374 protein-coding genes, 5 tRNA genes and 1 pseudogene (1 of these 380 only partly in view) are annotated in these 461373 nt (G+C 46.6%); 230 read left to right on the top strand and 150 right to left on the bottom strand.

Annotation, left to right across the window (positions count from 1 at the left end; translation table 11 throughout):
• Nucleotides 1-944, top strand: partial view of a PAS domain-containing protein gene (locus IEY13_RS08710; RefSeq protein ID WP_188951596.1) — the 3' portion only. It extends 487 nt beyond the left edge of the window; the window shows 944 of its 1431 coding nt (coding positions 488-1431); its start codon lies beyond the left edge, outside the window; it ends in the stop codon at nt 942-944.
• Between the two features lie 10 nt (nt 945-954).
• Here the strand turns inward: IEY13_RS08710 and IEY13_RS08705 are convergent, their stop codons facing one another.
• On the bottom strand, nt 955-1455 hold the full coding sequence (locus IEY13_RS08705; RefSeq protein WP_188951595.1) for a hypothetical protein: 501 nt from the start codon (nt 1453-1455) through the stop codon (nt 955-957).
• Between the two features lie 239 nt (nt 1456-1694).
• On the opposite strand from IEY13_RS08705, the gene IEY13_RS08700 reads away from it, so the two are divergent.
• Nucleotides 1695-2018 (top strand): hypothetical protein, encoded by a 324-nt coding sequence (locus IEY13_RS08700; RefSeq protein ID WP_188951594.1) that lies wholly within the window; start codon nt 1695-1697, stop codon nt 2016-2018.
• On the opposite strand, the gene IEY13_RS08695 is transcribed toward IEY13_RS08700, so the two are convergent.
• The 3 genes from IEY13_RS08695 to IEY13_RS08685 all read right to left on the bottom strand — a co-directional run bounded on the left by IEY13_RS08695 (nt 2004) and on the right by IEY13_RS08685 (nt 4340).
• The gene (locus tag IEY13_RS08695) at nt 2004-2402 is read right to left on the bottom strand and encodes a response regulator (protein ID WP_188951593.1); all 399 of its coding nucleotides are present in this window, start codon (nt 2400-2402) and stop codon (nt 2004-2006) included. The two genes, IEY13_RS08700 and IEY13_RS08695, sit on opposite strands and share 15 nt — an antisense overlap.
• A gap of 199 nt (nt 2403-2601) precedes the next feature.
• A complete protein-coding gene (locus tag IEY13_RS08690; protein WP_188951592.1) occupies nt 2602-3720 on the bottom strand; it encodes a M42 family metallopeptidase in 1119 nt (372 codons plus the stop codon).
• Nucleotides 3721-3887: 167 nt separating this feature from the next.
• The gene (locus IEY13_RS08685; protein WP_188951591.1) at nt 3888-4340 is read right to left on the bottom strand and encodes a hypothetical protein; all 453 of its coding nucleotides are present in this window, start codon (nt 4338-4340) and stop codon (nt 3888-3890) included.
• Here IEY13_RS08685 and IEY13_RS08680 point away from each other — a divergent pair.
• From IEY13_RS08680 to IEY13_RS08665, 4 genes are read left to right on the top strand one after another with little or no spacing between them, the layout of a single operon-like run.
• Complete coding sequence (locus IEY13_RS08680; protein WP_188951590.1) at nt 4339-5319, top strand: LuxE/PaaK family acyltransferase; 981 nt, start codon at nt 4339-4341, stop codon at nt 5317-5319. The two genes, IEY13_RS08685 and IEY13_RS08680, sit on opposite strands and share 2 nt — an antisense overlap.
• Nucleotides 5320-5354: 35 nt before the next feature.
• Complete coding sequence (locus IEY13_RS08675; RefSeq protein WP_188951589.1) at nt 5355-6824, top strand: glycoside hydrolase family 28 protein; 1470 nt, start codon at nt 5355-5357, stop codon at nt 6822-6824.
• A gap of 9 nt (nt 6825-6833) precedes the next feature.
• A complete protein-coding gene (locus IEY13_RS08670; protein WP_188951588.1) occupies nt 6834-9131 on the top strand; it encodes a GH92 family glycosyl hydrolase in 2298 nt (765 codons plus the stop codon).
• A 24-nt stretch (nt 9132-9155) separates the two neighbouring features.
• Complete coding sequence (locus tag IEY13_RS08665) at nt 9156-9902, top strand: hypothetical protein (protein ID WP_188951587.1); 747 nt, start codon at nt 9156-9158, stop codon at nt 9900-9902.
• Between the two features lie 82 nt (nt 9903-9984).
• Here the strand turns inward: IEY13_RS08665 and IEY13_RS08660 are convergent, their stop codons facing one another.
• Nucleotides 9985-11037 (bottom strand): hypothetical protein, encoded by a 1053-nt coding sequence (locus IEY13_RS08660; protein WP_188951586.1) that lies wholly within the window; start codon nt 11035-11037, stop codon nt 9985-9987.
• Nucleotides 11038-11627: 590 nt separating this feature from the next.
• Here IEY13_RS08660 and IEY13_RS08655 point away from each other — a divergent pair.
• The 14 genes from IEY13_RS08655 (at nt 11628) to IEY13_RS08590 (ending at nt 30074) form a co-directional block, all read left to right on the top strand.
• Nucleotides 11628-11852 (top strand): hypothetical protein, encoded by a 225-nt coding sequence (locus tag IEY13_RS08655; RefSeq protein ID WP_229687794.1) that lies wholly within the window; start codon nt 11628-11630, stop codon nt 11850-11852.
• A gap of 89 nt (nt 11853-11941) precedes the next feature.
• Nucleotides 11942-12784 carry a chromate resistance protein ChrB domain-containing protein gene (locus IEY13_RS08650; RefSeq protein ID WP_188951585.1) on the top strand — a complete coding sequence of 281 codons (843 nt, stop codon included), beginning with the start codon at nt 11942-11944 and terminating at the stop codon, nt 12782-12784.
• Nucleotides 12785-12874: 90 nt separating this feature from the next.
• On the top strand, nt 12875-13393 hold the full coding sequence (locus IEY13_RS08645) for a hypothetical protein (RefSeq protein ID WP_229687793.1): 519 nt from the start codon (nt 12875-12877) through the stop codon (nt 13391-13393).
• A gap of 10 nt (nt 13394-13403) precedes the next feature.
• Nucleotides 13404-14582 carry a chromate transporter gene (locus IEY13_RS08640; protein ID WP_188951584.1) on the top strand — a complete coding sequence of 393 codons (1179 nt, stop codon included), beginning with the start codon at nt 13404-13406 and terminating at the stop codon, nt 14580-14582.
• 826 nt (nt 14583-15408) lie between these two features.
• Complete coding sequence (locus IEY13_RS08635; protein WP_188951583.1) at nt 15409-15570, top strand: hypothetical protein; 162 nt, start codon at nt 15409-15411, stop codon at nt 15568-15570.
• A gap of 74 nt (nt 15571-15644) precedes the next feature.
• Nucleotides 15645-16085 carry a hypothetical protein gene (locus tag IEY13_RS08630; RefSeq protein ID WP_188951582.1) on the top strand — a complete coding sequence of 147 codons (441 nt, stop codon included), beginning with the start codon at nt 15645-15647 and terminating at the stop codon, nt 16083-16085.
• Between the two features lie 185 nt (nt 16086-16270).
• A complete protein-coding gene (locus tag IEY13_RS08625) occupies nt 16271-17443 on the top strand; it encodes a FecR family protein (protein ID WP_188951581.1) in 1173 nt (390 codons plus the stop codon).
• A gap of 102 nt (nt 17444-17545) precedes the next feature.
• Entirely contained in the window at nt 17546-21169 is a 3624-nt protein-coding gene (locus IEY13_RS08620) for a SusC/RagA family TonB-linked outer membrane protein (RefSeq protein ID WP_188951580.1), read from the top strand.
• Between the two features lie 28 nt (nt 21170-21197).
• The gene (locus IEY13_RS08615; RefSeq protein ID WP_188951579.1) at nt 21198-22640 is read left to right on the top strand and encodes a RagB/SusD family nutrient uptake outer membrane protein; all 1443 of its coding nucleotides are present in this window, start codon (nt 21198-21200) and stop codon (nt 22638-22640) included.
• A 21-nt stretch (nt 22641-22661) separates the two neighbouring features.
• On the top strand, nt 22662-23855 hold the full coding sequence (locus tag IEY13_RS08610) for a DUF4369 domain-containing protein (protein WP_308421153.1): 1194 nt from the start codon (nt 22662-22664) through the stop codon (nt 23853-23855).
• Nucleotides 23856-23857: 2 nt separating this feature from the next.
• Entirely contained in the window at nt 23858-25111 is a 1254-nt protein-coding gene (locus tag IEY13_RS08605) for a TlpA family protein disulfide reductase (protein ID WP_188951577.1), read from the top strand.
• A 3-nt stretch (nt 25112-25114) separates the two neighbouring features.
• Nucleotides 25115-25693 (top strand): TlpA disulfide reductase family protein, encoded by a 579-nt coding sequence (locus IEY13_RS08600; protein ID WP_188951576.1) that lies wholly within the window; start codon nt 25115-25117, stop codon nt 25691-25693.
• 84 nt (nt 25694-25777) lie between these two features.
• Complete coding sequence (locus IEY13_RS08595; RefSeq protein WP_188951575.1) at nt 25778-28504, top strand: M16 family metallopeptidase; 2727 nt, start codon at nt 25778-25780, stop codon at nt 28502-28504.
• 10 nt (nt 28505-28514) lie between these two features.
• The gene (locus tag IEY13_RS08590; protein ID WP_188951574.1) at nt 28515-30074 is read left to right on the top strand and encodes a S8 family peptidase; all 1560 of its coding nucleotides are present in this window, start codon (nt 28515-28517) and stop codon (nt 30072-30074) included.
• Nucleotides 30075-30129: 55 nt separating this feature from the next.
• Here IEY13_RS08590 and IEY13_RS08585 read toward each other — a convergent pair whose 3' ends face one another.
• The 4 genes from IEY13_RS08585 to IEY13_RS08570 form a co-directional block, all read right to left on the bottom strand.
• Nucleotides 30130-30714, bottom strand: coding sequence for a TetR/AcrR family transcriptional regulator (locus tag IEY13_RS08585; protein WP_188951573.1), 585 nt, complete (start codon nt 30712-30714; stop codon nt 30130-30132).
• 66 nt (nt 30715-30780) lie between these two features.
• A complete protein-coding gene (locus IEY13_RS08580) occupies nt 30781-31545 on the bottom strand; it encodes an SDR family oxidoreductase (protein WP_188951572.1) in 765 nt (254 codons plus the stop codon).
• Between the two features lie 85 nt (nt 31546-31630).
• Nucleotides 31631-32122 (bottom strand): hypothetical protein, encoded by a 492-nt coding sequence (locus IEY13_RS08575; RefSeq protein ID WP_188951571.1) that lies wholly within the window; start codon nt 32120-32122, stop codon nt 31631-31633.
• 12 nt (nt 32123-32134) lie between these two features.
• A complete protein-coding gene (locus IEY13_RS08570) occupies nt 32135-32452 on the bottom strand; it encodes an Atu4866 domain-containing protein (RefSeq protein WP_229687792.1) in 318 nt (105 codons plus the stop codon).
• A gap of 166 nt (nt 32453-32618) precedes the next feature.
• Here IEY13_RS08570 and IEY13_RS08565 point away from each other — a divergent pair, with 166 nt between their 5' ends.
• Nucleotides 32619-33527, top strand: a complete 909-nt coding sequence (locus tag IEY13_RS08565) for a helix-turn-helix domain-containing protein (RefSeq protein WP_188951570.1) — start codon at nt 32619-32621, stop codon at nt 33525-33527.
• A gap of 142 nt (nt 33528-33669) precedes the next feature.
• A complete protein-coding gene (locus IEY13_RS08560; RefSeq protein WP_188951569.1) occupies nt 33670-34239 on the top strand; it encodes an RNA polymerase sigma-70 factor in 570 nt (189 codons plus the stop codon).
• Nucleotides 34240-34466: 227 nt separating this feature from the next.
• On the opposite strand, the gene IEY13_RS08555 is transcribed toward IEY13_RS08560, so the two are convergent.
• From IEY13_RS08555 to IEY13_RS08545, 3 genes are all read right to left on the bottom strand, one after another.
• Nucleotides 34467-35189: an ester cyclase gene (locus tag IEY13_RS08555; RefSeq protein WP_188951568.1), complete on the bottom strand. Its 723-nt coding sequence runs from the start codon at nt 35187-35189 to the stop codon at nt 34467-34469.
• Nucleotides 35190-35221: 32 nt separating this feature from the next.
• The gene (locus tag IEY13_RS08550; protein ID WP_188951567.1) at nt 35222-36166 is read right to left on the bottom strand and encodes an MBL fold metallo-hydrolase; all 945 of its coding nucleotides are present in this window, start codon (nt 36164-36166) and stop codon (nt 35222-35224) included.
• Between the two features lie 102 nt (nt 36167-36268).
• Nucleotides 36269-37015 carry an SDR family oxidoreductase gene (locus IEY13_RS08545; protein WP_188951566.1) on the bottom strand — a complete coding sequence of 249 codons (747 nt, stop codon included), beginning with the start codon at nt 37013-37015 and terminating at the stop codon, nt 36269-36271.
• A 292-nt stretch (nt 37016-37307) separates the two neighbouring features.
• On the opposite strand from IEY13_RS08545, the gene IEY13_RS08540 reads away from it, so the two are divergent.
• The 3 genes from IEY13_RS08540 to IEY13_RS08530 are packed head-to-tail and all read left to right on the top strand — an operon-like array spanning nt 37308 to nt 42576.
• On the top strand, nt 37308-38276 hold the full coding sequence (locus IEY13_RS08540; RefSeq protein ID WP_188951565.1) for a Rossmann-fold NAD(P)-binding domain-containing protein: 969 nt from the start codon (nt 37308-37310) through the stop codon (nt 38274-38276).
• Nucleotides 38277-38281: 5 nt separating this feature from the next.
• Nucleotides 38282-40648, top strand: a complete 2367-nt coding sequence (locus tag IEY13_RS08535; RefSeq protein WP_188951564.1) for a tetratricopeptide repeat-containing sensor histidine kinase — start codon at nt 38282-38284, stop codon at nt 40646-40648.
• Entirely contained in the window at nt 40645-42576 is a 1932-nt protein-coding gene (locus IEY13_RS08530) for a sigma 54-interacting response regulator (protein ID WP_188951563.1), read from the top strand. The genes IEY13_RS08535 and IEY13_RS08530 overlap by 4 nt, the downstream gene beginning before the upstream one ends.
• Before the next feature lie 83 nt (nt 42577-42659).
• On the opposite strand, the gene IEY13_RS08525 is transcribed toward IEY13_RS08530, so the two are convergent.
• Together IEY13_RS08525 and IEY13_RS08520 are read right to left on the bottom strand one after the other, a co-directional pair.
• Nucleotides 42660-43412 carry an SDR family NAD(P)-dependent oxidoreductase gene (locus tag IEY13_RS08525; protein WP_188951562.1) on the bottom strand — a complete coding sequence of 251 codons (753 nt, stop codon included), beginning with the start codon at nt 43410-43412 and terminating at the stop codon, nt 42660-42662.
• Nucleotides 43413-43437: 25 nt separating this feature from the next.
• Entirely contained in the window at nt 43438-44325 is an 888-nt protein-coding gene (locus tag IEY13_RS08520) for a helix-turn-helix domain-containing protein (RefSeq protein WP_188951561.1), read from the bottom strand.
• A gap of 309 nt (nt 44326-44634) precedes the next feature.
• Between IEY13_RS08520 and IEY13_RS08515 the strand changes: the two genes are divergently transcribed.
• Both IEY13_RS08515 and IEY13_RS08510 read left to right on the top strand, forming a co-directional pair.
• Nucleotides 44635-45279 carry a hydrolase gene (locus tag IEY13_RS08515; protein ID WP_188951560.1) on the top strand — a complete coding sequence of 215 codons (645 nt, stop codon included), beginning with the start codon at nt 44635-44637 and terminating at the stop codon, nt 45277-45279.
• A gap of 92 nt (nt 45280-45371) precedes the next feature.
• A complete protein-coding gene (locus tag IEY13_RS08510) occupies nt 45372-45989 on the top strand; it encodes a Crp/Fnr family transcriptional regulator (RefSeq protein ID WP_188951559.1) in 618 nt (205 codons plus the stop codon).
• A gap of 44 nt (nt 45990-46033) precedes the next feature.
• On the opposite strand, the gene IEY13_RS08505 is transcribed toward IEY13_RS08510, so the two are convergent.
• Complete coding sequence (locus tag IEY13_RS08505) at nt 46034-46792, bottom strand: SDR family NAD(P)-dependent oxidoreductase (RefSeq protein ID WP_188951558.1); 759 nt, start codon at nt 46790-46792, stop codon at nt 46034-46036.
• A gap of 162 nt (nt 46793-46954) precedes the next feature.
• Here IEY13_RS08505 and IEY13_RS08500 point away from each other — a divergent pair, with 162 nt between their 5' ends.
• Nucleotides 46955-47482: a YceI family protein gene (locus tag IEY13_RS08500; RefSeq protein ID WP_188951557.1), complete on the top strand. Its 528-nt coding sequence runs from the start codon at nt 46955-46957 to the stop codon at nt 47480-47482.
• Between the two features lie 318 nt (nt 47483-47800).
• Here IEY13_RS08500 and IEY13_RS08495 read toward each other — a convergent pair whose 3' ends face one another.
• Complete coding sequence (locus IEY13_RS08495; protein ID WP_188951556.1) at nt 47801-48385, bottom strand: Crp/Fnr family transcriptional regulator; 585 nt, start codon at nt 48383-48385, stop codon at nt 47801-47803.
• Nucleotides 48386-48388: 3 nt separating this feature from the next.
• On the bottom strand, nt 48389-49270 hold the full coding sequence (locus tag IEY13_RS08490) for a pirin family protein (RefSeq protein WP_188951555.1): 882 nt from the start codon (nt 49268-49270) through the stop codon (nt 48389-48391).
• Nucleotides 49271-49417: 147 nt separating this feature from the next.
• Here IEY13_RS08490 and IEY13_RS08485 point away from each other — a divergent pair, with 147 nt between their 5' ends.
• Nucleotides 49418-50056: an NADPH-dependent F420 reductase gene (locus tag IEY13_RS08485; RefSeq protein ID WP_308421160.1), complete on the top strand. Its 639-nt coding sequence runs from the start codon at nt 49418-49420 to the stop codon at nt 50054-50056.
• A 52-nt stretch (nt 50057-50108) separates the two neighbouring features.
• Nucleotides 50109-50537 (top strand): DoxX family protein, encoded by a 429-nt coding sequence (locus tag IEY13_RS08480; RefSeq protein ID WP_188951554.1) that lies wholly within the window; start codon nt 50109-50111, stop codon nt 50535-50537.
• A 240-nt stretch (nt 50538-50777) separates the two neighbouring features.
• Here the strand turns inward: IEY13_RS08480 and IEY13_RS08475 are convergent, their stop codons facing one another.
• Entirely contained in the window at nt 50778-51215 is a 438-nt protein-coding gene (locus tag IEY13_RS08475; protein WP_188951553.1) for a nuclear transport factor 2 family protein, read from the bottom strand.
• Between the two features lie 141 nt (nt 51216-51356).
• Here IEY13_RS08475 and IEY13_RS30420 point away from each other — a divergent pair, with 141 nt between their 5' ends.
• Complete coding sequence (locus IEY13_RS30420) at nt 51357-51623, top strand: DUF4134 family protein (RefSeq protein WP_188951552.1); 267 nt, start codon at nt 51357-51359, stop codon at nt 51621-51623.
• A 124-nt stretch (nt 51624-51747) separates the two neighbouring features.
• Here the strand turns inward: IEY13_RS30420 and IEY13_RS08465 are convergent, their stop codons facing one another.
• A complete protein-coding gene (locus IEY13_RS08465; protein WP_188951551.1) occupies nt 51748-52377 on the bottom strand; it encodes an alpha-ketoglutarate-dependent dioxygenase AlkB family protein in 630 nt (209 codons plus the stop codon).
• A 490-nt stretch (nt 52378-52867) separates the two neighbouring features.
• On the opposite strand from IEY13_RS08465, the gene IEY13_RS08460 reads away from it, so the two are divergent.
• From IEY13_RS08460 to IEY13_RS08450, 3 genes are all read left to right on the top strand, one after another.
• Nucleotides 52868-53053 (top strand): hypothetical protein, encoded by a 186-nt coding sequence (locus tag IEY13_RS08460; RefSeq protein ID WP_188951550.1) that lies wholly within the window; start codon nt 52868-52870, stop codon nt 53051-53053.
• Nucleotides 53054-53069: 16 nt separating this feature from the next.
• Nucleotides 53070-53585, top strand: a complete 516-nt coding sequence (locus IEY13_RS08455) for an SMI1/KNR4 family protein (protein ID WP_188951549.1) — start codon at nt 53070-53072, stop codon at nt 53583-53585.
• Nucleotides 53586-53655: 70 nt separating this feature from the next.
• On the top strand, nt 53656-54168 hold the full coding sequence (locus IEY13_RS08450) for a hypothetical protein (protein ID WP_188951548.1): 513 nt from the start codon (nt 53656-53658) through the stop codon (nt 54166-54168).
• 52 nt (nt 54169-54220) lie between these two features.
• On the opposite strand, the gene IEY13_RS08445 is transcribed toward IEY13_RS08450, so the two are convergent.
• Both IEY13_RS08445 and IEY13_RS08440 read right to left on the bottom strand, forming a co-directional pair.
• Nucleotides 54221-54469: an SDR family NAD(P)-dependent oxidoreductase gene (locus IEY13_RS08445; protein WP_188951547.1), complete on the bottom strand. Its 249-nt coding sequence runs from the start codon at nt 54467-54469 to the stop codon at nt 54221-54223.
• Nucleotides 54470-54769: 300 nt separating this feature from the next.
• A complete protein-coding gene (locus IEY13_RS08440; RefSeq protein ID WP_188951546.1) occupies nt 54770-55132 on the bottom strand; it encodes a DUF4345 family protein in 363 nt (120 codons plus the stop codon).
• A 405-nt stretch (nt 55133-55537) separates the two neighbouring features.
• Here IEY13_RS08440 and IEY13_RS08435 point away from each other — a divergent pair, with 405 nt between their 5' ends.
• Together IEY13_RS08435 and IEY13_RS08430 are read left to right on the top strand one after the other, a co-directional pair.
• A complete protein-coding gene (locus tag IEY13_RS08435) occupies nt 55538-56107 on the top strand; it encodes a Crp/Fnr family transcriptional regulator (RefSeq protein WP_188951545.1) in 570 nt (189 codons plus the stop codon).
• 66 nt (nt 56108-56173) lie between these two features.
• Nucleotides 56174-57037 carry an SDR family oxidoreductase gene (locus IEY13_RS08430; protein ID WP_188951544.1) on the top strand — a complete coding sequence of 288 codons (864 nt, stop codon included), beginning with the start codon at nt 56174-56176 and terminating at the stop codon, nt 57035-57037.
• Between the two features lie 247 nt (nt 57038-57284).
• Here the strand turns inward: IEY13_RS08430 and IEY13_RS08425 are convergent, their stop codons facing one another.
• The 3 genes from IEY13_RS08425 to IEY13_RS08415 all read right to left on the bottom strand — a co-directional run bounded on the left by IEY13_RS08425 (nt 57285) and on the right by IEY13_RS08415 (nt 59137).
• The gene (locus tag IEY13_RS08425; protein ID WP_188951543.1) at nt 57285-57581 is read right to left on the bottom strand and encodes a hypothetical protein; all 297 of its coding nucleotides are present in this window, start codon (nt 57579-57581) and stop codon (nt 57285-57287) included.
• Nucleotides 57582-57593: 12 nt separating this feature from the next.
• A complete protein-coding gene (gene ligD / locus IEY13_RS08420) occupies nt 57594-58715 on the bottom strand; it encodes a non-homologous end-joining DNA ligase (protein ID WP_188951542.1) in 1122 nt (373 codons plus the stop codon).
• A gap of 194 nt (nt 58716-58909) precedes the next feature.
• Nucleotides 58910-59137, bottom strand: coding sequence for a hypothetical protein (locus IEY13_RS08415; RefSeq protein ID WP_188951541.1), 228 nt, complete (start codon nt 59135-59137; stop codon nt 58910-58912).
• Nucleotides 59138-59242: 105 nt separating this feature from the next.
• Between IEY13_RS08415 and IEY13_RS08410 the strand changes: the two genes are divergently transcribed.
• Together IEY13_RS08410 and IEY13_RS08405 are read left to right on the top strand one after the other, a co-directional pair.
• The gene (locus IEY13_RS08410; RefSeq protein WP_188951540.1) at nt 59243-59590 is read left to right on the top strand and encodes a hypothetical protein; all 348 of its coding nucleotides are present in this window, start codon (nt 59243-59245) and stop codon (nt 59588-59590) included.
• 208 nt (nt 59591-59798) lie between these two features.
• Nucleotides 59799-60170 (top strand): hypothetical protein, encoded by a 372-nt coding sequence (locus IEY13_RS08405; RefSeq protein ID WP_188951539.1) that lies wholly within the window; start codon nt 59799-59801, stop codon nt 60168-60170.
• A 645-nt stretch (nt 60171-60815) separates the two neighbouring features.
• On the opposite strand, the gene IEY13_RS08400 is transcribed toward IEY13_RS08405, so the two are convergent.
• The 4 genes from IEY13_RS08400 to IEY13_RS08385 all read right to left on the bottom strand — a co-directional run bounded on the left by IEY13_RS08400 (nt 60816) and on the right by IEY13_RS08385 (nt 65292).
• Nucleotides 60816-60902 (bottom strand) — tRNA-Leu (locus tag IEY13_RS08400).
• A gap of 160 nt (nt 60903-61062) precedes the next feature.
• Nucleotides 61063-63003: a T9SS type B sorting domain-containing protein gene (locus IEY13_RS08395; RefSeq protein WP_188951538.1), complete on the bottom strand. Its 1941-nt coding sequence runs from the start codon at nt 63001-63003 to the stop codon at nt 61063-61065.
• A 210-nt stretch (nt 63004-63213) separates the two neighbouring features.
• Nucleotides 63214-64215, bottom strand: a complete 1002-nt coding sequence (locus IEY13_RS08390) for a hypothetical protein (RefSeq protein ID WP_188951537.1) — start codon at nt 64213-64215, stop codon at nt 63214-63216.
• A gap of 210 nt (nt 64216-64425) precedes the next feature.
• Nucleotides 64426-65292 (bottom strand): helix-turn-helix domain-containing protein, encoded by an 867-nt coding sequence (locus IEY13_RS08385; RefSeq protein WP_188951536.1) that lies wholly within the window; start codon nt 65290-65292, stop codon nt 64426-64428.
• A gap of 183 nt (nt 65293-65475) precedes the next feature.
• Here IEY13_RS08385 and hxlB point away from each other — a divergent pair, with 183 nt between their 5' ends.
• Together hxlB and hxlA are read left to right on the top strand one after the other, a co-directional pair.
• The gene (hxlB, locus tag IEY13_RS08380; protein WP_188951535.1) at nt 65476-66060 is read left to right on the top strand and encodes a 6-phospho-3-hexuloisomerase; all 585 of its coding nucleotides are present in this window, start codon (nt 65476-65478) and stop codon (nt 66058-66060) included.
• A gap of 20 nt (nt 66061-66080) precedes the next feature.
• A complete protein-coding gene (gene hxlA / locus IEY13_RS08375; RefSeq protein ID WP_188951534.1) occupies nt 66081-66716 on the top strand; it encodes a 3-hexulose-6-phosphate synthase in 636 nt (211 codons plus the stop codon).
• A 69-nt stretch (nt 66717-66785) separates the two neighbouring features.
• Here the strand turns inward: hxlA and IEY13_RS30415 are convergent, their stop codons facing one another.
• The 7 genes from IEY13_RS30415 to IEY13_RS08340 all read right to left on the bottom strand — a co-directional run bounded on the left by IEY13_RS30415 (nt 66786) and on the right by IEY13_RS08340 (nt 78366).
• A complete protein-coding gene (locus IEY13_RS30415) occupies nt 66786-67097 on the bottom strand; it encodes a DUF2752 domain-containing protein (protein WP_188951533.1) in 312 nt (103 codons plus the stop codon).
• On the bottom strand, nt 67066-67395 hold the full coding sequence (locus tag IEY13_RS08365; RefSeq protein ID WP_188951532.1) for a TM2 domain-containing protein: 330 nt from the start codon (nt 67393-67395) through the stop codon (nt 67066-67068). Before IEY13_RS08365 ends, IEY13_RS30415 begins: the two co-directional genes overlap by 32 nt.
• Before the next feature lie 209 nt (nt 67396-67604).
• On the bottom strand, nt 67605-68477 hold the full coding sequence (locus IEY13_RS08360) for a hypothetical protein (protein ID WP_188951531.1): 873 nt from the start codon (nt 68475-68477) through the stop codon (nt 67605-67607).
• Between the two features lie 45 nt (nt 68478-68522).
• Entirely contained in the window at nt 68523-70205 is a 1683-nt protein-coding gene (locus IEY13_RS08355; protein ID WP_188951530.1) for a RagB/SusD family nutrient uptake outer membrane protein, read from the bottom strand.
• Nucleotides 70206-70229: 24 nt separating this feature from the next.
• On the bottom strand, nt 70230-73082 hold the full coding sequence (locus IEY13_RS08350; protein ID WP_188951529.1) for a SusC/RagA family TonB-linked outer membrane protein: 2853 nt from the start codon (nt 73080-73082) through the stop codon (nt 70230-70232).
• Between the two features lie 30 nt (nt 73083-73112).
• Nucleotides 73113-75038, bottom strand: a complete 1926-nt coding sequence (locus IEY13_RS08345) for a RagB/SusD family nutrient uptake outer membrane protein (RefSeq protein ID WP_188951528.1) — start codon at nt 75036-75038, stop codon at nt 73113-73115.
• 25 nt (nt 75039-75063) lie between these two features.
• Nucleotides 75064-78366, bottom strand: a complete 3303-nt coding sequence (locus tag IEY13_RS08340; RefSeq protein ID WP_188951527.1) for a SusC/RagA family TonB-linked outer membrane protein — start codon at nt 78364-78366, stop codon at nt 75064-75066.
• Nucleotides 78367-79130: 764 nt separating this feature from the next.
• On the opposite strand from IEY13_RS08340, the gene ppsA reads away from it, so the two are divergent.
• From ppsA to IEY13_RS08310, 6 genes are all read left to right on the top strand, one after another.
• Nucleotides 79131-81572 (top strand): phosphoenolpyruvate synthase, encoded by a 2442-nt coding sequence (gene ppsA, locus IEY13_RS08335; protein ID WP_188951526.1) that lies wholly within the window; start codon nt 79131-79133, stop codon nt 81570-81572.
• A gap of 112 nt (nt 81573-81684) precedes the next feature.
• A complete protein-coding gene (locus tag IEY13_RS08330) occupies nt 81685-82254 on the top strand; it encodes an RNA polymerase sigma-70 factor (RefSeq protein ID WP_188951525.1) in 570 nt (189 codons plus the stop codon).
• Between the two features lie 67 nt (nt 82255-82321).
• Nucleotides 82322-83488 (top strand): FecR family protein, encoded by a 1167-nt coding sequence (locus tag IEY13_RS08325; protein ID WP_188951524.1) that lies wholly within the window; start codon nt 82322-82324, stop codon nt 83486-83488.
• Nucleotides 83489-83598: 110 nt separating this feature from the next.
• Complete coding sequence (locus tag IEY13_RS08320; RefSeq protein WP_188951523.1) at nt 83599-87306, top strand: SusC/RagA family TonB-linked outer membrane protein; 3708 nt, start codon at nt 83599-83601, stop codon at nt 87304-87306.
• Between the two features lie 18 nt (nt 87307-87324).
• A complete protein-coding gene (locus IEY13_RS08315) occupies nt 87325-88749 on the top strand; it encodes a RagB/SusD family nutrient uptake outer membrane protein (RefSeq protein ID WP_188951522.1) in 1425 nt (474 codons plus the stop codon).
• A 47-nt stretch (nt 88750-88796) separates the two neighbouring features.
• Complete coding sequence (locus tag IEY13_RS08310) at nt 88797-91250, top strand: zinc-dependent metalloprotease (RefSeq protein WP_188951521.1); 2454 nt, start codon at nt 88797-88799, stop codon at nt 91248-91250.
• 96 nt (nt 91251-91346) lie between these two features.
• Here IEY13_RS08310 and IEY13_RS08305 read toward each other — a convergent pair whose 3' ends face one another.
• A complete protein-coding gene (locus tag IEY13_RS08305) occupies nt 91347-91685 on the bottom strand; it encodes a potassium transporter KefB (RefSeq protein ID WP_188951520.1) in 339 nt (112 codons plus the stop codon).
• A 146-nt stretch (nt 91686-91831) separates the two neighbouring features.
• Complete coding sequence (locus IEY13_RS08300) at nt 91832-93127, bottom strand: sensor histidine kinase (protein WP_188951519.1); 1296 nt, start codon at nt 93125-93127, stop codon at nt 91832-91834.
• 126 nt (nt 93128-93253) lie between these two features.
• Here IEY13_RS08300 and IEY13_RS08295 point away from each other — a divergent pair, with 126 nt between their 5' ends.
• Both IEY13_RS08295 and IEY13_RS08290 read left to right on the top strand, forming a co-directional pair.
• Nucleotides 93254-93802, top strand: coding sequence for a TlpA family protein disulfide reductase (locus IEY13_RS08295; protein ID WP_188951518.1), 549 nt, complete (start codon nt 93254-93256; stop codon nt 93800-93802).
• Nucleotides 93803-93875: 73 nt separating this feature from the next.
• Nucleotides 93876-93958: transfer RNA gene (locus tag IEY13_RS08290), tRNA-Tyr, on the top strand.
• A gap of 60 nt (nt 93959-94018) precedes the next feature.
• On the opposite strand, the gene IEY13_RS08285 is transcribed toward IEY13_RS08290, so the two are convergent.
• Genes IEY13_RS08285 through IEY13_RS08275 form a run of 3 tightly spaced genes read right to left on the bottom strand, consistent with a single transcriptional unit; the run spans nt 94019 to nt 96271 of the window.
• Nucleotides 94019-94666 carry a YdcF family protein gene (locus tag IEY13_RS08285; protein WP_188951517.1) on the bottom strand — a complete coding sequence of 216 codons (648 nt, stop codon included), beginning with the start codon at nt 94664-94666 and terminating at the stop codon, nt 94019-94021.
• 18 nt (nt 94667-94684) lie between these two features.
• Nucleotides 94685-95215, bottom strand: a complete 531-nt coding sequence (locus IEY13_RS08280; RefSeq protein ID WP_188951516.1) for a DUF3267 domain-containing protein — start codon at nt 95213-95215, stop codon at nt 94685-94687.
• A gap of 21 nt (nt 95216-95236) precedes the next feature.
• Nucleotides 95237-96271 (bottom strand): tetratricopeptide repeat protein, encoded by a 1035-nt coding sequence (locus IEY13_RS08275; protein WP_188951515.1) that lies wholly within the window; start codon nt 96269-96271, stop codon nt 95237-95239.
• A 135-nt stretch (nt 96272-96406) separates the two neighbouring features.
• On the opposite strand from IEY13_RS08275, the gene IEY13_RS08270 reads away from it, so the two are divergent.
• The 3 genes from IEY13_RS08270 (at nt 96407) to IEY13_RS08260 (ending at nt 98448) form a co-directional block, all read left to right on the top strand.
• A tRNA-Leu gene (locus IEY13_RS08270) sits at nt 96407-96490 on the top strand.
• A gap of 149 nt (nt 96491-96639) precedes the next feature.
• Nucleotides 96640-97587, top strand: a complete 948-nt coding sequence (locus tag IEY13_RS08265) for a proline dehydrogenase family protein (protein ID WP_188951514.1) — start codon at nt 96640-96642, stop codon at nt 97585-97587.
• A gap of 33 nt (nt 97588-97620) precedes the next feature.
• Nucleotides 97621-98448: a hypothetical protein gene (locus tag IEY13_RS08260; RefSeq protein WP_188951513.1), complete on the top strand. Its 828-nt coding sequence runs from the start codon at nt 97621-97623 to the stop codon at nt 98446-98448.
• 10 nt (nt 98449-98458) lie between these two features.
• On the opposite strand, the gene IEY13_RS08255 is transcribed toward IEY13_RS08260, so the two are convergent.
• Nucleotides 98459-99505: a fatty acid desaturase family protein gene (locus IEY13_RS08255; protein ID WP_188951512.1), complete on the bottom strand. Its 1047-nt coding sequence runs from the start codon at nt 99503-99505 to the stop codon at nt 98459-98461.
• On the opposite strand from IEY13_RS08255, the gene IEY13_RS08250 reads away from it, so the two are divergent.
• From IEY13_RS08250 to IEY13_RS08235, 5 genes are all read left to right on the top strand, one after another.
• Complete coding sequence (locus tag IEY13_RS08250) at nt 99489-100787, top strand: sensor histidine kinase (RefSeq protein WP_188951511.1); 1299 nt, start codon at nt 99489-99491, stop codon at nt 100785-100787. The two genes, IEY13_RS08255 and IEY13_RS08250, sit on opposite strands and share 17 nt — an antisense overlap.
• Entirely contained in the window at nt 100762-101520 is a 759-nt protein-coding gene (locus tag IEY13_RS08245) for a LytR/AlgR family response regulator transcription factor (RefSeq protein ID WP_188951510.1), read from the top strand. Before IEY13_RS08250 ends, IEY13_RS08245 begins: the two co-directional genes overlap by 26 nt.
• A 32-nt stretch (nt 101521-101552) precedes the next feature.
• The gene (locus tag IEY13_RS30295) at nt 101553-101681 is read left to right on the top strand and encodes a hypothetical protein (RefSeq protein ID WP_262891966.1); all 129 of its coding nucleotides are present in this window, start codon (nt 101553-101555) and stop codon (nt 101679-101681) included.
• A gap of 1174 nt (nt 101682-102855) precedes the next feature.
• Nucleotides 102856-104175, top strand: a complete 1320-nt coding sequence (locus tag IEY13_RS08240; RefSeq protein WP_188951509.1) for a M56 family metallopeptidase — start codon at nt 102856-102858, stop codon at nt 104173-104175.
• Nucleotides 104176-104263: 88 nt separating this feature from the next.
• Complete coding sequence (locus IEY13_RS08235; RefSeq protein ID WP_188951508.1) at nt 104264-105439, top strand: thioredoxin family protein; 1176 nt, start codon at nt 104264-104266, stop codon at nt 105437-105439.
• A 75-nt stretch (nt 105440-105514) separates the two neighbouring features.
• On the opposite strand, the gene IEY13_RS08230 is transcribed toward IEY13_RS08235, so the two are convergent.
• Nucleotides 105515-105940 (bottom strand): hypothetical protein, encoded by a 426-nt coding sequence (locus tag IEY13_RS08230; RefSeq protein ID WP_188951507.1) that lies wholly within the window; start codon nt 105938-105940, stop codon nt 105515-105517.
• 63 nt (nt 105941-106003) lie between these two features.
• On the opposite strand from IEY13_RS08230, the gene IEY13_RS08225 reads away from it, so the two are divergent.
• The 5 genes from IEY13_RS08225 to IEY13_RS08205 all read left to right on the top strand — a co-directional run bounded on the left by IEY13_RS08225 (nt 106004) and on the right by IEY13_RS08205 (nt 113849).
• Nucleotides 106004-106609, top strand: coding sequence for an RNA polymerase sigma factor (locus IEY13_RS08225; protein WP_188951506.1), 606 nt, complete (start codon nt 106004-106006; stop codon nt 106607-106609).
• Nucleotides 106610-106682: 73 nt separating this feature from the next.
• Complete coding sequence (locus IEY13_RS08220) at nt 106683-107855, top strand: FecR family protein (RefSeq protein ID WP_188951505.1); 1173 nt, start codon at nt 106683-106685, stop codon at nt 107853-107855.
• 173 nt (nt 107856-108028) lie between these two features.
• Nucleotides 108029-111490, top strand: a complete 3462-nt coding sequence (locus tag IEY13_RS08215) for a SusC/RagA family TonB-linked outer membrane protein (protein WP_188951504.1) — start codon at nt 108029-108031, stop codon at nt 111488-111490.
• Between the two features lie 17 nt (nt 111491-111507).
• Nucleotides 111508-113043, top strand: coding sequence for a RagB/SusD family nutrient uptake outer membrane protein (locus IEY13_RS08210; RefSeq protein ID WP_188951503.1), 1536 nt, complete (start codon nt 111508-111510; stop codon nt 113041-113043).
• Nucleotides 113044-113063: 20 nt separating this feature from the next.
• Entirely contained in the window at nt 113064-113849 is a 786-nt protein-coding gene (locus tag IEY13_RS08205) for a peroxiredoxin family protein (RefSeq protein WP_188951502.1), read from the top strand.
• Between the two features lie 62 nt (nt 113850-113911).
• Here the strand turns inward: IEY13_RS08205 and IEY13_RS08200 are convergent, their stop codons facing one another.
• The gene (locus tag IEY13_RS08200; RefSeq protein ID WP_188951501.1) at nt 113912-114295 is read right to left on the bottom strand and encodes a hypothetical protein; all 384 of its coding nucleotides are present in this window, start codon (nt 114293-114295) and stop codon (nt 113912-113914) included.
• A 200-nt stretch (nt 114296-114495) separates the two neighbouring features.
• Here IEY13_RS08200 and IEY13_RS08195 point away from each other — a divergent pair, with 200 nt between their 5' ends.
• The 6 genes from IEY13_RS08195 to lacZ all read left to right on the top strand — a co-directional run bounded on the left by IEY13_RS08195 (nt 114496) and on the right by lacZ (nt 126820).
• A complete protein-coding gene (locus tag IEY13_RS08195) occupies nt 114496-115821 on the top strand; it encodes an O-acetylhomoserine aminocarboxypropyltransferase/cysteine synthase family protein (protein ID WP_188951500.1) in 1326 nt (441 codons plus the stop codon).
• A 336-nt stretch (nt 115822-116157) separates the two neighbouring features.
• Entirely contained in the window at nt 116158-117300 is a 1143-nt protein-coding gene (locus IEY13_RS08190; protein ID WP_188951499.1) for a FecR family protein, read from the top strand.
• Nucleotides 117301-117517: 217 nt separating this feature from the next.
• Nucleotides 117518-120823, top strand: a complete 3306-nt coding sequence (locus tag IEY13_RS08185) for a SusC/RagA family TonB-linked outer membrane protein (RefSeq protein WP_188951498.1) — start codon at nt 117518-117520, stop codon at nt 120821-120823.
• A gap of 12 nt (nt 120824-120835) precedes the next feature.
• Nucleotides 120836-122587 (top strand): RagB/SusD family nutrient uptake outer membrane protein, encoded by a 1752-nt coding sequence (locus IEY13_RS08180; RefSeq protein WP_188951497.1) that lies wholly within the window; start codon nt 120836-120838, stop codon nt 122585-122587.
• 60 nt (nt 122588-122647) lie between these two features.
• A complete protein-coding gene (locus IEY13_RS08175) occupies nt 122648-123619 on the top strand; it encodes a discoidin domain-containing protein (protein WP_188951496.1) in 972 nt (323 codons plus the stop codon).
• A 21-nt stretch (nt 123620-123640) separates the two neighbouring features.
• Nucleotides 123641-126820 (top strand): beta-galactosidase, LacZ type, encoded by a 3180-nt coding sequence (gene lacZ, locus IEY13_RS08170; RefSeq protein WP_188951495.1) that lies wholly within the window; start codon nt 123641-123643, stop codon nt 126818-126820.
• Here lacZ and IEY13_RS08165 read toward each other — a convergent pair.
• Complete coding sequence (locus IEY13_RS08165; RefSeq protein ID WP_188951494.1) at nt 126804-127364, bottom strand: RNA polymerase sigma-70 factor; 561 nt, start codon at nt 127362-127364, stop codon at nt 126804-126806. The genes lacZ and IEY13_RS08165 overlap by 17 nt on opposite strands.
• Before the next feature lie 208 nt (nt 127365-127572).
• On the opposite strand from IEY13_RS08165, the gene IEY13_RS08160 reads away from it, so the two are divergent.
• Nucleotides 127573-130992: a T9SS type B sorting domain-containing protein gene (locus IEY13_RS08160; RefSeq protein WP_188951493.1), complete on the top strand. Its 3420-nt coding sequence runs from the start codon at nt 127573-127575 to the stop codon at nt 130990-130992.
• Nucleotides 130993-131047: 55 nt separating this feature from the next.
• A complete protein-coding gene (locus tag IEY13_RS30105; protein ID WP_229687790.1) occupies nt 131048-132823 on the top strand; it encodes a family 43 glycosylhydrolase in 1776 nt (591 codons plus the stop codon).
• Nucleotides 132824-132839: 16 nt separating this feature from the next.
• Here the strand turns inward: IEY13_RS30105 and IEY13_RS08150 are convergent, their stop codons facing one another.
• Entirely contained in the window at nt 132840-133616 is a 777-nt protein-coding gene (locus tag IEY13_RS08150) for a 2-dehydropantoate 2-reductase N-terminal domain-containing protein (protein ID WP_188951492.1), read from the bottom strand.
• A gap of 90 nt (nt 133617-133706) precedes the next feature.
• Between IEY13_RS08150 and IEY13_RS08145 the strand changes: the two genes are divergently transcribed.
• The gene (locus tag IEY13_RS08145) at nt 133707-134531 is read left to right on the top strand and encodes an aldo/keto reductase (protein WP_188951491.1); all 825 of its coding nucleotides are present in this window, start codon (nt 133707-133709) and stop codon (nt 134529-134531) included.
• A gap of 78 nt (nt 134532-134609) precedes the next feature.
• Nucleotides 134610-134798, top strand: coding sequence for a DUF3606 domain-containing protein (locus IEY13_RS08140; RefSeq protein ID WP_188951490.1), 189 nt, complete (start codon nt 134610-134612; stop codon nt 134796-134798).
• A 97-nt stretch (nt 134799-134895) separates the two neighbouring features.
• On the opposite strand, the gene fabF is transcribed toward IEY13_RS08140, so the two are convergent.
• Together fabF and IEY13_RS08130 are read right to left on the bottom strand one after the other, a co-directional pair.
• Nucleotides 134896-136134, bottom strand: coding sequence for a beta-ketoacyl-ACP synthase II (fabF, locus tag IEY13_RS08135; RefSeq protein ID WP_188951489.1), 1239 nt, complete (start codon nt 136132-136134; stop codon nt 134896-134898).
• Nucleotides 136135-136179: 45 nt separating this feature from the next.
• Nucleotides 136180-136743, bottom strand: coding sequence for a TetR/AcrR family transcriptional regulator (locus IEY13_RS08130; protein ID WP_188951488.1), 564 nt, complete (start codon nt 136741-136743; stop codon nt 136180-136182).
• Between the two features lie 381 nt (nt 136744-137124).
• Here IEY13_RS08130 and IEY13_RS08125 point away from each other — a divergent pair, with 381 nt between their 5' ends.
• Nucleotides 137125-139788 (top strand): T9SS type A sorting domain-containing protein, encoded by a 2664-nt coding sequence (locus IEY13_RS08125; protein ID WP_229687789.1) that lies wholly within the window; start codon nt 137125-137127, stop codon nt 139786-139788.
• A 93-nt stretch (nt 139789-139881) separates the two neighbouring features.
• Here the strand turns inward: IEY13_RS08125 and IEY13_RS08120 are convergent, their stop codons facing one another.
• On the bottom strand, nt 139882-140487 hold the full coding sequence (locus IEY13_RS08120; RefSeq protein ID WP_188951486.1) for a dihydrofolate reductase family protein: 606 nt from the start codon (nt 140485-140487) through the stop codon (nt 139882-139884).
• Between the two features lie 180 nt (nt 140488-140667).
• On the opposite strand from IEY13_RS08120, the gene IEY13_RS08115 reads away from it, so the two are divergent.
• The 3 genes from IEY13_RS08115 (at nt 140668) to IEY13_RS08105 (ending at nt 143792) form a co-directional block, all read left to right on the top strand.
• Entirely contained in the window at nt 140668-141378 is a 711-nt protein-coding gene (locus tag IEY13_RS08115) for a RibD family protein (RefSeq protein ID WP_188951485.1), read from the top strand.
• Nucleotides 141379-141595: 217 nt separating this feature from the next.
• The gene (locus tag IEY13_RS08110) at nt 141596-142471 is read left to right on the top strand and encodes a DMT family transporter (RefSeq protein WP_188951484.1); all 876 of its coding nucleotides are present in this window, start codon (nt 141596-141598) and stop codon (nt 142469-142471) included.
• A gap of 211 nt (nt 142472-142682) precedes the next feature.
• The gene (locus tag IEY13_RS08105) at nt 142683-143792 is read left to right on the top strand and encodes a pectate lyase family protein (RefSeq protein WP_229687788.1); all 1110 of its coding nucleotides are present in this window, start codon (nt 142683-142685) and stop codon (nt 143790-143792) included.
• 71 nt (nt 143793-143863) lie between these two features.
• Here the strand turns inward: IEY13_RS08105 and IEY13_RS08100 are convergent, their stop codons facing one another.
• The 4 genes from IEY13_RS08100 to IEY13_RS08085 form a co-directional block, all read right to left on the bottom strand.
• Complete coding sequence (locus IEY13_RS08100; RefSeq protein WP_188951483.1) at nt 143864-144241, bottom strand: nuclear transport factor 2 family protein; 378 nt, start codon at nt 144239-144241, stop codon at nt 143864-143866.
• Between the two features lie 81 nt (nt 144242-144322).
• A complete protein-coding gene (locus IEY13_RS08095; protein WP_188951482.1) occupies nt 144323-145423 on the bottom strand; it encodes an SGNH/GDSL hydrolase family protein in 1101 nt (366 codons plus the stop codon).
• A gap of 96 nt (nt 145424-145519) precedes the next feature.
• A complete protein-coding gene (locus IEY13_RS08090; RefSeq protein WP_188951481.1) occupies nt 145520-146296 on the bottom strand; it encodes a response regulator transcription factor in 777 nt (258 codons plus the stop codon).
• 4 nt (nt 146297-146300) lie between these two features.
• A complete protein-coding gene (locus IEY13_RS08085) occupies nt 146301-149477 on the bottom strand; it encodes a ligand-binding sensor domain-containing protein (RefSeq protein WP_188951480.1) in 3177 nt (1058 codons plus the stop codon).
• A gap of 241 nt (nt 149478-149718) precedes the next feature.
• On the opposite strand from IEY13_RS08085, the gene IEY13_RS08080 reads away from it, so the two are divergent.
• The 7 genes from IEY13_RS08080 (at nt 149719) to IEY13_RS08050 (ending at nt 160899) form a co-directional block, all read left to right on the top strand.
• Nucleotides 149719-152796 (top strand): SusC/RagA family TonB-linked outer membrane protein, encoded by a 3078-nt coding sequence (locus IEY13_RS08080; RefSeq protein WP_188951479.1) that lies wholly within the window; start codon nt 149719-149721, stop codon nt 152794-152796.
• A 32-nt stretch (nt 152797-152828) separates the two neighbouring features.
• Complete coding sequence (locus IEY13_RS08075; protein ID WP_188951478.1) at nt 152829-154379, top strand: RagB/SusD family nutrient uptake outer membrane protein; 1551 nt, start codon at nt 152829-152831, stop codon at nt 154377-154379.
• Between the two features lie 32 nt (nt 154380-154411).
• A complete protein-coding gene (locus IEY13_RS08070; RefSeq protein WP_188951477.1) occupies nt 154412-155890 on the top strand; it encodes an arabinan endo-1,5-alpha-L-arabinosidase in 1479 nt (492 codons plus the stop codon).
• 15 nt (nt 155891-155905) lie between these two features.
• On the top strand, nt 155906-156937 hold the full coding sequence (locus IEY13_RS08065) for a glycoside hydrolase family 43 protein (protein ID WP_188951476.1): 1032 nt from the start codon (nt 155906-155908) through the stop codon (nt 156935-156937).
• 9 nt (nt 156938-156946) lie between these two features.
• Nucleotides 156947-158941, top strand: coding sequence for an alpha-L-arabinofuranosidase family protein (locus IEY13_RS08060; RefSeq protein ID WP_229687787.1), 1995 nt, complete (start codon nt 156947-156949; stop codon nt 158939-158941).
• Nucleotides 158942-159024: 83 nt separating this feature from the next.
• On the top strand, nt 159025-159969 hold the full coding sequence (locus IEY13_RS08055) for a helix-turn-helix domain-containing protein (RefSeq protein ID WP_188951475.1): 945 nt from the start codon (nt 159025-159027) through the stop codon (nt 159967-159969).
• Between the two features lie 87 nt (nt 159970-160056).
• Nucleotides 160057-160899 carry an SDR family NAD(P)-dependent oxidoreductase gene (locus IEY13_RS08050; RefSeq protein WP_188951474.1) on the top strand — a complete coding sequence of 281 codons (843 nt, stop codon included), beginning with the start codon at nt 160057-160059 and terminating at the stop codon, nt 160897-160899.
• A gap of 358 nt (nt 160900-161257) precedes the next feature.
• Here the strand turns inward: IEY13_RS08050 and IEY13_RS08045 are convergent, their stop codons facing one another.
• The gene (locus tag IEY13_RS08045) at nt 161258-162148 is read right to left on the bottom strand and encodes a hypothetical protein (protein ID WP_188951473.1); all 891 of its coding nucleotides are present in this window, start codon (nt 162146-162148) and stop codon (nt 161258-161260) included.
• 70 nt (nt 162149-162218) lie between these two features.
• On the opposite strand from IEY13_RS08045, the gene IEY13_RS08040 reads away from it, so the two are divergent.
• From IEY13_RS08040 to IEY13_RS08020, 5 genes are read left to right on the top strand one after another with little or no spacing between them, the layout of a single operon-like run.
• Nucleotides 162219-163355 carry an efflux RND transporter periplasmic adaptor subunit gene (locus IEY13_RS08040; RefSeq protein WP_188951472.1) on the top strand — a complete coding sequence of 379 codons (1137 nt, stop codon included), beginning with the start codon at nt 162219-162221 and terminating at the stop codon, nt 163353-163355.
• A gap of 12 nt (nt 163356-163367) precedes the next feature.
• Complete coding sequence (locus tag IEY13_RS08035; RefSeq protein WP_188951471.1) at nt 163368-166532, top strand: efflux RND transporter permease subunit; 3165 nt, start codon at nt 163368-163370, stop codon at nt 166530-166532.
• Nucleotides 166533-166553: 21 nt separating this feature from the next.
• The gene (locus IEY13_RS08030) at nt 166554-167969 is read left to right on the top strand and encodes an efflux transporter outer membrane subunit (protein ID WP_188951470.1); all 1416 of its coding nucleotides are present in this window, start codon (nt 166554-166556) and stop codon (nt 167967-167969) included.
• 57 nt (nt 167970-168026) lie between these two features.
• Entirely contained in the window at nt 168027-169127 is a 1101-nt protein-coding gene (locus tag IEY13_RS08025) for a sensor histidine kinase (RefSeq protein ID WP_188951469.1), read from the top strand.
• Nucleotides 169128-169137: 10 nt separating this feature from the next.
• A complete protein-coding gene (locus tag IEY13_RS08020; protein ID WP_188951468.1) occupies nt 169138-169896 on the top strand; it encodes a LytR/AlgR family response regulator transcription factor in 759 nt (252 codons plus the stop codon).
• A 9-nt stretch (nt 169897-169905) separates the two neighbouring features.
• Here the strand turns inward: IEY13_RS08020 and IEY13_RS08015 are convergent, their stop codons facing one another.
• Complete coding sequence (locus IEY13_RS08015; RefSeq protein ID WP_188951467.1) at nt 169906-172311, bottom strand: DUF1963 domain-containing protein; 2406 nt, start codon at nt 172309-172311, stop codon at nt 169906-169908.
• A gap of 150 nt (nt 172312-172461) precedes the next feature.
• A complete protein-coding gene (locus IEY13_RS08010) occupies nt 172462-172899 on the bottom strand; it encodes a hypothetical protein (protein ID WP_188951466.1) in 438 nt (145 codons plus the stop codon).
• 208 nt (nt 172900-173107) lie between these two features.
• On the opposite strand from IEY13_RS08010, the gene IEY13_RS08005 reads away from it, so the two are divergent.
• Together IEY13_RS08005 and IEY13_RS08000 are read left to right on the top strand one after the other, a co-directional pair.
• On the top strand, nt 173108-174265 hold the full coding sequence (locus IEY13_RS08005; RefSeq protein WP_229687786.1) for a cation:proton antiporter domain-containing protein: 1158 nt from the start codon (nt 173108-173110) through the stop codon (nt 174263-174265).
• A gap of 66 nt (nt 174266-174331) precedes the next feature.
• Nucleotides 174332-175174, top strand: coding sequence for a rhomboid family intramembrane serine protease (locus tag IEY13_RS08000; RefSeq protein ID WP_188951465.1), 843 nt, complete (start codon nt 174332-174334; stop codon nt 175172-175174).
• A 9-nt stretch (nt 175175-175183) separates the two neighbouring features.
• Here IEY13_RS08000 and IEY13_RS07995 read toward each other — a convergent pair whose 3' ends face one another.
• Both IEY13_RS07995 and IEY13_RS07990 read right to left on the bottom strand, forming a co-directional pair.
• Nucleotides 175184-177589, bottom strand: a complete 2406-nt coding sequence (locus IEY13_RS07995) for an ABC transporter permease (RefSeq protein ID WP_188951464.1) — start codon at nt 177587-177589, stop codon at nt 175184-175186.
• A gap of 162 nt (nt 177590-177751) precedes the next feature.
• Nucleotides 177752-179383 (bottom strand): hypothetical protein, encoded by a 1632-nt coding sequence (locus tag IEY13_RS07990; protein WP_188951463.1) that lies wholly within the window; start codon nt 179381-179383, stop codon nt 177752-177754.
• A 228-nt stretch (nt 179384-179611) separates the two neighbouring features.
• Between IEY13_RS07990 and IEY13_RS07985 the strand changes: the two genes are divergently transcribed.
• Both IEY13_RS07985 and IEY13_RS07980 read left to right on the top strand, forming a co-directional pair.
• Nucleotides 179612-180160 carry a ferritin-like domain-containing protein gene (locus IEY13_RS07985; RefSeq protein WP_188951462.1) on the top strand — a complete coding sequence of 183 codons (549 nt, stop codon included), beginning with the start codon at nt 179612-179614 and terminating at the stop codon, nt 180158-180160.
• A 10-nt stretch (nt 180161-180170) separates the two neighbouring features.
• Entirely contained in the window at nt 180171-182387 is a 2217-nt protein-coding gene (locus IEY13_RS07980) for a catalase (RefSeq protein ID WP_188951461.1), read from the top strand.
• A 60-nt stretch (nt 182388-182447) separates the two neighbouring features.
• Here the strand turns inward: IEY13_RS07980 and IEY13_RS07975 are convergent, their stop codons facing one another.
• Both IEY13_RS07975 and IEY13_RS07970 read right to left on the bottom strand, forming a co-directional pair.
• Nucleotides 182448-183827 (bottom strand): mechanosensitive ion channel family protein, encoded by a 1380-nt coding sequence (locus IEY13_RS07975; RefSeq protein ID WP_505661238.1) that lies wholly within the window; start codon nt 183825-183827, stop codon nt 182448-182450.
• A gap of 5 nt (nt 183828-183832) precedes the next feature.
• Nucleotides 183833-184255: a hypothetical protein gene (locus tag IEY13_RS07970; protein WP_188951459.1), complete on the bottom strand. Its 423-nt coding sequence runs from the start codon at nt 184253-184255 to the stop codon at nt 183833-183835.
• Nucleotides 184256-184479: 224 nt separating this feature from the next.
• Here IEY13_RS07970 and IEY13_RS07965 point away from each other — a divergent pair, with 224 nt between their 5' ends.
• From IEY13_RS07965 to IEY13_RS07920, 10 genes are all read left to right on the top strand, one after another.
• Nucleotides 184480-185073 carry a hypothetical protein gene (locus IEY13_RS07965; RefSeq protein WP_188951458.1) on the top strand — a complete coding sequence of 198 codons (594 nt, stop codon included), beginning with the start codon at nt 184480-184482 and terminating at the stop codon, nt 185071-185073.
• A 142-nt stretch (nt 185074-185215) separates the two neighbouring features.
• Entirely contained in the window at nt 185216-188269 is a 3054-nt protein-coding gene (locus IEY13_RS07960; RefSeq protein WP_188951457.1) for a T9SS C-terminal target domain-containing protein, read from the top strand.
• Between the two features lie 366 nt (nt 188270-188635).
• Nucleotides 188636-188926 (top strand): hypothetical protein, encoded by a 291-nt coding sequence (locus IEY13_RS07955; protein ID WP_188951456.1) that lies wholly within the window; start codon nt 188636-188638, stop codon nt 188924-188926.
• Between the two features lie 189 nt (nt 188927-189115).
• Nucleotides 189116-189865 (top strand): SDR family NAD(P)-dependent oxidoreductase, encoded by a 750-nt coding sequence (locus IEY13_RS07950; protein ID WP_188951455.1) that lies wholly within the window; start codon nt 189116-189118, stop codon nt 189863-189865.
• 58 nt (nt 189866-189923) lie between these two features.
• Complete coding sequence (locus tag IEY13_RS07945; RefSeq protein ID WP_188951454.1) at nt 189924-190505, top strand: TetR/AcrR family transcriptional regulator; 582 nt, start codon at nt 189924-189926, stop codon at nt 190503-190505.
• A 106-nt stretch (nt 190506-190611) separates the two neighbouring features.
• On the top strand, nt 190612-191163 hold the full coding sequence (locus IEY13_RS07940; protein ID WP_188951453.1) for a thioredoxin family protein: 552 nt from the start codon (nt 190612-190614) through the stop codon (nt 191161-191163).
• Nucleotides 191164-191307: 144 nt separating this feature from the next.
• Entirely contained in the window at nt 191308-191454 is a 147-nt protein-coding gene (locus IEY13_RS07935) for an alpha/beta fold hydrolase family protein (protein ID WP_188951452.1), read from the top strand.
• 116 nt (nt 191455-191570) lie between these two features.
• The gene (locus IEY13_RS07930) at nt 191571-192473 is read left to right on the top strand and encodes a helix-turn-helix domain-containing protein (protein WP_229687785.1); all 903 of its coding nucleotides are present in this window, start codon (nt 191571-191573) and stop codon (nt 192471-192473) included.
• Between the two features lie 65 nt (nt 192474-192538).
• Nucleotides 192539-193342, top strand: coding sequence for an enoyl-CoA hydratase/isomerase family protein (locus IEY13_RS07925; RefSeq protein WP_188951451.1), 804 nt, complete (start codon nt 192539-192541; stop codon nt 193340-193342).
• A 17-nt stretch (nt 193343-193359) separates the two neighbouring features.
• A complete protein-coding gene (locus IEY13_RS07920) occupies nt 193360-194295 on the top strand; it encodes an NADP-dependent oxidoreductase (protein WP_188951450.1) in 936 nt (311 codons plus the stop codon).
• Nucleotides 194296-194359: 64 nt separating this feature from the next.
• Here IEY13_RS07920 and IEY13_RS30290 read toward each other — a convergent pair whose 3' ends face one another.
• Nucleotides 194360-194485 carry a hypothetical protein gene (locus IEY13_RS30290; RefSeq protein WP_262891965.1) on the bottom strand — a complete coding sequence of 42 codons (126 nt, stop codon included), beginning with the start codon at nt 194483-194485 and terminating at the stop codon, nt 194360-194362.
• A gap of 132 nt (nt 194486-194617) precedes the next feature.
• Between IEY13_RS30290 and IEY13_RS07915 the strand changes: the two are divergent.
• The 5 genes and pseudogenes from IEY13_RS07915 to IEY13_RS07895 form a co-directional block, all read left to right on the top strand.
• Nucleotides 194618-194791: pseudogene (locus IEY13_RS07915) on the top strand (helix-turn-helix domain-containing protein); the annotation flags it as partial.
• A 240-nt stretch (nt 194792-195031) separates the two neighbouring features.
• On the top strand, nt 195032-195709 hold the full coding sequence (locus tag IEY13_RS07910; protein ID WP_229687784.1) for a DUF2243 domain-containing protein: 678 nt from the start codon (nt 195032-195034) through the stop codon (nt 195707-195709).
• A gap of 79 nt (nt 195710-195788) precedes the next feature.
• Nucleotides 195789-196010 carry a hypothetical protein gene (locus IEY13_RS07905; RefSeq protein ID WP_188951449.1) on the top strand — a complete coding sequence of 74 codons (222 nt, stop codon included), beginning with the start codon at nt 195789-195791 and terminating at the stop codon, nt 196008-196010.
• Between the two features lies 1 nt (nt 196011).
• On the top strand, nt 196012-196521 hold the full coding sequence (locus IEY13_RS07900; RefSeq protein ID WP_188951448.1) for a DNA-deoxyinosine glycosylase: 510 nt from the start codon (nt 196012-196014) through the stop codon (nt 196519-196521).
• 329 nt (nt 196522-196850) lie between these two features.
• Nucleotides 196851-197033: a hypothetical protein gene (locus tag IEY13_RS07895; RefSeq protein WP_188951447.1), complete on the top strand. Its 183-nt coding sequence runs from the start codon at nt 196851-196853 to the stop codon at nt 197031-197033.
• 52 nt (nt 197034-197085) lie between these two features.
• Here the strand turns inward: IEY13_RS07895 and IEY13_RS07890 are convergent, their stop codons facing one another.
• Both IEY13_RS07890 and IEY13_RS07885 read right to left on the bottom strand, forming a co-directional pair.
• Nucleotides 197086-197916, bottom strand: a complete 831-nt coding sequence (locus IEY13_RS07890) for an NAD-dependent epimerase/dehydratase family protein (protein WP_188951446.1) — start codon at nt 197914-197916, stop codon at nt 197086-197088.
• Nucleotides 197917-197987: 71 nt separating this feature from the next.
• A complete protein-coding gene (locus IEY13_RS07885; RefSeq protein ID WP_188951445.1) occupies nt 197988-198842 on the bottom strand; it encodes an AraC family transcriptional regulator in 855 nt (284 codons plus the stop codon).
• Between the two features lie 207 nt (nt 198843-199049).
• On the opposite strand from IEY13_RS07885, the gene IEY13_RS07880 reads away from it, so the two are divergent.
• From IEY13_RS07880 to IEY13_RS07790, 19 genes are all read left to right on the top strand, one after another.
• The gene (locus tag IEY13_RS07880; RefSeq protein ID WP_188951444.1) at nt 199050-200072 is read left to right on the top strand and encodes an LLM class flavin-dependent oxidoreductase; all 1023 of its coding nucleotides are present in this window, start codon (nt 199050-199052) and stop codon (nt 200070-200072) included.
• 89 nt (nt 200073-200161) lie between these two features.
• Nucleotides 200162-201052 (top strand): helix-turn-helix domain-containing protein, encoded by an 891-nt coding sequence (locus IEY13_RS07875; protein WP_188951443.1) that lies wholly within the window; start codon nt 200162-200164, stop codon nt 201050-201052.
• Between the two features lie 191 nt (nt 201053-201243).
• Entirely contained in the window at nt 201244-201504 is a 261-nt protein-coding gene (locus tag IEY13_RS07870) for an Atu4866 domain-containing protein (RefSeq protein ID WP_188951442.1), read from the top strand.
• A 21-nt stretch (nt 201505-201525) separates the two neighbouring features.
• Complete coding sequence (locus IEY13_RS07865; protein WP_188951441.1) at nt 201526-202674, top strand: NADH-dependent flavin oxidoreductase; 1149 nt, start codon at nt 201526-201528, stop codon at nt 202672-202674.
• A gap of 252 nt (nt 202675-202926) precedes the next feature.
• Nucleotides 202927-203442: a DUF4402 domain-containing protein gene (locus tag IEY13_RS07860; RefSeq protein WP_188951440.1), complete on the top strand. Its 516-nt coding sequence runs from the start codon at nt 202927-202929 to the stop codon at nt 203440-203442.
• A gap of 60 nt (nt 203443-203502) precedes the next feature.
• Nucleotides 203503-204360 carry a fimbrial biogenesis chaperone gene (locus IEY13_RS07855; RefSeq protein ID WP_188951439.1) on the top strand — a complete coding sequence of 286 codons (858 nt, stop codon included), beginning with the start codon at nt 203503-203505 and terminating at the stop codon, nt 204358-204360.
• Nucleotides 204361-204370: 10 nt separating this feature from the next.
• Nucleotides 204371-212344, top strand: coding sequence for a beta strand repeat-containing protein (locus tag IEY13_RS07850; protein WP_188951438.1), 7974 nt, complete (start codon nt 204371-204373; stop codon nt 212342-212344).
• Nucleotides 212344-212841 (top strand): DUF4402 domain-containing protein, encoded by a 498-nt coding sequence (locus IEY13_RS07845; RefSeq protein WP_188951437.1) that lies wholly within the window; start codon nt 212344-212346, stop codon nt 212839-212841. The genes IEY13_RS07850 and IEY13_RS07845 overlap by 1 nt, the downstream gene beginning before the upstream one ends.
• A 47-nt stretch (nt 212842-212888) precedes the next feature.
• Complete coding sequence (locus tag IEY13_RS07840) at nt 212889-215408, top strand: hypothetical protein (RefSeq protein ID WP_188951436.1); 2520 nt, start codon at nt 212889-212891, stop codon at nt 215406-215408.
• A gap of 366 nt (nt 215409-215774) precedes the next feature.
• Nucleotides 215775-218894: a SusC/RagA family TonB-linked outer membrane protein gene (locus IEY13_RS07835; RefSeq protein ID WP_188951435.1), complete on the top strand. Its 3120-nt coding sequence runs from the start codon at nt 215775-215777 to the stop codon at nt 218892-218894.
• Between the two features lie 30 nt (nt 218895-218924).
• The gene (locus tag IEY13_RS07830; RefSeq protein WP_188951434.1) at nt 218925-220289 is read left to right on the top strand and encodes a RagB/SusD family nutrient uptake outer membrane protein; all 1365 of its coding nucleotides are present in this window, start codon (nt 218925-218927) and stop codon (nt 220287-220289) included.
• A 202-nt stretch (nt 220290-220491) separates the two neighbouring features.
• Nucleotides 220492-222228 carry an alpha-L-fucosidase gene (locus tag IEY13_RS07825; RefSeq protein ID WP_188951433.1) on the top strand — a complete coding sequence of 579 codons (1737 nt, stop codon included), beginning with the start codon at nt 220492-220494 and terminating at the stop codon, nt 222226-222228.
• Nucleotides 222229-222290: 62 nt separating this feature from the next.
• A complete protein-coding gene (locus IEY13_RS07820; protein ID WP_188951432.1) occupies nt 222291-225425 on the top strand; it encodes a SusC/RagA family TonB-linked outer membrane protein in 3135 nt (1044 codons plus the stop codon).
• A gap of 27 nt (nt 225426-225452) precedes the next feature.
• Nucleotides 225453-227339: a RagB/SusD family nutrient uptake outer membrane protein gene (locus tag IEY13_RS07815; RefSeq protein WP_188951431.1), complete on the top strand. Its 1887-nt coding sequence runs from the start codon at nt 225453-225455 to the stop codon at nt 227337-227339.
• Nucleotides 227340-227363: 24 nt separating this feature from the next.
• A complete protein-coding gene (locus IEY13_RS07810) occupies nt 227364-228560 on the top strand; it encodes a DUF5000 domain-containing lipoprotein (RefSeq protein ID WP_188951430.1) in 1197 nt (398 codons plus the stop codon).
• Between the two features lie 27 nt (nt 228561-228587).
• Nucleotides 228588-229304 carry a DUF4998 domain-containing protein gene (locus IEY13_RS07805; RefSeq protein WP_188951429.1) on the top strand — a complete coding sequence of 239 codons (717 nt, stop codon included), beginning with the start codon at nt 228588-228590 and terminating at the stop codon, nt 229302-229304.
• Between the two features lie 185 nt (nt 229305-229489).
• On the top strand, nt 229490-230893 hold the full coding sequence (locus IEY13_RS07800; protein WP_188951428.1) for an alpha-L-fucosidase: 1404 nt from the start codon (nt 229490-229492) through the stop codon (nt 230891-230893).
• Between the two features lie 165 nt (nt 230894-231058).
• Nucleotides 231059-231772 (top strand): peroxiredoxin-like family protein, encoded by a 714-nt coding sequence (locus IEY13_RS07795; protein WP_229687782.1) that lies wholly within the window; start codon nt 231059-231061, stop codon nt 231770-231772.
• A gap of 46 nt (nt 231773-231818) precedes the next feature.
• Entirely contained in the window at nt 231819-232658 is an 840-nt protein-coding gene (locus IEY13_RS07790; RefSeq protein WP_188951427.1) for an AraC family transcriptional regulator, read from the top strand.
• 306 nt (nt 232659-232964) lie between these two features.
• Here IEY13_RS07790 and IEY13_RS07785 read toward each other — a convergent pair whose 3' ends face one another.
• Nucleotides 232965-233561 (bottom strand): DUF4142 domain-containing protein, encoded by a 597-nt coding sequence (locus tag IEY13_RS07785; protein ID WP_188951426.1) that lies wholly within the window; start codon nt 233559-233561, stop codon nt 232965-232967.
• 201 nt (nt 233562-233762) lie between these two features.
• On the opposite strand from IEY13_RS07785, the gene IEY13_RS07780 reads away from it, so the two are divergent.
• Nucleotides 233763-233960, top strand: a complete 198-nt coding sequence (locus IEY13_RS07780; RefSeq protein ID WP_188951425.1) for a DUF3606 domain-containing protein — start codon at nt 233763-233765, stop codon at nt 233958-233960.
• Between the two features lie 77 nt (nt 233961-234037).
• Here IEY13_RS07780 and IEY13_RS07775 read toward each other — a convergent pair whose 3' ends face one another.
• On the bottom strand, nt 234038-234436 hold the full coding sequence (locus tag IEY13_RS07775; protein WP_188951424.1) for a response regulator: 399 nt from the start codon (nt 234434-234436) through the stop codon (nt 234038-234040).
• A gap of 122 nt (nt 234437-234558) precedes the next feature.
• Here IEY13_RS07775 and IEY13_RS07770 point away from each other — a divergent pair, with 122 nt between their 5' ends.
• The 9 genes from IEY13_RS07770 (at nt 234559) to IEY13_RS07730 (ending at nt 241641) form a co-directional block, all read left to right on the top strand.
• A complete protein-coding gene (locus IEY13_RS07770) occupies nt 234559-235137 on the top strand; it encodes a Crp/Fnr family transcriptional regulator (protein WP_188951423.1) in 579 nt (192 codons plus the stop codon).
• Between the two features lie 137 nt (nt 235138-235274).
• On the top strand, nt 235275-236132 hold the full coding sequence (locus tag IEY13_RS07765; protein ID WP_188951422.1) for an SDR family oxidoreductase: 858 nt from the start codon (nt 235275-235277) through the stop codon (nt 236130-236132).
• 35 nt (nt 236133-236167) lie between these two features.
• Complete coding sequence (locus IEY13_RS07760) at nt 236168-237184, top strand: VOC family protein (RefSeq protein ID WP_188951421.1); 1017 nt, start codon at nt 236168-236170, stop codon at nt 237182-237184.
• 211 nt (nt 237185-237395) lie between these two features.
• Entirely contained in the window at nt 237396-237704 is a 309-nt protein-coding gene (locus tag IEY13_RS07755; RefSeq protein WP_188951420.1) for an EamA family transporter, read from the top strand.
• A 13-nt stretch (nt 237705-237717) separates the two neighbouring features.
• Nucleotides 237718-238512 (top strand): AraC family transcriptional regulator, encoded by a 795-nt coding sequence (locus IEY13_RS07750; RefSeq protein ID WP_188951419.1) that lies wholly within the window; start codon nt 237718-237720, stop codon nt 238510-238512.
• A 60-nt stretch (nt 238513-238572) separates the two neighbouring features.
• Nucleotides 238573-239091, top strand: coding sequence for a hypothetical protein (locus IEY13_RS07745; protein ID WP_188951418.1), 519 nt, complete (start codon nt 238573-238575; stop codon nt 239089-239091).
• An 87-nt stretch (nt 239092-239178) separates the two neighbouring features.
• Nucleotides 239179-239823 carry a class I SAM-dependent methyltransferase gene (locus IEY13_RS07740; RefSeq protein ID WP_229687780.1) on the top strand — a complete coding sequence of 215 codons (645 nt, stop codon included), beginning with the start codon at nt 239179-239181 and terminating at the stop codon, nt 239821-239823.
• A gap of 66 nt (nt 239824-239889) precedes the next feature.
• Nucleotides 239890-240693 (top strand): SDR family oxidoreductase, encoded by an 804-nt coding sequence (locus tag IEY13_RS07735; RefSeq protein ID WP_188951416.1) that lies wholly within the window; start codon nt 239890-239892, stop codon nt 240691-240693.
• 36 nt (nt 240694-240729) lie between these two features.
• The gene (locus IEY13_RS07730) at nt 240730-241641 is read left to right on the top strand and encodes a helix-turn-helix domain-containing protein (RefSeq protein ID WP_188951415.1); all 912 of its coding nucleotides are present in this window, start codon (nt 240730-240732) and stop codon (nt 241639-241641) included.
• A gap of 163 nt (nt 241642-241804) precedes the next feature.
• Here the strand turns inward: IEY13_RS07730 and IEY13_RS07725 are convergent, their stop codons facing one another.
• The 6 genes from IEY13_RS07725 to IEY13_RS07700 form a co-directional block, all read right to left on the bottom strand.
• On the bottom strand, nt 241805-243901 hold the full coding sequence (locus tag IEY13_RS07725; protein ID WP_188951414.1) for a RagB/SusD family nutrient uptake outer membrane protein: 2097 nt from the start codon (nt 243899-243901) through the stop codon (nt 241805-241807).
• 21 nt (nt 243902-243922) lie between these two features.
• The gene (locus IEY13_RS07720; protein ID WP_188951413.1) at nt 243923-247234 is read right to left on the bottom strand and encodes a SusC/RagA family TonB-linked outer membrane protein; all 3312 of its coding nucleotides are present in this window, start codon (nt 247232-247234) and stop codon (nt 243923-243925) included.
• A gap of 224 nt (nt 247235-247458) precedes the next feature.
• Nucleotides 247459-251835 carry a two-component regulator propeller domain-containing protein gene (locus IEY13_RS07715; RefSeq protein WP_188951412.1) on the bottom strand — a complete coding sequence of 1459 codons (4377 nt, stop codon included), beginning with the start codon at nt 251833-251835 and terminating at the stop codon, nt 247459-247461.
• A 145-nt stretch (nt 251836-251980) separates the two neighbouring features.
• The gene (locus IEY13_RS07710) at nt 251981-253495 is read right to left on the bottom strand and encodes a pectinesterase family protein (RefSeq protein WP_188951411.1); all 1515 of its coding nucleotides are present in this window, start codon (nt 253493-253495) and stop codon (nt 251981-251983) included.
• An 18-nt stretch (nt 253496-253513) separates the two neighbouring features.
• Nucleotides 253514-253873: a hypothetical protein gene (locus IEY13_RS07705; RefSeq protein ID WP_188951410.1), complete on the bottom strand. Its 360-nt coding sequence runs from the start codon at nt 253871-253873 to the stop codon at nt 253514-253516.
• A gap of 347 nt (nt 253874-254220) precedes the next feature.
• The gene (locus IEY13_RS07700; RefSeq protein ID WP_188951409.1) at nt 254221-254832 is read right to left on the bottom strand and encodes a hypothetical protein; all 612 of its coding nucleotides are present in this window, start codon (nt 254830-254832) and stop codon (nt 254221-254223) included.
• A gap of 137 nt (nt 254833-254969) precedes the next feature.
• Here IEY13_RS07700 and IEY13_RS07695 point away from each other — a divergent pair, with 137 nt between their 5' ends.
• Together IEY13_RS07695 and IEY13_RS07690 are read left to right on the top strand one after the other, a co-directional pair.
• Nucleotides 254970-255818 (top strand): SDR family NAD(P)-dependent oxidoreductase, encoded by an 849-nt coding sequence (locus IEY13_RS07695; RefSeq protein WP_188951408.1) that lies wholly within the window; start codon nt 254970-254972, stop codon nt 255816-255818.
• Between the two features lie 89 nt (nt 255819-255907).
• Entirely contained in the window at nt 255908-256834 is a 927-nt protein-coding gene (locus IEY13_RS07690) for an AraC family transcriptional regulator (RefSeq protein WP_188951407.1), read from the top strand.
• A 66-nt stretch (nt 256835-256900) separates the two neighbouring features.
• Here IEY13_RS07690 and IEY13_RS07685 read toward each other — a convergent pair whose 3' ends face one another.
• The 3 genes from IEY13_RS07685 to IEY13_RS07675 all read right to left on the bottom strand — a co-directional run bounded on the left by IEY13_RS07685 (nt 256901) and on the right by IEY13_RS07675 (nt 260621).
• Complete coding sequence (locus tag IEY13_RS07685; RefSeq protein WP_188951406.1) at nt 256901-258433, bottom strand: SulP family inorganic anion transporter; 1533 nt, start codon at nt 258431-258433, stop codon at nt 256901-256903.
• A 90-nt stretch (nt 258434-258523) separates the two neighbouring features.
• Nucleotides 258524-260086 (bottom strand): glycoside hydrolase family 28 protein, encoded by a 1563-nt coding sequence (locus tag IEY13_RS07680; protein ID WP_188951405.1) that lies wholly within the window; start codon nt 260084-260086, stop codon nt 258524-258526.
• A gap of 238 nt (nt 260087-260324) precedes the next feature.
• On the bottom strand, nt 260325-260621 hold the full coding sequence (locus IEY13_RS07675) for a hypothetical protein (RefSeq protein ID WP_188951404.1): 297 nt from the start codon (nt 260619-260621) through the stop codon (nt 260325-260327).
• 489 nt (nt 260622-261110) lie between these two features.
• On the opposite strand from IEY13_RS07675, the gene ccsB reads away from it, so the two are divergent.
• The 4 genes from ccsB (at nt 261111) to IEY13_RS07655 (ending at nt 266458) form a co-directional block, all read left to right on the top strand.
• Complete coding sequence (ccsB, locus tag IEY13_RS07670) at nt 261111-264284, top strand: c-type cytochrome biogenesis protein CcsB (RefSeq protein ID WP_229687779.1); 3174 nt, start codon at nt 261111-261113, stop codon at nt 264282-264284.
• Between the two features lie 154 nt (nt 264285-264438).
• Nucleotides 264439-264852, top strand: a complete 414-nt coding sequence (locus IEY13_RS07665; RefSeq protein ID WP_188951402.1) for a hypothetical protein — start codon at nt 264439-264441, stop codon at nt 264850-264852.
• Nucleotides 264853-264979: 127 nt separating this feature from the next.
• On the top strand, nt 264980-265723 hold the full coding sequence (locus IEY13_RS07660) for a nucleotidyltransferase domain-containing protein (RefSeq protein WP_188951401.1): 744 nt from the start codon (nt 264980-264982) through the stop codon (nt 265721-265723).
• A gap of 3 nt (nt 265724-265726) precedes the next feature.
• On the top strand, nt 265727-266458 hold the full coding sequence (locus IEY13_RS07655) for a metallophosphoesterase family protein (protein ID WP_188951400.1): 732 nt from the start codon (nt 265727-265729) through the stop codon (nt 266456-266458).
• Nucleotides 266459-266522: 64 nt separating this feature from the next.
• Here the strand turns inward: IEY13_RS07655 and IEY13_RS07650 are convergent, their stop codons facing one another.
• From IEY13_RS07650 to IEY13_RS07635, 4 genes are all read right to left on the bottom strand, one after another.
• Nucleotides 266523-267611 carry an efflux RND transporter periplasmic adaptor subunit gene (locus tag IEY13_RS07650; RefSeq protein WP_188951399.1) on the bottom strand — a complete coding sequence of 363 codons (1089 nt, stop codon included), beginning with the start codon at nt 267609-267611 and terminating at the stop codon, nt 266523-266525.
• A gap of 4 nt (nt 267612-267615) precedes the next feature.
• A complete protein-coding gene (locus IEY13_RS07645) occupies nt 267616-270858 on the bottom strand; it encodes an efflux RND transporter permease subunit (RefSeq protein ID WP_188951398.1) in 3243 nt (1080 codons plus the stop codon).
• 6 nt (nt 270859-270864) lie between these two features.
• On the bottom strand, nt 270865-272259 hold the full coding sequence (locus tag IEY13_RS07640; protein WP_188951397.1) for a TolC family protein: 1395 nt from the start codon (nt 272257-272259) through the stop codon (nt 270865-270867).
• A 100-nt stretch (nt 272260-272359) separates the two neighbouring features.
• Nucleotides 272360-272710 carry a hypothetical protein gene (locus tag IEY13_RS07635; protein ID WP_188951396.1) on the bottom strand — a complete coding sequence of 117 codons (351 nt, stop codon included), beginning with the start codon at nt 272708-272710 and terminating at the stop codon, nt 272360-272362.
• A 151-nt stretch (nt 272711-272861) separates the two neighbouring features.
• Here IEY13_RS07635 and IEY13_RS07630 point away from each other — a divergent pair, with 151 nt between their 5' ends.
• From IEY13_RS07630 to arsB, 4 genes are read left to right on the top strand one after another with little or no spacing between them, the layout of a single operon-like run.
• The gene (locus tag IEY13_RS07630; protein WP_188951395.1) at nt 272862-273194 is read left to right on the top strand and encodes an ArsR/SmtB family transcription factor; all 333 of its coding nucleotides are present in this window, start codon (nt 272862-272864) and stop codon (nt 273192-273194) included.
• A gap of 57 nt (nt 273195-273251) precedes the next feature.
• Nucleotides 273252-274091 (top strand): arsenite methyltransferase, encoded by an 840-nt coding sequence (locus IEY13_RS07625; protein WP_188951394.1) that lies wholly within the window; start codon nt 273252-273254, stop codon nt 274089-274091.
• Between the two features lie 16 nt (nt 274092-274107).
• A complete protein-coding gene (locus IEY13_RS07620; RefSeq protein ID WP_188951393.1) occupies nt 274108-274524 on the top strand; it encodes an arsenate reductase ArsC in 417 nt (138 codons plus the stop codon).
• Nucleotide 274525: 1 nt separating this feature from the next.
• Nucleotides 274526-275587, top strand: coding sequence for an ACR3 family arsenite efflux transporter (gene arsB, locus IEY13_RS07615; RefSeq protein WP_188951392.1), 1062 nt, complete (start codon nt 274526-274528; stop codon nt 275585-275587).
• A 3-nt stretch (nt 275588-275590) separates the two neighbouring features.
• On the opposite strand, the gene nhaA is transcribed toward arsB, so the two are convergent.
• A complete protein-coding gene (gene nhaA, locus IEY13_RS07610) occupies nt 275591-276757 on the bottom strand; it encodes a Na+/H+ antiporter NhaA (RefSeq protein ID WP_188951391.1) in 1167 nt (388 codons plus the stop codon).
• Between the two features lie 226 nt (nt 276758-276983).
• Here nhaA and IEY13_RS07605 point away from each other — a divergent pair, with 226 nt between their 5' ends.
• The 3 genes from IEY13_RS07605 to IEY13_RS07600 all read left to right on the top strand — a co-directional run bounded on the left by IEY13_RS07605 (nt 276984) and on the right by IEY13_RS07600 (nt 280517).
• A complete protein-coding gene (locus IEY13_RS07605; protein ID WP_188951390.1) occupies nt 276984-277382 on the top strand; it encodes a (R)-mandelonitrile lyase in 399 nt (132 codons plus the stop codon).
• A 97-nt stretch (nt 277383-277479) separates the two neighbouring features.
• Nucleotides 277480-277602, top strand: a complete 123-nt coding sequence (locus tag IEY13_RS30285) for a hypothetical protein (RefSeq protein WP_262891964.1) — start codon at nt 277480-277482, stop codon at nt 277600-277602.
• 23 nt (nt 277603-277625) lie between these two features.
• Nucleotides 277626-280517, top strand: a complete 2892-nt coding sequence (locus IEY13_RS07600) for a glycosyl hydrolase 115 family protein (protein WP_188951389.1) — start codon at nt 277626-277628, stop codon at nt 280515-280517.
• A 169-nt stretch (nt 280518-280686) separates the two neighbouring features.
• Here IEY13_RS07600 and IEY13_RS07595 read toward each other — a convergent pair whose 3' ends face one another.
• The 7 genes from IEY13_RS07595 to IEY13_RS07565 form a co-directional block, all read right to left on the bottom strand.
• Nucleotides 280687-281610: a transporter family protein gene (locus tag IEY13_RS07595; protein ID WP_188951388.1), complete on the bottom strand. Its 924-nt coding sequence runs from the start codon at nt 281608-281610 to the stop codon at nt 280687-280689.
• A 12-nt stretch (nt 281611-281622) separates the two neighbouring features.
• Nucleotides 281623-282654 (bottom strand): cytochrome-c peroxidase, encoded by a 1032-nt coding sequence (locus IEY13_RS07590; RefSeq protein WP_188951387.1) that lies wholly within the window; start codon nt 282652-282654, stop codon nt 281623-281625.
• A gap of 4 nt (nt 282655-282658) precedes the next feature.
• Nucleotides 282659-283468: an MbnP family protein gene (locus IEY13_RS07585; protein ID WP_188951386.1), complete on the bottom strand. Its 810-nt coding sequence runs from the start codon at nt 283466-283468 to the stop codon at nt 282659-282661.
• A gap of 137 nt (nt 283469-283605) precedes the next feature.
• Entirely contained in the window at nt 283606-283980 is a 375-nt protein-coding gene (locus IEY13_RS07580) for a hypothetical protein (protein ID WP_188951385.1), read from the bottom strand.
• Nucleotides 283981-284111: 131 nt separating this feature from the next.
• Nucleotides 284112-286253 carry a TonB-dependent siderophore receptor gene (locus IEY13_RS07575; RefSeq protein ID WP_188951384.1) on the bottom strand — a complete coding sequence of 714 codons (2142 nt, stop codon included), beginning with the start codon at nt 286251-286253 and terminating at the stop codon, nt 284112-284114.
• Nucleotides 286254-286349: 96 nt separating this feature from the next.
• Nucleotides 286350-286646 carry a hypothetical protein gene (locus tag IEY13_RS07570; protein ID WP_188951383.1) on the bottom strand — a complete coding sequence of 99 codons (297 nt, stop codon included), beginning with the start codon at nt 286644-286646 and terminating at the stop codon, nt 286350-286352.
• Between the two features lie 110 nt (nt 286647-286756).
• Nucleotides 286757-287110 carry a hypothetical protein gene (locus tag IEY13_RS07565; RefSeq protein ID WP_188951382.1) on the bottom strand — a complete coding sequence of 118 codons (354 nt, stop codon included), beginning with the start codon at nt 287108-287110 and terminating at the stop codon, nt 286757-286759.
• A 138-nt stretch (nt 287111-287248) separates the two neighbouring features.
• Here IEY13_RS07565 and IEY13_RS07560 point away from each other — a divergent pair, with 138 nt between their 5' ends.
• The 5 genes from IEY13_RS07560 (at nt 287249) to IEY13_RS07540 (ending at nt 294653) form a co-directional block, all read left to right on the top strand.
• The gene (locus tag IEY13_RS07560) at nt 287249-290101 is read left to right on the top strand and encodes a TonB-dependent receptor (protein ID WP_188951381.1); all 2853 of its coding nucleotides are present in this window, start codon (nt 287249-287251) and stop codon (nt 290099-290101) included.
• 109 nt (nt 290102-290210) lie between these two features.
• A complete protein-coding gene (locus IEY13_RS07555; protein WP_188951380.1) occupies nt 290211-291620 on the top strand; it encodes a family 43 glycosylhydrolase in 1410 nt (469 codons plus the stop codon).
• A 1-nt stretch (nt 291621) separates the two neighbouring features.
• Entirely contained in the window at nt 291622-292437 is an 816-nt protein-coding gene (locus IEY13_RS07550) for a hydroxypyruvate isomerase family protein (protein ID WP_188951379.1), read from the top strand.
• Between the two features lie 75 nt (nt 292438-292512).
• Nucleotides 292513-294324 (top strand): chloride channel protein, encoded by a 1812-nt coding sequence (locus IEY13_RS07545; RefSeq protein WP_188951378.1) that lies wholly within the window; start codon nt 292513-292515, stop codon nt 294322-294324.
• Between the two features lie 95 nt (nt 294325-294419).
• Nucleotides 294420-294653 carry a hypothetical protein gene (locus IEY13_RS07540; protein ID WP_188951377.1) on the top strand — a complete coding sequence of 78 codons (234 nt, stop codon included), beginning with the start codon at nt 294420-294422 and terminating at the stop codon, nt 294651-294653.
• A 49-nt stretch (nt 294654-294702) separates the two neighbouring features.
• Here the strand turns inward: IEY13_RS07540 and IEY13_RS07535 are convergent, their stop codons facing one another.
• Nucleotides 294703-295866 carry a chondroitinase-B domain-containing protein gene (locus tag IEY13_RS07535; protein WP_188951376.1) on the bottom strand — a complete coding sequence of 388 codons (1164 nt, stop codon included), beginning with the start codon at nt 295864-295866 and terminating at the stop codon, nt 294703-294705.
• A gap of 327 nt (nt 295867-296193) precedes the next feature.
• Nucleotides 296194-297099 carry a hypothetical protein gene (locus tag IEY13_RS07530; RefSeq protein ID WP_188951375.1) on the bottom strand — a complete coding sequence of 302 codons (906 nt, stop codon included), beginning with the start codon at nt 297097-297099 and terminating at the stop codon, nt 296194-296196.
• A 266-nt stretch (nt 297100-297365) separates the two neighbouring features.
• Here IEY13_RS07530 and IEY13_RS07525 point away from each other — a divergent pair, with 266 nt between their 5' ends.
• Nucleotides 297366-298064: a hypothetical protein gene (locus IEY13_RS07525; RefSeq protein WP_188951374.1), complete on the top strand. Its 699-nt coding sequence runs from the start codon at nt 297366-297368 to the stop codon at nt 298062-298064.
• 66 nt (nt 298065-298130) lie between these two features.
• A complete protein-coding gene (locus IEY13_RS07520; RefSeq protein WP_188951373.1) occupies nt 298131-299258 on the top strand; it encodes a TlpA disulfide reductase family protein in 1128 nt (375 codons plus the stop codon).
• Nucleotides 299259-299336: 78 nt separating this feature from the next.
• Here IEY13_RS07520 and IEY13_RS07515 read toward each other — a convergent pair whose 3' ends face one another.
• From IEY13_RS07515 to IEY13_RS07440, 16 genes are all read right to left on the bottom strand, one after another.
• Nucleotides 299337-300449, bottom strand: coding sequence for a TlpA disulfide reductase family protein (locus tag IEY13_RS07515; protein WP_188951372.1), 1113 nt, complete (start codon nt 300447-300449; stop codon nt 299337-299339).
• Between the two features lie 31 nt (nt 300450-300480).
• Nucleotides 300481-301962: a RagB/SusD family nutrient uptake outer membrane protein gene (locus IEY13_RS07510; protein WP_188951371.1), complete on the bottom strand. Its 1482-nt coding sequence runs from the start codon at nt 301960-301962 to the stop codon at nt 300481-300483.
• 19 nt (nt 301963-301981) lie between these two features.
• Nucleotides 301982-305440, bottom strand: a complete 3459-nt coding sequence (locus tag IEY13_RS07505; protein ID WP_188951370.1) for a SusC/RagA family TonB-linked outer membrane protein — start codon at nt 305438-305440, stop codon at nt 301982-301984.
• A 111-nt stretch (nt 305441-305551) separates the two neighbouring features.
• Nucleotides 305552-306694, bottom strand: coding sequence for a FecR family protein (locus IEY13_RS07500; RefSeq protein ID WP_188951369.1), 1143 nt, complete (start codon nt 306692-306694; stop codon nt 305552-305554).
• A 77-nt stretch (nt 306695-306771) separates the two neighbouring features.
• On the bottom strand, nt 306772-307371 hold the full coding sequence (locus IEY13_RS07495) for an RNA polymerase sigma factor (RefSeq protein ID WP_188951368.1): 600 nt from the start codon (nt 307369-307371) through the stop codon (nt 306772-306774).
• A 299-nt stretch (nt 307372-307670) separates the two neighbouring features.
• On the bottom strand, nt 307671-308978 hold the full coding sequence (locus IEY13_RS07490; protein ID WP_188951367.1) for a Glu/Leu/Phe/Val family dehydrogenase: 1308 nt from the start codon (nt 308976-308978) through the stop codon (nt 307671-307673).
• A gap of 228 nt (nt 308979-309206) precedes the next feature.
• On the bottom strand, nt 309207-310484 hold the full coding sequence (locus tag IEY13_RS07485; RefSeq protein ID WP_188951366.1) for a cation:proton antiporter: 1278 nt from the start codon (nt 310482-310484) through the stop codon (nt 309207-309209).
• A gap of 14 nt (nt 310485-310498) precedes the next feature.
• Entirely contained in the window at nt 310499-310948 is a 450-nt protein-coding gene (locus IEY13_RS07480; protein ID WP_188951365.1) for a MarR family winged helix-turn-helix transcriptional regulator, read from the bottom strand.
• Nucleotides 310948-311322 (bottom strand): VOC family protein, encoded by a 375-nt coding sequence (locus IEY13_RS07475; protein ID WP_229687778.1) that lies wholly within the window; start codon nt 311320-311322, stop codon nt 310948-310950. The genes IEY13_RS07480 and IEY13_RS07475 overlap by 1 nt, the downstream gene beginning before the upstream one ends.
• Nucleotides 311323-311449: 127 nt before the next feature.
• Nucleotides 311450-312025 (bottom strand): hypothetical protein, encoded by a 576-nt coding sequence (locus IEY13_RS07470; RefSeq protein WP_188951364.1) that lies wholly within the window; start codon nt 312023-312025, stop codon nt 311450-311452.
• On the bottom strand, nt 312022-312507 hold the full coding sequence (locus IEY13_RS07465) for an RNA polymerase sigma factor (protein WP_188951363.1): 486 nt from the start codon (nt 312505-312507) through the stop codon (nt 312022-312024). Before IEY13_RS07465 ends, IEY13_RS07470 begins: the two co-directional genes overlap by 4 nt.
• A gap of 1 nt (nt 312508) precedes the next feature.
• A complete protein-coding gene (locus IEY13_RS07460; protein WP_188951362.1) occupies nt 312509-313345 on the bottom strand; it encodes an alpha/beta fold hydrolase in 837 nt (278 codons plus the stop codon).
• Nucleotides 313346-313496: 151 nt separating this feature from the next.
• Nucleotides 313497-313682: a hypothetical protein gene (locus IEY13_RS07455; protein ID WP_188951361.1), complete on the bottom strand. Its 186-nt coding sequence runs from the start codon at nt 313680-313682 to the stop codon at nt 313497-313499.
• Nucleotides 313683-313687: 5 nt separating this feature from the next.
• Nucleotides 313688-313930, bottom strand: a complete 243-nt coding sequence (locus IEY13_RS07450) for a hypothetical protein (protein WP_188951360.1) — start codon at nt 313928-313930, stop codon at nt 313688-313690.
• On the bottom strand, nt 313917-314324 hold the full coding sequence (locus IEY13_RS07445; RefSeq protein WP_188951359.1) for a DUF5675 family protein: 408 nt from the start codon (nt 314322-314324) through the stop codon (nt 313917-313919). The genes IEY13_RS07450 and IEY13_RS07445 overlap by 14 nt, the downstream gene beginning before the upstream one ends.
• Nucleotides 314325-314334: 10 nt before the next feature.
• Nucleotides 314335-314958 (bottom strand): hypothetical protein, encoded by a 624-nt coding sequence (locus IEY13_RS07440; RefSeq protein ID WP_188951358.1) that lies wholly within the window; start codon nt 314956-314958, stop codon nt 314335-314337.
• Between the two features lie 427 nt (nt 314959-315385).
• Between IEY13_RS07440 and IEY13_RS07435 the strand changes: the two genes are divergently transcribed.
• Nucleotides 315386-315808: a hypothetical protein gene (locus tag IEY13_RS07435; RefSeq protein WP_188951357.1), complete on the top strand. Its 423-nt coding sequence runs from the start codon at nt 315386-315388 to the stop codon at nt 315806-315808.
• 156 nt (nt 315809-315964) lie between these two features.
• Here the strand turns inward: IEY13_RS07435 and IEY13_RS07430 are convergent, their stop codons facing one another.
• Entirely contained in the window at nt 315965-317161 is a 1197-nt protein-coding gene (locus tag IEY13_RS07430) for a hypothetical protein (protein WP_188951356.1), read from the bottom strand.
• 724 nt (nt 317162-317885) lie between these two features.
• Here IEY13_RS07430 and IEY13_RS07425 point away from each other — a divergent pair.
• Both IEY13_RS07425 and IEY13_RS07420 read left to right on the top strand, forming a co-directional pair.
• Entirely contained in the window at nt 317886-320933 is a 3048-nt protein-coding gene (locus IEY13_RS07425) for a glycoside hydrolase family 2 protein (RefSeq protein WP_188951355.1), read from the top strand.
• Between the two features lie 22 nt (nt 320934-320955).
• The gene (locus IEY13_RS07420) at nt 320956-321558 is read left to right on the top strand and encodes a class I SAM-dependent methyltransferase (RefSeq protein WP_229687777.1); all 603 of its coding nucleotides are present in this window, start codon (nt 320956-320958) and stop codon (nt 321556-321558) included.
• 169 nt (nt 321559-321727) lie between these two features.
• Here IEY13_RS07420 and IEY13_RS07415 read toward each other — a convergent pair whose 3' ends face one another.
• The 3 genes from IEY13_RS07415 to IEY13_RS07405 form a co-directional block, all read right to left on the bottom strand.
• Nucleotides 321728-322195, bottom strand: a complete 468-nt coding sequence (locus IEY13_RS07415) for a hypothetical protein (protein WP_188951353.1) — start codon at nt 322193-322195, stop codon at nt 321728-321730.
• A 211-nt stretch (nt 322196-322406) separates the two neighbouring features.
• Nucleotides 322407-322541 carry a GntR family transcriptional regulator gene (locus tag IEY13_RS07410; protein ID WP_188951352.1) on the bottom strand — a complete coding sequence of 45 codons (135 nt, stop codon included), beginning with the start codon at nt 322539-322541 and terminating at the stop codon, nt 322407-322409.
• A gap of 35 nt (nt 322542-322576) precedes the next feature.
• Nucleotides 322577-323227, bottom strand: coding sequence for an HAD family hydrolase (locus tag IEY13_RS07405; RefSeq protein ID WP_188951351.1), 651 nt, complete (start codon nt 323225-323227; stop codon nt 322577-322579).
• A 73-nt stretch (nt 323228-323300) separates the two neighbouring features.
• On the opposite strand from IEY13_RS07405, the gene IEY13_RS07400 reads away from it, so the two are divergent.
• Nucleotides 323301-323870: a hypothetical protein gene (locus tag IEY13_RS07400; protein WP_188951350.1), complete on the top strand. Its 570-nt coding sequence runs from the start codon at nt 323301-323303 to the stop codon at nt 323868-323870.
• A 78-nt stretch (nt 323871-323948) separates the two neighbouring features.
• On the opposite strand, the gene IEY13_RS07395 is transcribed toward IEY13_RS07400, so the two are convergent.
• Nucleotides 323949-325334, bottom strand: a complete 1386-nt coding sequence (locus IEY13_RS07395; protein WP_188951349.1) for a SusD/RagB family nutrient-binding outer membrane lipoprotein — start codon at nt 325332-325334, stop codon at nt 323949-323951.
• 29 nt (nt 325335-325363) lie between these two features.
• Nucleotides 325364-328375, bottom strand: a complete 3012-nt coding sequence (locus tag IEY13_RS07390; RefSeq protein ID WP_188951348.1) for a SusC/RagA family TonB-linked outer membrane protein — start codon at nt 328373-328375, stop codon at nt 325364-325366.
• A 232-nt stretch (nt 328376-328607) separates the two neighbouring features.
• On the opposite strand from IEY13_RS07390, the gene IEY13_RS07385 reads away from it, so the two are divergent.
• The 7 genes from IEY13_RS07385 to IEY13_RS07355 all read left to right on the top strand — a co-directional run bounded on the left by IEY13_RS07385 (nt 328608) and on the right by IEY13_RS07355 (nt 338292).
• The gene (locus tag IEY13_RS07385; protein WP_188951347.1) at nt 328608-329462 is read left to right on the top strand and encodes a helix-turn-helix domain-containing protein; all 855 of its coding nucleotides are present in this window, start codon (nt 328608-328610) and stop codon (nt 329460-329462) included.
• Between the two features lie 101 nt (nt 329463-329563).
• Nucleotides 329564-330721 (top strand): FAD-dependent oxidoreductase, encoded by a 1158-nt coding sequence (locus IEY13_RS07380; RefSeq protein WP_188951346.1) that lies wholly within the window; start codon nt 329564-329566, stop codon nt 330719-330721.
• Nucleotides 330722-330823: 102 nt separating this feature from the next.
• Entirely contained in the window at nt 330824-333373 is a 2550-nt protein-coding gene (locus IEY13_RS07375; RefSeq protein ID WP_188951345.1) for a helix-turn-helix domain-containing protein, read from the top strand.
• Nucleotides 333374-333452: 79 nt separating this feature from the next.
• Entirely contained in the window at nt 333453-335846 is a 2394-nt protein-coding gene (locus IEY13_RS07370) for a glycoside hydrolase family 31 protein (protein ID WP_188951344.1), read from the top strand.
• 61 nt (nt 335847-335907) lie between these two features.
• Nucleotides 335908-336804, top strand: a complete 897-nt coding sequence (locus IEY13_RS07365) for a helix-turn-helix domain-containing protein (RefSeq protein ID WP_188951343.1) — start codon at nt 335908-335910, stop codon at nt 336802-336804.
• Nucleotides 336805-336869: 65 nt separating this feature from the next.
• Nucleotides 336870-337613, top strand: coding sequence for an SDR family NAD(P)-dependent oxidoreductase (locus tag IEY13_RS07360; RefSeq protein WP_188951342.1), 744 nt, complete (start codon nt 336870-336872; stop codon nt 337611-337613).
• A gap of 91 nt (nt 337614-337704) precedes the next feature.
• Entirely contained in the window at nt 337705-338292 is a 588-nt protein-coding gene (locus IEY13_RS07355; RefSeq protein ID WP_188951341.1) for an RNA polymerase sigma factor, read from the top strand.
• Here the strand turns inward: IEY13_RS07355 and IEY13_RS07350 are convergent.
• Nucleotides 338267-338917 (bottom strand): hypothetical protein, encoded by a 651-nt coding sequence (locus IEY13_RS07350; protein WP_188951340.1) that lies wholly within the window; start codon nt 338915-338917, stop codon nt 338267-338269. The two genes, IEY13_RS07355 and IEY13_RS07350, sit on opposite strands and share 26 nt — an antisense overlap.
• Nucleotides 338918-339045: 128 nt before the next feature.
• Here IEY13_RS07350 and IEY13_RS07345 point away from each other — a divergent pair, with 128 nt between their 5' ends.
• From IEY13_RS07345 to IEY13_RS07330, 4 genes are all read left to right on the top strand, one after another.
• Complete coding sequence (locus tag IEY13_RS07345; RefSeq protein ID WP_188951339.1) at nt 339046-340233, top strand: FecR family protein; 1188 nt, start codon at nt 339046-339048, stop codon at nt 340231-340233.
• A 245-nt stretch (nt 340234-340478) separates the two neighbouring features.
• A complete protein-coding gene (locus IEY13_RS07340; protein WP_188951338.1) occupies nt 340479-344171 on the top strand; it encodes a SusC/RagA family TonB-linked outer membrane protein in 3693 nt (1230 codons plus the stop codon).
• Nucleotides 344172-344174: 3 nt separating this feature from the next.
• A complete protein-coding gene (locus tag IEY13_RS07335) occupies nt 344175-345614 on the top strand; it encodes a RagB/SusD family nutrient uptake outer membrane protein (protein WP_188951337.1) in 1440 nt (479 codons plus the stop codon).
• A 25-nt stretch (nt 345615-345639) separates the two neighbouring features.
• Entirely contained in the window at nt 345640-347085 is a 1446-nt protein-coding gene (locus tag IEY13_RS07330) for a TlpA family protein disulfide reductase (protein WP_188951336.1), read from the top strand.
• 257 nt (nt 347086-347342) lie between these two features.
• Here the strand turns inward: IEY13_RS07330 and IEY13_RS07325 are convergent, their stop codons facing one another.
• Both IEY13_RS07325 and IEY13_RS07320 read right to left on the bottom strand, forming a co-directional pair.
• Entirely contained in the window at nt 347343-348377 is a 1035-nt protein-coding gene (locus IEY13_RS07325; protein WP_188951335.1) for a pectate lyase family protein, read from the bottom strand.
• Between the two features lie 249 nt (nt 348378-348626).
• Nucleotides 348627-350003: a rhamnogalacturonidase gene (locus IEY13_RS07320; RefSeq protein ID WP_188951334.1), complete on the bottom strand. Its 1377-nt coding sequence runs from the start codon at nt 350001-350003 to the stop codon at nt 348627-348629.
• 123 nt (nt 350004-350126) lie between these two features.
• Between IEY13_RS07320 and IEY13_RS07315 the strand changes: the two genes are divergently transcribed.
• The 3 genes from IEY13_RS07315 (at nt 350127) to IEY13_RS07305 (ending at nt 353696) form a co-directional block, all read left to right on the top strand.
• Nucleotides 350127-351113 carry a DsbA family protein gene (locus tag IEY13_RS07315; RefSeq protein ID WP_229687776.1) on the top strand — a complete coding sequence of 329 codons (987 nt, stop codon included), beginning with the start codon at nt 350127-350129 and terminating at the stop codon, nt 351111-351113.
• A 129-nt stretch (nt 351114-351242) separates the two neighbouring features.
• Nucleotides 351243-352676 carry a glycoside hydrolase family 28 protein gene (locus tag IEY13_RS07310; RefSeq protein ID WP_229687775.1) on the top strand — a complete coding sequence of 478 codons (1434 nt, stop codon included), beginning with the start codon at nt 351243-351245 and terminating at the stop codon, nt 352674-352676.
• 126 nt (nt 352677-352802) lie between these two features.
• Nucleotides 352803-353696 carry a DUF4421 family protein gene (locus tag IEY13_RS07305; protein ID WP_188951333.1) on the top strand — a complete coding sequence of 298 codons (894 nt, stop codon included), beginning with the start codon at nt 352803-352805 and terminating at the stop codon, nt 353694-353696.
• Here the strand turns inward: IEY13_RS07305 and IEY13_RS07300 are convergent.
• A complete protein-coding gene (locus IEY13_RS07300; protein ID WP_188951332.1) occupies nt 353693-354856 on the bottom strand; it encodes an NAD(P)-dependent alcohol dehydrogenase in 1164 nt (387 codons plus the stop codon). The genes IEY13_RS07305 and IEY13_RS07300 overlap by 4 nt on opposite strands.
• Before the next feature lie 84 nt (nt 354857-354940).
• Complete coding sequence (locus tag IEY13_RS07295; protein WP_188951331.1) at nt 354941-355822, bottom strand: helix-turn-helix domain-containing protein; 882 nt, start codon at nt 355820-355822, stop codon at nt 354941-354943.
• A gap of 62 nt (nt 355823-355884) precedes the next feature.
• On the opposite strand from IEY13_RS07295, the gene IEY13_RS07290 reads away from it, so the two are divergent.
• Nucleotides 355885-356952 carry an NAD(P)H-dependent flavin oxidoreductase gene (locus tag IEY13_RS07290; RefSeq protein ID WP_188951330.1) on the top strand — a complete coding sequence of 356 codons (1068 nt, stop codon included), beginning with the start codon at nt 355885-355887 and terminating at the stop codon, nt 356950-356952.
• 14 nt (nt 356953-356966) lie between these two features.
• Here the strand turns inward: IEY13_RS07290 and IEY13_RS07285 are convergent, their stop codons facing one another.
• The 4 genes from IEY13_RS07285 to IEY13_RS07270 all read right to left on the bottom strand — a co-directional run bounded on the left by IEY13_RS07285 (nt 356967) and on the right by IEY13_RS07270 (nt 361761).
• Nucleotides 356967-357824: an alpha/beta fold hydrolase gene (locus tag IEY13_RS07285; protein WP_188951329.1), complete on the bottom strand. Its 858-nt coding sequence runs from the start codon at nt 357822-357824 to the stop codon at nt 356967-356969.
• Nucleotides 357821-358693, bottom strand: coding sequence for a helix-turn-helix domain-containing protein (locus IEY13_RS07280; RefSeq protein WP_188951328.1), 873 nt, complete (start codon nt 358691-358693; stop codon nt 357821-357823). The genes IEY13_RS07285 and IEY13_RS07280 overlap by 4 nt, the downstream gene beginning before the upstream one ends.
• A gap of 20 nt (nt 358694-358713) precedes the next feature.
• The gene (locus IEY13_RS07275; protein WP_188951327.1) at nt 358714-359610 is read right to left on the bottom strand and encodes a LysR family transcriptional regulator; all 897 of its coding nucleotides are present in this window, start codon (nt 359608-359610) and stop codon (nt 358714-358716) included.
• A 219-nt stretch (nt 359611-359829) separates the two neighbouring features.
• The gene (locus tag IEY13_RS07270; RefSeq protein ID WP_188951326.1) at nt 359830-361761 is read right to left on the bottom strand and encodes a sigma 54-interacting response regulator; all 1932 of its coding nucleotides are present in this window, start codon (nt 361759-361761) and stop codon (nt 359830-359832) included.
• A 377-nt stretch (nt 361762-362138) separates the two neighbouring features.
• Here IEY13_RS07270 and IEY13_RS07265 point away from each other — a divergent pair, with 377 nt between their 5' ends.
• A complete protein-coding gene (locus IEY13_RS07265) occupies nt 362139-362726 on the top strand; it encodes a putative quinol monooxygenase (RefSeq protein WP_188951325.1) in 588 nt (195 codons plus the stop codon).
• On the opposite strand, the gene IEY13_RS07260 is transcribed toward IEY13_RS07265, so the two are convergent.
• Nucleotides 362695-363732 (bottom strand): proline iminopeptidase-family hydrolase, encoded by a 1038-nt coding sequence (locus IEY13_RS07260; RefSeq protein ID WP_229687774.1) that lies wholly within the window; start codon nt 363730-363732, stop codon nt 362695-362697. The two genes, IEY13_RS07265 and IEY13_RS07260, sit on opposite strands and share 32 nt — an antisense overlap.
• Before the next feature lie 212 nt (nt 363733-363944).
• On the opposite strand from IEY13_RS07260, the gene IEY13_RS07255 reads away from it, so the two are divergent.
• A complete protein-coding gene (locus tag IEY13_RS07255; protein ID WP_188951324.1) occupies nt 363945-364970 on the top strand; it encodes a bestrophin family protein in 1026 nt (341 codons plus the stop codon).
• Nucleotides 364971-365035: 65 nt separating this feature from the next.
• Here the strand turns inward: IEY13_RS07255 and IEY13_RS07250 are convergent, their stop codons facing one another.
• Nucleotides 365036-365941: an alpha/beta fold hydrolase gene (locus tag IEY13_RS07250; protein WP_188951323.1), complete on the bottom strand. Its 906-nt coding sequence runs from the start codon at nt 365939-365941 to the stop codon at nt 365036-365038.
• Between the two features lie 292 nt (nt 365942-366233).
• Here IEY13_RS07250 and IEY13_RS07245 point away from each other — a divergent pair, with 292 nt between their 5' ends.
• From IEY13_RS07245 to IEY13_RS07225, 5 genes are all read left to right on the top strand, one after another.
• Nucleotides 366234-367064 carry an AraC family transcriptional regulator gene (locus tag IEY13_RS07245; RefSeq protein ID WP_188951322.1) on the top strand — a complete coding sequence of 277 codons (831 nt, stop codon included), beginning with the start codon at nt 366234-366236 and terminating at the stop codon, nt 367062-367064.
• A 74-nt stretch (nt 367065-367138) separates the two neighbouring features.
• Nucleotides 367139-367771 (top strand): class I SAM-dependent methyltransferase, encoded by a 633-nt coding sequence (locus IEY13_RS07240; RefSeq protein WP_188951321.1) that lies wholly within the window; start codon nt 367139-367141, stop codon nt 367769-367771.
• 45 nt (nt 367772-367816) lie between these two features.
• Nucleotides 367817-368632: an AraC family transcriptional regulator gene (locus IEY13_RS07235; RefSeq protein ID WP_229687773.1), complete on the top strand. Its 816-nt coding sequence runs from the start codon at nt 367817-367819 to the stop codon at nt 368630-368632.
• 71 nt (nt 368633-368703) lie between these two features.
• Nucleotides 368704-369102: a DUF1398 domain-containing protein gene (locus IEY13_RS07230; RefSeq protein ID WP_188951320.1), complete on the top strand. Its 399-nt coding sequence runs from the start codon at nt 368704-368706 to the stop codon at nt 369100-369102.
• Nucleotides 369103-369142: 40 nt separating this feature from the next.
• Nucleotides 369143-369586: a YqgE/AlgH family protein gene (locus IEY13_RS07225; protein WP_188951319.1), complete on the top strand. Its 444-nt coding sequence runs from the start codon at nt 369143-369145 to the stop codon at nt 369584-369586.
• 60 nt (nt 369587-369646) lie between these two features.
• Here the strand turns inward: IEY13_RS07225 and IEY13_RS07220 are convergent, their stop codons facing one another.
• The gene (locus IEY13_RS07220; RefSeq protein ID WP_188951318.1) at nt 369647-370693 is read right to left on the bottom strand and encodes a tetratricopeptide repeat protein; all 1047 of its coding nucleotides are present in this window, start codon (nt 370691-370693) and stop codon (nt 369647-369649) included.
• Between the two features lie 77 nt (nt 370694-370770).
• Here IEY13_RS07220 and IEY13_RS07215 point away from each other — a divergent pair, with 77 nt between their 5' ends.
• Nucleotides 370771-372606, top strand: coding sequence for a CocE/NonD family hydrolase (locus IEY13_RS07215; RefSeq protein ID WP_188951317.1), 1836 nt, complete (start codon nt 370771-370773; stop codon nt 372604-372606).
• A gap of 112 nt (nt 372607-372718) precedes the next feature.
• Here the strand turns inward: IEY13_RS07215 and IEY13_RS07210 are convergent, their stop codons facing one another.
• The gene (locus IEY13_RS07210) at nt 372719-375181 is read right to left on the bottom strand and encodes a glycoside hydrolase family 95 protein (protein WP_188951316.1); all 2463 of its coding nucleotides are present in this window, start codon (nt 375179-375181) and stop codon (nt 372719-372721) included.
• Nucleotides 375182-375386: 205 nt separating this feature from the next.
• Here IEY13_RS07210 and IEY13_RS07205 point away from each other — a divergent pair, with 205 nt between their 5' ends.
• The 8 genes from IEY13_RS07205 to IEY13_RS07170 all read left to right on the top strand — a co-directional run bounded on the left by IEY13_RS07205 (nt 375387) and on the right by IEY13_RS07170 (nt 386329).
• On the top strand, nt 375387-376538 hold the full coding sequence (locus IEY13_RS07205; RefSeq protein ID WP_188951315.1) for a peroxiredoxin family protein: 1152 nt from the start codon (nt 375387-375389) through the stop codon (nt 376536-376538).
• 6 nt (nt 376539-376544) lie between these two features.
• Complete coding sequence (locus tag IEY13_RS07200; protein ID WP_188951314.1) at nt 376545-377714, top strand: TlpA family protein disulfide reductase; 1170 nt, start codon at nt 376545-376547, stop codon at nt 377712-377714.
• Between the two features lie 168 nt (nt 377715-377882).
• Nucleotides 377883-378449 carry an RNA polymerase sigma factor gene (locus tag IEY13_RS07195; protein WP_188951313.1) on the top strand — a complete coding sequence of 189 codons (567 nt, stop codon included), beginning with the start codon at nt 377883-377885 and terminating at the stop codon, nt 378447-378449.
• 24 nt (nt 378450-378473) lie between these two features.
• On the top strand, nt 378474-379322 hold the full coding sequence (locus IEY13_RS07190) for a hypothetical protein (protein ID WP_188951312.1): 849 nt from the start codon (nt 378474-378476) through the stop codon (nt 379320-379322).
• A gap of 147 nt (nt 379323-379469) precedes the next feature.
• Entirely contained in the window at nt 379470-382571 is a 3102-nt protein-coding gene (locus IEY13_RS07185) for a SusC/RagA family TonB-linked outer membrane protein (protein WP_188951311.1), read from the top strand.
• Nucleotides 382572-382580: 9 nt separating this feature from the next.
• Nucleotides 382581-384005 (top strand): RagB/SusD family nutrient uptake outer membrane protein, encoded by a 1425-nt coding sequence (locus tag IEY13_RS07180; RefSeq protein ID WP_188951310.1) that lies wholly within the window; start codon nt 382581-382583, stop codon nt 384003-384005.
• A gap of 17 nt (nt 384006-384022) precedes the next feature.
• Nucleotides 384023-384769, top strand: coding sequence for a DUF4843 domain-containing protein (locus IEY13_RS07175; RefSeq protein WP_188951309.1), 747 nt, complete (start codon nt 384023-384025; stop codon nt 384767-384769).
• A gap of 15 nt (nt 384770-384784) precedes the next feature.
• On the top strand, nt 384785-386329 hold the full coding sequence (locus IEY13_RS07170; RefSeq protein WP_188951308.1) for a PKD-like family lipoprotein: 1545 nt from the start codon (nt 384785-384787) through the stop codon (nt 386327-386329).
• Between the two features lie 123 nt (nt 386330-386452).
• Here IEY13_RS07170 and IEY13_RS07165 read toward each other — a convergent pair whose 3' ends face one another.
• Nucleotides 386453-387508 (bottom strand): PLP-dependent cysteine synthase family protein, encoded by a 1056-nt coding sequence (locus IEY13_RS07165; protein ID WP_188951307.1) that lies wholly within the window; start codon nt 387506-387508, stop codon nt 386453-386455.
• Between the two features lie 173 nt (nt 387509-387681).
• On the opposite strand from IEY13_RS07165, the gene IEY13_RS07160 reads away from it, so the two are divergent.
• Together IEY13_RS07160 and IEY13_RS07155 are read left to right on the top strand one after the other, a co-directional pair.
• The gene (locus IEY13_RS07160) at nt 387682-388146 is read left to right on the top strand and encodes an Lrp/AsnC family transcriptional regulator (protein WP_188951306.1); all 465 of its coding nucleotides are present in this window, start codon (nt 387682-387684) and stop codon (nt 388144-388146) included.
• Nucleotides 388147-388424: 278 nt separating this feature from the next.
• Nucleotides 388425-389381, top strand: coding sequence for a TIGR03885 family FMN-dependent LLM class oxidoreductase (locus IEY13_RS07155; protein WP_188951305.1), 957 nt, complete (start codon nt 388425-388427; stop codon nt 389379-389381).
• Between the two features lie 2 nt (nt 389382-389383).
• Here the strand turns inward: IEY13_RS07155 and IEY13_RS07150 are convergent, their stop codons facing one another.
• Complete coding sequence (locus IEY13_RS07150; protein ID WP_188951304.1) at nt 389384-389635, bottom strand: hypothetical protein; 252 nt, start codon at nt 389633-389635, stop codon at nt 389384-389386.
• Between the two features lie 97 nt (nt 389636-389732).
• On the opposite strand from IEY13_RS07150, the gene IEY13_RS07145 reads away from it, so the two are divergent.
• Nucleotides 389733-389993 (top strand): SemiSWEET family sugar transporter, encoded by a 261-nt coding sequence (locus IEY13_RS07145; protein WP_188951303.1) that lies wholly within the window; start codon nt 389733-389735, stop codon nt 389991-389993.
• Between the two features lie 84 nt (nt 389994-390077).
• Nucleotides 390078-390599 (top strand): DUF4142 domain-containing protein, encoded by a 522-nt coding sequence (locus tag IEY13_RS07140; protein ID WP_188951302.1) that lies wholly within the window; start codon nt 390078-390080, stop codon nt 390597-390599.
• A 1-nt stretch (nt 390600) separates the two neighbouring features.
• Here IEY13_RS07140 and IEY13_RS07135 read toward each other — a convergent pair whose 3' ends face one another.
• The 5 genes from IEY13_RS07135 to IEY13_RS07115 all read right to left on the bottom strand — a co-directional run bounded on the left by IEY13_RS07135 (nt 390601) and on the right by IEY13_RS07115 (nt 395259).
• On the bottom strand, nt 390601-390822 hold the full coding sequence (locus IEY13_RS07135) for a hypothetical protein (RefSeq protein ID WP_188951301.1): 222 nt from the start codon (nt 390820-390822) through the stop codon (nt 390601-390603).
• 140 nt (nt 390823-390962) lie between these two features.
• On the bottom strand, nt 390963-391607 hold the full coding sequence (locus IEY13_RS07130) for a hypothetical protein (protein ID WP_188951300.1): 645 nt from the start codon (nt 391605-391607) through the stop codon (nt 390963-390965).
• Nucleotides 391608-391674: 67 nt separating this feature from the next.
• Entirely contained in the window at nt 391675-393285 is a 1611-nt protein-coding gene (locus IEY13_RS07125) for a Na+/H+ antiporter (RefSeq protein WP_188951299.1), read from the bottom strand.
• 120 nt (nt 393286-393405) lie between these two features.
• Nucleotides 393406-394293 (bottom strand): 4,5-DOPA-extradiol-dioxygenase, encoded by an 888-nt coding sequence (gene ygiD / locus IEY13_RS07120; protein WP_188951298.1) that lies wholly within the window; start codon nt 394291-394293, stop codon nt 393406-393408.
• Between the two features lie 78 nt (nt 394294-394371).
• Nucleotides 394372-395259 (bottom strand): retropepsin-like aspartic protease, encoded by an 888-nt coding sequence (locus tag IEY13_RS07115; protein WP_188951297.1) that lies wholly within the window; start codon nt 395257-395259, stop codon nt 394372-394374.
• Nucleotides 395260-395434: 175 nt separating this feature from the next.
• Between IEY13_RS07115 and IEY13_RS07110 the strand changes: the two genes are divergently transcribed.
• Entirely contained in the window at nt 395435-397897 is a 2463-nt protein-coding gene (locus IEY13_RS07110) for an Ig-like domain-containing protein (RefSeq protein WP_188951296.1), read from the top strand.
• Nucleotides 397898-397972: 75 nt separating this feature from the next.
• On the opposite strand, the gene IEY13_RS07105 is transcribed toward IEY13_RS07110, so the two are convergent.
• A complete protein-coding gene (locus IEY13_RS07105; RefSeq protein ID WP_188951295.1) occupies nt 397973-399121 on the bottom strand; it encodes an FAD-dependent oxidoreductase in 1149 nt (382 codons plus the stop codon).
• A 24-nt stretch (nt 399122-399145) separates the two neighbouring features.
• Nucleotides 399146-399916: a DUF6597 domain-containing transcriptional factor gene (locus tag IEY13_RS07100; protein ID WP_229687772.1), complete on the bottom strand. Its 771-nt coding sequence runs from the start codon at nt 399914-399916 to the stop codon at nt 399146-399148.
• A gap of 127 nt (nt 399917-400043) precedes the next feature.
• On the opposite strand from IEY13_RS07100, the gene IEY13_RS07095 reads away from it, so the two are divergent.
• Together IEY13_RS07095 and IEY13_RS07090 are read left to right on the top strand one after the other, a co-directional pair.
• Complete coding sequence (locus IEY13_RS07095) at nt 400044-400382, top strand: fibronectin type III domain-containing protein (RefSeq protein ID WP_188951294.1); 339 nt, start codon at nt 400044-400046, stop codon at nt 400380-400382.
• Between the two features lies 1 nt (nt 400383).
• The gene (locus IEY13_RS07090) at nt 400384-401577 is read left to right on the top strand and encodes a glycoside hydrolase family 28 protein (protein ID WP_188951293.1); all 1194 of its coding nucleotides are present in this window, start codon (nt 400384-400386) and stop codon (nt 401575-401577) included.
• Between the two features lie 56 nt (nt 401578-401633).
• On the opposite strand, the gene IEY13_RS07085 is transcribed toward IEY13_RS07090, so the two are convergent.
• Nucleotides 401634-402044 carry a VOC family protein gene (locus IEY13_RS07085; RefSeq protein WP_188951292.1) on the bottom strand — a complete coding sequence of 137 codons (411 nt, stop codon included), beginning with the start codon at nt 402042-402044 and terminating at the stop codon, nt 401634-401636.
• Between the two features lie 329 nt (nt 402045-402373).
• Here IEY13_RS07085 and IEY13_RS07080 point away from each other — a divergent pair, with 329 nt between their 5' ends.
• Both IEY13_RS07080 and IEY13_RS07075 read left to right on the top strand, forming a co-directional pair.
• Nucleotides 402374-403405: a pectinesterase family protein gene (locus IEY13_RS07080; RefSeq protein WP_188951291.1), complete on the top strand. Its 1032-nt coding sequence runs from the start codon at nt 402374-402376 to the stop codon at nt 403403-403405.
• A gap of 20 nt (nt 403406-403425) precedes the next feature.
• A complete protein-coding gene (locus IEY13_RS07075) occupies nt 403426-405906 on the top strand; it encodes a glycoside hydrolase family 95 protein (protein WP_188951290.1) in 2481 nt (826 codons plus the stop codon).
• A 63-nt stretch (nt 405907-405969) separates the two neighbouring features.
• On the opposite strand, the gene IEY13_RS07070 is transcribed toward IEY13_RS07075, so the two are convergent.
• On the bottom strand, nt 405970-406599 hold the full coding sequence (locus IEY13_RS07070) for a hypothetical protein (RefSeq protein WP_188951289.1): 630 nt from the start codon (nt 406597-406599) through the stop codon (nt 405970-405972).
• A gap of 183 nt (nt 406600-406782) precedes the next feature.
• Between IEY13_RS07070 and IEY13_RS07065 the strand changes: the two genes are divergently transcribed.
• Both IEY13_RS07065 and IEY13_RS07060 read left to right on the top strand, forming a co-directional pair.
• Complete coding sequence (locus tag IEY13_RS07065) at nt 406783-408234, top strand: SDR family NAD(P)-dependent oxidoreductase (protein WP_229687771.1); 1452 nt, start codon at nt 406783-406785, stop codon at nt 408232-408234.
• Nucleotides 408235-408251: 17 nt separating this feature from the next.
• A complete protein-coding gene (locus tag IEY13_RS07060; protein WP_188951288.1) occupies nt 408252-409361 on the top strand; it encodes a leucine-rich repeat domain-containing protein in 1110 nt (369 codons plus the stop codon).
• A 12-nt stretch (nt 409362-409373) separates the two neighbouring features.
• Here IEY13_RS07060 and IEY13_RS07055 read toward each other — a convergent pair whose 3' ends face one another.
• The 3 genes from IEY13_RS07055 to IEY13_RS07045 form a co-directional block, all read right to left on the bottom strand.
• Nucleotides 409374-410039: a Rossmann-fold NAD(P)-binding domain-containing protein gene (locus tag IEY13_RS07055; protein WP_188951287.1), complete on the bottom strand. Its 666-nt coding sequence runs from the start codon at nt 410037-410039 to the stop codon at nt 409374-409376.
• 171 nt (nt 410040-410210) lie between these two features.
• A tRNA-Cys gene (locus tag IEY13_RS07050) sits at nt 410211-410285 on the bottom strand.
• Nucleotides 410286-410295: 10 nt separating this feature from the next.
• Nucleotides 410296-410367 (bottom strand) — tRNA-Ala (locus IEY13_RS07045).
• Between the two features lie 23 nt (nt 410368-410390).
• Between IEY13_RS07045 and IEY13_RS07040 the strand changes: the two genes are divergently transcribed.
• The 3 genes from IEY13_RS07040 to IEY13_RS07030 all read left to right on the top strand — a co-directional run bounded on the left by IEY13_RS07040 (nt 410391) and on the right by IEY13_RS07030 (nt 413139).
• A complete protein-coding gene (locus IEY13_RS07040; protein ID WP_188951286.1) occupies nt 410391-410813 on the top strand; it encodes a helix-turn-helix domain-containing protein in 423 nt (140 codons plus the stop codon).
• A gap of 43 nt (nt 410814-410856) precedes the next feature.
• Nucleotides 410857-411252: a VOC family protein gene (locus tag IEY13_RS07035; protein ID WP_188951285.1), complete on the top strand. Its 396-nt coding sequence runs from the start codon at nt 410857-410859 to the stop codon at nt 411250-411252.
• Between the two features lie 99 nt (nt 411253-411351).
• Entirely contained in the window at nt 411352-413139 is a 1788-nt protein-coding gene (locus IEY13_RS07030; RefSeq protein ID WP_188951284.1) for a metallophosphoesterase, read from the top strand.
• Between the two features lie 263 nt (nt 413140-413402).
• On the opposite strand, the gene IEY13_RS07025 is transcribed toward IEY13_RS07030, so the two are convergent.
• The 3 genes from IEY13_RS07025 to IEY13_RS07015 all read right to left on the bottom strand — a co-directional run bounded on the left by IEY13_RS07025 (nt 413403) and on the right by IEY13_RS07015 (nt 419010).
• Nucleotides 413403-413747, bottom strand: a complete 345-nt coding sequence (locus tag IEY13_RS07025; protein ID WP_188951283.1) for a hypothetical protein — start codon at nt 413745-413747, stop codon at nt 413403-413405.
• Nucleotides 413748-413815: 68 nt separating this feature from the next.
• Nucleotides 413816-418480 (bottom strand): anti-phage protein ProA, encoded by a 4665-nt coding sequence (proA, locus tag IEY13_RS07020; protein ID WP_188951282.1) that lies wholly within the window; start codon nt 418478-418480, stop codon nt 413816-413818.
• A gap of 152 nt (nt 418481-418632) precedes the next feature.
• Complete coding sequence (locus IEY13_RS07015) at nt 418633-419010, bottom strand: winged helix-turn-helix transcriptional regulator (RefSeq protein WP_188951281.1); 378 nt, start codon at nt 419008-419010, stop codon at nt 418633-418635.
• Between the two features lie 76 nt (nt 419011-419086).
• Between IEY13_RS07015 and IEY13_RS07010 the strand changes: the two genes are divergently transcribed.
• The 7 genes from IEY13_RS07010 (at nt 419087) to IEY13_RS06980 (ending at nt 426595) form a co-directional block, all read left to right on the top strand.
• A complete protein-coding gene (locus IEY13_RS07010; RefSeq protein WP_188951280.1) occupies nt 419087-419827 on the top strand; it encodes an SDR family oxidoreductase in 741 nt (246 codons plus the stop codon).
• Between the two features lie 136 nt (nt 419828-419963).
• On the top strand, nt 419964-420938 hold the full coding sequence (locus tag IEY13_RS07005) for a heme-binding domain-containing protein (protein ID WP_188951279.1): 975 nt from the start codon (nt 419964-419966) through the stop codon (nt 420936-420938).
• 1 nt (nt 420939) lies between these two features.
• Nucleotides 420940-421437, top strand: a complete 498-nt coding sequence (locus IEY13_RS07000; protein ID WP_188951278.1) for a hypothetical protein — start codon at nt 420940-420942, stop codon at nt 421435-421437.
• On the top strand, nt 421437-422456 hold the full coding sequence (locus IEY13_RS06995; RefSeq protein WP_188951277.1) for a sensor histidine kinase: 1020 nt from the start codon (nt 421437-421439) through the stop codon (nt 422454-422456). Before IEY13_RS07000 ends, IEY13_RS06995 begins: the two co-directional genes overlap by 1 nt.
• The gene (locus IEY13_RS06990; RefSeq protein ID WP_188951276.1) at nt 422437-423198 is read left to right on the top strand and encodes a LytR/AlgR family response regulator transcription factor; all 762 of its coding nucleotides are present in this window, start codon (nt 422437-422439) and stop codon (nt 423196-423198) included. Before IEY13_RS06995 ends, IEY13_RS06990 begins: the two co-directional genes overlap by 20 nt.
• A gap of 121 nt (nt 423199-423319) precedes the next feature.
• Nucleotides 423320-424111 (top strand): DUF1223 domain-containing protein, encoded by a 792-nt coding sequence (locus tag IEY13_RS06985; RefSeq protein ID WP_188951275.1) that lies wholly within the window; start codon nt 423320-423322, stop codon nt 424109-424111.
• Between the two features lie 96 nt (nt 424112-424207).
• Nucleotides 424208-426595, top strand: a complete 2388-nt coding sequence (locus IEY13_RS06980) for a PAS domain-containing protein (RefSeq protein ID WP_188951274.1) — start codon at nt 424208-424210, stop codon at nt 426593-426595.
• Here the strand turns inward: IEY13_RS06980 and IEY13_RS06975 are convergent.
• Nucleotides 426592-426969, bottom strand: coding sequence for a response regulator (locus IEY13_RS06975; RefSeq protein WP_188951273.1), 378 nt, complete (start codon nt 426967-426969; stop codon nt 426592-426594). The two genes, IEY13_RS06980 and IEY13_RS06975, sit on opposite strands and share 4 nt — an antisense overlap.
• Nucleotides 426970-427225: 256 nt before the next feature.
• On the opposite strand from IEY13_RS06975, the gene IEY13_RS06970 reads away from it, so the two are divergent.
• The gene (locus tag IEY13_RS06970; protein ID WP_188951272.1) at nt 427226-428374 is read left to right on the top strand and encodes a sensor histidine kinase; all 1149 of its coding nucleotides are present in this window, start codon (nt 427226-427228) and stop codon (nt 428372-428374) included.
• Nucleotides 428375-428451: 77 nt separating this feature from the next.
• Here the strand turns inward: IEY13_RS06970 and IEY13_RS06965 are convergent, their stop codons facing one another.
• Nucleotides 428452-428862 carry a hypothetical protein gene (locus IEY13_RS06965; protein WP_188951271.1) on the bottom strand — a complete coding sequence of 137 codons (411 nt, stop codon included), beginning with the start codon at nt 428860-428862 and terminating at the stop codon, nt 428452-428454.
• A 245-nt stretch (nt 428863-429107) separates the two neighbouring features.
• Nucleotides 429108-429722: a class I SAM-dependent methyltransferase gene (locus tag IEY13_RS06960; RefSeq protein WP_188951270.1), complete on the bottom strand. Its 615-nt coding sequence runs from the start codon at nt 429720-429722 to the stop codon at nt 429108-429110.
• Nucleotides 429723-429852: 130 nt separating this feature from the next.
• On the opposite strand from IEY13_RS06960, the gene IEY13_RS06955 reads away from it, so the two are divergent.
• The 3 genes from IEY13_RS06955 to IEY13_RS06945 all read left to right on the top strand — a co-directional run bounded on the left by IEY13_RS06955 (nt 429853) and on the right by IEY13_RS06945 (nt 433411).
• Nucleotides 429853-430560: a Crp/Fnr family transcriptional regulator gene (locus IEY13_RS06955; protein WP_188951269.1), complete on the top strand. Its 708-nt coding sequence runs from the start codon at nt 429853-429855 to the stop codon at nt 430558-430560.
• A gap of 23 nt (nt 430561-430583) precedes the next feature.
• Nucleotides 430584-430811, top strand: a complete 228-nt coding sequence (locus tag IEY13_RS06950) for a hypothetical protein (protein WP_188951268.1) — start codon at nt 430584-430586, stop codon at nt 430809-430811.
• A 128-nt stretch (nt 430812-430939) separates the two neighbouring features.
• On the top strand, nt 430940-433411 hold the full coding sequence (locus IEY13_RS06945; protein ID WP_188951267.1) for a beta-galactosidase: 2472 nt from the start codon (nt 430940-430942) through the stop codon (nt 433409-433411).
• A gap of 85 nt (nt 433412-433496) precedes the next feature.
• On the opposite strand, the gene IEY13_RS06940 is transcribed toward IEY13_RS06945, so the two are convergent.
• Nucleotides 433497-433907: a hypothetical protein gene (locus tag IEY13_RS06940; protein ID WP_188951266.1), complete on the bottom strand. Its 411-nt coding sequence runs from the start codon at nt 433905-433907 to the stop codon at nt 433497-433499.
• Between the two features lie 567 nt (nt 433908-434474).
• On the opposite strand from IEY13_RS06940, the gene IEY13_RS06935 reads away from it, so the two are divergent.
• Nucleotides 434475-434663: a DUF3606 domain-containing protein gene (locus IEY13_RS06935; RefSeq protein ID WP_188951265.1), complete on the top strand. Its 189-nt coding sequence runs from the start codon at nt 434475-434477 to the stop codon at nt 434661-434663.
• 4 nt (nt 434664-434667) lie between these two features.
• Here IEY13_RS06935 and IEY13_RS06930 read toward each other — a convergent pair whose 3' ends face one another.
• The 4 genes from IEY13_RS06930 to IEY13_RS06915 all read right to left on the bottom strand — a co-directional run bounded on the left by IEY13_RS06930 (nt 434668) and on the right by IEY13_RS06915 (nt 437108).
• A complete protein-coding gene (locus IEY13_RS06930; RefSeq protein WP_188951264.1) occupies nt 434668-435345 on the bottom strand; it encodes a DUF421 domain-containing protein in 678 nt (225 codons plus the stop codon).
• A gap of 10 nt (nt 435346-435355) precedes the next feature.
• Nucleotides 435356-436039: a YetF domain-containing protein gene (locus IEY13_RS06925; protein WP_188951263.1), complete on the bottom strand. Its 684-nt coding sequence runs from the start codon at nt 436037-436039 to the stop codon at nt 435356-435358.
• 47 nt (nt 436040-436086) lie between these two features.
• Nucleotides 436087-436470 carry a response regulator gene (locus tag IEY13_RS06920; RefSeq protein ID WP_188951262.1) on the bottom strand — a complete coding sequence of 128 codons (384 nt, stop codon included), beginning with the start codon at nt 436468-436470 and terminating at the stop codon, nt 436087-436089.
• Between the two features lie 68 nt (nt 436471-436538).
• Nucleotides 436539-437108 carry a Crp/Fnr family transcriptional regulator gene (locus IEY13_RS06915; RefSeq protein WP_188951261.1) on the bottom strand — a complete coding sequence of 190 codons (570 nt, stop codon included), beginning with the start codon at nt 437106-437108 and terminating at the stop codon, nt 436539-436541.
• Between the two features lie 177 nt (nt 437109-437285).
• On the opposite strand from IEY13_RS06915, the gene IEY13_RS06910 reads away from it, so the two are divergent.
• The 5 genes from IEY13_RS06910 (at nt 437286) to IEY13_RS06890 (ending at nt 445532) form a co-directional block, all read left to right on the top strand.
• Nucleotides 437286-437879 carry an RNA polymerase sigma factor gene (locus IEY13_RS06910; RefSeq protein WP_188951260.1) on the top strand — a complete coding sequence of 198 codons (594 nt, stop codon included), beginning with the start codon at nt 437286-437288 and terminating at the stop codon, nt 437877-437879.
• A 55-nt stretch (nt 437880-437934) separates the two neighbouring features.
• Complete coding sequence (locus IEY13_RS06905; protein ID WP_188951259.1) at nt 437935-439113, top strand: FecR family protein; 1179 nt, start codon at nt 437935-437937, stop codon at nt 439111-439113.
• Nucleotides 439114-439313: 200 nt separating this feature from the next.
• On the top strand, nt 439314-442916 hold the full coding sequence (locus IEY13_RS06900) for a SusC/RagA family TonB-linked outer membrane protein (protein ID WP_188951258.1): 3603 nt from the start codon (nt 439314-439316) through the stop codon (nt 442914-442916).
• Nucleotides 442917-442935: 19 nt separating this feature from the next.
• Nucleotides 442936-444354 (top strand): RagB/SusD family nutrient uptake outer membrane protein, encoded by a 1419-nt coding sequence (locus tag IEY13_RS06895; RefSeq protein ID WP_188951257.1) that lies wholly within the window; start codon nt 442936-442938, stop codon nt 444352-444354.
• A gap of 44 nt (nt 444355-444398) precedes the next feature.
• Complete coding sequence (locus IEY13_RS06890) at nt 444399-445532, top strand: TlpA disulfide reductase family protein (RefSeq protein WP_188951256.1); 1134 nt, start codon at nt 444399-444401, stop codon at nt 445530-445532.
• 95 nt (nt 445533-445627) lie between these two features.
• Here the strand turns inward: IEY13_RS06890 and IEY13_RS06885 are convergent, their stop codons facing one another.
• A complete protein-coding gene (locus tag IEY13_RS06885; protein ID WP_188951255.1) occupies nt 445628-446401 on the bottom strand; it encodes an SDR family oxidoreductase in 774 nt (257 codons plus the stop codon).
• Between the two features lie 111 nt (nt 446402-446512).
• On the opposite strand from IEY13_RS06885, the gene IEY13_RS06880 reads away from it, so the two are divergent.
• Nucleotides 446513-446839, top strand: coding sequence for a winged helix-turn-helix transcriptional regulator (locus IEY13_RS06880; protein ID WP_188951254.1), 327 nt, complete (start codon nt 446513-446515; stop codon nt 446837-446839).
• 63 nt (nt 446840-446902) lie between these two features.
• Here the strand turns inward: IEY13_RS06880 and IEY13_RS06875 are convergent, their stop codons facing one another.
• The gene (locus tag IEY13_RS06875; RefSeq protein WP_188951253.1) at nt 446903-447403 is read right to left on the bottom strand and encodes a DinB family protein; all 501 of its coding nucleotides are present in this window, start codon (nt 447401-447403) and stop codon (nt 446903-446905) included.
• Nucleotides 447404-447684: 281 nt separating this feature from the next.
• Between IEY13_RS06875 and IEY13_RS06870 the strand changes: the two genes are divergently transcribed.
• The 5 genes from IEY13_RS06870 to IEY13_RS06850 all read left to right on the top strand — a co-directional run bounded on the left by IEY13_RS06870 (nt 447685) and on the right by IEY13_RS06850 (nt 453124).
• Nucleotides 447685-449205: a DUF4394 domain-containing protein gene (locus IEY13_RS06870; protein WP_188951252.1), complete on the top strand. Its 1521-nt coding sequence runs from the start codon at nt 447685-447687 to the stop codon at nt 449203-449205.
• Between the two features lie 119 nt (nt 449206-449324).
• Nucleotides 449325-449756 carry a hypothetical protein gene (locus tag IEY13_RS06865; protein ID WP_188951251.1) on the top strand — a complete coding sequence of 144 codons (432 nt, stop codon included), beginning with the start codon at nt 449325-449327 and terminating at the stop codon, nt 449754-449756.
• A 20-nt stretch (nt 449757-449776) separates the two neighbouring features.
• Entirely contained in the window at nt 449777-450340 is a 564-nt protein-coding gene (locus IEY13_RS06860; RefSeq protein ID WP_188951250.1) for a globin family protein, read from the top strand.
• A 293-nt stretch (nt 450341-450633) separates the two neighbouring features.
• Nucleotides 450634-452577 carry a threonine--tRNA ligase gene (gene thrS / locus IEY13_RS06855; RefSeq protein WP_188951249.1) on the top strand — a complete coding sequence of 648 codons (1944 nt, stop codon included), beginning with the start codon at nt 450634-450636 and terminating at the stop codon, nt 452575-452577.
• Between the two features lie 121 nt (nt 452578-452698).
• Nucleotides 452699-453124 carry a response regulator gene (locus tag IEY13_RS06850; RefSeq protein WP_188951248.1) on the top strand — a complete coding sequence of 142 codons (426 nt, stop codon included), beginning with the start codon at nt 452699-452701 and terminating at the stop codon, nt 453122-453124.
• Nucleotides 453125-453149: 25 nt separating this feature from the next.
• On the opposite strand, the gene IEY13_RS06845 is transcribed toward IEY13_RS06850, so the two are convergent.
• Nucleotides 453150-453812 carry a hypothetical protein gene (locus IEY13_RS06845; RefSeq protein ID WP_188951247.1) on the bottom strand — a complete coding sequence of 221 codons (663 nt, stop codon included), beginning with the start codon at nt 453810-453812 and terminating at the stop codon, nt 453150-453152.
• A gap of 203 nt (nt 453813-454015) precedes the next feature.
• Here IEY13_RS06845 and IEY13_RS06840 point away from each other — a divergent pair, with 203 nt between their 5' ends.
• The 3 genes from IEY13_RS06840 to IEY13_RS06830 all read left to right on the top strand — a co-directional run.
• Nucleotides 454016-454198, top strand: coding sequence for a hypothetical protein (locus IEY13_RS06840; RefSeq protein WP_188951246.1), 183 nt, complete (start codon nt 454016-454018; stop codon nt 454196-454198).
• A gap of 59 nt (nt 454199-454257) precedes the next feature.
• Nucleotides 454258-455289 (top strand): helix-turn-helix domain-containing protein, encoded by a 1032-nt coding sequence (locus IEY13_RS06835; protein WP_188951245.1) that lies wholly within the window; start codon nt 454258-454260, stop codon nt 455287-455289.
• A 106-nt stretch (nt 455290-455395) separates the two neighbouring features.
• On the top strand, nt 455396-461373 hold a 5978-nt coding region (locus IEY13_RS06830), incomplete at its 3' end, for an Ig-like domain-containing protein (RefSeq protein ID WP_188951244.1).

The following is a 461373-nucleotide window of genomic DNA, read 5'->3' as shown; positions in this document are numbered from 1 at the left end:
AACACCTGGCAATGGCTACCCGCATTACCTATAATACCGTATTGTTTTTAGACGCCGATGGCCATATACAATGGGTGAATACCGCTTTTACGGCACTATACGGCTATACACCGGAAGAGGTGGTGGGTAAAAAGCCGGATTTGCTGCACGGACCGCTTTCCGATGCAAAAACCACAGCCCGTATAAGAATAGCGGTGTTACACGGCAAAGCTTTTAAAGAAGAGGTGGTGCATTACACCAAAGGGGGAGCGGAGCGCTGGATGCTGGCAGCAGGCCAGCCGGTAACCAACCGGCAGGGCGGGGTAACCAGGTATCTGGTAGTAAACACGGATATTACAGAGCAGAAGCAGAAGGAAGCCAGGGCAAACCAGGCAGCGCTGCGTTTGGAAACGCTGATAAATACCACCCATAGCCCGCATTTGTTTTTTGATAAACAGCTGCGGTTACAGGCATATAATAAGGCGGCGTGCGAACTGGCGCAGAAAGCGGGTGTATTGCTGCGCCGTGGTAAAACGGTAGATCAGGTAACCCGCATGGTTACTGCAGAAGATTTTAATAAATACTGCCAGCTGGCTTTGAGCGGCGAAAATACGCTTAACCGCGAGGTGGAAATGGTAAAGGGGGAGTTATGGCTGCTGGTAAGTTATATTGCTGCGCGGGATTGCTTTGGTAATGTGCTGGGCATTACTTTTTCGGCACTGGACATTACCGCGCGCAAGCTTTCGGAAAATAAAATACAGAAGCAGGGGCTGGTATTAAATGATATTGCGTGGAAGCAATCGCACCTGGTGCGTGCGCCCCTGGCCAATATACTTTGTATGGTAAATCTGCTACAGCTGGATGCCAGCGATAAAACCCTGTTACAACACCTGCAAAAGGAAAGTGAGAAGCTGGATAGTGTAATACGGGATATTGTGCTGCAGTCTTCTAACGTACACAAGTAGCGGTGCTGCCTTATCTGTACAATGCTTCCTCTATCTGTAACATAAAGGTGGCCAATTTAGCCACATTACTGCCATTGCGCTGATGAAACGGATACTCCTTCATACCCTGTTCGGTAATCACTAATAATAGGGATGGTGTGGCTACAGATTTTGTGCTAATGGGTAAAAAACTACTCATTGCTATTCCTGAAAGCATACCTGCCGGTATGCTTAGGTAAAAAAAGGATGAAGCGAAAAAATAGCCGGCTATACCACCTGCCAGCACGCCGGCAAATTGATACCACTTTCTTATTTTGCCCATGTATTGCGCCTTTTTAAGGTTGTATTGTTCATAATCGTCTACTATGCTAACGCCTCTTATCTGTCGCAGTTGAATGCTTTCTGACGATTGTTTGTAGTTTATAATCAGTCTTTTATTGCTTAAGGTAGCACTGAAGCTTTCAAAGTTGTACATAATAAATGTATGCTCTTTGGCCAGGCGCTCAGGGCTGTTGTGCGGTACGTGGTGCATCGTTTTCTTCCTTGTCTGTGAATAATATTTTCAGCTGGCTTCCGGAAGATATTGGATAAAAAGGCGGCTATCGGAGGAATGGGATTTTGGTAAAAATAATGGCTTTCGTTGTCATAAACAAGTGTGTATAAACAGGATGCTTCCGGCTGGCATGATTTTTTGGTTTTATGTAGTCACGCTGCTTCTTACATACGACTTTTAGAATTATACATACACAATTAAAACAATCGTACGAATCTATGAATCACGAAACATTGCCCGCACAGTTTACCATCCATTATCAGGGAGCAGAACTTCCGGTTACTACCAAATGTGTTGCTTTTAAACAGTTTATTATTAAGCTGGCTAATGGCAAGTTAACCGAAGTGTTTCTGGTTACGGATAAGCTGGGTAAAGTATGGCATGAGGCGTTTAAAGGCGAAACCTCATTTGCAAAAGAACTGGGAACGGCTATAGAAGCATCGTTAAGTATTATTCAGCAGTTGAATGCTATTCTTAATTTTGATCAGAAGCAGCCTAAACTGCTTCAGGCAAAAGCAGCAGAAGCATTATTGCATCGTTAAGTTATAGATGTCCTTACAAAACGTTGCATAGTTGCTGTATAATTCGGGTTTGTCTACGCAGGCACTGGCTCCCATTTGCATGGCCTGGGTTTTCAGAAAATCCGGAAAGGATACGGACATAATAATTACGGGTATTTGCTGAAGATTTTTGTTGCTTTTCAGTTCCTGTAATATTTCCAGTCCGTTTTTACGCGGAAGATTGAGAGAGGTGAGTATCAGTTGTGGCGGTTGTTCCGGCTGAATGAGGTGCATGAGTTCGTCGTAATTATCCACGAACCCGGAAATCCGGAAATACCGGCTAAAGTGTTCTGCCATCAAATCGCATTCATCCGTATCATCTTCAATGATCAGAATTCGTTTTTTTTCGGAATGTGCAGTATCCATAACTATTGGTTTACACGTTAAAGCTATTTAATTGCTACTGCGTATATAGTTAGGGATGTGCATTTTAAGTGGCTTTTATAGGCGAAGCGATGATCTTTAAACAAAGTTTAATAAAAAGGGCCTTCTTTATTTTTCTTTAAGCTGGTATTAAACCGGTTAAGAAGATAAAGAAGGCCCTTTTGTATGTAGCAGCTATCTGTTACAGGTAGCTGAGGTTGGTTTTAGGTGTAAGCGTAAGCAGGGTTTCGTACATCAGCTGTATGGTAGATTCGATGTCTTTTTTGTGCAGCATTTCCACCGTGGTGTGCATATAGCGCAGCGGAATGGAAATGAGCACAGACGGGCAACCATCATTGGCATACGCAAAGCTATCTGTATCGGTACCGGTGCTGCGGCTTAAGGCGCGCAGTTGAACGGGAATGGATGCTTTCTGCGCCACATCCTGCACCAGATCCAACAGTTTGTTGTGTACTGCCGGGCCATAGGCCAGTGACGGGCCTTTGCCGCACTGAATATCGCCTTCCACTATTTTATTTACCATAGGCGTATTGGTGTCGTGCGTTACATCGGTAATAATAGCTACATCCGGTTTAATACGTCTGGCTATCATTTCTGCACCACGCAGGCCAATTTCTTCCTGTACGGCATTTACAATATACAGGGCGTAAGGCAGTTTCTTTTTGTTTTCCTTCAGCAGGCGGGCTACTTCAGCAATCATAAAACCACCTACGCGGTTGTCCATAGCGCGGCCGATATAATAATCGTACGCCAGTTCGTCAAACCCTTCTTCGTAAGTAACTACCGAACCAATATGAATACCCAGTTCCTCTACCTCTTTACGGTTGCGGGCACCACTATCCAGAAACAGGTTTTCTACCTTGGGCTGCGGTTCTTTATTGTCGTTGTTGCTTAAACGGGTATGAATGGCAGGCCAGCCGAATACCGCTTTAACGGGCCCTTTTTTACCATGAATCCATACGCGTTTGCCGGGGGCAATCTGGTGGTCTACACCGCCATTGCGCTTCAGATAAATCAATCCCTGATCGTTAATATAGTTTACAAACCAGCTGATTTCATCAGCATGGGCTTCTATCACCACTTTAAACGGAGCATCGGGATTAATTACGCCTACAGCAGTGCCGTAAGGATCGGTAAAATGTGTATCAATATAAGGCTTCAGGTATTGCAGCCACAGTTTCTGGCCGCTGCTCTCAAAACCTACGGGTGAGGGGTTGTTGATATAGTTTCTGAAGAACTGCAATGATTTTTCTGTAAGCACACTCTTCTCTTTGGTAGCTTCTTTTTTTTCTTTCGCCATGTCTTTTGTGTTTTAATCGTGCCTTGATGCGGAAAAATGGCTTAACCGGCACCCGGCCGTGAATGATTTGCAATATAACATTTAATGCAGGAATGCAAAACGCCGCAGTGGTTAAGCCGCGGCGTTTTGGGAATAAGATGTATATAAATCAGGCTCCGGCAGGAAGCTTATCTGATAATAATGGTAGGGGAAATAATGGTATCACTAACGTTCTTTGCCTCGTCTTTAATCCAGAACTTAAAGTAACAGGTATCATCCGGTCCGGAGTTAGCCACGCATTTTGGCGGACTTTGAAAAGCGTATTCCACTTCCACATCCAGATCTTTACGGGAAGTGATATTGTCAGGGATGCGTAATGAATCTATTACCTGTGCATCGGCGCAATGGCGGGAAACTTTTTCGCTGTAAACGCGGCTTTCGCCTCTCAGGTCGCCTTCTTTATCGGTTACCTGCAGGTAAAAAACAAGGGACTGGTTAGACATTACCAACTCGCTGTTTACTGATTTAAACTTCAGTTGCGGGCGGGTGGTAAACTGGTCCTTTTTACAGGCTATTGCAACTATCGTAACTGTTATAATCCCAACTATCAATACTTTTGCTTTCATTTTCCTGACTTTCATGCCAAATTTAGATAAAACAATCAACATATTTCAAGATACATTGTCGCTGCCGGATGCTGCTTTGCAGCTTTTTAACATTCAGTACCAGCGCAATCCGGTATACAAGCAATGGTGCGATACGCTGAAGGTGGCGCCGGAAAATGTTCAGGATATTACGCAGATACCCTTTTTGCCGGTATCTTTTTTCAAAACCCGCCAGGTAGTATGTGGCAGTTTTGAGCCGGAAGCGCTTTTTGAAAGCAGCGGCACCACCCAAACGGTTAACAGCCGGCACCTGGTAAAAGAGCTGGCTTTGTATGAGCAGAGCTGCGTGGCCGCTTTTGAAAGGGAATATGGAGCTATTGCAGAATGGTGTGTTATTGGCCTGCTGCCTGCCTACCTGGAAAGAAAAAACTCTTCCCTGGTACATATGGTTAACCAGTTTATTGCTATTTCTGCTGTACCGGAAAGTGGCTTTTATTTATACGAATACGATAAATTGTATCACACCTTACAGCAACTGGAGGCCCGCGGGCAGAAAACATTGCTGATAGGGGTTACCTTCGGCCTGCTTGATTTTGCGGAGGCGCATACCATGCAGCTGCAACATACGGTGGTAATGGAAACCGGCGGTATGAAAGGGCGGCGGCGGGAGCTTACGCGGGAAGAAGTACATGGTTTTTTAACAGAACGGCTGGGGGTACCCCACATACATTCAGAATATGGAATGACGGAGTTGTTAAGCCAGGCCTATTCAAAAGGAGCGGGATTATACCGGTGCCCGCCGTGGATGAAAATTGTGGTGCGTGATGAAGAAGACCCACTGCTGGTGCGGGAACATGGAAGAGGGGTAATTAATATTATTGATCTTGCCAACAGAGACAGCTGCGCTTTTATTGCTACAGATGATGTGGGTATTGTGTATGAAGATGGCAGTTTTGAAGTGCGGGGAAGAATGGACGTGAGTGATATAAGGGGATGCAGCCTGCTGATGGTGTAGTGCCCGATGGCTTTGTATTGACTAAGACTTGTTATATGCGTAAATTATCTTGTATCCTTATCCTGTTGTTAGCGGGTGCAGGCCGCCTGGCCCTGGCACAAACCCGCACTGCTTCTTTTGTTATTACTGCTTATGGCGCCAAAGGCGATGGCAAAACTGATGATGCAGCTGCTATTCAGAAGGCGATTAATGCGGCTTCTGCCGCTGGTGGCGGAACGGTAGTGGTGCCTTCGGGCCGTGTGTTTATGGCCGGACCTTTTGACCTTAAATCTAACGTGGAATTTTATGTATCTGCCAATGCTACGGTGCTGGCCAACCCCAGCGAAAAAGTATATACCCGCAGTGCTTTCCGCGATAACAAAGGGGAGGGCACGATATGGATTGGCGGTGAAAAGCTGAAGAATGTATCCCTCAGCGGCACGGGTACGCTGGATGGCAACGGTATCAGCTTTATGGGTGCAGAGCTGGATGACAGTTATGTACTGAAGCCTTTTAATGTAGTAGATCCCCGCCCGCATTTGTTAACTATTGTGGGGGGCGAAAACATCCGCATCCGCGATCTGCAGATACGCAACTCCGCTTACTGGACTGTTCACCTGATTGGTTGTAACGATGTTACTATAGACAATATTACCCTACTCAACAGCTTAAAAGTGCGCAACAGTGATGGTATTGATCTGGACCACAGTAAAAACGTACGCATCAGCAACTGCTTTATAGAATCGGGCGATGATTGTATCTGTTTAAAAAACCGCCGGGAGTATGAAGAGTTTGGTGCCTGTGAAAACATTACGGTTACCAATTGTACTATGACCTCCCGTTCCTGCGCTATTAAAATAGGCTCTGAAAACATGGACCGCATCAGCCATGTGGTTATCAATAACTGCATTATCCGTGCAGCCAACCGGGGCATTGGTATTCAAAACCGCGATGAGGGTACGGTTTCTCAGGTTATCTTCTCCAATATTATTGTTGAATCTCATTTGTTTTCAGATGTGTGGTGGGGCAAGTCGGAGCCTATTTATGTAACGGCTTACCGCCGCGCTACAGGTAACCATAAAGATGCCGGCTGGCGTTTTCCCAAAGGGCAGATAGAAGGGCGTGTGGGCCTGGTGAGTGATATTACTTTCAGTAACATTAAGTGCACCGGAGAAAACGGGGTATATGTAGGTGCTGAATCGGCCGATAAGATCAAAAATATTGTGTTTGATCAGGTAGATATGACTATACAGAAAACCACGGCCATACCTGGCGGCGTGTACGACCGCAGGCCTGCACAGGTAGAAGGTTTACTGAAAGGGCGTACCTCTGGTTTTTATCTGGATAAGGCTGCTGATATTATTATCCGCAACAGCTCTGTTACCTGGGCTGGCAAGCTGCCGGATTACTTTGGGCATGTACTGGAAAGCCATGATGTTACCGGCATTGTTACCGCCAACCTGAAAGGCGAAGCTGCGTTTCCGGGTAAACTGGAAGCTGTTAAAGATTATACTGTTCATCCCTAAAACTGAATAATGGGCATTCTTAAGTTTTACTGGCTTACGGCCTGTGCAGGCCTGGTATCTTTTGCCGCTGTGGCCCAGAGCCGGAATAGTGTATCGTATGTAGATCCTATGATAGGGTCGGAGGGTGAAGGCAATGTGTTTGTGGGCGCGTCCTGCCCGTTTGGTATGGTAAAACCCGGCCCGGATGTTAGCCGGGCTTCCAACAGTGGGCATACACCCGATATGGCTACGCCCCTGTATGGGTTTAGTCAGGTGCATGTAAGCGGTACCGGTGGTGGCCCCAAGTATGGCAATATACTGGTTATGCCTTTTGCAGGTGAGTTTGGAGAGATTAACCAGACATCGCCCCGCGCCAGCGAAACGGCTTCTGCCGGTTACTACAGCACCGTGTTATCTAAATATGGTATAACGGCAGAACTGACTACTACTGCCCGCGCTGCCTATCACCGGTATACGTATACCAATACCGGGCGTAGGGCTTTGCGTATAGATGCAGGCGAGTTTCTGGGCGAACGGCCGGTACCGGATTCGCGGGAGGCCCAGCAGTTCGTGGGTTCTGAAATAGAAGTGTTGTCTGCCACAGAAATAAAAGGCTACAGCCGTATACGCGGTGGCTGGAACAATGGCCCTGCTTATACGGTGTATTTTTATGCGGTACTGGATAAGCCGGTAAGCAGCTTTGCTACTTATAAAGGAAAGCGTTTACAGGAAGGGGTGAAGGTGCAAAGCGATGAAGGGGAAAAGACCGGCGCGCTGTTGTACTTTGATGGTGCCGATGTGAAAACGGTGCAGGTGAAAATAGGGATATCTTTTGTGAGCTGCTTAAAGGCCAAAGCGCACCTGGAAAAGGAGATTGCGGGTAGCACTTTTGATCAGGTGCTGCAACAGGCGCAACAGAGCTGGGAGGTGTTGCTGAAGCGCATACAGCTGGATGCTTCTACCCCGGCTGATCAGCTGAAAATGTTTTATACAGCGCTGTACCATACCATGCTGATGCCGGCAGACCGTACGGGTGATAACCCCGGCTGGACATCTGACCAGCCTTATTACGATGACTTTTATGCTATCTGGGATACGTTCCGTTCTTCCAATCCGCTGATTACTTTATTATCTCCTTCGCGGGAGGTGAGTATTGTAAATGCGTTGCTGGATATATACCGCAGGGAAGGCTATATGCCCGATGCCCGCAGTGGTAACAGCAATGGCCGTACGCAGGGAGGCTCTAATGCGGAGGTGCTGATAGCGGATGCGTATGTAAAGGGATTAAAAGGTATTAACTACAACCTGGCGCTGGAAGCGATGCTGAAAGATGCCACGATACCACCAGGCGGCAATGAAGAGAAAGAGGGCAGAGGCGGCTTAACAGATTACAATACACTGGGCTATGTATCTAACCAGTTTGTACGTGCTGGTAACCGTACGCTGGAATATGCTTATAACGATTACTGCCTGGCCATTGTAGCCAAAGGCATTAAAAGAAAGGGCGAATACCAGCGGTTTATTCAGCAGAGTAATAACTGGAAAAACCTGTGGCGGCCTGTTACCGACCATGGTGCTACCGGTTTTATTATGCCTAAAGATGCTGCGGGCCGGTGGATTGACAGCATACCCTGCAGCGAAAGCAACGGGCGTATGAGCTTTGTACATTATTCGCCGCTGGCGCAGGACTGGCCCATTTGCGTGTGCTGGTGGTGCGGCTTTTTTTACGAAGCCAGCTCCTGGGAGTACTCGCTGTATGTACCGCACGATGTGGCTTCTCTTATACAATACGCCGGTGGGCCTGCTGCTTTCCGTAACCGGTTAGATACCCTGTTTGAAAAGGAATATTATAATGTAGGCAATGAACCTTCTTTTTTAACACCTAACCTGTACCATTGGATAGGCCGCCCGGATTTGAGCAGTACACGCATACGGCAGATAATTGCCAAACATTATAATAGTTCTTATGCGGGTATACCGGGTAATGATGATTCCGGTGCTATGTCGTCCTGGCTGGCTTTTCACATGCTGGGGCTGTTTCCCAATGCGGGGCAGTCGTACTACCTTATCAATGCTCCGTTTGTAAAGCAATCTACCCTGCACCAGGAGAACGGGAAAGACTTTACCATTACGGCTAAGAATTTTTCTGCGGCCAATACTTTTATAAAAGCGGCCTGGCTGAACGGGAAACCCCTGAATCAATCCTGGCTGGAGCATGAGGAAATTGTAAAGGGCGGAGAGTTGGTGCTGGAAATGGACAGCAAGCCGGGAGATTGGGGTACGAAAGTGTTGCCACCTTCTATGTCGCTTGACCCCTTATTGAATTAACATAAATAACCCTGATTTCTGATTATGAAGTATATAATCTTATTGTCTTTTTTACTGGTGCCTGTATTGAGTAATTGTCAGACTAATGGCCCTAAAATAACACCCAGATCTGTTGCTGATACAACGGTTTTTCCTCCGGTAAGCAGAGCCTGGTCTTTTTTTGAATTCAGAAGGGTGCTTGAGAAAATTATTCTTAGTCAGCACTATCCTAATATCATGATTAATATGTATGATAACAGGGAGCTGTTGGAGAAAGTGACTGATATAAAAAATTACTGGTTTTTTAGTGATACAGGTTATACATACCAGGAGAGGGGCGACATGCTTAAAGAGTTATTGAAGCTAGCTCTTAAATGCAATGATAATTATTATCAGGACGGAAGAGTGTTTGAGGGGCGATATGACAAAGACAAAGAAATGGTTGCCTTTTCCATTCTTTACATGGCGTTTGCAAAAACGCTTATGGAATTAGCAGAGGCAGAGCGAAAAGCCTATCCTAAACTTGTACCTAAGAATTCGCTTGGTATAGATATGATGCATGATGGTTTAGCTAAAATGGCGGATGGTGAATTGTTAATACTGGAAAAGTATTCTTCCTTTTACTATGAATTATCTTTGTGTAAGTTAGCGGCTGCAACCGGTAGTTTTCTTTCCTTTGTTATTACCCGGATGCCTCCGAAGCAGCGGATTGAATTCAAAGGCCGAATGACCCAATTAGCGATGACACATAAAGCTGAATGTGTAAGAACTGCAATGCAGCAAAAACGCTAATACTGATAGTGCCAGCCTGGCCTGTTGTAATAATAAAAGAGAAGCCAGGCTGGCATTAGTATCATTCACATCGGGGGCCGGTTTACTCACAGTAGTAAAACTTCCTGATCCCGGTTTCCTCAGCTTTACTGTCTTCAACCCGGTAACTGATAACAAATTCTAGCTGGCCAGCTTCGTTGTATTCATTACGGTAAGTGGCTTTTGCCATTACCACATTTTGGTAAGGATCAAACGATTCAACGGAAACCAGCTGGTGTTGTTTGTCATACATTTCAATTGTTTTGGTCTTTACATCAAATCCGGTTTTCTCCGGGTACTGTTTATCAAATACCGCTATGGCCCAATCGGCCTGCTCTTTTCGCAGCATATCGTAAGCAGCGGCCATGTTATAGTATCCCAATACCCAATCTATGTTAGAAATGAGTGCAGTTTCCTTTGTTAAGGCTTTACCCTGCCATCTGTTCTCTTCTGTTTTATGCAAACACATGCGTCCATCATATCTGCCACGAAATTCAGTTTTCTGCAGCTCGTTGTGGCTGTTATAAAAGTAATTTTCCTGGTGCGCGAGGTATTGCGTATGCTCATGCTTCAGAAATTTCTGCTTTTCAAGTAATACATCGCCGTTCCCATACACATTAATAATCTGTTCCTGAAACTGGTTGTCTCTGAGATGGGTTATTGACTGCAGCAGATTTTGCCGGTATCCAAACTCGCTTCTCAATGTAACACCATCACTGGTTGTTCTGGTTTCCGATTGCTTAAGTCCGTTATTATACTCGTAGTGGATAGATGTTTTTGTGTTATACTCAATGTCATTACTATGCTCTGCCACCAGCATTCCATGCTGGTATGTAAACCCGTGAATGTGAGCTGCCTGTTTAATGGCATGCCATCCGTTTGTTTTTAAAATTGCATGCCCTTTTTGTATAAAGGTTTTATAAGTGTCTGTGTTTGCCTGGTATCTGATAATCCGATGGTTCTCTCCGTTGTATTCATACACGCTCAGATATCCGCTTTCACCTGCTTCTGTGGTATAGGATTCTAATATTCCGATAATCTTTTTTTGTTCATTGTAGAATATTTCTTTTCTGGTAGAGGAGTAGTCGTCCCGGTAAATTTCTTTGCAAAGGGTCATATGGTATATTTGTTACAATGTATAATAAATATATCATCTAATGGTAGTGTGCGGGTATTTACTGGTTGCAGCATTTGTATAAAAGAAAAAACCAGCAAATAAATTGCTGGTTCTGCTGTTGTGGGTATTATTCTGACTAAAGCTATAAGAAAGGGGGAAATGCTGTTATTATTAAATGTATATATAATTGTTCAACAGGTATGCCAGAAAATTACATATTGATTATAATATAGTTGTGTTTTTTTAACACGGTAATCTCCCAAATAGAGAAAAACAGGTTTCAAAACGGGATTATGTTTTACGCCTCAACGTAACACCAATAAAAATTTCATTCTTTTCTTCAGATGACAATTTCACAAAACGCTCATACTGCTTTAGTACATCTGCAACAATTTCGTTTTTGGCATACCTGCTGCAAACAGCATCGGAATTATAAATATAAGGCTGGGAACAATGATATAAAAACATTCCGGAGTTTGTGGCTATGGCTTACTTACGCAATGGTTAACTTTGCCGTATGATAACAGGATTGTATGAAACACATATTCATGTGAGTGATTTAGGTAAAGCGGTTACGTTTTATACAGCGGTTGCTGAACAAGGCTAAGCAATTTCTGGAAGAAAACCGACTGCAGCCGTACAACTTTCTAAAAAACGGCACCACTGAGCCGATGGTATTTGCCTGGATGCCCGCCGTGGCCATTTACTTTAACGATGCGGATGGTAACCAGCTTGAGTTTATTACTTTGCTGGAAGGGGCCGGGAAGCCCGAAATGGGCGTTGTTACTTATGAGCAATGGCTGGAACATAACTAACAGGGCAGCCAGGGCTTTCAGTTGTATAAAGCTGTGGTTGGATGTACTATCTTGTACCATATTTAATTGTGCCATAAACAGCATATAAAATGAGATGGATTACACGTGAACGCCCCAAAATAGACCGGATAGCCTGCCCGTGGCTCATTAAACGTTTTATTGATGCCGATGCCGAAATTATTTACGTTCCGTATAATGAGGTCTTAAAACATGCTGAACAATTAAAAGCAACTCCTTTTGATTTACCGGGCATAGAGTACACTCATTATAACGATCAATGTACTTTCGACTATTTTCTGAAAAAGCACCAGTTGAATGACCCTGCATTAGACCGCATAGCGGCTATTGTTCGCGGGGCTGATACCGACAGACACGATTTTTCATCTCAATCCGCAGGTTTGGAAGCCATATTTTCCGGGCTGGCTTATAATATTAAAGACGATCAGGAGTTGCTGACTCTTGGTATGACCATCTATGATGGACTGTATAGCTGGGCCAAACACCTGCATCACCTGAAACATACACAAGGTGGCCCGGTGGAACAAATGCTATTAGAAGTATTTAATAAGTACATCAAAAATAGCGGTTCCAATAAGGTACCCGCCTGGGCTAAAGAACTGAAAAACCTGATTCAAGACCAGATAGACACCAATGTAAGCCTTAGCCTGAAAGAAGTATCCAAAGACCTTGACATGAACCCTTCTTACTTATCGAGGGAGTTTTCCAGGTATTTTGACAATCTTTCTTACGGGGAGTATATACGTAAAATAAGAATAGAACGGGCAATTGAGCTGCTTACCCATTCCAGCTATGCACTTACCGAAATCGCTTACCTGACCGGTTTTTCTGACCAAAGCCATTTTACCCGTATTTTTAAGCAGCAAACAGGAAAAACACCCACGGAATACAAGAAAAAACTGCAAAAAAGGTAAAAACTATCCCAAGAGTCAATTCTGTTCTATTTCAGGCAGTTACAACTTAATAGCATTGCATATTATAAGTTTTATTTAATGCAACGTTATATGAGAATGGTAAATTACAGGTATGTAGTAACAGTATTGCTCTCTATGGTTTTTGCCCGTAGCGCCTATGCACAAGCACAGGCTGTCATCTATCCCAAAATAACCGGATATGTAGGTGTTATTCATCCCATTGTCACCTTTAGTAAAGATGGCACGCATACGAATTTTGACGGGGCGTATGTTGGCGGGCTTCCTACCGGTATCAATATCTGGAAGAGCCGGAGAATCGGATTTTCTTTTGAAGTAGTGCCTTTTATAAGGGCCGCCGATGGCACCAGTAAAATGAATAACCTCTTATTTCATCCGGGCCTTTTAGTATCTCTGGGACACGGTTTTGTACTTGCCAACCGGTTGGCTTTTGAAACATCAGGCCGGTACGGCGTTACTCCTGTATTAAACAAGGTGATTGTAAAAAAGAAAGACTACAGCTATTTTATCGCCCTTCCGGTTCCAGCCCGTTTTGGTAATAATCAACCAACTGCTGTGGGTGTGGGGTTTCAGTTTGGCATATCCTTTTAAATGGAAAGTAATGGAAAACAACATTAAAGCTACCTATAGCCTGAGGGAACTGATAGTGTACTTCTTAAAACTGGGTACATGGGGATTTGGTGGCCCTGTAGCACTGGCAGGCTATATGCACCGCGATCTGGTAGAAAGGAAAAACTGGATTAGCGAAGAAGATTACCGCGAAGGGATGGCTCTGGCCCAACTTGCACCTGGCCCGTTGGCTGCACAGTTAGGCATCTATATAGGATATGTACATTATCGTTTATTGGGAGCTACACTGGCAGGACTGGCCTTTGTTTTTCCGTCTTTTATAATGGTAGTCATACTTGGTTTTGTTTATATGCAGTGGCAGGGTATCCCGCAAATGCAGGCGGTCTTTTATGGTGTTGGCGCTGCCGTAATTGGCATTATTACCCTTAGTGCCTGTAAGCTGACCCGAAAAAGTATTGGCAGTGACAAATACTTATGGGGTATTTACCTGGTTTCTGCTGCTTATACAATATGGCAGGAGGATGAAAATATATTTTTATTCCTGAGTGCTGGTACTATTTACTGGCTATTAAAATCGCCCCCGCAATCTTTCAGGCTTTCACAGGCAAAACCCGGGGTTACAAAGGCCATTGGATTGCCTATGTTGCTGAATATATCCGTAAATACCTCCGGTCAAACCTTGTGGCAAATATTACTTTACTTTACCAAAGCAGGTGCCTTTGTATTTGGTAGCGGCCTGGCTATAGTGCCCTTTTTGTATGGCGGTGTGGTAAAGGAATATGGCTGGTTAAATGAACAGCAGTTTACAGATGCGGTAGCTGTGGCCATGATTACTCCCGGCCCTGTAGTTATAACAGTGGGTTTTATCGGTTATCTTATCGGAGGCTTCCCGGGTGCTTCTATTGCGGCCTTTGCAACCTTTTTTCCCTGCTATCTGTTTACTGTTTTGCCAGCGCCTTATTTCAGGAAATACGGAAAGCACCCAGGTATTAAAGCATTTGTGGATGGCGTTACAGCAGCGGCCATCGGGGCTATTTCAGGGGCAGTTATTGTATTAGGTAAACGCACTTTTACAGATGGCTTTGCTATTGGTATCGCTTTATTCACTGCCGGTATATTATGGAAGTATAAAAAGGTGCCGGAACCACTCATAATCCTGGTGGCAGCGGTAATAGGATTGATAGTAAAATCAGTTATTAATATGAGTTAATGAATGTGGGAGGAAGAGGTAAAAGCGGGAAAACCGGAGCGTGCTAAAATAAAAAAGGGCTTGTAAGTATTTACTTACAAGCCCTTTTAGTGCCCAGAACTGGTGCCGTATTTTGTTGTTTATCAGTTACTTGTGTAATGTGTTTGTCATTTGCTTGACAACACACACAATTACCTGGTTATTTTAAGAACTCTCAACTGTAGTACTTCTACCATTGTGACTACAAAGATAGAATAACTATGCAAAATGTGCCGATTTTCACCGCTTTATTATGATTGCATCTGGTATTGAAGTCCTGTTTCTACTTTTTTTTGTTATTGGAAAACGAATCACATGCAGGTTGAAATTAATGTCTGTTATAATTGAATCCGTAATAATTTCCCCTATTCTCGACATGGGAATTATTAAAATTAAAACAGTTGTGATATACGCAACTTACAGTCACAGGCGTTATCCGAACTCCCAATACTGTTAATAATAAGTCCCTTATACTCAAAATTGTTAAAAAGGTTTTCACACCTTCTAACTGCTTATTGTTAAGTCCAATATTCGAAAATGGTGGGAAAATTCGCTTACCTACGCTCATAGCTTCGATTAAAAATTACAACCTATTAGTTGTCCGAAAAGTGATTTTTTCGAGGTTTTGAGATATTAAATAGCTACAAAAAATAAATCCCCCCATTATGAATGCTACGCAGTTTTTTTCGTCCAACGCAATTCCTTCGCTTGATATGGTGAAAGTGTACTTTAATCAGAAGGCTCTGCCTGAGTTGATCAGGGAAGGCGCTCCTGTCGTTTGCTCTGTATTGAAGGTGAACAACAAGCTGTGAAAATCCGCGTTTTCCCCGATCATAAACGATGGTTGCCCGATGCAGGTGTGGTAATGGATACCTTAACGGAACAGATAGCCATCCGGGAACGTCAGCAGCGGGCGCAGACTATTCTTACGCACCAGCCCTCTTCCCGTAGCCAGCGCATCAGGCATTAACATTCCGTCAATCTCTTCAGTACTACCGGCCACTTCCCGCGTATTTCACTCATCATTCATTAAAAGAAAATAAGATGAATCAGAAAAAATCAGCTGCCCTTCAGGCGGAAACAATCCTCTTCGGGCTGGGTTACCTGTACAGTTCCTTTATTACTGCAGAAAATCCTTTCGATATCCGTTGCGATCTGGAAAAAAAGATAGATACACTTCTGGATGATCCACGTTATAAGGGGAATGATAAGGTGGTGCGCTTTTCTGTTTCTCTACAGGGTTTGTTGGGGAATAAAAAAGAGTTAAGTCGGTGTAATAAGATATTTTTTGAAGGGGGCAGGCTGCATAGCTTTTCTCAACTTCGTTGTGTCACTCACTTCAGCGTTCTGTATTCTCCCTGTCATGCCTGTTGGCATCATACTGCAGGGATTCACAGATTTTTCTTTTGTTGTTTTCCTCCATACCCACTGGTTTTTACATTTCGGCTCTTATGCATCATGCTGCTGCCGGAGCGGACGTTATAAATATGGCGGCTTTGACCGGATAATTATTCAGGCCGGATTTTACAGCTTCAGACAAAACAACCCAGGCAGTCAGCTAACGTAACCTGTGAACCCGTACATCAGGGAATATTCAGACTGTCAATTTTTTTTTATCCCGGCTAAGGGATTGTCTTGAATTGAATGGCTATACTGTAAAGAAGCATGTCATGTCTGTACAGGAACAGAGTAATCGGATCATAGAACTGGCCCGGAAATGGACAACAGGTACAATCAGTAATGAGGAAATTGCTGAATTCAATGCCTGGTACAATGATTTTGATGACACTGTACTGGAGGAAGAATCTGAAGAAACAGTTGCAGAACTGGAAGCCAGGTTATATGAGGCAACGGTAGCACAGGAAGGAATCAGCAGGCGGAGTATCCATCGCATAAGCCTCTGGAAGTGTATTTCGGTTGCGGCTGCAGTGATCGTACTGGTCATTGGTGCGTGGATGCTCAGAGACAGACTTTCAGCTGAAAACCCAGACCGGAATACCGGAATTTCCCAGGCATTGCCTTCCGGCGGAAACCGTGCGGTATTGACGCTGGCAAACGGGAGGCAGGTGCTGCTGGACGAAGCGCTCAAAGGAGAGGTGGCTGTGGAAGGCGCCAGGGTTATAAAAAATGCGGACGGTTTGATTTCTTATGAAATAACAGCAAACGATCGCAAAGATTCTCTGGCTGTTCATACCGTAAGCACACCGAGGGGAGGCCAGTTCTCCGTGGTGCTTGGGGACGGTTCCAGGGTCTGGATGAACGCAGCCACTACATTGCGTTATCCGGCGCGATTTACAGGCAATAAGAGAGAAGTGCAACTGGATGGGGAAGCGTATTTTGAAATCTCTGCTTCTTCTAAAGCTCCTTTCAGTGTTATCACACCTGATCAGCGGGTGGATGTATTGGGTACCGGCTTTAATGTTAAGGCATATAAGGACGAGCCGGGTACGTATACTACTTTGATGGAGGGAGCTGTAAAAGTAAGTGATCAGAATAAACACAATGCCGTGCTCAGGCCTGGTCAGTTTGCGGTAGCTGGTAAAGACGGTTCTTTTAATGCAGGCGCACCTGCAAATGTGAAGGCAGTGCTGGACTGGAAGAATGGCGAGTTCGTTTTTCCGGGAGAGCCGCTGGAGAGTGTTATGAGAAAGATAGCCAGGTGGTATGATGTGGAAGTAGAATACAGCAAAAATGCGGAAGAACTGAAAACTGAATTGTATTATGGTTCAGTATCCAGATGGGGTGATGCAAGGGACGTACTGGATGTGCTATCTATGACGGGCACCGTTAAATTTTCCATTAACCAGGGTACCACCCGCAAAAAAATTATAGTAATGAAATAATAACTGCAATGAGTAAAAAGCGTACCTCAACGGCTATTGAGGTACGGCAAAAGAGCACAAAAAACGGATGTTGACCGATTTTTCATTTAACTCTTCAATCAAATGTACAAAACTAACTCTTACAACAGCACGGAATATCGTATGTCCGCTGCCAGGGGGATATTCATCCTCGCGCTGTTTTTTTTGTTTTCTGTTTCTGCAAAAGCGCAGAACAATATATCTATTACTGTTAAAGGGCAGCCAATGGCGGCTGTACTGGAGCAGCTGAAAGAGAAAAGCGGACTCCGCATTCTTTATAATGGACGGACAATTAAAGACTGCCGGCCCGTGACGGTAAAACTGAGGAATGTAACGATTGAACAGGCGCTGAACGAAATATTTACCGGACAGCCGGTAAAATATACCATTACCCGCGGGGTAATTGTTGTCAGTAGCAAAGCGGAGGGCAATTCTGTAACCGAAACGGTGGGCGGACCTGCCGCCGCCGCTCCAACCATTTCGATCAGCGGCACCGTATCCGGGGTGGATAACAGGCCACTTCCCGGTGCTTCCATTACGGAACAGCTGACCGGAGCCGTTACAGTAACAGCTGACAATGGTGCGTTTATGGCGATGAATGTACCTATTGATGGACAGCTTATTTTTTCTTTTATTGGCTATGAATCTGATACTATTGCTGTAAACGCTAATCAGATTTATGCGGTGCGGCTGAAGCCGGCAGCTAATAAAATGGAAGAAGTTTTTGTTTCAACCGGTTACCAGAAATTAAGCAGGGAGCGTGCTACAGGTTCCTTTGCAAAGCCTGATATGAAGGTGTTTGAGGAACGGACCGGCAGTATGGATGTAATTTCCCGTCTGGATGGACTGGTGCCAGGTTTAACGGTTGTTTCCGGAACTTCCGGGGTAGTGAACACCGGCGGAGGTGCTAATAGCTCAAGGTATGGTAACGGCAACACTACGCAAAAAAGTCTTGTCAGGGGCCAGAGCAGTGTGGCACTATCAACAGACCCCCTGTATGTAGTAAATGGGTTGCCTGTTGTTGACTTTAATACAATTAACCCTAATGATATAGCTGATATTTCCGTGCTGAAAGATGCAGCTGCCACGGCTATATGGGGTGCGAGGGCCGCAAATGGAGTAATAGTTGTTACCACCAAATCCGGTAACAGGGGCAGCAAACTTAAGGTGAGCTATAACGGATTTGTCAACTTTATGGGCAAGCCGGACCAGGGATATTCCAATGTAATGAATAGCAGTCAGTATATCACGGTAGCTAAACAATTGTTCAATCCTGTTCAGTTTCCTTATGCAACGCTGGGTACCTCTTATGTGGCTCCCCATGATCAGATTATGTATGATGGTTACAGAGGGAAGCTGACCGCTGACCAGGTAACTAAAGCGCTGGATAGCCTCGCTGGGCTTGATAACCGGTCTCAGATCCGTGACTTATTTTTCCGGAATGCTTACACGGCCAATCATACTTTATCCGTGTCTGGCGGGTCCGCCAACTATGCATTTTACGGATCTCTTGCCTACACAGATATTCATGCTTTCGGTGTGGGACAATCTGATAAGACATACCGGATAACCCTTAACCAGGATATGACCATCACAAAATGGCTGAAGGCATCTTTATTCACCAGCCTGAATAATACTGTGCGTAAGTCTGTGAATTTACCCGATTTCAGCAATAATAGTTTTATTCCTTATCAGTTATTTCAGGATGAACAGGGCAGGAGTCTGAAAATGAATTTTGTTCAGGGCCTTACACCGGAAACACGGGCAGATTATCAGGCCCGCAGCAGAATTAATCTGGACTATGATCCCGTTAGCGAGAGAAATGACGGATTCAGCCGAACCAATAATATTGCTGCCAATATCACAGGAGATATCACTATACAACTGATGAAAGGCCTCAGTTTTCAAGGCACTTATGGCTTTCAAAAGGCCCCGGGAACTACGTATGATTATATGGATCACGATGCTTACCGTGTAAGAAGGCAGGCATTGGATTTTACGGTGGCGCCTTCCGCCGCTTCTGTGCCGGTATATTATCTGCCGCTTACCGGCGGAACGTATACGCAAACATACAATGAACAGCGCAGCTGGACAGTCCGCAACCAGCTGATCTATAACACCCGGCTGCGAAACAATAAGGATCGTTTATCTCTGCAGGCAGGCCACGAGGCCAGGGAAACGTTCATGTATGGTACCAATATGATTACGAGGGGCTATAATTACGATCTGCAGACAAGTCCTTATATAGATTACGGAGTGTTAAGCAAGGGAATTATAGGTGCCGTGTCCAGCTTTCGCAGTGTGCTTTCTGACCAGACAATGACAAGACACGAAGAAACATCCAGATATGAATCTTATTTCGCATTGGCTGGTTATACTTATAATGATAAGTATAACCTGGATGTAAGCTGGAGAGTTGATCACAGTAACTTATTTGGAGCCAGTACGTCTGCTCAGAATAAGCCTGTATACAGCATCGGTGGCAAATGGAATATGAGCCGGGAATCTTTTTTACAACCGGCTAAATGGATAGACAACCTGGCTTTAAGGGTTACTTATGGTATCACGGGCAATTCTCCCTATACCGGTTCCGCAGCTATCGATGATATTCTCGTGGTTGAATTCCCCATGAATCCCGCTGTAGCCGGTACAGGCGTACGCGTTAATCTGCCGTCAAATCCTTTGTTAAGCTGGGAATCCACTAAAACGTACAACGCCGGTCTGGACTTTGCTGCAGTAAAATCCAGGATCAGCGGAAGTCTTGATTTTTATTATAAGAATACCACTGATTTGCTGGGTTCAATGCCGGCCAATATCCTTACCGGGTACTATAAAATAAATGGCAACATAGGGCAACTGGTAAATAAAGGCTTTGAGGCAATGGTGAAATCTGTAAATGTAAGAGAGCGTTTGTTTGAGTGGAATACAACGCTCACATTCAGTTACAATAATAATAGGCTGGTTTCCTATCAGGGAGCATCACCTGCTCCTACAACTGCAGCAGAGAAGGTGAGTGCTTTTTATCTGAAGGGGTTAAGGATGTCGCCGCTATTTGCTTACCGGTATGCGGGGCTTGATAACGCGGGTAACCCTCAGATCATTAAAGCTGATGGCAGTAAAACATCCGGCCCCAATGCTGCTCAGGTAGATGATGTGGTGTATGCAGGAACCACTGTACCGGTATTCAACGGTGGTTTTTCAAACAATTTCCGGTTTAGGCGTTTTTCACTTACCTGCAACATGGTGTATAACCTTGGCCACGTAATGAGAAAGGATATAAATTCTTTCTATACAGGCCGGATAATGGGTAATCCGGGAACCTTTACGGGCAACCTGCATCCGGATTTGCTGAAACGCTGGCAGAAAGCCGGAGATGAACTTACTACCGACATACCGGGATATGTTGCCTCAGAAAATCCTTTCGTTTCTACACGAAACCTGGATTACTACAGGTATGCCAATACCAATGTAGTTAGTGCGTCTTATATAAAGCTGCGTGATGTTACGCTTTCCTGGCAATTTCCACGGCAACTGCTGGATAAGGCGGGAATTGCGTCGGCGTCTGTGTATGTACAGGCAGGAAACTTTATGGTGTGGAGGAAGAATTCGCTCAATATTGATCCCGAGTATCACGACCTGAGTTCCGGAATCCGTTTCATTCCTCCCTATAAACACACGTATAGTGTTGGCCTCAACGTTAATTTTTAATCCCATGGTTACAGTTATGTTACGATATATGAAAACTATTTGCACAACGCTGCTGCTTTTTGCAGTTGCAGCATCCTGCCGGAAAAGTTTCCTGGAGATTACTCCCAAAGGAAATCTCATTGCAACTAAGACCGCTGATTATGACCTGCTGATGAACAGTGTTAATATGTACGATTATACATTTGGCTTTCCGGGTCTGGTAATGGGCGATGATGTGGCGGCGGAAGAAACTGAATTCCAATACTCCCTCGCTACCACAAAGTCAATGTTTCAATGGCTTGCTGATGTTTACAAACCGACGGATAACCCGCGCGAGCTGGCATCTCTGATGGCGAACATCTATGCGTGCAATAAAACTGCTTCTGAGGTGATGTCTTCTTCAGAAGGTACTGAAACGCAAAAACGTGCGTTGAGGGCAGAAGCGCTGGCAAACCGCGCATGGTTGAATTTTCAGCTGATTAATCTGTATGCAAAACCCTATGTTCAGGCCACTGCTGCAACTGATCCTGGCTTTCCTGTAATTACAACCGCTGATGTAACCCGAAATGATTTTTCCCGCGGAACCGTTCAGGAAATGTATGACTTTATTATCAGCGATCTCAATGCTGCCATACCCGACCTGCCGGTTCAGAATGCCATTCAGACAAGGATGTCACGTGCCGCTGCAGAAGGATTGTTGGGGAAAGTATACGTGTATATGGGAATGCCTGCTGAGGCGCTAAAACATCTGGATAATTGCTTTTTGGCAATCAGCTCCTGGGCAACAGCCCCGTCACTGTATGATTACAATGTAACACTGGCAGCTGGTGGCAGCTTTTTGCCTATTACTTTTTTTGGCCCGAAATATCCGGGTAATACGCCTTCGGATATGAAAGAATGTGTGCTGGCCAGAACCGCTACTGGTGGATCGTCTACCGGCACGGGTACAAGCAGCGACGGTCTTGTGTTAAGCCATGAGACACAGGCGTTATTTAAGTCTACGGACCTGCGGTTACAGTTGTATTCCAATAAGTTTTCCAGCGGGGCAGTCATTTCTGGTGGAAGAATCAGAAAATATGCGCTTAAATATGTATTCATCGGCGTACAAATGGCAGAACTGTATCTGTTGCGTGCAGAAGTAAAAGCACGGTTAAATGATCTTCCAGGTGCTGTTAGCGATGTGGAATTTCTCCGGAGCAAGCGCATGCCGGCTTCAGACTCGAAGATTGAATCTGCAACCGCAGGTGATCAGTTTGCCTTAATCAGGTTCATTTTTGAGGAAAGGCAAAGGGAGTTTGCACAGGAGGGGTACCGCTGGGACGATATGAGGAGAATGAGTGTTGACCCCGTTTTTCCTTCGGTAACCCATCAGCATACTTTGTTCAGAACTACGGGTACACAGGATATATATACACTTAAACCTGAGCGGTTGGTGATGAAGCTGCCACCGGTGTTGTTACAAAGCAATCCTGCATTCCAGGATAATCCTTAATGAAATAAAAGACAAAATAATATGGTAGAGAAAATTCACTGGTGCAGACCGGGCAGGAGAGCTATGCTCAGAAAAATCATGTTTTGGGTTGTGCTCATTCCCCTTGGAAAAGAACTGCAGGCTCAAAAGGCCTGCAGTATAAAGGGAAGATTAGGGGCGGATCAGAATGGGATGGTATTTATATCTGTGCAGAATGCAGATAACAGTTATACCAAAGATTCTGCAGCGGTTAAAAACGGTATTTTTTATTGGGAAAAAAAGATCGCAGAGCCCTGTCATGCCAGTCTTGTGTTGAACCCTGATAAGAAGGGGATGGGGCTTCAGATGGATCAGCAGGAGCTTTTCCTTGATCCGGGTGTGGTGGCAGAGTTGAGCGGTAATGCCGGGTTGACTGGTTCTGAAGTGAAGGGAGGTCCCTCTCAGCAGGAATATATGACCTTAATGGGCCAACTGAAATTGATTGGCGATGAAGGAAAAAAACTGGATAGTTTGTACCAGAAGTATACGCTGGAGGAAGATGAAGACAACTTAAAGCAGGTAATGGAACAGGGTTCGAAGCTTACGAAGAAGAGAAAGGATGTACAGCAGGAGTTTATTAAAACACATCCCGAAAGCTTTGTTGCATTTATTCTCTGGTTAAGAAAAGTTGCGCCGGCAGTAATCGATGTGAATAAAGTAGAGCCTGAATTTATGCAGTTTTCTGCCCGGATCAGAAACTCTGCGACAGGTAAGGCATTGGCTGGCAGAATGGAAACTGCACGGTCATTAATGCCCGGAAAGCTTGCTGTTGATTTTTCATTACCCGATACAGCTGGTGTTAAAGTGGCACTTTCCTCGTTCAGAGGAAAATATGTTGCCTTGTGTTTCTGGTACCGGAATTTTTCTCCTTTTGAAAGTTTTTCCTTTGCGCTTAACAGAATATATAAGCAACTGGCCGGTGATAGTCTTCATATCGTATCTGTGTTCTATAATGGCCCCGGACCGGAATGGAACGCAATTCTCAGAGATGCAAATATGAACCGTTGGACAAACCTGATAGACAGGGATGGTATAATAAACAACAGGCCGGTGAGTACCGTTGCGAAAGCTTATGATCTGAGTTTCGGCCTGATACCACAATTGCATCTGATTGGTCCCGACGGCCGTATCATACTCAGGGACATAAATATGGCAGTTGATCCTGTTGGTGATATCAGAAAAGCAATAAATAAATAGTTATGTGTGCATTGTATAACCGGATTGTCCGTCAGCATTGCGTATTGGCCATAGCGTTGGTATTCATTACTAATCTGAATGCGCAGCCTCCACAGGCAGCAGCTACTGTGACAGATACACCGAAAGTGATGCAGGTGCCTTTTGTTAAGCCTACAGAAGGCGTCATCGGGCTGGTCCCGATGACGCCCTTTCAGAAGCTGCAATTTGAAGTTAACCGCGCACTGGTGCTCGATTTGCCGGATTCTGCAATAGCCGCAGTAGTAAAGGATTCCACTCATGCAAGGGCGGAAGCATATCTGATGCTGGCGAAGTATTATTTTCTGAATGGGCAGCATATGCAGGTTGCCAGAGATTTCACGGAAAAGGCGTTTTACGCTTCCGGCAAACAGCAGGCGGCAGCGCTTACAGAAGTTCAAAGAAAAAATGCTCTGAAGGGCTGGAAGCTTACCAACAGAATGATGGGCTTTATACTTGCAAAGCAGGAAAAATTTGATTCTGCCTGTTATTATTTCAGTCAGGGTACCGATTCCATTAATGGAACAGTACTGTCGGGTTTACCTGATGATCTGTACTATGTGGCCGTTGCCAGTTCGGGAGATTACAAAGCAGTGCATTCCTTTATAACCGCACGTATCGTTGCCGGGGATACGGCTGACTATCTGCGACGGTCACTGGCAGCCATTTTCAGAAGAGACATCAGTAAGCAAGGCCGCTCATTCCGGTTGTATTATGATTCTCTGGCAGCCCTGGCGGCAAAAAATGAAGTCGCCTGGGAATCGCCCTATGTGGCTGCTTTGAGACGCGACATGCTGGATTTGCCTGGTCCGGCGTTCGTTTTGTATGATTCTTCCGGCCGCGGGCTGAGTGCGGGCGATCTGAAAGGAAAGGTGGTGGTGATGGATTTCTGGGCAAGCTGGTGTATCCCCTGTCTGGCATCGTTCAGACCCCTGCAGTCAGTGATTGATAAATACAGAAATGACAGCAACGTTGTGTTTCTTCTGATTAATACCCATGAGAAGAAGGCGGATATCGTTAGCTGGATTGGACAGTACCAGATAAAACGGGGATACCACTTTTCTATATGGTATGATAAAGACCATAAAGTATCTGATGCGTACAATGCTTTTCCGCTGCCTGCAAAAATTATACTGGATAAAAATGGGGTTATGCGGTTTAGAACGATAGGCTTTCCGGGCGCAGAGCCATTTGTTAAGGAACTTATTACAATGATTGAACTTTCCCGTAAACCGGAATAGACTATGAAGTATTTTATCTGTTTTATCATACATGTGCTTATTGCCGGGATGTCTGCCCACGCGCAGGGTTATTATCTGGACGAAGGGGAGAAAGTGGCGCTGTATCCTGATGTAGAGTGGATTAAAGGGAGGGGCTTTACTGCATTTGATTCGTCCAGAATATACATTATTGAGCTTTGGGCTACCTGGTGTAAGCCATGTATTGAGGCAATGCCTCATCTGGATACATTAAGTACAAAATACAGACAGAACATTGTATTTATTGCACAAAGCGTTATGGAGGATGATATAAAGAAAGTAAGGAGCTTTATAGAGAACAGGTGGCCTCATTATACGCTCAATTTTGCCTTCGCAGGTGGAAGTGGTAGCGACTTTGATAAAAAATGGCTAAAGCCTTCCGGTACTTCTGTGCTTCCGAGAACATTTGTAGTTATGAATAACACGCTGGTTTGGATAACAACACCGGCAAGTATTAATGAGTCCGTTGTTCAGTTGCTGCTCTCCGGAAAATTTACTATTAACGCCGCTATGAAGCTTCAAAAAGGCGGCCGGGAGGTTTTATTGACGCAAATAATTGAATAATTAATGAACTTTTATTTATATAGGGCCTGCCTTGTTGTAATGCTGGCGGTTTCAGGCATGCTGCATGTTTGCTCACAAGAGCTGATGTTGGATTCAAAAGTGCGGACGGGCCATCTGCCCAATGGCTTCTCTTATTATATCCGCCACAATAATTCGCCGGAGAAAAGGGCTTTGTTCTATCTGGCCGTGAAGGCGGGTTCCATTCTGGAAACACATAAGCAACAGGGCCTCGCTCACTTTGTGGAGCATATGAGTTTTAACGGTACTACCCATTTTAAAAAAAATGAACTGGTAGATTACCTGCAAAAATCCGGGATTCGTTTTGGCGCTGACCTGAATGCTTATACAGGATTTGATGAAACAGTGTATAAGTTGCCTGTTCCCTCAGACAATCCGGTACTTGTGGCAAAGGCTTTTGAGGTAATCAGAGACTGGGCTCAGGAGGCGCAGCTGGAAACAGCAGAAATTGATAAAGAAAGAGGGGTGATACTGGAGGAGAAACGATTGGGCAAAGGTGCACAGGAGCGAATGCAGCGGGTGTACTGGCCGGTTATATTGAATCACTCCCGCTATGCTTACCGCATGCCTATCGGGAACGAACTGGTATTAAAAACATTCCGTCCGCAGGAAATCAGGTCTTTTTACAGGGATTGGTACCGGCCTGATTTGCAGGCAATCATCATTGTGGGAGATGTGGATGTGGATTTGATGGAGAAGCAGGTAAAGCTTCTTTTTTCCGACCTGAAAACTACGGCACGTCCGCGGGAAAGAACAGCTTACCGGATTCCGTTGACAGGGGAGTCACATTTTGTAAAAGTTACAGACCGGGAAATGGCATCTACCGAGGTGCGTGTTTTGATAAAGCACCAACGTGCTGCATTGAAAACCGTAAATGATTATCGTGCCTGGCTCGTAAGGGAAATATTTAACCGGCTGATGGCACAGCGTCTTTATCGCCTGAATATGTCTGCCACAGCTCCTTTTATCAAAGGAGAAATAGGCGTGGAGGAGTTTATAGGTGGTCTGGACAGTTACTCGCTGAATCTTTCTGCCCGGCCCGGAGCAATTGAACAAGGGTTTAAAGCGCTCTGGCTTGAAAACAAAAGAGCAGTGCAGTTTGGTTTTACAGAGGAAGAGATTGAGCGTGTTAAAAGGGATTATCTGACGGTAATGCGCGCTGCGTTCCTGGAAAAGGGAAAGCAATCTTCTGATGTGCTTATGAACGATTATCTCGGTGTGTTTCTTCATGAAAAAGCTGCGCCCGGGATAGAGGAGGAGTACCGCATTTCCAAGGACATGATACCTGCTATTTCCTCAAAAGAGATTTCGGAATATGCGAAGTCTGTGTTTTCTGCGGCCAACAGGGACCTGCTGTTGCTGGCGCCTGAGAAAGATGCTCATTTGCTGCCGGATAGCGCTGCTTTTGTAAGATGGATGGCAGAGGTGGAAAAAGCTGACGTTACGCCTTATCAGGAAGAAAAATCTGCGCTTGCTTTACTGGACAGTTTACCTGCACAGGGGGAAATTGTTAAGCAACTGTATGATGACACAACCCAAATAACTACACTGATACTTGGTAATGGTGCAAAAGTTATTCTGAAGCCGACTGCTTTCAGGGATAACGAAATACTGATAAGCGCTTATGCTGCCGGAGGAACTTCTCTTTATAGTGACAGTGACTTTCAGTCGGCTACAGAAGCCGCAAATATTATCCATTCATTTGGTGTGGGCAATCTTGATCAGAATGGCATACAGTCTTTTATGGCAGGTAAACAAATCTCGGTCAGCCCATTTATCACGGAGCGGGCCCAGGGAATCAGAGGGGCATCAACAAAAGAAGATCTGGAATCTGCGCTGCTTCTGATGCATGCTACATTCACAAGCCCGCGTATGGATACTACGGTCTTTAATGGAATGATGGCAAAGGCAAAAGCTTCTATGATGAACCGCTGGATGGATCCCGGACAGAACTTCCAGGATTCGGTATTAGCGGTGCTGGGAAAAAACAACATCAGACGTACGGGGCCTTCGCTTAAAAAGCTGAAACAGATACGTCCGGAAAGATCTCTGAGCATATACCGGGAAAGGTTTGCCGACGCTTCTAACTTTACGTTTCTGATAGCGGGGAGTATAAACGTAGACAGCATTCGCCCGCTGGTGGCAAAGTACATTGCCTCTTTGCCGTCGTTGTACAGGTTTGAACAGGCCCGTGATCTGGGTCTATCCATGCCGTCCGGTGTTATACGAAAAACGTATTACAGAGGATTAGAGAATAAAGTGGCTGTGAGAATAATTTACTCAGGTGCCTGCGATTTTACAATAAAAAATGCCCTGCACATTTCAGCGCTAAAAGAATGTTTGCAGATAAGACTGCTGGAGAGGCTACGGGAGCAGGAGGGTGGAGTATATGCCCCTGCCGTTTCCGCGAATGTTTCCAAACTGCCATCCGGCCGTTATAGCATTTCTATCGGATTTGGCTGTTCCACGGAAAATGTGGAAAGGCTGATTGCAGCTACCCGGGAAGAGGTTAGCCGCATGGTGCAGTATGGACCATCCAGAGAAAATCTGCAGAAGTATCAGGCAGAAGAACTGATGCTGAATGAAACGCAACTTACATCGAACGCTTTCTGGATGGGGTACCTTGAAAGGCAGGTGCAGAACGGAGAGGCGTTTGGAGAGATATACTCCTATCCTGAGATTATAAAGCGCATAACGCAGAAGGATATACAGGAAACAGCTGTTAAGTGTATGAATGGCTCCAACTATATGCAGTTTGTGCTGATGCCTGAAACTGAAAAGAACAATAATTAAATTTTTTGAAATGAAATATATATGCTTGTTAATGCTCGGTACGGTTACAGCTTTTCTGCAGTTATGCGCACAGCCTGGATGGTTGCATAAAGATTTATCTGATGATAGTTTGTTTGGAATCAGTACGCAAAAAGCATACAACTTACTGAAGGGGAAAAAAAGCACAAAGGTGATAGTAGCAGTCATTGACTCGGGTGTAGATACTACTCATGAGGATTTGAAAAGCGTTCTCTGGGTTAATTCCGGAGAAAAAAAAGGTAATAAAAAAGATGACGATGCTAACCTGTATGCGGACGATGTAATGGGGTGGAGCTTCCTGGGATCAGAAAAGGGCAATGTCCATTATGAAAATCTGGAAGTAACGCGTATGCTCCGGAACGCCAATCCTGCATTTGCTGTCAGGGGCCAGGTTCCGGCAGATACAACCGGCCTTGCCGCTTACCGGCAGCTGCGTATGCTGTACAACAGGAAATGGAAGGAAGCCAATGCAGCCCGGGCACGGGCGCTTGATATCGGCGGTTATTTTGATAGTATCTGCTCCCGCATCGGAAAATCTCCTTTCAGTCGTGACGATATTGCAGCATATGAGCCCCGGAATGAGGCCGAAGTTGGCATTAGAGGAATGATGATGGCTGCTTTTGATGAGGGTTATACGTTTGAGGAGTATCGTAAAGAGGTGGTGAACGACAGGCTGGAGGTGGCAGACAGGATGCTGAAGTACGCGCTGAATATGGACTACCGGCCGCGTTATCTGGTGGGGGACGATACTGCCAATGTGGTAGAACGTCAATATGGTTGCGCTGATGTTAACGGTCCCGACCCTGAGCATGGTACCCACGTTTCAGGTATTATTGGTGCAGGCAGGCTGAATGGGAAGGGGATAGACGGTATTGCAGACAATGTTGCCCTGATGACGATCCGCGCTGTGCCGGATGGTGATGAGCGGGATAAAGACATTGCCAATGCTATACGCTACGCCGTTGATAACGGTGCCCGCATTATTAATATGAGTCTCGGGAAGCCGCTTTCTCCGGATAAGAGGGTAGTAGACGAAGCCGTTAAGTATGCGATGGGCAGAAATGTATTGATTGTGCACGCAGCTGGCAACGATCATCTGGATCTTGATGTGAACGCCAACTTTCCTAACAGGCGGTATGCAGCTGGTGGAGAAGCCGGAGCATGGCTGGAAGTAGGAGCTTCGGCTTCAAAAGACAGCACCAACCTTGTAGCGTCTTTTTCAAATTACGGTAAACACACAGTAGATGTTTTTGCTCCGGGTACTGCTATTTACTCCTGTACCCCCGGCTCGGGGTATGCCTATCACGATGGTACCAGTATGGCCGCCCCCGTTGTGAGCGGGATTGCCGCATTGATAATGGAATATTTTCCCACACTGACTGCATTACAGGTGAAAGACATCATTATGCATTCTGTAGTGAAGCCATCTCATGATCTGATGCTGCGCGGAAGCCGTGTTGATCTTTCTTACCTGTGTATTTCAGGAGGAGTGGTGAATGCTTATCAGGCAATCAGGCTTGCATCTGTTGTTGCAGGTAACAGCGGGCGTTAACGCGCCGCTTTACCTGTATGAACAGAGGGTTTGGTTGTTGTAAGGGGATTCCGGATTACGCTTTTAATGCAGAAAGGCATACGGCAATAATATCCTCAAACACCTGTTTACCGGTATTGAATTTAACAGTTACCCGTATTCCGTTTAATGCATTAAAAACAAACCGTGCCAGTGCTCTGGCGGAATGTCTGGTTGTGATGGTGCCGTTCTCCTGGCCTTTCTTTATGACTTTCCGCGCAGCAGCATCAAAGTCTGCCATAATGTTGTTTACAATGTCTGCCACTTCTGTGTCAGACGCCGCGAGTTCCACAGCAGTGTTTACCATGAAGCAACCTTTAACAGAACCGCTGCCCAGCGCATCTGCTTTTACCGATTCAAAAAGCATGCGCAGCCAGGCTTCTGCATCCGGGGTTTCCGATGCCTCTTTCATGGTGCTGTCAAAGCGTTCTGTACGGTATAGCCTCAGTGCCTTTATAAACAGAGAGTGTTTATCTCCATAGGTATCATACAGGCTTGACCTGCTGATAGCCAGAGATTCCGTAAGGTCCTGCGCTGACGTGGCATTATATCCCTTCTCCCAGAACAGATTCATGGCATTGCGTAACACCAGCTCTTCGTCAAATACTTTACTTCTTGCCATATTACTGATTTCGGGAAACGAAAATAACCCCTTAACCGGAACAATTGTTCCGGTTAAGGGGAAAAATTAACCTCTGAATGGTTCGTTCACGGTAACGGCGCCGTCTATAACATATTCAGTGCCGGATATAAACGAAGCATCATCAGATGCGAGGAATACAGCAAGTTTCGCAACCTCATCGGGTTGTGCATAGCGTTTAAAAGGCATTTTTTGTTTCATAAAAACATCCATTTCTGCAATTGCGCTCTCCGGAAAACCTGCTTTCGCAGAAAGTGCGGTATCCACCATGCTGGGTAGTATGGAGTTGACGCGTATTTTCTTCCCCGCCAGTTCAATAGCGGCTGTACGGCTGTACGCGTTCAACGCTGCTTTGCTGGCTGCGTAAACGGCTGTTCCCGCCCCTACTGCGAAAGCGCTTACAGAAGATAAATGAATTACAGATGCGCCGTTGGCAAGCAGTGGAATAAATTTTTCTGTGGTAAATATGGCGCCTTTGAAGTTGACATCCATGATGCGGTTATACGAATCCTCAGTAAGGCTGCCAACAGGTTCTGCAAAGAATACTCCTGCATTTACAAAGAGTATGTCTACCTTACCATAAAGGTTCCTGACTTTTTCGGCAAGGGCTTCTGTTTCCTTTACATTAGCTGCATCGGCAACAAAACCGGTTGCATGCTCACCGAGTTCTTTTACTGCTGTATCAACCGCCTGCTGATTACGCCCTGTAATGATCACCTTTGCTCCTTCTGAAATAAACTGTTTTGCTGTTGCATATCCGATTCCGGAATTACCACCGGTGATCACTGCGATCCTGTCTGTAAGCCTGCCCATGTTGATTTTTTTTAATAATGGAATAAACGTTCCGTAAAGTTAGTGTAATTGGAATGAATGTTCCGTTATTGTTGTGGAATAATTATCAAACGGATGGGGGCTGGCTGGCTTTTATGCCGAGGTGTATCAGCTGTGCTATCTGATTGCGGATGAGATGGTATTTATAAGCATAGGAAGATTTAGTTTCCTGATGCATTTGCACGAATATCTGCAGCGCCTCCCGGAACTGCCCGGCGGTGATGTCGATGATACAGGGCTCTTTTTTTCTGAAAACCTCCAGCTGTGAAATATTTTTTTTCATGATCACCGGCAGAAAGTTCTGCTTGAACACGCAGATATATCCGCTTTGTACAGGCGCTGAAACTTGTTTGCCAACTGATACCTGGTTATGCTGATAGCTGATACACAACTTGTCTCCGTCATTGGAGAGCCAGATGATAAAACTATTGCGTACGGCTGTTTGCCAGGCTTTAAAGGGAATAGCAGGATATTCTTCCGGTTTAAAAACGGCTAATCTGGTAAAAAGCAATAATCCATCCCTGAACGGATCATTGCTTTTGGGGAAAGAAGTATTCATAAAAGACTGGTTTTACTTTCTCTCTTTATACAATACCATTCCTGCATGGTACAGGATACCGTTTTTAAAAACGCCATCAGCGGTAAAACCGGTATCATCTTTATAGTCAATTTTATTACCACTTACACGGTACGATCCCTGATAAGCGCTTTTCCGGTTCCCGCGGGCTTCGTCATAGCGGTTGCCGGGCAGCAATTCATGACGGATATAGCCATCGGCGGTTACCCACATACCGATATACTCCTTTGTAGATTCTATGGTCTGTTTGTCATTCATAGTAGTATTCTTTACAATGCCGGCAGAAAATGCGATCTGATCTGTTTGTTTCATAACGTTTGTTTTTGTTGTATTCAAATGTGATAACACAAAATTACTGCAGTTGTCAGGAGGCATGTTTGTAAGAAAATGACAAGAACTTACATAATTCAAACAATAAAAATTAAAAAACGCCAATTGTCTGGTTTTATAATTTTGACCTGCTACATAACTCATCATTATGACTGTTACAGAAACCTTAGAAGAATTTTACCGGCACAAGTTTTCCGGTACGCCATCAGACATTCAGCAGGAGATAGGGGACTTCAACGTCTTTGATATTGAAGAAACAGTAACCCCCGGTGGAGAAGTAACCATAAAATATGCAAGAAGGGACTTCTACAAAATCAGCCTCATCACCGGAGAAAACCTGTTTCACTATGCAGACAAAACGCTGCATGTGAAAGGCAGTTCATTGATGTTTTTTAATCCCAGAGTACCCTACCGGTGGGAAGCGGTATCAAAAGAAAACAGCGGATACTTCTGCATTTTTAAAGACGCATTTTTCGTGGAGAAGCTTAGAAGCAGTTTCTGTGATCTTCCGATGTTTGCTATAGGTGGTAAACCCTCCTATATACTGGATGAAGAACAAACAGCTTTTGCGGCGGGTATTTTCAGGAAGATGATAGCGGAAGTAAATTCCGGATACCGTTTTAAACAGGACCTCCTTGTAAGCTATGTAACGGAACTGATTCATTTTGCTATGAAAATGGAGGCCACTGAAACGCTTTTCCAGCCTAAGAACGCGAACGGCCGTATCGCTGCTGTTTTTAATGAACTGCTGGAGCGGCAGTTTCCCATCGCTTCCACCAGGCAGCGGTTTGAGTTGCGGTCTGCAAAAGACTATGCAGATCAGTTGTGTGTTCACGTCAATCATCTGAACAGGGCGGTTAAAGAAACGACCGGTAAAACAACCACTGCACTGATTGCGGAACGTCTGGCCTGCGAGGCAAAAGCATTGCTGAAGAATACCGACTGGCCTGTGGCAGAGATAGGGTATTGCCTCGGTTTTGAAGAGCCTGCTCATTTCAATACTTTTTTTAAAAAGCTCACAGAAACCACGCCGTCAAGGTTTCGCAACGCGGGTTAATCAGCCGTGCAGAAGGCCGGTGCCGCTCAGGCAGGTGCTGAAGCCGGAGATCAGTTCCATTCCCGTTTCCTTGCGGGGATGGAACTTACCGGGCACCCGTACCAAATAGTTGGTATCTTCGCAGGGTGTTGATGCAAACAATATGTCCTCTTTAGGTACCCTCAGTGATATAGAACTGGCTATTCGGCTTAAATCCGATGACGAACCGGCGTTTAGTGAAATCTACAGCCGGTACTGGGACAAGCTGTACATCATGGCCCGCAAAAGACTGAACGACAAGCGGGAAGCAGAAGAGGTGGTACAGGATATTTTCAGCAATTTATGGCGTCGCAGAGATCGGCTGGAACTGCAGAAAGGATTCAGTCATTATTTCGCCGCTGCTGTTAAGTTTGAGGTAATTAACCGGCTTGCCAGAAGGGCGAGAACAGGGGTAGTTGCTTCTGCGGATGCAACCGGTTATTCCGATATACCCGACATGGCAACGCTTCATACATTAGATTTTAACGAGTTATACGCCCGCTTCCAGGAGGCAGTTAATGAGCTTCCGGAAAAGTGCAGAATTGTTTTTCATCTGAAGCTCGAACACGGGTTATCCCAGAAAGAAATTTCCCGGCAGATGGACATCTCTGAAAAAACCGTTGAAGCGCATCTGGCCAAAGCAAGGAAAAAGCTGCGCGATGATCTTGGTAATATCTCCTCTTTTTTTCTTTGATTTTTTTACCCCGGCTAAGGGATTTTCTGTTTTTTACTGGCTGTAATGAAAGTGCAGTGGATGCATACCGTGAACAGGAACAAAAAGTTCTTTGACATTGTAATTAGTAATGAGCAGTTCTCCCGCAATCAACGATACATTTATCATGAACCGGATAGCAGTGTGCCCGGAACTGAGGATATAGCCGCCAAAAAAATGGTGCGGCAAAATGCCGCACCATGCTGTACTTACATTTTTTCCGGTGCAAGCTGTTTCAGCAGACCATAAAAGTCAAAATAGGAATCAGCGCGGAGGATGCAGCCGTCTTTCAAAACGTACACATCGCAGAAGTTTACCTGCATGGCTACTCCGGAAGGTTTTAATAATCCTGCGGGTGAATGGAAGTCACCTTTATGGGTGCCTCTGCCAATGCCCTGTGCAATAACTGTGTTGCCAAACGCAGTCAGGCTTTTTACTTCGCAGGTGGCATCCGGAAAGATACCGAACCAACTCACCCATGGGTCAATGATAGCATTTTTACCTGTTGTGGTATAGTTAAACGGAACATCCAGCCACTCACTGAAATCTGCTCCGAGATTCTGAATGTAGTCCAGGTTTTTATTGTTTACCGCATCATACAGGCCCTGGATAATCGCTGCATTGGAAGTACCTGCCGGGCGCTCTGTAACCTCAGTAAGCATCTGCGCGGAGAAAGGTTCTGTAAGCCATCCTTTGGTATCGCTTACAAATTTTTCCAGATGCGGGGTGTTGCAGTGCTGCTCAAAGGCGGCTGCATTTTTCCAGCTTTCCCGTACGTTAAACTGTAAAGGCTCATCTTCTGAACGGAAAATTTCATAGGCAATGATGCCGGGTTCATTCACGCTCAGGCGTTGTAGTGTAAATAGTGAGGCCTGTAGTGCATCGGCTGATTCCTGATCTTTTGCTTTTAATGTAACAAAGGCTGTTTTCATGTTATTGAGATTTAATGTTGGTAATGATGCGTTTAGTTTTTGCCGTAAATACTGTAATTCACAGGATACCAGGTATAGCGGTTATCTGATCTGCTTACTCTGCCCACACCTGGAAAGGAGATGTGACTGGCTGCAACGAGATAGCCGTTCTGCGCAGCATCGCTGTATGCCTGCTGCCGCCGGGTAACTGCCAGGGTTTTGTCAGAGTCATACGCTACGGTAATTGCCGGATTGCTGAACTGTACGGCTGCTACATGGATCAGATCACCCCAGAATGCCATCTTTTCTTCCCCGTCCCGGAGGGTGTAGATGGTATGTCCCGGTGTATGTCCGTTATACGCTACAGCTGATATGCCGGGGAACAGTTCAGTGGTGGAGTCAAAGCTATGCACCCTGCCTGCCGTTAGATAGGGTATCACCGCCTGATAGCCCGGTCGGTTTAAGCGGATGCCCCAGGTATCGTCTGCACGCGGTGTGGCATGTTGCTGCCAGAACGTAAGATCTTTCTGATGAATATGCAGCGTGGCATTCGGGAATGTTCGTCCGCTGGTATCTGACAATCCGCTTACATGATCTATATGAATATGTGTGATAAGAATGTCTGTGATATCTGCAGCGTTGTAGCCTGCATCGCGGAGATGCTGCAGCAGTTTCCCGCATCCGCTGCCCAGGTTTGAACCGGCACCGGCGTCAACCAGCAGTACGCGGGTGCCGGTATTGATCAGGTAGGCGTTGATAGATGTTTCTGTCGTGTCATTCAGGAATGCGCTGTGCAGTAACCTGCTCACTTCAGTGGAGTCAGCTTCTTTCAGAATGCTGTGCACATCGGCCGTGAAAGTTCCGTCGCTGAGGGCCACTACCTCAAACCTGCCAACGCGGATTTTGTAGTACCCCGGCTGATTCAGCGGTTTCCGGGCATGACCCCAAAGGCAGGCTGCCAGGAGGAGACAGGATAAAAATGATGATTGTTGTTTCATACAAAGAATTGTGTATCGGGTAAAGAAACTGCTGGTGGTATGGGTTGAAAAGCGCACCCGTAGCGGCTGTCACGGGCGCGCTGTCTGGTCATCCTGCCGGTACTACCAGGGTTGCTCTGTGGGCAGTATAAATATTTCTGATACGTTTACATGTTCGGGAGCCTGCAAAGCATACAGTACACTCTGTGCAATATCTTCCGGAGTCAGAAAGGTCATTTGTCTGGAAAGATCATCCATGTTCTTCCGGTATTTTGCATCCGTGATCTGATCATACAGCTCTGTTGCCACGGCACCGGGCTGCAGCGAAGTAACACGTATCTTGTACTTCGGAGCCAGTTCCATCCGCATGATATCAGAGAAGGCTGCAACCGCATGTTTGGTGGCGCAGTAAACACTCAGGCCGGTAAACAGTTTTCTGCCGGCTATGGAAGAGAGGTTGAAAATGTGGCCGGAATTCTGTGCCATCAGGTAAGGAAGAACCGCAGCAGTAGTGTTAAGTGTGCCCTTGATGTTTACATCTACCATCTTATGCCACTCATCTACTTTCAGGGTTTCCACATCAGATAAAGGCATAATACCGGCGTTGTTCACCAGAATGTCCATCTTTCCATACTTCGCGTACAGCGCTTCCACGCCTGCTTTAACAGCTTCCGGGTCGGTTACATCCATTTCAATAACAATACCATCTCCGCCCGCTTTGATGATGTCCTGAAGTATGCTGTTCAATTTGCCGGTACGTCTTGCAGCAAGGCCTACCCGTACACCGTTGGCAGCTAACAATCTGGCTACTCCCTCGCCAATACCACTGGATGCGCCGGTAATCAATGCAACTTTAGATGCTGTTTTCATAATTTATGGTTTTAATTATTAATGATGTAAAATTATCACGGGTCTGGTGCTACTGAATTATATCGTTCAAACGGATAATTACGAATTTCAAACAATGCTGTTCTGCCGGTAATAATCCGCAGATATTGCATCTATTGCAGCAACGGAATATCGTGGTTGATTTGCAGGAGCAACGAAGTATCGTTGTGGGGTGGGAAGGATATCATTAAGGCAGTTGGTTTTCATCCGGTTGTAAATATGGCATGCTGCTGGTGTAAGCGGAAGCTTTACCTAAACAGACATATCTGTCACGATGGAAGTACAATCTGATTATGTTATCCTGAGCGGAGGCAGTGGTATTGGTTATGCCTTTGCGATGCATCTTTTGTCAGAAAATATCGCTTTCACCCTGTTTGTTCAGTCGGATGAATATGTTGCGCAGCAGCTACGCTGTTCTCCGCTGGTATCGCTGGTGTATGGCAGTTATGAAGATCCTGTAGCACTTACGGGTGCTGTAAGGCATAAGAAGTATGTTTTCATGGGCCGGTGTTCCCGGCGCCTGATGCCCCTGAAGCACTATGCAATTCTAATGGCAAATATTATAAGTATTGCGGTACGGCACCGGTTGCTGCTGATTTACCCCGGTAATATATGTCAGTATGAGGGTGGTATGCTCATTACAAAGAAGACATTGCCGCGGCCGGTAACAGCGCTCGGAGATCTGGAAACCCAGATGGAGGACCTGTTATTACAGGCGGCCGTTGAATTACAATGCCGGGTAATGATTGTGCGTATTCCCGTGTTGTGGGGACCCAATGCAACGGACAGGGAGATTGAACAACTGTTCCTGCCTGGCAGAAGAAAAATGCCTGTGTGTTTTCCGGTAAATGCGGATGTGCTTATACCGTTTGCTTATGCCGGGGATGTGGCGGCATTTATTTTTCGTATGATTCAGATAGATGCTGCCCTGCCGTTCCGGGTGTTTCACTATGCTGGTGGTGTCCGGCTGACAGTAAGGGGATTCCGCGACCTGATAAGCCATGTTACCGGTATAAAAAGAAAGATAATTGTACTCAGCAGCTGGCAGATATATCTGCTGACGCTTTTTTGCCGGAACCGGTTGGCTGTGAGATGGCGGTTGAATTGTTTCAGTACATCGTATCAGCTGCATGCCAGCCTGGAGGAAGAGCAACCTGTTTTGCAAAACAGTAGTTCCTGGATGGAACCTGTACGGGAAACGATAAAATATTACAGTGCGCATTATGACAAATCACAGAGGTAACAGGAATGAATGTATTATGTAAACATAACGTATATCAATACCGCCAATGCGCCGGAAGATGGTTGCCGGTGCTGATGCTGCTTATGGTGTGCTGTGCGGCCGCATTTGCCGGACCGGAGATATTTATACCCGGAACGCCCGCAAAGAAACTAAACCGCGACTCTGTACAGGTGGTGGCACTGCTGAAAACTGCGGAACAGTATTATGATACCGAATGGAACTACACGAATAAAAAGAAGGTGGATAGTGCATTTCCTCCTCTGCAGGCGGCAATCAGGCTGGCGATGTCTTCGGGCATCACTGTGCTGAAACATCAGAGCTTGGTGGCAGCCGGAAGATTTTTTTTCAGGTGTGATAAAGTTGACCGGGCCAGCCGTTTTTTTACAGCAGCCATACTGGTGGACAGTGTTGCCGGAAACGACAGTCTGAGGGCGGAAGCCTGGTTTAAGTTTGCAGACCGGACGCCGCTGCTGCCGCCTTATCTGGATGTAAAAAAAGATCGTTATGAACGGGCATTGCAGTTATTTAAAAAAACAGGCCGTATACATAAACAGGTGGAAATTCATCAGCGTCTTGCCGATATGCTCATTTCCACCGGCAACATTGCAGAAGCCCGTAAGAAGCTGCTCTGGCTATTGTCCGTTCAGCAATTTACCCGGGCAGCGGCCCTTGCAGATACGTACCGGCTGCTGGCTACAGTGGAGTCGTCCGACGGCAACTATAACATTGCTATCAGCAACGGCATGCAGGCGCTGGCCCATGGTAATAAAGATATTGATCCGTTTACTGCCTCCCAGCTGAACGGTAGTTTGGGTACCTGGTATCAGGTGCTGGGTGAGAACGAAAAATCGCTGCAATACCTGAGGGCAGCACTCAGTTGTTTTATGGCCGGTAAGAATCCGGACGTACACCAGCGCTTTGCAGTATATACCGTACTGCGGCAGATGGCACACTGTATGGTTTTGCAGGGGCGTAAAATTGAGGCCCTGTACTTTCTGGACAGCTGTAATGCCATGCTGTATCCGGAAACCGATTACGCCCGCCAGCAGATTGCAGGTGCAAAGGGAGATTGTAACAAGGCACTGGGTAATTATGCTGCAGCGGAGGATTACTATCTCACATCCATTAAGCTGGCGCTGCATAATGACAGGGCCGGCAACATTCAACTGGAGTATTTTCAGCTGGCTGATCTGTATACGCGCTGGAATAAATTCAATCTGGCCGCCATATATATCAGCCGCTTTCTGGTGATGAAAAGCGATGCCTCCGGTGTCTCCAGATTAAGGGATATTGAGTTTATGCGTTTCAGAGCGGATTCGGCAAGCGGCAATCATTTTTCTGCAATTGCCCATTTCAGGGCTTACAAAGAATTGCATGATTCCATTTTCTCTGCACAGAAAAGTAAACAGATTGAAGAGCTCCGCATGCAGTATGATGTAGCGCAGAAAGAGCACAGTATAACACTGCTGAAACAGAATGAAACCTTACAGGAAGGACGTCTGCAGAAAGCGGTGATGGAGCGGCGGCTGATTTCCGCAGGGCTGGCAGTTATATTAATGGTATTGATTTTTATGTTTCTCGATTCCAGGAAGAAGAAGCGCATCAATGCTGTACTGAGTCAGCAACAGCAGATGATCTTTACGAGGAATGCCTCCCTGCAGAATCTGATCAATGAAAAAGAGCGGTTACTGGAAGAGAAGAGTCAGCTGATCAGGGAAAAAGAATCATTGCTGGTGGAAGTGCACCACCGCGTAAAAAACAGTCTTCAACTGGTAAACAGCCTGCTATATTCACAGGCCGTTCGCTTAAAAGATGAGAGCGCCATACGTGCTTTCCACGACAGCAGGCACCGGATTCAGTCTTTGTCTCTGCTGCATCAGAAGCTGTATATGTCCGAAAGCCTGCAGTTTGTTAACGTGCAGTCCTATATCGGCGAACTTATATTGTATCTGAATGATGGTTATAACAAAGATGACCGGGTACGTTTCCGCATTCACATAGCCGATGTGGAGCTTCCGATACAGCAGGCAATACCCATAGGTCTGATTCTTAACGAGGCAGTTACCAATGCCGTTAAATATGCTTTTCCCCAACAGCCGGAAGGGCTAATTGAACTGACTTTTTCCGGGAATGAACAGGGGTATACCCTTGTGCTGCGGGATAACGGAATCGGTTTCCCTCCCGGGTTTGATCCTTTACGGGCAGATTCTTTCGGCATAACGCTGATCAGGGGTTTCTGTGATCAGCTGGAGGCAAACCTGCAGATAGTATCGGATAATGGTGTATGTATTACTATATTTTTTAACAGGGATGCGGATAAAGCCGGGATAGAAATGATTACAGACATTAATCAGTTAAATGAAAAACAATGATGGGTGGAATTCTGATTGTAGAGGATGAATTTGCTGTTGCAGACCAGCTGAAAGGCGTGCTGGAGACGGCCGGTTATCAGGTATGTGGCATTGCTGTTTCGGTAGCAAAAGCGCTTTCACTGATGGAGAGCAGTCGTCCGCAGCTGGTATTACTGGATATACAGCTGAAAGGAACAGCCAATGGCATAACGCTGGCACACCAGCTTCATTCAAAGTGTATTCCTTTTATTTATTTATCTGCTAACTCCAGCGAGTCGGTTCTCCGGGAAGCGAAGCTTACCCAGCCTTACGGGTTTCTGGTAAAACCTTTCCGCGAAAAAGATCTGCTTGTAGCAATCGATATTGCGTTATTCAGGCACCAGAAGAGTACTGAGTACAAAACCATGGAACTGAACAGTGTAAGGAAGTCGCTGCGCGATATTAATCTCCTCACTGAAATGGATGAGCGTATACCGGGAAGTGTTCCTGAGATACTGCAGAACATTGTACCGTTTGATTACTTTACCTGTTTGAAAAACGAAAACAAAATGCTGCGTATTCAGTACCCCGGCTATCTGCGTACTGACTTCCGCGAATACCAGCGGCTGGGGTTTACAGAACTTTCCAATATATCGGGCCACCAGAAGGGCGTACTGAAAGAACTGAGCCTGGAGTCGCCCGCATTAAACAATCCGTTTATCCGCACCATGGCGGATTTCGACGGGCTGGCCCGCAGCAGCAGCCTTGCCGGGTTTTACTCCCGGTTTTTCCGGCTGAAATCATGCCTCTGTTATCCGTTGTTGATGGCGGACGGAGACATTCAGGTGATGTGTTTTTTCAGTAAAACAGGAAATACATATCAGCAGGAACATATACAAAAACTGGATGTGGTAAGGAGTCATCTTGAAGCTGCGTTCAGCAAACTCTTCGCGCCTGTTACCGGCCGGCAGTTGACGCAGAAGCCGCAAGCCGGCAGTGCATCTTCGGTGTCCGGTAGTTCGTTTGCAGGTATTGTGGGCCGGAGCTCAGCCGTGCTGATGATTTTTGATCTGATAAGGAAAGTTGCGCAGCGGGATACCTCTGTGCTGATACTGGGGGAAAACGGTACCGGCAAAGAGCGGATAGCAAAAAGTATACATAGCCTCTCTGCCCGTAAAGACCGGCCCTTCATCATTGTTAACTGTGCTTCGCTGCCCATTGACCTGATAGAGTCTGAACTGTTTGGTCATGAAAAGGGCGCTTTTACCGGCGCTGCCGATACCCGCACGGGTAAATTTGAGATGGCAGACGGAGGCACCATCTTTCTGGATGAGATTGGCGAAATGCCTTTAAGCGCCCAGGTAAAGCTGTTAAGAGTACTGCAGCAGCGCGAAATTGAAAGGGTGGGCGGAAGATCGCTTATCAGGGTGGACATCCGCGTGATTGCTGCAACAAACAGAAATCTGGAGAAAGAAGTGGCATCCGGCAGATTCAGAATGGACCTGTATTACCGGTTAAATGTTTTTCCGGTAACCATGCCGCCTCTGAGAGACCGGAAAGAAGATATACCGCTACTGGCGGAGTACTTTCTGAAACGTCAGCAGGAGCATGCCGGTGGGGAGTATCCTTATGAGATTTCGCGGGAGGTCATGAGCCAGTTGCTCAGTTATGACTGGCCCGGCAATGTGAGGGAGCTGGAGAACTTTATTGAAAGGGCTGTTGTAATGACCAGCGGTTATTATATTGATAATCTTTCTTTGCTGAAGGGCGACTTTTGTGAGGAGGGGAGTGATCGCCGGCGCATCAGAACCATGGAAGAAAATGAACGGGAACACATTATCCATGTTCTGAGGCTGTGCGACAGTAAAATATATGGTCCGGGTGGAGCAGCAGAACTACTGAAGATACCCCCAACCACACTGGCATCTAAAATGAAGAAACTGGGTATAGTAAAAGGTATTGGTGTATAGCCGGGAAGCCTCTTCCGGCTGATGTAATACCTGAAGGTGTAACAGAAGCAGGCGGGTGAGCATGAATGCTTACCCGCCTGTTGCTAAAAGGCAGTAAAGCCACCGTCTGCAACCAGCTCCGCTCCGGTGATGAAGGAGGCTGCGTCACTCGCCAGAAAAAGAACGCTCTGAGCAATCTCGTACGGGCTGGAGCCTCTGCCCAGCGGAGTGGCGCCCAGTGCCATTTCCTTAAATGCTGCAGCGCCCTGCATGTTAGCAACCATCGGTGTTTCGGTATAACCCGGATGAAGGGAGTTGACACGGATGCCGCGTTTTGCCAGGTCTATGGCAGCTCCCTTTGAAAGCATTCTTGAACCCCCTTTGGAAGCCGTGTAGGCATTGCCGCCTGCATTTCCCGTGATACCTGCTATTGATGATACATTGACGATTGATGCACCTGCAGTCATAAAAGCCTGTGTGGTTTTGATGCCCAGGAACTGGCCGGTAAGATTTACGGCTATTACTTTGTTAAACTCCTGCAGGGTTCTTTCTTCAAAAGGAATATCCAGATTGCCGGTGATTCCCGCATTATTCACCAGAATGTCAATTCTGCCCCACTGCTCCATGGCCGTTGCAGTTACTTTCTGCCAGTCTTCTTCGCTGGATACATCATGCTGCAGCCGGATGGCATGTCCGCCCTGTGCGATGATAGTGTCTGTTACCTGTTGAAGAGAAGTGCTTTCCACATCTGTCAGTACAACGGATGCGCCTTCTCCGGCAAATAATTCTGCAATGGCAGCGCCGATGCCGCGACCTGCACCGGTGATGATAGCTACCTTACCCTGAAGTGTACTCATACAATTTTAAATATCTGGATGTTTATTAAATAAGCTGCGCCCGCTCGCCGGCACATCGTTTCTTTAGTGTGGAAAAAGTAAAGCCCGTTCCGTTCTTGAAGAATTTGCTGAAATGGGCAATGTCATCAAAGCCCAGCATAAACGCCACCTCTTTCATCGTGATGTCTGGCTGACTGAGTTTTCTTTTGGCTTCCTGCAATATCCGCTGGGTGATATGATAACGGGCAGACTGTCCTGTGGCACGTTTGATCATCTGGTTCAGATAGTTCGGTGTAACGCAGAGTTCTTTTGCATAGGCGTTGACCGATTTTTTTTGTTTGAAGTTGTACTCCAGCAGCAGGAAAAATTTATCTGTCAGCCCATACTGAACCTTTTCCCGGATAGTAGGAATAGAACTGATTACCTCCCGCTGAAACAGTATCAGATAAATGCGCAGGTACCTGTTTAACAGGTCCATCCGCTTAAGTCCGTGTTTCTTCATTTCCCTGTCTATCATCGACAGAATATCTTTCATTTCTTCCGATGACTCTGCGTCCACAGCAAGCGAAGGGTAGTTGTGAAACTGAGTATAGATATATCCGTCCGGCTCATAATCATGCAGATCTCTGTGTGTGGCCAGAAAGGATTCTGAGAAGGAGAGCAGATACCCTTTCGTTCCGGGGTCCAGCATCAGTTTGTGGCTGTAACCCGGTGCCACACAGTAGATGGTGTTTTTACACAGTTCGTATTGTTCATAATTAATGCAGTGTACGCCGCTTCCTTCGGTTACATAAATCATTTCAAAGCTTTGCTGTTCATGGATAGCGGTGTAAGTGGTATGGTTGTTCGCCTTTATCCATTCCAGTGTCTGCATTTCGAAATATACTTCGGTGCCATGGATGTTTCTGCTGCCAGGGAATGCAATGGTATTCATAAATGATATTGAAATGGTTATCGGAAAATATGTACTCGTTGGCCGGTATATGCAAAACAAAGGCCCGGTTTATAACCGGTTGAAACCCAGTGTTTGTGCATTGTTTAGTGTTTCTACCGGAACGATATTTCGTGCCGGGTGGCATCTGTATGCAACGAAATGTAGTTGCAGTAAGGGTTATGGAGCATTGTTGGCTTTTTAAATTAAAATGATATGTACAATCTCTGCCTTGTTATGTATAAGGGGGTACCTGCTGAATGCGGATACATTTGCAGCCTACAATCATCTATAAAATAAAAGACATCTGCTATGTCAAAGAACGGATTAGAGGCGCTGCTGACGCCGGATAACTGTGCATTGATACTCATAGATCACCAGCCTTTTCAGTTTGCAGGCTTAAGAAGCCATGATACGCAAACGATCATCAACAATGTGGTGGGCCTGGCAAAAAGCGCCAAAGCCTTTGGTGTACCTGTTTTGTTAAGTACCGTGCTGGAATCGCGCGGTGGTTTTCTGCTGAAACAACTGCAGGAGATATTCCCGGATCAGAAGCCGATAGACCGTACGTTTATCAATACCTGGGAAGATGCCCGTGTGATTGAGTGGGTAAAGAATACAGGTAAGAAAAAGATTGTGATGGCTGCGCTGTGGACAGAAATCTGTCTGGCCATGCCGGTGATTCAGGCCCTGGGCGAAGGTTACGAAGTATATATTGTAACGGATGCTTCCGGTGGTGTAAGCCTGGAAGCGCACGAAATGGCGGTGCTGCGTATGGTACATGCCGGTGCGGTTCCCATTACCTGGACGGTATTTGCTTCTGAGCTGCAGCGTGACTGGGCCAGAACAGCAACAGTAGAAGCGCTGGGGCAGATGCTCGTAGATCATATGGGTAATGTGGGTACCAGCCTGTTATGGGAACAGCAGTTACTGGCAACAGAGCCTGTTAAATCATAAGCGCTCCACTTCTGGTTGTGTGATACGCTTTTTTTACGCGGATAGCCACCAGCTGCGGTTGGTGGCTTCCTTATGTTAATCAGATGCTGACTATGAATGATAATATAAGACGAAGCCTGAACCTGTTAACCGGACCGGAGGTTTCCGATGCTGATTTTGCTGTTTTAGCAGCACTTATCCGGCGGAGAATGTTGCGTAAGAAGCAGTTTCTGCTTTATGAAGGTATTCCCGGAAGGGACATTTATTATGTGGTAAAAGGTGCGCTTAGAAAGTATAGCATTGATTCCGCAGGTACGGAACATGTATCTGATCTGGCACTGGAAGATGCCTGGATGTTGGATGCCGGTGGTATATTCAGGGATGCACCATCTGCATACTACATAGAAGCGCTGGAAGACTCCGAAATCATGGTGTTGCCGGCAGATGAAATCAGGATATTGGCTGGTTGCACATTATACTTTTCTCACCTGTCCGGAGCATTTGCCCTGTACAGTTATCTGGCGCTGGAAACCAGGATGAAGCTTCTGCAGCATTTTACTGCTATAGAACGGGTGGCTTACCTGATGGAGTATCATCCTGTTTACTTTCATCGCTTTCCGCAGAACATACTTGCCGCCTATATCGGGATAACACCGGCCACTTTCTGCCGCGAGCGGAAGCGGTTGCTGAAAGGCAGAAGTGTTTTTGCTTCATCGTTGATGCCGGTATAACAACCTGCCGCCAGACGGCGGCCGGCAGGTTGTTTTGAACTGTTTCAGAAAGGTGCATCCATGCCGCCGTCTACCCGGAAAGTAGTGCCTGTTATAAACCGGCTTTCATCGGATGCCAGATAGGTTACCATGCTCGCTATTTCTTCCGGCTCCGCATATCTGCCCAGTGGTATACCTGCCGCAAAAGCCTGTCCTGATGTTTGTGTAATGCCCAGGTCTTTTTCAATATCCTTCATCATTCTGGTATTAGCCTGACTGGGGTGTACCGTGTTGACCCTGATTTTTCTGTTTGCCAGCTCCAGTGCAGCAGTACGCATAATACCCATCACCGCATGTTTGGTGGCTACATATCCGGAGGCAAAAGGGGAGCTGCCGAAACCGCCGATAGAAGAGGTAATAATAATGCTGCCTCCGTCTGCCATAACAGGTATGGCGTATTTCAGCGTGAGAAAGGTACCCCGTACGTTTACTGCATACACTTTGTCAAATACCTCTGTGGGATACTCCTGCACAGGTTTCATAATGCCCTCTATTCCTGCGTTCGCAAACACTATATCAATGCTGCCGAATTTTGTAATGGTTTCACTGATATATCTGGCAGCATCTTTTTCGGAAGAAACATCCGCCACGCTATAGGAAATGTCCGGTGTGTTGAATTCCGCTACGGTTTTCTGTAACTGCTCCTCCTGTATATCTACGATCATGACTTTCGCACCTTCTGCTAAAAACCGCTGTGCGGTTGCTTTTCCAATTCCTGCCGCGCCGCCGGTAATCACGGCCACTTTGCCTGTAAGTATATTCATACGATTTGTTTGATAAGGCAAAGCTATCTGCCCGGGCATGCGCAGTGGTTGATATGAAGTATGAAAAGCGGTTGATTTGTATCAATCCGTTTTCTTAACAAGGGTTATTTAGCGGCAGCATGGAGAGTTGCAATTTTACATCATCAAATCAAACAAAATATTATGCAAACGAACACATGGACAATCGACCCCACACACTCTGAGATTCAGTTTAAAGTAAAACACCTGGTGATTACTACTATCACAGGTGCCTTTACGCAGTTCACCGGCAATGTAACGGCTGGCGACGATTTTCATGCCGGTGAAGTATCTTTTGACGCGCATGTGAATTCTATTTCCACTAATAATGCCCAGCGGGATGAACATCTGAAAAGCGCTGATTTTTTTGAGGCAGACAAGTATCCGATGATCTCGTTTAAGTCTACCTCTTTCAAAAGGATCGGCGGGGAAGACTTTGAACTGACCGGCGACCTTACCATCAAGGATGTTACAAAACCGGTGGTGCTGGATGTAACCTACGGCGGTGCCATGAAAGATCCCTGGGGTAACGAAAAAGCAGGCTTTGAACTGAAAGGCGTACTGAACAGAACAGATTTTAATCTTACCTGGAACGCGGTAACAGAAGCAGGTGGTTTGCTGGTAGGTGAAGATATCCGCCTGCTGGCTAATATACAGCTGACCAGAGGATAGTACTATACCAAAATGTTATATTATGAAAAGGTTTGAATGTGGTGTGCTGGCCTGGAGCTTACTGGCTATTGCTTCATTGGTTATGTTTTCTATAACACTGGCTTTGCATCACAATTAATGAAACAGATTATTGCAGCCCCCCCGCTGCATCAGGTAAGAATGCGCTATCACAGGATAGCTGCATTCTTTTTGTTTGCTGAGGTGCTGCATTCATTATTATTTTGTTACAGGGAAGTAAGTTGGTTTTACCCCAATAAAAACAGCTGTAGAATTCTACAGCTGTTTTTATTGTCGGTGACCTGCAGTGATAGCCGCAGATTATTTACTCAACACCTGCTTCCGTACGCGGCTCAGTGTTTCAGGAGTGAGCCCCAGATAGGAAGCGATCATTGTCTGCGGAAAACGTTGTAAAAAAGCAGGATAAGATTCCATCAGTTGTACCAGCTTTTCTTCCGCGGTCAATATCAGGCTCGCTTCAATTCTGCTTTCGGAGGCCGCATAACTTTTTTCATCAAGAATCTGTGACATCTTAATAAACAGCGGGGATACATCTTTCAGCCGCGAAAGCTTCTCGTTGGTAGCCACCAGCAGTTCCGTATCCTCCACCGCATCTATATTGTAGCGGGAAGGGCGGAGCATCGTAAAACTTTCCCGGTCGCTCATCCACCATTCCTCTATGCCGAACCTTACTATATGCTCGTTGCCTTTATCATCAATCAGATACTTGCGCATAGCGCCTTTCACAATAAAGCCCATGTACTTGCACACACTGCCTTCGTGCAGTAAGTATTGTTTTTTCTTTACCGTTTTGGTGGTAAACGCATCTTTCAGGTGGTTGAATTCTTCATCAGACATAGACGCTCCCGTAAGTTTGTCAATGTAATTCCTGAGAAAATCATGCATGCTTTAAACAGATTGTTTTTTCAAATATTGGATGGTCCCGTATTTGTTATCGAAGAAATCTTTGTAGGCTTCCGCAATTTCAGAATAGCTGTTCATTACAAACGGCCCCTGCGATACAATGGCTTCGTTGTAGGCTTCTCCGCCAAACAGGAATACATCAGCCGGGACGATATCCGGGTTCTCCATTACAAACTCGTCCCCTTCGTTCCCAAAGATAGCAATTTTGCTTTTCCGCAACTCTCTGCCGTTCAGGATTATTGTATTGTCGGGAACAAAGGCAGCAAACTCGTTTCCCGTTCCGGCCTTCCACCGGAATGTAGATTTGGCCTGTATCCGCAGATGATAAATAAACTGATGGGTATAGGTTTTTACAGGGGAAGAGGTGCTGCCGAAACTGCCGAGTAACACCCGCAACGTTCCTGCTTCACCCGGTAAAGGTATTTCCGGAATGTCTTCTCCTTTTACTGACTGGTATTCGGCTGCTTCCCGTTTGTTGGCCGCCGGTAACGTGATCCAGAACTGCAGGGAATGAAAAGTGCCGCCGCCCGCAGGCCCCGAGGGCTGTTCGTCGTGAACGATGCCGTTACCGGCTTTCATCCATTGTACGCCGCCTTTGTTAATAATATCGTGATGGCCTTTACTGTCCCAGTGTGCCAGCTGACCATTTAATACATAGCTGAATGTGGCAATGCCGCGATGCGGATGTGCAAAGTCGCCGTTAGGTATCTGTGCTGTGGTATCCGCCAGGTCAATAGGATATATATGGTCCAGAAACACAACCGGTCCCACGGCTTTTTTTTGTGGCATAGGTAATAAACGGTTCACCAGAAATTCACCTACTCTTTCGTTTCTGCCATTATTTACGGTAAGGATGCTCTTTTTCATATCTCTTATATATTATTTATAACAACCAAAATTGAGATAACCGGTGAGCGGTACCATTGGTCTGGCTTAAGTAATACGCTTGATGTAAATCAACTCATTTTGATGTGATAGGTCATTCGGCACCTTTGGGCACCGGGGTAATTTTACATCGTAATCAAAAACAAAAAACATAAAAGTATAATTATGAAAAAGTCAATCGGAATCATCGGCGCAGGTAATATCGGTAAAACAGTAGCCCGTCATCTCGTAAATGCAGGGTTTTCAGTTACTATCAGCAACAGCTCCGGTCCGGAAAGTCTGGCAGGTACTGTAGCGGAACTGGGTAACGGTGCTGTAGCCGGTACTATTCAGCAGGCAGCCGCTGCTGATATTGTTTTACTGGCGCTGCCATGGGGTGCGGTACCTGGCCTCGCTGGTGTTACAGACTGGACTGATAAAGTAGTAATTGATGCCACCAATCACTTTATCACTTTTGCGCCCGATTTTCAACTGGCCGATCTGGGAGGCAAAGCTTCTTCGCAGGTAGTTGCCGGTTATGTGCCTGGTGCAAGAGTGGTAAAATCTTTCAATACCCTTTATTTCAAAATACTGGAAAAGAATCCGCAGGAGGCCGGCGGTCGCAGGGTGATGTTCTTGTCAGGTGATGATGGCGCGGCCAAAACGGATGTTGCCGCTGTAATAGATGCCATTGGCTTTGCTCCCGTTGATCTGGGCGATCTGGCCACCAGCAGCAAACTACAGCAGCCTAAGCAGGCACTGGCTTCATTAAATCTGATCAGATTGTAATTACTGCCATTAATCAATTCAATCATTTACAAATACTATAAAATTTATCGTTATGAAATACGCAACAGTTTTAGCACGGGTATTATTCTCTTTAATCTTTATCATGTCTGGTTTATCTCATTTTTCAGCAGGTACTGTACAATATGCAGAATCTCAGGGCGTGCCGCTGGCTGCTTGGGTGGTGCCCTTTTCCGGCCTCATGGCTTTGGTGGGTGGGCTTAGTATTCTGGCAGGGTTTCAGGCCCGGATTGGTGCTGTTCTGATAGCGCTGTTCATTGTGCCGGTATCCATATCCATGCACGCTTTCTGGAATGTAACTGATCCTATGATGAAGCAGCTGCAGATGATTATGTTCATGAAGAACATGTCTATCCTGGGCGGAGCCCTGCTGATTATGGCTAACGGTGCAGGTGCCTGGTCCATCGATGCATGGCGCAATACCAGCGCTAAGGTTGCCCGTCCTTCTGCACTGGCGGTGTAGGTAGTTAGCTGGTCATTTATACGCAAACAGGCTGTATCTGCTGATGCAGCCTGTTTTGTTTTTAACCGCAGTTTTTTCCATTGTTTTGCTTAGGTTTCTGTACCCGGAAGCAGGAAAAACAGGAGTCTTGTTTTTTTCGTTCTTCCGGCAGCAGCGCAGGTGGCATCGCCTGTTGTGTCACTCACTTCAGGGTTCTGATCCGGGTTCAAAGCATTGGAAGTTTCGTTGTGTGAATTATTCTCAGGCCTTATTCATTCTTTCCACTGCGAGAGCAGGTAATGCTGTGTTGCCACTCTGACCGGATAAATTAAACTTCAGCGCTGTAATACGCCATGAACGCTGACTGTATATAAGTTCCACATCATAAGTTCCTTCCACAGTCCATCTTTCTACGTTAATAAAATGGTCTGCCTTGCCGCTGAAATGAACACTGGCCGTATATTCGTTTTCGCCCATAGAAAAACCACTGAGCTGATGCCGGGTGCTGTCAAAGCCTGGCAGAAAACCGGCCCATATGGTAATAATCTCATCAGGGGTAAGCCAGGTCGCCGGTGCGCCGTTCATAGAAGAATAATCCAGCAGCACTTTCTCATCAAGCGTGGCTGCTACTTTTTCCCAGTTTCTTTCATCCGCACCGGTGAAAAGGTGTTGTATCTGCTCAATGATTTCATAATTCATGGATGAGTGTTTTATCGTCTCTGAAATTAGCAGTTCCCGGTAAGAAAACACAAACCATTTTATTTTAATGATAGAATAATGTCTGCTCCGTTTTTTCGTTGTTAGAGTTGTATAGTCGAAACAGGAATAAAATCGTCCTCTATGATTACTTCTCAAAACTTATTTTTTCTGGCAACAGACTTTGCAGAATATAGTACAACAGGTGTTCACTTACTGTATTCAATATCTGCTATTATACTTATAACCGGTACAGTAAAGCTGGTATCTGTGTGGAAGAAGGGGAGTGCTGACTCAGGCAGAATCTTCAGCTCGTGGATTGCTGCCGGTATATTCCTTTTCATTGTGGCGGTGTTATTAAATACAATACCGGAAATGATGTGTAATTGCAGATGCCCTGTACACGGGTGATGGGCGGCGGTTATTCAAAACCGGCATTTTCATATTTCACCGCAGGGCTGACAAGCTTATCCATCTGCTGCTAACGCACTACTCTGTCTGAAGCGTCTTTGACTGGTTTATTTCTTTTTTCGTGTTACCTCTTCTCCACAACATACACCGGCTTTGAAGATTCAGATATGCGGAATGTAAGGTTAATCCTGCCGCCGGTAGCTTTGGTGGTCTTAGGTACCTGGTGTTCATAATGGTTCTGCAGGGACGCACCCATCAGCAGAAAGCTGCCGTGTGTCAGTGGAATATTCAGTTGCTGTACAGTCTTATCGGTTTTGTGCCTTACTTTGAACAGGCGTGTAGCCCCGAAGGTTACAGAAGCTATCTCATGGTGTTTGCCATCTTTCGGCAGCGTATCACTGTGCCACGCCACGGAGTCGTTACCATCCCTGTAATAGTTCAGCAGTACCCGGTCGAACTGTATGCGGCTGGTTTGTTCTACCTGCTCTTTAATCTCCAGCAGAGGCTTTGTCCAGGCATTGCCGTTGGCACCACCATAATATGCGGTCAGACGTGGATCAGGCACTATCCGGTCATATATCTTCCTTTCCCGTTGCTGCCAGGGAGTGGTGGTTTCCAGCAACCGGTAGTAATGGTCAGAGGCAGCTTTATCATAAAACTGCTCCCACAGGCGCAGCTCAGCACCAGGCAGGTTAAAGTCTGTATATCTTTTCTTCCCCTCGTCAAACAGCGCCACATCGTCAAAAAGTAACATAGCCCGAAGATACGGATATTTCTGAAATGCTAAATAAGTTAGTTTTCTGTGTTTTTTACAAAAAGCGGCTACTTTTTTACAATGACCAGGTGCTGGCAATCAGATATTTTCAGTTGCGTTCAGGTGATCGAAGTTTGTGTGTGGAGTGATCTGTCCGGCCTGCTGGTATTAAGGTGACGGACAGATAGTTCTTTTTGGCATTTCGGGAATGAGATATGGCTGTGTCAACGGTCATGTAATATACCTGGCGAAAAATATTTTTCTGTAAAACCGGACACGGAATTGGCTTTTTTGCATTCAATAGTAGTAAAAGGATTTGTCGGGGGGATTTAACGGTAGCATCTGGCATCAGACCTTCCTGGATTCCGGAGTTGCCCTACAGTGGGACGCGTGCCCTTATTTTCAGATATGGTGACCCTGTCCTTTCGCGCTCAGACCGGCAGAATAGTTTTGGCTCACAGTAAATGATAAAAAAACTGGTAGGTATACTATGTTAGTACAACAACAATCTAACCAACAGCAGGAGCCGGAAATCTTCTGCATGAGCTTCCGGAGGTTCAGGATACTGGCAGTAAATCCGGGTAAAAATACCTTCCGGCTTATCGCAATGCTGGTAGGCGCTATCATGAGCCTTACCTGGACGTTTGTCCTTGTGGCACTCGCTTTGCGTAACTGATTTTAATTTTGTTTCTATGTTTAACCTTACAGATAACGGATTATTCCTGGGCAGCCTGGCTCAGCGAAAGCAGCCGCCGGCAAATCTTTCCATTGTGCCGGTTACGGATACAGTTTACCACGCATTCCTTGCCCGGTGCGCTACCAGTGAAATCACTCCGGATATCATCCTGTTTGGGCTGGAAGAAGCGCAGAAAGAAAATGCCTGTCTCCGTGCTCATTTTCCGGAGGTGGCAGACATCTATTGGATGGCCGGCCGTTCCGGACAGGGGGATGAGTGGTTTATCAGCCCGACTACAGGAACTGTGTTATTTTATGACCATGATACGGGTGAATACACGTCTGAGGGCTTTACTGATCTGGCTGTAAGTTTTGACAGCTTTCTACTACTGGCTCAGGTTCTCTGCCAACTGGAGCAATTTCTAGATGCAGCGGAACCAGATTTGAATGCATTGAAGACTGCTTTTACCAAGGAGCTGGATACTATCCGCAGTGGTCTGGCTGGTGACTATCCCTATAATTATTTTGATTAGCTGCAACATTTGCTGTAGTATCCGGTCAGGTAAACAGAAAATGTTTTCGGAACAGGCGGATTAACATTGCATGGGACTTTCTGAAAACAACTTTAGCTTTTTAGTATTATCATATCAGCCTTTGTTTAAGAATGCTGCTATTTATTGTTGCGCATTTATTTTTCTATACTTCTTCTTTATGTGCTGTAAGATGCCTGCCCCTGTAGTTAATGTTTGTGCAAACTCGTGCAGCGGAATTTTATCGTTTTTAGCCGTACCCGGCGCTGTGCATTTTGTAGGTGCAGCGCATATAAACCATTTTATTACTGCCGTATTTGACTTTTCACTCTTCGGAGTGAATCAGTGTAGAGACGGCTTAAAAACGAAATCTATGAATAATAGAAAGAAAAATCTTATCTGTAAAAGCGCCGGTAAACATGGTCATAAAATCGCCGGGCCTGCTACATTGCCAACCTACCTGCTTGTTGCCCAATATTCCCTTTTAAGGTACGGGTTGTCAGTCGCTGTTTTATTGCTGTTAGCTAAATGTGGTCCGGTAGCATTGCTTTTCATGCTGAAAATGCTTATGCGCAATAGCGAATAGTTTTGTGTCTATATATTGTTGTTGTGTCCCGGGCTTTTGTTGCCTGGCTCAGCTAGCCTGCATTGTTAAAAACAACATCCACCGAATGAATAGAGATAGCTTTCGTTACAGCGCTTTTAATCATCCCTGGATCAGTGACGTCCAGTGGTAAGAGGATTACATTTTCAAGTTGACTTAAATCTGTTTCCTTGTCAGGATTCCGCATAGTTGGTATCACATTCCAACCTTTTTGCTGAAAGAATATAGCCGTGGCTTTTCCCATTCCGGTAGATGCACCAGTGATAAATATGGTCTTTTTCATTTTTTCCTCTATTGATGACTGTATATTAATTTATTACTCGGCAGCTAGTTTAATCGAATAGCTGTGAACCAAACTTTTTCTATACTTCAGGGCTGAAGAAAACGTCAAACACGTATGATCCTTAAGCACGAAAATGGAATCCGAAGGGAACACTATTAACACGTGATTTCCCTTGCACATGCATCAGTTAATTGATAAAACGGATGGTAAGTTTCGGAGTATACAGATTCCGGAACTTACATCATATAGTACTTACCTAATATGACCAACAAGAGGCTGTAGCAGCATAATACCCGTTACTCATTGATCGGTAAACTTCCAATACAAAAAAGAAAAAATCAAGGCTATTACAACTTCTATCAACAGCCAAAGAAGCTGCTTACCAAAGAATCCATCCAGGGCAAATCCGATCAATCTCGCCATAATAATACCAAAGGTCAACGTTGCCAGTATTGCCCATGCTGTTGGTCCCCATTGACCCCAGCGCTGAAAGACAGTCAGGAAAATACCAAACCCGATAAGTAGGCCCCACTTGACCCTGTTTTCTATCATCTCATAACCGGTATATTGGGACGCGGATGGACTTACCAGGTGGGGCTTGAACGACAATACAATGCCGACAGCAATTATGATCAGACCTGAAGCTTTAAGTGTTAAATTCATTGCATTACCAATGGTTTCGTAGGATCGATCAGTATCCCAGTTAGTATTGAATCGCAAAACCTATCATTGAACGTATGAGCAACAAATAGGTTAAGTGAAAAGATGTCATAAAAATTAAAGATAGGTCTTTTCCATTTTTCTAATGATAGCGGCTTCGGCTGTCTCACCAACGACAAATGCTACGGCATTCATGGCGCCTCCTCTATGTCGACTGCTCTATGCAACCGATGGAACCGGATCTCCATGCCGATGAAATTTTTTAGCTGGACGACTTCGCAGAAGCAATCCGCAGATCCGGAGGATAAGGCTCGTGCCGGGATAAGCGATACTCGCGTGAATCGTTAGCCTCATCATTTTTTACCATATGGTAAATGCTTGCCCTGAAATTATTGTGATCTTTATTATATGCAAGAACTCCTTGATTATTTACAGCAATTCGATACACTAAATGAACAGCAGGCGGAACTGGTGACCAGCAAAGCCAAACTCCTCGAACTTCCGAAAGAGGCTTACTTTTCCGAAGCAGGCAAAGTGCCAAAGCAGGTCGGCTTTATTCTGGAAGGTGTACTTCGGTTTTGCTATTACAATAATAAAGGTCAGGAGGTCACCCACTATTTTGTCGGGGAAGGCCAGTTCATCACAGATTTTCCAAGATTTGAGGCGCAGATCATTTCGGCTGAATACATACAGACCGTCACCGGTTGCAAACTACTTGTATTTACGAGGGAAGACTGGGACGAACTACTGGCGACGATCGTAACCTGGGGCGCCATAGAGACCAAAATGGTAAAAAAATGCCTGAACGAATCCATTTCCAGACGTAGTCCGATGGTCTCCAATGATGCTACCGAGCGTTATTTATCATTCCTTGAAAGCTTTCCCGCTCTGGCCACCCGCATCCCGCTGGCCTATGTCGCTTCCTATGTCGGCGTTACCCAGCAATCGCTCAGCAGGATCAGAAAAAATCTGCGTTAGCTCATTTTTTACCATATGATAAACGGTTATAAGTAAAAGATTTCAACATTTGTGTAAATGGTAACAATGAATAAAAAAGTCGTACTGATCACAGGGACCAACAGTGGGTTCGGTTGGCTGACCGCTCAAAGTGTTGCAGCCCTTGGGCATAAGGTCTATGCCACCATGAGAGATACCACAGGTAAAAATGCGGAAAAGGCACAGGCCTTGTCCCGGGTGGAAAACGTTACCGTGGTGGATCTTGAGGTGACCGATGAAGCAAGTGTCAAAAAAGCTTTCGACAGCATTATCGCCGCGGAAGGAAAGGTCGATGTTCTGGTGAACAATGCGGGAGCAAGTATGTTCGGCGTAGGAGAAACGTCCACCCCCGCCGATCTGCAGCGCATGCTGGACATCAACGTAATCGGTCCGTGGCGACTGATGAAACTGGCTATGCCCGGCATGCGTGAACGGTCTGACGGTCTGATCATCAACGTGACCAGCGGTTTTGGACGGGTCAGCTTCCCGTTCTTTACCATGTATTGTGCTTCAAAGTTTAGCCTGGAAGGACTGAGTGAGGGCCTTTATTACGAGCTCAGGCCCTTGGGCGTTGATGTAGTCATTCTTGAACCGGGCGGCTTTCCCACCGAAATGGGTTCAAAAGTACAGGCGGGTACTGACATCGCGGTCGCCGAGGGCTACAAAGCGCTTGACGATTATCCCGGAAAGATATTTAGCGCTATCGGTCAGCTTTTTGAGACCCATAAGCCGGATCCTCAGGATATCGCCGACGCGGTGGTCAAACTGATCGGCGCGCCGAAGGGTGAGCGACCGGTAAGAACCGTGGTCGACCCGACCACCGGGCAGTTCATCAGCGCCATCAACAAAGGCACGCAGATCGAATTCAACAAGACCATGGAAGCCTACGGACTTAGGGAGTTGTTAGCCTAAGCCGCTTGTCATTACCGGTCTTGATCCTTTTGTGATCCCCGGTGCTCGTCCGGTAAACGAACACCGGGGCAGCATATTTACAACGACCTGCGGCATAAAATTGTAACAAGGTCAGATTCTTAGCAGACGTGTGACAAGTGACGTGTGTAGTCAGCAGCTTCGCAATGTTGCAAATAGCAGCGATCTCTTTAAGTCAGTCGTTGTATTTTGATGTTTTCGATTTCGTGCGTTGTTGAATGCGGTAGATTTACCATACATCATCCTTACGGAGGGACAAAGCATCTGTCATTTCCTGTGCAAGTTCGTCATCCGGTTTAGGTGAAGAGATGCGTTCCGGCAACTTTGCATTCCAGTCATTCAATGCGTCTGCCGGAGTTGCTCCGCAGCCCGATACACCCGCCTGCGGATCAGGTCCGATAATAGCGCAATAATCTGTTCCATCTTTATATACTGCAGGTCGCAGTTCTTTTACCGCCTTTGGGAGGTTGTCATTTTCATAATCCACAGAAATGACTTCCAGACCATCCAGATTCATCGATTCCATAATATTATTATTTTAGGAGGTGGTGATACGCTTTTTGCCGGTATGCTTCCCATACGGATCGGCTGACTCTCCGCTATTCCTGTTTTCGGTAATTTTTTTCTTTCTGACTGTTTTCTTACCCGTCACTTTGGCCGGCGCTTCTGAGAGTACCCGGGCTACTTCATCGGTCTTCCGTGCAATCTCCCTTACCACGTCTTTTGCTTTTTTATCCTTACGGAACCCTAAAAAGGTGGCAGGCTTGCGGATGCGGCCTGATTTTGTCCAGGTAGCAAAGCTGAAATTGGCCACCAGCTGAGGTTTTACCCAATGTATCACTGCGCCTTTCGTGTCCAGTACCTTATTTACAAAAGGGCTTTCGCCGGTCTCCAGTGCTTTCAGTTTCTTTAATATACCCGGCATTTCTGCTTCCTTATATCCACCGCCTGAGCGGCCGATCCATTCCAGTTCGCCGTTGTTGTATGCACCGAACAGCAGACTGCGGAAGGCCCGTGATTTATCTGATTCTGCCCATCCGCCTATAACAAACTCCTGCCTTTTCATGGTGGGTGTTTTCAGCCAGTGATAGTTTCTGGCTCCCGGCTCGTACAGGCTGTCCCGCTTTTTAGCTACGATGCCTTCCAGGTTTCTGTCCAGCATCTCCTGATATAATGCCAGGCCGTCATCAAATGATTCACTGAACAGAAAGCCTTCTTTTCCGTCCACCAGTTTCTTTAACGCTGCTTTTCTATCTGTGAGCGGCTTTTCCATCAGGTTTTCACCATCGAGCCACAGCAGATCAAATACAACGTAGGTAATGCCGGATTCCTGACCATTAAAGCGCTGCAGGGCGTCAAAGTCTGGCATGCCTTCTTCATTGAACACTACTACTTCTCCGTCTATAATACAGTCTATACTAAGTTTCCGGAGGGCGCGTTGTACAGGTGGATACTTTGCCGTGTAATCCAGCCCGCTGCGTGACTGCATCGTTATGTTTTTTCCTGTCTTATAACTTATGATCCGATAGCCATCCCACTTGATTTCATACAGATAACCGGGGTCGTTTACCGGCTCTCTTGTAAGTGTACACAGCATCGGCTCTATCTTGTCCGGCATAGGTTCTCTGCGGCTGCGTTGTCTGGATTTCACTGCTGGCATAGCTGCTGTTTGCAGAAGCAGCCAAAATAATTGTGCCTGGGAGGGAGGTGTTTTGCGGACTTTTACGGCTTTATGGAGCTGTGGTTGTGTCACTCACTTCAGCTTCCTGGTCTTTGTGCAGCTTTTCCGTGTCAGAACCGGTTCTACTGGAGCGATTAAAATAAAAAAGGCGGGAGAGGACTTAAGCTACCCAGTTACATATTCACTTTTTCAATTCCTCTGCCAATGGCTTCAGATAGTGGTGTTACCTGGCCGTTTTCTTCCCATTCTGCATCATGATTAAGCCGCAGGATGTTATTTCTGAATGGGGTCAGCGTTTCTACCAGGTATTCCATGGTGTTGAGGCGGTGAATGTAAAGCCAGGCAAGGAATGGGGTGTCTTTATACTCATATTCTATAATCACAGGATTCTTATACATCATAATATCAGGTTGTCTGGCATTACGAATGTACAGATCCCTTGTATGTCACAGCTTAGCAAAAGATTAAATGTCGATAGTATTTTCGCAGGTCATTACATATAGGAAATGAAAAAATTCAATTCAGGTGCGTGGGATGCTAATATAGTTAGTATTTTTGCCGGGATGCCTATCTATCGTGTCACCGTCATATTATTCAATGGAAAAGGTACTGTTGTTCTGAGGCAGTATGAGGAGGACGTGGATACTGTATTCTGGTATCTTGAAAAGGTGGTACTACATAAATATGGAGCGCACACTGTCAGAGAATTTGAGGTGGTTCAACTCAGTAAGCATAGTGTGGCAGGTAGAAAATTTAATGAATACCTCAGCAGAAAGAACGCTCCCGCGATGAGGGTACGTAACATAGCAGAGATTAAACGTATGGGCCCCCGCTGGTACCAGATTAATCCATAAGAAACCGGCTGACCGCCGGTTTCTCTTCTGGTTGATATGGAGATTCTGACTGAGCGCTTTACATACAGTTTTCCGTAACAACCCTTTGAAGTGCAGGGAATCCGGGGCGTTGCTGATACTGCTGTTTAAAATTACAGCTTATATCAGGCATTGGGAAGTCTTAATACATACTGAATAAAATGAATGGACATACATTTGTCCCCCTGATATGAAAAATAGTGTTAGTGTTATTTTGGAACGGATAGAAGGCAGCGCTCTTTATTACAGTATATATACGCTCAATATGCCCTTTGGGCAGGGCGCCACTTATCACTTCAGCGACAACATTACCATGTTGGTTGTGGATTATAAAGAACGTGGACAGTATCTGTCACGCTTTCTCGATCAGAGCCGTAAATATCAGTATGCTGCTTCCGGCATTATCAGGGTGATAGAGGATGAGGCTGAAAGTGCATTTATCCTGAATGGTGTCGAAAACCTGATCAGAAAAGGCCGAATCACCGAAAGTAAGGTGTTGAAAAATATTCTGCTGCTGGAAGAAGATGCCAGCCTCTTTGATGGCGCTGTTTCAGCCAACTGACTTTGTTCGTTTCCAGGTAGCAGGAGCGAAGGTGTTTGCACCACGTAGCAAGCTCCTTTTTGCGCCAATTGTACATATCCAGGCTTTTTCGTGAAAAAGCAGCTTCCTTCGTGGCGCCATAGCAGCCTTTATGCTTTAAAGGGTTTCCCCTTTTTTCCTGTTTCCGGGGATTTTGTTGCCTTCAGGAAGTATTAGCCCTGTGCAGGGCAGAATAGAGAACTGAGGGTAAGAAAGCTTTTTATAAGAGAGGCAGGTCATCTTTCAACAATCTTCACAGAGAGCCTCTGTTTACTTCATCCTGTAGTTCATCCTTTACTTATAAACGCGATACCTGGTACAAATGTGGGTTCTTTTAGGCCTGCTCAACAAGAATGGCAGGACTTTTACTGAAGGGGAATTTTAACCTGCTTTTGTATGGTTTGCTAAATTAATTAGTTTGGATTCAGGGTATGAATAGATGCCAAAAAGGCCCGCTATTGAACACTTTAAATAATGGGGTAGTTGCTTGCTTGAGTAGAGATTACTGCTTGTTATTCTGCTTGTCATTTGCTTGTCAAAAAATGCGGTAGGAAGCGGACAAAACAGTTGAAAAATGACAATCGTAAAATAAAAAAGCCTTGCAAGTCAATGACTTACAAGGCTATATGGTGCCCAGAACTGGATTCGAACCAGCACACCCTTGCAGGCGCTGCGACCTGAACACAGTGCGTCTACCAATTTCGCCATCTGGGCAGGTAAAAAGAAACTTAAAAACTCAGGTCTAAAGAACTAATCCCTCAGAATCAACCCGTTGTGTTGTCGTTGGGAGTGCAAATATAGAATTGTTTCTTTTTCCACCAAAAAATAGATGCAAATTTTTTAAAAAATCAGGAAACGGTAAGTGCCGCAGGTTTTACCGCATTAAAACAAAGGTGCCGTTCAACCGGATGGGAAGGTTGTGTATATCATAGCCTGATAAAGTATATACATAAGTGCCCGGAACACATGAAACACCATTGTGTCGTCCGTTCCAACCCTGGGTAACATTGCTGGTGCTGAATATGGTTTGTCCCCACCGGTCATACACCATAAACCGGGCATTGCTGATATAGCCTTTTACGGTTGGCCGCATTACATCGTTTTTTCCATCGTTATTGGGGGTAAACGCGGTTGGCATGTACACTTCTGTTTTATCTAAGGCAATAATGCTGATGGTGGCAGGCAGACTTTCGCAACTGCCTACTTTTAGCTGTACGGTGTATTGCTGATCGTTTTGTATGTTGTTGATGATGAAAATTCCCTTGTTGTTTTGTTGCGATGGTTGGGCCTGGCCAATGGCAGTTAGCCAGTAAATGCCCGTCTGGGGATTTTTTGTTTCCAGTGTGGCGCTGCTGGTTTTGGGTATATATAGGGGGGTAGGGTATTCGGGTTTCTGAAATACTTTGCTGTCGTTTTTTACCTGCCAGGGGCCCGCTTTTGCAATGCAGCCGTTATTGTCCTTCACCTCCAGATTGTAATCGCCCGCTGTTACGTTTATCAGGTTTTGTGTAGCAGCAATTTCGCTTTGTTGTGCATTGTACCACTGATACCGGAAAGGCGGTTTTCCGGTACCTGCTGTAACTGAAACGCCGGTAATAGAACCTGTGCTTCCGTTACAAACATCATTGGCTATAACAGGCCGCTGCTGAATCCGCGGCTGTGTAAGCGTATCAATAACGGCATGGGCAACAGTTTGACGGCAGCCTGCCGCTGACGTAGCCGTTAAATAATAATTGCCTTTAGACACCTGATTCAATTGCAACGTTGTACCGGCAGACGGGTAACCGGCAGCAGCACTGTCTGTCCACTGAAAAGTGTAGTTAGCAGCGTTGGGAAAATTGAGCACATGGAAGTAGCCGTTTGCCAGGCCACAAAATGCATCCTGCTTCTCATATTGCAGTGTACTTGTATTTACCGGTGTATTTTGGTAGGGTATAGTGAACCAGGGGGTAAGAATAGTATCGCAGCGTGACTGGTCTTTGTATTTCAGCCTGTATTTTCCTGCAGGTACCTGTTGTAATGCTAAAGAAGAGGATACTATTACGCCTGCTTCACTTATCCATTGTGCAAAAGCTGCTCCTGTTACATTTTCTGCGGTAATATTCAGAATGCTGCCATCGCGTGTGTTGAGGCAGGTGGCAGCATGTATGTTTACCCCTGCCGTTTTAAGTGTGGGGCCGGTGGTGTTTACCAGTGTAAACAGCACAGAACTATCCCGGCAGCCTTGCAGGGTATCAATAGCATAGTATTTAAAACTACCGGCTGGCAAACGGTCTATATAGGAGGTTTCGCTAATGGTATCTCCGGCTTCATTTTTCCAGAAAGACATTACAGAAGGAGAGCCATTGGTTACAAATACACCAGAGATAATACCGCTGAACTGCCCGCACGAAGGGTTGGATATATTGGAGTAGTCTGAAATTACTTTAGGGCTGCGGTCAATTAAAGTAATGGTTGTATAACGGCTTATAGAGGCTCCGTTAGTTAGAGTGGCAGGTACTGCATATAGCGAATAATCTCCCGGCCCTGCATTCAGCAAATCAATGGTTTTTGATACGGTGTCTCTGCTGTTGTTGAACGTTTTAATCCAGAAGAAGCTTTCAGCTCCCTGTACCGTAATACCTGTTATACTTCCGTTAAGCAGTCCGCAGGTGGGGTCGGTTACTTTAATTTTACTGTCATCAAAACTGGGTTCGGAAACCGTGCTTGTATGGCCTTCTGCTTTACCGGTTACTATAAATGTTTTGGCTTTGGCTGGCAAGGAAAATATAACAAGCACGAATAACAGCACACTTTTGGCTTTCAGCATGGGCATAGGGGGATTACAGGGATTTAGAATGCGGGATAAATATAGGCATACTGATTGAAGTATACACCTGTATGGCCGGGTATTATAAATTTATTCGGCCATACAGGTGTATGCCGCTGCATTTGGCATTAATTCCCTTTCCATGAGAAAACCTGCCCGGCAAGTATTTGTAATTTGTTTAATGTAATGCCGGGGCGTGTGGTTAGTAGCTGATTTTTACTGAACGGTACATGGTGTTGGCGCCGAAGCACCGCACTGAGAAATTCTGCAGAGGGTGACCAGGGTGGTTGCCGCATAAACAGCATAGGTGCCGGTGCCGGATTTGTCGTTAAGCTGCTTGTGCACGGCGCGTCCTATAAAAAGTTTAGCCATGCAGTTGGTGGGCAGCCCTTGTAAGTCTTCCGGTGTAAAGGTATACTGTCCGTTATCTGGTACACGTATTGCGGCGTACAAATGTCTTTTTTCAGGTGGCGTTTGTGGTGCCCAATAGTCGGTGTTTAATTTGAATTCAGGGTCGTATTCAATAATAATAACAACGCCATTGGTATTCTGCGGATCGGCGTTCCACTGTATAGGAGTATTATAGTTTTTGCTGTAAACAGCCAGGATAGAACTGCCCATGCTATCGGTGTAGAAAGGTGTGGCAGTTTTATTAAAGCGTATGGTAAGGGGAATGTACAAGCTATCGGTTGCGCCGCGCGTAGGCGAATTGGCAACACCATAATCGGGATTAAGGGTTACCGGTATTTTTTTACCATGAAAAACACTATAGTCAATATACCCCGAAGCAGACATGGCGCTTCCTATGCCCGTTCTGCTTGCAACGGTGTCTACAAAATAAGTGTTGCCCCCGGATAATCCGGACTGCAGGGTAAGACCGGCAAATAATACCGTGCCGCCCTGGCGTACATCTCCCTTCTGATCGTAAAAAGCACCGTTGGCTGTTAAGGGCGTAAGAGAAGTGAGGGTATCGGTATTGGTATTGGCAGTTTCGGGTGTGGTAACGGAGTTGCCGGTGGTAAAACCGTACAAGGCAAAACTGCCATTGTTGGGTGCGGAGGAAAAGTTATAATAATCCAGAATACTGTTTGAACCGGTTGTGGATGCCGGAAAAGATTTTTTGGTATTGTCCGGATCAAACAAACTGTCTCCTTTTTCGGTTTTGGAACAACTGGTTAGCAGTAAAGAGGCGAGTAATAGTTGTACAAGTGGCTTCATATGTAAAAGGGTGGTAAGGTGTGTAGTTTAAGTAATGGTAGTTATTTATATGGGCAAAATAAGTAATATGGAATGGTTCACGTTAATGAGGGTCTTAAAAAATCTGTTAACATTTATGCTGCCAAAGCAGACCCGGATTTGTTTCCATACGATTTTACATACCGGGAATCAAAATAGCAGTGGCGAATAGACCTTTTTTCTCCTTATTCTTTACGCAATCAATGTATTCAGCAGGGTATCCATGTGATGTTTTACGTGTTGCTGAAATGCCTCCGGAGTCTGGCCGGTATGTACTTTAAAGAACCGGCTAAAATAGGGACGATCTTTAAAGCCCAGCAGCCATGCAATTTCTTTAACGCTGTTTTCGCTGTGAATAATCTGTCTTTTGGCTTCCAGTATCAGACGGTCGTGCAATAGTTGCGTACTGGTTTCATTCAGCACTTCTTTTAATACCTGATTCAGGCGTTTGGTGCTAAGGCCCAATTTATCGGCATAAAACTGAACGCTTCTTTCATTAATATAATTGTCTTCCAGTAACAGCAGAAATTCATAGGCACGCTTCTGATTAATATCCAGCGTGGTAAACTCTTCCTTCTTCATTTTAATGAGATGCAGAAGAAAGACTTTGAGCAACGATTTAATCATGGCTATGTTGCCGGAATTATCCCGGTATTCGGCTGCAAGCAGATCGTATACTTTTGTCAACCGCTCTACCATGTCGCTGGTAAGCTGCATGATGGTAAATTCACCGCTCAGGTTAAATACGCGGAATACATCTAAAGCAAAATCTTTATCCTGCTCCTCCAGTAACTCACGTTTAAAAGAAAAAAGAATTCCCTTTTTACCTGCTTTGTTTAACTGGTGCACCCGGTAAGGCGGCATCAGGTAAATCCATTGCCCTTTTACGGCTGCCAGTTCAGCAGTGGTTTTGTGTAAAGGATACTCATCCTGTAGCCATAGTACTTCAAAAAAGTCTTTCCGGGCGGGATCGTATAAGTAACCGGGTGGGCAACTGTCCAGGTTCCTGATATATAAAAGAGTGTGGTTCAGTTGTAATTGATGTTCATTCTCTGCCATGCCTGCTCGCTTTTCCAATTATAATAAGTAAAGGTACGCGGTACTGATTGGATAATTTTCCCATAACATGGTACTATGTTCACTTCTCTGCCGCCGGGTTTCCTGATTATCCAATGTATTGGGCTGATAGTGTAAAGCTGACAGCAGGTGGAGGAAGTAGTTTTGCTCTTACAAATATGAACCATGTTTTCTTTTGAGGATAGTGTTTTACAAAGCCGTTTGCAGGCAGATATGCATACAGTAGCGGAGGAGAATAGCCGGATTATTACAGGGGTATCTGTTGAAGAGGCAGTTGCCCTTACGCAACTGCTGTTACAGGCTAAAAGGATATTTGTTATAGGAGCGGGGCGCACCGGACTGATGATGAAAGCGGCAGCCATGCGGTTTATGCATCTGGGGCTTACGGTATATGTAGCAGGAGAAACCACTACGCCCGCAATAACATCAGGGGATGTGTTAATAGCTGCCTCCGGATCGGGCACTACCAGCTCCATAGTTAAAGCCGCTGAAAAAGCCCATGCAGCAGGCGCAATGGTGGCAGCAGTATCAACAGTAAAGCAATCGCCACTGGCTGCTTTTGCGCAGGCAGTGCTGGTGATACCTGCTGCGCAGAAACAGGATTTTCATGGAACAATTACGCAACAATATGCAGGTAGTCTTTTTGAACAAAGTGTATTGTTGGTAATGGATGCACTGTTTCAGAGTATGTGGACTTTAAGCGGTACACCGCCGGAAGTGATGTGGAAGCTGCACGCTAATATAGAATAATCAAAATAAACAATAGTATTATGGCAAAGTTACAAGTGGCAATAGATCTGCTTACTACAGAAGAAGCATTGGCGTTAGCGGGTAAGGTAGCCCCGTATGTAGATATTATAGAGTTAGGTACCCCGCTTATTAAGAACATGGGCGTGAGTGTTATTACGGCTATGAAGCAGGCGCATCCTGATAAAATTGTATTTGCAGATCTGAAAACTGCGGATGCGGGCGAGCTGGAAGCGGATATTGCTTTTAAGGCAGGGGCTGACCTGGTTACGGTTTTAGGTGTGGCAGGTAATGCTACTATTGCAGGTGCAGTAAAAGCTGCTAAGGCACATGGCAAAGGTGTGGTGGTTGATACCATTGGCGCTCCTGACCGTGTAACAAGAGCGAAGGAAGCAGCAGCGTTAGGAGCAGAGTTTGTAGAACTGCACGCAGGACTGGATGAACAATGGACTCCCGGATATTCTATTCAGGTATTGATAGATGAGGCTGCTGTGGCCAACACGCCGGTATCTATTGCAGGTGGTGTTAATCTGCAGAATGTACAGGCAGTGGTAAAATCAGGCGTTAAAGTGGCGGTAGCCGGCGCGGCTATTTATGCAGCTGCTGACCCTGCTGCTGCTGCCAGAGCATTACGCGAAGCAATGGATGCGGTAAACTAAAAGCGAAAGAAAGCGGCCTGCCCCTATAAGGGTGGGCTGCTTTTATAATGCGCTTACAACAAGTCTGGCTTATTGCGGAAGCCTGAAAAAGGCCGTTCCTGTTTGCCACAGTTTTTTGAAGTACAGAAAAGTAAGCAGCGGAATGGATAGAACGTTAAGGTGGTTGAGGTGGTATGCTGCTTCAAAATTCAGGTGCATACAGGCGGAGATGCCTCTTAATACCCCGCAACCATAACAGCTGTTTCCGGTAATATTTTTAAAAAGGCACAAAGTAAAGTGCTCATTCCCGCTGTGGTAGTTAATTTGAAAAATCAGCAGGGGAATGAGCAGCCATACAGCAAACAAAAGCTTATCTCCTAACGAGGAATCTACCCTGGCCATCTTTATAGCTTCCTACAATAATCATGATAAGATCTACCAACGCCCAGATACCGCAACCGCCTAGTGTAATTAACTGAGCAACGCCAATACCGGTTTTTTTGGTGTAAAAGCTATGCACTCCAAAAGCGCCCAGGAAAAAGCAAAGCAACAGGGTAGTAAGCCAATCGTAACCTTCGGAAGGATCTACATAGTGGGAACCTGTTCCTGATTGGGTTGAATAGTTGTTTGTTGGAACTCCGCATTTAACGCAAACAACAGCTTTGTCGTCAATTTGTGCTCCGCAGTTTGAACAAAACATAATAAGGGTTTTAAATTTTGGCGCATGATAAGAATAATTTCTTACATGGTAAAATAGGAAACGTGCTTACCAACAATGGATTGGTGCCCCCCAAAAAAAGCATTATTGCGGGTGTTAGTGCAAAATTATGCAAGCACTGCTTCAAAAAGCAGCCGCCTCCAGGAATGAAGGCGGCTTGTTGTATCTGTCTGCTTATATGCGAATGAAAGTTATTCCTGAATACGACGGAAGTCTACATTGGTTACACTAATACCCTGGGGGCTGAAATGTCCGGCAGAAGCGTTGCACCCCAGTTTAATTACCAGGTAAATAGTACCGCTGGCGCCAAAGGTTACATCTACAGTTCTGGTGCCGCTGAAGGCTGTCCAGGTGCCCCAGTTAATAAAATTCAGTTTCTGGTTATCGCTATAATCCTTACCATCACCGGGTACGCTTTGGCCAAAGTATACCTGAAACCAGGCATCCTGTGTTACCCCGTAAGAGGCGTTGGTGGTAAAGCGGTAGGTTTTATTGGCTACCACCTGTACTGCCTGGTAAATACCCCCGTTTACAGAAGCGGTAGTGGGGCGGGTGGCTGTAGTAGCGGTGTAGGCATTGTTGGCCAGTGTCCAGATTATTTTGGTTGCATTGGCATCATACTTACCCCAGAACTGATCGTCTCCGGCATTCATTTTACTGCCTTTGAGCAGGTTGTCGTAGGCCGCATCGTTTTTGGTGGTGGTAATACTTACCGGCTGGGCACTGTAGAGTTTACCTCTTTTATCCAGCGCCTGCATTTTAATAGTATAGGTGCCTGCCAGCGGATAAAAAATGGTATCTGTGGTTTTTCCCATGGCAGCTCCGCCGCCTTTGCCCACATCCCAACGCGTACCCACGCAGTCACCTTTGGTAGTGTTGGTAATTACAAATTTAGTGTCGTTGCCTGCTACGGGTGTTACGGTAAAAGTGGCTGCCAGACTATCTACGGGTGCATATACTTCGTAACTGCCGTTAGATTCTTTGGTACATCCGGTAAGCACCAGTGCGCCGGTGGCCAGCGGTGCTATGGCGGATATTATTTTGTTAACTATTGATAACTTCATAATCTTACTATTAATAGTATTTGTGCTAAGCTTTACTTGTAAGGATTACCAACCGGTATTCTGCTGCCATCCGGTTTTGGTTATTTCGGCCTGTGGAATAGGGTACCAGTTCATTTTAGAGGCATCATACACTCTGTCTTCCAGCTTGGTTGGGGTATATACAAAGTTGGAACCGTTAAGGGTTATAGTAATGCTTCTTACAGGTTGTGCAAAAACGTTGGCTTTTTTCCATCTGCGCATATCCCACCAGCGGTGGCCTTCAAAGCCCAGCTCTACCCTGCGTTCGTGCACAACAGCATCAGCAGTAACATCTGTTAAGGCAGGCATGGTGCTACGGGTTCTTACCCTGTTAATAGCCTGTAGTGCCGTCATGCCATAGCCCTGTGGGTCTGCAGCGGCACCATAGGCATTCAGCATGGCTTCTGCATAGTTTAACAGTACCTCAGCATAGCGGATATACAACCACTGGTGGGTGGTAGTGGTATTGTTAAGCAGGTCTACACTCTGGTTAACGTGCTTGGATAAATAATAGCCGGTTTTGGTTGCATTCAGTTTGGGCTGGCCGCTGTTGCCACCAATGTAGGTTTGAATGGTGGTGGATTTAAAGGAGGTGCCGTTGGTTACCACGGTGGCAGCCAGGCGTGGATCTCTGTTGGCGTAGGGGCTGGATGCGTGGGCTATATTATTCCAGTCGAACGGAACTGAGGTGGAGCCGGTTTTTACTTCAAACTCATCCACAAAGTTCTGGCTGGGGGTAAGGCTGTTACCGTTGCTGCCTTCAAACACAATAGGAAAGTTGTTTCTTTCCAGGCCGTTCTGGGCGCCATGCCTTCTGAAAAAGATGGCTTCTGCAGAAGATACGTTAGCGGCACCGGACAGGTTGGCATAAGAGGCATCCAGGTTAAACACGTTCATGGCTATTACCTCATGGGCGGCGGCTGCTGCGTCAGCCCAGGTAAAGGTAGAACCGGCTTCTTTATACAAGGGGCTGGCTGCATATAACAATGCTCTTGCTTTAAGCGCTTTAATGGCGCCGTAAGTTACCCTGCCGCTTTCGTACCAGCTGGTGGCGGAGTTGGTGCGTACGCTGTCCGGAATAATTACTGCTGCTTTATCCAGTAAGGAGGCGATGTATTTAAAGCACTCATCTACGGAGTTTCTTTGTAAGCCCTGCCAGGTTTCCGGCTTGTTGTAATCCAGCGGCTCATTAATAATAGGCACGCCACCATAACGTTTTACCAGTTCAAAGTAAAAGAAGGCTTTCAGAAAATGACATTCGCCCTCCATAAACTTCAGATTCGAAACAGCTCTTTTATAAGCAGTGGAATCGTTGTTTACAATACTGTTGGCGATAGACGATAAATCAGCCTCTCCTTTATGTTTCAGAAACAGGTTGGCCTGGAAAATGCCGTTAAAGTAGTTAGCCCATACGCCATCCGGGTTGTTAAACTGGTTCCATACGCCATAGTTGAATATATGAGAACGGTTGCCTACAAAGGTATGGTACGCATCATCTGTTGCGGCTTCCATGTCCAGCCAGGCAAAGCCATCGGGCAGGTAGCTGTATGCATTCCATACAATACCCTGTATATAATCGTACCTTTTATACATCAGTTCAACCGGCATATCGGCGGGTATCTTTTTTACATCCAGATAGTCCTTCTTACATGAAGCAGCACCGAAGGCTGCAATCATGACAGCTATGATGATATAATGATTCTTTTTCATCCTGTAGAATTTCAAGTGTTCGTTCTAAAATTTTGCCTTGATGCCTGCGGTAATGGTTCTCATTAAAGGATAACCCATAGACAGCCGCTCCGGCTCCAGCCCGTCAATTTTGGTGCTGAGCAGGTTGTTACCGCTTATATACACCCGCAGTATATCAAACCGCTTCAGAAACTTTTTAGCGGGCAGGGTATAACCCAGCTCAGCACTGCGCAGTTTAAAGTAGTTACCGTTGCGGAGCCAGAAATCGGCCTGCTGCTCGTTGTTGTTGTTGGCCAGGGTGGACAAGCGGGGCGAGGTGGCGGTTGCCGCTGTTTCAGGCGTCCAGGGGTTACTGGAAAAGGCAGTAATGTTGTTGTTGTTGGCTAAAGGATGCGTATAGGTAAACGCTTCGTCCAGCAGGTTTACCGTTCTGTTCATGATGCCTTGTACAAACGCATCAAAATCAAAACCTGCATATTTGAAACCGATGTTAAAGCCAAGCGTCATCTCAGGCAGTTTGGTAAACCGTAGCGGGGTTTTATCGTAATCGTTAATAATGCCGTCGCCATTAATGTCTGCATACTTCAGATCGCCGGGGCGTACCTGACCGTAAGTTGATTTAACCACCCCAGCTGCCACGTTGCCATTGGCATCAAAATCCGCTACCTGATAAAAGCCGGCGTTCTGCAGGCCTCTGTACTGGTTAATTCTGTAACCTTTCTCGTACAGGTAGTCATAAGGCTGTGCCTCCTGAGATCTTCTGGTTATTTCGTTACGGGCGTAGGCTAAGGTTGCGCCACCATAGTATTCAAATCCGGTTGTGGTTTTATCGCGATACTGCAATGAAATTTCTGCTCCTTTATTGGTGGCTTCCCCGGTGTTGGTATTTCTGAAGGTAAAGCCGGTGTATTGAGGAACGCCTACCGGGGCTTCCAGAATACCTTTCCGTTTTTCTGTAAACACATCAATGGTTGCAGTCAGTTTGTTCAGCAGTGTTATGTCTACGCCAATGTTAGCACTTTTCTTTTCTTCCCATGTAAAGTTGCTGTTAGGGTAGGCGCCTTCTGTACGGCCGCCGTACGTGGTATTGGTAGTACCCAGTATAATACCGCCGCCGCCAATGCCCCATTTTTCAAACAGAAAGCGGTACGCTTCGTTGGTGTTACCGGTAATGCCGTAAGAGCCTCTTACTTTTAAAAAGCTGATGACTTTATTGTTGGCCAGAAAAGCTTCGTTGCTGGCTATCCAGCCTAAGCCCAGCGCAGGAAACAGGCCGTAACGGCTACCGTTCTTAAAATCGCCGGAACCTGCATAGGAAAAGGAAAGGTCTGCTACATATTTCTGACTGTAATCATAGGTAACAGAGCCGCGTAAGCCCTGCTCTACTACAGCATATAATTGTCCGTCGTGCGAGTAGCCAGAGCGGGTGGCCTGTAAAAAGCCTGTAAAAGTATGTTTGCCAAAAGTTCTGTCGTAGTTAAAGCCCAGCTGTACAGCGTTTCTGTTCCAGTGGTCGTTACCGGCATCGGTAATACCCTGGCTTACAGCACCCAGTACTTTATAGGTTACGTTGCCGTTGGCATCTATCACCGGGTTATCATAGGCATCTTTGGTTATTTCGTAAGAAGGTACGGCAAATCTCTTTTCCAGTATGCCTACATACAGGTTGCTGTATGAAATACCACCGTGTAAGGATAAGCCTTTGGTAAGGGCATCGAGTTTCTGTTCAAAACTGATATTGGTTTGCAGGCTTCTTGTATGAGAACTGTAAACACCGTTTTGCCTTAATAGCTGCACAGGGTTGAAGTTGTATACCGCATTGTTACCCCAGGTGCCGTTCAGGTTCTTTACCGGAAAGGCAGCAGCAGGAAGACGCAACAGGTTGGCAAAAAGCTGGGAAGCAGTAAAACCGGCAGGTGTGTTACGATCTTCTGTAATACCGGATACGGTTGCTTTTACCGAAAGGTTTGCATTCAGCTGCACATTTACATTTGCCCGCAGATTGATTCTTTTGAATTTAGCATTGGTACCAAAGTCTTTGTTTACCGCATCGGCGTCTTTGTAAGCGCCTTTAAAATCGGTAAGACCACCCAGTACAAAAAAGCGGGCTCTGTTATTACCGCCTCTGAAAGAAAGATTGTAATCCTGCGTGGCAGAACTGTTGTTGAGCACCTTATCGTACCAGTTTACATTCGGGTGAAAAGGATCATCGCTTGCTTTATACAGTTCGGGATTGTAGTACTTAATGGGCAAGCCATCGTTCTTTAAAGCCTGGTTATAGGCAGTAACATAACCATAGGCATCCATTACTTTAGGCATGGCTATGGGGCGTAAGTTGCCATAACGGGCATTCAGTTCTATTTTGGTTTTGCCGTTGGTGGTACCTTCTTTGGTACGGATGCTTAACACCCCTGTGCCACTGCGAAAGCCATACACAGCTGCCGCTGCGGCATCTTTCAGTACCGTAATGGTTTCAATTTCGAAAGGTGATAGGGCGGACAATGCATTCAGATCTACCTGAAACCCGTCCAGATAAATAGCCAAAGCATTCTCTGCCACGTTCCAGCTGCTCTGGCCGCGTATGAACAGGAAAGGATTGTCATATCCGGGCTCACCGGCACCTGCTTCTACAGATAACCCTGGTATTCTGGCCTGTAAAGTATTCAGCAGGTTGCTGGCATTGGTTCTGGACAGTTCTTCACCGGTAATGGTAAAAACTGCACCTGTGGTACGCCATTTTTTTTCGTTGCGTATGCCCATGTCAACCCTGTTCTCTGTTACGCGTGTAGCCGCTGCCAGCGAATCGGCCAGTACGGTATTCAGCGTTTGTGCCTGTGTAGCCGTAGCTGCGGAAAGCAGCAATAGCCCGGCAAGAATATGTTTGTTGTTAGATTTCATTTTTTCAGCTTAAACGTTCAATAAACTCTTTTACCATCCCGGATTCTGACCATCCCAGTTTGCACCGCCTAAATAGCGCATACTTACTTCCGTATAAGGGAAGGGTACATAGTAGTACCTGGCCGGGTAGGTTCTGGCGCCGTATGAAACCAGCGTCCAGTTCAGGTACGGGTTGGTAGGTTTGGGCGTAATGCCGTTGGTAGAGGCGGTTACCGCAAAACCATTGAAGGTTTTGCTTAACACTACATGGGCTGTTAACCAGCGGTGTAAATCGTTATACCTGTGGTCTTCAAAAGCCAGTTCTACGGTACGTTCGTTCTGAATAGCTGCTCTGAATGATACCTGATCGGTAAGGGTGGTGGCATCTTTATCCGGCATACCTGCCCGCTGGCGTATAAGGTTCATATACAGGAAGGCATCTGCTGAGGGGCCATTGTATTCATTCAATGCCTCTGCATAGCTCAGATAAAATTCTGCCAGGCGAAAAACAGGCCATGCAAAATGGTTGTCGTTGTTGTTATCCACACGGGCTACAAACTTGGCACATTCCACGGCACTGCCGGTGCCATCGCCTGCGTTGGTATCATCTGCCAGGCTGCCTTTGGCATAAGCGCCATCTGCAGATTGCCTGTAATACGGCAGAAAGGTTTTGCCGCTGTTATACCACTGGCCACCCCAGGCAAGGCTCTGATAAGCGCGTGGGTCCAGGTTTAACCCTTCGAAATAAGCTTTGAAGTCCGTACCTGAAGGCGTAGCCGTCCATTTGGTACCATCTCTTTTCTCATATACCTGTAAAAACTCAACCGGTACATTGTTTTTAGCACCCCAGCCCATCATGCGCACTTTAGAAGAGTTGTACCGCCCCCAGTCTGCCCAGCCATCTTTATTAGCATCGTTGTGGTTGTAGGTGTTTACCAGTATCATTTCAGGGTTGCCATAGGTGCCGGTAGTACCAAACACGTTGTTGCAAACAGCTTCATAATCACCTAAACCGGCGTAGTTATCTGTTTTGGCAGTGGTAAGGGGTTTACCTGTATTGTATAAAGTAACCCCGGAAGCACCGGCTGCGTCAATAACCGCTTTAGCGGCATCTGCGGCTCTTTTCCAGCGTTCTTTGTTGTAGCTGGTGTAACATAAAACAGAGTCTCTGGCATCACCAAAGCGGGCGCCCGTAACACCTGCCTTCATATTGTCAGGTGTGTTGTACAGCGGGCTGGCAGCATACAGTAATACTCTTGCCTTCAGCGCCAGTGCAGCAATACTGGTTACCCTGCCATAGTCGTTGGTTGACCGGCCGGGGGGCAGCAGGGCAGCAGCTTCATCGCACCAGCTTACCAGTGTATCTACCACAGTTTGTACAGAAGAACGGGGAATGGAAATATTACCATCACCTAGCAGCACATCTTTTACCAGCGGTATGCCGCCATACAGGCGAAAAGCACTGTAGTGCGCCATAGCACGGCAAAACAAAGCCTGGCCTTTTACATCGGTTTTCCAGTCTTCGGTAGCATCCGTTACCGAACCAATGTTTTTTAATACCAGGTTGGCTTTGCGTATTGCTTTATACCAGCCGGTAAAGGCAGTGGCAGCGGTATTGCCGCGGGATGTAATGGGGCCTCTGTCTATGCTGTAGGTAGGGGCCATACCACCTGCTATATAATATTGAAAGTTTAAGTTGCCGGCTACCCAGGCAGCACCGGGCAGCAGCAGGTGTACCTGATCGGTAAGTACATCTTCACGGCTGTCGCCGGAAGCATTCATTACAAAACCGGTAGGTATACACCAGCCATACATATCGGCTACGGCATATTGCGCCTGCCTTTGTGTATGAAAAATAGTATCCACTGTAACATCGCCACCCCTTGGCTTTTCCAGAAAGTTTTTGGTACAGCCTGTTATCATACCCGCCGTACCTATGGCGGCAACAAGCATTAAAGGAATATATAATTTTTTCATTGTTTTTCGTTTTTCTGTTCTACAATCAGAATCCGATATTAATACCTGCGTTATAAGTGCGGGTAAGCGGATAACCCATAAAGCCCATGTTTTCAGGATCGCCCCATATCTTGTTCTTATTCCAGGTATACAGGTTAAATCCGTTTACATATATGCGAACAGAATTCAGGCCCGCCCTGCTCAGCAGCCCGCGTTGGAAAGTGTAACCCACTTCCACATTTTTCAGGCGTATATAAGAGGTGTTGAGATTGAAGAAAGTATTCTGATAAGCCTGGCGGTTATAGGCGGCAATAGGGAAGGCTATTTTTTCACCCGCAGCATAACGCTCCGGTGTAAAGCGGTTCCAGTCTACCTCAAACAACGCCTCAGTAGTACCGTTAAAGTGCAGGTTGGTAGCAGGCATTGGGTTGGCGGCTACATTGGCAGCACCCTGCAGTAACACAGACATATCAAAGCCTTTGTAGTTAAAACCAAAGCTTACGCCATAGGTAATCTGCGGAATATTGGTATAGCCCGATCTTTTGTAATCTCTGCTGTCAATAACGCCATCGTAGTTAATGTCCGTCATTTTAATATCACCTGGCTGTAAAGGCACGTTGCCAAAAGCAAGGTCTTTCTGGTATACTACCTGTCCGCCGGCGTTGGTGTACGTTTTACCATCGGGGCCTTTTGCGGTAACCGGCTGCGATAAAATGGGGTTATTGGCAGCATCTACTGCATACAGTTCGCTCCAGGAGGTGTACAGTCCATCGGCTTGTAAATAAGAGCCCTGGCCAATAGGTTTGCCTGTTAATGCCTGGTATTCCAGTCCGGAAACAATAGGTTCGTCGCGGAAAACAATTCTGTTTTTGTTGTTGGCAATATTGCCTTTTACCCAGTAGCTGAAGTTTTTACCACCTTTATCGCGGTAAATAATTTCCAGCTCGTTACCCCAGTTTTCTACCTGGCCTAAGTTGTAAGGGGGCAGGTTGGCAGATACAATACCGGGAACAGTGCCTTTGGAAGAAAGAATGTCTTTCCGCTGCTCTGTAAAATGATCGAAAGTAATGGCCACCTTTTCTTTAAACAGGTTTATTTCAAAACCAATATTGGCTTTCTGAGAGGTTTCCCAGGTAACATTGGGGTTGCCCAGTTTGCTTTCGTAGGCGCCCTGTATATTGTTGCGGTTAGAGCCGTACTGACCAAAGTAGTATCCATTCATTACCGCACTGCTGTATGCCCATACATCGGGCAGATACATATAGCGGGTGCCACCCACTACATCATTACCTACTTTACCTACCGACCCTCTTATTTTTAAGAAAGTAACAATGTTGTTTTTGGGCCAGAAGTCTTCTTTACTGGCCACCCAGCCTGCTGAATACGCGGGAAAGTAACCAAATCTTTTGCCTTCGGGAAAGTTTTCAGAACCGTTAAGGCCCATGTTAAACTCTGCCAGGTATTTGCCCTTATAAGCATACGTAACCCTTCCTACCAGGCTCTGATAGGCGTGGGGCAGGTTATAGGCCAGGTTAGGATCAAACTTTTTGCTCAGGTTGGCCATAGCCAGGCCTGAAAAAGCATGATCGCCAAAGGTGCGGTTATAGTTCAAGGCGGCTTCTGCATACCAGGTACGCCACTTGCCGGAATACCAGTTTACAAAACGCTGCGAGGGCGCTTCGTTATTCATCTGCACCCATATAGGGTTCAGTTTGTCGCCGTTGGGGTTGGCGCGTACCGTCCAGTATACAGGAAACGACTGGCCGCCGGAAGTGCTGGAGAAATAGCTGTCGTACGAACCTCGTACGTTGGCGGTAAGGCCTTTGGTAATAAAGTCCAGCTTATGCGTTACCCGAAGGGCGGAGTTAAGTGTACTGTTGTTATTAATGTTATACTGGTTACGCATGGCCAGGCTGTACAGTGGGTTAAACTGCTCTGCCGTCTGGTTCCAGATAAATACAAATTTTCCATCTACATACCCGGGCGAGCCCATGGGGTTGGTCCACATCAGGTTTTTCTCATAGTTATAGCCATCGTTGTTCATGCCTGAAATCTGCACAAACTGGGTTCCTATATCTACGGAAACTTTCAGGTTGTCATTTACATCAAAGTCAAAGTTACCTCTGAGGTTGTAGCGGTCTTTTTTATAATCCATCTCACTGGAAAAGGGCATGTAGTCTGTTTTAAACAAACCGCCCTGGGTTAAATAACCGGCAGAGAGAAAGTACTTCATGCCTTTGGTACCGCCGGTAATGTTTACGTTGGCCTGTACCTGTGGTGCGCGTTTTTTGTAAATCTGCGATTGCCAGTCCTGATCGGGGTGAAAATACGGATCGTAGTACGGGTTAGGAGAGCCATCTGCCAGCTTAGGCGTATGTGCATTCTGATAGTATTTCAGATCTTCATCAGAATACTGCGGCGTATAACCGGTTTTTCTTTTGGCTACAAAGTTGGCCCAGCCATCTGCCCTGTTTGCCACATCTGCATCGTTAGCGTGTTGCTGCCAGTAGGTTTCCCATATCTGTTCATTGCGCAGGGTGGCGTATTGAAATGAGTTTACGTATTTAGGCTGTCTGGTAAACTGGTTGGCAGCAGCCTGTACGGTAGCGCTTACCCGTGGGGTGCCTTCTTTACCGCGTTTGGTATTGATAAGTATAACCCCATTGGCGCCGCGTACACCAAACACCGCCGTGGCACTGGCATCTTTCAGAATACTGATATTGTCAATTTCGTTAGGGTCAATATCGTTGTACGTATCGCGCACAATGCCATCCACCATAATCAGTGGTGCCGTGTTGCCGGTATAGGTACCCACACCTCTTATATAAAGGGTAGAGGCATCTGAGCCCGGTTTGCCGGAGCTTTGCACAGAAATAAGCCCCGGTAAACGGCCTGCCAGCGCATTGCTGATGTTGGCCACCGGCGACTGTACAATTTCCTTAGCGTTGATGGTGCTGATGGCAGCGGTAACAGAAGCTTTTTTCTGTTGCCCGTAGGCTACCACAATTACATCGCCCAGGTTGGCGGCATCGCTCCGCTGAAGGGTAATGGTAAAAACTGCGTTGCTGCCTATATTAATATCCTGTGGGGTAAAGCCCACGCCTGTAATGGTTAACGTTTTATACGTATCGTCAATATTCAGGGTAAAACTGCCTTGCGCATCGGTAAGGGTACCTGTGGAGGTTTTTTGTGTAGCCCGGGTTGCCGATACAGAAGCACCGGAAACAGGTGCGCCTTTGTCGTCAAGAATAGTTCCGCTGATTTTTCTGGTTTGTGCAAAGCCATCCTGCTGAATAACGATGGCCATAATAAATACCAGAATCCTGGATAAAAGCTGTCTTTTATTCATAATTCTCACGTGGTTGTTTTGGTAGTGATTAATAAAATAACTGCGGTAATACTGTTGCTAAACCGTTTAAACGGTTCGGGAAATTCAAATACATCGAAGGGGGCCGGATATACGTCCGGCAGGGATACCAGTAGTTGACAAGCATTTCGTTTTGGTTTTACCAGTTTTTTATGAAGGAGTTTCGTTGGCTAAACCGGGTGCAATTTTAGAAAATGTTAAGAAATTACAAAAAAGGGGAGTACGTCAAAACCTCTACAGACCAGAAAAATTAATTTGATAACCAATTGTTTATACTACGTCATTCAAAAAATACACTACACCGGTGCTTTCGTTTTTCCTTAGCAGTAACCTTTAGCGGTATCAATGTGGCTAACAGTACTTTTTTTACCGGGTGTTACCACTGCCGGCAATATTTGTTGATTTCGAAATTTCGGCGCCGTATGCTTCTGATAAGTGCGTTGCACAAACCGATTTGTTGGCGTAAAGGCTGTATCCGGCCTGCTATTTTAAAAAATAACTATCCTTTTTACTGCCTGGTTACCGTTTAAACGGGTGGGTTTAGGGCCACTTACCGGCAACAAATGTGCTTTTTTGCGTGGTAAGTGGCAAAATGCAGGTCAGCTTTTCCGGCAACTAAATTTTTTACGGAGTTGTTAGATAAAGCATACACATTATCAGGGATGTGTTAGAAACTGATTAAAGGAGGCAGGTACCTGTGTTGAAGGTTGCATGTAGTATTGCTGCTATACGAAAACTTGCCTGATATGGAACATCCTAAAACAATCACCTGGCTTTCAGAGGTAGGTATTACCGATCTGAAACTGGTAGGGGGCAAAAATGCCTCTCTTGGTGAAATGATCCGAAACCTTGGCGCCCTGGGTATACGTGTACCGGAGGGGTATGTTGTTACCGTGGAAGGGTACCGCCAATTTTGTGCGTTTAACCAACTGGAGCAGCGGATACGCGATCTGGTAAACAGTATTGACCATGAAAGCGTGGAATCGCTACGGCGGGTGGGGCAGCAGGTGCGGCAACTGATCCGCAACTCCAAATTTCCTCCGGCTTTAAGTAAAGAAATTACAGAAACCTACCGGGAGCTTTCCGGTCGCTACGGGCAGGATGCTACGGATGTGGCGGTACGTTCTTCTGCTACTGCCGAAGATTTGCCCGAGGCATCTTTTGCCGGTCAGCAGGAAACTTACCTCAATGTACGCGGCCCTGCTGCTTTAATGGATGCTGTAAGAAACTGTTTCGCCTCTCTTTTTACAGACCGTGCTATCAGTTACCGGCAGCGTTTTCAGTTCGACCATTTTCAGGTGGGGCTATCTGTTTGTATTCAAAAAATGGTGCGTAGCGATCTGGGTTCGGCAGGGGTAGCCTTTTCTATTGACCCGGAAACAGGGTTTGAAAATGCAGTAGTAATTAATGGTGCTTTTGGTTTGGGTGAAATGGTGGTGCAGGGTGCTATTTCGCCGGACGAGTTTATTGTTTTTAAAACTACTTTGGGCGAAGGGTACCGGCCCATTATTGAAAAGAAGTTGGGCCGGAAAGATCAGAAAATGGTATATGGCGACGACCCGGATGAGCGTGTAAAAGTAATTTCGACAGAAAAAAGCGCCCGTACCAGCTTTTGCCTTACAGAGGACAGTATATTGGAACTGGCCCGTTGGGTAACTGCTATTGAAAGCTATTATGAGAAGTTGTATAACCGTTTCTGCCCTATGGATGTGGAATGGGCAACAGATGGTTTAAACGGGCAATTGTATATTGTACAGGCCAGGCCTGAAACGGTTCAAAGCCGGAAGAAGAAGCATACACTTATTGAATACAGGCTGGATAAACCGGCAGCGGATGCTGTAAAAGTTATTTGTAAGGGTATTGCGGTGGGCGATAAGGTAGCGGCCGGAAAAGTGAATATTTTTTATTCGCTGGACCAGCGGGTAGAAGGCGATGCCTTCCGGGAGGGGGATGTGCTGGTAACGGATATGACGGATCCTGACTGGGAGCCGATAATGAAAAAAGCGTCAGCCATTATTACCAATAAGGGAGGGCGTACCTGCCATGCCGCTATAGTAGCACGTGAAATGGGGGTGCCCGCTATTGTTGGTTGCGGTAACGCTACAGATATACTTACGGCAGGGCAGCTGATAACGGCTTCCTGTGCCGAAGGGGAAGAGGGTATAGTGTACGAGGGAATTATTCCCTTTACCCAAACCGAAACAGACCTGAACAGTTTGCCCGAAATACAAACTCAGCTGATGCTGAATGTAGGCAGCCCTTCCCTGGCTTTTCAGTTTGCACACCTGCCGCATAAAGGCATAGGGCTTGCACGTGAAGAGTTTATTATCAATAATTATATAAAAGTGCATCCATTGGCGCTGTTGCAGCACCGGCAACTGAGCGATAAAGCGCTTTCCGATACCATTCAGGAACTTACAGCAGGTTTTGCCAGCGAGCGCGACTATTTTATTCAGAAGCTTTCTTATGGTATTGGAAGAATAGCAGCAGCTTTTCATCCTTACCCCGTAATTGTGCGGTTTTCCGATTTTAAAAGCAATGAGTATTACAACCTTCCAGGTGGAAAGTATTTTGAACCCCATGAAGAAAACCCCATGATTGGCTGGCGCGGCGCATCCCGTTACTATTCCGAAGCGTTCAGGGAAGCATTTGGAATGGAATGCGAAGCCATCAGCAAGGTACGGTCTGAAATGGGGTTATACAATGTGGTAGTAATGATACCGTTTTGCCGTACAGTGGAAGAGCTGCTGGAAGTAAAAGCGGTAATGAAGCACTACGGGCTGGAACAGGGGAGGGATGGCCTGGAGGTATATCTGATGGCGGAGCTGCCTTCCAATATTCTGATGGCACGGGAGTTTGCGCAGCATGTGGATGGCTTTTCTATTGGCAGCAACGATCTTACACAGCTTACGCTTGGATTAGATCGTGATTCTTCGCTGGTGGCGCATTTGTACGATGAGCGGAACGATGCGGTGCTGCGGTTGATTGCCATGTTAATAGATGCGGCCAAAGAGGCCGATATTAAAGTGGGTATATGTGGCCAGGGACCATCTGACCATCCGGATTTTGCGCAGTTTCTGGTAGAACGGGGTATTGATTCTATTTCTGTAACACCAGATTCGGTTATTAAAACAGTAAAGGCAATATATGCAGCCGAAAAGCGTGTATTGGCCGGTACTACTGTATAAACAGGGGGATTTTTGAGGAGGAGAGGGCTGGCTTTTGCCGGCCCTTCTGCCTTTAAAACGATATGTGAGGGAAATCTGATAACTTTGGGCTGTGTTATTCCCTGCTTAATTAGTGTCCGAACCATCCACATATGATGATTACCCTATTGTAAAACGGCTACAGCAAAATGAAGAAGCTGCGTTTACAGAAATTTATCAGCGTTACTGGAAGCTTTTGTTTTCCGTGGCGGCTAATAAGTTAACGGATGTATTTGAGGCAGAAGAAGTAGTACAGGATGTACTTGCCGATTTATGGATACGGCGCCATACACTTGCTATAGAACATTCTCTTAAATCATATCTCGCTGCTGCTGTTAAGTTTAAAGTATATACCCGGCTGGCGAAACGTTACCGCCAGGCAGAAAGGGAAGCAGGCCTTACCACACCGGAGGTAGACCATTTTTCTCCGGAAGAACAACTGCATTACCGGCAGTTACAGCAGGAATTGTTCGAACTGGCCCAGCAATTACCTGAAAAATGCCGGCTTATTTATCAACTGAGCCGGGAAGATGGCCTTTCTAACCGGGAAATTGCGGAAAAACTGTCTATTTCGCAGAAAACAGTAGAAACGCAAATTACCCGTGCGTTGAAAAAACTCCGTTCCGGTTTTAAACTGCTGCTTTTCCGCTATTACCCCGCCTGAAAATATTTTTTAACGGTTTGTAGGGGGAATCTCATTTTTCTGAGACATGTGTGTAAACTAGCTACTCATGCCTGAGAAAAAGGAATTGCTTTATTACTACCAACTGGCTGCAAAATGGGAAAACCGTACCATTACTGCTGCAGAAATGCAGGAGCTGGAAGCGTGGTACCAGCAAAACCAGGACCATCCTGTAATTATTCCGGCAGAACTGGCAGTGAGTGAAGAAGCACATCAGACACAACTTTTACACAAAATATACCAACAGGCCCATCTGCATCAGGCTGAGGCAACACCGGTAAAACGTTTACCGCAGCGTTGGCGTTGGGTAGCAGCAGCCAGTGTACTGGTGCTGGCTACAGGCGGTTATTTCTGGTTTAAGGGCAACCCAACACCTGCCCCCCAGGTAGCGGTGGCGCCGGCAAAAGATATTGCACCCGGTAAAGAAGGTGCTATACTTACGCTTGCTGATGGCAGCACAGTGGTACTGGATTCGCTACAGAACGGATGGGGTACCACCCAGCAATCTGCAAATATTCAGTTACAAAACGGTCAGCTGAAATACGAGGCCCAGGCAGGGGCGTCCGCAGCAATAGCTTACAATACGCTCAGTACCCCCCGGGGCAGACAGTTTTCTATAGCCCTGCCCGATGGTTCCAGGGTTTGGCTCAACGCAGCTTCTTCTATTACTTTCCCTACTTCATTTACCGGTAACGAACGGTTGGTATCTGTAACCGGCGAAGCTTATCTGGAAGTGGCTGGTAGCGCCAAATCGCCCTTCCGCGTACGCATTAACGATAAAACTACCGTAGAGGTGCTGGGCACCAGCTTTAATATTAACGCTTATGATGATGAGCCGGTAATAGCTACTACGTTATTAGCGGGCCGGGTACGTGTAAATACTGAAGCCAGGGCGGCATTGCTTAAGCCCGGGCAGCAGGCGCAGATAACCCCGCAGAGCGCCCTTACCGTTAAACAGGCAGATGTGGCTGCGGTTACCGCCTGGAAAGATGGCCATTTTATTTTCAGCAATACAGAATTAAAAGAATTAATGCGCCAGCTGGAACGCTGGTACGATATAGAGGTTGCCTATAAACCCGGTGTGGAGCAAATCATGTTCTCCGGCGATATGCAACGCAGTCTTACATTGATGCAGGTAATTAAAGGGCTTGATAACATGGGTGCCAGATTTAAGCTGGACGGCAGAAAGCTGCTGGTTACCCCTGCATCGTTATAAAACACAACCCCCGATTCTTATATAAACCAACCGGATTTGCGGCCGCATTACCGGGCGGCTCTCCTATGCAACTACCATAACATATTTTATTAACCAAAACTGTTGCAGGTATGTACGTTTGTTTTGATTTAAAGGCCTCTCCGGAGAAAAAGTGTAAACCGAAATTCCGGAAAAAGCTGCTGGTATTGCTTTTTTGCCTTGGCTATGGCGCCAATGCTGTAATGGCACAGATACATTACAGTGGTAAGGAAGTAAAGCTGGATAAAGTGTTTGCTGCGGTGAAACAGCAAACCGGGTATTCCATTATGTACAATCCTGACATGGTAGAAAAAGCAAAGCCGGTTACCATTGAAGCGCATGATATGAGCGTGGAGGCTTTTCTTACACAGGTATTGAAAGGAAGTGGCCTGGCTTACACCATTGAAAACAAAACCGTATTTATAAAAAAGGCGGAAGCGCACGACCACGCTGCACACATGAATACCGGTGGTTTAAAGCTTACCCGCATTTATCAGCTGGAAGGTACCATTACCAATGCCAAAGGTGAACCATTACCTGCAGTTACGGTAGCGGTAAATGGTACTACCAAAGGAATGGCTACAGACGACAAAGGCCACTTTGCACTGGAAGATGTGCCGGAGAACGGTACGCTACGTATAGCTTCTGTTGGTTATGAAACCATACTGGTGCCTGTTAAAAGCTGCGCCGCCAATGGCAGCCCGGCTGGTGGCATTACCTGTGCTATGCCCGATCATTCGCACGTACAGATTACAATAGTAATGAAGGCGGCAGTGAACGAGATGACGGATCTGTTTCTGACTGCTAACACCGGTTACCAAACCTTATCTAAAGAAAGAATTACCGGCGCTGCGGATGTAATTACCGATAAAGAGCTGAACGCACACCTGAATACTTCCTTGTCTGCTGCTATTGAAGGTAAAGTAGCAGGCTTAAGCATGTACAAAAATAATCCTGTGATAAGAGGGGTGGGTACTTTCAGAATACCTGCGGATGGTTCTTCTGCTTCCACACCACTGTTGGTAATAGATGGGGTAGTAACAGAAGGTACTTTAGATCAGATAAACCCTTATGATATAGAATCGGTAACTGTGTTGAAGGATGCTGCTGCTGCTTCTATTTATGGCGCGCGTGCTGCGAATGGTGTAATTGTATTAAGTACCAGAACGGCAAAACGTGGAGAAACACAATTGAGTGTGAATGCAGATTATTTTATAACAGATCGCCCGGATCTGAGTAAGATGCATTATGCCAGTACCAGCGATATGATTGATTATGAAACGCAGGTATATAAATATAACCTTAGCAGATATGCTAATAATACTACCTCCCTTTTTAACTCATACGGTACGTTGAATAATGCCACTACTTATTATTCGCCATTATATGCGTTATACAGAAACGAGGCGGAGAATAAAATTACGGCCAAACAGGTTGATAGCACGCTGAGCCAATGGCGTAATAATGATTATATGGCGCAGTTTCACGATCTGGTATGGCGGCCCGAGGTGCGTAAGAGGCTAAACATGTCAATCGGGGCTTCTTCCGATAAAAGCAATACTTATTTTTCATTGAACTACGATGGCAACCAGCTGCGGATGAAAAATAACTACAATGATAATTTTAACCTGTACTTTAAAAACAGTTATAATTACCGTAACTGGTTTCAGTTTACAGTTGGCGGTAATGCCGGTTATACACGCAGTGTAACTACCCCTACGGAATATGATAACTATTTTCTGCAGCCACGGTACGATAGAATTGTTGACGATGCAGGTAACCGGGTAAACACAGATTATATTAATCTGGCAGATGGGTTCAGCTCCAATGTATATATGAACAGTGCTACCGTAGCTGCCATGCAGGCGAACGGTAACTTTAAGCCGGTATACTTTAATATTCTGGATGAACTGGAATATAATAAAACCAAAAAGCAGAGTCTGCGCCTGCGGGCATTTGCTGATGCTACAGCCAAACTGTTACCCTTTCTGAATTTCAGTACCAGATTTCAGTACGAACTGGCTAAAAACGAAACGGAGTTCTACAGCGAAGCGGCTTCCTACAAAATGCGTTATTTATACAATACTATGACCAGCTACGATGCTGCTACTAAGGTGTATAAAAGAAACGTACCGGATGGTGACAGATTGTATCAGTTAATGCAACAAGGCAGAAACTTTACCTGGCGTAATCAGTTCGATTTTAATAAACGTTTTACTGCAGCCCGTGCACAGCATGAGGTTACTGCAATAGCAGGTATGGAAGTAAGGGAAACATTTTCTCCTGTTGACGTAAGTTCACTTCGTTACGGATTCAATCCGGTAACATTGGGAAATGCCAATACAGACTGGCTTACGCTGAGTGAAACCGGGATCAACAGTTATGTATCTGGTAAAGGCGCTACGCTTTCTTATACGCCGGGTAAACAATTAGCTGAAACCAGGCATCGCTTTGTATCCTATTATGGAAATATGGGATATACTTTGAATGGCAAGTACAACCTTACCGGAAGTGTGCGGGTAGATGTGGCTGACTTTTTTGGTGGTGATCCCAAGTACCGTTACAGACCATTGTGGTCAGTAGGTGGTGGCTGGAATATTAACCGCGAAGACTTTATGAAGGGTATTCATTGGGTAAATATGCTTAAAATGCGTGCTACCTATGGCGTAAGTGGTAGTGTTGATCAGTCCAGCTCTCCTTATGTAACTGCTACTATCAGAAATGATAATCTTTTTAACAACCTGCAGTATTATAATATAACTTCTTATCCCAACCCCAAACTGCGGTGGGAAAAATCTGCTACTGTTAACCTGGGTTTAGATTTTGCTTTATTTAATCATGTAGTTACCGGTAGCCTGGATATGTACCGCAAATACAGCTCTGATTTATTTGTCATCAAATCACTCGACCCTACCGTAGGTACTACCTCGCAAACCATTAACAATGGAGCTATCAGCAACAAGGGTATTGAGTTGGCGGTAAACTATAACTGGCTGCGCAAGAAAGACTTCCAGGCTTCTTCTGCTGTAACCTTCGCTTATAATACCAACAGAATTGTAAATACCGAAAGGTTAAGCACTACCCCAGGCGTATACATCAGTTCTCCTGCTTATTACTTTATGGCAGGTACACCGTTAAACTCGGTATATGCTTACCGTTATGGCGGTATGGTAAAGGGCGTGCCCTATGTGCTGGATGAAAAAGGTGCTGCTAACGTAACGTACGATGCGGATGGTAATCTGGTATCTCATAAAGTAATTAACTCTGTAGATGCACTGGTGCGCATGGGTACGGTTGCTCCGGTGTGGAGTGGTTCATTCCGTCAGAGTTTTGCTTATAAAGGCTTTCAGATAAGTGCCATGTTTGCTTTTTATGGCGGGCATAAAATGCGCAGAGATGCTACTGATTTCTCCGGCTATCTGCAAACGGATAAGGATATTGCCAACAGATGGACTACGGCTAATCCAAATTCTGATATTCCGCGTTTTCAGGTGGATTATGCAGAAGCTGTAAGAAACTCAGCCAACGATTTATCTTCTTATTACCGTTATTCCGATCTGAATGTGGTAAGCGCTACTTCTGTGCGTATGCGTAACCTTTCTCTGGCTTATGCATTACCTGCTAAATACAGCAGACTGATAGGTATGAAAGGGGTAAGGCTTACTGCACAGGCAAACAACCTGTGGCTATGGTCTGCCGCGGGAGACGATCTTGACCCGGAAACAATGAGCCTGAACAGTCCTACACGCACGCTGCCTACCTCCAGATCGTTCCTGTTTGGACTTAACGTTAATTTTTAATACCGTAAACAGTACATCATGCAAAAGTTATTATCCTATATAGCTGTTGGAATTTTTCTTACTGTATCTGTAGCCTGTACAAAGTATACGGATATTACGCCAAAGGGCAGACTGGTGTTGGAAAATGCTGAGGAATATTACAATCTGGTCAGTCTCCCTAACAGGGCTTACCCCACTAACCAGTTTTATTTGCTGGCAGATGATATGTGGTTAAAAGAAAGCACCATACTATCTGCTTCTAAAAATCTGACCAGTATTCACTTTCTTTTCGATTCAAGCGAAACAAGGTTGAAGTATGTATCGGGCTTTACGTTATATAACCAGGCGTATAACTATATCAACCGTTGGAATATGGTTATTACACTGGTGGGCGACAGTAAAGGCGAGGAATCAGTTAAAACCCTGGCGACCGCAGAGGCAAGAGTGTTACGCGCATTTGATCATTTTGTATTGGTAAACACGTTTGCAAATCATTATAATCCTGCTACGGCTGCTACTGATGGTGGTATCTGTATTATGGATAAATATGATCTGGAATCTGTTCCAACCAAGTCTTCTGTAGCAGCAGTGTATGCGTTTATAGAAAAAGACCTGGAGGAGTCTATTCCTTATCTGCAGGTAAATCCTAAAGATATATACCATCCATCTCTGGCTTTTGCCTGGGCATTCAAAGCCAAAGTGCATTTGTTTAAGAAGGAGTTTGCAAAGGCTAAAGAGGCAGCGCTGAAAGCCTTAACGTATAATAACAGTGTGTACGATCTGGTAGAGTATACCAGACTGGGTGGTCCTTCTAAAGTAAATGTTCCTGCCGGTGTTAACCCGGAAGTGCTGAGTTATATGTATATGACAGGCTATACCGAAATGAACTTTCTCAATTATGTAATTACTACTGAACTGAAAGATTTGTTTGGTAAAAATGATGCACGGTACAATCTATTTTTCGCGACATCGGGCTCTTATGTAGATGCGGGTAGTAATACGGCCTTCTGGAACGTGAAGAATACTGCGTTCTTTTATCCTACAGTGGGTATGAAATCGCCTGAAACCTGGTTGATGCTGGCGGAGTGTTATGCCCGTGAGGGAAGCCTGAAAGAAGCAATGGATATTATTAACATGCTGCGTAATAAGCGTATTACTGTTGCATCAGAAGCTACGCTGGCCGTGCCTGGTACCATACAAGAAACCATGAGCATTGTTATTAATGAACGTAGAAAGGAACTGCTGTTTGGCTTTAACCGTTTGTGGGATTTGCGCAGGCTGAATACAGAGCCGGATTATGCTAAAACGGTAGTACGGAAATTTCCGGTAGTTACTACCAGTGTGCCGCAGCAAACGTATACACTGCCTCCCAATTCAAGGCTGTACACGCTGCCTTTTGCGCCGGATGTATTAAAGCTGAATCCGGGCCTGACTATTAACACAGGCGAGGAAATTCCGTGGTAATGGGCTGACAGGTAAAGACGACTAAAGAAATAAAACGATATTACTACATGAAGAAATGGATGACGGCTCTTACCCTGTTACCAGCCATAACGGTGCTGGGGCAGGAGAAAGAGAAGGCAGTACAAAAGGATTCTGTACCGGTGGTGAAAAGCACCACCGGCTTACAGGCCTACGAAAAAGTGATAACAAAGGCAGCGCTTACCCGCCAGGGCATGTTTACGGTGCATCTGGTAGATAATAAGTATTACTTTGAAATTCCTGATTCCTTACTGGGGCGTGAGATACTGGCGGTAACTCGTTATGTAGCTACACCGGAGCAAACACAGAGTTATGGCGGCGAAAAAGTAAATGAGCAAACCCTGTACTTTGAAAGGGGGCCGCAGAATAAACTGTTTGCACGCATTAAGGTATACAGGGCTACGGTAAAAGATACCACGGAGGCTATTTACAAGGCTATGCAAACCTCCGGTGTTACTCCTATTGCTGCTGCATTTGACATCAAATGTATTCATCCGGCCAACGGTAATGTGGTAATTGAGGTAACGGATTTCTTCAGAAAGGATAATAGCATTGTTGCTATGCCGCCGGCTGAAAAAACAGAAAAGAAGCTGAGTGGTTTTATTGATGATCGTTCTTTTATCAACTCCATCCGCAGTTATCCTATTAACGTGGAGGTAAAAACTACCAAAACCTTCTCTGTTTCAACCGGTGCCAGTGCGGCAGGCAGTGCTGCCGGTGCCTTAACATTTGAGCTGAACACCTCTATGGTGTTACTGCCCAAAGTGGCTATGCGCAGAAGGTTGTTTGATAACAGGGTAGGGTACTTTGCATCCAGATACTCGCTGTATGGCGATGATCTGCAGGAGGTAAAGACCTACGATTTTATTGCGCGTTACCGCCTGGAGCCAAAGGACGAAGAGGTGGAGAAGTATAAAAGGGGAGAACTGGTTGAACCTAAAAAGCAGATTGTATATTATATTGATCCTGCTACGCCTAAAAAATGGCGGCCTTACCTGATGGCTGGTGTAAACGACTGGCAGAACGCGTTTGAGCAGGCCGGCTTTAAAAATGCCATCGTGGCCAAAGAATGGCCGGAGAACGATACTGCCATGAGTATGGAAGATGCCCGTTTTTCCGTTATCCGTTACTTTGCTTCTGACATACCTAATGCTTACGGGCCGCATGTGAGCGATCCGCGTAGTGGCGAAATACTGGAAAGCCATGTAGGCTGGTATCACAATGTAATGAATCTGGTACGCGACTGGTATATAATTCAGGCAGGTCCGCTGGATGCCCGTGCGCGTAAAATGGAATTTGATGATGAACTGATGGGCGATCTTATCCGGTTTGTATCCAGCCACGAAATAGGGCACACACTTGGCCTGCGCCACAACATGGGAGCCAGCAGCCAGACGCCGGTAGAAAAACTGCGTGATAAGGCATGGGTGGAAGCGAACGGGCATACGGTGAGTATTATGGACTATGCCCGATTTAACTATGTGGCGCAACCGGAAGATAATATTGGTAAAGCGGGTTTATACCCCCGTATTGGTATGTACGATAAATGGGCTATTCAGTGGGGGTATAAAAATATATTCAATACTGCTGATGAATATGCTGACAGCAAGGTGCTGAATAAATGGATTGTTGACAGCCTGCGCGCCAACCCCCGGCTCTGGTTTGGCGGTGAGGGTAAAAACGAAGACCCGCGTTCGCAAACAGAGGACCTGGGCGATGATCATGTTAAAGCCAGTGATTATGGCATTGCCAACCTGAAACGTGTGGTAGCTGCGTTACCGCAGTGGACAGCGGAAGAAGGAGATTTGTACAATAACCTGGCCCACATGCATAAAAGGGTAGCCAGTCAGTATCTGCGTTATGTAATGCACGCCATGAAGAATGCGCAGGGTGGTGCTTATGTTACGGAAAAGAGTGTGGAGGAAACGGGTAATGTGTATACGCCCATTCCTAAAGCAATAATACAGGCTACTCTTGATTTTATGGGTCGCCAGGTAATTATGCCGCCGTTATGGTTATATCCGGCTGCAATTACCGGCAAAATCAAAACCAACCCCATGGAGGATATCTGTTCTATACAGAACAGCCTGCTCAACAATCTGCTTAACCCAGGTATACTGTATACGATTATGCAAAAGAACCTGGATAACAGCAACAGTTATACGGTACCTGCTTATCTGACTGATGTTAAGAAAGCGGTATGGCGCAAATTTACCGGCAACAATGCACAGGATGTTTACCTGAGAAATGCGCAACGTGCTTATGTAGACAGGTTGGTGATGATTTTAAAGCCCAAATCGCTGGAGGAAGGCAAAATGCCTACCAATGCGGAAAGAAGTGATGCAAGATTATATGTAAGAATGCACCTGACACAACTGAAAGGTGAGGTATTGCAAATGTCCGGCACCAGTTCGCTGGAAGTATTGCATAAACAGGATTTGATTCAACAGATTGATAAAGCCCTGAACCCTGATAAAAAGTAGTTTGTCTGGATTGTGTATGGCCATTCGTAAAAACGGATGGCCTTTTTTATTGCATCGCTGATACTTTGAAAAACAAAGAATTGTGTAATTGGCTGTTTAGTTCCACAGGGTGCCATCCAGGCCCACTACCGTACCCAGCCACAGGGCAATTACATAACCGATAACACTTACGAGAACCGCTATTAACTGTTGCCAGGTTCCCTTACGCCCCCATATACTCATGAAGTAGGTGAACGCACCTCCTCCGGCTCCCGCCAGTGGCACAACAATCATAGGGCGTATTTTCCAGAACTCCGGCCAATCGGGATGTGCTTTTACCGGCAACAGAAATATAGAAATAAGCACAAAGGCAATGCCTGCGCCTACCAGCATGTATCTGATCAGTGAGGGTATGCGAACAGGGTGCTCCGCAGTGTTGTGGTTTGTCTGTTTCATGGAGTTTGTTTTTATGCGTTGATATTTTGTTTGAATAAAAGCACTTCGTGTTTCAAAGTTAGGGGCTGTTGCTTTGTATTGCAAAGTTTATTTCTGCAATTGTGTTGCAACGCGTGCTGTTTGGGGGAGGGGCAGAGAGCAGGGAATTACCGTAGCGGAAACTGCAGGCGGAAGGAGCTGCCGGCGCCTGGTTTACTTTTTACAGTGATAGTACCGCCGAGTAGCCTGGTTAAGGTTTGTACATAGTTTAGGCCAATGCCAAAACCTTTTACATTGTGAACGTTACCTGTGGGTACGCGGTAAAAACGGTCGAAAATATAAGGCAGATTGGCAGAAGCAATGCCAATTCCATTGTCTGTTACTTCCAGTATCATACTGTTGTTTTCAGCTGTTACCTGAATATTGATAGTGGCGGGTTTGTTGGAGTATTTTACGGCATTATCTATCAGGCTGGCAACGATTATTTCCAGCATATTACCATCCATATGCACTTCTTCTACAGGCAACTCATAGTGTAGTGTAATTGCAACATGGTCCTCCATTAAAAACTGTTGGGTAATGGCTGTGAGCAGTTGCAGCAGATTGATTTGTGTGGGGGTGATTACAGGGGCGTTTTCATATTTTGCTATCTGCAGAATGCGGTCAATGTTTTTGTCCATCTGATCCAGTACCTGCCTGTTGGCGTGCAGGTAGCGCAGGGTACGTTCCGGATTGTTAATGTATCCAAATGTGTCAATGGCTTCGTGTGTGGAACGGAGTATGGTTACAGGCGTACGAAGCTCGTGTGTCATGTTGCTGATGAAATCGTTCTTCATACTATCCAGCTGTTGCTGTCGTCTTATAACGCGCAACATATAAATCAAACTACCCGTGGTAAACAGTATTAAGGAGAAAGAGATGCCAATGGGCCAGGCATTTTGTTGAATAAGGTAGGGGGTGGGGTTTGAGAAGCTGGCGGTAATACGGGTTTTATTTTTATGGCCATTGAGAATAGCAGATGCCATGTGTTGAACGGGCGTGGTAACGAACGTATCCCTGGTTAATATTACCGGCATATCTATTTTGTGTAACCGCAGCTCCCGCTGGTACCTGGTTTTCAGTTCCTCCAGGTTAAAAGGGGGCTTTGGGGCATTACCTGCCATGTTGACTACCATTTCTTCTACCGCATCGGGGTTGCTCATCGATAAAAGTATTTCGTGTATGGGGTGCATTGCAGCGGAGTCGAATGGATTAAAGCTGCTGTGCATGCCTCCATCCAGCATAATGCGTATTTCTCTGTTATGATATTCGTCCACGCTTTTTTGTAGCAGGGAAGATGCTGTAGTATAAAAATTATTCTCTGTAATAGTCCAGGTTTTATACAGCCATATCAGCTGAAAAGCAGTGATGCCGGTACCTGTAAGCAGTGCAGTTAGTAATACCAGCTTAAAATGTTTGTTCATACAATGTCAAATATATCTCAAACGCTGAACCCTGTAACACACTTAACACTGATTAACACTCATTAAAACTGGTTAAATGCCCGGCGCAGTGCAGCAGAATAGTTTTGTAATATTAAAATAGTTATCATGAAGCCCTTTCTGTTTAGCTCACTGCTGTTTTTACTGCTGCCCTTATGCTCCCGCGCACAACAGCCGGCAATAACCCCACGTGGCATGGCGCTTCCCGTTGTAAATATGGAAGAGGTAGAAACTACACCTGTTGGCACCCGCGTTGGAGAGGTAAGTGTAACTGATGTTTCCGGTAGAAACTGGCAGTTGAACCGGTTGCGTGGTAAAGTGGTGTTTTTATATTGCTTTGCGGTGGATAGCGCCATAAATAGCAATACTGCTGCTGAGCTGAATGAGCTGGTTGAAAAGTTTGCTGATTCTGCTGCTGTTTTTCTGGCGCTTTCGCCGGACAGGTTTTCTGAAATGGCACAATGTGGCGGCAACGCTTTCCTGAAATGTCCGGTGGCTTATCAGCAGAGCGAAGCATTGGAAAAGCTGGCAATAACTACTTTTCCCGCAGTGGTGGTATTGAATAAGAAGGGACGGATTGCGGCATGGCAGGATGCTACGCATTCAGGGATTGTTAAAGAGCAGGAAGCGCTCCTTTACAAACTGCTTCGAAAATAATTCTGCGAAAAGCTTTGAAAGCTATTGGTTTGTAACAAGCTGAACTGTATCTTCGCCGCCCTTCCGGTTAAGGGGGCAGGTTCCAGAGCGGCCAAATGGGGCGGACTGTAAATCCGCTGTCTTTCGACTTCAGAGGTTCGAATCCTCTCCTGCCCACAGTAAGTTTGTAAACGCATGAATACAGCATTCATGCGTTTTTTATTTTCGGTAGGGGTGTTATGATGCCAGGTGTTTGTTAAAGCCCCATGCCACCAGTTGCTCATACGCATCCCATACATCTTCCGGAATATCCTGCGGTATCTGAAAGCCCTTAGCCGGATAAATACGTATACGTTGCAGATCACCCACCATAATGTTAATCACTTTTTCCAGGGGAATTTCATCGTTGGGATAATCAGCCAGGGTTGTCTGTGGGGAGGTAACCAGCAGTTCTTTCTCCGGCCAGTGCTTTTTAAAGGTGGCATAGCTTCTTCTTTCCATATAGGGCTTCTGTACCAGTAAAAAGCGGTGCGGGTTGAGGCCCTTTTCATGCAATAGCTTTTGGGTAAAAAGAATGTTTTCCCCGGTATTGGTGGATTGGTTTTCTATCAGAATGGCTTCGGCAGGCACGCCTTTCTGCAACGCAATCTGCGCAAAACGATCAGCCTCCTGTTCAGTCCATACACCTTTGGTAACATTGCCCAGGCCGCCGGAGAATATCACCAGTGGCGCCAGCTGCTTCAGGTATAACTCCGCAGCCCTTTCTGCCACGCGCAGGTCATGGCTGCCCAGCGCCAGAATGCAGTCGGCAGGGGTGAGTGTGTGGTTCATATGATGGTAATCCCACAATTTTTGCGCTGCCGCCATTATTTCGCTTGTAATCATGCGTAAATCTAGTAGTTGTCAGGCAAGCAGTGAAATCAATAGTTTAGGTATGCCTATAGCTATACCCATACCATAAAACAGATCCAGCCAAAACATGCTGCCCAGTGCGCCCAGGTATATAAAGCCCACTATAGGTGTAGCCAGTAGTTTAAATAACCAGGGTGCATCCGGCCGTTTAACGGTTTCCCATATTGCATTGGCATCTCCGGTGCTGGGGAATGCATGCATAGCGATGGAAATACCCAGATAAAGCAGTATGTAATGGTAAAACATAGCATTACCAAAGCTGAATACAGGTAACGATGCAGGTAGTGCTATAACTGCGCCCATAATAGTGTTAAGTAAAAAAGGGCCTGTGCTTACAAACAGGGAATGCCAGTGGTTATTGATTTTTTCGTGCAGTACGTATCCGGCAGGGTTGGCTGCCTGAAAGTAAACTACTTTAAATACCGGCACTTTGCAAATGCGGCAGCATAACTGATGGGCCAGTTCATGTACAATTACACCGGGAAAGGTGAGTACGGTAATAAATACTCCTGGAATAAGCATGGTATTGCGGTATAAGGGTTGTTAGAATTGTTCTTTGTGATTGATAACGTCGGTTACATATTGCGCATAATCGCTGGTGGTTGAATCGCGCAGTAGCTGGTTCACCAGTGCATCCCGTTTGGCAGGCTGGTGGTTGGCGTGCCAGGCAAGGGCCATAGTGGCTATGCAATAGCCATCGTTTGGAAACTGCTTACAGGTTTTTTGAGCCAGTTCCATTCCTTCACGCAGATCTCCCCGCTGTAACAGAGCCCTGGCCTTGCCAGCCAGTGCATAGTAGTTTTCACTGTTCTGATACAGCAGCTGATCGCAGTAGTACAAGGCTGAGTCAAACTGACGTATACCTCTCTTGGCACCAATGCGAAGGATATTTATCTGGTTAATGTCTTTGGCTACTGTAGCTGCTATCTGTAACAGACTGTCGCAGCTTTTGTACCTGTTCTGTTTCAGCAGGCGTTGCGAATAAAGCATCAGGGCGAATGTTTGCTTTGGGTATTCAGCAAGATACCTCACCAGGCTGCTGTCAGGTATCTTATCTGTTGTGCCCCAGGTAGCGTATAAAGCATCCATCGTTTCGGGTGGCATGTTGTCTCCTGTCTTTTGCGTAAGCAGGTTGATCTCTTCCACCAGTTCGGTGTTGTCCATGGTTCTGCCACCAATAATCTGGTTGGTCTTATACAGTTGCGCCAGGTTCTGATTGTGGTAAGAAGCTATCATCAGATGCGCCAGCGCCTCTGTGTAATCGGGCTGATATTCCAGTACCTGGTGCAGCTCTTTTTCTGCTGTAGCAAAACGGCGCTCTTTTTCTGCTGCAATTGCTCTTTTCAAATGAATGCCCGTTGAAATCTGCTTTGGAACGCTAAGCATGGCAAACACCAATACAACGGCTATACCTGCGGCAAACAGCTTAATTTTATTGGGTATGGGATAGCGTATAAAAGCAGTACGGCAGTTGCCACATAGCGCGTGCGTGTAACCAGGTATTACTTCAGCCGCTCCGCAATTGATACAGGATGGCTGCTCCGCAGGGGAGTGCTGGTTTGTGTTGGTTAATTCCATAAGAGTAAAAGGTTGTTGCTATAAAAGTAGCACATACGGATAAAAAAACAGACAATCTGTTTGATATTAAAAACATTCTCCTATATTTGCAACCCGATTGAAACGGAATATAGTTCTTATTTAAACGGATTACCTGCCCAGATGGCGAAATTGGTAGACGCACTGTGTTCAGGTCGCAGCGTCCGCAAGGATGTGCTGGTTCGAATCCAGTTCTGGGCACCTGATAGCCCCGCAAGCTTTTGCTTGCGGGGCTTTTTATTTTGTAGTATGCATATGCTAACAGTTCAACGATCACATCTTTATGCGATTGCCCACCCCATTTACCCGGACTACATTTGCCATCCTTGAAACAGTTAACAGAAAAAACGATGGAAAGCGCGGAAGATGCGCTGCTGCAAATGGGGGCCGCAGCTTTACGCAAAGCAGCGATCAATGCACAGGCAAAAGATTTTTTATTGAACCATAAAGAATTGTTTTACCTGGTAAAAAAAGCAGCAGACCGCTACATAGGCGGAGAAACACTGAAAGAGACGGTGCAGAAGGCAGGCGAACAGAACCGTCTGGGATTTAAGTGCTCCATTGAATACATGGGCGAAAATGCCAGTTCACCGCAAGAGGCTTCAGCAGCCATGGAAGAGTTTGTACGTATATGCCATACCATTCGTGCGCAGGGCCTTCACTCGACTGTATCGCTGGATCTTTCGCATATTGGCCTCGGTATTTCCAGGCAACTATGTCTGGAACACCTGGATCAGATATGTACCGCTGCGCAATCAGATATAGAAGTGATCATCAGCGCAGAAGATTGTGGCAAAACAGAGGATGTATTGGCTACTTACATGGAAGCAGCCAGACTACACCCACAGCTGGCCATTACCTTACAGGCTTACCTGCATCGTACGGCAGACGACTTTCAGACCCTACTAACATATCCCGGAAGGATACGTGTGGTAAAAGGTGCCTTTGATACACCCGAAGGCCTTTCTCTTCCACGTGGACAAAGGCTAAACGAGCTGTATCTTCAATATATAGATACCTTATTGAGCACTGGCCATGATTGCTCCATAGCTACACACGACCTGCATATACAAACGGAAGCCAGAAAGCTGATAGATCTGTACCAGCCATCGCACGCACAATACGAGTTTGAAAGCCTGTACGGCATACAAACCGAACGCCTGCTAAGCCTGAAAGCAGACGGCTATATGACCAAGCTTTATCTGGTATATGGTAAAGAATGGTATCTGTACCTGTGCAACAGAATTGCCGAGCACCCGGTAAACCTGTTTCAGGCATTGGCCGATATAGTAGCCTGATTTTTTTCTTACAACCAATAAATAAAAACGGACATGACACTAAAACCGATGGCAGCCCTGATTGCAATGGGTACCCTGGTACTAACAGGATGCGCTAAAAACAAAGAAACAGAACCTGTAGCGCCACCTCCCGCACCTGGTAAAAAAGTATATTTTCTGCTGGACAAAGTGGAATATAAAGATTCAAAGAAAACAGCCTATTTCGATTACAACCCGGATAGTACTGTTAAACAGATTTTACACGAATCTGAGGTTTCCCTGGCAGAGGTAAATTACACTTACACTAATAAGAACCTGATACGCGTAGAAGTGCCTGGATCGGTGTATGTAACCAACTATGGCTATACCAACGGCGTTATGAGCCATCTGGAAGGTTCGCAGAATGCAGGCGGTGGTCATAGACTAGAGTATGACTACAATACCAACAAATCACTGAAAACGATGCGCCATTATAAAATAAATGAAGCCGGACAACAATTACTGTTTACCAGCGCCTACCAGTACAGCGCAGATAACCTGCTGGAAAAGGTAACAACAGTTGCGGCCGGTGCCAAACTTACCTGGACACTTGAAAACTATTCTGACAGCTGCAGTATTGAACCCAACCTGTTTATCACCGGCAATGGTCTGGATGAAATGTATGCTATTTACAATTATCCTATGCTATCTTACCTGCCAAAGCTTCCAGGCAAAATAACCCTTACCAGAACAAACGGCAACAATGCGCCATTCATAGAAAAAATATATGAAAACGCATGTACGATCACTCATAAGAAGCTGGAAAAAATGAAACTGCGTGTAACATATCCGGGCTCAACTCCCATTGTCAGCAACGAAGAAGTGATATTGCACTACAAATAGTATTGTTCGGTCATCTTTTTGTGAACCTTGCCGTCCTTGCTTTCAGGAACGCGATTACAGCCTCTTCTGAGTCAAAGCGGTTGCCGATGTTCACAAAGTTTTTAGCCAACACATCGTATCGCCCCGCAAGCAATAACAGGGAGACCATGATGATATCTATCCTGCTAAAGACCACGGCGTTATTATCCCCATAATGGTCGATGGTCTTTAGGAAATTTACGGGGTGTTCTGTCCAGTGCATCGTTGGTTTTAAATGATGGGAAATATGATAGCCATCATTCCAGCATATCCAGTTATACCTGCTGTTGATGCAATTCATGCTATTCTTGTAGCAATTACCCGGATCTGCCTGATCAATAAATGCATGCTGACCCCAGTTGCCCAGCATGGCTATCAGGCGATAAAAGAAATAGGGAAAGATTAATACACACAACGTGGCCTTTAGATTAAAAATGCACAACAGCAGTGTTACACTGATAAAAAGCACTTCACCCCGTATGGCGCTATACATTAATTTCCTCCTGTTCTTTCTCTTGAAATATGCCGCCAGATCATATATGCCGGTAAGCATAAACCTCATCAGGTACAACAGGAAATCTTTCAGGGAATCGCGTTGGTAGAACATGGTGGAACTTTCGTCCTCTTCGAGGTTATTTTCAGCATGGTGCATTCCAATATGGTGTGCATAGTAGGTATCGGCCATGTGTCCAAAGAAGGGTGCGATCACATAAGGAAGGATATAGTTCAGGTAATCATACTTTTTCTTAAACAGCGTACGATGTGCTGTGCTATGGAACATCAGTGAAAAGCGCCCGATAAAGAAAGCTGCAATCATGAACATATAGCTGATTGCTGCTCCGGTCCAGTACCATCCTTTCAAAAGATTGCTGAACAATAAGAAGGCATAGGGTACCATTACCATCACAATAACAATAGTAAAATAAATGAACGGTAGGTCCCTTTCATCCCGGATAAGGCGTAAAAAGAAATGGTCCAGGCGGTTATAGTTGCGCGGTCTGAAAACAGGGTCAGTCAAAATAATGGGGGCAGGTCTCATAACTCTTCTTTTTTCCGGTGGTTTTAATAATAGTGCAAATGAAGCCTCAATAATTACGATTGATGTAGGAAACCAAAGTGAAACGGGCAAATTACCCGTTAAAGCGGGCAGGGTACAAGCGGCAGATATGGGATGTTGTACCCAAAGAAATTTAACAGGTTGTTTGGTCCGCCTTATATACAAAACTGCCTGCTTCCTCATGTTAGTCTGTAAGGCAACAAAGGGGAATGGCTATCTTTGGCGCATGTCGAGGCATTATTGGATCCCTGGAATTATCATCTCACTTGGAATTGGCCTTGCGGTGGTTCCTATAAGAATGACAGGTAATGACGTTCATTCCGGAGGACTTTTTCTGGCTGCCCGCACATTCAGATATACTTTCACTGCCGGTATACTTTCTTTTCTTCTACATCTTTGGTTAAACAGGAGATTTCTGATTCCGAATCGATGGCGATACATGGGTTATCTGATGAAGATAATTTTGGTTGCCGTAGCCGTCTGTCTTATTTCGGCGCTGATCGATATTGTTTTCAGCAGGTTGGTAAAGAACCCTTCATTCAGCATTGCCAGAGAAGATCTGAACTTGTTCCTGATCGTTTCCAGAGCTTTACTCATTAGTGCGCTGCAGTTCTTTATCGTTTTGTATTTGCATGTACTCAGTGAAAGCCAGCGGCGTAACCTGGAAATAGAGAAGCTTGAACGGGCACAATTGGAGGCTAACCTGTCTAACCTGAAGGAGCAGATGAGTCCTCATTTTCTGTTCAATACCCTTAATACTTTAAGTGCGATTACCCAGGATAGGCAAGTCAAGGAGTATGTCTCTGAAATCGCCTCCGTTTACAGGTATATGCTCATTCACAACAAATTGAGCCTCGTTCCGTTGGAGAGTGAGTTAAGTTTCATCAAATCCTATCTGCACATAATCAGAACACGGATGGGCAGCGCCATTGTAATTGATATCAACGTGGATGAAAGATGGATGCAGGCAAAAATACCGCCACTTACACTACAGCTGTTGCTGGAAAATGCCATAAAGCACAATGTTGCTTCAGTCAGCAATCCTTTGCGGATTGTGCTATACAATGATGGGGCTCATCTTGTGATCAGCAATAGTTTGAATCCCAAAAAAGCCTCATACTTGTCAACGGGAGTTGGCTTACACAATCTGATGACCCGTTACCAGCTTTTGTTTGCCAGAAACATCACCATAGAAAAAACAACAGCCGGTTTTACTGTTAAGTTGCCAATTATAAACCATGAAGATTCTGATCATAGAAGATGAAATAAATGCCGCAAAAGAGCTGGAAAGGATTTTGCTTGAGCAGGACAAATCAAATGAAGTGCTTGCCATTCTTGATTCTGTAGAAGCAGGCATTGCGTTTTTAAAACGAAATAGTTCGCCTGAACTGATCTTTTCTGATATTCAACTGGCAGATGGAATGTGCTTCGAAATTTATAAGGAAGTTCCTGTAAACAGCCCGATCATTTTTTGTACTGCGTATGATGAATACATGCCTGAAGCTTTTGAAACGAATGCGGTCAGTTATCTGTTAAAACCTGTCACAGAAGTTGCGATAGCCAAAGCAATGGAAAAATTTAAACGGCTGAGGTTTGCTTTTGAACCAGCTGCTGCAATACAGTCTATTGAGAAGTTAAGCAGGGATTTAAAATATACCTATAAAAAGTCATTACTGGTAGAGCTACGTGAAAAGATTATTCCCCTTCCGGTAAATGATATAGCTTATCTGTATCTGGAAAATGCGGTGATTAAAGTTGTGACCCTTAAAGGTCAGCAGTATTACATAACGTCTACCCTCGATGAATTAGAGCGAATGCTTAACCCTGAGTCATTTTACAGAGCCAACCGTCAATTTATTATCAACAGGCTTGCCATTGCAAGCATAGATAGATTCTTTTCCAGAAAGCTTGTTGCCAGGCTTGTTATGGAAACTCCTGAAACCATTGTTATCAGTAAGGCAAATTCCTCTGATTTCCTGAGATGGCTGGAAGGTTAGATGGTAGAAATACAAACACCAATCATTGGAGAATGCAGGTTTCACTGAAAGGGCCTGATAGTGATGCCAGACGAATTATTATAGAATTTAGCAAAGACCAGATAACAAAGGCCGATAGCATAGAAGAGGTTAGCAGAAACGGCGAGATAGTAAGTGTGTGAACGGATTATCAATCAACTTATGCCGGGTTTGAAGGGGCTTTAGGGCGTATTTTCATCAGAAAGGAGTAGCCGGCAAGCCATATCATTCTTTTCCGATACTCAATAAGTACTCCGTTGGCAGGCGAATAGTTTTGTTTCTACTGCCTGCTGTATTTACTGATGCTAATTTCTTACTACGTTATATAAAGTCTGGTTTACCACATGCTCATATGGCTGGTTGCATACCGGTGATAAGTTAAAGAATGTTCGTATATCAGGCCTTTATGCGCCTGTGTTATTACCGGGTACTGATAAATTACTGTTTCACCAGTTCGGGGGCTTAGTTTGTGCTAACTAGTTGTGTATGCGCATGGTTGTGGTAAATTTTGGCGTTCATGAACTGCGCATGCACATGGTGGTGGCTTAACCTGGCGCCAGCGGTTCACGCATGCGCATAGTTTCACTATAACCTGGTGCCAATGAGTTGCTCATGTATATGATTGCGGACCAAAGTGGCACCAATCAATTGCCCAGACATATGTTTGCGGGCTAAAGTGCTATCAATGGGCAGTACATGCACATGTTTGTGCATGTACCTGGTGCCAATAAGTTGCTCATATACGTGGTTACGGCCGGGCCTGGTGTCAACGAATTACTCATGCATATAAATATATCCTTCCGGCCCCAATGAATAATATATGCATATGATGGTGGCGCTCCGTGGTGTCAACGGGTTGCCCATGCACATGGTTGCGGCCTAAGGTGGCACCAATGGATTGCCCATGCATATGTTTGCGGGCTAAAGTGGCATCAATGGGCGGCCCATGCATAGGGTTGTGCATGTACCTGGTGCCAATAAGTTGCTCATGCACCTGGTTACGGACGACCTGGTGTCAAAAAATTGCTCCTGCACATCAAGTTGTTGCAGCCTGGTAGCAATCAGTTGCTCAGGTATATCAGATTTTACCTGCCTGGCGTTAATAAAATGCCCTTGTATATAACTATTCATGCGCCCTGTACGAACCATGAACGGGTGCATCAACAAGGTTTCGCCGGTTAGCTTAACGGGTAACAGTCAGGCATGGTTTTCAGGCGTGGTGAAAATAAATTATATGCTATGTTGACAAACGTACGTTTTTTACACATACCTTTATCCGGAGATGAAACTGCTATACAATACACCTTACTTTAGCGCATGATGCCTGCCGTTGACATATTACATACATGGCTACAGGCATTGGGATGGATGCTGGTTCATTCTCTTTGGCAGTGTAGCATACTGGCTTTGCTGGCTGCGTTAATAATATCACTCACAGGGCAACGGGCTGCGTTTCATTACCGGGTGCTGCTACTGGCATTTATTGCTTTTATTATAGCCTGCGTCTGCACTTTTGTTGTGTATGCGGGGCAGGCGACTTATAACGGGATAGCGGCAGCAGGTGTTTTGCCAGGTTCAAACATAGGCAGGGCTGTTGCGCAACATACTTTCACAAGCCTTATTTCAACTTATGCACCGTTACTGGTATGCTGCTGGTTTCCATTTTGCTGTTATCGGCTGATAAAAGGCCTGGGGGGATATCTGTATGTACATCGCTTGTGCAAACAAGATGTGTTTGGTGTGTCTGAGGAATGGAATGAATGCTTTGCCAGACTGGCGCAGCAGATGGGGATTACTAAAACAGTAAGGTTGCTGGAATCCGGAGTAATGAAGGTGCCTGTTTCTTTCGGTTTCTGGAAACCCGTCGTTTTAATACCGCTGGGCATGTTGTGTACTTTACCACCTGAGCAGGTAGAAATGGTATTGCGCCATGAGCTGGCGCATATACGCAGAAATGATTATCTGGTGAATCTTTTTCAACTGGTTGCGGAGGCTGTTTTTTTCTTTAACCCGGGGCTGCTATGGTTGAGCAGACGGCTTAGAGAAAAAAGAGAGTTCTGTTGTGATGATGCTGCGCTGATTGGTACCCATGATAACCAACCTTATTTACAGGCATTGATTTATTTCAGTTCCCTGTCATTGAAGGCGCCGGATGCGGCAATGGGCTTGCGTGGCCAGTCAGGTCAGTTATACCGGCGTGTAACAAGAATACTGGCCGGTAGTACAGCTGTTAAGTCAACACCGGCTATGGTATGGTTGTATACAGGTATAGTTGCTGTTTTGTTGTTTGCAGGTGTATATATCAGTACCGGTAAGCAGCCTGTGCGCAATGCAAAAGCTGCTATGGTAACTGAAGTGCCTGTTACAATGGACAGTGCTATGCTGGCCACACTTACAGGAGAGTTTAATACTACTTACAAAAACGCACATTATGTTATTGGTGTTGCCAAAAGCCGTATTACGCATCTTACTATTAATGGGCAGGTTATTCCGCCGCAGCAGTGGCAGTATTACAACAATGCCTTTGCCGCAGCGGTACTTGAGTTTAAAACGCATTTAGAAAAAGCAAAACCCATATTTCCATCTTCAAACCAACAGCCTGTACAAGGTAGTGATATGATGCAGGTTAAACTTTAATAAAAATACTGTCATTTATTGCAACCGCTTTTACGTCTGCAACAGCGGAAGGGCGGCGCATTGCCAAAACTTACTTAAAACAAGCGAAATGAAAAAAAACTGCTTAACACTGTTCCTGCTTATACATTTAATGCTTCTGTCAAAAACAGACGCACAGTCTTTAACGATTATTGAACAGGATTATGAGCAGGCGCAGCAGCTGGCGAATCAACAACAAAAGTTACTGCTGATTGATTTTTATACCACCTGGTGTGGCCCCTGTAAATTGCTGGATAAAATGGTGTTCCGCGATACAGCCGTAAGTAATACCATTGCCGGTAACTATGTTGTACTGAGGTACAATGCTGAGAAAGACAGTGTGTATAAGCTTACACAGAAGCATCACATAGGTATGTATCCCTCGGCGGTGGTATTGAACACGCAACAGCGCGTTGTATATCAACAATACGGAACAGGAGGGCCGGAAGAAGCGCTGGTAGTTAACTATATCGCTTTTCTGAATAAGGCAAAGAGCATGGACAGTGCTGGCTACTATATACCAGGTGTTGAGGCATCCACGCAGCTGGCATATCCCGCGTTTTATTCCCATTACATAAACCGTGTACAGGTAAGGGAGGCAGAAAAGCAGGCTGGTAAATACTGGGATACACTTACCCATCTGCAACAGGAAATACCTTTTAAAATATTCTGCTATTTTGGGGGTGGCAATAATAAGTGGAACGATTACTTTCTACAGCACCGGGCAGAGTTTCTGCATTTGTACGGCGAAACAGATGTGCTGTTTGCTACGTCTATGATTGTTGTTGGTAAAGTGAATAGTGCACTTTCTGCACTAAATCGTCCGGGGTTTGATTCTGCCATTCAACTGGCAAAACTATATCTGAATACCTCAGGCAATCAGCGGTATACAGATATGGCAGAGCTGCGGATGTTGCAGGCAGAGGGTAAATGGGATATGGCTTATAACAGGCTGGATACATTGAAAAAGCAGGAGCGTGCCACTTCGGAAGATATTGTTCGTTTTTGCCGGAATGCCGTAAGTAAATGTGAAAATGAAGCGGTGCTTAACAAGCTGATTTCATGGATGCAAAATATTTCAGAAAGCAGTTCTGATTATGATAACCTGGAATTGTATGCCCGGTTGCTGTATAAAGCCGGCCGCAAAACCGGGTCTTCAGCAATGATGAAAAAAGCGATAGAGGTTGGTAAAAAAAACAACATCAATACATCAGAGGGTGAAAAGTGGTTAGCTGAAAATTTTTGACAAAAGCCAAATGGCCGGTAGCCATGAACCTGGAAGGGCTTGATATTGGTGATGCCTGATCTTATTGCTTTAGTATCACCGTTTAAATGTAAGAATACCGATATTGTTTGCCTGATCTGCCCTTCCTCTTAGTACCAGTGCATTGGAGGTAAGCGTGCGTATAAAAAAAGTGTCGGTAGGGATGCTGCTGGCAGACAGGTAATACAACAGTGTGGAGTCATCTGCCAGTTTCTTATAACGGAGCCTGGTAGAAATTCCCCGTACATTGGCAAAAATAGAGTCTTTTGTAAATTCCCAGTAATCTCCGGGGCCAAAATATACAACGTATTCCTTCAGCGTATTTCTTTCAATGTGTTTTTCGGAAACCTGATTCCATTTAGCCACAAGGGTAACCTCATTTGAGGGTGGTGTGGTATCGTTATTGTCATCTTTGCTACAGGCAGTAAAGGTGGCTGCGGCAAGTAAAAAGGCGCATGCTATGTGTCGGGTTGTCATTGTCATACTCCTAAATTAAGCAATCAATGGAAATTTTACCTTTATTTGCCAAAACGGCCGTTTCCCCCATTGAATATTATACCGTTACATAATGAATATGACGTGCTGCACCGGGTAGCATCGGGAGATGAGACAGCTTTTGAGCAGCTTTTTCATCATTACCGCAATAAGCTATACGCTGTTGCGGCGGCTATTACAGGCGTGCCTGCCGTGGGGGAGGATGTGGTACAGGAGGTTTTTTTGAAAGTATGGTCGCACCGGCAGCAGCTGCCTGAGGTGCAGAATTTCACTTCCTGGTTGTATACCATTACCCGGAATCATATTTACAGTGGCCTGCGTAAGGTGGCTTACGAGTACGATTTTCTGCAGGAGGTGCTTCAGCAGGATGCAGATTCCACCTCCCCGGTATTGCAGCAGGTAAATTTTCGTGAACTGCAGAACCGGCTGCACCGGATAGTATCGGCACTGCCACCGCAACAGCAACGGGTATATCTGCTAAGCCGGGAAGCGCATTTAAGCTACGCTGAAATTGCTACGCGCTTACAGATTGCGCCTTCCACCGTAAAATCGCACATGATGGAAGCGTTGCGTACCATCAGGCAGCAATTGGCCGATAGTGGTGTGCCGGTAACACTGCCGGTGGTAATCATGGCCGGGGCGCAGTTCTGGAATTAATGCCTGAAAAAAAGTTTCCGCTTCACTCCACCTGTTGGCTTTTCCGTGCGTCTGTATAGTATAAGCCTGTATTATGGACCCCGATAGCGCGCGTTTGCACACATTATTTCATTTGTACACCAATGCTACCTGTACCGCTGAGGAGCGGCATGAATACCTGCAACTGGTAAAGCAGCAGCAGTATGCTGATGCGCTGCAGCAACTGATACAGCAACAGCTGGAGCAGACAGATGCTGAGGGGGAGTTGAACCCTGCCCGTGCGGCGGTTATATTACGCAGCATTACCGGCGGGGGGGCGGGTGGTAAACGTATTGCGTTGCGCAGGTGGGCGCCCTGGCTGGCAGCGGCCGTATTGCTACTGGCGGCGGCAGGTGTGTGGCTGGTATACGATGGCAAAGAGGAGCAGGGCGGGCAACCGCCGGTGGCAGATAACAATGATATACAGCCGGGTGCCAACAAGGCGTTGCTTACACTGGCAGACGGTACGGTGGTGGCGCTGGATAGCGCCGGTAACCAGGTGATACAGCAGGGGGCAGTGGCCATTCGCCAGCAGGCGGGTAGTTTACAATATGATGTACAGGAAGGAAAAGCAGCTACCGGTACTAACCTGTTAACCACACCGCGTGGCGGCCAGTTTCGTATAGTGCTGCCGGATGGAACAAAGGTGTGGCTGAACGCAGAAAGCTCTATTAAATACCCGGTTGTTTTTGCGGGAAAGGAAAGGCGTGTAACCGTTACCGGCGAAGCTTATTTTGAAGTGGCTGCACGGGCTGATATGCCTTTTATGGTAGATGCCGGCCGCCATACAGCCTTACAGGTGCTGGGTACCCGCTTTAATATCAACAGCTACGATAATGAGCCTGCATTGGTGGCTACACTGCTGCAGGGTAGCATAAAACTGATGCAGACTTTACCGGATGCACCTGCGCCGTTAATACTGCGGCCCGGTGAACAGGTGGCGGTACAGCAGCGGCCCGGTAGTAAAATGCAGGCCGATACTGCCCGTGTAATGGCCTGGAAAAATGGAGTGTTTAATCTGGATGGCGTAGATATAAAAGAATTGATGCGGCAGTTGGAGCGGTGGTATGATATACGTGTGGTGTATGCGCAGCAGCCGCCCGATATCCGGCTTTTTGGAAAAATAAGCAGAAACAAAACCCTTAATAACTTTTTAAAAGCGCTTGAAGATTATGAAGTGAAATTTAAAAGACAAGGTAATACACTGATTGTATTACCGGGAGCATAAAAACAAAAATCCGTTGTGGGGTCGAGACCACAACGGAAGGCAGTTGGCTCTTCCAAATCGTTTTTGACACACAATTTATTTAAACCAAACTAATGCAATTTATGCAAAAAGCTGCTTTTTGCAGCGGCCGGTTTATGTCCGGTTGGCTGCCTTCCAAAAAACTGCTTATGGTGATGAAAATGATTTCTTTTCTTTTGTTGGTATGCTGCTTACATGTATCTGCCACAACAGCATCGCAAACCGTAACCCTGCAGGGTAAAAACATGCCCCTGCAAAAGGTGTTTGCTGCTATTGAGGCACAGGCGGGTTATTCGGTATCGGGTAATATGGCTTTGCTGAAAGCGGTAAAGCCGGTAACAGTGGCCGTACGTAACATGCCGGTAGATGAATTACTGAATCTGGTGCTGGAGAACCAGCAGATAGGTTTTCATATTGATGGTAAAGACATTGTGCTGTATCGCAAACAGGCGCAGGCCGATATGTCTGCTGCGGTATTTCAGGCACCACCGCCACCCGTACTTATAAAAGGGGCTGTGGTAGATGCAGCGGGTAAAGTGCTGGCAGGCGCTGCTATTCGTGTAAAAGGGCGTAATGCGTCTGCGGTTTCTGATGAGCAGGGCTACTTTACTATAGAAGCCAATATAGGTGAGGTACTGGTGGTGAGTTATATAGGCTATACCAGTACGGAGCATACCTTAACCGGCACACGTAACGTTGTAATAGCATTGGCGCAGCAGGTTACTGCTATAGAAGAAGTGGCTGTTAGTGTAAACACTGGCTACCAGAGCATTCCGCGTGAAAGGGCTACGGGCTCCTATGCTATACTGGGCACCGGAAAAATTGAAAACAAGCTGAGGCCCGATTTAAGGGCGGCGTTGGAAGGGCAGGTAGCAGGGCTGGTACTGTCTAAAGACGGAAGTATTGAAATGCGCGGCGTATCTACCTTTAATTCGGGTGACAGATCACCCCTGATTATTGTGGATGGTTATCCTATTACGGGTGGGCTGGAAAGTATTAACATAGATGCGGTGCAGTCTGTAACCGTGTTAAAGGATGCGGTAGCCGCTTCTATTTATGGTACACGCTCTTCCAATGGTGTAATTGTAGTAACTACCAAACAAGGTAGAAAGGGCGAATTGAATATCGGTTACCGCGCAACAGGTGGTATGGTGCTGAAGCCCGATCTGAACTATCTGGCCAGAGCCAGTGCTGCCGATTATGTAGATGCGGAAATGGAGTTATATGAGCAGGATGCCAATAGCTACCTTACGCGTTATCATGCTTACGGTTATTTATCAAGAGTGAATTACCTGATGCTGGCCCGCTCACAGGGATGGATTCCGGAAGCGGATGTGGATGCAGAAATAGCAAAGCTGAAGAGCAATGATGGATTAGGACAACTGGAGAAACATCTTTTCCGTAATCAGTTAAGCCAGCAGCACAATATCAGTATTTCGGGCGGGTCTGATAAAAGTCAGGTAGCTGCCAGTGCAAAGTTCATCAGCAACCGGGGCAATACGTTATATACCCATGATAACCGGGTGATATTTGATATCCGTAACGACTGGAAGCCTGTTAAAGGGGTAACCGTACGCCTGTTGTCAAATATTAATTACACTACCAGTGCGGAACCGGCACGTTCGGTTACCAGTATGCTGGAGTATTATTCCAACCTGCTGCTGCATCCGTACGATCTGGTGGTGGACCCGGCTACCGGACAGCATCAGGATATATTTGCAACCAACCCGCTGAAAATATCCCGTTACGGTGCTATTGCCGGTTTAAAGCCCATGCAGTATAATCCCCTTAACGATCTGGGGCAGGAAATGACCCGCAACCAAAACCTGCAACTGCGGCTGGGTGGCAGTATAAACGTGCAGATTGTAAATGGACTGAACGTAGAAGCAGGTGGTACCTGGATAAGAGGGAACGGTTTCAGCAGGTCGGTTTACAGTCAGCAATCTTACCAGATGCGTATGGCTTTTAATGATGCTACGTCTGCTACTAACCCTTCAAAGCACTACATTCCGGATGGGGATATGATACAGGAATCCCGTTCAGTAAACCAGGCATATACACTCCGTACGCAGGTGAATTTTAACCGTACATACGGTAAGCATAGCATTATAGCTATAGCAGGTGCCGAGTTGTCGCGCTATGTAAATGATGACAACACATACCCCACCCGTTTTGGCTATAACGACCAGGCTGGTACCTTTGCCACCTTTAACTATGCTGACTACAATGCCGGTTTATACAACGCAGATATGCTGCGTATGCATCCGCTGGCACCGGTTAACATAGGCAGCTACAGATACCGGGATGATCGTTTTACCTCCTGGTATGCCAATGCTTCTTATGAATTTGACCGCCGTTTTCTGGTAAGCGGTAGTATGCGTTTAGATCTTACCAATTTCTTTGGCACCAATCCCGATTACCGGTACAAGCCGTTATGGTCTGCTGGTGGTACCTATAAATTATCCAACGAAAAGTTCTTCCATATCAACTGGATGAATAAACTCTACCTCCGTGGCTCGTATGGTTTGAATGGTAATATCTCGTTGAACGCGGGGCCTTTTCTTATCGTAACGCCGGGTACTTTTAACAGCCTTACCGGTGATATTGCGTATAGCATTACTTCGCCACCCAACAATTCACTGCGGTGGGAGAAAACATTAACTACCAACCTGGGGGCGGATATGGCTTTTGCCAACTCCCGCGTTAACCTGTCGGTAGATTATTACCTGCGTAAAAGCAAAGACCTGTTATCGCCCGATTTTATCGATCCTACCATTGGCTATACCTCGCTGCAACGCAATGTGGGCCGTATTAATAATAAAGGACTGGAAGTGTTGCTGGAAGGGGATGTGTTGCGCAGGAAAGATTTTACCTGGAAGCTCTCTGGTACCATGGCGTATAATAACAATACCGTACAGGAGTTTAATGTAAACTACCAGTATGGCAGCGATTTTATGACTTCTGTAAACAGAAAGGGGTATGCGGCCAATGCCTTGTTCAGCTACCGCAATGCAGGGCTGGATGAAAATGGCAACCCGGTTTACCTGAACAGCAAAGGACAGAAGGTGGATGGTGGCGATATACTGGCAGATGATGTAGTATACAGTGGTACTTTACGCCCTAAGTTCACCTACGGTTTAACCAATACTTTCCGTTACAAAAACGTGGATATAGCTTTTATGGTTATTGCCAAAACCGGCAATGTAATGCGTAAATGGGCGTATGATGGCGGCAATATCAGCCATGAAGATGTGGCTAAAAGATGGCGTAAGCCCGGTGATGAAAACAACACCATTTACCCTATGCTGTCTGCTTTTTCCATGAACTCGTTTTATTTCCCGATGTCTGATGTGTTTGCAGAAGATGCTGCTTTTCTGAAGCTGCGCGATGCTTCTGTTACGTATCATTTCAACAGAAGCTGGTTAAAGCAGGCGGGTATAAAAGAGGCCAGTGTGATTGTACAGGGCCGTAACCTGCTGATGCTTACGCGTAACAGTGGTAAGCGTGATCCGGAAGGGGTGGAGCTGGAAAATCCTGGTTCTCAACAGGCCGAACTGGGTTTTACGCCGTTTCGTCCTATGCCTGAATTTTATCTGGGCCTTCGGGTTGATTTTTAACTTTAATACTCACTGTCATGCGTATATCATACCTGTTACTACCAGTGTTTATACTGGCTGCATCGTGTAACAAATTTCTGGATGTAAAACCCAAAGGCAAGCTCATTCCCACTTCTGTAGCGGAGTATGCTCACCTGCTGGATAACCCGGATGTGGTACAATATCCTTTTTTAAACAACAACAGCCAATCCATGCTGGCGTATATGACTGATAATATCAGTTTGTCAGAAGGTATAGGCAAAGTGTATTATAAAGCCAGTAACTCGCCCAGTATTGATAATTACTACGGCTATATTTTCCGCGCGCCTTACCGCAACCCCTCCATCAGTGCGCCGTTCTGGGATTGGGGTACTTACCGCTCTATGAAATACTTTAATAATGTTATTGACGGTATACATAGTTTAGGTGATGCCGCTGCCACGGCAGATGCACAGGCGGTACTGGCACAGGCTTATACCAGCCGGGCCTGGAGCTATTTTCATACTACCATGGTGTACGGGCCTGTATACCGGCCGGGGGGCGATAACAGTGCCAAAACCATCCCTTATGTAACCAGTAGTGATGTAAGCCTGGCAGCTCCGCCATTATCCACACACGAAGAGGTTTTTCGCAAGGTACTGGCCGATTTACATACGGCTTTACCCCATGCACCTGAGGTAACCAATTTTCCTTCACGCCCCAATAAAGCGGCTACCCAGGCTATGCTGGCTTATTACCATTTGTTTACCGGTAAGTATGATAGCGTGGTGTATTATGCAGATATGGCCTGGAAAGCTTCGGCCGCCCAGGGGGCAGATAAAGTACTGTATAATTTTAATGACCTATATTATACCAACCCTGCCAATGAATTAACCAGTGGCATTATAAGCCCGGATAGTAAAATGAACCTGCCCAACAGCCGGGAAATACTGCTTTTCCGTGCGCCGGATAATTCGGCAGGGCGTGCTTCGGCTTCCTATCCTTCGGATGAATTTATTGCGTTGTTTGATAAGGATACAGATTTGCGCTATAAATATTACCTGTTACAGGCACCCGGTTACAAAACCACTACCGGCGGTGTTAGTTACGATGATGGAAACAAAATACAATATTACCGGGGCGTGTTAACGCCGGGCTCAACTGTACCGCTTAAGTTTCAGATGACTGCAGGCTTTACCTATCCTGAGTTGCTACTGATGCGTGCAGAGGGGTATGCCCGAACCAACCGCATCAGTGAAGCTGTGGCCGATCTTAACCTGCTGAGGCGCTACCGTTATGTTACCGGAACACCCGATCTGGCTTTGCCTGCCAGTGCAGATGAAGCGATACGGCTGGTACTGGAAGAGCGCCGCCGCGAGCTGCCGGTAGGGCATTTGAAAAGGTTTATGGATTTAAAAAGGTTTTGTCTGGAGCCGGGTAAGCCCTGGGCTAAAACCAAAATTGTACACGAACTGGGAGCGGAGCAATACGAAGGCACTATAGACTCGCCTTTGTTTACCCTGCCCATTGCCAACAATGTACTCAGTTTTAACCCGGAATGGGGTATTCCGTTAGATACCCGCCCTTTTAATTAATCACAGAAAATACGGTTTATATGATGCGTTTTGTATCCCTTTTTCCAAAACTGGCAGTAGCAGCCGCTTTTGCCATGCCCGGCACTCTGTATGCACAGGCAGACTCACTGGTATTAAAACAGTGGAAAGCAGAGCAGAAAGTGCTGTGGGCCACCTACAAAGACAGTACAGAAGAAACCCGGCAACTGGCCGAAGAAAAGATAATGGAAGCTTTCGTAAGCAACCATACAACCAGCGAGGTTAGTCTGGATGTAATAAAAGAGTGCTTTTTTCCCATAGCCAAAGAGGCAGGCTATATAAAAGGGCTGTTTGCCAAACTTGCGCCACAGGTGCAGTCTTCCGCCAAAGGAAAACAGGTTACAGAGCAGATTGCCACACTGGAAAAGACGGCTGTTGGTGCCATAGCGCCCGATTTTGAGCAAACCAGTACAGAAGGGAAGAAGGTAAAGCTGTCTGATTTTCGTGGTAAATATGTGCTGGTTGATTTCTGGGCCAGCTGGTGTAAGCCCTGCCGGAAAGAAAACCCGTTTCTGGTAAAGGCATATGATACGTTTAAAAACCGCAATTTTACCATCCTGGGCATATCGCTGGATATTACAAAAGAGGCCTGGTTACAGGCTGTAGCGGAAGATAAGCTTGCCTGGATGCAGGTAGCGGAAATTGAAAGCAAAAGCAATTCGGCAGCAGATCTGTATAGTATACAGGCCATTCCGCAGAATGTACTGATAAATCCTGAAGGAAAAATCATTGCCAGAAACCTGAGAGGCGAACAGGTGATGGAAGCGTTGAACAGATTTATACCGTAACAGATTCAGTTAGCGCTAAGGGCCTGCAATCGTATCTCCGGTTGCAGGCTTTTTTGTGCAGTTTACGATAATCCAAACAATCTGCGTAAGGCCGATTTGCTGTAAGGCCCGGCCGGTGCAGCAGTAGTAGTGCTGATACCATGCTTGTGTTGCGCCAGTGTGGTTATAGCAGATCTGAGCCGGTGGCTGTCGGAAATGCCTTCTAAAGCCGCGGGGGTATCATCTGTTTGCACACTTACCGAAATGCCTGCTTTGGCACCACGGTCAATCAGGCGTGCTAACACCCTGCCTGCTGATTCTTTATCCAGCAATAAACTACCAAACTCGGCACATACATCTTTTAATGCAGCAGCCGGTTTCATTTGAACACCTAATTCAAAAAAGGGCCATTTATGGAAGGTGCCGTTTTCATTTTCCTGCCATACTTCCAGAATGGGATTGACCATGAGGGGTACTTTTTTTTGCAAATATATAGGGGAAACGTGGTTTTGACGTAGTGAATCTCTGTTTAATACCTGTTTTCCCGCCCGTTACAGGTAAGCGGGTTAAAAACGGTGCAATAAATATTTGCGCATTCCATTTACCCTACTTACTTTGTAGGATAAATAATAGCCGCGCAATCCGGCGTACATAAAACACATTCCATATGAGCCAGCAACTTCGCTTCGAAACCCTGCAATTACATGCAGGACAACAGATTGATCCTACCACCAAATCAAGGGCTGTACCTATTTACCAGACATCTTCTTACGGGTTTGATAATGCCGAACATGCGGCCGATTTATTCGGGTTGCGTAAGTTTGGTAATATCTATACCCGTATTATGAACCCTACTACCGATGTGTTTGAACAGCGCATTGCAGCATTGGAAGGGGGCGTAGCTGCATTGGCTACCAGCTCGGGCCAGGCGGCGCAGTTTCTGGCGCTTACCAATATTTTACAGGCGGGCGATAACTTTGTAAGCACTTCTTATTTATATGGTGGCACCTATAACCAGTTTAAAACCTCTTTTAAGCGCCTGGGTATAGAAGCACGGTTTGCAGAGGGTGATGATCCGGAAAGCTTTGTAAAGCATATAGATAAAAACACCAAAGCTATTTATCTGGAAACCATTGGCAACCCCCGTTTAAATATTCCTGATTTTGAAAAGTTTGCCCAACTGGCTAAGGATTACGATTTGCCACTGGTAGTGGATAATACTTTTGGTGCAGGAGGTTATTTGTTCCGTCCGCTGGAACATGGCGCTAATGTGGTAGTGGAATCGGCCACCAAATGGATTGGCGGACACGGCACCACCATTGGCGGCGTTATTATAGATGGCGGTAACTACAACTGGGGCAATGGTAAGTTTCCACAGTTTACCGAGCCTTCTGAAGGGTATCACGGCTTAAAATTCTGGGAGGTGTTTGGCGAGGGAAATCCTTTAGGATTGCCCAACATTGCCTTTGCCATTAAAGCACGGGTGGAAGGTTTGCGTGATCTGGGGCCCGCGCTCAGTCCATTTAATTCCTTCCTGTTATTGCAGGGGCTGGAAACTTTATCGCTGCGGGTACAGCGGCATGTGGATAATGCACTTACGCTGGCTACCTGGCTGCAACAACATCCACAGGTGGAATTTGTGGAATACCCTGGCCTGGCAGATAATACCTATCATACGCTTGCGCGTAAATATCTGAAGCATGGGTTTGGAGGCATTCTTAATTTTGGCATTAAGGGCGGCAAAGAAAAAGCCAGTCAGCTGATAGATTCTCTGAAGCTGGCCAGTCATCTGGCCAACGTAGGGGATGCGAAAACACTGGTAATACATCCTGCCTCTACCACACACGAGCAGTTGAGTGCTGAAGAGCAGGTAGCAGCCGGTGTAAAACCCAACCAGGTAAGAGTAAGTGTTGGTATAGAACATGTTGAAGATATTAAGGCCGATTTTGAACAGGCCTTTGAAAAAGTTTTTGCAACCCATCTGGTAGCCTGATAAGCAACCAGTAGTTTTTCCTCAGCACTGAGGACTTTTTCCTAAGCAACCAGGATTTTCTCCTCGTTGCTTAGGACTTTTCCTTAAGCAACCAGGAATTTTCCCTCAGTGCTTAAGACTTTTTCTTAAGCAACCATTACCTTCCCCACAATGCTTCCCATCTTTCCTTAATAATCTTAGTCTTTTCCCTGAGCCAGGGCAATTGTTTTTCAATTGCTTACATGTTGTCCTTGCGCACTTCCCATTTTTCTCTCAGCAACTTCAAAAAATATTTCAGACGCATTCAGGGATAATGCATTTTCAATTGACCTTGTTGTATAGAAAGCAATCTGCCTCATGCAACAACCGAACTCTCAGGAATATTATCAGGAACTGAGCCGTAAAAGGCTGGAAGGTACGCTTACGCCGGAAGAGGCGGAAGCGCTGGCGGCCTGGCTTAACCAGGATGATGAACAGCCTTTAGAGGTATCCGCTGCTTTTGCAGAAAGTTATGCCAGTCATGAGGAACGTCTTTTCCGGAAAATAGCCGCACAAACTATCCGGCCCAGGCCTGTGTACCGGCGGCTGGCAGTAGCAGTAAGTGCTGCGGCTGTGCTGTTGCTGATGGCAACGGGCATCTGTTACTTTTATTTCAATACTACGCCTGCTAAGCAGCAGATGGCCGGTGTTAAAAACGACCGTTTGCCGGGAACCAATAAGGCTACGCTGATATTGGCGAACGGGCAGGAGATACTGCTGGATAGTGCGGCAGACGGGGCCCTTGCCGATGAGAGTGGGGTAAGGGTGATAAAGCTGGCTGGCGGACGGGTGGCTTACCAGGCCGATGGCCAGCCGGGAACCGTAGCTTTTAATACACTGGTAACACCGCGGGGTGGGCGCTTTCGTGTGCAGTTGCCGGATGGTACGGAGGTATGGCTGAATGCTGCCAGCCGTTTGCGGTATCCCGTCTCTTTTTCCGGGGGGGGAAGAGTTGTGGAACTGGAAGGCCAGGCATGGTTTGAGGTGGCGGGCAATGCCCGCCAGCCTTTTACAGTAAAAACCGGTGGAGCGGAAGTGCATGTGCTGGGTACTCATTTTGATGTGATGGCTTACGCTGATGAAAAAGCCATCCGCACCACCCTGGTAGAAGGAAGTGTGGAAGTAACAGAAGGTAATAAAGTAAGAAGGTTAGAGCCCCGCCAGCAGGCGGTGATTGACCGCGGGCAGCATTCCATAGCGGTACAAACGGTGAATGTAGATCATGTACTGGCGTGGAAAGAAGGATTGTTTGTATTTAATGATGTGGATTTACATACCATTTTGCGTGAAATAGGCAGGTGGTATGATATTGAAATTGTGAATGAAGCGGGGGTAACTGCTGAGTTGTATGGAGGAAGCATTAGCAGAAGCAGAAACCTGAAAGATGTATTGAACCTGCTGGGCGCCTATGGAAGCCCGCATTTTACCATTAACGGACAAAAGTTAGTGGTATCGCCTTAATAAGTATGCAATGCGCGGGAATAAAGACGGAGGTGCTGGAAACACCTCCGTTGTATAGTTCCGGCAATTGAATAGTGTGTTAAACATGGATGATATCTCCGTTTGAGCGCAGCGATATTATCCTTTCCGATCACCAAAACATAACAAATCTATGCATTTTACCACTAATGCAGCAGCTCTGCGTAGGGCAGAGCTATTAGCCAAAATTTTACTGGTTATGAAGATGATTGCTTTTTTGATGCTTACCGGGTTGTTACAGGTAAGCGCCAGAGGCCTTTCACAAAAGGTTACCTTATCGGTAAAAAATGCTTCTCTGTTACAGGTGTTTCCGGAGTTAAGCCGGCAAACGGGCGTATCCATTCTGTACAAGGAAGCTTTTATGAAAGAAACGGCACCCGTTACCTTTCAGGTAACAGGCGGTAGTTTACAAATGGTGCTGGAGCTATGCACCCGTAACCAGCCCATACAGTATAAGCTGGAAAACGGTAACATCGTTATCCGGCGCAAGGTGGCAGAAGTATTTCAGGCGGCAATGCCGGCAAAAGATACGCCGCGTTTTACCGTTAGCGGTAAGGTGGTTGATGAGCAGGGTACCCCTTTATCCGGCGCTACGGTGTTAAATAAAAATACCGGTAAGGCTGTAGCTACCCGCGATGATGGCGGGTACAGGGTAGGCGCCGATATTGGCGATTCTATCCAGTTCAGCTTTGTGGGATACCTGCCGCATACAGTACTGTTTAAAGAGCAACTGGTAATGAATGCCGTGCTGGAAGCCGAGAGTGGTAGTATGAAAGATGTGGCAGTGGTGGGCTTTGGCCGTCAGAAACGCATCAGCCTCATAGGTGCGCAATCTTCTATCAGAACAGAAGATTTAAAAATTCCTGCTGCTAACCTCACCAATGCTATCGCAGGCCGGGTAGCAGGGGTTATTGGCGTGCAACGTAGCGGTGAGCCGGGTTTTGATGGATCACAGATTTATATAAGGGGTATCTCCACTTTTACCAGCAGCAGCCCGCTGGTGCTGGTAGATGGGGTGCAGCGTACTTTCAACAATATAGACCCGGAAGATATTGCCAGCTTTACCATTCTTAAAGATGCTTCGGCAACGGCAGTATATGGTGTGCGGGGGGCCAATGGTGTTATACTTATTGAAACAAAACGTGGCAAGGCCGGCACGCCACAGGTAAACCTGCAACTGAACCAGGGTATTACACAGTTTACCCGTGTGCCGGAATTTGCAGATGGGGTTACCTATCTTAAAACGGCCAATGAGGCATACCGCAACAGCAACCCCAATGCCATGCAGTTATATAGCGATGAAAAAATAAAAGCTACTGCGGAAGGCACTGATCCGGATTTGCATCCCAATGTAAACTGGATTAAGGAAATGTTCAACAAGCATGGGTATAACAGAAGGGCGAACGTTAACGCCAGCGGTGGTTCTGAAAGAGCTACTTACTATCTGTCTGTGGGTTATTACAATGAAACCGGTTTGTATAAAACTGATGAACTGGCACAATACAACTCAGCCATCCGGTTTACGCGGTATAATTTTACCAGCAACCTGAGCCTGAAACTGTTTAACAATACAAAGGTGGACTTTGGTGCGTCCGGCTGGATTTCTGATGCCAACTACCCCGGCCGTGGTGCGCAGGATATATGGAATGCTGCTTATATTATGCCACCTACCATTATTCCTGTCAGATATTCCAACGGGCTTATACCACAGGCACGTGGCGAAGAGGCAAACCCGTACGATATGCTTACGCAGAGTGGCTATATCAACAACACCCATAGCCAGTTATGGTCTAACATACGCGTAACGCAGGATATGGGTAACCTGGTAAAAGGATTATCGGTATACGGCATGTTCTCGTTTGATAATTATAATTATCATCAGATATCGAGAACCAAAACGGTAGATACCTGGTTTGCCACCAACCGCGATGCTGATGGCAAGCTGGTGTTTGAGCAAACACGGGTAGGTACCAGTTATCTGGGATATAACCGCGCAAACAGCGGCAGCCGGCAGTTTTACCAGGAAGTGGCAGTGAATTATAACCGTAGCTTTGGTAATGGTGCGCATGAGGTAACCGGTATGGTGTTGTATAACCAGAGTGATGCTACCGATGCTTTTGCGGCTGATTTTATCAGTGCCATTCCCAACCGGTACCAGGGCATTGCCGCAAGGGCTACTTACGGCTACAAAAGCCGCTACCTGGCAGAGGTAAACCTGGGGTATAATGGTTCCGAAACCTTTAGTAAAGAATCGCGTTTTGGCCTGTTTCCTTCTTATGGTTTGGGCTGGGTAGTGTCTAATGAAGAATTCTTTCGTCCGCTGGCATCTTCTGTGCAGCTGCTTAAGTTCCGCGGGTCTTATGGTATAGTAGGTAACAGCAGTATCGGGGGCCGCCGCTTTGCTTATATCTCTACCGTAACACAGCGGGATGGGTATTCGTTTGGCAGAAGCTCCGGCAATACTTACAGCGGTTTGGATATAGGTGATTATGCAGTAGATGTTACCTGGGAGCGTGCTGCTAAAGTAAACCTGGGTATGGAACTGCGTAGCCTGCGGGGCGCTTTATCGCTCACGGTTGATTTTTTTATGGAAAACCGCACGGGCATATTCCGCCAGCGGGGCGATTTGCCTAACTACACCGGTATTTTAAATGCACCTTTTGGTAACCTGGGTGCCGTGCGTAACAGAGGGGTGGATGGTACGGTAACCTATAACAAACAACTGGCGCGCAACCTCAATTTTGAAATGCGTGGCAATTTTGTATGGAACAGGGCTATTGTAAAACAGGATGCCAACGCCCTGTGGCCTTACCCCTGGCAGCAGGTGATAGGCCGCAGGCTGGGCCAGCGTTTTGGCTTAACCTCGCTGGGTTTGTTTGAATCGAAAGAAGATATAGCCAACAGTGCCACCCAAACCGGCACCATACAGCCCGGTGATATAAAATATAAAGACCTGAACGGCGATGGTAAAATTGATAACTACGATAATGGCCCTATCGGTTCCGGTTCTATTCCTGAAATCGTATACGGCTTTGGTCCTTCTTTTTCCTGGAAAGGCTGGTCGGCAGGTGCCTGGTTCAAAGGCATCAGCAATGTAGATATCTTCCTGAACGGAGAAGGCATGCAGCCTTTTCAGAAAGAAGGTTCCAGGGGGAATCTGTTCAGCAATATCAACGACCGTTGGACACCGGAGGGCAATAACAAGCGACCCTGGTATCCCAGACTTACTTATCCTTCTACTTCCAACTCCAATTATTCCAGCAGTGACTGGTGGATAAAGAACGGGGCGTTTTTACGTATACAGAATGTGGAGCTCAGCTATACCTTTTCTAAAAAGCCCTGGCTGCGCAAATTGGGTATGAACAATTTTCGCCTGTATGCCATTGGCTACAACGTAGCCACTTTCAGCAGCTTTAAGCTGTGGGATGTGGAGCTGGGCGATGGCAAGGGCGCGCAATACCCGCTGTTAAAGACATTTAGTTTTGGCATTGACTGCCGTTTTTAAATTGAACAGATTATGAGAAAGCATACTATTTTATATTCTATTGCTATAGTGATACTGTTTCCGGCAATGCTGTGCTCCTGTAAAAAGTTTCTGGATCAGGTGCCGAACGACAGGCAAACCATTGAGGAAGTGTTTCAGAAGAAGGGCCCCTCTGAAAGCTATCTGGCGAATGTATACAATTATGTAAGAGATGAAAGTGATCAGTGGAATGGTAACCCGTGGACGGGTAATGTGGATGAGGTAAATATCGCCTGGGCCAAGTGGACTATTTATCAGGTGAACGTTGGCAACTGGAACCCCGGCGCTTCGCATTTCTATTTCTGGCAAACGTATTACAATGGTATACGCTCTGCCACGTATTTTATCAGCCATATTGATGGCAACAAAGAAATACTGGCACTGGAAGGGCAGCGTTTGATTGATCAGTATAAAGCAGAAGCCCGTTTTCTGCGTGCTTATTTTTACTTTATGTTGTTGCGCCAGTATGGCCCTGTGGTGCTGATTGGTGATAATGAGTTGCCTGCTGATGCGGCTGTAGCCGACCTGCAATTGCCACGGAGTGCCTATGACGATTGTGTAGATTATATCAGTACAGAGCTGGATGCGGCTGCAGCGGTGCTGCCCACAGTACCTGTTGCTGACCGTGATTATGGCAGGGCTACCAAAGGGGCAGCGTTAGCCATAAAATCACGCCTGTTGCTGTATGCGGCCAGCCCCGCTTTTAATGGCAATACCGGTTTTGCCGGGTTTAAGAATATAGATGGAAAGCCTTTTATTGCGCAGACCTACGATAAAGAAAAATGGAAAAAGGCCATAGACGCCGCCAAAGCAGTAATTGACCTGCAGACTTATAAACTGTATGAAGATGCTTCGGGTGATCCGGTTAAATCGTATCGTGGTATACATCTGGCACCATGGAACGATGAGTGCATTTTTGTACGCAAATCAAACGGCCTGTGGAACTGGGATTATAACTGTTCGTTACGCTCGGCAGGTGGCTGGAATGGTGTTTCGCCTGTGCAGGAAATGGTGGATGCCTATTTTATGAAAGATGGTAAGCTGATAACCGAATCATCGTTATATACCGAAGATGGGTTTACCAATAATGTATACAATATGTATGTAAACCGGGAGCCCCGTTTTTATGCTTCGGTATTGTATAACGGTGCGCGTTACAAAGGAGGGGCTATTACACAGGATTCTATTACAGTAAATATGACCTACTCAGGCAGGGATGGTAAAAAGAACGGGGGAGAAGACTATTCTCATACCGGTTACCTGGTGGTAAAAAATGTATCTCCCGAAACCAACCGTATAAACGGCGAAAGCAACAGCCGCCCTTATGTGCTGGTTCGCCTGGGTGAAATTTATCTCAATTATGCCGAGGCCCTGGCTGAGTATGGTGGTAATGATGCAGAAGCATTAAAATACCTGAACCTGATTCGCAAGCGCGCAGGCATACCGGAATATGGCAGTGTGGGGTTGCCGGCGGTTACAGGGGCTGCCCTTGTTGAAAAAATACGGCAGGAACGGCGTGTGGAGCTGGCGTATGAGTGCCACCGCTGGTTTGATGTGAGAAGATGGAAAACCGTGGCATCGGTAATGGGCAACCTGCATGGAATGGATGTAAACAAAGATGGCAATGATTTTTACCGCCGCGTGGTAGCAGATAATCATTTATGGAAAGAAGCATACTATTGGTTTCCGCTGGCGCAGTTTGAAATGGACAGAGGCCGTAAGCTGATACAGAACCCGGGCTGGTAAATCCGGGTCAAAAAGGTGGCCGCATGAGCACCTGTATTCATAAGCATTAATATGAACAACATGATTACACTATCTCGTAAAATAGAAATCTTATGTATGGCTGCACTGCTTTTATTGTCAGCCTGCGAAAAAATAGCCATACCTAATGATGAGCTTACACCGGGTTATAACAAGGTGTACAGCGCAGCTGCAGCCAGAAACCCCAACCGTGTTACCATTAAAATGGCAGATACGGTGTACAAACTTACCTATGGTGCCAGTTACGGCGGCTATGCAACGCCCGCTGCTGATATTCAGGTGCAGTTTGCTGTAGATAAGGAAAAAGCGCAGGCTTTTAACGTTGCTAACAATACACAGTACGAGTTGCTGCCTGAGGGCTGTTATCAGATGGGGCAGCTAAGTTCCGTTATCCCGCAGGGTGGAGTATCTACCAGTCCGCTGGCCATCAGTATCAACCCCACTAAAGGTATGGAGCTGTTTAAGGAGTATATAGTAGCGGTAACTATTACAGCGGTAAAAGGAGAGGTAGCTATTAACGAATCGTTGCAGACTGCTTACTATGTAGTGAAGGCATCGCTTGACTTTTCTGACTTTCCGGAGTTTGACAGAAGTGGCTGGAAAGTATCGGGTGTATCCTCTGAAGAGCCCGCGGAAGGGGAAGCCAACGGTGGCCTGGGGCTGCATACTATTGATGGTAAAGCAAGTACCTTCTGGCATACGAAGTGGGATGGTGGGTTTGGTACACCGCCACACTGGCTGGCGGTAGATATGGGTGAGGTAAAAACCATACACGGGTTAAACTTTACCGGACGCCAGAGTACTAACAATGGCAAGCCTAATATAGTAGAAGTAGCGGTAAGTGATAATGGCACCACCTGGACGCCGGCAGGTATGCTTACACTGGCTAATACCAATGCACGGCAGCAATTTTTTGTGCCTTCGTTTCCGCAGGCGCGGTATTTCCGTATTACAGTAGCTGCTAACTATGGTAACGTAGAGTATACGCACCTGGCTGAGCTGGGGGCTTTTTAATATGTAAATTCAGCAACACTCATGAAGCATGTTTCGCGTTTTCTGCTATTGTTCTTTTTGTTTTCTTTCGGTTTCATTCATTCCCGCTGCTGGAGCCAGGAGCGGGAGGAGTGGGAGAATGAGTTGATTTTTGGAGTGGGTAAGGAGGAGTCTCATGCTTCTTATATTCCTTACCCTTCTGTAAGCAGCGCACAAAAGGATACCTGGTATTCAGATACCGGTACCATAACGCACTCGCCCTGGGTATTATCTCTCAATGGCAACTGGTGGTTTAAATGGGTAAAGCACCCGGATGAAAGGCCCCGCGATTTTTTCCGTAAAGATTTTGATGCCCGGGCGTGGAAAACCATTCCGGTACCTTCCAATATGGAAATGCAGGGCTATGGTACGCCAGTTTATACCAATATTACTTATCCGTTTAAAAACGATCCGCCTTATGTAATGGGAAAAGTACCGGATAACTGGACGGCAGCAAAAGAGCCTAATCCTGTAGGCTCTTACCGCCGGGAGTTTACGGTGCCGGAGAACTGGAATGGGCAGCAGATATTTGTACATTTTGATGGCGTAATAAGTGCCATGTATTTATGGGTAAACGGGCAGCGTGCAGGTTATAGTGAAAACAGCTTCAGCCCGGCTGAGTTTGATATTACCCCTTATGTGCAGCCCGGCAGCAACAGCATATCTGTTCAGGTATTTAAATACAGCGATGGAAGTTACCTGGAAGATCAGGATATGACGCGGTTCAGTGGCATACACCGCCGGGTATATCTGTTTACTGTGCCTAAGCTGCATGTGCGCGATTTTTTTGTGCATACAACGTTTGATGCTGGTTTTTCCACTGCCCGGTTGTCAATCGATGCTCAGGTGTTGAATAGTGCTACCGCTGCCAGTAGTGCTGCCACAATAGAAGCGCAGCTGCTGGGGGCAGACGGAAAGCCGGCTGCTGCATCCATACAGGTGCCGGTAGGGGCTCAGGCGGCAAATGAACGGTTGAGGTATACGTTAGCTGGTACGGTAGAGCAGCCCCGGTTATGGTCAGCAGAAAAACCTTATTTGTACACCCTGCTGTTATCACTTAAAAATGCAGATGGTAAAACCATGGAGGTATTACCGGTAAAAGTAGGCTTTCGCAAAGTAGAAATCCGCAACAGTCAACTGCTGGTAAATGGCGAGCCGGTATTACTGAAAGGTGTTAACCGGCATGAAATACACCCTACACTGGGTAAGGCAGTTACTCCACAGAGTATGTTGCAGGATATTCTGCTGATGAAGCAGCACAATATAAATACCGTGCGTTCCTGCCATTATCCTGATGATCCGGTATGGTTAAAGCTTTGTGATGCCTACGGCTTGTATATTATAGATGAAGCCAACCATGAAACGCATGGACACCAGGAAATTGCGCGTTACCCCACCTGGCAGGCGGCTATTGTTGATCGTACCGTTCGGCTGGTTGACCGGGATAAAAACCACGCCTGCGTTGTTATCTGGTCGCTGGGCAACGAGGCGGGCAGCGGTAATAATTTTGTTACGGCAAGCAGGGTGATGAAAAATATGGATACCTCGCGCCCCATTCACTATGAGGGTATGAACGAGGTGGCCGATATTGAGTCTAATATGTATCCTTCTGTTAACTATCTTATCCAACGCGGCAAGGCCTCCTCTGAAAAGCCCTATTTTATGTGCGAGTATGCGCACGCTATGGGTAATTCCGTAGGTAACCTGCGCGAGTACTGGGATGCAATAGAAAGCCATAAGCGGCTGATAGGTGGATGTATTTGGGAATGGGTAGATCAGGGCATCCGTACGCCTGTACCTGGCGATAACACCGGTAAAACCTATATAGCCTACGGTGGCGATCTGGGCGATGAGCCGAATGATGGAACGTTCAGTATTAAAGGGCTGGTTAGTTCAGACCGTCAGGTGAAGCCGGCCCTGCTGGAAGTAAAAAAAGTATATCAGTATTTCCGCTTTACAGATGCTGGTATAAGTGAGGGGCGTATAAAGATTACCAATTGTTACGATTTCCTGACAGCTGCATCTTTTGCTTTCCGCTGGTCGCTACTGGAGAACGGGCTGCCGGTAGCAAAGGGTGTAATCACGGCAGGAAATCTGGCACCTAACGACAGTGCCATATTCACGTTGCCGCTTAAAAAGTATAAACGTAAAGCCGGTGCAGAATATCAGGTTACTATAGAGGCCAGTCTGGTTGAAAAGCAGCTTTGGGCCGGTAAGGGGCACGTGGTGGCACAGGAACAGCTGATGATACCTGCCATAGCTGCCAGCGCTTCACGTGCAGCGGCCACAGATGCACCTGTGCAGTTGCAGCAAACTACCAGCGAGGTGCTGATAACCGGTAAACAGTTTCAGGTAAAGTTTAATAAGGCAACCGGCAGATTATCGGAGCTTGTATACGGACAGAAGAAATACATTGATGGTGTTGATAATGGTATTGTGTTTAATCTGTACCGGGCTATGCTGGATAACGATCATACCAGCGACTGGGGGCAGCCTTATGATACCCGGAAGCTGGGGCATGACCACCCCACTTACACGTTAAAAAGTCTGGATGTTACCGAACAGCCTTCACAGGTAATAGTACGTACAGCTATTCGTGCTAATACCTCTTCCGGTTTTGGGGTGCAGGTGCAGCTGGATTATACCATACACGGTAACGGCCATATTGCGGTGGCTGCCACCTTTACGCCAGACAGCACGCAACAGTTTATTAACCGTTTAGGAGTGCGGATGGCGTTTTCAGAAGGACTAGAACAGGTGAAATGGTATGGCAGAGGACCGCATGAGAATTATATTGACCGCAAGGAATCTGCTTTCATAGGCGTTTACAACCGTTCAGTAACGGATATGACTGAGCCTTATGAAAAGCCGCAAGGCATGGCCAACCGGGAAGATACACGCTGGATACAACTCACTGATACCCTTACCGGTGATGGTATTGAAATTAAAGGTGATGGTACCATGAGTTTCAGTGCCCTGCATTATACCGATCAGGAGCTGGGCAGGGCTGCGCATTTTTATCAGTTACAACCGGTTAAAGAAACGGTGCTTACACTGGATTACCGGCAAATGGGATTGGGTAATGGCAGTTGCGGCCCTATGCAGTTGCCGCAATACCTGGTACCTGATACTACCGGGCGGTTATTCTTTACCATTCAGCCTTTCATTAAAAACGGCAGATAAACAACAGCATAAACAACAGGTGGTTAAAACCTGTTCTTAATACTTTTAACGCCCGGCTGATATGGGTTTCTACTGTTTTTTCAGAAACCTGCATCTGCCGGGCTATTTCTTTCTGGCTATAGCCTGCACTTTTAAGTTGATATACGATGCGGCATTTTTCAGGCAATCTGGCCACGGTTTTATCCAGCCAGTCTTTCAGCTCATGATATTTCAGCCATTCTGCCGGCGCAGATGTGTTTGAGGTATGTTGTTGCCAGGTTCTGGCACGGTCGCGTTTGGCCATTACATTAATAATACGGTATTTTACTGCCACCACCAGGTAACCGTCCAATGCTTCCCTTACGTTCAGCTGCTGCCTGCGCTGCCATATATCTACAAATACATCCTGCACCAGACACTCTGCTTCTTCCGGACTCTTCAGTTTTTTAGCCGCCAGGTAAAACAGCTTATCCCAATAGCGCCGGTATATTTCCCGGAAAGCATCGTGGTTGCTGTTTTGCAACAGCAACAATAATTCAGTATCTGAAAGTGAGCATGATGGCATTAGCGGGAGAATAATCTGCTTCTAAATTAAAGAAAGATCATGTTAGATAAAACAGTAAAAATATCTTTTTTAATAATTAGCTAAATCGTTTTTAATAAGGTATAAAGGAGGATTGCATTACATTTTTTCCGGAATGTGTTGTCAGGCGGGCGGCATAGTGCTGCCATTCGGTTGGATATGGTGAATGTTTATTAGTTATCTTGCGTATATGACCCGCCTGGCCCTTCACCCTTACTGGCTGATTGTCATTGCTTTATTCCTGTTCCCGTCTATAGTGCCGGCACAGTTACAGGTAAACGCAGTCAGTAGTACACCCAGCACCTGTGCTAATAACGGCAGCATCACCATTGACGCTGTTACCGTTTCGCCCCCGCTATTATTCAGTATTACTGCCGGCCCCGTTCCTGCGCCGGTGCAAACAGCCTCCGTTTTTCATTCTCTTCCGGCAGGTACGTATACCGTTACCATTTCTGATGGGGCAGCGAACACAGTAAGCAGAAATGTGGTAGTAGATGGTAATTATCTGCCACCAGACCTGCAACCTGTAAATATTCATCCCTTCTGTAATGGCGGCAGCGATGGACAGATTGCAGGTAACCGCGTAGCCGGCACCGGCCTGGCGCCTTTTACCTGGCAGTTAATGGTGCCGTCTCCGGTGGTAACACCACCACAGGCCAGTGATACTTTTAAAAGCCTGCCCGCTGGTGATTATACCATCAGGCTTACTGATGCGTGTGGTGGTTTCAGAACATTCATAACCACGCTTACCAATCCGCCGCTTTCCAATATGGTGTTCTTTGTACCGCCACGTATAGCTATAACCGGGTGCGATTCTGCCATGTTATCGATGAGCCTGCATGCTGATGCGTGGCGCTTTCCGCTTACCTGCACTTTTGTAACAGGCAGCGGTTCTTTTACTACCCGTTCACCCACTATAATAGACACCTCCGGTTGTTGCGGTTATATTACCCTGGAGCAGTTGTTGCCCGGTTTTACTTATGGCGATCAGGTGCAGGTAACTATTACGGATAGTTGCGGGGCTTCGGTAGTATCGCCCACCTATACTGCCAGGCCTTTTTCTTTTTGTACGCAGGTGGCGCAGTATTTTGCTGACTGTGACTATAAAACATCCATCATTTTCAACCTGAATGGCGGCGCCTGCGAAGTACCGGGTACAATAGGTACTTACTTGAAAGCGCCGGTGAGTTATGTGGTAACAGACGCAGCCAATGCGGTGCTGGCTACCGGTTCGGAAACTGGCTTTCCGGGTATCGGCGGCTATCCAATCATAAGTAGTTTTACCGTAAAAGACCTTCCTGTTAATAATACCTATCATATTGTTATTGCTGATAGCTGTGGCCATACAACAGAACGGGATTTTTATGTGCCTGCAGCAGTAACGCCCGTACCTGCTATATCTTCCCTTCAGATAGTGCCTACTGCCTGTGTGGATTCTGCTGCTTTCGCTTTTTTGTTTGTAGAGAATTTTAAAAAGGAACCCAGGCTGGTATTACTGTCCGGGCCGGTAAGAATGGGCAGTACCAAGGCAGGATATGCATATGAAAGTAATTATGTGTACCCCGATACGCTTGCCCCTATGGGTTTCGGGTATAATAATTATCGCTTTGATATGAGTAACCTCTCTGCGGGAACGTATCAGTTTAAGCTGATAGACAGTTGTGGATCGGAGGTGTTTGATCATATTACCATTGCTGAAACAGAAGTGACAAATCTGAGCCATCGGTTTACTTATCGTAAGGGGTGCCCGGGCGATAATAAACTCTATTATAATATAGCCGCTTCTCACGGTAACATCCGTATACGAAACCTTACCACGGGAGAGGAGGTGTATAAATATTACCAGCCGCAGGATGCTACTGTTTTTATAAACGATTCTGTTTCCAATCTGGCTTCCGGCCGTTATGAACTTGCTTTTACTTATGCTTCTGCTTACGGTGTTTCCTCACCCATTAACCACCTGCCGGTAGACTGTAAGGTAATAACAGATACGTTGGTTATTGAAGGGTATCAGACACCGGCAATATTGATAAATAACTATGTACAATGTAAAACCAATACCTATCTGGAACTGGTAGCGGATAGCAGTAAAGGGGTGGCCCCTTTTAGTTATGAAATTATCAGTGGCCCGCAGGTTTTTCCGGTACAGAGCGGGAATCTTTTTGCTGCGGCAACACCGGGAACGTATACCGCCCGTATTTATGATGTATGCGGTAATGCTTCCACCACAGGTGTTACGGTTAGCGCTATTTCTTTTCCACCCATAGCAGAGCGTACGTTTTCGTGTAACAGCAGGCAATTAACCTATGGGCGGTCGGCTTATTATACTTACCGGTGGACAACTCCCGGTGGTGTTACCTATGCCACGGATACACTTACCATAGATCCGGTAACGCCTGGAGATACAGGCGTCTACACTATACAAAGGGCTACAGATATCAATGGCTGCCGCGATACGTCGTATACCACCTATCATCTGCAGCTGAAAAATGTGTATACACAAAACATCAGCCTTTGCCCCGGACGTTCCGTTACCGTTGGCAGGCATTCCTATAACATTGCCGGTGTTTTTACCGATACATTGGTAAGGCCCCTGCTGTGTGATAGTGTGGTGGTTACCCGCATTACACTTTTGCCTTATAAGCGCGATTCGGTGCGTTATACCATGTGCCCGGGGCAGCAGTATCCTTTTAACGGGCGTACTTACAGCGTAGCCGGTGTTTACAGTGATACCCTGGGTACGGCTACCTGCGATAGTATTGTTACTTTATTGCTTTCTATAAATCTGAAACGCGATTCCATTGTGCGGTCAACCTGTGCCAACATGCCTTACGTGTTTAATGGAAGGCAACTTACGCAGCCCGGTATTTATCGCGATACTTTGCCAACAGCCGGCTGCGACAGTATTGTGGTGTTAAATCTATCAGTACTTCCGGTAAAGCGCAACACCATAAATATAACCATCTGTGCGGGCGAAAGCTTTCAGTTCAATGGATTACTGTTAACGGAAGCAGGTGTTTATCATGATACCTTGCCCACGGCTACCTGCGATAGTATGGTAGTATTGAATTTATCAGTAACGGCACCGGTTATACAGGTGTCGGCTAATGCGGATACTGTAGTTGTTGGAGGTAGTATACAGCTACAGGCCACGCAGGCAAACCAGTATAGGTGGGAAGGGGGCGGAGTGGTTTTTAATAATCCGGGTATTGCCAACCCTGCTGCCACGCCTTCGCGTTCCGGCTGGATTACGGTACATGCAGCAAGCGACCCCGAAGGTTGTCCGGTGAGTGATTCGGTATTTATAACCGTGCTGTCCAGGGCTACGTATTGTGCAGACGCTTATATCTACATGCCTACCGGCTTTACACCTAATGGCGATGGGCGAAACGATTGGTTCCGCGTGGTAGCGCAAAAAATAACCCTCAAAAGCTTTCGCATTTTTAACCGGTGGGGTGAGCAGGTGTTTACTACTAATGATATTGCCACGGGATGGAACGGCCGCTATAAGGGCGAAAGGTTGCCAGGTTCTTATGTATATATGGTTACCTATACCGATTGTATGGGCGTGGTAAAAATGGTTACAGGAACTATAACATTGCTGTTGTAGGGGAGGTGCCGGGGTGGTAATTATTGATTATCTTCATTTTTTGTAGAAGATCATCATGCGTAAATTTCTGTTTTTAGCGGTAGCTGCCTGTTGGGGCAGTTGCTTTGCCCCCAGCCTTGCCCAGAAACGTTCACAGCCGGTAATGCGTGAACTGCCGCTCGATTCCATTCGTTTAAGCGATCCCTGTATTCTGGCAGATAAACCCTCAGGTACGTACTATATGACCGGTACGGGTGGTATGCTCTGGAAAAGTAAAGACCTGAAAATGTGGACAGGGCCGCTTAATGTGGCCCGGCCGGATACCAATTCCTGGATGGGGAAACATCCTATGATATGGGCAGCTGAGTTGCATGCCTATAAGGGCAGGTATTATTACTTTGCCACCTTTACCAACCGTGATGTTAAAATTGATACCGTTAAAGGCAATGTGATTGAGCGCCGCGCCTGCCATGTACTGGTGAGTGATAAGCCAGACGGCCCTTATGTGCCGATGAAAGATGCGGTTTATCTTCCTGCCAATATGCCTACGCTGGATGGTACCTTCTGGGTAGATACAGACGGTAAGCCCTATATGATATACTGTTATGAATGGTTGCAGAACTGGGATGGTACCATTGAAAAGATTGCCCTGAAAAAAGATTTAAGTGGAACTACGGGCAAAGCAAAGCTGTTGTTCCGCGCCAGTGAAGCGCCCTGGAGTCGTGAAAAAGATGAGCGGGGTAAAATCATACCTAATAAAGTAACTGACGGCCCCTGGTTGTTCCGCACCCAAACCGGAAAGCTGGGTATGTTATGGACCAGCTGGATATTTAATGTATACACGCAGGGTGTAGTGTATTCAAAAAGCGGAACATTAGATGGTCCGTGGATACAGGAGCCGGAACCCATTACGCCACCCAATCACGGCCATGGTATGCTGTTCCGCACCTTTGAGGGCAAGCTGCTGATGTCGGTACATAGTCATCGTGAAGATAAAGACGGGCATTATATCCGCGTTCCCCGTTTGTTTGAGGTAGACGATAGCGGCGATAAAATTAAATTAGGCCGGTGTATTAACCCTCCGGCTGCAACCGCTGATATTTTTGAAAAAATTACCGGAGAAAAAAAGATCAGTTCTTACCACGGATTTGAGTGTGCTGACTTCAGCTTTATGGGTCGCTCCTGCAAGGTAGTGAAGCCGCGTAAGGTAGCGCCCGGTGCGCCATGGATATGGAACTGCCGTTTCTGGAATGTAGAACCTCAAACAGAAAAAGCGTTGCTGGATAGTGGCTTTCATGTAGCTTATTGTGATGTAGCGGAACTGTTTGGTAACCGCGAAGCCGTGGATATCTGGAATGCGTTTTATGCCAGACTAACACAGGCGGGCCTGTCTGAAAAGGTTTGCCTGGAGGGCTTTAGCCGCGGTGGTGTTTATGCCTACCGCTGGGCTGCTGAAAATCCGGAAAAGGTTGCCTGCGTATACGCAGATGCACCGGTGCTGGACCTGAAAAGCTGGCCGGGAGGTAAGGGTGCCAGCAAAGGCGATGCAGGCTCCTGGGCTGCCTTTAAAAGTGATTTTAACTTAACTTCTGAAGACGCCGCCATGGCATTCAAAGGAAACCCGATAGACCTGGTACCCGAAATTGTAAAAGGAAGGTACCCCATGCTGCATGTGGTGGGTGATGCGGATGATGTAGTACCTGTAGCAGAAAATACCGCGCTGTTTGAAGAGAAAGTAAAGCAGGCTGGTGGCAACATCACCGTAATACACAAGCCAGGCGTAAACCACCATCCTCATAGCCTTGGCAATCCACAGCCGATTGTTGATTTCATAATGAAAGCCGTGCGTTGATATTTTATTGCAGCTGTTATTGTATAGGAAACAACCTCGGGTCAGGGTAGGTGTATTGAAAGTCCAGATCCTTTACAAAAGCGTCAGCTGATATAATTCTGCCTGCAACCGGCAGTGCCGGAGTACTGGTAAGCTGCTGCTGACAATGCATTACCTCGTCTTTGGAAGGGTGTAGCGGTGCTACAATATTATAAGTTTGAGCGGTAGTTTGTTGCTGTATCATTTTCTCCACTGCCAGGCATATATCCTGATAGTGTACATGGTTAACCGGTTGATCTAAACCGGTTACTTGATACTTACTGAAAACCCGGTTATCACCCATAAGTCCGCCCAGCCGCAGTATGTTTACCTGCGGGTAAAAGCTCCTCACCAGTTTTTCCACGGCCAGTATGTTGGCCGTGAGCATTGCTTCCGGCAGGCTGTTTTCTGTTATCAGCTGCGGCACTTGCGGGTAAACGCCTATAGAACTCATCAGGAACAACTGTTTGTTGTATGCACCAAGAAAGTGGTGAAGATGATGAAAGCGGTTGTTTAGCTGTTCTGTGGGCGTGGATTTTGAAAAAGGCACGGTTATGATTATCGCATCCTGCTGCGCTGCTTCTGCCCAGGCTGCAGTGGGGGTGTATACCTTATCATCTGCAAAACGGGCAACACTTGCCGGTATACCTTCCGCCAGCAGTGTATTGCTTTTTTCTTCTGAAGTAACAGTTACGTTTATCTGATACCGATGTTGCAGATGGTGTGCCATTCGCAGGCCCAGCCACCCGCAGCCGATAATTCCTACTTGCTTCATGCGTCAAAGGTATTGGCAGGCAGCGGTATGGCAAAAAGGTGTGTATTGTTTCAATTGGCTATATTAGTGGACTAAATAGTTTGCTATCGTATGTTAGAACGTATTATTCCTGCCAGTGGTGAAAAAATGCCTGTAATAGGTATGGGCACCTGGCAGAGTTTGAATATATCCGGCGCTGGTGCGCTGCAAAACGCAGCACAGGTAGTGGAAGCCTGGGCCGGAGCGGGCGGGCGGTTAATAGATAGCTCGCCTATGTATGGTAAAGCGGAGGAGGTAATAGGGCAGGTTACGGAAGGGCAGCCTTTTGCTGACAGGCTGTTTTACGCTACCAAAGTATGGACTACCGGTGCTAAAGAAGGCTTGGCGCAGATGGAAGATTCTTTCCGGAAAATGAAGCGGCAAACGATTGATCTGATGCAGATACATAATCTGGTGGACTGGAAAACGCATCTTCCACAGCTGCGCCGCTGGAAAGAAGAGGGCAGAATACGTTACATAGGCATTACCCATTATACCGATGCCAGCCACGAAGAACTACGCCGTATAATAGAGCAGGAACCGCTTGATTTTGTGCAGTTTAATTACTCGTTACTGAACCGCCATGCTGAGCAGTTTTTGCTGCCCGTAGCGCAGGATAAAGGGGTTGCTACACTCATTAACCGGCCTTTTGGCGAGGGGCATTTGTTAAAGCTGCTGGTAGGCAAAAAACTGCCGGAATGGGTTACGGCACAGGGTATCCAAAGCTGGCCTGACTGCATTCTGCGCTATATAATTGCGAACCCGGCGGTAACCTGTGTAATTCCCGCCACATCTGTGCCGGAACATGCGCTGAACAACGCGCAGTCAGGAGCAGGGCTTATACCGGATGAAGCCTTCTGTAAAAGGCTGGTAGCCTATATAAAGGAAGTGCTTTAGCCATCCCGGAACTACAGCTTTGTAGCGGCATGATTTTTTATAATACACATTATCCTATGTATTTAAAAACAAAGAATCATGTCAGACAACAAAGTAAACATCGGCAAACAGGACCGATTGAAGGTAGACGCCAAAGATCCTGGTGAAGTTGAATACCTGCACAGGCAGTTTCCGTGGTTTAACCACCAGAAAATTAAAGATGCTATTAAACGCGCCGGTCCCTTTCGCAGAAATATAGAAAAGCATCTTGCTGGTGCCGGAAAATAAATTCCAGGCAGTGCTGCTGTAGAAGCTATTGCATAAAATAACAGGGGTTATCTGTTTGTATTCTATAAGCAGATAACCCCTGTTGTATTGTTGGGTATTATACTTTACGGAATATAACAATGCCGTTGTGGCCACCAAAGCCAAACGTATCACTCATGGCTATCTTTACAGGATGGTCTATTGCTTCCCGTGTAACAATACGCATATTGGCTGGTATGGCGGGGTCTAATACTGTTGTATTGATGGTAGGCGGTATTACCTGGTGTTGAATGGCTTTTACAGAAGCAATGGCTTCAATAGCACCTGCTGCACCCAGTAAGTGACCGGTCATTGATTTGGTTGAACTGATATAAGGCGAGGTGTTGCTGCCGGTAATACGGCTCAGTGCCTGAATTTCTGATAGGTCGCCAATTGGGGTAGAGGTGGCATGTACGTTAATGTAATCTACCTGTTGTATAGTAATGCCAGCCTCTTTCAATGATCTTTCTATGGCTTTGGCGGCACCCAATCCCTCGGGATGTGTGGCCGTCATATGGTACGCATCTGCTGTCATGTCGGCGCCGGTTACTTCCGCATAAATAGTAGCGCCCCTTTGCGCGGCATGTTCGTATTCTTCCAATATCAGCGCGCCTGCGCCTTCACCAATTACAAAACCATCCCTTTCCACATCAAAAGGCCGGGAAGCTTCCTGTGGGGCATGGTTACGTGCACTCATCGCTTTCATGGCGCTGAAACCACCTACCGAAGCGGGTGTAACCGGCGCTTCTGAGCCTCCTGTTACAATTACTTTTGCCTTACCCAGCCGTATATAGTTAAAGGCATCCATAATGGCTGTGTTGGAGGTGGCACAGGCAGATACGGTGGTATAGTTAATACCCATCAGCCCGTGGCGGATAGAAATCATACCCGATGCCATATTGGGAATCATCTTAGGAACGAAGAAGGGGCTGAAACGTGGCTGACCGTTACCGGTGGCATATTCGCTCACCTGCTGCTCAAAAGTTTCCATGCCGCCCTGGCCGGTACCCCAGATAACGCCTGCATCAAACGGGTCCATCTTATTAATGTCGAAGCCTGAATCGGCAATAGCCTGTCCGGCGGCCGCCAGTGCATATTGTGTAAAGGTGTCTGTACGTTTCAGTTCCGCTTTATCCAGCAGATGGCTGGCATCAAAGTTTTTTACTTCGCAGGCAAACTGCGTACGGAACTGCGATGCATCAAAATGGGTAATAGGGGCTGCGCCGCTTTTGCCGGCAGTTAACCCGGACCAGAAATCATTTACATTGTTTCCCAGAGGAGTGATGGCACCCATTCCGGTAATTACTACGCGTTTCATTGTGTATTGTTTAGTAGACTAGTCTGTCTGTTTGTAGTGTAAAAATTAAATAAGTTTGGCGGCAGCCTTGCGTGCCTGTTTTAGTGGCTGTATATTTTTTTGTATGGTGCTGCTGATGGTAGCGCCCTCCAGCAGTAAAAAAAGTGTTTCTGTAAGCAGCTCTCCGGGCAGTACAGCGTTTTCTTTTGCATGCAGCTGTGCCACCTGGTTTATAATAGCCTGTTTCTGCTTCTCTTTCTGGGCAGCAACCAGGGAAAAAGCGGAAGCGTCTGTTTTTTCCAGTTCCGCACTTATTTTCATAACATGGCAGCCCCCAAACGATGTGTGGTATTGCCTTTCAATACGGTAATCAAATAAGCCAAGTATTTTCCGCTGTGGATTTTTCAGTGGTGCCAGGTAGGCAGTAAGCTCATTTACAAACTGTTGTCCCATCTCTTCCAGATAAGCTGTTAGCAAATCTCTTTTAGAGGGGAAATGATGGTACAGCGATGCGCGTGCAATACCCGCTTCCTCAATAATCTGATTAATGCCGGTACTGTTATATCCCTGTTCGTAAAAAAGCCGGGTGGTAACATTGAGTATCCGGTTTCTGGCTTCGGATTCTTTCATAGGGTAAAGATAGGTAAATAAATAGACAGGTCTGTCTATTTGTGTTTTTGCCAGGTTTTTGCCTATAAGGGCTTTTTTATCAGCTGTAGCTTAGGGTGTTTTCAGGTGCGCAGTAAGTTGCATTTTTTTAACGGTGCAATATTGTCCAGCATTATAGGCGAATCTTCCATTGCAACTGGCTTTAGGTGCAGCTTACTTTTAGCTTACTGTTTTTTCTTTTCGCCAACCGGGGGCGTAGGGAAAGGGCAGTATTGCCAAATGAAATCATAACATAACCATTCATCAATGAAAGCCAAACGATTGCTACTAGCCTTTGGGCTATGGCCATGCCTTGTGTACACCGCAACCGCACAAAATCCCGTAGTAAAAATAGATTTTGATATGGCCGGAAGAACTACCGCTGAGGTAACTGAGTCAGGGTATACCCCCTGGGTGGTGGATGAGGCCACTGCTGACTCGCTTACGGTAAACGGTGTAAAGTTTGTTTTAAAAAAAGGTACAGCAGGTACCAGCCTGGGAACCGACTGGTATAAAGCAGGCGTACAATCGCCCAATTACGCACGTCTGGTTTGCGATGGCGTTACTGTAAAAGACGGCAACGCCGGGGGGCAGATAGAACTGCGTATTAAAGGCCTGCCTGCCGGCCAGCATACGTTGCTTACGTATCATAACAACGTGCAGGCACCCACCAATAACTTTAGCCCCATAGATATACTGGTAAATGGTACGCTGGTAACCAATAACCTGGTGCCTACCAACCGGGTGTTGCAAACCTCCGCTGCCCGTATCTCTTACCTTACCATAACAGCGCAGGCTAATACAGATGTGGTGGTGCTGTTCAGAAGTGAAACCTCTGGTGCTGAAACCATCAAAAATGTGATTATTAATGCATTGGAACTGAATACGCCCAACCTTACACAACAGGCGCGCCTGCCGGTGCCTGCGCATGAGAATGAGCATCTGGAAACTGCTAATGGTAATTTTGCCCTTGGCTGGACATCAGGCCCGGGCAACCCCACGCACAATGTATATTTCGGTACCGATTCTGCTTCGGTGGCCAACGCTACCACATCCTCTTCTTTGTATAAGGGTAATAAACCCAATGGTACTACTACGCACGCGGTAACAGGTTTGTATAGTATGCTTACGTATTACTGGCGTATAGATGAGGTGGTGGGTTCTGTGGTAACCAAAGGCAATGTATGGATGTTCCGCAGGGCGCAGAAGGCTTTTCCGGGTGCAGAAGGGTATGGGCGTTATGCACGTGGCGGCAGGGGCGGTAAAGTGGTGGAGGTAACCAACCTGAATGATAATGGCCCGGGCAGTTTGCGTGCGGCTGTTACCAACGATATTGGCCCCAGAACCATAGTGTTTACTGTATCAGGTATTATAACGCTGAACTCCAGACTGGTACTCAGCCAGCCTTATGTAACAGTAGCAGGACAAACTGCGCCGGGTAAAGGCATCTGTATCCGTTCTGCACCATTTGGTTTTACCGGTAACGATGTGGTAGTAAGGCATATGCGTTTGCGGCTGGGCGCCGGCGCTACTTATGATGGTATGGGGCTAACGGGTGCCAACTACAGTATTATGGATCATTGCTCTGTCAGCTGGACGATTGACGAAGCTTTCAGCTCCCGTAATTCCCGTAATATTACCCTGCAGCGTACCCTTATTTCAGAGGCGCTTAATGCGGCCGGCCATCAGAATTACCCTTCCGGCACCGAGCACGGGTATGCTGCTACTATCGGCGGCGATACCGGTAGCTTTCATCACAACCTGCTGGCCCATTGTTATGGCCGCAACTGGAGCCTGGGTGGGGGATTAGATGGCAACGGATATTATGCCGGTAAGCTGGATATTACCAATAACGTAGTGTACAACTGGGGTTCGCGCGCTACCGATGGTGGGGCCAATAAGGTAAACTTTGTAAACAATTACTATAAGCCAGGGCAGGGTACCACTTATTTCAAAGCCCTGAATGCACAGCATGAGGCCGTGGGGCTGGGTATGCAGCAGTATTATTTTGCAGGTAATGTAATGCCCGGCTATTTTGATGAAAACAGCCAGAGCAATGGTCGCGTGGCTTCAGGCCAGTCGGTATCTTATACCACGTTTGTAAGTGCACCTTTCTTTCCTTCTAATGTAACTACACAAAGCGCTAAAACAGCCTATAAGCATGTTTTGTCTGATGTGGGTTGTTCGCAGCCGGTATTTGATACACATGATGTACGCATTGTGAACGAAACCCTCAACGGTACCTACACCTATACAGGCAGTGTAACCGGCAAAAAAGGTTTTCCGGATCATCAGTCAGACGTGGGTGGTTACGAAAGCTATCCTAACGTAACGCGTGCATCCGGCTGGGACAGCGACCATGACGGATTGCCCAATTGGTGGGAGAGTATTAAAGGCACCAATGTAAACTCAGCCTCCGGCGATTTTACGGACAGCAATGCAGATACAGATGGAGATGGTTACACCCAGCTGGATGACTATCTGGAGTGGATGGCCAATCCGCATTACAGCACGGTAAATAATGCACCGGTAGCAGTAACGCTGAATCAGCTGTCTAAAGGGTTTACAGCTTCTCCTTCTTACAGTGTATCCGGAGCATCGGGTGGTACAGTAACGCTGGCCTCCGGTGTGGCTACGTTTACGCCTTCTTCGCTGGGGCTGGGCTCGTATTCGTTTACGGTATCGGATGCAGAAGGTGCTTCTATGACACGCAAAATTCATATTCTTAATACGGCTACTGCAGTTGCACTGGCAGCAGCACCGGCTGTTAAAACAGAGCATGTGGAAGCAGGTTTTCACGTATGGCCGGTGCCTAACCAGGGCGATTTTTTTGTATCGCTTAAAAATGTAAAACAAACCGGCAAGCTGCTGGTATATGATGCGGCGGGTAAAGTAGTGTTTAGCCGTACCATCAGGCCTGATGAAAACGTTCCGGTGCATCTGGGCAACGCCGGTGTGTATATACTAAAGGTGTTTGGTGTGGAAGGCGATGGTGCTTTGTACACCCGTAAAGTACTTGTGCGGTAACGGATTGTTCAGAACCCTTATTAAAACTGTTCCGGCATCTGGCTATACCATGCATAGCTCATGCGCTGTAATAGCCGGATGCCTGTGAACAGATTATGACATGGTACCCGTTTGTACCTCGCCGTTGGGTTGGTAGCTGGCTACTATTACCCCGGTAGTGGAAACCACAGAAGAAACCAGTTTCCATTGTTGCGCCTGTGTACCTTCTGTAAATAGTTTTTTTCCTGTACCCAGCGTAACCGGAAAAATCCAGTTATGCATAATGTCAACCAACTGATGTTTCAGCAGGGTTTGCACCAGCTTGCCGCTACCCCATACCAGCAGATCGGGGCCGTCCTGTGCCTTCAATGTCTTTACAGCTTCTGCTACGTTTCCTTCCAGCAGTATGGAGCCATCCCAGGAAAGATGTACGGGTGTGGTTGCTGCCACATACTTATTTATACGGTTAAAAAGATGGCCGGTAGGGTCATCATCGTGGTTGGGCCAGTAACCGGCAAATATTTCGTAGGTGTGCCTGCCCAGCAGCAGGTCATATGGAGCAGCGGTGTGGCGTGCCATGGTTTCGTTCATTACATCATCCCAGTGCAGTGCACCCCAGCCACCCCACGGAAAGTTGCCGCTGGTATCTTCTTCCGGTCCGCCTGGTCCCTGCATTACGCCGTCCATGGTTAAAAACGTGCATACAATAATCTTTTTCATAGTGTATTTGTGATTTACTGTGAAGTTATGCACTGTAACAGCAGGCCACGGAGGGTAATCCGGACAATGTTAAGGGGAGAAAACACCAACTGACCGGCAGCCGGCATTTGTAATAAGTACGCCTGCATTCTATATTTGCTATTGCTTACAGGTGCAGCACCTGTTTAAAACAGACACAATATGAGTAAACATCCGTATGTCATCTGCCTGATGATGACTTCCCTTGATGGTAAAATTCTGGGAGATAAATGGGGCGATAGCCCGCAGGTGCAGGCATTAACAAAGAGTTTTGAAGAAGTGCATGAAGCCATTGGTAACAAAGCATGGATAGTGGGCAGAACCACTATGGAAAAAGACTTTACACATTTTGCAAAGCCGGTATACAAGGAAAGCACACATCCTTTGGATAGAAACGATTTTGTGGCAACACGGAATGCAAAGTCTTTTGCCATAGCGGTAGACGGGCAGGCAAAACTAGGCTGGGAGAGTGCCACCATGCTGGGCGATCATGTAATTACCATTCTTACAGAAGTGGTGCAGGATAGCTATCTGGCGCATTTGCAGCAGATAGGCGTGTCTTACATTTTTGCCGGTAAGGATACCGTGGATTTGTCTGTGGCACTGGAAAAGCTGAAAGCTTTATTTGGCATTGAAACGCTGATGCTGGAAGGTGGCGGACGTTTAAATGGCAGCTTTTTGAACGCCGGTTTAATTAATGAATACAACCATGTATTGCTGCCACTGGCAGATGGCCGTATAGAAACCTCCAGCGTGTTTGAAATAGAGGAAAAAGACAGGCAGTTTAACTCCACGCTGTTTTCGCTGGAAGAAGTGAAACGGATAGAGAACGATGTACTCTGGTTGCGGTATAAGTTTACCGGGCAGGGATAACAAGGTTGCCCGGCTACCGTGGCCGGGCTTTTTTTTGTATTGGTTTCTACCTATATTTGCCCGTATGGCACATCCTTTTACAGATAATCTGCTTTCGCCTCCTTCGCGTTTCTGTTAACCAGGTCCGCATAGTGTTGCTCTGATCTTTTTCCGGAGAAATTCTTCAGGACCTTTTTCTGCTATTTTATTACTTACACTTTTACTGAATTGTATTGACATGAAAAGGTCTTATATCTTTTTGCATATAGCTGTTTTACTGGCCGGGCTAACCGGTGTATTTGGTAAGCTGATTACCCTGAATGAGATTGTGCTGGTATGGTATCGCGTGTTGCTTTCCTTTCTGATATTGTGGGCAGGTTTACGCTTGTTTAAAAAGTTTGAACAGTACGATAAGGCTGCCAAACGAAAGCTGATGCTGAGCGGTTTGTTGCCTGGCCTGCACTGGGTATTCTTTTATGCAAGCATTAAGTATTCCAATATATCTGTAGGCGTGGTGTGTTATTGCTTAACGGCTTTTTTTACAGCTATACTGTCACCTGTGCTGGGACGTAAAAAGCTTTCTGTACAGGAACTTGTATTAAGCTGTTTAACGGTAGCAGGCGTGGGGCTTATCTTTCATTTCGATACCTCTTTCCGGCTGGGCATCGCATTGGGGGTAGTTTCTTCCATACTGGCGGCGGGCTATTTTCTGGCCAATGAAAAGCTGGTGAAAGATTATAATGTGTATATGATAAGCTATTACCAGATGGCAGGGGCTACGCTGGCAGTGGGGCTGTTGCTGCCTTTGTGCAGCCTGCTGTACACCCGTACAGTTTTTACCCCTTCCGTGCCCGATCTGGCTTATCTGCTGGTGCTGGCGCTGTTTTGTACCATTGGGTTGTATACGCTGGTAGGGGAGGCATTGAAAAAACTCTCTGCTTTTACCGTAAACCTCAGCTTTAACCTGGAGCCTGTGTATAGTATTATACTGGCTATGCTGCTGTTTCATGAGAATAAACTGCTGAATGGTTCCTTTTATGCGGGCCTGTTGTTAATTGTATTGTCTGTGGTTTTGCAGATGTTGTTATCTGCCCGTAAGCGTGTTCACAGATAATCAGCTGGTTGCAGGGTAGCGCTGTCCTGATAAGGGTTTGCGCTATCCTGTTCTGTCCTGAAATAAATCAGAAAAAATATATAGTACACTATTGTTTTCTCATTTTATATGCTTTCTTTGCTAAAAAGTACTGTTTCTGCCATCTGAAAAGTCAAACCAAAACTCCCCCGTCAGTTAACCATTCAAGTAAAAGAAAACACAACTCCATTCAATGAAAGCACATGTTAAAATGCCTGCTGTCTTTGCTGTTGCATTGACCGGCATACTCTTCGGTTGCTCCAAACAAAGCGATGTCAGCGCTGATGAAAATTTACTGACGCCTAACACTACAATGGCTGCTGTTGCCGCTACCTGCTCTGCCCAGGGCTGGGCCTCTCAGAACGGAGGCACTACCGGCGGTGGTACAGCAACGGCTACTGTGGTTACTACGTATGCTGCTTTAAAAACTGCTATTCAAAACAGCAGTGTAAAAATGATTCAGGTTAATGGTACTATTACAATACCTGCTGCCGGTCGTATTTCGTTTCAGGATCAGAGCGGAAAAACCATTTACGGTTCATCCGGCGCCAAACTGGTATCGGCAGATCAGACTGCATCTGGCTCTGGTATCATCTATATGAAAAGATGCAACAACATTATTATCCGCAATCTCATATTTGAAGGGGCGGGCGCCTACGATGTAGATGGTAATGATAACCTTACGGTAGATGCCTGTAACAATGTATGGGTAGATCACTGTGAATTCAGAGATGGTGTAGATGGCAACTTTGATATTAAAAATGTGAGCGATTACATCACTGTTTCCTATTGTAAGTTCACATATCTGAAAGCGCCTAAGCCTGATGGTCCCGGTGGTTCAGATGATCACCGTTTTGCCAACCTGATTGGCTCAGGTGATGGCGCTACAGCAGACAGAACCCACCTGAATATCACTTTTGTACGTTGCTGGTGGGCAGCAGGCTGCAAAGGCAGAATGCCACGCGTGCGTTTTGGTAAGGTGCATGTGGTAAATAATTATTTTAACAGTACTGCCAGCAGTAACTGTGTGCAGGCTGGTTTTGAAGCCAACCTGCTGGTAGAAGGCAATACGTTTGAAAATGTAACCAAGCCTATTGATCTGATGAGTAACAACTCTACTGCTGTGCAAAGCAAAAACAATGTGTTTACCAATGTTTCCGGTAATACTTCCGGAAATGGGGTAAATGCGTTTACGCCGCCCTATAGCTTTACTATATTGTCTGCGGCTGCTGCCAAAACTGCCGTAACAGGCTCCGGTGGTGCAGGCGCTACCTTAAGTGGTAACAGCTGCACTTCGTTTTAATGTATAATGGGGGAGCGGATGGAGGTTACAGAAACAGAAAGGGGCGTCCGTTATGGAAGCCCCTTTTTTGTTTAGCTGATATCGGTAATAGCAGCAATCTTGTCTTCGGCAAATCGAAAAACCGACCGGCCTGCTACATGCAGTTCATCTCCTCTGCGCAAGCCGCAGGGTAAATCAACTGCCAGTACGGCACAGTAGGCAATGTCTACTTCTGTATGCGTTTCATAATGCATAAAAGAAGTTACTTTCTGGTGTCTTTTTTTGAAGCACCTGGCTGTTTTCTCAGCCTGTTCTTTAAATGCCGGTATTCCTTCCAAAGACATATCTATGCTGCCGTCAGAAACATTTTCGAAGGTAAAACGGGTATCGAGGTCGGCAAGCATAGCGTCGATGTCAAAATGATTATAAGCCTTGATATACCGGCAAATCATTAGCTCGCGCTGTTTCATCGTTAGAATTTTGCTTACTCAATATAAGCAATCCGCACAATTTCTGCAAGTGTTGCTGGTTGGTGGTGCGCCGCTGCTGCGTTATCTGTTGTTTTTCAATAGTTTTTTGAAAAAAGGTTTCAGCTGGGCCGCCATAATCCGGTGGTCTGCCACATTGGGGTGGCCGGTGCATCCATGCGGCTCCATGGGTGCAAAGTAGAATACGGCTACTGGTTTATTGTTGGGGTAAGCTGCATCAATTTCGCTTTTAACTGCCGCTATGCATCGCTTCAGTAATTCACCTTCTGCATTTTTTACCATAGGGCTGGACAGAAGGGCAATGCGTGCCTGAGGGTAATGTGCTTTTACCTTTTTTACAAAGGCTATGTAATCTGTAACAAATCGTGCGGAATCAAAAGACGCCCGTGGGGTACCGTCGCCACGGCTTATATCGTTAGTGCCCAGTGCTATGCTTACAATAGCGGGTTGCCTGGTGGCAAAGTTCCAGGTGCGTGTGCCCTGCTCCTGAAAATCCAGCTTATCATATACCTGTGGCATGTTGGGGCTTTCACGGTTCCAGGTACGGTAAATGCCAATGCCGCTAACGCCGGAAACCATATAGCTTACATGTAATGCCCTTGCTACGGAAGGTCCATAGGCCATGTAGCCATTATGCTGATCGTGATACTGCCCTGTACCGCAGGGTATTTCTGAGGCATCCGCTGCTGCGCCGCAGGTAATGCTGTTGCCAATAAATTCAATCAGTGGGCGCTCAGGTTCTTTTACTGTAGCTATGCCATTGGCTGCTATTTTAGTAACCAGCAGTGCGCCCGTATGCGCTTCTGTGGCTTTGTATATACATAGGGTATGTTTGCCTGTTTTTGCTGTAGTAATAACAACCGGAGCTGGTGCGTTGCCTGTAATGCGTATGCGCTTCTGATACACACCATCCATTTCGTACTGCATATAGTTGTATGCCCCTGCGTTATCCGCAGCCAGATAAATAGTGCAGGAGGTGCCGGTAAAGCTAAAGCTGAAATGAGCAGCAGAACTGATGAGTGCCAGTTGCTGGTTGTTGTTAATGAACGTGCGCCCAACCGGCTGTAGCTGGCTGGCATACAACGTGTCGGCATTGCTGGTGGCACTACAGAGCTGTGCATATAAAATAAGGCTGCCCAGGGCAAGCAAATGTATTGGCTTCACGCTTGTGAATTTAAGTGGTTCAAAATGCAAACCTTTAGGCAACTAACCAAGTATCCGGCAAATAAACAACAGGAAAGGATAAAATAATACAGGTTGTTATCCTTCAGTAGTATTGCTACGTGCATTTTGCTGGTAAGCGGAAGGCGACATACCAAACTGTTTCAGAAAACTGCGGCCGAAGGTGGTTTGCGAGGTAAAGCCCACCATGGTGGCTACCTCGTATATTTTATAATCATCTGCAACCAGCAGTTCCGCTGCTTTTTTTAAGCGGGTAAGGTTAATAAGCTCGTTGGCCGTGAGGTTAGAGATAGATTTGATTTTACGGTACAGCGTTGGGCGGCTCATGGCCATAATCTTAGCCAGCTTTTCTACATCCAGCTCTTCATCTTCCATATTCCCGCAGATAATCTGATTCAGTTTTTCCAGAAACAGTTCGTCTGAGCGGGAGTGGGCCATGCTTTTAATATGTATCAGGGGCGATTGCGCAAAGTATTCTTTTATCTTATCGCGGTTGCTGAGCAGGTTGGCTATCTGTACGTGCAGGTACTCGGGCGAAAATGGTTTTTCTATATACGCATCTGCACCCAGCTCCAGCCCATGAATTTTAGATTGCAGGGTATTGCGTGCTGTAAGCAGTATTACGGGTATATGGCTGTATTCAAAACTGGCTTTAACGGTACGGCACAGCTCAAAGCCATCCATCTCCGGCATCATCACATCAGAGATAATCAGCTGCACGGCCTCATCCTGTAATACTTCCAGGGCCTGTTTGCCATGCAGGGCTTTCAATACATGATATTTTTCTGAGAGGTCGTCGGCTACAAACTCCAGCATATCCGGATTATCTTCTACCAGTAATATAGTCGCTTTCATGGCATCATTGGTTAGTGGGTACAGATGAATGGTTTTTACCCTGTTGTAACAAAGGTAATTGTAATGAAAATATATTAACGCCGGTGGCGCTGTTGCTGATGCTTATTTGCCCGCCATGCAGTTGCGCCAGCGAGCGGGATAAGGTAAGGCCTATGCCGGTGCCTTGTTCAGAAGCTGTTTCGGGCATGCGGTAGAAAGGCTCAAACACCTTTTCGTGCAGGTGTTCGGGTATAGTAACCCCATCGCTCTGGAAGTCGATACGGAAAAAACTATCTGCTGCCTGTACTGCGTGCAGCGTAACAATAGCCTCTCTGCGGGAATACTTAATGGCGTTGCTGAACAGGTTATAAATAATTTTTTTAAAAGCATCAGTATCTATAAAAGCTTCCACTTCCCGGGGTGGGTACTGTATGCGGTAACGTAGCCCTTTTTCTTCCGCCAGTGGGTTAAAGCTGTTATAGGTTTCTTTCAGCAGTTCTGATATATTGGTTTGTGTAAGGTTAAGGCTAAAGCCATTCATCTCCGTTTCGCGAAAGTCCAGCAGCTGGTTGGTAAGGTCAATCAGCCGGTTGGTATTGCGTTCCATAATTCCCAGGTAGCCGGCAATGTCTTTATTGCTTTCCGCTTTTTTCAGAATCTTTTCCAGTGGCCCTTTTATCAGCGATAAAGGCGTTTTTACTTCATGTGCCACGTTGGTAAAGAACTCAATTTTAGCCGTGAGAAATTCTTTTTCTTTGGCAGCTTTCAATTGCTCGTATTTTCTTTTGTTGCGGGCTTCGGTGTATTGGTGATAAGCCAGTAGTATGTACACCAGCCCAAAGGCACTCAATAGTATGTATATAAAATAAGCCCATCCGGTAGCCCACCAGGGTGGGCGTATTTCAATGGCCAGGGTGGCGGGTGTACTGCTCCAGCGTCCGTTGCCCGCAGCAGCTTTTACCTCAAACAGATACTGGCCGGGGGGAAGGCCGGTAAAAAATGCTTTCCTGTTCTGGGTAAGGTATACCCAGTCTTCATCCAGCCCATTCATACGGTAGGCATAGGCCGTCATTTCCGGGGCGGAAAAACCCAGAGCTGCAAAATCGATGCTGATGGTGGACTGGTCGTGCGGCAGGCTGATGCTGCCGGTATAGCTAACCGATTGCTGTAGTGGCGAGCCGGGTGTGCCTATACTCAGTTCCTGGTTAAATACCTGTATGCCGGTTATCAGTACCGGCGGTGTAAACGGGCTTTCCGTAAACAAATCCGGCTGAAACAAGGTAAGGCCCCTTGCGCTGCCGAAGTACATTTTGCCGCTACTGTCTTTCCAGGCAGAGTTAAAGTTAAACTGATCGCTCAGCAGGCCGTTGTTGGTAGTGTATACGGTGAATTTGCCGGTGGTGGCCGATAGCATTGCCAGGCCTTTGGAGGTGGAAATCCATAGGTTTTTACGGCTGTCTTCCAGTATGCTTAATATATAATCCGTAGGCAGGCCGTCTGCAATGGTATAGGTGTAAAAGCTGCTGTCTTTGGGGTTCCAGCGGGCAAGGCCCCCTTCGGTGCCAAACCACAGTTGCTGGCGGCTGTCTTCATAAATACTGTTTACACGGTTATCCGGCAGGCAGATTTTGGTGCCAGGCTTGTAAATAAGGTTGCCTGTAGCACCTGTAAAAGGATTATAAAAGCGTACGCCATTGCCGTAGGTGGCTGCCCATACGGTACCGTCTTTAGTTTCTTTTATAAACGAGTACCAGTTGTTTACCGGCATATCCGGCAGCGGTATAAAAGTGCGGCTGGCAGGTTCAAAACGGTAAGCGCCAATAGTGGTGCCCAGTAAAATCTGGCCTATATGCGTTTTTGTAATGCAGTGTATAAAATTGCTTTGTAATTCGCCGGGGCGGTTGCCTTTAGAAAAATGCTGTATAATTTTTCCTGAAGCAATATCCATAATATCCAGCCCATGTTCAAAAGTACCAATCCATAAACGGTTGCCATCTGCCAGCAGGCCGTGAATATTGGTGTAAGCTATGCTGCCTTGCTGCCCTGTGGGCAGATACGTTTTCAGCTGGCCTGTTTTTACATCCAGCCGGTTCAGTCCCGCGTCTTCGGTGCCTATCCATATATTTCCATACGCGTCGCCCGTTATTTCCCGCACTACATTACCGCTGAGTGAGTTTTTGCCGGGCATGGGAAACAGCTTCTGAAAATCGGCATGTGGTACGGGGTAGTAATTGGCTCCGCCAAAATAACTGCCTGCCCATATACCGCCTTCCTTGTCTTTACAAAAAGCGTATACGGCATTGTCTGAGAGGGAGTAGGGATTGTTGTACGCCTTTTGTAAATTAATATAATGGCGGGTAAGCAGGTTGTAAATAAATATGCCCGATTCAGATGCTATCCATACCAGGCTGTCTGATACGCGTAAAAAATTTCTTACAAATACATCGGTATTGTTTTCATGCGTAAGAATATCGGTATAGGTATACGCTGGCAGGTGCAGCATTTTAGCGCCCTGGTTAGAGGTGCCTACCAGCACCCGGTTGTTATCTACGGCATACACCCTTTCAATCCAGCGGGAACTTACAGCAGGGGAGTGCGAGAACATTTCTGTGGTGCGGAAGGTGTTGGCGCCTGGGTTATAATGTTTAACCAGGCCTTCGGGTGTGCCCAGGCAAAGCGTATTATCGGGCAGTATACATAGCGAGGTAAAATAGCCAAACTGTGCGGGTGTATATAGCACCAGTTGTTTGGCGGGCAGCTCATACCGGTACAGGGTCTGGTTCATAATAAACCATACATTGCCTGTAGCATCGGTTTTTATGTCTGATACAATACCGGTTAACTGCTCCAACAGGTTTTCAAAGCTTTCCGATACGGCATCGTACCGGTAAATGCCTTTATCGGTACCTACCCATAGGGTACCGTTACTGCCTTCCTGTAAACAATGTATAAAGTTGCTGCCAATGCTTTTGGGGTTGCCGGCGTGGTGGCGGAATATTTTAAACCGGTAACCGTCAAACCGGTTCAGTCCGTCTTTGGTACCCAACCATATAAAGTGACTGCTATCCTGCAACAGGCTTATTACGGCATTGTTGCTGAGGCCGTTTTCCACCTGGTAATGGCGGAAGTTATATTGTTGCGATACGCCTGTTTTTATCAGAAAAAGGGTGATAAGCAGGCAGATAATAATCGTTTTTCTCAATGGGCCTCACTGTTATAATAGGATAAATGCAATCGTTTTACGAAGATAATGGTTTCCGGTTCCGGTAACAGGTAAATACCCGTTTGAGCAGATTTGATGAAACTATGATACGGAATGAGGTATGTGTTTGAACGAAAGCATGGAGTTTTATGTTGTTATTGCGATTGCGGGAAAAGTGCGTTTGCCGGGGTGTTTGCCCCCCACTTAGTTTGTCATCAAGTTTAGTTTAAACAACTGCCATATGAAGGAATCCATTGTACAGCGAAGGAATCTGTTTACAGGCTGGCTTTATGCCTTTCTGTTATTAATGCCTGTTTTGTTACAGGCGCAGGACGCCGGTAAGGTTACCGGTACAGTTACCAACGATAAAGGTAGCCCCGTTTCTGCCGCTACGGTTGCCGTAAAAGGTACCACGCAGGCGGTAGTAACAGACGATCAGGGCCGTTTCAGTATCAGCGCCACCAAAGGCCAGGTGCTGGTTATTACACACGTAAGTTTTGCAGAAAAAGAAGTGACTGTGGAAGACATGCGGCAGTTATCGGTATTGCTGGTGTCTAAGGCTGATGCGCTGGAAGATGTAGTAGTAGTGGGTTACGGCTCGCAACGTAAAAAAGACCTTACGGGTGCGGTTGCCGTGGTAAACCCTAAAGAATTAAAAAAGGTATCTGCCAGCGATGTGGGGCAGTTACTGCAGGGGCGCACTTCCGGTATTACGGTTACCAACGATGGCCAGCCAGGTGCCATGCCCGTCATTCAAATCAGGGGTACTACCACGTTTGGCAACCAGACACCGCTTTATGTGGTGGATGGTGTAATGCTGCTGAACCCGCCGCGGGACTTCAGCCCTAATGATATAGAAAGTATGCAGGTACTGAAAGATGGTACTGCTGCTGCTATTTACGGTGCCAATGGTGCCAACGGCGTTATTATTATTACCACCCGCCAGGGTAAAAAGAATATGCCGATGAAAGTAGAATACAGCGGCTATTATGGTGTGGATAATGTAGCGCAGAAAATACCGGTAGCCAACCGCGTAGGCTACCAGATGCTCAACAACGAATCGCAGATAAACGGCGGGCAAACGGTAGCACCGGCTAACGACCCGCAGAACCCGAAGTATATAAACGATGTGGATGTGGACTGGCAGAAGGAAGGTTTGAAAACCGGCCACCGTACCAACCACAACCTTAACCTGAGCGGTGGCGGCGCTAATGCTACCTATAACGCTTCGCTGGATTATTTCAGGCAGCAGGGCACTATTGTGGGTAATGGCCCGGATTATACCCGCTACACAGCCCGCTTTAACCTTACAGAAGAAAAAGGCATTTTCCGCTTTGGGCAATCGCTTTCTTACACCCACTCTAAGGAAAACTCGCTGACGTATCGTACCGATGTGCTTACCGGTGGCAGGCCCCCGCTCATCAACGATCTGGTTATTAATATTCCTACCATGAAGGTGTACGATCCCACTATGCCCCAGGGCTATGGCGGCACACAGTCCGATCTGCAAAGAGCGATATCACTGAACGTAGTGGCGGTGAACAACCTGTTTACCAACTTTACCGAGGTTGACCGTGCGTTTGGTATTATATGGGGCGAGGCACAGCTGCTGAAGCTACGTGGCCACAGCCTTAAATACCGGCTTAACCTCAGTTACGATAAAACAATTGCGCGCGACTTCCTGTATCAACCCGTATTTGATCTGGGTTTCTTCTTCAAGCAGGGAATCAGCCGGCTGGATGATAACTCCCGTACTTATACCAATGCGCTGGTAGAGAATTTCCTTACCTATGATATGAATGCAGGTAAGCATACACTGAATGTAGTAACAGGTACCAGCTATACTAAAAACACTACGCTGAACCGTTACTCACATGCTGAAAACGTAGATCCTGATTTTACCGTGCTGGATAACGGGGATAATAAAACCACTGCCGGTAACCAGTTCGATTATAGCTTTTATGGTGTGTTTGGCAGGTTGAACTATAGCTATGCAGATAAATACCTGCTTACTGCCAACTTCCGCAGAGATGGTTCTTCCCGTTTTTCTAAGGTGAATAAGTATGGTTACTTCCCTGGTGTTTCTGCCGGATGGCGTGTAAGTAAAGAAGCGTTTATCAAATTGCCTTCTTTCATCAGCGATCTTAAAATAAGAGGTGGATGGGGCCAGTTAGGTAATGCCAACATCGGTAACTACCTGTATCAGGCTTATCTCAACCCCAATATTGTATATAACTTCAATGGCACGCGTGTAATTGGCGGCCTGCAAACGCAGGTAGTAGATCCTAACATTCAGTGGGAAACCAAAACCACTACTAATATTGGTTTTGATGCGGTATTACTGGATGGTAAGTTTGATGTTACTGCTGAGTATTACAACAACAAGAGCACCAACCTGCTGGTTGATATTCCTATTCCCACCTCAGTAGGTTCTACCAATACCAGTGTGCTTACCAATGCGGCCTCCTTACGTAACTATGGTGTGGAAATAACCGCAGCCTACCACCACCGCAAAGGGGCGTTTACGTATGATATCAGTGCCAACTTTACCACTTTAAGCAACCGCGTACTGGAGCTGGGTGGTAACCGCAGCCAGCGTATTGTAGGTGGTTTTCTTACCAGAGTGGGCGAAACCATGGGGCAGCATTATGGCTGGGTAACTGATGGAATATTCCAGAATCAGGATGAAATTAACAAACACGCTTTTCAGAATGCAGGTACGGCCCCCGGCGATTTCCGCTTTAAAGATATCAGCGGGCCACAGGGAGTGCCGGATAATGTAATTGATGCGTACGACCGTACCACACTGGGCAACTCTCTGCCTAAGTACAACTTTGGTATCAATTTTACAGCCGGTTACAAAGGTTTTGATTTTACCCTGTTTGCTTCCGGTGCCGGTGGTAATGTAATCAACAGCTCGCTGTACCGCGCATTAATGCATACTACGGATTATATCAACTATCATGAAGATGCGCTGAACCGCTGGACGCCACAGAACCCGGGCAACGAGTATTCCCGCCTGGCAGCCAACGATCCTAACCAGAATGGCCGCGACAGCGACCGTAAAGGCTGGTTGCAGAAAGGTGATTACCTGCGCATTAATACGCTGGCGCTGGGTTATACGCTGCCTAAAAAACTGTTTGGTGCAGCTGTACAAAGCCTGCGGGTATACGTTACTGCGCAGAACGTGTACACCTTTCAGGGGTATAAAAGCTTTAATCCTGATTTTGCCAGAACCCGTGTATGGGAGCCCGGTTTTGATGCCGGTTCTTACCCCACACCGCGTACCATTATGTTTGGCGTACAGGCTGCTTTCTGATTTTTTGATTACCACGGTTTAAAAAATGCATAATGAAAAAATTATTATACTATATATCGTTATCGTTGCTGGCCACAGGTTGTGACAAAAAGCTCGATCTCGTAAACCCCAACGTACCTACTATTGAGGTGTACTGGCGCAATGCCAACGATGCGCTGGCAGGTACCAACGCTATTTATAACAGTTTAATACAGGATGGTACCTACATGCGTATGTACCCGGCACTAAATGATGGCCGGGGCGATGATTTTTATGGCGATAGCCCCTGGGGTGATCTGGTGCAGATAGGCAGCTTTATAATACCTACTACATCCGGCCCGGTTGCATGGGTATGGGGTGCCCATTATCAGATGGTGTGGCGTGCCAATCAGGTGCTGGCCAATGTACCCGGTATTACTATGGATGAAGAACTGAAAAAGCGTTTGCTGGGGCAGGCTTATTTTTTACGCGGGCTGGCCTACTTTAACCTGGCCTGTATGTATAAGATAGTGCCGGTGGTTACTACGCCGCCACCTTCTTCGGCTGATTTTTATCCGGCCACTGCTACAGAAGAAGTGTTGTGGAAACAGATTACAGACGATTTTAAAGCGGCTAAAGACAGGCTGCCCAATACTTACCAGGGCATCAGCGGGCCGGATGCAGGCCATATTGGCCGGGCTACCAAAGGCGCTGCCGCCGGTATGCTGGGTAAAGCCTATCTGTACCGTAAAAACTGGCAGGAAGCGGCTAACGAATTTCAACCCATTATTGCCGGTACATACGGCACTTATTCGCTGATGGCCGATTACCGCGATAACTTTAAAGAGATTAATGAGAACAATGCAGAGTCGTTGTTTGAAGTACAGTTTGGCCAGCCGGATCAGGTGGGTGGTACGGTAATGAACTATGGTGGCGAGCCCAATGCCAACTGGAAACAGGTAAGCAGCACCGGCCGTACCTATGCGCAGGATGGTTATGGTTATTCCGACTTTTTGCCCAGCCGCTGGATTTATAACGAGTATAAACTGGAAAAAACCATAGATGGCAAAAGCGATCCGCGCCTGCTGGCTACTATTGCTTCTTACGAGCCGGCAGATAATTCCACTACGGTATATGGTAATGCCTGGCCACATGCACAAACAGCTATCTATCCCCGTAAGTATACCCACGATGGTTTAAACTGGCCGGGTAATGATGATCAGGAAAACTCCGGCATCAACTACCGCGTGCTGCGTTTTGCAGATATATTGCTGATGCATGCCGAAGCACTGAACGAGCTGGACCGTACAGCAGAAGCCTATCCTTTTATTCAGCGTGTACGTACCCGCGCCAAACTGCCTGATCTGGCCACTGCTAAGCCGGGTTTAAGCAAGCCGCAGATGAGAGATCAGCTGGCGCATGAAAGAGCCCTGGAGTTTGCCATAGAATCTATCCGTATCAACGATATTATCCGCTGGGGATGGTTGTATGATGCTGCTAAACTGGCAGAGCTGAAAACGCACGACAACGACTTTAATACCTGGAGGGCAGGCAAGGAGTACTTACCTATACCACAGGCTGAACTGGATGTGAATGTGAATCTGAAACCCAATCCTGCCAACTAAGCCGTATTTGTGCGTGCATTAAAAAACAAATTATGATTGCTGAAATAAAGAAGTATAGCCTGATCGCAGGCCTGGCATTAACATCATTGGGCTGCCGTAAAAATGCGTTTGACGATTTGAATATGACAGACCCGCCTGTGGTAAAAGTGCCTTTCAATATCAATAATATCAACGATACTTATGAGAGTGTAGCCCCGCTGGAAATGAGCCACCAGTGGGGGCCTTACAACGTACACGACCCATCGGTTATTAAAGCGGGCGACTGGTATTACTCCTACAGTACCGATGTGGCTTTTGGCGCAGCGGCACCCGCAGGTATACAGGTACGTAAATCCAGAGATCTGGTGGAGTGGGAGTTTGTGGGCTGGGTGTTTAAAGGCCTGCCAGCCATGGGCTCGCAGTTTATTACTGCTAATGGCGGCACACCCAATGCAGGGTTGTGGGCGCCTTATATTTTGAGGGTGGGTAATGAGTACCGGCTGTATTATTCCCTTGCCTCCAATGCCTTCCGCGTAAGTGCTATTGGCCTGGCTACTGCTACCTCACCCGAAGGGCCGTGGACAGAAAAGGGGCTGGCGGTTACTTCTACAGATGGTTATCCCGGCACCAATGCCATTGACCCTACCGTGGTGGTTACTCCGGCAGGTGAGCATTGGATGGTGTATGGCTCTGCCTGGGATGGTTTGTTTGAAGTAAAGCTGAACCCTGCCACAGGGCTTGCTGCCACTACCGGCGATAAAGGTAAACGTGTAGTGCGCCGTGGCAGAACCAATGGCATGTATAACGGTAACCTGGAAGGGCCGGAGATTATTTATAACCCCGATACGAAGAAGTATTATCTGTTTGTTGCGTACGATTGGTTAAGCACCAAGTACAATGTACGCGTATTCCGCAGCGATAAACCGGATGGTCCGTTTCTGGACTGGAATGGGGTAGATGCAGATAATCAGGCTGATAATGGCCCAATGATACTGGCACCCTATAAGTTTTCCGATCATGGTGGCTGGGCAGGTGTATCGCATTGTTCGATATTTTCTGATGGCAGCGGTAACTTTTTTATGGCACACCAGGGCAGGCCTGCGGTTAACCGTGCGTTTATGGTAATGCATGTGCGCAAAATATTCTGGACACCAGATGGCTGGCCACTGGTATCGCCGGAGCGTTACGCCAACGTACCTGATAATGCCGTAACAGCGGCAGAAATTGCAGGCGATTACGATCAGGTGGTACTGGGCTATACGGTAGTGCCAGGTTACGAACTGGAACAGCAGGACCCTCAGTATTCCGTGGCGTTTAACAGCACGCTGAATGCGGATGGTAAAATTAACGGCGCGGCCAACAATACATGGGTGTACAATGCTCCCTGGCTGGAGTTGCGCTGGAACAACGGGCAGTTTATTGACAAGTTACATGTATCGCGCGAGCGTGATTGGGAAAGTAAAAAAACTTCCACTATTGTACTTACAGGTTTTAATGGAGGTGGTACGGTTATATGGGCTAAGAAGAAATAATAAAATAGAAGAGATATGCGAATTTGCTATGCTGTTATAGCTTGTGTAGGTGTTGCTGTTCATGGTCAGGCACAAACTTCTAACGCTTCTCAAAGCGCTGCTGTGCTGAACGCAGCCGGGGCCGGTAAGGCCCCGGCTGTAGACACCAGTTTTGTAGCAAAAGGCAACCCGGTAATACAGCATAAGTATACGGCCGATCCGGCTGCGCTGGTGCACGATGGCCGTGTATATGTATATGCAGGGCACGATGTGGCCCCGCCGGGTAAAGAGTTTTACGAAATGCACGAGTGGCTTTGCTTTAGCACTACCGATTTTGTAAACTGGCAGGAACACCCCAGCCCCTTGAACGTAAAGCAGTTTACCTGGGCAAAGGATGATGCATGGGCATCGCAGGTAATAGAGCGCAACGGAAAGTTTTACTGGTATGTAGCGGTAGAGCATGCTACGGTAAGGGGTAAAGCCATTGGGGTGGCGGTAAGTGATAGCCCCACCGGTCCTTTTGTTGATGCGCGTGGTTCTGCACTGGTAACGAATGATATGACAAAAGCTGCCACCATCAGCTGGGATGATATTGATCCTACGGTTATTATAGACGATGATGGACAGGCTTATCTGTTCTGGGGCAATACCAAATGTTATTATGCAAAGCTGAAAGAGAATATGACGGAGTTGGATGGCGATATTCAGGTAGTAGATTTGCCTGCATTTACCGAGGCTCCGTGGATACATAAAAAGAATGGCTGGTACTACCTGTCTTATGCTTCGGGTTTTCCGGAGAAGATTGTATATGCTATGAGTAAGAACATTCACGGCCCCTGGCAATACAAGGGTATCCTGAATGAAATAGCAGGCAATAGCAATACCAATCACCAGGCTATTATCGATTACAAGGGTAAATCGTATTTCATTTATCACAACGGAGCTATCAACACGCAGGGCGGCAGTTTCCGCCGCAGCGTTTGTGTAGATGCGCTTCGTTATAACCGGGATGGAACCCTGCAGCGCGTGGTAATGACCTCTGAGGGTGTTACGGCGGTAAAGAAATAATACAATCACATGATTAAACGAACAGGAATGAATGGTAAACATGTATTGCTTGCGGCTTGTATAGCGGCTGCCGGTTATGTGCAGGCGCAGCAACAGCCGCCTGTGGTGGTTAAAGCAAATCAGCTGGTATCGGAAGTGCAGCCTACCATGTGGGGTGTGTTTTTTGAAGATATTAATATGGGTGCTGATGGTGGTATTTATGCAGAGCTGATTAAAAACCGCTCGTTTGAATTTTTAAAACCGCTGATGGGCTGGCAGGTGCAGCAGGATTTTTTTGATGAGGGTGCTTTACAGGTATTGAACCGGTTAGAAAAAAATACGCCCAACCCCCGTTTTCTGCGTGTGACTAAAAAGGCCGCCGGTGGTAATCTGGCTGTTACCAATGAAGGATTCCGTGGCATGGGCATTAAAAAAGGCCTGCGTTACGATTTTTCTTTGCAGTATCGCCAGCCTGCTGCCGGCCTCAGCCTTTCGCTGGAATTGCTCAATAACGAAGATAAAACCATTGGTACTGCTACTGTGCAAACCCCTGCTACGGGCGAGGGCTGGCAAAAAGCAGCCGTAAGTTTTACAGCATCGGACAGTGCTTCCAAGGGCCGCCTTCGTATTACATTTACGGGCAGCGGTAGTATGGATCTGGATATGATCTCCCTGTTTCCTGCTGATACCTGGAAGGGCCGCCCCGGCGGCATGCGTGCGGATATGGTACAAAAGCTGGCTGATATGAAACCCGGTTTTATCCGCTTTCCCGGTGGTTGTATTGTAGAAGGGTTCGACCTCAGCCAGCGCTACCAGTGGAAAAAAACCATTGGTGCGTTAGATGAGCGCCAGTTGATTATCAACCGCTGGAATTTTGAGTTTGCACACCGCGCGGCACCAGATTATTTTCAAACCTTTGGCCTGGGCTTTTTTGAATACTTTCAGCTGGCTGAGGATATTGGTGCTGCACCTTTGCCTATACTCAACTGTGGTATGGCCTGCCAGTTCAATACCTCAGAGCTGGTACCGCTGGATCAGCTGGACCCTTATATTCAGGATGCGCTGGACCTGATTGAGTTTGCCAATGGCGATGTAAATACCACATGGGGTAAAAAGCGTGCAGCCATGGGACATCCCGCACCTTTTAACCTTACTATGATGGGCGTGGGTAATGAAAACTACGGCCCGCAATATGTAGAAAGGCTGCAGTTGTTTATGAAGGCTATTAAAGCAAAATATCCTGATTTTAAAATCGTAACCAGCAGCGGAACCGATCCGGATGGTAAACGATTCGACTATCTGAATACCGAACTGCGCGAAATGAAGGCGGATATTATAGATGAGCACTATTACCGCAATCCCTCCTGGTTTCTGGCCAATGCCGGCCGGTACGATAGCTACCCCCGCAACGGTGCTAAAATATTCGGCGGTGAATATGCAGGCCATAGCGATAAGGTAGTAGATGGCAAAAGACAGAACAACTGGCAGGCTGCAGTGGCAGAAGCTGCTTTTATGACGGGGCTGGAGCGCAATGCGGCGGTAGTACATATGGCTTCTTATGCACCGCTGTTTGCCCATGCCGATGGCTGGCAGTGGACACCCGATCTTATTTGGGTAAACAACCTGCAATCGTACGGTACGCCCAGTTATTATGTACAGCAACTGTACAGTCTTAACAAGGGTACCCATGTGGTGCCGGCATTGTGGAATGGAGAAGCAGTGAAGGGGCAGGATAGTTTATATATATCTGCTGTAGTAGATCAGAAAAGCAAAGAGATTATTGTAAAAATTGTAAATGCTTCTTCCCGCACACAAACGCGTGATGTAGTGGTGGAAGGCGCTGCTAAACTGAATAAGACCGTTTCGCTTACCACCCTGGGCAGTGAAACCTTATGGAGCATCAACTCTTTTGAGCAGCCGGAAGCAGTGAGCCCTAAAACCACTAATATTACCCTTACCGGTAAGAATAAACTGAATTATACAGCGGCACCTTATTCTTTTGCAGTGCTGAAGCTGAAAATGTAGTGTTTTTAACCAGTAAAGCAGGCGCCGCGGTCAGTTGACTGCGGCGTCCTTATTTTATGCCGGGTTAGTTTTAATTTTGGGGTATGGAAAAACCTGATATCCCACGGCTGCAACTGGAGTCCTTTGCACATTTTAACTATAAGGTTCCGCTGCTGCAGGTGCAGCATTATCCTGTTAATGCTGCTTATTTTACCATCGAAAACCGCGATAACTATCCGGTTATAGATTATATATCACCCAACCGCCGGCAGTTCTATAAAATTTTTCATATGACTTCCGGTACGGGTGTGCTTACCATCGGGCTGCATCAGTATGAAATGGGGCCGGGTGAAATTGCTTTTCTGCATCCGGATGAAATCATGTCCTGGCAAACCACTTCTCAGGAAACCGGCGGGCATTTCTGCCTGATACACCCGGCGTATTTTGGGCACGATGCAGCGCATGTGGCACAGCTGTTCCGGCAGTATCCATATTTTCAGCCATCGCAGGCCGTAGTGCAGTTAACGCCGGAACAATCCACTACTGTTAACGGTTATTTTGAGCAGATGCTGAAAGAGGAGCGTGGGCCGAATGACGATAAAAAGCAGGCAATTCTGTTGCATTTACAAATGCTGCTGCTGGAGGCTAAAAGGGCCGGAAAACAGCTGGCACAGGTGCAGGTAACGGAGCAGTTCGGGCATATCTACGGTTTTTTATCTCTGCTGGAATCTGCCTTTCAGGTAAAAACACCCGATGACACTATTAAAATAAAAACAGCTGCCGAATTTGCTGGTCAGCTGAACGTTCATCCCAATTACCTGAACGCCCTGGTGAAAAACCACACCGGTAAAACCCTGCGGGAGCATATACTGGACCGGCTGCTGTACGAAGCCAAATCGCTGCTGGTGCAAACGGATTGGGATATTAATACCATCAGCTACGGACTGGGCTTTTCCGGCCATGCAGCTTTTACTTCGTTTTTCAGCAAAAAAGCCCAGGTAACACCCACCGCTTTCCGTAAAAACGTAGCGGCACCCGCCCATCTTTGAAATTCGAACATATCCCTGTTATTGGCGTAATAACCCGCCGGGCATCCCTCAGTTACTTTGTACCATCAATTACAAAACAAATAATTTATGGAAACGAAGAAAGTATGGCTGGTTACCGGCGCCTCTAAAGGATTAGGACTTACACTGGTAAAAGCATTATTACAACAAGGATACAGCGTAGCTGCCACTACCCGCGATGTAAAAAGTCTGCAGGAGGAAACGGGTGCCGGCAACGCGGCATTGCTGCCTCTGCAGGTAGAGCTTACCGATAACAAAGCCGTAGCCCAGGCGGTAGATGCTATTATAAATACTTTTGGCACTATAGACGTTGTGGTAAACAACGCCGGTTACGGACAGCTGGGTACACTGGAAGAACTGAGTGATGCGGAAGCCCGCGGTAATTTTGATGTAAACGTATTTGGCGTAATCAATGTTATCCGTAATGTGATGCCTCATTTCCGCGCAAGAAAAGCCGGTGCGTTTTTTAATATATCCTCCATTGCCGGCTTTCAGGGGGCATTTCCAGGTTGGGGTATTTACAACGCCACCAAGTTTGCAGTAGCCGGTTTAACCGAAGCGCTTTCTGCCGAAGTAAAATCTATGGGCATCAGCGCTACCATTGTATATCCCGGTTATTTCAAAACCAATTTTCTGCTAAAAGGCTCGCTGCGCCTGGCACAACACCCTATAGCCGATTATAAAGAAGCCAGAGAACTGGAGGTAATACACGAGCAACAGGTGGTAGGCAACCAGCCCGGCGATCCTGAAAAGGCTGCTAAAGCGCTGATTCAGGTTGCTGAAAGCGGAAATATGCCCTTGCATTTATTCCTGGGTTCAGATTCCTATAACATGGCAAAAGGTAAAATAGAAGCGTTGCAGCAGGAACTGGCTGCGTATGAGAGTGTGAGCGTGAGTACTGATTTCAAATAGTAATACTCCCGCAATAGTAAAAATGCCTTTCATCTGATAATAACCAGTAAAGCATGGTGTTTAAGTTGAACGGTGAAATTAATAAGGCTAATGATATATATTATAAATAACGGCTGGGGATGTGTTTTGTTTTGGACGGAGATACAGTTATAGGTGCTGCTGAATAAATGGAAGAGTTAAAGCCGGGGAACCCCGGCTTTTTTGTTTGTATACATCGTTACCACATCCGTCTCCAGGCTGTTTGACAATTTGGGTTATTTACCTTTATTTTCGAGATCATAACTGCTGTGTTGTTAAACATGATGCAGAGGTTTATTGCCAGGGCTGTAGAGTTATTTTTAGATTCTATGAAATTACATTACCGGTAAGGGCCATAACTCCGTGTAAACGCAATAGCCTTCTGCAGGTAATAGCTGTCGGTAATTAAACGGCCCAGTGCATCTGCTTTGTGCAGAATTTCTATTTTATCTTCTAAGGATGCTTCATGTATAAGAAGCTGTTCGGCAAGTTCGCGGTTAATAAGTGCTTTTACTGAATCTATGTAAACGTTTCTTCCGGCAATAAACCTGCCGGAGGTATATAGGGGTGCGTTTTGGGCATACAGCCAGCCATCATAGGCGCTATAGCCTGCTATTCTTTTGTAAGTGTGTCCAAAGCCGGTGCCGCCATGCATGAGCCTGTTTTTAATGCTGTTGATGGCTCGATAAATTTCTGCCAGCCTTTTAGCGCGCGCTTTGGACTGTGGAGTCATTTTTTTACTCAAAAACCAGGCGTAAATAACATGATACTCATCCTGACCTCCTTCGCTTCCGAATGAAATTTGTTGTATGTGGCCCGAACTATCTTTAAAGCTTTTGGCAATGCCACTTTGTTCATAGGAGCTATCCGGGGGAAGGGGCGGATACCGATAAAGAGTAGGAAAGTAGTCTATCATATTGTTAAAGGTCTTTCCTTCGTAAGTGCTATAATCGTCGGCATCTATTGGTAGCTGAACTGTTTCTGTATGTACATGCAGATCTGGCCTGGGCGTGGCTACGGCTAAAACCAGAGGCGGGGCAGCAGGTGCTGCCGTGTCAGCTTTAGTTGGAGTGTCTGGCTGGGAAGTATACACGCAGCCTGTTGTAAGCAGAACTGCCAATAAGGTAAAGCGGTGCATAGTGTTTAATAATATGGGTAAGTTAAGGTATTCCGGCCCATTTCCACCCGTTTTCGGTTCATCCCCCCGTTTTTCCGGTTCATCGTTTTTCACATTTTCTGCCGGTTGGGGCGGGTGACATTTGTGTCCGGTAAGGTGAAAAAAGCCTTCCGATGATCGTTGTATGAGGAATCGTCAAATACTGTTTTTATTATCATCCGTACTTGTATGGGCGCTTTTAAACGGCTGCCGTTCCGGCGAAGCCAATACCGGGGCGGCGGCTGCGCCAACGCCTGAACTGCCGGTGCTGGCGCTGGATACTACCAGTGCGGTAACCGTGCGTGATTACGCCGCTATGCTGGAAGGAAAAGAGAATGTAGAAGTAAGAGCGCAGGTAAATGGCTACCTGGATAAGATTTTTGTAGAGGAAGGCAGTTTTGTACAGGCGGGGCAAAACCTGTTTAAAATTAACGACCGCCCTTATCAGGAGCAACTGAATAAGGATATAGCGGCCTTACATGCCATGGAAGCGGCACTGGCCAACGCCAGCCTGGAAGTGGATAAAATGAAACCACTGGCCGAAAACAAAGTGGTATCTGATATACAGCTGAAAACAGCGCTAACATCGCTGGAAACAGCTAAGGCCAACGTAGAGCAGGCTAAAGCAACCGTAGCGGCCTCGCGTGTGAATGTAGATTTTACGCTGATTAAAGCACCGGTTAGCGGGTATATAGGAAGAATACCGCGCCGTGTAGGCAATCTGGTGAGCAGTACCGATGCTGCTGCGCTTACCACGTTAAGCGATATCAGTAAGGTATACGCTTATTTTTCTATGAGCGAGAACGATTTTATCCGCTTTAGCAAAGGTGCTTCAGGCAGCAACCTGCAACAGCAGTTAACGCACATGCGTCCCGTATCGCTGGTGTTGTCTAACGGCGAATTGTATCCGCATAAGGGGCGTATTGAAATGGTTGACGGGCAGTTTAATAAAACTACCGCTGCTATCAGTCTGCGCGCCACCTTTCCTAACCCAGCCGCTTTTTTACGCTCCGGCAATACCGGTAAGGTTCGTATTGAACAACTGAGTACGGGTGTATTGCTGGTACCGCAGGCAGCTACCATGGAAATGCAGGATAAGCTGATGGTGTACCAACTGGCAGACAGTAATAAAGTAAAACGCCAGACCATTGTTACCGGTGGCTCCAGCGAGGGCAATTTTATTGTAACGGACGGATTAAAGGCGGGCGACAAAATTGTAACCGCAGGTATTGAAACCATTATGGAAGGCGCTGTTATTAAGCCGGCAGCCAACAAACAATAAGCTTACAACATTATGCTCAATAAAATAATACAAAGGCCTGTGCTTGCCACAGTGCTGTCTGTAATACTGGTAATACTGGGTATAGTAGGTGTTACCCGGTTACCGGTTACCCAGTTTCCGGATATTGCTCCCCCCAGTGTGGTGGTTACCGCCACTTTTCCCGGCGGTAACGCTGCCACAGTACTCCGTTCGGTGGTAACCCCGCTGGAAGAGGCTATTAACGGGGTGGAGAACATGACTTATATACAATCTACCGCCAGTAACGATGGTACGGCTACCGTATCGGTGTTTTTTAAACTGGGTACCAATCCGGATCAGGCGGCGGTAAACGTACAAAACCGTGTGGCGCAGGTAACCAGTCAGTTACCGGCTGAGGTGGTGCAGGCAGGGGTGGCTACCACCAAACAGCAGAACGGTATGATTATGATCCTTGATATGTATAGTGAGGATAAAAGCCGTTATAACGAAACCTTTATTCAGAACTACGCCAAAATAAACATTATACCCGAACTGAAGCGTATACCCGGTGTGGGCCAGGCGCAGATATTCGGTGCCAAGGATTATTCCATGCGTGTATGGTTGAATCCCGCGCAACTGGCAGCACACAACGTAACAGCCACCGAGGTTACGCAGGCCATTCAGGATCAGAGCCTGGAAGCCGCGCCCGGTAAGTTTGGGGAAGGTGGTAATGAACCACTATCGTATGTAATTAACTATACCGGTAAGTTTAACCAGCCGGAGCAGTACGAGAACATTGTAATACGTGCGGCGGCAGATGGTTCTGTATTATACCTGAAAGATGTTGCCCGTATTGAACTGGGGGCAGCCAACTATACCACCGATAACAAAGTAAATGGCGAAGATGCAGTTACCATGGCTGTATTCCAGACAAATGGCTCCAACGCCAACGCTATTCAGGTGCAGATACAGGAAGTGATGAAAAAGGCAGCAGCCAGCTTTCCCAAAGGCATGGGTTACCATGTAACCATGAGTACCAAAGAGCAGCTGGATATTTCTATAGATCAGGTAAAACATACGCTGATAGAGGCCTTTATTCTGGTGTTTGTAATTGTGTTTCTGTTTCTGCAGGATTTCCGTTCCACGCTTATTCCGGCCATTGCAGTACCGGTATCGCTGGTAGGCACATTCTTCTTCCTGCAAATGCTGGGCTTTTCTATTAACATGCTTACGTTGTTTGCCCTGGTGCTGGCTATTGGTATTGTGGTGGATGATGCTATTGTGGTGGTAGAAGCGGTGCATAGTAAAATGGAACGGACGCATTTGCCGGCGCGGCAGGCAACCATGAGTGCCATGAGCGAGATATCGGGCGCTATTGTTTCTATTACCCTGGTAATGACGGAAGTGTTTTTACCCGTAGGGTTTATGGAAGGGCCTACCGGTGTGTTTTACCGGCAGTTTGCCTTTACACTGGCGGTAGCCATTCTTATATCGGCATTTAATGCCCTTACGCTCAGCCCTGCTTTGTGTGCGCTGTTTTTAAAAAACAACCACGCGGCAGGTACACATAACGCCGGCTTTAAGCAACGCTTTTTTAACGCTTTCAATAATGGCTTTAACGCCATGACGCGTAAGTATACCGGTGGTATTAAAACCATGATCCGTTTTAAATGGATAAGCCTGGCGGCACTGGCGCTGGTTACCCTGGCTACATTATGGATGATGAACCGTACGCCTAAAGGCTTTATTCCCGAGGAAGATCAGAGCTTTGTAGCCTTTTCGCTGGCATTACCGCCGGGTGCCGGTCTGGACCGTACCACACAGGTATTGAAACAGGCTGATACGTTGTTGCGTACCATACCCGCGGTAGAATCATCCACTACTATTTCGGGCTTTAACCTGTTAAGCAACAGTTCCAGCCCGGCTTATGCTATGGGTTTTGTAAAGCTGAAGCCTATTAAAGAGAGAGGAGATGTGCAGGATATTCAGGCCATTGTAGGGGTAATGAATCAGTTGCTGGGCGGTATTAAAGAAGGCACCTTCAGTGTGTTTACCTTTCCTACGGTACCCGGCTTTGGTAATTTCAGCGGTTTGGAATTGCAGTTGCAGGACCGTACCGGAGGCGCTGTTGAAAAATTCAGCGAAACGGCTAACCGTTTTATAGGCCAGATGATGGAGTTGCCGGAAGTAGCTATGGCGTTTACCATGTTCCGGGCCGATTTTCCGCAGTACCAGCTGGAAGTGGATGCGGTAAAAGCCAAACAGCTGGGCGTAAGCGTAAGCGATCTCATGAGTAATCTGCAAACCAGCTACGGCAGCAGCCAGGCGAGCGATTTTAACCGCTTTGGTAAATACTACCGGGTAATGGTGCAGGCAAGCGCAGAAACGCGTAACAACCCTGCCAGCCTGGAAGGCATGTTTGTAAAAAACAATCAGGGCAATATGGTGCCCGTAAACAGCCTGGTAACGCTTAAACGCGTATACGGGCCAGAAACCATGAACCGTTTTAACCTGTTCAACGCCATTGCTGTTAACGCAATGCCGCGCCCCGGTTACAGTACGGGCGATGCTATTAAAGCGGTAGAGCAGCTGGCAGCCACCAAACTGCCTGCGGGTTACAGCTTTGAGTGGACGGGCCTTACCAGGGAAGAAAAAGAATCGGGCAGTCAGATGGTGTTCATATTTGCGCTGGCCCTGGTGTTTGTATACTTTCTGCTGGCAGCGCAGTACGAAAGTTATATACTGCCACTGGCCGTACTGCTTTCTATACCCACCGGTCTGCTGGGTGTGTTTATAGCCATTAGCCTGGCAGGTATTGATAACAATATTTATGTACAGGTGGGCCTGGTAATGCTGATTGGTTTGCTGGCTAAAAACGCCATATTAATTGTGGAGTTTGCGGTGCAGCGCCGTAAAGCAGGCAAAACACTGGTATCCGCAGCTATGGAAGCAGCTAAGCTGAGGCTGCGGCCCATTATCATGACCTCGCTGGCTTTTGTGGCTGGTTTGTTACCGCTTACTACGGTAAAAGGGCCGAGTGCACAGGGCAACCACTCCATCAGTATCAGTACTGCCGGTGGTATGTTAACCGGGGTAATACTGGGTGTATTTATTATACCGGTGTTGTTTATTGTATTCCAGTACCTGCAGGAAAAAGTATCTGGAAAAAAGCAGGAGAAACCTTCGGGCGATATAGATGTGAAAACAGCACATGCGTAAGTAAGATTCAAAAAAAAGAAAATGAATAAACTGATATATGCAGCGGGCTGTGTGGTAATTGCGGCGGGCCTGAATGCCTGCCGCGTGGGGAAGGAGTTTTCCAGACCCGCTACCGACATGCCTGCACAGTACCGGGGCAACACTGCCGCCGGTACCGATTCTGCGGGAATAGCCGCTTTGCCGGTACATTCCTTTATTAAAGATGCGGTGCTGCTACAACTGATAGATAGCGCCCTGGCTAAAAATTTTGATGTGCAGATAGCGCTGAAGAATATAGAAACGGCCGGGCAAACCCTGCACAATGCAAAGCTGGGCAATCTGCCGGAGCTGAACCTGCAGGTAACGGCCACGCGTAACTGGCCTTCTAAAAACAGTTTAAACGGCTCGCTGAGCGAGCAGTTTATAGGCACCCGGTATATGGATGATTACAGTGCCGGTTTAAACCTTACCTGGGAGGCAATTGCCTGGGGCAAAATAAGCCACCTGAAAGAAGCGGCACTGGCCGATTACCTGCAAACTGCCGAAGCGGCCAAAGCAGTAAGAACCAGAGTGGTAAGCCAGGTAGCGCAGGGGTATTATAACCTGCTTATGCTGGATACCCAGAAAGAAATAGCACTGCGTAATGTGGCTTTAACCGATAGTACGCTGCGCATTATGCGGCTGCAATACAGCTCGGGCCGGATTACCAACCTGGCTATTGAACAAACAGAGGCACAGCTGCGCGTGGCGCAGGCACTGGTGCCACAGATAGAGCAGCAGTTAACCCTGCAGGAAAATGCGCTGCAAACCATGGCCGGTGCTATGCCGGGTACCGTGGCCCGTATACACCTGCAGCAGGTAACGGTTGATACGGTTGCAGCGGCAGGCGTGCCTGCTGCACTGCTTACTCACCGGCCCGATATACATGCGGCAGAACTGGCGGTAAAAGCAGCCAATGCACGGGTGGGCGTGGCAGAAGCTTCCATGTATCCTGCCCTGAATATTACGGCAGGCGTAGGGGTAAACTCCTTCAAAGCAAACAACTGGTTTAACATACCGGGCAGCCTTTTTGAAACAATAGGGGGCAGTCTCACCCAACCTGTATTTCAGCGCAGGAAATTGCGTACAGACTGGGAAAAGGCAAAGATTGACTGGCAGAAGAGTGCTATCGAATTTCAGCGGTCGGTAGTAACCGGGGTGCAGGAGGTGAGTGATGCGCTGGTGAAAATAGAGAAGCTGCAGCAGCAGTCTGTTTTTACCAGCCAACGGGTAGAGAAGCTGAAAAGTGCTACCCAAAATGCCACCCTGTTGTTTCAGAATGGTATGGCTGATTATCTGGAAGTAATTACGGCACAAAGCAACGCGTTACAGAGCGAGCTGGATCTGGCCTCGCTGAAAAGAGATCAGTTGAGCGCCACGGTAGAACTGTATCGTGCGTTGGGCGGTGGCTGGAAATAGCTAACGTAGTTAATTGCTATCTTTAACAATGCTTGCCATAAATAATGCACATAGAAAATGACAGAGTTTCGCCCCGGAAAAGACAAAACGTTTAACCGCAATTACCGCATTGTAATTGTACCGCTGGTGTATGTGGTGTATACTGTTGTTTTCTATGTTATTAACCCCTTTAGCAGGTACTGGACTTTTCTGGCCAACGCACCTGCAGAGCGGTTGGTGCTGGAGCTTTTTATAGGGCTTATTATCAGCTGGCTTATTACAGAAAGCAGTCTTACCTCTACCCGCTGGCTGGATAAGGTAATGCCCTGGGAAACCTGGCCCCTGCGCCGTTTTTTTACTCAGTTTGCAGCAGTGCTGCTGGCGGTATTTATATTTTTGAAAGCATTTGATTTTGTAATTATACGGTTTATAGATAAGCCGGCTGAGTTTACAGAAGAAGATCAGATGGAAGAGTGGCAGTTTGTGTCGGTATCTATGCTGGTGGCTATTCTCCTTAACTCAGTACATACTGGTAGCTATTTTCTGCGCCGCTGGAAAAACTCTATGGTAGAGGCTGCGCAGCTGCAACTGCATGCCGCCGCGCTGAAAGAAACGGCTATGCAGGCACAGCTGCAATCATTGAAACTACAGCTGGATCCGCATTTTCTGTTCAACAACTTCAGTACACTATCGGTATTAATTGAAGAAGATGCCCGTTTGGCTACGTCCTTTCTGGAAAAGTTGTCGCGCGTATACCGGTATATGATCTCCAACCTCAATAACGATGTTATAAGCCTGCAGCAGGAGTTGAATTTTATTCAGTCTTACATTTTCCTGATAGAGATACGCCATGGCGAAAACGTAATCATTCAAACCAGCGTATCACCCCACAGCATGGAAAAAGGTATTCCGCCTATTACGCTGCAGTTACTTATCGAAAACGCTATTAAACACAATATTGCCTCTGCACAGCAGCCTTTATATGTCCGTATTTATGACGATGCAGAGGGCAATCTGGTAGTAAGCAATTCTATTCAGCTGATACCGCATGCACTGCCGTCTACCAGGCTGGGGCTGGCGAATATTAAAGAGCGGTATGCACTGCTTTTTGAAAAGGAAGTAATTGTGGAAGAGGTAGATCAGCAGTTTGTAGTTAAACTGCCATTAGTTAATCTGTAACCCAACCAACATGCGTGTAGTAATTATAGAAGACGAAAGGCCCAATATATTACGCCTGAAAAAGCTGCTGGCAGAAATAGATGCCACTATTGAGGTGGTGGCTACGCTGGATACGGTTACCGGCAGTGTGGCATGGTTTCAGGAAAATGAAGCGCCGGATGTGGCGCTGATGGATATACGTATTGCAGATGGTTTAAGCTTTGATATTTTTCCCAAAGTACATGTGCCCTGCCCGGTTATATTTACCACTGCGTATGATGAGTATGCGGTAAGGGCTTTTAAAGTAAACAGCCTGGATTACCTGCTAAAGCCGGTTGAGAAAGATGATCTGCAACAGGCACTGGCAAAAGTGAATGTGGCTAAAGAGCCGCAGGATGCCAATGTATTGGTACAGCAACTGCTGGAACTGGTGAATAAAAAGCAGCCTGCGTACCGCACCCGGTTTATGATACCCTTCAGGGATGGGTATAAAACGGTGAATGTATCGGAGGTTGATTTTATTCACTATTCGCATACCATTACTTATCTGGTATTAAAAGATGGTAACCAGCTGCCCATCAGCCTTACCATGGAAGAACTGGAAGAGCAATTAAACCCCGAAGAGTTTTTCCGCGTAAACCGCCAGCATATTATTCATGCCGGCAGTATAGATAGTATTCAAAACTATTCCGGCAGCAAGCTGCGGATAGTGCTGAAGCGCGATCCGCAGCGTGAAATAATGGTTAGCCGTGAAAAAGTGCCGGTATTTAAGGAGTGGCTGGACAAGTAAGGCTGCAGACTAACTGCTTTCCAAACCGCAATACACATTGCTGAACTCTTTTTTAGCCAGGTCGCTTTTGTGTATTACAAAGTAAATTTCTCCCGCATCCCAGAAGTTAAAACCAGGGTTATTATCGCTGCTTACGCGTAGTAATACCATCCAGTCTTCCGGCTTGCCTTTCAGCTTATCTACTGCTTCCGCTTCGGGGTTGTCGTGCTGTTTAAATACATAGCTGTTTATACTGTGCGCAGGGCGGGTATTGTTGGGGTATAATGCCTGTTTCAGGGCTTCTGCTTCATCGGGGTCGTCTTCCAGTTCGTTGTTCCAGGCATGCGGTATAGAAGGGTACTTTGCTGTATCCGCCATCCAGGGGGCATATACACCGTTTTGATCGTACACGTCTTCTTCCGTAATGGTCAGTTCCCGTGCACTTTGCAGCGTGGCTATATCACCATCGTAATACATTACCAGCGGATCTGACTGTTCCTGGTCTTTGATAAAGAAGTACAGGATGCCGGTGCGGGGCAGGTACTGTTGCAGGGGTGCAACGTCTGCGCAGTTAATCTGCGCTATAAACTGCCATGCTTTTTCTTCCCCGTCATGCGTGGTAAAAAACGGGTAGCCTACGCCGGTGGGCAGGTCGGGCAGTCCGCCAAAGCGGTGCTGGCCGGTACGTGCATAATCGTCTTCGGCTACGGTATAAAAACCTACAGCTGCACGTGCCTGCGGTTGTACAGTGGGCAGCAATGCAGAGGTTTGGGCGTTTAGTATTTGCTGTAAATCAGGGTGCTGCTGTGCTTCGTATATGCTGTTGTTCCAGGTAACGGTGCCTTTGCCGTCTGCACCCTTGTAAGTATAATCCAGCAGGGCCATTTTCTTTTCTGTTTCCAGGTCCAGCCGGGCAATATTTTCAATACCGGCTGGCAAATGTTCCAGCGGGTTGTTTTGAATGTTCAGCGATTTCAGATTTTTATGCGTAACCCAGCTGGCGGGTACAGTACTTAGCTGGTTATTGTCCAGTACCAGCCTTTCCAGTGTTTCCGGCAATCCCGGCGCTATAGAGCCCAGCTGGTTGTTGTGCAGGTACAGGCGTTTTAAAAGCGGCAGTTGCAGTATATATGGGTGCATGCCCTCTGCCTTACTGCCGGAAATGTGTAACTCTTCCAGTGCTTTCAAATCACCAATCCATTCAGGTATGTGGGTAACATTTCCTATGCCCGATAGTGTGAGTTGTTTCAGCCGCTTCAGCTTTCGTATGGCTTTGGGTATTTCGGTAAAGCTTTTTCCGTTTTTAAAATAAACCAGCAGGTTTTCCAGTTCAGTTAACGGGCGTAGTGCTGCATCCACCGCATCTGCCGGCGGGTCAGTCAGGCTTAGCCTTGTAACCATTGTTGCCGGTGCAGTATCCAGTTCTTCCAACTTTGCAAAGGTGTATTTACTCCAGTCCAGCGCTTCCTGCGGAATGCGAACTGCCACTTGTATGGGGTATCGTTCTTCGCCGTAGGTATTAGCCATATAGCCTTCTATACCCAGCCATCCCTCTTTCAGGGTAACCTTGCCGTTCAGGTCCAGGCTGTAGTAAAAGCCACTTTTCCACAAAGAAGAAATATAGGTATCATCGCGACTGTTCTGGTAGGTGAATTGGCCGGTAGGTACGCCAGCTTCGTATATCTGCTTAAAACTAAAGCGCAGGTATACTTTACCATCCTCGTAATCATTCAGAATATCCGGGTGATTTTCATAGTCCGGCGCTTCGCCATTTATTTGTATGTTCAGCGATCCATCCAGCTCATATATATGTACCGGGTTGTCTTCGTCTAACGATATTTGAAAGGTTACATCGCCTACGGTAAATCTTTCTTTTCCATCGGCTGGTATTTCAAAGGAGGGAATCTCCGGAGTACCGGCTTCGCCATCTGTTTCGTCATCATCATCTTCTCCAAACAGGGCAGACAGTGCGTCTTTCTGCTTTTTCATGGCCGTCCATGGGTTGCCAAAGTATTGCAGGCTCTGCCAGGTCTCATCAAACAGCGGTTCGTACCTGCTGCGCTCTCTGGCATAACAGTCAGCTGTAATCAGGTATACAAACTCACTGTTTACAGGCACCATTCCAAAATAGTACAGAAAGCCTTCTTCCGATTGTGTTATGCGTATGGTACTGGTGGCTCCTGCAACAGGTAATGTTTTGTCCTGTACAATATTTACAATGCCACGGGCTTCCAGGCAGCTGTTTAAAAAGCGTTCTGTAAGGTCTTTGCCTTTATACTTGTCAAAGTGGCTTACTTCATTCAACCCCACAATAATAATAGAGGCATACTCATCCTTTTCAAAATGTTCTCCGCGGGCACTTTCCCAAATGGTTCTTACACTTTCATAAATGTCGGGGAATTGAACAGAGAGTGTTTCTGTAGAGGCTGTTTTCATACAATTACATAGGTGCTGGTTAACAATAGGGGTAAAGATAAGGGTTGAACAGCGTTTATCATGGGCTTACACATAAGCCTTTTGTTAAACAAACACCCAACAAAAAAGCCGCCGGTGCTATACCGGCGGCTCTGGATTATGTTTGAAACATTATTTCTTCTTCAGCCATTGATACACTGTTCCGGCAACAAGGCCACCGGCAGTATATAAGGCTATGGTTAATGCTTTTGTTTGCGGCGTAGCGCCGCTGTATTCGGGGTTCAGCTTCAGCTTGCCCGGCAGGGCTACGGCGGCAGTACCTGCCACAATACCCAATACGCTGCCGGTGAGTATGCTGCTGCCGGGTTTGGTGCCTACCAGCGCATAATAAGCCGCATTGGCTGCCAGGTCGCCCGCCAGGGTGTAGTCATATAGTTCATCGCGCGAGGGTAGTTCCATATCCGTAGCGGCAAAAGCTTTTTCCATGGCCTGCATACCCAGCTTGTCCATTTGTGGCGGTTGCGATGCCCGTTTTTTTACCCATTGGTGTAATAAAGTAAGTGCTCCGGCCCCTGCAAGGCCGCTGATGAAAGATGGAATTAACTTCATAAGTTCGCTTTAGGTATGTACAGGCAAAAATTGGTCCTGCGTCTATAACCGGAACATAAATTTCTGTAAAAACATATACACCATAGGTCGGTTATTTTATCAGCCTTCTTTCTGCAAATAAGAAAAACTGACAGCTATATACCGTCAGAATTTCGCACTAACAGCAATGGCATTGGGGTTGATAAGCGGTTACTTAAAAAGTGAACCGATGAATCACATGCTGTTGCCTTTGAGTATACTGTGTCTGATTATTCTACTGCTTATTTTTTTGCTGAAAAAGCTACGCCAGCCCTACCTGGCTGCGTATATACTGGCGGGTGTATTACTGGGGCCACATGTAACCGGGATGTTTACCAATACAGAACAAATTGCCCAGGTAGGGGAACTGGGCGTGTTGCTGCTGATGTTTTTTCTGGGTATGGAAATAGATATACCCGACCGTAAAGCCCTGCTGCTGCCCCCGCTGATAGGGCAGGGGGTAAAAACAGCGCTCAGCTTTGTTTTTGCCTTACTGGTGGCCTGGTTAATGCAATGGAACTGGCCTGCCATTATACTGCTTACTGTGCTGCTTACGTTTAACAGCACGGCGGTAGTAAGCGATCTGTTGCGGCGCAATGGTCTTTTGCAGGCACCTATAGGTCGTACTGTATTAAATATGTTATTGCTACAGGATATTATGCTGGCACCGGTGCTTACGTTGTTTCAGCTGATGGGCCATCAACAGGTGGCAGCTGGCAAGCTGCTTTCTGCTATAGCAGGTTCTGTATTAATTTTTCTGCTGCTGCGGGCCATCCGTAACCGCAACCTGTTTCAACTGCCATTTTTAAAAGAGATGGATCAGGATCATGATCTCCAGGTTTTTATGGGGGCAGTAATTTGTCTGGGTTTTGCGGTACTGGCCTCTGCCATAGGGTTATCGGGGCCTGTGGGTAGTTTTGCTGCAGGTATTTTTATAGGCCGTATGCGGGCTTTTCACTGGCTGGAAAAAGTACTGCAACCTTTTCGCGTGTTTTTTGTGGCGTTGTATTTTGTATCGGTAGGGTTAATGATAGATCTGGCTTACCTCAAAACCCATTATCTGCTGGTGTTTACCATTACCATGGTGGTTATGTGCAGCAACAGTCTTTTTTCCGCACTCACTTTTCGCCTGCTCCGGTTTCCCTGGCACAGCAGTTTTCAGGCAGGGGCACTGCTGTCGCAAACCGGCGAGTTTGGTATACTGGCGGCATCTGTGGCATTTAGCATGGGTATTATAGAAGAACCTGTTTTTAAAATATGCGTGGTGGTAACCGGCCTTTCGCTGTTATTATCTACCGTATGGACCAGTCTGGTGGCGCGCTGGCTGCGCGGACATTACCGGTTGTGAGGCAATTTGCCCGGTAATGAAACTTGAGTATATTTGATAATACCCACAACCTTAATACTACTTAGCATGACTGATACGGGCATTACAGGGCTGCTGCTGATTATGGCAAACGTTGCCTTTTCGTACAAAGGCTTTACCAATAAAACGTTTTTTAACGGGTATAAATTTGAGGTAGACAGTATTCTGATACACAAAGATTATAAACGCGTTATTACATCCGGGTTTTTACATGTTGGTTGGATGCACCTTATTTTCAATATCATCAGTTTGTACGTATTCAGTGGACTTATTGAGGAAAGCCTGGGTGCACTAAAGTTTTTAATCATCTATTTTGCCAGTTTAATTGGTGGCGGATTACTTTCCTTATTGGTTCACAGAAATCATGGCGATTACAGTGCTGTAGGTGCTTCCGGGGCCATATGCGGGGTTATATTTGCTTCCATTGCAGTATTTCCCGGGCTGGAAATCGGTTTTATCGGGCTTCCTTTTTCTATTCCCGGCTGGTTATACGGCCTTGCATATGTGTTATATTCCATCTACGGCATCAGATCTAACAAGGATAATATAGGACATGATGCTCATTTAGGTGGTGCATTGGTAGGTATGCTGGTTGCTTTATTGCTTGAGCCTTATGCGCTGGCAGAAAACTTCCTCACCATTTTAATTATTGCACTTCCCACCGTCGCTTTCATTTGCCTCATTATTACAAAGCCCCATATTTTACTGGTAGATAATTTCTATTTTAAGGCGCATAAACACTATTACTCTATTGATCACAAGTACAACGAAGAGCGAACGAATAATCAGTTGGAAATAGACAGAATTCTTGATAAAATAAATAAAAAAGGAATGAATGGTTTAAGCAAGGCTGAAAAGGATAAGCTTAAAAGGTATTCCCAAAACAGCTGATCCTTCTTCTCAACTATCCGTTCTCAAACTTTTTACGGGATTAGCACAGGCCGCCTTCACGGCCTGAAAGCTTACCGTACAAAGCGCAATTAATACTACCAATCCTGCTGCCCCGCTAAACACCGCCCACCCGGGTGTAATACGGTAAGGATAGTTTTGCAACCATTTTGATGCTGCCAGCCAGGCAATGGGTACAGCAATCAGCAATGCAATTATTACCAGCTTTACAAAGTCTCTGGATAGGGCGGTAACAATGCTTTGTACCGAAGCACCCAGCACTTTGCGTATGCCTATTTCTTTGGTGCGCTTTTCGGCAGATAATACAGATAAGCCAAATAATCCTATACAGGAAATGAATATGGTTAGGATGGCCCCAAACAGAATAATCTGTTTCCAGCGTGCATCAGCTTCGTAGCTTTTTAATACTTCCTCTTCCTTGAATACATAACTGTAAGGTGTAAAAGGGAAAAACTGTTTAAACTGCTGTTGTATGTACTTCAGGCTGTTGGTGGCTGTACCCGGTTTTATTTTAATATAAAAGGTGCCATAACTGTTGGCATTGTTCATGGTAAACAGTTGCGGGCCTATTTCCTGGTTAAGCGGGGCGTAGTGATAGTCTTTTATTACACCTATTACCTGAAAAGTTTTGTTATCATGAAAATTGAAAATAACAGGCTGGCCAATCGGGTTCTTCCATCCGGCTTGTTTTACAAACGCTTCGTTTACTACAACAGATTGAGCAGAATCGGCAGGGTAGGCGGTGGAAAAATTACGGCCCTGTACCAATGGTATCTGTAGTGTGGGTATATAGGCTTCGTCTACGGTTTCCCATTCAAAGGCTATGGTTGAATCGTTGGCCAGTTTTGCACCTGTTTTCCAGTTGCCGCGGTTTTTGGGCGCCACAGATACTATGTCTGTGTGCTTCAGCAGCTCTGTTTTAAAGGTGGCCGCTGCCTCATGCGTCATATCATTTTTGTTCACCAGTATCAGATTGTCAGCATTATAACCCATATCCGTTTGAGTAAGAAAGTTGAACTGGGCATAAATGATAAACGTAGCCATAATAAGAAAGGAGGCAAGCGTAAACTGCAACACTACCAGCAATTGCTGCAGATAGTTTTTACCTTTAAGGGTAAACCGGCTGTAAAGCGTTTCAACCGGCCGGTAACCGGAAAGTACCAGGGCAGGATAAAAGCCTGCCAGCAAACCTGTAAGCACAAACAAAGCCAGGTAGCTAATAACCAGCCTTACATCCAGCAGATAGGTGATGGATAATTTTTTATTGGCAAGATCATTAAACACAGGCAGCACTACCTGCGCCAGCGCAATGGCCAGCAAAAAGGCGATGGCACATAACGTAAAACTCTCACCCAGAAACTGACATATCAGCTGTTGCCTGCCACTACCCACTACTTTGCGAATACCTATTTCCCGTGCACGCCTTACAGACCGGGCCACGGTAAGGTTTACAAAATTTATACAGGCTATCAGCAGCACAAACAATGCTATGCCGGAGAGTATGGTAGCATACATGGGGTTACTGGCATTTTGTAATCCGTTCTGGGCCGGCAGTGTTTTACTCAGGTGCATTTCTTCAAACGGCTGCAGCAAATAAGTACCCATTCCTACACCGTTGCTACCTCCACCAAAACGCGCAATCATAGCGTTAAAGGTTTCGCTGGCATCCTTTTTATAAAACCGCTGCATCTGGCTGGCAACGTTATCCGGGTTGGCATGTTCATCCAGCACTACAAAGGTGTTGAGATAAAAAGAAAACCAGTTTTCATTGTTGCCGGCATCTGCCTCTGTTTCGCGAAAAGGCAGCAGCATGCGGTATTGTATAGAAGAGTTTTGCGGACAGTTTTTTGTTACAGCTGTTACCTTATAGGGTACAAAAGCATCGTTTTGGCGCATCATCAGCACTTTGCCTACAGCATCTGTAGTACCAAACTGTTTTTCTGCCTCTGCCTGGGTAAGTACTACTGAGTGGGGTTGCTGCAGACAGGTAGTTGCATTGCCTGCTACCACCGGAAAAGTAAACACGCGTAAAAAGTTGGAGTCTACATACAATAGTTCCCGGCTTTCCACATCGGCATCTTTCTTAAAATCTTCCTGACCATTCTGTATGCGTACAAAAGATTGTATACCAGCCACGTTCTTTGTAAAGCGGGGACCCTGTAAAAGCCCGGTGTGCGCGGCAAAACGTTCCTCTCCGCCACGGGCTGCTTTAGATACAATGCGGTACAAGCGCGGACCTTTGTGATGAAAACGGTCAAAACTCAGTTCATCTTTTACATATAGTAATATCAGCATGGTACAGGCAAGGCCAATAGCCAGCCCTGCAATATTGATAAAAGAGTACACTTTATTACGCAACAGGTTGCGTATAGCCGTTTTAAAATAATTTCTGAACATAGGCGGTGGAAAGCCCTTGCGCACCAATGCCTATGCCAAAATGTAAGGTGCTGATTGCTATACTGTTAACTGGCGTACTGCTGCTATTGCTGACCGGTAGCGTACACCTGGTGTACGGTGCCGCGCCATTGAAGGTACCTGGGCTTACAGTTGGGGCATTCCTTATGGTATTGCATAAATTGATTCCAGATAAGCTATGGATTCAGGAGTACTAAACACATATTCGTCAATTCTTTCCGGTACTTCTATCAGGCGTTTGTTAGTACCTGATATCTGAAACAGTTCATTCAAAATGAAGAATATTTGTTCATGTCCTTCCCAGTCCCATAAAGATTCATATCCAATGGAAAAAGCGTGATGTTTAAAATACACATGAATAACATGTTCATTTGCTTTGTTACCCATGCTGGTGTAACAGATGGCTCCATCCAGTACGCCTTCGCATTTCCGGGCAATTCGCTCCAGCAGCGGGGCAAAATGGGCAGGCATAGGATTGTAAGCGCCATCGTACTGCCATTCATGTAAATGAACAGTGGCGTACATACGGTCAAATATGTAACCTAAAAAGGCTTCTGGTTGTATTTCTTTGGCGCTGGCGACTACCTGGTGTAAGTTCGCGTCCGCTGTATCAGTAAAAAAGCCAGCCAGTCTAAAATCAGCTATAATATCTTCTACTGGTTTATTTTTTATGGTTATCAGTGTGGTAAAGGTGCTGGCTAAGGTTTTGTCGGTTACCAGGTGCAAATGGTTTTCAATAAAATCGGGCCGGCCCGTTTGCTGAAAGGTTTTCCAAAGTAAAAAGGCCGTTTTTTTGCTGTTAAGCCCTGCATGCGAATAGGCCTGAAGTATTTTTTGAAGCAACTGGTCGGTTACCAGTTTTTTGTCCAGGTATGGAATTTCCGGCAATATAAAATTTTCATGTTCGGTTAACATGTGCTTTATCAATTTGTCCTCATAAGCTTTTCCTTTAAGCCGGTATAGTAATAATGTTATTGGTTTTTCAAACCATTCGTTTGTATACAATACTTCTGCAAAATTAATGAGCCTGCTATCTCCAAACTGCGATAGCAGTTTGATGTAATAGTTTATCCATTGGTAATCCTTGCCTTTTACTGTACCTTTCTTTTCATCCAGCGGTATCAGTTTTTTTTCGTAGATAAGTTGAATGAGAATGCTTGTCTTTTCTCTTACTTCAGCGGTAGAAAAATAAGTATTGGCATAGTTAAGTGCTTCCATAAGGCTCTTCATTGGGGGAAGCGTTTTACTGCCCGATAGTATTTTTTGTATACATAACTCTATACCCGCTGTAAGGTGCGCATTTGCCAGCCGGTAATAAAACCAATGTCTTTCCGGGTTATCATGCTGTAAAAACCTGCTTTCAATTATTTCCTTATATCCCTCTGTTTTCATCGTGCCTGCCAGTGCAACGGCGGTGTTTTCTATTTCTGCCACTTGTATGGCGTTATATATCTCTTGTATAAAAGCTTTTTTGTATTCGGGGTAACGGTTCAGGAAGTATAAGTCGGGATCTAAATGATGCAGCAAGGTGGCTTTGTATTTATTGGGGGCTGTTTGTAAAAAATGTACAATTGCAGCCAGGGCGTCCGGTGCCCGCTCCAGATACTGATAGGGTAAGTCGTTGGCATTAAATTCCTGATCATGGTAATAGGGGTGACTGGCAGATTGCTCTTTATTCTCCTGAATCCTGAACCAGATATTTTCAATTTCCTGCGGCGTTTCCCATATCATATGTAACGTGGTAACGTCATTCTCAGTGATGCTGATCTTCTTCATGGGTGTAGGTGTGATAGGCCTGTAAGGGCGGGTTGGTTTTGCGCGAAAGATAGCGAAACTGCCGGAATAATGGTTTGCAAAAACGGTTATGCAATTATTATTCCCAAGCTACAGGTATCATAAAACGTGTACTTATTCCCGCGTTATTGTATACCAGTTAGCCACCTGGCGCAGCGTACCGGCTGTCATCTTCTGGCATGTTTTCTGAAACTTCTGCCGGTAAACTCTATGTCAAAAGCATCAAAACCAAAACAGGCAGCGGTTGCCGAATCCGACAAATCCAACAAAGCAACACCTCCTTCCACTTCAGACGAACAATTACAGGAATTATTTATGGATGAACTGAAAGACATTTACTGGGCCGAAAATCAACTGGTAAAGTCTTTACCGGTAATGATAGCCGCCACCGAAAATGCAGAACTTATCAGTGCCCTTACCAGCCACCTGGATGTAACAGCGGTACATGTAACCCGGCTGGAAGAAATTTTTACGCTGCTGAACGAAAAAGCGCAGGCAAAAAAGTGCGATGCCATGGAAGGACTTACCAAAGAAGGGGAGGCAGTTATAGAAGATACAGAGCCGGGAACGGTAGCGCGCGATACGGCTATTGTTACTGCCTGCCGCAAGGTAGAGCATTATGAAATTGCAGCATACACCAGCCTGCATACACTTGCCGGTAAACTGGGGCTGCCAGATATAGCTGAACTGTTGCAGCAAACACTGGCCGAAGAGCAGGAGGCCGATCAGAACTTATCCGTTATAGCTGAATCAATTTAAAATAACCTATATGCCATCAAAAAAGCCCGCAAGGGATAGTGTGTATCCGCAACCTTCGGATACTGCTGCGGTTAACCCGCATAATGCCAAAACAACAGATCTTGCACCTGACACCGTTGATGCATCCGGTGCGTATATGAACACCAATCAGGGCGTAAGAATCAGCGACGATGAAAATTCGCTCAAAGCGGGTAGCAGAGGCCCTTCGCTGCTGGAAGATTTTATTCTGCGGGAGAAGATAACCCATTTCGATCATGAGCGTATACCCGAGCGTGTGGTACATGCCCGCGGTTCCGCGGCACATGGTGTGTTTAAAGTATATCAATCGCAGGCGGCTATTACCAGCGCTGCCTTTTTACAGCATCCGGAAGAGGAAACGCCTGTTTTTGTGCGCTTTTCAACCGTAGCAGGCTCGCGCGGTTCTACCGATCTGGCGCGTGATGTAAGAGGCTTTGCTGTTAAGTTTTATACACAGGAAGGCAACTTTGATCTGGTGGGCAATAACATGCCCGTGTTTTTTATACAGGATGCTATTAAATTTCCCGATCTTATACATGCGGTTAAACCAGAGCCGGATAACGAAATACCACAGGCAGCCTCTGCGCACGATACGTTCTGGGATTTTATATCGCTGATGCCCGAGAGTACCCATATGGTAATGTGGCTGATGAGCGACCGCGCTATACCCCGCAGCTATCGCATGATGGAAGGTTTTGGTGTACACACTTTCCGTTTTGTAAATGCAGAAGGGGTTTCCAGCTTTGTGAAGTTTCACTGGAAGCCGCTGCTGGGCGTACATTCCGTAGCGTGGGATGAGGCGCAGAATATATCGGGCAAAGACCCTGATTATCACCGGCGCGATCTGTGGAATGCCATAGAAAGCGGTAATTTTCCGGAGTGGGAACTGGGCATACAGGTGGTGCCGGAAGCAGATGAACATAAGTTCGAATTTGATCTGTTAGATCCTACCAAGATTATTCCTGAAGAACTGGTACCTGTGCAACGTATAGGTAAGCTTACGCTTAACCGTAACCCCGATAACTTTTTTGCTGAAACAGAGCAGGTTGCTTTTCATGTAGGCCATATTGTACCGGGTATTGATTTTACCAACGATCCGCTGTTGCAGGGGCGTTTGTTTTCCTATACCGATACACAACTGATACGGCTGGGCGGTCCTAATTTTCATGAAATACCTATTAACCGCCCCGTTGTGCCGGTATACAATAACCAGCGCGATGGTTATATGCGCCAAACCATAAACAAGGGTAAAACCAGCTATAGCCCCAATAGCCTGGGTGGCGGTTGCCCCTTTATGGCGGGCAAAATGCAGGGTGGCTTTACCTCTTATCCCGAGCGTATTGAAGCGCATAAAATACGGGAGCGCAGCCGCAGTTTCTTCGATCATTTCAGTCAGGCAAAGTTGTTTTATAACAGCCAGTCAGAGCCGGAAAAGAATCATATTATAGATGCCTTCAGCTTTGAGCTGGGTAAAGTACAGGCTGTACCCGTACGCGAACGTATGCTGCGCCTGTTGGCAGAAGTGGATAGTGGCCTTGCTGCACAGGTAGCTTACGCCCTGCGTTTGCACATACCTAAAAACAGTGAAGAGCCTTTAAATAAAAGCATACCGGCCGATGCTGACCCTGCAGCCTATCAGCCGGAGCATAAAGAAAGTTCATTGCCTTTATCTGCGGCGCTAAGTATGGCCAACACCATAAAAGAAACCATTCAAACCCGTCAGGTGGCTGTGCTGGCAGCAGATGGGGTAGATGGCAAAGCGTTGAACACCGTTAAAAAAGCACTGCTGGCAGCTGGCGCTGTTGTGGAAGTAATAGCACCGCGCCAGGGGTATGTACTGGCAGAGAACGATGAGCATATACCTGTTGATAAAAGCTTTTTAACCGGCGCCTCTGTTTTTTACGATGCGGTATATGTGCCCGGTGGCGTAAACAGCGTGGCTACGCTGGCTGCGCACGCCGATGCGGTGCATTTTTTAAATGAGGCCTTTAAGCACTGCAAAGCCATAGCAGCAGATGCTGCTGCGCAGCAGGTACTGGAAGCTACTTACTTTTATAAAAAACTGCCGGAAGATAATACAGAAGAAACGGTACTGAGGTGTGGTGTGGCGGTGCATGATAAGCCGGCTAAACTGGCTGATCTGTTTATACTTGCCATAGCACAGCACCGGTTTTGGGAAAGGGAGGTGCCACGCAAAGTGCCTGCTTAATACCTTATAAAATATACTGTACAAAACGGGGGCTATCTGTAAAGGGTAGTTCCCGTTTTGTTAATGTGGTTTACCTTCATCCGGCTTGCCCGCATCGCCGTTTTTTACCACATAAAAGTGTGGCGACATAATATCAATACCCGCCTCTTTAAACAAATCCAGTATCTGCTTATACAGGTCTGAGTAAATAATGGCCTGCCTGTTAGGGTGTTTGGTATAAGCGTTTATTTCGTACGATACGTAAAACTCATCCAGCGAGGCCTGTAGTACAAATGGTGGTGGGATGCTTTCTATCAGCGGTGTGGCGCCGGCGGCTTTAATCAGTAACTCGTGTACCCTGCTCCAATGTATATCATATCCCACGGTTACGGTAGCATGTACAATTAAACCTTTGTCCGGTGCATCACTGCTGTAATTCACCGTATGGCTGTTCATAATAGTGGCGTTGGGTATAGATATAATTTCGTTTTTAATGGTGCGCACACGCGTAACCAGTAACGATTTTTCAATTACATCACCCGTAACATCGCCAATCTTTACCCGGTCGCCAATTTTAAAAGAGCGCATATAGGTAAGCACTACACCCGATACAATATTGCCCAACGCACCGGCAGACCCGAAAGTAAACAACACGCCCATAAACACCGATACGCCTTTAAACACGGGCGAGTTAGAACCGGGCAGGTAAGGGAAAATAACAATAAGCATAAAAGCCAGTGCCAGCACCCGTATAATCTGATAGGTAGGGGCAGCCCAGTCGGTATAAAAGCCGGGCAGCCTTAATACACCCGTTTCCACTTCCTCTTTTAAAAAGCGGATACCTTTCAGTACCAGCCTGAACACAAAACAGATTACCGCAATAGTTACCAGGTTGGGCAGGTAATGCCAGGTACCCAGGATTATTTTACGCAGAGGAGTTAGAAAAGAATTCAGCAGCGAATCGGCCAGCTTGCGCGTCCACGGAAAAATGCCAAACAACAGCAGCAGGGTTATATAAAACACAATCAGCAGTAGTATCCACCTTATCACAGTAGCGGCGCCGTTAAAAAAACTCACGGCCCTGTCTTCATTAAATATCTTATACCCGCGTATACTAAATCCCTTAATGCGTTTGCCCTTCTCCGCAGTAATTTTTGCTTTTATCCAATGCAGGGCTTTGGCAGTGGCATATATTATCAGTATCAGCACCGCTATAATTAATATGCTCAGGGCAATTTCACGGGCAATGGTTTGCCAGCTGGTGGCCTGGCGGTATGCTTTTATGGCTTTGCTAATGCGGGCCTTGTATAACTGCGCCAGTTCTGTGGCAGACTTCTGCACCCACAACGCATCGTTTGCTGAAATGCCCAGCAATACCTGATCGTTATACACCAGGTCGGTAGTGGCATCGGAAGTGATTATGGCCATAGAGTCGGGCTGAAAAAAGTAATCTTTGGCCAGCTTCTCTATTCTTTCGGCAATGGCTGTTGCCCGTTCGCGGGGGAGAAACTGCCCTGCCGGTCGTATATCACCATCAGTGTATCCTGAAAAAAAATAACGGGTACTCCTTTTACAAATCTTCGTAGTGAATCAATTTTTTGCTTTTGCTGCACCAGTTGTATAGAGTCTCTTCTTTGCAGTATAGCCAGTTCCTGCAATAATTCAGTTTTTTTCAGGTTATCTGTGAGCCGCAGGCTGCTGATCTGTTGTTCCAGCTCTGCTTTTCGTACAGAATCTGCTATGCGCAGGGCTGTCATCTGTTGCAACTGTTGCGATTTCTGTACCAGTAAGCTGTCTTCCCGGTTGTTAATAGCCTGTCTGGAAGTGTCTTTTTGTGCGGGTAATGTGTAGGGGAATGCAAGGCATAACAGTAAAAGAAATTGCTTCATGGCGTAAGGGGGTTGGTAAAAGAATACTGTAATACAAGCAATTACACATTTGTGGCGTTATTGTTCAAAATATTGAGCTATATAATTCCTTAGTTATTTATCGCCTTCTATGAGAGCATTTCGTTTTTGTATGTGCGGAAGCATGATACTTTTGTTGTGGTTGTGTTTAAGTATTTTTACTTTTCCTGATACTTTCATAAACTACTTAACTATAGAAAGAATAAATGGCATTTCAATACGATAAATCCTGGGAGATTTTCACAACTATTCTTGATTCAAAATCTTCTGCAAGGCAATCCTGGACAACATTTCTGGATTGGCACCGGCAGCACTCCCCAGAAGTTTACTGGTGCAAACTCAGCGACATTGCAATTGAGGAAGATCTGACTCATTTTGAAAACTGGTTTACCGCTCTGGTTACTGCTAGCCCTGTTCCTGAAAAAGTGGTGGCCATTTGGATTGGGCTGCTCAAGGCTTCCCATGGTGATAACTATGAAGTTCCCGTCATGTATATGGGGGGCGCTAATAGTTATGATGAAGAAGATGGGGAATGGGCGTGTGATCTTAAATATTTACCCGATAACAGATATGCTCAGCCTGCCTCGCTCCGGCAGATAGATGAACTTGCAAAAACAGACAAGGAGAATTATGTGTTTTTAGATTGGATACTTCCCCTTGCCTATTGTGCGTTTATTCTTGACGAAGTTTTCAGAACAAAGATTGACAAGAGACTTTTTTTACAGCACACTAACCAATTATTTATAACGATAGGCCATGACGGTGGTGATTTTGTTAATCTAAGCCCGCTTGAGTGCTAAGAAAACAATTATTCTTGAAAGCAGGCTTGGAGCAGGGAAGTTCTTCGTTTTTTGCGTTGACCGGTTTTTCTACCATTATGCCCAAATATTGCACCTCATCCTCACAGCTATCCATTACGTTTGGCAATAAAGCTTGCCAAAAATGAAAACAAAACTACACGCTTGTTTCCTGTTGCTCTTTTCAGGTATATGCAGCTATTTCCCTGCCGTGGCCCAAAGGCCGGAGGTGAAGATAGATATGAACATGTCTGGCCGGCCATTGCCGGAAGTAAATGAGCCGGGTTATACGCCCTGGGCCATTGCCAATGGCGGCCCTGACTCACTTAATGTTAATGGTGTTCAGTTTGCGTTTAGCAAAGGTGCCAGAGGTGCCGTATTGGCCATGACGTATTATAAGGCGGGCGTGCAAAGCCCTAATCTGGCCCGTTTAACCTGCGATGCCTTGTATGTAAAGGATGGCGATTTTGCGCTGGCTAGCGAAATTATCCTTACCATTAAAGGGCTGCCCGCAGGTAAGCACACGCTTACTACCTATCACAATGCAACGGATAATCTTACTGCCGCTACAGTTTGCCCTATGGATGTGTATGTAAATGATGTGTTAAGGGTGAATGATCTGATACCCACTATACGGGTGTTTAAAGAAACAGATTGTGCCGCAGTAAACCTGGAAATTACAGCCGAAGCGGGTAAAGAGGTGGTTATACGGTACAAAGCAGAAGAGAGCGGGCCGCAAACGGTAAAAAATGTGTACATCAACGCCATACACTTAAATGTTATTAATGCGGCCCTGCTGTCGCGCACTCCGTTTCCTGCCCATAAAGAAGAGCATCTGGAAGCACCGGGAAATGCTTATGTATTGCGTTGGGAAGCAGCCCCCTCCGCATTATCGCACGATGTGTACTTTGGTAAAGACTCCGCACAGGTAGCAGATGCTGACCGCAATTCCCCGTTGTTTAAAGGTAATGCACCGCGCAGCGATTCCTTTTATGCGGTATCGAAGCTCTATAGCATGGATACCTATTACTGGCGGGTAGATGAGGTAGATGCTGCCGGAACGCACAAAGGCAACGTGTGGATGTTCAGAACCAGGCAACTGGCTTTTCCTGATGCGGAAGGTTACGGCCGTTTTGCCAGGGGCGGAAGAGGCGGCAGGGTAGTGGAAGTAACCAACCTGAACGATGCGGGGCCGGGAAGTTTAAGAGAGGCTATTACGGCCGATATAGGCCCGCGCACCATTGTGTTTAAAGTAGCGGGTATTATTACGCTTACATCAAGGTTGGTAGCCAGTCAGCCTTATATTACCATAGCCGGACAAACTGCACCCGGCAAAGGCATTTGCCTGCGTGGGGCGCCGCTGGGTATAACGGGTAATGATAATATAGCCAGGCATCTGCGTATGCGTTTAGGGGCAGGCCCCACCTACGATGGTATGGGCCTTACCGGGGCTAACCATAGTATTATAGACCATTGTTCTATCAGCTGGACCATAGATGAGTCTTTCAGCTCCAGAGGCGGAAAAAATATTACCCTGCAGCGCACACTTATTTCCGAAGCCCTTAATGTGGCCGGGCATCAGAATTATCCTGCGGGCACCGGGCATGGCTATGCGGCTACCATAGGGGGCGATGTGGGCAGTTTTCATCATAACCTGTTAGCCCATAACCAGGGCCGTAACTGGAGCATGGGCGGCGGGCTGGATGGAAATGCTTTTTATTCCGGACGGCTGGATATAGTAAACAACGTAGTATATAACTGGCAAAAGCGCACTACCGATGGTGGCGCTATGGAGGTAAACTTTGTAAATAATTACTATAAGCGCGGCGCTTCCTCTACCACCAGAGTGGCACTTACAGCCAATCATGAAGGAACGGGAAAAGGCAGTCAGCGGTATTATTTTGCCGGCAACGTTATGCCTGGCGTGTTTAATGAAGCCAATCAGGAAGCAGGGCGTAATATCTCCATTACCAATGGTGCCATTGTTAACTGGGAAACATTTGTAAATGCACCGTTCTTTCCTTCTTATATTAACATCCAGCCTGCCTCACAGGCTTACAAAAATGTGCTGTCTGATGTAGGGTGTACGCAGCCTGGCCTGGATAATCATGATATACGCATGATAAACGAAACCAGAGATTCCACTTACTCCACTATAGGCAGTAAGAGTGGTTTAAAGGGCCTGATAGATCATCAGGATGATGCAGGCGGTTACGGGAACTACCCCGAAGTAACGCGTGCAGATGACTGGGATAGCGACCATGATGGTATGCCCGATTGGTGGGAGGTGGCCAAAGGCACCAACCCCCATTCTGCATCCGGAGATTTTTCAGAGTCGAACGCAGATACGGACAGGGATGGGGTAACTCAACTGGAAGCATACCTTAACTGGATGGCTATACCCCATATCAGCGAAAAGGAAAACACCCCCATGTATCTGGATTTGAAAACACTCTCTGCCGGTTATACCGCTTCTCCGGTTATTACCGTGCACAACGCGGTTAATGGCAGCGTTACAGTAAATGCAGGTGTTGCCCGGTTTAGCCCATCACAAAAGGGGCTGGGTGCTTTTGCATTCACGGTTACAGATAGTGAAGGCGCTACCTTTACCCGCACGGTTAATACTTACAGCGGCAGCAGCATAGATAAAACTAATACCGCTATTACATTTACCGGCATCCGTAAAGATGCTGCTACCGTAGCACTGCGCTGGAACACAGAAAATGAATTTGAAACTGATCATTTTGAAGTGGAACGCAGTTTTACCGGGGGCAACGATTTTGTGCAGCTGGGCGCCGGCATACCTTCTAAAGGTGTTGACGGCAGCAGCGCCGCCGCATTAAACTATGAGCTGATAGATACCAACGGCCATGCCGGGAATACCTGGTACCGCCTGGTGCACAAAGACCGGTTGGGTAAAATGCGTGTTTCAGATGTGCAGATTGTACGTGGTACGGGCTTCCCCGGCGTACATGTGTGGCCGGTACCCAACAGGGGCGATTTTAATGTACTGGTAAACAGTACCAAAGAGGAATGTTTTTTAAGAATATACAACCTCCTGGGTTGCGAGGTGGCGCGCTATCAGTTTCCCGCCCAAACCCGCCAGCCGGTTCATCTTAGCCAGCGCGGACTGTTTGTGTTAATGGTAACCAGCAAATCTGGTAAGCTTGTTGGCATAAACAAGGTGCTGGTGTATTAGCCGGTAGCATAAAACAGGGCAATTTTATTATCATCCCTCTGCGCCACCGCAGGGGGATTTTTGTTGTTTATACTTTGTTATATAAGAACAGCTTTTCTTAAATGGTTAACAATCAGCGGTTTTGATGGTAGTGGTTATGAAATTTAGTTGTGTGGGGATGATCGCTATAGCTATGGGAGTGATCGCTACATATGTGGGGATGAATCCCATAGCTGCTAAACTGATCGCCACATATGTGGGGATGAATTTCACAGCTGCTAAACAGAACGCAACATATGTGAGGATGATTCCCATAGCTATAGGACTGATCGCTACATATGTGGGGCTGATTTCTACAGCTGTAAAACTTGCCGCTACATGTGTAACATGCTTCCAATTGCTATAGGGATCATCGCTACATATGTAGGGATGATCCCTATAGCTGCTAAACTGATCGCCACATATACAGTGGTGGGTGTGTTTAATAAACTGTGTAATCTGTATTACGTGGTTCAGAATCTGGCTGGTTATCTTTTTTTTGTGGCTTCAGGTGTAAATTTCGCTGTATTAGCTTCAGGTAGGTTTTGTTGTAGCATTTTATTGGGAATTGATGAAGCAGTTCTTCTGGCTGCTATCAATGTCGTTGCAGCATTCTTTTTACCAATACCTACTGAATGAAATCTTTTCTGTTTGTAGCCTTCCTTACTTCTGTTTTATGTTCTCATGCTTTTGTTTAATGCAGGAATCTATGAGGCTATAACAAGGATGGGAATGTGTGATATTTCTAATGCGAATTTTCCCTCAGGAAAATAAATTGTACCAATTAGTCTAATACTGTATATCTTTGTGTACCAAATGGTACAAAATATGAAAAGACTGGACAATAAAGTGGCCGTAGTAACGGGCGCTTCGAAAGGAATTGGTGCAGGCATTGCTGAAAAGCTGGCTGCGGATGGTGCAGCGGTAGTAGTTAACTATGCAGCGGCAAAGGAAGATGCTGAAAAGGTAGTAGGCAAAATTGTAGCCAACGGTGGCAGGGCGGTAGCGGTGCAGGGTGATGTATCAAAAGCGGCAGATGTAGACCGCCTTTTTGCAGAAGCAGTGGGGCAATACGGTGCTGTTGATATACTGGTTAACAATGCTGGTGTTTACCAGTGGAGTGCACTGGAAGATTTTACAGAAGAGTCTTACCACCATCAGTTCAATATCAATGTGCTGGGTGTACTGCTGGCGTCTAAAGCGGCTGCAAAAAACTTTGGCAAAAAGGGTGGCAGCATTATTAACATCGGTTCTGCCGTATCCAGCGCCACGCCTGCGGGCAGTGCAGTTTATACAGCTACTAAAAGTGCAGTAGACGCTATTACGCGCGTGCTTTCAAAAGAGTTAGGCCCTAAAAATATCCGGGTAAATTCAGTAAACCCCGGTATAGTGGTAACAGAAGGTTCAACAGCTGCTGGTTTTATAGGAAGTGAAGCTGAAGCGGGTATGGTAAGCACTACGCCCCTGGGTAGGGTAGGGCAGCCGGAAGATATTGCACTGGCTACAGCCTTTCTGGCCTCGGATGATGCCAGATGGGTTACGGGCGAGTTGATACTGGCCAGTGGTGGATTGCGGTAATCAGTTGTTGTTTTTATTTAATAGCTTTGCCGGCAACGGGCAAAGCTATTGTTATTATATGCGTTCAAAAGATTTTGATGAAACGGAGGTACTGAGAAAGGCTATTACCATCTTCTGGAAGAATGGTTATAATGCCACATCCCTGCACGATCTTATCGATGGCCTGGGTATAGCCCGCTCCAGTATTTATCATGCTTTTGGCGATAAGCATAACCTATACATAAAAGCGCTGGAGCAATACCAGCAGGATGGTACCTGCCGCATGCTGACAATATTAGACACAGCTGCCACGGTAAAGGAAGGGGTGAAAATGTTGCTGGATGCGGTGGTTGCCAACGCAGTTGCGAAAGGGAAACCCAAAGGCTGCTTTAAAGTAAATGCAGAGGTAGAAGTGGCGGCGCATGATAAACCCACCAATAAACTGGTTTGTGAAGATAACCGGATAATTGAAGATGCAGTATGTGCCTTTATTAAAAAGGGGCAGCAAAAGGGTGAAGTGGATGCAGCTAAGGATGCAAGGGCGCTTGCCCGCTTTTTATGTACTACCGTAACCGGTATGCAAGTGTATGCAAAAGTTACCGGTGATAAGCAGTTTTTTGAAGATATTGTAGCTACTGCTTTATCTGTGTTTGATAAATAAGTTGCCGTTTGTGCCGGTATTGACTGAAAATACTACCTTTTTTCAGGGGGGGCTATTGTATGTATGTTATAAATAGTCAACTTTGCCTTCATACATAACGATTGACATGAATTACCAGCAATACCAGCAGTTATTTGATGATATTCTGAGCAGTAAAAATCTGCAGCCTCCCTATAATGATAGTGCGTATTTTAACTACACAAAGCTTAACCGGTCGCGCATGAGCCGCTGGGATAAGCAGGCACAATTGAATGAACAGCTGGTGGCGCAAATAATACGTGTAAGCGCTCTGCAGCACTGGGTTATTATTACCGAACCCTGGTGTGGTGATGCTGCCCATGTGGTTCCTTTTCTCATAAAGCTGGCGGCCTGCAATCCACTTATTACTTATGAGATACAGCTTCGCGATCAACCTCCTTTTCTTATTGATCTGTACCTGACAAACGGTAGCAAAAGCATACCTAAACTGATAGTACGTAATGAAAGCGGGCAGGATATTTTCCATTGGGGCCCCCGGCCGGCAGGTGCGCAGCAGGTGATGAATAAGTTTAAAGCTGCCGGCGCTGATTTTGAAGCCACGAAAATTGCGTTGCAGAACTGGTATAATGAAGATAAGGGAGCTGAGCTGATGCAGGAGTTAAGTAGCTTTTACCGCTAACCCGAAATATTTAAATTTTTAAAAGCACTTTTTGGAGCATTTGAGCCAGTTGAGTTAAAATGGAAAAATGCAAACAGATTTTACTATTTTTGTTTATCCGGTGTACACCATCCCGTACTTCTTATAAAGGGCAGTAACGATGAAATGATGAACAGCGATACCTCTTACGAGCTGTTTAAACAACTGCCCAATGCGGTGCTCAGTTATTATCCCGATGCTGCGCATGGTTCCTTTTTTCAATATCCGGAACTGTTTACCCATGAGGCAAATTTTTTCCTGAATCAGTTTTAAAAATCTGTCTGGCGTTTCTTACTCTGTTAACAGGCAGCTGTAGTAGAGGCCTGTGTGGTGTTTATACTATCCCGGCAGCCAATGTGCTGCTGTATAACAACAATAGCTACTTTTGAATGGTGAAAGTATTTAACAACTTAACAGAATACAACCGGTACCTGAATTTGAGTGCCCCTTTGCATTCATTAATGGATAGCAGGGTTTGCAAGCAGGCCATACCCAACTTTCCGCAAACCAGCGGAGAAATACAGGTAAATCTTTTTAAGATTGCTTTGAAGAAGAAGTTTGCCGGGGAAATTAAATATGGCAAACACCAGTACAATACGGAGGCGGGCCTGATGTTGTTTAGCGAGCCCGGGCAGGTGGTATCCTGGGATGCACTTACCTTTTGGGATGGTTATGCTTTTGTATTCCATCCCAACCTGCTTAAAAAACACCCTGTTGCCCATAAGGTAAGCCGGTACCGGTATTTTAGCTATGAAGTAAGCGATGCACTTTTTATGATGCCGGAAGAAGAAGAAACCATTACATGGCTTTTTACAAAAATTCATGTGGAGCTGATGCACAAGAAGGAGCAGGCGAATATAGACGTGATATTGTCGCTGTTAAACGTAATACTCACTTATGCGGAACTGTATTACGAAAGGCAGTTTAGCGAAAAGCCTGCTTTTCAGCAGCCGGTAGCTGCCCGGGTTAAACTGGCGCTGCAAAGTTATTACAACAATCTGTCACAACCGGTAAAAAGGGTACCCACTGTTTCTTCATTAGCAGCGGAACTGAATGTTTCTCCTGATTATCTTACTGAAATGGTGCGGAAGGAAACCGGCAGAAGCACTATGAACCTGTTACAGGCTTATGTAATGGAACAGGCAGAAATACTGCTGCTTCAAACGGATATGAATGTAAGCGATATTGCATACCGGTTAGGTTTTGAAAGCGCTTCTTATTTTTCAAGGCTGTTTAAGAAAATACGCGGAGTGTCGCCGGGTGAACTAAGAAATCCCGGAATTGTTCAGTAACATCCCTGATTTGTTATATTCTGCGGTAAGAGCTACAGCTAATTTTGATACGCAAAATAGCCTGTATGATTTTTACAACAAACAAAGTAAGTAATGCTTATTGGAAAGTAAGCATAGATAATCCGCCTATCAATCTGTTTGATACAGATTTCTCCCGCCAGTTGATGGTGTTAATGGATGAAATGGAAGCCAATGAAAATTTACAGGTGGTTGTTTTTGAAACAGCTAACCCTGACTTTTTTGTAGCCCATGTTGAACTGCTGCACGCCAACGATTTTCCTAAAGGAACGGGTAAAACCGGGCTTTCCATTGCCTGGCCGGATATTGCCAAACGTATAGAGCAGGCGCCCTTTGTAAGCATTGCTTCCATAAGAGGAAGAGCCAGAGGTCTGGGCAGCGAATTTATACAGGCTTTTGATATTCGTTTTGCCAGTAAGGAGAAAGCATTTTTTGCCCAGCCTGAAATTGGCATTGGTGCTTTTCCGGGGGGTGGTGGCCTGGAGCGTTTGCATTTACTTACTGGTAAAGCCAGGGCTTTGGAAATTATATTAAGTGGTGATGATTACAATGCCGGACTGGCAGCGCAATATGGTTGGGTTAACCGTGCTATTCCCGACGCGGAACTGGATGGTTTTACAGACAGGTTTGCTGCAAGAATTGCTTCTTTTGATAAGCAGGCTATTGCCAGTGTTAAGGCTATTATGAACCGTAACGCAACCCTTCCGGTAAATGAACACATTATGGATACACAAACGCAATTTTTTGCCGCGTTGCAATGGAAGGAAGCCCGGGAGAGAATAAAGATGTTGTTTGAAAAAGGATTGCAGCAAAACAGCGATGTGGAATTGAATCTTGGAAAATATTTATAGTCCCGAAACTAAAGAATATGAAAGCAATTGTATTAAACGGTCCGGGTGGAGTAGATAAACTGGAGTACCGGGATTTGCCCATTCCGGAAATTGCCGCCGGTGAGGTGCTGGTAAAAGTAAAGGCCATCAGCATTAACCCTGTGGATGTAAAAGTGCGTGAAGGCTATGGGGTGTATGCCGCAGTAAAAAATGCGAATCCGATAATTTTAGGATGGGATATTTCGGGTGTTGTTACGGAAAGCAAAAGTGATTTGTTTAAGGCTGGTGATGAAGTATTGGGTATGGTAAATTTTCCGGGGCATGGAAAGGGGTATGCTGAGTATGTTGCCCCCCCCGCAGTCCAACTGGCGCTGAAGCCTGCCAATTTTTCTTTTGAAACTGCAGCGGCTACTACGCTGGTTGCTTTAACTGCCTGGCAGGCTTTGGTTACCAACGGTAAAGTGCAGAAGGGCCAACGTGTATTAATACATGCCGGTGCAGGTGGTGTTGGGCATATTGCTATTCAACTGGCCAAACACCTGGGGGCTACGGTTACGGCCACTTCCTCTGCAGTAAATAAAGATTTTGTATTAAGCCTTGGTGTTGACAGGCATATTGATTACAATGGTTATAACTGGAGTGGCCAACAGCCTGAATATGATTTTGTACTGGATACGGTAGGTGGAGATAATGTAGCCAATTCAATAGCAATAACGAAAGCGGGAGGTGCTGTTGTAAGTATACCTTCAGGTATAAGCGAGGCACTGGTTAGCTACGCAAAGGAAAAAGGGGTACATGCGCAGTTTATGCTGGTGCAATCTAATGGTGCTGATATGCAGCAAATTGCCGGACTTTTACAGCAGGGCATTTTTAGGCCCCATATAGCACACGTCTTTTCTTTTGAACAAATGCGCGAAGCGCATTTGCAAATTGCCACTGGCAAAACGGTTGGTAAGGTAGTGGTGATAGTTTAGTATATGAATTAAGAGGGGGCATTCAATCCCCCCTTGATTCATTCTTGTTTTTTGCTAACAGGTATTAACTATGTGCTGCTACAGCTACTTCTTGCCAGGTTTTCCAGGCATTCAGTTTTTCCTGATATACGCGTTGGGTTTTGCTATAGCCTATTTTGTCCAGAAAAGGCGCAGCGCGGGTTTTCAGCATCTATCAGTTTCAATATAGCCGGTACCGTTGCTTCTGGCTTACCATAATCTTCCTGTAAAAGGCCCTCGGCGTTGGCAAGGCCGTTTTTAATACCATCGTAAGCTGCAATAGCCTGGCTTTGTACGGCGGAGGCGCCAATACCGGCAAACATTAATAGAACACCGGCTGCTGCATAGCGATAAGCGGCTGGGCGAGATAGTAAGCGAGTTTGGGTTTACAGATGAAAGTCATTTAAATAAGTTTTTCCGGAACAATAAAGGCCTTAGCCCTAAGGCTTTCCGGCTGCTGGGTACCAGCTATACATAATAAACCTGTGTAACAGCAGGCGGTTTTCTTACTTAATTACATGTACCTGTACGGTTTTGTTTTAGGTTTGGTGGCATGCTTTTTTTATTAATAATTATACGGATATAATAAAAAGGACCAACCAGATCCAATAAGCAAAAGTGTGGTGTAGCAGCCATGCTTTTGTGTTTTATATATCCGGCATGTATAAAATGGTGAGTGGCCGGCTTAACAGTTGCTGCTTGCAGTAAATTACTTGTTATGTATAAAAGAGTTATGTTGTTGGTGTTGCTGTTTTTACTGCCTGCCGTTGTGTTTGCCTGCCTTTATTGTAGCAGGCAGGTACGTAATGCCATAGCAGCTACGCTTGATCAGCCGGGACTGTTTATTATTCTGCTGCCTTTTATAATATTAAGTGTTTTAGTGGGTGTGCTGGCTTGGCTGAGCCTGAAAAAACAACACGATGGTTATAGATCGGCCTGTGCTGCTGTGGTATTGGGTATAGGACTGGGCGGTTTTGTAGATGGAATAGTATTTCACCAGATACTGCAGGTGCATGAAATGTTATCGGCCAAAGTAGCAGCGGATAATTATGTAGGTAAAAGCGTGAATATGTTCTGGGATGGAATTTTTCATGCTTTTTGTTTACTGATTGTGCTGACCGGTATAGTACTCAGCTGGAAGCTGGCAGGTGCCTCCTACGCATACAAACGCAAACGTATACTTGGTGGAGGGTTATTGTTAGGCTGGGGGGTATTCAATTTATTGGAAGGTATAATGGACCATCATTTACTGGGGCTGCATAATGTAGTACAACGGGCTGGTACATCGTTGCCGGATTATTTGTTTTTAAGCTTTTCGGTGCTGCTGGTAATGGCAGGGTATGTATTTGTTACCAATGCTAACACAAAACCTGCTACACAAGGGCGTAACAGATAGGTTTTACACTTAAACTGCTATATAACCGCCTGCACATAATCAACAGGGCCATAAGGTTGCGTTGCTGATATTGCAGGCGATGAAAAAGTGGGTTCTTTTATTACTCATTGCAGCAGGTACTATGCCTGCGTGCAAAAAAAAATCTGTATCAGGCAGGTCTGGTGTTGTAAATATCAACTCCCCGGCGTTGTACATACCTGCGGAAGGTAGTTCCTTTTTAATACAGGTACAGGCAGAGGGTGCCTGGCAATGGGTGGCGCTGCCGAAAGATTTAATGGATAAGGACCTTAAGTTTGAATAAAATGTTGCCTCAAAAACCTAATCTTATAGTTTCAAAAACTTCATTTGCCCCGGTTTCTAATACAGATACCGTCATTTTGATTCTGGGCAGCATGCCAGGTGATAAATCGCTGGAGCTGGGGCAGTATTATGGACACGCCAGGAATAGATTCTGGAAAGTTATTTCCACCATAACCGGTAATGATGTGCCTGTTACGTATCCCGATAAAATAGAACTGCTGTTCAGGTTAAACGTAGGTGTTTGGGATGTAGTTCATAAAGCTAACAGACAAGGAAGTCTGGACAGCGCTATCAAAAACGAGGAACCTAACGATCTGGATGGCTTTATTGCCCGTCATGAAAATTTAAAAGTGATAGGGTTTAATGGAGGGAAGGCAGAAGCACTTTTTAATAAGTATTTCGGCAGAAAGGAGGGTGTAAAATATGTATCCCTACCCAGCACCAGTCCCGCAAATGCGGCAATTGACTTTGATAGTATCTGTAAGAAATGGCAACGGATTTTACATTATTAGCTGAGCATTATCTCCTTACAAAAAGCTGAACGGAAATTAATATGATTCCCAGGCCTCCTGTTATAAACGCCCAGTAACGGAACGGGATAAGGTAATGGGTGCCAAAATTCCGTATCCTGACCAGTTTGTCATAAGTACATTCTTGACGCCAAAATAAGAAATAAATGTAGCGTACTATGCTTTTTCACAGTCGCGGGTTATCGGGTTACTGCATTATTAGCCTGATAATGAGTGTTAAAGAGCCCTTTTGGCGCAATTTCCGCTGTACACCCTCATTTTTCTGGCACAGGAATAGTGGTTTAAAACAGTATAACCTAAAATTAAACACTATGATAGACTGTACCACAACCGACACCGCAGAGCGCGTGAAAATAAACAAAGACGACCCGGAAGAGGTGTCTTTTATGCACCGCCAGTTTCCGTTAATGCATGAACAGCAGATTCTGGAAGCGATTGAAGAAGCAGGCCCATATAAAGATGAAATTATGAAGTATCTTACCTGTAGAAAATAGTTGTTACAAAGCCGCCACATGCAACACATGTGGCGGCTTTGTGTTGAAAGGTTTACAGTATGTTTTCCTGCACAGCCTGATAAACGGTTCTTACCACCGGTTGAAAGCCCAGGCTGCGGGCCAGCGAGGCGTCTGCGTGCAAATGCCATGGGTTTTGTAATGGTTCGGCAGAAGAGGGCATTTGCGCGCCTGTCAGTTGTATCAGTTCATATACAGAGGTGGGGGCTTCATCTGTAATATTTACAATGCGTTTATCGAATGTGCCGGCCAGGGCCATATTTACAGCGGTGGCTATATCGCGGTGATGAATGGTGCTTATTTTAGCGGCCGGATGCCAGTTACCTGCTGTTACATGCCTGGGTAGCATTTCCAGGTGCCCATCCCCATCGCCATACACAAAAGGAAAACGGAGGACAACCCAGTTCAGTCCGCTTTCTCTCAGTGCCTGTTCGGCGGCAACCTTGCTGGCAGGATAAGCGTGTTGCGGTTCAACGGCATCTTGCTCACTACCAGGGTGTGGGTTGTTGATATTGTATACATGCGATGTGCCTGCAAAAATGAAGCGGGCGTCCGGCGCGTGTTTCTTCGTGGCTTCAATCAGATTGCGTGTACCTTCCAGATTGCTTTTCCAGATGAGGTCTGTATCCTCTGTACGAAACACCGCTGCCAGGTGTATAATGGCAGATACCCCTGGCAAGGCCTGCGCCAGTGATGTGGCAGTAAACAGATCGCCTGCTATGGCCGTAACCCCGGCCGGTACACTTTTGCCACTGCGCACCAGCGCACGGCAGTTCCATCTCTGCTGCTGTAAACGTGGCAGCAGCCTTGCGCCCACCAGGCCGGTTGCGCCGGTAATAAGTATGTTTCCTTGCTCTATGCTCATAGTAAAACTTATTTGTTGCAGGCAAAGCTCGCAGCAATCATGCACGGCAGGCAGGACGAAAACCGGCAGGTTCAGGACAAATCCTGAAAAAAGGTAGCCACTGTTTTACCGGTTGTTTTTTTAAACAGGCGGGAAAAATAATCAGGATCGTTAAAGCCCAGTTCAAAGGCCAGTTCTTTTACCGAAGTGTGTTGGCTGTAGTACATGCGCCGCCTGGCTTCCAGCATCAGACGTTGGGTTAAATATTCTTTGGGCGACTGGCCTGAGTAGTGTTTTACCAGTTGATACAGGCTATCTGTGCTAATAGCCAGCTCTTTTGCTATCTGCTTTATAGAAGGGTGAGTGGTAAGATTGTTTTCTATAAACAGTTTGAATTTTATGAAAGCGGACAGCTTATGGTCCGCTTGTTTTGCTTCATTGGCAAAATAGGCGGCATTCATTTCGGTAAGCAAACTGTTCAGGTGGGCCAGAATTAATTCTGCATCTGTATCTGGTGTGCTTAACAGTGCCAGCAGCATTGTGTAAATGTTTTTTAGTCTGGCGGCAGCAGCGGGAGAAAAGCGTATTTTTTGCTGGTTAAGCGGATTAAGCAGGAAGGCGTATTGCCTGGGTAACCGGGAAAGGCAATAGTCATCAAAGCCCAGTTTATAATAATGGTTACCCTGTGTAGCGGAGGTTAGTTGCTGTATCTGATGTGGCAGTGAAAAGAGCAGTTCATGCTTTTCAATGTTGAATGTTTCCAGATCAACTGTATACCGGCTATGCCCCTTTTCCATAAACAGAAAAAAGTAATAAGGCAAACGATGTATAGAAGGGTGTTTGGCTGCAGCCTCCGGAGATAACTGGCCAAACCCCGGTGTTACCATCCGTATGGGAAGCTGATTGTGCTGGCTAAACCATTCGGGTAATGGCGGGGTACTGTGCATGTTTGTTGATTATCTGGTTGGTAGTAAAATCAGCTTACGGGCTCTCCTGATAGAAAATTATAGGTTATTTCTGATATACGAAACTTTTAAGGGAGGTGTTGGATGCTTGCTGAATAAAGTATCCATTTGTAAGGCTTTTTTGTTTTGGTGCTATACTTCAGGATAGCGCTATCTTTTGTATAGTAACTGCCCCGTAGCTTTGTAACTATGGAAATAGGAATAGACAGCTTTGCCAGTGCCATGTACGGCACCAGCACCCTCAGCAGCGTAGATGCTATGGAGCAGTTACTAAACCGTATTGTGCGTGCCGATGAGGTGGGCCTGGATGTGTTTGGTATAGGAGAGCATCATCGAAAGGAATTTCTGGATTCTGCCACCGCAGTTATTCTGGCTGCTGCGGCTGCCCGTACCAGCCGTATACGCCTTTCCAGTGCCGTAACGGTACTGAGTGCGGCAGACCCGGTGCGCGTGTTTCAGCAGTTTGCCACGCTGGACCTTATTGCCAAAGGCCGGGCAGAAATGGTGGTAGGCCGTGGTTCCTCGGTAGAAGCTTATCCGCTTTTTGGCTTTGATCTCAACGATTATGATGCCCTGTTTCAGGAAAAACTGGGTTTATTATTACAGATACGCGATAACGAATTTGTTAACTGGTCCGGGAAGTTTCGGGCGCCGTTGCGTAACCTGCCTGTTTATCCGCGTCCGGCACAGGACAAAATGCCGGTATGGTTGGGGGTAGGCGGTACGCCGGAATCGTTTATAAGGGCCGGTGAGCTGGGGTTACCCTTAATGGTGGCTATTATAGGCGGCAATACGGCCCGTTTTCGCCCGTTGATTGATTTGTATCGCCAGGCGGGTGCCAAAGCAGGGTATACGCCCGATCAGTTGAAGGTGGGTTTACATTCGCCGGGTTACGTGGCAGAAACCACCGAAAGTGCTGTAAATGAGTATTATCCCGGTTATGCGGAATTGTGGACACGGTTGGGCCGCGAACGTGGCTGGCCACCGGTAACCCGTACACAGTTTGATCATTTAGCTGGCCCGCAGGGGGTACTGGTGCTGGGTAGTCCGCAGCAGGTGGCTGAAAAACTGTTACGCCACAGCGAGGCGCTGGGTGGTATAGACCGGTTTACTTTTCAGATGGATAATGCGGGATTAACGCACCAGCAATTGCTGCATTCTATTGAACTGATTGGCCGGCAGGTAATTCCGCTGGTAAACGCGGGCAAATAAGCTGTTTGAATTTTACACCTTTCTGTTTGTTTTACGCAGTTGTTTGCTGTAAACAAATGTTCACCTTTGCTTATACAAAGGACTAAACAATGGGCGAAATAACTTTTCCCGATAAGGAACAACTATGGATGCCGGGGTACCTGCAGCGCGAAATGGGGCAGTTTAATGTATTTCCCATAAGCAATGCGCCCGGTAATTACGTAAACTGCCAGCCTTACAACAGAAAAGGATTTTACAAAATCAGTCTGCTGAATGGCCATACGCGGCTGTATTATGCTGATAAGAACCTGGAAATTAAGGAAAGCGGGCTGCTTTTTTCCAATCCGCAAGTACCTTATTCGTGGGATCATACGGAGGATGCACGGCCGGGGTATTTTTGTGTATTTACCGAATCGTTCTTCGATAGCCGCCAGCAGGTAAAGGATTATCCTGTTTTTAAACCGGGCAGCAGTCCGTTGTTTGAATTAACGCCGGCGCAGGTGGCAGAGGTGAGTAGCGTGTTTGAAAAAATGCTGGAGGAAATTGATACAGATTTTGTGTACAAATACGATGTGCTCCGCAACCTTACCTTAGATCTGGTATACAAAGCGCTGAAAATGCAACCCTCAGAAAGTGAAGCCTTTGCCCCGGCCAATGGCGCTGTGCGTGTTGCTTCGCTGTTTACAGAGCTGCTGGAAAGGCAGTTTCCTATAGAGTCGCCTGCACAGACCATCCGTTTACGGTTTCCGGCGCAGTATGCTGAGCATTTATCCGTACACATTAACCACCTCAACCGCTGCCTTAAAACCATAACGGGCAAAACCACTTCGCAGCTGATAGCAGAGCGGATGATGCAGGAGGCACGTATACTGTTGCAGCATACTGACTGGAATATTTCTGAAATAGCCACGTGCCTGGGTTTTGATGATCTGCCACATTTTATCAACTTTTTTAAGAAGAATGAAGCAGCTACTCCAAAGCATTTCCGTAGAAATGCGTAAAGGTTTTTAGTTCATATATAGTTAAACCGGTGCTGTTGCTGCCGGGTGTAAAAAGGGGCTGCGGGCCCCTTTTTTTATGCAGGTAAGCGTGTGGAACGGGATGTTTGATTTTTGCAGTTTTCGGTTTGGAATGCACAATAGCTAACTGTATTGCCCGGATTAATTTTGATATATCATAAAAACAATTAGAAATGGCAACGGAAAATAGTAATACTCAAAAGTACATAGGAATGTGGGTTACGGCCGATAGATATATACGGCAGGAACTGCTGCCCGGTGGCCGGTATGATGAAGCGCGTGGCAACCGGCAAAGCGCTTACACCGGCAGGTACCAGATAACAGGAAACCATATAGCGTATTGGGATGATACAGGCTTTACGGCAGATGGCGAGTTTACAGACGATAACACCCTGCAACACGGCGGATACTTTTTTTACAGAGATAATAATTAAAAACATATAAAAAGTATAACAATGAACAGATACAAAAAACTGCTGGCGCCATTAACATTCAATAATGGTATTCAAATTCAGAATCGTATTGTAATGGCGCCTATGACCACCTGGGCAGGTAATGATGATTTTACCGTATCGGACGAAGAAATAGCCTGGTACCGGGAAAGGGTAAACGGGGTGGGAATGGTAATAACAGGTTGTACGCATGTAACGCCGGAAGGGATTGGTTTTACCAATGAATTTGCAGCTTATGACGACCGGTTTTTGCCGGGCCTGAAAAAGCTGGCCGCAGTGGCCAAAAGCGGTGGCGCGCCTGCCATATTGCAGATTTTTCATGCCGGGCATAAGGGCATTCCAAATCTCAGCCCCGGTGGGGTAGTGGTTAGCGCCAGCGATGTAAAGTCGGAAATAACCCCCTTTAGCGCACCAGACCTTATTGCCCCCCGCCCGCTGGAAGAAAAGGAAATATGGCAGATTATCAAAGCTTTTGGTACTGCCACACGCAGGGCCATAGAAGCCGGCTTTGACGGAGTGGAAATACATGGCGCACACGGCTTTTTGAATCAGAACTTTCTTTCGCCTATGATAAACAAAAGAAAAGATGCCTGGGGTGGTTCTATTGAAAACAGATTGCGTTTTTCTAAAGAAGTAGTACGGGAAATAAGAAGGGTAATAGCCCTGTATGCAGACAAGCCTTTTATTACAGGTTTCCGCATTTCGCCGGAAGAGTCTGCCAGTGAAGGCTTAAGACTTACAGACAGCCTTACCCTGGTTGATATGCTGATACAGGAACAGGTTGATTATCTGCACTTTTCTTTATTTCATGTATTGCAGCAGCAACCGCTGGATAGCAATACCAGCAAAACGATTACGCAGGTTATTACCGCCTATGTTAATAACCGCATACCGGTAATAGCAGCCGGGCAAATTACCACGCCAGCGCAGGCGGAGCAGGCTATTGCGGCAGGTTTGGATATGGTAGCCTTAGGCAGGGCGCTGTTAATTAACCCCCGCTGGGCGAAATGGGTAGGTGAGGGGCAGGAAGATAAAATAACCATGGTGCTGGATGCAGATACTGCCGCAGAAAAGCATATTCCCGGTAATATGATGGCGTATGTGCATAAGGTAAAAGGTTGGGTAGCAACGGTTGAGAAGCAGTTGGTATAACTGTGATAAGTATAATTTATTTGATTTTTGTACGGTATTGGTATGTTAATGTTTTTTTAAGGATGAAAAGTGCTCTTATTTAAGGTTTTGAAATCCAATTCAGTGGAAATCAGAGATAGAATTCAATAATTCTTATTTCGTATATATTAAATAACACTTATTTGATTTTAATTATAATAAAGTAAAACGTAATCTTTTCTTAAGGCGAACGGGTGATAAAGCAGATAATTTGCATTCATAAATAATTTAATAATGAAAAAAACTATTTGCAAGATTGTATTCGCCACTGCTGCTTTAATGGCTTTTCATGCTACCGGCCATGCACAGGCTTCTGCCACAGCAACTGCTACTGCTACAATTGTAACACCTATCAGTATTTCCAAAACGGATAATCTGAATTTTGGCAATGTGGCTGTACATGCTACCACCGCAGGTACAGTAGTACTGTCGCCCGGTGGTGCACGTTCGGCAACCGGCGGTGTAACACTGCCTGCTACTCCAGGTACTGTGGCTGCCGCTTCCTTTACCGTATCGGGAGAAGGTAATTACACATACGCTATTACCCTGCCTTCCAGTGCCCTTACTATTACAGATGGTACCAATACCATGACGGTTACTGATTTTACCAGCACCCCTAACGGTACAGGTACACTGTCGTCCGGCACACAAACCTTAAATGTAGGTGCTACCTTAAACGTAGCAGCCGGCCAGGCCGCGGGCGTATATACTTCTGCTGCTCCTTTTACTGTAACAGTAAACTATAACTAAAATGTTATGGCCCGGAACCACTGGTTCCGGGCTTTTTTGTACAACTTTTACTATAACTATATGAAACATATTGCTATACGGCACATAGGCCGCACGGCCGCTTTTTTACTGCTGCTGCCTTTACTCTGCCGCATTACCGCTACCGCGCAGGGCAACCTGCTTATTACCCCCAGACGCATTGTTTTTGAAAACGATAAAAAAACACAGGAACTGAACCTGGCCAATACCGGAACCGATACTGCCCGTTACGTAATATCTATGGTTGAGATGCGGATGAAGGAAGATGGCTCTTTTGAGCAGATTTCCCGGCCCGATTCGGCCGGGAAGTATGCAAGCGACTACGTGCGCTTTTTTCCGCACAGTGTAACACTGGCGCCGAATGAAGCGCAGGTGGTTAAAATGCAGGTGCTGCGCACAGCTGCCATGAAGGAAGGCGAATACCGGTCGCACATTTACTTCCGGGCTGTTCCGCAGGCTAACCCACTGGGCGAGGAGCCTGTTGCTGATGCCGGCAGCGGTATTGCGGTTCAGCTAACGCCGGTTTTTGGTATTTCCTTACCCGTAATTATACGTAAAGGCCCATCTGCCACTGAAGTAAAACTGGCTGATGTGCAATATCATACCCCTGCCGAAGGCAGCAACAGTAATGTAAGCATGGTGTTGCGCCGTTCAGGAAACATGTCGGTTTACGGGGATGTACTGGTTGATTTTACGCCGGCTGCCGGCAAAGCGGTACGGGTAGCAGAAGTGCGTGGGGTGGCCGTGTATACCAGTACAGACAGCAGAAAGCTGGTGGTAAACCTCGACCAGCGTAAAGTAAACGGTTATGGTAAAGGCACCTTCCATATTTCTTATGTATCTGCCTCTTTGCCCGCAGAGAATAATGTACTGGCCCGTACTGAGTTACTGATGCCTTAAACAATGCGCCATGCCTTTGAATAAGCTTCTTTTGCCTGCCATATTATTGCTATGTTGCCTGCCGGGCATAAACCTTGCCCAAACCAGCTGGACGGGTGCTGTAAGCAGCGCCTGGAATGTGAGTGCCAACTGGACGGCCGGTGTACCCACAGCTGCTGTGGATGCATTTGTGGGCAACGCAGCCTTTACCGGCGGCTTTCAGCCCGTAGTATCTTCCAACGCTGCCTGCCGTACTTTAACCGTAGGCGATGGCGTGGTAAACATTACGTTAACCCAGAACAAGGGGCTTACCGTGGCCGGAGATTTTATTCTCAGTGCAGGTGCTGCTTTTGCACAAAAAAGTAATAACCTTACTGTTAAAGGCAACTGGAATAATTCAGGTACTTATACTACTACCAACAACAATGCAAAAGTAAACCTGGCAGGCGTGGTGCAACGTATTACCGGTGGCAGCATTACTGCTTTTCGTAAGTTAACCATAGGCACCGGCAGCACCGTAACGCTGGGCCAGCACATTTCTGTAGCAGGCGCTTTAGCCGTAAGCGGTATGCTGGTGCCGGAAGAGGCTTCCGGTACCTGGCAGGTAACCGGCAATGGTTCCGTTACAGTAAGTGCCGATGGGGTGCTGACAGTAACTGCTGCCACGTATGCCGCCAACTATCCCGTATCGGGTACGGTTACCCTTGCTGCGGGCAGTACCGTGGCTTACGCAGGCACGGCAGATCAAACCATACGCAATAACCTTACTTATTCCACCCTGCGTGTTAGTGGTGGTGGTACCAAAACGGCAGCAGGTAACCTGAATGCCTTAAACTCCACTACGGCTGCTGCAGGCAGAATTGAAGTATTGTCGGGCACTTTAAATCTGGCTGCTTTTACTGCTAACCGCGGTACTGCGGTTACGGGCGGCAGCCTGGTAATTGCCAATAATGCAACGCTTAAAATAGGAGGCACCAATACGCTGCCTGCTGCATTCAATACCCGCTCGTACGGTTTAACCAGTACAGTGGAATATAACGGTGCCGGCCAAACGGTGGCAGCAGAGGCGTATGGCAATCTTACCCTGTCTGGCTCTACAGGTGCTGTGGTTAAAACCATGCCTGCCACCAGCTTTGTAATTGCCGGTAACTTCAGCAGCAATGCGGGCACCGCCACCTCAGTAAGCTATACCGCCGCTGCCGGCATTTCCGTAGAAGGTAATGTTGCCATAGGGGCAGCTACTACTTTTAACGGGGGCAGCTTTGTACACAACATCAGTGGTAACTGGGTTAATAACGGCACGTTTACCGGTGCTGCCAGCACGGTAAGTTTTGTAAGTGGTGGCAGTACTATCAGCGGTACCGGTATACATAATTTTTTTCACCTCAATTTTGGTGCAACCAATATAACAGCAGCGGCAAGCAGTAGTATTACAGTAGCCGGTAATTTATCCACTTCCGGTCCGGGCACGTTTACGCATGGTGCCGGTGGTACATTTACCTTATCAGGTGCCAGCCGTACTATTACCGGCCAGGGCATTACGCTGGATAACCTGTCTGTAACCGGTAATGTGGCTGCGGCTACTACCGTAACCCTAACGGGTAACCTGGCCGTGAGTGGCAGTTATAACGGTACGGATGGCAGGCTAAATGCCACCGGTACCGGCAAAACCTTATCCGGTGCGGGTACGCTGGTGTTTGGTACTTTGTCTGTATCCGGCACAGTAACTACTGCCGTGGGTTTTACAGTAAACAATACGCTGGAAGTGCAGGGTAGTTTTACTGCCTCTGCAGGTACGGCCATTTTTACCGGTACCGCCTTATTAAATGGTACTGCCAATTTGTTTAACGTAACGGTTAACGGCACCTCGCTGCAGTTATCTTCTAACGCAGTGCTGGGCATAGCAGGTACTTACACACTTAGCAGTGGTACGCTTAATGTAGGCGCTACCAGGCCCAATACGGTTAATTACAACGGAGCAGGAGCGCAGAATATTACAGCCGGCACTTACGATAACCTGCTGCTATCTAACGGTGGCACCAAAACGGCGGCCGGTGCGGTTACGGTTAACAGCGATGTTACTATTGCAGTACCAGTTACTTTTAATGCCGGCAACTTTGTACACAACATAGCCGGTAACTGGGTAAACAATGGCAGCTTTACAGCATCGGGCAGTACGGTTACGTTTAGCGGTAGTGCCAATACCAGTATTGCCGGTAACAATACCTTTAATACACTTACCGTAAATAAGTCGGCAGCTGCTACCACCATAACACTTACCGGCGCTGTATCAGTTACCACACTTACTATGACGGCCGGTACCGTTAAAACCGGCAGCAACATACTTACCATTACCGGCAACAGAAGCGGCAACGGTATAGTGCTGGGTAATATTAAACATCAGCACCTTTTTGTGCCCGGCGTGGCATATGCCTATGAAGGGCCGGATAACACACTGGCTTTTGTAGGGGTTACCACAGCCAGCTGGATAATGATTTCTGTAGCCACAGGCCCGGTGTCCGATTTTCCGCAGGGTGCATCCATTAACAGGGTATATACAGTCAGTTCCAATACTATAATCGATCTGGCTATAGTTAACCTGCGTTTGCATTATGAAGATGCCGAACTGAATGGTAACACCGAAAGCGCTATGGGGTTGTGGAAGAACACCGGAACGGGTTGGGTTACATCCGGTAAAACAGGCAGCAGCACTGCTGCAAACTATGTGGAGCAGACTAGTTTGTCGGGTGTTGTGGCCAGATGGACTTTATCTGATAATGCCAATGTGGTGCGCTGGAACGGAAGCGTAAGCAGCAGCTGGACAAACGCAGCCAACTGGACGTCTGCCCAGGGTACGCCTTCTCTGCCACCAGGCAGCAACGATATTGTTGAACTGGGCACTGCCGCTTTTGTTAACCAACCTGTTATCAGCACTAATGTAACCGTTAAAAGTATTTCTTTCGGCAGTGCGCAGGCAGTTAGCCTGTCACTGGCTGCCGGTGCATTAACGGTTCAGGGAAATATAACGGGTAGCTGGGCTGCCAATACTACACACAGTATTCAAACCGGTGCGCAGAATATGACGGTGAATGGCGATCTGGTGCTGAGTGACGGTGTTAACGGGCACAGTATTCAACTGAATGCCGGTGCCGGAACTATCACCATTGGTGGTTCGCTGCAACTGGCTGGCGATGCTTCGTTTACCTGCACAGGTTTAACACAGGTTGCCATAGGCAGCAACTTTCAATATAGCGGCGGTACTTTTTCTGCGGGCAACAGTACGGTTACTTACAATGGAACGGGCACACAAACAGTAGCGGGCGTTAACTACTATCACCTGGCTGTTAACAAAAGCCAGGGCACTGCACTAAGCAGCAACGCGGTAACGGTGCAGGGTAATGTAAACGTACAGGCAGGGGAGCTGGAATTAAACAACAATACTACTATTGCCGGAGATATAACCATTGCTGCCGGTGCATTACTGAGAGCGGGTAATACCACTATTTCCGTGGCAGGTAACTGGGCAGGCGGTGGCAGCTTTATGCCGGGCAGCAGCACGGTTGCTTTTACCGGGGCAGGTACACAAAATATAGCAGCCTTTACCTTTAATAATGTTACCATTAACAAGCCAGGTGCCGTGGCAACACTTACCGGAAATATAGTGTTGAACGGCAACCTGGTTATTACTTCCGGCACCTTTAACATGGCTACCTATACAGCCAGCCGCAGTGCGGCAGGCGGGTTGCTTTCTATGGCTGCCGGTACTACACTGCTTACCGGTGCATCCGGCGGTTTTCCGGCCGGTTATGCCAGCTATTCACTGGCAGCTACCAGTACCGTTCACTATAATGGCACCGTTGCCCAGCCAGTGGCAGGTATTACTTATGGCCACCTTAACATCAGTAACAGCGGTACCAAAACACTGGCTGCGGGCTGCACAGTTAATGGTGATGTTGTTGTTGCAACAGGCAGTGTGCTGAATGCCGCTGCTTATACCATGGCTTTGTATGGTAACTGGAATAACAGCGGCAGCTTTGTACCCGGCACCGGCACCGTTACGCTGAATGGTACCGCAAAGTCTGTTACCGGCAATACTACTTTTAACAGGCTTACTATTTATGGCAGCTATGCTGTGGCGGGTAGTGATATAGTATATAATACCCTGCTGCTGATAGCAACCGGCGGTTCCTTTGATGGTGGCAGCGGTAGCGCTACCATCAATGGCGATCTTACCAACAACGGGGCATTAGTAAGCAATGGTGTTACCACTTTTTCCGGAGCCGTAAAACAAACCATCCGTTTTGTAAACGCCGTTACTGCTAACTCCGGAGGTGTAATTAATTTCAATGGCACTGTTTCGCCGGTATTAAATTCCACCAGTGCGCCTGTGTTTGCCACCTTAAACATAAACAATACAGCAGGCGTTAACCCCAGTGTAGGCTGGCTGGTAGGCGTGGCATGTAACATCAGCAGCGGCGCTGTTTTTAACGGCGGCGCGGTTACCCATACTATGCTGGGCAGCTTTACCAACAACGGTACCGTTACCAGCAGCGGCATCCTGTATTTTAATCCTTCCACTGCACAACATATTCAACTTGCCGGTACTGCATTTACCAGCACCGGTACGGTTATACTGGGCGGCACAGCAGCTTTGGCAGTTAGCGGTACGGCTGCTGCCTTAAACCATGTAACCATTACCAACACTGCAGGTGTAACACCTGCCGGTGGGCTTACCGTAAATGGTAATTTCAGCATCAGCAGCAACGGTATATTTAATGCCGGCAGCAACACCTATATGCTGAATGGTAACCTGGAAAGTAACGGTACTTTACAGGCAGGTACTTCGCAGTTTGTAATGGCGGGTGCCAATGCAGAGTTTGCTGCCAGCACCAATACTGTTTTTTACGACTTTACAGTAAATGGCGGCCTGCTGCTGAATACAGATTGTAAAGTGGCCCGCAACTTTACCAACAACGGAACAGTAGATGCTGCTGCCGGTGCGTTAAGTATGGTGGGCGCCACTACTTCGGTTATCAGCGGTACAGCGGCTTCTTTTGCGCTGGCCCAGCTGGACATTAGTAAAGATGCAGGCGTAACTGCCACACTGGCCCGTTCCCTTACGGGCATTACCGATGCAGGTATAACAAGCGGTATACTGGATGCGGTTACTTATACGCTTACGCAGGATGCGGCAGGTGGTTCGCTTACCATAGAGGGTAATGCCCGGTTAATTATACGTGGCACCAATACCCTGCCCGTATTCAGCACGTACAATGTAGATACCCTGAGCACTGTTGAATATGCCGGTGGGGTACAGGCTGTTTCTGCAGCTACCCCTTACGGCAACCTGGTACTATCGGCCGCCGGTAATAAAACCGCTGCGGGCATACTGCATATATTAAACGATTTTACCTTATCTAACGGCAACTTTATTGCAGGTAACTATGCAGATACCCTGCGTGGTAACTGGAACATGACCGGCGGTACCTATATTGCCACTGGCAATACCTTTGTACTGGCGGGTGCAAAACCACAGAACATAAACACTCTTACCGCTTTTAATAATCTTACGGTATACAAAGCCGGTAGTGTGGTAACCTTATCCTCGCAGGATACGGTTACAGGCACACTCCGCTTTATAGCGGGCCGCATTAAAACCGGTAACTACAAAGTTATATTACCGGCAGGTGCTGTTGTTACCGGTGCTGCACAGGCAACCGGATGGGTGTATGGCAAGGTGCAGAAATACGTAACCAGCGGTACCGCTGTGGCGCGCACCTTTGAAACGGGCGATAGCCTGTATTATACACCGGTTAGCCTTACCCTGGCTACCGTAACCGCTGCCGGTTATGTAGCGGCAGATTGTAATAATACAGACCACCCCAATGCCACCGCAGGCAATATGAATACGGCCAAAAGCATTAACCGGTACTGGAGCCTGGTAAATGCGGGCATTACTTTTACTACTGCCACCGTGGGGGTTAACTGGGCTGCTGCCGATGTGGATGCGGGTGTTACTGTGGCCAACCTTAAAGTGTATCTGTATAACGGAAGTGCCTGGGTGCTGCCTTCAACCAGTGGTATAACAGCTGTATCTGCACAGGGCAATGCTATTACCGTTTTGGGCGCAATAGCCGTGGGGGAGTTGATAGTACCCAATACCTGGACGGGCCTTGCCGGCACCAACTGGCATACCACGGGCAACTGGTCGCTCGGTTTTGTGCCGCTTACCAATACAGATGTTATCATACCTTCCGGTGTTACCAATTATCCGCTGGTAAGTGCAGATACTGCTTACGTAAAAAATCTTACCCTGGCTGCAGCAGCCACGCTTACCATTAACGGTAATGTGCTTAAGATAAGCGGCCTTATCACCAGCAATGGCAGTGTGCTGGCAGGCAATGGTGGGGTGGAAATGAATGGCACTGCCGCACAAACTATACCTGCTGCCTTGTTTGGCAGCAACCAGCTTAAAAATCTGGTAATAAACAATACGGCAGGTGTTACCCTGGCAGGTAGCTTACAAATAGGGGCTATGGTAAAAGTAACTGCAGGTACATTCCATACGGCAGGTTTCCTTACCTTATTATCCACTGCAGCACAAACAGCTTTTATAGATGGCTCCGGCGCAGGTGAGGTAACGGGTAACGTAACCATGCAACGCTATCTGGCTTCCTCCTTCGGGTATAAATACATCAGCTCGCCGTTTCAGGCAGCTACTGTTAACGAGTTGGCAGATGATATCAATCTCTCTGCTTCTTTCCCTTCCCTGTACCGGTACGAGGAAAATCAAACCACTTCCGGCTGGGTAAATTATACCAATACTGCAGGTGTGCTTAATCCGTTACATGGTTATGCTGCTTTTACAGGCACAGCTACCACGCCCAAAACCATTACCATGGCAGGGGTAGTAAACAACGGAAATATTACTGCAACCTTTTACAATAACAACCGCACGTATACACAAGGCTTTCAGCTGGTGGGTAACCCTTATCCTTCGCCCGTTAACTGGGATGAGGTGGGTGGCTGGGTGCGAAACAATATTGACAATGCAGTTTACTTCTTCAGCGCCGGTACCACAGATGCTTACTCAGGCACGTACAGCAGTTATATCAACGGTGTTTCCAGCAACGGTATTGCGGGCAGTACCATAGCCGCCATGCAGGGCTTTTTTGTACATGTATCTGATGGCGCTTATCCGGTAACAGGTTCGCTTACGGTTAAAAACCAGGCAAGAGTTGCGGGTACCAATGCCAGCTTTTACCGCAAAAGCAATGCGCGTGGTGGTGATGAGCCGCTGATACGTTTATCAGCGGCTTTTGAAGGCGGAGCTGCGGTACCAGACGGGCTGGTGGTGTATCTGGATGATTCTGCCACAGCTGCTTTTGATAAAGAGTGGGATGCGCTGAAGATGATGAATACGGCTGCCGACGTGCCGAATGTATATAACCTTACACCAGATGGTCAGCAGCTTTCTATTAACGGCATGCCGTTGCCAGATACCTCAGTTAGCATACCGCTGGGCTGCAAGGTGGAAAAAGCAGGTACGATACAACTGAAACTGAATGGCTCCAGCCACTGGCCGGCGGGCATGTATATATACCTGCGGGATAAAGCCACGGGCACTTTACACGATATGTGGCTGAATAATACCTATAAGGTAACACTTGCGGCCGGTACTTATGAAAGCAGGTTTGCCCTGGTGTTCAGCCGTACCAGCCTTAGTGGCGGTAACGGCAATCAGCAGCCACCGGTAGTAACCCCGGCTGCTGCTAACTGTAATGCGCAAAGTGATGGTGTAACTATTACAGCCAGCTACCAGCTACCGGCGGGTATAAAAGGCTCGCTGGTGGTAACCAATATAATGGGGCAGGTAATGAGCAGGCAGGATATAAGCGGCGCAGATAAAGTAAGTTTTGGCGGCCAATGGGCAGCAGGGGTGTATATAGTTGCTTTTTACTATAATGGAGAGCGACATTGTTTTAAACTGTTAACCACTAAATAATGAAGTGTACGGGCGTTGGTGTATGTATAGTGATATTGCTGTTTTGGGGTAACACGCTGCATGGGCAGGAGTTGCCACCCAGGCCGGTTGCCATTTATGTAAACCCTGCGCAGGGCCTTATACTCGGTGCTTTTTTTCAGGGTACTACGGGGGGCAGCGTTATTGTATATCCCGATGGCTCGCGTTCTGTAACCGGCGATATTATACAGGCCAATCTGGGCATACCCTTTTCGCCTGCCATATTTGAGGTAGAAGCCAACCGCGGCACACTCATCTCTATATTAAACGGGCCGGATGTAACCCTTACCGGCAGCAACGGCGGCACCATGACGTTGCATGTTGGCGCTGCCAGCACCGGAACGCAGTTTGTAAGCACCACCCAGGCCCCCGCACGTACCCAGGTGCGTATAGGCGGCACCCTTACCGTGGGCAACCGGCTGGCTAACCCCGCAGGTACCTATAGCGGATCATTCAGTGTAACCTTTATTCAGGAATGATAAAAGCAGGGTGCATAAAAAGGTTATGGAAAAAGCTGCTGCCCTGTATGCTGCTGTTTTGCTGCGGTATGGCAAAGGCGCACCCTGCGCCTGTGTTTGATGAAATTACCATGTACGCAACAGTGCCCGGTGTGGGCAGCATGGAAGTACCCGCTGTTATATATAATGATGTGCCTTACTTGTCTGTAACGGCTGTATTCGATTTTTTGCAGATTAAAAACACCCTGTCGCCCCGTATGGATTCTATCAGTGGCTTTTTTATACATCCGGCAGCAGTATATCAGATCAACACGGCTGAAAACTATATCTGGTTTCAGCAAAAGAAAACAGCGTTGCATCAGGATGGATTGATACGTACCGATAATCATATTTATCTGCGGCTGGATTACTTTGAAACTGTATTTGCCCTTAAATGGAAGTTTAATTTCCGCAGCCTTTCTGTAGTGCTGCAAACAACACTGGAGTTGCCGGTAATGCGCCAGATGCGGGAAGAGGCCATGCGTAAAAATCTGGACCGCTTAAGGGGAGAAGAAAAAGCAGATACCACTATTCAACGGCAGTACCCGCTGTTTGCCGGGGGTATGGCAGACTGGAATGTAATTACCACACAGTACTCCGATGCACCGGCAGATACCCGGTTAAGCCTGGCTATGGGGGCCGTGGTGGCAGGGGGCGAAACCAATGTGCTGCTTAACTACAGCAACCGCATCCCTTTTACAGAGCGTCAGCAGTTTTACCAGTGGCGGCGCGTAAACCAGCATAACCGGGTGTTTAGCCAGATAATGGCGGGTAAAATTTTTCCGCAGCAAACCTCCTCTGTGTTTATGCCGGTGGTAGGGGTACAGTTTACCAATGCACCCGCCACTTACCGCCGCTCCTTTGGCAGCTACCGGCTTAGCGACCGTACCGAGCCCGGATGGATGGTGGAATTGTATATTAACAACGTACTGGTAAACTATGTACAGGCAGACGCGGCGGGCTTTTTTACTTTTGATGTGCCGCTGGTGTATGGCAACTCCCTTATTAAATTACGATACTACAGCCCCTGGGGCGAAGAACGTTTTCGCGAACAGAATATCAATATCCCTTTTAATTTTCTGCCACAGGGCCGGTTAGAATATACCGTAAGCGCCGGTGTGGTAGAAGATACCGTTGGTAGTAAGCTGGGCAGGGCCGTGGTAGATTACGGACTGGGACGGCGTTTTACCATAGGCGCCGGTATGGAATATCTTTCCTCTGTACAATCCGGCTCAAAAATGCCTTTTTTGCATGCCTCCCTTATGCTAACCAGTAAAATTATGTTGTATGGCGAGTATACACATGGGGTAAGAAGCAGGGCGCTGTTGAACTACCGCCTGCCTTCCGATTTACAGGTAGAACTGAATTATATACGGTATGCACCTGGGCAAACCGCTATTAATATTACCTACGAGGAAGAAAGAAAGCTGATGGTTGCTTACCCGTTCCGCAAATCAAAAATTTCTGCCTTTACCCGTTTCAGCGCGTGGCAGGCGGTGTTGCCTGCTGTAAAAGGCACCGGTTTACAATACACTACACTGGAAGCCCTTTTCTCCGGTGTGGTATTGGGGGCCAGCGCCAATATAACCACGTATGCTTTGTACACACAATCGCCCAAACCCTATGTATACACTAACTTTTCTACCACTGTGCGGCTGCCATTGCAATGTTTGTTTACCCCGCAACTGCAATACGAATATGCGGCTGCTAAACTGATAAGCGCCAAGGCAGAAATTGGTAAATACCTTACCGGCAGGGGGTATATAAATATGTTTTACGAAAAGAACTGGAAAAGCAGTTTTGAAAGTGTAGGCATAGGCCTGCGGTTTGATTTTTCTTTTGCACAAACCGGCGCATCGGTAAGGCGCAGTAATGGTGCTACTGCATATGTGCAAAATGCCGGCGGCAGCATTATGCCGGGCAATGGAACCGGTAGCATACAAACCGGCAACCGTTCAGTGGTAGGCCGGGCCGGGATGGTACTATTACCTTTTCTGGATAAGAATGGCAACGGAAAGCGCGATGCCGGAGAACCCGCAGTGGCCGGGCTGGGCGTAACTATAAATGCAGGTACAGTAAAACATAACTATAGTGATACCAGTATACTGGTATATAATCTGGAACCCTATGCTGCCTATCTGGTAAGGTTTACAGAAGCTTTCAACAGTATAACCCTGCATCTTGCTTACAAATCCATGAACATTATGGCAGACCCTAACCTGTTTAAAAGAATAGAAGTGCCGGTAGTGGTAAGGGAAGAAGTGGCGGGTTCTGTTGTAGTGGAAGAAGGCAGTATACGCAAAGGAAAGGGAAGAATAAAAGTACAGTACTTCCATGAAGATGGAAGCCTGGCAGGGCAGACTGTTACAGAAGCAGATGGTTTTTTCAGCTTTAGCAATGTTGCGCCCGGCAGGTATACTGCCTGTTTAGATGCCGAACAGCTTTCCAGACTGGGTATAACGGCAAAGCCGGATAAAATAAGCTTTACCGTTGCGGCAGATATGGAGTTGTTGGAAAGCGTTAACCTGAAGTTTGTCATCCGGCAGTAGTTCGTTTTTGTGAATATTAATAAAAACAATATGTGTGATTGCGGATTTGGTGTTCCTTCTTTTTTTGAATGTTCCTGTTGATTTTTCTGTTTTCTTCTGCTTGTTTGTGAATATTTTCCTAAATTACATACATAATATAGTAATGCACATTCTGGCTTTCAACTAACTGTTTTATACCAAAACGTCTTTACAATGCACATGAGAAAAAAAACGCCGGTTAGCGTAAATCCGGGCTATTTATCCGTTTCATTATTCCAACGTTTTCTTTCGCTTTATAGCAACCATCTGCCGTCAGCTACCTGAGGGTATACCTACATATTACCTGTTTATTCAGGCTTTTAGTTCTCCTTTTTAAATATGATGCAAATGAGAAAACAGTTATCCATGCTAATGGGTCTTTGCGTGCTGTTATTGATGGCAGCAACCGGGGCGTTGGCCCAATCTAAAGAAGTAAAAGGAAAAATAACAGATTCAAAAGATGGCACGCCTATACAGGGCGCTACGGTACACGCCAGGGGTGGTAAAGCCTCTGTAGTGTCAGCTGCTGATGGCAGTTTTAGTATTACGGTAGATGCCAGAACCCGGCAACTGGAAGTTACTTATGTGGGGTATGCTGCGCAAACAGTAGCGTTAAATGGTGCCGCACCTGTTACGGTTAGCCTGGAGCAGTCTGGCGAAACTTTAGGAGAAATAGTGGTGGTAGGCTACGGCACCAAAAGCCGGCGCGATGTTACCGGTTCGGTAGTAAAAGTGCAGAGTAAAGATATTGCCAATACACCCGCCACCAGTTTTGAAAGCGCCCTGCAGGGCCGGGCTGCCGGTGTGCAGGTAAACCAGCAGAATGGTAAACTGGGGCAGGGTATAAACATACGTATACGGGGTGCCAGTTCTGTTACAGCAGGTAACGAACCCTTATATGTGGTGGATGGTATACCTATTACTACAGACGACCTGAGCAGCACTATTGCGCCTACCAATGCACTGGCCGATTTGAATATGAACGATATTGAATCGGTAGAAATATTAAAAGATGCTTCTGCTGCAGCCATCTACGGCTCGCGTGGCTCAAACGGCGTGGTACTTATTACCACCAAAAAAGGCAAAGCAGGTACTTCTAAGCTGGAACTGGGTTACTATCATGGCAACCAGCGTGCTACCGGCAGAAGAAAGTTTATGAATGCTACCGAATATGTGAATTACTTTAAGCAGGCGGGGTTGGGTGCTGCCAAACTGGATTATGCGGCAGGTTACTTTAATACTTTGCAGGAGGCTATTGAAGATTATGAGTCGTATATCCCCAGTCGTTTTACGCGCTATGCAGCAGGTGAAAACACCTGGGAAACCGGTGCGGTAAATACTGACTGGCAGGATGAGGTGTTCAGAACAGCCCCCATATCGCAATACGATATGAGTGTTACGGGTGGTAATGATAAAACCAAAGTATTCTTTTCCGGCCAGTATCTGAACCAGAAAGGCATACTTATAGGCAACAGCTATAAAAGATATTCCGGCAGGCTGAACATAGAACATAAGTTGAAAAACTGGCTTACCGCCGGTGCCAACCTTAGTTATGCCCGCTCGTTAAACTACCGCGTATCTAACGATAATGCTTTTTCTACTCCGTTGCAGATTATTGCTTTATCGCCCATTACGCCGGTTATTGACCCGCGTACGGGTTTACTGAGCGGCGCGCTGGATCTGGCTACTGATGCGCCTAATACCAATTATCCGGTATACTATAATCCGCTGCTGAATGTAGACAATGCTTTTTATCATACACTGGTAAACAGAACCATTGGTAATGCGTACTTAAACGCCAACCTGCTAAATGGCCTTACCTTTCGTACAGAGCTGGGTATAGATCAGCTGAACCAGACAGAAGAAAGTTATTATGGCAAACTTACTGCACGCAACACCGGTGTAGCTAATGGTAATGGCACTTATGCTACCACCGAAATGCTGAACCTGAATACCAACAACTATTTTCAATATGCTAAAACATTCGGTACCGTGCACAGCCTGGATGCCACGCTGGGTATGAGTTATCAGAACCGGCAAATGGTGTACAGTACTGCCACGGGCGAACAGTTTCCCAGCGATGCTTATAAAACGCTGTCCAGTGCAGCTTCTAAAACAGATGCCAGCAGCGGCTCTACCAGTAACACGCTGCTTTCTTACTTTCTCAGGGCCAGTTATAAGTTTGCCAATAAATACCTGCTGGGTGTAAGCGGGCGCATAGATGGCTCATCGCGCTTTGGTACCAATAACCGCTATGGCTTTTTCCCGGCAGTATCAGCAGGCTGGGTGCTTACGGAAGAAAACTTTTTAAAAGGTGAAAAATGGCTGAGCTTTTTAAAACTGAAAGCCAGCTATGGTGTAACAGGTAATGATAATATCAGTGATTTTGCTTCCAGAGGGTTATATACCGGCGATGCTGCTTATGGTGGCCAGGCAGGGCAGAAGCCAGTACAGATTGCCAACCCCGATTTAAAATGGGAAACCTCTACCGGTGCGGATATTGGTGTGGAAGGTAGTATACTGCAAAGCCGTATAGGGTTTGAGGTAGAAGTGTACCAGCGTAAAACCAAAGATCTTATTCTGAGTGTGGAAGTGCCAGGTACTTCCGGCTTTTCTACCCAGTATAAAAACGTGGGTAACCTTACCAACAAAGGCATAGAAATAACCTTAAACACTACCAATATTCAAACGCGTAATTTCAGGTGGACTTCAACCCTAAACTTTTCTGCCAATAAAAATAAGATTACCAACCTGGGCGGCCAGGAGCTGGGTAACAGTGTTAACCGCGCCCGCGAAGGGGAAGCACTGGGTGTGTTTGTGGCCAGGGAGTTTGCCGGTGCAGACCCTGCTAATGGCGATGCCTTGTATATTACCAATACGGTTAAAGCTGATGGCACGCGCGACCGCGCTACTACCAACGACTATAATGCGGCTACAGACGTAGTAATAGGCAACCCTAACCCTAAGTTTATATATGGTTTTGGTAACACCGTAAGTTATAAAGGTTTTGACCTGGATGTGTTATTACAGGGCGTAAATGGCAATCAGATTTTTAACAAGGCAGGTACGTACATGAGTGCCAGCGGCAGCAATGGTTTTGATAACCAAACAGTAGATCAGCTGGCTGCCTGGAAAAATCCGGGTGATATTACCATGATACCTGAGGCGCGTTTGTTTTATCCCAATGGTACTGACCCTTCCAGCAGGTATATCAGCAGTGGTTCTTATTTACGTGTAAAAGCCGTAACACTGGGTTATAACCTGCCACGCACGCTGTTAAACCAGATTGGGCTGGATAGGGTGCGCGTGTATGCAAGGGCGCAAAACCTGTTTACCATTACGAAGTATGAGGGCTGGGACCCCGAAGTAAACTCCGACTACCAGGCTAGTAATATTAACCTGGGTAACGATTTTTACTCTGCCCCACAGGCCAAAACCATTGTGTTTGGTGTTAACATAGGTTTATAAACACGCAGCGTTCACTTTAAAGGAAGAAACATGAAATACGTAAAGAACTTATATATACTTTGTGCGGCTGCTGTTTTTACCGTTGCTGCATGCAGTAAAAAGCTGGATACCATACCCACAGAATCTATCAGCAACGAGGCGGCCCTGGCTACTACTTCAGATGTGAAAATTGCGATGGTAGGCGCTTATGACGATTTAGGTAATGCTTACCTCTATGGCGGTGATATATTTATACTGGGCGATTTGATGGCTGCTACTACAGAAATAAACTGGTCGGGCACATTTGGCGCTATGACGCAGGTGTATAACAAGGCCATTCCGGTTGATAACTCTTACATAGCCAATGTATGGCTATCGGGCTACCGCGCTATTAACGATGTAAATAATGTGTTATCTGCCTTAGATGTTATTAAGGATGAAGATACCCGCGATGACATGGAAGGGCAGGCAAAGTTTATACGTGGATCGGTATTGTTTGATCTGGTGCGTGTATTTGCCAAATCCTGGAACGATGGTAACCCGGCTGCTAATGCAGGTGTGCCAATTGTGTTAACACCTACCCGTTCTATTACCGATTCCAGCAAAGTACCCCGCGCTACCGTAGCGGCGGTATATGCACAGGTAATAAGCGACCTTACAGATGCAGAAACCCTGCTGCCGCCTACCAATGGCTTTTATGCCAGCAGCCTGGCTGCATCAGCCATGCTGGCCCGCATATATCTGCAGCAGGGCGATTATGCCAAAGCTGCCGTGCAGGCTAATAAGGTAATTGCCTCAAACGCATTTCGCCTTACTGGTACCTACGAGGCGGCTTTTCCCTTTCCGGGTGGTATGGCCGGTGCTGTGGCTAATACTACGGAAGATGTATTTGCTATGCAGATAACCTCCAGTTCGGGTACCAACGATTTTCAAACTTTTTATTCTCCGCTGGGCCGTGGTGATATTCAGATTGAAGATGCACACCTGAATTTGTATGAAGCGGATGATGATCGCCTGAATTTGTTTTACAACTCGGGAGGTTCTGTTTTTACGGGCAAGTTTGATAATCTGTATGGTAACGTACATATTATACGCCTGGCCGAAATGTACCTGATAAGGGCAGAAGCTAATTTCAGGCAAGGTACTGCTGTTGGCGCTGCACCGGTAGATGATATAAATACAATACGCGACCGGGCTAACCTTGCGCTTTATAACGCGGCAGACCTTACCCTGGCTAAAATACTGCTGGAGCGAAAGCTGGAACTGGCGTTTGAAGGCTTTGGCCTGCACGATGCCAAAAGGCTGCAGCAATCTGTAGGTAATATAGCGTGGAATGCCAACAACCTGGTGTTTCCTGTGCCGCAAAGAGAAAGGAGAGTTAACACCAATCTGTCGCAGAACGATGGATATCAATAAACCATAAATACAAACAGGTTAAAAAAGCTGCTTCCGTATCCCGGAGGCAGCTTTTTTTATGTGGGTATGTTTACGGCTGTGTTTGAATGATTAGCGGTCGTTTAAATTCTGTTAACATTCCGTTTAGGGTTTGTTGACAGCCTTCGAAACCAACGCTGAATAACTTTAAAACATCATTAACACAACCAGAACCTGCATAATTATGAACAAATCCTTCCTGCGCGGAGGGCTGTTACTCGCCACTCTGTTTTTACACAAACCTGTTATTGCCCAGCAAAAAATAGCGGCAGATAAAATGGACTGGTGGCACAAAGCCCGCTTTGGTATGTTTATTCACTGGGGGGTATATTCTGTACCGGCAGGTATTAGAAATGGCGGGCGTGTAGATGGGCTGGGGGAGTGGATTATGCAGGATGCACATATACCACGTGCAGAGTACGCTGCTTTTGCAAAGCAGTTTAACCCCGATAAGTACGATCCGGAAGCCTGGGTGCGCATGGCGCGCGAAGCTGGTATGAAGTATATAGTAGTAACCACCAAGCATCATGATGGCTTTGCTTTATTTAATACACAGTTTAGCAACTGGAGTGTAGTAAAGGCAACCCCTTACGGTAAAGATTTGCTGAAGCCGCTGGCCGAAGCCTGCCGCCGGCAGGGTATGAAGCTGGGTTTTTATTATTCCCAGGCAAACGACTGGTACCACCCCGGCGGTGCTGCTGCCTATGGCTATTGGGATGATACCCAGCGGGGCAATATGGATGAGTATATTGATAAAGTAGCTGCCCCGCAGGTACGCGAAATCCTTTCTAACTATGGTGATGTAGCTGAGTTGTGGTGGGATGTGCCCACGGGCATGACCCCGGAAAGGGCTGCTAAGTTTACTGCCATAGTACAGCAGCTGCAACCCGGCATTATAACCAACGACAGGCTGGGAGGCGATGTAAAGGGTGATATAACCACACCGGAACAATATGTACCGGCCACCGGTTTAAAAAACAGGAACTGGGAAACCTGTATGACCATGAATGATACCTGGGGCTATAAATCAACCGATCATAACTGGAAAACCAGTACAGAGCTCATCCGCAACCTGGTAGATGTTACTTCTAAAGGTGGTAACTATCTGCTGAATGTAGGGCCGGAAGCATCCGGTGCTTTTCCGCAGCCTATTCAGGATCGTTTACAGGCAATAGGTGCCTGGATGAAGGTGAACAGCGAAGCTATTTATGGCACATCAGCAAGCCCTTTTAAAAAACTTTCCTGGGGCAGATGTACGGTAAAATCAACCACCCATGGCAATACATTGTTTCTGCACATCTTTAACCGGCCCGCCAGCGACCAGCTGGAGATACCGGGGTTGCAGACAACTGTTACTACTGCCACCGCTTTAGCTACGGGTAAGCAGCTGCCCTGGAAAAAAACAACAGAAGGTTATACTATTGATTTGTCTGCCCTGCCGCAGCATATGGTAATACCGGTTATACGCCTGGAAACTACCGGAACACTGGCTGTGGCTGATTTGCCTGTTACGCAGGCGGCAGATGGCACGCTGGAGTTGCCTGCTGCCATGGCCGATCTGCATTCGCGCAGAAAGCAGCCGGATGTACGTATTGAAGGGGGAGAAGAGCAGAACATTGGTTTCTGGACGCATGCTGCCGACTGGGCATCCTGGCTTTTTTTTGTAACCACGCCGGGTACTTACCGTGTACAGGCAGAAGTTGCTACCCCTGCCGCTAACAGTGCGTTTGTATGGGGTATGGAAGGTAAGGAGCAGGCGGGGGCTGTTACCGCTACGGGCGATTATAATACTTACCAGCTTTTTAAACTGGGCACCATTACTGTTAGGGAACCTGGTAACTACCGCTTTGCTATTAAACCCCGCGCTGAGGGCTGGGAAGCTATAAATCTGAAAAAAGTAACGATGACTTTGCTTCCGTAAAACGGAGGCTGCCATAGAAAAAACAAACTGCTTTTATTTATTCACCAAAACACACTTGTCTTATGACGAAGTATTATGCTTTTGTTAGTAGAAGAGTATGCCTGCTGCTGGCTGTATTCTTTTGGTTACAGGGCACAGGTGCTGTAGCACAAACCAACGACATTATTGTTAGTGGCTCTGTAAGTACCGACACCAGCGTGCTGGAAGGCGTTACCATTACCGTAAAAGGTAACCCTGCCAAAACGGCCCGCACCAATGCTAAAGGGCAGTATGCTATTAAAGCGCCTTCTAATGGCACCCTGTTATTTTCTTTTATTGGTTTTGAAACAAAAGAGGTAGAGATAAGGGGCGAGAATAACATTAATGTATTGATGCAGTCTGTAGCCTCTGCACTGGATGGTGTGGCTGTGGTAGCCTATGGCACGCAGAAAAAATCGAGCATGGTAAGTTCTATTACCACACTTGACCCGCGTGAATTGAAAGGGCCTACCAGTAACCTTACCACCATGCTGGCCGGCCGCATATCGGGGGTTATTGCCTACCAGCGCAGTGGCGAGCCTGGGCAGGATAACGCTAACTTTTTCATCCGCGGCGTTACCACTTTTGGCTCAGGCAAAGTAAACCCGCTTATTCTGATTGATGGTATGGAATCTACCACCAACGATCTGGCCCGCCTGCAGCCCGATGATATTTCCGGCTTTTCTGTACTGAAAGATGCTACGGCATCATCGCTGTATGGCGCCCGGGGCGCTAACGGCGTTATACTGGTTACCACCAAACTAGGTAGGGAGGGTAAAGCGCAGTTTAATGTGCGCTTAGAAAGCTCTTTATCCGGCAACACCCGCAATTTTAAACTGGCCGATAATATTACGTATATGAAGCTGGCAAATGAAGCGGTGTTAACCCGTTATCCGCTGATTGCCGCACCTTACGCACAGGAAAAAATTGACCAGACCGCTGCCGGGGCAGACCCTTATTTATACCCCAGTAATAACTGGATGAAAACGCTGATTAAAGACAGAACCCTTAACACACGTGCCAACGTAAACCTGAGCGGCGGTGGTAAAATTGCCCGTTATTATGTAGCAGGTACTATGAATACGGATAATGGTATTCTTAAAATTGATAAGCTGAACAACTTTAACAGCAACATTAAACTGCGCAACTATTCCATACGCTCTAACATATTCATCAACGTTACCAAAAGTACGGAAATGGCTATCCGTACGTATGGACAGTTTGATGATTACCGCGGCCCGGTAGGTGGTGGGGCGCTTATTTTTGACAGGGTGCTGCATTCCAACCCTGTAAGGTTTCCGGCCATTTATCCCGCATCTTTTGCACCCAATATCAGCCACCCTTTATTTGGTAATGCCTTAACAGGTTCGGGCACCACCCTGTTTGAAAATCCGTACGCCAGGGCAGTATCCGGATATCAGGATTACAATACCTCTACCATGGTAGCGCAGCTGGATTTTAAGCAGGATTTTTCCTTTATTACCAAAGGGCTTTCTGCCACCTTTATGGCGTATACGCAGCGTTTTGCGTATTTCGATGTATCCCGCAGGTATACACCGTTTTATTATAGTTTCGCTTATGCACCCGGTACCAAACAGCCGGTGTTAAGCAGGCTTAACGATAATGGTACCGAATACCTTTCTTATGTACCCGGCTCTAAAATACTCAGCACTATTGGTTATGCCCAGGCATCTGTAAACTACAACCGCATCTTTAACAAACATGCAGTGTCGGGTATGTTAATAGGCACCATGCGCAGCCAGCTGAATGCTGCGGCCAACGATCTGCAAACCTCACTGCCTTACCGCAACCAGGGCATGTCGGGCCGCTTTACCTATGGCTACGATAACCGTTACCTGGCGGAATTTAACTTTGGCTACAACGGATCTGAGCGTTTTGCCAAAAACAACCGCTACGGCTTCTTTCCCTCGGTTGGGGTAGCCTGGAATGTGCACAGCGAAAAGTTTTGGGAACCCGTATCCGGTGTGGTAAACCGATTAAAATTACGCGCCACTTACGGCATGGTAGGTAACGATCAGATTGGCGATTCTACCGATCGTTTCTTCTACCTGTCCAATGTTAATATGAGCAACACAGCCAGACCCGTTGCGTTTGGCGAAAACTTCTCTAAAATCTATAATACCATTGCGGTAACCCGTTATTCCAATACTGAAATTGGTTGGGAAAAAGCGTATAAAACCAACATAGGTTTTGATGCCCGCCTGTTTAATGCCCTGGAAATAACGGTTGATTTGTATAAAGAGCACCGTACCAATATTCTGATGGACCGGGCGTATGTACCATCTACCATGGGCTTAACGGCACCCATACGTGCCAATATAGGTGAGGCAGAAGGCAAGGGTATTGATGTACAGCTGGATTATAATAAATCGCTCAGCAAAGCGGTATGGATTACCGGCCGCGCCAACTTTACCTATGCAGCCAGCAAGCTGCTGGTTACGGATGAGCCCGCGTACCCGGAATACTGGCGCTCGCGCAAAGGCCACTCACTGTCGCAGCAATGGGGCCTGATAGCAGAGCGGTTGTTTATTGATGATAAAGAAGTAGCCAACTCGCCCCGCCAGAACTTTGGCGAGGTAAAAGGTGGCGATCTGAAGTATCGCGATGTAAACGGGGATGGCGAAATAGAAACAGCCGATAACGTACCTGTGGGCCTGCCTACGGTGCCTGAAATTATATATGGCTTTGGCTTTTCCTGTGGTGTAAAAAACTTCGATTTCAGTGCCTTCTTCCAGGGCAGTGCCCGTTCTTCCTTTTTTGTAGATAATAACAGTGTGCAGCCTTTCAGGCTGAACGAAGGCAGCCAGAACGGACTGTTAAGCGCTATTGCAGAAAGTCACTGGTCTGAAGACAACCGCGATATCTACGCCTTCTGGCCACGCCTGAGCGATCAGACCATACAGAACAATGCCTGGAACAGTACCTGGTGGATGCGCAGCGGTTCTTTTCTGCGTTTAAAAACAGTGGAACTGGGGTATACCTTTCCTAAAAAAGGATTGCTGGAGCGGCTGCGCTTTTCCAACATGCGTATATACCTCAACGGTTCTAATTTCTTTGCCATCAGCAGCTTTAAACTATGGGATCCTGAAATGGGCGGCAATGGCCTGGGGTATCCCGTGCAGCGCGTGTTTAACGCCGGTGTCAATTTCGGATTTTAATATTTATACCACTGTAAACTTATATATATGAACCCGCTATCTGTTTTTTCACGCAAAGCACTGCTGTTACCGCTGCTGGCCTGCGGTATTACCATCAGCAGCTGCAGAAGATACCTGGACATAGTACCTGATAATATACCCACTATTGATAACGCTTTTAAACTACGCCAGGAAGCTGAAAAATACCTGGCAACCTGTTACTCCTACATTCCCGGCGAAGCCAATTTTGGCACCAACCCCGCCCTGGGTAGCGGCGATGAGGTGTGGCTGAGCCTCAGCTTCCGATCGGTAAGTGCATCGGCTATTAATATTGCCATGGGTAACCAGAACTCCAGCAATCCCTATATGGCCTACTGGAGTCAGTTGTACCAGGGCATACGCGACTGTAATATTTTTTTAGATAATGTAGACAATGTAGCCGATCTGGAACCTTATATGAAACAGCGGTGGGTGGCCGAAGTAAAATTTCTGAAAGCCTATTACCACTGGTATCTGCTGCGCATGTACGGCCCCGTTCCTGTAGTTGATAAAAACCTGCCCATTACAGCTTCTATTGAAGAAGTAAAGGTATTCAGGCAGCCGGTTGATTCGGTAGTAAACTATTGTGCCGCGCTGATGGATGAAGCGGCTAAAAACCTGCCCATGAAAATTACCAATACTATTGACGAGCTGGGCAGGGTTACGGTGCCCGTTGCTTTATCGGTAAAAGCACGTATGCTGGTAACAGCTGCCAGCCCTTTGTTCAATGGTAATACAGATTATACCAACTTCAAAAACCGCAATGGGGCAGCACTTGTTAATACTACTTACGATGCGGCTAAATGGCAGCGTGCTGCCACTGCCTGTAAGCAGGCTATAGACACCTGCCAGGCGGCAGGCATCAGCCTGTATCATTTTAACGAAGTAGGTACCGCATTATCGCCCACACTGAAGGTGCAGATGGATATCCGCAATGCGGTGTGTGGTAAATGGAATCAGGAACTGATATGGGGCGCCTCTAACAGCGCCGCTGGTGTGTATGAACAAAGGCTGGCCTGCCCGCGGCTCGATCCCTCACGCTCCGGCAACAACGATCCTTTGGGAGTAATGGCGCCAACGCTTAAAGTTGCAGAGCAGTTTTATACTAAAAACGGTGTGCCTGTTAATGAGGACAAAACATGGGATTATGCCGGCCGGTATAAAGTAACTGCAGTGCCCGCTGCCGATGGCGAAATTATGATGGCAGGTTACCCCACCGCTGCGCTGAATATAGGCCGCGAGCCCCGTTACTATGCAGATATAGCTTTTGACGGCGCCAGATGGTTTATGCAGAGCAATACCTGGAATGTAATGGCCCGCTGGGGTATGCCCCAATCGCAAAAGGGTACTGAATATTCCCTTACCGGTATGTTTGCCAAAAAGATAGCCAGCTGGAAGTATGTAATTAACGAAGGGCAAAGTTCTTCTACCGAACCTTACCCCTGGCCTATGTTTCGCCTGGCCGATTTGTATTTGCTGTATGCCGAGGCTTTGAATGAAGCGGGTAATACGCCATCTGCAGAAGCCTACCAATATATTAACCTGGTAAGAGAGCGTGCAGGTATTGCCCCGGTACAGGATGCGTGGACTAACTTTTCGCGCACACCTTTGAAGTATACCACCAAAACAGGTTTCCGGGATATTATACAGCAGGAGCGTTTGATTGAGCTGGCTTTTGAAGGCAGCCGCTACTGGGATCTGCTGCGCTGGAAAAGAGCTTCCGTTGAAATGAATAAAACCATAACAGGCTGGAACCTGCCCGAGGCAGACCCTGCAAAGTATTACCTGCCGGTAGTATTGTTTAACCAAACCTTTGAGTTGCGTAATTACCTGTGGCCCCTGGCTGACCAGGATATTCTGGTAAACCCCAACCTGGTGCAAAACCCCGGATGGTAGTATTTTAATTTAAAAATGCATGCAATGAAATTTTATATAAATACGGTATCTACTTACGGTGCTGCCTGCATAGCAGCTGCCCTTGCTTTTGCCGCCTGTAAAAAAGAGGAGCGTTCCTCGCTGTACAATGGGGCAGGTGCACCACAGCCACTGAAAACAGCAGCGGTAACCAACCTGCCCGGCAGTGCTAAAATCAGTTATTCGCTACCAGGCGATAATAATGTGCTGTATGTAAAAGCAGAGTACGAAATAAGGCCTGGTGTAAAACGGGAAGTAAAAGCTTCTTACTACGATAATAGTCTGCTGGCAGATGGCTTTGGCGATACGCTGGAGCATAAGGTTGCTTTGACGGTGGTAAACCAGGGCGATGAGCCATCTGCCCCGCTTATAGTTACTGTAAAACCGCTTACACCGCCGGTAATAGCCACCTTTCGCACCCTAAAGGTGCTGAACGACTTTGGTGGGGTAAGCGTTTCTTTTGCCAATGCGGCCAAAGCCGATCTGGCTATTATAAGCCTGCGCGATTCTGCCGGGGTTTACCGGATAGAAAATTCGCATTACTCGCAACTGGCAGCAGAAACCTACTCGCTGCGCGGTTTTGACAGTATGGTGTATAAAATGGGCTTTTATGTAAGAGACCGGTTTGGCAACGTATCCGATACGCTGAAGGGTGATTTTAAACCGCTGTACGAGAAGTTTCTGGATAAATCGCTCTTTCGCCAGGTTGACCTGCCTGGAGATGTAAAAGACGACTGGGGCCTGCCTATGCGTAACCTGTGGGATGGCATTGTTAAAGGCGGCGTAATAGGTGGTTTTTTTCATACCCAGTCTAAACCTTTTCCTATGTGGTTTACGTTTGATCTGGGGGTGAAGGTACAACTGAGCCGCATGACGGCCTGGCACCGCCAGGACCCGCCGCAGGACTGGGCATATGCACAAAACAATCCTAAAAAGTTTGAAGTATGGGGCTGTGCTGATAACCCTGCCGCAGATGGCAGTTTTACCAACTGGGTACTGCTGGCTACGCATGAAGTAGTTAAACCTTCTGGCCTGCCGCTGGGCCAGGTGTCGCAGGATGATATTGCCGCGGCTGCCAGGGGAGAAGAGATATCCATTCCTTTGGATAAACCTGCTGTAAAGTATATCCGCTTTAAAATACTGGAAACCTATACCAATGCAGCCTGCAATATTGCAGAAGTATCTTTCTGGGGGCAGCCCTGATTTCTTTAACAGAAAAATTAATTACGTATGAAATCAATGTATCTGGCAGGCGCTGTTGCAGTATTGTTATCCGCAGCGGTTAGCTCCTGCACTAAGTCTGACGATTATAAAGAGTTCCTGGAAAGCGGCCCGCAAATTTATCCTGCAAAGATAGATTCGCTGAAGGTAGCTACCGGCAGGTACCGCGCGGGATTATCGTGGATAGTCAGTTCCGACCCTTCTGTAGTAAAAGCCCGTATATACTGGAACAACAGATCTGATTCTATGGACGTGGCAATAGATGCTGCTCAGCGGCCTGATACGGTAAAAGCCATTGTAGCTGGTTTGGAAGAAAAGCCTTACACGTTTGAAGTGTTTACGTTTAACAAACAGGGCAACCGCTCCATTGGCGTATCGGCCTCTGGCCGTGCCCTGGGCGAAAGGTATGAAGAAGCGTTATTGAACTGGAGTGTGGTGCATAAGCAAATAATACCTGCGGCGCCACCTTATAGCTCGGCCCTGGTGGTATGGAGCCCTTTTTACCTGGATGGTATTGTGGGGGTAAGCGCAACTTATACCGATGCAGATGGAAACCAGCAAACGAAAGTTTTACCGGCTGATGCGGCAGCAAGCGCCACCAGCCTGTCTTTTGTTTTTGAGAAGTTTACACCCGGCGGCACACTTACTTACACCACCTTGTATTTGCCCCAAAAGCAGGCACTGGATACGTTGAGCGCTGCACCGGAAACCATAACCATACCGTAATATTTTCATAAACGGCCCTTTGCAGCAGCATAGCAAGGGGCCGTTTATACTTCATTAACAGGTGTCGGTAAAGCTTATCTATTATCCGGTTTAATGGCCGGCGTTAGCACTAACCTTTAGTATGTATTAACAAGCGCTACTCCATACTGCCGGTAACTTAGCTACTGTAACGAACAGATTAATTTATGAGGAAATTGTCTCTGGCAGCTATAAGCCTTTTGATGGCTTGCGCTGCCACATCTACCGCCCGTGCTCAGGCGCAGCAGGCTGCTACGCCGCTGTACACCTTACAACAGCAATTTGTAGACCTGCGTTTTGGAATGTTTATTCATTTTAACATTCCCACGTATGCCAACCAGGACTGGCCCGATCCTGAAATGTCGCCATCTGTATTCAACCCGCAAAAACTCAATTGCGACCAGTGGGCTAAAGCAGCGCTGAGTGCTAATATGACCTATGGTTGCTTAACTACCAAGCACCATAGTGGCTTTTGTATCTGGGATACCAAAAGCACCGGTTATAACGTAATGAACAGTCCTTTTAAAAGAGATGTGGTAAAGGAGTATGTAGATGCGTTTCGTAAAAACGGGTTGAAGGTAATGCTGTATTATTCTATACTGGATACCCATCATAAGCTGCGCCCCAATTCTATTACACCGGAGCATATTGCTATGATTAAAAAGCAGATTACAGAACTGCTTACCCAATATGGTAAAATAGAAGCACTGATTATAGATGGATGGGATGCTCCATGGTCGCGCATCAGCTACGATGATGTGCCGTTTGAAGAGATTTATAAACTGGTAAAATCGTTACAGCCCGATTGTTTGTTTATGGATTTGAATGGCGCCAAATATCCGGCTGAGGGTATGTTTTATACCGATATTAAAACCTACGAGATGGGGGCCGGCCAACGTGTATCCAAAGAAAAAAACAGAATGCCTGCGCTGGCGTGTTTGCCTATAAACGACTCCTGGTTCTGGAAAACCAATTTTCCGGAGAAGCCGGTAAAAGAGCCTGCTAAACTGATACAGGAAAATATAGATCCCCTGAACAAGGTAAGCTGCAATTTTATTTTAAACGTAGCCCCCAACCGCGATGGTCTTATAGACAGCAATGCTATAGCTGCCCTGCAGGAAATAGGCAATACCTGGAAAAACAGCGGCCCGCTGCCTGCGTTAACCAAAACAGATGCGCCCATTATATCGCACAACCTGGCGCATGGTAAGCCCACCAATTCCAGCTGGAGCTTTGATATGAATATTATGGACTTTGCCAATGATGATGATTTTGGCAGTTCCTGGACATCTAACCCCGAGGTACAACAGCCCTGGTACGAGGTAGACCTGCAGAAAGAGCAAGCTTTTAACGCCATTGCCCTTACAGAATCAAGACCCAATATCCGTGGCTACAAAATTGAATACTTTCAGTCCGGTGCGTGGAAGCCGCTGTTAAAGGGCGAAGCAGAAGGCCGCGTTAAAATACATCGCTTTACTACTGTAAAAGCCAGTAAAGTGCGTATATGGCTGGAAAGCTACCGCAGTACCCCTTCTATTGCAGAGCTGGGTATTTATAACGAGAAGAAATAGTTTTACTATCCATTAATGCTAAAAGGCCGGGTATGCAAATGCCCGGCCTTTTGTTTGCGTCATATTGTATTTCACTTCGGGAAATACCGGCAACACAACGGGAAATACAGATAACATAGTGGCCGGTACCCGTCTTTACTTTCGTAGTAGTATTAAAACGGAAACATGATCATGAAAAGTAAAGACCGGAAAACAGTACAAAGAATGATGGCAGCCACCTTTTGCCTCCTGGGCGCTGGTTTGCTACACACGGCGCATGCGCAGCATAAACAACCTGCTATGCAATCGTCTGCTATGGCGGCTGCAACAACCACAAAACAGGCAGCTGCCATGCTGCCAGAGAAGGCAGAAGATATAAGCCCTTTACTGTATGGTGAAAAAATACCGGTAACGGTGTTGCCCGATGTGCAGGGCAAAATGTTTGATGTAAACAAAGCCGCAGGCGAAAAACCTACCATACTGGTGTTTTACCGCGGTGGCTGGTGCCCTTATTGTACAAAACAGCTGTCGGCTTTGCAGGAGGTTGCGCCGGAGCTGGAAAAAATGGGTTACCAGCTGATAGCGGTAAGTACAGATGCGCCGGAAAAACTGGCTCAGTCTGCTGAAAAGGGCAAACTGGGGTATACGCTGCTGTCCGATGCAGATGTGGCGGTAGCCAGGCAGTTTGGTATTGCCTATAGGGCACCGGAAGGGTATTGGAAAATACTGTCTTCCGGCACCGGTGGTAAAGATGTTGACCAGTTGCTGCCCGTGCCTGCGGTGTTTATACTGGATAAAAAAGGCGTAATACAGTTTGAATATATTAACCCCGATTTTAAGCAACGTTTACAGCCCGGATTGTTAAAAGCGGCTGCGGGTAGTGTTGTTAACGCCCTGTAACGCAGGGAATGTTTATTTTGTACATTCAAATGTTATTACACAGGGAATGATAAGGGAATACAATGATAAGGCTACAACAGCCAGATTTGTAATGCATATCAATAACAAGTCTTTTACGGGTAAAGGGCTGGGGGCACCAGCCCCTTTTCCTGTAAATACCTTTGTGTACAACAAAGGCAGCGCGCAGCAGGTGGTGATTGATGAAATTGCTTATACCATGCCAGCGCGGTGTATACTGCCCCTGGTATACAATCAGCATTTTGTATTCAGCCATCCGGAAAACCTGATGGCTCTGCAGTTTAACCGTGAGTTTTATTGCATTGTAGATCACGATGTGGAAGTGGGGTGCGCAGGTTTTATTTTTTACGGTATTAACCATCCGATGTTTATACAGCTGGATACGGAAGAGGCAGACGAAATGCAGCACCTGGAAAAAGTGATTGGTAGTGAACTGTTGCGGAATGATAATTTTCAGGGGGAAATGCTGCGTTCGCTTTTAAAAAGGATAATGATACAGGTTACCCGCAAAGCAAAGGAGCAGAGTGAAGGTTACCGGCAGTGCAGCGATGACCGGATGGATCTGATAAGAAAGTTTTCGCTGTTACTGGAGATGAATTTTAAAAAGGAGCATGAGGTAAAGTTTTACGCGGCCGCACTTCATAAATCGCCCAAAACACTCAGCAACGTATTCTCCCTGTTAAAACAGCCGGCACCCTCGGTGTTAATACGTAACAGGCTGGTGCTGGAAGCCAAACGGTATCTGCACTATACAGATAAGTCTGCACGGGAAATTGCGTGGGAACTGGGTTTTGAAAGCCCGGCGCATTTCAGCAGGTTTTTTAAAACCTATGCCGGCGCTAATACATCTGCCTTCAGAAATGTATAATGTTGGATGCGCTGTTCATTTTGTTCAGACTGGTATTTATTGCTTTTTGCTGGGTTAATGTAACGCTGTAAAAAATAAAACCATATGGAAACTAATAATCCCAACGTTCCGCGATATTTATGCACCGCTGGATGGTTTTGTAGTGAACGGTGGTTTGAAGCTGAATTTATAATGCAACCCGGCCCGCGTATAGCAGGCGGGGCATAAAAAAGCCAGAAGCAATATCTGTAACAGGATAATACTTCCGGCCTTTTATTTTAGCGGGGCTTTTAGGGAATGCCCCGGTGCTGTATGCAATAAAATGTACTAGTCTTTTTTGCCGGTGATTACTTTAGCGGAATCCAGATGTTTCTGTAAAGTAGGTAGTGTAGTAGCAGCAAAGTTTTTCAGGTCTGCATCCTGTGCATCGGTAGAAGCTTTTTTAAACTTGTCGATGTCTTTGTTGTGGTCGCTCACCATCATGTCCATATAGGCTTTGTCAAACTCTTTACCTTTCTTTTTACCCAGGTCTGCTACATGCTTTTGTGCATCACTGCCCAGGCTGTCTGGCAATACAATGTCTTTACGTTTTGCCAGTTCTTTCAGTTTTGCATTTGCTTCGCCATGGTCTTTTACCAGCATAGCACCATAATCTTTAATACGCTGGCTGGCGGCATTGGTTTGTGCCAGCTTACCCATGGCTACTTCCATCATACCGCCATTGGCTGCTTCCACGGCAAAATCGGTAGAGGTTTTATCGGCTGGGGTAGCGGTAGAAACGGCTCCGCTGGAGTCCTGACTTTTAATAATGCTGTCGTTGGCGTTTTTCGCACTGTCTACACTGTCTTCGTTGCCGGTACCGTTACCGCAGGCGCAAAATATACCCAGGCCTGCTGCTAATAATAATCCGTTTACTGTTTTCATATTTTACTTTTTGGTTAGTATGCTCACAATTTCAAATGCCAGGCCAGGTTGTTTTATGATGCGTTACTGTATCCGGTTCCCCGGTTTCTGGCAGGCTGTGTTCGCGAAAATCCCCATTTGCCGTCCTGGAACGTGCTTTTGTCTGCGGTAGTTTTGCGTGCCGCGGTATAATTGTTTTGCGGTTTTTTAAAACTATAGATCATGTCAGACGATAAAACCAACCGGGGTACACAGGATGGCATACGGGTAGATGCCAGCGACCCTAATGAAGTAGAGTTTCTGCACCGGCAGTTTCCGGAATGCAGCCATGAGCAGGTAAGAGCAGCTATTGAAAAAGCGGGGCCTTTCCGTACAAAAATTGAAGAATATCTCAGGAATGAAAACCGCGGAAACACGTAAGCCTGCGCCTCAGCATACAGGTAGCCGGATTGTTGTGTTGCCGTTGCTTTTAAAACTGGCGGTTAGCTGAATGATTATCAGGCAGGAACAGGTGTTTCCGTCATGCTAAAGCAGAGGTCTTTTAACAACTGAGAAGATACGGGTTTAATCATCACATTCTGAAACCCGGCGGTAAGCAGCTGTTCTTCCTGTGCAAAGCAGTCTGCCGTAAGGGCAATAGCGGGTATGTGGCAGTTCAGGTTTTCGCGTATCATTTTTATGGTTTCCATGCCGTCCATATCGGGCATACGGGTTTCCATTACCAACAGGTCGGGCATGGTATTCTGTCGCAATGCCTCAATAGCGGTATAACTGCCTGAAACAGTAGTTACCTGGAAATGTGCGCCCAGTATTCTGCTGATGATAGTACAGAAAACAGGATCGTCATCTGCCACCAGTATGGTTTTGCGGTTATCCGCCGGGGTATGTGTGTTCATGAAAGGGGGTTGTTTAGTGCAATGTCAGGGTATTTACGCACACAGCTAACGGTTTCAGGCAAGCTTAAGCCTGTTTTAAGTAGCTTTTAATACGTATGTAAAACTGTTGGTACATTTACAGTATGTATGATGTGTTTCAGCAGTATCTGGATGATAAAATAGTATTAACGCCGGCAGAAAAGGAAAAAATACGCGCCTGCGCGGTGGTTAAAAAGCTACGCAAGCGACAGTACCTGTTACAGGAAGGGGATGTGTGGAAATACGATGCCTTTATTACGCAGGGTTGTGTGCGTACGTATTCTATTGATGAAAAAGGAATAGAGCATATTATAGGCTTTGCTATTGAAAACTGGTGGACGGGTGACCGCGAAAGTCTGCTATCCGGCAAGCCTTCCCGCTTTAATATTGATGCTATTGAAGATAGTGAGCTGGTGCTGTTTACCCATGCTAATTTTGAAATGTTATGCGGTGCTATACCCGCATTGAATAACATGGTAAACCAGATATTGCAGCGCAGTTTTATTGCCCAGCAAAACCGTATACAGGCTGCTTTAAGTTTTACGGCAGAAGAAAAGTATCTGCAGTTTATAGATAAGTACCGTGTGTTTGCCAACCGTATACCGCAGAATATGATCGCTTCTTACCTGGGCATTACGCCCGAAACGCTTAGCCGTATACGCAAACAAACGGCTAAAAAGTAGCGGGTGCTTACGTAAAAGCCGTGCAGTTGCACTTGATCTGCATCAAGTTCTTTCTTATTATACCTCAAGGGCCCGCCATGGCTGCTGTTTCATCTTTGTGCTGTTAAACAAACAATACAAACGATAAAATAACAGTTATGTCAAAAACTATTTTTATTACAGGAACCAGCACCGGATTTGGAAAGTTAACCGCTATTACCCTGGCTAACGCGGGCCACTCCGTTATTGCCGGCATGCGTAATACCGCCAACACAAATGCTGCAGCTGCTGCGGAACTGAATGCCATACCCAATATTGAAGTAGCGGATATAGATATTACCAGCGATGCATCGGTAGAAAATGCTTTCCGTACTGTACTTGCTAAATACGGCAAAATTGATGTGTTGGTAAATAACGCCGCGGTAAGTGGTTTTGGGGTGCTGGAAGGCTACTCGCTGGATCAGATACGCCGCATGTTTGAAGTGAATGTGTACGGCGTGCTGCGCACCATTCAGGCAGTATTACCATCTATGCGTAAAGAAAAAAAGGGCCTTATTATTAACATTACCTCCGGTGCCAGTGGCCATACCCTGCCTTTTATGGTGCCTTATCTGGCCTCAAAATTTGTAGTGGAAAGTATTACAGAAGGCTTACAGGATGAGCTGGCTGATTTTGGTATAGAAAACGTAAGCATTCAACCCGGTGTATACCCCACCGAAATGAACACCGGTGCCAAAGCGGGAATACATGCCGATAAAGCTGATTTGGTAGCGGAATATGGAGAAGCCGCCACGGCTAAATTCAACGCCCTGGGTGCTGCCCTGTTTGGTAAAATGGCGCAGTTTGAAATGAACCCGCAAACCATTGCCGATGGTATTCTCAACCTGGTAGAAATGAAGGCCGGCAGCCGCCCGCTGCGCTATCCACTGGATGCCATTGCACAAGGCACAGACAAGGAATTTATAGAAGCCCGTGCTGCTATTAAAGCCAAATGGCTGGCTGCCTACAGCAATTAATTTGCTGCTGTTTTCTCACTCCATATTTTATAGTTATGAATACACAATCAAATATATCCGCAGCAAACCTGCGTGGTACTATCAACGCTTTATTATTCAGTGTAACCCTGCTGGTGGCTCCGGTAGTACACGCGCAATCCCGCGCCTCCATTGCAGGCATCGATCATATAGGTGTAAACGTACCGGATATGAAGCAGGCTGTACAGTTTTTTAGCGATGTACTGGGCTTTACACCTGTTACACAAATTGGCCCTATACCGCTGGATAGTACCTGGAAAAGAATAAATCACATGCAGCAGGGCACCGGCCCGGTTACCATTAAAATGGTGCGGGCAGGAACAGGCGCTAACATTGAGTTGTTTGAGTATGCCGGCAATAAGGGCAATGCGCAACAACCTGGTGGAGATGATGCGGGTGCTACGCACATTGCTTTTTATACGTACGATATAAAGTCAGCCGTTGCTTATCTGAAAACCAGAAACGTAACGGTACTGGGTGAGCCTTTTCTCACACCCGTGGGTGATACAAAAGGGGAGAGCTGGGTATACTTTCTTACGCCCTGGGGTGCTAAGCTGGAACTGGTTTCTTATCCTGAAGGAAAGGAGTATGAAAAGAAAAATCCTGTAACCTTACTCTGGTCGCCCAAAAGCGTTACCGGAAAAATAAACAACCATAAAAAAGAAACCGCTATGTCAGCAACTGATATTACAAAACTGGTGGAACAACACATTGCCATCTGGAATGCGCAGGATACTGTAAAAAGAAATACCCTGCTGGCTGAGACCTATGCCAGTGATATAGAAATGGTAGACCGGCATTTTACCGCGGTGGGCCCGGAACAGATCAGCACTTTTATTAAAGGGTTACATGATAAAAACCCGGGATTTCAGTTCAGCCATGCAAAACCCATTGACACACATTCCAACATCGCCCGCCTGTTCTGGCAATTCGGTTCTGCTGAAAAACCAGCTGTAGTTACAGGGATGGATTTGTTTGTAGTGGAAAATGGAAAAATAAGCAAACTGTACGTGTTTGTGGATGAAGTGAAGTAGTGGTTATGCCGTTTCCTGTGAATCAGAAGAAAGCTGTCTCCTGCGTTTGTAAAAAATAACGGGACAGCTTTATTTTTTATGGCAGTTGCTGCGCAGCTTCTTTGGTATACCAGTTGAACGTTAGTTAGGTAAATATCTGTTTATCGCGTAAATAAATAGCGCAATTTTGCACCCGCAATAATCAGGCTTTTTAAAGGTATGGATGTAAAACTTGTTAGGGGTATGGTGCTGGCCATTTCTGCCGCCACACTCTGGGGGGTATCGGGCACTTATTGTTGCATTCGGAACCTTAATCGCTTTTTACGCCTATATGTCGGCCGTTAAACTCATCGGCGGGCAAAAATCCAGCCTGCTGGCTTCGGCAGAACCGCTGTCTGCGGCGGTGTTGGCAGTAGTATGGCTGGGTACCTCTTTTATGGTATTGGACTGGATTGGCAGCCTCTGCATTATTTCCACGGTATTTTTGCTCAGCGCCAGTGAGCGAAAGCAAAGGCAAACAGCCGGGGAGGGTACTATATAGTGTAAACTTTCTGATGTATATTGTATACACCATGCTTTTTAAGGAATATAAGCCCGCAGCACCTTTACGGGAATGGGTAGAATGTTACTGGAAGTTTATTATGCCCGCACGGCCGCAAGCGCCGTTTGAACCGGTTAAACACGTATTTCCACCGGAGGGCAGTTGTTCGCTGGTATTTATAAAAATACCAGCTATCTCTTTTCAGGCCATTCATTTTGTAGGGCCCTCTACCCGCGTGCAGCAGGTGCAGGTAATGCCGGAATCTATTAACCTGGGTATTCGTTTAAAACCAGGTTATTCGGGCTGTTTACATACCGCCCGGCCTTATATCTTGCAAAACAGCGGTATTCCGGTTACGGATATGCCTGCCTGGCAAAGTGAATTTTTAAGCACCCTTACCCTGGATTTTAACAGCCCGGAAATACTGGATGCACTGCTGCTACAGCACTGCCTGCCGCTGGTTGCCAGGCCCGATGAACGTATTGCCAGGGCGGTGGATGCTATTATACAACAGAGTGGCGATATTACACTGGAGCAACTGAGCCGCTTGTGTTTTATAAGTGAGCGGCAATTACAGCGTTTGTTTACAGAAAGCACGGGCATTAGTATTAAACGTTTTTGCCAGATAAGACGCCTGCGCCAGGCTATTATTAACCTGTATGTACAAGGCCGCTCCCGTGCGGATATGACGGCCGAACGTGGTTTTACAGATACCGCACACTTTTACAAATCGTTCCGCAACATTGGGGCTTACCAGCTGAAGCAGTTTCTGGAACATATTAATCTGATTGATCACCAGTTGCTATAATGTCGTTTTTGTACACTACTTAGCAACACCCGGCGGCTAAATTGCAGTAAAACAACTTGTATGAGAATAATCACCGCTTTTGTATCCCTTTTGGTATGTTCCCTGTTGCAGGCCCAGGACCCTGTAGCCGTACGACAGGAAAAAATGAGTAAAGTACAGTTTTTAATTGGCAACTGGGATGGGAAGGGCTGGATGCTGATGGATGGTAAAAAGGAATACTTTAACCAGACAGAAAAGGTAACCGGTAAACTGGACAATGCAGTAATAATAGTAGAAGGTACCGGCACGGTACCGGAAACCGGTAAAGTAATACACCATGCACTGGCCCTGCTGAGCTACGATGCTATGAAAAAGCAGTACCGCTGGACCTCTGCCACCACCCGTGTAGGTAATATGCTGGATGTGGTGCCGGAAGTAGAAGACAATAAGTTTGTATGGATGATTAACAGCCCGGTAGCAGGTAAAATAAAATATACTATTACGCTTGATAACGGCGATTGGCTGGAAAAAGGCGAGATATCTAAAGATGGTGGCCAAACCTGGGTACATTATTTTGAAATGCGGCTGCAGAAGAAATAAGCCTTACCAGCTACTTCCCGGAAGGGAAGCATGCATAACAGTGTAATACTATTGCCGTACGGTAACTTTGCAGCAAAACAGGTTGATTTGAACGGAGATAATAACAAACCAGAGTTTTGGGAAGCAGCGTTTACGCAAAAGCAGGAAATGTGGGGTTTTGAACCGGCGCACGCTGCTGTGTCAGCTGCTGAGTTGTTTGCCGCCCAAGGGGTTAAAAACGTACTTATTCCGGGAATAGGGTATGGCAGAAATGCCAGCATTTTTACCGCGCATGGCATGCAGGTTACCGGTATTGAAATTGCCGCCACCGCTATAGAGATGGCCCGCAGGCATTACGGAACAGGTATGACTGTTTACCACGGTTCTGTAACAGATATGCCTTTTGATAATCAGTTGTATGATGGTATTTTCTGCTACGCGCTGATTCATTTGCTGGATAGCAATGAGCGGGCAAAGCTGATCAACGACTGCTACCATCAGCTATCTGAAAACGGCTGGATGGTTTTTACAGTAATTACCAAAGAAGCGCCTACCTATGGCACGGGTACCCGAATAGGCGAGGAACGCTATGAAATGTTTGGCGGCGTAAAAATGTATTTTTACGATAAAGCGGCTGTGGAGGCGGAGTTTGGTGGTGCCGGATTACTGGAAATAAGAGATATTACAGAAAACTACCCCTTTTATTATATTGTTTGCAGGAAACAAACAACCATCCAATCCGGAAACAACTAACCCCGGTTTGGACACATACAGCCCCTGCGCCCGATGGATATTTGCATGGTACATAAAACAACAGATATGCAAAAGACCATTTTTATTACAGGTGCTTCTTCCGGCTTAGGTAAAGCCACTGCCCGCTTATTTCAGGCTAAAGGCTGGAAAGTTATTGCCGCTATGCGCAGCCCTGAAAAAGAAACAGAGCTGGCACAGCTGCAAAACGTTACACTGATTCAACTGGATGTTACCAACCCCCAACAGATTACAACCGCTGTTGCACAAGCCCTTGCGCAGGGTGCTGTGGATGTGGTGTTTAACAATGCCGGTTACGGACTTATGGGCGCACTGGAAGCGCTGAGCGATGAGCAGGTGGTAAAACAGATTGATACCAACCTGCTGGGGGTAATACGCGTTACGCAGGCGTTTATTCCGCATTTCAGAGAAAGAAAGCAGGGCGTGTTTATCAGCACTACTTCTATGGGCGGTTTTTTAACCTTTCCGCTACACTCCATTTATCATGCAGCCAAGTTTGGGGTAGAGGGCTGGAGCGAGGGCATGGCTTTTGAACTGGGGCTGCATAATATTCGTATTAAAACGGTGGCGCCTGGTGGCATTGCTACTGATTTTCTGGGCAGATCGCTGGACAAAAGTTCGCACCCCGGCTACCAGGAAATGGAGAACAAGCTGTTTGCAGTGGTGGATAGTATGATGCAGGCAGCATCTGCCCCCGAACAGATTGCAGCAGTGGTGTATGAAGCGGCAACCGATGGCAAGGATCAGATACGGTATGTAGCAGGGGAGGATGCCAAAGCTATGTACGCCAGGCGCCTGGAGATAGGTAACGAGGCATTCCGGAAGGAGATTGAGCAGCAGATTATGGGATAATAACCCGGTAGTTGTACATTGTAACCAGATAGGAACATGAAAACAATACATTCCATAACCGAATTTCAACGCCTGGTGTCGCTGCCAGATCCGTTGCATCCGCTGATTAGTGTGGTAGAGGTGGCGCAGATGCAGTTTACGGCAGCGGAGTTGTGGCAGCAGTTTTCGCTGGATTTCTACTGCGTATCGCTTAAAAAGGGCGTTGTGGGCAAGGTGAAATACGGGCAGCAGTATTACGATTATGATAAGGGGGTAATGACTTTTATTGCACCCAAACAAATACAATTGCTGGATGAGCCGCACCCGGATATGCTGAACCCCGGCCCGGCACGGGGTTATGCGCTGCTGATACATCCTGATTTTTTATATGGCCATCCGCTGGCGGCAGCTATTAAAAACTTCGGCTTTTTTTCCTATGCGGTAAATGAAGCATTGCATCTTTCCGAAAAAGAAGAAGCCTATATAGCAGAGGTGTTTCGCAAAATTCAGGAGGAGTGTGCGCATATTGACCGGCACACGCAGGATATTGTACTGGCGCAGCTGGATTTGCTGTTTAATTACAGCATCCGGTTTTACGAAAGGCAGTTTATTACCCGCAAAGCTGTGAACCATGATGTGCTTACGAAAATGGAGCAGTTACTGAATACGTATTTTGAACAGGACGAATCTTTAAAGCAGGGGCTGCCTACGGTAGAGATGGTGGCAGGAAAACTGAACCTTTCGCCGCATTATTTAAGTGATATGCTGCGTTCGCTTACCGGGCGCAGTGCGCAGCTGCATATTCAGGAAAAGGTAATAGAAAAGGCAAAGGAATATTTATCGGTAACCAGCTTGTCGGTAGCTGAAATTGCTTACCAGCTGGGGTTTGAATATCCGCAGTCGTTTAATAAGATGTTTAAAAAGAAAATGAATATATCGCCGCTGGAATACCGGCAGTCTTTTAACTAGCCGTTTACATGTATTAAACTGATTCGTTCTAAACCAGGTTGGCAATACAAAACAAAAGCCTTGCGGGTGCGTACCGCAAGGCTTTTCTGTTACAACAGCTGTGTTAAAAGTGGAGCCTGTAGACACAGCCTCCGTTTGCTTGTTGTATAAAACTGTTTACCGGTTATTGAAATCCATAACCGTTTTTAATAAGCCCGTTGGATTTGGCTACCGTTTCTGATGTTAAAGGCAACAGGTATCTGGGGGGCACGCCGGAGCTGAGATAGCTATCCGGATAGCCTTTAAATATATTGGTTGTGTATTGTGCTTCGTTAGCTACAATATTGGCACCCCACGCTGTTTTTTTATAACCGGCTGCTACCAGTGCGGCTGCTTCTGTTCCGGCAGGGTCAATATACCGGAACAAGCCCTGTATGGCCAGATTGCGGTTACCGGTTTTGGTGGTATAGCCCAGTGCTATCCACGCATCGGAATTACCGCGCCAGCCGGGAAAGCGAACCGGATAGCTGGGGTCGCCCTCTGCTACGGTGTTTTGTGTGGTAAGCATTTTGGTCATGCCAAGCGAATCTACATTTACTGCTTTGGTGTAGATATAATTAGAAATGGTATTGCCATTAGGGAAGGTGTAATAGCCTTTGGCTTTTAAACCGGCTACCATGGCAATTTGTGCATCGCGTATAGCTTTTATTTTTTGCGGCAGTTTGCCGGTGCGTATCAGGTCTTCCCGGCGGTAGCCTTCTCCTGCAAACTCCAGTTTTCTTTCCTGTAGTATGGCTTCTTTCAAAGCATCGCCTGCCAGGGGGGCAATGTAATTGGTTACCTTATCTGTTTGGTCGGCGGCAGCAAAAGCGCGTCCTCTTACCTTAGTTAACTCTGCCTTGGCAAGCCCTTCTTCACCCAGTTCTGCATACGCTTCTGCCAGCATCAGTATCACATCTGCCATACGCAGCTGCGGCCAGTTAACACCTGCCTGGCGTTGCGCAACGGTGTAAGGGCTGGGCATACGGCTTTCATCCCATTTGTTGCTGGGCAGTCCGCCTTTATCGCGGGATCCGGGGGTAAAGTCTACAATTACCTCAGAGGCACTGCCGGAGTTGGCGGTAACCGTAACCGTAGCATCGCGCCGCAAATCTTTAGGGTCGTAATCACCATAATAAAACGCCGGGTGCATACGGCTTTGGCCATAGGCTTTGTTGGGGTAGGAGTTGGCGCCACCGCCGTTAGAAGGGCGGCCAAAAGCATAAGGCCGCTCAGAAAACTGTGCCTGGGTTTCACCTATTTCGTACAACGATTCAGGGCTTACCACCAGGTTCATATTATACTGAAAGTTGTACTGGAATGGGTTGTTGAACCCCGCACCGCGGCTGTCGGTAGTAATCAGATACGCAGAACCTGCGTTATCCAGGCAAGCCTTCAGGTTGGTTTTGGCTATTTCATAATACTTTTTATAATCGGTACGACGCACATATTTCGCATTCCATTTTTCCGTACCAATCTGGCTAAAGGTTACGGCGCCATAATCCATATCGGTACGGCGTAAACCATAGCCACCTGCATACAGCGCCATTTTGCCTATAAGGCCATAGGCAAATGTGCGGGAGAAACGTTCTGCATTAATGCCTCCTTCGCCCAGGCGATACATACCGGTGGCTGCTTTCAGCAGGTTTTCAATTTCTCCATCATACACCACATCGCGTGAGGTAAGGCGGGCACTGTCTGTTTGTTCAGCAGTGGTAATAGTAGTTTGGAAATAAGGTACATCGCCAAAATAGCGCAGCAGGTTGTGGTAAGAGAAGGCACGGAATACAGCAGCTTCGCCATACAAATGCGTCCATTCGTTTACGGTGCCTGCTGTTACGGCAGCCTGGTAATCGGGCTTGGCACGTATAGCATCCATAATAAGGTTGGCGCGGTTGGCTATTTTGTAAAAGTTAGCCCAGGCATTGAGGGAACTGGCATAGTCAATAGAAATTTCCGTGGCATACAGTCCCTCCGGTACGTGCCGCAGCTGGGCATCGTACGTTTCAGGGTGGCATTCTGCATCGGAACCAACGGCATCAATATCGTAAAACAAACCTCCGTTGCTGGTGCGCCACAAATCGTAACAGCCTATCATTACTTTAAAAGTTTCGCTGGGAGAAGAGAATACAAAATCCTGATCTACCGAGGAAGGCGACTGCACATCCAGAAAGCTTTTTTTACAGGAAACGCCCGGTATCAGTATGGCCGCTATACAAAGTATTGGAATTATCTTTTTCATATCAGAAATCGTTTGCAGTAATTAAAATTCAACGTTTACACCCAGGGTAAAAGATCTGGCGCGTGGGTAAGCACCCCAATCAAGCCCTACGGTGGGGTACGATGCATTACCCTGGCTGATGTTAGTATTTACTTCCGGATCAAGCCCTTTGTAACCGGTAATGGTAAGTGCGTTAAATATGGAACCATATACGCGAAGCCTGCTGATGTGTATACGCCGGGTAATGCCTGCGGGCAGGCTGTAACCCAGTGTTACGGTATTCAAACGCAGGAAAGAGCCATTCTGTATACCCAGGGAAGATACCACCGGGTTTTCCTGATAAGGCAGGAAGGTGGTGGCATTGGCGTTGAGCGCATTCAGCGCAGCAGGGTCGGTTATTTTTACCAGCTGATTGTTCTGAATATCATACAACCTGTACGAGGTTGAGAGGTAGTTTAAACGGTTTTTATACAGCCCATCTTCTTTGCTGCCGGAGAAAGCAGCCAGGTAATTGGCGTTATAAATCTGGTTGCCATAACTCCAGTTAAAGTTGGCCGCAAAGTCAATATTACGGAAGGAGGCGTTCAGGTTAAAACCGCCGGTGTGCTTCGGCGTCATATCACCAATAATGCTTACATCTTTTTCATCTACCACACCATCGCCGGTAAGGTCTTTAAACTTAATTACGCCGGGGTGTGCTACCTGGCCGCCGGGTTTGTTGGCAGTAGTGCCGAATACGGTACCAATAATGCCGGAACCTATATCCGGGTTGTCTTTGCTTTTGTTCAGCGTGTACACGCCATTGGCATAGGTAAAGTCTGCCGGCGTGTACCAGCCATCATAGGTATAACCACGTACCTGGCCTACCGGCTTGCCCACCTGTAATATATAATCGCCGGTGTTAGGCTGTGTAACAGTTGAACCCCACTGCGATTTATACAGGCCGGTAATACCGGGTGCCAGTGCATCTATTTTACCTCTGTTAACGTTGATATTAAAACCTGCGCTGACGTTAAAATCTCTGCCGCGTACAATGTCGCCATTCAGGGTAAGTTCAATGCCCTTGTTACTGGTGGCGCCTATATTCTGGTAGGTTTGCGAAAAGCCGCTGATGGGGGAAATGTTGGTAATCATCAGCAGGTCTTTGTTGGTGTTTCTGTACACTTCAAAAGTACCGTTGAGGCGCTTATCCAATACGGAGAATTCTATGGCGATATTACGCGTAATGGCGCTTTCCCATTTGAGGTTGGGGTTGGCAATGGTATTAGCGGGGGAGTATGCACTTTGCCGTACTTCATTGATGGAATACTGGGTAAGGCCGTTGGAGGTCCATTGTGTTTTCCAGAGGTTGGCGCTGATACCATCGTTTCCCACGCTACCGTAAGACACGCGCAGTTTCAGCATGTTAATGGCGGTAACATCTTTCAGAAAACTTTCTTCACTAATACGCCAGCCCAGCGACATGGCCGGGAAGCAGGCCCAGCGGTTAGCGGGAGAAAAGCGGGAAGAGCCATCGGCACGAAGGGTGGCGGAGAACAGGTATTTATCCAGCAGGGAGTAGTTGACGCGTCCAAACCACGAGGTGAGGCGATTAGGCGTACCTGCATCGGAACTGTAACCATAGTTAACCACAGTGCTGCTTTGCTGATACTGATCCATCATAGCAAAAGCCCTGTCTGAAGAAAAGGAAACCGGATAGCGGTTGCCGAACATGCTGGTGCCTTCTGAGTTGGAATTGTTCACTTCCTGTCCAACTACGGCATTCAGGCTATGCGCCTTGCCCAGGCCGGTTACCTGGTAACTGATGGTATTTACCCAACGCAGCGCCCAGCCTTCGGCCGTGTTGATGGTGGCATTGCCGGAGAAGGTTTTTTTGCCATTTGCATCCAGATAGTTGTTATACACCGCGCCTGACCATATTTTACCCTTGTTAAAGTACAGGTTGTAACCCAGTTCTGACCGGGCAGTTAAGCCTTTCATGATGTTCCAGGTTAACGACATGTTAGAGCGCAGCGATCTTTCTTTGCCCAGGGGCTCGTAATCGCGCATCAGTTCTACGGGGTTATACCTGTCCTGCAATACCTGATCGTACAAACCCAACTGGGTGTTTTTGCGGTCGTCCAGCTCGCCCAGTACATCGGCAGTGGCAATGGGTCTGAACTGGTAGGAGGAAGACAGGATAGAACCCTTACCATTGGTGGTGCCTTCGTTGCCCATTTTCTGTATATAGGTATAGCGGGTATCGAAGCCCAGGGTAAGCTTATCGCTCAGTTTCTGATCCAGTTTAAAGGCCGCGTTCATACGTTTAAACCAGGAATTGATTTTCATGCCCTGGTTATCGTTATAACTGGCACTGAGAATATATTTGGTTTTGCTGTTGCCGTTGCTTACGCTGATGTTGTGGCTGTGCGAGAAGGAATTGCCATAGGCTTCTTTGGAGAAGTTTCTGGCGCCTACGTTGCGGTAATGCTCAATGCCCGCTGCGTTATTGTACTGCGAGGCAAAGGCACCAATGCCCCATAGCCTTTCCCAGGCATCTGCATAACTGTTGCTGATACTTTTTGCGTATTGCCAGTTGTAGGAAATATAGTCATAGGCATTCATGGTTTCCAGGTATTTGGGGGCGGTGTTCCACTGCAAAAAGTTATCGTAGCTAACGGTAAGCTTACCGCTTTTACCATTTTTAGTGGTAATGATAACTACGCCGTTGGCCCCTCTGGCACCATAAATAGCGGTGGAAGAGGCATCTTTCAAAATGTCGATGGTTTCTATCTGGTTAGGTGGTATATCAGTAATATTACTTACCGGAAAACCATCTACAATATATAGAGGTTCGTTACTCTGCGATATTGAACCGCCGCCGCGTATGCGGATGGAAACACCAGCATCGGGCCTGCCATCCTGCGTGGTAACGTTTACACCGGCCACCTTGCCCACCAGGGCCTGTGCGGCATTGGCTACCGGTACGGCGGCAATCTGTTTGCCCGATACGGAGGCTACGGAGCCGGTAAGGTCTTTACGGCGGGCGGTACCGTAACCAATTACCACCACATCGTTAAGGGCAGCGCTGTTACCCTTTAATACAATGTTTACATCGGGGCCGGTAATGCTTACCTCCTGTGTTTCCATACCGGTATAGCTAACAATAAGCATAGTGGTTTTATCAGGTGTCTGCAAACGGTAACTACCCAGCGAATCAGTAGTAGTAGCAATGCGGGTGCCGCGGGCAATAATGGTGGCACCCGAAAGGGCAGTGCCCGCCTCATCTTTTACAGTTCCCTTCACGGTTTTGTTTTGTGCACGGGCGGTAAGGCAGGTGCAGCAAAAAAATAGTAGCAAATAAAATGTGCGCATATAGCAATGATTAAAAAATGGCAATGAAGAATAAGGAAAAGCAGTTGTTAACAATCAGAGCGGAACGTGTGGCCCGTTGGTTTGGTCAAATCTATCGGATGTCAGTTAGTCTCATGGTTAATAATTGGCGCTTTAGGTTCAAAAACTGGTGTTCTCTGTTCTGATGAATGGTGGCTGTTGGGCGGCCTGATGGGAAAAAAGATGTGTAACATGGCTGGTTTGGTTTATTTGGTTTGTGTTCTGGCAGCTTGTTGTTTAAGGTATTCCGAAGGGGTAAGCTGAAACCGGGTTTTAAAGCAGGTGCTGAAGTATTTGGCATTGCTAAAGCCTACGGCATACGCCACTTCGCTGATGTTGCCATAACCGGCATCCATATATTGCTGGGCCCTTTTCAGCCGCATTTCCCTTACAAACTCCACCGGTGCCAGGCCGGTAAGTGCTTTTATTTTTTTATAAAAAGTGGTACGGCCCATGCCAATGGCTTCTGCGGCGGTATCAATATCAAAGTTTTCCTCACTCATTTTCTCCTCCACTATCTGCTTTAGTTTTTGCAGAAACTGCTGATCCTGCGAGGTTACCTGCGGCATATCGGGCGCTATGGTAAAGGGCGGCTGGTTGGTAAGCAGTTGTTGCAGTAATATTTTCCGCTGCCGCAACTGATTGCGGATAGCGGCCAGCAGCAGCGCAGGCTGAAAGGGCTTGGCTATATAATAATCCGCTCCGTTTTCCATACCCTCAATCTGGCTTTCCACTGCATTACGGGCCGTAAGCAGTATCACAGGTATGTGGCTGGTTGAGACGTTGTTTTTAATCTGCTCCAGCATGGCTATACCATTCATCTCCGGCATCATAATATCGCTCAGCACCAGATCGGGCAGTAGTAAACAGGTTTTTTCCCAGCCTGTTTTACCGTTGTCTGCAGTGGCTACCCGGTAAAAGGGTGTTAGCTGGCTTTTAATAAAACTGCGCAGTTCGGGGTTGTCCTCCACCAGCAGCAGTAAAGGCAGGTTTTCATCAGGCATACTGTCTGCTTCCGGTGGTGGCGGTGCTGCGTGTGGCGTGGGGACAGTGTGGGCGGGCACAGCGCCGGAAGTGGCAGCAGGTGGCTGTAAAGGGGGCAGGTGTAACTGCACCGTAAGCCCGCCGCTGGTATTGTTCCAGGCCTGTATGCTACCGTTATGCAGCGCTGTTATTTCACGGGCAATGGCCAGGCCTATACCCGTGCCTGCGGTATCGCTCTGGTTAGCGGTATTGCTTTCATAAAACAGATTAAATATCTGTGGCAGTTTGTCCTGGGGCACACCGCAACCTTCGTCTGCTACTTCCAGCACCGTAGTACCATCTGCATGCTGCCGGGCGCTTACGGTAATCTGTTTACCAGCGGGGGTAAACTTCAGCGCGTTGGCCAGCAGGTTATACAGTACGGTTTCCATTTTATCAGCATCTAACCATACTTCGGTACTATCCGGCACTGTGTGCAGGTGCAGGTGTATGTTTTTTGCGCCAGCCTTTTCTGTAAAATAAGCACTGGTGTGTTGCAGCAGTGCCGGCAGGTGTACGCGGCTAAGCAGCAGCGGGGTGTTGCCGCTTTCCAGCTTGCGCAGTTGCAGCAGCTGGTTTACAAAATGATTCATACGTGTGGCATTTCTGCGTATCACATCCAGGTGCTGCCTGCCTTTGGCAGAGAGTGCTTCCTGCTGTGCAAGTGCTTCTGCCGGGCCCTGAATTAAGGTGAGCGGCGTGCGCAGTTCGTGTGATACGTGGGTGAAGAATTGCTGTTTCATAGCAGATAGCTTTTGCTCCAGCGCAATGTTCTGGCGCAGCCGCAGCAGGGTTAACGCGGTGCGGCGCAGCAGCAGTATTATGGCGGTTGTAAACAACGCATACAGCAGCCAGGCCCACCAGGTTTTCCACAAAGGTGGCTGCACGGTTATCTGTAGCTGGCGGTAAGGTGCGGGGTTGTACAGGCCTGCGTTCAGCAGCTTTACCTCAAACACATAGCTGCCGGGGGGCAGGTTGGTATAAGTGGCGGCGCCTTCTGCTATTTGCGTGTTCCAGTTGTTTTCAAACCCACGCAGGCGGTAGGCATAGGTTCGTTCGTTACCCCAGCGAAAATCCAGCGCTACATAATGTATGCTAAGGTTATTGCGGTTGTGCGGCAGGGTTAGCTGTGTGCAGTAGTTAAGGGCCTGCGGCAACAGCTCATCGGCTGCACCGGGTTGCACCGCTGCACCGTTAACCAGTAAACGGGTAAGCGCCATGCCTGCCTGTACCGGTGTTTCGGTAAGCTGTTGCGGGTTAAGGGTAATATACCCTTTAATGGTACCAAATGCCAGTGTGCCATTGCGGCGGCTAACCACAGCCGCTTCTGAAAAAGCATAAGGTGGCAACCCATCGCCCGAGTTGTAACTGCGAAAGGTTTTTTGCGCGGGGTTAAAGCGGGTAAGCCCTGCCTGCGTGGCCACCCACAGGTTGCCCTGCGCATCCTGGGTGGTGCTTAACAGGTAATCGTTCGGTAGCCCGTGCCGTGTGGTAAGTACTTCAAACCGCAGCTGCTGCATAGGGGTGCCGCCAATAGCCCTGTTAAGCCCGCCACCTGCGGTGGCGAGCCACAGGTGGCCGTTACGGTCTTTATAAATATGCTGTACGTTGTTGCTGCCCAGGCTGGTGGAGTCGCCGGGTATTTTGCGGTAGCCTGCATAAGCCAGCCGGGCAGTATCGGTAGTGTTTATTACCAGCAGTCCGTCTGTAGTGGCCACCCACAGGTGGCCTTTGCCATCGCTGGTAAGGTGCCGTATTTTACCAAACCGGCTGGTGGGGTATTGCCCAAGGCAATGCTGATGGTGAATAAACCTTAGTTTGCCATCTTTGCCCGGTACCGCCAGGTTAAGGCCGTTTTCAAAAGAGCCTATCCATATGCGGCCCTGCTCATCTTCGGCAATTGTATAAATTTCGTTACTGCTTATGCTGGCTGCATCGGCAGCACTATGGGTGTAATGTGCCAGTGTATAATGGGTGGCAGCAGTGTTTACCGGTGTTGCTTTATACAAGCCATGGGCTTTGGTACCCAGCCATACGGCACCTGTGTGGTCCTGCATAATAGCATATACCTGCCCCAGGCCACCCGCAGGCATATTGGTAAACAAATCTGTTAACTGTTGCCCGGCAGGGCTATAAATGTACAGGTTGCCGTTTTTGGTGCTTACCCATAACCGTTCATGGGTATCTTCCAGCATGCCACGCACTTCATTGTCAGATAGCCAGGAGCTTGGCGCATGGGGTAAGTGCTGCCGGAAATTATCCGGGTGAAACGTGATTTTTTCCAGCCCACGCTCATCGGTGCGCAGCCACAGCAGGCCCTCGGGATCGTAGTACAGTGAATTTACGATATTGGATAGCTTGCGGCCTGCGGAAGAAGGATCGTTAAAATAATAAGCAATTTTATCTGCGGACGCATCGTAATAACCAAAGCCGCCGCCTTTCAGGTTTACCCATAACAATCCATTCCTGTCTTCAAATACTTTAAAGTGATCGCCGCTGTAATTACGACCGGCATTGTTGTGCTGCCGGTAGGTAGTAAAGTGTTTATTACTGGTGTTAAACCTTACCACGCCATCCTGCTCCGGCTTCATCCACAGGTTACCGTGGCGGTCTTCATAAATGCTATGCAAAGGGGCGGGCTGCTGCTGTCGGTAGCAGGTGGTATGGTTGTTTTGCAGCGTAGTAATATACAGCGCGCCATCGGCTGTGGTAACATATAACTGTTGCTGGTTATGGCTTACCTGTAACGCATTAATACGGCTATGGCATTGGTAAAGCGTGCTGATGGTGTTACTGTTTTTGCTGTAACAGATAACATGGCCACTGGCGGAGCCAAAGAACAGTGCCTTGTTTGCTTCGCCGTAGCAAGTGAGTGCGTCTGCATCTTTGGGCAGGTTTATATGCCGGCTGTAATACTGTGTGGCATTGCGGGGTGTTAGCCGGGCCAGACCTTTGCTGGTACCTACCCATATATTGTGTTGCTGATCTTCTGTGAAAAAAGTAATGTTATTGGAAGGCAGAGTACAACCTGTTGCACCTCCCTGCCGGTACAGGGTGTAGCCGGAAGTGTCTGCTCCGGTTGTGTGCAATTGTAGCAGCCCTGCTTCGGTGGTGGCTATCCATAGCTGTTTGCCGGTGGCAGACAATATGCTTTTGTAAGTGCCGGTATAAGGCAGGTGAGGGGCTATGGCAGATAAGGGACTGAATTGTTCCTGCTTTTTATCAAAGCGGTATACCTGCCCATCGTACGCTTTTAGCCAAAGGTGCTGATACAGATCTTCCGTTATCTGATCTATACGGTTGTGCTGAATAAGATTGGCATCGCCGGGGGAAGATTTGAAGGTAACAAAGCTTTTGCCATCAAAGCGGTTAAGGCCATTCCAGGTGGCAAACCACATAAAGCCATCCTTGTCTTTAAACATATAGGTTATCACATCGTGCGACAAACCATTTTCTGTGGAATAATGTTCCAGCTTACACCCGGGTTGTGCAGCGCAGGGTAGCGCTAACAAACAGGCGGCAGCCGTCAGTTGTACTAAATGCTTGATAGTGTGCTTCATACAGCGCGTAAAACAATCGTTATTTGCAATCGGTTGCATGAAGTTAGTGAAAAAACAGGATAGGGCAGGATACTAAAATATACTGCCGGCAGCACACTTACTGCCGGCAGTAGCAGGGTATTATATGGAAGGGGGATAGTGTTGTTTAATTCAGTTTATTCAGCTGCCATTGCTGATTATCGCCATTGGAAAAATTGTATTGCTGTACTACTGCGCCGTTGGCGGTAGAAGCATCTTTTACATCCAGCCCCTTACCGCTGTTGCGGTTAAGTATTTTGTAATAACCGTTGCCGGTGCTAATAATAGAAAACTGCTGGTTGGCGCTGCCTGCATAACCCCACTGCTGTATTACGGCTCCGTTAGCGGTAGAGGCATCTTTTACATCTACACACAAGCCGCTGTTTACATTAATGATATTGTAATAGCCGCCCCCCAAATCGTTAATAATAAATTTCTGATTATTGGTGCCTGCATAACCCCACTGGTGCAATACGCCGCCATGTGTGGTAGAAGATTGTTTTACATCCAGTGCTTTACCGCTGTGTTTGGCCAGTATGGAATAGGTGGCACCGGAAGTAATACCGGATACGGGGCCGGAAGAGGGATCGTTGATAATGGTATTGGGGTTCCAGTTATCGGTTACGGGCGAGCTGGCGTAGGTGGTTTTAAGTACGTTGGTATAAGAGGTATAGTTAGCTGCCTGTGCACTGGTTAATACCTTGCTCCACGATACGCGGCCGGAAGTGTTGGCACCGCTGCCGGTATTGCCATACTCGTTATACCGCGCAGTAGCATCATTGGCGGAGTTGCCCCAGTTGCTCCAGCCTGCTGCGGATATATTGGAAGGTAGTGCGCTGTTTACAAAAGCAGTAGCGGCATAACCACCCCATGTTCTGCCCAGTAAAGTAGATACGCCCGAAGCGGCTGTAACCGTGCAATTGTTAAATACCAGCCCATAGGTTACATAGTTGGCGGTGTTGGCAGCGGTAATAGCGGTGCCGCCATAGCTGTAAATACTACAGCCATCAAAAAAAGCAGTGGCCGAGCCGAAGATGAAATCGGTAGTGCCTTCTATATAACAGTTGCGCAGATACACGCGGCAGTTGCTGCCATACCAGGTATCCTGCCTTCCCAGGAAGCGGCAGTTGTTAAATACGGTTTTATCAGCCGTAATATTCACCGCCAGCGCCTGACCCACCGGCCCGGAAGAGTTTTCGAAAGTAATGTTCTGCGCATAAAAACCTTCGCCTTTAATAAAGGTACTGGCAGAGCCGGAGGTGCCGTAGCCGGTACCGGTGGCCGGGTTTGTTTTGCTGGAATAGTTATCGTACGTAAGTTTTACACCCGTGGTGCTTTCACCCAGCAGCGATACATTTTTCTTGTCTGCGGCAATGGTAAGCACTTCTTTATACGTGCCGTTTTTTATATTAATAACGGTGCGGGTGCTGCTGTTGGCGGCCACTGCGTTTAGTGCAGCCTGCACCGTGGTATAGTTGCCGCTGCCATCTTTGGCTACGGTAACAGATACTGCTGCTGCGGCAGCCACATTGGCCTGTGCGCCGGTTAGCGGAAGAGCGGCATTATCACTTAATTGCTGTTTGTTACAGCCAAACAGAGAGGCAGCAAGTATAATGGCTGCAAGCTTTGGTATGAGTTTCATAACTGATTTTATGATAGGTTATAAAGGAGCGCCGGTAGTGGTGTTGATGCCGGTGATGTTAGAAGAGCCATAGGTACTGGTAAAGGCATTGCCACTGCTTACGGTAATACGTGAGCCATTGGAAAAAGTGCCGCCGCCCGCAGTGGAAGCAGCGTTGATAGCAGATGTAATAGCGGAGGCATTGTTAGCTGCACCGGTGGAACCTCCGTAACTGGTAATAGTAAAAGTGCCCGATGGAATACTGGGGGTAGTTACCGCCGCCAGGGTGTTTAAGTTGGCTGCCGTTAAACCGGAGGCGCCGGGTGATGCCTCATCGGCCTTGCTGCAACCGGCTACTATAAAGCCGGAAACAGCAAAAGCTGCAATCGTTTTTTTCATAATACTGGTTTCCTGTAAATAGTAATGAATAAATACCCAACCGTGTATGGTTGGCAAGCAGCTCAAAACTAGCTGCCGTAACAGAAAACCAGGTTCAGGAATTGATGTTTATGGTTTAAAATCCGGTGATTGTCAGCGTTTTTTCAGAGATATAGTAAGTCCTGCGCCTATACTAAGTCCCAGCACATTTCTTTTATAGGGCGTTTCTTCATTTACCTGTTGCCGGGTACCTTTTTCTTTTAGGGTAGCACCGCCAAAGTTGGAGGTGAAGGAGGTGGAACCTACGTACAGACCGGGTTTTAAAGAAAAAAGCTGCCTCCTTTACCGGGGAGACAGCTTTTTTATCATCAGCTCTGTGCTTTTTTTTCCTGTAACAGGCTCACAGCGGCTTCAATATGTTCGGTGGCCAGCTGGTAAATATGCTGGCTGAACTCCGGATCGTCTTCAAACTCTTTGGAAATGCTTACGCCGGTAGCAATAGAGGCCAGGTCTTCTGCCAGGCCCTCTGCATCACTTTCCTGTATAATGCCAATCAGTTCTTTAACAACGGTGTATAAATAGATAGCAGGCACTACCGGGCGGTCATCTGCATAAATGGTATAGGTCCACGAAACGTTGTCTTTCGTAAAAACAACCTCAACGGTGGTTTCGCCGGGCACTTCCTCAAACCAGTCTTCCGCCTCACCCCAGTCTTCTTCAGATTCTTCTTCGTCAGTTTCCTCTTCGCTCTCTTCCTCCTCTTCTCCGGCTTCCTCTGTTTCTTCCCACTCTTCTGTTTCCCATTCTTCCTCTTCTCCTTCGGCCTCAGCATCGTAATAACCCTCTCCGGAATGCTCCGTTATCACCACCACTATCTTCTGTTTCAGCAGCTCCTCTGTAAATGCATAGCTAACCCTTGCACCGTCTTCGTCAATACAGGATACCAGTTCTATTCCTTTTTTGGCCAACAGTCTTTCCATGGAGTTATTTTTTGTGGCAATATAAGGCGAATCAAAGGAGATTCCGCGTTTTGACTACAAGTACCCTTAAACAGACTACATGCGTGCAGCAGCCCCGGCTGAACTTTGTTTCACTTTCAAAATTAAATACATTAGTTATGGCAGCGCAACAGGGTACAACAGGCAAAATATGGTTTATTACGGGGGCTTCCCGTGGTTTTGGACGTATATGGGCAGAGGCCGCGTTAAAGCGGGGCGATAAGGTGGCAGTAACAGCGCGTAAGCTGGAAAGTATTGCTGACCTTACAGAAACATACGGGAAAAATGTACTTACGCTGGAATTGGATGTAACCCGGCCCGAACAGGTAAAAGCAACCGTGGAGCAGGCACATGCTCATTTTGGCAGGCTGGATGTTGTATTGAATAATGCCGGCTATTCGCTGGTGGGTACTATTGAAGAAGGGGGTGCAGATGATATACGCGCCTTGTACGAAACCAATGTACTGGGGCCGGTGGCTGTAATTCAGGCCGCCCTGCCACTGCTGCGTAAACAGGGTGGCGGGCATATACTGGGCACTTCCAGCAACGTGGGGCATATTACTTTACCGGTAATTGGGTATTACTGCTCTTCCAAATGGGCTTTTGAAGCTATTCATGAAAGTCTGGCAGCGGAGGTAAAAGAGTTTGGTATTAAGGTTACTATTATAGAGCCGGGAGCATACGCTACGGAATTTGGCAGTGCCGCATCGCTGAGGTTTGCACCGGCTATGGATGAGTATGCTAATTTCAAGGCACGCTTTATGGAGGAGTTAATGAAACTGGAGCGCGGCAACCCGGAAGCTACACCCAATGCCATATTGCAGGTGGTAGATGCTGAAAATCCGCCGCTGCGGCTTCACCTGGGCAGCCACAACCTGCCAACTGTTCGCGCCGCTTATGAAGAGCGGTTGAAGACCTGGGAAGAGTGGGATGCGGTGGCGGTAGCGGCGCAGGGGCATGCAAAATAGCAATGCAGTAAATGTGAAGTATATTTGGTAAAGTATTCATGCTCATAGGGTTTATATAACTTCCCATGAGCATGCATTAATTGTTTCTTATGAGCAGCAGAGAAGAAATTCAGCATCATAATTTATCTACTATCGGAGAGGCGCACCGGTTTTTCGGACTGGCCAAACCGCAGCATCCGCTGATAAGTATCAACGTTACCAGCTGCTGCCAGATTCAGACAACATTGCCGCCTGGGCCACACGTGCTGGGCTTTTATAAGATATCGTATAAAAGAAGCAGCGGCAGCGTAAAATACGGGCAGGGACACTACGATTTTGAAGAAGGTAGTTTACTCTTTGCTGCTCCTAATCAAGTGATTGGAGGGGCTGGTGATGATTCTGCTGCACAGGAATTGCCGGGTTACACGCTGCTGATTCATCCTGATTTTTTATGGAATTACCCGCTGGGTAAAAAGATAAGGCAGTACGGATTCTTTTCTTACGCTGCCAATGAGGCACTTTACCTGTCAGAATCGGAGCGGGCTACCATTGTATCCATTTTTGACATGATACAGGGAGAGTTGAACAGCCGTATTGATGATTTTAGCCAGGACGTAGTGGTTTCGCAACTGGAACTGCTGTTTAACTACGCCAGCCGTTTTTATAAGCGCCAGTTTATTACCCGCAAAGTGGTGAATAATGATCTGTTGCAGAAGCTGGACGATTTGCTGGAGGTATATTTTAATAAGGACGTATCGCTGAACCAGGGGCTGCCCACGGTACAGTACCTGGCAGAGCATGTAAATCTGTCACCAGGTTACCTGAGCGATATGCTACGCTCGCTGATAGGGCAAAACGCACAGCAGTACATTCACAGTAAGCTGATTCAGAAGGCGAAAGAGCAGTTGTCAACCACCAGTTTAACGGTAAGTGAAGTAGCATATCAGCTTGGTTTTGAACACTCTCAATCATTCAGTAAGCTATTTAAGTCGAAAACTAATCTTTCGCCGCTGGAGTTTAGAAAGTCATTTAACTAACAACCATCATTGCATGTATACAAAATAACAGAGCCGGACGAAATCCGGCTCTGTTGGGTATCAGCATTAATCTGTTGCTACTTTATATGCCGGATCTTCCGGCAGGTTTACTTCAATTACTGATTCTGCATTTTTGAGTAAGGTACGGCAGTCTTCACTCAAATGGCGCAGGTGCAATTGTTTGCCTGCTTTCTGGTAACGTTCCGTTAGCTTGCTAAGGGCATCAATAGCACTCATATCCGCAACTCTGCTTTCTTTAAAATCTATTACTACTACTGCCGGATCGTTCTGTACATCAAACTTTTCCAGAAACATACTTACCGAGCCAAAGAACAGCGGCCCGAAAATTTCATAGTGTTTAACGCCGTTGCTATCGGTGTATTTTCTGGCGCGTATGCGTTTGGCGCTTTCCCAGGCAAATACCAGTGCAGCTATAATTACGCCTGCCAGTACTGCCAGGGCCAGGTTATGCAGCCATACGGTAATTACTGCTACCAGTATGCCCACAAATATATCAGCACGGGGCATTTTGTTTACAATGCGTAAACTCATCCACTCAAAAGTGCCAATGGCTACCATAATCATTACACCTGTTAGTGCGGCCATAGGCACTTTTTCAATAATGGGGGCACCCACCAATATAATAATGAGAATAGTGATTGAGGCTATAATGCCTGATAAACGGGCTCTGGAACCGGCGCTGAGGTTTACAAACGACTGCGCAATCATAGCGCAGCCACCCATGCCGGTAAAAAAGCCATTAACAATATTGGCAGTACCCTGTGCCACACATTCTTTATTGCCCCGGCCTTTGGTGCCGGTAATTTCATCTACCACGTTTAAGGTAAGCAGGCTTTCAATTAAACCCACACCTGCCATTACCAGCGAGTAGGGGAATATTACCTGAAGCGTTTGCAGGCTAAAGGGTACAGAAGGTATATGAAAAGGAGGGAAGCCGCCACTAACAGAGGCAATATCCTTTACTGTTCTGGCATCAATGCCAAAGCCCAATACTATGGCAAATATCACCATAATAGCTACCAGAGAGGCGGGAATGGCTTTGGTGATTTTGGGAAAGAATATTACTATTATTATAGTCAGTGCTACCAGGCCCAGCATGGTCCATAAAGCCTGGCCGCTTAACCACTCCATTCCGGTGGCGGTGTTTACTTTAAATTGCTGTATCTGCGCCATGAATATAATTACGGCCAGCCCGTTTACAAACCCGTACATTACGGGCTGGGGCACCAGGCGAATAAACTTGCCCAGCCGCAACACGCCTACCATAATTTGCAATACGCCTGCCAGTGCTACTGCGGCAAATACATATTCCACCCCATGCGATTGCATCAGTGCTATCAGCGTTACTACCGTAGCGCCAGCGCCACCAGATACCATGCCGGGGCGGCCACCTAAAACAGCGGTTATCAAACCCATTAAAAAAGCAGCATACAAACCGGTTAAAGGAGAAAGCCCCGCCAGTATAGCGAACGACAGAGATTCCGGTATCATGGTCATAGCCACGGTAAAGCCCGACAGTACCTCCGTTTTATAATCTACCTTCTGACGAAAATCGAATAAATTAAAGTAAGCCCTCATGAATGATAGTAGTTTAAAGCAAAAGCAGGCCGCGAAATTACTGCCCTGCGGCAGACAATGCCAGTTTTGCGTAAAAATCTTCCATCATTGCTAAGGTTGTAATACCAGTACCTTTTCTTTTACTTCCGCATCTGTTACTACAGGGGTTGTAAGGCCACTGAAATTATTAACGCCCAGGGTAATGCTTTTAGTAGCTGCCCCGCTTACCTGCAGGTAGCGGCTGGTTTCGTTTACCGGAAATGCATTGTAAATGTAGGCGCCGTTAACATTGTTCAGCTTAAGCGTAGGTACGTCTTTCAATGGCGTAAATGTTTTAACGCCATCCAGTACCAGATAGTTAACATTGGTAGCATTTACTGCGGCACCCAGCTGCGTATTTACGGTTACATTGTGCAGTTCAATTTTATTGGAATTGCTGATGGTAAAACCGGTTTTTGCATCCAGGTTAATATTGTTGAACGTAATGTTTTCAATAGGCATTTCTTCCAGTCCGTTAAGATAGGCAGCCTGGTTTACCTGGCCGGTAATGTTGCTGAAATGAATATTACGGAAGGCAGGGGTACGCTCTGTAACCGCTTCCACGTTGGTTTTGGCGTATTGCATATCCAGTACAATGGCCTGCTCCCGTATGTTTTTCATAATAATATTACTAACACGTATATCTTCTACCACACCACCTCTGCCACGTGCGGTTTTAATGCGGATGCCGCGGTCTGTGCCATCAAACACACAATTAGATATAACAATCTTTTTTACATCGCCCGACATTTCACTGCCTATTACCACCCCGCCGTGGCCGGATAACATGGTGCAATTGGTAATGGTATAGTTTTCCGCAGGTGCAGCCATTTTTCTGCCGGGTGCATCTTTACCGCTTTTAATGGTAATACAATCATCGCCCACACTGATATGGCAGTCGGATATATGTACGTTGCTGCACGATTCCGGGTTAATGCCATCTGTATTGGGTGAGTGTGGGTTATTAATAGTTACCGCATGCACGGTTACGTTTTCACAAAATTCGGGGTTCACTGTCCAGAACGGGGAGTTGCGTATGGTAATGCCCTGTATCAGTATGTTTTTACAATACATCGGCTGTATAAAGGGCGGGCGCAGAAAACCTCTTTTCATCTGCTTCGGATCATCGGGCAGTACAATATCTTTATTCAGGCCATCAAATGTAATCTGCCATTCAGAGCGGGGCTGATCCTGCTTGTAACCTTCTACAAAATCCCACCATTTTTTACCATGTCCATCAATAAGGCCTCTGCCCGTAATAGCAATATTCTCTGCTTTGTAAGCATAGAACAGTGGCGAAAAGCTGGTAACATCTACACCCTCATACCGGCTTTGCACCATAGGCAGGTATTGATTAAAATCATCGCTGAAGTGCAGTTCGGCCCCGGCATCTATCAGAATGGTGATGTTGCTTTTTAAATGTATAGGCCCGGTAAGGTACTTGCCTGCCGGAAAGTAAATGGTACCACCACCTGCTTTGGATGCAGCGTTAATGGCAGCTGCAATGGCAGTAGTGGCCAGCTTGCTGCTGTCGTTTTTAGCGCCATATTTAAGTACGTTGTGGTATTGTTGTGCGTTAGCGGTGGCTACTGAGATGCATAAAACCAGGGCCTGTGTAATTTTTCCAATTTTCATTTGCTTCATCGTTATTAGTGTGCGTTGCCTTACAAAAAGGGTTGCCGGTTGCGAAGTAAAGCAAGAAATTGGGTTTAAATAGTTTGTTAGGTGGATTTGGGTGTTTTTTAGCTTATAGCCCGGCTGGCGGAGTGGTAAAAAAAGAGCTGCCTCTTTGTTTCTACAAACATCGAAAGCAGCCTCCTGGATTAACTATTTCTTTGTACGCGTAGTAAAGGCCGGTTAAGCCTTATTATTATTAAAAGAAAGAAACGTCTTCTTTTCCTTTAGCCTTCATGCCATTGGGAAAACGAACAGCAATTTGCTTATCAACCGCTTCTGCTTTGGCGGTATTGCCCGCCAGCTCGCGGTAGGCTTTGCTTATCAGCAGCATCTCTTTTTCCGTAACATCGGGCAGGGTGCTAATGTAGTCTGCTTCGCGGTCAAGTACGGTGGGCAGTTTGCTGCTGTCTGCTACCTGCAGAATAGCCATAGCGTAATAAAAAATATGGCGTCTGCTGTCAGCATAATTCAGCAGTTCATTGTTCAGCCACATGCGGCTTACTTCCGGCTGTATGTAGGAGGAGTCTTCTACATACAGCAGGTACCAGCCCCTTTTGTATCAGCACCGGTGTACGCAAAGCACCCCAGGCCACGCGTGCAGTGGGTGCCAAACGGCCGCTTTTATCGCTACACAAGGTGGCAAACGTAAATTTTTCGCCTTTATCCGTTTTACCGCCTGCGCTAAGCACCGGCCATAAGCAGGTATCTGAATGGTTTCATAATGAATGATTTCAGTGTGCAAACAGGCAAATCTGGTTTTTTACCCCATTTATTTCAGAAAGAATTCCCAAAATACTGTTAAACGCCCCTTTCGTAAGGTTTAAATTGCCTGTGTTTGTTAGGCGTGGTATATTTGCGGGTTAAAAGCGTTTTTCTGCCATTACCGTCTGGAAGGATTGATTTCCAGGCAGCAAAAAGAAAGGGAAAAGCTGGTAAAAGGGGAAAGTTTATGCTAAAGAGGATGTTATTTTCGACCCGGACGATGGGAACCTTATTGTTGGTATTTGCCGTGTCTATGGCCGTAGCCACTTTTGTGGAAAACGACTATGGTACGCCTGTAGCCAAAGAGCTTATTTACAACAGCTGGTGGTTTGAAACGGTAATGGTATGGCTGATTATTAACTTTTTAGGCAATATTGGCCGGTACAAACTGTACAGAAGAGAAAAATGGCCTCTGCTGGTGTTTCACCTCGCTTTCCTTTTTATACTTATAGGTGCGGGTATTACCCGTTACATCAGCTACGAAGGCTCCATGCATATACGGGAGGGCAGCCGGGAAGAAAGATTTGTATCAGAAGCTACCTTTTTTAAAATTCAGATTTCGGACGGTAACAACGTACAAAACTATCAGGATAAAAAAGCCAGCTTTATTTCCGGAAACGTGCCGCTGTTTTTCAGGATGCTGAAACCGGGCTTCAGTGCTTCTTACAATTTCCAGAACGACAAGGTAAAAGTAGAGCTGCTCGATTTTATTGCCCGCGCGCAGGATTCTATTCTGCCGCAGCAAAACGGAGCCAAAGTGTTACACCTGGTAACTACCGATGATGGGCAACGCCAGAACATATACATCCCCAGCGGCAGCGTAAAGCAGGTGCAGGGGGTTGAGGTAGGTTATAATAAAGCCACCAACGAAGGCATAGAGATTACAGAAGATGCAAAAGGCGATCTGCAGATAAAATCACCTTTCGCGGCCAGATATATGGTAATGGCTACGCAGCAGGCCGATACTATTAAAGCAGTAAATGTAACAGAGCCTATGCGCCTGCGTGCTTTGTATACCTTTAATATGGGGCTCGCTTTTGTAGTGCCGGAGTTTCCGCAGCGCGGCACTATTGTGCATTACGAAGGGGATAAGAAAAAAGATGCTTTTGCGCCGGACCTGGTGGTGCTGGGTTTAAAGAGTAACAAGGCGGCCGATACCATTGCTTTTTATGGTGGCAGAGGTTTAACCGGATACCAGGCCAATGCCAGACTGGGCAATCTTAAAATTGCGCTGGGTTATGGTTCCCGCTATTACTACACGCCTTTCTTTATGTATCTGAAAAAGTTTCAGCTGGATAAATATCCGGGCAGTAACTCACCTTCTTCTTACGCCTCTGATGTAGTGGTTATGGATGGAGGTGCTGAAATGGAGCATCGTATTTTTATGAACCATGTACTGGATTACAGAGGATTCCGCTTTTTCCAGACCAGTTACGACCCTGATGAAAAAGGTACTATCCTGAGTGTAAACCACGATGTAAGTGGTACTATTATTACTTATGTGGGGTACGCTTTGCTGTTCCTGGGCATGTTTGTTACCCTGTTCTGGAAAGGCACGCGCTTTTCTATCTTAAACCAGCAACTGAAATCTATGGCGGCTAAAAAAGTAGTAACGGTACTGGCAGTGCTGTTGTCTGTACTGTCTGTTGCCCATGCACAGGCACCTGCACCGGCAGCCCCTGCGCAAGCCAACGCTGCAGAGCAACAGGTAGATGGTAAAAGCTTTGCCGCAAAAATTAATATTGATAAAAAACATGCAGAGGCATTTGGGTACTTACCGGTGCAGAATATTGACGGCCGTATAGAACCAGCCAATACCCTGGGGCTGGAAATTCTGAGAAAGTTAAACATGCACGACGACTACCATAACCTGGATGCGAACCAGTTTTTACTGGCTATTACCTCGCAGCCTTTTGAGTGGTTGTATGCCCCTATTATTAAAATAAACAAGAGGGGTGGGGAAGAACTGCTGAAGCTTACCAAAGCCAATGAGGAAGGCCTTACCTGTATTATGAACCTGCTAAAGCTGGATGCAGCGGGAGATGCCCATTTTCTGCTGGAGGAAGAGTATCACCGCTCTTTTGCTAAAAAAATGGCCGAGCAGGATTTGTATGATAAAGAAGTAATAGAGATTAACGATAAGATGCAGGTGGTGCAGGCATTGCTGAATGGCATGTACCTGCGTGTAATACCCCGTCCGTTTGATACCAATAATACCTGGGATGCCTGGAGCTTTATGCAGGCACCTAAAAACCAGGGCGAAAAGCTGGTACAGGCCTACTGCAAAGCAGTGCTGGACGCACGCACCAGTGGTAACTGGCAACAGGCAGACCAGTTACTGAAGCAGATTAAAGACCTGCAAAAAATACAGGCTTCTGCCATTATGCCTTCTGATGCCAAAATAAACTGGGAGGTACGTTTTAATGCCTGGAACCTGTTTTTTAAACTGATGATTTTTTACACGCTGGCAGGCACCCTGTTGTTACTGCTTTCTCTGGCAGGATTGTTTAAAAAATCGGCGCTGATAACCTGGGGCACCCGTATTACCATAGCTACGCTGGTGGTGGCTGCTCTGTTGCAGGCATTCGGGCTGGGGGTAAGATGGTATGTATCGGGCCACGAACCCTGGAGTAATGGCTATGAGGCGGTAATGTTTATTAGTATGATTGGCCTTATATCCGGCCTGGCATTGTATAAAAACCGCAACTCTTTTATTCCGGCAGCTGGTGCCTTAATTGCGGTATGCCTTATGGGCTTTGCGCATGGTGGTGCACAAATGAACCCACAGATTACGCCACTGGTACCGGTGTTAAAGTCGTACTGGTTAATGATTCACGTAGCTATTATTACTGCCAGCTACGGTTTCTTTGGTTTAAGCGCAGTATTGGGTATGATGGTGTTACTGCTGCATATAGTAAACAACAAAAAGAACCGCCACGTAATAGGCGAATCTATGCGCGAATTAACCATTGTAAACGAAATGTCGCTTACCATTGGTTTGTTCCTGCTTACCGTAGGTACCTTTTTGGGTGGTATGTGGGCCAACGAAAGCTGGGGCCGTTACTGGAGCTGGGACCCTAAAGAAACCTGGGCGTTTATATCGGTAATTGTATATGCTTTTGTATTGCACATCCGTTTAATACCGGGCCTGGGCAGCAAGTTTCTGTTTAACGCGCTGGCGCTGGTATGCTTCTCCACCGTTATTATGACCTATTTTGGGGTTAACTACTACCTGTCTGGTTTACACTCTTACGCCAAAGGCGATCCTGTACCTATTCCGGGATGGGTGTATATTACCATCGCTTTGGTGGGGGCAGTAATTGTAACCGCTTACTTCAGACACAGGCAGCTGGAGAATAGTATTGAGAAGAAGGTGGTGGCACCAGGTAAGTAAGATGCCGATACGTTTAATATCAGATATTTACAAAGCGCTCTCCGGAGCGCTTTGTTGTTTGTGCTAATCAGGTGCGATGTACAAGGCCTGACCCATAAATAATAATTGTGGAATAGTGTTATATTCGTGTGCAACCCTTAAATTTTTTAAAGCCATGCCTGTATTCCGCTATGTATTAACCATTCTGTTTTTCTTTGTTATCTGCCAGATTGCTCATGCCCAGCTTACAAAAAAAGATTTTAAACTGCTGCTGGATGGTAAAGCTTATAAACAAACCGATAGCATTGCTGTAAGTGACTTACTGAAAGTAAAGGAAGTGACAGGTAATTTTCCCTGGCTGCAGATAAAAGATATTACCATCTATATAACTATGCATAGAGACAGCGCAGTTCATGCTATTCCTACCATTTTGGGTATACGTGGTAATGTGATTACGGAAGAAGTCCGGCAGCAGTTTCGTAGGCTAAAAGCCACTAACCTTGTGTGTATATCTGTGGGGGCTACTAACAAAGCCGGGCAACCCATTGAAATCTCAGAACTGTTTCTAATTATTAAAAAGGAGGAGTGAGGTATAAGTTCTATGGCTGGCAATTAGCGTTTAGCATTGTCTGGCTGGGAATACGGAATTCCAGCGCATTATTCACGTATCATTTTTCTGTTTTTCATGGCATACTTTTTTTACAGTATTGGGTATAATGAAAAATACCACTGAAGAACATACAAAAGCCCGCGCCGTTTATTACGAGGCGCTGAAACTGTTACTGGAAAACGAAGTGCCTTTTATGGTGGGAGGTGGTTTTGCCTTCTTCCACTATGCGGGCGTTTTCAGAGATACCAAAGACCTGGATATTTTCTGTAAACCCGGCGAGTATGCCGCTATTTGTAAGCTGCTGGAAAAACACGGCTATACTGTTGAACTAACGGATGCACGCTGGCTGGCAAAGCTGTATAAAGGCGAATACTATATTGATATTATTTTCAATTCTACCAACGGCATTTGCACGGTAACCGATACCTGGTATGCCCATGCGCAGCAGGGTAGCTTTGACGACCTTACAGTACCCATTATTCCCGCAGAAGAACTGATCTGGGGCAAGATATATGTACAAAACCGCGAACGTTTTGATGGGGCAGATATCAACCATCTGATGCTGCGCTACGGACGACAGCTGGACTGGAAGCGCCTGGCTGGATATTTTGATCAGCATTGGCATCTGCTACTGAGCCAGTTATTGTCGTTCCAGTTTATTTATCCCGCTGATTATGCAGATATTATTCCCAGGTGGTTGTTTGATGAGCTGATACAAAGGGCACAGCAGCAGTACGATATGCCTGCATCGCAAAACAAAGTTTGTCTGGGGCCGTTGATAGATCAGACGCAATACCAGACAGACATTAAAGACTGGGATTATAAAGTAACCACGCTTAACACCGTTTAGTTTATGAATGCAAAAACACGTATTGCCGCTATTGCAGATATACATGTACAGGTGGCTGATAAAAATAAATGGACATCCTTTTTCCGTGAGGTATCTGAACAGGCAGATGTATTGATTATAGCCGGAGATCTTACCGATACCGGCGATGAAAATGAAGCCGGGGTGCTGGCAGAAGAATTAAAAGCCTGTTCCATTCCGGTAGTAGCAGTGCTGGGTAACCATGACTATGAAAAGGGCCGGCAAAAACTGATACGGCGCACTTTACAGCAGGCGCAGGTGCATGTGCTGGATGGAGAAGCCGTTACAGTAAAAGGTGTTGGCTTTGCGGGTGTAAAAGGTTTTGGTGGTGGCTTTGATAACTATATGCTTTCTATGTTTGGCGAAGAGGCTATGAAAGCCTTTGTACAGGAGGCATTGGATGAAGCGCTACGGCTGGACAGGGCGCTGGCGCAGCTGGATAAACAACCGGAGAGCGACAAGAAAATAGCCATACTGCATTATTCACCCATTAAGGATACGGTAGTAGGAGAGCCGGAAGTAATTTATCCGTTCCTGGGCTCTTCCCGGTTGGCAGAGCCGCTTATCCGCAGGCAGGTGGCTGCAGTGTTTCATGGGCATGCCCATGCCGGTACACTGGAAGCTAATCTTACCCCCGATATAAAGGTATATAACGTGGCCAGCCACGTACTGCAAAAAGCACGGCATACCAGTCCATTTTACGTATTAGAAGTATAAGAGTGGAATACAGTATAAAAAAGCCCCGGCAGTAACCAGTTGCCGGGGCTTTACATTTTATTGGCTATTTCACCAACGTTCCCTCACTTATTTCGTCCGTAGCGTGCAACACTATTTCATCGTCTTTTTGCACATCTCCGAATATCTCGGTAAGGTCATTTGTTTTCAGGCCTTCCTTCACATCAACCAGATGCGCTTTGCCATCTACCACTTTAATAATAAACTGGCGTTCTGTAGAGCGTACTACAGCATGGCCTGGTACCAGCATAGATTTGGCACCTGATAACAAAGGAATTTTTACTTCTGCATACATACCGGGTTTCAGCTCCTGGTTTTTGTTCATCACATCTATTTCCACTGCCTCAGAGCGCATGCTGGTAAGGGCATTGGCCGAGCGGCTTATGTGGGCGGTGTTTTCTTTACCGGGTGTGCTGTTGAATACAAAGCTTACGGTACGCTTCAGATCTACCTTATCAACATAGGCTTCGGGTATAAACACTTCCAGCCTTAGTTTTTGCAGGTGCTGTAGTACCAGCATAGGTAATTCGGCTTTGCCGCCGGGGCCTACCAGGCCGCCCGTGGATATATTACGCTGTACAATTACCCCATCAAACGGGGCCATAATGGTAAGATAATTAATGATATTTTTCATAGAGGTAACGTTAGATTGTTCAGACATTACCACGGCCTCATCGGCCTTCATGCGCGAGGCTGCCATATCCAGATCCAGCGGGGCCACGGCGCCTTCTTCGGTAGCGGCTTCTTTCAGCCTTTTATATTTTTCTTTACTGGCGGTTGCGTTTTCCTGTGCCTGCAGGTATTTGGAAGTTGCGGCCTGCATTTGCGATTCCAGTTCGGGCGCTTCCAGCCGCAGCAACACCTGGCCTTTTTTTACCTCCGTGCCTCTGTCTGCCAGTACCTCTTTTACAAAGCCGTTTACTTTGGCAAAAATGTTTACCTCATCATAAGGCTTTAACTGGCCTGGTAGTTTTACGTAGCTGGATAAAGGCTGTTCTGTAATTTTTCCTATTTCGTATTTACTGCCTTTTTCCTTATTGCTTTTACCGGTAAGGTCTACCGGTTTCTGGTTATTGTGGCAGGATATAGTGACGGCCAGCACAAAGGCGGCGGCTATGGTATAATACTGTTTCATGTACTTACTGGTTTACTGTGGATGAATCTGCTGTTGGTTGGTCTGGCAGCAGTGATGGCGATTTAAGAGTGGCTTTTTGCTGTGCCCAGGCAAATACCTGCGGCAATATCAGCAACGCTGTCAGCGTGGAGGCGGCTAAACCGCCAATTACCGCGCGCCCCAGAGGAGCAGATTGCTCACCCGCTTCGCCCATTCCAGAGGCCATGGGTATCATCCCTGCTATCATGGCAAAACTGGTCATGAGTATGGGACGTAGGCGGATGGACGCGCTGGTAACAGCGGCCTGTACAGCATTGCCGTACCTGTTACGCAGTTGTTCTGCGTTGGTAACAATCAGAATAGCGTTGGCTACAGAAACCCCCGTACTCATAATCATACCCATGTACGACTGAAGGTTAAGGGTAGAACCCGTTATCAGCAGTGCTGCCAGCGAACCCACAATTACAGCAGGAACGGTGGATAATACAGTAAGTGATAAAAGGAACGACTGATAGTTGGCGGCCAGCAGCAGAAAAATAACCAGAATGGCAAACAGCAACCCTGTTTGTAAACTGCCCATGGTTTCCAGCAACAGACCAGACATGCCCTGTAATTCTGCCAGCATACCACGCGGTGGTGCCGGAATCTCTTTCAGTGCCTTTTTAACATCGGCCGTGGCGGTGCCCAGATCTTTTTTATAAATATTGGCGGCTACCGTTACAAAGCGGCGTGGGCCTTTACGGTCGTACTCACCCGGCATATAATCAACCTTAAAGCTGGCTATGTCCCCCAGTACCGGGCTGCTCTGGCCCTGCACCAACGGAATCTCTTTCAGCTCATCCATGGTATTCATTACATATTCCGGTATCTGCACCTGCACCTGATAGGTGTACGATTTGCTTTCATCCAGCCATTGCACTTTTTCGGTAAAACGGCTGGAGGAGGTACTGGTAGTAACAGAGCGCGATATATCCCGCACGTTCAGCCCCAGTTGTGCTGCTTTTAAACGGTCCAGTGTTATAGATACCACCGGAAAGCGCAGGGGTTGCATTATCTGCACATCGCGCAGGTAAGGTATCTTTTTCAAACGGTCCACCACTTTGTTGGCGTAGTTTTCAATTTCCTTCATGTCTTTACCCGCCACCTGTACTTCAATAGGTGTGGCTGCCCCCTGGCTCATAATCTTTTCCGTCATATCGATCGGCTCAAAGTTGATGCGCAGTTCGGGCAGTGCATAGCGGATGTTTTCCCGCAGGGCATCTTTCAGCTCATCGGTATTTACTTTGTAATGCTCATCCAGGTTTACCTGTACCACGGCCTCGTGTGTACCTGTGTTAAACACATACAGGTTACTGATGCCGTAGCTGCTGGGTATAAGGCCTACATAGGCAGAGCTTACGGCTACATGGTGGTTTACCGTAGTATCTATAATGCGCAATACCTGGCGCATTTTTTCCTCTGTTCTTTCCAGCCTGGTGCCATCGGGCTCTTTAATACGCAGCTGAAACTGGCCGCTGTTTACAGCAGGCATCATATCTTTTCCTATCAGCACAAAGCCGCCGGCTGCCAAAGCCATTATCAGCACCAGGTATATAATCGTGATACTTTTTTTGCGTGGCACCATGCGCTGCAGCAGTCTGGTATAACGTGTTTTAACACGCTCAGACAAATCATTTTTTTCGGGGTGCTGCATTTCCTGTTGTGCATGTTGCTGCACCTGCTGCTGTTCTGCTTCATTCAATGCTTCGCCCGCGTGCGCATGTACCGCGCCATGGTGGTAGTGCTGGTATTTGTCTGCCTTTATCATCCAGTTCGCCAGCACCGGTACCAGTGTCTGGGCGGCAATAAAAGAAGCTATCATGGTAAAGCCTATGGATAGCGACAGGGGCAGAAACATAGCGCGTGGAATACCCGTCATAATAAACGAGGGGGCAAACACGGCCAGTATACACAGTAAAATCAGCAGCAGCGGAAAAGAAATTTCCCGGCAGGCATCGTAAATAGCCTGCTTTTTGTTTTTACCCATTTCCAGGTGCTGGTGAATGTTCTCAATGGCTACCGTACTCTGATCAACCAATATACCAATGGCCAGCGCAAGGCCACTCAGCGTCATAATATTAATGGTTTGCCCAAACAGGCCCAGCAGTAATACACCCGTTAATATAGATACGGGAATGGTGATGATAACAATAAGGCTGCTACGCAGATCGCGCAGAAACAGCAGTACCATTAAGCCGGTAAGCAAGGCACCCAGTGCGCCTTCGGTAATAAGGCTTTTTACAGAATTTACCACAAACACAGACTGGTCAAATTCATACGATACTTTTACATCGTCCGGTAACAGACTTTGTATTTCAGGTATTTTACTTTTCAGGCTTTGTACTACGGACCAGGTAGAGGCATCGGCCGTTTTTACCACGGGTATGTATACCGATCGTTTGCCGTTAATAAGGGCGTAATCTACCGTAACGTCTGACGCATCGGCTACGCGCGCCACATCTTTTATCAGTACCGGCACCCCGCTTTTAATTACTACCGGAATGTTGCCAAAGTCTTCTACATCCTTTATCAGCGAGTTCATGGTAGTTACATACATGGTGTTGTTGAGCCGCAGGTTGCCGGAGGGCGACATTACGTTGAATCTGGTAAGCGCTGCCACCACCTCATCGGGCGTAATGGTATAGCTGCGCAGCTTGTTGGGGTCAACGTTAATGGTAATAGAGCGGGAGTTGGCACCAAAAGGAGGGGGTGCACTAAGCCCTGCCACGGAAGAGAACATGGGGCGTACCCGGGTGGCAGCCAGATCGTAAATTTCCTTCAGGCTGCGGGTTTTACTGGCCAGTACCATCTGGCCAACCGGCAGGGAAGAAGCATCAAAACGTACTACCTGCGGTGGTATGGCGCCGGGTGGAAAAAAACGCATAGCGCGGTTTACCTGTAAGGCCACCTGGGCAGATGCTTCGGCCATATCGGTGCTTTCGTAAAAGCTAAGCTTAAGCATGGTAACGCCCTGTACATTTTTAGAGGTAATTTCTTTAATGCCATTTACATACAGAAACTGATCCTGCAAACGCGTGGAGAAAAAACCTTCCATTTGCTGGGCCGACATGCCCCCGTACGATTCAATAACGTACATGGTAGGCATGTTCAGCTGCGGAAAAATATCTATCGGAATTTTTATAGCGGATAGCACAGAAAAGATTAGCACACTGGCGGTAACCACCATCCAGGTAATGGGCCTTTTAAGTGCGGAGGATACTAATGACATAAGGGATTAATTTAACAGCTGTAAAAGATCTTCTACCCGGTTTTCGGCTACTGCTTTCTGAAACACAGCTTTGCAGTAATTGTATTTGGCAGTGGTATAATCCGTTTCTGCACGGTATAAAAGATTTAATGCCATGTTCAGTTCTATAATATCGGTAAGGCCGTTTTTGTATAGCGATAGCTTTTGCCGGTAGGCCGCCTGTGCGGCGTTCAGCTGATTGGGTATTTCTTCTAAACGGTGGGCCGCTGTTAACACTTCTGTGTTGGCCTGGCCAATGCCCAGCTGTAATAACGTATTTTGTTCGTTCAGCTTTTTCTGTGCATAAGTGCTCATGGCTTTTTGTGTATGCAGCTGCAATTGCTTTCTTTTTAAATCAAACACATTCCAGGTAATACCCAGCCCCACCAGGTAATTACCCCGCTCAAAACCAATGCCTTTGGATAGCGGGCGAAACTCATCTGCCGCGCTTACACTGGAGCCGCGGCCCCAGGCGGCTGCCTGCAACGATACTTTGGGGTTATAACTTTTTTTAACCAGCGCTTCTTTATCCAGGCTGTTCTGATACAGCGATTGGTAATAGGCAATGGAAGGATGAAGGGCCGTATCTGTTATGCCGGGTATTGTACCCGATAGCTGCTGCATCATCTGTTTTTCAATACCCGTATCGGCAACCAGTTTTTGCGGGGCAATGCCGCTGAGGGTGCCCAGCTGCAGGCGTATCTGCATTATCTGGTTATTAATTTCAATAGCCACCAGCCGCGCACGCGAAAGCTCTGCGGTGGCAATGCTGGTATCTACACCTGCTTTAATACCGCTTTTGGCCAGGGCAAGAATAGAACGGCGTATCTCTTCATTACGGCTGATGTTCTGTTGTTGTATAGCCAGCAAATCCTGCAGGCGCACCAGTTGCAGGTAAGCATCTATAGCATATGCCTGCAGTTGATAGCGGCTTTGCGAAAAGCGCGCTTCTTCTACGTTTACATCCGATTGGGCAACAGATTTCTGCGCATTGTAGGCGCCGAAATTATATAGTTCCCAGTCCAGCGAGGCAATGCCCAGGTTGGTTAGGATGGTGCTGGAGTTACCTGCCTCACGCACACGGGAATTGGAGGGTATAATACCAAAACCGAAATAACCACCGGGCAGGTTGTTATTGGTACCGGCATCTACCTGGTAGTTGAGTTTAAAAGAAGGCAACCAGTTGTAGCCTGTTGCATGCAGCTGTTGCTGTTTAACAGATACAGCAGCGGAGTCTGCAGCCAGTGAGGGGGCGTTTACCCGCATACCGGCCAGTAATTGCTGCAGGGTAACGGCGCTGTCTTGCTGCTGCGCCGTTGCCGCAGTCCATAGTAGTAGCACACAACCTGCCAGCAGGCTGCGTACCTTATGTTTGTATGGCATAACGAATTAAATAAGGTTGAATACCGGAAATAAAATCACAATCGCGCACTGTTTACCAAAACAGCACACGTAGGGGCACAGGAATGCTACAGATAAAAAATCAGATACTTAGCTTGCCGGTAAAAAGATAGGTTTTGGTGCCGGAGATACTGCTGTAAGCAGCCACGGTTACCTGCGGATGCAGGTATAAAGCCGTTTGTGTACGTGCTGCTATAAAGCGTGACGGTGTAACAGGCGGCAGCTTTACTATTTTCAGCTGCAGGCGCTCCAGAATAGCAGGAAGGGGCGCTTCTTCAAAATCCTGTTTCCGCTTTTTTACGTGCTTGTAAATGAAATATGCATTATCAGCTTCTGCCTGAAAATCGTGCGTAAGCAGTATAAACGTAGGTCTTGCCACCAGTACAAGCCCTATTAATGCTACCAGAAGTGATATGATATACTTTTTTTGCAAAAATGCTATTTGCCGCAAGATAACCTGTGAGATGATAAAAACATAGCTGAAGCTTTGATTTAACAAGAAAAAAGCACGGCTGCCAATAGTGTAGCAATACGCCTGTAAATTAGTTTTGGAGGAATGAATTAGTTTATCGTAATATTGCGATATGGGAGTTACGAAATCAGATCTTTTCACCAGACAGCAGAATGAGCTTGCCAATATGGCAAAGGCACTGGCGCACCCCGCCCGTATTGCCATTCTGCAATACCTGGTAAAGAAAAATGCCTGTGTGTGCGGCGATCTGGTAGAGGAACTGGGCCTGGCACAGGCTACCACATCCCAGCACCTGAAAGAACTAAAGAATGCCGGCATTATACAGGGAACCGTAGAGGGTGTAAGCGTTTGCTACTGTATTAATCCTAAAGTATGGACAGCATATAAGGAACTGTTTAACAGCTTTTTTAAAGAGGTTACGCTGGAAGGTGGCAAATGCTGTTAGCGTTTTTTTTGCGCACATTAATCGCAATATTGCAATGAAAGAATGAATGATTAAATCATGAAATCAGACAATGAATTAAAAGAACTGGTAAGGCAGAAATACAGTGAAATAGCCTTGCAGGATAAAGATGTAAACGCAGCTTCCTGCTGCGGAGCGGGCAGTTGCTCCACGGAAGTATATAATATAATGACAGATGATTACTCCGCTGTAGAAGGCTACCAGCCAGATGCCGATCTTGGTTTGGGCTGCGGTTTGCCTACTGCGTTTGCGCGCATTAAAAAAGGCGATACGGTAGTTGACCTGGGGAGCGGTGCGGGTAATGACTGTTTTGTAGCACGGCATGAAACGGGCGAAACCGGTAAAGTAATTGGTGTTGACTTTACACCAGCCATGGTAGAAAAGGCCCGTGCCAATGCGGAGGCCAGAGGGTTTAATAACGTTGAGTTTCGCCAGGGCGATATTGAACAGATGCCGGTAGGGGCCAATGTGGCAGATGTAATAGTAAGTAACTGTGTATTAAACCTGGTACCTAACAAAAGCGGCGTATTTAAAGAGATGCACCGGGTACTAAAACCAGGTGGCCATTTCAGTATATCGGATATTGTACTGGAAGGTGAATTGCCACCGGTAATACAGCAGGCGGCTGAAATGTATGCTGGTTGTGTATCGGGTGCCATACAAAAAAGTGCTTATCTGGAACTGATAAGCAGCAACGGCTTTACAGGTGTTACTGTTCAGAAAAGTAAGGCTATTGTAATACCAGATGATATATTAAGTGCTTACCTGACACCCGATGAAATAACCCGCTTTAAAAATAGTAACACCGGCATATACAGTATTACTGTGTATGCAGAAAAGCCCGTTGAAACAGCCTGTTGTGCTCCGGGATGTTGCTGATAAAACAATAAACAACATGATAAGAGTATTGGTATTATGTACCGGCAATAGTTGCCGCAGCCAGATAGCGGAAGGCTATTTAAAACATTTTGCAGCCGGAAAAGCCATGATATACAGCGCTGGTGTGGAAACGCATGGTGTAAACCCCCGTGCAGTGGCTACCATGCAGCAGGATGGTATAGATATATCAAAGCATACTTCTAACAATATGAATGAGTATGAAGATATAGCTTTCGATTATATTATTACCGTATGCGATAATGCAAAAGAACGTTGTCCATTCTTTCCTTCTTCTGCCCGGAAATTTCATTACAACTTTCCCGACCCTGCAAAAGCCACCGGAACAGAAGAAGAGATTATGGCACAGTTTCGTGAGGTGCGTGAGCAGATAAAAGCGTATAGCAAAGATTTTATTCAAAAGTATATAGAATAACATGAGTGCCGGTAATTGCAGCCCTGCGGCGGAAAGAAAGCGGCTTGGTTTTTTAGATCGGTATCTTACCCTCTGGATTTTTATGGCCATGGCCGCAGGTGTAGCCATAGGTTATGCAGCGCCCCAAACGGGTGCGTTTATCAACAGCTATTCTACAGGCAGCACAAACATTCCCCTGGCTATCGGATTAATACTGATGATGTACCCGCCGTTTGCCAAAGTAAAATATACAAAGTTAGGTAAGGTGTTTTCAAATGTAAAAGTGTTGTCTGTTTCGCTACTGTTAAACTGGGTGGTTGGGCCTGTGGTTATGTTTGTGCTGGCGGTTTTATTGTTACACAATTATCCTGAATACAGGGCAGGGCTTATTTTAATAGGGTTGGCACGCTGTATTGCCATGGTAATGGTATGGAACGAACTGGCAGGGGGCAGCCGGGAATATGCGGCGGCGCTGGTAGCAGTAAACAGCATATTTCAGGTACTGCTTTACAGCCTGTATGCATGGGTTTTTCTAACTGTTTTACCACCCGTATTTGGCCTGCCCGGCATGGTAATACCTGTTACTATGGGGGACGTGGCAAAAACAGTAGCCCTATACCTGTGTGTGCCTTTTGCTGCCGGAGCTGTTAGCAGGTGGATACTGGTAAGGTGGAAAGGGGAGGCGTGGTATAACAACCATTTTATTCCTGCTGTTTCTCCGGTAACACTGGTAGCGTTGTTGTTTACCATACTGGTTATGTTTAGCCTGAAAGGTGGTGCCATAGTGCAGATACCGGCAGACGTACTAAGGATTGCGTTGCCACTGGTTATTTATTTTGCAGCAATGTTTCTGCTAAGCTTTTGGGTGGGTAAGCTGCTGAAGGTAAAGTACGAAGAAAATGCGGCTATAGCTTTTACCGCCGCAGGTAACAATTTTGAACTGGCCATAGCAGTAGCTATTGGTGTGTTTGGTATTAACTCAGGCCAGGCTTTTGCAGGGGTAATAGGCCCACTGGTTGAGGTGCCGGCTTTAATTGTACTGGTACGTGTAGCGCTTTGGTTAAAGAAGCGTTTGCCGGTGTAAGGCTTATGGTTGCCTGGTGGTTTTTAGAATAAAATAGCCCACAGTAGCAGAAATTACAGAACCGCAAAGCACGGCAAACTTTGCCTGCGCAATTACATGCGCATCTTCAAAAGACAGCAGTGCCATAAAAATGCTCATGGTAAACCCTATACCTGCCAGCAGCCCGGTACCCAGCATATGCCGCCAGGTGGCTTGTTGGGGCAGGTGACTGATGCCTGTTTTAATACCCAGCCACGAAACCAGTAAAATACCCAGGGGTTTGCCCACCAGTAAGCCAACCACTATACCCAGCCCTAATGGGGTAAGCAATGCGCCGGGCATACCGCTATCGAACGTAATATTGGTATTACAGAAGGCAAAAAGCGGCACTATAAGCAGGTTTACCGGCTGCGCCAGAAAATGTTCCAGCCGTTGTAAGGGCGATGTTTTATTTTTTGCCGCAACAGGTACAAATAAGGCGGTGAGCACACCCGCAATGGTTGCGTGAATGCCGGAATGGTGTACAAAGTACCACAACAGCATACCGGGTATAAGATAGCAGAACAGGTTGTGCGCCTTTAACCTGTTAAGTATAAATAAAACCAGCGCCATTGCTGCGGCATACCCCAGATACTGGATATGTATTTCTCCCGCATAGAATAAGGCAATTACCAGAATAGCCATTAAATCATCAGCAATAGCCAGCGCCGCCAGAAACACTTTAAGCGAGGCGGGAACCCTTTTGCTTAACATGCCCATAATAGCCAGCGCAAAAGCAATGTCTGTTGCCATGGGGATGCCCCAGCCGCCGGCAGTTGCACGCCCGCTGTTGAATATAGCATAAATAAAAGCGGGTGTAACAGCGCCGCCAAGGGCACAGAGTACAGGCAGCAGCGCTTTTTTGGTGGTAGAGAGTTCGCCCGCTACTATTTCTTTCTTAATTTCTAAACCTACCAGCAGAAAGAATACAGCCATCAAGCCATCGTTTATCCACGACTGAATGGTGTAACGCAGGTGAATGTTATCAGATTGATAGCCGAGTTCGGTTGTAAGCCATGTTTGCAGCGAAGCGGAAAGGGGAGAGTTAGCTACCAGCAACGACAACACCACACAGGCAAAAATTAAGATGCCGGAGAATGATGCTGAGGTAATTAACTTTTTTACTATGCCTGGTCCGCTGTTTTTTTGCATGTATGAGGTTGTAAAGGATACGAATATGGGTATCTGCTGCCTGCCGGCAGACGTAATTGTTATCCGATGATGCCGCTATAAAAACGGTATAGCCGCAAAATAGAAAAAAGAACGCGAAAGTCTGTAATTCTTAATGGTTGGTTTGATTTCCTTTAGCGTTACGGCAGATATCACCAGTATCTTTGTGTGTTATTCATTCCGTTTTTAAAACAAATCACTAACAGATATGGAAATAACAAGAATAGGCTCGCAACCATCTGCCAAAGGGCCGGAAGATTGGTTTAGCGGTGCGGTAAGGATAGATCCACTGTTTGCTGCCAACGATGCACCGCGTGCCGCAGCAGCCAGTGTAACTTTTGAGCCAGGCGCCAGAACCACATGGCACACGCATCCACTGGGGCAAACGCTGATTGTTACCGCCGGTTGTGGCTGGGTACAGCGGGAAGGTGGCCCTGTAGTAGAAATTCACCCGGGCGATGTGGTGTGGTTTGCACCGGAAGAAAAGCACTGGCATGGTGCTACTGCTACTACAGCCATGACGCATATTGCTATTCAGGAAAACCTGAACGGCAAGGTGGTAGACTGGCTGGAAAAGGTGAGCGAAGAAGAATACCTGAAAAAATAAAACAGGCCTCCTTTTTTAAACAGGAACCCACCTTTCTCAGGACGGCACAGGACACAACTACATCTTCATTTATTATCTTAGCTGATTGCGGGGCTGTATGAAACCATTTTTCTCTGAAATGGATAATGCTGTTGCCGTTGATAAGTACTATCTGCGCCCGGTGCCGCAAACGGTTATTGACCGCGGTACAGAGGGGTATCCGCAAAACAAAGGATATTAGTACAATACAGAAAGGAAGAATTTATGAATACAGGATTTGTTTGCCGGTTTATTGCAGCAGCACTTGCCCTGCCCTTTATGGTACATGCACAGCAACCCGCTTTTACAGTAGTGGCCGGAAAAGCGAAGGCCAGCATTGTATACAGTGCGGTTGCTCCTAAACTGGATGCTATTGCAGCAGATTTGCTGGCAGAAGATATAAAACGCGTTACCGGTATAAAACCGGAAGTACTTACGGATATTACCCGTGCAAAAGGCGATGTTATTGTTATTGGCAGCGCACAATCGCAGTTGATTCAACAGGTGGCTGGTAAAAAGAAGGTCATGTTACAAAAGCTTGCCGGTAAGTGGGAGCAGTTTGGCCTTGCTGTAGTAGACAAACCCTTGCCCGGCATTACCAAAGCGCTGGTGGTAGCTGGCAGTGATGCCAGAGGAACTGCCTACGGTGTATTTACGCTGAGTGAAAAGATAGGAGTTACCCCCTGGTATTTCTGGGCCGATGCGCCTGTGCCGCCGCAGCAGCAGCTGGCCATTCATCAGCCAGATTCCTTATCCGCAGCGCCTTCTGTAAAATTCCGTGGCCTTTTTATTAACGATGAAGACTGGGGGCTGCAACCCTGGGCTGCCAAAACGTTTGAGCCTGAAACAAACGATATAGGCCCTGAAACCTACACAAAAGTGTTTGAGCTGTTGCTGCGTTTAAAGGCTAACCTGATATGGCCGGCCATGCACCCCGGCACCAAAGCATTTTTTCATTACCCGGGTAACGTTGCCGCCGCAGGTGATTATCAGATTGTAATAGGCTCCTCCCATGCAGAGCCTATGCTGCGTAACAACGTAGATGAATGGAATGTAAAAACCATGGGCCACTTCAACTACCTTACCAATAAGGATAGTATTTATAAATATTGGGAAGCGCGTGTACAACAAAGCAGTAAGGTAAATGCCATTTACAGCATGGGTATGAGAGGCGTACACGATGGCCAGATGGAAGGGGTAAAGAATATGAAAGAAGCACTACCCATTGTGGAAAGGATTATAGCCGATGAAAGGGGCCTGCTTAGGAAATATGTAAACAAGGATATTACCAAAGTGCCTCAGGTACTTACACCTTATAAAGAGGTGCTGGAAATTTACGATAACGGTTTAAAAGTGCCGGAAGATGTTACGCTGGTATGGCCGGATGACAATTATGGTTATATACAACGGTTGAATACAGATGCGGAAAAGAAAAGACCGGGTGGGGCAGGTGTATATTACCATGCCTCGTACTGGGGCCGGCCGCACGATTATCTGTGGCTGCCTTCTGCCAACCCGGCCTTAATGCGCGAAGAAATGGTTAAAGCGTACGATAACGGGGCAGATCGTTTATGGGTAGTGAATGTGGGCGATATTAAACCCATTGAATACAATACGCAGTTTTTTCTGGATATGGCGTATAACATAACACCATTTACCAAAGCCGGTTACGAGCGCAATTATCTGCAGGCCTGGTGTAACCAGGTGTGGAAGAACGATGCCGCAAACCGTATTGCCCATGTGTTGCAGCGCTATTATAGCCTGGCGTTTGAGCGCAAGCCGGAATTTATGGGCTGGAGCCAGACGGAACCCAGCACGCCTACCCGTTATAGCGGTTACAACCATTTCAGCTATGGCGATGAGGCACAGCGAAGAATAGATGCTTATGATAGTCTGCAGCAAGCTGTAAAGCAATTGCGTGCGCAGTTTGCCAATGAAGATGCTGCCTACTACCAACTGGTATATTATCCGGTGATGGGGGCTTCGTGGATGAACAAAAAGTTTTTGTACCGCGATAAGGCGTATATCTATGGCCGCCAGAACCGCATAAGCGCCTGCCACTACGCTGCCCTGTCACAGGCAGCTTATGATAGCATTGTACACGAAACGGTTTGGTATAACCAGCAGTTGAATGGCGGTAAGTGGCGGCATATGATGTCTATGGAGCCACGTAAGCTGGCCGTTTACCACGCACCGGTATTACCTGCATTGGCCATTGAAAAAGGCTATGGCTGGGATGTGGCACCGGAAAATTACGATACACTGGCTTACAGCGCAGCAAAGCCTAAAAAGTTGCCTGCTTTTACACAAGGGGTACAACAACGGTATTTTATAGATCTGTTTTTGCGCGACTCTGCCAGCCTGCCCTGGCAGGCGCAGAAAAATGCAGCGTGGATAACCTTGTCTGAAGAGAAAGGTACGCTGCTGCCACAGGGAGATGCTAGCGCAGTACGTATATGGGTAACGGTAGATTGGGCAAAAGCACCTGCCGGGGCTAAGATAGCCGGGAAGGTAGCGTTTGCTGCAAACGGACATACAGAAACTATAACCATTACGGGTGAAAGGCCTGCTGCAAATGAATACGCCGCCTATAAAGGCTTTACAGAGCAGAACGGTATCGTATCTGTTTACGCTGCGCATTTTACCGCTAACAAAGCCTCCGCAGTTGCGCAATGGAATGTGGCTCCGGGCCTGGGCCATACAGAGCTGGCTGTACAATCGCAGGTGAAGGGCAAGGCAGATACAGTAAATGTTGATAAATCTGCATGCCTTACCTATACCTTTTATTCTCTGTCTGCAACAGCGCCTGAACTGCGTGTATATACCTTACCCACACATGCTTTGAATAAAGATTACAAAATGCGCTATGCGGTAAGTATAGACAATGGCCCGCTACAGGTGACAGATTTTCGCACTTATGGCCGCAGTGAGGAGTGGAAGCAGAACGTATTGCGCAACTCCGCCATAAGAGAATGGAAGCTGGCTCCGTTAGCACCTGGTGAACATGAGGTGAAAATATATGCTATTGATCCGGGTGTGGTGATAGATAGATTATTGATTCAGTTTGGCGATGCGCCGGCAAGTTATAGTGTAATACCGGAAACGGTGAAGGAATAGCAGTGCGTGCGGCAGGTATTTGTTTCAAATCTGTAATGTTATCAGCAGTATCTACGATGGTGCTGATAAAAAGCCTCTGAAAGCAACATGCTTTCAGAGGCTTTTGTTTTACTGGCTTTGTTTCATTTTTGCGATGGCTGCCTGTTTCTGCTTTGTCGGTGTTAACCTGTTATAAGCGATAGGAAACATGCAGCATCATACGGTTATTGGCTTTTACAAAACCGTTTGCCAGGTTTTGCGATAAGGGTGTTTGCCAGTTGCCGCCCACTGAAAACTTTTGAAAGGCTGCTTCCAGGCCTGCGGTGCCGGAAAGTGCATAGCCGCCGGATACGTCTGATTCGTATTTGCCATCCATATCTTTCTGCGCCGTTTCGTATAACACGCCCGTATTAGGCGCTATGGTTACTGCCTGCTTTATTTTAAACTTGTAATACAGTTGTGCGTTACCGCTAAACTTGTTGCCATACTCATAATCGTAGTTGTTGGCGGTGTTTATCTTGTAATTCGCATTCACATTCATGCCGGCATCCTGTAAGCGTATATCGTACATGGCATTCAGCGTAAAGTCCACACTTTTGGTACCCAGCTGAAATATATTGGCTGTTTCCACACCGGGTTGTTTTCCTACAGGCTCATATTTTCCGGTAGGTAGTTTTACACCGCCACCCATCCATAAGGAGTGTACCAATAGTTTGCTGCCCAGTGTTTTTTGGGTATTAAAAAGCTGGTAGTAGCCGGTTAAAGCAATATCGCCAATACCGTTTTTAGTAGTTGTTATACCCTGGTTCAGCCGCTCGTTAAAGTTAAACGGTACAAACCCCATTACACGTATTCGTTTGCCAATATTCCAGCCGCCCCATACTTCTACGGTACGATAGGTTTCATCGGTGGTTAAATATGAGGTAGTGCCGCCGGCGCCTAAATGCGTACGCAGTGTTTTATACTGATAACGTACACCCACTATTTTTTTATTGAACTCCGGCAAAATGCCAATATAATAGCTTCCTACGCCACAGCCGCAGATATCACAGGCGTGAGCTTTTGTAAAGCCAATTGCCAGTAATATCAGGGCCAGCATAATACATTTCTTCATCGTCATCTGTTTTTATTGTTCAGCAAGCAGTTTGTTGGTAACAAACGTTTTATCATTCAGCGTATTTAAAAAGGCCAGCAACTGTGCTTTCTCTGCATCTGTTAAGGCAATGCCCAATGTGCCGTTCTGTTGCAGTAACGGATCCAGATTAGGGGTTTGCTGTACATTATCAGTATAATGGTTCAGTACGCCCATGATGGTTAAATGCCGGCCATCGTGCATAAACGGGGCAGTATAAGCCAGGTTACGCAGGCTGGGTACTTTAAACTTATACCTGTCTGTAGGTTGTAACGTTGCCAGGTAACGGCCCTCATCATTTACAGCGCTGATGCTTAAACCATTGTTGCGAAAGCTGTTGTTGCTAAACAGCGGTTCGGTATGGCAGTTGCTGCATTTTTGCTGAAACAGGGCATAGCCCGCCTGTTCCTGTTGGGTAAAGGTTACACCGCCCTGCCTGCGCATAACACTATCGTACTTTGCGTTGCTGCTGATGCACATAATCATAAACTGCGAAAAAGCTTTCATCATTCTGGCATTGGTAATGTCTTCTGTACCAAATGCCTGTTTGAATAAACCCGGATATTCGGGGTGTGCTTTCAGTTTACTGATTACGTTTTGTATGGTTTCATCCATTTCCACATGGTTGGTAATGGGGGCCACCGGTTGCAGATCCAGATCAAACACACCTCCATCCCACATATAAGCAGGCATCCATGCCAGGTTCATAATAGGTGGGGAGTTGCGGGTGCCCAATCGGTCGTCTATACCATGGCTTACATCGTGTCCGTGCTGCGTAAAGGCAGAGCTTTGTATATGGCAGCTGCCACAGCTGATGGTGTTGTTGCGGGATAAACGCGGCTCGTAAAACAGCTTACGCCCCAGTATAAAACCGGCCTCTGTAACCGGGTTATCCGCCATGCGGTATACCGGCTGCGGAAAATTGGCCGGTGTTTCAAACCCGGCAAAAAAGGTGCTGATAACATCTTTTTTACCACAGGCATATAATACCAGGCTTATAATGGCTATCCAATGTATTCGCTTCATACGCCTAGTTTTCGGTATGGTCGTGGTGGAACATGGCTGCATAGTTGTTGGCAACATTTAAACTGTAGGTGCTGAACATTATTTGTGAGTTATTGGCCAGGCTTACATTGGTGGTGCCGTTAAACACCTTCATTATATCTACCAACAGATGTATGTTCGCATTGCGGCCGGTTCTTACTTTAGCTACTCCACCCGCAGTCAGGTCCACATTGATGGTTTTGATGTTGTTGATAGTAGGTGCAGAATAGCCGCCAAAGCCGCCTACATGAAAGCGGAATTTCTGGTTGGCATCTACCGTGGCAGGAACGGCTGAAGAAGCACCTTCCATTTTAAAAAAAATATAACCGCTATTCCATGTCCAGTACATACCATCCATACCGCCGGTAGGGTCTAATACACCGGTTCTTTTGCTGATGTCCATGGTGCTGCGCAGGCTGTCTACACCCAATACAAAGCTCAGTTTGCTGTATTCGCCTTCCGGTACTTTAATGTTGGCAAAGCGGGTGGCGGCTTCACTTTCATTCACCAGAAAATAACTGCTATCGGGGTTAACGGTATAGGTGGTGCCGGCACTGGTGGTAACCTTTATGTTACTGATAAAGTATTTCAGCAGGTTTACGGAAAAGGTTTCTCCGACAGCATTTTTGTAGTTGCCGGTGCTCAGCTGCAGGTTGGCATCGCCCGCAATATTGTCAAATTCTATAGATAAGGGTGCCATGGTTTCCGGCTGGTAACCGGTGCTTTCTTTTTTGCAGGAGGCAATGGTAAGGAATAAGCCGGCGAAGAGTAACGTGTTTATAATGTAAGTGCGCATAACAAATAGTTGATCCTTTTAATAAGGAAATGAATAATGAATAAAACGGGTAAGGCATACGCAGGCACCAGCTATGTAGCATGCAATGCTGCTTACATAGTGGTAATGGATGCCGGTAAAAAATGGAATAAATAGCCTCAGGCGGAAGGAGGCCTGAATGGCGCACTTACATTACCTGCAGGGTAATGAGCCATGTAGCAGGTGGTATGCTGTATTTTCAATAGTTCCCCATCCGGAGGGGCTGGCAGTAAAAATGGTACCGGTTCAAAAATTTCTGTTTTGTTTTCCAGTTTTCTTTCCGGGTTCTCTTCGTCTTTACTTTCCTCCTGCTGTAGCTTTTTGTGTAACTGACATTTGCCGCCGCACTTGAGTTGTGGCTTGTTTTTGTTTTCGCAAAGCTTTTGGGCAATGTATTGTTGGTTGGCATAAAACTCCAGTACTATAGCGGTTCTGCTGAAGGTTTGCAGCAGAAAGGCCAGTAATAATAGTATGGATGTTATTTGTTTAGCCAATGTATATGGTTGGTTGTAATGTTACTATTGTGCTTTAAGCGTAACTGAAAAATAGCCTGTATATAGGCTTAATTGATTTGTATATTTTTCACCAGCCATCCGTGCCAGGCTGTTCGTTTTAATAATATTGGTTAAAAAGTATAACTAAGGGTGGCCCTTACTTCCCGTGGTGCCAGGGGTACATAGGCATATATACCCGCCGGGCGTGTCCACGCGCTGCCGTAGTTATACCGGTTAAAGATGTTGTTTACAATGGCATTTACTGCAAAGTGTTTACCTGCCCAGCCCAGGCCACCATCTACACGGAAAATATTGGCCAGGTGCAAATCTCCATCTGCTGAATAGCGGCCGGCTCTGCCACCCTGCCACTGATAGCCACCGCTTACGCTGAAGCCTTTTATTTTGCGCAGGGGCAAACGGTAGTTTAACCAGCTGTTTTGTATATGTTTTACCCGGTAAGGAGAAGGGAGGCCTATGTTGGCTTTATTGGCATCTTTAGAAATATAAGAATCGGTATACGCATAGTTGACTACCACATTCAATCCTTTCACAACTTCGCCCTTCATATCAAACTCAACACCTTTTGATCTGGTTTGGCCAATCTGCGATTGCAGGTTGGTTTGTGGGTCGGTAACGGTAATGTTATCCCGGGTAATAGTGTAGGCAGATACACTGGTGTTCCACCTGCCGTTAGCCCAGTCTTTTTTTACACCTGCTTCCAGGTTTTTTCCTTTCAGCGGTTTAAACACATCACCGGTAGCACTGATGCCGCTTTGCGGCGTAAAAGTCTGATCACGCAACACATACACCGATAGGGTATTGCATACAGAATAGCTGATGCCCAGGCGTGGGGTTACCACCACATCGCTTACCGCAGAGGCCGAAGCCACGGGTTTGTCTACGCTGCTGCGAGAAGTAGTAAGGCGCGCTGCTACGGTTACACGCAGCCGGTTGTTCAGCAGGTTCAGTTCGTCCTGCGCATAGGCTGCATAATAGCGGATAGCCTGTTTGTTATTGGCTATATCTTCCAGCTTACCGGTTTTTACATTGTCGCAGAAGGGCAGGCCGTATACCGGGTTTTTTACATTTAACGCATACACGGTTTGGTTGGCAGTGGGATCGCTCTGGCCGGAATAGGCCAGCATGTTTTTATAATTTACATCTATACCACCCAGCAGTTTGTGTACAATGCTACCGCTGTTTACCTGCCCGTTTACAAAAGCCTGTAGCGCATACACGCCGGTGTTAAACCGCTCATAAGTTACACGGCGTAATATTTCCTCCGGTTTGGTGGCATCGTACCTGGATATAAAGAAGTAGTTGCCATCCAACTGGTCGCGGGCAAAGGCCCCTTTAACGGTTAACTGCCATTTGCTGTTAAAGCTATTCTGGTAGGTAAGGAAGGCATTGTGCTCATTGGCTTTTACCGGCGCTTTATTAGGGTCGGTAATGCTGAAATCAACAGGCAGCGAGCCGAAGCCATAGGGAGAGAATACCGTCATCAGGTACTGTTTGTAACGCTGGTGCTGGTAAATATACTCTGCGGTAACAGAGGAGTGGCTGTTGATATTGTATTTCAATACCGGGTTTACAATGGCTTTATCGTTGAAAGCATATTTCTGAAAAGACTGTGCTTTCTGGCCTGCCAGATTTAAACGGTATTGCCACCGTTTTTTTTTATCAAAGCTGCCGTTAAAATCGCCCGTAAGCCGGTACAGATCAAAGCTGCCTGCCGTAAGGCTTACCTGGTTGGTAGTGGTGCTGCCGGGTTGTTTGGTAACAATGTTAAACGAACCGGCGGGGTCGCCTATAGCGTTTACAAAACCGGCCGGGCCTTTTATGTATTCCACTCTGTCCATTAGTGCCGCATCTTCCGGCATAGGGCCATAGTAAATCATAGATATATCTATGCCGTTGCGCAAGGTGTTTATACCCGCACCGCGCATATACATCAGCGGACTATAAAAATCTGCCGTATTGTTACGCATGGCACCGCTTACATTGCGCGTAATGCTTTCGTTAATGCTAATGGCTATCTGATCGGCCAGTATGCTTTTATCCACCTCCTGAATATTCTGCGGTAACTGCAGCAGGGCGGTGGATACTTTCAGGCTGCCGGATGCGTTGTCCAGTTTATAATTGCGGTAGTATCTGGAAGTAATGATAACATTATCCAGTACCTGTGTGGCTGTATCTTTTGCTACCCGCGCTGTATCGGACAGGCCAGGTTGCTGTGCTTTCAGTTGGGTGCAGCAGGCTACACCTGTAAGCATGAAAAAGTAGTTCCGGTATCTCATAAAAAAATGCATACAGCTATCTGTGCAGCCCGTTGTTACAGGCTGCCTGATAGTAACATCAATAAATAGGGATTATGCCTTTTTGTGCAGGCCGTTAAACAGCTCTATACGGGTGTCTTTTTCCGCGTACTTTATTACCATTATACGGTAGTAAAGGCGTATAACCTGCCCCAGCACAATGGCCACCAGCAAAAAGGTAATGTACGTCATACCCGTATTGGTAAGCGCTGCATGTGCCAGGTCAGTGCCATAGGCATATAACACCCATGCCACCAAAGCAACAGCAGTAAGCATGCTTACCTGTTTAATTTCAGCGTAGTAGTAATTGCGCTTCAGCTTGCGAAAGAGTATCCGGAATAAATATTTCATGGTATTTGCGTGTTTTAATTGCGAACGCTGTTACAGCATATTATACGGCTTTGTATAAAAGCGCCGTAGTGCTGCCGTACAGTAATCCGTTAAAAATGAAACCTTTGTAATTAGCAAATACCCGCATTGGGTGGGTGAAAGAAGGATGTGGACTGACCGGCTTCTGTGTTTTCTGAAAAGTGATGAAAGGTATTACCCGAAAGCGAAGTGGCTGTTACGGGAACGGTAGCGTAAAATGTTTTAGAGGAAAGCACCAGCGGCGCAGGACCTTTCTGATCGGGTAGTTCTTTTTCTTTCTTGTCTTCCGTGTTCAGCTTTTTGTTCAACTGACATTTGCCGCAACAGTTCAGTTTGGGCCTGTTCTTGTTTTCGCAAAGGTTTTTGGCAATATAATCCTGATTTACATAGAAGTTGACAACAACAGCAGCCCTGCTAAAAGTTTGTAGCAGCAGCACTATCATCATACATATACATGTAATCTTTTTTGCCAAATTGCTGGTTTCTGCCGCGAAGGTAGGGGAAATATCTGAAGGTAGGCTAATGCTTTCTTGTTGCTGTTATTCGTTTTTTATATTATAATTGTTTCCATAATCACTGCAGTTTTGAAACCCTTCGCCTTATTCCTGTTTTTTACATCGCTTGCTATATTCAGCCATAAAGGCTTTGCCCAAACACCCGGCAGGGTTTTGGGAAAGGTGCATGATTCTACGGGAACAGCTATTATCAACGCTTCTGTTACGCTGATAGCCGATAAGGATACCATTAAAATAAGAACCGGAGAAGATGGTGCATTTAACTACGCTAAGCTAAAAGGTGTGGGTGTGGTGGTAATTATTACCGCACCGGATTACGAAGCGGATACCGCCCTTTATTCCTTTGATAAAAACAGGCAGATTGATGTGGGTACGGTAATGCTGCGCCCTGCTTATAACGTACTGAAAGAGGTAATAGTAAAATCGAAACCCAACCCCGTTAAGATAATGCAGGATACGGTGGAGTTTAATGCCGCCGCGTTCCGGGTAATTGAAGGCGATAACGTGGCCGATCTGATAAAGCAGTTTCAGGGTGTGGAGGTAGATGATAGCTACAATATGCATTTTATGGGGGAGGATGTGGTGAAGATACGGGTAAACGGAAAGGACTTTTTTACCAGTAATGTAAAAGACTTTCTGGCTAAACTGCCTGCGGAAATAGTTTCGAAAATTCAGATTATTGACGACTATGGCGATCTGGCCAACTTTACCGGCATTAAAAGTGGCACCAGCAGAAAAATGCTGAATGTGGTTACCAAACCCGGAATGGACAGGGGCGATTTTGGCAGTTTTAGCGTAACAGCAGGCACTAACAAGCAAATAGGTACTGCCAACGAATTGAATATATGGAAGGGGGAGAAACAAACCGGCCTTGGCGGTATGTATATGCGGCAGGATAATGGTGCGGGCCAGAGTGAGAATGGCGGTTTTTCTGTTAACCACCGCGGTAAGCTGAGGGAGAAAGGCAACTTCAGCTTTAATTACAATACCAACCAGGGTAACAACGATTACCTGAACGAGCAGGCTGTGGAAACCGTCAGCAGTATTGGCACCTATTACAATAACTCTGTTAACCAGGGTAAATCATCCAACTCCGGCCATTCCCTGTATTCTGAGTTTACGGCAAGGGGAGATAAAACTTTTCTCAACGGAACTGTACGGCTGGGTTACAATCAAACGCAAACGCATAGCAATGTGCTAAACAGGCAGAGTGGTGTGGTAAAGCAGGATTTTAATAACCTTAGTAACAGCAGCAACCGATCGCCCGATATACACGCCGGTTTTTCTTTATCCGGAAAAACCAGAAAAGGAAAAGTGCTGACTGCTCATCTGGGTTTTTTCAGAACAGCGCAGTATTCCAGCCAGCTTATCCGTACCCAAACACTTTATTACGATCAGCAGAACGATCAGTTGCTGAAAGATTCGGTGCTGAGCCGGAATATAGAAGGCAGGGATGTATCGAAAGGGTTTGATTTCAGCACAAACTATACACTGATGCTGCATAAGGATAGTGTTAAAAAAAGCAGCAGTAATATGATGTTTCAGTATAGCATGGCACTAACCTCGGCTGAAAATACATCTGCTACCTATGTGCTGGATGCACCTGCTGTTAAGTATGGGTTTGTAGATTCGCTGAGTGCTGCGTTTACTTCCGTATTTGTAAAGCAGGCCATTGGTATTAATTACTATTACAATGCTGCCAAAACCAGAGTACTTATTGGGGTAACTGCCCGGCCGGTTATACTCAGTAATCGTTATGTATATCTGAACCAGCGCATTCATAACAACAACTTTAACTATGCTCCCAACTTCAGTTATAGCAGGGTGATAAACCAGGGTAAAACTCTGTCTGTATCTTACAACGGCGATAACAACAGTCCTTCTCCGGCGCAGCTGCAACCGGTGCGTAATACGCAGAACCTGCAGAATATTGTTATTGGCAATCCGGATCTGAAATCGTATTTCCAGCATAATGTAAGGGCCGATTACCGGTACGCGCCGGTTAAAACAGGCATTTCATATTTTGCATCGGCCAATGCGTCTGCTACGCAGAATGAGATAGTGCAGAATGTGATTATTATTCCCGATACGCTGGGCAGCTACAAACAGGAAACCCGTATGGAGAATGCCAATGGCTCCTGGAATGCGAATGGTAATTACTCGGTTACCATACCCATTCAGCAAAACAAACACTGGATAACTTATGATGGTAATATAGGGCTGAGTAACCGGGTGGTATTTGTAAACAATACCCGGTATTTTAATAAAGGCGTGGATATTTCCCAGACCATATCGGGCCATGTTAATCTCAAAAAGCTAAATCTATCCGGTAAGCTCAACTATACCCGTTCCAGCAATAACAATATTAACGGTGTACTCAGCAGAGCCGGTGCAGGCATGCCCGTTATGTTAAATCCGGGGCAGTTTGCCAGTACCAGCTTTTATACCTCGCAGCGGGTTACGGCAGAGGCGCGTGGCAGAATGCGCTTAGAAAACTTTGGGTTTGATGCAGATGCCAGCTATACCTATAGCGCCAATACCAATGCAGATGTTGCCAATGGCAACCGGTATCTTACAACAATAGCACTGGGGCTTAAAAGCGATGTTACGCTTAAAAAGCGTTTTAACATGAGTGTTGCTGCTTCCAAACGTATTAACACCGGCTATGCACTGGCCAATACCAATCCGTTTCTGCTGGGCTTTACGGTTGCCTATCAGATGCTGAAGAACAGAAACCTGCGGTTGGGTATTACGGGTAGCGATCTGCTGGCGCAGGGCAACCTGGTGGCCAGGCAGGTGTATGGTAACTCCATTATAGATTCCAGAAACAACGTAGTTACCCGGGTGTTTACCCTGGGGGCGTGGTACAATGTTTCCAATTTTGGCAAAGGGGGCAGGCATATACGGGTTGACCCTGATTAAAAAGTACGAAAGATTGATTCACGATTACCAACCGGCTACACCTGCAAGTTCTATTTTCGGCCATCAGCCATCGGGTTATCTGTATGGCTTTCTTAAATTGCAATGGAATATGAAAATTTTAAGTCGCCTGGCATTGTTGTCAGGTATGGCGCTTGCCACCACTACGCATGCACAACAGGTGCGTTATAATGCCATCAGCTCCGGCACACCGTGGACAGACGATCAGGGCAATGCGGTTAGCGCACACGGTGCCTGTATTCTCAAAGAAGGAACTACCTTCTACCTGTTTGGTGAAAGGCATACGGACACCTGTAACCGTTTTGCTGGTTTTAATTGTTATTCCTCTTCTGATTTGTATAACTGGAAGTTTGAGTCTATAGCCTTGCCGGTGCAGCCCTCCGGTAAAATGGGGCCAGACCATGTAGGTGAGCGGGTAAAAGTGATGAAGTGCCCGAAAACCGCGGAGTTTGTAATGTTTATGCATGCAGATACACTGGGCTATACCAATCAGTTTGTGGGTTATGCTACTGCCAGTACAGTCACGGGGCCATACACTTTTAAAGGGCCGTTGCTGTTTAATGGTAAGCCCATTCGTAAATGGGATATGGGTACTTTTCAGGATGAAGATGGGAAGGGGTATGTATTGCTGCACGGTGGCGATATTTACCAGCTGGCAGAAGATTACAGTAGCATCACCGCTATGGTACATAAAAACATGACGCACGGTTTTGAATCTCCTGCCATTTTCAGAAAAGACAGCCTGTATTATTTCCTGGGCTCAGACCTTACCGGATGGGAGCGGAATGATAATACTTACTTTACTGCCACTGCTCTGGCAGGGCCGTGGACAAAGCGTGGCTTTTTTGCGCCTGCAGGTTCACTTACCTTTAATTCACAAACCACTTTTGTACTGCCGGTTACCGGTTCAAAACAAACAACGTATATGTACATGGGCGATCGGTGGTCTTTTCCCCGGCAGGCAACAGCAGCTACTTATGTATGGCAGCCGTTGGTGGTAAAAGGCGTTGAGCTGTCATTACCGGTATGGCGTGAATCCTGGCAGCTGAATACCAAAACAGGCGTTGTTGCGGATTTGGTATGGAAGGGTACTACTATTCCCGTAACGGATAAAAAGCGCGTGCAGGAGTATGGCAGTTGGAAGCAGGTAAAAGTGGAGGGTGCAACCCTGCTGAGGTCGGATGTAAAAGAGGATTCGCTTGTATTCCGTTTTTCCGGAAAACGCGTGGCATTGTACGGATTATCTGATTCTACCGGTGGGTATGCAGCTATTATTATCCGCAATGCTGCCGGCGCAGCCGTTTGCAACGCTACGGTAGATATGTATTGCAAGTATCCGGTTAAAGCACTGACTTTTATAAGCCCTTTATTACCGGCAGCAAATTATACGCTTACGGTAAAGGTAAAAGGGGAGCATTGGTACTGGATGGATAAAAAGAAAAACCGTTTTGGTGCTAAGGGTACTTACATAACAGTAGAGAAAATAAAGATTATTGAATAATATGAGCAACGATCGCATGCAGGCATTGCTGGGGCATATCAGCCCCGCTGTGCTGAAAGGGAATATTCACCATTCGGTTTGCCGCTGGTGTTATAATTCGTTATCACTGGAGGAGCTGTGCCAGGTGGTAAAACATCTCGGCTTTAGCGCCGTTGATCTGGTAGGGCCGGAGCACTGGCCTTTGTTAAAGCAGTATGGTATTGACAGTTCTATGTGTAATGGCGCTGAAATTTCGCTGGAAAAAGGTTGGAACAATCCGCAGTACCATGCAAAGCTGATTGAAAACTATTCGGCCATGATTCCGCTGGTGGCTAAGGCAGGCTATAAAAATCTTATCTGCTTTAGCGGTAACCGCGATGGCATGGGAGAGGAGGAAGGATTGGTAAATGCGGCAAAAGGCTTACAGCAGGTAGCGGCCCTGGCAGAGCGGTATGGGGTAACACTGGTAATGGAACTGCTGAACAGCAAGGTAGACCATATAGACTACCAGTGCGATAATACGCAATGGGGGGTGGAACTGATCAACAGCATTGGATCTGAAAACTGTAAGTTGCTGTATGATATTTACCACATGCAGGTAGATGAAGGGAATATCTGTGCCAACATACAGCGCTATCATTCGTATATAGCTCATTACCATACAGCAGGTGTGCCCGGCAGGCATGAAATTGATGCATCGCAGGAGCTGAATTATCCGGCCATTATGCAGGTAATACGCAATACCGGCTTTACAGGCTATGTTGCGCAGGAGTTTATTCCCGCGCAACCAGATGCTATAGCCTCGCTGAAGCAGGCTATAGATATATGTGATGTGTAAAGTGTGTGCCGGGTAGAATACATTGCAGGGGAGCCGACAAAAGCCCATAAAATCCTATTCCCTTACCTTTACCGGATGAAAAACAATGCGGTAGATCAGACAAAGAGGCAGGCGATAAAGTGGTATCAGGTGATGATAGACTTTTTGCATGCAAAAATGTCCAGAGTACAATACATTATTTTTTCTGCGGTAGTAGTGGGGGTAGTGTCTGGTCTCATGGCTGTTTTGCTGAAAACAGCGGTGCATGAAGTACACAGCTGGGTTGAGTCTTTTAACGACAGGCGGTTGTTTTTTCTGCTGTTACCTGCTGCCGGTTTACTGCTTACTACGTTTGTAATTCATCGTTTTTTTAAAGGGCATATTGAAAAAGGCATTGCTATGGTGCTAAAGTCTATTGCCCGCCGTTCTGCTTATATTCCTACCCGCAATAACTATATTCATTTTATTACCAGCGCACTTACGGTGGGTTTTGGTGGTTCTGCGGGGTTAGAAGCGCCCATTGTTGCCACAGGCTCCTCACTGGGCTCTACCATGGCCAGGCTGGGTAAACTGTCTTATGCAGAGCGGATGCTGATGATTTGCTGCGGGGCAGCGGCGGGTATTGCAGCCGTGTATAATGCGCCTATTGCCGGGGTTATATTTTCTATAGAAGTATTGCTGGTAGATACCATGGTCAGCTATTTTGTACCGCTGATTATTGCAGCGGTAATCGGGGTGCTTTGTTCCAAAGTGCTGGTGGGAGATGCGCATTTGTTCAATTTTGTGCTCAAGCAGAATTTCAATTATTATAATGTGCCTTTTTACGTGTTGCTGGGCATAGGGGCTGGCTTTCTTTGTTTGTATTATGCACGCGCCTTTGGTAAAGTAGATAAATCTATACACCATTGGAAAATGGGGCCTTATTCCAAAGCGCTCGTGGGTGGTGGTTTGCTGGCGTTGTGTTTTCTGGTGTTTGCTCCTTTATATGGTGAGGGCTACGCAAGTATTACGCGGCTGGCAGATGGTACGCCTGCAGAAATACTGCCGGCAGTAAGCTGGGCAGATAAAATACCTTATGATTTGTTGTTACTGGGTTTTACCGGGATGGTATTGTTAATGAAGCCGGTAGCTGCTGCTATAACCATAGGCTCCGGCGGTAACGGCGGTAACTTTGCGCCTTCGTTGTTTGTAGGGGCGTTCTGGGGTTTCTTTTTTTCGCGCCTGATGAATGTTACGGGTTGGGTAGAACTGCCCGAAGGTAACTTTACGCTGGTAGGCATGGCAGGTGTTTTAAGTGGTGTAATGTATTGCCCGCTTACGGCTATCTTTCTGATTGCGGAAATTACCAATGGTTACGGGCTGTTTATTCCGCTGATGATTGTATCGTCTATTGCTTACTTTATTGTTAAACAGTTTGAACCTTATTATATGGAAACCAAAGCACTGGCTTTGGGTGGTCAGATTTTTACGCATAAGAAAGAGCATAACATTCTTTCCTCTATTCATGTATCTGACCTTATGAAAACCGGCGAGAAGGTATTGCAGCTGAACGACCGGTTTGAGCAGTTGCTGGCACTGATAAGAAACGCAGATGCCAATAACTTTGCAGTGGTAAACGATAAAAAGGAACTGAAAGGTGTTATTGACTTGAATGATGTACGCTCGCTGCTTGCAGAACCGGAGCAACATTTGCAAACCCCTGTTCAACAGTATATGCGGCAGCCGGAAACGATAATAGAAGAGGGCCAGCCTATGGTGGTAGTAATGGAGCAGTTTGATAAAAGCCAGGCGGCTTATTTACCGGTGGTAAATGAAAACAACATCTTTATAGGCTTTGTATATAAGTCTGCCTTGTTTCAGCAATACCGGGCACAGCTGGCTGTACAGCGGGATATTTATGAAGAATAGCCATCAGGCAGAACATATGGATAACGTTTATAAATTGTTAAAGCCTGTATTGTACAGGCTTTTTTCTTTTAAATTGTTGTTCTAATTATTGCCACATGAAACCCTTTACCTGCCTGTTAATTTACAACACCCGCAAGTATACTTTTTATGCAATCAGGCACCTGGTGTTACCGGTTTTAATAGTTAGTATGGTAGCCAGTGCCTGTACTTCTGAAATTTCAGAAGAAGAAATGGCGGCAAAAACAGTAAATATACAGGGGCGTTACAGTGAAAAAGAACTTTCCAGTATAAAGGAGGTTGCAGAGGCGGAATTGTCTAAATACCGGTAGCCTGCAGGGAATAAAGCCTTTCCTGAATCTGGAAGCCGGATATGAAGTTTTAAGGTTGTATACTGTTGTCGCGGATGATATTATCTACCGGAGCCACATCCTGCATAGTTCTGGATGGATACCTTTTCACATCAAACTTCCCGGTCCAGTCCGCATTCTTACTGTCGCCTTCCAGTATAGCCGTGATAGCGTGGCTGATAGTATTATTGGTAATAATACAGTCCGTAGCAGCTATATAAAATCCAACCTCCGTTTTGCCGCGTGCCATGCCATACATCAACCTGATAGCGGTGGGTACATCACTCATCTGGTTATGGGTAATGGTATGGTGCGATCCGTTGATTCTGATGCCACCGGTGCCACCTTTAAAAGTGTTGCTGTCCACCAGGCAATCATGCCCACCGCGCATTACCAGCTCGCCCTGGCAGTTTTCAAAGTAATTATGAATATACCGGTTGCCCGAGCTTTTGTTACTGATTACTTCGGGTTCGCCGTTGCATTGTATAAACCGGTTATCTCTTACTGTGGTAAAAGCCTGTTGATTGCCCAGTAAAACCGGGTCCTGCCCAATCTGTACGCATTCCCCTCCGTTAAACACGGGCCAGGTAACCTTTGCTTTATAGGCAAACTCATTATTGTCTATCAGGGAATGTAGCGGCACAGCTTCTTTGGTAACTTTTACCGATACATCCATGTTGTTTACATTATTGATAAAAGTGCAGTGGTCTATGCGGTTACCTGCTCCATTGCCGGATATCATTACCAGGGGCATAAACTGGCTTTTAGCCTCATTTCGCTGAAACAGGCAGCTGGTTACCCGGCAGTATTGTGCGCTTTCCAGTTCTATCAGCGTGGCTGTTTTACCCTGCGCCCGTAAAAGCTTATTATCTTCAAACACCAGCCCGGATAATTCCAGATAACTGCCGGTAATGGTAAAGGTGGTATTGTTGGTAGAGTCGCTGAAGTGCACACCACCTGGGGATTGTGCTTTAATGCTAACAGGCTTACCAGCCATGCCATTCCCTTTCAGGCGGCAGCTCCAGCCGGTGTATTTACCGTTGGCAATAATAATCTGATCGCCCGGTTTGGCTGCATTTACAGCGTTTTCCAGTTCGGCGGCGCTGTGTACGGTGCTGGTTGTACCTATGGCGGTTGAGGTAAGGCAAATGAATTGGGCAGTAAGCAAAATGCTTATGGCAGCTTTCGTTATCATTTTTCTAAGAATTGGAGCCTAATAATACAGTTTATTGCTGAGATTATGTATTTACTCTATAACACCCAGCTCCCGTAATGCGGAACGGGTAATCTCTTTCCGGCCGGTAAAAGTACTGGTTAAAATCGGGGCGTAGTATAGTTGTCTGGCTGTAACTATGTTTGCCTGTTACTGCTAACAGAAAAGTAAGAATGGTTATCCGCCTGAATAATGTCATGGTATGCGTATGTATAACGAATTTATACCCGGCAGAGCGAAGGGGATAGTACTAATGATTGGTTGGTGGGTTTAACTGAGCAGTAGCATATGTAAACTGTTTAATTGTGGTTACCAGTATTTTCCGTCCCGGTGGTATGACGGGGTATAGCCGGGAGGTGGCCACAGTGTTTCATCTTCTTCGTCATCGACTTTCCAATTATCTTTAGTAAGCATGATTATTATGAATATTATGGCAAGTATTACGCCGTATTTTATTGCTGAATTGATTCCCTGTTCTTCAGCCAGCTCATTTCTTTTCTTCAGGTTTAGTAAGTGGTTGCCCTTCACGCCAATGTCATATACCAGTAGAGAGTCTGCTTCGCTGGTATATATATCTATGGTATCGCCTTTCTTCAAATACTTGTCGGGTGCAGCGGTATGAAAGCTGAAATAATGATCATCACTGTTCCAGATATATCCTTTGTTATTATCTCCCGATAGCAGAAGGTAGTAATCCGGGGACGTGGTCTTATCGTGTTCCCTAACTCTTTTGCAATCTTCCTGTAGTACTATGTCCTGGTGTAGTTGCCAACGGTTACTGTTTAGTATTTTAGAGCCACTGAGTTTTATATACAATACCGGCATTGTAATAATAATTGCAGCTACCAGCGGAGTTGTTATCAAAATAGCTATTACATCAGGCTTTAACAATGCTGTTTTATTCAATTCCTTTCCTGATTGCTCAGGCAATGTTTCTTCTTTTTTCTTTGCAGCCCTCATTTCAGACAGCCGGGCAATAACTCCCATTAATGAGGTCAGGCTTGATAAGCCACAAATGGCTGCGATGAACACGCATACTGTATTCAACCCGCCTACGCTGCTGCCCATACCCGCATAGAAAGCACAGAAAAATGCGGATGATAAAAATGCCCCTATAAACTTCCATATTCCATTTATAATGGCTTTGTTGTATGCGGGGGTATTTTGAAGCTGTTTTAGTAATGCTGTTACTTCTTCTTCAGAAATATCATACAACCGGGCGGTTTCTTTAATGGCTTCATCATTCAGTTTTCCTTCCATTTTAAGCAAATGCAGGTAGCCGGATGCTTTTTCTGAATTGGTCATGGTAGGAGTAAGGAAGTTAAGGTTTAAAGGGGTGTTTGTTTATTACAAAGGTATGTTTTGGGATGAATGAAAACTACCTGCTTTGGTGGTTAACAGAAAAGGGCGTGAAAAATCTGCCACGGCAGTTATGGAAATTGCAGACTGCCTTCATCTTAATAGTAACCAAACCACTTAACATGAACATTCGTATACCCAATCCTTGTCACGAAGACTGGAACCAGATGCAACCGGAAGAGCAGGGCAGATACTGCGGTGTATGCAGCAAAACTGTAATGGATTTTACTGACTGGGAGCCGGATGCTATTATGGCGTGGTTACAGGAAAGGCAGGGGCAGAAAGTATGCGGGCGTTTTACAGCAGCGCAGGTAAACGGCGGGGAGGAACCGGCAGAAGTAAACTGGCCCAGGCAGATTGCTTTGTCAGCACTGTCCTGGTGTAAAAAGGTTGCCGCTGTAATTGTAGTGGTGTTTAGTGTAATGGCTTCTTCGTGCAATGATAAAACACCAGAGACGGGTAAAAAGCCGGAACCGGCGCGTAAGGTTTCAGATACAGACCTGACAGGTGTAGTATTAACACCGTTTACTGAAGTAAAAGATAGCGGAGTACAGGATCCAGGTCCGCCGACAACTTTTGTATGCCCACCATTTGCACCTCCGGTTGTTACCATGGGTACGCCGGCAGTAGTGGTGCCAGATCCGCCTGAACCCATGATTGTAGGGGAACTGGCTGTGCCGGACACGATGGTGCCGTTACTGCCGCCGCCACCGCCTCCGGTGGAGATTGATTCTGCTATAACCAGGCCGCTGGTGATGCCAACCGGGGTTAAACAGCATTCCGATTCACTGCCGGTCAACGGCCTTAAGCGGATTCCTTAATTTTTTTCAGCGGCACCCACCCGCTGGCCTCCGGTTTAGGTTTATATAGGGTAAACCGGATTGTTTATGAACAAAGGAACTGTAATACTTGCACTTTTGCTGCCTGTTTGTGCAGGGGCGCAGAAGGGGTATACTATTAAAGGAAAACTGAGCAAGGCAAATACGCCTGCAAAAGTATTTCTGTCTTACGCTGTGGGTGATACACGGCTGGAAGATTCTGCCGAGGTAAAAAACGGTGCTTTTGTGCTGAAGGGGCAGTTGCCTAATCCTGTACGGGCTGCGATTTATTTAAAACACGGCACTGCTGCATCCAATGCGCGCAGGGGAGTGGATGGTATAGATGTTTTTATTGAAAATTCAGTAATGACCATTAGCGGAACAGATTCTCTGAAAACGGCAAAGTTTACCGGTTCTGTTACCAATGACGATAATAAGGTGTTGAGAAATCAGCTGGCCCCCTTTTTAGCAGATGTAGAAGTGGTATTGTCTACCGCTGAAAAGATGACGCCGGAGCAGCGCAAAGCCGATACGGCGCTGATGCAATCGCTTCGTGCCAGAAGAAACAGAGATGTGGAGCAGATGGATAGCATCTTCAAAGCCTTTATTGCCAGTCACAGACAGTCATATGCCGCGTTGAGTGCTTTTCTGGAGCATGAAATACGCGGTAACTTTGATGCTTTTAAAGCAGACCGGGATTTTAAACTGTTTCCGGAAGCCATGCGCACATCAGACATCGGAAAAAACATCAACGCCAGAATACAGAAAGGGCTGAGTGTAAGTGAGGGCATTATGGCCCCCGATTTTACGCAGAACAACCCGGAGGGTAAACCTGTAAAGCTGTCTGATTTTAAAGGCCGGTATGTATTGATTGATTTCTGGGCAAGCTGGTGCGGACCCTGCCGTGCAGAAAACCCTGTTGTGGTAGCGGCTTACCAGAAGTATAACAGCAAAGGCTTTGATATACTGAGTGTATCGCTGGATGCCTCGCAGCAGGATTGGATAAAGGCGATAGAAAAAGATGGCATGCCCTGGGTGCACGTATCTGATTTAAAGTACTGGAAAAATGCTGTTGCCGTGCAATACGGTGTAAACTCTGTACCTACCAATTTTCTGATAGACCCTACGGGCAAAATCATTGCTAAAAACCTGCGGGGTGCAAAGCTGGATGAAAAGCTGGCTACCTTGTTTCCATAAATAGAACATAGTAACTATAACAGGCCGCCCAAAACGGAGTATTCCGGTATGGGCGGCCTGTTTGTTTCTACCGGGCCATTACAGCACCTCCTTCAACTTCTCCAATATATCCTTGCCTCTTAAATCCATGGCAATAATTTTACCGGTAGGGTCTATCAGAAAGTTTCTGGGTATGGCTTTTATGCCGTACTTGTTGGCACTTTCGGATGTGAGTGGGTTTAAGGCAGACAGTTGCTGCCAGCTGAGTTTATCATCATGTACAGCTTTTAACCACGCGTTTTTAGAGTTGTCCATAGAAACAGACAGAATGGTAAAGTTGCTGTCTTTATACGCATCATATGCATCTCTCAGATAAGGGCTTTCGGCGCGGCAGGGGTGGCACCAGCTGGCCCAGAAATCAACCAGTACATATTTGCCCCGGAAGCTGCTGAGTGCAACAGGGTTGTTCAGCGTATCCTTTTCTGTAAAGTCTGGTGCGGCAATGCCTACACGTATTTTTAAGGTATTATCCAGTTGTTTCCTTAATGCAATGCCAGATAGGGTTTGCTGCATTTTGGAGGAGAGTGTTAACAGTAAGTTGCGTATCTGCTCTGGTGTTTCAACCCGCAGCAAATCTGCACCCAGTAGTTGCAGGCTTAAAAAAGAAGCGGGGTGTGCTTTTACAAAACCGCTGTAAAACGCTGCCCACTTTTCGCGGGATAGTTGTACTCTGTTTTCTTTGGGTACCTGTGCGGTACCCAGGCTATCCAGGTATTTTACCATATAGCTGGTAAACACATTCTTCTGTGTAACCAGCATGCGGTAATCTACGTTAGTAGGGGTGCCACTAAAGTGCATGCTGTCGCGGAAGGCCAGTCCGTTAATGTCCAGTTTAACCGTTCCTTTTTCCAGGTAGCAATCGCCCACCATTTTCTTTATATACCTGCCGCCATGGGCCGTATCTCTGAAGCCTACAAAAATAAATGCCAGTGTAGGGTCGGGTTCTGCAAGTATCCCTCTGTATACAAACCGGCCGTTTACTACCGGTACCGAATCCTGTACCTCCAGCTCGCGCCAGTTGGCGGCAACGCACAGGTATTGCGGGTTGGGAATGTTGTTAATACGTCCCGTTATGGTATAGTGCTGCTGTGCCCTGGCTGCGCTGCCGGCGCAAAGGGCCAGCAGCAGCAGGGCTGATGTAATGGATTTCATATTACTCGTTCCGTGTTTTTAAAATGTCTGCTTAGTTGTATCCGGTATTCTGCTGGCCCGTCATGCCCGGGTTTAAGGCTATTTCGGTTTGTGCCAGCGGAAACAGCGCTTTATAGCTTTGCCAGGTACCACCCTTTAAAGGCGCATAGGCTTGCATTACGGCATCAATTTTACCCAGCCGTTTCAAATCAAACCAGCGGTGGCCCCATTCTGTAAAAAATTCCTTTCTGCGTTCCAGTAATATGGCGTTTACCATTTCGTCTTTACCGGTTACGGTAGTATCTGCCAGGCCTGCGCGGCTGCGTATGGTGTTCAGATCGGTGGTGGCGCTGGCGATGCCGGTAATATTGCCTTGCTGTGTTCTGGCTTCGGCGCGTATCAGGTATTGTTCTGCCAGGCGCAATACCATTTCATATTCAGTAATGGAACTGGTTACAGCGCCTGCTTTGTACTTATATGCATAGTAATAGGTTTTGCCGCCGGTGGTAAAATTCCCTATCCAGTTTTTATAACGTTTGTCACGCGTAGTATCGAAGGTGGCCATCAGGTTGGCAGATAAAGATACCGGGTTACTGGCGCTGGGTGCTTTGGTAAGCGGGAATATAAAAGACTGCCAGGTGTTTTGGGTAGTGGATATAGTGGGTTGCATGGCCCAGATGGTTTCTTTACTGTTTTTCAGAAACACGGTGCCGGGGTTATCGGTAACAAGCCCGTACAGGCTGTTGCTGATAACAGCAGACGCTTCTGCTTCTGCTTTGGCATATTCGCCGGTGTATAAATACACGCGTGCCAGCAGGGCCCGGGCGGCTGCTTTGTTTACACGTATACGGTCGGTACTGGTGGTTTGCATATCCAGCCCTACATATTGTTCTTTCAGCAGGGCTTTGGCTTCTGTTAAATCGGTTACTATCTGTTTGTATATTTCTGCAGCAGGTGTGCGCGGCAGCAGGGCATTGGTGGCATAATCGGTAGTTAGTACCAATGCGGCATCGCCATACAGGTTTACCAGGTAGAAATAGCAGAAAGCCCTTAAAAAACGACACTCACCCAGCAGCTGTGTTTTTACTGCGGGCGTTAAAGTGGTGGAGCCGGAAATGCCTTCCATAGCGGCGTTGGCCTTGTAAATGTATTCGTATAAACGGCTCCAGAACACCGTACCTGCTACAATGTTACCCGTAGATTCCAGGTTGTTGGTGTAATAGCTCAGCAGTTTCTGGCTGGCCTGAAACTCCAGGGTAAGGTTATCGGCCGTAAGGTCTGTAACCCACGATACGCCCGAAACACCATCGTCAATACTACTGGTATTTACTGTACGCAGCATAAAATTGGTATACAATTCTGTTAATACAGCAATGGCAGTATTATCGTTCAGGTACACGCTGCCGTTGGTTACGCTGGTAACCGGCGGGTCTACCTCAATAAACTTGCGGCAACCGCTGGTGGTGGCTAAGGCTACTGCCAGCAGGGTAACAGCGGTTAATGTATGGTTTCTGATATGGGAAATAAGCTTCATAATAAACATTTGAATAGTGCTAAAAAGTTACCTGTGCCCCAAAGGTGATTACGCGTAGCGGCGGTAATACCGATGCACTTTGCGTTTCGGGGTCCAGGCCTTTATATCCGGTAACGGTAAACAGGTTTTGCCCCTGCACATACAGCCTTGCCTGCTGCATGTATGCCGCTTTGGTAAAAGAGGCAGGCAGTGTGTAGGAGAAGGACAGGTTTTTTAACCGTACAAACGAAGCGTCCGTCCAGGTGGCGCTGTTAATAATATTACTGGCATACGAAAAGCCGGTACCCAGTGCGGTAATATTACCAGGGTTCAGCTGCTGTAAAGTGGCTGCTTCTCCGGCCTGCCGCCAGTAGTTGTTTAATACGCTTACCGGCTGGTTGCCGCTAACACCCAGTGTGCCAAACAGGCCTGGGGTAGTGTAGCCAAATTTGGTATCATCATACCCTTTTTGTCTGGTAAACTGCAGCAGAAAATCCAGCGAAAAACCTTTGTAGCTGAGTGTGTTCTGCAGGCCGCCATAAAAGCGCTGTGTTCTGTCTGTAATCTGAGTTTCATCCCGGTTAATCCCAGGTATTTCCACCAGTGTTTTATCTGGTTTTTCGTACCTGTATCTGCCGGTGGCAGCATCTACACCCGCATAGGCAAATGTTTTTACTATCTGTAGCGGTTTGCCTGTAATCAGCTGATTGGCATAGGAAGAAGTGGCCAGGCCCTGAAAGGCGATCAGCTTATTACGCGGAATGGTAAGGTTTAAGCTGGTTGACCATTTAAAGTTCCGGCTGCGGATGTTATCGGTGTTAATTACCATTTCTATACCGCTGTTTTGTACCGTAGCGGGAAAGTTTCTTAAAATGCTGGTAAAGCCGGTAACAATAGGCAGCTTATAGTTGAGCAGCTGGTTGCCGGATCTGTTGTTGTAGTAGTTTACATTCAACAGCAGCCTGTCTGCAAAAAAGCCCAGGTCAATACCTGCATTAAACTTTTTAGTTTCTTCCCATTGCAGGCCGGGATTGCTTAAACGGCTTACACGCAGGGTGCTGCCACCACCATACGCTACGGCAGGTGCAAAGGAGCTGTAGAGGCTCATGAACGAGTAGTTGCCTATCTGGTCGTTACCGGTGGTGCCGTAGCTTACCCGCAGTTTACCAAAGCTGATAAAAGGCAGTTGTTCCATCCAGGTTTCCCGGCTAAACAGCCATGCAGCGCCTGCACCATAAAAGGTATTAAACAGGTTATTGCTGCCAAAGCGGCTGCTGCCATCGCGGCGGGCAGTCAGGTTCAGAATGTATCTGTCCCGGTAGTTATAGTTTACCCTGCCAAATACGGCATTGTAATTATAGTTGTCCTGTATGGAGTTGGTAGGGGCTACGCTGGTAGCGGCGTACAGGTTATTCAACTGGCCATCGCTGCCAAAGCCGGTACCTGCTAATGCCAGCAGGTACGATTTGCTGTTTTGAAACGTGGTACCCAGCAGCACATCCAGTTTGCCATAACTTTTCTTCAGCTGCCAGGTAAGCTGTGGCTCTATAATCCAGTTGGTTACTTTTTTATCCGATACCGAAGCGGAGCGGTTGTTGTTGGTGTTGGATGGGGCACTGTATGTTTGCGGTGTGGTAACCAGCTCATCCGATTGCAGGCTGGTATACCCAAACGTGCTTTTGAGGGTAAGCGTGTTCCACACACGGTAGGCTATTTCGGCATTGCCCTGCGCGCTGATGTTGCTGCTTTTGTATTTGCTAACGGTATAGCGTATAGGATTGGTAAAGGTTTCAATACCGGAGGGCAGTGCGCCCCAGTTGAGTTTACCGGCAGAATCGTAGAGCGCCGGAGCGTTGGGAGGCGTTCTCATGGCCAGGCCGGTAAGGTCTGCGCCAGGCAGTTGATTGTTGTCGGTATTATAGCTGCCGCCAAACGACATTTTAAAGCGCTGGTCGGCAGAGGAATGGCTCATGTTAAAATGAACGCCGCCTCTTTTATAAGAAAAGTTGCCGGGCATTACCGTGGTTTCGCGGTGGTAGTTGGCACCCAGCAGTAACTGGGTGGTTGCATTGCCGCCGGTAGCGGTCATTTGCACATCACTGTAACCTGCTTTACCGCCTATCAGTTCTTTCTGCCAGTCGGTATACCGGTTCTGATCCCACCAGGTTAAATCGTAGTTGGTAGAAGTGGGGGTAGTACCTGCGCCTGGTACTGGCTGGCCTGCAATGGTATAGGCATCTTTACGCATGGCCAGATATTGTTCTGTATTCAGGTTCTTCATTTTCTTAGCCACTTCGCCATAACCCTGCTGTACGTTTACAGAAAGGGAGGTTTTGCCTGCCTTTCCCTTTTTAGTGGTAATTAATATAGCGCCGGCTGCTGCACGCGAACCGTAGATGGCTGTTGCATCTGCATCTTTTAATACGTCAATGCTTTCTATATCCTGCGGGTTAATAAACGAAAACGGGTTACTGTAGCCACCACCGGTGCCTGCGCCCGAATTGCCCTGTATGCCGCTTAAAGGGGCAAGGGTAGCCTGTATAAAGGGTACACCATCTATTACATAAAAAGGAGTAGTACCCTGGGCTATACTGCTCTGGCCCTGCACCTGAACCTGTACACCTGCTCCGGCAAAACCGGTGGACTGTGTAATAATAATACCCGGTACACGACCTGCAATAGCCAATAAGGGATTGTTTACCGGTGCTTTTTCTATATCCTTTGCCTTAACCGTGCTTACGTTACCGGTATTCATTCTGCGGCTGGTTTGGCCGTAGGCAATAATCTGCAGTTCATCCAGCATGTTATCACTTCTGCTGAGCACAATAAACAGGCGCTGCCCGTTTTTAAAACCTGCATTGTCTGCGGTAAGGGCAATTTCGCGGTTGATATAACCCGCGTACGTAATTACCAGTACTGCTTTTTCGTCCAGGCCGGTTAAAGTAAAATATCCATAAGCATCGGTAGTTGTACCGCGTTTGGTGCCTTTGATGGCTACTGCAGCACCTTGTAAAGGCGCGCCCGTGCTATCTGTTACCCTGCCATGAAAATCAACCGGTGGTGGTGGTGCTGCCATTACTTCTGCTACCGTTTTTTCTATAGCCGCCTGTTTTTGCGGTTTACGGCTGAGGATGATAGTGGTGTGCTGTATGTTGTAGTTTACCGGCTGGTTTTTCAGCACCGCTTCCAGAAAGCTTTGCAGCGGCATATTGCTGGCATTAATGGTAACCGGCTTTACATCTTTCATTACAGCACCATCGTAAAAAAACAGATAACCTGTCTGTTCCTTTACCTGGTTCAGCACCTGCTGCAAGGGCATTTCCTTTGCTTTCAGGCTTACCGTCTGGCTAAAGCCTCCGGCCCACACACTCAGTCCCATCATCAATAACACGGGCATCAGTTTCAACTGCATAAGCAACAGTTTTTTAAATTCCGGCACACGGCCACGTTGTTTCCGGCCGTGCAATACACGGCCTTTTCCAAATGCATTCAATTGCATAGTTTTGGATTAGTTTTGGGTGAACGATACTGATCTCAACAGTTGATATCTTTCATAGGCCCGGAACATCTGCCGGTATCCGGTTGCACCCGGATATCGGTTTCCTTAGCATTATTCTGGTGATTTTTCAACAATCACCGTTCTCTCTTCCAGCCGGCAATGCACGCCTGTTTTTTCCAGCGCTTCCAGTACCTGCTGTAAAGTAAAGTCGCGGCCTATACCTCCATGAAACTCGCGGTGCGGTGGCGGGCCTTCATAACGTATATCTACATTGTACCAGCGGGCTATCTGGCGCATTACTGCTGCCACATCTGCCTGTTCAAAACTAAACTGTCCGTTTTTCCATGCCAGTACAGCGCTTATGTCTGCTTTTGTATTCAGGGTAAGGGTGCGGTTGGCCAGGGCTGCCTGCTGGCCTGGCTTCAGCAATACGGGCATTACTATAGTAGCCGTATCTGCCAGTTTTACGCGTACACTGCCCTGGGTAAGGGTGGTGGTAACAGCAGCTTCATCGGTATAGGCGTTAATGTTAAAGGCAGTACCTAATACCTGCACCTGCATGTTGCCCGTACTTACTATAAAAGGCGCAGCAGGCTGCGGGGTTACCTCCATATATACTTCACCCGTTATTTCCACCTTTCGTTCTATGCCGGTAAAGGCTACCGGGTAACGGATGCTGCTGGCGGCGTTCAGCCATACGCGGGTACCATCTGGTAACACCAGCTGAAACTGCCTGCTGCGTGGCGTAGCAAGGGTGTTGTAAGCAATGGCAGTAGCGCCCGTTGTGTTGCGGTATTGCAGCTGGTTGTTCTGTAACAGCACGCTGGTGCCGTTTTCATCTGCCACTACACCATTGCCCAGGCTGTCCAGCGTTATCTGTTGCCCGTTGGCCAGGGTTAACACCGCGCCATTGCTGCCCGGTGTTATGGTTTGTACAGCAGTAATACCAGGCTGTTGACTGGTTTTGCGAAATGCAAACCACCAGGTACCTGTTGCCAGCAGCAACAGGCTTGCCGCCGCGGCCACCCGGTAAAAACGGCTGCGGGTAACCAGCGGTTTTACCACTGCTTCCGCTGCCATTTGTGTATGCAGCCTGGCCAGAATCCGTTGCGATACGGTAGTATCCGCAGGCTGTGCATGCCGCAGGTTTTCCCGGAAATCGCTTTCCAGCAGCGTACGCAATTGCGCGTCCTCTTCCGGCGTTAACTCCGGCTTTTGCAGTAGTTGTTGAATGGTATTTCCGGTGGCTGACAAAGTATTGCTTTTATACTGAATACACCGGTGTATTGTAAACGGGTAGGTGGGGTGAGTACTTTTTTTAAAAGTTTTTTTTACAGGCAGGTAGCCATCAATAATAGCAGGGTGGTGGCCGGCAGTTCCTCTCTGTGTTGCAGCAGCCAGGCACGTATGGTTTCCCCGGCTTCGCTCAGGTGATTTTTTACGGTATTTACCGATATGCCCAGCTCTGCTGCGGCTTCTGCATAGGTTTTCCCCTGCAGGCGGCAGAGTTCAAATACTTTCTTCCGCTTTTCGGGCAGCTGGGCTACGGCCTTTTCCAGCAGGTTCAGCTGGTTTTCTTTTATCAGGTAGGCTATATCGTCGGGGTCGTTGTGTTGCAGGGTGGCTACGGTTTGCTTCATCAGCCGTTCGCGTGCGTGTTGCCTTAACTGATTGAGTGATTTGTGGTAGCTGGTAAGAAACAGCCAGTTGGCTGCATGGCCTGCATCTTCAAAGTCTTTTCGTTTTTTCCAGAAGGCGAAGAATACCTCCTGCACCAGGTCTTCTGCCACAGCAGCATCGCCGGTAATCTTTACCACGTTCCTGTACACCGCTTCAAAGTAACGGTTGTAAAAGGTATCAAACGCTTCGTGACTATCCGCTGCCAGCTGCGCTAATAACAGCTTTTCTTCATATGATACGTGATTACTCAATAATAGCAGTTAACCTGGTCAAAGCTATTGAATTAGCGGCAATTATAACAAAACCTGACATCTCGCTCTATAATAACCGGTTGATTTGCTGCTTTCTCTCTATTGCATGAAAGTCTTACCTGGCGCTTACTGACCGGGGAGCTTATCTTTCCCGGAACATTGATGCCTGAATTGAAATGGAAAATGCTGCTTAAGCTTAACGGGGTTTAAGCCGGAAAAAAGGCATCTGAAGCCGTGATGCCACTTTGGGTGGCAGCCAATTCAGGCGCTTTAGAATTATAATGAGTAGTAGTAGCATATCAGTTTTTCTGGCTATATGCCGGTTGCAGGGCAGGGGCTATAGCAGTGTTTACCGTAGCGGTATCTGTTAGCCTTTTCACTGCCAGCAGCCAGGCGGCTGTGCGCAGCGTATCCCTTATCTGATCGGCGGTTTCAACAATGTCTGTAAAGTTTTTATGCAGTATGGTTTCCATGCGCTGAAAAATCTGTTCGGTACTCCAGGGCTGGTGCAGGGTGTTCTGTAACCATTCCAGATAAGAAACAATAATACCACCTGCGTTGGCCAGCAGGTCGGGTATTACAAAAGTGTTCTTCCGTTGCAGTATTACATCTGCCTCTGCATGTATAGGGCCGTTGGCAGCTTCCACAATAACAGGGGCTTTGATAGCTGCGGCATTACCGGCTGTAATTACATGCTGGGTAGCTGCCGGAATCAATACATCTACCGGAAGTGTTAATAACTCTCCCGGTAAAATTTCGTACGCATCATAATAACCATACAGCGAGTTGCCATTGCTTTCTGAATAAGCTATCAGGTCGGGAATATGAAAGCCTTCCGGATTAAACAGCGCTGTATCTGCATCACTAACGGCTACTATTTTTACTCCTTTTTCCCACAGGTATAAAGCTGTATGCATACCCACATTGCCAAAGCCCTGTATAGCTGCCGATGATTTTTTCGGGCGCTTTTTCTTTGCTTCCAATGCCAGCAGGGTAACCAGGCTTATGCCTTTGCCGGTTGCCTGTGAGCGTACACTGTTACTGTCGTTAGGGGTACGCTTGCCGGAGACTACTGCATGCAGCGAGGCACCATGTTGTAACGAAAATTCATCCAGCAGCCAGTCTGTAACAGGCGCATTGTTCAATACGTTACCGGCAGTATTATTACGGGTATGAATGTTGGCTGTAAGGGCGTTGATATAGGCTATGGTTACACGTTCTTTTTCTGTTTTCGATAACCGGGTGGTATCACATACAATACCCCCCTTGGCGCCACCAAAGGGAATGCCCGCCAGGGCTGCTTTCCAGGTAATACAACCTGCCAGAAACCGCGTGGTATCTTCATCTGTATCTGTGACATAATATAGGCCGCCTTTGGCGGGGCCTGCCAGGGTTGAATGAATAACATAGTATCCTGTAAAAGTTTCTGTGTTGCCATTATCCATTTCCACAGTAAAAAGAAAGCTGATTTCCTCAACGGAAGCTTCCAGTTCGTTTATAAACGAATCGCTGAGCTGCAAAAGGTTTGCAGCCTTTCTGAAACGGGCAGTGAGTGATTCATAGGCATTTCCGGTAACAACGGGTTCAGTCTTCCTTCCTGTGCTCATATTACTTAATTGTACGCGGTATGTAAGTGTATTATTGTCTGTATCGGCTACCGACAACACAAAGATAACCGCATTTTATATAAGTCTACTAAAAAGGTGGACAATATTTAAAAACAACTTTACTACGCTCCGGAAGATGGCCTGCTTAGCTGTTTGCCCGCCAGGGTTAAAGCCAGGTTACATTTCTGTATAGCCTCCAGTCTTTCCCATGCATTTCGCAAGCTTGCATCAGCGGGCCGGTGTAGTGGCGTTGGCTGCCTGCCGCTTTGCCAGCCTGGGCAGTACCAGCCCCTGACCTACAATGGTTAACAGCACTACTACTGTGGTAATGTAAATAATAGCATCCTTCATGGGGAAGGGGGCTCCATCGGACATAACATTAGGAAGTCCGATGGCCAGTGCCAGCGAAATAATGCCTCGCATACCAGACCAGCTGATGATAACGCTTTCTTCTATGCTCAGTAAAATGGAATCGGGAATAATTCTTCTGCCGGGTTTTACCTTATGTTTTTCGTAAGCATGTAACAGCTTTTTCCGGTTAATAAATACACTCCAGGTTCTTAATACAAGGGCAGTGAAAGTGATGATGATACCATATAAAGCATACCACAGCAGCTGGCTACCGGATAGCGCCTTAACCGACAGTGGCAGTTCAAGCCCTATCAGAATAAATATCAGACCATTCAGCAGAAAGGTGATCGTTTCCCAGATGGTTTCAGACTGTGCTTTTAATTTTTCCGGAAACCGGGAAGCGCTTAAGCGGGATAAGCTCATAGCCAGGGTTACCACGGCAATTACACCCGAGGTGTGAATTTTTTCAGCAATCAGATACGTTACAAACGGGGATAGCAGTAACAGGCTTAATATGCCAATGCTGTTGTGGCGGATGGCTTTTAATATAAAGCCTACTATTTTTGAAACAATAAAACCAATGATAAACCCGCCTGCCAGCAGTATTACAAAAGAAAGAGACGCTTTCCACAGCACAAATGCAGTACCTGTTAAGGCAGCAATCGCAAACCGGAAAGCCACCAGCGCAGATGCATCATTCAACAGGCTTTCACCCTCCAGTATGGTATTGGTAAGTGGCGAAAGGCCCATGCCTTTGGTAATGCCTATAGCAGCCACTGCATCGGTAGGTGCCAGTATAGCGCCCAGTACAAAAGCCAGCGGCCAGGTCATACCCGGTATCAGATAATAAGCCACTACCGCTATGCCTATGGTAGTAATAAACACCAGCATAAAAGCCAGCCTGGAGATAATATAGGAATTGGCTTTAAAATCGGGAAAGTGAATTTTAAAGGCAGCATCGTATAACAGCGGAGGTAAAAACAACAGGAATATAATTTCGGCGTCAATTTCCACGGCAGGCATTCCGGGTATAAAGCCTACCGCAATACCCACCACAATCAGCACTATGGGGGCGGCTACTTTTATCTTTTCTGCCAGTGAGCTAAGTATTACCATTATGCCAAGTAACACCAGTATAATTGTGTAATTCTCCATGCTTTTTGTTTCAGCTACTTTATCAATCGCGTCAACAAATTATCAAATACCGCTTTATCTTTTACAACGTTTTTAAAAAAAACATCATCTACCTGTTTAACGGTCTTATAAGCCTCTTTCAGTATTTGCGTGCCCTGGTCAGTAATTCTTAATTGTTTTGCGCGGCTGTCATTGTCATCTTTTACCCTTTCTATAATCTGTTTTTTTTCCAGCGTCATTAAAACTTTAGAGGTCATCATTTTATCGGTATTGACATAATCTGCCAGTTGCTGTTGGGTAACGGTTTGCTTTTCTTTACTCAGCCAGTAAAGCCCTGCCATTAATGAAAACTGCGTAAGCGTAAGCCCCATCTTTCCCAGTGCCCTGTTCATACTTAACTGCCATTGCATGGTTACCTGCCAAAGCAGGTAACCAGTGTTTTCCTCTGGTTGTTTATAGGAGAGTACCTGATCTTTTTTGGCCATCAGTCTTCTTTTGTTTCCTGCAAAGTAATGGCATAACCGTCAGGATCGGATATTACCAGTATTCTTCCAAACGGCGTTGGGTGAATATCCTTTACAATAGAGATATTAGTGCTATTTTGCTCCAGAAATGTATCCAGATTGCCTATTCCAAACCATACGGCTACTCCCCAGCCCAATAGATTGGCTTTTGAAAGTTCAATCATAGGTTTTCTGATGGCAAAAGCGGCCCCGTTTTTCTGCTCAAATACAATAGCACCGGGTGGCGATTGGGCAACCTGCTTAAAGCCTAAAACTTCGGTATAAAACTTTCCGGATGCTTCCAGATCACTTACCTGGAGCGAAACAAAACTGAGTTGCGTGGGATTGGACATCATTATTAATTTAGTAGTTGCGACTACTAAATTAGGGGTTTTGTTTATAACGCAACTTTTTTTTCCGGTATCAAGGCCCATAGCCCGGAGGTACCTTCCGTTTTTTTTGAAAGTAAATATTGTAACCCCGCTACAAGTCTATTTCCTGCAGATGCTTCAGCATTTCTATTTCCTTTTTCAGCAGCTTAAACATAAAGAAGGTAAATACCACCAGAAAGCAGCCACCCGAAATAACGATGTATAAGAAGAATCCTGTGGCGAAGGATTTTTTAAAAACCGGCAGCAGCAACAGGAAGCCCGTAGTGTAAGCAGCCAGTATGAAAGGTGTTACGGTATAATGCACCCGCTTCCGGCTTTTATAATACCCGGTCATCCGTTTCGTGTAGTTTTTTGAGTCTGTACGGATATCCATCCTCGCCAGACTAACAACACTCTGGCACTCTATTGCCAACCGTAGCAACAGCGACAGAAGCATCAGAAGCAGTCCTGTATGAAACCAGCTTACACCCACTCCTGTAAAGGTGGCTATATACCATACAAACAGCAGAATGCTTACTCCCAGTATGGCTATGGTACCATACTGCCGGGCTTTAATTTTCCGCGTATTTTTCTCTGCCAGCTCAATCAGCTTTTCCAATGGCGAAGCGGGTGCTGTTGAATCATTTTGCTCATTCCAGAGTTGCTGAATATTGTCGAATGATGTCATGGTTGTACACAATTAGATAGTTTCTTCTTAATACGGTGTATTCTCACCCGCAGGGTATCCCCGGAAACGCCGGTTATATCAGCAATTTCCGGGTACTCTATTCCTTCTAAAACCATCGTGATAATAATTCTGTCTGCCGCTTCCAGTTGTCCTATGCAGGCGTACATTTTTTTCAGTTGCTCTTCTGCAACAGGGTTATACTCCTGTTGTATGCTATCTGGCACATGCTCTGTAAAAACTTCCTTCTTTACCGATGGCTTTCGCGTGTGTAACAAACAACAATTAACGGTTATCCGGTAAATCCAGGTGCTTAGTAAAGATTCGTTGCGAAAGGTATCCAGGTGCTGCCATATTTTAATAAACACCTCCTGCGCCGTGTCGTTAGCAGCATGCTCTTCCCCTTTAAAATAGCCCCTGCACATCCGGAATACCTTTGCGTGGTGTTGCTGGTAAATGATGGTAAACTGTTCTTTTTTAGTCACGTTAACGCAGGCTTTCAGTTATTTTTGATAAGAACCATTCGGGCTGATCATACATAATAAAATGGCCGGCATTTTCTGCATAGTAAAATGTTTTTCCGGTCAGGTTGGCAAACTGTTCGTTATAGTTTTTTTCAACCACCGCTTTACCCATGGAGGTAGCAGCCAGAATAACCACCGGTGCTTTTATTTTAGCGAGGTCTTGCCTTATGTCCAATTTCAGCAGATCAACATACCCGTCTGCATAAGTAGATCTGTCTGCCTGCATCATCCATTCCACCACCTGACTTTTCTTTTCCTTGTTTAACATCATATAAGCTGTCTGTTGTTTGGCCGTTTCCCGGAATGCGGTACTATCCATAGCCTTTATCTGTTGGCTGTAAGGGTTGTCGTATACCATGTTTTCCGATTTGTAGCCCGGTACCATTAAAGCGCCCATGCAGGGCAGGGCATCTACTACTATTATTTTTTTAAACATTGCCGGTTCTTCTGCTGCCAGCCACAATCCCAGTGTGCCACCTAAGCTATGTCCTATAATAGTGGCATTCTGTAATTTATGTGTATTTACATAACTGATTACAGAATCTTTGATTTTAGGTAACCAGGGTTTGCCAATGGGCGGTACGCCTCCAAAGCCTGCAAACGTAAAAATGTGACACTCATATTGTTTGGATAATTCACCGGTAATACCCTGCCATACATCACCCGTACAGGCAAAGCCGGGGAATAACAGCACAGGACGGCCTTTTCCTATTACCTGCACATTAAATGCTGATTGTGCCTGGCTTTGTAAACTGCATAAAATAAATAAGATGCTGAAAAGGAGCGTTCTGTATTTCATACTATTCATTGTTTTCTTATTGGATGCAGCCTCCTTTTAATTGTTACAGGAATTTTGAAAAAAGTTTAAAAATGATTTGGGATAGCTTGTAAAAAAGAGGGTGCCTCATTTTTTTGAGACACCCTTTACGTGTTTTGTTACAAAATTGCTTTTACTTACGCCAGCGGTGAAGCAGTTGCTGCATGGCTATAGTAACCACTACACTTACTGCCGCCCCCAGTGCCGCCAGCACTATTGTTTTAGTAAGGTCTGCATTACTTAAGTTTGCGGAAACCGTACATAAAACGCCACCTGCTATTCCGGCTCTGGTATCTGTATTATTAAAATACTGATTCATGGGCTTTAGTTTTTTGTGTTCAACTCCGGTGTGTTTACCGTCATCTGGCTTACGCTGGTGATGATGCCACCCGCTACGGTAAGGTAGCTGGCTATCTGGGTTACCACAGCAGGAAGCTCCACTTGTGCCGCCATTACTGCGCCGCCGGTTGCGGCCATAAGCAAACCGATGGTACGGAGCTTTTTAAAAAATGGCGGTGTAGGCTGTTGTAAACGTTGCGCAATACTTGCGAGATTATTGTTTGTCATTTTTTACAATTTTTAGTGTTACCAGTTCTTTTTTGTTAATGGCAGCGGTTGCCAGTTTCAGCACCTTACGAAAAGCCGCGCGGGATGCATCGCCGCAGCCCGGCGCGGTTAACGTACTCACCGGTGCTATACAACCCCGTAGCTCTTCAAGGGCGTTATTGGCCGGGTGAATGAGTATCAGGCTTCTCCCTTCCACGGCTTCCAGTATCAGGTGGTTGCCGTGGTTTTCGCTGTATCTTTTTACCAGCCGGTATTCCCCCGGCGGTATACAGGATAGGCGGGAGAGGTTGTTACGCCAGGGAAGTTCAATGGTATAACAGATCAACTCATCATCCAGCTTTAACACCCCGTTGGTGCCTGTGGGGTAATAGGTGCGATGGAGTGTTAGTTGCATAGTATTTGTTTTATCCGGCAAATACTATGGTTTCTATCTGACTCATCTGTCCCACATCTTCACGCAGATTAAAGTACATAGCTGCATATTCTCTAATCTCAGGTTGCGTGGCAACTGTAAGCGGACGTGAGTCGATAAATGGTGACTCGTAGTCGTTGCCCAGACGTGTCCATCCATTGGTCCCTTTCAGGCGGCTGTAGATAGTTATACAGCTCATCTGTTGAAGGTTGAATGAAATTTCTACCTTTCCTTCAAAGGTGCGTGCTTTAATAACCGGCTTCAGGTCTTTAGGGTCATAGTTAACCACATAGCCTACAATGCCTAATGCGCTTCCCAGCTGTTCTCTGTAGTCCGGATGACGTTTCATAACTGCTGCGGCATCTGCAATCACCTGAACATCGGCTACTTTGCTTTCATTTTTTAAGCTTACAGCCTGCTCCAGATCTGCTCTTTTAGATTCTACTGCCTTTACGGCCATTTCAATGTTGAGTGCTGCTGTTTCTACTTTGGTAACTGCAGCAGCGTCCATGCCCAGTTGAGGGCCTATGATGCTTATTTTGTCCCCTATGTTACTGGCCCATACTGCCAATTGTGAATCTCCTCTGGGTACAAAATGGATATGTTGCTTTTTCATAATAAATGCGTTTTTGAATAATGATAAAATCATGTGTACAGCGGGAACAGGGAGTGCCTGTGGATTTTCAGTTTCTGCGCAGATACCGGTGAACCTGAAAGTCGTAAAGCGAGCGGCCGCTCTATCCGGCCCTGTTCGCTGCTGTGACGATGTAAAATTTCAAAATGATGTAAAGGTTACCAAACCTCACCCCAGGGTCAGAGTGGCTGAAATGCAGTGCCAGTGCGGAAAAAAAGTTTTAAAATAGTTTTCCGGTACAGAGGTTTTGGGGAGTTGTTTTGTTTATGTATTTGATAATTAGTTTGTTGTGTTTTTTGCGTTATCCTTTTGGACTGATGTGTGCCTATGCTCGCATTCCGGAACCCTTATCTGGTAAGGGTTTCAGGATAAGATGCGCGATAATTGTTGTATTGGAAGTGGCTAGGTTTTGTCCATTTCCAATGGTCGGAAGAACACTTCCGATGAAAGGGGGAGTTCTCCGGATGAGTGGAAGAGTACTTCTGATGATCCGAAAAGTTGTTCCGATGGCCCGAAGAGTACTTCCAACGACCGGAAGAGTTGTTCCGTTGACTGGAAGAGTACTTCCAATGGCCGGAAGAGTTATTCAGATGAGTGGAAGAGTACTTCTGAATACTGGAAGTGTTGTTACGATGACCGGAAGAGCGCTTCCGATGGATGGAAGAGTTGTTCGGACGACCGGAAGCGTTGTTCCGATAGATGGAAGTGTGCTTCCGGTGAGCGGATTTGTTGCCCGGATGGCTGGAAGTGTTGTTCCGATTACCGGAAGCGTTCTTCCAGTGACGGGAAGTGTGGTTCAGATAAGTGGAAGGGGGCTTCGGCGGGCCGGTAAAATACCTCCGCTGGCTGGGCGTACGTACTATTTTGTCAGGAACTGTGTTGTACGGAATAAAAAAGCTCACCCCATAACCCGAAGAGTTGTTCAGGATATCAGGTGAACTTTAGACTTGAAAGTGGGTGTATTATATAAGAGCGTGTTTTACATATTTTACTTCCTGCTGGTTTTTCCATTTTGTTGTTTGGTGGTTGGTTGGGTGCGTTGTCCTTTTACAGGTATCAGATTTACTATGCGCAGAAAATCATTACCAAACTCAATAAGCTTCTTTTTTATCGTAATAGAAATGGCTGCGTTGCTGGCTATTTGTTCCAGATGTTTGGTGCTGGGTATTACCGAGCCGGGTAAGCTGATTACCTGTGCCAGGATGCGGATACTGTGCGCTACTACTCTGTTTGTAGAAAACCCTGCTTCCGTAATAACTTTGATCCACCAGCCTACATATTCACCGTTTTCGGAGGTGCATAGTCTGGCTACGGGCTGTGCGTCGGCAGGCGTTTGCAGCAAAGCTGTTTTTTTCAGGTGTATCCACTCTGTTATCATTTCGGCCAGCGGTTTACTGGTGGTGTCAAATCCGGGCTGGCTGGCCTTGCGCCACGAATAACTACAACGTGCCAGGTTATGCTGATGGTTCCACTGATGTATCAACTCTGTTTTTTTCTGATGGGTTTCTTCCTGCGTCAGCAGTTCTTCTCCTAAATGCTTTAAATAGTGCAATAGCTCCCTGCAATTAATGTTCATAGCAACTGCTATCTCATACAGGGCAGAATCGGGTAGTTTTTTGAAACGCCATAACCTTACATTTAATAACAGAACCTGTGCGTATTCCACTTTGCTATCAGTATTGTTTCCCTTGCTGCTATGCCTTATCAGTTGTGATACGGGAGACAGTACGGCTTTAAGAAGCAGGTTTTCTTTGTCTGATTGCAGCAGATTGTGGTATGCTGCCTGCATATGCCGGATATGTGATTGCAGTCTTATATCAGGTATTTTTTGTCCGGCAGTGTAGTCGTCTGTATAAGCATCCCTGAAGGTGTCATGTACGTTCAGAAGACGTTCCAATACAGGCTGGTATACGCATTGGAGGTCGGGATGGGCGGTGTACAGCCGTTGCAGCGTATCCAGCAGGCGAATAACCATGGCTCCTTTTTGCCGCAGACTGGCTGAAAAACATTTACTCATAGAAAGCGCATCCCTTTCTGTTTCTGTTACCAGTCGCGCGCACAACTGGTTGCAGGTGTTTATCAGGTGGAGGTGCTGGTTGTTTTGCAACAATATTCTCAATTGCGAGGGTGGAGTGTTTTTTCCCAGTAGATTGTTTAGCTGCAGTAAAGTAATTGCAGGTTTCATAGCGCTGTTTTTTGTGATAACAGAATACGGTTGGAGAGAGTGTTATGTTATACAATAGCATAATAGCTGCGCCTGTTGCGGGGGTACGGCGTAGGTTTGTTAACGGAAATAAATATAACATGGCGGTAAAAATCCTATACCAGTAATGGGTGAGGGGGAAGTGAGGTACGGCGGTGCGATGAAAATACAGTTTTCATAATGCTTTTTTTAAAGCGGGTTAAAAAATAGCTGGAGTTATTCCGGTTAGCGGTGGTTTATAAATTGGATATTGGATATGGTAAACCGGACGGCCGGTTGCATTTTTGAAATTAGATAATGTTTTCTATAAATAATAGCCCGAAATGTTAAAATTGGTAATACGGTAAATACTAAAAAATATCTTTCAGCTGTTACCTGCCAATTCCCGCAACAGGTTGTAGGCTTTGTAATCTGTTATAAATGTGGAATAGAATTGCTTGTCCCGCTTATCGTAATAATATAGTTCCATAAGCTGACCAGATTTTTCTGTGAAGGCAATGTGCAGCCAACTGCTGATTTCGTGTGGGATATTCATAATGTGCTAAAGTTAGCTGATATCTGCATGGTGTGTCGGCTGGCAGACGCCAATTCGTGACACTATATTGCCAATTTTAGATATTTTACCCAGCAAACTTTTCATATTCCGCCCGGTCTAACACCGGGCGTCTTTGTTTTGCCCGACATTTATATACGATAATACTTGCTTATGAAAATTTCTTTCAGATTGCTGATGCCCTTGCTGGCGGTTGTGCTGAGTGTAAAAGGTGTTCAGGCACAATCAGGCCGCACAGTAATGGATCTTTCCGGTAATAACTGGATGTTGTGGCTGGATACGGCTGCCAGATGGCAGAACGATCAGTTGTATACTCCACCCGTTAATATCAAATCTCTTCCGGTAAATATACCTACGGGTGGCTGGGCAGCGCTTGCGGCAAAGCAGGCCAGAACCGTTCATTTGCCTGCTACGGTGGAACAGTTTTACTGGGGCAGTAATGGAAATGCGTTTGGTGTTTCGGGCAATTACCTGGGCGTATCGTGGTTTAGCACCAAAGTGGCAGTTCCCACTGCTTTTAAAAGCAAACGTGTTGTGCTGAAGTTTGAAAGTGTGCGTTTCAGGGCAGAGGTGTTTGTGAACAGGAAGCTCGTTGGATATGATCTGGTAAACAGCACGCCTTTTGAGGTGGATATTACCAACGCAGTAGTGCCAGGTACTTTGAATGATATAACGGTACGTATTACCGACCCGAATGGCAATTTTGATTGGCGCGACAGCCAGAATTTTATGTGGGGCGAATATCGCACCCAGCCTACGCACGGTTTTGGAGGTATTACCGGCAAGGTATGGTTGCAGGCTACCGATGCGGTTTTTGTGAGCGATGTTTTTGTAAAGAACAAACCGGAACCGCGGGAGGTGGAATTTGAGATAACGGCAGATAATACCGGTACAACCACTGTTAACGGCACTTATGAAATAAGCGTTGCCGATGCTAAAACCGGGCAGGTGGTGTTTACACAAACCAAAGCGGCTTCACTGGCTGCAGGCGCTACTACCATTGCAGTAGCAGCAAAGGTGCTTGCGGCAAAGTTGTGGGATGTAGAGCATCCCAACCTGTACCAGGTGCGTGTGCAATGGAAGGGAGCGAATGGTACAGCAGATGTTTACAGGCAGCGGTTTGGTTTCCGCTGGTTTGAAATAAAGGATGTGAATGGCGACAGGCAGTTTTACCTCAACAACAAGCGTATTGTATTGCGCACCTCCATTTCATGGGGCTTTTGGCCGGTAAATGGTATGATGCCTTCGGATGAGCTGGCGTATAAGCAGGTGGCTGCTGCCAAACGCCTGGGGTTAAATATGTTGAATTTTCACAGAACCATAGGGCAAACCAACGTGCTGAATGCAGCGGACGAACTGGGGCTGCTATATTTTGAAGAGCCGGGTGGTAACCAGTATCCCGAGAGTTTGTTTACGCCCAAAAATGAAGCGGAGGTAAAACAAACGAATTACTATCTGGCCGTGCGCAGTGAGAAGTTGTTCCGGATGATACGCCGCGATCGCAGTCACCCTTCGCTGGTTATTTACAACATGCATAACGAACGTGGTGCGCAACCACATGCACAGGATAATATAGAAATGCAGGCAGCACACCGTTTAGATCCTACCCGTATTCTTACCTATAACTCCAGCAACGGTGGTATAAAAATGAATGAGCCTGACCCCAGGTTTAAAAGGCATCTGCTGCCCAACGATACTACTTTTTACGACTATGGCTGGTTTGATCAGCACCATGCCGGTGGCCCGGGTGTTTATCATGATAATGTATATGCCAGCCCCGACAGGTATATCAAATACACCGATAAAAAAGATGAGATTGTATACTGGGGAGAGGAAGGTGCTATTGGTACACCACCACGCCTGCAACTGATAAGGAATGAGATATTGAAAACCGGTGTTAACATAGGATGGGAAACGGATGCTTATCTGAAATGGTACGATGCGTATGACCGGTTTTTAAAGGGCCAGGGCTTTTCCAAAGCCTTTCCGAATGTGGACAGCCTGACGCGCAAAATGGGCAATGTGGCTTATTACTATCAGGGCAGGGTAATAGAAAATGTACGGATAAATAATATCAATGATGGCTATGCGGTTAATGGCTGGGAAAGCATGAAGCTGGAAAACCATTCCGGTGTGGTGGATAACTACCGTAACCTGAAAGGCGATGCGGAGTTAATAGCCCGTTATAACCAGCCGCTGTATGTGGCGGTAAAAGTAAACCATAAGGTAGTGCCTGCCGGCAACACCGTAATGGCCGACTTTTATCTGGTGAATGAGAAAGACGTAAAAGGAGAGGCGGAGTTAAGAATTACTGCATTTGCACCGGATAACACCGTTTGTTTTACCAAAACCATGAATGTTACCGCGGCGGGTGGCGTTACCTATGGCCAGCTGCTGGTAAGTGGAATAACAATTCCGGTAAACAACGCAGGGTATACCAACATTAAAGCCCTGCTGTATCAGCAGCAAAAACAGGTGGCCGAAGGAGACGATCAGGTGTATGCCGTGCAGCTGAATAAAACGCAGGTAAGCGATCAGCTTGTAGTGGCAGATACCTCTGGTGTGTTACAGAACTATTTCAAGTCCATTAACCAGCCCTACACGAATTATGAGGGAGGCCGCCCAACCGGCAAGGTAATGGTAGCCGCAGCTATTCCCTTACCACAGGGCAACCCGCTGGTAACAGATATACTGGAATGGGTAAACAATGGCAATACACTGGTGGTTGCAGGTAATGCAGATTACTGGGCTGCTTTTCTGGCTAAAAAGGAAGTGATTGAAATGCGGGGTATACAAACCCTGGGCACTACCTGGTACGGTGGCAATTTCTTTGTTAAAGAACATGCACTGTTTGCAGGTCTTCCACAAAGCTGCGTATTCAATTGGGAGTATCAGTGCTTTGCAGCGTACAACAAAAGCCGCACTGGTATGCGCATGTTTAATGGCGAAACCGTGGTGGCATGTGTATCTGACCATAAGCAGGAAGTGTATGCTGCACTAAGTGTAATACCGCATGGCCGTGGAAAAATTATCCTCAGCACGCTCGATTTCATTTCCTGTATTGCAGGCGTGAAAGAGAAAAAGCGGGCAGAGGGCGATGGTGAAAACGCGGCTATGAACACCTTTAATGCGCAGGTGGGTAATCCGGCCAATGTGGTGGGGCAGCAGTTGCTGCTGAATATGTTGAAGGGGAATGAATAGATCGGGTAAATTTGTTACACTTATGCAGGAAGATAAAAACAACGTTATTAAAGCATATAACAATATTGCCGGCTGGTTTGCAGAGAACCGCTATACAGGTTTATTGGAAAAGCCTTACCTGGATATGCTTATCCACCACATAGGTAAAGGGGCAAAGGTGCTGGATCTGGGATGTGGAACAGGCATTCCTGTAATAACCTATCTTTTGCAGCAAGGCATGCAGGTGCTGGGGGTAGATGCCAGCCACAGCATGCTGGATATTGCCATACATAACTTTCCGGAGGTAGATTTTCAGCAGGCAGATATGCGGAATCTATCGCTGCATCAGAAGTTTGATGCCATTATTGCCTGGCATAGCTTCTTTCACCTGCCGCCGGAAGATCAGCCGCCCATGTTCCGCATTTTCAGCAATCACCTGAACCCGGGTGGTATTTTGTTATTTACCTCCGGTACAAAACATAGCGAGGTGCTAAGCTTTATGGGAGGTGAAAATGTGTATCATGGCTCTCTGGATACACAGGAGTACCGCGATCTGCTGGAGCTCCATCAATTTAAGATATTACAATACCGGGAAGATGATCCGGAATGTGGCAATGCTACTATCTGGATGACTCAGCTTGCTTAAATATGAACTTTTAAGAATTGCAGGAACAAACCACCGCATTGCCGTTTTAGAGTTTGTAAAAAATAAGCTGCCTGGTAGACACCGGGCAGCTTTGTATGTTGCAGTACGCTGTTAAAGGCGTACAATGGTAGTGAGATACGATAATGGATGCCGTTTGGTTTTCTGTTGGCTACATTTTATAGCCGCCCGGAAATCTGCCCATTACGCGCATAGGTACTTCTACAAAAGCCTGTGTGGTTTTAATAGCCTTATCTGTTACAACAGTAGCCTGTTGTATAGACCATGACTTTACTAAAGTAGTGTTGCCATGAGCGGCTTGTTCGGCGCTTATTATCTGGTTAAGTATGTTATTACTGGCTGGCTCGCGGAATAATTCACTGAGCCTGCCCACCAGTTCGCCGGCGGTGTTGGTTGACTCAACAGAAAACCAGCCGCCTATTACCTTTCTGCCGCCCAGGTTTTCCTGCTGCAGGCTGTTAATGTAAGGGCTCAATCTGTCTGGCTGGGTAAGATCGAATATTATCCCGCACCGCGTAGTATGCTGCAGGTTGTGGTAAATGGTGGCATTCAGTTCTACAATGTCAATTTGAATTTCACTGTCAGTGTTGTACCTTCTGAATAAGATGCTAGTGTTCATAGTAATTGTACGATTAATTTGTGAAGAGTGGAAACAATATTAATATGTATATACTATAAAAACGACTGTGAACAAAATGAACAGCCTGGTGAGCGGGTAAAAATTGTTAAAAAATGTTAAAGGGGGCTGGTTAGGGGTATTTCTATTACTTTCAGCTTTAGAACACTGATTACTTCCAGCACAGAGAACACACAGGGGCTTTCTATGGCTATTACGTGCTGATACTGGTTTGATATTGGGTTTTAAGGTGGCGTACGGAAGGTAGTTTCTGGCCCGGTTTATATAAGCCGTTGCGGATATTTTTCTCAATATCAGAGGTGAATGCTTCAAGCTTATATGCTTTCATTGACATAGGGAATTGGTGAGAAACAATAACACCTGTTACAGCCAGCTTTGCATGCTGTAATTATGCAGTATATGATCTGCAATATCGAAGCTTGCTGCGTTATTGCCGTTGGTAAATGCTATTACCGTCATGCCCGCACTTTTGCCCGCCTGCATGCCATGATAGGAGTCTTCAATAACCACGCATTCGTGTGGAGGTACATTCAATTTGCGGGCGGTGGTAAGGTATACGTCCGGGTGTGGCTTACCGTTGGCTTCGTTGGCGGCAGAAGACACCGCATCAAACAAATCAGCTATTCCCGCCCGCTTCAGACACAGGGGGATAAAAGACTCGGGTGAATTGGTTGCTAGGCCTATTTTAAGGCTCTGGGCTTTCAGCCGTAAAATAAACTCCCGGATATGCGCTATGCCACATTCTTCTGTCTCAATCAGTTCTATTACTCTGGCTACCACCTTTTGCTCCGCTTCCAGGAGTGTAACGCCATTCCAGGGATATTTTTCAAACCAGAACCGGGAAGCTTCTGAAACCGTCATTTTCTGCGTTAACCGGCAATGTTCTTCTGTAAGTACTACGCCCAGCGAGCTAAATATCTCCCGCTCAGCTACCGACCAAAAGCCTTCGCTCTCAATTACCACACCATCCATATCAAAGATTACCGCCTTCTTGTTCTTAAGCACCTGTTTCATGAGGGTCTGAAATATGGGGGTAAATGTACTAAGTAAGTAAATTGCAGGCTTGCTTAAACATTGCAAAAAGCGTATGGAGGTTAATATTAAAAGTATCTCGGAGGTGTATAGGAAATATCTGGTGCAAATCAGGTTTCTTGATAATCTGTGCTACACGGTATTGGGAAGTGATATTTCAGATGATGAGGAGACAGATATGCTACTGGTGAATGAACAAAATCAATGGGTTTTATTCAGGAATATAGCTGACTTGTTTGCAGTGCTGGCAGAGGGTGAGATAGGGTTTGACAAGGAAAATATGGCGAAATGGGTTACAGAACTGGAATTTGTTGAAAAAGATTGTTACGCCAGCTTTGACCTGGATACATTGTGCATGGATTATGACAGCTTTATTCAGCATGAAAACTGGCGCGAAGCGTGTCTGGTGTTGGGCTTTGTAAGAGATTTTGCTTTACAGGTGAATGATACCGGATTAACCCCGCTTTTGGACAGTAATGTGGTATTCGTATTTCTTGATGATATCAGTGAAATTGATTTATGGGATACAGGAAAACAGTTTGAGCCATCGCTTGTTTCCGATGACTTGCTCGAAAAGCTTATTTCTTTGCACGGTTTGCTAAAAGAGCGGGTAAGGATATGCTAAGCAAGTGAACATAGGTATATCTACATAAGAAAGCCGCTTCACACATGAATGAAGCGGCTTTCTTGTGCTACTTATAGTTTACTGCCTATCCCACCACAAACGGTCGGTAAGTCTTGCCGTTTGCTGCGGCTGCGGGTTAGACAGTTGTTCGCTTTGCGGGTATACCAACCTTCTCGGTATATCTGATAAAGCACCGTCTACCTTTGTCAGTGCCGGAAAGCCGGTTCTGCGCCAGTCGGTATAGTTTTCAATATTAAATGGATTGGCCAGTGCTTTCTCTTCTATAATCAACTGCAGCGCATTAGCGGCGGTAAGCGTGCGTGAAGCCAGGTACGTAGTGGCAGCTGCACTGTTGGGGTCTAAGCCTGTTCTGGTAAAGCCTGTTTTTACCGCATCTACGTAAAAAGGTGCCGCAGCGGCAAAGCCAGATTTGATTAGCGTAGCTTCCGCTTTCAGAAACAGTGCCTCTGAATAAGTAGCCATATAGTTGGTGGCATTTAAACCGCCATAGAAATCAGTTGGGTAGGAAAAAGCATCCAACGCCTGTATGGGGCTGCCTACTCTTCTGCCTCTGTACTGGCCGTCAAGCGCTGCCGGTTTTACCATTAGTGGTAAACGCGGGTCGTTACGGGTTTTAAAACCTTCCACAAAGGTTTCGTTCAGTACATAGGTACTTACGGGGTTAAACGTAATGCCCCAGTCGTTTTCCATACCGGCAGTACCTGCATAAGCCATGGCCAGGTCATCTGCGCTGGCGGTAAAGCCGTTTTGTAAAGCATTCAATACGCTATCTGCCTGTATAGCAGCGGTGTGGCCGGGTGCTTTGCTCAAATGCATGAAGTAGCGGGCTTTTAAGTGATACGCCAGCTTTTTCCATTTCGTCATATTACCGGCATAAAAGAAATCATCAGCACCGGGCAGAATAGCACTGCCGGTGTTAATGTCGGTAATAGCACTGGTTAATAAATCCTGAATTACTTTGTAAATGCTTTCCTGCGAATCATATTCAGGTTTCAGATTGGCGGTGCCTTTAAAGCCTTCCGACCAGGGCAGATCGCCCCAGAGGTCTGTTGCGGTGGCCAGTGTATAAGCGGTTAATATTTTGGCAATGGCCGTGTAGTTGGGCTTGTTGCTGGCCTCGGCTTTGTTCTGTAATATTTTCAGGTTATTTAAGCTGGTAACATAAAAGGTGTTGAACTCACCATCCATATCAGGGCTTAGCACCTGGTAGTTCCAGAAGCCGGGGTTAGGCTGCACGGGAGCAATTACCTGCAGAAAGTTCTGCGCCAGCGTGGCGGAAAGGCCTGCATACACGTTATCAGAAGTATTCAGTTCCAGTGGAGGCAGCAACAGCGATTCTGATACATCGGATGGCCGGTTGGGATCCTGGTTAACATCCAGAAATTTAGAGCAGCCTGTTAACACAAGCAATAACGACGGTATAATATATAATAGCTTTTTCATTGTGTTCAGTTTACAGTGTGGGCATGCGGTTAAAAAGTAAGTTTAAGCGAAAAGTTGAAGGCACGGGTAGTAGGCGTGGAGAAAGCATACACACCCTGTGTGCTGTTACCGCTGCCATAAGAACTTGCTTCGGGATCGCCGCCGGTAAAGTTGGGGCTGTGAATCCAGAGGTTGCGGCCGGTAACTATCAGCGAAGCCCCTTTAAACGGTGTACCTGCCAGTACACTGCTTTTTACGTTGTAACCTATGCTAACGGTTCTGAGCTTGATAAAAGTACCATCCTGAATGGTGGCAGAAAGCGGACGTGATTGCCAGTATTGCTGAGCAGTAATGCTGGTTTTGTTGGCCTGACCATCAGATTCTCTGATACCCTGTACCACCATGTTATCTCTGTTTACCGTGTGTATAGAGGTGCCGTTGAAAATGGCTGCCCCTTCCACATCATTCTGTACATCGCCGCCTTTTTTCATGTCCACAAAAAACGACAGGTTGAATTGCTTGTACTGGAAGTTGTTGTTGAAGCCTGCTAACCAATCGGGGTTTACATCACCTATAATAACGTTGTCGGTTCTTAACGGAAGGCCGTTATCGTCAATCATCAGCTGGCCCTGAGCATTGTATTTATCGGCCTGGCCTTTAAATATATTGTAAGGCTGGCCTACCGTAAGGCGGCCCAGTTCATTTACGCCATCCTGTATTTTCAATACTTTGTTGCGGATGCGGGTAAAGTTGAGGGTGGCATCCCAACTGAAGTTTTTGGTTTTAATGGCACTGCCGGATAACACAATCTCTATACCTCTGTTTTCAATTTCGGCGGAGTTAATGGTAGTAGCGCTGTAGCCGGTAGCATTAGAAATAGGTACATCGGATATAATGCCGTTGAACGATTTGCGGTAGAAGTACGAACCTTCAAACGTAATGCGGTTGTTGAAAAAGCGGGCTTCCACACCGCCTTCGTATTCCCGCAGTGTTTCGTTCTGCAGGTTGGGGTTGCCTACGGTTGTAGCCTGTAAAAAGCCGGGGCGATCGTTATACGGGAAAGGGTTGGCACTAAGGCCGGTAGCGCGTTCTGCACGCACAAAAGGCGTGTTGAGATAATAAGGAGGAATGCCATCATTACCCACCAGGGCGTAAGATAAACGCACTTTACCAAAACTGAGTATACGCGAAGGTTGCATCAGTTGAGTGAAGATGAAGCTACCGGCTGCCGATCCGTAAGGGTAGAATGATTTTGTTTTAGACAGTACCGAACTACCATCGTACCGGCCGGTTAACGACAGGATGAACATGCGGTTATAGTCTATATTGGCCTGTGCATAAAAGCCTACTTTCCGTTGCAGGTAGTTGCCTTCTGTAGAAGACAGTTTGGCCCCTGTTGACTGGTTGTTATAACCGGGAATAACAACGCCGTTGGCTATCAATTGTATGTTCTGGCTGTAGGAACTGTATATGTTATTACCCAGCAATACATCCATGTTAAACCTGCCTGCCTGTTTGTTGGCGCTTACCATAAAGTCGTGGTTAAACTGGCGGAACAGAATGGTCTGGTCCCTTACCTGTCCGGGTAATCCTATCGCGGGGCTGGCCTGCTCTACATACTTATCCTGCTCCATAAAAATATCCGCACCTACACGCTCTGTAACCGTAAGCCAGCTGGTGGGTGTGTAGTTCAACGTCATTACCGGTAAAAAACGGTTTACGCGGGAATTGTTGTTGATATTGTCCAGGCTCCACAGCGGTGAGTTACGGCCCAGGCGGTACATACGTGGTGTACCATTGCTGGCCAGAACAGGATAGGGGTTCCAGGAAACGGGCTGCACCAGTATTACAAACAAAGGCCCGTTGCTGGCACCTTCCGGTAAGCGGTTCTGGTTGCTGTTAGAATAAGCGAGCTGAAAAGTGGAATTGAAGTGCTTTCCTATTTTAGCTGAATACTTGGCAAAAATAGAATGACGCTTAAACTCATTCTTGGGTTGTAAGCCCTGCTGGTTTAAATAAGAATAGGACAGGAAGTAAGAAGAGTTGCTGTTACCGCCATTTACGCTGAGTGCGTTTTGGGTGGTTTTGGCTGTGCGCAAAAACAGATCTTCCGGGTGATAGGTTACCGCAGGCTGTCCGTTTATTTTTAAGGTATCCATACGTGGCCCCCAGGATTGGCCTGTTTTCTGATCCTCGCCGTTATAGAATACACCGCCGGTACCCTGTGCCCATATCCGCTGCCTCTGCGGTAAAATAGCTTTACCTACGGAGTAATCAGATGTAAAAGTGATAACCGGCTTTTTTTCCGCAGTGCCATTTTTAGTGGTAATCAGTATTACACCGTTAGCACCGGCAGAGCCATATAAAGCAGTGGCCGCCGCGCCTTTTAACACGTTTACATTATCAATGGTATTGGGGTCTATATCTATAGCGCGGTTGCTGCCTGCGCCGGCAGCACCACCACCAATATTACTGGTTTCATCGTTATTAATGGGAATACCATCTACTACAAACAGCGCCTGGTTATTACCGGTAGCAGATATGTTACCCCGTATAACTACGCGGGAAGAGGCACCGGCTGCACCGGAAGAGCTGGTAACCTGCATGCCGGAAACCTTGCCTGCCAGTGTGTTTACCAGGTTGGCTTCTTTGGTAGCCAGTATTTCATCGCTTTTTACTTCCTGTGTACTATAGGTAAGGTTGCGTTTGGCGCGTTTAACACCTAATGCCGTCACCACCACCTCTTCCAGCTGGGCGGCCTGTCGCTTCAGTACTAACAATAATGGTGTTGCACCTGTAACGGCCACTTCCTGCGTGGCATAACCAACCGCACTTATCACCAGCGTACTGCCGTTAGCAGCCTGTAGCCGGAAGCTGCCATCTTCGCCGGAGTTAACGCCATTGGTTTTGTTTTTAACATGAATACTGGCACCTGCTACCGGCTGGCCGGTACTGTCTTTAATGGTACCGCTTACAGGTACGGTATCCTGGCCATGTGCCAGCGTGGCACAAAAGAAAAAAGAGCATAGCAGTAGACGATACATCAATTTGTATATGTTCATAGTTCTGGGCTTTACAGTATAATAGCGTACAGATATAAGCAGCCGGTACCATAACGGTACAGACATCGTTGTTTAATGATTAATGGTAAGATTTAGGATGTGCCTTGGGGCAACGCAACCGATTTATAACTACTTCAAACCTAGTTATAAAGGCCACAGGGTTATAGACTTATTTTGACAAACTATGCACGGAAATTAACAGGGGGGCGCTTATCTTTAATTCGCTTACAGTATGCCTACAAAAAGTAAACATATTCCGGTACACACGCTGCCTTCGGGTGTAAGTGGCATTTTTATAGGAAGAATAGTGTTTAACGGGGTGCCGGAATCTAAAAATATAGTACGCTTTCACCGGGATGGAGGGCATTCTTTTATTCTGCAGGAAAAAGGGAGTACCCATATTGAAATTGACTTTCAAAAACACGTAATAAAGGCGCCGGCGCTGATTTATATTCATCCCAGCCAGATACACCGTGTAATTGCGTTTAAGAATGCTGTTGTTTCCAGCTGGATTGTCACTTCTGAAAATATTCATCCGGAATACCTGAAATGGCTGCATGATCTTTCGCCTGTAAAAGCAGTTTCTTTAAAACCCGATGTTTTGCCTGTTATTATTGCAGCCGCTTCTGTATGCATGCAGCTTTATGAAAGAAAACAGGAGAAGCTATATGGTGCTATTCTTAAAGACAGCTGCAACACACTGGTAGCATTGGCAGTTTCGCAGTACCTGGCGCAGGATAAGTTAACCAGTAAACTTACCCGGTTTGAGGTAATAACCAAAGCGTTCAGGCAGGCACTGGAGCAACAGTATGCCACTGTTAAAAGTGCCACGGATTATGCAAAGCAGCTGAATGTGTCCACGCCTTATCTGAACGAGTGTGTGAAAACCGCCACCGGCTTTCCCGTATCCTGGCATATACAGGAGCGCGTTGTGCTGGAGGCCAAACGCCTGCTGTATCACACGGATAAATCGGTTAAGGAAATTGCGGGTGAACTGGGGTATGATGATTATTCCTACTTTACGCGACTGTTTGCAAAAGTGGTGGGTATGACTCCGTTAGCCTTTCGCAACAAAAACCTTGATTAGTGCTATACTTACTGCGTATAGGCATTGCCTGCACTGTGCATTAGCTGTTCCTTTGTGCTGATTAAATAAGTACAAAAGTGGAATTATTGCAAACAGGTCATTTGCTTCGTAATAAAAGTGTAGCCATTGTGGGGGGCGGGCCCGGCGGGCTAACATTGGCCCGTCTTTTACAGCTTAAGGGTATACAGGTAAAAGTATATGAGCGGGATGTTAGTAAAGAAGTACGCGTGCAGGGGGCTATTGTAGATCTGCATTTTGATTCGGGTCTTCGGGTAATAGCGGCTGCCGGTTTAATGGATGCTTTTAAAGCCAGCTATATGCCGGGAGCAGATAAGTTTCGTTTGGTAGATAAAGATGGAAACATGCTGCTGGATGAACATGCGAAGGAAGGTAACCCGGATTTTGGTGATCCACATTTCCGGCCGGAAATTGACAGGGGAGCGTTACGGAATATTTTACTGGATGCGCTTATGCCGGGTACTGTAGTTTGGAATAGCCAGCTTACTGCAATGGAACAGGTGGGTGATGCCTGGCAACTCAGCTTTAACAATGGTACTGCTGCTGTTGCGGATGTTGTGATAGGGGCAGATGGGTACCGCTCAAAAGTAAGGCCTTACGTAACCAACATTAAAGCCCTTTATTCGGGTGCCACCATTATTCAGGGCGAGATAGAAGAGCCTGAAAAGGAATGCCCGGAAATGTATACCCTGTTGCAGCAGGGTAATTTAATTGCTATGGGGGCTGGTAAATCTATTGCAGCCCAGCCGAGGGGCGATGGCGGACTCACTTTTTATGCATCCTCTCTGTATCCTGAAAACTGGGTTAGCACCAGCGGCATCGATTTTAACAATAGCGAAGAAGTATATGCATGGCTGGAAAGCTATTACCAGGGATGGAGCCCTGTATTTCTCTCCCTTTTTAAAGCATGCACCCGGTTTGTTCCCCGGCCTTTGAACTATTTTCCTTTAGATCAGTACTGGAATGCCCAACCCAACATTACGCTTATTGGCGATGCTGCGCATTTAATGCCGCCATCTGGTGAGGGCGTGAATACTGCCATGCTGGATGCCTGGGATGTATGTGAATGCCTTACCGATGGAAAATATACGGATATACCGGCAGCTATTGCAGCTTATGAGCAGCAGATGCGTGCAAGGGCTGTAGTACTGGGTAAGGAAGCCCTGGACAGCATAAAAGATTTTGCCGCGCCTTCTGAAGAATCGGTTCAGGCGATGATACAGCAGCTGGGTGCGGGATAAATGCGCAGATTGAAAATGTTAAATGTTTTTTGGGTGACCTCCGGTGTTTGTGTTTTATTGGATTAGCTATATCTTTCGCAATAGCAATTATCAAGTGCCGGAATGAAAAAACGTTTATATGCTACCATATGCCTGGTACTGATGTTATGCATTGCCAGGGCAGATGATTTTGTGTTTACGCCGGTAAATGTTGCCCAGGGCCTGAGTGATAACCAGGTGCGTTATATACTGCAACTACACAACGGGCGAATGGTGTTTACTACCAGTGGCAATCTGAATTTGTATGATGGTGCGCGCTTCCACTATCTGCACCGCCCGCATTCAGGTGGGTATGAATTAAAAAAGTACGATGGTTTTTACCGCGTGTATGAGCAGGGGGATTCCCTGCTCTGGATAAAAGATACACACCGGCTGATGTGTGTGGATTTGCGCCGCGAAAAGTTCCTGCCCGATCTGCACCTGTATTTTAAAAGCATTGGCGTTCAGAAACAGGCAGAAGATGTGTTTGTGGATGCCCATAACCGCCTGTGGCTGGTGAACGGCCGCAGATTATGGCGGCAGGATGCGCCGGGCGAATGGGAGCTGCCGGAAGAAGCGGGTGCGTTACAGGATCTGGTGGCAGACGGGCATAGACTCTACCTCTTTTTCAGTTCCGGTAAACTTATTGCTTACGATTTAAAAACAACACGCAGGCTGTATGCCAGCGCTGCTTATGCCGATGCGGAAAAACCGCTTTTTGCCAGAACCTCCCTGGTGGTTACCGGAAAAGGTGGTTTTTATCAATTGCGCAACGGCAGCAAAGGAGGGTGTTTCTTTTTTGACACGAGCAAACGGATATGGGAGAAAAAACTGGAAACTGACTACACACTTAATACGCTTGCCCTGAAAGAGGGAAAGGCTTTTGTAAGCTGCCGCAGCGGCTTCTGGATAATTGAGGGGGCGAACGGCCGTAAGAACTATCTGCCGGAGTTGAAAACCGTGGATGGCAGCCTGATTAATACGGAGATAAGCACGCTGTTTTTTGACAGGCAGGGCGGCTTTTGGTTGGGTACGCTAAACCAGGGTTTATTATATTACCATCCGCAGCGATATAAGTTCAGCTACATAGGCCGCTCTTATTTTCCCGTGGCAGCAGGTAAGGATATTATTGTACAGGCGTTTGCCGGAGCGAAGGAAGGATCCGTACTGATAAAATGCAACACGGGTGTGTATCGCTTTACACCGTTGGCACAGGGCGATGGCCGGTTGGTAAGCGTGGGAAGTACTGCATTGCCTGAAGGCAACTGGACGCAGCAGGGTGTTGGTAATGGCATTACAGCCGTACATACTGATAGCCGTGGATGGACTTGGCGGGGAACGGCAGACGGGTTGAAGCTGCAGAAACCTGGTGAAAAAGAAAAAGTGTTATACACAGAGGATGGCCTGGCAAACAATTTTATACATGCGATACTGGAAGACCGTAATCACCAGCTTTGGGTAACTACGGGCTATGGCATATCCCGCATTGGCGTAGATTCGGTTACGGGCAATGTGCGGTTTGAAAATTACAATGTATTTGATGGTACCCTTACCGGCGAATATGCGGACGGTGCAGCACTGGAAGCCAGGGATGGCACGCTTTACTTTGGCGGAATAAATGGCTTTACGCTGCTTAAGCCCTATGATTTGTATGCAGCTGCTGCGCCCTTGCAACCGGTGTTAACCGGATTGTATTTGCGTGGTACCCAGGTGTTGACGGGTGCCAGGTACGATAACCGCACCGTTTTGCCTTTAGCGGCACCTTACACAAAGCAGCTGGAGCTTTCGCACGATCAGAACTTTCTGCGGTTTGAGTTTTCCGCTCTTAATTATCTGAACCCCTCCCGTACCCGTTACCGGTACCGCTTAGCGGGTGTAGATGCAGATTGGCAGGAAGCTTACGCGGGGGCGCAGCATGAGCAGGCAGATGGCGTGCTTCGCATTGCCTATACCAATCTTGCACCCGGTACTTATGTACTTTCCGTAATGGCTTCTGTAAACGGCGGGCAATGGAATGGAGGAGTTACAGAATTGAAAATAACTATTCATGCGCCCTGGTGGAAAACCACAACTGCTTATTTACTGTACGGTATATTTTGTTTGCTGGCTGTTGTTACTGCGGTGTGGTGGTACAACTATAATACCCGTAAAAGAATGGAACGCCTGCATCGGGAGGAAATTCTTCTGATACGTATACGCAACCTGATTGAGCAATGTAATTTGCTGGAAGCAGAAAAGAATACGTTGCCGGTACACAGTGGCACTGATAATATAGAAGAAGGCACCGATATGAGTGCGGCCGATGCGGCTTTTCTGGCCAGGGCTATGGAAATAGTAGAAAAGAACCTGGAAGAGCCGGGATACTCGGTAGAGGCGCTGAGCCGCGACCTGTGTATGGAACGTACGGGGCTGTACCGGAAACTGGTGGCGTTGCTGGATAAATCGCCCTCGCTGTTTATCCGCAATATCCGTTTGCAAAAAGCGGCTGCATATATTCTGGAAGGAAAGCTGAGTATAGGGGAGATTGCGGATAAAACCGGATTCAGCAGCGCCAGCTATCTCAGCAGGTGTTTTCAGGAAACCTATGGCTGCCGCCCATCAGAATATGCGGAAAAAACGAAAAAATCAACCTAGTTACCATTAGTTTCAACATGGTTACCAGCGCCTGCACAGGGAGGCAGATACCTTTGGTGTCATGAATAATCGCTTGACAATGAATGTACAATTATCAAAAACACTATGCCTGTTACTGGTAGTAACCTTATGGGGGCCGGTACAGAAAGCAAAAGCGCAGCAATTTACGCGCACGGCTAATGGTATTGGTTTTACCACGCAGGAGCTACATATAAAAGTGGATTTTTATGCCGGAAATATAGTGCGGGTATCTAAAACGCCCGTAGCCACATCCTCCGCCAAAGAAAGCCTCTCTGTTATTAAAACACCCGAAACCACCGCTTTTACAGTAAAAGAACAAGGGGGGCTGGTGGTGCTGGAGAGCGCTGCCCTGCGGGTGCATTGCAATACCCAAACGGGAAGAGTGTCTTTTCTGGCGTTGAACGGCCAGCCACTTTTTACCGAAAAAGACTATGGTGCTCAGTTTACACCGGTGAATGATGCCGGAGTGCCCGCTTATAATGTGCGCCAGGCATTTTTGCTGGATAAAGGAGAGGCTATTTATGGCCTGGGGCAAACCCAGACCGATAAAATGAACCAGCGGAATGTAAAGCTGTACATGCGGCAGTTTCCTTTGTATGCCTACATTCCCATTGTGCAATCCACCAAAGGATATGCGGTTTTCTGGGATAATTACTCACCCACTACTTTTAACGACAATCCGCAGGAAATGTCGTTCGACTCTGAAATAGGTAATTGTGCTGACTACTATTTTATGTATGGTAAAAGCGGGGATGGAAATATTGCACTGATACGGGAGCTTACCGGGCAGGCACCGATGTTTCCTTTATGGACATTCGGTTTCTGGCAATCGCGTGAGCGTTATAAAACCCAGCAGGAAACTATGGATGTGGTAGATAAATACCGCAGCCTGGGCGTGCCGCTGGATGGTATTATACAAGACTGGCAATACTGGGGCAAAGACAGCGCCTGGAATGCGATGGAATTTTTAAACCCAGGCTTTCCGAAGCCGCAGGAAATGATTGACCATGTACACCGCCGGAACGCGCATTTTATGATTTCGGTATGGCCGGGTTTTGGCCCGCTTACCCGCCAGTACCAGTATTTTAAGCAAAACAACATGCTGATTGATTTTGAAACCTGGCCACCCAAATCGGGCGCAAGGGTATACGATGTATTTCATCCGGAAGCGCGGCGTAAATACTGGGGCTATATGAATGAGCTGTTGTTTGCAAAAGGCGTGGATGCCTGGTGGCTGGATTCTACCGATCCTGATCATATTAATATTAAAGATGCGGACTTTGACAAGCCTACCTATCTGGGCAGCTACCGCAAGGTGCACAATGCTTTTCCGCTAATGACCAATGGGGGCGTATATACGCACCAGCGCCAGACCTCTGCTGATAAGCGGGTGTATTTATTAACCCGCAATGCTTTTGCCGGGCAGCAACGTTATGGCGCCAATACCTGGTCGGGCGATTTGCGCAGTACCTGGGGCGTATTTAAAAAGCAGATACCTACGGGTTTAAACTTTTCCATAACAGGCATACCTTACTGGAATACAGATATCGGTGGCTTTTTTCTGTGGGATTATGAGGGCGGTGTTGCCAATAAAGCCTATCAGGAGTTGTATACCCGCTGGTTTCAGTATGGCACGTTTACACCCATGCAGCGCTCGCACGGTTCTGGTGTTAGCAAAGAGATATGGTATTTTGGTAAAAAGGGCGACTGGGCCTATGACTCCGAAGAAAAATATATAAACCTCCGTTATGCTTTATTGCCTTATTTGTACTCCACCGGATGGCAGGTAACTAAACAGGCAGGTTCTTTTTTACGGCCTTTGTTTATGGATTTTAACAGCGACACTGCTGTACACAACATTAGTAACGCATATATGTTTGGCCGCTCTTTTCTGGTAACTCCTGTAACCGATGCTATGTATGTTACCGGCACCGGCGAAAAATGGAAAGACCCTAAAGAAGATTTTAGTAAAACAGGCAAACAGCCGGTATACCTGCCACAGGGTACGCAGTGGATTGACTTCTGGACCGGGCAAACGCTTAACGGCGGGCAAACTGTACAAAAAGAAGTGCCTGTTGATATTATACCGTTGTATGTACGTGCAGGGTCTGTTATACCTTTTGGCCCTAAAGTGCAATACGCTACGGAACAAAAATGGGATAACCTGGAAATACGTATTTACCCCGGCGCGGATGGTGAGTTTGTGTTGTATGAAGATGAGAATGATAATTACAATTATGAGAAAGGTAAGTATGCTACTATATCCTTTACGTGGAACAATGCCAGCCGTACACTTACCATTGGCAACCGGGAGGGTGGTTTTGCGGGCATGCTTACCAAAAGAAAGTTTAAGGTAGTAGTGGTAGGTGAGCAAAAAGGGGCAGGGGATGCAGCAGCCAAAGCGGATAAAACCATTACGTACAGCGGTAAGCTGAGTACGGTTAAGCTGTAATAGGGTATGCACACATGGTTTCCGGAACGGTGGTTTTAAAATAATTGCCTTTTTTTGTACCATGTTTACCACCACGGAAGACAAAGACATACCCCGCTATGCGTTTGAGCCCGATGCGGCTACAGGGCACCCGATGTTCCGGATTGATAAAAACCGTGAGATACGGAACTACCGCCGGTTAGACTTTTTTGTGCCGCACCGGAAGGATTATTATTTTCTGGCTTTTGTAAAAGTGGGCAGCAGCCGGCACTGGATAGATATGAAAAGCTATGTACTGCAGCCGGATACTTTATACTTTACGGTTCCGCAGCAGGTGCATCTGAAAGAAGATTCAGATGCACCGCTCAGCGGCATTTCTGTCTGTTTCAGCGAAGCGTTTCTGGCAGCAGCAGAAGGGCATTTTTTAAAAGAACTGCCACTGATACAAAATCCATTTAACGGGCATGAGCTGAAGCTGAATGCCGCAGATGTGGTATTTGTGGAAGATATGCTGGAGCGCATTTATACAGAATACCATACCGCCGGGCAATGGCAGCAGGGTATGCTGATGGCTTACCTGAAAGTATTGCTTATTTACCTGAGCCGCCTGTATACAGAGCAGTTTGCAGCCAGCGATGCGGTACCGGAAAAGCGGATACTGAAACAATACCTGGCCTATATTAACGAGCGGTATACAGATAGCCATGAGGTGGCAGACTATGCGGCTGTTATGAACCTTTCTGCCGGTTACCTGAGTGAGGTGATAAAAGCACAGAGTGGCAAACCACCCATTGCGCATATTCATGAACGGCTGATGCTGGAGGCCAGAAGGCTGCTGTTGCATTCTGAGTTATCAGTTAAAGAAATTGCTTTTGAACTGGGCTTTGAAGACGATTCTTACTTTAACCGCTTTTTTAAACGGCTGAACGGGCAAACACCTGTGGCGTACAGAACCGATACCCGAAAAATGTACCATTAATACCCAGGTGCGTGCCGTTGCAGGCTTTTTAGCGCCGGTAGCTTTGCTGTACAAAAGCAGTAAACATGAAAAAAGCACTGGTAACAGGCGCCAACAAAAGCATCGGGTTTGAAACTGCCCGGAAGCTGGCACAGAAAGGATATTATGTATATATGGGATGCCGGGATGCGGCAAAAGGCGCGCAGGCCGTTGCTGCTTTACAGGCAGAAGGGCTTACACAGGTAGAAGCCATACAACTGGATGTAACCAATGCGGCTTCCATTACAGCAGCACAGGCGTTGCTGCAATCAAAAATTACCTCACTGGATTTACTGGTAAACAATGCAGGCATCAGCGGCGGCTTTCCGCAGCCGCAGCGGGCGGCAGACTGCAATCTGCAGCTGGTGCGCGAGGTATTTGAAACGAATTTCTTTGGCGTTATTGCCGTAACGCAGGCTTTTCTGCCTTTGCTGAAAGCAGCAGCGGAAGCAGTAATAGTAAACGTTACTTCCGGCCTGGGATCGTTAACACTACACAGTGATCCTGCCTGGCAATATTATGCCGTAAAGGGTGCTGCTTACGGGCCATCCAAAACCGCGTTAAATGCCTGGACGGTGGTGCTGGCTTACGAACTGCGTGATACTACGGTGCGGGTAAATGTGGTGGACCCGGGTTATACGGCTACCGATTTTAACCACCATAGCGGGCATTTGTCTGTAACCGATTCAGCTGCTTTTGTAGTTAAATATGCTACCATTGATGCAGCAGGGCCGCATGGTAAATTCTTCAGTCATGATATTGCTGTCAACAATCATGAAAGCCCGTGGTAGGGTATGCTTATGCTATTTTATAAGCATTAAGCCATCAACATTCCCGAAAATGTTCTAGTTTGCCGGTTTCTACCCCCAGGGCTACATTGCAGTGAGCAGGCATACCGAACATATTGACCGGGAAATGGTACAACGCATTTCAGAAGGAGATGAACAGGCTTTCGCAGGCCTGTTTTATCATTTCGGCGCCATTATACATCCGATAGTATTGAAGATGGTAAAGGACCCGGTGCTGGCTGAAGATGTAGTTGCGGAGGTGTTTATGAAACTGTGGCTTATACGTACAAAGCTGCCGGTGGTGGACAATTTAGCCGGGTATATTTACCGCCTTGCCACCAATACCTCTATTAACCAGTTACGGCGTAATAAAAATGAAGACAAGGTAATGGCCCGTTTGTACCTGGATATGCCCGGAGAAAACAATGCGGTAGAACATAGTTACTCTGCCAAAGAGTTGCGGGCTTCTATTCAGCGTGCCGTTAACCAGCTATCGCCCCAGCGCCGCCGCATTTATGAACTGAGCCGGGAACAGGGACTGAGCAGGCAGGAGATTGCCGCTTTGATGCAGATTTCTGAATTTACCGTACGCAACCAGCTGCACAACGCCCTGCAGCAGATTCAGGCCAGCTTGCTGAAGGAATATGGTTTTAGTATTATGCTGCTGTTTTTTCTGAACTAGCCTGCTTTTGCCGTTTTGATTTTATATGCGCAAAATCTGCTGCGGTAGTGCCATACTCCAGCGCCAGCACCAATAAGATAGAACTGAGAAAGGTTATTTTTTGCATAACAGGTAAAGGCCCGCGGAAGGTGGAACCGTATAAAAACATGGTTATGTAATAAAGCAACATACAAACCACACAGGCACATTTTAGCCAGTGTAGTCTGGTTAGCATTACAAATACTGTAATGTAAAACAAGCTTACCAAAAGCAACGTACTGGCTATAACCACCATTAAATCGTGCAGGGGTGTTGCAATTAAACAATTGAACAACATGTTACCGGCGCCCAGATATTTAATAACCATAGCAGCGCCTTTGTTGGGTATTTTTTGAGAGAAGTGGACAAAGAATACTGCAAAGCTGGCCGATAGTAATATCATACCTGCATCTGCCCATACCCTGGCAGTATTAACCGCCCCGTTAATAGCTTTGGCAGCAAACAAATTGCTGATGAAGTTTTGCGACCATTGAAAGCCCACAGCGTTGGGATTGGCCAGAGAGCCGCCCGGATATACGGCAATGGCTACCAGCAACAGTGATACCGAAACGATGATTCCCGCCAGTACTGCATATTTTTTAAGCATCAGGTAAGTTTTAAAGGTTGTTTTACGCCAGTGAAACCTAAGTTATCACTTTTTTTTATTTTTTTTTCGCTCCGGTGGTACACCGGGCTTTTGGGTGTGTCTGAATAGATGACCAAACTATTTGTGCCTTGAACCAGCCGGAACTGATTGCATTCATTTTTAAAAAATATCTGGAGGGAGATACCTCCCCCGAAGTAATGACTGCCATAACACAGGTGCTGGAAGAGCAGCCTGACTTTGATTGGGGTGCACTGATGCAGCCTTATTTTGAAGCGGGCAAACCTGACCCTGCTTTTACGGAAGACCGCTGGGCAGCAGTGCTGCAGGGCATATTACAGCACCAACCGCAACAAAAAACGGCAGCCCCGGTGGTAACGTTGCGCTGGTGGCGTTGGGCGGGTGTGGCAGCGGTGTTGCTGCTGGTGGCTGGTACGCTGCTATGGCAGCCCTGGCAAAAGCAGGGCAAACAGCCGGCAACGGCTTTTACCGGAGTGCAGGATAGGCCACCGGGAAAAGAGGGGGCTGTACTTACCCTTGCCGATGGTACACAGGTGCTGCTGGATACGGTTAAAAACGGCGTGGTAGCTGCGCAGCAGGGTATGCAGCTGTTGCTACAGAATGGCCGCCTCCGGTATGCGGGGCAGCAGGCGGATAATGACCAGCTGGCTTATAATACCATTACCACACCCAAAGGGCGCCAGTTTCAGGTGCAGTTGCCAGATGGCAGTACTGTGTGGCTGAATGCTGCCAGTTCGCTCCGTTTTCCCACCAGGTTTTCGCAGCGCGAAAGAAGGGTGGAGGTGGCAGGTGAGGTATATATGGAAGTGGCGCCGGATGCGCAGCATCCTTTCCGGGTAATTATTAACCACAAGGCTTCGGTAGAAGTACTGGGCACCAGTTTTAATATTAAGGCATACGATAATGAGGCGGCTATACAAACCACACTGGTAACAGGAAAGGTAAAAATGCTGAGCGACCCCGGCAGTAAGGCGGATGAAGTGCTGTTACAACCAGGGCAGCAGGCGCAGCTGGCTGATGGTTTGTTGCATATACAACCGAACGCAGATATAAGCCTGGTGCTTGCCTGGAAAAATGGATTGTTTCAGTTTGATGGGGCAGATGTAAAAACAGTAATGCGGCAGATTGAACGGTGGTATGATGTGGAGGTGAAGTATGAAGGCCCTGTTAAGCAGATTGTGTTTCACGGAAAAATGGACAGAGGCGTAAGCCTGAAGGCCTTTATCGGTTTTTTGGGTGATTATGGCCTGAAAGCAACACTGGAAGGGAGGGTGCTAACGATTACAGAAAAGAAATAAGTGTATAAAATATTGTTGGCAAAAAAAACCGGAAGTGTTGGAGCCACTTCCGGCGGATGTTTGACTAACAAGCCAAACAGCGTTCTGAATCATGAAGTAAGAAAAACGTCTCGCGAAAGACTGCTTAATCATTAACCAAAACCTATCCCGAAGGTAATCGGGATGCTGCAATTATGCAAAAAAGCATTGCAACCGGCTGCCACGCCTCTGGTGGAAGGCGCCGTATTGTTCAAACATTTCTCATTATGAGACTGACTATTTTATTGCTGCTGGCTGCTATTATTACCGTACATGCCAAAGGTGTGTCGCAAACGGTAACCATAACCAGCCGCCAGGTACCCCTGAAAACTGTTTTTGCAGAACTGGAAAAACAAACCGGGTATGTGTTTTTGTATACCGGCGATATTTTTACCGGTACCAGGCCTGTAACCATACAGGCAGATCACAAGCCTTTGGTAGCGTTTTTAGAAGCTTTGTTTAAAGACCAGCCGTTAAAGTACACCATTGACAGCAAAACCATAAGCGTATCGCGCAAGGCCCCGGAAAAGCAGGCTGCTGATATAGCAGCATTGCTGAGCCTGGGCGCACCGGCCCCGGATATAATTGTATTAAAGGGGCGGGTGCTGGGGCAGGATGGAAAACCTTTGTTTGGCGCTGCTGTATCGGTACTGGATAAAAAAACAGTGGTAGCTACAGGAACGGACGGAACTTTTACATTGAATGTAAGTGCCGGCGACCTTGTTTCCATCAGCCATATAGCATCATTACCCATAGTAATAAGAATAAAGAACGGTACTGCTGCCGAAATAGAACTGATGAACAGAACGCCCAACAGCACCCCAACGGTAAGTGAAGATGTTTCTGATGCAGAAGAGCAGAAACATGCATTGGTAAATGCAGCGGTATCCGGCCTGGTAGTACGCCTGAAAAACCGTGTGGCCGCCCTTACAGAGCTGCAGGTGATAAGTACCGGTTATCAGAACATTAAAAGAGATAAAATGACTGGCTCTTCTGTAACCATTGGGGCAGAAGAACTGGGAAAGCGGAATGCCATAAATATTATGGATAACCTGGAGAGCAAAGTGCCTGGTCTGGTATATTATAACGGCAATGCCACCATACGCGGCGTTGGCAGTTTAAATACCGGCAGCAGAGATATACTGGTAGTGGTAGATGGGTTACCCATTGCAGGTTCTGTAAGTAATGCCAACCCGCAGGGCGGTTACACCCCGGGCAGTGTAGGTAATATTAATCCTTACGATGTGGAAAGTGTTACCATATTAAAGGATGCGGCTGCAGCTGCTATTTATGGCGCCCGTGCCTCTAACGGTGTAATGGTAATTACTACCAGAAAAGCCAGGCAGAAAGGAACGGTGGTAGAAGCTTCTGCCAACTTTAACTATTTTGAAAAGCCGGATTGGAGCTACCTGCGCTATATGACTCCTGAGCAGCAGGTGGATTTTGAAAGCAACTATTATGATTACTATTTTAACAGTGGTGTGCTGGGCGCACCCGCTACCCTGGCCAATACTTTTGAACAGAATAACCTGAATAAGGGGAGTGCGGTAAGCCCTGTAGCCTACGCCTATTTTCAGGTGGCAAAAGGCACTAAAACCAAAGCAGACATTGCCCCGGTACTGGCGGCACTGAAAGAAAATGATATTGCGCAGCAGTTCCGCGACAATGCGTTGCGGGGGCAGCTGATTCAGCAATACAACCTGGCGGTACGTACTAACAACGGCAGATCGCAATCCAGCCTGGTGGTGAATTATAAAACAGACAACAACGGGTTAATCAATGCCTGGAACAGACAGCTGAACCTGTTTTATAAGGGCACTTACAATGTGGCTAAATGGCTGGATATTGACTATGGGGTTAATACCATTATAGGCAAACAGCGGTCTCACAGCAGCAATTATGCTACCACGCCTTTTAACGTGCCTTCCTATTACCGGTTACTGAATGAGGATGGCAGCAAGGCTTATTATAACACGTCTGATTTTAATATCTACAGCCCGTTTAATGCACTGCTGGATTCCAATACAAAGTTCTCTACCATGAAGTTTAATCACCTGGATGAACTGGGACGCGATTTTGTAACCACCAACACGCTGAATATACGGTACTATGTAAACCTGAGCATGAAGGTATTGCCCGGGTTAACCATTAATCCGCAGTTTCAGTACGAAGATAACCGCAGCGATGCGGCGTCTTATTCTGAAAAAGAAAGTTATGCCATGCGTGTGCTGAGCAACGTATTTACCACACGCTCTGCCACTGCACCTTATACCTATACCAACCTGCTGCCTCCGGGTGGAAGAATGCGTAACTCGCAGGTGAAAAGCCCTAACTATACAGCGCGCTTACAGGCCAACTATAACAAAGATTTTGGCAAACATTCCTTTGCGGCTATTGCGGGTGCAGAGTTCAGGCAAACGCATTCTTACGGCGCTTACAGCTCGCTTTTCGGGTACGACGATCAGTTGCAGACACAGGCTACCAGCAATATCAACTTTCAAACACTGAGTGCCATGTCTAATTCGTTCTGGCAAACCAATATCAGCATTCTGCCTTCTTCGTTATATTCTTTATACCTGGCAGGAGGTTTTGGGGTGAATGTGGACAACAGGCACCGGTATGGATCGGGATATGGTAATCTTACCTATACGTACGACAGAAGGTATAACCTGTTTACCTCGTTACGTAAAGATTATGCTGATTTGTTTGGAGGCGATCCTAAATACCGTGGCCGTCCGTTATGGTCCACCGGCGCTTCCTGGAATATTAACCGCGAAAGGTTTATGGAAGGGATAGGTGTGGTAAACTCTCTGAAGCTGCGTGCCAGTTATGGTATTACCGGCAACATTGCCACCAACTATACAGCGCAGTTGACCGCTACTACCAATGGTACCCAGTATACCACCGGCCTGCCGGTAGCTACGGTTACCAACCCGCCTAACGACCAGCTACGCTGGGAGAAAACGACCACGTTTAACCTGGGGGTTGATTTTGCATTGTTCAACAGCCGGTTAACCGGTGCGCTGGACTGGTACAATAAAAAAGGGGATGACTTGTTTGCCAGCAAGCTGCTGGATATTACACAGGGCTATAGCTCGCTGATTATTAACAACGGTGCTATGAAAAATACCGGGCTGGAACTGAGCCTGGGTTATGAGTGGTTACGGCCATCTACCATAAAGGGATTGGGCTTTACCTCTACCCTTATTGTTTCTAAAAACACCAACCGTATTACGCGGGTAGACCAAACGGCGCAAACCGCAGGTGCCCTGGCGGGTAATGGTGCGTTTAAAGCAGGTAATCCGGTGAACTCCCTTTTTTCGTACCAATATAAGGGATTAGATGCCAGCGGTGCGCCGCAGTTTATGCTGAGCGATAAAACGCTTACCACGGGGGTGATACCGGCAGCGGACATAAATTCGGTAATATATTCCGGCGGTGCCGATCCGCGGCTGAACATGTCGCTGAATAACGAGTTTAATTACAAAGGCCTTAGTCTTACTGTGTTTGCTGTATACTATGGTGGTCATTATGTACGTAATGCCAATGCAGGCTCTGTGGCAGCACCCTCTTACGGTACAATGCCTGCTTATTTACTCAATAGCTGGACGCCCACCAATACCAACACCGATGTGCCTGGTTTTGGCCAGTACTATAAAGCCACCACCAGTAGTACGCAGATAGCTTATTCGGATGTATGGGTAAAACATGCAGACTTTATACGAATAAGAAATATAGTGTTAGGCTATCAGCTGCCTGCCCATATGGCTGTTAAAATAAAGGCTACCCATGCGAAACTGCTGTTTCAGGTAAATAACCTGAAAACACTGTGGACGAGAGATGAACTTTTGAAAGATCCGGAAACAAATGGTGTGCGTACACCCACATCTTATGTATTGGGTGTTAACCTTAATTTTTAGCAAATGAGAAAAAGATACTATACCGCAGTACTGTTGTTTGTTATACTCGGCCTTACTGCCTGTAATAAATATACCGATATTAACCCTAAGGGTAAAAATCTGCTGAACACCGCAGCCCAGCTGGAATACCTGCTGAACTACAGCTTTAACAATGCCTCTGCGTTTGATTTCCGGAATATGGCAACGCTGGATAACGACTCGTATGTACAGATGAAAACCCTTACAGATATTATTAAGGGTACAAAAGACTGGAGTTATGTTTTAACCACTTATGATACTACGGTAGACAGGGCGGCCCTGGCTACTACAGATGGATTATATTCCGGGCTTTACTCTGTTATTTCTACCCGTTTGAATGTGATATTACAGCAGGCGGCCATAGTTACAGACAACCCGGCCAAAGTAAGGCAGTTGCAGGCAGAAGCCTATATTTTACGGGCTTACCTGCATTACCTGCTGGTAAATGTGTATGCCAAAGCCTACGACCCTGCTACCGCCGCCAGTGATGGAGGCATAGCTTATATGGACAAGATTAATTTTGATGAGCTGGCGGTAAAAAGCACGGTACAGCAGGTGTATAACCATTTACTGGCCGATGTGGATGCCGCTTTTGCATTGAATGCATTGCCGGAGGAACCCGTTAATACATTACGCGCAGGCAAAGGCTTTGCATTTGCGGTAAAGGCCCGTATTTTACTTTCTATGCGCAACTACACAGGTGCGTTAGCGGCAGCTGATTCTGCTCTGTTATATAATAACAGGCTGGAAGATCATGTAAACTTTTTAAGCGTAGCAGACGGAGGCAGCGGGGATGGTATTATATACAGAGATGGCATTAATGCAGCAGATAACTATTTTTATGCGGTACGGCTGTATTACGACCCCTCGTGGAGTATGGCCACAGCAGAATCATCCCAATACTACGAACCGGGAAATATCATGCGTTATTATACGGATGCTTATGATACGGCTTATGGATTAGAGGCGTACACCCAAACCAAAGGAACGCTGCTGTGGTATAGTTTCGATTACCAGTCAAACGCTTCGGGCCTTACCACTTCGGATGCGTATCTGATAAAAGCAGAGTGTTTAATACGTGCCGGTAAAATTGCAGCAGCTATGGATGTACTGAACGCCATACGTGTAAAGCGCATACGCCCGGCAGATTACCAGCCGCTTACCGCCGCAGATGCTGCTACAGCTATGAATTATCTGAAAAGGCTATCGCGTACAGAGTTTATGTTTAGCTGGAAAAATTTTGTAAACCTGAAACGCTGGAATACAGAACCGGCTTACAGCGAAACTATTACCCGCACTGTTACTCCGGAAGGAAGTACAGGCCCCGTATACACTTATACGCTGAAGCCGGGATCGAAACTGTGGATTTTTCCTTTTCCGCAAAATGCCACTAACTATAACCTCAACCTTACACAGAATTACTAACCGGCAATTGTTACAATAAAAAGTTATGAAGAAGACAGTATTTACCAGTGTGGCCGCATTGCTGGCCCTGATAACACACGCCCAGAATAAACGGGGATATGAAAATCCGATTGTAACCCAATTACAATCCGTAACAGATACTATACAGCTGCAGCAGCAGGTAGATTCTTTACTGGCGGTTGCCGATGAGAATAACTACCTGAGCGTATACCAGTATTATATGCAAAAGAAAAGCGCCGCTAAAGCAGAGGCGGTTGCTGCGGCGGCAAAGCAGCAATGGCCCCAGGGCCGGTTTGCTGCTTTGGAAGCTGCAGAAGTTTTGCAGCGGGAGAAAGATCCGGTAAAAAAAGCAGAAGGGTATGAAAAAGCGATCCGGGAATTTGGCCCCAATGGGTTTGAGTTTACCGCCTGGGATTTGGCAGGTGAGGCGGCTGAGCGGGGAGACAAACAGAAAATGTTGTATTACGCCGGAAAGATGAATCAGACATCTAACACTGCGTTATATGCCAGCCTTGCGTATAAGCTGGCAGCCAAAGACCCGGCAGGGGCACTGCCTTTGCTGAAAACCGCTATAGATACCATAAAAACGGAGGTGGATGCTTTGCCCGCAGAGCCAGCTAATGCAGCAGCGGGAAGCAGGGGGCAGCGCACACGGAATAATTACTGGTATTACACCGCAGCCTACGCACAGTCGTTAACCAGACTGGGCCGCGCAACCGAAGCCTGGCAAGCGGTAGCCTCTTTATATGATACGGCTAAAAACTGGCAGATACTGGGCGCGGCTTATGTGGATGCTGCCATTGCTACCAGGCATTATGCAGAGGCGCTGCCGGTGGCAGAGAAAATGATAACCGAAGGCATCAGCACCCCGGAAATGCAAACAAAGCTGAAAGAGGCATACACGGGTGCCAAAGGTTCTGCGGAGGGCTTTGATAGTTATACCGCTACGCTTACCCAAAAGAAAGCCAGTGCGTTTAATGAGCAGATACTGCGGCAGGCCATTAACAAGCCTGCCAAAGCATTTACCCTGAAAGATGTGAATGGTAACACGGTATCGTTGGAGGCATTAAAGGGTAAGGTAGTGGTACTGGATTTCTGGGCTACCTGGTGCGGGCCTTGCAAAGCCTCTTTTCCTTCCATGCAGATGGCGCAGAATAAATACAAAAACGATAAGGATGTTCAGTTTCTGTTTATACATACGCTGGATAAGGGGGATGGAAACCCCACTGCCGCTGCGGCAAAATATGTGCGGGATAACAAATATGATTTTCAGGTGCTGATGGATTTGCGGAACAAAGAAACCGGTAAAAGCCCTGTGTGCGATGCCTACGGCATTACCGGCATTCCTACCAAATTTATCATTGATAAAAAAGGCAATATCCGGTTTGAAGTATCGGGCTTTGGGGCTGATAGTGAAAAGGCGGTTGCAGAAGTGGCAGCCATGGTAGAGTACGCACGTAAAAACAGTTAAACTATAAAAGAGTACAAATTACTAAGAAGAACCCTGTAGCGGCCGCTTTTAAAGTAGCAGCTTTGCCTGCTAAGTTTGTTGTTGATAAAAACGGAAATATCCGTTTTAAAAACACCGGCTTTGTGGCAGAGGACGAAATAAGTACGATGGTGGAGCTGGCAGGTATCTTATATAAATAACGGTGTCTCCTGGTTTTTACAAACGCAGGAGACACCTGTTATTCTTCACCAGTTGCAAGTCCGGTTTACTATTGTGTATTATTTATTACCTGCACCTAATGTTACAGTGGTTTTAATAGCGGAGCCAGTGTGCGGGCTGTAGCTGTAGGGGCGACTGAACGGTGAGGAATAGTTGGTTGCCCACGTTGGGTAAGAAGAATTGATAAGCACATTACCCGTCCAGGTAAGCTGATACGCTACACTGGTGGAGCTTCTGGCATCTGACCACAGGCGGGCCTGATTTTCAAAGCAGTTATTCTCCACTAAAATGTGCGAATTGTTGCCTACGCCTACGTTATAAGAATCGTTATTAGAGCCGTAGTAGTTGTTATACACGTGTACGTAACCGAATCTTACGCGTGGCATGCGTTGGTTAACGCCATTGTCGTACCAGTTGTGGTGCAGCGTTACGTGTAGTTTGCCGGCATCGGTAGTTACGTTATCGCCATTGCCAATAAGGTTAGAAAACTGGTGTGTGGTAACAGCTGAATAATAGAAGCGGCACCAGCTAACGGTTACGTTATCAGCACCTCTTACAATATCCAGGTTGCCATCGGCTCCATCGAATATATTACACTTGTTAACAAATACTTTGGTGCTGCCGGAAATTTCAATGGCATCGCCGGTTCCGGCACCTGTGGGGTTGCTGATGTTGAGGTTTTGAATAATAACGTTGGTTACATTGTCAACCTTTACATTGCCGATAATGGAGGAGGCGGTGGTGGCACCTACAATGGTTTTATTGGAAGCGATGGATACAGGAGTGCTGCCCAAATTAAGACTGCCGCTAACGGTGATGATTTTAGCTCCGGATGACTGAGCCTGCGAAATAAAGTTAGCCGCAGTGGTTACTGTTACAGCAGTGCCGCCAGCACCACCGGTGGTGCCCTGTGCAAACCCGTTGGCGGTGGCTACGGTAAAGGCCAGTGCACTTACGTTGCCGGTAGTGGCAGAAAGTGTGTTTATAGAAAGCTGATCTGCCTCAGCAGCTACCTGGTTTTTAGAACAGCTGCTGATAAAGGCAGATAATGATATTGCGCTGATAGCAATCGATAGAGATTTGGTTAGTTTCATGTTTTTCATTTTGAAATGTGGTGGAATGGCAATAGGTGAAGAATCGTTAGTTCAAGTATGCTCTTAGATAAGTGTTATGGCTACGCTTATGTGAAATTAACTGATTTGTGATACGGTTTTTACATTTGAAAAGCACCGTGAAAAAAATGAAACAAAAACAGCCTGCTCCCAAATGGGGCAGGCTGCCTTGTTTGTTCTGTATGAACGGTTTATATGTTTTGTAACACTGCTGTTGGGCTACAGTGCCTGTTAGTAGCGCTTTTCGCCGTTGATGGTAACATTCTTCAACTGAAAATTCTTTATAATAGAAGTGTCTATATTCAGTTGTTTGTTGGCTTTAATGGTCAGATTTTCAAACGTAAAGTTCTGTAACTGATATTCAAAAGCATTGGTGTTGGCCTGTTTATCTGCAATGCCTACATTGAAAAAGTTGTTACATTCCAGCCGGATATTGCGCATGGTTACGTTTTTGCTGTAGGAGAGGCGTGTGGCTTTTTCTCCCTTCAGATCAAAGAACTGCGTCCAGGGGCGTATGTATAAAAAGTTTTCAACGCCGGTGCCTTCAATATCTTCTACCAGAATGTATTCATAGTCCTGTGGGGTATCGGGGCGCATCTTTAACCACAACAGTCGCTCTACATGGTTCAATTTAATGCGGCGCAGTATAATGTTGCGGTTGTGGATAGATTCGCTGCCGCAGGTGAGTGCACCGTGGCAGAAGCCGTAGGTACAATCTTCAATAATAATGTTTTCGTTGCCGCCGTTATTGGGGTCTTTATCTGCCAGTGGGCCTTTGCCGCCTTTCAATGCTACTGCATCATCGTTAACAGACATGTAGCAGTTTTTAATCAGAAAGTTTTTACAGCCATCAATATCTACCGCATCCGTACTGGGGGCTTTTACCGGTGCTTTGGGGGAGTAGATAAACAGGTTCAGCAACTTTACGTTTTCGCATTTGTAATAGTGGCTGGTCCAGAAAGGAGCGTTGATGAGTCTGATGTCAGACACCTGTACATTCCGGCTGTTGGATACATACAGCAGCCGGGGCCGCATTTCATCCATATTGGTAGTTTTGGGATTAAACTCTCTGCGCAGCCAGAATTGTTTCCAGTAGCGCAGTCCGTTACCATCCAGCGTGCCTTTGCCGGAAATGGTAAAGCCATTGAGGCTGTCTGCATTTACCAGTGCAGTAAAGTACTTCAACGTCTGGCCTTCCATACGTGTTAAACGGATAGGGAAGTTGCTGATGTCATCGCTGCCTTTTAATCGCGCACCTTCTTCCAGGTGCAGGTGGGTGCCTTGTTTAAAAAAGAGCGCACCGCTGAGGAAGGTGCCTTTAGGTACTACTACCACGCCGCCACCGCTGGCAGCAGCCTTATCAATTACTGCTTGTATTTTTTGAGTTTGAATAACGGTACTGTCTTTAGTAACACCATAGACAGTAATGGAGTAACGTTTGCCCAGTTTGCTGATATCCGTTGGTGTGTTTTTACTGAACCATTCAGGTATAGCCGTACCATCCGGAAATACCTCCTGAGCGGTTGCGCGTTGGTGAAGGCCAATAGGTACCAGGAACAGGGCTAAGAACCAGTTTTTTCTACGGAACATGGAATCGTTTCTTTTCATATTGGTGGTCATCTTTTTCTGACTAATTGTGCATATGATGCGCGATGTTGACATTTGTGCAAAATAGTAAAGAATCTGGCTTAGCTGTCCTGCTCAGCTACCGGCCGGAAAATGGGTTCAACAATGGCTGTAAAATTGCTGACGGTGTTTGTATCTGCTGGCCTGCTGGGGTGCCATGCACAAAAAGTAAAAACAATGGGAAACAATGTAAATGCATTGATTTGCGATGTGGAAAAAGGTGTATGTGAAATGCCAGGGGCAGTTGCCACGGCTGATTCCGGCGTTATTAAAACGGGGGAGAAGCCTGTTAAGATTATTTATTTTACCGACCCCATCTGTTCTTCGTGCTGGGGGATAGAGCCACAGTTGCGGAAGCTGAAGCTGGAATATGGGCATGGTGTGGATATAGAATACAGGATGGGCGGCCTGCTGCCCGACTGGAGTTATAACAGTGGCGGTATCAGCAAACCCTCAGATGTAGCATCGCACTGGGATGAGGCAAGCCGGTATTACGATATGGCTATAGATGGAGATGTATGGTTGACCGATCCGCTGGATTCTTCTTATCCGCCTTCCATAGCTTTTAAGGCTGCTCAGTTACAGGATGGTGTTAAGGCGGTTGCCTTTTTACGGGTAATGCGCGAAAAAGTGTTTCTGCAAAAGAAAAACATTGCTAAATGGGAACATATAGCGGCTGCTGCTGCGGAAGCAGGGCTGGATGTGGTGCAGCTGAAATCTGATTTTGAGGGCAAAGCAAAACTGCTTTTTGAAGAAGATTTGAAACTGGCCGGGAAGCTGATGGTAAGAGGCTTTCCTTCTGTGTTTGTAACAGACGGTGCAGGCAATACTGAATTTGTGTACGGCTTCAAGCCCTATGATACATTTGTGAAAGCCGTTGAAAAGATGGGGCAGGGCGCCGTGAAAAAGCACAACTACCCCAAAGACTGGCAGAGTTTGTTTGCAAAGTATCCTACGCTTACTTTACGTGAATTTGCTGAACTGGCTGGCATAGCTAAAGAAGAGGCGCTGAAGGTACTGAACCTGCATGAGCAGGAAGGTGCGTTGAGCAAGCTGGTAACAAAAAACGGTAACCTCTGGATACGCCGGTAGTATCCCTTCCCCCAATAATAACAGCAGGGCAGATAAGGATTTAACAGCTTGCGCTTTTTACTTTCCGGTATTTTAGCAGTCTCACTGCTGTTCAGATATGGAACTATGTAACGAAAGCTGATTTTCAATATGAAACAAACAAGAAAGTTATCCTTATTGCTTGCCCTGCCGCTTTTAGTAACTGCTATGGCCCTTATGCCGGGCGATGCCCCTAAGGTGTGGACCAGCGCCAGCGAACCTTTACAGGAAATTGAACAGATTAGAAAAGAGATAAAAGCGCCTGTGTTTTCAAAAAAGGTGTTTGATATAACTGCTTATGGTGCAAAAGGAGATGGGGTAACGGATAATTCGGCTGCTTTTAAAGGTGCTATAGAAGCCTGCAATACCGCGGGTGGCGGGCGGGTGCTGGTGCCGGAAGGAAAGTTTTTAACCGGCCCCATTTACCTGAAAAGTAATGTGGAGTTGCACGTAACTGAAAACGCAACCATCGTATTCAGCCGCAACACCAAAGATTATCCGCTGGTGCTGGCACGTTGGGAAGGGATGGATTGCATGAATTATTCGCCCCAGATTTATGCTTACCATGAAGAGAATATAGCGGTTACCGGAAGTGGTACGCTGGATGGCAATGCCTCTAAGGAATACTGGTGGCCCTGGAAAGGCCGCACACAGTATGGCTGGGTAAAAGGCGCGCCCTCGCAGCAGCCGGCAAGGGATACATTACACGTAATGATGCACAACCGCGTAGCGCCGGAGAAAAGAATATTTGGAGAAGGGCATTATCTGCGCCCTTATATGCTGCAACCGTACCAGTGCCGTAACATTCTTATTTCGGGGGTTAAAATGATTAACTCGCCTATGTGGTTTATAAGCCCGGTAATGTGTGAAAATGTTACTGTGGAGCATGTACAGATAGACTCTCACGGGCCTAATACAGATGGCTGCGACCCGGATGCCTGTAAGAACGTATTAATCAGAAACTGCTTTTTTAATACCGGAGATGATTGTATTGCCATTAAATCGGGCCGCGATGAGGATGGCAGGCAATATGGCAAACCTGCTGAAAACCACATTATAGAAAACTGTACGTTTAAAAACGGACATGGCGGCGTGGTAATTGGCAGTGAAATAGCCGGTGGCGCCCGTAACATATATGCTGTTAACTGTAAAATGAGCAGCCCCGACCTGGATAGAATACTGCGTATTAAAACCAGCTCATCCCGCGGGGGCACTATTGAAAACGTGTTTCTGAAGCATATTGAAGTAGGTACGTACAAAGATGCGGCTATTACCTGCGATATGTTTTATGAAAACCCGGGCAATTTTATGCCGGTAATACGCAATATATGGGTAGAGGAGCTGAACGTGGCCAACGGTGGCAACTATGCTGTGGCTATTAATGCGTACCAGCAATCACCCGTACAAAACCTGCGGTTGGTGAACTGTAATATAAAGGGCGTAAAAACACCGGTGAAGATTAACTTTGTGAAAGGGATGCAGTTGACAAATGTGAAGGTGAATGAAGCATTATTTACACTGCCAGATTCACTTTCGGCTAAATAACACGGTGTAAACCGTTTCACCAACTGCTGTAACCGTTAGTTCAGCGTTAAATTTGGCCGTTGGGGCTATAATAACCGGGCACAGTGCCGGGCAGAAGGTATTTTTGCCCGGCAATTTTGTATATACATGAAATCCGTATACCGCTTTTTACTGGTAACTACAGGTTTGTTGCGTGGCGCGGCTGCACAAAAGGCAGATACGGCCTATGTGGCTGCTTACCCCTGGCACAGAATGCTCACTGTTTTTGTGGCAGACAATTCTATTCAGGTACAGCGTGGTAACAACCGCTATATGCCTAATAACCGTATGAACGTGGGTGTAGGGTATCTGGTTCACAATACGGTAATTAATCTGCGTGCCGGGGTGGGTTTAATACCGCTGCGGGGCAAACAATATGGCAGCACCCAATCGTTAGATCTGCAGGCACACCGCTACGGCCGTAAAATAGTGCTGGATGTGTTTTACCAGCGATACAAAGGCTATTACGAACAGCTGAAAAACCGGGAGATAGTGCTGCACCCCGATGTGTTTGTAAAGCAGGTGGGTATGGAAGCTGCCTATTTATTCAATAGCAAAAAGTTCTCTGCCAAAGCCGCGTTTGAACAAAGCGAGATACAAAAACGCTCTGCAGGTAGTTGGGTTATGGGCGGCGGTATATATTATTACCGTATTGGTGATGATAAAAATGTACTGAACCAAACTGCCCGCGAACGGGTGAGCAACCTGCAACTGGGGCTGAATGGTGGCTACGCCTACTCGTGGGTTGCTGGTACCCATTGGCTGTTAACCGGCATGGGTACTGCAGGTATGCATGTAGGCAATGAACCTGGGTTATTGCGCAAAGGAAAGTTGCAGGTATACCCCACTGCACTGGGCCGCTTTGCCGTAAGCTACCACCGTGCCGCGTGGGGTATGAGTTTGCTTTCGCTGGTACAGAATAATGTGGTGTACCCCGAAAAGGACAATAAGTTAATGCTGAGTGCTGTGAATTTACAGGCTTCTTATGTGAGGCATTTTTAAAAAGTAGCCGCATCAATCACATACCGGTAACGGGCTTCTTTGTTCATTACTTTTAACCATGCATCGTTAATTTCTTCCGCTTTAATAATCTGTATCTGGGGCAGTATATGGTTGTCTGCACAGTAATGCACTACCTCCTGTGTTTCGGGTATGCCGCCAATAAGTGAGGCATTGAAGTTTACGCGACTGTTGGCCAGGCCAATGTTACTGAGTGTAAGTTCAAAACCTACAGGCATGCCTACCTGTGTGTAGTGGCCACGGGGCTTTACTACTGAAGCGTAAGCAGCCACATCGTACTGCGCGGGTATGGTAGATATCATATAATCCAGCTTCTTTTTATAGGGCTTTAGCTTAGCTATATCATCCACCACAATTGCTTCCTTTGCTCCAAAAGCCAGAATGTCTTTTACTTTATCGGGTGAGGTGGTAAAGGCGTACACTTCTGCACCTTTAGATACGGCCAGTTTTACAGCCAGATGGCCCAGGCCCCCGATGCCTGCAACACCCACTTTATCGCCGATGTTAAAGTTGGCGTTTACCAATGGAGAGTAGGTGGTAATGCCGGCGCACAGCAGCGGGGCGGCTTCTTCTAAACGGATATGATCTGGTATGCGTACCGCAAAATGATCTCTTACCACTATGTTATTGGAATAGCCACCCTGACTGATGCCGGAGGGGGAAGTTTTATCCGGGTACCCATACGTAAAAATGGTGGCGTTGTTATCGCAGTAATGCTCTTCGCCGTGGGTGCAGCTATCGCAGGTCATACAGCTATCTACCATACAACCAACGCCTGCACGGTCGCCCACTTTAAATTTGGTTACGTTTTTACCAACTGCGGCAACAATGCCTGCAATTTCGTGGCCGGGTACCTGTGGGTACTGTTGCTTGCCCCAGTCGCCCTTCATCTGGTGAATATCCGAATGGCAGATGCTGGCATATTTAATATCTATCAGAATATCATTATCGCCCACGGGTCTGCGTTCAAACTGCCAGGGACTTAATTTGCCCGATGCATCTTTAGCGGCATAGCCTTTCGATGGAATGTTGTTGCTCATGCTATGTATCTTTTTGCTTTGTGAAAAAAGTGCTGAATGGCTGGCAAGCATAAGGCCTGCACCTGCCAAAGCAGATTGCTCAAGAAATGTTCTTCTTTTCATCAGTAATTACTTTGATTACTGCGCACAAAGTTACTCAGGCACTATGCCGGGCGTTAACAATAATCAAACGGATGGTTAAGGAAATCAAACTTTGTGGGTGGCCCGGAATGCGGTAGGGGCAATGCCGGTAAAACGTTTGAAAAAGTTGTTGAAATAGGTGGGGTACTCAAAGCCCAGCGAGTAGGCAATATCAGAAATAGTCCAGTCTGTATGCTGCAACAGGGCTTTGGCTTCGCTGCTGATTCTTTCTGTAATATGGGTGGTGGTGGATTTGCCGGTTACTTCTTTTACTGCCCGGTTGAGGTAGTTAATATGCAGTGCCAGATTTTTAGCGTAGTCCTGTGCGGTTTTTAGCTGCAGTGGTTTATCTGTGCTTTCAATAGGAAACTGGCGTTCCAGCAATTCCAGAAACACGGCAGCAATGCGGGAAGCAGCGTTGCTGCTGGTATGGTAGTTTTCTGAGGGCTGTAACTTCAGGGCCTCATGAATAATCAGGTGAATGTAATTGCGGATAAGATCGTCTTTATAAGCATATTCAGTCTGTTGTTCCTCTATCATTTTCTGAAAAATGGTATTGAGAAACGTGCGCTGACTTTCGCTGATGTTTAATATAGGGGTACCGCCGATTTTAAAAAAGGGTGATTTTTGCAGGCTGTCTGAATGTGCTGAAAGTTTTAGAAAATCTTCTGAAAACAGGCAGGTGTAACCCACGTAATGGGTGGACATTGTTTGCCAGGAATAGGGAATATGCGGGTTGCCGAAGAACAGCACGGTGCCATTGGTTTCAAAACTTTTGTCGGCATAATTAACAATGCTATGCCCGGTGGTAAGGCATATTTTATAAAAGTCTTTTCTGCTGTAAATACGGGTAGCGGCACCGTCTGCTTCAATAGCAAATACATTAAAGCCTTTCAGTTTAAGCTCGTTGTTGAAGGAGGATACGGAACGTGCCGTTTTCGTTTTCATGGTACGAAGTTAAGAATTTCAAATAATTCCTACTTTTACTCCTCACTACAAATGACAGCACCATGTGGAAGAACACAGTCATCTCCCGTTTATTGAATATTGAGTATCCTGTACTGCTTGGCCCTATGGGCGGCGGTTTTTCTACCCCGGAGTTAACTGCTGCCATATCCAACACAGGAGGCCTGGGCAGTTACGGTGCGTATACTTTAACGCCGGAGCAGCTGTTGCAGGCGGGGCAGGCTATTCACCAGCTAACCAGTAAACCTTTCAATATAAACTTATGGGTATCGGATGTAGATGCCTCGCTGGCCGCTGTTACCGCAGAAAAGATAGCAACAGTACAGGCATTGTTTAAGCCCTATTTTGATGAATTAGGGGTACCTGTGCCGGAGCTGAACCCGGTAATACCTTCTAAGTTTGAACAGCAGGCAGAGGCGCTGCTGGAAGTTAAACCGGCTGTATTCAGTTTTATATTTGGTGTTCCTGCGGCAGAGATACTGCGGGAGTGCAGAAAGCGACATATTGTTTGTGTGGGGGCAGCCACCACCGTGGAGGAAGCGGCCTACCTGGAAGAAGCGGGAGTGGATGCAATTGTGGCTGCCGGTTTTGAGGCCGGGGGGCACCGGCCTTCTTTTTTACGTGGGGCAGATGATTCGCTTACCGGCCTGCTTTCGCTGGTGCAGCAGTTAAAAGCGCGGGTAAGGGTGCCGGTAATTGCTGCCGGTGGTATTGCCAATGGCAAAAGTATTGCGGCAGCATTAACGGCGGGTGCCGATGCGGTGCAACTGGGAACTGCTTTTCTGGCCAGCGACGAATCGGCAGCATCGCCTTTGCATAAAAGAATATTACAAACAGCTGCGGCACAACATACCGTTCTGTCAAAATCGCTTACCGGCAGAATGGGCCGTATGATTCATAACCGCATTGCGGCAGACATCAGTTACGCCACAGAGGTGTTACCCTTTCCGCTGCACAACCGTTTTCTGGGGCCGCTGAAAGAGGCCGCTGCAGCACAGGGCCGCGCTGACCTGGTAAACCTGTGGGCCGGCCAGAATGCCGTAGGCATAAAGGCCAAAGGCGCCGCTTCCATTATGCGCGGCCTGATAGCAGAAGTAAATGAGTTGTTGTAGCAGGTAGCACCACCTTACTTTACATACCGGCTGATAAGTTGTGCTACATGGGCATGATGCTCTTCCAGCAGAAAATGCCCGCCATTCAGGTGAAAGATGTTAGCCTGTGGCAGGTCTTTTTTGTAAGCATCTGCACCGGCAGCAATAAACATGGCATCGTTTACGCCCCATATTATCAAAGCTTCGGGCTGATGTTCTCTTAAATACTGCTGCCACTCATCATACTTAGCTACGTTGCTGCCATAATCGCGAAAAAGCGCCAGCTGAATATGGTCGTTGCCTGGCCTGTTAAGGTAATACTGATCTATAGCATAACTGTCCGGGCTTATGGTTTGGGTATCTTCTGCACCGTTGAGGTATTGCCACCGGGTTGCTTCGGGGGTAAGAAAAAAGCGGGCCTGGGCTTCATGCTCCGCATCGGGGTGGTGAATGTAATCCGTTAAAGGTTCCAGAGCAGCGCCTAAACCTTCCAGATAGGCGTTGGCATTTTGAATAATAAAAGAGCGGATGAGTTGCGGGCGGCGTGTGGCTATTCTGAAGCCGATGGGGCCACCGTAATCCTGTATGTACAGGTGAATGCCGGTAAGCTGCAGATGATCTATAAAATGCTCCACGGTGGTGGCCAGATTGTCGAATGTATATGCGTAGTTGCTGGTATCCGGAGCACTGCTCTGGCCAAAACCCGGATAATCGGGTGCAATAATATGATAGCTGCCTGCCAGGTGTGCTATCAGATTGCGGAACATATGGGAAGAAGAAGGAAAGCCGTGCAGTAGCAGCAGTGTAGGATTCGAAGAATTGCCGGCTTCGCGGTAAAAAATATGCAGCCCATCAATAGCGGCGGTTTTGTAGTATATCTTTTCTGTGTTCATATTGTTGTTTGAGGAATGGATACAATGGTTTTATTAAAGAGGTATTTTTTGATTTCGGTGAAGTTTCTGCCCGCCGTTTTTTTGAAAAACTTACTGAAGTGTGCATTGTCGTTAAAGCCCAGGCTATATGCCACTTCCTTCATAGTAGCGCCCGTAAGCCTGGCCTGGCGTACCGCCTCCAGTACAATCCGTTGCCGGATAAGGTTACCGGCTGACTGGCCGGTAGCCCGCCGGATGGTATCGTTTAAATGATTAGGCGTTATAGATAGCAGGGCTGCATAATCTGATACTTTTTTGTTGGTTTTAAAATGCTGCTCAACCAGCAGGTTAAACTGATTTACCAGTGCAAACCGGAACGAAACATCTGTATGGCACAGGTAGTTGTTTATTTTACGCATCATGTGAAACAGGAAGATGTTGAGAAAGGCGCTGAGCATGGGCATTTTAAAATCATGTTCATGACTAAACTCCTGCATCATCATTTCGCACAGTTTTTTGCTTTCTTTCAGAAAGGGATCTTCTATCTGCATTACCTTACCGGTAAGCACCAGTGTTTGAAAGGCAGAAAAGCAGGAGTAGTTAAATTCGCCATCGCTGCTGTATAGCAGGGTTCTGCTGAAGCGGATAATATACCCTTCCGATTCTTTTTCAATATGGGTTTGGCAGTTTCTGCTGGCGCTGGTGCAGTAAAGGTGATTACTGTTCAGCAGTACCCGTATTTCTTTGTCGTGTACAACGGCTTTTCCGTTTAATACCAGAAACATCTCAATAATTTCATCTTTAGTGTTGTTAGTGCTGGTAGTAGTAGCCTTTTCTGTCAGCGGATGTATACTGAAGAAGGCAGGTTGTTTGGTAATTGGTAAAGACATGGCAATGAGTTTAAGTTGTTTTATGAAAACCAGTTCTGTGTAAGCATCTGTTCCAGCTCCCTGATTTCCCGGGCATACATTGTTTTTTTTCGTTTGCCCAGGTGCAGGGTGTTTTCTACACAGGGGCTTCCTTCCCAGGCCAGCATTACGGTTTGGTTACCCAGCTCTTTTTTACACAAAAAATCGGGCATTATGGCAAAGCCGTTGCCGCCGCGCAGGCAACGCAGCACGGAGCTAAGGTTGGGCACTACGTAGTTGGGTCTGAAATCGGGCTGTACTTCAAAATTGGCGGTCCAGAAGTTTTTAAGGTGCGTCATATCGGTAGTAGTAAACCACACCTGTTGCCGCAGCCATTGGCTGATGTCTGTTTTTTTACCGGCGGCTATTAATGCAGGCAGTGCTGTGGTGTCTGTTTCGCTGCCACAAATCAGCAGCAGGCGTTCCCGCGCAAACGGTGTGTATTCAATATGGGCCTGCTGCCTTTTCTGGGGTGTTAATACAAGATCGAGCGAGCCATTGTCCAGATCGTTCAGCATCTGATCGTAATCATCAAACTTCAGAATAATGTTAAAAGGCAGTTCGGTAATATGTTCTTCCAGCGTATGTTCAAAAGCTTCAAAGCCCATGCCCAGCCCGATAGTAGGCTTGTTGGTTTTGGAGTTGCGGCAGAACAGCTGTTCGGCCTGAACAAGATGGTTCATAGCATCGATAATGCAGTTATACAGAATGTTGGCCCGTTCCGTAGGCACCATTTTCCGGGGTTCCCGCTCAAATAAAAGGTGGCCGGTGTAGGTTTCCAGTGATTTAAGGTGAAGGCTTACGCCGGGTTGTGAAATAAACAGTTCCTGTGCGGCGGTGGACAGATTGCCTGTTTCGTAAATAGCTTTGAATGTTCTAAACCATTCCAGGTTTAACATAGAGGTTGTGTTTTGCCTGCAAGGGGCTATTTACATGCCAGTTGAAGTAAAGGGGAGCGGTAAGGGAGCGGATAATGTGTATGGTGTTGATAGTTAGTTGTTTATGTGTTTTTGGGTCACCTGCCTTGCCGGTAAAATAAAACGGGAGCCTCCAGGAAAATTGGAGGCGGGCGGGCCTCTGCTACAATAATTTTGTAGCAGAGCTGTTTGTGTTATGGGCTACTTTGCAGATGAGATAAACTCTGCTTTATTAATATGCAGCTTTTCTATTTTAGCTTCCAGGGTGGTGGGTTTCAGGTTCAGTAACGCTGCTGCACCATTTAAGCCCCGTATACGGCCTTCCGTTTTTTTAAGGATAGATATAATATATGCTCTTTCTGTTTGCCGCTGTATACGTTTTACATCTTCCAGGTTTCTGATATCCGGTTGTGCTATGCCTGCCTCGCGTGGCAATGCGGTAAGGCTTCTTTTTAAGGTGAGTGCAGATTTGCCATCGTTCAGAATGGCAGACTGCTCTATTACATTCTCCAGTTCGCGGATATTGCCCGGCCAGTGATAGGCCAGCATTTCTTCCATCATAGCGGGGGATATGCCGCTAAAAGGCTTTTCAAATTCCCGGCAACATCTTTCTGCAAAAAATGTGGCCAGTGCTTCTATATCTGTCTGTCTTTCCCGCAAGGGCGGTAGTGTAACAGGAAATACATTGAGGCGGTAATACAAATCCAGCCGGAAGCCTCTTTGCGCCACTTCTTTTTCCAGGTTGCGGTTGGTGGCTGCTACTATACGCACGTTTACTTTTAGCGGAGCGCTGCCACCGATAGATTCAATTTCTTTTTCCTGTAAAACGCGTAGCAGTTTTACCTGCATATCCAACGGCAGTTCTCCTATTTCATCCAGGAAAATAGTGCCTCCATCTGCCAGTTCAAACTTTCCCTTTCGTTTTTCTGTTGCACCGGTAAAAGCGCCTTTTTCATGTCCGAATAATTCTGACTCTATTAACGTATGCGGAATGGCGCCGCAATTTACTTTTACAAAGGGGCCGTTTTTGCGGGGTGATAGCTGGTGAATACAGGCTGCCACTTTTTCTTTGCCGGTACCACTTTCGCCCAGTATAAGCACCGAAGTATTGTAAGGGGCTACCTGAGCGGTAAGGTCCAGCGCATTTAATAACAGAGGATGGTTGCCGATGATACTGCTGAATGCCGGGTGGGTAACTGTTTCGGCCTCCGGCTTACCGGTTGTGTTATGCTGGCTGGCACCATACATTATTTTTTCGGCAATAAAAGTAAGGCTGTTCCGTAGCCGGTTTAATAAAGTCAGGTGCGGTAGTGTGTAAATATGTTCCAGCCTGCTATAGAAAAAGTAGTGAAAGGCCATGCCGTTGCTAAGCGTAACCGGAAACACCAGGTAAGATTGTATATGAAATGTTTCTATCAGTGTTTTTTGCAGTGATGGCACATTGGGCTGCATATCAGTAGCTTCATTATTATAAATAACGGCACCGGCATCTGTATGGGTATTGGCAAGTATAACAGATAATGCAGTTTTTTTTAAATTGGTAATTGTGAGCAATTCCTTTTCTGCAATAAACTGATACTCTTCAAAGCCAATACGCAGGTAACCGGTATCGCTGAATTCTGCAATAGAGAGTGGCCGTAGCCCGGTGGTAAGCAAATCGAACGGCAGAAAGGGTTGCAGAATGCGGGCCAGCTCCAGCCAGTTGCCTGCTGCTTCCATTTCCTTTTGTAACAGATTTTCCTGAAATGCTTTTGCCTCCGTGCTATGTGTATGGCGGTACCAGGCAATATCCAGCATTACCTCTAAGTCTTTTTTCCGGAAGGGTTTTACCAGAAAGCCATAAGGTTCTGTTTTCTTGGCTTCTTCCAGTATTTTCTGGTTAGAGTTGGCTGATAAATAAATAAAAGCAATATTTTCTGCTTTCAGGGTTCGGGCAATATCAATACCGGTACGGTCGCCTTCCAGCCGTATATCCAGCAGTGCAATATCGGGCTTGCTGTTTCTGATGCTTTTTTCTGCTTCAGCGGCAGATACCGCAATGCCGGTTACTTCATAACCAAACCGCTCCAGCACCTGCCTCAGGTTGTTGGCTACAATGTATTCATCTTCTACTATAAGCACTTTTTTCTTCATATACAAAGTACCTAAAGATAGGGTATAAGAATGGTTAACCCCTGCCTCAGCAGATTTGGAAGGGCTACAGTGGATAAACATTGGAACATAGCGGGGGAAAGATAAATGTGCGTGCCTTAAACTGCTATAAGAATACTAATAGCAGCCATTAGTTTACTTATTTGCCCGGTGGGCCCCGGGGCACCATATTTACCTGCAAAAGAATTGCCTTGCTTATACCTGATAACACAAACCGGCGCTTTACATGGGGGAATGCTTTTTTACGCTTAATAAGTGCTGCTAACCAATGCCTGAGGGGCTTTTCCGGTGGTAACACTATAACCGTTGTGCTAACACACTACCAGGTAAAAACATGCTATCACGAACAGTTTACGGCCATGATAAGCATGTATGTTTTCAACTCGCTGAAGGCAACCGGCAATATAATGGCGGCAGCTTATTACGAGCAGGGGGATGTTACCGTAATATGGGTAATGGAGCGATGGAGCAACGGGGCTTTGTATGAGGAGAACAGAAAAAGCCCGGCTGCAGAAATGGTGCGTGTTTTTACAGAAGCAGAAGGGGCTGTGCTGAAAGAGCGGCTTTATATGCGGGAGTTGGAATGGTTTACCAGAGATAGCCCCCGGAAAGCGCTTCCGGAAACGGATGAACACCCTTTAGTGGTAATGTTGTTTGTAGATGTAAAAAGGGGTATGGCCGCACAGTTTATACGTATGAACCGCGCGGCCATACCGGCTATACAAATGGATGCCGGGTTGCTTACCTTTCAGCTTAGCCAGGTAGTTAAATACAACACAAGGTTTGTGGTATATAAAAAGTTTTACAACCGCGACGCTTTGCAAAACCATCTCAAAAGTGCGGCTATAGTACCGGTAATCCGCTTTTTGCAAAGCGCTGTAAAAGAGCCCCCGTTTGAGAGGGCGTATCATCATCTTATTGAATTTGCGCCGCTTTATCTGCTTTAAACGTACCCTTTTCCACATCCTGCAGAAAGCGGATAAGGGCATTGAAATAGCGTGCCTGATCATCATACATAGCCATATGGCTGCCTTCGGGGCAAAGGTACAGCCTGCTGTTGGGCAGCAGCCGGGCTTCTTTTTTCATGCTTTCGGGGTTCATCTCATCCTTCATACCTCCCAGCACCAGTACCGGTGTTTTTATTTGCGGCAGCCTGTTCCAGAAATCCCAGTTTTTAAAATTGCCCGTTACATGAAACTCATCTACCCCCTGCATATGATTGTAAATAACCGGGTTTACTTTCTTAAATGCACGCATCAGGGGTTCCGGCCACTGATCTACCGGCAGGCGGCACAATACCTGTGTATACAACCTGTTCATCAGCAGATTGGTGTATTCAGGGCTGGTATAAGCCTGTTGCTTGTCCAGCGAATCGTACAGGGCCATATCAACCGGCGAAAATATCTTTCGTTTTAACGAGTCGGCGTAGGCTATAAAATCTGCCATGCCTGCCGTCATATTAGAAAGTACCACTCCTTTAACGGCAGCCGGATATTTATGTACGTATTCCATTGCCAGCAGCGCCCCCCAGGAGTGGCCTGTTATGTAAAATGTATGCAGCCCCAGGCCTTTTCTTACCTGCTCTACCTCTTCTACATAACGGGCTATATTCCATAACGAGGTATCGGCAGGGGCATCTGAATTGCCACAGCCCAACTGATCGTAGTAATAAATTTCCATGCCTTCCTGCGGCAGAAAATCTTCAAAGCATTCCATGTAGTCGTGCGAAAAGCCCGGGCCGCCGTGCAACAGCAGTACTTTTATGTTACCGTTGCCAGTCTTTTTAGTCCATACTTTATATTTTCCATCCACCTCTATAAGCCGGTTGCCACCTGTTTTAATACTATCGGCCGTTGCTGTAACAGAAGGTGGGGGAGGTGGGGTTGTTTGTGGTTGACTACAGGCCAGTGCTGCACTACAGGCCAGTAGTGCAGGGATGATTCTCATGTTCATATGCTATTGGTTTACAAAGCGCAAAGGTGAAGATGCTAACGGCTGATACTTTATTACTATGTTAATAGCAGCTATCAGAAAAATAATACCGGGCGTGGATGTATTGTGCCTGAACCGTAAAGGACTGGCATGAAAAAAGTAATAGCAGCCATTATACAAGTTGTTTGCAGGTAAGGTGGGGGCAGGTGAATTTTGAAAGTAATCATTCAGATATGCTTATTAAAAAGACACTTTCGCTTAGTACTGTTTACGATTTTACCGGGCACCATTTACCCTGGCTTACGGCATGGATGCTGCTGGTGGCCTGTGTTTGTTATTTTACGCATTGCAGCTGGCTGGCCCTGCCCTGGTTGCCGCTTTCGCTGGTGGGTACGGCTGTTGCTTTTTATGTGGGGTTTAAAAACAATCAGTCGTACGACCGGCTTTGGGAAGCCAGAAAAATATGGAGTGATATTGCGGCCGACAGCCGGGTATTTGCGGTTATGGTAAAAAACTACCGCTCAGAAGAAATGGCCGGTAATGATGCGGCAGCTATAAGACGCCAGCTTGTGTACCGCCATATTGCTTACCTGTACCAGCTTCGCGAACAGTTGCTGGTGCCGGCGCAGTGGGAGCATGCCTGTTTACAAAGCCGCTGGCGAATGGCCTATCATAACCGGCAGCGCCGAGCCAGAATAAACCAGCTTTTTAAGGCAGAGCTGGAACAGGTGCAGCAACAGACCTACCTGTCTGCAACGGAACAGCAGGAGTTACAGGGGGCTTTTAATAAGGCCGCACAGTTACTGAATATGCAAAGCCGCACTGTACAGGCGCTTTACAGAGATAAGGTGGTTAACATGATACAGCAGATTGATATTCAGCATACGCTTAATAACTTTTATGCAGAACAGAGTAAGGTAGAGCGGATAAAGCAAACCCCTTTTCCGCGCAAGTATGCCAGCTTTAGTTTTCTGTTTGTATGCATATTTATTTTTCTGCTGCCTTTTGGTATAGTGGGCGAGTTTAGCCGGCTGGGAGCGGCTGGTGTATGGCTGAGCGTGCCGGTAGGGGTAGTGGTGGGTTGGGTATATGTGGTAATGGAAATGATTGGCGATTATTCTGAAAACCCGTTTGAAGGTCTTTATAACGATACGCCTATGCTTTCTATTTGCCGGGCTATTGAAATAGATATGCTGCAGATAATAGGAGATACAGTTATTCCCGAAGCGATACAATCGAAAGGGCCGGTGTTGCTGTAAACGGATAAAAGCAGAGGTAGTTTTTGCTACCTCTGCCTGTTTTATTCCTTTTATCAGCGTGTTTGTTAGTTAGCGGCGCTGCTTACCGGTTTGCTGCGCTTAGCGGTTACTTTGCGGTCTAAAAAGTCTTTAATAACCGCGGCAATTTCATCGCCGTGGCTTTCCAGCGCAAAATGTCCTGCATCAAACAGATGGTATTCCAGGTTTTTTATATCCTTTTTATAAGCTTCTGCGCCACTTACAGGGAATATATAATCATTCTTTCCGTATACAATCAGCATCTCCGGATTGTAGGTGCGGAAATACTGCTGCCATTCAGGATATTTAGGAGGGTTGGTGCCGTAATCGTAAAACAGATCTAACTGAATCTGTCCGTTTTCAGGACGCTCCAGATGGCGCAGGTCTATTTCCCAGTTATCGGGGCTTACCACCAGCGGATCAGGCACTCCATGCGTATACTGCCATTTTAAGCCATCAGGGCTATGGAAGGTGCTTAAGGTTTTTTCTGCTTCCTTATCGTTGTGGTCTTTCCAATAGGCTTTGAAAGGATCCCAGAAAGTTTCCAGCCCTTCTTCATACGCGCATCCGTTTTGTACAATCAGCGTTTCAATGTTTTCCGGGTGTTTGGCAGCCACTCTCCAGCCCACCGGTGCTCCATAATCCATCAGGTACAAGCTGTACTTTGATATGTTCAGCTTTTCCAGCAATGCTTCGATAATGTTGGCAAAGTTGTCGAAAGTGTAAGCAAAATCTGCAATAGGTGGCTGCTCACTTCTGCCATAGCCAGGATAGTCCGGGGCTATCAGATGGTATTTATCTGATAATTCATTTATCAGGTTGCGAAACATGTGCGACGAGGCAGGATAGCCATGCAGCAGCACAAGGGTGGGCGCATTTTTAGCACCTGCTTCGCGGTAAAAGATATTAACCCCATTGATGTCAATGAAGTGGTAGGTAGTTTTATTTTTCATTGTCTGAAAATTTTTGATATTGTTTTTTATGTGTGGGGATGCGCCGTCCCCGTAGGCATGCATGTCAAATATAAAATGGTTATCCTGGCTTCTGGCATCAGTGGTTTTATATCAGATATCAATAAAATAATACAGGGTAAATGCATGATTGGGGCGTGCTTACACCAGCTGCAGAAAGCTGTTGCCGCTTCTGTGGCACCGGCGTTATGGTATTAGCTACTATACGGAAAAATGCTGTTCGGGTTAAATGCCTAAGTTTGGGCTTGTAATGAAGGGAATACCGGTTAGAAACATGGGCACACCGCGCGCTGCCACGCCAGCCGACAGCTTTGCTGTCAGGAGCCTGAGCGAGTTAACAGGTGGGGAAGAGATGCGGCAGGAGGCGCACCGGCATAATTTCTTTTACCTGCTGATAACAGCGCGTGGGGCTGGTGAACATATTATTGATTTTACTGCTTACCCGGTAGGAAACTATACCCTGTTTTTTATGCGCCCCGGACAGGTACACCAGTTGCGCCTGGAGGCTGACAGTACCGGATATATGATACAGTTTGAAAGGCAGTTTTACTTTTTGCAGGAGAAGGGTTTTGAGCACCTGCTGCAAAAAGCTGCCAGTGTAAACTATTACCCGCTACAGGAGGGCCTGTTTAGGGAAGTATATACTTTGGTAACAGCTGTATTTGAAGAAGCTGCACATGGCAGGGAAGGGTACCGCGAAGTGATACTGGCGCACCTGAGTATACTGTTTGCGCGGCTGATACGCCAGGCAGCGGTGCGGTATGAGGGCAGCGGTAATTTGTATATACAACAGCGCATGCAGGAGTTTGAGGCCCTGCTGGAAAAGTATGCGCCCTTTAACAAACCGGTAGCAGCGTATGCGGCCATGATGCACCTGAGCATATACCAGTTAAATGCCATTGTTAAACAGATGCAGGGCAAAACCGCTTCGCAGGTAATTAGCGACTATGTAGTGCTGGAGGCAAAGAGACGGCTGCTATGTACCGGTGAAACCGTTGCCCGCATAGCTACGGCGCTGGGCTTTGAAGATGCTTCTTATTTTATCCGCTTTTTTAAAAGGCATACCGGTATTGCCCCCGAAGCCTTTCGCCGGAAGTGCAGATAAGTACCACTAAACTTCATTTTCGTCCTGCTTGCCGGTTGAAGGGCGTGATAGCTTTGTGTTATTAATCAATAGTTATGACTACGTTTTCAGAAGCTTATCAGCAAAAATGGAATGAGCGTTACAGGCAGGCAGCCTATGCCTACGGCAAAGAACCTAACTCTTTTTTTAAAGAATGGCTGGCCCGGTTTACACCAGGTAAACTGTTGATGCCGGCAGAGGGGGAGGGCAGAAACGGGGTATATGCAGCTACACAGGGCTGGCAGGTAACGGCCTTTGACATCAGCGAAGCGGGCCGTAATAAGGCGCTGCAGCTGGCCGTGGAAAGTGGGGTTGAAATTACTTATCTGGTGGGTGCTTTGGATAGTCTGCAGTTTACACCTGCCAGCTTTGATGCTATCGGCCTTATTTATGCCCATGTGGAAGCTGATGAGAAAGCTGCATTTTATAATACCCTTTCCGCCTGCCTGCGGCCCGGCGGTATGGTACTGCTGGAGGCATTTAGCAAAGCGCATCTGGTGTTTAACCAGGCCAACCCCGCCGTAGGTGGCCCTAAGGAAGTGGATATGCTTTTGTCAAAAGCGGAGATACAGGTGTGGTTTGCTGACTACGACATACTGTTGCTGGAAGAAACGGTTATTCATTTGGCAGAGGGCGCATATCATAACGGAGAAGGTGCTGTAGTGCGCTTTGTGGGGCGTAAAAAGTAAGTATAAGGCCCGCTGCCCCTGGTGCTTTGTTTATCGTAACCCGTTATGGCGCTTTCTGTGCGTGGGTTGCGCAAAAATGCGGTACTTTACAGGTACATGCGGTTTGAAAAAATATTACCGGCCCCCAGGCTCCGTGCGTACATTAAGTATTATGTAATATCGGAGAATGCAGCGGAAACACAATACAAGGTGTTTCCCTCATCTGGCCTTGTAATGGGCTTTCAGTACCGCGGGCAGCTTTCGGTTTGTACAGCAGATGGCAGCGAACGTTTGCTGGCTGCGGGTATAACGGGTATTTCAGATAGTTATAAACTGTTTAAAAACTCGGCAGGTATTGGTACCCTGCTGGTGTTTTTTACCGAAACCGGCTGGATGCAGTTTTCCCGCTGCCCCGCCCATGCATTGTTTAACCAGAGTGTAGCACTACCCGATGTGCTGAATGCAGATGACACAGCAGCCGTAGAAGAGCAGCTGGCCCTGGCAACTACCGATGCACAACGCATACAACTGCTGAACCATTTTTTTATGCAACAGGTGAGGGAGCAGGCACCCGATACGCTGGTAGCGGAAGCTGTGCGGCTGATATACGCCTCAGGTGGGAATATTCAGATACGGCAGCTGAATGAAAGCCTGTTTATAAGCCAGAGCCCCCTGGAGAAACGTTTTCGTAAGCTGGTGGGTACTACCCCTAAAAAGTTTGCTTCTATAGTGCGCTTTAACACCGTGCTGCAAAATATGCATAAAGGGCGGTCGCTTACAGAGCTGTGTTATGAATATCAGTACTTTGATCAGGCGCATTTTATCAAATACTTTAAACGGTTTACCGGCGAAACGCCCGAACGTTTTAAGCGCTTTTTGTAATAAACGATTTTTTACAATGCCGGCAGTAACGGATGGCTGAGTTTTGTGGCATCAGATAAAACGAATGAACCATGTTTACCATTGAAGCAATTAAGGCGGCACACGCCAAAGTAAAATCCGGTGCAGATTTTCCCGCTTATATCCGCGATCTTAAAAACCTGGGTGTGGGCTATTATGAAACCTGGGTTACTGACGGGCATACCGATTACTATGGTGCCGGAGAAGAGAAGCAGGTAGCGGTTGCCCAATACGGCCCGCTGGATATTGCTGCCACCGCCAACGTAACGGCTTTTGCCCAACGCCTGCGCGAACACCAGCAGGGAGCAACGGACTATCTTACTTTTTGCGGCCATTGCGCGGAGCATGGGGTGGAGAAGTGGGTGGTGTGCCTGGATAAAATGACCTGTACTTACTACGATACCGCAGGCAATGAATTGTTGCAGGAGAAGGTGCCGGATGTGATGGTATGACGCCTTTACAGTTTTGTTATTTTAAACCTACTTTTAACGGATGAAAACAGGAACCATTATTACCGCTACCTCCCTGCTGAAAGATACTTTTTTTGAAGCAGCTGCATTGCTGATTACACAGTATAACGATAAAGGTGCTATGGGTTTTGTGATAAACAAGCGTTTTGAGCGTACGTTGAATCAGTTAGCGGAGTTTAAGAACGGCCTGCCCTTTCCTATATATGATGGTGGCCCGGTAGACAGGGAGCACCTGTACTTTATACATCGCCGTCCGGATATTGTTACGGGTGGCGAACCTGTTTGTGAGGGTGTATTTCTGGGTGGCGATTTTGCTGCAGCAGTAAAGGCTATTAACAACAGTAAGCTTACAGAACAGGATGTGAAAATATTTCTGGGTTACTGTGGCTGGGATACCGCAGAACTGGAAGCGGAAATAGAAGAGGGTAGCTGGGAAGTAACCAACGGGCAGGATATGTTCCGATAGGTTATTATATCCTGCCTGTTGGTAATGCTGTTGGTATTTGTACACAACTGTTGGCTGTGGTTAATTACTCAGAAGCCCCCGGTTGGCGTTTACAAAATCCTGTACCTTCTTCGGTATTTTGCTTTGCAGTTTTCTTTCCGTCATCAGGTTAATGTAAATGTTATAGTTTACTGCAGCCAGTGCTTTGTTACCTTGTTTCAGGTATACATCACCCAGATTATAATAGGCAACTTCTCTTTTAGGAAAGGCCTCAATTACCTGTTTCAATATTATTTCCGCTACTGCCAGGCTATTGGCCTGTTCCAGAAAATAGCCCACATCGTTCGCGCTTTGTACCTGTTTGCCTGTAATGGGTTCATTGTTAAAATAGGTGGCATCTGTAGTGCTGAATACAAAAGGCAGCATAGGAAAGCTGCTTTGCGGTACCCGATACAAAGAATCAAGCAACCCCTTATAATTGCCCGGTTTATAATAAAGAGAAAGCGCACCGGCGGTAGTGCCGGATGGCTGTTCAGACAGCAGGGTTTCTGCTACATAATTGTCCAGAAAAACGTTACTGTTGCTGTTGAATTCCTGATATATGCGGCGCTCTTCACCGGCATCGTCCGATCCGTTTGCTTTTGTTCTGCTCAGCTGCCAGCGTTTAAGCGCCGGACGCCAGTTAAACCAATACGTTTCGGTAGAAGAAAAACTGTTAGGCCCCCAGGTAATGGATAGCTGCACCGTGTCTTTATGTACATTCATATCATACCCATGCATGTTATTACAGCTGGCGCAGAACAAGGCGTAATCGTTGGCAAATTTCAGCCGCCAGGCGCCGGGCTTTTTTTCGTAATAGGCCAGGCCCTGCAGTATGTAATTTTCTCTGTCGGGGTGGTTGCTGTAAAAGGCATTTTTAAAGTTGAGCGTATCACTTTTCTGATACAAAACAAATAAGCCTCCGGTGTTACCGCCGCTTTTAAAATCGAGCAGTTGTATGGTATCGTTATTAAACGCTTTTTCAAACAGCTTACTATTGGTAAGAGAAGTACTAAGGGGAATACTTTTTTGCTGGGCAAAGGAGGATGCACAGCAAAAAAAGAAGGCAGACAGGATGGAGCATTTCATGAGATGCAGATGGTTTGATATTTTAAATTGAATATATATTACTTTGCGCGCAACATTCACCCAACCTTTAAAATAATATGAATTGTAGTTGGAAGGACAGCTGCCCGGAGAAACACAAGCAAACTATCTGCCACAACCGGAGAACCACGGGGAATGCACCGCTAAAAATGCTGCTGCTGGTAGCTATGGGCCTGTTATGGGGGTCCATGGTATATAGCCAGCCAGATACGGCAAAAGTGGCTGCCAGGCTGGCGGCAGTGGAAAACTCCGTTTTTGTAGATACGGCTGTACGTATTACGCTTACAGATGGCATAACACTAAGCGGTACCATGGCCCGGCCCCGGCAGCAGGGGGCTTTTCCGGTAATACTGGTAGTGAGCTGCTACCCTTATGAACACAGTTACGACAAAAAGCGGTGTATAGCCTGGGCAGACAGTGGATATGCGGCCATAGTAGTGTTTGCCCGTGGCAGAGAGCACTCCCAGGGTGTGTTTTATCCCTTTGAAAATGATGCGGCAGATAATTATGATATTATAGACTGGGTAAGCCGGCAACCATGGTGTAATGGTAAAGTAGGCATGTATGGCGGTTCTTATCTGGGGTTTACACAGTGGGCGGCTGTTAAAAAACTGCATCCTGCTTTAAAAACTATTGTACCGCAGGCTTCTGTTGCACCGGGTATTGACTTTCCCAATGCCGGCGGCATATTTACCACTTACGTGCTGAGGTGGCTGAAGTATGTGCGTAACCGGCAATACGTGGATACAGTACAGATGACAAATACGGAGCGCTGGAACGGGTTGGTGACCAGTCATCTGCTAAAGGGGGCGGCATTTAACCGGCTGGATTCAACTGAGGGGCATTATGACAGCGTATTTCAGCGATGGCTGGTGCATCCTCCGGCAGATAGCTTCTGGCAGCGGATGACGCCGGTAAAAGAGGAGTTTGCCCGTATTAATATTCCTATACTAACTACTACAGGTTATTTTGACAGCGACCAGCGGGGCGCTTTGTATTATTATCGTATGCATCATCAGTTTGCTTTGGACAACGGAGCGGCCAACCATTATCTGTTAATTGGCCCTTACAATCACCATGGTGCGCAATCGGGTTATGTGTATAAGCAAATGCAGGGATTTACCATTGATTCTGCTGCCGCGCTGAATATGAATGAATTGGTGAGCCAGTGGTTTCATTATTGTTTGCGAAATGGTGAAAAGCCAGCTTTTTTACAGGATAAGGTTGCGGTATTTGTATTGGGTGAAAACAAATGGCGCTATTTTCCTTCTGTAGAAAAGATGTGCAGCGACACTATTACTTATTATCTGCACAAAAAAAAGCTGTTGCCCGGGCAGCAGCGACAGGGTAAGCCCCTGGAATTATGCTGGAGTACGAAAGAGTTGATAAGAGATAGCCTGGATATTGCCAGAAATGGCGGTGGTACAAATGGGTTGTTAAAGCATAAGAGTGGGCTCACGTTTGAATCTGATCCTTTGGAAAAGGATATTATCTGGACGGGTTCGCCGGTAGCAAATCTCTGGCTATCGTTATCTGTTCCTGATGCAGATTTGCGTATAAGCTGGTGGGAAGTTGATAAAAAAGGGAAGTGGCGTTTGCTTACCAGTCAGAATAAGCGGCTTTCTATGAGTGTTGAGCAAGGCCATAGACACAGCTGGGTAAAAGACCAGGTGTATCATGTACAATTGGATGATGCTTTTTGGACAACTACGGTTATAAAAAAAGGTAGCAGCCTGAGATTGTTGATAGCCCCCCTGTTAAATAGTGCTTCTGAAATAAACTACGGCAGCAGCAAAGAGGTGAGTACCCAAACTATAGCAGATGGTGGCCCCGCTGTTTTACGTATTTATACAGACGATAAGCACCCCAGCCACATACTATTACCTGTTATGTAGCATGTATGCTGTGCGGCGCATTGCTGTAGCAGGTAATTGCCGCCCGGAATAAAATGCCCGCTTAGCACCTTACCGGTACTGAGCGGGCATTTTAGCTGGTAAACGGATAACGTTATAAAGCGGAGATTTTATATACCCCGTTTTTCTTTGTATTAAAAGTGGTAAGGTAACTGTTACCTGCGCGAACGGAAGTGGCTTTTGCGCCTTTTACAGCTATAGCAGCAGCAGTTCTGAGTACGCATTTTTCTCCATTCGCAGAGGCAATGGTGGCTGCTGTTAATTGCCCGTTTTTCCATTGTATATCTATTGCAAAGGCACCTCTTGCTTTAAGGCCTGTAACGCTTCCTGTAGCCCACGCCTTTGGTAGTGCAGGTAACAGGTGTACTTCATTCAGATGGCTTTGTAACAGCATTTCCGTAATGCCCGAAGTAGCACCAAAATTACCATCAATCTGAAAGGGAGGGTGCGCATCAAACAGATTGGGATAAAGCCCGCCGCCTTTGGATACGCTGAGATCGCGCATCAGATCGCGTATCAGCTTATACGCGTGATCGCCATCCAGCAGGCGTGCCCAGAAATTGATTTTCCAGGCCAGGCTCCAGCCTGTACCATCATCGCCACGCAGCTCCAGTGTTTTACGGCTGGCCTGTGCAAAGTCTGGGGTGATAACAGGCGATATTTCGCGGCCGGGGTGCAGGCCGTATAACTGGCTTACATGGCGGTGGTGGGGTTCTACATCTTCCCAGTCTTTATACCACTCCTGCAGGTTGCCCTTTTTACCAATATGCAATGGATACAGTTTTGCCATCTTTTGGGTAAGCAATGCGCGGAAATCTGCATCTATGCCCAGCGCTTCCGAAGCTTCAATACAGTTGCGGAAATGATCGCGGATAATAGACATATCCATAGTGGCGGCTATAGAGGTGTTGGCATGTTTGCCATTATCGTCTATATATTCATTTTCCGGAGAAAAAGAAGGGGCCGTTACCAGGTAGCCGTTTTTATCTTCTACCAGAAAGTTTACCAGAAATTCAGCAGCACCTTTCAGTACCGGATAGGTTTCTGTTAAAAACTTTTTATCCCTTGTAAAACGGTAATGCTCGTAAAGATGGCGGCATAACCACGGAGCGCCCATGTACCAGTTAGCCCATTTAGGATCGCCTTTGCCAATATCACCTACGGGGTTGCTGATAGCCCATATGTCGGTATTGTGGTGGGCTACCCAGCCTTTCAGGTTATAAAACTCTTTTGCGGTATGGGTGCCGGTAACTGATAACGCTTTAATGAATTCAAACAGGGGATACTCCATTTCTTCCAGGTTACTGATGGCTGCGGGCCAGTAGTTCATCTGGGTATTGATATTAATGGTGTAGTTTGAACTCCAGGGCGCACGCAGAAGGTTGTTCCAGATACCCTGCAGGTTGGCAGGCACACCGCCAGGGCGGGAGGAACTGATGAGCAGGTAGCGACCGTACTGGTATAAAAGTGTTTCCAGTTCCGGGTCGGTAGCGCCTTTACTAAAGGTCAGCAGTCGCTCATCGGTAGGTTGCTGTATGCTGGCTGGCTGGCTTTTACCCAGTTGCAGGTTTACCCGGTTAAAATAGCGTCTGTAGTCTGCGGTATGCTCGGCAAACAGTGTTGCCCAGTTTTTTTGGGTGGCGGCCTGCAGGGCGGCATTACATTCCTTTACAGCATCTTTTCCTGCGTTTGCGGGGCATTTGTCGAAACCATTGTAGCTGGTAGCAGCGCATATAATCAGCAGTACTTCGCTGGCGTTCTGTACTGCCAGGCCGGCAGTATCTGTGTGCGCAGTGCCGCCGGTAAGTATGGCCTTTATCTGCAGGGCCGCAGTCATGCCATTGCAGCCACTGCTGTCTCCGTATTTAATAGGTTCGGCGTTGTATTTAACATAATTGGGGTCGGCCTGCGAGGGGGCTTGCGCAGTCATAAAAAGCCCGTTGGTGCCATCTGGTTTAACGGAATAATGTACCTGACTGCTTAGAGCAGCGCGGAAGTTTATTTTACCGGGTTTATCTGCTGTAAAACGTATTACCAGCGCTTTGCCGGGAAAACTGGCAATCATTTCCCTTTTATAGGTAACACCACCTGCTGTAAAAGTAACCGTAGCCAGGCTGTTGGTAAGCGTAAGGTCGCGCGTGTATCCGCTGTATTCACCGGTGCCGGATTGCTGTTGCAACCGCAGATCGGCCAGGGGCATAAACGACTGTGTGTATAGCCCCTGTAGTTTTCTTACCAGCTTATTGGCTTCCTGGTAATCTTCGCGTTCCAGTAATGCTTCTCTGGTTTTGGCTAAATAAGCGGGGGCATCGGGGTTTACATTCCGTTTAACGGGGCCGCCGCTCCAGAAACTGGCTTCATTCAGTTGCAGCAGCTCATTGGCAGGATCGCCAAAAATCATGGCGCCCACACGGCCATTGCCTATAGGTAAGGCCTCCGTCCATTTAGAGGCGGGTTTGTTATACCATAGCCTCAGATTGTTTTGTGCAAAAACAGCTGTTGTAAGGCAACTGTATAAACATCCTGCTCCGGCAAGTTTCAGTAATACTTTTTTCATGTGGCTGGTTGTATGGTAAAGGTTCTGTATTTAAAGATAGCCTTATTCTGTTTTGTACCTCTTTACAGGTTAAAACGGCTGATAATTATGCCAATGTGTGTGAATGATGCGGCAGAAGGTGTTTTTTTTATCCCGGTTAGGTGCGGGGCGCTTTTGCATTGTATAGTATATGCAACAAAGCATACATCAACACTAACGAGTACTAATGAAGAAAATAACATTTATCTTATTCTTATCAGGCGTGTCTATGGTCAGCCTGGCCCAGGATTTTACCATTAAGGGCAAACTTGCCGGACAGGGCAACGAAAAAATAACCCTGCGAGGCGTAGATAGCGAAATAAAGGTGGAAGCAGTGAATGATGCTTTTGAACTGACCGGAACGGCTGCGGATGAACCATTTGTAACTTTTTTAAATACGGGGTTAGACCGTAATACCTACCTCGGTGGCGGTAAAACAGGCATGTATACGCCCGCCCAACCGCTGATGGTAGTTATATCAAAAGGGGCCAACCTTACTATTACCGGCACCGCAAAAGACCTGCACCAGGCCATGGTTACCGGTGATGACCTGAATGAAGGTTTTAACGAAGTGCGTAAGCTGGAAAAAAAGCCGCAGGATGAATTTGCAGCCTTACAGGCGCAACTGACAGAAAGCCGTATTATGGGCGTTACAGATGCTATTAAAGAAATTGGACCTAAAATGTTGGCGGTAAGAAAATCTATGTCTGAAGCCCGCAAGAAGTATATTAAAACACACCCCGATGCTTTTGCCAGTATATTTTTTTTGTCAATGGATGCCAAAGAATACCGGCTTGGTGAGCTGGATTCGGTGTATAACGGCCTTTCTGATAAATATAAAAATACCCGGCCTGGCAAAGGGTTGGCTTCTAAAATTGCCTCGCTGAAAGTAATACGCGATGGTGGGCCGGCACCCGATTTTGCTAAGCCGGATATCAATGGCAAAAGCGTAAAGCTGTCTGATTTCAGGGGTAAATATGTGTTGCTGGATTTTTGGGGAAGCTGGTGTGCACCCTGCCGTGCGGCTAACCCGCATTTGAAAGAGTTGTATGCACAATATGCTGCCAAAGGTTTTGAAATAGTAGGGGTGGCGAGTGAGAAAGTAAGCGGCCAGGAGCAGGCTGAGAAAATGTGGAAAGCAGCGGTGGAAAAAGATGGGCTTACCTGGACCAACCTGCTGAATAATGAAAAAGAAATGCAGCAGGATGTAACTGCTATGTACAGTATTGAAGGTTACCCTACACAGATTTTACTGGATAAGGAGGGTAAGATTATTGCCCGTTGGCTGGGTGCTGCAGGTGCACAACTGGATGATAAATTAAAAGCCCTTTTTAACTAACCGGAAATGATAAAGAAAATATATATCGTTTTATTCAGCCCTATACTCTTTTTATTAACGCCGGTTGCCGCACAGCAGAAGCAAACCATTGAAATCAGTGGTACGGTTGCCTTTCAAAACCCTGAGGTGTTTAAAAAATACAACATGGTATGGTTGTATAAGGGAATGGCAAAAAACAAAGCAGCGGTTGATTCTGTAAAAGTAAATGCCGATGGCAGTTTTCATTTAAAAGCCAAAGTAACCGGGCCGGGATTGTTTACGCTGGATATTTTAAAATGGCAGACTGCGGCCTTCTGGTCAGACCAGGATGTAACCGTACAGGCGCGTGGTTATGATACCGGCAGGCAGAAAATGAAAAATTCGGGTTATGTGGTGGTAGAAAGCAAATCTGCTGCTACCAGACTGATAAGTCAGGCTATGTACAACAGGTATCTGGCTGGTCTGGAGTCTGATTATCTGGCAGAGGAAGGGTTGGCTGCCCAGCAACATGTTGCTAAAGATGCTGCATGGGCCACCTGGCTCAGGTCAACAGCGCCAGGTAAACGCAAACAGGAGATAGAGACCATGCGTTTAAAGCAGCTGATTACTGCCAATGAGCATACACCGGCAACCGTGTTTCTGCTGAGTTTATTACCGGCAGATCAGGAAGCGTATTTTTCCGCACAACTGGATAAGCTATTGGTTCAATTTCCTCAATTGAATGAGGCAAAAGAACTGAAGCAGGAATATCAGATACAGCTGGCGAGAAAAAATGCTATTAAAAAAGGCAGTCCTGTGCCGCGCATAGCTTATAACGATCCGGCAGGTAAACCAGTGGATATCCATTCCTTTAAAGGTAAATATCTGCTTGTCGATTTCTGGGCAAGCTGGTGTGGACCCTGCAGAAAAGCGATACCCGCCATTAAAGAATTGTATAGTAAATACAATGCGAAGGGGTTTGAAGTATTAAGTGTTTCTATTGATACAGATGTGGCTGCCTGGACCAAAGCAATGAATGATGAAAATATGCCATGGGCTCAGGTGCTTTCCCCCAACAAAGAAAAAACACTGTCGGAGTTTATGATAGTAGGCGTTCCTACGCTTTACTTAATTAACCGCGAAGGCGTAATAGTGGAGAAGTATACCGGCTTTAGCAGCAAGCTGAAAGACCAGTTGGATGAGATTTTTAAAGATTAGTATTCCTGAATTTAAGGGGAGTATAGCATTATACCCAATGGCCAGGCTGATAAAACAAGCCTGGCCATTTCTTTATTTTATATCCCTATTGAAATAGTAGGGAATGTGGTGGCGGATGTATATTTTTGTATCTTGTTCCCCTAAGGGCTTACTCTAAGGTTTGTAATTATGCGACTATCGAACGAACAGGCACTTATTATTCAGTTGAAGGAAGGCAGCGAAACTGCTTTTGCAGAATTGTATAGTGCCTATAGTGAAGTGTTGTATTCATTTCTGCTGAAGCTGGGCGTGCAGGGCGAGGATTGCAAGGATGTAATACAGCAAACCTTTGTTAAACTCTGGGAGCATAGGGAAGGATTAAAAGAGGGCTTATCCCTTCAGTCTTATCTGATTACCATTGCCAAAAACGATATTTACAACACTATTAAAAAGCGGCTGGTAGCGCAGAAGTACCAGGCAGTACCGCAGGAAACAGATGAAAAGGCGCTACAACTGAGCGAGGTGCGCGATCTGCTTCAGAATATACTGCGTCAACTGCCCCATAAAAGAAGAGAGGTATTTACTATGAGCCGCATAGAAGGGTACTCTAACCAGGAAATTGCTGAAATACTCAACATCAGCAAGAGTACGGTGGAAAATCATATCAACCACTCCACCAAACAATTAAAAGGCCTGCTTAAAAAAACAGGAATTTTTTTTACGGCCTTAGGTGCAATCGTCTTCCATATTGTATAGTTATATAGAATCTGATCAACGCAAGTGAAAAGAGAACTCCTGAGAAGCTATTTTGAGAAAACCTGTTCCGCATCCGAAGCTGCGATGGTGGAAGAATGGTTGCTGCATCCTCAGCATCAGGCTGAGTTTGAAGCCTTTCTCGAAGCTTATTGGGAAGAGCATACCAGAGAGGCAGGCCAACTGCAACCGGTACCTCTGCAAAAACGCTCAGCATTACGCCGTTACATACCACGGCTGGCTGCTGCAGCCGCAATAACAGGTGCTGTGCTGTTTTCTGTTGTTTACTTCTCCGGTAAAAGAGCAGTGGTAGAGTCAGATAAAACAACGGCTGTTGCTGTTGTTACCCCGGAACAGTTGCCTGCAGGCACCCGTTCCGATACGCTCAGTGCTTTATTGAAAGATGCTGAAGTAAAAAAGGTAAAAACCAAAACGAAACAATATGGGAAGAAACATTTGCCTGAACCCGCAGTTGCTTATGCTGCCGCAGCACCCGCTGCTGTTAACGTGCAGGATACTGCAAGCCAGCCGGCTGAGCCCAGGAAAACGGTAAGGGCAACAGTCATGACTAAGTTCATGTTTAACGACAGTGCATTTTGTAAACTCAGCAAAGCCGATCAGTTAACTGTTATCAACCGCATGGCACTCCGGGTGGATTTTAACAATGCTTCGTTCAGCGATCTGGTGGCTAATTTCCGCAACAGGTACGGTATAGTGCTGGAACTGTGCGAAGGCACAACACCTGATAAGCTGGCTAAAGTGTATACTGCAAGGTTTGAAGGCATTACACTGCCCGATCTTATAAATGACATGTCTGGTCAAATGGCTTTTTCTTACTCAGTTACCAATAATGTAATTAAGGTTTGTTTTAACTAATTCACTGCTTTTAATTTTTTTTTTCTGCTTATGAGAGTATTGCTTTATGCGGTACGGGGTACCGCTATGTTTCCACTTATTGCAAAGCTTCCAGATACACACTTCAACAATTGCGTTATTCCTAAACATTAAAAAACAAAACTGCTTATGTTATCGAAAGCAAGAAGGATTGGCGGTATTAAAAAGCTGCTGCTGTTACTGCTGCCGGCCTTTATGATATTGCCTGGTGCTGTGGTAGGTCAGGTGCCGGCAGTAACGCTGAAGCCCGTACCTAAACTAATGGGTAGGGTGGTAGATGAAGACAAACGCCCTGTGGCCGATGCCTATATACGGCTGAAAGGCAACAGTAAAGTAGGCGCTGCTACCAACAGCAGCGGCGAGTTTGTATTAACACTGGATAAGCTGGAAGGCACACTGATATTCAGCCATACCAGTTTTAAGCCACGGGAAGTGGTGCTGAAACCCGATATGAAACTTACCATGGTAATAAGCCTGGAAAAGAGTAGTGACGAAAAAGAAGAGGTAATTGTTACCGGTTATTCCAACCGTAAAAAAAATAGTTTTACCGGTGCGGCCGTAAGCTATTCAGCCGATGACCTTAAAAGGGTTGGTAATAAAAACGTGCTGCAAAGCCTGCAGAACCTGGACCCTTCTTTTGTACTTACTGAAAACCTGAGTGCAGGCTCTAACCCCAATGCGTTGCCCAACTTAAACCTGCGAGGTAAATCCGGCCTGGAAGATATGAAGGGCGAGTACACCGGCAACCCCAACGAGCCGCTGTTTATACTGGATGGTTTTGAAGCCAGTGCGCAGAAAATATTCGATCTGGATATGAACCGCGTGGCTTCTGTTACGTTGCTGAAAGATGCATCGGCCAAAGCTATTTACGGCTCCAAAGCTGCTAACGGGGTAGTGGTAATTGAAACCATTCGTCCGAAGGAAGGAGAGATGCGGTTATCTTATAACGGCAACCTGAACATAGAGGCACCTGATTTAACATCTTATCATTTAACCAATGCGCGCGAAAAGTTACAGGTTGAAGTAAATGCCGGCCGTTACACATCCACGCTGCCTTTTACCCAGCAGTTTTTACGAGAGCAGTATAATTCGGTATTGAAAAATATTGAAGAAGGAGTGAATACCTACTGGCTTTCCAAACCGTTGCGTACAGGTTTGGGTAACAAACATACTGTATATGTAGAAGGCGGTTCGTCTGCCATGCGTTATGGTATTGACCTTACCTATAACAATGTAGCGGGTGTAATGAAGGGTTCTAACCGCCGGAACGTGGGTGGTTCTATTAACCTTTCTTATAGAAAAGGGAAGTTGAATTTTAGGAACATTCTGAACATTACTTTTAATACCTCTGATAATTCACCCTACGGTAGTTTTTCGGAGTATAGCAATTTAAACCCCTACTATGCCCCTACAGATGAATACGGCAGGGTGAGAAAGCAGTTAGGTACTTTTCAGTCCAGTGCTTCTGCAACGCCCATTTATTATTTTAATCCGCTGTACAATGCGCAGCTGGAAACAAAAGATTTTAGTAAGTATACCGAGATTACCGAAAATTTTTATGTGGAGTACCAGGCACATCAGAACCTGAAGCTTACGGGCAGGGTAGGATATACGCATAATGGAAATTCCTCTGAGCGGTTTTTACCGGGCGACCATACCAGCTTTGCTTTGTGGACAGGCGAGTCTTACTACAAACGGGGTTCGTACACAATGACAGATGGGGTAAGTTCTACTTTAAGCTCTGACCTGTTTGCCAACTGGACAAAAGCCTATGGTAAACATGTGGTGTTTGTAAACGGAGGTTTGAATGTGGCTGCTTTTACCAGCGATACGCATGGTATGACGGCGTGGGGCTTTTTGAACAACCGGGTAGACTATATCAGCTTTGCCAAACAATATGCCGATAATGGTGTGCCTTATGGCTCAGAATCTATTAAAAGAGAAGTGGGCCTTATCAGCTATGCCAACTATGCTTACGACAACCGTTATCTGGTAGATGTAAGCATGCGCAGAAATGCCTCGTCTGTATTTGGTGCCAATAACCGCTGGGGTAATTTCTGGTCGGTAGGCCTGGGCTGGAACCTGCATAACGAAGGGCTTTTAAAAAGTGTGAAGGCCATCAATAACTTTAAAGTAAGGGGCTCTGTAGGTACTACCGGCAGCCAGAACTTCAGCCCTTACCAGGCTATGGCTACCTATAACTTTTTTACCAGCAGTACGTACGATAATATTTCCGGTGCCTACCTGTATGCATTGGCTAATGATAATCTGAAGTGGCAGGAAGCCAGAGAATACAACGTAGGTGTGGATTTGAAATTGTTTAACCGGTTAACTGCGCGGTTCGATTATTTTCTGAAGAATACCAGCAACCTGCTGATTGATTTTACGCTGCCTACTTCTACCGGCTTTAATTCCTATAAAGAAAACCTGGGCACGCTCCGTACTATCGGGTACGAAGGCGCTATCAGCTATCAGGTGTATTCCAATCCTAAAAGGCATTCTTTTGTAACCCTCAATACTTCCTTTGCCCGCAACTTCAATAAACTGGTAAGCATATCAGATGCGCTGAGCAGCCGTAACAAAGAGCAGGATGAAAGTACCGAAAACGTAAGGGCCCCTAAAACGCGTTATAAAGAAGGACAATCTATGAGTTCTATATGGGCAGTACCATCGCTGGGTATTGACCCTGCTACCGGTAAAGAAATGTATCTGACCAAAGACGGTAAAACCACGTACGAGTGGAATGCAGACGATCAGATTGTTGCGGGTGTAAGCGATCCTAAACTGAGCGGCAACTTTGGTGTAAACCTGGAATACAACGGCTGGGGCTTATCAGCTTCTATGCGTTATACGCTGGATGCAGGGTATTATAACAGTACACTGGTAAACAGGGTGGAGAATGTTGATATTGCGTATAACGTAGATACACGGGTATTAAACAATACCTGGCAAAATCCGGGCGATCAGTCTTTCTTTAAAAAGATAAACACCGTACGTACCACTACCAGGCCTACTACACGGTTTTACCAGACGAAGAGCGACCTTACTTTTTCTTCTTTAAACCTGTATTACGATTTTAAGTGGCTTAATATTAAAAAGTATGGTTTTCAAAACCTGAAGCTGGGCTTTTATACCACGGAGGTGTTTGTGGCTTCTAACGTTAAAACGGAGCGTGGTACTGATTATCCGTTTGCACGCACTTTCTCGTTTTCTCTTCAAACCAATTTTTAATTGTCAGGTATGAAAAAGATCAGTTTACTCTTACTCATCACTTCAGGCGCGTTGCTGTTTTCTTCCTGCAATAAATGGCTGGATGTACAACCCAATTCGCAGATAAAAGCATCGGAGTTGTTTAAAACAGAGTCAGGCTTTAAAGAGGCGCTGGCTGGTACCTATACCTTGCTTACCGATGAGGCTTTATATGGTAAGGAGCTTACCTATGGAATGATGGGTGTGTTGTCGCACGAATGGTCAACCTATCCCACTACAGCCACGGGGTATGCAGATGATGGCAATTATATCTACACTACCGGCACGGTAACACAAAACCGTATAGATGGCATCTGGAGTAAGATGTATGAGGGAATCAGCAATGCCAATAATATTCTGGAAAATATAGATGCGAAAAATGTGTTTACCGGCGATAATTATAAAATTATCAAAGGGGAGGCGCTGGCCCTGCGGGCTTTTATGCATTTTGACCTGCTGCGGTGTTTTGGGGCGTCTTATACGGTTAATGCCAGCCAGCCGGCTATCCCTTATGTTACAAAGTACACAGCCCGGCAAACCGCACAATTAAAAGTGGGTGAGGTGGCCGCTGCTATACTGGCCGATCTGCTGGCGGCAAAGGAACTGTTAAAGGCAGATCCTGTATTAACCGGCCGGGTTGTAACGGAAGGCGATGATAATGGTTATCTTATTAACCGTCAACTGCATTTGAACTATTATGCAGTTGAAGGCTTACTGGCCAGGCTTTATTTGTATATGGGCAATTTTGAGCAGGCTAAGCTGAGTGCGCAGGCGGTTATTAATTCCGGTAAATTTACCTTTTCTACACAGAAGAATGTAATCGACAGCGTTGACCGCTGCGGAGCGCCTGAGCATCTTTTTGGGCTTCAGATTACCAACCTGCCACAACGTTCTATCAATTACCTGTCGCAGGAGGGAACCGGTATATTTTCACTGAGTGCATCGCAGCTGCTTACTTATTATGAAAGTAATACAGATGATTACCGTTTTCTGTATTTGTTTAAAACAGGAACCGGCGCTTCAGCTGACAGAAGATACCTGCTTAAGTACGCAGCACCTAATTCAACCGAAACGTATTATCAGAATAAACTGGCAGTGCTGAAGCTTTCCGAAATGTATTACATACTGGCAGAATGCGATTATCACAATAACCAGAGCGTGTTAGGTGATATAAATCCGGTGAGAAGAGCGCGTGGCATAGCGGCGTTTACTACCGAGCCCACCGATTTCAGAACGGTTATGAACAGAGAATACCGGAAGGAATTTATGGGTGAAGGACAGTTGTTCTATTACTATAAATGGCAGAACCGGGCCAGAATTCCGGAGTCTGATAAAGACCTGGTAGCGCTGAAAGCTTATATTTTCCCGTTGCCTGTATCTGAGTTGCAGGCGGCAGACAGAGCCAGTAACCGATAACATAAAAATGTACAACTATGCAGAAAGTATTATTCATTATATGTTGCCTTGCTTTTTTTTCCTGTACTAAAAATGACGAACTGCACTATCCCGCACAAAAGCATGGTTTGAATATCTGGCTGGGAACCAATATGACACCTGCGGATAGCCTTACGTATAATTTTGCTTACGTATTAACGGGGAAGGATTCTGTTGTGTTTCATTATCGTATTGCCGGTTACCCGCTGGATCATGATACGCAATTTGAATTAGAAGCGGTTTCGGGGGATACCAACCTGGTGCATTATTCTCTGGGTAAATACACTATTAAAGCAGGGCAGTACGAGGGCACAGGTGCTATATACATTGAAAAGCCGGCTGGCTATAACGAGTTTACAGGAAGCACCGGTAAAATTACATTCCGGTTAAAGGCTTCTGACTTGTTTGAGTCTGGTGTTAACGAACTGAGTACTTTACAGGTGGCGTTTAAAAACTATGTAGCCAGGCCCGATAACTGGGATGCTGCTACGGCACCTTACAGGCCCATGAATATTTACTTTGGAGCTTACAGCAACGTTAAATACGCCTTTATTATTAAAACAACCGGTATGGTTGATTTTAAAGTATACTTATCCAATGCGGCCAGCCCCGATCTGGAGCCCAATACTATTACCGCCACGCATGCCACTGCGCTGAAAATGGAGTGCAAGGTTGCGTTGCAGGAGTATAATGAGCAGTATGGTATTCTTTACGATGAAAACAATATCCAGGTAGTTTTTCCCTGATAAAATATGAAAAGTATGAACAAGTTAAAATATGTAACAGGCCTGGTAGTGCTGTTCTGTTTTATGCAGGGCTGCTATAAGGATAAGGGTAATTACGATTATCAGGCTATTGGTAAAGTGGTAATTGATACTACTGTTAATAACATACGCACAGATTATGCTATATACCGGAATGATACCTTACGTATAAGCCCGGACGTTTATTTCAATGGTACGCTGGTAACTGATGAAAAAACGGTAGCAGATAAGCTGAGCTTTACCTGGGTAATATTTCAGGCAACAACAGGTGGTAATGTGTATTCGCGCGATACACTGTCGCATGTTATTAAACTGAACGAGCCTGTTACAAAGCAGGGCGGCAAATGGATTGTTCACCTTACGGTAAAGGAACTGGCCACCCAGGTGGAAACCTATGTACGTTTTAATGTGGATGTGTCTGAAACACTGTCTGACGGATGGATGGTATTGTACGAAAAAGACGGCGCTACCGATGTGGGTATTATTGTAGATGACCGCTCAAAAAAAGGAGTGGTTACGCCCCGGCTGTTTTTAGATCTGATGAAAAGCTCTAACGGAGCAGCATTGGCAGGCAAACCTGTAGCATTGGTGCATTCTACGGCAGCCCTTACTTCGGGAGAAGTGATGGTAACATCTGAGCATGATATGGTGGGGGTGGATAAATCTTCCTTCGGCACCCTTTATCAGTTTGCTGATCTTTTCTGGACACCTCCGGCAGGCCAGTCTCTGAAAGCAATGGTGGTAAATCCTACCAGAAAAGAACTGGCCATTAACAATAATAGAATACATACTGCCAATTATGCTTCGGTAGGAACCTTCCGTACCAACAAGCTGGGGCCGGCTATTCCGGGTGTGTATGGTGAACTGGAAAAATGGTCTGCCGTTTTTTACGGCGCAAGCTACGACGCGGTGGTATACGATAAAACCAACAAAAAATTCAAGCAGATTCCTGTTAACGGCACCTCGGTAGTTGATTTTCCAGCCCAGGCTACAGGTACTAAATTTGAGCCTTCCAATGTAGGGCTGGATATGAAGGCGGATGATTGGGGGGCAAGCTTTTGCCATTACAGCATTATGAGTAACAGTACCAATGCCTACCTGCTGATATCTAATTTTTACAATGCGGCACCTGCTGCTGTGGGTGTAAATAAAATTGATATGACGGCCTGCCCTGGTGTTAACGCTGTAACCACACTGGCTTCAGCTTACGCAGGTCAGTATTTGCTGTATGGTTCCAATAGCAACGTGTACCTGTATAAGTATAACTCCGGCGCAGTGGCAGAGGCGGCATGGTCGGCACCAGCGGGCGAAACCGTTACCTGCGTAAGGTTGCAGAAATTTTTTCACCTGGCGTTTATGAATGCTATCATACCCCTGCCCAATCAGGTGGTATATATAGCAACCTGGAATGAAGCTACCAAAACAGGTAAGGTATACAGTTATCCTATTGATCCTTCCAACGGTAGCATTGATAAAGCTGCGGAAAGAGTTACGGAGGGTTATGGCAAAGTAAAAGACATGAGCTATAAATGGAGTTTATAACGGCTTACAACCGGAACGGGTACTTGTGTTAGTAATAAAGAAGCCGCCTCAGGAATGGGGTGGCTTTTACTTTGTACCCGTTCCGCTCCCGGAACGAAGGCATATACATGGTTTATTCTAAAACTAAAAACTATTCAGATTGGCCCGGCTGATGGGCTCAAAATCGGTAAATGTTACATCGGTGCTGATATAGCCTGGCTGCACAGGTTCCTGCTTCATCAGATCGGTGCTCAGGTACTTTTTATTACTATCTGGCAGTAAGGTTACTACAGTAGCATCCATACCCAGCTGTTGCTGCAGTTTAATAGCACCTATTACATTGGCCCCGGAAGAAATACCTACGGCCAGCCCTAATTCCTGCGAAAGTTTCTGCGCCATAATAATAGCATCACCATCGTGCGCCTGCACTACCGGTGCCAGATTTTCCAGCTGTACAATAGCGGGTATAAACTCGTCTGATATACCCTGTATGCGGTGGCTGCCTACTTTATAGCCCGTAGTAAGCGTGGGGCTTTCAGCAGGTTCCAGTGGGTGTATCTGTGCATCGGGGTATTTACTTTGCAGGTAACGGCCTGTACCCATTACAGTGCCGCCTGTGCCTACACCTGCCACAAATGCATCGGGCTTAAGACCTATGCTTTCCAGTTGTTTTACTATTTCAGGGCCGGTGGTATAATAATGTGCTTCTGCATTCCATTCGTTTTCAAACTGGCGGGGCAGAAAATAGCTGCTATCCGCAGCGTGCATGGCTTCGGCTTTTTGAATGCTGCCTGAAAAGCCACCTGCTGCCTTGCTTACCCGCTGTATATCGGCACCCAGGCTGCTGATAATATCAAACCGCTCTTTGCTCAGCCAATCCGGCATAATAATTACCACTTTATGGCCCAATGCCCTGCCAATGGCTGAAAATGCAATACCTGTATTGCCGCTGGTAGCTTCTACAATAGTATCGCCGGGTTGTATAGCGCCGGTTTTATACGCCTGGCTAAGAATGTATAAAGCCATCCGGTCTTTAATGCTACCTGTAAGGTTATAATGCTCACACTTTACGTAAATGCTACCCCTGCGGCCCTGCCAGGTATACTTAATCTGTAACATGGGGGTGTTGCCCACCAGATGCCACAGCCGGTTTATTTTCTGCTGTATGGGGGAGGAGAGTGATGTGGAAGTGATTGCCATAATTGTTTGCCTTAGTTGCGAAAGCAAAACTGGTGAACATTGTTTATATTTCGGATTAGTTGCCGAAAAACCGTAAATTTTATGGATAATAGGCTGTTTGTCTGAAAATAAAGGGGGCGTAAGCGCCATTTTTCCCGGAAAACTGTAATTTTTACATTCTCAACACAGGCATTATGAAAAACGGGCTGGACGAAACGGATATGGGTATACTGCGGTTGCTGCAAAAAAATGCGGAATTAACCAATAAAGAAATTGCGGTGCAGTTGCATAAGGCCGTGGCCACTATTCACGACCGGGTGCGGCGACTGAAAGAGGACGGGTATATAAAAAGGGTTGTGGCTATTCTGGACAGGAAGCTCATTGACAGAAGCCTGATTGCCTTCAGTCATGTGCTGCTGAGCGATCATACCGCAGAAACCCTCCATAACTTTGAGACTGAGGTAGCTAAATTTCCGGAGGTAATGGAATGTTTTCAAATGACGGGGCAGTTTGATTTTATTCTCCGCATTGCTACCTCAGACATGGAAACCTACCACGATTTTTACCGAAACAAGCTGGCCAGGCTGCCCAATATTACTACCGTACAAAGCTTCTTTGTACTATCAGAAACCAAGAGCGATACTGCTTATCCTTTGTAAGTTAAATATCTGTTCATTTTGTTCAGTGTAGTGTGACTTCGGTGCCGTATTCTATTTTCACTGTATGGATACTGGCCACCGGTTTCTACCTGATGGCGGATGTTTGTAAAACGCCTGGCGCGGCAGCCAGGCGTTTTTTTATTTATAGCCATTGTCTGATTTAGTGGAACAGCTATCCCGATCATCTACACAGGCATTCCGGGAATGATTTTTTGGGGGAGGGTTGTGCCGGAGCACTGTTACAGTCTGGCAGATTCATCAATTATATAGCACAATTTATGGCTGAGATAGCGTACCATGCCTCTCATGAACAATTTTCGCCTGCTTATCTGCTAAAAATGGCGGTACTGGCAGAGCGGGCTGGTTTTAGAGCAATACATTCTTCTGATCATTTTCATCCCTGGAGCGAAAGGCAGGGGCATAGCGGCTTTTCATTTGCATGGCTGGGCGCGGCTATGCAGGCTACGCGCTTACCGTTTAGTATGGTATGTGCGCCGGGGCAGCGTTACCACCCTGCTATTGTAGCGCAGGCGGTGGCAACGCTGGCGGAAATGTTTCCGGAGCGGTTTTCTGTGGAGCTGGGTAGCGGCGAGGCGCTGAACGAAAATATTACGGGGCAGGAGTGGCCGGAAAAAGAACTGCGTAACAAACGCCTGCTGGAAAGTGCAGAAGTGATAAGGGCTTTGCTGAAGGGAGATACGGTAACACATAACGGACTGGTGCGGGTAGAAGGTGCGCGCCTGTATACAAGACCTGCCAGTATGCCTTTACTGATGGCAGCAGCTTTAACGGCGGAAACGGCTGCCTGGGCAGGCAGTTGGGCAGATGGATTAATTACCGTGGCACAAGAACCGGAAGAGGTGTTGAAAATAAGAGATGCGTTTTACCATGGCGGTGGAGCAGGCAAACCTTTTATGATACAGCTGGCCTTGTCTTACGCAGCAACGGAGCAGGAAGCGTTGGAAGGTGCTTATGAGCAATGGCGCAATAATCTGCTTCCTTCACCTTTGCTGGCTGATCTGGCCTTTCCTGCACAGTTTGATGCTGCGGGCCAGTATATATCAAAAGAAAAGGTGCAGAATAAAATACCCGTTTCCTCCAGCCTGCAATATCATACTGATAAAATTGGTGCGTACCTGGAAACGGGGTGTAGCAGGCTTATTCTACATAATGTAAACCGGCAGCAGGAGCGGTTTATTGAAGATTTTGGTAGCAGGGTGCTACCTGCGCTGTAGCGTCAGGTAGCTTTTCCTTTAAAATCCCAATGGTCTTTCACCAGTACTCCTTCTTTGTCTTTTACTATGCGGCGTGCATAGCGTTCACCCCTTACATTTCCCGTTTCATCTTTTTGGCCAATAAACAACAGAATGGCATTGCCTTCTTCATCTGTTTTAAATGCCAGGTCGTAGCCTTTAAACTTCTGTTCTACCATCTGAGACAGTGCATATTTTTTATTCAGCACCTTTATAAGCGTTGCTCCTAATGCCATAATTATCCGTTTTAAATAGGTAATAAAAAAAGTGTTCCTTTCGGATTATATGCGTGGCATTATAATTTATCATTATTCTGAATAAATATTGCCAGGTATGGAATGGATTGAAATTGTGGGGCTGGTTGCGGGTATTTGTACTTCGGCATCCCTGCTGCCACAGCTGATTAAAACCTTTAAAACTAAAAAAGCAGGTGATGTATCGGTGTTTATGTTTATTGTAATGCTTGCGGGAAACGCCTTGTGGACTTTTTATGGCGTAACAAAATCCGATTTGCCCATTATTGCTACCAATATTTTTGCGCTGGCATTAAATATTGTAATGCTGGTACTAAAGTTCCGTTTTAAAAATAAATAATCTAAGGTGCCGTATTATAGTGGGTTGCCGCGCGGCATAATTTGTGCGAGGTAAATGGTACTCTCTCCTTAAAAACGGACATATATGCAATTGAAACGATTATTAATGCTGGCTGCTTTTCCTGCCACGGTATCCTGTTGTGGCGATGATGATGATGAGTATGGTAATTTTGTGAGCAACCGCGACAGAACCTTTGTTTCCAAAACTGCCATGAGCAACCGGGCGGAAACAGATGCCGGTACCCTGGCTGCTACTAAAGCTACTGATACTGCTGTACAATCTTTTGGGCGTATGATGGTTGCACACCATGCAGAAGCCCGTAAACACCTGCAGCAGATGGCTGCTGAACTGGGGGCTGCAGCACCCGATACCACAGATGCGGCGCAGGCCGCGCTTTTACTTCAGTTGCAAACCTTAACCGGCCGTGCGTTTGATAGTGCTTATATTGTAAACCAGGTAAATGCACATAAAGCAGCCATTGCTTTACATGAAGAGGAAGCGGCCCGGGGTAATAACAGCCGTATAAGAGGCTGGGCGAAGGAAATGTTGCCCAGGCTGGAAATGCAGCTGTATAAAGCTGATTTGCTTGCTAACGGGTATCGGTAATTTAGTTTAAACAAAACGACATGGGTATGCAATCAAATCCCAGATTCTGAATAGCGGTTATTATTTCCAGCGAGTAATCGTGGCCGGTTTCAATGCGTAATACCTTGTCGCAATCGCCCAGGTCTATGTGCCAGTTCTGCCTGCCTACCAGGCTGTTTAACATGGGAGCTATCAGCGATTTGCTGGTTTCATTAGTAATACTTGTATAAAATACCTGTACCATAGCCCTGTTTCAGTTTAATACGGCGTAAAGGTAACCGTACAATTTCTACCGCTGCTGCAAAAATCCGTGAGCGGTAGAAATTGGCTTTTGAAACGGACAGGAAAGGATCTGAAACGGAGCGGCAATTTGCCTTCGGGTGGTTACATTTCAGTGTATTCGTGGTAAATACGTTCCAGCGCACCTGATTTAAAGTACAGGTCGGCGGTGGATAATATTCCATCGTGGAAAAAAGAAATGCGCCATCTGGTGTATGTGGCCATGCGCGGGTCGTATGCTGTTGCCAGCGCTTTTGCCCCCAAACGTATTTTATAATTATTAAGCACACCTGAGGCATGAACGTCCATTAGTTTATCGTAAAAAGTACTTATGGCTTCTCCGTATATAATGGCTTTGTCATCTGCGGCGTTCTGTGGCCAGCGGCTTACAGAGTCGGGCATGGCTGTGCCGGCGGCTACCTTTACCTTATTATCGTTAAAAGCTATCAATACGCGGTTAGGGTAAGCAGCATCCTGCTCTTCCAGTGAAATAATCTGGTACAGCGTTATGGAAGGGCCTACCGAAGCAGGATTATCAAAAAGCGGCATATTTATCACTTCTACACCGGAAACATTTTTTTCTTCATCCAGCTCCTGCAATTGCCCATACACTTCTGCCGGGCTGCTGCCAATTTGAATACCCCATTTTTCACCTGTTGTAATGTCCTCCGTTTTAATCTTGTTGCCGCTTTTGAGGCAGGAGGTAGTAAATAACAACAATGGCAGCAAAAGCAGAGAAAGTTGCTTCATAGATAAATGTATTTTGGGGTACTAAGACAGTGCGGGATGTTATTTCGTTGCATACCCGGCCAATTAACTATGCATCCAAAGGCATTTTTTCTCTTATCTTAAACTCCTCCATATCCACCAGTGTATGGTATTTTCTTACCAGTTCTTCATCAAACTCTTCCAGCTGATTAATATCGTGCAGCAACTGTCGTTGCGCTTCCAGCATTTGCAGGTAAATGGTTCTGAACTGCTCAAACGCTATCCGGTAGTTGCTATTAGGTTCGTTAATATGCATCTGTAGCGCGTGTAATTCGGTTTGCAGTTTCTGGTACAGGCTGTTCAGGTGTTCGGTGGTGTCGCGCTCCTGTGCATAATCTTTATCAATCAGCTGCACCGCTGTCCAGGCCAGTTTTTTCTGTATCAGCAGTTCCTGTTTAGCCCGGGGTATCTTCTCATACTTATCGGTTATTTTCAAAAGCCGCATCAGCGCCGGAAGCGTAAGCCCCTGAAACACCAGGGTTACCAGTATTACTATAAAGGTGATGAACAGTATCAGGTTACGTTGCGGAAAAGCCTGACCGTTATCCATAAGTATAGGAATAGACAAAGCAGCCGCCAGCGATACCACGCCACGCATACCCGCCCATCCAAATACCAACGGCATTCTGAAGCCTGGCCTGGCATCGGCCACCGTAATAAACCGGCTGATAAATGTGGTAAACAGCGAGGTACCCAGCGTACACAGTACACGGGTAACAATTAAAATAAGTGATATAAGCAAGCCATAGCCGATGGCCTGGCCCAGACTTACATCGCCCAGCTGACGTACTATTACCGGTAGTTCCAGCCCTATCAGCAGAAAGATGATGCCATTGAGTACAAAGCCCAGTACTGACCATACATTAATGCCTTGTAACCGGCTTTCGAAAGAAAGCATACTGTTGCGCTTGTGCGAAAGAAACAGGCCACCGCTTACTACGGCCAGCACACCCGAGTAATGAAAAGATTCTGCCGCATAGTACATGCAGTATGGCGTTATAAGGCTCAGCACTATTTCAATAGGGGTGGTAGTAGGCAGCCAGCGGTGTATGGCATAAAACACCAGGCCTACCGCCAGCCCTATTAGCGTACCCATAATAATAACCGCGAAGAAGCTGCCTGCCGCCTGCCCGAAGTGAAACTGCCCTGTTATAACAGCAGCCAGGGCAAAGCGGAAAACAATAAGGGAAGAAGCATCGTTAAGCAGACTTTCCCCTTCAATAATACTTACCAGCCCGCGTGGGGCATTCAGCCGGCGCATGATGGTGGTGGCAGATATAGCATCGGGTGGCGAAACAATTCCGCCCAGCAAAAAGCCCATAGCCAGTGTAAAGCCGGGAATAAGCCAGGTAGTCGTGAAGGCAATTACACAGGAAGTGAGTATTACAATTAAAAATGCAAAGCTGGCAATTACACGCCGCCATTTCCAGAAATCTTTCCACGAAGTTTGCCAGGCAGCATCATAAAGCAATGGTGGCAGAAAAATGAAGAACACCAGATCGGGTTCAATGGTAATATTGGAAAGGCCATCCACACTGCTCAGTGCCAGACCGCCTACTACCAGTACAATAGGATAAGCGAGGCGCAGTTTGTTAGCCAGCATTACCAGCGCCAGAATCAGCAGAATAAGAACCAGGTATTGTATGTAGAGATGTTGCATAAGTAGTTAAATCTACGATTAATACGGTTTACCCGTGTACTGGTAAGCCGTATTGCAAATCTCACACAGAAGTATGGTGTTTTTGTTGCTTTATTCAAAGGTTTACTTACGAAAATCAAATCATGCTTTGTCTATTTTAACAGACATCATGTTAAGGGAGCCTGCTACCATAGCATCATTGAATATGCTGCTTTTTTCGTCTTTTTCCTGTAAGCCCAGTGTGTACAACAGTGGCAGGTAATGCTCGGGTGTGGGAATAGATAGTTTGAATTCCTGCCCTTGTTTATCGAATTGAATGAGTGAAGTATGATCGCTGTTGGTAATCATCTGCTTCATTTTTTCGTTGGCCGTAATAGCCCAATCGTAACCATAGTTGGGTACCTGCATTTTATCCCAGGCAACCATGCGCAGGTTGTGTACGGTGTTGCCACTGCCTACTATTAAAATGCCTTTACGCCGTAAGGCTGCCAGCTCTTTACCCAGTGCGTAGTGCCAGGCAGCAGGTTTAGTATAATCAATGCTCATTTGAATTACCGGTATGTCTGCTTTTGGGTACAGGTGTTTAACCACACTCCAGCAACCATGGTCAAGCCCCCAATCGTAGTTTAAACCTACGGGGGTGCTGGTAATAATACCTTGTGTGCTTTTTGCCAGTTCCGGACTGCCAGGTGCCGGATATTGTACATCAAACAATGCTTTGGGAAAGCCTCCGAAGTCATGAATGGTTTGCGGCTTTTCCATAGCCGTAACAAAAGTGCCTTTGGTTTCCCAGTGGGCCGATATACATAAAATGGCTTTGGGGCGGGGTATGCCCGCTCCGGCCTTTTCAAAACCTTCGGTGAAAGGGTTGTGGTCAATTGCATTCATAGGGCTGCCGTGCCCCAGAAACAGCACCGGCATTCTTTCCGTGGCGGCAAGGTTATCTGCGGCCCTGCTGAGGGTGTTGATGTTTACGGCTGCGCCAATAGGCATCATGGCCATTGCTTTCAGAAAATCCTTTCTTTCCATAACACAAAGGTACAACCGGTAATGCATCCGGCAAGATCAGGCGCGTAAGGCGGTAGTGGCGGCGCAGCGCAGTATATGCTACCGCTGCACCAGCAGCCGCTGACGTGGCAGGTCGAAAGTAATAACGCTGCCCAGCCAGTTAAGCCAGATAATACCATCATAGATAAGGTCATCTACATATTGCACGGGTATATTCCGTACCGATACAGCAGGCGTTTTTTCCGCGGCCAGCTGTGGCAGGGTAGTGGTATAGATATGGGTAACATGCGCGGGGTTAAACTCGCTCTGCTTTTGCAGGTGTTGTACCTGCAGGGAGTCGGCAGGGTTTACGCCCAGCTGTTGCATGTAGCGGGCGTGTATGCGGTAAATATCTTTACCGGCGCCGCTGTCCAGCGAAAACTGAAGGGTAAGGCTATCGTTTACGCGGAAGTAAGTGAATATGGTCAATGCCTTGTTGCGGCTCTGCTCCAGTTGAAGCGGTAGGGAATAAGCCGTTTTTTCGGCGGTAGCCAGCGACTGACTGTTATCCAGCCGCAGCACATTTTTACGGAAGTCAATAGTAAAAGGCCAGGCTTCCAGCAGCTTCAGCGAAATAATACCATCAATACCACCCAGGTTTACATCCAGCCAGCTTACTTCTTCCCGGGCTTTTTTAATAGTACCCAGCTGAAAGTCTTTCACTTCATACAAATCCAGATCCAGCCGCTCGCCGGTGGCGCGAAAGCCGGTATACCCGCCATCTTTACGTTTGCTCCAGGGCAGCTTATTGAAAAAGCTTTTGGTAAACAAAGTAATACCGGCACCGGTATCGAACAGAAAACTGCCGGTGATGCCGTTTACAGTAGCTTTTACCAGCAGGTGGCCGGAAGGCAGCAGCTCAAAGGGAATTTCTGAAACAGGTGTTTGTTGGGCGTTAGCAGCGGTAGATAGCATAAGCGATAGGAATAAAATGGTGCACAGGCGCATGTTTTTCTTTTAAAAATAAGAAAATAGCGCCGGTAAACCCAACCTTACTGCCCTTTTCATAAGGAGTGGTTAGTGTAAGCGTCATGCCAAAATAGTTCAATAAACTGCCAGCATGATGTATTTTACGGAGGAGCCGGCGCCTTAGTTTTGAAACGTACTTTCAACATTTAATGTAATGAAACGGATTGCAGCCATGTATGGTTGTATTGCTTTATCTGCAATACTGCCTCTTACATCTTTTGCCCAGTTACCGGTATTAAAAGTAGACCTTAACATTGCCTCCCGGCGGGAGGCCGAAGTAAACGAGCCGGATTATCTGCCCTGGCCCGTGGCTAATGCGAATACAGATAAGCGCACTTTTAATGGCATCACCATCAGCTTTACCACAAAGAACGGTAACGCACAGGTGGCGGGCTATTACAAAACCGCCGTTCAGGCGCCTTACTACGCAAGGCTGGCCGGAGACGGCTTAATGGTGGAAGGAGGCAACAATGCTGCTATTGTGGAAATGCGCATCAGCGGTTTACCTGCCGGAAACCATACCCTGCTTACCTGGCATAACAGCTTAAAAGGTACAGGCAGGCCCGGCGCTATGAATATACTGGTAAACGGTGTTATGCAGGTATCGGGTCTGATGCCTTCTCAGCGGGTAAAAGAAAATACGGATTGCCAGACGGCCTATCTGCAGCTGCAGGCGCAGGCCGGTAAGGATGTGGTAGTAGCATTTGAAAGTATGCCGGACAGTGCCATACAGAGTATTGTACTGAATGGTTTTGAACTGAATACGCCCAATATAAAGGCGATGGCGGTGAAGCCTTTACCACATCATGGCGATGAGCATACTGAGGCAGATAGCCATACGTTGCCACTGCGCTGGACAGCTGCTGCCAAAGCTGTATCGCACGATATATACATAGGTACAGATGCTGCAGCAGTAGCGGCTGCGGATCATAGCTCTGACCTGTTTAAAGGAAATCAAAAACAAACAGACTATACTGCAACAGACCTGTACAGCATGCATACGTACTACTGGAGGGTGGATGAAGTGGCGGCAGATGGAAAGGTTACACAGGGTAATGTATGGTATTTCCGCCCGCGCCAGCTGGCTTTTGAAGGTGCAGAAGGTTATGGCCGTTTTGCCCGCGGTGGCCGTGGTGGTAAAGTAGTGGAAGTGACCAATCTGAATGATGATGGTCCCGGCAGTTTGCGTGAGGCAGTAACGGCAGATATGGGGCCGCGTACAATCGTTTTTACGGTATCCGGTATCATCCGGCTAAAGTCACGCCTGGTGGTAAATCAGAAGTACATTACTATAGCCGGACAAACAGCACCCGGCAAGGGCATTTGTATTGCAGGCGCACCACTTGGCCTGGTGGGCGATGATAACATTGCGCGTTTTATGCGCGTGCGGCTGGGCACAGGTACTACCTATGATGGTATGGGGCTCACCGGTGCGGATAACAGTATTATAGACCATTGTTCTATCAGTTGGACGATAGACGAAGGCTTCAGTTCCCGCGGAGCGCATAATATTACCCTGCAACGTACCCTTGTTTCCGAAGCGTTGAATGTGGCCGGGCATGACCATTACGAGGCAGGTAAAGCACATGGTTTTGCCGCCAGTATTGGTGGTGAGGTTGGCAGCTTTCACCATAACCTGCTGGCACATTGCAGTGGCAGAAACTGGAGTCTGGCCGGTGGTGTAGACGGAGATGGCAATTACCTGGGTAAAATGGACATCCGTAATAACGTGGTGTATAACTGGGCTACCCGCACTACAGATGGTGGCGCCAGAGAAGTAAACTTTGTAGGCAACTATTATAAGCCCGGTGCGGCTACCACTTTCTTTTGGGCGCTGAATGCCCAGCATGAAGGCTATGGTGGCGGTATGCAGCGTTATTATTTTACCGGCAACACCATGCCCGGACATTTTGATGCCAGCAACCAGACCGAAGGCCGCAAAGAAACCGGCAAGGCCAGTTACGAGACTTTTGTAGACAAGCCCTTTTTTGAACCTTATGTAACCACCCAGAGTGCAGAAGAGGCGTATAAGGATGTGTTATCAGATGTAGGCTGCACAGTGCCTGTTTTTGACGATCACGATATCCGTATTATACAGGAAACGCTGGACAGCACCTATTCCTGCAAAGGCAGTAAATCCGGAAAGCCGGGCCTGCCGGATTCGCAGGAAGATGTGGGCGGCTGGGAGAATTATCCGGAGTTGAATAGAAGTACCAGCTTTGATTCCGACCATGATGGTTTGCCTGATTGGTGGGAGAAATTGAAAGGTACCAATGTACATTCTGCGGCAGGTGACTTTAGCGATGCCAATGCAGATGCCGATAAAGACGGCTTTACCAATCTGGATGCTTATCTGAACTGGATGGCAAAACCGCATTTTGAAGGCGTGGCCGGAAAAGTGGTTGTGGTTGATTTAAAACAACTGTCGCGCGGTTATACCGGCACATGTACTTACCAGGTAGATCAGGTGGTAAACGGTAAAACAGATATTAAGGAGAACGGGCAGCTGAACTTTACACCGGCTGCCGATGGCCTGGCTTCTTTCCGTTTTCGTGTTACGGATGCCGCAGGCAGTGTGTATACCCGTACGGTAAATGTGCTGGCTGGTTCTATGTAACAGAAAGCAGATGCATAAAACAAAGGGCTGTGCAGGTGAAATGCACAGCCCTTTGTTTTAACAGGATTGATAGTGTTATGCCCATAATTGCAGCAGAGCCTGAAGTCCGCTGGCGGAGTGTAACATTTCTGTACTCTCCAGGGTAATGCGGGTTACTTCAGATGCACGCTCCAGCATGTGTTTTTCATAATGCGCTATAGCGGCAGCTATATCAGTGAAGCGGGCATCAGCCAGGCTCTGGCTCAGTTCCAGCGCATCCAGCATAGCCATATTTACACCTTCTCCTGCGTAAGGGGGCATGCGGTGTGCAGCATCGCCCAGCAGCGTTACTGCAGGCCGGGAGGTCCAGCTTTGCTGCAGCGGGTAGTGATACATGGGGCGGGGAATAAAGTATGCTTCATTCGAAGCAAACAGTTCCTGCCAGCTATCGCTCCAGTCGCTGAAGCGTTGCCGAAACCACTCCAGCACCTGTTGTTGATTGCTGAAATTGATGCCGCAGGTGTTAGCCCAGTCTTCCGCTTCGCGGGTGCCGGTATAAAAAGAGATGGAGCCATCGCCTTTGCTGCTTAGTATCAGGGTTTTGCCATGGCCGAGTGCAAATAGCTTTCCTCCTTTAAGCAGCGCATGTAAATGCGGCGCATTTTTTTCGCCGTGGTACACATTGCCCTCTACTACCGTAATGCCCGAGTAAAGGGGGGCTATATCTGTAACATACGGGCGGATGCGGGAGTTTGCGCCATCTGCACCAATTACCAGATCGGCGTGGGCTTCCGTGCCGTTTTTAAACCGAAGCAGCCAGCCCTGTTGCTGAGGCTGCATGGCTATAAACTGTGAGTTCCACACAATGGTACCGGGCGAAAGGCTTTGAATCAGCAGATCGCGCAGGGGGCCACGGTCTATCTCCGGGCGGTGATGGCTGGCGGTATCGGGCCTTGCATGGGTATGTTCATCATAGTGTATCACTCCATTTTCATCTGTTACCCGCACCTTTTCCGCACCCGGGCGGTATAGCCGGTAAAATTCGCTTGTGAGGCCTGAGGCAGCCAGTGCTTTCAGGCCGGATTCCTCATGCAGGTCCAGCGTGGCGCCCTGTTGCCGTACACCGGCATGCGCATCCCGTTCGTACACCTTTACCCTTACGCCCTGTAGTTGTAATAATTTTGCCAGTACCAGTCCGCCCGGACCACCGCCCACAATGGCTACCTGTGTATTTTGTAGTTGCATGTTGTATTGTTTTACTATGCAAACCTATATTTTGTGCAGGGTGGAAAATTGTATAAATCGGTCGTTTTCGTTTTTGAACAAATCCTTCGGCCGGGCACCGGACAGTTTTTTGATTTCTTTTATGAAGTGTGGCTGGTCTGCAAAGTCCTGCTCCGGAAACAACCTGCCTGCTTTAATATGCGGGAAGGAAGCTCTGAACCGCAGAATATTGCTGTATGCTTTAAGGGGTAAGCCATAATGATCACGAAAATACCGGTTGATCTGCCGGCTGCTCCAGTAAGTCTGATCTGCCAGTTCCTGCACGCATATATTACCATTGGTGCTGTATAGTAACTGAAACAGGGCTTCTTTGCGGTTATCAATTGTATCCGGCATTTGCCGCTGTATAGCATGGCCCGCTTTAATACAGAAAAGGGGAAAGTCATTCAAATCCTTCGGTAAAAAATTCCAGAACAGCTCCGGCATCCGGCTGCTGCTGTTTAACAGGCTTGCCAGGCTGCTGCCAAACAGGTATTCGCCTGCCAGTAACCTAAAGCTGATGGCAAAAAGGAGGGTGCCGGGTTGGATAGAGGTGGAGTCCGGACCCGTACTCAGGCCCATCAATCGTATTTCAAAAGGTTCGTTGGGGGCGCAGGACAGAATGAGATCAACACGGCCATCCGGCAGCAGTACAATTTCTTTGGGTGCGGCGGAATGGTTTTTCACCATCCAGTAACTCTCCACAAATGGGGCAACAGCCGCATCCGGGTACTGTACTATGTAGTCAAACGTTTCCATTTTGTATTCCCCGGGCATGAAAGTACAGGATTCTGATTGTTTTTTTTTCCTATAAATTGGTGCACTTTATAACTGTGTACTAAACCACGTTTTCAAAAGAATGTCCAAAGCCTTCCTGTTATTGCCATATTACAATATGCCTGTTATGAATGTTATGAAAAATCTGTGCCGTTACGTTATAGCGGCTATGTTGGTATTGTTTGCCTATGCCGCCGCTGCCATGCCTGCAAACCCCTGGAACCTGCTTACAGCTCCGGGAAGTGTTTCTGCTACTACGGCTACCATTTTATGGGATAAGCAGGAAGATGCTGCCAACGGGTATCAGCTGATATTAAATGGAAAACCTCTGAACGTTACCCGTGCCACCAATTATATACTTACAGATTTACAGCCTGCTACCACATACAAACTGGAAATAGGCGTGGCCGGTGTAAAGGCTAAAAGCCCGCACCAGTTTCCGCTTTACAACTACCGCTCCCGGTAAGGTGTTTAATATTCTGGATTACGGTGCTAAAGCCGATTCTCTTGTAAACACCCGTGCCATACAGGCGGCTATTAATGCCTGCACAGAAGGTGGTACTGTATATATACCCAAAGGCACGTTTATTTCCGGTGCCCTTTTTTTGAAAAGTAATATGACCCTGTACATTGAGAAAGACGGTGTGTTAAAAGGTTCTGTAGCGCCGGATGATTACCTGCCTATGATGCTGAACCGTTTTGAAGGTTGGGAAATGAAAACTTACGCCAGCCTGCTGAATGCCGGCACGCTTAACCGCGATGGCAGTTACAATGTAAAAAATCTGCGTATTACTGGTGAAGGCACTATTGCCGGCGGTGGCAGAAAACTGGGCGATGCTATGAAGAGCAGTGGAGGCCTGAGAATACGGGGAAGGCTGATATGCCTGATGAACTGCCAGGATGTATGTATCTCGGGTTTAACCATTACAGAGCCGCCCAGCTGGACTATCCACTATATCTACAGTAATAATGTTACCTGTAATAACCTCAATATTATTACCAAAGGCATTCACAATGGTGATGGTATTGATCCGGACTCGTCTACCGACTGCTATATTTTCAACTGTACATTTAATACGGGTGATGATTGTATAGCTATTAAATCCGGTAAAAACCCGGAAGGATATTATGTAGGCAAGCCCACCCGCAACGTACGCATTACCGATTGCGACTTTAAAAATGGTCATGGTATTTCCATTGGTTCTGAAATGTCAGGCGGTGTAAGTGAGGTGCTGGTGCAAGATTGTAAGGCGGGGGCCCTGCTGCATGGCATGCAGATTAAGGGTACAAAAGACAGAGGTGGTTATGTAAAGAATGTAACGGTACGGGATTGCCAGTTGTTACAGATTACTATCTTTTCCGCGGTTAATTACAATAACGATGGTGAAGCTGCCCCGCAGATACCTACGTTTGAAAATTTTATTTTCCGCAATATAGACCTGTCAGCCGCCGGTGGTAAAGACCCGGTGATTAATATCAATGGTTTTAAAGATCCTGCACATCGCCTGAAAAACGTACAGTTTATCAACGTAAAAACGCCGGAACAAAATGCAAAGGTGCTGGTGAACGATGCAGAGAAGGTACAGTTTACCAACGTGCAGTCTGCCTCTGGTAGTAAGCCACAGTACACCGTAAACAACAGTGAAGGTGTTCAGTATTAGTTCGTTTTAGTTATTCTATAGTACATGCCCCGGAAAACCCCGGGGCATTGTTGTTATTACTTATTTTCAGGGGCACCGTTAGGGTCCATCCATATGTATTCCCAATGGTGACCATCCAGATCGTCAAAGCTGTGCTGGTACATAAAGCCATAATCACTGGCGTCATTAGGTATAGTGGCGCCAGCTGCTACTGCCTTGTCCACCATTTCGTTCACAGCTTCTTTGCTGCCGGCAGACAGGGCTATGGAGCATTCCACTGTTTTACGGGCATCTGCAATTTCCTTCTTCGTAAAAGTCTGGAAAAAAGATTCAATCAGCAGCATTACATAAATAGTGTCGCTCACAATCATACAGGCTGCTTTCTCGTCGGTAAACTGCTGATTAAATGTATAGCCCAGTTGGGTGAAAAACGCTTTAGACCTGTTGAGGTCTTTAACAGGTAAATTCACAAATATTTGTGTTGCCATAACTGTTTCTGATTTTGTGTATTCAAATGTACTGAGATGCCACGTGGACGTTGATGTGCAAAAACGACAAGTTAAGGGGGGAGTTACGCCTTGTTTGTACTACCACAACAACGGAAACGATTGCGGATATTTTTAAAAGAGTATCAGATATTGTTTATAATATGCAATCGGTTGCGGGTTGGTTGTAATGACTGGTACGCAAACCGGTTGCTTGTTGTGCTGAGCCAGATGAATAGTTAACGGATTGCTGTTGCACTTTCTTGTGCCTGTATTTGTTTACGCGGCCTCTCTGCAAAACATACAATCTTCTTTTAAATCAAATCACATCTATGTTTCTATTGAAGGCAGTAGTAGCGCTGGCTTGCATCTTTTCGTCAGGCACAGCAAAACAAAAACAGATAGTGGTGGCGCAGGATGGTTCCGGCCAATATACCACTATTCAGCAGGCCATTAACGCAGCACCATCCAACAGCGTAGAACCAGTGGTCATATTTATTAAGAAAGGTAATTACAGCACAGAAAAGCTGATTATTCCGGCAGATAAGAAACAGTTGAAGCTGCTGGGAGAAAGCCGGGAGCAAACCATTATCAGTTATGCTATTTATGATTGTAACAGCCCTGCCTCGCAAAATAAATGTCCGGATACGCTGTGGCAGAAATGGAAAGACAATAAGGAGCTGATACGTACTTCGGCCACACTTACTATTGTGGCAGATGAAGTGGTAGTAGAAAACCTGACGGTAAAAAATACTGCCGGCAACGTAGGTCAGGCACTGGCGCTGACCCTGCGCGGCGATAAAATCATTTTCAGAAACTGCATTATTACCGGTTATCAGGATACGGTATTGCTGGCGGAAGATGGTAAGCGTAATTACTTTGAAAACTGTTACATACTGGGGCGCACCGATTATATCTACGGTGGCGGTATCGGCTTTTTTGAGCAATGCGAAATAGCCAGTTTTGGCGGCGGTTGGATTACGGCCCCTTCTACCAAAGCAAGCCAGCCTTACGGCTTTGTGTTCAATAACTGCCGGTTTACGTTTGTAAAAGGCAGCCCCAATATAAAGGACGATAGCCGACCGGTGGCGCTTGGCCGCCCCTGGCACAATTACCCTAAAGTAGCTATTCTGAACTCTGACCTGTGCAGCCAGATTGATCCTAAGGGATGGCCTACCACCTGGCATATGGATTATGCTGCCACCAGCGATAGTTTGCAGCTGGTTGAATATGCTAACAGCGGCGCAGGGGCCGATTTTTCGCAACGTGCTTCCTGGGCGGGCATTAAGCAGCTTACCAAAGCGCAGGCAGAAAACTACACACTGCAAAAAGTGCTGGGTGGTAAAGATGGATGGAAACCTTAGTGAATCTATAAATCATAAAAATGATCAGGAAATTAATAGGACTGACATGTTTACTGGTGGCGGGATGTATGAATGCCACCGCACAGCAGCAGGATCAACTAATGCGGCTGTGGTACGATAAGCCTGCGGCAAACTGGAACGAAGCTTTGCCGGTAGGCAATGGCAGGCTGGCGGCAATGGTGTTTGGCGGTAGTGCGCTGGAGCGGCTGCAGCTGAATGAGGAAACCGTTTGGGCGGGAGAGCCCGGGAACAATGTAAATGTAAAGCCGGATGTATACGACAGTATACAAGGCATACGCAAACTGATTTTTGAAGGAAAGTACAAGGAGGCGCAGGACATGAGCACCCGTAACTTTCCGCGCCATGCTGCTGCGGACAACAACTACGGTATGCCTTATCAACCGGTGGGTGATTTACTGATTCGTTTTCCCGGTCATGAACAGGTAAAATCTTACCGCCGCGAGCTGGACATCAGCAAAGCGGTAACCACGGTAAATTATGAATACAAGGGTGTGGTGTATAACCGCGAAATGTTTGCTTCTTTAACGGATGGTGTAATTATCGTAAGGCTTACGGCAAACAAACCCGGCAGTATTTCCTGCCAGTTGGGTGCAGGCAGCCCACAGCGTATTGCTGCTGTAAAAGCAGCTAACGGTCAGCTGGTGCTTACAGGCACCTCTGGCAACGCAGGTAATAAAACCGGCCGGGTAAATTTTGATGCCCGTATTCAACCGGTAACAGAAGGTGGTGCCATCACAACTGCTGATACGGTACTGAATATACAGGGTGCTAATGCCGTTACGCTATATATCAGTATTGGAACAAATGTGAAATCTTACAAAGATATCAGTGGCGATGCGGCTGCCAAAGTACAGCGCTTTCTGCAAACCGCTGTTACCCGTAAATATGCGGATGCCAGGGCAGCACACATTAAAGCTTATAAAAAGTACTTTGACCGTGTGCAGCTGGATCTAGGAACAACGGGTCAGGTGCAGAAAACAACCGATATACGTGTAGCCGAATTTGGTACCACACCCGATCCGCAATTGGTGGCGTTGTATTTTCAGTTTGGCCGCTACCTGCTGATATCGGGTTCGCAACCGGGCACACAGCCCACCAACCTGCAGGGTAAGTGGAATGATAAAGTGAGCCCGCCCTGGGGTAGTAAGTATACCATCAATATCAATACAGAAATGAATTACTGGCCGGCAGAGCCTACCAATTTGTCTGATCTGCATCAGCCATTGTTTGATATGATAAAAGACCTGTCTGTAACCGGGCAGGAGAGTGCTGCTAAAATGTATCGTGCCCGTGGCTGGAATACCCACCATAATACCGATTTGTGGCGTATTACCGGTATAGTAGACGGCGGCTTCTTTGGCATGTGGCCTATGGGCGGGGCATGGCTTACCCAGCACCTGTGGTACCACTACCTGTATACGGGTGATAAAGCCTTTTTAAAAGAGTATTATCCGGTACTGAAAGGCGCCGCTTTGTTTTATGCAGATGTGCTGCAGGAAGAGCCTACGCACCGCTGGCTGGTAGTGGCACCCTCTATGTCGCCCGAAAATAGTTTTGAAGGTGGTGCAGGAATTACCGGTGGCACTACTATGGATAATCAGCTGGTGTTTGATGTGTTTTCCAATGCCATTACCGCAGCGGAATTGTTACAAACCGATAAAGCCCTGGCAGATACGTTACGCCGTATGCGTGATAGGTTGCCACCTATGCAGATTGGCCAGTACGGTCAGTTGCAGGAATGGTTGCAGGATTGGGACAGACCTAAAAGCACACACAGGCACGTATCGCATTTGTATGGTCTGTATCCGGCTAACCAGGTGTCGCCCTATTTACATCCCGATTTATTTTATGCATCACGCACTGCGCTTATAAACCGTGGCGATAAATCTACCGGCTGGTCTATGGGCTGGAAAGTAAACTGGTGGGCGCGTTTGCAGGATGGTAATCATGCTTATAAGTTGATTGCCGATCAGTTAACACCTGCACCACAGGAAACCAAAGGGCAGCAGGGAGGCACTTACCCCAACCTGTTTGATGCGCATCCACCTTTTCAGATTGACGGTAATTTCGGATGTACCTCTGGTATTGCTGAAATGCTGTTACAATCGCACGATGGGGCTATTCATCTGTTACCTGCATTGCCGGATAACTGGCCCGATGGCAAGGTAAGCGGATTGGTTGCACGTGGTGGATTTGTGGTAGATATAGAATGGAAAAATCATCGTTTGGTAAAAGCCACTATCACCTCAAAGCTGGGTGGCAACTGCCGTATACGTAGCTATGGCGAAGTAAAGGCTGCTGATAAAGGCAATCTGAAGCCTGCACAAGGTAAAAACGCCAATGTGTTGTTTGATGTGCCTGCTATTCAGAAGCCGCTGGTTTCTGAGAAAGCAAAACTGGATGCAGTAACTATAGCTAGGGTGTTTGAATATGATATAGATACCAGAGCGGGTGCTGTATATAAGTTTAGCCATAAATAATATTTTACACTCATACGCAAAAACGAGGGCTGTTTCTACAGCCTTTTTTTGTTATGCCCTGTTTTAAAACTGCGCAGTCAGATAATATGCAAATGCTTTACGGGCGGCTATCACTTTTTTCCGGTTAATATCATCAGAGCAGGCTTTATCAAACTCCTCCGGATCGTAAAAGGATTTTTGCATAATGGCCGTGCGTGTAATAAAAAACAACCTGACCTCTTCTGCATCATATGAAGAAAAAATGCCACCCCCGGGTGTGTTACAACTGTTTTGTTTGCCCAGGCTATCATTCAGGTTCCAGAAATCAGCTGCGGTAAGTGTATGCCATAAGCTATCGCTCTTTTCGTTGTATACTCTGGCGGGCACCAGATAGCGGTTGGTGTCTGGTACTGTATTTTTAAACAGAAGGGCTTCTTTTATCAGGCGGCTTTTCATAATGCCGGGTTGTGCCCCAATATACACATATGGGTTTTTATAGATAAACGCATAAGTTCTCTTATTTTCCTTTGCCACAATTTCATAATGTGGTTCTGTACGCCATGCAGAATAACGATGGTATACAATAACGGAATCGAAGTTGTTTTGCAGAAACTGTAGTAGCGGATTGTGCTTTTGCGCATATAGTGAATGAAAGAAAGGTGTTATTAAAAGCAAGCATAAGAAAATGAACAACCTGTTTTTAAAAGGATTCATGGGGGTAGTTTGGGGCAATATAGTACTTAATGCATATACAGGCAAAGCTTTGGCATATACTACCTGCTACGATTGCCGGTTAGCGCGGCTTAGTTTATACCAGTTGTGTGGCGTGCCATCCAGGTTAAAAGATTCTAAAAATCTTCATCAGTTGTCTATTTTTGGGCACCCTAAATTTACTGTTTGAAAAAGGAGTTTACAAAAGAGGAATGGGATGCCTGCATAAAAGTGTTGCAGGTATTATCGCGCGATCCTGATCAGGCGCCGGACGACCTGCGTTTAAAGGGGCTGGTAACCAGGTTGCACCGCCGCGCTAAAAAAGACAATAAGGAGCGTGTGGCCGAAGCAGAGCAGCAAAAGCTGGTATATACCGTTCAAAACCTTTCTCTGCAAAAGGTACAAAAGCTATCGCAACAGCAGGATGTGTTACGGCAATACGATAAAAAGGTGCTGTTGCCCCAAACACAGCTGTATCGCAAATATGAGCAGCCGGATAGCAGTGGGGCGGCCGGGGCTACGCCGCTGTTGCAACTGTATCGTTTTCAAAAATGTTACAGTTGTAAAACACCTTATAAAGAGGTGCATTTTTTCTATCACCTGTTATGCCCCACCTGCGCGGCCTTTAACTATAGCCGCCGTAACCAGCGTGCCGATCTTGCCGGGCGTGTAGCACTGATTACCGGGGGCAGAATTAAAATAGGCTACTTAACCGCACTGCGTATGTTGCGGGATGGGGCAACGGTTTGGGTAACCACCCGTTTTGCTAAAGATGCAGTAACCCGTTTTGGCCAGGAGCCGGATTTTGCAGAATGGGGGCATAGGTTAAAAGTGGCTGCACTGGATTTTCGCAATCTGGGGCAGGTAAACAGCTTTATACAATACTTTCAAACGCAACAGCCGCATCTGGATATACTGATTAATAATGCTGCCCAAACAGTACGCCGCCCGCCCGCGTTTTACCGGCATCTGCTGGAGGAAACCGATTATACACCATTGCCGGAGGCGCTGAAGGCTTGTCTGGTGCTGGAGCAATCGTACCGGTTTGTAACCGGCGGCTGGGAAAAACAGCTATCGCTACCGGAAACCGAAGCTTTATTTCCGGCCAACCGTTTTGATAAAGACCATCAGCAGATTGATCTGCGCCCGGATAACAGCTGGACACAGCTGTTGCAGCATATAGATACCGTAGAGATGCTGGAAACCCAGCTGGTAAATGTAACCGTACCGTTTATGCTGAACAGTCAGTTACGGCCTATGTTACAGCGATCGCCTTTTGATAGAAAGTTTATCATTAACGTATCGGCTATGGAAGGGCAGTTTAACCGCTCTTCCAAAACACCTTTTCACCCGCATACCAATATGGCCAAAGCAGCATTGAACATGATGACGCGCACGGCTGCCCAGGAGTATGCGCTGGATCAGATTTTTATGAACAGTGTAGATACCGGATGGATTACCCAGGAAAATCCGCACCCCAAAAAAGAACGGTTGTATGAGGAGGAAGCTTTTGTGCCGCCGTTAGATGAAACGGATGGTATGGCCCGTATTTACGACCCGGTAGTGCAGGGGTTAACCCGGCCGGAGCTGCCTTTGTTTGGACACTTTTTAAAAGATTATTTGCCACACGCGTGGTAACCACCCTATTCCGCTATATGCAAACACAACCTGTTATTTGTCCGGTAGATTATGTAAAAGAAAATTTTCCTTTTACCCGGCAGGAGTTACAGCCTGTTCTTGATTTTTTGCATACCAGCCAGCCGTTGCCCGCTGCTGACCTGCCTTTTCCGGTGGGTACGGTAACCGCCGATGGCCGGTTAGATATGTGTAAGCGGCAGCTGGGTATAGAAGGTATGCAACTGGTGGCAGATGCGCTGAAACACAACCACACCATAAAGCACATACTGCTGGGCACAAATGCCTTTGGTAACACAGGTGCGGAAGCGGTTGCCGGTTTGCTGAAAGTAAACAATACCATAGAAACCGTTTACCTGGGCTGCAATTATATAGAAGAGGAAGGCTGTGCTGCCATTTGCGAAGCGCTGGAGCAGAACCATACGGTAAAAAGCACCTGGTTTAAAAGAAACCCCGTAGGGCAGCAGGGGGTTGCTGCAGTTATCCGTTTGCTGCAAAAGAACCCGCACATCCGCACGGTAGATCTGGTAAACATTGGCGCGGGCCAGGCCTTACCGGCGTTGCTGGAAGCATTGGCTAACAATAATACAGTAGAAAGGCTGTACCTGAGCGGTAATTACCTTACTGCGGAAGATATGCGTTATGTAAATCATTTATTGCTGCATAACCGCCATTTAAAGGCTTTGTATCTGAGTGTAAATAATATAGGGGATAAAGGCGTGGAGTACCTGTTGCCCGGCCTTATGGTAAATTCAGCATTGGAAGAATTAAGCCTGGCCAGCTGTGGTATTACCAATAAGGGTATGGAGCAGTTGTTTGCTGTATTGGGTAACAATAAAAACCTGCGCAGTCTGGATCTGGGATATGCGCCTTCCACCCGGGTGCTGGGCGCGAAAGCCAACGAGTTTACCGGCGCTGCTGCAACATTGTTAACTGCATATATAGCTGCACAACCACAGCTTACTTTTCTGGACCTTACGCGCACGCAACTGCCGGAAGCGGTGAAAGCAGCGGTGTATAACACCATGCTGAAAAGGGAGGGGGCATCTGTAGTAATGGATGGTTACGCAACGGAGAACGCAAAGCCAACGCATCCGGATAGCCGGGCTATTAAAAGTGTATACAGGTAAAAGTTATATATGTTATGGCTGTTGTGCCCGGGCTGCAAGCCGCTTAATGTCTTTTATTTCTATCACCTTTTTCCCGTAGCCATTTTGTACGGCAACTATCATAGCGTCTGCAACCTGTTGCAGTGTGCTGGATATACCGGGTAACAACTTCAATATAGCCGGAAAAAGCCAGGAAAACTTTTTATACAATCCTGGAAGGTGCTGCTGTCCTGCCACTGCTTTCATAAAGCCAGGCCGGAAGGCAAACACATGTTTAAAGGGTAGTTTCATCAGGTCGTTTTCTGTTTTCCCTTTTACCCGCGCCCACATCATCCTGCCTTTTTCGCTGCTGTCGGTACCGCCACCACTAACGTATACAAAGGATAAGCCGGGGTTAGGGGCCAGCGCATGGGCAAAGTGGAGTGTGGTATCATAGGTTATTTTTCTGTATTCCGCTTCTTTCATGCCTACACTGCTTATACCAGCGCAGAAAAAGCAGGCGTCATAGCCTTTCAGCTTCGGGTCGTTAAGGTTCAGTGCCAGAAAGTCCTTCACTATATATTCCTCCAGTTTGGGATGGGTTATGCCTGTTGGCTTTCTGCTTACGCTCAGTACCGATGTAATCTGTGGATGGCTCAGGCATACAAGCAGTACACCTTCTCCAACCATACCTGTAGTTCCTGTAATTATAACTTTCATATGCTGACCTTGATGAATGAGTGTGTTCCGGCTTAATTAATTATGCTGTACAAATGTAAGCTGATAGTTGGCTTTTGCGGCAATTGCGCTGGTTTGTATAACAGTTACCCCGGTTTGTGCCAGTTGGTAGGGAGAAGGTAGCAAAAGCCCCACCTTCTGTGGGGCTTTGTTGTGGAGGGGCAGGGCCTCGAACCCGCATTCTTCAGTTTTGCAGACTGCTATTTTTCCAGATTAAATTACCCTCCATGAAGTACAATGACGATGGCGAGGCTCGAACTTGCAATTCCTACATGCCATGTAGGGGTTTTTCCAATTTAACTACATCGCCACTGCGCGGCAAATATAGGGTTGTTGCTTATTTTTATATTAAATACTATCCAAGTGACTTACTATCACGCTGAGATTACCAGAATAAAGCAAATCTGTTATGCTAATAAAGGGCAAATAGATACGGTTATTGAAACCCGGCGTTACATTACCAAGCATTTTGATGAAGCCATAAGTTTAGAGTTGCTTTCACACAAACAGTTTACCTCCAAATTTCACTTACTCCGGCTTTTTAAAAAGTACTATGGGCAAACACCGCAGCAATATCTGGCTGATAGGCGCATTGAGAAGGCAAAGGAATTTTTAAGTACGGGATTAAGTGTAACAGCCGTCTGCTTTAATATAGGCTTTGAAAGTCCGGCTTCTTTTTGCACCTTCTTCAAAGCCCGTGTGGGTGTAAATCCTGCTGAATTCAGAAAAAGAGCAATTTTGACAAAGTCGGAATAGTATTTTTCCGGGAATATTGTCTGGTCAATCTAAAAATGAAAGCATGAAAGTCAGCATTATCAGTATTCCGGTTAAAGATCAGGAAAAAGCATTGCAGTTTTATACGGAAAAGCTAGGTTTTTTAAAGAAGGTGGATGTGCCATTAAGTGAGCACAGCAGATGGTTGACGCTGGTAAGCAAGGAAGAACAGGATGGGCCTGAAATTTTGTTAGAGCCTGCACCCAATCATTTTGAACCGGCAAGGATATACCAGAACGCGCTGTTTGAAGCTGGTATTCCTTATACGCAGTTTAATGTTGAAAACGTGCAACAGGAATATGAAAGACTGTTGGGGCTGGGTGTTGAATTCAGTATTACACCCACCGAAATGGGTACGGTGAAAATTGCGGTATTCAACGATACCTGCGGTAATCATATTCAACTGGTACAGATGTTATAGTGCGTTGTTAATAAACACTTAACACAGAATAGCCCGTAAGTTCTGCACTCAGTTTTAGTTTTAGCCATTTTGTATATTCAAAGGTTATTTCTAAGAAATATGAGAGCAATAAAACATAGTTTTCAAAAGGCGATGTGCTTTTTACTGGCAGTGCAGTTACAGGTTACTGTAAAAGCACAGAACAGTAAAGCAGCCGTTGCAGCAGGGGAGGAAGATGAATTTTCTATTGTGGTACTGCCCGATACGCAGTATTACACCGGGGAAAAGCACGGTGGCAAAAAGGAAATGTTCTTTGCGCAAACAGACTGGATTGTTAAGAATGCGGCAGCGGAGCATGTGAAGTACGTTATTCAACTGGGTGATATTTCCGATGATGGTGAGCAGTTTCCACAGCAGTGGGTATATGCTTCTGAGGCTATGTATCGGCTGGAAAAACCATTGCCGGGTTATCCGCAGGGTATTCCTTATGGTATGGCAGTAGGCAATCACGATCAAACAAAGAGTCAGTTTCCTGTAACCGGTGTAACGGCACAGTATAACAAATACTTTGGGGTGGATCACTTCAAAGGTAAAAAATGGTACGGTGGCCATTATGGTAACGATAACGACAGCCATTACGATCTGTTTACCGCGGCAGGTATACCCATGATTGTGCTGTATTTTGAATACGACTCGTATGATGAGAATATTGAAGGATTAAACCGCTGGGCGGCGGGCGTACTGGAAAAGTACAGCGAACGGAAAGCCATATTGGTAAGCCACTCTATTATTCATTTCAACAAAACTACCGGTACCAATGAAAAAGGCTTTCCTGCATTTTCCAAACAAGGACAGCGGGTGTTTGACCGCCTGAAAAGTTACCCCAATGTAATGATGACGCTTTGCGGCCATGTAGGAGATAATGGCGAAGGTTATCGTCAGGATGGTTATGCGGGTAATATCATCAAAACCTTTTTATCTGATTACCAGAGCAGACCCAATGGCGGGCACGGCCTGATGCGCCTGATGACCTTTAACCGTTCCAGAGATCTGATCAGCGTACGCACTTTCTCACCCTATACCGGTGAAGAGGAAACAGATGCGGATAGCCACTTCACTTTACCGTGGCTGCACCATACCAATGTTGCCCGACAGCTGGATTTTAACAACGATCAGCTAACAGATATCGCCTTCTTTAATAATGGCACGTGGAAAATAACAGGTCAGCCTGATGTTACGCTGGGCCAGGCCGGGGATATTGCGGCAACTGCCGATTATGATGGCGATGGCAAAACAGAACCTGCTGTATTCCGTCCGTCTGAGGGTAAGTTTTATTTGCCGGGTGGCAAAGTGGTAACTTTGGGTAAAGCAGGAGATATTCCTGTTTGCGGCGATTGGGATGGCGATGGTTTTGCGGATGTAGCTATATATCGCCCCACCACACTCACCTGGTATATTAATGGAATGGACAGCATTCGTTTCGGTAACAAAAACGGCATTCCTGTTCCGGCAGATTATGATGGTGATGGTAAGCTGGATGTGGGCATTTTCAGAACAGACAATTCCTTATGGCAAACCAGCCTTGGCAATATTCCTTTACAGGTAAAACATACGCCTGGTGATATACCGGTGCCTGCGGATTATGATGGCGATGGCAAAGCGGAGATGGCGCTGTACAGGCCCGGCACCGGCGAGTGGCTGATTGACTTTGACGCTCCCGTAAAATTTGGCCAGCCTGGTGATATTCCGGTACCGGGTAACTACCGCAAAGGTGGTAAAGCCAATATTGCAGTGTACCGCAATGGTAAAATTTATTTACAGGATGGTACTGCCATAAATGCCGGAGATGCCGCTGTAGCTACTATGGTTAATTTACCAACAGGTGTACGTGCCGTGCTTAAAATGTAAAGCTACGGTGTAAGAATAGTATAAAGTGCCCTCATTACCGGGGGCACTTTTTTGTTTTAATCATGTTCCGGAGCAAAAAACTGGTGTGCTGGTGCCCGCCGTTGATATGCAGGGCAACCTCCGCGGTGTACCTGAGCGCGCCATTGATATGCTGGTGGCAGAATTTGGTGTACCTGTGCAATTCGTTGGTGTGCCGGGCTAATCTATTGGTGAAATCGGGGTTGGAAGGCACCCGCATGCGGCACTTTTGCATGCTGAATATGTTAAAAAGCAGGCATGTGTGGCAGGTATAAAATGACAGCGCACGCCCGGCATATCAATGTGGCCGTCAGCATATCAATAGCGGGCCCATGCATACCAGGTTGCGCCGCCAGCGTATACTGCTGGTGGCGCGGCACGTGCTGGTGCAGCTCAGGTATATACCTGTGGTATTTATTGATGTCAGATTGTTCCACCAGCATACGCCGGGTAAGCTCGGTGGTGTGCTGGTGGAGTAGCAGCGTATAACTGTGGTGCAAACTGGCACCATATTCTTTCTCCGGCTTGTGCTGGCGGCATAATTTGATGCGCTGATATACTACCGGTACATGCAGCAGGCGCTTATGCAAGCCTGATTACTTCGCAGGTATATGCAGCTGTAGCAACCAGGCGTTTAGGTACATAATCAATATATGGTTTATACCACCTGCAACAACTCTCCATCCTGCTTTACAATCCCATTCAAAATACTGAATTCAACAGCCTTCAGTATCTCTTTCCGCATTTCCTCCGTGGTTCTGAAAAAGCCCAGCATTTTGGCAACCAAAGGTATGGTGTCGTCCGGGGTAATGGCAATGGAGTTGTCTACTACCATTTTAATAGCAAGGGCTATTTCTTCCGGGGCTATGTATTGTATTTTTTTAGAGGCGGAAGGCAGGGCGCTGCGCTCTCTTAATACAGGTGTAACCATATGATGATGCCACAGAAAGGCTTCTTTTATTCTGATTCTGCCGTTTTGAGCGGCATGCTGAATGGCCTGCTGCAGCGATTCTCTGATGCGGCCGCCCACTTTGGCAACGCCTGCGGCGGTAATTAATCTGCGGGCAGCTTCGTCAAAATGTACCGGGCTTTCAATTTTTACAATCTCTTCCAGCCAGTCAGAAAGTTTCCCAATGGGGTGGAGGTGTAATTCCTGATTGCCTATTTCAGCCGATAGCACGGCTGTTTGATAAGGGGGCAGCAGTAAGGTTTCCGCTGCCATGTCTTCGCGTATCAACGTATCGGTTTCCTGTGGTAATTCCTGTTGTGTATCGTCATCCAGCCAACCCTCATTTTTAGCGTTGTCAATGGCGGCCAGCAGGCGGTTCAGTTCCCGCTCCTGATTGCGGTACCATTCGGTGCTCCATAGCTGGTAAGTGCGCCATCCTATGGTTTCCAGTACCTGATGCCGCAGTCGGTCGCGGTCGCGGGCAGATTGTGCGGTTGCATACGTTTCGCCATCACACTGAATGCCTAACAAATAACGGCCGGGGTGTTCGGGGTCAACTATGGCCAGGTCCAGGTAAAAACCGGTGGTGCCTACTTTACGTCTTACTATAAAGCCGCGCTTTTCCAGTTCCAGCGCCACCATGTTTTCAAAAGGTGTTTCGCTGGCCGTTTGCTGTTTATCTGCAATGGCTAATTTTCCGTGCTGCGCAAAGTATAAAAAGCTTTTGAGGGCGTTGATGCCGGGCTTTTCACTTGTAATGTCTTCTGCCGTAATGTTGGTGAATACCTCGCAGCGTAGCTTGGCGCGGGTAATTAATACATTCAAACGCCTTTCGCCGCCGTCGTTGTTTAAAGGGCCAAAATTCATCTGTACTTTACCCTCTTCTGTTTTGCCGTAGCCGATACTTATAAAAATTACATCCCTTTCATCGCCCTGCACGTTCTCCAGGTTTTTTATAAAGAAGGGCTCGTGACTATGACTTTTAAAGAAGGCTTCTGTTTCCGGATGTTTTCTTCTTTTCAGTTCCAGCGCCTGATCTATTGCCTGCCGTTGTGAGGTGCTGAAAGCCACCACCCCTAACGACTGGCCGGGGTGGTGCAGTGCATGGTGTATAACCGCAGCAGCTACTTTTTCAGCCTCCAGTGCGTTGGTTCTTGTTTTACCCCTGTCGTATATCGTTTCGGGTAAGTAATGAAATACCAGGCCCATTCTGCTTTTAGAGCCGGGGCTGGGGAAGATTACCAGTTTGTTTTCGTAAAACGCATGGTTAGAAAGGCTGATGAGCGATTCGTGTCTGCTTCGGTAATGCCAGCGCAGCATGCGTTGCTGCGCACCTTGTCCATCGCACATACCCAGAATACTCTGTACATCGGAAGTGATGTTTTCTTCGTCTTCCACATCGGTATTCATGGTTTCAAAAAAACTGCTGGGTGGCAGCTGGCGTGAGTCGCCCACTACAACCAGCTGTTTGCCGCGCATAACAGCGCCAAGGGCTTCCACGGGGCGCACCTGACTGGCTTCATCAAAAATTACCAGATCAAACTCCAGCACACCGGGTGTAAGAAAGTTGGCAATAGACATAGGGCTCATCATAAACACCGGTTTAATAGCCTGTATGGCCATGCCTGCTTCCTGCATCAGCCTGCGTATGGGCATATGCCGTATACGTTTATTAAACTCCGTTTTCAGGGTGTTCATCTGGCCACCGGCTTCACCTCTGGGAATGCCTTGCCAGTGTTTCAGGTTAACCCGCGCACGGTTATAACTCAGGTGTAACTGATCCAGCTGCTGGAACTTTTCTATCACTTCTTCATGTGTGGCCCGCTCAAACCTCCGTAGTGCATCGCTGGTAGTAAAAATTTGCTGTATCAGGTATTCATACCATGTTTTTTGTACAGCTACCAGCAGGTAATCTTTCGCGCCATCCCAATGGGTACATGCCTGTATAAGCGTACCAAAACCTTCGTTGGTTACCGCATCTGCCAGGTTATTCCAGCCGGTAATATGATGTATTTCTTTTAAGCGCGCTGCCCACTCAAGTATGGCTTTCGTTTGCGCTTCAAATGGCGCAGAAAGGAATGTGTTGTTGCCTGCCTGCTTACTTTCTTTAAAACCCAATTGTTGAATAACGGCTCTGGTGGCCTCGCGCTGTTGCTGATGCAGGCGGGTGGTTTCAGCCGTTAAGCCAGCCAGTTCTGTATTGTCTTTTTTTACTGCTAAGTATTGAAGTATGGCGTGGGGGCAATTGCCGTTTGCTATCTGCGTGTGTACTTCTTTCAGGTAACTGCTGATGGCGGCAAGTGCCACCCAGTCAGATTTTGTTTGCTGCCATTGTGTACCAAACAAAGAAGCTGCCAGGGCATCTGCTTCTTTTAAAACGTCTTCTGCCCGGCGGGCCTGTAATATGGCATCGGCATACTGCAGTTTGCCGGCCACATCTTTGGGCAGTACGGTTTTAGATACAATGGCCAGCTGTTTAACAGATTGCTTATAACTGCCAATAAGAAATTTATACCATTTATGGCCGTGCGTAATAAGGTTGTTCCGTATCTCTAATACGGGCAGTTGCCATGCTTCCGGGTGTAGCAGGTCTTTATACGTTTTGCGTATGTCAGCAAGCGTATGCCCGTTATTAAGTATTTCTTCTATGCCTGCAGCTTGCTGCAGCCAGCCCGCGCTGCTAACATTTACGCCTTGTACATCCGGGCATTTTAAAACCAGTTGGGCAATAGTCAGCAGGGGCGTTACATCGCCGCTGCAAGCTGGTACAGGTAGGCCCAGATGTTCCGCCAGTAACCTTGCCTCCTGTTGCAGTGCCTGGGTAAGTTGGGTGGCTTGTTGAAAGGTTGCCTGAAACTGCGTTTCCTCGTGTGGGTGTAATACCCGCAGGGAAGAGCCCCAGAACAATAGCCGGGCAGGTGTACCGGTATCTTTCAGTTTTGCCTGAATACGGTTGGCTGCAGCGGTTGCCCGGTGCATGGTATCAGCATCCCAGGTTGCTATATCGGGTATAGTAATAGCTGGTAAGGTAAAGCCTGCCAGTTGCTGGTTTATCTGCAACAGGTAGCCCATTATTTTATGGGGCGAAAGTCCGCTGCGGGCTATGGTGTTATTGGCAGCTTTGCAGTAGCTGTTCAGCTCGTTGCGGTAACCGGATAGCAGCGATACTTCTTTTTCCAGCTGGGTTACAACAGGGCGGCCCTGATCCAGCGTGCGCTTCAGTTCTTCGTGTAAACTTTTTTTATTGGCTTTATGGCTGTGCAGTTCCAGGCAGGCTTCGCCCAGCTGAATGCTATCCAGCCGGCGTTTTACTACATCCAGTGCCGCCATTTTTTCCGCAACAAACAATACCTTTTTTCCATTGCCCAATGCATTGGCTATAATGTTGGTAATGGTTTGCGATTTACCGGTACCTGGCGGGCCCTGAATAACCATATTCCTGCCTTCGTTTACGGCAAGCATGGCCAGGGTTTGCGAACTGTCTGAATCTACTACATGAAATAGTGCATCAGCTTCAGTTTCCTCATCCAGGTTATCATCTTCCGTGGCAGTGGGCGGTGCATCTTTAAACCCATCATAAAAAAGCGATTGTATTAAAGCATGTTCATGCGGTTGTGTATCGGCAGGCCATCTTTCCGTATCAAGATCGTGATACAGCATAAACTTACCAAACGAGAAAAAGCCCAGCTGTATATCATCAGCATCAATAGTCCATGCAGGCTTGCGTGTGAGGTGACTGGCTATCTCTTCAAAGTAAGTGGTGATGTTAAAGTCCTCCGGTTCCGGAATATCCGGAATGGTTATATTAAAGTCTGCCAGCATTTTAGCCTGTAACGACAGGTTGGCTCCAATTTCATTGGCAGTATAGCGCAACTTAAAACGTTCCTGCGCGGTAGACCGGTCCAGCGAAACCGGTATCAGTACCAGGGGCGCTTTCCGTACGGTTTCTGCGTTATCTTCTTCATACCAGTTAAGCATGCCCAGGGCCAGGTATAAAATGTTTATACCCTGTTCTTCAATGCTGGTTCTGGCAAAATAGTAGGTGTTTAACAATTTCGCCTGCAGCTTACTCTCTGGTTCATTCGTCTGCAGTTTGGTATCGTATTGGGCTTCCAGCAATTCTTCTGCGGTTAATTCCGGAAGTTCAGGTAATGCATCCGTTTCCGCTTTACCGGGCCTGGCTGTAAAAGTCATGCTTTTGCCCTGTTTTACCAGTATATCAAATATCGCCGGAGATTTTTCCTGTACTATCTGCAGCCCTTTTGTTTTTGAGGTTTTGTAGTTCAGCAAGGGGTTACGCAAGCCAAGGTCAAGCAGTTCTTTACGGGAGGATTCTAAACGGGAGCGGATCAGCGTTGCGATGTTTTCTGTCATTGTGGGTTTTGTTAGTAAACAACTACCAATACCTGCCGGAATACATCCTTAGTCAGCTATTGGCTTTCCAAAAGATACAACGTTTTTCCGTGTAAAAGATTGCAGGGCAGAGGTAAATGTGCGGTTGTTTAACGTACTGTTTTACAAAAAACTCAGCTTCGCACAATCCGCTCCCTGTGCTCCTTGCCCCATTTAATCATTTCCAGTATAATATCCCCGAACGAGCGGCAGTAGTCCGTAGCTGTGTACTCCACCTGTTGCGGGCTATTGGGGTTTACGGTGCGTTTTATCAGCTGGTTGGCTTCCATCTCTTTCAGTTCTCTGGCCAGCATACGGGTGGTAATGCCGGGTAGGGCGCGTTCAATTTCGCGGAAGCGGTGGTTGCCGTTGCAAATGGCGTTAATAATGGGCAGTTTCCATTTACCACCGGTAACATAAATGGTATCCTGTAATGCGCGTACTTCTTCTGCCTGGTTACGCGGGCTGCCCAGTACTTCTTTTACCAGTTTCTGACGTTGCTTCTCCTTCATTTTTGATATACAGCGTTATACTGGTTACAAAGTTATACCAATGTGCGGATAGCTTTGCTGTACAAATTGAAATAACATGGAACAACTGAAAGGAAAAGTAGCTGTGGTTACCGGTGGTAACAGCGGTATTGGATATGCCACTGCCAAAGAATTAAAGGCACAGGGCGCGGAAGTAATTATTACCGGCAGGCGTAAAGAGGCGCTGGAGGCAGCTGCGGCAGCGCTGGGCGTTACCAGCCTGGTAGCCGATCAGGGTAAGGTGGCAGATATTGAAGCGCTGGCAGCTGCTGTAAAACAGCAGTATGGCCGGGTTGATATTCTGTTTATCAATGCCGGTGTACTGGGTGGGGCAGCTATTGAAACTGTAACGGAAGCGGAGTATGATCATGTAATGAACATTAATACCAAAGGGGCTTTTTTTACGCTCAGCCGGTTTGTGCCGCTGCTGTCAGAAGGCAGTTCTGTAGTATTTCTCTCGTCTAATACCGCTACCATGAATAAGGCTAACTCAGCGGTGTATTCCACCAGCAAAGCGGCACTGAATAAGATCATGAAAATAGCGGCGGCAGAACTGGCGCCCCGCAAAATACGCGTGAATGCCGTAAGCCCCGGCCCCACAGAAACTGAAATTTTGAACAAAATGGGGCTGGGAGATGAGAAGCTGAAAGAACTGAAACAGTGGATTGTAAGCAATGTGCCGCTGGCTACTATGGGGCGTGCGCAGGATGTGGCAAAGATGGTGGCGCACCTCTCCGGCGAGGCATCTGCCTTTGTTACGGGGTCGGAATTTATCATGGATGGGGGTATGCACCTGTAAAAAGCAGTTGTTTTTGGCGGAGGCAGTGTCTGGTTGGGGATATGGTTTGTCCGGTTCACGCATAGTATTGTACAGGTAAAGGAACCCACCCCGCAGGCAGCGGTAATGGATGTTAATTTGCCGTAAATCAAGTAGGATGAAAGTGAATATACTCCGCAAAAAAAGATGGGTGTTTGCTGCAGCACTGGTAGTGCTGTTGCTGGCATCCTCACTGCTGATACAGCTTTTACAGCCCGTACGCAATCCCCCTGTTACGCATCCGATGCAGGCGCCACCGGAAGTAACAGCGGTGCTGCGGCGGGCTTGTTACGATTGCCATTCCAACGAAACCCGGCTGAACTGGCTGGATAAAATGGCACCGGCGTCCCTGCTGGTAGCCAAAGATGTAAACACCGCCCGCTCGCGTTTCAATTTCTCCACCTGGGATACCCTTTCCCTGGCCGATCAGCAGGGCAAAATGTGGGAAATGGTGAATATGGTATTGAACGGTAAAATGCCGCTGCCTACCTACACCGCTCTGCACCCCGAAGCACGGCTGACTGAGCAGGATATTGCGATTCTGAAAAAATACGCGCAGGATATAAGTCCTGCTACGTTGCACGATACCACCATTATACAACAGGCAGCTAAGGAACTGAATCAATACCGCAGCCATGCAACACCGGTTGCCGGTAAAATAGTGGCCGCCAACGGTGTGCCGTTCTTTGCTGATTTTCAGAACTGGCAGGTGATCAGCACCACCAACCGGTTTGATAATAACCGCAGCATACGCGTGGTGTATGGTAACGAAACGGCTGTAAAAGCCATCCGCGCCAATAAAATAAATCCTTTTCCGGAGGGCAGCACCATTGTAAAGGCGGTATGGAATATAGTGGAAGAAGGCAATGGAGATATTATACCCGGCTCTTTTGCCAATGTGCAGATTATGACAAAAGATGACAAACGTTTTCCGGAAACCAACGGCTGGGGGTATGCCAAATTCAATGGTACAGAATTGAAGCCCTACGGAAAAACAGCCGCCTTTGCTATCAGCTGTCACAACTGCCACAAGGCTGCAGAAGAAAATGGTTATGTGTTTAATATTCCTTTACCCAACCGCGAACTGAAATAATATGAGAAACTATATACTTTTATTGGTGGTGCTGCTAAGCGGTGCTGTTGCCTGCAAACAGGCTGCACCCGATAAAGAAGATACCCGGGAAATGTACAATGCCCGGGGCCTGCGGGTAATTACCTCTTTTGCCAACAGAAAAGCCCGTACCATGTCTGTACTCTATGGTAATGAAGCGGCCCGGCAAACGGCGCTGAATGGGTACATCACGCATTTGCCGGGTGGTGTGTTTACACTGGTAGTACATAAGCAGCACGATAATAAATACTGGTATGGCAGCTACCTGAACGGGGCTTTGCTGAGTGTGGAAACGGTGCGCAACGTAGCTATGCCGCAACAGCCGGCAAAACTTACCTATCAGCTGCAACAGGGCCAGCCACCGGCAGATAGTACGGGTGCAGTTATCAGTGCGCAAAAGCGCATGGCTTATATCTTATCACATACCCCTTCGGTGTTTCCGGGAAGTATACCTTTGCCATCTGCTAATACTGCTGAGTAATGAAACAAACTGAATTTAAAATATCTCCGGCCATAATATGGGGCAGCTCTCTTTTTCTGGGGCTGCTTTCTTCTGTGCCACATATTGCCGAGCGGCAGTTCCGCGCGCCGGAAGCGGCGGTTAATGCAGGGCTTACGGCCACGTTTGCATTGCTGATGTGGTATTTTAATATTTACATGCTGCGGCGCAACAGCCGTATTAAACAGCAACACGGCATATCGTACAAAAGGCTGGTAAGTAGTCTGGTGTTTGGTTTGGTGGTAATGCTGGCCCTGGCGTGGATACAGCAGCTGATACTATCGCACATTCATTTTGGCCCCGTAATGCTGATGGTGGAGGTAAGGGGCATACTCATTAACCTGGTGTTTTATATGTTTTTGCACCTGCTACAGCGCAATTACGAAAACCAGCAGGTGAGTATGGAGCTGGAGCGTATTAAAAACGATAACCTGGGCGCGCAGTACGAATTGCTGAAACAACAGGTAAACCCGCATTTTCTGTTTAACAGCCTCAATACATTAAAGGCAATGGTAGAAAGCGGCGATCCTGATGCGGTAGATTTTATTCTCAAACTTTCTAACTTCTACCGTTTTACACTGGAAAGCCGCAAGCTGGATCTGATTCATGCGCATGAAGAAATGGAGATACTGCACGCCTACCTGTTTTTGCAGAAAGCCCGGTTTGATGGCGGGTTTACGTTTACCAACGAGCTAACACCGCCAACGCTGAATACACTGATACCTCCGTTTACACTGCAACTGCTGGTTGAAAACTGTTTAAAACACAATGTGGTATCGCTGGATAAGCCGTTGCCTATCCGTTTATACGAGGCTGATGGCCATATTATACTGGAAAACCGCCTGCAACTAAAAAGTGGCAACAACAGCTCGCTGGGCGTGGGGTTGAAGAATATTGAACTGCGCTACAACCACCTGATGGATCAGCATATTGAAATACTCAATACCGGCAGTGTTTTTCAAATCAAACTACCTCTTATTTATGAATATCATCATCATTGAAGACGAATTGAAAACAGCAAAATCGCTGATACAGATTATAACAGAACTACAGCCGGATGCGCGTATTGCCGGGCAGTACCAGAGCATTGAAGCCTCGGTAAAAGTATTGCAGGAAGGCCCGCAGCCCGATCTGGTGTTTATGGATATTCAGCTGGCAGATGGGCTGTGTTTTGAAATATTCAAACAGGTTAAAATTACCTGCCCCGTAGTGTTCTGCACGGCTTACGATGAGTATTCGCTGGAAGCTTTTAAGCGCAATGGGGTAGATTATATATTAAAACCATTTTCTAAAGAAGATATCCGCGAAGCGTTCCGCAAGGTGCACGAGCTGCGTAATTTTTTTCAGCAAAAAGTAATGCCCGATCTCAGCGATTTGCTGAACAAGCTATCGCCACCCGCCACCAAAAGCAGTTTTCTGGTTTTTAAAAACCAGAAGTACACCACTGTGGCAGTGGAAAACATTGCCTGTTTTTTTATCCGGTTCGATGCTACGTGTATTCTTACGTTCGATAAACAAACTTTTACCGTAACGCAGTCGCTGGATCAGATTGCTGCGGCGGTATCAGCCTCGCAGTTCTTCCGCGTTAACCGGCAGTACCTGGTAAACTTTGCGGCCATAAGTGAGGTAGAACATCATTTTATGCGCAAGCTGCATGTAAAGCTGGTGGTAGAAACGCCGGATACACTGCTGATTAATAAAGAAAAATCGCACAGCTTTCTTTCCTGGATGGAAAACCGCTAACAGCCTTTGCCGTTCACGCGGTGCAATGCCGGGTTCAGGTACATATCTGTCTTACTAAAGGGGTTTGCACCTGAACCCCGCCTCCGGTGCTGCTACTTTTGAATTACAAAATCAAAAGTATATGAAACCAAAAACAATAATCACCTTCGTTGCCCTTGCTGCACTGGTGCTCATCACCGTTTCCTTCGTTAACAAATCCTGCGCTTCTCCCAAACAACCTGAAGTGGTTGCCGGCAATGGTATTGCGGTGCTGGAGCTGTTTACTTCCGAAGGTTGTTCCAGCTGCCCGGCTGCCGATGCTTTGCTGGCCCATGTACAGGAGGCGGCGGGCGATAAGCCGGTATACTATCTGGCCTATCATGTAGATTACTGGGATCGGCTGGGCTGGAAAGATATCTTTAGCAGCCGCCGCAATTCTGAGCGTCAGTACCAGTACAGCAGCTATTTAAATGCACAGGTTTATACCCCGCAACTGGTTATTAACGGACAAACGGAATGTATAGGTTCAGATGCTGTAGCAGTAAAACAGGCCATACATGAAGCTTTGAACCAAACCAGCGGCCTTGCGGTAACCCTTCAGGGCCGGCAGCAGGGGCAGCTGATGCATGTTAACTATGCCGTTACCGGTAATGCCGGGGCAGATCGCTTACTGGTGGCAGTGGTACAAAAGCAAGCCATAAGCCAGGTAAAACGGGGAGAGAACGGGGGCCGTACGCTAAAGCATGCACAGATAGTACAGCAGTTTTACGATTTTAAAATAGCCCGTAACAATCAGGGTACGGTGGAAGTGCCGGTGCCTGCTGCGTTTAATGCACAGGAGTGGGAAGTAATTGGCTGGCTGCAACAACCCCAAACCGGTGCCATACATGCTGCTACCCGCGTGGTACTTAACAATACGGTAGCGCTTTATTAATCTTGCCTTATTTTAAACGCAAATGCGGGCAAAATAGCCCGTATTTGCGCGAAAATGTGTAGATTTCCCTGTTTTCTAACTATTTATAGTTGAGCAATGGAATTTACCCCAACAGGGCATGAGAAAATGATAGTGGAGCCGGATAACCTGTACAAGGCCGATACAAACGATCTGTATTTCAGAGGCATTGCCGATGCGGTACCCACAGTTATCTGGATGAGTAATAAACAGGGTAGCTGTGTGTACCTGAACGAGCGCTGGTACACCACTACCGGGCAAACCGCAGCCGCAGCGCGCGGTAATGGCTGGGCCGACGCGGTACATGCCGATGACCGGCATATGGCGGCCAATCATTTTATAGCGGCCAATCTTCAGCGTATTCCTTTTAAAATGGTATTCCGGCTGCGGCAAAAAAATGGTGAATACCGTTGGGTGCTGGGCAGCGGGGAGCCGAGGCTGAATGGCAGCGGTGAATTTGACGGCTATGTTGGTACCGTAATTGATATTCACGAACAGGTATTGGCCAATGAAAGATTTGAACTGATTAATAAAGCTACCCAGGATGCCATATGGGATTGGGATCTTACCACTAACGGGGTGGTGTGGAATAACGCTTTCTATGCCATGTTCCATTATACTGGCGATGAGGTAGAACTTACCGGCACCTGGTGGAAAGCGCATATTCATCCCGACGATCAGCAGCAGGTAGTAGAAAGTATTCACAAAGCTATAGACGGCGGGGCCACCGCATGGGCGGGCGAATACCGTTTCCGCGCCAGCAACGGCACTTATTTAACCGTATACGACCGGGGTTTTATACAACACGATTCGCAGGGCAGGCCCGTACGTATGCTGGGTAGTATGCAGAATGTGACTTCCTGGAAAGAGGCTGAGCAGGCCAGGCGTAAAAGTGAGCAGCGGTTTGAAGCTGCGGTAAATGCCGTGCAGGGTATTATATGGACGAACAATGCACAGGGCCAGATGGTGGGTGTGCAACCCGGCTGGATGGATCTTACCGGTCAAACCCAGGAAGAGTATTCCGGCGATGGATGGACGAAAGCCCTGCATGCGGATGATGTGGAGCGGAGCATGGCCGTGTGGAAGCACGCCGTACAAACCAAAACCCTGTACACAACAGAGTACCGGGTTAAAAGAAAAAACGGTACCTGGGGCATTTATGCGGTACGCGCTATTCCGCTGCTGGATGATGCCGGGCAGGTATTGGAATGGGTAGGGGTGCTTACCGATGTTACAGAACAGCGTAACATTGAACAGCGTGTGGCAGAAAGCGAAGAAAAATACCGCCAGCAGTTTTACGAGCTGGAAAATATATACAGGAACGCGCCTATAGGGCTGGCGCTGATAAGTAAAGACAGCTGCTACCTGCGTGTAAACGAGCGCCTGGCCGTTATGAACGGGTTGCCGGTAAGTGCGCATGTAAACCGCACCTTCCGGGAGGTTTTGCCCGACCATGCAGACCAGGCAGAGACGCTGGTACGCAAGGTGGTGGAAACACGCCAGGCATTGCTGAATGTGGAACTGGTGGGAGAAACTATGGCCGACCCTGGTGTAACCCATATATGGAACGAAAGCTGGTACCCCATTATGAACGAAGCCGGAGAAGTGGAATCTGTTTCGGTGGTAGTGGAAGATATTACCGACAGGCGCAAGGCCGAAGCGGCATTGAAAGAAAGTGAAAACCGCTTCCGGGTACTGGCAGATTCGCTGGAACTACAGGTGGCGGGGCGTACCCGCGAGTTACAGCGGAGTAACCAGGATCTGCAACAGTTTGCGCACGTTGCCTCGCACGATCTGAAAGAACCGGTACGTAAAATTCTCATTTTTGGTAACCGCGTTAAAGAAGAACTGCCTTCCTTATCGCCCGAAAAACTGTTGGGGTATGTATCTAAAATAGAAAGTGCTGCCAACCGTATGTATTCCATGATAACCGGGGTGCTGTTGTATTCCACTATCAGTGCCGCAGAACAGGAAGAGGAGCGGGTAAATGTAAATGAAGCCATACAGGGCATCATAAGCGATCTGGAAATATCTATTACCGAAAAACAGGCACAGATTATTTGTCATCCGCTTTCTGCTGTAACAGGCTCTTCTGTGCTGGTGTTTCAGTTGTTTTACAATTTAATAAGCAATGCGCTCAAGTTTTCGCGCGCCGGTGTGCCGCCGGTTATAACCCTTACAGAGGCTGCCATAACGCCCCACGAATTAAAGGAGTATCATTTACCGCCCAGCCGGCAGTATGTAAAAATTGTGGTGAAGGACAATGGTATCGGCTTCCGCGATAGCGAAAAGGCTAAAATATTCGAAGCCTTTCTGCGGCTCCATTCCAAAGACAAGTATGAAGGCTCGGGCCTTGGCCTTTCGCTGTGTAAAAAAATTGCCGAGCGCCATGGCGGCGCCATATGGGCATCGGGTACGGAAGAAGAGGGGGCTACATTTTATGTAATACTGCCTGCCGGTATTTAAACACGTTGTAATATCTGCCGCAGGCTGTCTGATATCCGTTGCAAGGTATCCTGCTTTCTAACGCAGTCATTGGCTCCGGCTGCTATAGCCAGTTTACATAAATATTCATCGGCCCGTGTGGAGTACACAATTACCGGCACCTGGTCCAGGTGCGCCAGTTTTCTTATATGCGCAACGCAGCTTAAGCCATCCTGCCTGGGCATATTGGCATCTACAAAAATGCAGGCCGGTACTTTTTCTGCAATCAGCTGCATAGCCTGCTGTACGTTGGCGGCGTAGACAGGCTGGTAGTCGCCTTCTATCATAGCTACCGCCATAGAAAAAATATGAAATTCATCAACGTCATCGTCAATGAGTAAAATCAGTTTGCTCATGTGTTTGTTTTACAGCAAAATAGGTGTGGGGTTATGGATTGTACATACATACGTATAGCTGCTGGCAGGTGCCGGAAGCAACAATAACAATAGATGTACAGGATTATAAAAGAGAAAGTATGTAGGGCAGTGCCTTGCGGCACCGTACCGCAAAATTAATAATCAGCGTTCAAAAATGGATAGCCTCTCTGCGCTTTTTTGAAAAATTGCCACCCGGCGAACTATTGCCCGGCAGTATTGTTCTTTTTACTTAGACATGAAAAAACACACTATACCACCGGATGCACTTACAGAACTGCTGAGTGATTGCTGTACCGACAGAATTATTGCTATTGATAACCAATGGCGCATTATTGCCTGGAACACCGCTTCTGAAAACTTTACCGGATTAAAAAAAGAGGCATTGCTGAATAAGCGGTTACAGGATGTTTTTCCTGAAATAATGCTGGATGCGGAACTTACCGGGGCTATACGTGCAGCCATGCAGGGGTGCACCAGTATGGTAGAGGCCCGGGAAGGTGCTTTTAACCGGCATTATTACGAAAACAATTTTATTCCGCTGAAAGATAAAGATGGGCATATACAGGGAGTAATGAACATAATGCACAATGTAGAGCACCGCATAAAGGCAGAGCAGCAATTGCAACAGCTGAACACCAGACTTACCCATCAGTACCGGCAGCTGGAAAAGGCCAATAACGAACTGGCAACCTTTGCAGGTATTACCGGTGCAGAGTTAAAGGAGCCTATACGTAAAATATACACCTCGCTGGAAACTATTATGCGTACCGATGGGCCTTTGTTGTCAGATGCCAGTAAGGCAGCCCTGCGCCGTATGCAATCTTCCATAAGTGGTATTAACTTTTTGCTGGACGATATTATTGCCCTGGCAAAAGCCAGTCGCCTCAGTTTTGAATTTACCAGGGTAAACCTGAATCAGGTGCTGGAAAACGCGCTTGCACAACTACAGGATAAAATACAGCAAAAGCACGCCCGTATTAAGGCAGATACGCTGCCCGTAATTACCGGTAACAGTATTATGCTGGAATACTTATTTATAAACCTGATAGATAATGCCCTTAAGTTTCAGCCTCAGGACAATATTCCCGAAGTAAACATCAGCGCAGTGCAGCATGAGCATTTTGTACATCTGCGTTTTCAGGATAATGGCATTGGCTTTCCGGAAAGTGAGGCCGATAAGGCTTTTGTTATGTTTGAGCGGTTGCATGGCCGCCGCCAATACCCTGGCAGTGGCATTGGCTTAACAGTAAGCCGCAAAATTGCAGAAGCACACGGCGGTTATATGGAAGCCACCAGCGAGCCTGGCAAAGGCGCCACCTTTACCTGTTGCCTGGCGGTACAACAGCATCACGTAAAAGATGTTGCCGCACAGCAACAGGCATAAAAAAAAGTTGCCCCATGTAACACACGGGGCAACTTCCACTTTAATAAACAACTTAACTTATCAAAAATGCCTGCTAACTATTGTTTGGTAACTACCACTTCTTCTTCCGTATCTGTATTTACGTTTACTTTAAAAGCCTGCTCTACTTTCTGATTGCCTGAACGGATAACGAATACAGGGTTCATTTCAGAATTTTCTTTCAGCAGGTGAATGGCTTTGTTAAAATGCGCATCGTTAAACTGACCATTGTATAACACATCACCTGCGTCGTTTTTAATAATCAGGGTAAACTTCTGTGCGGTAGGGTTTTCAAATGCTACACGAAATACCACGCTGTTTGCTGCATTACCTTCGTATTGTACGCTAACCTGTTTTTCCAGTACAGCAGCATTGTCTTTGTTTTCTGCTATAGTGTTGGCTTTGCTGGTAAATGCTGCCGTTACAAGTGTTACAAAAAGGGCGATGGCGAAACGATAATTGGTTTTCATATATTTTTGTTTAACTGTTCTTGTATTGTGTGTTGCTGTTGTTGCTTTTGACAATACAAATGTAGAACGGTGTAAAGCCCTGTACAAACCATCTTTTTATTGTTTTTATTATAGGTAACCGTAGTAGGGGTAGGTGTAAATGTTTGTAAATGTGTTGTTTGTGGTGTGTTTTTTATATGATTGCCAACGGAAAAATGTTAAAAAGAATATAACTGCATACAACTGTTCGTTATAGCATAATAAACTTATTTATACTTCATCCAAAACTTCAGCATATCATCCATCCATACATCTGCCAGCTGATAAGAGGCAGGTATTTCATTGCCCAGGCTATGAAAAGTAACTACGCGGGTACCTACGGGCATATACTCCAGCTGGCGGTGCAAAAAACGGTTGTAGTAGTGGTATAGCTCTGCTGAAAAAGCAATGGTATCATCAATTTTATCGGTGTTCTTCAGGTTTTCATAAAAGGGGTTAAAGCAATAAAAATGGTGGTAGTCGCTCAGGTTTAGCTGGGTAAAGTTGCCATGGTAAAAATGAACATTCTGTAACCCCAGTGCGTGTTGTGCCGCCTGTGCATAGCCTATCAGATTGTCTCTTTGCTCCACGCCGTAAAAAGTTGCCCCGGGTTGCAACCATGCACCGCTGAGGCAAAACTTGCCTATACCGCTGCCAATGTCCAGTATACGCACCCCTGCTCTGTCTGCCAGGTAATCTGTTGCCTGCTTTACCACCTGCAACGGCGTCCAGTGCTGCGAGGCCAGACGGCGCATATCAGCCGGGTAAAGCTGATGAAACCGGAAGTCTGATTGAAACCATTTTGCTGCATTGTCTGTGGTAGAAGTAGTTTTGCAAAACATAGTCAGGTATTAATTGGTAGCTCAAAGGTAGAAAGGGGCGGGTGTGTGCGGCGTGACATACTTCTCTTTTAAAAGTGATTTTTATCAGTTTTATCCTCACCAGGGTTGTTTAATTTTATAATATCAGCGTATGAGTATACAAGGTCTTTTCCCGATTGCCAAGTGGGATTTTCAAACGGAGTCCATTCTCGCGGGGTTAGATGCGGCTGAGCGCGATCTGCTACTGGCCAACAGGCAGGATCAGGTGTACAGAAAAGGAGATACCGTGTTTCGCGAGGGTACTTTTCCTTCGGGCATTTTTTACATACAGAAGGGGAAAATAAAGAAGTTTAAGATAGATGATAACCGGCGCGAGCAGATTATTTATGTGGCCAATAAGGGCGAACTGATCGGTTACCATGCCTTACTATCGCAGGGCCGCCATCCGGATTCTGCTGCTGCGCTGGAGGAGTGTATGCTGTCTTTTATTCCGGCGGATGACTTTCTACGCGCCATTCAGCAGTCGCCGGCGCTGAGCCAGCGTTTGCTGAAAACACTGGCGCACGAGTTTGCGGTGCTGGCCAATAGCCTGTCGCTGTTTACCCATAAATCTGTACGCGAACGCCTGGCGTTGCAGCTGATAGTAATGCGCGAAAAGTATAAAGACCGTTTTGAGCCGGGTATGGTAGTGGCCATACGGCTTTCGCGGGAAGATTTATCTAACCTGGTAGGTACCGCCCGGGAAAATGTAGTGCGTATACTGGCAGAGTTTAAGCGGGAAGGTATTATCAGCACCAAAGGCAGTACCATTCTGGTGAACGATGTAAACAAACTGATTGCCATTGCCGATTACAAATAGCGTGGCGTATAAAACTGATGCGTGTGAAGTTTAGTATTTCTTATAAGGATAAGCCGATTGATGTGGAAACGGAAGATTGCCTGCTGTTCCGGTTGCAATACCCCAATGGCAGCAGCAAAAAAATGACGTTTGAGTTTAGTAGTGACTGCGACTTTCAATGGTCGTTTGTTACAGGTCCTTCGCAGGCCTCCGAAGAGGCGCAGGAAATTGGCCGCCAGATAGAACCCCGGATCCTTTCTTTCATAGAGTAATGGCCCTGAAGTATATCTATACCTAAGGGCTTACTTTCTGCTCAGGACTGTTCAGTACAGTGCATGGGGCAACAGCCCTTACATTTGCGGGGTGGCGATTGCACCATAAACCCGCCCGCAGTATTTTCATGAAAAAACAGGTTTTCAGCCTGGCTTCTTTTTGTTGCCTTGCCCTGGCAGTATATGCCCAACAGCCTTTATCCGGTCAGCATGTAACTATTACCCCACGTGCATTGCCAGCCACGGTACCTGCCTTTCAAATGGGTACAGCTGCCAACCCGCATGGCGAAACGCTTACGTTTAATACGCAAAGCATGTTATTAAACGGCAGGCCGGTATTGCCTGTAATGGGGGAGCTGCATTTTAGCCGCGTACCAGAGAAGGAGTGGGAGAAGGAGCTGCTGAAAATGAAGGCGGGTGGGGTAACCATCGTGTCTACCTACGTGTTCTGGATTCATCACGAAGAAACCGAAAAGCAATACAACTGGAGCGGCCAGCGCAACCTGCGTAAGTTTATAGAAACCTGTAAAAAGGTAAACCTGCCCCTGGTGCTGCGTATTGGCCCCTGGTGCCATGGCGAGGTGCGTAACGGCGGCATACCCGAATGGCTGGCTACCAGCGGTATTAAACTAAGGAATGATAATGCAGCCTACCTGGATAAAGTACACCCCTGGTGGCAGCAGATTTTTCAGCAGGCCCGTGGTATGATGTGGGGCGATGGTGGCCCGGTAATAGGCATACAGCTGGAGAATGAATACCGCGGCAAATGGGAGCATTTGATGACGCTGAAAAACATGGCCCGTACAATAGGGTTTAATACACCTTTGTATACCCGCACCGGATGGCCGGCACTTACCTCACCAGCCACCTTTGGCGAAATTGTGCCTTTGTATGGCGATTACCCGGATGGGTTCTGGGATAGAAGCCTTGCTGAAATGCCGGGCGATTATTCTAAAGTATATCTGTTCCGCTCTTTTCGCAACTCTACGGTAATTGCCACGGAGCAGCTGCCCAAACAATCTGATAAAGACAATCCCGAAGATTTTGCTTACCCGTATTTTACCTGCGAACTGGGTGGGGGTATGATGCCTTCTTACCACAGGCGTATTCAGATAAACCCCATGGATATTTATGCCATGGCGCTGGTAAAAGTGGGCTCTGGCAGTAATATGCCCGGCTATTACATGTATCATGGCGGTACCAACCCGCAGGGACAGCATACCACCCTGCAGGAAACCCAGGCTTCGCCCATGACCAACCATAACGAGCTGCCTGTTAAAAGCTACGATTTTCAGGCACCGCTGGGCGAGTTTGGGCAAATACACCCGCAATACCACCTGCTGCGCCGCATGCACCTGTTTCTGCAGGATTTTGGCGGCGATCTGGCGCTGATGCACCCGTATTTTCCGGATAGTGTTACCAATGCCAGAGACAGCGCCAGCCTGCGGTGGAGTGTACGCAGCAATGGCAACAGCGGTTACGTGTTTGTAAACAACTACCAGCGCCTGCAAAACAGCCCCGCCAAAGAGAATATACAGTTTCATATACAGCTGCCGGGAGAGGAGGTGCGCTTTCCGGAAAAGCCGGTAACCATACCTGCCAACAGCAGCTTTTTTATGCCCTTTAACCTGAAGCTGGGCGCTATAACCTTAAAGTATGCCACGGCCCAGCCGATAGCCAAGCTGAAACAGGGCGATACGCTCACGTATTTTTTTGCAGCAACCAGTGGCCTGCCGGCCGATTTTGCATTTGATTCAGTAACAAAGGTGGAGTATCCGCAGGCGGCTGTTAAAAACCAGCCTGGCGGGGTGCGCTTTTCAAATACGCCTTCCGGTACGCGCACTGCTATACGCCTGCGCGGAGCCGATGGGGTATATGTAGATATCGTATTGCTGGATGAGCCAACATCCCTTGCCCTGTGGAAGGGTAATCTTGCGGGTAAAGAATATATCCTGTTGTCGCCCGCAGGTGTTACCTGTAACGGTAATGAACTGGAGCTTACTGGTACTGGTAATACCTTGCCGGTATCGTTGTTTCCTGCGCCTGCACTACAATATGGGGCAAAGGTACTGGCCGGTAAACACAGCGGTATTTTTACACAGTTTACTATACCGCTGCCGGCGCTTACCCCTGTAAAAGTCAGCTTAACCCGCGTGGCAGGTGCAGGGCCTTTGCGCACTATAAAAAACGGAGTAATGAAGGTGGCGGAAGCGCCATCTGACAAAGACTTTGACCATGCAGCAGTATGGAAAATAACCCTGCCACGAAACATGGATAAAAACCGGGATGTATACCTGCAATTACCTTACATGGGCGATGTGGCCAGGGTATATGCTGGTAATACCCTGCTTACCGATAACTTTTACAACGGCAAACCTTTTGAGTTGGGGTTGAAGCGTTTTGCAGAGGATATACAAAACAGGGAACTGACAGTAAAAATATTGCCGCTGCAAAAAGGCGCTCCGGTATATTTTCAACACAATAGCACACCGGCATTTAACGGGGCAGATACCTTACTGGCCTTACCAGACGTACATGTGCTGGAAAACCGCAGTGTAATATTAAAGGTAGCACCCGGCACTACGCAGGTACAGAAGTAACTATAAAAAAAGCTGCCCCATGTAACAACACGGGGCAGCTTCCTCTTTAAAAAAACAACTTATCTTATGAAAAAAGCACTATAAACTATTGCTTGCTAACTACCACTTCGCTTTCCAGGTTGGCGTTAACGCTTACCTTAAAAGCCTGCTCTACTTTCTGGTTGCCAGAGCGGATAACGAATACAGGATTCATTTCAGACGCTTCTTTCAGAAGGTGAACAGCTTTGCTGAAGTTGGCATCATTAAACTGACCGGTGTATAATACATCACCCGCATCGTTTTTAATAATCAGGGTAAACTTCTGTGCTGTAGGGTTTTCAAATGCTACACGAAATACAACGCTGTTTTCTGCATTGCCTTCATATTTTACGCTTACCTGCTTTTCCAGTACAGCAGCGTTATCTTTTACTTCTGCTGCATTGGCTTTGCCTGCAAATACTACTGAAGCTATGGCTACTAAAAAGGCAATGGCTGCGGAACGATAATTCAATTTCATATCTTTTAGTTTTACTGTTCTTGTTTGTGTGTCTGTAGCGTGTTATTGCTTTTGACAGTACAAATGTAGAAAGGCATTCAGGCGTGTACAAACCATCTTTTTGTGGTTTTTATCATTCTTAAAGGCAGTTTCAGGATAGTTAAGGTGCTGATAATGATGTGTTTAGCACGCTACAAAATATGATTGCCAACGCAGAAGTGTTAAAAAGATGGTAATGGCGCACAACTGTTTGTTATTGCTTTAAGTTATTATGTTGCAACAGATAGTGCGTATGGAAGTACGTAAGCCCGGAAGAATGGAAGGAGAAGATAAAAAACGAACCGGCAGCTTAGGCTACCGGTTCTGCTGAAGTTTCTGGTTAAATGTCTGACACAGGCAAATATCTGTTTATTATTGCTACGAATAGCAGTCTGAACAAAATGAACAAGCTGTACCCATGAACACCTGGCTTACTATTACCGGCTTAGATTACTTACAGCAGGCTGCCTTTTGGCAATGTCTCGCCGGGGCATGATTTTTTTGCGGTTTTAACTGAAATATCTTTGTTCCGCCTTTAAATGAAAAGTTATGTCTGATAACAAAGAAAACCGGGGCTTGCAAGACCGTATACGGGTTGATGCCAACGATGCTAACGAGGTTGAATTTCTGCACAGCCAGTTTCCGCGCTTAAGTCACGAACAAATAAAGCAGGCTGTTGAAAAAGCCGGGCCTTTCCGCGATGATATAGTGCAGGAGCTGAAGCGTATATGGAATTAGCCCGTTACGTTACAGCCGTTGTAAACGTTTTACTTTTACAGTTTTCGCACAAGGGTAGATAACCTTTCTCTTTGCCGCAGGTGGTGCAAACGTGTTTATGTATCTCTTTTTTCTGTTGCGCCCGTAGTTCTGCATCTGCTTCCGGCACCACGCTAAGGCCTGGTACGGGGTTTTCTTCCTGTACAAGGCTAAAGGTACCATTGGCTTCAAAATACAGCCGCTTTACCTGGCCCAGGTGTGTAAGGCTTTCTGCGCGTATTTCAGAAAAAATACGGTCTTGCGAAAGGCGGCTGCGTACCATTTCTTCCAGTATCAGTTCCCCGTCTTTTACCAGTGTGGAAATATGGCCCAGTACCCTGTATTCAAACCGGTTGCTTTGGGTAGACCGGCGGGCAATATAGTTCTGCCCTATAATAACTATACCGGCAACAATTACTGCCGGCAGCAGCCCGCGTTCCGGTGTATGCACCGGTATACCCACCGCAGCAGCCAGTGCTATAGTGGCAGCCATTTCGTTACGGCTGAGGTTGGAGGAGATGCGTTTGCCCATCCGGCGCATGCTAAACACTACCAGCGCATATATAAACAATATGCGAAGTGCTACCTCCACATAAAAGATGGCCGGTACCTGCCCAAACAAAATACGTTGTAAGTCTGCCAGATGAATTTCATACGCTTTCATATCCGTAAGTTTATAATGCTGCTGTTTCCCAGTAACTGCTTCCACAAAGCGGGCAGGGGCCTGCGTGGTCGGCAGTGCTTACAGTATTGCCGCAGGTAGTACAGCTGTTACAATCTGTTTGCTTATTTAGCAATGCCTCGTGGTCTTCTTCGGGTGGAAAGGCAGAAAGACCAGGTACCGGTTGCTCATTTTTATAAATGGTAAATTTGCCGCAGGTTTCCAGATACACACGTTTTACCTGCCCCAGCTGATGAATGTTTTTATTACGCAGCATGGCAAACAGCTGATCTTTGCTTATGCGTACCTTGTTAAGCGCGTTCATTTGTATAACGCCATCCTTAATCAGTATCTTAATCACCCCCTGGGTGGCCATTTCCACTTTTTTATACTTTACCTCCATCCAGGTTAGCCCCTGGTGTAACAGCAATAGAATAACCAGTATTACCAGCCCCTGTATAACGCCGCGTTCAGGCAGTTCCATAGGGGCAGAAACAATGGCGCCCATTAATATCATTACCGCCAGTTCGGTAATGGTAAGCTGGCCAGACATGCGTTTGCCCAGCGCTTTTACTACTACCAGCAATAAAACATACATAATACAGGTACGCAGTAACACCTCTATTAAAAATTCAAACGGTGCATCACCTATCAGTATACGTTTAATGTCGGTAAGCTTAATGTTTTCTTTTTTCATAGATTTTTTCAGCCATGTCCGTTAACATGTTTATAAAAATCATTTCGTTAACCAAAGTATTCTTTAATCAACCTGGCAATAGTGGCTACCGCCCCCGGGCGTATAATGGCCTGCACACCCAGGCTAAGTGCGGCCTGCTTAATATAGGTTGTTAATACGGCAGAATAAAAAACAATAGGTACGGTGCTTTCAGGATATTGCTTTCTTAAGCTGGTTAAAAAATCCAGCCCGTTCAGTCCTGGCATCTGATAATCAAGGAATATAAGGTCTGGTGCTGTTTTGGGAAACAGCTTCATGGCTTCTGTAACATTGCCGGCCTGCACACATTCGCAGTTTACTGCGTTTTTGCACAAAGCCAGCATTACAAACGTGCGGGCGTCTCTGTCATCATCAATCAGTAACAGGCGCTTTTTATTTACGGTGTTGATCATATATCACCGAACAAACGTTTTGATTAATAGTTGCAGCTGCTAAAATGTTTCCGTAGTAGCATAAAAAATCAGTTGCCGCGGTACAGCCTGCTCAATGTTTCGCGCGATACACCCAGGTAAGAAGCCAGGTGTGTTTTGGGTACCCGCTGTAGTAGGGTGGGGTAGCGCTTTAGCAGTTGCTCGTAGCGTTGTTTGGCACTGGAAGTCAGGAATGATAAAATACGTTGCTGCGCCGCAATATTGCCTGCATTGGCTTTCATCAGCAGAAAGTGCTCCATTTTAGCCAGTCCTGCACACATGTGCTGATAGTCTGCCAGTGTAATACACAGCACCTCTGTATCCTCCATACATTGCAGCGACATGGTAGCCCTTACCTGTGTAAAAAAGGCCTGAAAATCACTTTCCCACCAGTCTTCCATGGCAAAGGCAACAATATGTTCCATGCCATTGTCATCGGTATACACCAGCTTCAGCAGGCCGCTAACCACAAAATAGCAATGGGCTACTTTTTCCCCTTCACGGAACAAAAAATCGTGCTTGCGGTAGCGGGCACTGGTAAAACAGCTGCTTATAAATACAAACTCATCATCGGTCAGCGGCACTATTCTTTCAATATGTTCTCTCAGTTGCGGTACCATAGGCAGTGAAAATACGCAAAAAGCGCAGGTAGTCTGCCTGGCACGCAAGGCGCCGGCTTCATCACGCCTGTCAGGGTAGTTGCCCGTAATGATGCCCGGTTAACCGACAGATATTTTGCTTTGCGGCAGATAGGGCTATTTTGCCGTAAGTTTACAACGTGAGGAGCAAGTACCTTATTGGAACGGACGCAATTATATAATGAAGAGGAACTGTTGAGAAGGGTAGCCGGTGGAAATGAGCAGGCATTTTCAGAGGTGGTGGATCATTATGCCCCGGTGGTATACGCGCAACTACTTGTATACCTGAAAGATGTACACCGGGCCGAAGAAGTTTCGCAGGATATATTTATGGCCATCTGGCGTAACCGCGAAAAGCTGCCGGGTATGGATAACTTTCCCGGTTATTTATATGTAAGTACCCGCAACAAAATACTCACCGTGGTAAAAGAGCGTGTTATGGCCACGGAAGAACCGCCGGAAGACCGCCTGCACAGCCTGCTTACCGATCCTGCCTCGGCCGTGGAGTTTAAAGAACTGATGAACAGCATTCGCCGTGGCATTGAGCTGCTGCCTGCCCGCCGCAAAGAGGTGTTTATGTTGAGCCGGCAGGAAAACCTTACCTATGATGAAATTGCCAGCCGCCTGGGCCTGAGTAAAAACACCGTAAAAGAGCATATTTCTGAAGCGCTTACCTTTTTGAGAGATTACCTGAACCGTGGGATGGATGTAATACTGGTGGGCCTGTTATGGCTGGCTATGGCAGGGTTTTAAATTTTTTTTCCTGTACACCCCCCCGCGCTTTTATTAACCTGGTTTATATATACGTATGCCCCATACAGCGGAATATTATTTAGAGCGCCTGGCAGAAGGCTCTATTACCCCGGAGGAATGGAATGCCCTGCAAACTTTGCTGTCTGCAGCAGAGAATGATGCCGCTTTTGCGGAGGTGCTGGACAGGCAGTTGCAGCAAAAAGCAGCTGCGCCTGGCCATTACCCGCAGGCGGTGCAGCATATTCAGCAGGGGCTTGCCGCCCGTATTGCGGCAGAACGCAGCACAACGCAAGTAACACCGGTAAAACGTTTAACCCCACGCAGGTGGATGGCCGCCGCAGCTATGGTGCTGGCGGCGCTGGCAGGTACCTGGTTGCTGCTGCCCCGCAAGGCTACACAGCCTGGGCAACCCGTGGCTGCCAGAACGCCGCAGCTGGCCCCCGGCATAAACGGGGCGCTGCTTACCCTGGCAGATGGTAAACAGGTAATGCTGGATACTATTAAAAACGGTGTGGTTGCCTTGCAGGGTGGTGCTGAAGTACGGGTGGTAAACGGTGCGCTGGTGTATGAAAACACCGGCACCGGCCTGGCATACAATACCATATCAACCCCCAAAGGCCGCGAATATCATATTATTCTGCCAGATGGTACCGGGGTATGGCTGAATGCAGCCAGCAGTATCCGCTACCCCATAGCGTTTACGGCAAAAGAACGCCGCATACAAATTACCGGTGAGGCTTACATACAGGTGGCGGCAGATGCCCGTAAGCCTTTTTATGTAGCTACCCCGCTTTCGCAGATACAGGTACTGGGTACCGCTTTTAATATTAATGCTTACGAAGACGAAGGGGCCGAGGTAACCACCCTTGCCAACGGCAAAATACAGGTAACGGGTAATACATTAGTCAATGGTAACGTACTGCCGGTAACACTGCTGCCGGGCCAGGCAGCGTGGTGCAGGCAAAAGGAGCTGCGTGTAACGGAAGGCGATGTGGAAAAAGCACTGGCCTGGAAAAACGGCATATTCAGTTTTCAGGATGCAGATATACCCACCGTAATGCGCCAGCTGGCCAGGTGGTATAATGTAGAAGTAAAGTATGAAGGGCAGATACCCGCCCGCACTTTTGAAGGCGAAATAGGCCGTACACTGCGTTTAGATCAGGTACTGAGAATATTAACCAAAACAGGAATACATTATGAGATTGATGGAAATATTGTAACTATTCAACCGTAAATAAGAAGGAACAAAAAACCGGGCGTAAGATTGGACCCTTCTCCCGGTTTACTGTAAGAGGTAATTGTAACTGCTATCTGCACAGCTGTACGCTGTAGCGGACTGGAAATTATTCACCCAAACACTGCGAATTTATGCAATTAAAATGGCCCGGAACTGGTTTTTTACCAGGGGTATGTACCAAAACTGTATCCTTAGCAATGAAACTAACTACTATTGTAATGCTTATTACATGCCTGCAGGTATCGGCAGCAGGTGTAGCGCAGCAGGTGAGTTACAAGGGCAAAGCGGTAACGCTGCAACAGGCGTTCAGTATTATTAAACAGCAAACCGGTTATGTGTTCTTTTATGATAAAAAAGATATATCTGCCGCGCAGCCGGTAGCCGTAAACTGGAGTAATATGCCGCTGGATAAGGCACTGAAAGAATTACTTAACGGTCAGCAGCTGGATTATGAAATTCAGGGCAATACCATTGTGGTTACCAAAGCTGTCCGCAAAGAAGAACCCACTTACCAGTTGGTAATGGAATCTTTTGCCCCGCCGCCCGCAGAACTGCGTGGTAAGGTGGTAGATAGCAGCGGCAAACCCGTGGCAGGTGTATATGTACAGGTAAAAGGCACCCGCAAGGGGGCTGTTACCGATGAGTATGGCGATTTTAAATTAAACGAAGTAGCACCAGATGCCGTGCTGGAAATGAACGGCGTAAACATAGACCGTTTTACCCGCCAGCTCTCCGGCGAAAAAAATGTAACCCTGGTAGCCCGTATTAAAGTGGCACGCCTGGATGATGTAGGGGTGGTAAGCACCGGCTATCAGACTATTTCGCGTGAGCGTAGTGCCGGTTCTTATACCAAAGTAAATATGGATGTGGTAGCCAACCGCAGCAGCTCTATGAGTGTGTTGCAGAACCTGGATGGTCTGGTGCCTGGCCTGGTGGTGAATAATACGCCTAACAGAAACCAGTTTATCATCAGGGGTTTAGCTACTACCGGTGCGCCTAATCTTAACGGCATCGGTTATTCCGGTACCAGCCCGCAGCCTCTTTTTGTGGTAGATGGCCTGGTAATGAATGATGATGTCAGGTTAACCAATGAGTTGAACCCTTTAACCATGTCGGGCATATCAGGTATTAACCCGCAGGATGTGGAAAGTATTACGGTGCTGAAAGATGCCACTGCTGCCTCAATCTGGGGTGCACGTGCAGCCAACGGCGTTATTGTAATTACTACCAAAAAAGGCTCCTTCAACAGTAAGGTTACCGTAAACTACGATGGCTTTGTAAACTTTCAGGGCAGGCCACAGCTGGATTACATGCCCAGACTTAACAGCCAGCAGTTTGTGTCTGCGGCAGAAGAAATATTTCGCAGAAACGATTATGGTTTTGTAAAGCAATACCCCTGGAGTACGGTTAACAGACAAGGCGGCGGATTGGATGGTACCATTGCACCGCACGAAATGATTCTGTATAACGAATACCGTGGGTTAATTACCCCGCAACAGGCACGTAAGGGCCTGGATAGCCTGGCAGGTATAGATAACCGTGGACAGATTAAAGATCTGCTGTATCGCAATGCCATGCTTACCAATCATACCATTTCCATGAGTGGCGGCAGCGGCACCTATTCTTTCTACGGCTCCGGTTCTTATACCAATACCGTAAGTAATGAGCCCGGTGAAAAAAATAACAACTATAAAATAAACCTGCGTCAGGATTTTAAACCAACTACCTGGGCGCGTTTTTATTTACTTACAGATTTGTCTACCAACAGCACCTCCTCCAAACCTAACCGGGATATTGATTATACTTTTTATCCCTATCAGTTGTTTCAGGATGCTAACGGTAACAACTTATCTGTGCCCATACTGGTGGGCCTGCCAGATTCTATACGCAGCGATTATGAAAGCAGAAGCCGCATAAGCCTGGATTATAATCCGCTGAACGAGCGGGAATATGGTTATACCAGAAACACTTCTTTAACCGCCCGTATTAACACAGGCGTAACCATTAATTTATGGAAGGGGTTGCGTTTTGAAGGTACGTACGGGTATATCAAAGGCAGCTTAACACAAAAGCAGTTTGAAAGCCTGCAGTCTTTTGAAGTGCGTAAAGAAATTGTACAGTTTACGGTAGCGCCCAATGCGGCTACTACCCCGGTATACTACCTGCCCACCAACGGTGGCCGCTTAACTACCTTAACGGGCGATCAGCGTAACTGGACGGTGCGGAATATGCTGGCTTATGATAAGCAATGGAAACAGCATGAAATAAACGCAATATTCGGTCAGGAATCGCAGGAACAGTTTAGTACGCAACAACGCACACGCGTAAGAGGTTTTAACGAAAACCTGCTTACCACCGGTGCAGTAGATTATAAAACACTGGGTGGCGTGCTAATGGGTACCGTTTGGCCTAACTATGCTAACGTAGCCAGTATTCTTGCGTATGATAATTTCAGTACCAACGAAACCACACGCCGTTTTACTTCTTACTACGCCAACGCCGGTTATACCTATAACCGGAGATATGCGTTTAATGCCAGCTGGCGTATTGATCAGAGTAATCTGTTTGGTAAAAGCAAAGCTGCACAAAACAGGCCGGTATGGAGTACAGGGGTAAAATGGAATATCAGTAATGAAGATTTCATGCAGACTGTAAGCGCTATTCAGCGTTTGGCGGTACGTGTAACATACGGTATTACCGGTAACTCACCCAGCCCGGGTGTGGCAGCTTCTAATGACGTTATTGGTGGCCGTTCCAATGCCTGGTTTCCTGGCGGTGTGGGCTTAACCATCAACACGCCTGGTAACGATAAGCTGTCGTGGGAAAGTACCAGAACCACCAATTTTGGTATCGATTTCGGTGTGTTAAATGGTCGCTTATCCGGTTCGGTTGATGTATATATCAGAAAAACTACTGATCTGCTGGGGGTAATTTATCCCAACAGTCTCAATGGATGGCCATCCGTAACCGGTAACCAGGGTGATATCTCTAACAGAGGTATTGAATTAAACCTTAACTCAACCAACATTGCCACGCGCGATTTCAGCTGGAGTACCTACTTCACTTTTGCGCACAACAAAAACACGGTTGATCGTTTAACCAGCCCCAGACAGCCACAAACAGGTGCAGATATGATGCTGGTAACTATGCGTGAGGGATTACCTGCTTATACGCTGTTTGGTTACAACTATGTTGGCCTGGATGCAGATGGTTTGCCGCTGGTAAAACTGGCAGATGGTACGGTAACCAATAACAGAAACAGTGCCCAGGCAAAAGATATGGTGTTTGCAGGTTCTTTTCAACCCAAATGGAATGGAGGCTTAGGCAACACCTTCCGTTACAAAAACTTCCGGTTAAGCGCTAATATGGTGTACAATATGGGCAATGTAATGCGTTTAGACCGTAATCTGATTTTTGGTGGTATGCTGCACCGCAATGTGTCGGTTGATTTTCTGAAACGCTGGCAGAAAAAGGGAGATGAAAACTTTACAGATATTCCTCCGTTTGTGGGTAATGGAGATGCTATTAATGGCTTAGGCAATGTTGACTATTTCCTCAATGGCGTTAACAATATAGTGGATGCTTCTTTTGTTAAACTCAGAGATGTTACGTTGTATTACGATATGCCGCGTAGTGTATTAAACAGTGTACGTTTAAAAACACAAAACATTACTTTCCGCGTACAGGTGTCTAACATTATGCTTTGGAAAGCCAATAAATTTAATGTAGATCCGGAATACCAGGGTGTAATACCTGCCAACCAGCATACTATTACCCTTGGTGCGCATGTTACCTTATAACATTTTAAAGAAACGATTCATGAACATTGTATATAAAACTGTAGGCAAACCGGCACTGGTGGCATTATTGCTTGCCACCGCAGTTTCCTGTAAAAAATCATTTCTGGAAATAGAACCCAAAGGCGTCATTATCGCTCAGAAAACATCTGACTACGATTTGTTGCTGAACAATACAGACCTGGTAATTGCCAATGCTGGTAACCATACGCTGATGGGGGACGAGCTGGCTTCTGTAGAGCCGCGCTGGACGGGCGCCAGCTTTGCAGATAAAAAGCTGTTTCAATGGCAAACAGATATTTACACCGGCGGCGATGATGCGGCAGAAACCCTGAACCCCTCTAAGCACCTGTATATTTATAACAAGATTATTGGCGAGGTAATGTCTTCCACCGAAGGCAGAGAAGATACCAAAAAAGCCCTGCGTGCCGAAGCGCTTGCGGGCCGCGCCTGGGTACATTTTTTATGGGTGAATTTTTTTGGTAAACCCTACAATGCTGCCACCGCTGCTACAGACCCGGCTTTTACCTTAATACTGGATTCTGATGTAAACAATGGCCCTTATACTAAAGTAAGCGTGCAGGCCATGTACAATCAGATTATTGCCGATCTTACAGCTGCTATACCCGATATGGCATCGGCAGGTGTATACCACCGCATTCGCATGAGCAAAGCAGCCGCACAGGGGCTGCTGGCTAAAGTGTATATATTCATGGGCAGGTTTGATGAGGCGCTGCCTTTGTTAAACGAAAGCATCAGCAACCTGGCTTTATCTACACCCGGTACCAGCTCCGGCACCTCCCTGATGGATTATCAAACCTTACCCGCCGGTTCTGCTACCGTAGCGCCGTACGATCAGGAGAATGTATATGCCAAACAGTACAGCAACACTTATACAGGTACCAGCAACAGAAACTTCTGGTTATCGCCCGCTACCATGGCATTGTATGGTGCCTCCGATATGCGCCGCAAATGGTTTGGCGATTCTCTTACCATGACCAATGGTGTAAAAATGTTCCGTAGAAACAGACAGCTGAGTGCTTTTTACGGCCTGCGTGTACCGGAATTATATCTGTTACGCGCCGAGGTAAAAGCGCGTAAGGAAGACCTGGAAGGTGCAGTAAGCGATTTGCTTACCCTGCGCCAGAAGCGTATACCTGCGGCAGATGCCGGAGTGCCTGCCACGGCCGCCGCGGCTAAAATGCCTTTGCTGCAGTTTATAATGGAAGAGCGTATACGCGAGTTCAGCGCACAGGGCTACCGCTGGTTTGATATGCGCAGGCTTTCGGTTGATCCGCTGTTTGCAGGTATGCCTGCATACCAGCATGTGGTGTTTGATGAGGCAGGTGCCGTAAAAGAAACCTTTACGCTAAAGCCGGAGAACTTTGTATTTCAGATTTCTCCCAAGCTGCTGGGTGAAAACCCGGGGCTGAAACCTTAACCCGTAAAGGCTGCTGAATTAAATAGTATATAAATTAATACATCATGAACAGGAATAGTTTGCTGGCCATTGTTTGCAGTTTGCCAATGGGGCTGATGGCACAGAAAGGATATACCGTAAAGGGAAAAGTAGGTGCAGTAGATGCACCGGCTATAGCTTACCTGGAGTATAGCGCTGCCGGTAAAACCGTAAAAGATTCGGTGGTACTACGCAAAGGCAGCTTTGCGTTTACCGGGCAGGTAAACAATCCTGTACAGGCTTCTATTGTGTTAAAGCACGATACGGCTACTATGGGTAAAAGGGTTCGCCAGGATTATCTGTACTTCTGGCTCGAAAATTCCAACATAACCATTACTGCTGCCGATTCAGTTAACAACGCTGTAGTAAAAGGCTCTGTAGCCAATGAAGAAGGTAACCTGTTAACAGCGTTGCAGCGCCCTTACCGCAAAACGGCTGATTCTGTAACAAAGGCATATTATGCAAAAACGGCCGAAGAGCGTAAAGATAGTGCTTTTCGCAAAGCGCTGGGTGCCGCCCAGCAGCAATCGCAAACCGGTTACGATAGTGTTACCCGCCAGTTTATAGCAGCACATCCCAACTCCTATGTAGCCTTACAGGCATTTGGCTACATAGAGGTAGGCTATAATTTTAACCCCGATACTGCTGCCCGCCGTTTCAGCCTTTTTGCACCCGCATTACAGGCCACCGCTTTGGGTAAAAAAATAACGGGTATGATTGAAACCGGCAGGAAAACCCAGGCAGGTGTTATGGCTATGGATTTTACCCAACCCGATAGCACCGGCAAACAGGTAAAGCTGAGCGATTACCGTGGCCGCTATGTATTGGTAGATTTCTGGGCCAGCTGGTGCAAACCCTGCCGTGCGGAAAACCCCAACATGCTGGCAGCGTATAAAAAGTTTAAAGAGAAGAACTTTGAAATACTGGGTGTATCGCTGGATGATGATAAAGGCCGCCGTGCCTGGTTGCATGCCGTAAAGCAGGATAGCCTGCCCTGGACACAGGTAAGCGATCTGAAAGGTTTTGAAAGCCCTGCTGCGGTGTTGTATGGTGTAAAAGCCATTCCATCTAACTTTCTGATTGACCCTTCAGGAAAGATTGTAGCTACTAATTTAAGAGGTGAGGAGCTGGAGAAGAAACTGGCGGTATTGTTGAAATAATCAGCCGGAAAATACTAACCCCTTGTGTAATATATGCGACCTGCCTTTTTAGGCAGGTCGTTTTTTATTGTGTTACTACAAGGAAGCTATTGCTTTTACACAGTAGGTGCTGCACCGCCATCCACTGCATAATTGGCCCCGGTAATATATACCGCTTCCGGAGAAGCAAGAAACGTTACCAGGCTGGCAATCTCTTCAGATGCTGCCATTCTGCCCAACGGTACACCTACCTTGTCCATTATCGCTTTAAATACACTCTCTGAGGTGGTGTTTGAATTTTTAGCCAGATTATCAATAAAGTCCAGCATCAACTGTGTTTTAACCAGGCCTGGCGAAACCACGTTTACACGTATTCCCTTTAAGCCTACTTCGCTTGCCAGTGCTTTGCTGTATGCATTCAATGCTGCTTTTGCGGATGAGTAAGACATCGTCATTTCCCAGATAGGCTGTTTGGCAGCACCTGTTGAAATGTTGATGATTACACCACTTTTTTGTTCAATCATGGTAGGCAACAGCGCTTTGTTCATACGCACTACAGACATAAAGTTCAATTGCCAGTCATTATTCCAATGTTCGTCTGAAAGCGTGCTGAAGCCGCCACCGGGGCTTAAATTAGCACCTGCATTGTTTACAATAATGTCTATTCTTCCGTATTTCTTTACAATTTCTTCCGCAACTTTTTCAGCGCTCTGGGGCATGGCAAGGTCTGCTGCTATAAAGTGATGGCCGTTTGGGTTTTCCTCCGGTGCCGTTCGCGCTGTTATAATTACTACTGCGCCTGCACCGCTTAATTTGTCGGCAATAGCTTTACCAATTCCTTTCGTTCCACCTGTTACTAAGGCAACCTGTCCTTTCAATGAATGATTCATATCCTTTTTGATTTAGAATACAAAGAAAAAGGCATTACTTTACTTTTGAAAGTGGTTACACGAATGTAAAGTAGTACCAGAAAGTAAAGCTTTAAGTAAAATCAGGCATCTATGAGCGATAAAAAAGTTGAAAAATGTGGAGAACGGTGTGCCTTACAGGAAATTCTGGACGTAATTGGCGGAAAATGGTCTATGTCTATCATCTATGCGCTGTTTTCCGGCAAAAAGCGGTTTAGCGAGTTAGAGCGGCTGATTCCTGGCATAAACACCCGCATGCTGGTAAAGGAACTGAAGAATATGGAAGCAAACGGCATTATTACCAGAGAGGTATTTGCCACTGTGCCACCTACGGTAGAATATACCTTAACCACAAAGGGGGAAAAGTTAGAGGCCAGCATTAATGAATTGTATAAGTGGGGGATGGAGTATGTTGCGTAACATAAGTATCCCCCTGTATAGGATTGTCCGGCAGTTTTTACTGCCGGACTTTTTTGTACCCTGCTACTGCGTTGCAGCCATAAAAAAGCCTGCCATATCTGTATTGGTAAAATTGGTAAAGCCAGCCTGCCGTAGCAGGGTTACCAGTTGCCCGCGGTGGTAGGTGGCATGGTTAACAAAATGCAGCAGGGTTTGCCAGAAAAGCATCTGGCCCTGCCTGCCGTCAGGATACATAAAAGTAACAGGCTGTTGATAGGCTTCTTCGGGATAGTTGTCAATTACGCTTTGCAAATCTGCTGATGTGCTTTCCCAGAGTTCAATCAAATCTTTCCGCGTGCCGTTAAACACCCCACTCAGGTAAACAGGGTGGGGGGCCTTTGTCCAAAAGTCAATCCATACCTTTTTGGCGCTCACCATATGTATAGCGGTCTGGCGTATGCTGGCAAAGCTGCTGGTAAGGGGTTGGTTCCATTGTTCCTCACTAATCTGGCTAAGCCAATCCATAATTAATCTGTCTGTGTGGTTGTTGTATTGTGCTAAAGTGGTAATATAAGCCCTTGTCATAATCTGCCGTTTATTGTAATGCAAAACTAGCCGGCGGGTGCCGGGCAGTATTATAGATAATCGTTCAAATGGTGCAGGCCAGTGATCAAAAAAACGCCCACACCTACTATTTGCCTGTAGTCTGGCGTTATTTGGGCGAGTTTGTGCATTTCCGGAGCGGAGCGGCCGGGTGCGATTTGAAAAAGCAGGCAGAGAAAGCGTTTGGATGGAATGAGGTATATTAAAATACACCCTGCTAAATCTATAATACAGCGGTTTACGTAATTGGTTAAAATGAAACCATGAAGCGTTACCACAACCGCCCTATTCTTGTTCTGTTAATGATTACTGTAGCTTTTTTGTCATCCTGTAAAAAGAACGATGACGATACCATGGACATGGGAGCCGACTTTTTCTTCTGGGGGCTTACCGCCTCTAACCAGTTAATAAAATATAATGTAAAAGCCACACAAACACCGGTGGAAACGGTGAATGTAACCGGCCTGGCTGCCGGCGAAAAGTTGTTGAGTATTGATTTCAGGCCCGCAACGGGGCAACTGTATGCCCTTAGCAGCAACAGCCGCCTGTATACCATTCATCTGGGCACAAACAAAGGCAGCGCCACTGTTGTAGGCACCGCTGCTTTTTCGCCAGCCATTAGTGGTACTATTGCCAGTATAGATTTTAACCCTACGGTAGATAGAATAAGGCTGGTTACCAACAGCGGCCAGAACCTGCGCCTGCACCCTGAAACCGGGGCACTTGCTGCTTCCGATATTGCTATTAACGGTGCTGCCGGTGCTGCTGTAACTGGTATTGCTTATACTAACAGCGTGGCAGGTGCCACTGCTACTACCTTGTTTGATATTGATGTAGCCAACAGGAAATTGTACAAGCAAATACCACCTAACGATGGTAAACTGGTAGAGGTAGGTACTATTAATGCAGACTTTACCGGGCAGGCAGGTTTTGATATAAACGCCGATAACAGCAGGATACTGGCCACCTTTACTGCATCGGGTACAACGCGGCTGTATACATTGGATACAGCCAATGCGGCTACCAGACTGGCAGGTACCCTCTCTGCAGCAGTAATAGATATTGCCATTCCTTCCGATGCGGTGGCCTACGCAGCAGGCAACGGTCAGCTGCAGATATTTAACCCCCTGGCTAAAACAGCCATAACCACCAAAACTGTGGGCGGCCTGGGCACAGGGGAGGTGATAGCTGGTATTGATTTCAGACCAGCCAACGGCCAGTTATATGGTATAACACTTACACCTGCCGGTAATTTTGCCCGCTTGTATACCTTTAACCTGGGTACTGGCCTGGCTACTGCAGTGGGTAGTGGTTTTGCACTTACTGCGGGAACAACAGCATTAGGGTTTGATTTTAACCCAACGGTAGATAAGATAAGACTGGTAACAGACCTGGGCCAGAACCTGCGCCTTAGCCCGGTAGATGGTACTATATCTAATACAGACCTTACCTTAAACCCTGCCACCTTACTTATATCAGGCGCTGCTTATACCAACAGCTTTGCAGGTGCTGCTTCTACCACCTTGTTTGTATTAAACAGCACACGTTTGTATAAGCAAGACCCCCCTAATAATGGCGTACTTACCGAAACAGGAAGCCTGGGTGTTACCGCAGAAAGTACCAATGGTTTTGATATAGGTGGTACCACTAACCAGGGCTATGCTTTGCTTACAGTGGCCGGTGCTACACGTTTGTATACTATTAATACTACTACAGGCATGGCGGCTGCCGGGCGCGATTACCCCAATAAGGTAACGGGCTTTGCAGTAGGTGGTGGCTTTTAATAGCAGTTATTACTCAAACATTTTGTAACGGGTAAAAGGCAGCTTTTACCCGTTATTTTTTTATTTGTTGTAAAACCATTGTCATAAAATTGTCGTATTTATTATAAAGGAAAACTTTTATGAAAAAATGGCCCTTTATTAAAAAAGCCCTGGTTGTTTGTGGATGTATTGTTCTTTCACTGGTTGTTTTACTGGCGGTACATATATACATGGTAACAAGGCCCAAAGCGCCGGATGCCAATACGGTTGTAATGGCCCGGCTTGATATTAAGCAGGCGGTTAACCAGCAGGATGCTGATAAAATAACTGCATGGCTTTATGAGCAAAAAGGCATTAGCCATGTATTGTGCAACCCCGATAACCGCATAGCAATTTTTACATTCTTTCCTGTTCAGTTAAATGCGGATGCTGTTGCTGCCAAACTTCAGGCGCAGCTGGGCTATCAGGTAGCCCGTTATATGCCTACCGCAGCTGAACTGAAAAGTGGTTGCCCTGCATCTGCGGGCCCCGTATCATCCCGGTTAATGAGCTACTTCAAACGCGTCTTTTAAAAAACAATAAATAAAAACAGATGAAAACAATTTCTTGTCTGGTGCTGGTGGCAGCACTGGCTGGTACTGTATTGCTTGGTGAGTCATGTTCTAAAAACGATAACACACCGGCAGCGGCACCTACCCTGTACGATTCGTTAGGCGGAACCACTATGGTAACGGACCCTGCTAACTCCGGCGCTAAAATAGAAGCGGGCCGGTTATTAATCCGCAATATTGTAGACAGCAGCATTTTTGTAATTGCAGCCGATAGCCGTATTAACGGCTTTTTTAAAGTATTGCTTGCAGAAGTTACTGCCGGCAATACCAGCGGTTTTGCTGCTTTAAGTAAAAGTCTTACCGATTTTGTTTGCGTAGGCACCGGCGCTAAAAACTTTACATACGGCGGTAAAAGCATGCGTGCAGCGCACGACCCTGCACAAAACCCCCGGATGAATGGTAAAGCAAATAATAGCCATATGGATGCTTTTGAAGAAGATTTGGTAAAGGGTGCTGCCAAAGCGGGCGTACCTGCCACCAATAAGGCTTTGCAAAGTGTAGCACGTATAGTTGAATCGTTGCGGGGGGCAGTGGTTCAGCAGTAGTAGTTGTAGAATTTGCATTTTCAGCAGAAGCCGCCCGTTAATAACGAGGCGGCTTCTTTGTTGGGAGCTTACAGTATTTTACAGCGCATAGATAATTTGTATCTTTAGCTGAATAATTGAAATAAAATCAGTAGGTTTGTTTTAATGATTAGAAACGTATATACAACAACGTCTGTAACAACTACCATAGGTAGCTGGGGCGTTTGTATGTAGATAATATATTTATAGTACAACAGAAAGGCCCCGGTTATACCGGGGCTTTTTTTATTTCAGGTAATTGATAAAACCGATGTATGCAAAGGATGAGTATTCACATTACGTTTCCTGATGGCAGTGTGCGCCCGTATGAAGCCGGCGTATCAGGTTGGGATATTGCAAAGTCACTATCCGAAGGGCTGGCCCGCCAGGTGCTGGCTGCAAAAGTAAATGGCGTTGTACAGGATTTGTCTGCAACAATAACAACTGATGCTACTATCTGTTTTTTAAAATGGGAAGATGCGGAAGGGCAAAACACCTTCTGGCATAGCACCGCCCACCTGTTGGCAGAAGCCGTAGAGGCGCTTTTTCCCGATGCTCAATTCTGGGTGGGGCCTGCTTTGGAAAAGGGTTTTTATTACGATATAGACCTGGGCGATTATAAGCTGACCGAAGATGACCTGCGGAAGCTGGAAATGAAAATGAGCGCCCTGGCTAAAAACAACGCACCTTTTATACGCAAGGCCATGCAAAAGGAGGAGGCTATCGCGTGGTTTACTGAAAAAGGCGATAGGTATAAACTGGATTTGTTGCATGGCCTGGAAGATGGCAATATCAGTTTTTATACCCAGGGTAATTTCACCGATTTATGCCGTGGGCCGCATATTCCGCATACCGGTTTTATTAAAGCCATTCAGCTAACCAGCATTGCCGGTGCGTATTGGAAGGGCGATGAAAACAATAAACAACTCACCCGTATTTACGGCATAAGCTTTCCCGCGCAGAAAGAGCTGGATGAATACCTGGCATTGCTGGAAGACGCGAAAAAGCGTGACCACCGTAAGCTGGGTAAAGAACTGGAACTGTTTGCTTTTTCTGAAAATGTGGGTCTGGGTTTACCACTATGGCTGCCCAAAGGCGCTATGCTGCGGGAAAGATTACAACAGTTTTTACAGAAGGCACAAATGGAAAGTGGTTACCTGCCGGTTATTACCCCTAACATTGGTCACAAAAACCTGTATGTTACCAGTGGCCATTATGAAAAATACGGTAAGGATAGTTTTCAGCCTATAAAAACCCCGCAGGAAGGAGAGGAGTTTTTATTGAAGCCTATGAACTGCCCGCACCATTGTGAAATATATAAAACTGCGCCCCGGAGTTATAAAGATTTGCCTTTGCGCCTGGCGGAGTTTGGTACTGTGTACCGCTACGAGCAGCATGGCGAGCTGCATGGGCTTACCCGTGTGCGGGGATTTACACAGGATGATGCCCATTTGTTTTGTATGCCCGAACAGGTAAAAGAAGAGTTTAAAACTGTTATAGATCTGGTGTTATATGTGTTTAAAAGCCTCGGGTTTACCAATTACACCGCACAAATTTCGCTGCGCAATAAGGAAGATAGAAGTAAATACATAGGCAGCGAAGAAAACTGGCAAAGGGCAGAACAGGCTATTATAGAAGCGGCCGCAGAAAAGGGGCTAACCACTGTAACAGCGTATGGCGAGGCAGCGTTTTATGGCCCTAAGCTTGATTTTATGGTAAAGGATGCCATTGGGCGTAAATGGCAACTGGGTACTATTCAGGTAGATTATAATCTGCCCGAACGTTTTGACCTTACCTATATTGGGGAAGACAATGCCCGGCACCGCCCTGTTATGATACATCGTGCGCCCTTTGGCAGCATGGAGCGTTTTATTGCGGTACTTACAGAGCATTGTGCCGGAAAATTTCCGTTGTGGCTGGCACCTGTGCAGGTAAAGTTGTTGCCCATAAGCGATAGGTTTTTACCCTATGCCCAAAACGTTTTACTGCAGTTGAAAAAAGCAGATATACGGGTGGAAATGGACGACCGTAACGAAAAAATAGGTAAGAAGATACGCGATGCTGAACGGATGAAGATACCCTGTATGCTGGTGATTGGTGAACAGGAAGTAGCGGAAGGAAAGGCTGCTGTGCGGCGCCATGGAAAGGGAAATATGGGAGCCAGAAGTGTTGAAGAAATTATTGCGGGTTTAAGGCAGGAGGTCGAGGAAAACCAGTAGTTTTTATACGGGTTTGATGATGGCTTACCGGCTGTGCCAGGCAAGCGCTGTTTTGAATGAATAATTGGCCATTTTTTTGATAGTCTGCATGTAGTTTTTAATTAATAGCATATAGGACGACATGGATCTGACCAATACTTTGCCCCTGCCCATTGTGGTACTTGCAGATGACGATGATGAGGATTGTATGATTTTCGCCGATGCCATAGCGGCCATTGAAGCGAATGTGGAATTGAATACGGTGAAAAATGGGGAAATATTGATGCAGTTATTGAAAAAGTATGTTCCTGATCTGCTGTTTCTGGATATTCAGATGCCTTACCAGGACGGCCGGCAATGCATTAAAGCTATTCGTGCTAACAGAGAGTACGATGCTTTGCCTGTTATTGTATACACAGGCATGCGTAACCCGGATTCGGTTAATTTTTTCTTCCGCGAAGGGGCTAATTTTTTCCTGGAAAAACCGGAAACAATGGGTAAGCTGAAAATTGCCCTGTATCAGATATTATCACGCTTTTCCTTTATTACTTTTAAACAGAAGGATTAATTCTTTTGAAATGAAAAGTGTGACACTATTTGTAATAATAATACCAGTTGCCCTGATAAGTGGTATCAAAATTCTCTTTGCTATCCAGCACCAGCTTAAATGATTCCCGTTCAAAATAATCAAACGTATCATACTGCTTCAGCAACTGAAACCAGGCATCTGTCCAGCGGTGTAATACTGCACTGTCTGCCATTTCCTTTACCTGTTGCCGGGTATATACAAAAAAGGTGGTGTAGCCAAAGCATACAGATATTTCCCAAAGTCCCTCTGCACTCAATTCTTCCTTTAACCGGCGGATGGCATCGCCCGGTATGTTTTCGTTGGCTTCTGCTTTAGCCAGTATTTCAAAAGCACAGCAGGTAACCCAAATGTTTTCGGTGTTGTATTGGCTGATGCCCTGTTGCTGCATCAACCATTGAAATTGCCGTATAATGGCCTGCTGTTTATTTTTGTTAAACGTAAACTGGTCTTTCGTATAAAACATAGCCCTTTCGCTTTCGCGTTCCACAAAAATCTCCAGTTCAGTTTGCTTCCGTTTTTCAATTACTTTACAGCATATATTAACGGGTAGTATGCCGTAGGTTTCCTTTATCCAGTTGGCCAGCGGCTGAAAATGCGGGTTCATAGCTGCTTTGCCCAACATTATTTTTCTGGTGGCTTTATAATGTTCGCTGGAAAGTGTTGCCATATGTATCAGGTAGTCTGAAATGATTGTTATGCTGCTATTGCAATAAAGCGTGCTGATAGCGCGGTGGTGTTTACCTGCACATATTATGCCGGTAGCCGTTAACACAAACGCCCGGTCGTTTTACGGAGAAGTAAAGGTAAACTACCGGTTAAGACTGTGGAACGATCTTTTTACGAAACATTTCTGTATCAAAACCTTTTTGTATGAAGAAAGAAAACACCACAGAAGAGAAAATTACCATAAACAACAAGAAACCGGTAGTGAAAGAAGCCCCATCGGAACAGGAATCCAGGAAAGATAAAGGGCTTACCAAAGAAGACCTGCCCGATGCGTCTAATGAATCTGCCGGTAAAACGGGTAGCGGGCAAAGACAGGATTCGAATTAATGAGGTTAACTGCCTTATGTTGGGTAATTTAGCGCTGCCAATACAACTGAAAAGCAATTATGTCCCAGACTATACAGCCATTGCAGCACTGGACTATCACCTATCCTGAAAAGTTTATTGCCATTATGGATACCATTCCTTCCATTGGGCATGATAAAGAACTGCGTACCATAACGGCAGGCATGCCTGATGTGGACACCGTATTCCATTACGAAAAACTGGAGGAAGGGTGCTACCTGTTTATAGTAGATATGAAGGCAAAACAGGAAACCACTTACGTAATGCATGGAGACAGGGATACAGAATTTTATTGCCTTAGTTACCAGCGTATACAGGGGCCTGTACAAAAAACACCGCTTGCTAAAAGCGTGGATGCCGGGCCGCTGGAAAGCAAAGTACTTTCGCTACCCAGCCTGTGCAGTTTTTACAATAATCAGTTTGATTACGATACGCATTTTGTGGAAGGGGCAGCTGTAAAGGCGTTTATCTTCTGCTTTACCCCCGCCTGGCTTGCAACAACCATCGATCTTTCCACTGCAGACGCGCAGGCCGAGTATGTGAAAGTGATTCATAAGCAAAGCAGCAATATGTCATTCCTCAGTGATAGTTTTTACAAACATACTCTAACGGAACTGGACAATCTGGTATTCAATACCCCACGTACGGCCATTTACAACCTGGTATTAAAGAAGCTTTCGCTTACACTGATTTCAGATTTCTTTACCATTGTATCTGAGCCGCAATCTGTTATAAACGTTGATCCGGATGAGCAGGTGAAAGCAGGCATGAACCGCATTATGCAATACCTGGAACAAAACGTACGCAAAGGCTTCCCGGGCCTGGAAACGCTGGCCGAAATGGGGGGCATGAGCGTATCTACCATGCGCAGGCAATTCCTGCGTTTTTGTGGGTATTCAGCATTTGACTATTTCCGTGAAGTGCAGATGCGCTATGCTTTTGAGCAGTTGAAACAAGGGGTACGTACCAAGGATATAGCCTTATATCTTGGGTTTAAAAACTCTGGCAATTTCAGCAGGCTTTTTAAAGAGCGTTATAACCTTACCCCTGCGGAAATGAAAAAGATGAACTGATAAGTTGACCATATCTGAGTGTTTTTTGAACATATCGTGATACTGTGTTGCCGATATTTTTGCCCCACCGGCAAAAATGCCCGTGCCGTGGCAACACTACGCGATTATGAAAGTAATTTTACGCTCAACACTACACCTTATTCTCTGCCTTGTACTGTATGTAAGTGCACATGGGCAACTGCAATCCTTATCTACTTACGGCGGATTAACGCCGGCTTTTAGCCCCGATGTTTACAATTATTCCAGAGTTATAGGCCCGCGTACCGGCACTATAACCCTGAATTTTACGGTTGCTGCCGGTACAACGGTAAAGATAAATGGAGTTAACGTATCCACTTTATATTATACGGTAAACGCAAATGGTACACCGTGTACATTGGAAGTTACAGCGGCGAATGGTGTTAAATCAGTGTATACTATACAAATGCCGATGCTGTCGTTAACATTAAACATTACCAATGCCACCTGTGGCAAAAATGACGGGGCGGTATCGGCAATATTTAATAATGCCACCGAGCCGTATACCATCAGGTGGTATGATGCAAATTATAATGCCAAAGGCATTGGTACATCTACCAGTGGCCTTGCACCGGGTGGCTACTGGTGTAACGCCGTATTAAGTGATGGGTCGGGCAGTTTTGTGTCCACCTATTTTACCGTTGGCGTGAATAATACCCTTGCTATAAACGGCGTAAAAACAGATGTTACCTGTGCCGGTGCCGCTACCGGACAGGTAGCACTTTCGCCTTCCGGCGGAACGGCGCCTTACACATATTTATGGTCAAACGGAACAACGGATGCCACGGCAGGTAACCTTGCGTCCGGAGTTTATTCTGTAACAGTGAATGATGCTGCCGGCTGTACGCGAACGGGTTCTTTTACCATTACACAACCCAACGCGTTATCCGCTACTACCACTTCAACGGGTGTAACCTGTAATGGAGCAAAAGATGGTAAAGCAAGTGTGTCGCCTGCAGGTGGCACTGCACCTTATACCTACACCTGGACAAATGCTAACAGCACGTCCTCATCCGTTAGTACGCTCGGTGCCGGTACGTATAGTTGTACCATAAAAGATAAAAACGGATGCACGTTAAAAAAAGATTTTACGATTAACGAACCCACTGCTATAACTGCTTCGGCTGTACAGGCAGATGTGACTTGTTATGGCTTATCAAACGGGTCTGTTGCATTAACACCAACTGGTGGAACACCTGGTGCTACCGGATATACGTATGTATGGGCTCCTGCCGGTGGCACGTTAGCAACCGCAAAAAATCTGGCTGCCGGCAATTATAGCTGCGAAATAAAAGACTCCCGTGGCTGTAAAATAAATCAATCATTTGCTGTGGCGCAGCCGGTGGCGGCGTTAACGGCAACCACTACCAGTACCGTTGTAAGTTGCCATGGGGGCGGCGATGGTACAGCTACCATTAATGCCAATGGTGGTACCGCTCCCTACACCTATCTCTGGACCGGTAAAGGCATTACTGGTAAAACAGCCACAGGTCTCTCTGCCACAACCCATTCGTATAACGTTACTGACGATAAAGGTTGCACTTTTACTGGTAACGTTGCTATTACACAACCTGCGGCAGCCCTTGCAACAGTTATATTACAGGCGCAAACTTCCTGTGCCGGCTTAAGCAGAAACAAAGCATCTGTTACCGCTTCAGGAGGCACCGCACCATACAGCTATAAATGGTTGCCATTGGGCGGAAATAATACCGTAACAACGGAACTTCCTGCCGGTGACTATGCAGTAACCATAACAGATAGCAAAGGATGCACATTGAATAAGGCAATCACCCTTGTTGAAAATCCATTGCCAACAGTGTCCCCAATTACGGGTAAAGCCACTGTGCTTGTAAACGGAAGCACCACATTGGATAACAATGTTACCGGTGGGCGGTGGAGCTCATCCAACACGGGGGTAGCAATCGTGAGTACTTTTGGCGGCCTGGTAACAGGTGTAGCGCCGGGAACTGCCATTATTACTTATACGGTGTCAAACGGTGTTTGTGAAAACAAAACAACACATCAGATACAGGTTAATCCCTTGCCTCCGCAAACCTCTATCGCTGGCGGGCCTGCCTCCTTTACAAACCAGCAAAGTGCATCGTTTTATTTTAGCAGCAATGTAAGCAGTGTAACCTATCAGGCGTCTGTTGATAGTAGTGTCTTTATAACTGTTCCCAACCCGTTTACTATAAGCGGACTTACCGCAGGAAATCACACTTTATCTGTTCGTGCGGTAGATAGTTATGGCACAACAGGCCCGGTACAGGGCGTTTATAAGTGGACAGTGGATATAGCACCGCCCACAGGTTCTATTGTAATAAATGCCAACGCCGTTTATACCAATAAAACAACCGTAACGCTTGCCGTTACGGCAGGTGACGATAATGGCGCCGTAGAAGCAGCATTTTCTAATGATGGTAAAGCCTATAGCGAATACGCTGCCGTTAGCCCGGAAAAGACCTGGGAACTGAATTCCGGTGATGGTAATAAAACGGTGTATGTGCAGCTGCGCGATAAAGCCGGCAATACATCCGTTACCACTGCTTCCATTTGGCTTGACAGAACAGCACCTGCTGTGCCTGTTATTACCCAACCAGCCCATAATAGCTCAATCAATAACACATTACCTGTTGTAAAGGGCACAGCCGAAGCCGATGCAGCAGTGGCTGTTTATGTTGACGGAACTTTTGCCGCTACCGTACATTCAAACGCCGGAGAAAATTGGCAGTACCCGACAATTCACCCGCTCCGGAACGGTGCGCATGAAATAAAAGTAAAAGCCACAGACAAGGCAGGAAATGAAAGCGCATTTACAAATATTACCAGGTTTATTATTGATACAACAGCTTTGACTGCACAATTGTCCTCTCAGGCACTTCAATACGTAAATGCCGCATTCAAAGTGTCAATTGTATTCAATAAACCTGTAACTGATTTTGATAAGAATGATCTTGTTGTAGTAAATGGAGTTGTATCTGACTTTACAAGTATAGATGGCAGTACCTATAACGCTACAATTACACCAGCAGCAGATGGTGAAGTGATAGTAAGCGTGACAGAAAATGCAGCATCAGATGCGGCAGGCAATGGTAATATTGCCTCAGATACATTGGTTCGTAAGTATGATGCTACCCGGCCAACGGTTACTATTGCTACTGCTGCTAAAAATCCCCTGAATAAAGCATTTGACATTACTGTTACGTTCAGTGAGGCTGTAACTGGTTTTGGTAAATCTGGCCTTACCGTAGAAAATGGCGCGATATCCAGTTTTACAAGTATTGATGCTACGACATATACCGCAACTATTACACCAGCAGTTAATGGCGAAGTAAAAGTAAGCGTGGCAGAAAATTCAGCCTCGGATGCGGCAGGCAATGGTAATGTTGCCTCAGATACATTACTGAGGAACTATGACGCAACCCGACCAACGGTAACAGTTACTACTTCTGCTGCAAATCCGTTGAATAAAGCATTTGATATTGCCGTTACGTTCAGTGAGGCTGTAACTGGTTTTGGTAAATCTGGCCTTACCGTAGAAAATGGCGCGATATCCAGTTTTACAAGTATTGATGCTACGACATATACCGCAACTATTACACCAGCAGTTAATGGCGAAGTAAAAGTAAGCGTGGCAGAAAATTCAGCATCGGATGCGGCAGGCAATGGGAATATTGCTTCAGATACATTGCTGAGGAACTATGACGCAACCCGACCAACGGTAACAGTTACTACCTCTGCTGCAAATCCGTTGAATAAAGCATTTGATATTGCTGTTGCGTTCAGTGAGGCTGTAACTGGTTTTGGTAAATCTGACCTTGTTTTAGAAAATGGCGCGATATCCAGTTTTACAAGTATTGATGCTACGACATATACCGCAACTATTACACCAGCAGTCGATGGGGAAGTGAAAGTGAGCGTGGCAGAAAATTCAGCATCGGATGCGGCCGGCAATGGAAATATTGCCTCAGATACGTTGGTGCGGAAATATGATGCTACTAAACCAGTAGCTACTATTACTACTACTGCTACAAATCCGTTGAATAAAGCATTTGATATTACTGTTACGTTCAGTGAAGCTGTAACAGGTTTTGGTAAATCTGGTTTTGCTGTAGAAAACGGTGCAGTATCAGGCTTTACTGTTATTAATGCTACAACATACACTGCCACTATTACACCAGCAGTTAATGGCGAAGTAAAAGTAAGCGTGGCAGAAAATTCAGCATCGGATGCGGCAGGCAATGGGAATATTGCTTCAGATACGTTGGTGCGTAAATATGATGCTGCCCGGCCAACGGTTACTATTACTACTACTGCTGCAAATCGTCTGAATAAATCTTTTGATATAACAGTCACGTTTAGTGAGGTTGTGACAGGATTTGGTAATTCTGGTCTTGCTGTATACAACGGCGCGATATCCGGCTTTACAAGTATTGATGCTACAACGTATACCGCAACTATTACACCGGCTGTTGATGGGGAAGTGAAAGTGAGCGTGGCAGAAAATTCAGCATCGGATGCGGCAGGCAATGGAAATATTGCCTCAGATACGTTGGCGCATAAATATGATGCTACTAAACCAGTAGCTACTATTACTAGTATTGCTACAAATCCGTTGAATAAAGCATTTGATATTACTGTTGCGTTCAGTGAAGCTGTAACAGGTTTTGGTAAATCTGGTTTTGCTGTAGAAAACGGTGCAGTATCAGGCTTTACTGTTATTAATGCTACAACATACACTGCCACCATTACACCGGCTGTTGATGGCGAAGTGAAAGTGAGCGTGGCAGAAAATTCGGCATCGGATGCGGCCGGCAATGGAAATATTGCCTCAGATACGTTGGTGCGTAAATATGATGCTGCCAGGCCAACGGTTACTATTACTACTACTGCTGCAAATCCGCTGAACAAAGCATTTGATATTGCCGTTACATTCAGTGAAGCTGTAACTGGTTTTGGTAAATCTGGCCTTACAGTAGAAAATGGCGCGATATCCATCTTTACTAGTATTGATGCTACGACCTATACCGCAACTATTACGCCGGCTGTTGATGGCGAAGTGAAAGTGAGCGTGGCAGAAAAATCAGCATTGGATGCGGCCGGCAATGGAAATATTGCCTCAGATGCATTGGTGCGTAAATATGATGCTACTAAACCAGTAGCTACTATTACTAGTATTGCTACAAATCCGTTGAATAAAGCATTTGATATTACTGTTACGTTCAGTGAAGCTGTAACAGGTTTTGGTAAATCTGGTTTTGCTGTAGAAAACGGTGCAGTATCAGGCTTTACTGTTATTAATGCTACAACATGCACTGCCACCATTACACCGGCTGTTGATGGGGAAGTGAAAGTGAGCGTGGCAGAAAATTCAGCGTCTGATGCGGCAGGCAATGGAAATATTGCCTCAGATACGTTGGTGCGTAAATATGATGCTGCCCGGCCAACGGTTATTATTACTACTACTGCTCCAAATCCTCTGAATAAATCATTTGATATAACAGTCACGTTTAGTGAGGTTGTAACAGGATTTGGTAATTCTGGTCTTGCTGTATACAACGGCGCGATATCCAGCTTTACAAGTATTGATGCTACAACGTATACCGCAACTATTACACCAGCAGGTGATGGGGAAGTGAAAGTGAGCGTGGCAGAAAATTCAGCATCGGATGCGGCCGGCAATGGAAATATTGCCTCAGATACATTACTGAGGAACTATGACGCAACCCGACCAACGGTAACGGTTACTACCTCTGCTGCAAACCCGCTAAATGGTGTATTTGATGTTGTTGTTAAATTCAGCGAAGCTGTGATAGGTTTTAATAAAGCAGGCCTTGTTGTAGCGAATGGCGCTGTATCTGGCTTTATGCGTGTAGATGCCACAACATATACTGCTACTATAGTGCCGGCCATGGATGGCGAAGTGAAAGTGAGCGTGGCAGAAAACTCAGCATCGGATGCGGCAGGTAATGGTAATGTTGCTTCAGATACGTTGGTGCGTAAATATGATGCTGCCCGGTCAACGGTTACTATTACTACTACTGCTGCAAATCCGTTGAATAAAGC

Source organism: Filimonas zeae (genome assembly GCF_014641615.1).
GTDB lineage: Bacteria > Bacteroidota > Bacteroidia > Chitinophagales > Chitinophagaceae > Filimonas > Filimonas zeae.
This window is presented reverse-complemented; position numbering and strand designations above follow the sequence as displayed.

Excerpts from the sequence above, each read along its gene's own strand:
- IEY13_RS07210 (WP_188951316.1), bottom strand. The coding sequence starts at position 375,181 with ATGAAAAAAGTATTACTGAAACTTGCCGGAGCAGGATGTTTATACAGT.
- IEY13_RS08695 (WP_188951593.1), bottom strand. The coding sequence starts at position 2,402 with ATGGATACTGCACATTCCGAAAAAAAACGAATTCTGATCATTGAAGAT.
- IEY13_RS07280 (WP_188951328.1), bottom strand. The coding sequence starts at position 358,693 with ATGTCTTTACCAATTACCAAACAACCTGCCTTCTTCAGTATACATCCG.
- IEY13_RS07625 (WP_188951394.1), top strand. The coding sequence starts at position 273,252 with ATGAAATCAGACAATGAATTAAAAGAACTGGTAAGGCAGAAATACAGT.
- IEY13_RS07920 (WP_188951450.1), top strand. The coding sequence starts at position 193,360 with ATGAAAGCAATTGTATTAAACGGTCCGGGTGGAGTAGATAAACTGGAG.
- IEY13_RS07995 (WP_188951464.1), bottom strand. The coding sequence starts at position 177,589 with ATGTTCAGAAATTATTTTAAAACGGCTATACGCAACCTGTTGCGTAAT.
- IEY13_RS07140 (WP_188951302.1), top strand. The coding sequence starts at position 390,078 with ATGCAATTGAAACGATTATTAATGCTGGCTGCTTTTCCTGCCACGGTA.
- ccsB (WP_229687779.1), top strand. The coding sequence starts at position 261,111 with ATGGGAACCTTATTGTTGGTATTTGCCGTGTCTATGGCCGTAGCCACT.
- IEY13_RS07820 (WP_188951432.1), top strand. The coding sequence starts at position 222,291 with ATGACGAAGTATTATGCTTTTGTTAGTAGAAGAGTATGCCTGCTGCTG.
- IEY13_RS07800 (WP_188951428.1), top strand. The coding sequence starts at position 229,490 with ATGAGGAAATTGTCTCTGGCAGCTATAAGCCTTTTGATGGCTTGCGCT.
- IEY13_RS08040 (WP_188951472.1), top strand. The coding sequence starts at position 162,219 with ATGAGGAATCGTCAAATACTGTTTTTATTATCATCCGTACTTGTATGG.
- IEY13_RS08210 (WP_188951503.1), top strand. The coding sequence starts at position 111,508 with ATGCGTATATCATACCTGTTACTACCAGTGTTTATACTGGCTGCATCG.
- IEY13_RS08650 (WP_188951585.1), top strand. The coding sequence starts at position 11,942 with ATGAGATGGATTACACGTGAACGCCCCAAAATAGACCGGATAGCCTGC.
- IEY13_RS07215 (WP_188951317.1), top strand. The coding sequence starts at position 370,771 with ATGAATTGTAGTTGGAAGGACAGCTGCCCGGAGAAACACAAGCAAACT.
- IEY13_RS07965 (WP_188951458.1), top strand. The coding sequence starts at position 184,480 with ATGGCATTTCAATACGATAAATCCTGGGAGATTTTCACAACTATTCTT.
- IEY13_RS07645 (WP_188951398.1), bottom strand. The coding sequence starts at position 270,858 with ATGTCATTAGTATCCTCCGCACTTAAAAGGCCCATTACCTGGATGGTG.
- IEY13_RS07145 (WP_188951303.1), top strand. The coding sequence starts at position 389,733 with ATGGAATGGATTGAAATTGTGGGGCTGGTTGCGGGTATTTGTACTTCG.
- IEY13_RS30285 (WP_262891964.1), top strand. The coding sequence starts at position 277,480 with ATGAAACCATTTTTCTCTGAAATGGATAATGCTGTTGCCGTTGATAAG.
- IEY13_RS08530 (WP_188951563.1), top strand. The coding sequence starts at position 40,645 with ATGATGGGTGGAATTCTGATTGTAGAGGATGAATTTGCTGTTGCAGAC.
- IEY13_RS06915 (WP_188951261.1), bottom strand. The coding sequence starts at position 437,108 with ATGGTACCGCAACTGAGAGAACATATTGAAAGAATAGTGCCGCTGACC.
- IEY13_RS08365 (WP_188951532.1), bottom strand. The coding sequence starts at position 67,395 with ATGTTTTGTTCAAACTGCGGAGCACAAATTGACGACAAAGCTGTTGTT.
- IEY13_RS07590 (WP_188951387.1), bottom strand. The coding sequence starts at position 282,654 with ATGAAGCGAATACATTGGATAGCCATTATAAGCCTGGTATTATATGCC.
- IEY13_RS07585 (WP_188951386.1), bottom strand. The coding sequence starts at position 283,468 with ATGCGCACTTACATTATAAACACGTTACTCTTCGCCGGCTTATTCCTT.
- IEY13_RS08355 (WP_188951530.1), bottom strand. The coding sequence starts at position 70,205 with ATGAAAAAGAATCATTATATCATCATAGCTGTCATGATTGCAGCCTTC.
- IEY13_RS08560 (WP_188951569.1), top strand. The coding sequence starts at position 33,670 with ATGTCCTCTTTAGGTACCCTCAGTGATATAGAACTGGCTATTCGGCTT.
- IEY13_RS08390 (WP_188951537.1), bottom strand. The coding sequence starts at position 64,215 with ATGAAGCCACTTGTACAACTATTACTCGCCTCTTTACTGCTAACCAGT.
- IEY13_RS07155 (WP_188951305.1), top strand. The coding sequence starts at position 388,425 with ATGGCTGAGATAGCGTACCATGCCTCTCATGAACAATTTTCGCCTGCT.
- IEY13_RS07710 (WP_188951411.1), bottom strand. The coding sequence starts at position 253,495 with ATGAAACTCATACCAAAGCTTGCAGCCATTATACTTGCTGCCTCTCTG.
- IEY13_RS07855 (WP_188951439.1), top strand. The coding sequence starts at position 203,503 with ATGAAACATATTGCTATACGGCACATAGGCCGCACGGCCGCTTTTTTA.
- IEY13_RS08515 (WP_188951560.1), top strand. The coding sequence starts at position 44,635 with ATGTCAAAGAACGGATTAGAGGCGCTGCTGACGCCGGATAACTGTGCA.
- IEY13_RS08360 (WP_188951531.1), bottom strand. The coding sequence starts at position 68,477 with ATGAAGTTATCAATAGTTAACAAAATAATATCCGCCATAGCACCGCTG.
- IEY13_RS07900 (WP_188951448.1), top strand. The coding sequence starts at position 196,012 with ATGTTGCCTCAAAAACCTAATCTTATAGTTTCAAAAACTTCATTTGCC.
- IEY13_RS08685 (WP_188951591.1), bottom strand. The coding sequence starts at position 4,340 with ATGAAAGTCAGGAAAATGAAAGCAAAAGTATTGATAGTTGGGATTATA.
- IEY13_RS07475 (WP_229687778.1), bottom strand. The coding sequence starts at position 311,322 with ATGATGTCCAATCCCACGCAACTCAGTTTTGTTTCGCTCCAGGTAAGT.
- IEY13_RS07685 (WP_188951406.1), bottom strand. The coding sequence starts at position 258,433 with ATGAGGGCTTACTTTAATTTATTCGATTTTCGTCAGAAGGTAGATTAT.
- IEY13_RS07950 (WP_188951455.1), top strand. The coding sequence starts at position 189,116 with ATGAAAAGACTGGACAATAAAGTGGCCGTAGTAACGGGCGCTTCGAAA.
- IEY13_RS07245 (WP_188951322.1), top strand. The coding sequence starts at position 366,234 with ATGGGCACACCGCGCGCTGCCACGCCAGCCGACAGCTTTGCTGTCAGG.
- IEY13_RS08195 (WP_188951500.1), top strand. The coding sequence starts at position 114,496 with ATGAGCCAGCAACTTCGCTTCGAAACCCTGCAATTACATGCAGGACAA.
- IEY13_RS08535 (WP_188951564.1), top strand. The coding sequence starts at position 38,282 with ATGAATGTATTATGTAAACATAACGTATATCAATACCGCCAATGCGCC.
- IEY13_RS08510 (WP_188951559.1), top strand. The coding sequence starts at position 45,372 with ATGAATGATAATATAAGACGAAGCCTGAACCTGTTAACCGGACCGGAG.
- IEY13_RS07265 (WP_188951325.1), top strand. The coding sequence starts at position 362,139 with ATGATAAGCATGTATGTTTTCAACTCGCTGAAGGCAACCGGCAATATA.
- IEY13_RS07510 (WP_188951371.1), bottom strand. The coding sequence starts at position 301,962 with ATGAAGCTTATTTCCCATATCAGAAACCATACATTAACCGCTGTTACC.
- IEY13_RS07255 (WP_188951324.1), top strand. The coding sequence starts at position 363,945 with ATGCTTATTAAAAAGACACTTTCGCTTAGTACTGTTTACGATTTTACC.
- IEY13_RS08075 (WP_188951478.1), top strand. The coding sequence starts at position 152,829 with ATGAAAAAATTATTATACTATATATCGTTATCGTTGCTGGCCACAGGT.
- IEY13_RS08690 (WP_188951592.1), bottom strand. The coding sequence starts at position 3,720 with ATGGCGAAAGAAAAAAAAGAAGCTACCAAAGAGAAGAGTGTGCTTACA.
- IEY13_RS08250 (WP_188951511.1), top strand. The coding sequence starts at position 99,489 with ATGGGGGCAGGTCTCATAACTCTTCTTTTTTCCGGTGGTTTTAATAAT.
- IEY13_RS07175 (WP_188951309.1), top strand. The coding sequence starts at position 384,023 with ATGCAGAAAGTATTATTCATTATATGTTGCCTTGCTTTTTTTTCCTGT.
- IEY13_RS08160 (WP_188951493.1), top strand. The coding sequence starts at position 127,573 with ATGACCCGCCTGGCCCTTCACCCTTACTGGCTGATTGTCATTGCTTTA.
- IEY13_RS07550 (WP_188951379.1), top strand. The coding sequence starts at position 291,622 with ATGAGCAACGATCGCATGCAGGCATTGCTGGGGCATATCAGCCCCGCT.
- IEY13_RS08410 (WP_188951540.1), top strand. The coding sequence starts at position 59,243 with ATGAAAAAATTCAATTCAGGTGCGTGGGATGCTAATATAGTTAGTATT.
- IEY13_RS08230 (WP_188951507.1), bottom strand. The coding sequence starts at position 105,940 with ATGACAATGACAACCCGACACATAGCATGCGCCTTTTTACTTGCCGCA.
- IEY13_RS07775 (WP_188951424.1), bottom strand. The coding sequence starts at position 234,436 with ATGAACACACATACCCCGGCGGATAACCGCAAAACCATACTGGTGGCA.
- IEY13_RS08590 (WP_188951574.1), top strand. The coding sequence starts at position 28,515 with ATGAAATATATATGCTTGTTAATGCTCGGTACGGTTACAGCTTTTCTG.
- IEY13_RS08015 (WP_188951467.1), bottom strand. The coding sequence starts at position 172,311 with ATGAAAACAGCCTCTACAGAAACACTCTCTGTTCAATTCCCCGACATT.
- IEY13_RS07105 (WP_188951295.1), bottom strand. The coding sequence starts at position 399,121 with ATGCAACTACAAAATACACAGGTAGCCATTGTGGGCGGTGGTCCGGGC.
- IEY13_RS06835 (WP_188951245.1), top strand. The coding sequence starts at position 454,258 with ATGTCCCAGACTATACAGCCATTGCAGCACTGGACTATCACCTATCCT.
- IEY13_RS07675 (WP_188951404.1), bottom strand. The coding sequence starts at position 260,621 with ATGTGGCTGAACAATGAACTGCTGAATTATGCTGACAGCAGACGCCAT.
- IEY13_RS07130 (WP_188951300.1), bottom strand. The coding sequence starts at position 391,607 with ATGAAGCAACTTTCTCTGCTTTTGCTGCCATTGTTGTTATTTACTACC.
- IEY13_RS07200 (WP_188951314.1), top strand. The coding sequence starts at position 376,545 with ATGATAAAGAAAATATATATCGTTTTATTCAGCCCTATACTCTTTTTA.
- IEY13_RS08705 (WP_188951595.1), bottom strand. The coding sequence starts at position 1,455 with ATGCACCACGTACCGCACAACAGCCCTGAGCGCCTGGCCAAAGAGCAT.
- IEY13_RS07555 (WP_188951380.1), top strand. The coding sequence starts at position 290,211 with ATGAAAATTTTAAGTCGCCTGGCATTGTTGTCAGGTATGGCGCTTGCC.
- IEY13_RS07340 (WP_188951338.1), top strand. The coding sequence starts at position 340,479 with ATGAGACTGACTATTTTATTGCTGCTGGCTGCTATTATTACCGTACAT.
- IEY13_RS07455 (WP_188951361.1), bottom strand. The coding sequence starts at position 313,682 with ATGAATCAGTATTTTAATAATACAGATACCAGAGCCGGAATAGCAGGT.
- IEY13_RS07030 (WP_188951284.1), top strand. The coding sequence starts at position 411,352 with ATGAGAGCAATAAAACATAGTTTTCAAAAGGCGATGTGCTTTTTACTG.
- IEY13_RS08030 (WP_188951470.1), top strand. The coding sequence starts at position 166,554 with ATGAATAAACTGATATATGCAGCGGGCTGTGTGGTAATTGCGGCGGGC.
- IEY13_RS08310 (WP_188951521.1), top strand. The coding sequence starts at position 88,797 with ATGAAGAAATGGATGACGGCTCTTACCCTGTTACCAGCCATAACGGTG.
- IEY13_RS07350 (WP_188951340.1), bottom strand. The coding sequence starts at position 338,917 with ATGCTTAAAAAATATGCAGTACTGGCGGGAATCATCGTTTCGGTATCA.
- IEY13_RS08670 (WP_188951588.1), top strand. The coding sequence starts at position 6,834 with ATGGGCATTCTTAAGTTTTACTGGCTTACGGCCTGTGCAGGCCTGGTA.
- IEY13_RS07520 (WP_188951373.1), top strand. The coding sequence starts at position 298,131 with ATGAACAAAGGAACTGTAATACTTGCACTTTTGCTGCCTGTTTGTGCA.
- IEY13_RS07840 (WP_188951436.1), top strand. The coding sequence starts at position 212,889 with ATGCTGCTGTTTTGCTGCGGTATGGCAAAGGCGCACCCTGCGCCTGTG.
- IEY13_RS08245 (WP_188951510.1), top strand. The coding sequence starts at position 100,762 with ATGAAGATTCTGATCATAGAAGATGAAATAAATGCCGCAAAAGAGCTG.
- IEY13_RS06895 (WP_188951257.1), top strand. The coding sequence starts at position 442,936 with ATGAACATTGTATATAAAACTGTAGGCAAACCGGCACTGGTGGCATTA.
- IEY13_RS07700 (WP_188951409.1), bottom strand. The coding sequence starts at position 254,832 with ATGGAAAGACTGTTGGCCAAAAAAGGAATAGAACTGGTATCCTGTATT.
- IEY13_RS07070 (WP_188951289.1), bottom strand. The coding sequence starts at position 406,599 with ATGAATCCTTTTAAAAACAGGTTGTTCATTTTCTTATGCTTGCTTTTA.
- IEY13_RS08320 (WP_188951523.1), top strand. The coding sequence starts at position 83,599 with ATGTACGTTTGTTTTGATTTAAAGGCCTCTCCGGAGAAAAAGTGTAAA.
- IEY13_RS07400 (WP_188951350.1), top strand. The coding sequence starts at position 323,301 with ATGGAGGTTAATATTAAAAGTATCTCGGAGGTGTATAGGAAATATCTG.
- IEY13_RS08450 (WP_188951548.1), top strand. The coding sequence starts at position 53,656 with ATGGGACTTTCTGAAAACAACTTTAGCTTTTTAGTATTATCATATCAG.
- IEY13_RS08435 (WP_188951545.1), top strand. The coding sequence starts at position 55,538 with ATGCAAGAACTCCTTGATTATTTACAGCAATTCGATACACTAAATGAA.
- IEY13_RS07810 (WP_188951430.1), top strand. The coding sequence starts at position 227,364 with ATGAAATTTTATATAAATACGGTATCTACTTACGGTGCTGCCTGCATA.
- IEY13_RS06940 (WP_188951266.1), bottom strand. The coding sequence starts at position 433,907 with ATGAAATTGAATTATCGTTCCGCAGCCATTGCCTTTTTAGTAGCCATA.
- IEY13_RS07805 (WP_188951429.1), top strand. The coding sequence starts at position 228,588 with ATGAAATCAATGTATCTGGCAGGCGCTGTTGCAGTATTGTTATCCGCA.
- IEY13_RS07910 (WP_229687784.1), top strand. The coding sequence starts at position 195,032 with ATGTATAAAAGAGTTATGTTGTTGGTGTTGCTGTTTTTACTGCCTGCC.
- IEY13_RS07075 (WP_188951290.1), top strand. The coding sequence starts at position 403,426 with ATGATCAGGAAATTAATAGGACTGACATGTTTACTGGTGGCGGGATGT.
- IEY13_RS07225 (WP_188951319.1), top strand. The coding sequence starts at position 369,143 with ATGAAAACAGGAACCATTATTACCGCTACCTCCCTGCTGAAAGATACT.
- IEY13_RS08345 (WP_188951528.1), bottom strand. The coding sequence starts at position 75,038 with ATGAAAAAATTATATATTCCTTTAATGCTTGTTGCCGCCATAGGTACG.
- IEY13_RS07690 (WP_188951407.1), top strand. The coding sequence starts at position 255,908 with ATGAGCAGCAGAGAAGAAATTCAGCATCATAATTTATCTACTATCGGA.
- IEY13_RS07330 (WP_188951336.1), top strand. The coding sequence starts at position 345,640 with ATGAAGAAGACAGTATTTACCAGTGTGGCCGCATTGCTGGCCCTGATA.
- IEY13_RS07905 (WP_188951449.1), top strand. The coding sequence starts at position 195,789 with ATGAAAAAGTGGGTTCTTTTATTACTCATTGCAGCAGGTACTATGCCT.
- IEY13_RS07880 (WP_188951444.1), top strand. The coding sequence starts at position 199,050 with ATGGAAATAGGAATAGACAGCTTTGCCAGTGCCATGTACGGCACCAGC.
- IEY13_RS08660 (WP_188951586.1), bottom strand. The coding sequence starts at position 11,037 with ATGACCCTTTGCAAAGAAATTTACCGGGACGACTACTCCTCTACCAGA.
- IEY13_RS07240 (WP_188951321.1), top strand. The coding sequence starts at position 367,139 with ATGACTACGTTTTCAGAAGCTTATCAGCAAAAATGGAATGAGCGTTAC.
- IEY13_RS07390 (WP_188951348.1), bottom strand. The coding sequence starts at position 328,375 with ATGAACATATACAAATTGATGTATCGTCTACTGCTATGCTCTTTTTTC.
- ligD (WP_188951542.1), bottom strand. The coding sequence starts at position 58,715 with ATGCCAGCAGTGAAATCCAGACAACGCAGCCGCAGAGAACCTATGCCG.
- IEY13_RS07485 (WP_188951366.1), bottom strand. The coding sequence starts at position 310,484 with ATGGAGAATTACACAATTATACTGGTGTTACTTGGCATAATGGTAATA.
- IEY13_RS30415 (WP_188951533.1), bottom strand. The coding sequence starts at position 67,097 with ATGGCCAGGGTAGATTCCTCGTTAGGAGATAAGCTTTTGTTTGCTGTA.
- IEY13_RS07650 (WP_188951399.1), bottom strand. The coding sequence starts at position 267,611 with ATGAAACAGTATTATACCATAGCCGCCGCCTTTGTGCTGGCCGTCACT.
- IEY13_RS07955 (WP_188951456.1), top strand. The coding sequence starts at position 188,636 with ATGCTTCCAATTGCTATAGGGATCATCGCTACATATGTAGGGATGATC.
- IEY13_RS06925 (WP_188951263.1), bottom strand. The coding sequence starts at position 436,039 with ATGAAAAAAGAAAACATTAAGCTTACCGACATTAAACGTATACTGATA.
- IEY13_RS07450 (WP_188951360.1), bottom strand. The coding sequence starts at position 313,930 with ATGACAAACAATAATCTCGCAAGTATTGCGCAACGTTTACAACAGCCT.
- IEY13_RS07655 (WP_188951400.1), top strand. The coding sequence starts at position 265,727 with ATGAATGCAAAAACACGTATTGCCGCTATTGCAGATATACATGTACAG.
- IEY13_RS08100 (WP_188951483.1), bottom strand. The coding sequence starts at position 144,241 with ATGAAACAGCGCGAGCTAATGATTTGCCGGTATATCAAGGCTTATAAT.
- IEY13_RS07375 (WP_188951345.1), top strand. The coding sequence starts at position 330,824 with ATGAAAAAACGTTTATATGCTACCATATGCCTGGTACTGATGTTATGC.
- IEY13_RS07870 (WP_188951442.1), top strand. The coding sequence starts at position 201,244 with ATGGCAACGGAAAATAGTAATACTCAAAAGTACATAGGAATGTGGGTT.
- IEY13_RS07735 (WP_188951416.1), top strand. The coding sequence starts at position 239,890 with ATGCAAAAGACCATTTTTATTACAGGTGCTTCTTCCGGCTTAGGTAAA.
- IEY13_RS07270 (WP_188951326.1), bottom strand. The coding sequence starts at position 361,761 with ATGAAGAAAAAAGTGCTTATAGTAGAAGATGAATACATTGTAGCCAAC.
- IEY13_RS07440 (WP_188951358.1), bottom strand. The coding sequence starts at position 314,958 with ATGAAAAAGCAACATATCCATTTTGTACCCAGAGGAGATTCACAATTG.
- IEY13_RS07115 (WP_188951297.1), bottom strand. The coding sequence starts at position 395,259 with ATGCGCCTGTGCACCATTTTATTCCTATCGCTTATGCTATCTACCGCT.
- IEY13_RS06900 (WP_188951258.1), top strand. The coding sequence starts at position 439,314 with ATGAAACTAACTACTATTGTAATGCTTATTACATGCCTGCAGGTATCG.
- IEY13_RS08475 (WP_188951553.1), bottom strand. The coding sequence starts at position 51,215 with ATGAATTATGAAATCATTGAGCAGATACAACACCTTTTCACCGGTGCG.
- IEY13_RS06980 (WP_188951274.1), top strand. The coding sequence starts at position 424,208 with ATGGAATTTACCCCAACAGGGCATGAGAAAATGATAGTGGAGCCGGAT.
- IEY13_RS08035 (WP_188951471.1), top strand. The coding sequence starts at position 163,368 with ATGCTCAATAAAATAATACAAAGGCCTGTGCTTGCCACAGTGCTGTCT.
- IEY13_RS08260 (WP_188951513.1), top strand. The coding sequence starts at position 97,621 with ATGACACTAAAACCGATGGCAGCCCTGATTGCAATGGGTACCCTGGTA.
- IEY13_RS08165 (WP_188951494.1), bottom strand. The coding sequence starts at position 127,364 with ATGCCATCATGCTCACTTTCAGATACTGAATTATTGTTGCTGTTGCAA.
- IEY13_RS07085 (WP_188951292.1), bottom strand. The coding sequence starts at position 402,044 with ATGGCAACACAAATATTTGTGAATTTACCTGTTAAAGACCTCAACAGG.
- IEY13_RS07165 (WP_188951307.1), bottom strand. The coding sequence starts at position 387,508 with ATGGCAATCACTTCCACATCACTCTCCTCCCCCATACAGCAGAAAATA.
- IEY13_RS07315 (WP_229687776.1), top strand. The coding sequence starts at position 350,127 with ATGGCTGTAAAATTGCTGACGGTGTTTGTATCTGCTGGCCTGCTGGGG.
- IEY13_RS07170 (WP_188951308.1), top strand. The coding sequence starts at position 384,785 with ATGAACAAGTTAAAATATGTAACAGGCCTGGTAGTGCTGTTCTGTTTT.
- IEY13_RS07015 (WP_188951281.1), bottom strand. The coding sequence starts at position 419,010 with ATGAAGGAGAAGCAACGTCAGAAACTGGTAAAAGAAGTACTGGGCAGC.
- IEY13_RS07300 (WP_188951332.1), bottom strand. The coding sequence starts at position 354,856 with ATGAAAAGAAGAACATTTCTTGAGCAATCTGCTTTGGCAGGTGCAGGC.
- IEY13_RS08350 (WP_188951529.1), bottom strand. The coding sequence starts at position 73,082 with ATGAAATCTAACAACAAACATATTCTTGCCGGGCTATTGCTGCTTTCC.
- IEY13_RS07825 (WP_188951433.1), top strand. The coding sequence starts at position 220,492 with ATGAACAAATCCTTCCTGCGCGGAGGGCTGTTACTCGCCACTCTGTTT.
- IEY13_RS07930 (WP_229687785.1), top strand. The coding sequence starts at position 191,571 with ATGGTGAAAGTATTTAACAACTTAACAGAATACAACCGGTACCTGAAT.
- IEY13_RS07770 (WP_188951423.1), top strand. The coding sequence starts at position 234,559 with ATGTATGATGTGTTTCAGCAGTATCTGGATGATAAAATAGTATTAACG.
- IEY13_RS07760 (WP_188951421.1), top strand. The coding sequence starts at position 236,168 with ATGAATACACAATCAAATATATCCGCAGCAAACCTGCGTGGTACTATC.
- IEY13_RS07095 (WP_188951294.1), top strand. The coding sequence starts at position 400,044 with ATGAATGTTATGAAAAATCTGTGCCGTTACGTTATAGCGGCTATGTTG.
- IEY13_RS08520 (WP_188951561.1), bottom strand. The coding sequence starts at position 44,325 with ATGAATACCATTGCATTCCCTGGCAGCAGAAACATCCATGGCACCGAA.
- IEY13_RS08455 (WP_188951549.1), top strand. The coding sequence starts at position 53,070 with ATGTTTAACCTTACAGATAACGGATTATTCCTGGGCAGCCTGGCTCAG.
- IEY13_RS08605 (WP_188951577.1), top strand. The coding sequence starts at position 23,858 with ATGTGTGCATTGTATAACCGGATTGTCCGTCAGCATTGCGTATTGGCC.
- IEY13_RS08415 (WP_188951541.1), bottom strand. The coding sequence starts at position 59,137 with ATGATGTATAAGAATCCTGTGATTATAGAATATGAGTATAAAGACACC.
- IEY13_RS08235 (WP_188951508.1), top strand. The coding sequence starts at position 104,264 with ATGAAAAAAAACTGCTTAACACTGTTCCTGCTTATACATTTAATGCTT.
- IEY13_RS07460 (WP_188951362.1), bottom strand. The coding sequence starts at position 313,345 with ATGAAATACAGAACGCTCCTTTTCAGCATCTTATTTATTTTATGCAGT.
- IEY13_RS30295 (WP_262891966.1), top strand. The coding sequence starts at position 101,553 with ATGCAGGTTTCACTGAAAGGGCCTGATAGTGATGCCAGACGAATTATT.
- IEY13_RS08340 (WP_188951527.1), bottom strand. The coding sequence starts at position 78,366 with ATGAATAAAAGACAGCTTTTATCCAGGATTCTGGTATTTATTATGGCC.
- IEY13_RS08460 (WP_188951550.1), top strand. The coding sequence starts at position 52,868 with ATGTTAGTACAACAACAATCTAACCAACAGCAGGAGCCGGAAATCTTC.
- IEY13_RS08010 (WP_188951466.1), bottom strand. The coding sequence starts at position 172,899 with ATGAAGTTAATTCCATCTTTCATCAGCGGCCTTGCAGGGGCCGGAGCA.
- IEY13_RS07595 (WP_188951388.1), bottom strand. The coding sequence starts at position 281,610 with ATGAAGAAATGTATTATGCTGGCCCTGATATTACTGGCAATTGGCTTT.
- IEY13_RS07985 (WP_188951462.1), top strand. The coding sequence starts at position 179,612 with ATGTCAAAAGCATCAAAACCAAAACAGGCAGCGGTTGCCGAATCCGAC.
- IEY13_RS08565 (WP_188951570.1), top strand. The coding sequence starts at position 32,619 with ATGACTGTTACAGAAACCTTAGAAGAATTTTACCGGCACAAGTTTTCC.
- IEY13_RS08110 (WP_188951484.1), top strand. The coding sequence starts at position 141,596 with ATGAAAAGGTCTTATATCTTTTTGCATATAGCTGTTTTACTGGCCGGG.
- IEY13_RS07420 (WP_229687777.1), top strand. The coding sequence starts at position 320,956 with ATGCAGGAAGATAAAAACAACGTTATTAAAGCATATAACAATATTGCC.
- nhaA (WP_188951391.1), bottom strand. The coding sequence starts at position 276,757 with ATGCAAAAAAACAGCGGACCAGGCATAGTAAAAAAGTTAATTACCTCA.
- IEY13_RS08265 (WP_188951514.1), top strand. The coding sequence starts at position 96,640 with ATGGAAAGCGCGGAAGATGCGCTGCTGCAAATGGGGGCCGCAGCTTTA.
- IEY13_RS07405 (WP_188951351.1), bottom strand. The coding sequence starts at position 323,227 with ATGAAACAGGTGCTTAAGAACAAGAAGGCGGTAATCTTTGATATGGAT.
- IEY13_RS06985 (WP_188951275.1), top strand. The coding sequence starts at position 423,320 with ATGAAACCAAAAACAATAATCACCTTCGTTGCCCTTGCTGCACTGGTG.
- IEY13_RS08180 (WP_188951497.1), top strand. The coding sequence starts at position 120,836 with ATGAGAAAGCATACTATTTTATATTCTATTGCTATAGTGATACTGTTT.
- IEY13_RS07790 (WP_188951427.1), top strand. The coding sequence starts at position 231,819 with ATGATAAGGGAATACAATGATAAGGCTACAACAGCCAGATTTGTAATG.
- IEY13_RS07000 (WP_188951278.1), top strand. The coding sequence starts at position 420,940 with ATGAGAAACTATATACTTTTATTGGTGGTGCTGCTAAGCGGTGCTGTT.
- IEY13_RS07620 (WP_188951393.1), top strand. The coding sequence starts at position 274,108 with ATGATAAGAGTATTGGTATTATGTACCGGCAATAGTTGCCGCAGCCAG.
- IEY13_RS08680 (WP_188951590.1), top strand. The coding sequence starts at position 4,339 with ATGCCAAATTTAGATAAAACAATCAACATATTTCAAGATACATTGTCG.
- IEY13_RS07430 (WP_188951356.1), bottom strand. The coding sequence starts at position 317,161 with ATGAAACCTGCAATTACTTTACTGCAGCTAAACAATCTACTGGGAAAA.
- IEY13_RS07160 (WP_188951306.1), top strand. The coding sequence starts at position 387,682 with ATGAAAAACGGGCTGGACGAAACGGATATGGGTATACTGCGGTTGCTG.
- IEY13_RS08645 (WP_229687793.1), top strand. The coding sequence starts at position 12,875 with ATGAGAATGGTAAATTACAGGTATGTAGTAACAGTATTGCTCTCTATG.
- IEY13_RS07325 (WP_188951335.1), bottom strand. The coding sequence starts at position 348,377 with ATGAAACTAACCAAATCTCTATCGATTGCTATCAGCGCAATATCATTA.
- IEY13_RS07680 (WP_188951405.1), bottom strand. The coding sequence starts at position 260,086 with ATGAAAATTGGAAAAATTACACAGGCCCTGGTTTTATGCATCTCAGTA.
- IEY13_RS30105 (WP_229687790.1), top strand. The coding sequence starts at position 131,048 with ATGCGTAAATTTCTGTTTTTAGCGGTAGCTGCCTGTTGGGGCAGTTGC.
- IEY13_RS07970 (WP_188951459.1), bottom strand. The coding sequence starts at position 184,255 with ATGAAGCAATTTCTTTTACTGTTATGCCTTGCATTCCCCTACACATTA.
- IEY13_RS07695 (WP_188951408.1), top strand. The coding sequence starts at position 254,970 with ATGGCAGCGCAACAGGGTACAACAGGCAAAATATGGTTTATTACGGGG.
- IEY13_RS07360 (WP_188951342.1), top strand. The coding sequence starts at position 336,870 with ATGAAAAAAGCACTGGTAACAGGCGCCAACAAAAGCATCGGGTTTGAA.
- IEY13_RS07415 (WP_188951353.1), bottom strand. The coding sequence starts at position 322,195 with ATGAACACTAGCATCTTATTCAGAAGGTACAACACTGACAGTGAAATT.
- IEY13_RS08585 (WP_188951573.1), bottom strand. The coding sequence starts at position 30,714 with ATGGCAAGAAGTAAAGTATTTGACGAAGAGCTGGTGTTACGCAATGCC.
- IEY13_RS08315 (WP_188951522.1), top strand. The coding sequence starts at position 87,325 with ATGCAAAAGTTATTATCCTATATAGCTGTTGGAATTTTTCTTACTGTA.
- IEY13_RS08060 (WP_229687787.1), top strand. The coding sequence starts at position 156,947 with ATGATTAAACGAACAGGAATGAATGGTAAACATGTATTGCTTGCGGCT.
- lacZ (WP_188951495.1), top strand. The coding sequence starts at position 123,641 with ATGAAGCATGTTTCGCGTTTTCTGCTATTGTTCTTTTTGTTTTCTTTC.
- IEY13_RS07410 (WP_188951352.1), bottom strand. The coding sequence starts at position 322,541 with ATGAAAGCATATAAGCTTGAAGCATTCACCTCTGATATTGAGAAAAAT.
- IEY13_RS08440 (WP_188951546.1), bottom strand. The coding sequence starts at position 55,132 with ATGAATTTAACACTTAAAGCTTCAGGTCTGATCATAATTGCTGTCGGC.
- IEY13_RS07060 (WP_188951288.1), top strand. The coding sequence starts at position 408,252 with ATGCAAACACAACCTGTTATTTGTCCGGTAGATTATGTAAAAGAAAAT.
- IEY13_RS07605 (WP_188951390.1), top strand. The coding sequence starts at position 276,984 with ATGGAAATAACAAGAATAGGCTCGCAACCATCTGCCAAAGGGCCGGAA.
- IEY13_RS08580 (WP_188951572.1), bottom strand. The coding sequence starts at position 31,545 with ATGGGCAGGCTTACAGACAGGATCGCAGTGATCACCGGTGGTAATTCC.
- IEY13_RS08130 (WP_188951488.1), bottom strand. The coding sequence starts at position 136,743 with ATGAAAGAATCCGAAGCCAGAAACCGGATACTCAATGTTACCACCCGG.
- IEY13_RS08505 (WP_188951558.1), bottom strand. The coding sequence starts at position 46,792 with ATGAATATACTTACAGGCAAAGTGGCCGTGATTACCGGCGGCGCGGCA.
- IEY13_RS08480 (WP_188951554.1), top strand. The coding sequence starts at position 50,109 with ATGAAATACGCAACAGTTTTAGCACGGGTATTATTCTCTTTAATCTTT.
- IEY13_RS07960 (WP_188951457.1), top strand. The coding sequence starts at position 185,216 with ATGAAAACAAAACTACACGCTTGTTTCCTGTTGCTCTTTTCAGGTATA.
- IEY13_RS07125 (WP_188951299.1), bottom strand. The coding sequence starts at position 393,285 with ATGCAACATCTCTACATACAATACCTGGTTCTTATTCTGCTGATTCTG.
- IEY13_RS07640 (WP_188951397.1), bottom strand. The coding sequence starts at position 272,259 with ATGCCATACAAACATAAGGTACGCAGCCTGCTGGCAGGTTGTGTGCTA.
- IEY13_RS06935 (WP_188951265.1), top strand. The coding sequence starts at position 434,475 with ATGTCTGATAACAAAGAAAACCGGGGCTTGCAAGACCGTATACGGGTT.
- IEY13_RS07750 (WP_188951419.1), top strand. The coding sequence starts at position 237,718 with ATGTATATTGTATACACCATGCTTTTTAAGGAATATAAGCCCGCAGCA.
- IEY13_RS07990 (WP_188951463.1), bottom strand. The coding sequence starts at position 179,383 with ATGAAGAAGATCAGCATCACTGAGAATGACGTTACCACGTTACATATG.
- proA (WP_188951282.1), bottom strand. The coding sequence starts at position 418,480 with ATGACAGAAAACATCGCAACGCTGATCCGCTCCCGTTTAGAATCCTCC.
- IEY13_RS08500 (WP_188951557.1), top strand. The coding sequence starts at position 46,955 with ATGCAAACGAACACATGGACAATCGACCCCACACACTCTGAGATTCAG.
- IEY13_RS07290 (WP_188951330.1), top strand. The coding sequence starts at position 355,885 with ATGTGGAAGAACACAGTCATCTCCCGTTTATTGAATATTGAGTATCCT.
- IEY13_RS07845 (WP_188951437.1), top strand. The coding sequence starts at position 212,344 with ATGAAGTGTACGGGCGTTGGTGTATGTATAGTGATATTGCTGTTTTGG.
- IEY13_RS07720 (WP_188951413.1), bottom strand. The coding sequence starts at position 247,234 with ATGCGCACATTTTATTTGCTACTATTTTTTTGCTGCACCTGCCTTACC.
- IEY13_RS06930 (WP_188951264.1), bottom strand. The coding sequence starts at position 435,345 with ATGAAAGCGTATGAAATTCATCTGGCAGACTTACAACGTATTTTGTTT.
- IEY13_RS07395 (WP_188951349.1), bottom strand. The coding sequence starts at position 325,334 with ATGAAAAAGCTATTATATATTATACCGTCGTTATTGCTTGTGTTAACA.
- IEY13_RS07925 (WP_188951451.1), top strand. The coding sequence starts at position 192,539 with ATGATTTTTACAACAAACAAAGTAAGTAATGCTTATTGGAAAGTAAGC.
- IEY13_RS07535 (WP_188951376.1), bottom strand. The coding sequence starts at position 295,866 with ATGATAACGAAAGCTGCCATAAGCATTTTGCTTACTGCCCAATTCATT.
- IEY13_RS06850 (WP_188951248.1), top strand. The coding sequence starts at position 452,699 with ATGGATCTGACCAATACTTTGCCCCTGCCCATTGTGGTACTTGCAGAT.
- IEY13_RS08185 (WP_188951498.1), top strand. The coding sequence starts at position 117,518 with ATGAAGATGATTGCTTTTTTGATGCTTACCGGGTTGTTACAGGTAAGC.
- IEY13_RS08140 (WP_188951490.1), top strand. The coding sequence starts at position 134,610 with ATGTCAGACAACAAAGTAAACATCGGCAAACAGGACCGATTGAAGGTA.
- IEY13_RS08295 (WP_188951518.1), top strand. The coding sequence starts at position 93,254 with ATGAAGCCCTTTCTGTTTAGCTCACTGCTGTTTTTACTGCTGCCCTTA.
- IEY13_RS08000 (WP_188951465.1), top strand. The coding sequence starts at position 174,332 with ATGACTGATACGGGCATTACAGGGCTGCTGCTGATTATGGCAAACGTT.
- hxlB (WP_188951535.1), top strand. The coding sequence starts at position 65,476 with ATGTTTTCTTTTGAGGATAGTGTTTTACAAAGCCGTTTGCAGGCAGAT.
- hxlA (WP_188951534.1), top strand. The coding sequence starts at position 66,081 with ATGGCAAAGTTACAAGTGGCAATAGATCTGCTTACTACAGAAGAAGCA.
- IEY13_RS07205 (WP_188951315.1), top strand. The coding sequence starts at position 375,387 with ATGAAGAAAATAACATTTATCTTATTCTTATCAGGCGTGTCTATGGTC.
- IEY13_RS08445 (WP_188951547.1), bottom strand. The coding sequence starts at position 54,469 with ATGAAAAAGACCATATTTATCACTGGTGCATCTACCGGAATGGGAAAA.
- IEY13_RS07895 (WP_188951447.1), top strand. The coding sequence starts at position 196,851 with ATGATAGACTGTACCACAACCGACACCGCAGAGCGCGTGAAAATAAAC.
- thrS (WP_188951249.1), top strand. The coding sequence starts at position 450,634 with ATGCAAAGGATGAGTATTCACATTACGTTTCCTGATGGCAGTGTGCGC.
- IEY13_RS07180 (WP_188951310.1), top strand. The coding sequence starts at position 382,581 with ATGAAAAAGATCAGTTTACTCTTACTCATCACTTCAGGCGCGTTGCTG.
- IEY13_RS08280 (WP_188951516.1), bottom strand. The coding sequence starts at position 95,215 with ATGCTTATTCCAGGAGTATTTATTACCGTACTCACCTTTCCCGGTGTA.
- IEY13_RS08575 (WP_188951571.1), bottom strand. The coding sequence starts at position 32,122 with ATGAATACTTCTTTCCCCAAAAGCAATGATCCGTTCAGGGATGGATTA.
- IEY13_RS07220 (WP_188951318.1), bottom strand. The coding sequence starts at position 370,693 with ATGAAATGCTCCATCCTGTCTGCCTTCTTTTTTTGCTGTGCATCCTCC.
- IEY13_RS07470 (WP_188951364.1), bottom strand. The coding sequence starts at position 312,025 with ATGACATCATTCGACAATATTCAGCAACTCTGGAATGAGCAAAATGAT.
- IEY13_RS08275 (WP_188951515.1), bottom strand. The coding sequence starts at position 96,271 with ATGGAATTAACCAACACAAACCAGCACTCCCCTGCGGAGCAGCCATCC.
- IEY13_RS08625 (WP_188951581.1), top strand. The coding sequence starts at position 16,271 with ATGTCTGTACAGGAACAGAGTAATCGGATCATAGAACTGGCCCGGAAA.
- IEY13_RS08600 (WP_188951576.1), top strand. The coding sequence starts at position 25,115 with ATGAAGTATTTTATCTGTTTTATCATACATGTGCTTATTGCCGGGATG.
- IEY13_RS07230 (WP_188951320.1), top strand. The coding sequence starts at position 368,704 with ATGTTTACCATTGAAGCAATTAAGGCGGCACACGCCAAAGTAAAATCC.
- IEY13_RS30290 (WP_262891965.1), bottom strand. The coding sequence starts at position 194,485 with ATGCTGAAAACCCGCGCTGCGCCTTTTCTGGACAAAATAGGCTATAGC.
- IEY13_RS07285 (WP_188951329.1), bottom strand. The coding sequence starts at position 357,824 with ATGAACACAGAAAAGATATACTACAAAACCGCCGCTATTGATGGGCTG.
- IEY13_RS07320 (WP_188951334.1), bottom strand. The coding sequence starts at position 350,003 with ATGAAAAGAAACGATTCCATGTTCCGTAGAAAAAACTGGTTCTTAGCC.
- IEY13_RS06875 (WP_188951253.1), bottom strand. The coding sequence starts at position 447,403 with ATGACAAGGGCTTATATTACCACTTTAGCACAATACAACAACCACACA.
- IEY13_RS06960 (WP_188951270.1), bottom strand. The coding sequence starts at position 429,722 with ATGTTTTGCAAAACTACTTCTACCACAGACAATGCAGCAAAATGGTTT.
- IEY13_RS08215 (WP_188951504.1), top strand. The coding sequence starts at position 108,029 with ATGAAAATGATTTCTTTTCTTTTGTTGGTATGCTGCTTACATGTATCT.
- IEY13_RS08405 (WP_188951539.1), top strand. The coding sequence starts at position 59,799 with ATGAAAAATAGTGTTAGTGTTATTTTGGAACGGATAGAAGGCAGCGCT.
- IEY13_RS08115 (WP_188951485.1), top strand. The coding sequence starts at position 140,668 with ATGAGTAAACATCCGTATGTCATCTGCCTGATGATGACTTCCCTTGAT.
- IEY13_RS06945 (WP_188951267.1), top strand. The coding sequence starts at position 430,940 with ATGAAAAAACAGGTTTTCAGCCTGGCTTCTTTTTGTTGCCTTGCCCTG.
- IEY13_RS07980 (WP_188951461.1), top strand. The coding sequence starts at position 180,171 with ATGCCATCAAAAAAGCCCGCAAGGGATAGTGTGTATCCGCAACCTTCG.
- IEY13_RS07010 (WP_188951280.1), top strand. The coding sequence starts at position 419,087 with ATGGAACAACTGAAAGGAAAAGTAGCTGTGGTTACCGGTGGTAACAGC.
- IEY13_RS07730 (WP_188951415.1), top strand. The coding sequence starts at position 240,730 with ATGAAAACAATACATTCCATAACCGAATTTCAACGCCTGGTGTCGCTG.
- IEY13_RS08675 (WP_188951589.1), top strand. The coding sequence starts at position 5,355 with ATGCGTAAATTATCTTGTATCCTTATCCTGTTGTTAGCGGGTGCAGGC.
- IEY13_RS06870 (WP_188951252.1), top strand. The coding sequence starts at position 447,685 with ATGAAGCGTTACCACAACCGCCCTATTCTTGTTCTGTTAATGATTACT.
- IEY13_RS07660 (WP_188951401.1), top strand. The coding sequence starts at position 264,980 with ATGAAAAATACCACTGAAGAACATACAAAAGCCCGCGCCGTTTATTAC.
- IEY13_RS07860 (WP_188951440.1), top strand. The coding sequence starts at position 202,927 with ATGAAAAAAACTATTTGCAAGATTGTATTCGCCACTGCTGCTTTAATG.
- IEY13_RS08220 (WP_188951505.1), top strand. The coding sequence starts at position 106,683 with ATGGACCCCGATAGCGCGCGTTTGCACACATTATTTCATTTGTACACC.
- IEY13_RS07630 (WP_188951395.1), top strand. The coding sequence starts at position 272,862 with ATGGGAGTTACGAAATCAGATCTTTTCACCAGACAGCAGAATGAGCTT.
- IEY13_RS08615 (WP_188951579.1), top strand. The coding sequence starts at position 21,198 with ATGAAAACTATTTGCACAACGCTGCTGCTTTTTGCAGTTGCAGCATCC.
- IEY13_RS07600 (WP_188951389.1), top strand. The coding sequence starts at position 277,626 with ATGAATACAGGATTTGTTTGCCGGTTTATTGCAGCAGCACTTGCCCTG.
- IEY13_RS07885 (WP_188951445.1), bottom strand. The coding sequence starts at position 198,842 with ATGCACAGTACCCCGCCATTACCCGAATGGTTTAGCCAGCACAATCAG.
- IEY13_RS08300 (WP_188951519.1), bottom strand. The coding sequence starts at position 93,127 with ATGAACAAACATTTTAAGCTGGTATTACTAACTGCACTGCTTACAGGT.
- IEY13_RS07540 (WP_188951377.1), top strand. The coding sequence starts at position 294,420 with ATGAAACCCTTTACCTGCCTGTTAATTTACAACACCCGCAAGTATACT.
- IEY13_RS07875 (WP_188951443.1), top strand. The coding sequence starts at position 200,162 with ATGGGCGAAATAACTTTTCCCGATAAGGAACAACTATGGATGCCGGGG.
- IEY13_RS08525 (WP_188951562.1), bottom strand. The coding sequence starts at position 43,412 with ATGAGTACACTTCAGGGTAAGGTAGCTATCATCACCGGTGCAGGTCGC.
- IEY13_RS07100 (WP_229687772.1), bottom strand. The coding sequence starts at position 399,916 with ATGCCCGGGGAATACAAAATGGAAACGTTTGACTACATAGTACAGTAC.
- IEY13_RS08070 (WP_188951477.1), top strand. The coding sequence starts at position 154,412 with ATGATTGCTGAAATAAAGAAGTATAGCCTGATCGCAGGCCTGGCATTA.
- IEY13_RS06905 (WP_188951259.1), top strand. The coding sequence starts at position 437,935 with ATGCCCCATACAGCGGAATATTATTTAGAGCGCCTGGCAGAAGGCTCT.
- IEY13_RS06990 (WP_188951276.1), top strand. The coding sequence starts at position 422,437 with ATGAATATCATCATCATTGAAGACGAATTGAAAACAGCAAAATCGCTG.
- IEY13_RS07940 (WP_188951453.1), top strand. The coding sequence starts at position 190,612 with ATGAATTACCAGCAATACCAGCAGTTATTTGATGATATTCTGAGCAGT.
- IEY13_RS07235 (WP_229687773.1), top strand. The coding sequence starts at position 367,817 with ATGGCGCTTTCTGTGCGTGGGTTGCGCAAAAATGCGGTACTTTACAGG.
- IEY13_RS08610 (WP_308421153.1), top strand. The coding sequence starts at position 22,662 with ATGGTAGAGAAAATTCACTGGTGCAGACCGGGCAGGAGAGCTATGCTC.
- IEY13_RS07575 (WP_188951384.1), bottom strand. The coding sequence starts at position 286,253 with ATGCTTACAGGTGTAGCCTGCTGCACCCAACTGAAAGCACAGCAACCT.
- IEY13_RS07335 (WP_188951337.1), top strand. The coding sequence starts at position 344,175 with ATGAGAAAAAGATACTATACCGCAGTACTGTTGTTTGTTATACTCGGC.
- IEY13_RS07865 (WP_188951441.1), top strand. The coding sequence starts at position 201,526 with ATGAACAGATACAAAAAACTGCTGGCGCCATTAACATTCAATAATGGT.
- IEY13_RS08055 (WP_188951475.1), top strand. The coding sequence starts at position 159,025 with ATGGAAAAACCTGATATCCCACGGCTGCAACTGGAGTCCTTTGCACAT.
- IEY13_RS07565 (WP_188951382.1), bottom strand. The coding sequence starts at position 287,110 with ATGATGATAGTGCTGCTGCTACAAACTTTTAGCAGGGCTGCTGTTGTT.
- IEY13_RS07545 (WP_188951378.1), top strand. The coding sequence starts at position 292,513 with ATGAAAAACAATGCGGTAGATCAGACAAAGAGGCAGGCGATAAAGTGG.
- IEY13_RS08325 (WP_188951524.1), top strand. The coding sequence starts at position 82,322 with ATGCCTGAGAAAAAGGAATTGCTTTATTACTACCAACTGGCTGCAAAA.
- IEY13_RS07935 (WP_188951452.1), top strand. The coding sequence starts at position 191,308 with ATGATGAACAGCGATACCTCTTACGAGCTGTTTAAACAACTGCCCAAT.
- IEY13_RS07260 (WP_229687774.1), bottom strand. The coding sequence starts at position 363,732 with ATGAACATGAGAATCATCCCTGCACTACTGGCCTGTAGTGCAGCACTG.
- IEY13_RS08570 (WP_229687792.1), bottom strand. The coding sequence starts at position 32,452 with ATGAAACAAACAGATCAGATCGCATTTTCTGCCGGCATTGTAAAGAAT.
- IEY13_RS08640 (WP_188951584.1), top strand. The coding sequence starts at position 13,404 with ATGGAAAACAACATTAAAGCTACCTATAGCCTGAGGGAACTGATAGTG.
- IEY13_RS07665 (WP_188951402.1), top strand. The coding sequence starts at position 264,439 with ATGCCTGTATTCCGCTATGTATTAACCATTCTGTTTTTCTTTGTTATC.
- arsB (WP_188951392.1), top strand. The coding sequence starts at position 274,526 with ATGAGTGCCGGTAATTGCAGCCCTGCGGCGGAAAGAAAGCGGCTTGGT.
- IEY13_RS08550 (WP_188951567.1), bottom strand. The coding sequence starts at position 36,166 with ATGAAACAACAATCATCATTTTTATCCTGTCTCCTCCTGGCAGCCTGC.
- IEY13_RS08545 (WP_188951566.1), bottom strand. The coding sequence starts at position 37,015 with ATGAAAACAGCATCTAAAGTTGCATTGATTACCGGCGCATCCAGTGGT.
- IEY13_RS07250 (WP_188951323.1), bottom strand. The coding sequence starts at position 365,941 with ATGAAAAATAAAACTACCTACCACTTCATTGACATCAATGGGGTTAAT.
- IEY13_RS07370 (WP_188951344.1), top strand. The coding sequence starts at position 333,453 with ATGAATGTACAATTATCAAAAACACTATGCCTGTTACTGGTAGTAACC.
- IEY13_RS07055 (WP_188951287.1), bottom strand. The coding sequence starts at position 410,039 with ATGAAAGTTATAATTACAGGAACTACAGGTATGGTTGGAGAAGGTGTA.
- IEY13_RS08255 (WP_188951512.1), bottom strand. The coding sequence starts at position 99,505 with ATGAGACCTGCCCCCATTATTTTGACTGACCCTGTTTTCAGACCGCGC.
- IEY13_RS08665 (WP_188951587.1), top strand. The coding sequence starts at position 9,156 with ATGAAGTATATAATCTTATTGTCTTTTTTACTGGTGCCTGTATTGAGT.
- IEY13_RS08125 (WP_229687789.1), top strand. The coding sequence starts at position 137,125 with ATGGCCGGAAGAACTACCGCTGAGGTAACTGAGTCAGGGTATACCCCC.
- IEY13_RS07705 (WP_188951410.1), bottom strand. The coding sequence starts at position 253,873 with ATGAAAAAAACGATTGCAGCTTTTGCTGTTTCCGGCTTTATAGTAGCC.
- IEY13_RS07780 (WP_188951425.1), top strand. The coding sequence starts at position 233,763 with ATGTCAGACGATAAAACCAACCGGGGTACACAGGATGGCATACGGGTA.
- IEY13_RS08240 (WP_188951509.1), top strand. The coding sequence starts at position 102,856 with ATGATGCCTGCCGTTGACATATTACATACATGGCTACAGGCATTGGGA.
- IEY13_RS07005 (WP_188951279.1), top strand. The coding sequence starts at position 419,964 with ATGAAAGTGAATATACTCCGCAAAAAAAGATGGGTGTTTGCTGCAGCA.
- IEY13_RS08205 (WP_188951502.1), top strand. The coding sequence starts at position 113,064 with ATGATGCGTTTTGTATCCCTTTTTCCAAAACTGGCAGTAGCAGCCGCT.
- IEY13_RS07110 (WP_188951296.1), top strand. The coding sequence starts at position 395,435 with ATGAAACGGATTGCAGCCATGTATGGTTGTATTGCTTTATCTGCAATA.
- IEY13_RS08305 (WP_188951520.1), bottom strand. The coding sequence starts at position 91,685 with ATGAAACAGACAAACCACAACACTGCGGAGCACCCTGTTCGCATACCC.
- IEY13_RS07765 (WP_188951422.1), top strand. The coding sequence starts at position 235,275 with ATGTCAAAAACTATTTTTATTACAGGAACCAGCACCGGATTTGGAAAG.
- IEY13_RS07490 (WP_188951367.1), bottom strand. The coding sequence starts at position 308,978 with ATGAGCACAGGAAGGAAGACTGAACCCGTTGTTACCGGAAATGCCTAT.
- IEY13_RS08385 (WP_188951536.1), bottom strand. The coding sequence starts at position 65,292 with ATGGCAGAGAATGAACATCAATTACAACTGAACCACACTCTTTTATAT.
- IEY13_RS08465 (WP_188951551.1), bottom strand. The coding sequence starts at position 52,377 with ATGTTACTTTTTGACGATGTGGCGCTGTTTGACGAGGGGAAGAAAAGA.
- IEY13_RS07195 (WP_188951313.1), top strand. The coding sequence starts at position 377,883 with ATGCGACTATCGAACGAACAGGCACTTATTATTCAGTTGAAGGAAGGC.
- IEY13_RS08495 (WP_188951556.1), bottom strand. The coding sequence starts at position 48,385 with ATGCATGATTTTCTCAGGAATTACATTGACAAACTTACGGGAGCGTCT.
- IEY13_RS07725 (WP_188951414.1), bottom strand. The coding sequence starts at position 243,901 with ATGAAAAAGATAATTCCAATACTTTGTATAGCGGCCATACTGATACCG.
- IEY13_RS07525 (WP_188951374.1), top strand. The coding sequence starts at position 297,366 with ATGAACATTCGTATACCCAATCCTTGTCACGAAGACTGGAACCAGATG.
- IEY13_RS08620 (WP_188951580.1), top strand. The coding sequence starts at position 17,546 with ATGTACAAAACTAACTCTTACAACAGCACGGAATATCGTATGTCCGCT.
- IEY13_RS07795 (WP_229687782.1), top strand. The coding sequence starts at position 231,059 with ATGATCATGAAAAGTAAAGACCGGAAAACAGTACAAAGAATGATGGCA.
- IEY13_RS08080 (WP_188951479.1), top strand. The coding sequence starts at position 149,719 with ATGAAGGAATCCATTGTACAGCGAAGGAATCTGTTTACAGGCTGGCTT.
- IEY13_RS08050 (WP_188951474.1), top strand. The coding sequence starts at position 160,057 with ATGGAAACGAAGAAAGTATGGCTGGTTACCGGCGCCTCTAAAGGATTA.
- IEY13_RS08065 (WP_188951476.1), top strand. The coding sequence starts at position 155,906 with ATGCGAATTTGCTATGCTGTTATAGCTTGTGTAGGTGTTGCTGTTCAT.
- IEY13_RS08700 (WP_188951594.1), top strand. The coding sequence starts at position 1,695 with ATGAATCACGAAACATTGCCCGCACAGTTTACCATCCATTATCAGGGA.
- IEY13_RS07890 (WP_188951446.1), bottom strand. The coding sequence starts at position 197,916 with ATGAGCATAGAGCAAGGAAACATACTTATTACCGGCGCAACCGGCCTG.
- IEY13_RS08150 (WP_188951492.1), bottom strand. The coding sequence starts at position 133,616 with ATGAAGCAAGTAGGAATTATCGGCTGCGGGTGGCTGGGCCTGCGAATG.
- IEY13_RS08430 (WP_188951544.1), top strand. The coding sequence starts at position 56,174 with ATGAATAAAAAAGTCGTACTGATCACAGGGACCAACAGTGGGTTCGGT.
- IEY13_RS06920 (WP_188951262.1), bottom strand. The coding sequence starts at position 436,470 with ATGATCAACACCGTAAATAAAAAGCGCCTGTTACTGATTGATGATGAC.
- ygiD (WP_188951298.1), bottom strand. The coding sequence starts at position 394,293 with ATGGAAAGAAAGGATTTTCTGAAAGCAATGGCCATGATGCCTATTGGC.
- IEY13_RS08005 (WP_229687786.1), top strand. The coding sequence starts at position 173,108 with ATGAATCACATGCTGTTGCCTTTGAGTATACTGTGTCTGATTATTCTA.
- IEY13_RS07135 (WP_188951301.1), bottom strand. The coding sequence starts at position 390,822 with ATGGTACAGGTATTTTATACAAGTATTACTAATGAAACCAGCAAATCG.
- IEY13_RS07365 (WP_188951343.1), top strand. The coding sequence starts at position 335,908 with ATGTTTACCACCACGGAAGACAAAGACATACCCCGCTATGCGTTTGAG.
- IEY13_RS06975 (WP_188951273.1), bottom strand. The coding sequence starts at position 426,969 with ATGAGCAAACTGATTTTACTCATTGACGATGACGTTGATGAATTTCAT.
- IEY13_RS08490 (WP_188951555.1), bottom strand. The coding sequence starts at position 49,270 with ATGAAAAAGAGCATCCTTACCGTAAATAATGGCAGAAACGAAAGAGTA.
- IEY13_RS07715 (WP_188951412.1), bottom strand. The coding sequence starts at position 251,835 with ATGAAGCACACTATCAAGCATTTAGTACAACTGACGGCTGCCGCCTGT.
- IEY13_RS06845 (WP_188951247.1), bottom strand. The coding sequence starts at position 453,812 with ATGGCAACACTTTCCAGCGAACATTATAAAGCCACCAGAAAAATAATG.
- IEY13_RS06860 (WP_188951250.1), top strand. The coding sequence starts at position 449,777 with ATGAAAACAATTTCTTGTCTGGTGCTGGTGGCAGCACTGGCTGGTACT.
- IEY13_RS06970 (WP_188951272.1), top strand. The coding sequence starts at position 427,226 with ATGAAAAAACACACTATACCACCGGATGCACTTACAGAACTGCTGAGT.
- IEY13_RS07745 (WP_188951418.1), top strand. The coding sequence starts at position 238,573 with ATGAGAATAATCACCGCTTTTGTATCCCTTTTGGTATGTTCCCTGTTG.
- IEY13_RS08190 (WP_188951499.1), top strand. The coding sequence starts at position 116,158 with ATGCAACAACCGAACTCTCAGGAATATTATCAGGAACTGAGCCGTAAA.
- IEY13_RS08020 (WP_188951468.1), top strand. The coding sequence starts at position 169,138 with ATGCGTGTAGTAATTATAGAAGACGAAAGGCCCAATATATTACGCCTG.
- IEY13_RS07830 (WP_188951434.1), top strand. The coding sequence starts at position 218,925 with ATGAAATACGTAAAGAACTTATATATACTTTGTGCGGCTGCTGTTTTT.
- IEY13_RS06890 (WP_188951256.1), top strand. The coding sequence starts at position 444,399 with ATGAACAGGAATAGTTTGCTGGCCATTGTTTGCAGTTTGCCAATGGGG.
- IEY13_RS07785 (WP_188951426.1), bottom strand. The coding sequence starts at position 233,561 with ATGAAAACAGTAAACGGATTATTATTAGCAGCAGGCCTGGGTATATTT.
- IEY13_RS06965 (WP_188951271.1), bottom strand. The coding sequence starts at position 428,862 with ATGAAAACCAATTATCGTTTCGCCATCGCCCTTTTTGTAACACTTGTA.
- IEY13_RS07515 (WP_188951372.1), bottom strand. The coding sequence starts at position 300,449 with ATGAAATCCATTACATCAGCCCTGCTGCTGCTGGCCCTTTGCGCCGGC.
- ppsA (WP_188951526.1), top strand. The coding sequence starts at position 79,131 with ATGGAACATCCTAAAACAATCACCTGGCTTTCAGAGGTAGGTATTACC.
- IEY13_RS08555 (WP_188951568.1), bottom strand. The coding sequence starts at position 35,189 with ATGAAAACAGCCTTTGTTACATTAAAAGCAAAAGATCAGGAATCAGCC.
- IEY13_RS06885 (WP_188951255.1), bottom strand. The coding sequence starts at position 446,401 with ATGAATCATTCATTGAAAGGACAGGTTGCCTTAGTAACAGGTGGAACG.
- IEY13_RS07480 (WP_188951365.1), bottom strand. The coding sequence starts at position 310,948 with ATGGCCAAAAAAGATCAGGTACTCTCCTATAAACAACCAGAGGAAAAC.
- IEY13_RS08025 (WP_188951469.1), top strand. The coding sequence starts at position 168,027 with ATGACAGAGTTTCGCCCCGGAAAAGACAAAACGTTTAACCGCAATTAC.
- IEY13_RS08395 (WP_188951538.1), bottom strand. The coding sequence starts at position 63,003 with ATGCCCATGCTGAAAGCCAAAAGTGTGCTGTTATTCGTGCTTGTTATA.
- IEY13_RS07185 (WP_188951311.1), top strand. The coding sequence starts at position 379,470 with ATGTTATCGAAAGCAAGAAGGATTGGCGGTATTAAAAAGCTGCTGCTG.
- IEY13_RS06840 (WP_188951246.1), top strand. The coding sequence starts at position 454,016 with ATGAAGAAAGAAAACACCACAGAAGAGAAAATTACCATAAACAACAAG.
- IEY13_RS07150 (WP_188951304.1), bottom strand. The coding sequence starts at position 389,635 with ATGGCATTAGGAGCAACGCTTATAAAGGTGCTGAATAAAAAATATGCA.
- IEY13_RS07385 (WP_188951347.1), top strand. The coding sequence starts at position 328,608 with ATGCCTACAAAAAGTAAACATATTCCGGTACACACGCTGCCTTCGGGT.
- IEY13_RS08595 (WP_188951575.1), top strand. The coding sequence starts at position 25,778 with ATGTTGGATTCAAAAGTGCGGACGGGCCATCTGCCCAATGGCTTCTCT.
- IEY13_RS08285 (WP_188951517.1), bottom strand. The coding sequence starts at position 94,666 with ATGATTACAAGCGAAATAATGGCGGCAGCGCAAAAATTGTGGGATTAC.
- IEY13_RS07305 (WP_188951333.1), top strand. The coding sequence starts at position 352,803 with ATGAAATCCGTATACCGCTTTTTACTGGTAACTACAGGTTTGTTGCGT.
- IEY13_RS07835 (WP_188951435.1), top strand. The coding sequence starts at position 215,775 with ATGAGAAAACAGTTATCCATGCTAATGGGTCTTTGCGTGCTGTTATTG.
- IEY13_RS07850 (WP_188951438.1), top strand. The coding sequence starts at position 204,371 with ATGCCTTTGAATAAGCTTCTTTTGCCTGCCATATTATTGCTATGTTGC.
- IEY13_RS08630 (WP_188951582.1), top strand. The coding sequence starts at position 15,645 with ATGAATCAGAAAAAATCAGCTGCCCTTCAGGCGGAAACAATCCTCTTC.
- IEY13_RS07275 (WP_188951327.1), bottom strand. The coding sequence starts at position 359,610 with ATGTTAAACCTGGAATGGTTTAGAACATTCAAAGCTATTTACGAAACA.
- IEY13_RS07505 (WP_188951370.1), bottom strand. The coding sequence starts at position 305,440 with ATGCAATTGAATGCATTTGGAAAAGGCCGTGTATTGCACGGCCGGAAA.
- IEY13_RS08105 (WP_229687788.1), top strand. The coding sequence starts at position 142,683 with ATGAAAGCACATGTTAAAATGCCTGCTGTCTTTGCTGTTGCATTGACC.
- IEY13_RS07310 (WP_229687775.1), top strand. The coding sequence starts at position 351,243 with ATGAAACAAACAAGAAAGTTATCCTTATTGCTTGCCCTGCCGCTTTTA.
- IEY13_RS06955 (WP_188951269.1), top strand. The coding sequence starts at position 429,853 with ATGAGTATACAAGGTCTTTTCCCGATTGCCAAGTGGGATTTTCAAACG.
- IEY13_RS07570 (WP_188951383.1), bottom strand. The coding sequence starts at position 286,646 with ATGAAATATTTATTCCGGATACTCTTTCGCAAGCTGAAGCGCAATTAC.
- IEY13_RS08425 (WP_188951543.1), bottom strand. The coding sequence starts at position 57,581 with ATGGAATCGATGAATCTGGATGGTCTGGAAGTCATTTCTGTGGATTAT.
- IEY13_RS08175 (WP_188951496.1), top strand. The coding sequence starts at position 122,648 with ATGATTACACTATCTCGTAAAATAGAAATCTTATGTATGGCTGCACTG.
- IEY13_RS08090 (WP_188951481.1), bottom strand. The coding sequence starts at position 146,296 with ATGAAAGCGACTATATTACTGGTAGAAGATAATCCGGATATGCTGGAG.
- IEY13_RS07295 (WP_188951331.1), bottom strand. The coding sequence starts at position 355,822 with ATGAAAACGAAAACGGCACGTTCCGTATCCTCCTTCAACAACGAGCTT.
- IEY13_RS07080 (WP_188951291.1), top strand. The coding sequence starts at position 402,374 with ATGTTTCTATTGAAGGCAGTAGTAGCGCTGGCTTGCATCTTTTCGTCA.
- IEY13_RS06995 (WP_188951277.1), top strand. The coding sequence starts at position 421,437 with ATGAAACAAACTGAATTTAAAATATCTCCGGCCATAATATGGGGCAGC.
- IEY13_RS08540 (WP_188951565.1), top strand. The coding sequence starts at position 37,308 with ATGGAAGTACAATCTGATTATGTTATCCTGAGCGGAGGCAGTGGTATT.
- IEY13_RS08120 (WP_188951486.1), bottom strand. The coding sequence starts at position 140,487 with ATGAAAAAGATTATTGTATGCACGTTTTTAACCATGGACGGCGTAATG.
- IEY13_RS07815 (WP_188951431.1), top strand. The coding sequence starts at position 225,453 with ATGAACCCGCTATCTGTTTTTTCACGCAAAGCACTGCTGTTACCGCTG.
- IEY13_RS08145 (WP_188951491.1), top strand. The coding sequence starts at position 133,707 with ATGTTAGAACGTATTATTCCTGCCAGTGGTGAAAAAATGCCTGTAATA.
- fabF (WP_188951489.1), bottom strand. The coding sequence starts at position 136,134 with ATGAAACGCGTAGTAATTACCGGAATGGGTGCCATCACTCCTCTGGGA.
- IEY13_RS08200 (WP_188951501.1), bottom strand. The coding sequence starts at position 114,295 with ATGGTCAATCCCATTCTGGAAGTATGGCAGGAAAATGAAAACGGCACC.
- IEY13_RS06880 (WP_188951254.1), top strand. The coding sequence starts at position 446,513 with ATGAGCGATAAAAAAGTTGAAAAATGTGGAGAACGGTGTGCCTTACAG.
- IEY13_RS07035 (WP_188951285.1), top strand. The coding sequence starts at position 410,857 with ATGAAAGTCAGCATTATCAGTATTCCGGTTAAAGATCAGGAAAAAGCA.
- IEY13_RS07945 (WP_188951454.1), top strand. The coding sequence starts at position 189,924 with ATGCGTTCAAAAGATTTTGATGAAACGGAGGTACTGAGAAAGGCTATT.
- IEY13_RS07445 (WP_188951359.1), bottom strand. The coding sequence starts at position 314,324 with ATGCAACTAACACTCCATCGCACCTATTACCCCACAGGCACCAACGGG.
- IEY13_RS30420 (WP_188951552.1), top strand. The coding sequence starts at position 51,357 with ATGATTACTTCTCAAAACTTATTTTTTCTGGCAACAGACTTTGCAGAA.
- IEY13_RS06865 (WP_188951251.1), top strand. The coding sequence starts at position 449,325 with ATGAAAAAATGGCCCTTTATTAAAAAAGCCCTGGTTGTTTGTGGATGT.
- IEY13_RS07425 (WP_188951355.1), top strand. The coding sequence starts at position 317,886 with ATGAAAATTTCTTTCAGATTGCTGATGCCCTTGCTGGCGGTTGTGCTG.